Consider the following 461,373-nt stretch of genomic DNA (forward strand, 5'->3'; position numbering starts at 1 on the left):
GGCGGTGAGCACTCCGGCGGTGAGCGTGTCCGATGCGAGCGCGGCCGAGGGCGACGCGGTCGCCTTCACGGTGTCGCTGTCGGCGGCGAGCAGCCAGCAGGTGACGGTCGAGTACGCGATGTCGGACGGCACGGCGGCGGCGGGCGAGGACTACACCGCGCAATCCGGGACGCTGACGTTCGCGGCGAACGAGACGACGAAGACCGTGAGCGTAGCGACGACGGACGACTCGGCCGATGAGGAGAACGAGACCTTCACGCTGACGTTGTCGAGCCCGGCGAACGCGACGCTCGGCGACGCGACGGCCACCGGCACGATCAACGACAACGACGACAGTCAGCCGGCGGTGAGCGTGTCCGATGCGAGCGCGGCCGAAGGCGATTCGGTCGCCTTCACGGTGTCGCTGTCGGCGACGAGCGGCCAACAGGTGACGGTCCAGTACGCCACGTCGGACGGCACGGCGACGAGCGGCACCGACTTCACGGCCGAGTCCGGGACGCTGACGTTCGCGGCGAACGAGACCTCGAAGACCGTGAGCGTAGCGACGACGGACGACTCGGTGGACGAGGACGACGAGACGTTCACGCTGACGCTGTCGAGCCCGGCGAATGCGACGCTCGGCGACGCGGAGGCCACCGGCACGATCCGGAACACCGAGACCGCGGCCGAACTGTCGGCTGACTTCCCCGAGAGCGCGTTCACCTCGAAGCGGCACACGGGATCGGACGACCGCCCGCAGGTGGTCGTGGCGTTCAGCGAGGCGGCGGCGGAATTCGCGGCGAACACGCCGTCGGTGTCGGTGACGGGGGCGTCGGGGCTGTCGGTTCAGGCCCACACGGAGGACGGGCTCGAGAACGCCTATGTGTTCTTCATGACGCCGGACGGCGACGGCGACGTGACGTTCGCGCTGGTCGCGGACGCGGCGTGCGCCTCGGGCGGCATCTGCACGGCCGGCGGGACGGTGCTGACGCGGGTGCCGGCGGCGTTGACGATCCCGGGACCGAGCGCGGACCCGAGCAGCCTGTCGGTGGCCGACGCCGAGGCGACCGAGGAGGAGGATACGACGATGGAATTCGTCGTGACGCTGGACCCGGCGGCGAGCGACGCCGTGACGGTGGACTACGCCACGTCGGACGGCACGGCGACGGCGGGAGAGGACTACACCGCGACGAGCGGCACGCTGACGTTTGCGGCGGGCGATACGAGGAAGACGATCTCGGTGCCGATCACCGACGACACGTTGGACGACGACGGCGAGACGTTCACGCTCACCCTAAGCAATGCCTCCTCCGGCGTCGAGTTCGGCGATGCGGAGGCGACGGGGACCATCCGGAACACCGAGAACGCGGCGCCGCTGACGGCGAGCTTCAGCGACATGCCGGCCTCGCACACGGGCGGGGAGTTCACGTTCGGGCTGGCGTTCAGCGAAGAGGTCGAGCTCAGCTACGTGACGCTGCGCGACACCGCGTTCGCGGTGACCGGCGGCGAGGTGAAGACGGCCCGGCGCCAACAGCAGGGGAGCAACCGGGCCTGGAACATCACGGTCGAGCCGGCTTCGGCGAGCGACGCGGTGACCATCACGCTGCAGGAAACGACCGACTGCCGTGCCGTTGACGCGATCTGTACCGAGGGCGAGGACGGTCGGCCGTTGTCGCACTCGCTGTCGGCGACGGTCGTCGACGCGGCCTCGTCGACCGCGAGCGCCGCGGAGGGCGGGGACGTGGTGGAGGACGCGCTTGCGCTCCTGGGCGGCGTGACGCCGGACGCGGCCTCGGCGTCGCTGTTCGGCGAGGGAGGACTGAGCGAGGCCCAGTTGGACGCACTGGACCGCCTGGGCAACCGGAACGGCCGCTACGACCTCGGCGACCTGCTCTCCTGGACGGAGCGCTGCCGGAGCGGCGAGGCGCGCTGCGGCACAACCTCCACCGATCCCGGTTCCGCGTCTTCGGCCCTCCTGTTCGGCGCCGCGGCGGCCGGACGCCGCGGCGCCTCCGGGCGAACAAGGCGGCGGGGTTCCGGGCGCCGCCGCGCGCGCGGCTTGCCGGCTCGCCGTGCTGCTCGCGGCCGTCACGGCCTGGTCGTGCACCGCCGATCCGGTGGGGCCGCCCGCCGCCGATCCGGATCCGGGCGCTCCGGCCGTCGAGCGGCCAGTCCCGGCGACCGCCCCGCAGGGGCCGGGGTTGCTGACCATCGAGTGGACGGCGCCGGCCGCCGGCCGCGCCGCCGGCGTCCTGCTGGAGCTCGAGGGTCCCGGCATCGAGGCCGTGCAGGCGCCCGGTCTCGAGTTGTACCAATCGAGTGCGCCCGGGCGGCATCGGATCGTCGTGGCGGGCTCGCTCGACGCGGGTCCGCTCGTGCGGTTCCGCGTGCCGGACCGCGGCCGACTCGCTGAGTACCGGGTCCGCGTTGTCCAGGTCACGGGCGAGGACTACGCGCTCAGCGACGTGGGCGAATACCGGGCCGTGATCACGTCGAACTGACCGCCTCGGCTGAGATGGGCCGCCCGACGTGCGTGCCGCGGCTCGTGTGCGTCGGGCGGGCCGTAGCCAGAATGTCAGTCGGCCTCCGGTTCCTCCTCCTCCTCGATGACGATCTCACGTCCGGACGGCCGTTGTCCCGCGCGACTCGGCCGGCGGGGCCCGGGACGCGTCCCGAAGCTGCCGTGCAGGCCGGTGAAGCGGACGCCGGGCCTCCCCCACGACATGGATCGCACCGTTCTCGATCTGGCGGCCCATCCAGCCCCGCACGCGCGATATGAGGCCGCGCCGCACCGGTGGGACCAGCAGCAGGATGCCGGCGATGTCCGTGAGGACACCGGGCGTGATGAGGACCACCCCCGCCACCAGGATGAGCAGCGCGTGGACGAGCGACTCGCCCGGAAGCTCACGCCGCCCTGGAGTTCATCTCGCACGGCAAGCCAGCTCCGCAGCCCCTCACGCCTCGCGAGCCACGCCCCTGCGGCGCCCGTCCCGAGGACGAGCAGCAGCGTCGGCCCCAGCCCCAGGTAACCGCCGAGGCGGATGAGGAGGGCGAGTTCGACGACGGGTATGATCGTGAACAGCAGGAACAGCCGAAGAAGCATCGTCAGAATCCGGGTACCACTAGAATCCGAGCATCGCCCGCACCTTCGGGTCGATCTTCTCGGGAGTCCAGAACGGCTTCCACACGAGGCTCACCACCGCCTCCTCCACGCCGTCCACCGACTCCGCCGCGTCCTTTGCCCCGCCGAGGATCTGGCCTCCGGCCGGGCAGCCGGGACTCGTCAACGTCATCGTGACCTGCGCCGCGCCATCCTCCACCTCGACGTCGTACACGAGCCCGAGATCCACGATGTTGATGCCGAGTTCCGGATCGGTCACCGTGCGCAGCGCGGTCCTCACCTGTTCCTCGACGCCGCCTTCCGCCGCCGCCCCGTCCTGCTCGCTCGGATTCACAGGTTCCGTCGGTTCCATCATATCCATCACCTCTCGCTTCTATCTGACAGTCAGCCCCTTCACCCGACCAGTTCCCCCGGACGGGCGCCGGGTTTCTCGAACTCCCTCAACAGATCCTCTACGGTCGGGCGCGCGCGCACCAGCGCCTTGCAGTCATCCATGGCGCCGGTCGCGTTGATGAGGATGGTCCCGGTCAGCCGGTTCCCGGTGACACAATAGACGATCGATCGGCCCGATCCCAACTCGCCCGAGACGATGGTGCGGTCCACGTCCGCGGTCTCCCCGAACACGTTGATGCTCAGGTCGAACACGTGCGTGAAGAAGTAGGAGAGGTGGTCGAACGGCTCGCCGGCTCCGGCCATGTTGCGGCCCGCGTGCCGGCCGTGGGCCCGGGCATGATCCCAGTGCTCGACGCGCGCGAGCCCTCCTGCCACCGGGTCCGGGAACCGCGCCACGTCACCCGCCGCGTAGATGTGCGCGGCCGTGGTCTCTCCGAACCCATCCACCACGATGCCGTCGTGAACCGCGAGGCCGGCCTCGGCCCCCAGTTCGTCGTTCGGCGTCATCCCGACCCCCATGATCGCGAGGTCGGCGGCGACCTCCTCGCCGCTGTCGAGCAGGACCCGGGACACCCGTCCCTCGCCCTCCAGAGCCGTCACGGCGGAGCCCAGCATGAAGCGGACGCCGCGTTCCTCGAAGTAGCGGCGGAGGAAGCTCGACACCGCCTCGGGGAACACGCGGTCCCAAACGCGTGGTGCGACTTCCACCACGACCGCGTCCACGTCGATCTTCGACAGCGTCGACGCGAGCTCCATTCCTATGAACCCGGCGCCGACGAGAACCACGCGCGTCGCGCAGCGGGCCGCCTCCCGCAGATACTCGGAGTCGGCGGCGGTGCGCAGGGTCGCCACGCCGGCCAAGTGGCTTCCCGGCACCTCGAGCCGCCGCGGCCTGCCCCCCGTCGCGATGAGGATGCGGCCGCCCTTCACCCGGCGGTCATCGGCCGTGCAGACGGTCATGGCACGCGCGTCCAGACGCGTCACGGGTCTGTCCGTGAAGAGCGAGAGCCCGTCCTGAGCGTCGAACCATCGGGCGGGCTTCACGTGCAGGAGGTCTCGCGGCGCGCCCTCCGCCTGGAAGAATTCCTTCGAGAGCGGGGGCCGGTGGTAGGGAGGGTCGGATTCATCGGTGAACATCGCGATCGAGCCGTCCGGGTCGAACTGGCGAATCCCGTCCACCGCCGAGACCGCCGCCAGTCCCCCACCCACGATGACGTAGTCGAACGTCCTCATCGAACGGTCAGTTCCCCGCGTCCTCGGCCGACTGGTCGTGCACGATCATCCAGGCGCCCTCCACGTTCAGCAGGACGAGCGTGAACGGTCCGGTCGAGGTGACCGTCCCGCCACGTTCAAGCACGTACCGCGCCGTGGCCACTCCAACCCGCGTGTCCACTTCACGCGCCTGCAGCGCCTCGAAGCGCAGACTGTCCCTCACCGCCCGTGCCTCGAAGTCGGGCGCATATCGCGCGCGGATCGCGTCATAGCCATCAATGAGTCCGCCGGATCCGAAGTAGGTGGTGGTCGGGGAGGGGGAATAGCCGCTCATGAACCCTTCGAGGTCCCCGCCGTTCCAGGCAGCGGCCTGTGCGTTCAGCAGCGACTCGACCTGGGTCGCGAAGTCGGGCTCGCTCGCCGAAGTCCCGCCGTTCCCGTCCACCCGCTCCAGGTGGCAGCCGCCTGTCGCCAGGCCCATGAACCCCATGAGCACGATGAGCACGCCCGCTCCGGGCGCCCGCCCCCCGACCGAGGGTCGCGTCCAATGCGGTTGATTGCGGATCATGTGTGTGAACCCTTCCAGCCGAAGACGCGCGTGAAGAGATCGACCGACGCTTCGACGGCCGCCTCGAGTTCCGGGGTCGGTCCAGCGAACGGATGTCCGGCCTGGAACGTGTGCGTGGCCCCTTCTACCCCGACCAGCCGCCCGAGGTCTCCCACCGCGTCCGCGATCAGCCGGGCCTCGTTGAAGGGCACGGACTCGTCCGCCGTCCCGTGCAACACCGTCACCGGAATCGTGAGGCTCGCAGCGCTGGCCAGCACGTCGAGCCGGTCCCGGTTGGCGCGTACGTCGTCGAGCACGTTCCGCTCCAGCGGCATGTCCTGCTTCGTGCGCGCATTGGGGATGATGACCGTCTCGCCGGCCTCCCACCGCTCCACGAAGCCTTCGTAGCGTGTAACCGACGAGATCGAGGCCCAGGTGACGAGGGCGCGGACCTGCGACCTGAGACCCGCCTTGAGGAGACAGGTCGCGCCTCCCCGGCTATGGCCCAGCAGGCCGAAGCGCGACGCGGGCGCAACCTCCAGGTTCCCGAGCCGTCCCGCCGCGAGCCCGTCGAGGATGGCCTCGAGGTCCCACAGTTCGCGGGAGAACGTGTTGTGGCTGAACGCCTCCAGGTCGTCGAAGTCCACTTCGCGCACGCCGGAGCCATCGAAGTTGAACGAGACGACGGCGACACCGGTCCGCCCCGCGAGTTGCTCGCACAGCCAGGGGAAGAACCCCCAGTCCTTGAACCCCTTGAAGCCGTGGCACACCACGAGCGCCGCGTCCTCGACCGGGGCATCGCTCGTCCAGTAGTCGCCGCGCAGGTCCGCTCCCGGCGGCGTGAGCCGGAATGAGCTTCGGTGTATGATTCGCGTCATGATCCTCCTCGTGAGGAATCGTCCCGCTGCCGCTGGGGCAGCCACAGCGTGTCCTCGCGTCCCGCTCGTCGGTTCGCGTGCCTGGCCAGCGTGAACAACAGGTCGGACAGACGGTTCAGATAGGGGAGGATGATCTCGCCGAGGTCCGGCTGGTCCTCGAGGAGAGCGACGACACCCCGCTCCGCGCGCCGACAGACGGTGCGCGCGACATGCAACTGCGCCGCGACCGGCGAGCCGCCGGGCCGAACGAACGCCTCGAGCGCGGGAAGCTCGTCGGTCAGCCTGTCGATCCACGCCTCCAGTGCTTCGATACGGTCAGAGGGGAGGACCGGGATGGACCCCACGCGAATCGACCGGGCCGGATTGGAGGCGGCGAGCCGGGCCCCGACCGTGAACAGGTCCTCCTGCACGACGCCGAGTGCGGCCGCCGAATCGTCGAGCGTTCCGTCCGCGTCGAGGGCGAGCGCGGCCCCGATCACGGCATTCAGTTCGTCGACCGTGCCGTACACGGCCACGCGCGGATCGTCCTTCCCTACCCGCGCGCCGCCCAGAAGGGTGGTGTCTCCTCCGTCGCCGCCTCTGGTGTATATCTTCAATCGAGTCCGATCGTCGGGGATCCGGTTGGCGAGCCCGCGTCCGGGGGCAACGGCCTCCGCGAAGCGAACCTTAACAGCCCGTGATGAGACCCCGCCACCAAAGGAGTCGTGACGTGAAGACTGACGAAACCGACCTCCGACCTGCAGACACTCAGTCACGAAGGGCCTTCCTCGCGACGGCGGCGGCCGGGGTGGGCGCCATCGCGGCGGGCTCGCTCGGCGCGTGCCGTCCGGGCGGGGAGGAGGCCGCACTTGCCTCGGGCACGAGGGCGCCAGGGGCCGGAGGCGGGATCGTCGTCGCGCGCGGCCCGATCGCCGTCGAGGCAGGGGTCGGCGCCCTGAGGAGCGGCGGCAACGCGATTGATGCGGCGATTGCCACGGCCTTCGCGCAATTCATCACGACCCCGTTTTCAGCGGGTGTGGGCGGATTCGGCTGCATGGTCGTGTACGACGCGAGCGCCCGGCGGGCCGTTTCCATCGATTTCCACGGGCGCGCGGGCGGCAAGGCCACGCCCGACATCTACCGGAGCGCGCTCGAGGGGCGGATCTACGGACACGCGGACCGCTGGAAGGTGCGCGGCGACATCAACCAGATCGGCTACCGGTCCGTCGTCACCCCCGGCACGATCGCCGGCCTGTGGGAGGCGTGGAGCCGGTTTGGGACCCGGCCGTGGGCCGAACTCGTCGAGCCGGCGATTCGGCTCGCGTACGACGGCTTCGACATCCCCCGCTCCCTGGCGGGCGGTTTCACGACCCGGACGGAGTCGTCCTCCGGCGTGGTTCCGTTCTTCACCAAGGTCCAGACGACCGAACCCTCCGCGCGCATCTTCCTCAACAACGGCGTTCCGTGGCGAGCCGGAGAACGGCTCGTGCAGCGGGACTACGCCCGTACGCTCGAACTCATCGCCGAGGGCGGCGCCGATGTCGTGTACCGGGGGGAGATCGCCGAGCGGATCGCGGCGGATTTCGAGCGGAACGGGGGCCTCATCACGCTGGCCGACCTCGAGGCGTACGCGCCCGACGTCTACGACCCGGTGCATGGCACGTACCGCGGGCATGACGTGTTCTCGAACGCGTTGCCGGGGAGCGGCGCCCAGGTGATCGAGATCCTGAACCTGCTCGAGGGATACGATGTTCCGGATATCGAGCACGGGCAGGCGGACCACGTCGAACTCCTCGGCCGCGCCCAGATCCTCTCCTTCATCGACCGGCGCCGGTACCACGGCGACCCGAAGTTCATCGATGACCCGACGGACATCCTCGTGTCGAAGGATCGCGCCGCCGAACTGAGAGGCTTCATCGACCGCCGCGAACTCCCCCCGGACATCGTGGAGGAGCCGCCGGAGGGCCCGGACACGACGCACCTCTCGACTGCGGACCGGGAAGGGAACTGCGTGGCGCTCACGCACACGCTGGGATCCGCTTCGGGGGTCGTCACCGAAGGCCTCGGCTTCACCTGGAACAACTGCATGTTCCAGTTCAACCCGGTCGCGGGACGGCCGAACAGCATCGAACCCGGAAAGGCGCGCATCACGGGGATCTCGCCCGCGATCGTGCTCCGCGATGGCCAGCCGATCCTGGTCACGGGCGCGGCGGGCGGCACACGGATCCTGGGCGCCGTCCAGCACACGATCAGCAATACGGTCGACTTCGGCATGTCGGCGCTCGAAGCCGTGTCCGTCCCGCGCTGGCACTGGGAGGATCACCTGCTGGAGATGGAGCCGCAGCTCTATCACCACCTCAAGGACGAACTCGAAGGGCGGGGTCTCGACGTCGCCAACGACGCGTTTGTCGCGCAGCTCCACGCGGTCGGAATCGACCCGGATACCGGGCGGTTGTCGGGCGGCGCGGACCCGCGCGGGTGGGGGGGAGGATCGGCCACGGTCTAGTAGCCGAGTGCGCTGACCGTCACAACTTCCGTGACCACGACGCAATCTACAGAGGGAATCGGCCGTTGCTGGCATGGCAAGTCGACGGGTCCGCTATCGGGTGCTTACCGTGCGGTAAGGCTCCGGGATTGCCCTATAGGAACTCTTTTCCTGGCTTCGGCGTATCGTTCTGTGCTAGGTTGAGCCGTGGCGGCAAGTTTGCCGTAGCCGATCCGAGGAAAGGGAGTTGGGCCGTGTTGCAAACTAGGAGGATCATTCTCACAGGCGTGGAGAAGAGCGTGCGTGGGCGGCACGCCGTCGCCCTCCGCGAGCTTCTTACACCCCGTTTTCTAACGAACCATACGACGTTCTCCAGTTTGGACGACATGATCGCTAGAAGCCCGGGCGGCGTCACGAGCGATGAGGCGTTCATCGCCCTCCCCGCCCCGGTGAGAGACGGCTTCATTGCCCGCAATTCCACCTTCCCTACCTGGGACGCATTGGTAAACCTTGCAGTCCGAGAGTATGCGAACCACAGCAAGACGATGGTGCCCTAATCCGCCATGGAGATGAGCACATGGCTCATTGCCCTATTCCTCTTGCTCGCTATCGCTCGCGCTCTCGGCATGAGAGTTACCATCCGCTTCGATGTAAACCAGTGGCTCCGTGACCGCCGCCGGTATCGCCGTGCCTCCAAGGAATTGCCGACCTTCCCGGACGGGACCGTGGTCTTCAGTTTTTCTGGAAACCGTCCCGGGGAGGAAGTATTCCACTTCAGCGACGGTCAGATCATCGGTGTCATTACGCTCCCCAACGGATACCGCAGCTTCATCGTAGATGGGAGACAGGTCTGGAAGAAGAAGAACCCCGAGTATGCACCCTACATCGAGGCAGTCGAAGAAATGCTCGAAACGGAAGATCCAGGTCAACCTCGTTCTCTGCCCAAGTCCCCGCCGGAAGAATCGGTCGACGAACCAGCAGGCGAATAGTCACGGGAATGGCTGTATGGCCAAGTCGCCAAAGCACCCCTGAAAGCGCAACTTGGTCTGCAAGCGCCTATCGACGATTTGCGGCCTCCCTGCGGCATAATTCTTCTACCACGCGCCAAGCACACGAAGCTCAGCCATCGGCGGTTTTCGAGGTTGACACGTGACCCCCGCCTTCTTATCCTCCGGGTCGCGTTGCGGGGTGGAGCAGTCTGGTAGCTCGTCGGGCTCATAACCCGAAGGTCGCAGGTTCGAATCCTGCCCCCGCTATCACTCGCCTCGCCTCGCCAAGTTGCGGGGCGAGGCGTTTTGCTCTCCGACCCATGGCGCGGAAGAGGGGTACAATCCGGGGTAGCTCAGTGGCCAGAGCGGGTGGCTGTTAACCACTAGGTCGTGGGTTCGAATCCCACCCCCGGAGTAGCAGCGCGTGGCCACGCGCTGCCAAGGGCTGGGTAGCTCAGGCGGTAGAGCACGGCGCTGAAAACGCCGGTGTCGGCGGTTCGACTCCGCCCCCAGCCATTGCCGCGAGCCGCCGATGGCCGGTTCGCGGGAAGCGGCGGAGGGGCGTAGCTCAATTGGTAGAGCACCGGTCTCCAAAACCGGCGGTTGGGGGTTCGAGTCCCTCCGCCCCTGTCGCTCGCGTAGCTCAGGGGTAGAGCGCATCCTTGGTAAGGATGAGGTCGCGGGTTCAAATCCCGCCGCGAGCTTGGAGGTTGCGGAACGGGCGCCCGTAGCTCAGTTGGATCAGAGCACCGGCCTTCTAAGCCGGGGGTCCCAGGTTCGAGTCCTGGCGGGCGCGTGGCAGACAGGGACGACTTCGGGATGAGCCCCCATCGTCCAACGGCCAGGACACCACTCTTTCAAGGTGGAGATAGGGGTTCGATTCCCCTTGGGGGTATGGAGGAGGGACCGGACGGGAGCGCCGACAGCCCGTCCTCGGAAGCACGGGGCCGTAGCTCAGCTGGGAGAGCGCTGCAATGGCATTGCAGAGGTCAGGGGTTCGAATCCCCTCGGCTCCATTGTGACATGCGCGCCGTTAGCTCAATTGGCAGAGCAACTGACTCTTAATCAGTAGGTTCGGGGTTCGACTCCCTGACGGCGCATCTTGATTAACTGAAGTGAGAACATGACGTTACCAAGTCGAGTCTGACAAGCAGATTTGAGCTTTCGTTTGCTGTGGCGTCCACATGGCGTCCAAACGGACCACATTCGCAGCCGTAGCGAAGGGCTCCGCCGTTCTTCCCCGGTATCTCCCGCCTCCCCCGCAAGCCGGCCACGCTAGCCCTAAAACAAGCGAGTAGCGCTGGCGAGGCGTCATTATGACGTTGGGCTGCGGATTATGGGCCGAAGAGTGTGCCGGGAAGCCGGTTTTGGGTGGCGCCGGGGCGGGGATGCGGGGTTTTTCGCTCGTCGGCCGGGGCTTTGGGGGGCGTGATTCGGCGCCGGGAGACACCGGTCCCGGCGGATTCGGGTGGAGGCGTGGGACGAGCGGGAGAACCGGGGGCGGCGTCAGCTGAAGCCGGTCTGGAACGCGGTCCTCTCGATGGTGCGCCAGACGCTGAACAGCCGGTCTGTGGTGGGCCGCCAGCCGATGATCCGGAGCGTGGTCCGGCGGGCCCGGCGGATGACCTGGCAGGGCACGAGGATCATCTCGCGGACGAAGCGCCTGAACTCCATGGCGACGTACTTCCGGCGGTCGGCCTTCAGGTGCATCATCATGGCCAGGAAGCTCTTCAGGTTCCACGCCAGCGCCGCCATCACCATGTAGGCCCAGTTGCTCACCAGGTCGTAGACCGGCACCCGCAGCGCGTTCACCCCGTTCTTGAGCTGCTCGATCACGTTCTCCCGGTCGCAGCGGGCGTTGGCCAGCCGGACGACCTCCGCCGCGCCCAGGTCCCTCCGGGTGGTGATGTGGAAGAAGTAGCGGATCTCGTCGACCAGGGCGAGCTCGCCCTTCATCTTGCCGGTGTTCTTGCGCACGACCACCATCCGGTACGTCCCGCGGCACTTGGCCGGCCGGTAGTCGTACTCGGCCACGTCCTCGAAGTTGAGCCGCTTGTTCACGTAGCCGCGCTCGCGCACGATCCGTCCCTTCACGTCCTCCCGCTTGCTCCGCGTCGCCCCCGTCGGCGACACATGGCGCGGCTCGCGCTCCAGGCGCGTCCACGCGTCCGCCTCCAGCGCCTCGGCGCGCGCCACGATCGCCGGCTGGGCGTCGTAGCCGAAGATGAAGTCCGCCTTCTCGCTCCAGCGGTCGAAGTTCACCGTCAGAGAGAAGTCGGTGTCCCCGCGCACGCACACCCGCTCGGCATACGGGGCCACGAGGCCGATGGCCCGGTCGATCCACTCCGCCGCGCCGGAGTGGCTCACGGCGTTGCCCGGCCGGTTCACCACGTAGAGCACCTCGTCCGTGTTGGCCAGCGACACGACCAGCGGGTGGTAGCCCCACACCCCCTTGTAGGACTGGTCCATGCCCGCCTTCTTCTTCCCCAGCGTGGGCGCCGGCGTCCCGTCCACATCGATATAGGCCACCGGCCCCGGCAGATCCCGGCCCCGGCCCCGCCACAGCCGCGGCCTGACCGCGTTGACGCACTCCATGAGTTCGATCACGCCGGACTCGGAGAAGCGCCGCGTGAAGTCGCCCGCCGCCGTCGGACTCGGGATCAGCTCCGCGCCCAAGGCGTCCATGTACGCCGCGTCGTGGCGCAGGCCGTTCAGATCCTCCAGCCGCGCGCCCCCGCACAGCAGGTTGTAGGCGATGTCCGGCACGTGGTCCGACTCGTGGTACGGCAGGTGCCGCTGCAGAAGCTCCAGGTGCCGGTCGATCTCCCGCGCCAGCCCCAGCTTCGCCACCAGCCGCCGCACGGCGCCGATGCCCCCGAAGCTCATCGCGCTCGTCCGCGCCCCGATCTCGTAGTGGACCGCGCCCGCCGAGAACACGGGCTTCGCCCGCGCCCGCCGGCGTCCCGCCTTACAGTGCCGCGCCCGAACCTTCCGCTTCCGCCGGGCACTGTTCTTCCTGCTCTTGCGATGCGATATTCTCTTCACCGGAAAGGCCTCCTGGTTGGGACCGGGCGTCCGCGCCCGAATCCTCTATCTACAATCAGGATAGGCCTTTCCGGTACTCTTTAACAGGGGTCCGCGACGAATCACGCTTGTCTTGGGGCTAGCCCCGGCGCGGGAGTTACCCGGGCCGGGGCGGGCCCGCCGACGGCACCACGCACTAACGCCCCGCCGAATCCGAACTCTCCATCCATGAGGGAACATCGCGATCTGATCCACAAGATCGGCGTCACCAGCGGCAACGTCGAGGAGCGCATCGCGGGCGCGCGGCTCCAACCGAGTCGGTTGCCCGGCTGCGACGAACCCCGATCGTGACGGGGGGCGTAGGGGTTCGCGCTGAGTTGCCTGTCGGAAGGCTGGGCGTAGGACGCTCCTGCATCCTCGCTGTCGTTGCCGCATACGGTTGGACACGCGGTTTCTGGCTGAAGCTGGCCGCTACCCAGAACGGCTAGCCCATCGTCCACTGTACCCCGATGATTATGAAGTATTTAAGGATTGGTCGATGGTGTCGTAGCCACCATTATTTCCGCCGTCACGAAGCGGATTCTCTTGACTCTCCCTAGCCGTGAACGGACGTAACCGTGCGGTCGAGCCGTGTTGCTGGACCCGTGGGCCGGTTCAAGCGGCGGCGGGCGGTGGTTGGTTACACTGGACCACAGTGAGAGGCGGGCGGGGGACGTGGGCGTGCGTTTGTGAGACGCGGGCAAGGCTTCAAGGATGGCAGGGAAGACATGCGGTTGTTCGGGCGGGCGGTGCTGGAGGGCCGGGTTGGCGCGGGCCGCTCCCTACTACTCGGGGCCGCGGCCGGGAAGCCGCGGTTGAGGGCGTCGGGACGCAGCGGCGGCCGGCTGCGCGCGGGCGCCTTCGACACCCTGACGTCTACACCGTGAAGGCGCCCTCGATGTGTCCTTTGGGCAGGAGACAGCACCCCGATGCGGGTATGGGACGCACCCGGAATCGATCGTGCCGTACCCGAAATGAACTTGTGCCTAGAGCTAGAATAGCAAATACTGAAGTGACCCCCAAAAGTTGGACACCCGACCTCCGGGTTTATTGTGCTGCTCAGCCCTCGCGGTAGAAGTCCTCGATGATGGTCATGGGTGGCCGGTCTCCAAGGGAGGAGTGACGGCGCACCCGATTGTAGTAGTTGATCCGATCCCGCACGACGGCCGCGAGCTCCTCGAGCGAGCCGGCGTCGAGGATCAGCGACCGGTTCTCCACCTTGAACCGTCCGAAGAAGCTCTCCATCTCCGGGTTGTCCCTCGGTCCGCGGAGTGCGTAGGAGAGCCGCGCACCCGCCGCCAGCAGCCGGCCGGTCCATGCGTAGCCGGTGAACACGGGGTCCCGGTCCTGGTGGACGATGATCCCGTCCAGCGAGTTCCGGAGGCGGGCCAGGGCCCGCTCCGCCGCCGTCCAGGCCGAGAGCGCCAGATCGGAGTTGGCCGACGCTCCAACGGCGAAGCCCGGCACGTACTTCGCCCGGTGATCGAGGATGGGGATCAGCCACGCCTTCCGGGTCCCGCCGGCGTAGAGGAGTTCGGTGAAGTCCGTGTAGAAGACCTCCAGCGCTCCGATCTCCGCCTTCGGCCGTCCCGACAACAGGTTGGCGCGCGGACCCGCCGCGTCGATGGCCCGCCGGACCGCGCTCGGCTTCGGCCGCGTGACCGTGCGCCTCAAGGACAGATCCCACAGCCGGTGCAGCCGCGCCACGACCTTCCGGTTCACCCGGTATCCGTATGTCTCCCGGAGTTCGGCGGTGGTCCGCCGGTACCCATACTCCGGGTGCGCCTCGGCGATCGCCTTGAGCGGCGCCTCCAGGTGCGCGTACTTCCGTGCGTAGGCGACCCTCGTCCGCGTGTGGTGGTACCACGTCGAGCGCGCCAACCCCACCGCCCGCAGCGATGGCGCCAGGCCGTACGCCTCGCGCGTGCCGGAGACGAGCGCCACCTTCTCAGCCACGCTCAGCCGCTCCGGCCCAAGAAATTTTTTAGCAGCGCGATCTCGACCTCCTTCTTGCCCAACAGCTGCTCCAGATCCCGGATCCGGCGCTCGTACTCCTTCACCGTCGTCTCCTCGGCGAAGACCTCCGGCGCCCGGTCCACGAACCGCCGCCTCCAGAGCTGTACCGAGTTCGGGTGCACCCCATACGCCTTGGCCACCTGCCCAGGCGTCTTCTCGCCCCCCAAGACCTCCAGCACCACCTGCGCCTTCAGCTTGGGCGTGTACCGCCGCCGTGCCATGACAACCTCCCTCCGGTCTGCCAGGTTCTACCCTGAGCAGCACCACGCCCGGAGGTCAATCGTCACAATGGTGGGGTGTCCAGGATCTGGGGGTCATATCCTACCTTGAAGTCTTCGGACTACCCGTTCAAGATGTCTTGAGTGGGTTGAACAAGTTCCCGCGTGGTTGGGCCCGCGAGTGCTGGCAGAGAGGAGTTGTCTGAGCGGGAGCCGGGATCGGCATTATGGATGAGGCGGCAGGCAGGCCGCCGCTCGAGGTGTTTCGTTTCTTCGACGTGGCCGGGCGGCACCAGAGTTTCGCCAAGGCGGCACGCGAACTCGGCATGACGTCCGGCGCCGTCGCCCATCGTGTCAGGACGCTCGAGCAATACCTCGGGGAGCAGCTGTTCGAACGCCAACCGCAAGGGGTCGCCCTGAGCAGGCGCGGGCAGGCGTTCCTCGTGGAGGTCCAGCACACCCTCTCCGCCCTCGACAACGCCACCGAGCGCTTTCGTGCCGGCGCGAACGCCGGGGCGCTGAAGCTCGTCGCAGTGGAGGCCTTCGCCGAACTGTGGCTGATGCCGCGGCTCGCCGCGTTCCGACGCGCACACCCCGAGATCGTCATCGAGTTCGAGACCGATCACCATGAGGTCGATCCCGCACGGCGCGCGTTCGACGTCTGGATCGCATTCGTCGCCGGGGTCCCGCGCACCGTGCAGAGCGAGGTGCTGTTCGAGGAGACACTCGTCCCGGTGTGCAGCCCGGGCTTGCTTGCATCGAAGGGGCGGCCCGTACACCCGGCCGATCTGCATGGATGGCCGCTGCTCTACGACCTGGCCTGGGAGGACTACTGGGCGCACTGGCTGGCCTGCAGGGAGGCCGGCGCGCCGGACATGTCCCGGGCGTCGGGATACCGTCTGTACTCGATGATGGTCCAGGCGGCGCTCGAGGGCATGGGCGTCGCGCTCGGTCACTCCCTGCTGATCGCGCCCTATCTCGAGCGCGGAACGCTGGTGACGCTGTTCGAGCCGCCCATCGCGGCCCCGGCGCGCTACTTCCTCGCCATCGCTCCCGGCTCCGGGGAGAAGCCCGAGGCGCGGGCGTTCCTGGACTGGCTCCGGGCCGAGGCGCGGAAGGGCGCTGCGGCCGGGCAGCCCGCGGCGTAGCCCGCCGCGCGAGGCCAGGGCTACGGCTGAGGGCGTCGGGCCACAGCGACGGCCAACTGCACGCTGGCGCCTTCGACACCCCGACCCGTCGCCCCCCTGAAGGCGCCCTCGATGTGTCCTTCCGGCAGGAGACCGCGTTCCGATGCGGGCATGGGACGCGCCCCCCGAATCGATCGCGCCGTACCCCGAAATGAATTGCTCCTAGAGCTAGAAACATACCCATCTGGCAGTCCTCGCCCCCATCCGTTCATTCATAGTCACGTAAATCCATCCCGCAAGACTCTTGACTCGTGATAAGTACAGCTGTCGAGAGCAAAGAGCACAGGAGCAACGATGACGAGCGACGGAGACACGACGGGAGGAAGTGCGAGCATGTTGGAAGCTACGGCTAATGCTAATGCGGCTGACCGCACCGGTGGTCTGATCGATACGGGGGCGGTCTCGACCGGTGAACTGACGCGCCATGGCACCAGGAGAGCTTCTCGACGCCGAATGAGACGTGCCGGCCTGCACGTCGGCTGGATCGGCGCGCTCCTGGCGGTCGCTGCCTGCGGCGACGCCGCCGGGCCTGAGCCCGAACCCAACCGGCCTCCCCGCGCCGTCGGCAGCATCTCCGACCTGATCCTCCCCGCCGGGGAGACAGCGACGGTCGACATGGGCGAGCACTTCAGCGACCCCGAGCAGGGTGCTCTTCGGTACCAGGTCGCCACCGCCAACGAGACAATCGTTTCAGTTTCCGCGCAGGGCAGCGTCGTCACGATGACGGCGATCTCGGCAGGGACCGCCACCATCATCGTGACGGCCACCGACCCGGAAGGCCTCGCGGCCCAACAGTCGTTCAGGGTGGCGGTCCCTGAACCGCCCGTGGTCGAGCTTGCGGCTGAGGTTCCGGCGGTGCCCGAGGGTGGCACTGCTGTTGTGCAACTCGTGCTCTCGGCACCTCCGCCGACCCCGATCAGCGTGGCGTACACGGTCGGCGTTGACAGCGATCCGGCCACGGACGATGCGAGTCCCGCGGATTTCGAGAGTGCGGCAAGTGGTACGGTCGAGATCCAGGCCGGGACGGGCGAGGCCTCGATCGAGATTCGCGTTGCCGATGATGGCGACATCGAACCAACCCGGGAGGTCTTCACGTTGACCCTCGACGTGCCCGCGTCCGGTGCCGGGTACGAGCTTGGCTCGCTGACGCGGGGCGTCCTCGAGATCGCGGAGGGGGTGTGCGACCGCACGCCGGCGGTGGCGGGCGCGATCGTACGGGAGGCGGGCGCAGACGGGTGCGCCGCGGTCCACGACTCCCATCTGGAGGAGATCTTGATCCTGGCCTTTGGGCTGGGCCAATCGGTCGAGTCCTGGCTGGCCACTCTCGATGAACCAGACATTCCCGACTGCGTACCGGGAGACCATTACTATTTCTCCAGTGATGTTGACCGCACCCGCGAATCCGGCGAGTCACCCGAGTGCGTAGTCGGCCCCTCGAGGCCCGCGAGAACCGAACCGGCCGCCGATGCGAAATCGGCCCGCAGAGCCGGCATCTTGTCTCTGAAGAGTCGCGACTTCGCCGGTCTGAGCCGGTTGAACTTCTTGATTTTCGCCAACTTGGAACTGACGGAATTACCGCCGGGAGTGTTTGCCGGCCTCACGAGCCTCGAACAGCTGTTCCTGTTTGAGACCCAGATCTCGCACCTGCCTCCGGCACTCTTCTCGGATCTGGGCAGGTTGATCAGGCTGGTGATGAACGGGAACCGCTTGGAGGCGTTGCCTGAGGACGTGTTCTCGGGCGTGTCGGGTCTGAAGGAACTCTCCATCGACGACAACGAGATCGGCGAGTTGGCCGGCATCTCGTCTCTCTCGGAGCTAAGAACGTTGTCGTTGAACCGCAACCGCCTCACGGAACTGCCGGCCGGAGCTGCCGGGCTTTCCAGCCTCGAGGTTCTGCTGGCCAACGGTAACCGTCTGACACGCCTGCCCTCCGAGACGCCCCCAAGCCTTAAGCGACTTGAGCTCGGCTTGAACGAACTGGCCGAACTTCCGGTGGGATGGCTCCAGGGTGCCCCGGGTCTGGTGCATCTGAACCTGAACGACAACCAGCTGCGTGAGCTGCCCCCTGGCGCGTTCTCGGATCTCGGCAGCCTGGACAGACTGAGGGTGGGGGGCAACGAGTTGACGGCGTTGCCGGCGGACGCTTTCTCCGGGCTTTCCAAGCTGGCGTGGCTGTCGCTGGAAAGGAACCCTTTCGGCGAACTGCCCGGCGATGCCTTCGCCGACCTGGCCGGGCTTGAGAGGTTGTGGCTCTGGGGAAACAAGCTGCGTGCGTTGCCGGCCGGCCTCTTCACGGCACTCCAGGAGCTGGAATTCCTGGCTCTGGCCGAGAACGAGATGACCGATCTGTCGGCCGGGACGTTCGCGGGACTCTCGAGCCTGAGAACACTTTTTCTCGTGAAGAACCAGCTTGCGGATCTCCCGCCGGACCTGTTCGCGGGGCTGTCGAGTCTCGAGAGGCTCTACCTGGGCGATAATCAACTGAGCGAGCTGCCGGCGGGCCTGTTCTCGGGGCTCACTCAGCTCGAACGGCTGTCGCTCGTGGACAATCCGGGGGCTCCGTTCGAGTTCGCGGTCGAGGTCGAACGCGCCGACAACGACGACCTGCTTGCGCCGGGTCCCGGCGCCGTGACCGCCCGGATGGCGCACGGCGCGCCGTTTGCCATGCGCATTCCGCTCTCCGCATATGCCGGCCGACTTGCCGGGGAGGCGGTGGTGATCGGGGCCGGCGAGGAAACAGGCTCCGAAGTCGCCGTAACCCGTGACGAGGGAAGCGGGACGGGCGTGCAGGTGAGCGCGGGGCCGGCTCCCACGAATCCCTACGGTTTCACGGGATTCGAGATCGTCCTCAGCGACCCGCTCGTTCTGTTCGGAGAACTCGCCAACCGCGCTCCGTTTGCCTTGCGCGAGATCCCGTGGCAACGGCTGCGGAAGGGGGCGGAAGGACCGACGTTCGCGGCCGCTTCCTTCTTCAGGGATCCGGACGGCGACGAACTCGCGTACGAGGTGGCGGCCGACAATCCAGTCGTGGCGTCCGTCACTATCATGGGGAGCCGGATCAGGGTGGCGCCGGAAGGGGGGGGGACCACCTCGGTCCTGGTGACGGCAAGCGACCCCGCCGGTCTCAGTACCAGTTTGCCGTTTGTGGTGCATGTCCGGGACCCCATACCCGGGTCCTACGACATCGATGTCGTCTTCGCCGACCCGATCTCGGAGCCACAGCGGGCGGTGGTTCACGAGGCGGTGAACTGGTGGATGACGATCCTGGCGGCCGTGGAACTGCCGGACATGCCGACGCGCGAAGTCGGCCGGCTGGGCTGTGGCGACGTATTTTCCGACCTGAATATCGGCACCATAGACGATCTCATCGTCGTGGTGTCTCTGCGGGAGATCGATGGCCCGGGCGGCGTCCTGGCGGGCGCGCAGCCCTGTGGCGTCCGGGCGGAGTCCATGCTTCCGTTCCTCGGCGTGGTCCAGGTCGATGCGGACGATCTCGACTTGTTGAACGCGGACGACCAGCGCGAACTGATCCTCCATGAGGTGGGCCACGTCCTCGGCATCGGATCCCTCTGGGAGCGTTTCGGGCTCCTGCAGAACCCATCTCTGGGGGGGCGTGGCCAGCAGGATACGCACTTCTCGGGACCCTTGGCGATCGCCGCTTTCGACGACGCGGGCGGCGCTGGCTACACGGAGGGCGAAAAGGTGCCGGTGGAAAACCGGGCGGGCCCCGGCTCCGGCGACGTGCATTGGCGGCAATCGGTGCTGCGGACGGAGTTGATGACGCCCTTCGCGTCGATCGGACGCCCCGACCCGCTGAGCGCCATTACGATCCAGTCCCTCGCCGACTTGGGTTACGTCGTCAACGTCAAGCTGGCCGAACCCTACACGCTTTCGTCCGCGGCCGCTGCGGCTGCGGACGAACTCGAGCTGCTCCATCTCGGCGCTGATGTGCTCAACAATCCGATCGTAGTGCTCGACCGGAACGGACGCGTGACCAACGTAATCGGAGGCTGAACTCATGATTCTCGCGATGCTGCCGGAGCGAAGGGTTTCCCGGACCGGGCTGGCGATGTTTACCGCCGCCTGGGTCCTCGGGTGTGGCGACTCAATGACGATGATGGACGAACCGACCCCCGCTCCCAACCGTCCACCTGCGGCCGTGGGAACCATCCCGGCCTCAACCCTGGCCATCGGAGAGTCCGCAAGTCTGAACGTCTCCACCTATTTCCAGGATCCGGACGGAGACCCGCTGACCTATCGGGCGGAATCGACCGATCCTTCGCGAGTAAGCGCCGACATCTCGGGGACCGACCTGACGATCACGGGGATCGCGAGCGGGACGGCGACCGTCACGGTGACCGCGACCGATCCGGGCGGCCTCATCGCCGCGCAGAACAGCCGCGTCACCGTACTGGCGGAGAACCGGCCCCCAGTGGCCGTCGGGGTCGTCCCGCGGCAGGACATGAGCCCGGGAACGTCGCGCAACGTGGAGGTGTCCTCCTACTTCTCGGACCCCGACGGAGATGTGCTCAGCTATGAGGCGACGTCGAGCAACACCGCCGTGGTGACGGCCGGCGTGTCCGGCAGCGTCGTGACGATCAACGCGGTCGCGGACGGGACGGCGACCGTGTCGGTGTCGGCGGCCGACTCCACCGGTCTCTCGGCGACGCAGGGCATCGAGGTCGTGGTCGGAGAGGAGTCGGGCAGCTTCCGGGACGATTTCGAGTCCGCCGAACTCGCGGGATGGGACCTCACGACCGCCGGCACGGCCCTGTCCGAGGGTGTCCTGCAGCTCGCGAACGCCTCGTCCCGATTGCCCGGCCAAGCCGACCGCCCGCTCGAGGTGGACCTGCTCGATTGGGAGGTACGCGCCAGCGTGGGGCGCCTCCACGACGATGTCGGGGCGCGCGTGGTCGCCTATACGGGGTCCGCGCGGTTCCCGGCTTTCGCAATCGAAATCGGGTCCGGCATCGAAGTGCAAGGGCAGGACACCAACGTCCGGATCCTGGTTCAATCTGTCGGTGGACAGTGGCAGTTCATCAACGCCGGGTACTATGACGCGGTCAGTGACAGTGCCGGAGCCTTCACGGAGATCAGCATTTCCATGCAGGGGACGATGTTCGGTGTGAGCGCCGGCGGCACTACCGTCCACATGGAGAATCTGGTGGGGGCTCCGATCAGCATCAGGACACTGACGGGCCTCGGCGTCTGGGCTGTACCGTTCGGGGATGCGACGGAGCGTACCGCATTGTTCGACTGGGTCGAAGTGAACGGTGAGACGGCCTCGGCTTCCCTAGCCCCCGCCACCGCGCCTGCGGCGCAGCCAGGCGACGGTCAGGAGGAGCGCGAGCGCGAAGACGATCAGGAAGGTGGCCACGGCGAGGATCGCGGGGCTGACCTGCTCGCGGATCACGGACCACATGTGGCAGGGGATCGTGCGCTGTTCGACGACGCCCATGAAGAGTACGACGACCACCTCATCGAAGGTGGCGAAGGCGAACAGCGCCCCGGAGATGACCCCTGGCGCGATGAGAGGTAGCTGCACCGTGCGAAAGATGTGGACGGGTCCCACCCCGAGGCTCGCGGCCGCGCGCGATCAGGTTGTGGTCGAAGCCCGGCAGGGTGGCGCGACGACGGTGATGACGACGAAGGGCATGCCCAGCGTCGCGTGCGCGAGGGTCTACCCGAGGTGGGACTGGCCAGCCTGAGGTTCGTGTAGAAAACGCCGGGCCGGCATGGCGGGGCTCGGGGGGGTCGAAGGAGGTGGAGCATCCCCTCGCCGGAGCACGATGTTCTCATCGCGTAGGCCCGCTCGCACGGGTTGTCCGTTCTCCAGTCCATCGCGACGGCCCATTCCTGCACCGCCCGGACGCGCATGTGGACGAACCGCGCCGTGGGCGGCTTGGCGTGCCAGATGGGCGTCAGGGCCACCGGACATGTACGGTTGTCTCGCGATGCCTCCCGTCCGGTCCGGATCGGACTTCTCGTGCTGTTCATGCACAACGAGGGCTACTCGACGATGTGCGGCCACGGGATCATCGGCGTGGCCAAGATCGCGGTTGAAGCCGGCTGGATTGACGGGACGGGGGATAACGGCCGGTCACGATTGACACGGGAGCGAGCTGCCCCTTCCGCGCGGCTTCCGCTTCACGGGTGGATCGGACCTCGGAGGTACGGTTGTGGCGAACGATCTTCATTGGCAGGAACAGCGAGCGGACATCTTGACATTGCACAAGCCTCTGGCGTCCTCCGGGGCGGCGGGCGCCGCCTCTTGTGTGCTTTGTCCGGCTTCACGACCGGAACTTCCAGTCCCCCCCGGAAACGCCCCGACCCGCCTGTCGCAACACCGCCTGTGTCGTGCGGCGGCGGGACTTGCATTGGCGTTCGCCTTCCTGCTCGCCGCTCCGGTGCTGCCGGGTGGCCGGCAGCACCGCGCATGGCGTAGCACGGTTCTGGACAGCCAGCCGTCGGATACGGTGTCGGTGCACGGCGGCTCCACACCGCCCCGCGGACCTCGACGCCCCGCGCCGCCGTCAGCACCATGAACTCGAAGGCCAGCGCGTCCACCTTGCCTGCCTTCGCCGCCCGGACCTTCTCGATGGCCGCCCCCACCTCGCGGTGGGGCAGGGCCTTCCGGTGCCGGCCCAACCCATGTCAAGATCCGGCGACTGCCTGGGCCGAGAACCGGGATTGCCCTCGATCAACGGTCCCTCCCGCATCGTCTCCAGTTTCTGGCCTTCGGGCAGTCGTTCGACGCTCCATGCGTCCTTGGGGATCTCGCGAGAAGGCTCGAACCGAACGTCAAAGGCGGATGAGGCTCCCACATGCTCGATCACGATGATCATCACCTCCCTCGAGAAGGCCCAAGCCGCCGGCCGGCTCCAGCACCGGCTCAAGATCCTCACCCACCCGGCCCTCCTCGCAGTACACCTCGCTCGCCTTCGGGGAGCGCTGACGCGACTTGTCGAAGTTGGCCTTGGGTCTGGTTTACGATGGCGACCGTCGGTTCTGATCTAACCGTCCGTGAAAGCGGGACAGTTCCAACTGAGCCGTATCGCGCGGTTTCGGCTCCCCCAACGCACTCCATCGGCGACTAGTCAGCCGTGAGGATCTGTCCGACACGCTCACCCCAAGCGCCAAGGGCCTCGGCTTTTTCTGCATCGTAATCGTGCCGTTCGTACACCGACGTAACACTCGGATCCGCATGGTTCAGAATCCGACCAATGATGAACCGGGAGACGCCAAGTTGAGCCATGTGCGTTGCCGCCGTGCGTCTCAGGTCATGTGGGGTCCAGTGCGGTACGTCGGGGATCCGCCTGCGTATCCGTGCGCTAGCATGGGATAACCACCGGACCGGACCGTCGCCGCGCGGGCTAGGGAATACGTAGACGGGCGCCGCTATTCCTCTGGAGGCGGAGAGGGCAATTGACAACACGTGTTGGGCGACCGGCGAAAGTGGGACTCGGTGCGTACGGCTGGACTTGGTCGCGCCTGCGCGTAGGGTCCACCACATGCCGTCAAGATCGTCGCGCCGCATGCCGAGCACTTCGCCCGGCCTTTGGGCCGTGAGAAGCACAAGGCGGAGGGAACAGGCCAAGCGTGGCCGTTCGGGTTCTAGGGCGCGCCATATACCTTACGGATCTCGTTGGCTCCGAGCACACGGTCCCGCGAGAATCTGGACTCAGTGAGACGCGGCAGGAACCCAGTAATCCCTGACTATTAATCAGTAGGTTCGGGGTTCGACTCCCTGACGGCGCATTCTCCCCCTCGGCGTTCTCCCCCTCAGCGGTTCTCTTCGCGCTCCTGCGCGCGGGCGCCCCGGAGGACGTTCTCCAGCGCGTAGTTTGCCTCGTGGCAGGCGTACTCGTACAGGAGATCGTCCATCTTCATGAAGGGGACTTCGCCGCCCCACGGGCTCTCCCAGGTGTCCGGGTCGTCGATCAGGAATTCGTAGTTGATCGTGTTCGCGTCCACGCGCGTGAGCCGCTCCGTGATCTTCATGTTCGGAGTCGCGCCGAAGAACTCGCGGTAACCGGTGAGTTGCTCCGGGTTGAGCTTCGTCGTCTCGATGACGAGGGTGTCGTCCTCCCACCAGCCGCGGGAGTCGCCGAACCAGGGCTGGATCTCGTCCGGGAGCGGTCGGGGCCCTCCGGTCTCGACTGCCTCACCCGAGTCGGGGGCGTCCACGAACGGGATGATGCGGGTATCGTGCACCATCTCGGTCATGATCACGACGTGGTCGGGCGTCTGCACGATGGTGTAGTTGTTGTTGTAGAAATAGTTCGGGAGCATCGGGGGGCCGGCGTTGGATCCGAACGAGACGATGCAGCGCTCGGAGAGGGGCCGGTTCTCGGGGTTGTCGTACTCGCCGTGCTGGCCGCGGGTCGCCATGAGCTGGCCCAGCCGCTGCTGCGCTTCGGCGGTGCGCGCGGGGATGCGGCCGTCGTCCGGGACGGTGATGAGGGAGCTACGCGGCTCGCCGTTCACGACCGCGACCTGGTCGCCCCGGTCGAGGTAGAAGACGTTGTAGCCGCCGGTGCCCCCGGCTGCAGCGTCCAGCACGAAGTCGCATCCGAGGCTGACGCCGCCCGCCGCCGGCGCGTCGCGGTCGGGATCGCTGAGCTGCGAGTGGGCCTCGATGCACTCCTGCCGGCCGCCCTCGATCTCGGCCACCTGTTCGGGGGTGAGCACGGCCTCGAACCCCTGCGGCCGCTCGATGGGCGTGATCGTTCCGTTCGTCCAGTTCCCCTGCAGGTCCGCCCGCCCGTCCGGCGTGCGCGGCACCGCCCCCTGGTCCTGCGCCCGCGCGACGGAGATCGATACGCCGGCGACCGCGGCCAGCACCACCGCTGCTCGAATTGTGGTTATCTTCATCGGAACGCCCCTCGCAGTTCAGCGTCTCAGCGACACGAAACGTCGACACTTCCTAATCATATGACTCGTTGGGCGATGGTTCACGGGGTGTTCATCAACACGAGTCACGATGGAGATGCGGATGCCGGACTTCTCGTCTGATCGGGAACGGCACCTGTGGATCTGGGCGCTGGCGGTGGTCGTGGCGATCTATTCGACGGCCGATCTGGCCCGGACGCTGGCCGACGCGCTGCGCGAGAGCGGGCTGCTCGAGGCCACCGCCTCCATGTTCAGCGCCGGCATGCTCCTGATCGGGGCGATGATCGTGGTTCAGGGGCTGAGGGAGCGCTCGCGCGGCGTCGAAGTCGGCTTCGCGCTGGGCGTCGCGGCGATCGCCGTCATCGGATTCGCCCGGGGGATAAGCGCGGCCGAGCGCTCACATCTCATCGAGTACGCGGTGTTGGCGCTCATCGTCCACGAAGCGTTGGTGGAACGGAACGGCCAGGGGCGGCGCGTCCCGGTGCCGGCCGTGCTGGCCATCGTGGGGACGACGCTGGTCGGCGTGGTTGACGAGTGCATCCAGTTCTTCCTGCCGAGCCGCACGTTCGACTGGTTCGATATCCTGTTCGACCTGCTGGCGAGTGTGATGGCGGTCGGTTCGAGCGTGTCGCTCCGCTGGGTGCGGCGCTGGCTCGCAAGGCTCCGTCCCTCGCGGTAGTCCCGGCGCCATGCAGGTGGGCCGGGCTCCGGGGCGGCATCGACTGGAGTCGCGCGTCCACCGTCCGCGCGTATGCGGCCGCTCCGTGGTCCCCCTGGGTGTCTCCAAGGCGCCATCCCGGACGTTTACCAGATGATGTCAACGGGCTCTCAAACGGGGTCGAAAGCTCGTCGTAATGAGGATGGCGATGCGCTGGATGATGGTGGCGGTACTCACGGCCGGTTTCACGACCAGCTGTGAGACTGTCTTCTCGGGCGAAGAAGGCGAGGTCATGGCGACCATCGACTTTTCGCGTGGTGGTCCCTCGCCGGATACCATCGTAGTTCGCGCCCCCGACACGATAGGCGTACGTCAATCCTTTCCCGTGACCATACGGACGTACTCCGGTTGTCTTCTCGAGGACGGTAGAACACAGATCGACGTTCGCGGCCTCAGGGCGGAGGTGACTCCGTTCATGCGCACGATCCCCGGTAGGAACTGCGCGGACTTTCTTCGTGTGAAGGACCGGGTCGTCCATACGCGGTTCACGTCGCGGGGTGTTGGAACCGTGACGGTATTCGGGTTGAACGACATCGCGTATCCATCCTTTGGCTCCAATAGTCGAGCCGATACGATCCAAGTTGAACGCACGGTCGTCGTGAGATGAGGGACAGTTCCCCTCCGTTGTTCCGGGCTTCCGGATCCCTTTCCGTCGCCATCCGGTACGCCGCAGGAGGGGAGCAACCGGTCTTCAACGGCGGAAAGCCGCTCACCGGTTCCGGCAATCCAGCTGTGCCGGTACGCTTCGGTGGCTTCCGCTGGGAGCCGTCCTGTTCGCAGCCGCTCCCCCAACGTTGGCCGAACAGGTAGAACGCTGGACGCTGGAGCGAACCGTCGTCATCGGCGACGCCATGGACGAAGAGCGGGGACTGACGCGGGTCGGCTCCGTCGCCGTCGCCGGCGACCGGCTCTACGTGGGTCAGCCGCAGGAGAGCCGGATCCGGGTGTTCACCACCGAGGGCGACTTCGTCGGGTTCATCGGCCGCCGAGGCGAGGGACCCGGAGAGTTCCGCAACCTTGGCAAGATCGGGGCCCGGGAAAGCGCCGTGTGGGCGGCCGACCGCTATCGGCTCACGTCCTTCGACGCGGACCACGCGTATGTGTCTTCCCTAACCGTGCGAGTCCAGCCCTCCACGCCTGGCGCAAGGTTCACCCGGTTGGCGGGACTGGCCGATGGCTCGCTCCTGATGGGCGAATCCTTCGCGGAGCCGTGGGCCAGTTCTGGCGAGATTCGAAGCGAGTACATTTTCAGGCTGGATCACGAGGGGGTTCTTCGGGACACGGTGGCCGCGTGGGAGCGCGTCCCAAGCACTGCCGAAACCAAAGGAGGGATACGTCCGCGGATCCGGTCATACGTCGTCCTCCCTGTACGCGACGCGAGCCTCTGGAACCTGCCGTCGGACGGATCCGGATTCGTCCTCGTACACCGCAGATCGGCGACGCGCAGAGGGCTTCACACGTCCGAATGGCCGCGGGGGATCGATCTCACGCTGGGCGGGGTGAGCGGCGACGTGGCGCTCGGCGTCCAGCGGATGGAGTTCGACGTGCAGCGCGTGGTGCGACTCCGCTTCTCGCCGCGGTAGGCACAGAGCGTCCGCTCGTACGCCGAGGGCCCTTGGTCCGGACGCCGGGCCCCGTGTACCGGCACCGTGTCAGTCGTTACGATGCCTCCCTGCGGTCGACCCGCATCTGGAGGTTCTCATGCAGGTGGAGGGCATGATTCGCGCACGCCCCGGTGCGCTGCGAGCAGGAGTTCTTGCGGTCTCGGCGATGGTCGCCGTTCCGGCGGCGGTGGCCGCGCAGTACTTGCCGGCGCGCGGGGACGCGTGGGAGACGCGCACTCCGGAGCAGGTGGGGATGACCGCCGAGGGCATCGAGGCGGCCATCGAATACGCCCTCGAGCATGAGACGACCCAGGCCCGCGACCGGGAGTTCCAGCACAGCCGGAGCTTCGGGCGCGAACCGCTCGGGGAGGGGATCGGCCCCTTCAGCGTTCGGGGCGGGCCGGCCGGAATGATCGTGCGGCACGGCTACATCGTCGCGGAGTGGGGGGACACGAAGCGGGTCGACATGACGTACAGCGTGACCAAGTCCTTCCTGTCGACGTCGGTGGGGCTCGCGTGGGACGAGGGGCTCATCGGCTCGCTCGATGACACCGTGCGCGAGTACATGGCGCCGATCGACGTGCCCGCGGGCGATGGGGAGCCGGGCGTGGACCGGATCGGATTCGGGAAGCCGGATCCGACGACGCTGTTCGAGTCCGAGCACAACCGCACGATCACGTGGGACGACCTCCTGCGGCAGACGTCGGACTGGGAGGGCACGCTGTGGGGCAAGCCGGACTGGGCCGATCGGCCGAGCGGCGACCCGTCCACCTGGCTGACGCGCGAGCGCCATCCCTCGGGCACGGTGTACGAGTACAACGACACGCGGGTGAACCTCCTCGCGCTTGCCGCGGCGAGCGTCCTCAGGCGCGCGCTGCCCGAGGTCCTGCACGAGCGCGTGATGGGACCGATCGGCGCCGCCCCGACGTGGCGCTGGAACGGCTACGAGAACTCGTGGGTCACGATCGACGGCCGTCGCGTTCAGTCGGTGAGCGGCGGTGGCCACTGGGGCGGCGGCATGTTCATCAGCGCCCGCGACCAGGCGCGCTTCGGCCTCTTCACGCTGCGGCGCGGGAAGTGGGGGGACCGGCAACTTCTCGCCGAGGAGTGGTTCGACCTCGCGACGACGCCCGGCCCGGCGAACGGATCCTACGGCTTCATGAACTTCATGCTCAACGTCGCGGACGAGGAGGGGAACAAGCGCTATCCGAGCGCCCCCGAGGAGGCGTGGGCCCACCTCGGCAACGGGACGAACATGATCTACTGCGACCCGGTGAACGACCTGGTCGTGGTGGCCCGCTGGATCCCCGGCGGTGCGATCGACGGACTGCTGGAACTCGTCATCGACTCGATCGACGACGCAGCTGCGGCCTCGTCCAACCGGTAGAACCCCCAAGAGCCACCCCAATGGCGGTTCCCAGCCGGAGTGTGCATGCGCTATCAAGTCGACGAATCACCTCCCCTCGCCCTGGCTCTGGGAGTGGGAATGCAGTCGACGCTCCTGGCGGTCATCAACGTGGTGGTCATCTCCGCCATCGTCATCCGGACAGCGGGGGGCAGCGACGCCTATCTCTCGTGGGCCACCTTCGCGGCCCTGGTTATCTGCGGATTGGTGACGACGCTGCAGTCCGCTCCCGTTGGACGGATCGGGTCCGGGTACGTTCTCACCATGGCCGCCTCCCAATCCTTCATCGCGATCTCGGTAACCGCCATCGCCGTGGGCGGGCCGGGCATGTTCGCGGTCCTCGTTCTCATCTCGTCGCTCTTACAGTTCGCGCTCGGAGCACGGCTGGCGCTGTTCCGGCGGGTACTTACGCCGACCGTGGTCGGCACCACGGTCATGTTGGTTACCGTCACGGTGATGCCGATCATCTTCGACCTGCTGACGGACGTTCCCGCAGGCACGGACGGGGCAGCCGCTCCCGTGGTCGCCACCACAACCTTCGTGACTCTCCTGGTTCTCGTGCTGAGGGCCCCGCGCCCCTGGCGGATCTGGACACCCGTCATCGCGATCTTCGTGGGCTGCATCGTTTCCGCGGGCTTCGGCCTGTACGAGGTAGAAGGGATCATCGGGGCTTCCTGGTTCGGTCTGCCGGAGCTCGGGTGGCCGGGTTGGGACTTCGGCTTTGGCGTTACCTTCTGGTCACTGCTCCCGGCGTTCGTTTTCGTCGCCCTGGTCGACGGGATGGCGACATGCGGCGACGCCATCGTCATCCAGAGGGTTTCGTGGCGTCAGCCGCGGGCGACGGATTATCGCGCGGTGCAGGGTGCGGTCTCCGCCACCGGGTTGAGCACTCTCCTGTCCGGCCTGGCCGGCACCGTGCCCAACAAGGTGCACGTGCTAAGCGTCGGCATCGCCGAGATCACCGGGGTCACTGCCCGCCGCGTCGGTGTGTGCGGCGGCATCATCTTTCTTGTCGCGGCGTTCCTGCCAAAGATCTCAGCCCTCCTTCAGGCGATTCCCAACCCGGTGATCGCAGCCTACACGATCGTGTTCATGGGAATACTCTTTTCGGCGGGAGTGAGGATCATCGTCACGCAAAGCGGCCTCGACTACCGCAAGGCGACCGTGGCGGGGGTGTCCTTCTGGATCGGCATGGGGTTTCAGAACGGCTGGATCCTTGCCGACTCTCTGGGGAGGTGGAACGGACTGCTGGGAAACGGCATTACGACCGGAGGCCTCACCGCGATCCTCCTGACGATGGCCATGGGGGTCTCCCGCTCCCGGGACATGGAGACGGACCTCGAAATGATGGCGCTGTCCGAGATTCGAGGATTTCTCGGACGCCTGTGCGCGCGCCAGGGCTGGGGTCCGGGAACCAACGACCGTCTGTGCCTGGCTGCCGAAGAGACTCTTCTGACCCTGGTTCGGCAGGACGAAACTCGCGATGAAGCGCGGCGCCTCCGCGTAGCCGCCGACGTCCGCCGGGATGCCATCGACCTGGAGTTCGTTGCCGCGGTCGGCGGAACCAACATCGCAGACCGGATCGCCGTTCTGGAGGAAGCGGAGGCCGAGATGGCCATGGAGAATGCGGTGTCGCTCCGACTGCTGCGCCACCTTTCTTCGTCGGTGAGCCACCGGCAATACCACGACACCGACATCGTGACGGTAAGGATCAAGATCGAGAAGGCGCTCCGGAGGTCGTAGTCCTCCGCCCCCGCAGCTCAGGCGACCGTGTCCATCTTCGGATAGTCGCCGGTAAGCGAGAGCTCCTCGAGGACCGTGGCGATGCGGGCCCAGGTGAGCCCGTCTACCGGAATCCCTCCGGCCGGCGGGTCGCCACGCCGCGCGCCAGGCATGCGCACTCCGCCACTATCGCCGACCGCGGGCAGCGCCTCGAGGGAGGTGACGAGAGCCTCCATCTCGTTGGCGAGACCCGGGCCTCCCCGAAGGCCATCCGGATCGACCACCAGGACGAAGAGACCACGCCGCGCTCGCCGGGGCTCGGCACCCGAACTCATGGCGACGCCGGCCAGGGCCCCGGCAAACGTCTCGACCATCAAGCTCAGCAGAAACCCCTTGTGTCCGCTCGATACGCCGCCCAGAGGGAGGAGTGCGGCTTCGCGGGGTGTCGAGAAGAACGCGGCCGGATCCGTAACCGGGCGACCATCGCGGTCAACCAGCCAGCCTTCCGGCACGGCTTCACCCCGATTCGCGGCCGCTCTCACCTTGCCCTGCGACACGACGCTGGTCGAAAGGTCGATCACCAGCGGTGGTTTGCCGGGTGCTCGCGGGATGCCGCAGGTAATCGGGTTAGTGCTGAGAAAAGGGGCGGCGGAACCGAAGGGCGGCGCGCTGGCGGCACCGCCGGCGCCGTTGCTCATGAGAAGCGTGATCCGCCCTTCGCGCGCCGGGCCGACAACGTAATGCCCGAGGCATGCCATGTCGTTGCCGTTGTGCACCGTGGCACAGCCGATGCCCGCCTGGCGGGCCTTGGCCGCGGCTGCCTCGATGGCGAAAACGGTCGAAACCTGGCCGAGGCAACCGCGCGCGTCGACGGCCACGGCCGCCGCCATCTCGTGCGTGACCAGAGGCACGACCGCGGGCTCGATCATACCGTCGCGGAAGTCGTCCACGTAGACCGGAATGCGGCTCACGCCATGGGCGGGATGGCCTGCGCGGCTGCCGTCTATCAGGGCGTCGGCCAGCAATGCTCGCTCGCCCGCGGCAAAGCCGAGTGCGCCGAAAATGTCGTCGATCAGGGCGCGAACGGTCGCCTCCGACAAGATGACGCCATCGGTCGGTGTCATCGAACCACCAGAGTGAATTCCGCGCCATCGTCCGATACGAATCCGCCATCGCATTTGATCAGTTCCGGATGGTGCCCGGGGACGATGCGGTCAGCGCTGTCGAGGATCCGGTTGATCGTGCGCGCGCTGTTCTCGGCGGTGTCGAATACCAGATCGCTTCGGCGCAGGATGACTTCCTTCATGTACTTGATCGCATCGCCGGCGATGACTACCCGACCCTTGGCGTCGCTGTCCAGTTCGATCGCGTACGAGCCAGGGGTGTGGCCGGGTGCCGGAAAATAGCTCACGCCGCGCGTCAATTCTCCTTCGCCTTCCACGAACGTGACATCGTGCTTCTCGAGCTGCTCGTGGATCAGCCAAGGCAATAAAATGTCCTGCTCGTGGGGTTTGCGCGCATAATCCCATTCGCGCCGGCTGACATGGACGCGAGCGTCCGGAAACAGGTCGATGTTGTTGGAGTGGTCGAAGTGCAGGTGTGACAGGAATACGGTCCCGATGTCGGCAGGTGTCAGCCCGTGGCGCTTCAAGCCGGCCAGCAACTGGAGTCGATTGCAGTAGTGACCCGTGTCGAATAGAATCGGGCCGCTCGGCGCGGAAATCAGCGTCACATTGGCCAGCCCGAGGAAGCCTTCGCGCAGGCCCAGGTTGTTGCCTTGGACGATGATGTCGTAGTCAATGGTCATCGTGCGCCTCACTGTTTTCGAATCCCATGTTCGGTGGCGGCGTTACTCTAGGTGAACTCCTGGCTCACGGCCAACCTTCTCTGGAACCGGCGCTTGTAGCCCCCTCCCCGGCACCGCTGGACCGAGGCTCCCGGATCCGTGCTTCGGACCTGACCTGGTCCAGACTCCTTTGTGGACGCCGGGCTGCCATCCCGTCAGATTATCTGCGCGTCGCGTCGCCTCTTCCGGCGGCGCGTTGTGTGTCTGCGCCCGTAGCTCAGCCTGGATAGAGCGCTTGCCTCCGGAGCAAGAGGTCACAGGTTCGAATCCTGTCGGGCGCACTCGTCCCGACGGAGTTGGCAGGACCGGTCCGTGGAGCGACTCCCGGACCTGAGGCAGGGGCGCAGGCTCGGGTGGCGGAAATGGCAGACGCGCAGGATTCAGGATCCTGTGGGATTAACATCCCGTGGGGGTTCGACTCCCCCCCCGAGCATCACCAGCCCAGGTGGCGGAACTGGCAGACGCGCTAGCTTGAGGGGCTAGGAGCCTGCGCCGCAGGAGCGCGGCGGAAGCCATCGGATGCCGCCCGCGGGGTCTCGCGAGCCGAAGTGTCGGTCGTTTTCCGGACGGGAACGCGTTGTAGGCGGGGAGACGGCCCGGCGGGCGGCGTTCGGGCGGGGCCGCGGACCTCTTTTTGTGCCCCGGGGGACGCTTGACACGGATTTTCGGCCCCTCACGCTGCCTGAAGGACGTGGAGGCGCCTCATGTTGAGCGCCAGGCACACGAGGTCCCACTCGCCGCGCACCTTCTCCAAGCCCCGGAGGCTGAACCTCCGGAACCCCATCGCCTCCTTGATCCAGCCCATGGGCGCCTCCGCGATCCACTTGCGCTTCGCGTACACCGCCCGGCCCTCCGGAGTCGCCAGCCTCTTCGCCATGCGCGCCCTCGCCGGGCACGTCTCCGGGTCGGGTTCTCCGGCCCCCTTGCCCTCCCGGCCCAGCGCCACGTAGCCATCGATCCCCCGCGCATCCAGCGCCGCCAGGTCCTCCTCGTTCGAGTAGCCCGAGTCGGCCAGCACCTCGCCCGGCGTCTCCCCGCACCGCCCGGACACCTCGTCAACCCGCTCCACCAACTGCCCCTGGTCGCTCGCGTTGTCGGTCTGGAGTTACCCCGAGTTGGTGGACACCTTTGAGCGTTGGTCACAACGAGGAGGTGTCGCATGTCGGGACGGAGATACGCGCCGGAGTACAAGGCGCGGATGGTGGATCTGGTCCGTGCGGGGCAGAGCGCGGACCAGTTGGCTCGCGAGTTCGAGCCCTCGGCGACGGCGATCCGGCGCTGGGTGGAACAGGCCGATCTGGACGAGGGGCGTCGCACCAACGGTCTGACGACGGCTGAGCGCAAGGAAGTCCGGGAACTGAAGCGCGAACTGCGCCGTGTGAAGATCGAGCGCGACATATTGGCAAAAGCCACGGCCTGGTTCGCCAAGGAGAGCGGATCGATCCCCCGAGGGGGTTCCGGTTCGCGGTTGATCACCAGGCCGCCTATCCGGTGCGCGTGATGTGCCGCCTGCCGGGTCTCTCCCCGAGCGGGTACTACGCGTGGCGGACGCGGGAGCCGTCGGAGCGGGCGCGTGCGAACGCGGCGCTCACCGAGGAGATCCTTGAGATTCACGCCATGAGCGACGGAACGTACGGGGCGCCGCGGATCCACGCCGAGCTGAGGGCCCGGGGCCGCGAGGCGGGCGTGAACCGGGTCGCCCGGCTGATGCGGGCGGCCGGGGTCGAGGGCGTGAGCCGGCGCCGCAAGGGCAGTACGACGAAGCGGGCCGCGGAGTCCAGGCCCGCGCCGGATCTCGTGGACCGAGACTTCTCGGCCTCCGGACCGGACGAACTCTGGGTGGCCGACATCGCGTACGTGCCGACCTGGGCGGGCTTCCTCTATCTGGCCGTCGTGCTCGACGCCTGGAGCCGCCGCATCGTGGGCTGGTCGATGGCGACGCACCTGAGGACGTCCCTGGTGCTGGACGCCTTCGACATGGCGCTGGCGCGGCGGCGCCCCGAGGAGGTGATCCACCACAGCGACCAAGGCAGCCAGTACACGTCCTACGCCTTCGGCGGCCGCTGCCGGAGGGCCGGGGTCAGGCCCTCGATGGGCTCGGTGGGCGACGCCTACGACAACGCCATGTGCGAGTCGTTCTTCGCCACGCTGGAGTGCGAACTCATCTGGCGGCGCTCGTTCCGGACGCCCGGCGAGGCCCGCCGGGAGGTGTTCCGGTTCATCGAGGGCTGGTACAATCCGCGCCGGCGGCACTCGAGCCTCGGCTACGAGTCGCCCGCCAGCTTCGAGGCGCGCGAGAAGGGAGAGGCGGCGTGACCCCCGGGCCGCGTCCCTCTCCCACGGTCCGCCACGCCTTCGGCGCGGCGACCGCTCTTCTCTCCCGCGAGGTGGCGAGAAAGGAGGAAACCACCACTTTCACCTGTCCACTGAAACGGGGTAAGCCCAGCGTATGGGGACCGCGTCCGCCGGGTGTTTGACGGTTGGCGACGGGAACATGCTCCGCCCCTCCGCGAGCTTGCTGTGGCGGATTCGCCCAAGGATCTGATTCGGGACCTGTCGGAGGACCTGCTGCACCGCTTCGCCGGACTGCCGCTGCTCGACCGCTACGATGTCTACCAGTGTCTGATGGACTACTGGGACGAGGTCATGCAGGACGATGTGTACCTGGTGGTGACGGAGGGATGGACGGAGGCGGCGCGGCCGCGGGTGCTGGTACCTGTCAAGGGCAAGGGGACCGCGGAAACACCGGATCTGACCGTGAACCGGAAGAAGTACAGAATGGATCTGGCGCCTCCAGGGCTTGTGGTCGCCCGGTATTTTGCGGCGGAGCAGGCCGAGGTTGACCGTTTGCGGACGGACGAGGAGAGCATCGCTCGCGAGCTGGAAGAGTTGGTCGAGGAGTACTCTGGGGAAGATGGGTTGCTGGAGGGCGCGACGAGTGATTCCGGGAAGGTGACTCAGGCCGCGGTGAGGGCGCGGCTGAAGCTGAAGGGGGTGGCCGGCGATCCCGAAGGGCAGGAGGAGCGGGACGTGCTGGAAGCGTGTCTCGATCTGATGAAGGCCCTTGCCGCAGCGAAGAGGGCGGCGAAGACGGCACAGGCTCGGCTGGATTCAAAGGTGCTCGCGCGGTACGCGACGCTGACCGAGGCGGAGATCACCGAGCTCGTGGTCGGCGACAAGTGGATGGCTAGCGTGGAGGTTGCGATCGGGCACGTGGTGGAGCGCCTGACGGGTGGGCTGGTGGATCGGGTCAGGGTGCTGGAAGGGCGGTATGCGAAGCCGCTGCCGGATCTTGCTCGTCAAGCTGAGGACTGTGGCGCGAAGGTGGAGGGCCACCTGAAGCGGATGGGGCTGTCGGTATGAGTCGGGAGTTCGATTTCGAGCGCCTGGTCGAGCTGTGCCGGCGTACTCACGAGGAGACCCGGCGCTCAGCCTCCCGCGCCATCGACCGCTCGTTGGTCGTGCGGAACTGGCTGTTCGGATGGTACATCGTGGAGTACGAGCAGAACGGGGTTGATCGGGCTGAGTACGGCGCTCGACTCCTCTCCCGCATGTCGGACCGGTTTCGCCAAGCGGAAATCCAGGGCGCATCCACTACCCGATTGAAGCTCTTTCGGCAGTTCTACCGGCAGCGTCGGCCGATTGGTCCCACGCTGTCGGACCAATCGTCACTTCCGGCGTCCGCCGACGAGACCGGTCGAATTCGCCCGACGCCGTCGGACCAATCCCCTCACTCGAGCTCGGCCTCGTTAGCAGATATTGTCGCTCAACTTCGAGACGAGTTCGTTCTCAGCTGGTCCCACTACGTCACCCTGCTGTCCGTAACCAACCCCGACGCCCGCCGCTTCTACGAGATCGAGGCTGCGGACAACGGCTGGAGTGTCCGCGAACTCAAACGCCAGCTCGACAGCTCCCTGTACGAGCGGCTCGCGCTCAGCCGCGACAAGCATGAGGTTCGTCGCTTGGCTCGCGAGGGGCAGGTGGTGGAGAAGGCTTCGTACCTGATCAAGGATCCGGTGGTCCTGGAGTTTCTGGGACTGGAGGAGAGGCCCGCCTACTCCGAGAGCGACTTGGAAACTGCGATCATCGACCGGCTTCAGCAGTTCCTGCTGGAGCTGGGAAAGGGCTTCCTCTTCGAGGCGCGCCAGAAGCGTTTCAGCTTCGACGACAGTCACTTTTTCGGACCTGGTGTTCTACAACCGCCTCCTGCGGTGCTACGTGCTGATCGACCTCAAGCCCGGGAATCTGACCCATCAGGATCTCGGCCAGATGCAGATGTATGTGAACTACTTCGACCGCTACGTGAGGACCGATGACGAACTGCCGACGGTCGGTATCCTGCTCTGCGACCGTAAGAAGGACGCCATCGTCGAGTTGACGCTCCCCGAAGACGCCAACATCTACGCGTCGAAATACCAGCTCTACCTGCCGTCGAAGCAGGAGCTTGCCGACCAGCTGGCGATCGTTCGCCGGGAGGTTGAGGGGAACGACGGTAGGCCATGACTGAGGGGCAGATGGCCGGGGAGAGCCGTGATCCGGACGGTCCGGAGTACGGGCCGAAGGTACCTGCGGGATACCGGCGGACCGACGTAGGGGTGATTCCGGAGGATTGGAAGGTAGACAGAATCGACCAACATACATGCATCAAGACTGGCTCGAAGAATACGGAGGACAAGGAAGAGGGCGGACAGTATCCGTTCTTTGTTCGATCTCCGGATGTCGAGCGCATCGGCACCTATTCGTATGATGGCGAAGCGGTGCTAACGGCGGGCGACGGGAGTCGGAACCGGGAAAATTTTTCACTACGTTCGTGGCCGGTTCGACGTGCATCAACGAGTCTATCGCATTTCCGACTTTTCAGATCAGCTGAACGGACAGTATTTTTTTTCCAGTTCAGCGAACGATTCTACCATCGCATCATGTCCATGACGGCGAAGTCGTCCGTTGATTCCGTTCGGATGGAGATGATCGCTGGCATGCTGATTCCGCTGCCTCCACGCCGCGAGCAGCGGGCCATCGCCGCCGTCCTTTCCGACGTTGACGAGCTGATCGGGTCGCTGGAGGCGCTGATCGCGAAGAAGCGGGCCGTCAAGCGGGCCGCGATGCAACAACTCCTGACCGGCAGGATCCGGCTGCCCGGATTCAGCGGCGAGTGGGAGACGAAGCGGTTAGGAGAAGTTTGGGGTATTCCGCAAAGGCAAGGGCATCAGGCGAACCGAATTGCGGGAGATCGGATCCCGTTGCGTACGGTACGGAGAGCTCTACACCCGGTATCAGAACTATGTGGTCAACCCGGTATCCCGGATTCCGAAGGACGTAGCGGCAACGGCGTTGCGGATCGAGAAGGGCGAACTGCTGCTTGCCGGGTCGGGAGAGACGGCAGAGGAAATCGGCATCTGTGTTGCGTACATCGGCGAAGAGCTCGCCTATGCCGGTGGAGACATCATCGTCCTGAGGGCCACTGGACAGGATCCGGTTCATCTCGCGCACCTACTGAACGCCCCGGTCGCAGCCCGCCAGAAGGCGCGTATGGCTCAGGGAGATGCAGTCGTTCATATTCGCAGCGATCACTTGGCCGAAGTCGAGTGCCCCCTACCCCCCCTCCCTGAACAGCAAGCCATAGCTGGCGTCCTCTTCGACATGGACACTGAGATCGCCGCGCTCGATCGCCGCCTCGACAAGACCCGCGCCCTCAAGCAGGGCATGATGCAGCAGCTCCTCACCGGTTCCATCCGCCTTCCCATCCCCGGAGCCGTTCCCGAGGACGAACCGGGCCGATCCGGATCTTCATCAGCAGCGTCCAGCGCGAGTTCGCACGGGAGCGTGAGCATCTGCGCGACTACGTGCGCGGCGATCCGCTGATGCGACGCTTCTTCGAGGTCTATCTGGACGAAGTCGGGCGGTGCGACATCTACGTCGGTCTGTTCGGTACCGACTACGGATTCGAGGACGAGGATGGAATCTCGCCCACCGAGCGCGAGTTCGACCGGGCCACCGAGCTGGAGAAGCATCGGCTGATCTTCGTGAAGGGCGCCGAGGGAGACGAGCGCCACTCGAAGATGCGTGCGCTCATCAACCGGGCGCAGGCCGGTCTGGTAAGGAGGCGCTTCGCTACCCCGGCGGAGTTGGTGGCAGGCCTATACGCCGCACTCGTCCAGTATCTGGAAGCGAAGGAACTGTTGCGCTTCGGACCGTTCGACGACGCCCGCTGCTCGGGCGCCGCCCTTGACGACCTGAATGTCGAGGGCATGTACCGTTTCATCCGCGTGGCGCGGAGATCGCGGAAGTTCCCGCTGCCGGAAGAGACGCCCCCGCCGGACCTGCTCAGGCACTTGAACCTGTTGAGCGGGGGACGGCTCACGAACGCGGCCGTGTTGCTGTTCGGCAAGGCTCCGCAACGCTTCCTTATCTCCTCGGAGGTCAAGTGTGCGCACTTCCACGGGACCGAGGTCGCCAAGCCGATTCCCTCCTACCAGGTGTACAAGGGCACGGTCTTCGAACTGGTGGACCAGGCGGTGGACTTCGTGATGAGCAAGATCGCTCTGGCCGTGGGCACGAGGGCGGAGACCGTCCAGGCGCCCGCGGCCTACGAGATCCCGAAGGAGGTCGTGACGGAGGCCATCGTGAACGCGGTGGCGCACCGGGACTACACCGACAACAGCAGCGTTCAGGTCATGCTCTTCGCGGACCGGCTGGAAGTCATGAATTCCGGTCGGTTGCCTCCTTCGCTCACCGTGGAGAAGCTGCGCGTGGCGCACCAGTCGCTGCCCGCCAATCCGCTGATTGCCGAGTCGATGTACCTGCTGCGCTACATCGAGAGGATGGGCACCGGGACGGTGGACATGATCCGGCGTTGCGCCGAGGCGGGCCTGCCGGAGCCGGAGTTCGAGGCCGGCGCGGGTTTCGTGACCCGGATCTGGCGGAAGGCGGAGACCACCCCGAAAACGGAGCTGACTACCCGGAAACCTGCCTCGACTACCCCAATCACTACCCCAAAAACGGGGCAAGCTACCCCAATCACTACCCCAAAAACCGTCCCGGAACGAATCCTGGCTCTCCTGGCCGCTCAACCCCGGATGACTCGGAAGCAGCTTGCGGAGCGCGTCGGCCTCACGCTGGATGGAATCAAGTACCACATGCGCCGCCTGAAGGCATCCGGGGCGATCGTTCGGGTCGGCTCGTCGCGAGCAGGCCACTGGCAGGTCCTCGAACCCGGAATTTCTGGTTCAGCCAGAAAGCAACCAGAAAACAACCAGAAACCTGCCGGCCCCGACCCCGAAGGCCCCCGATGACCGCCGTCGGCGAACTCGAGATCCGGACCCAGCGCCGCGTCATCGACCATTTCCGCGACACTCTCGGTTACCGATACCTGGGCAAGTGGCACGAACGCCCGAACAACCGGAACATCGAACCCGAAATCCTCACGGAGTTTCTCACGCGCCAGGGCCACGACCCGGCCATCACGACCAAAGTGCTGGACAGGCTCGACAAGGCCGCGGCTCTGGGCGGGGGAAGGGCGCTCTACGACGCCAACCGCGACGTCTACGGCCTCCTCCGCTACGGTGCGAAAGTGCGGCCCGCGCTCGGCGAGTCCACTCTCACCGTCAACCTGATCGATTGGGAGAATCCGGCCGCCAACGACTTCGCCATCGCGGAGGAAGTCACGGTCCTCGGCCATAACACGAAGCGGCCCGACATCGTGCTCTACGTCAACGGGATCGCGCTCGGCGTACTCGAACTCAAGCGCTCGACGGTCTCGGTGGCGGAGGGAATCCGCCAGAACCTGGACAACCAGAAGAAGGAGTTCATCCAGCCGTTCTTCACCACCGTGCAGCTCGTCATGGCGGGCAACGACACCGAAGGGCTGCGCTACGGCGTGATCGAGACCCGCGAGAAGTATTGGCTCCGCTGGAAGGAAGCCGACGCTCTCAGCCACGACGACGCCGCCTCTCCCCTCCTTGCCGAACTCGGTCATCTGTGCGCGCCCGACCGCCTGCTCGAACTGATCCACGACTTCGTGGTGTTCGACGCCGGCGTCAAGAAGATCTGCCGCCACAACCAGTACTTCGGCGTGAAGACGGCCCGGGATTACGTCCGCCGCCGCGAAGGCGGGATCATCTGGCACACCCAGGGCAGCGGCAAGAGCCTCACGATGGTGTGGCTGGCGAAGTGGATCCGCGAACTCGAGGGCGTGGATGGCCGCGTCCTCATCGTCACGGACCGCACCGAACTCGACGAGCAGATCGAGAAGGTCTTCATCGGTGTGGACGAGGACATCTACCGGACGAAGGACGGAGCCGACCTCGTAGAAGCACTTGGTGATCCCGCCAAGTCGCTGATCTGTTCCCTCGTCCAGAAGTTCGGCAGTTCCGAGGAGGGGAACATCGACCGCTACGTGAACGACCTCTGGGCTCACTTGTCAGATGGTTTCCAGCCCCCGGGGGAGATCTTCGTCTTCGTGGACGAATGTCACCGTACGCAGTCCGGCAAGCTGCACGCCGCCATGAAGGCGATCCTTCCCGGAGCCACGCCGATCGGGTTCACCGGGACACCGCTCCTCAAGTCCGACAAGAAGCGCAGCATCGAGATCTTCGGCCCGTACATCCACACCTACAAGTACGACGAGGCGGTCGACGACAACGTGGTTTTGGACCTGCGCTACGAGGCGCGCGACATCGACCAGAGCATCACGTCGGAAAAGAAGATCGACCGGTGGTTCGACGCGAAGACGAAGGGCCTCAGTGACCTGGCCCGCGCGCAGCTCAGGCAGAAGTGGGGCACGATGCGGAAGGTCACGAGTTCGCTGGACCGGATTCGGAAGATCGCGGCCGACATCCTGATGGACATGGAGACCAGGGACCGCCTGCAGAATGACCGCGGCAACGCCATGCTCGTGTCGGACAGCGTCTACGCGGCCTGCCGCTTCTTCGAGGTGTTCAGCGAATCCGAACTGAAGGGCAAGTGCGCCATCGTCACCTCCTACAGCCCGGCGGCAGGGGACATCAAGGGCGAAGAGACGGGCGAGGGTCTCACGGAGAAGCTCCTCAAGTATGAGGTGTACCGAAAGATGCTCGCTGACCACTTCAGCGAACCTGCCGAAAGGGCCATGCACAGGGCCGAGCAGTTCGAGAAGGAGGTCAAGGGGCGCTTCGTGAACGAGCCGGGGCAGATGAAGCTCCTGATCGTCGTCGACAAGCTGCTCACCGGCTTCGACGCCCCGCCGGCGACGTATCTCTACATCGACAAGAGAATGCAGGACCACGGTCTCTTCCAGGCGATCTGCCGCGTCAACCGGCTGCACGGGGAGGACAAGGAGTACGGTTACGTCATCGACTACAGGATCTGTTCCGGTCGCTGGAGGGCGCGATCCGGGACTACACGGGCGAAGCGTTCGAGGGCTATGACCGCGAGGACGTGGAAGGGCTGCTGAAGGATCGTCTCGAACAGGGACGGGAGCGGCTGGAGGAGACCCGCGAAGCAGTGAAGGCGCTGTGCGAACCCGTTGAACCGCCCCGGGACACGGAGGCGTACCTGCGCTACTTCTGCCACGACGGAACAGGCGACCCCGCCGGGGGGCTCGCCGCCAACGAACGGAAGCGGCTCACGCTGTACAGAATGGTGGCCGCCTACCTGCGTGCCTACGCCAACCTGGCCAACGAGATGATCGAGGCCGGTTACGCCGAGGCCGAACGGCAGGCCATTCGGGAGGAGGTGAGCCACTACTAGAAGGTCCGCCAGGAGGTCAAGCTGGCCAGCGGGGACTACGTCGATCTCAAGCTGTTCGAGCCCGCCATGAGGCACCTCCTCGACAACTACATCAGAGCCGAGGACAGCGAGGTCGTTACCGCGTTCGACGACATGACGCTCGTGGACCTGCTTATCAAGAATGGCAGGGACGCGATCGACTCGCTCCCGGAAGGGATCCGGCGCAGCCGTCGCGCCGTCGCCGAGACGATCGAGAACAACGTCCGCCGCCTGATCGTCGACGAGATGGCCGTAAACCCGAAGTACTACGAGAAGATGTCGGCCGTGCTCGAGGCGCTCGTCAACCAACGCAGGGAAGAGGTGATCGAGTACGAAGCCTACCTGAAGAAGGTCATCGAGCTCGCGGAGAAGGTGAAGCGCGGGGAAGGCGGTGGTTCGTATCCCCCCAGCATCAACAAGCCGGCGCTCCGGGCAATCTACGACAACCTGCCGGACGAGTTGCTTTCGGAACGCGTGGCCGAGCCCGGCGCGGAACCCTGGCCTGATCCCGGCGAAGTCGCTGCGCTGGCCATCGATGAGGCGGTTCGCCAGACCCTGATGGCCGGCTGGCGTGGCCATCCCATCAAGGAACGGAGGATCCTGCGGGCGATCCGCGACGGGCTCGGCCCAAAGGGAGAGGAACACGCGCTCGCGATCTTCAAGATCGTGAAGGCGCAGCATGAGTTCTGAGGCCGTCCGGATGGAGATCCGCGGCATCGCGGTCGAAGTGGCCCGCAAGGACATCAAGCACCTGCACGTGGGCGTCTACCCTCCGGAGGGAAGGGTGCGGGTCGCGGTGCCGCTACGGCTCGACGACGACGCGGTGCGGCTGGCAGTGATCTCCCGGCTGGCTTGGATTCGCCGTCGCCGCGACGAGTTTCAGCGGCAGGACCGCCAGTCGCAACGCGAGTTTGGCACCGGCGAGAGCCACTACTTCGAGGGACGCCGCTACCGCTTGGATGTGGTCGTGTCGGACGGCCCGAGCGGCATACGGGTGCGCGACGCGGGCTGGATCGAGATGCGGGTTCGTCCCGGCACGGGCTGCCACGCGCGCGAGGCCATGCTGTATCGCTGGTACCGGGCCCGGCTACGGGAGCGGATTCCCGAGATCATCGCAAAGTGGGAACCGCGGATCGGGGTGGTCGTGGCCGACTGGCGGATCCGGCGCATGAAGACGCGATGGGGCACCTGCAACCGTGAGGCCGGCCGCATCTGGCTCAACTCGGAGCTGGCCAAGAAGCCCGTGTCGTGTCTGGAGTACGTCGTCGTGCACGAGATGGTCCACCTGATCGAGCGGAGGCACGACGACCGTTTCCGAGGCATCCTCGACCGCGTGCTGCCGAATTGGCGCCACCGGCTCGACGCACTGGCCCGGGAGCCCCTGGCGAACGAGACGTGGCGGACATGCGCCGAGGCCTAGACCTTGGCTGAGCTGTCGTCGGACTTGTGGACGCCGGGTCCCCACCTCATTAGATTGCGTCCACGGCGCGTCGCCTCTTCCGGCGACGCGTTTCGTGTCTGCGCCCGTAGCTCAGCCTGGATAGAGCGCTTGCCTCCGGAGCAAGAGGTCACAGGTTCGAATCCTGTCGGGCGCACTCGTCCCGACGGAGTTGGCAGGGCCGGTCCGTGGGGCGACTCCCGGACCTGAGGCGGGGGCGCAGGCTCGGGTGGCGGAAATGGCAGACGCGCAGGATTCAGGATCCTGTGGGATTAACATCCCGTGGGGGTTCGACTCCCCCCCCGAGCATCCACCGGCCCAGGTGGCGGAACTGGCAGACGCGCTAGCTTGAGGGGCTAGTGTCCTTTTACGGACGTGGAGGTTCGAATCCTCTCCTGGGCATGCAGTACCGCGGGATCTTCTGATTCCGCACGCATGACATATCGAGCGCCCGTAGCTCAACTGGATAGAGCACCTGACTACGGATCAGGAGGTTGGGGATTCGAATTCTCCCGGGCGCATGTTTCCTTCCTTCGGAAGTCAACCAGCGCCCGGCAGAATTCTCGGTGCGCTCGTGGAGCTTCGCTCCCCTTCGCTGGCCGAATTCTCCCGGGCACGTCCTTTCTTGAGCACCAGCGCCCGGCAGAATTCTCGGTGCGCTCGTGGAGCTTCGCTCCCCTTCGCTGGCCGAATTCTCCCGGGCACGTCCTTTCTTGAGCACCAGCGCCCGGCAGAATTCTCGGTGCGCTCGTGGAGCTTCGCTCCCCTTCGCTGGCCGAATTCTCCCGGGCACATCCTTTCTTGAGCACCAGCGCCCGGCAGAATTCTCGGTGCGCTCGTGGAGCTTCGCTCCCCTTCGCTGGCCGAATTCTCCCGGGCACGTCCTTTCTTGAGCACCAGCGCCCGGCAGAATTCTCGGTGCGCTCAGGGGGACGCCCCCCCGGGAGCTGATCAAGGCCTCCCAGGCGATCGCTCGGCGGACGGCCGGATACTTCAACGGGTCTTCTCGACAACAGGATGCCATCACATGCGCGGGTGACGCGGGAGGTAGTCAAGCCTCGAGGCGTTTGAGGCGATCGGCGAGATCCGGCTGCGGATAGAAGTAGAACGTCCGGCCCAGCTTCCGTCTGGTCAGGAGCCCGCGAGCGGCAAGATCCAGCAGGTCGGTGCGAGCGGTCTGGTAGACCACGTTGTGGCTGCTCCGATGAGACCGGATCGAGTAGCGGCTCCGACCGTTGGGGTGCTTCAGAGAGTGGCTGAGGAGCGCAAGCTGTCGATGGTTGAGAACCACCGCCTGCCGCAGGAGGGCCTCGACACGTCGGACCTCTTCTATCTTCACGTCGAGGTGGACGTGCACTGCCTCAATCGCCCGCCGGATTATGCCTAGCTGGTAGAGCACGAAATAGGTCAGGTCGTTCTGGTCCGTCTCGGTATACAGGTAGGCGCGAGCGTACTTGGCCGGTTGCGAGCGAAGAAGCGTCGAAATCGAGATGTACTCGCAAAGCCAGTAGCCCTGCGACAGCATGGACCAGTAGAAGAGCGCCCTGGCCGTTCGACCGTTGCCATCGACGAACGGGTGGTCGTACCCGACCCAGAAATGAAGGATGATGGCGCGGATGACCGGGTGTACGAAGGCGTCTCCATCCTCCCCATTGGCGAACGCGCACATCCGGTCCAGGCGTGCCTCAAGTTCGTTGGCGTCCGGTGGGCGGTGGAGGATTTTGCCATCGAAGTCGCTCACGACGACGTCGTCCTCCCGCCGCCGCAACCGGCCGGCGGCGTCGGGGTCATCAAGCGTACCGGCGGTGACGACTCTCTGGAGCTCGAGAATCCGCTCGGGCGTCAGGCGGTCACGCGCGAACTGCCGCACCCTGCGCATGGCCCTGTAGTTGTTGAGGATCATCTGCTCGCTCTGATCGGTCGGCTTTCGGCCGGTCCTGATCATGTCCTTGGCTCTCTCGATCGTTGTGACCGCACCCTCAAGCTGACTGGAAGCGATGGCCTCCTGTATCAGAGAGTTGATGATGTACCGGTCTCGCGTTTCCGGACTCGTGACCTGCTCGCTGATCTCTATCTTCCCGCTCGCGTCCCGGTCGATCTTTTGGATGGCCTGGAGCACGGTATCCGTCATCGAGAACGTGAACGGTGTGCCGGTCTTGTCCAGGAGGGTGATCGGCTTGGCGAGTTGCGCGCGGGCGAACTTGAGCGCAAGCCACCACGCACGGGTGGTGAGACCGGCGGGTGGATCGAGGTGCCGAAGCTTGTCCCAGTGGCGGTAGCGGCCCTTCACCTCGGGCCCGGTCGCGGCCGTGAGGATGCGTGCGGCCTCGGACATGAGATCCTGGTCGCTCAGAAGCTCGCGAAGGGTCGGCCCGGACGTGGGGATCTTCACCGAAGCATGCTCCAAGTACTAACGATGTACTAATTTGTGTCAGATTAGTATTTGGACGGTTGTCGCGCCACCCGCAGCGCGCAACCTACTACTGACGTACTAATTCAACAAGATTTAGTATTTCATCGCGGCGTGGAGCCGGCCCGGGCCGTCCGGTATCGCGCGCTGGCCCCCCGGCATCCGTATCGGCCTCCTCCAGAATCAACGAATAACTTCCGCCTCCCCCACTCACTTCCAGGTAATACGTTCCGGCATCCAGCACGCGGGTGATGCGGAAGTTGAAGCCCTCCCCGGACGAATAGTCATGCGCGATCCAGGAGCCGCTCCCGTCGTACAGTACCCCGTCCGTGTCCGTATCGCTCTGCGTGAACGCGCCGAGAGGGAAGCCGTCCGTCGGGACCGAGAACTCGAAAAAATCACGGTCCCGGGCCGCCAGAACGCCCGGAACCGTATCGCCGATGGACACGGACGTCGCCGTAGCGATCGTGTTCCCGTGATCGTCGGGCTCGGCCTCTTTCAGAATCAGGGAGTAATACCCCGCTTCGCGGCGGTAACTTCCGAAGACGCGCAGGTAGTACCGCCCGGCATCGAGGGTCCGGATGATGTGGAAGTTGTCCCCCACGCCGGAGTCGGCGTCATCCGCCAGGCGGGAGCCGTTCCCGTCGTAGAGTGTTCCGACCGCGTCGGTCGTCCCCTGCGTGAACACGCCCAGGCGCAAGTCGTCGGTCGAGACCGAGAACTCGAAATAATCCTCGTCCCCCGGCGTCAGAACGCCCGGAACCGTATCGCCGATGGACACGGGCGTGGCGGTAGCGATCGAGTCGCCGTGATCGTCGGCCCCGGCCTCCTCCACGATCAGCGAATAACTCCCCGTGTCCCACCCGCTGACGCTCAGGTAATGCGTTCCCGCATCCAGGTCCCGGACGATGTGGAAGTTCAAGCCCTCGCCGGCCGAGTTGTCCGACGCGATGCTGACACCGCTCCCGTCGTACAGCACTCCGTTGGTGTCCGTATCGCCCTGCGCGAACGCGCGCACGGTGAAGCCGTCCGGGACCGAGAACTCGAAGTAATCCTGGTCCCCCGGCGTCAGGACGGCCCGCACCGTATCACCGATGGACACGGAGGTGGCTGTCGCAAACGAATCGCCGTGATCGTCGGCCTCGGCCTCCTCCAGAATCAACGAATAACTCCCGGCGCCGCGGCTTACGCTCACGTAATACGTTCCGGCAGCCAGCTCCCGGATGATGAGGAAGTTCAGGCCCTCGCCTGTGTCGTAGTCATGCGCGATGCGGGTACCGTTCGCGTCGTACAATGCCCCCACGGGGTCCGTATCGCCCTGGGTGAACGCGCGGAGCCGGAAGGCGTCGGTCGGGACGAAGACCTCGAAATAATCCTCGTCCCCTCGCCCCAGAACCCCCTGTATCGTATCGCCGACGGATGCGGCCGCAGCCAGCTCGATCGAGCCGCCGTAGTCGGTGAACACGGCAAAATCGGCGACGGCGGACCGGCCTCGCGGAGCAGTGGCCCACACGGTCACGTCGGTTGAACCTTCGCCCCCGACGGATTCCAGCGTCAGCACACCATCGTCGATAGCGACCGTCACGAGACTTGGGTCCGATGTCTCCGCGTGGAAGCGGAGCGTGACGCTGTCCAGGCTGCTGAAGATGGTAACGAGATCCAATTCGATGGTTCTTCCAACCGCGACGTATTGGTCGTACACCCACTCTTCAGGAGGCAGATCCCTGGGCACGGCCAGCGGACCGTCGCCCCCGCACGCGGCAAGGAGGCCCAAGCCCGCAAGCTGATACAGGCGCCGGGAACGGCGCGCCGCGATTCGATGTCGCATACTCATCACCAGGGATGTCAGGTCACCGAAGAGGTGTGACCATTCCCCCTAGTAACGTTGCGGTCGCGGAGATTCTTACGAGATCTCCCTTAGCCTTAGCGGGTGCTTTCTCCTGAACTCCGAGCCGGGGGACGGCAATCCGGCCACTGCGAGCCATCCGGCATCGCGCGCTGGTCGCGGGGCATCGGCTCCGGGTCCTCGGAGGCCAGGTAGGCGAACAGCGCGGTCATCACGGCGTCGTCGCGCAGGTCCTCGAAGATGATCTTGTCGAAGGAGTCCCGGTTGGTGTGCCAGGTGTAGGTGCTCGTGTCCCAGCGGTTGTCGGCGATGGTCATTTCGCTGCGGCCGGCGCCCACGTGGAAGCTGAAGGCCGGGACCCCCGCGCACAGGAAGGACGCGTGGTCGGTCCCGCCGGATTCGGGCATCCCCGGGATCTCGAGGGTGACGAGATCCGCGAGTTCGCTCGGGACCTGCGCGAGCCAGTCGCCGAAGCGCCCGCCGGCCGCGGCGAAGCCCTGCATGGGGATGAAGGTGACCGGCCCGTTCCCGTGATCGATGTTGAACACGGTGTGGGTGCGCTCGAGGATCTCGGGGTGGTCCTCGACGAAGGCGCGTGACCCGTTCAGACCCTGTTCCTCGCCGTTCCAGAGGGCGCCGATGATGGTGCGGCGGGGGTTCGGGACCGCCCGCTTCAGGATGCGCATCGCTTCCATGATGGCGACCGCGCCGGTGCCGTTGTCGAGCGCGCCGTCGGAGCCGTCCCAGGAGTCGTAGTGGCCTCCGAGGATGACGTACTCCTCGGGTTCGGCGGTGCCGGGGATCACGGCGAAGGCGTTGAAGACCGGCACCTCGCCGAGGAAGCGGGCCTGGGCGTCGACGCGCAGTACCGGCCCCTGACCGTTCTCGGCCAGCCGGTATACGAGCCCGTACGCCTCGCAGCTCAGGTCCAGCAGCGGGGCCCGCTCGTTCCCGGTGCCGAAGATCTTGTTTACGCCCCACCCCTCGGACCACTGCGAGCGGATGATCCCGGCGGCCCCGGCAGCGTCCAGCGCTTCAGGCAGCGCGCGCCGATCGACACCCGTGTTCTCCTCGCGTTCGCGCCACTCTCGGGCCGCGCGCTCGCGCTCCTCCGACATGCGCGCCAGCGTCTCGGGTCGTGAGAACTGCTCGAGGTTCTCCCGCGGGCGGCAGCTCGCCTCCGGTCGCGAGATGAGGACGAACCTGCCCCGCACTTCCGGCAGCCACGCCTCGAACGCTGCGGGGCCGCCCACGTCCGCCAGGATCACGACCTCCGTCTCGACGGGGCCATCCGTGGCCGGGCTCCACGCGGCCGCCGTGCCCTCGAGCGACCGCACCCGCGGCGAGACGAGATCGATGTGGGTGATACCTCGCTCCCAACTCCGCCAGGTGCCGTACTGCTCCTTGTACGCCTCGATGCCCCACTCCGCGTACTTCGCCAGCGCCCAGTCGTTGGCGCCGGCCATGGCGGGCGAGCCGGTGAGGCGCGGCCCGATCGAGTCCATCATCACCTGGCCGAGCGCGTAGACCTGCGAGCGCTCGACGCCCTCCTCCCAGATCGCCCGGATGACCGGATCGTCGGAGGGAAACGACTGGGCGGCCGCGGCCGCTTGGGTCGCGCCTGGCGTCACCGGAGCGGTCAAGGCGAAAAGGGATGCCACCGAAGAGGCGAGTCCGACTCGAACCGAGGGCTTCATGGATCGCTCCGGGAGAGGATAGGACCTGTCACACCCGATACCGCACCACCGTCACGAAGGTAGAGGTGGCCAGCGGGCTGCGGAATGAGCTTGGGCTCGATGGCGGTCACGGAGAGCCGTGCCAGCGGGCGGGATTTGACCCTCCCATCTGGCCAACGGATACTCTGGGGCATGAACCACTTGGATCGCATCACCCTGGAGCCGGGGAAGAGAGGCGGCAAACCGTGCATTCGCGGGCTCAGGACCACGTGTGCGATGTCCTTGAGTACCTGGCGTCCGGGATGACAGAAGCGGAAATACTGGCGGACTTCCCGGACTTGGAGTTCGAAGACATCCGGGCAGCGCTGGTTTTTGCGGCGGAGCGTGAGCGCAGGCTCGTTTCGATCCGCCCGGGTGAAGTTCCTCGTCGACGAGAAAGTGCCCCATGCGTCTAGAAGGCAAACGCGCCCTGGTCACCGGCGGCTCGCGGAGCATCGGTCGGAGCATCGCCCTGGGCCTGGCCCGTGAGGGCGCGGACGTGGCGGTCAACTACCGGCGGAGTCGCGAGGACGCCGAGAGCGCCGTCCGCCAGATCGAGGAGATGGGGCGCCGCGCGGTCGCCGTGCAGGGCTCTACGGACTCCCGATCCGACGTCGAGCGCTTCGTCGCCGAGGCGCACGACTTCCTGGGTGGCCTCGACATCCTGGTGAACAACGCCGGGATCCTGAAGCGCACGCCCCTCCTCGAGATCGCGAGGAGGAGTGGGACGCCATTCTGAACGTCAACCTGAAGGGCTACTTCCTGGTCGGTCAGGCGGTAGCACGCCGCATGGTCGAGGCCGGAACGCCGGGTGCGATCGTCAACGTGTCGTCCGCCGGGCAGGCGGTGGCCGCCCCGAACCTCACCCACTACTGCGTGTCGAAGGCAGGGGTCGAGATGCTCACGAAGCAGATGGCGCTCGAGCTCGCGCCCCACAAGATCCGGGTGAACGCCATCGCACCGGGTCTGATCGAGACCGACATGAACGCGGACATCGCCAGGACGAGTTCCGCGAGCGCCGCCTCGCCCGCAGGAGACGACGTGGTGGGGGCTGTCTTCCTCGTCGAACGATGAGGCGCGTCTCGTGCGGCGCCTGTTCATCGACGCCGGCCAGACGATCCCGCTCGGGGAGATCGGCGCCCCCGACGACGTGGTGGGGGCCGTCGTACTTCCTCGCGGTCGAACGACGAGGCGCGCCTCGTGACGGGCGCCACCCTGTTCATCGACGCCGGCCAGACGATCTGGCGGTGCCTAGAGCGCTCCTCCGGCTCCGCTTCGGTTTGGCGGGGGTGGCGACGCTCCTGCCGGTGGCGTGCCGTGGCCCCGGCCCCGGCGATTCCGACCCGCCCACCGACTCGCTCGCCTGGGAAGTTCGCTTCTCCCACGTGCTCTCGACCAACTCGGAGTTCCACCTCATGGCGGAGCGGTTCCGGGAGCTCATGCTGGAGCGCACCGACGGGCGGTTCCGGGTCGTGATCTATCCGTCGGGACAGCTCGGGGGCGAGCGCGTCGCCTTCGAGCAGATCCAGGTCGGCGCGGTCCACATGGCCATCACGGGGACCCCGGTGCTCTCGGGCTGGGTGCCGGAAGGGCAGATGTTCGATCTCCCGTTCCTGTTCGAGACCCGCGACCACGGGCTCTCGGTGATGGACGGCCCCATGGGAGATTGGTGGCGCGATCTCCTCCTCGAGCGCACGGGCGTCCGCTCGCTGGGGTTCCTCGACTACGGGTTCCGCCACGTCTACAACAAGCGCCGACCCGTCGAGACGCCCGAGGATCTCGCCGGACTCAAGCTCCGGGTCCTTCAGAACGCGACGTACCTGGCGGCCTATTCGGCGCTGGGCGTCCAGGCGACGCCGATGAACTACGGCGAGGTCTACTCCGCGCTCCAGCAGGGCGTGATCGACGGCGGCGAGGCGAACGCGATCGGCTTCGTGAGCAGCCGGCTCCACGAGGTGGCGAAGTTCTACAGCTTCACGTCCATCACCTACAACCCGATCACCCTCCTGGTGAACGAGCCGTTCTATCAGGGGCTTCCCCCCGAGATCAGGGAGACCATCGACCGCGCCGCGGCGGACGCGCTCGCCTACCAGAGCGAACTCGCCCGCCGGATGGAGGTGGACGCGGTGGAGGAAATGCGCGCGGCAGGCGTGGAGATCTCCCGACCGAACCTGGCGCCGTTCGCTCCGGTCGTCAGACCGCGCATCCGGGACGAGCTGGCCGATCGGCTGCCGGACGGCGAGGCGCTGATCGCAAGGCTGGTGGCAGAAGCGGAGCGCACGGCTTCCGGCAGCCGGTAGAAGTCCGGGGTACGGTCCGCGCCAGGGTCACACCAGGCGATCGTGGCGGAGTTGCCGGGTGAACTCTTCGGCGGGCAGGATGTCGATGCCGTCAGACGTCCGCCGGGCACGAGGTTCCAGGCAAACGATGACTCGGCGCGCGATCGAAGGGTGATCGCGAATGACGCTGCGGAGACCCCGGAGATGGCGCGAGCCGATCTTCGCGCTCGCCTTGGCCTCGACCGCGAGCTGCATGTCGCCAACCACGAAATCCACTTCGGTCCCGCCGGCCAGCCGCCAGTACGAGAGCTCGCCATCGAATTCCCGGTAGCTGAGCCAGGCGAACAGCTCGTGGCACACCCAGTTCTCGAAGGCCTTTCCGTACAACTCCGAGCCGGGAGCCAGGGGACCACGCCGCGCGAGCCGGTTCACGATTCCCACATCAGCGAAATAGAACTTCGGCGCCTGAATGACCCGCCGCTTTGGGCGCGAACGATAGGAGGGGACCCAGCGAGCCAGAAGCATGTCCACCAGGACCTGGAAGTAGTTCTTCACCGTGTTTTGCGCGACGCCGCATTCCGCGGCGACGTTCGAGAGGTTGACGATCTCTCCGTCACACAACGAAGCCGCGTCGAGAAAGCGTGAGAAGGCGGGGAGTTTCCGGACAACCCCCTCCGTGGCGACCTCCTGGACCAGGTAGTCGCTGATGTAGGCGTCCAGGAGACGAACGGGGCGGGGGGCCTGGTAGATGCGAGGGAGATAGCCTGTGTTGAGCAGACGGGTCAGGTCGAAGTCGTCACCGAGCTCGGCCGCGGCGATCCCCAGCAGCTCGTAGCGGACGGCCCGCCCCCCCAGGAGATTGGCGGCGCCCCGCTTGACCTTGGTCGCGCTCGATCCGCACAGCGCGAAGCTGACGCCCCGGTTCTCCATGAGCCAGTGAACCTCGTCCAGGAGTGCGGGCACCTTCTGGACTTCATCGATGACGATCTGACGGTCCCGGTGGGACCCCTCCGCTTCGATTTCCTGGCGAAGAAATTCCGGGTTCGTCAGGTAACGCCGGAACTCGTCGCTCTTCAGCAGGTCGACCCACCGGCCATCCGGATAGCACTGGCGCAACAGGGTGCTCTTGCCGGCCTGGCGTGGCCCCCAGAGGAAGAACGTCTCCGTGCCGGCGTCCGGCAGAATCAGTGATCGTTTGAACATGAGCTGCAAGTTATCATGATAATTTGCAGTAGCAATGCATATCATCAGCAATCAGGTTGACGTGGACACGCGGCAGCATGACACGTTGTATCGCAACAGGGATACAGGAGGGCTCGATGAAGGCACACAAGTTCGCTGCTCCAAGTCCAGATGGAAGCCGAGATGAGACGGAAGGCGACGACGGCCTTGCCGAACGCGCAAACTCGCGCGGCCATGGCCGAGGTTGACGAGATGGTGAGAGAGCGCGCTGCGCGATTGCCGAGCGCGGACGAACTGTCCGAGGAGCTTGCAGCGGAAAGCGGCTACGAACTCTTCGAATGACAAAGCGGCTGCGGACGCTCAACCGAACCCTGATCGCGCTCGAGACCTATGCCGTCGGCATTCTCGTGATCGCGGTTTGCGACGTGGTCCTCCTCCAGGTTCTCATGCGCTACCTCTTCGCCTACCCGAATCCCTGGAGCGAGGAGGTGTCGCGCTTCTGCTTCATCTGGATGTCGCTGCTTGGGGCCTCGCTGGCCGTGGCTCGGCGGGCACACTTCCGGTTCGATCAAGTCACCGAGCGGTTGGCCCCGCGCACGAAGCGGGTCGTGGAGACGTTCGCGGGGGCCGTCGTGCTGGTGTTTGCGCTCCTCCTCATTGCCACGGGCATCGCCCTCATGGACCTGACCATGGGAGAGCGCTCCGCCGCGCTGAACCTGCCCGTCGCGCTCGTGTATGCTGCTGCGCCGGCGTCCGGCGTGCTGATGGTGATCCACCTCCTGGCAGGGCCGGCGGTCAGCGATTCGGAGCAGCCGCAGGAGGCGGGGCCGGCGGGGCACTCGGTCGGGGAGACCGGCTGATGGGCGGGCTCCTCCTCGGCGTCTTCGGCCTCCTGGTGCTGGCCGCCGTGCCGATCGGCTTCGCGCTCGCGATCGCGGCCGTCGTCGCCATCCTTGTAGCGGACCTTCCGCTCGTCGTCATCCCGCAGCAGATCGTCGCGGGGATGGATTCGTTCCCCATGCTCGCCGTCCCCCTCTTCATTCTGGCCGGCTTCCTCATGGATGTCGGGGGGATCAGCCGCCGCCTCGTGACGCTGGCGCGGTCGCTCGTGGGACACCTCCCCGGAGGGCTGGGGCAGGTGGTCATCGTGACCGAGATCTTCTTCTCGGGCGTGTCGGGCTCCACCTCCGCGGACGCCGCCGCCATCGGGGGCATCATGGTGCCCCAACTGACCGCGAACGGGTACGGCCGGGCGCGCGCCACCGCGATCGTCTCGGCCGCGTGCGGGATGGGGATCCTCATTCCGCCGGCCATCGTGATGGTCGTCTACGGCGTCATCGGCAACGTCTCCATAGGCGCCCTGTTCGTCGCCTCGATCGCACCCGCGCTCCTCATCGCCGTGGGCCTGATGACGCAGATCGGGTGGGAGGCGCGAAGGGAAGGGTGGCCGGCCGCCGAGCGCGCCTCCCTCGCGGACCTCCGCCGCGCGGCGATCGACGCCGTGCTCCCGCTGTTCATGATCGTGGTCATCCTGGGCGGCATCCGCTTCGGCCTCTTCACGCCCACGGAAGCCGCGGCCGTCGCCGTGGCCTACGCCCTGCTCCTGGCCGGGTTCGTGTACCGATCTCTCACCCTCGCGGAGCTGTGGAGCAAGATCGTCAAGACCGCCATGGTGTCGGGGATGGTGCTGTTCGTGGTGGGTGCCGCGCGCCTCCTGGGATGGGTCCTCGCCGTCCTGCAGGTGCCGCAGGCGCTGGCGTCATCGGTGGTGGGGATCGGAGGCGGCCAGATCGGCTTCATGGCGCTCACGATTCTCATCTTCCTGCTGCTCGGCGCCATCCTCGAGGGCGTACCCGCCGTCGTCCTGCTGACGCCGATCCTCCTGCCCCTCGCGACACAACTCGGAATCGATCCGGTGCACTACGGCGCCGTCATCGTGGCGACCCAGGGGATCTCGGTGTTCCTGCCGCCCGTCGGCGTGAGCCTCCTCGTGGCCTGCTCCGTCGGAGGAGTCGAACCGGCGGAGGTCGCGCGCCCGCTGTGGCCCTACCTGGCGCTCATGCTGGCGCTCACGGTGGCCATCGCGTTCCTGCCCGGGGTGGTCCTGTTCCTGCCGGAACTTCTGGGGTATTGAAGGCAGTGAGGTTCTTGAACGAAACACCGTGCCGTGTGTATAATACACACCATGTCGAGCAGGGAGATCATTCGCAAACTGGTGGCAGATGGCTGGACGCTTCGGAACACCCGCGGAAGCCACCACCAGTTCGTTCATCCCGACAAGCCCGGTCGAGTGACGGTGAAGCACCCCAGCAAGGACATCCCGATCGGGACGCTTTGCAGCATCTATCGGCAGGCCGGTTGGGAATGGGAGGATCGCTGATGCGCTTTCCGATCGTGGTTCACAAGGACGCGGACAGCGGGTATGGAGTCACCGTGCCCGATCTTCCCGGCTGTTTCTCGGCCGGCGACACCCTCGACGAGGTGATCGAGTCGGCCCGGGAGGCGATCGCGTGCCATATCGAGGGGCTCCTGCTGGACGGCGAACCGGTCCCGGCCAGGGCTTCGCTGGAAGCACACCAGGGGAACGATGACTACCGGGGTGGTGTGTGGGCGATCGCCGAAGTGGACATTTCGAAGCTCTCGAGCAAGACGAAACGAATCAATATCACACTGCCCGAGCGGGTACTGGCCATCGTGGACCAAGCCGCGGTGCGCGAAGGCCAGTCAAGGTCCGGCCTGCTGGCTCGCGCGGCGCTCAGCTATCTCCAGCGTCAATCGGCCGGAGATTTGTCAGGTCTTCTCACCGACAGACCCGACTCAAGTCATGCCTACGGGGCCGACTCGGCACAGCAGACGCCGCGTCGGCGGGGAGACGGCGAGTAAGGCTGGCGCTATCAATGCGATGAACCGGCTGGGGCGTCAGTACTTGATGTCGCTCCGGCTGCCCGTCATCCCGATGTTGCCGACTCGGCGACCCATCGTGTAGTGCTCGCCGCTCCCCGCGGTCATCCCGAAGAAGTCCACGGCGGGCACGATCAGGCGACCGGCGTCGTCGACCGCAGGTTCCACCCTTGAAGACCAACCGCCCGGCCAGGAACGGGTGTTCTGCGATGCCTCGGAGGGCCCACCCTAGGTGCGTAATCCAGCTCCATGGTCCGAGGCTCGACGCCCGCCACTCGCGCGCGTCGGCGAATCTCCGCGTCCCGAATCATGTCCGCCTCCGGAGCCCTTCCTCCGGGAGATTGACCTCAATTCGCCAGCGGGTGGCGATCCGGTGGGGCTTCCTTGGAGTGGACGGATCGAGTTTGCTGATTCCGGCAGTGAGGAGATCCAGCCATCCATGCAGCACCGCCCGCTCCGGAGGATGGGTCAGCTCGACGCTCTCGACCAGAAACCCGAGCCGCTTCACAACGGCGCCGGAGCCAAAGCGGTGCAGATAATCCGTCATTCGGTCCCAGTCGAAGTCGCCGTCTCCTGCAAGCAACGCCTCGCCGACCTGGCCCACTCCTCCGCTCAACTCGGGCCTGTCGAGGCAATCCACGATCGTCTTCTCCCGATCCGTGACCTCGACCTGGAATGGCCCGGCGCGGTATACGTGGCAACCGAAGAACTTCCGAGGCTTCACCCGGACGATCCGGAACCGCATCCCGAGAACCTGGGGTGTGCGGCGTTCCTTGCGCGCGGTCGTCTGCACGTAGGTAACGCGTGGGACCTGCTCGGTGAGGTTCCAGTAGTTGAGGGCGGACCAGTAGCCGACCACGGCATGACTCACCAGGTGCCCCGCAATGACGTAGGCGTCCTCGGTCCAGGTGCGGTCGGGGCCGGCTTCGAGTGGGACGATGAGGTACTTCCCCTTCTCAATGCGCTCCAGCCAGCCCTTGTCGACGAGTCGTGCCAACGCATCCCTGGTCGCCTTGCCTTCGCCGAGTACTTCGTACGCATCCTTCGTTGCGAAGATCTGCTTCCCACTTGCTGCCAAGATGGTAAGAAATGACGCTTCGGCATCGCTGAGGCTTATTATATTATGATACGTCATTACCGCTCCTACATGCGTTAATCACGTATCGAAATGTAGTCCATGGGGATAGTTTCCGCCAACACCACTCCTGCATGCGGGGTGCCCCAGACGCTGGCGTCGGGCCGTCAGTACTTGATGTCGCTCCGGCCGACGGTCATCCCGATGTTGCCGACTCGGCGACCCATCGTGTAGTGCTCGCCGCTCCCCGCGGTCATCCCGAAGAAGTCCACATCGGGCACGATCAGGCGACCGGCGTCGTCGACCGCGCCCTCGAGGACGGTCGTGGCCACGACCTCCGCGAGGAAGAGCTTCCGCTCGGGCGGCACCTCGAGCGAGTCGAAGATCCGACACTCGCAATGGATGGGGGACTCCTCCACCGTGGGCGCATCGACTACGGTCGCCGCGCCTCGCGTCAGACCCGAGAGCTCGAACTTGTCGGCTACGCGTCCGGAGTTCATGTCGACGGTGTCGAACGCCTCGACCATCGATGCAAGCGGGACGTTCAGCACGAACTCGTCGTGGATCTCCAGCAGTTCCCTCGCTTGATGCTCTAGGCCCGCACTCACCCCGATCTGAGGCGGGTCGCCGCTCACGACGAACGTCCACAGCACCGAGATCTCGTCAGGGTCGCGGGGCCGGCCGTTCACGGTGAGCAGGATCGCCGGGACGGGCGGAAGCATCGGACCCGGCTCCGCAAGCGAGCGGCGAGGGCCCGTGAGCGGCGCCGATGGCCTACCCCCGCCCGCGCGCGTCCCCTCCTCCGGCGCGCATCCCCAAACGGCGGCGACCGCGGCGGCCGCCGAGCCGCTCCCCAGGAACCGCCTCCGCGACCAGCCGCGCATGGATGTCATCTCTTTCACTGCCTCCTCTGGGGCGAATCGCCGTTCGCCTGAGCATCAATAGATGCCGGGGATGATCCGGTATTTGACCCGGGCTTGATACTCCGCCCACTTCTCGGGGCCGTATTTTTCGGCGCAGAACTCATCGTCCAGGCGTTGGCGTGAAATGAACAGGCCGACGATGAAGACGAAGTAGGTCCAGGCCCACAGGTTGGCGAAGTAGAATACGAGGGCGATGGAGAAGGAGAAGAAGCCCTCGCCCAGATAGTTGAAGTGGCGGGCGAAGCGCGATGCCCCACCCGACGAGGAACAGGGCGGGCGCGCCGATGAGCCAGACTTCCCTCCATGGCGTCGCGAAGCCGGGGTCCGGGTACGCGGCCATGCCCCACAACGGCAGGATGTAGAGCCACCCGTACACCATGATGCCGCCCCGGATCATCTCGAAGCCGAGCCGTTCATGGATCACGTCGCAGGTGTAGAGCTGGACGCGCTCGAAGATGAAGTAGTCGAAGACGTAGAAGGTGAGGAACCCGGCGAAGAACGCGGCGCAGATCGCCAGCGGGGTGAGGAAACCCGCAAGCGCTTCGGTCCCGGACAGCTCGAACAGGTGGCTGATGCCAAGCCATTCAATCATGGTCGAATCCCCTGCTCCTGAGTCCGCGCAAACCGCAGGTTCTTGACCCTACCCGCGTCGACCATCATCGCCTCGTACCGGCCATCGACGCGTCCGGAGAAGCGGAAGATCCGCCCGCCCTCGATCGCGAGCAGCCCGTCCGACTCGACCGCGAGCGTGACAGGGTCCCGCCGACCGACGTGAAGTGTGAGCCCCGCCGCGTCTTCCTCCATGATCCGGTACGTGGCGTCCAACTCGGGGCTGTAGAAGGATCCGGCGTAACGCGCGCGATTCGGGATGTCGTGGTCGGGCGGAGCCTCGGGAGCGTCCTCGTCCGCCGTCTCCTCCGCCTCCCCCTCCGCGATGTCCTCGGGAGGGTGCATCGCGTCTTCCAGGTAGATCTCGGCCGTGGTCGCGATGAGGGACATGGGATCGATCCGCGACCGGTTGCACAGGGCCACGAACGAGTAGCCGGCGTCGGGATAGCGAGACATTCCCGTTCGGTAGCCGACCCACGAGCCGCTGTGCCCGACCGTGGCCAGCCCCCGGTGCTCGCCGTGGGAGAGACCGAAGGCGTAGGGAATCGTGTCGCCGGAGGTGAGTACGCCCCGCTCGTGCATGAGCGCCACCCATTCGGGTCCGCCGACCGTGCCCTCGGTAAGGTTGCGGTCCCACGCGGCCCACTCCTCCACCGAGGTGTAGATCGCGCCGTCTCCGACCACGTCGAGCGTCGTCATGTTGATCCTGAAACCATCATCGGTCGGCGAATAGCCCGTCGCCCGGTTGGGGACGACCTCATTGTGGTCATCGTGGAAGTGCGTGTGCGGCATGCCCAGGGGGTCGAAGAACTCGGCCCTCGCGAACTCCCGCAGGCTCTGTCCCGAAACCCTGGCTACGATCTCGCCGAGCAGCACGTAACCGGAGTTGCTGTACAGGTACTCGGAGCCCGGAGGAAAGTTGAGTTCGCGCTGCCGGGTGATCGCGTCGAGGATGTCCTGGTTGGTGATGAAGTCCTCGCTCCGGTTCCCCGCCAGGGAGAAGAGCACGATGTAGTCGCGCACGCCGGAGGTGTGGTGGATCAGGTGTCTGACGGTGGGAGGGTCGGGGTAGTCGGGAAATTCGGGGATGTAGCGCTGCACGGGAGCGTCCAGTTCCACCTCTCCCCGGAGGGCGAGCAGGGCGATCGCGCCGGCCGTGAACTGTTTGGAGACCGACGCGATGCGGTAGATGGTCGCGGGCCCGTTCGGGACGCCGTACTCGAGGTTGGCGGATCCGTAGCCGGTGGCGTGGTTCAGGCGACCGTCCCGGATCACGCCCACGGAGCAGCCGGGCCCGTCGTCGCCGGCGTAGTCGGCGAAGACGGCGTCGACCCGGGCAGCCATCCCGCCGTCGCCCTCGGGGGCGCACCCTGTGAGCGCGCCGACCAGGACCGCGGCGACTGCGGCCGCGCCGATCAGATGAAGGTCGACGCTCCGCGGGTGCGTGGTCAGGACCGCCTCCTCGGTGCGAGGCTGAACGGTTCGCGTGCGAACACCCGGCGCACCATCGGCTCGAAGAACTCCAGCGGCAGCGAATCGTAGTCGGGATCGAATGCGCACTGGTCCCAGCGGTGACAGAAGTCCACGGCGTCCTGATACCAGGGATGGTCGCGGTACTTGTCGCGCGCGTTGCGGTCGCCGCCCACGTGGTGGGCGTAGTAGACGTGCTGGAAGAGGCCGTGGTGCCGGACGATCCAGTGTGTTCGCTCGGTCACGTAGGGGCGCAGCAGCAGCGCGGCCAGCTCGCCGTGGCTGTGCGGGGCCAACAGGTCGTCGATGTCGTGCAGGAGCGCCGCCACCACCATCTCCTCTTCCGCCCCGTCCCGATGGGCGCGGGTCGCGCTCTGCAGAGAATGCTCCAGCCGGTCGACCCGGTAGCCGGAGAGCGAACCGGACAGCTCGCGGAGGTGCGCCAGTACCCGGTCGGCGGTGCCGGCGGCGAACTCCTCCTCGAGGTGCGCGAGCAGCTCGTAGTCCTCGCGGGTGCCGTCCGCCATGCGGGTGAAGCTCACCACAGGGCCGCCCGGCCTTGTGTCCGGCGTCGCCATACGGGTCATGCTCGTCACTCTCCCATTGAAGTCTCCTCGCCACGCAGCGTGGACAGAAACGGAGGGCACTGTCAACGGCGGGACGCCTGACCGCGCCCGCCCGGGCTCGGTGCTTGACACGCACGGGATGAGCGCGCTTGATGCTCGGTAGCGCACGCTTCAGGCCGGTCACAACGGATTGAGGGGATCGACCATGCATCACTCGATCAGCAGCGTCGCCCGGAATGCCGATGCCCTGTCCGCCGTCTGGAGCGGCGGCGAACGGACCGATCTTCCCTACCTCTGGCTGCGCGACAATTGCGGCTGCAGCGAGTGCTGCGTCGAGCAGACCACGGAGAAGCGGTTCCACCTCTTCCGGGTCCCCAGCGACCTGAAACCGTCGACGGTCGACATCGAGGGCGCCGGATCCGAGGATGAGGCGCTCTCCATCGCCTGGCCGGACGGACACCGCACCCGCTACCGGTCGAGCGAGATCCACGGCCTCCTGATCCCGCCTCGTCCCGACCTGCAGTACTGGGACGGGCGGTTCCAGCCTCGGAGGTTCGACTACGGGCGGTTTCAGGCGAGCGACCGCGCGGCGGCCGAGATGATCGAGGAGTTTCTGCGGACGGGGGTCTGCGTGCTGGTCGACGCCCCCACCGAACCGGATTCGCTGGAGCAGCTCGCGACCCGTCTGGGCCCGGTCCGCGAGGTGCTGTTCGAGCGCATCCACAACGTCATGCTCGATCCGAGGGGATACAACATCGCGCACACGGGTCTGGCCGTCGCACCGCATAACGACTTCACCAGCTACACCTGGCCGCCGAGCGTGCAGGCGCTGCACATGCTGGTGAACGAGTGCGAGGGCGGCGAATCCACCGTCGTGGACGGCTTCGCCCTGCTCATGCATCTACGCAGCGATCACCCCCACAAGTTCGACGTGCTGTGCGAGGTGCCGGTACCGTCCCGCATCTTCAGCGAGGAATACGAGTGCTACGCGGCCAACCCCATGGTCGCGCTGGACAGCGACGGCGAGGTCCGGATGATGCGCTTCAACACCGCGCAGATGCAGGCCATTCCCCTGTCGGAGCCTCGGCTGGGCGAGTTCTACGCCGCCTATCACGAGCTGTCCAGGCGTGTCAACGACCCCGGCGCCCAGGTATCCTTCCGGTTGGAGGGCGGGCAGATCCTGCTGTGCGCCGGGCACCGGGTGCTGCACGGTCGCACCGCGCTGCGCTCGACCGGGAACCGCCACCTGCAGGACGCCTACTTCGAGCACGACAACGTGCGCAACCACCCCAGGATGCTGCGCCGCACGGGCCGGATCTGAAGGCCGGCCGCGTCCGGCCGAATGCCGCCTCCTTCAGAGACCCGGACCCGGGCCGCGCTCCGCGACCTGGCCCTCGGTGCATCCGTGGAGGTTCTGGCGCGCAAGGTGCCGCCCCCGGAAGTCCTCGCCGGCCACCTCCCGCGTGGTGCCGCCGTCTACGTGCCGTTCCCGCCGAAGGGCCGGTGGCCGGACACGATTGCCGCCTGCGAACGGGTGCTGGCAGCGGGCATGAAGCCGGTGCCGCACCTGTCGGCGCGCTCGGTGCGGAGCCCGGACGAGCTCGGCGACTGGCTGTCCGCGCTGGTGGAGACAGGGGTGGAGTCCCTGATGCTGGTGGCCGGAGACCGCACCGCGCCCGTCGGCCCGTATCCCGATACGCCGGCCCTGCTTGACTCCGGGCTGCTCGCCGAGCGCGGTCTGCGGCGGCTTGGCGTCACGGCGTATCCGGAGGGCCATCCCCTCGTCGGCCCGGCCGACCTGGATGAAGCACTTCGGCGCAAGACGGAATACGCCCGGTCGACGGGCTCGGAGCTCTGGGTGGTGACGCAGTTCGTGTTCTCGCCCGCCCCCGCTCTCGCCTGGCTGGCGCGGACGAGGGAGGCCGGCTGCACGCTGCCGGTTCGCATCGGGGTGCCGGGGCCCGTCGCGCTACGCACGCTGATCGGATACGCGGTCCGCTGCGGCGTCGGGGCGTCCGCACGTGCGTTGAAACGCAAGCCCGGCGTCGCACGGTTGGCGGGCAGATGGTCGCCGACCCCCATTGCGCTGGCGCTGGCCTCGCACCTGGCCGACCGCGAGAAGGCGCCTGCCGTCGACATTCACCTCTTCACCTTCGGCGGTCTGGCGGACGCCGCCGGATGGCTGTCCCGTTCGTGCACCGGGCGTCGCTGAACAGATGCCATTCGTGCCGTTGTATCGATGCCGTGCGGACTTCGCTCAACGGGACAGCTTCGATGTTCCGACCGAGCGAAAAACTGTGATGTAAGATTTGTCAGGTTGTTGAAGCTCCGATACAGAAGGAGATCAAGGCCCCCTTGGAGGAGATGAGCCAATCTCTGGTCTCGGCACGCTGGGACGCGGAGTACCGCAAGGGGAGATACGCCGGAGAGCCTCCCCTGCCTTTCGTAGACAAAATCCTCGCCACGATACGTGCCAGTTCGCTGGCCGAGCGCAGGGGGCTCTATATCGGGTGCGGAAACGGCCGGAACTATCTTCCGCTCGTGCGATCGGGACTTCATCTCTACGGACTGGATCTGTCTGCCGAAGCGCTTCGGCAGTTGGCTGCTCGGGAGCCAGCACTGTCTACGCGCCTGATCTGCGCCGACTTCCGGACGTTCGTCAGCCGATGCCGCTTCAGCTACGCCATCGCGATTCAGGTGTTTCAGCACGGCGTTGCCGCCGATGTCGCCAGGTACTTCGCGGGAGTCGGGTCCCTCCTGTCTCCCGGTGGCCTCTTCTTCCTCCGGGCCAACGCCGCATCGACTCAGGTACGTCGACCGCATACGGTCATTGAGCAGAATGATTTTGGCGGGTTCACGATCCGTTATGAAGCCGGTCCCAAGCAGGGTCTTCCCGTCCACTTTTTTGCGCGCGACGAACTGCACGCCTTGGCACGCGATGACTTTGCTTTCGTAGCGCAGCCCCACGAGGACGTGACCGTGCGCACGCCACCCGAGACAGGTCACTGGGTCCAGTGGGAAGCGATATGCGAGCGCCTTGACGGTCAATCCGCATGGAGAGGACGGCGAAATGGGTCCTGAACGCTCTCACGATGCGGGAGATGCGCCCGACAACCCCTTTCGGAGGCTGCGTAGCCGAACGCTGATTCCGTGGGTGATCGTCGGCGGCATGGGCTTCGGCCTGGTCCTTGCCTTCGCAGGCTCGCCGTCGGCGATGGATCCTCTGGACTCCCCGATCGCGGCTCTCATCTCCGGTCTTGCCCTCTATGGCCTCCCCTGGGCGTGGATCGTGTGGGCGTGCCGCAGGGCCGACGTCGATCTGGGCCGGCTCATCGGACGTGTCCCGGCGGGATACAACTGGCTTCCCGCGGTGGGACTCCTTGCGACCACAGTCATGTTCTCGTTCGGTTGGTCGTTTGTGACCGGCTACGGCCTGTCGCAGCTCGCGCCGGAGTTCGTTGAGTCGCTGCTGACGTCGGAGGACGCGGTCGGGATTCGATCACCGTCAGCGTCGTGTGGCCGATCCTCCTGATCACGATCATCCCGGTAACGGAAGAGGTTCTCTTCAGGGGGGTCCTCCTCAGCCGCTGGGGAGTGAAGTGGGGAATCGGGACCGGCATCGTCCTGACCGCGGTGATATTCGGGGCCATGAACCGGTTCGACGCGGTGGAAGCAACGGTGCTTGGCGTCGTCGCCGCGCTGCTGTATCTGCAGTCTCGTACGCTGATTGTCCCGATCGGCTTCCACGCCGCCAACAACCTGGTTGGCAAGGTGGTTGGAGACGCTCTCGCGTGGGAAGAAGCGTTGGCTCCCGCCGCCAAGCTCGAGGAGATCGAGGCGATGGCGCTCCCGGGTGTGGCCATGCTGGCCGTGACGCTCCCCGTGCTCGTCTGGTATGTCCGGCGCAACTGGCCCTCCCGCGACGCCGAGATCCCCTACACGCGGAATGCCGGATGACTGCCGTTTCTGCCGTTATGGTTCTGCCTTTTCTGCCGCTGTGCAATTGCCGTTTATGCCGTTGAGGCTTTTCGCAGGCTTTCCCAGCCGCTAGGATCCCCCTACGGAAACCGTCGAAGTCTCGCCACTCAGGTGGGTGCATGACCTATCGCCCCAGAGTCGTCGACAGCGAACTGGCCGAGCGCCTGAAGGCCACGGGAGCGGCGGTCATCGAAGGCCCGCGCGCGTGCGGGAAGACCACCACGGCGCGGCAAATCGCCGCCAGTGAGGCACGGCTGGACGTTGACGATGTGGCTCGGCGCCTGGCCAGGCTCGAGCCCGCCCGCGTCCTGATGGGCGACGTGCCGCGGTTGATCGACGAATGGCAACTGGAGCCGGCTGTCTGGAACCACGTGCGGAGGGCGGTCGATGATCGCGGCCTTCCGGGTCAGTTCATCCTCACCGGATCCGCCGTTCCGGCCGACGACGCGACCCGCCACACCGGGGCCGGACGTCTGACCCGGCTTCGCATGCGCCCGTTCTCGCTCTTCGAACTGGGTCGCTCCTCGGGCGAAGTTTCGCTTGCGGGCCTCTTGGACGGAGCGCGTGCCGCGGCGGGCAGGTCGGTGATCCCGCTTGGGGATCTGGCGGAACTGATTTGCATCGGTGGCTGGCCCCTGAACCTCCAAAGCACCACCCAAACGGCGCTCCGAGCGAACAGGGATCACCTGGACGAGATCCGTCGTCTGGACATCGCCAACGGCGACGGCAGGAGGAGGGACCCTGTGAGGGTGGGCATGCTCCTCCGGTCCCTGGCCCGGAACGTCGCGACGCCAGCCGCGACCGCGACCCTCGCCTCCGACACCGGCGAAGGCGTGTCCGCCATCAAGGAGCACACGGCAGCCGAATACCTGAGGGCGCTTGAACGGATCATGGTCGTCGAGAACCAGCCTGCGTGGCCCACTCACCTGCGCTCCAGGTCGGTGCTGAGGAGCAAGCCGATCCGGCACCTCGCGGATCCCTCGCTCGCGGTGGCCGCCGTCCGAGCGACACCTGCGCGGCTGCTCCGTGACCTCGATTTCCTGGGATTTCTCTTCGAGTCGATGGTCGTGCGGGACCTGCGCGTCTACGCCCAAGCGGTGGACGCCGAGGTGTTTCACTACCGCGAGAAGGCCGGCCTCGAGGTGGACGCGATCGTTCAGTGCAACGACGGTCGCTGGGCCGCCTTCGAGGTCAAGCTCGGCGAGGGAAGGGCAGCTGAAGGCGCCGACAACCTCCTCCGGCTGGCACGGAAGGTGGATCCGGAACGTATGGGCGAGCCGACGTCGCTGGGCGTGATCGTGAGCAGCGGGTATGGTTACACGCGGGAGGATGGGGTGAGCGTCATCCCGGTAGGGGCGCTGGGGCCCTGACCCATAGCGCCACCGAGCGATTTGCGAGGACGGTCTCCATGGCGATCCCGAATGACACGACCCGCCGCGACTTCCTGATTGGTCTGGCGGGTGCCGGAGCGCTGCTGGCCACCCGGGCCCCGGCGCTCGGGCGCACGCTGTCGGCCCAGGAGACGCTCCCAACGCGGCCGATCCCGGGAACCGAGGAGACGCTGCCCATCGTCGGCTTCGGCTCCTCGAAGCCGGTGCTCGAGATCCCGACCGAAGGAACCGAGCCTGTGGCCGGCGTGATCCGCATGCTCCTCGAGTACGGGGGCCGGGTCGTCGACACCTCGCCGCGCACGCCGGAGATCGACGAGGAGTTCGGCCAGGTCCTCGCGGCACCGGAGTTCAGCGGCCGCCTCTTCGTCGCGACGAAGATCAACACGGACGGGGAAGCGTCGGGCATTGAACAGATGCGGCAGAACCAGGAACTCGTCGTCGGCAGCCGCACCCTGGACCTGCTCCAGGTCGAGAGCATGCGCGATCTGGACGTACACTGGCCCAACGTGCTCCGGTGGAAGGACTCGGGAGAGGCGCGCTACATCGGCGTCACCACCTCCAGCATTGGCCAGCACGAGGCGTTCGAAGCGTTCATGAGGGCGGAGCCCCTCGACTTCGTGCAGATCAACTACTCGGCGATGGAGCCGAACGCGGAGGAGCGCCTCCTGCCGCTCGCCCAGGACCTCGGGCTGGCCGTCCTCATCAACCGTCCGTTCATGAACGGCAGCTACTTCGGGCGTGTAAGCGGACGCGAGTTGCCCGAATGGGCAGCCGAGTTCGACTGCACGAGCTGGGCGCAGTTCTCCCTCAAGTACATCCTCGCGCACCCCGCCGTGACGTGCGCCCTCACCGAGACGACGAATCCGGACCACATGGCGGAGAACATCGGGGCCGCCTTCGGACGCCTCCCGGACGAGGCGACGAAGCGCCGCATGCGCGAGCTGGTTCAAGACTACTAAGGGGTACCGGAGGAAACGGTCATGGTCCTTCTCTCGTCTTGCCGCGCCTTTCCGGCCCCGGCAGCCCACGGCAGAATCTCCCGCCGCGGTCGAACCGCTCACGGTCCCCATCCGGCACTTCGCCGCCGCCTCCTGCCCTGCCTGGCCACTACCCTCGCCGCCCTCACTCTCGCAGGCTGCGGCGCGTCCGACGCCCCTCCAGACGACCCCCGCTGGGGATCGCTGATCAGCGAGCGCACCTACGGCGTCATTTCGAAGCGAGACAGGATCACGATCGTCTTCACCCGGGATGTGGCGGGCGAGTACTCGATCGGCCGTCCCACGACCGGCGTGCTCGCCCTCGAACCGGCTGTGGAGGGCGTGGCCACCTTCGTCAGCACCCGCGAGCTCGTCTTCGCACCCGCCGCGGACCTGCCTTCGGGACAGGAGTTTCGCGTCACACTCGTCCGGGAGGGTCTGCTGGGCCTGCCCGAAGACCTGGGCGACTACCAGTTCGACTTCAGCGTCATGCAGCAACGCGTGGAACTGGTTGTGGACGGGTTGGACGCGGAGTCCGGCGAGGAGGACGATCTCGTTCTGACCGGATCGTTGGTGACCGCGGACTTCACGGATTCGGAGGCCGTGGAGGGCGTTCTCAGCGCCGAGCAGGACGGGGCCGATCTGGAGATTCGGTGGCAACACGGCCCTGAAGGGCTCAATCATCGCTTCGCCGTTCAAGGCGTGACCCGCGGCGGGCGCGACGACGAGGTCCGGCTGCGCTGGAACGGACGGGGCATCGCGATCTACGAGCGGGGCAGTCAGGACATTCCGATCCCGGCGCAGGACGTGTTCCGGATGATCACCGTGCGCGCCGAGTCGGACGACCGACAGTACGCGCTGGTCCGGTTTTCCGACCCGCTCGACCCGAACCAGAACCTCAACGGCCTGGTGAGCCTGGGCGAGGAGAGCATCACTCTGGAGGTGCAGGGCAACGCACTCCGGATCATACCCGGCGAGCGCGTCATCGGACCGGTGGCGGTCGTGCTCGAGGAGGGCCTGCGCAGCGCGGACGGCAAGCGGCTCGAGGAGCGCAGCGAGACCGAGGTGACCTTTGTCGACGTGAAGCCCGGCGTGCGCTTTGCCGGGCGCGGCGTGGTGCTCCCGCGGGCGGACCGGCTGACCGTCCCCATCGAGGCGGCCAACGTGCACTCGGTGCAGGTCACGGCCTTTCGGGTGTACGAGACCAACATCGGGCAGTTCCTGCAGGCCAACGACCTGTCCGGCGGCCTCGAACTCCGGCGCACCGGACGCACCCTGTGGCGGCGCACGGTCGAACTGCCGGAAGAGCCGGGCGGGGGCTGGACGCGGTACACCCTGGATGTGAGCGACCTCGCCCGCGCCTACTCGGGAAACCTGGTCCGTCTGACCCTGTCGCTCAACCGCGGCAACTCCACCTTCGCGTGCAGTGAGGCACAGGATCGGATCCCCGTGCTCGAGGAACCGTGGCCCGCCGACCTGGAGGCCGCGGGGAGCTCGCCCGGCAGTTGGGACGCCATCGAAGCCTCCTACCAGGGCTCCGTCGACTGGAGAGACCGGAACGACCCCTGCGTCGATGCCTACTTCCGCTGGTCCTCGCGGGCGAGCGGCTCGCGGAACTTCCTCGCCTCGAACATCGGCATGACGGCAAAGCGGGACGCCCGGGGCGGCACCCTGGTCGCCACCACCGACCTGCGCACCTCCGAACCGATGCGCGGCGTGGCGGTGACGTTCATGAACTACCAGAACCAGCCGTTCGAGACCGTGGTGACGGGCCCCGGGGGACTGGCCCGCACCACGCTTCCCGCGGAGCCGCACCACGCGGTGGCCACGCGGGGCGGAGAGAGGGGCTACCTGAAGATGAGCCCCGGCACGGCGCTCCCGACCAGCCACTTCGACGTGGGCGGCGAAGTCGTGGCCGAGGGGCTCAAGGGGGCGATCTACGGCGAGCGCGGAGTGTGGCGTCCCGGCGACGACATCCACCTCACCTTCGTGCTCGACGACGCCGACAACCCCCTGCCGGCAGGGCACCCCGCCACCCTGCGACTCCTCAATCCGTTGGGCCAGGTGGTTCACACGGTCACCAACGCCGACCCGGTCGGCGACTTCTACGCCTTCGCGCTCGGGACGGCCGCCGACGCGCCCACCGGGAACTGGAACGCGGCCGTCGAGGTCGGAGGGGCTCGCTTCTCGACCCCGCTCAAGATCGAGACCGTGATGCCCAACCGCCTGAAGGTGGAACTCGGCCTGGGTGAAGGCGAGTTCCTTCAGGGCGGCGTGCGCCACGAAGCCACCCTGTCGGGGCAATGGCTGAGCGGTGCCGTGGCGCGCAACCTCAACACCGATGTGCAGGTGACGTTCCGGCCCGTCCCCACCGCCTTCACCCGGTTCTCGGACTACGTCTTCGACGACCCCGCGCGCGACTACTCCGACGAGCCGCTCACGGTCTTCGAAGGCACGCTGGACGACGAGGGCCATGCCGCCTTCGCCACGGAACTGGCACCCGGCGGCCATTCCCCCGGCATGCTCTCGGCAACCTTCACCACCCGAGTCTTCGAGCCGGGCGGGGCCTTCAGCACCAACCGGCGCAGCCTGCGCTTCTCCCCCTACGACCGCTACGTCGGTGTCCGGCTGCCTCCCGGCGACGCGCGGCGAGGCATGCTCCTCACCGACACGGTGCACACGGTGCAGGTCGCGACGCTTTCGCCCGGCGGCGAGTCGATGCCGGCCGATTCGGTCGATCTCGCCCTCTACAAGATCGACTGGCGATGGTGGTGGGACCGGTCTGCGGAATCGCTGGCCCGCTACAGCGAGTCGGAGCATAGTTCGGTGGTGGCCCGGGGGCGCGTCGCCACGACGGACGGGCGCGGGAGCTGGGACTTCAGCGTCAACTACCCGGACTGGGGCCGGTATCTGCTGCGGGCGTGCGACGCGGAAGCCGGGCACTGCACCGGCAGGACCGTGTACATCGACTGGCCCGGCTGGGCCGGCCGGCCCCGGGAGCAGTCGGGCGCCGGGGCGAGTGTGCTCACGCTGCTGGCCGACACGACGAGCTACCAGGTGGGCGACGTAGCCGAGATTCAGCTGCCGGAGGCGAACACCGGCCGGGCGCTCGTCACCTTGGAAACGGGTACGAGGATTCTCGACCAGCGCTGGGTGGAGATGGGCGGCGGGCGCACGCGCTTCGAGGTGCCGATCACCGCGGAGATGAGCCCGAACGTCTACGTGGGCGTCAGCCTGATCCAGCCGCACTCGGACCGCGCCAACGACCGGCCGATCCGTCTCTACGGCGTGATCCCGCTCGAGGTGGAGGATCCGGCGACGGTGCTGCGGCCGCAGGTCGCGGTTCCCGAAGAGTGGCGTCCCGACACGACCGTCACCGTGCGGGTGTCCGAGGTGGCGGACCGGCCCATGACCTACACGCTGGCCGTCGTGGACGAAGGGCTTCTTGGCCTCACCAACTTCGAGACGCCCGATCTGCACGACCACTTCTTCAGCAAGGAAGCGCTCGGGGTCTCCACCTGGGACATCTTCGACGAAGTAGCCGGTGCCTACGGCGCGGAGCTGGAGCGGTTGCTCGCCCTGGGCGGGGACGACGCGGTGGAGCTGCAGGAGCGGGAGCGCAGCCGGTTCCCGCCGGTGGTACGGTTCCTGGGGCCGTTCACCCTGCGGCCCGGGCAGAGCGGGACGCACTCGATCGACATCCCGGAGTACATCGGGCAGGTGCGCGTGATGGTCGTGGCGGGCCACGAAGGCGCCTACGGTTCGGCCTCGGAGTCGGTCTTCGTGCGGCAGCCGCTGTCGCTCCTGGCCACCGTGCCCCGCGTCGTGGGTCCGGGTGAGGAGATCGCTGTTCCGGTGTCGCTCTTCGCAATGGAGGACGGCATCGAACGCGCCACCGTGACCGTGGACGTCGGCGAGGCATTCCAGGTGGTGGGGAGCGCCAGCGAAACGGTCACCTTCGACGGCGCCGAGGAGCAGTTGGCCCGGCTACGGATCCGCGCGGGCGACCGGCCCGGCGTGGGCGTCCTGCGCTTCGCCGCGGTGGCCGGAGAGCACCGCGCGCGCTCGGAGATCGCCCTGCCGATCCGCATGACGAATCCCACCACGGCCACCCAGCTGAGGGCCCGGATCGTGCCCGGCGAGGAGTGGAGTGCCGAGGTGGACCCGCACGGAATACCGGGGACCAACTCGGCGACGCTGGAGGTGACGCCGCTCCCGCCGCTCAACCTCGAGGCGCGCCTCGGATACCTCGTGCGCTACCCGCACGGGTGCCTGGAGCAGATCGTCTCGGCGGTCTTCGCGCAGATGTACCTGCCGCTGCTGGTGAACCTCGACGCCGACGACCGGGCGCGGGTGGAGGAGAACGTGAGGGCCGGGATCGACCGCCTGCGGGGGTTCCAGGTGTCGTCCGGCGGGTTTTCGTACTGGCCGGGTACGTATTCGGCCGCGAACGCCCGCAACGCATGGGTGACGAACTACGCGGGCCACTTCATGATCGAGGCGGAGCGGTTGGGTTACTACGTCGATCCGGAGGTGATCTCGAGCTGGAAGGCCCACCAGCGCCGCCGCGCGCGCGCGTGGAGAAGCCGCGGTGACACGCCGGCGATGGCCCAGGCATACCGCCTGTACACGCTCGCGCTGGCCGGCGACTACGAGGTCGGGGCCATGAACCGGCTGCGTCAGACGGACGATCTGGCGGCCGCGGCCCGATGGCACCTCGCCGCGGCCTACGGACTCGCCGGGGTGGGGCCAGGCATCCGCCTGCTTCGCGACGACGACCGGGTCGCGGAGTACGCGGCGCCCGGCTGGAGCATGGGATCTCCGCTGCGCGACCGCGGCATTCATCTCGAAGCCCTGGTGACGCTGGACCGCGAGGTCCAGGCGACCCGGGTCGCCGAGGAGATCTCGGCCGCGCTCTATTCGGACGACTGGCACGGGACCCATTCGCTGGCCTATGCCTTGCTCGCAATGGCCCGCTTCTACGGGTTGGGCGAGCCGACCGGGGCGTTCACCTTCGAGCGCCGGGTGGGGAACGACGTGCAGGAGGCCGCGTCTTCGTCACCGGTGTATGCGGAGGATCTCGCGGAGATCGCAGAACAAGGGGGGCGTGTGGAGGTGCGAAATACCTCGGATGCGCCGCTCTTCGTGAGTCTGGTGACGCGGGGATCGCCCGCGGCGGGAGACGAGTCGGCGGCTTCGTCCGGACTGGCGGTCGAGGTGATCTACGCGGCCCCCGATGGCGGACCGGTCGATGTTCGCCAGCTTCTGCAGGGGACCGACCTGCAGGCCAGGGTCACGGTCCGGAACGAGTCGGGACGGGACCTCCGGGATCTGGCGCTGGAGTACCGCGCGCCTTCGGGGTGGGAGATTCACAACGCGAGGATGGATGAGGGCGAAGGGCCGGGGGACGACCGGATCGACTACCAGGACGTGCGCGACGACCGGGTCCTCACCTACTTCTCGCTCGGCGACGGAGAGCGGTTCACCCTCTCAATGCGATTCAACGCCGCCTATCTGGGCGACTACTACCTGCCGACGGTCTCGGTCGAGGCCATGTACGACGCCTCGGTGTACGCGCGCATCAAGGGGATGAGAGTGCGCGTGGTCGATGGCGAGGGGAACGAGCAGTGAGGCTGCGGCGGGTGGGGCCGAGGCGAGCGGTTGCGTGGGCCTGTGTGGCCGCGGGCCTCGTCGTGGCGGCGGGCTTCGCCACGCGGCTTCCCGCCCCACTCTTCGACGACCCGGTGTCGTCCGTCCTGGAGGCGCGTGACGGGTCGTTGCTGGGCGCGCGGATCGCGTCGGACGGGCAGTGGCGCTTTCCCGGGCGCGACTCGGTTCCCGGGAAGTTCCAGGCCGCCGTGCTCGCCGCCGAGGACAAGCGCTTCCGCCGGCACCCCGGGGTCGACCCGCTCGCGCTGGCCAGGGCGGCGTGGGCCAACCTGCGGGCGGGCAAGGTGGTGAGCGGCGGCAGCACGATCACGATGCAGGTGATCCGCATGTCGCGTGGCTCCCGTCCCCGCACCTATCGGGAGAAGTTCGTCGAGGCAGCGCTGGCGCTCCGGCTCGAACTCGGCACCGACAAGGACGAGGTGCTCGGACTCTATGCCGCCCACGCGCCCTTCGGCGGGAACGTGGTCGGGCTGGAGGCTGCGGCGTGGCGCTACTTCGGCAGAGGGCCCGCCGATCTGTCCTGGGCCGAGGTCGCGATGCTGGCGATCCTCCCCAACAACCCGGGTGCGGTGCATCCGGGGCGAAGCCGCGCGGAGCTGCTGGAGAAGCGGAACCGGCTCCTGCGACGCTTGCAGGGAGCCGGGATGATCGACGACGAGGAGCTGGAGCTGGCCCTGCTGGAACCGCTGCCGGACGCGCCCCATCCGTTGCCACAGATAGCGCCACATCTGCTGCAGACGCTGGCGGCGGGGGACGGAGGGGCGGGGCGAAGGTACGCGAGCACACTGGACGTCGCGCTGCAGCGGCTGGTGGGAGACGTCGCGTCGCGGCAGTCGCGCTCGCTGGCCTCGATGGGCATCCGCCACCTGGCCGCTCTCGTGGTCGACAATCGCACCTTCGAGGTGGTCGCGTACGTGGGCAACAGCCGGTGGGCGGTGGGTGAGGGCACCGGCCACGCGATCGACCTGATCCGGCGTCCGCGCAGCACCGGGAGCATCCTGAAGCCGCTGCTCTTCGCGCGGATGCTGGACGCGGGAGAGATCCTGCCCGAGACGCTCGTGCCGGACATTCCGTCCCGGTTCGCGGGATACCGGCCCGAGAACTACGACCGGGAGTTCCGGGGAGCGGTCCCCGCCCGGACGGCACTGGCGCGTTCGCTCAACGTACCCGCCGTGTGGATGTTGCGGCACCACGGGGTGGACCGGTTCTACGACTTTCTGCGCGGGATGGGGATGACCACACTGCATCGTCCGCCCGGCGACTACGGGCTGACGCTCGTGCTTGGCGGCGCCGAGGGGACGCTGTGGGACATCACGGCGATGTATGCGAATGTGGCGCGGATCGGGGGTGGCGCGGGGTCGCCGGCCCCCGGACACGCCGCGGGCGGGTTCGCGCGTGGGCAAGGGGCGGGGGGACTCGCGCCCGGTCTCTACCGCCCACGCATCCTCGCGGACGCGCCACACGCGAGCGCTGGCCGGCCCCCGCTGAGCGTGGGGGCCGCGTGGCTGACTCTGGAGGCCCTGGTCGACGTGGCCCGGCCCGGGGCGGAATCTCAATGGCGTGTGTTCGGGAGCGGGCGAAGGGTGGGGTGGAAGACGGGAACCAGCTACGGTCACCGGGACGCCTGGGCCATCGGGGTTACGGCACGGTACACGGTGGGGGTGTGGGCGGGGAATGCGAGCGGGGAGGGGCGGCCGGAATTGACCGGGATCGGAGCCGCCGCGCCGGTGCTCTTCGACATCGTGAACCGCCTGGAGGGGGAAGCGTGGTTCCCCAGGCCGGAAGCGCACCTGAAGGACGTGAAGGTGTGCCGGTCCGATGGGTATCGCGCCGCGGGGGGCTGCGAAACCAGCGTGGCCCGGGCCCCGAGGGACAGCCACTTCGAGCGCCCGAGTCCGCACCACCGGACGGTGCATCTGGATCCGTCCAGTGGGCTGCGCGTTCACGGCAGGTGCGAGTCCGTGCAGGCGATGTCACACGAGACCTGGTTCGTACTGCCCCCCGGGCAGGAGTCGTTCTACCGGCGGTGGAATGCCGGATATCGTCCCATGCCGGCCTATCGGGCGGACTGTGCAGGGACCTCGGCCGAGGCGGCGGCGCGCAGTCCGGTCGATTTCCTGTACCCGGATGACGGGACCCGCATCTACATCCCGGTCGAGCTGGGGGGACGGAAGGGGCGGGCGGTCTTCGCGGCGGCGCACCGGGACCCGGACGCCACCCTGCACTGGCACCTGGACGACCGTTATGTGGGATCGACGAGCGTCTTCCACGAGCAGGCGCTGGACGTTGCCGATGGGTGGCATGTCGTGACGGTGGTGGACGAGATGGGGAACCGGGCGCGCCGGGGGTTCGAGGTGCTGGCGAGGGCGGAGGGAGCGGGCCAACCCCGGTGAGGCTGTTCGTTCACGGGGCGATGACGATCTCTCCGCCGGAGAGCACCCGTTCGTCGTTGAGCATCTCGCCGGTGAACTCGGTGCAGGCCGGGTTCAGACCGAAGGCGAACCGGGCCAGGTTGTAGACCCACGCGTCGTCCTGTCGGGCCAGTAGCTCGGCAAGGAGATCGGCCTGCTCTCCACCCTCGATTTCGGTGACGAAGCCCTCGGCGATCCGGAACGTCCTACTCCGGCCGCTCGATCTCCAACCCGGCCGGACGAGGCAGCACACCGCCGGAGCGCGCGAAGTGTTTGACCAGGCCCTGTTCATCCAGTGGCGTATCCGGCAAGGGCGCTACGAAGCGGTCCTGGCCGGGAGAGTAGTACAGACATCCCACCTCGTCGGTGGGTCGTGAGCGCACGAAGTCCTCCGCTTCGGACAACGCGGTCAGCCAGATCGACTTCGCTCCGGCAAGATCGAAGGGTTCCGTGAGGTGCAGCCGCGCGATGTCTTCGTGCCGATGGCGTCCGCGCCGCTTCAGCTGCGCGAGGAGCGAGAAGGGAGTAAACCCCGGATCCTTCGCGACGGCCGCCCAGACCAGGGCGCCAAGGACAAGGATCCGCTCGTGCGCATGGAGGATATCGACGAAGTCGCGGGGCTCGTCCCGGCCCGCCAGCGCAAGGGTCTTGTTGAGGGCCAGGTCCACGTCGTGAAGCACCAGAAAGCCTTCGGGAGTCCGGACCGTGGGCAGGAAGCGCCACGCCGAGTCGTGGGCCCAGTCGATCTGCGTCTGCCGCCCCTCGCGTCCGACCAACGCGCGGACGTACCCGGGCTGGCTCATGAGCACCCGCAGGGAGTAGCCGGCCTCGATCAGCGCCGCACGGTCTTCATCGAACGCAGCGCCCACCTCTTCCAGCGCATCGTGGAAAAAGTCGAGGTCACGGCTGATTCGAACCGATCGTTCGTGAGTGTGTAACGCAGCCCCGCCAGCCAGGTAACCGTCAGTCGTGCGCGCCGCGGCGAGGACGGAGAGCACCTCGCGCTGAAAGCCCGTCAGGGGCACAGCCGGCTCGCGGCCTGCCAGGCCGCCAGGTTCCCGTTACTCCTGAGGGTCTCGGCCACCCAATCCACATCGTTCAAGCCGATCTCAAGATCCGGGCGGTACGACCAGAAGCAGGTGGCGTAGAACTCGCGGAAGGCTCGTCTTGCCTCGCGGACGCGCACCATCGCCCGCGCCGTCTCCGGATCGAGGCGCCGCCGGCTCTTCCGTCCTCCCCGCCGTCCGATTTCGGCAAGGTACTGCCGCATCTTTTCGTCCATCGAATAATCATAAGCGGCTTATGTTGTGCGATCAACCGGTTGGCGAAGGCGCGTCATCGGCCGGATCGAGGCGGAACTCGCCCTCGGAGAGCACTCGTTGGTCGTCGATCCACACGGTCGGGGCGCGGGCGACGGCATCGAAATGGGTCTTGGCGGAGACGGTGCCGCCGAGATTGGCGGAGGTACCGATCCCGATGTGGACAGTGCCGTTCACACCCTCGTCGTTCAGCATCTCGCCGGTGAAATCGGTGCAGGCCGGGTTCAGGCCGAAGGCCGAACCGGGCCAGGTTGTAGACCCACGGGTCGTCCTGCCGGGCCAGCAGGTCGGCGAGGAAATCGGCTTGGTCGCCGCCCTCGATTTCGGTGACGAAGCCCTCGGCGATCCGGAACGTCACGGGTTCACGGATCGGCCCCACGCCGTAGTAGGGGATACTCCCGTCGCAGACGAAGAGGCCTTCGGCGGTACCCTGAGCGGGTGCGCAGTTGGCTTCGATGTTGGGGACGGCCAACAAATGAGTTTCCCGACGATGCGCCAGCGGAGAGGTGGATTGCGGAATGCCGGTGAGGTGGCGAGCCCTGCTTCCCAATCAGGGAACCCGGACGCTCACCGCCCGAAGCTTGACGTACTCGAAGTCCTCCCGCGGCCGGTAGCCGTTCACCACGACATCGATCTCGTAGCCGGGCGAGATGCCGACAGTGTGCCGGAAGCAGGACCCGAAGATGGCTTCCTCCCGGGGCTGGATCTCGTCATGCCATTCACAGACCTCACCTCCGGTCCACCCTTGGTAAGAGGCATGGCCGAACACAACCGTGCCGTCCGATTTGTCCATGTAGCCCGAGAAGTGTCCGAACCGAACGTTGACTGGTGCGCCGGGCTCGCGGCCGAGGATCCTGTTGACCCGCTCTACCGGGATCTCGGGAAACGAATCGCGCGAGAGCACCCACAGGGAGTCCACGAGGGGATATTCGTAGGATGTCAGTAGCGGGAACCGTTGTACCCACGGCACAGGCTCCGGTGTACGGCAGGAGACGGCGGCAACGACCGCCATGGCGATTCCCAGCCGGATCACCGGCGGCCGGCGGCCCTCAACCCCTCTCACGGTCAGCCCTCTCAAGCCACTCCCGGAGCCATTGCGGAGCGTACCCGTGATCCCCTTCTTCCTGACCGGCACGACGAGCGCGTGGAGCGGGGCTCCTTCAAATAAAAGGCTTTGGTCCGACCTGGCATGGGGCCACCATAGACTCCAGCATCAGCGATCCGCAATCCCTCACTCCGGTTCGACGCCACCACGACCGCCGTTGAGAAGACCGAAGGCGCGCCCCGATGGCTCTTGACCCGTTGGGAGTCATGAGCCAGGACACGCGACGCTTGACGTCGCGGTCTGGCAAGGGGAGCCTCCGCCCCCCTTGGACCCCCCAAGGCTTCCGCACCGGTGTCGGCGCGGCGAGGGCGGGGGCCGCCTCCGGCACCCCGTCCCGATTCGCGCTCTTGGCCGTCCGGCGGTGGTTGGCGAAGCCGCGCGCGGAAGTCCGTGAACAGTCCGCCTTCGCGGGCAGGAAGGCCACGTCGGCATCGTCGCTTCCAATCCCCATATCGCGACATCCGTCTGTTCTGATACGGTAATCACCTGACAGCTGCCGGGGGCCTCCAGTCGTTCGGCGTCGCGTAACGGAAGACATCGCCGATCCTCATGTGTCCTCCCCGTCATTATCCACCGGCTTAAGGTGAGATGGTAGGCGCCGTACTATCGGCAACTCCGTTGTTCCGTCTGCCGTGCGGAACACGAGCTCTTCCTGCACGAACTCAATGGTTGGATCGTGGTGGTGGATCAACATGTGATGGTAGGGGCATACAACTACGATGTTATGCCAGGAGGTGAGATTCGCATACTCTGAGTCGGAGAGCTGCCCGTGCTCGTATCGGGCCACAACCTCAGCCAGCCCCCCGAGATGATGAGCCTCGACGTAGTATCGCCCGTCTGCCATTGGAATCCGGGGGCACTCGGGATCTTCGAGGTCGCAAAGCTGACAGCGATACCCATACTCCTCACGAAGTGCTCGAGCTAGCTCACCATTGCGCTTGACACGCAGCTCCTCCGTGACTTCGCGGATGAGCCCCTGGGTCATGTTTTCGAGTCGGGCCGACGGGAGCCCGGACGGTCGAGAAGGCGGTGGAAGAGTGTCCGCCGGCCTCTCGGTTTCTCGTTGCTCCCACCACTCCCGAAAGTACTCTTCCATCTCGGCGGGAGGAGACTTGACTATCGTCCAGCCACGGTCCGTAAGGCGCCAGGTTCCGTGAGGACTGTCCTCGTCAATCGCGTCGTATACTGCAAGGAGTTTGAAGCGAGAATATTCAACGGTCGACTGCCATTGGTTTCGCCCTCCTTCGGTCGTCCGGTCCCGCTCCTCATCTGTAAGCCCAAGCCGATCAGCAAGAGCGTTGAGCAGGTCATCCTTCTGGCGGTCTATCTCACCGCCGTGATCGGCCATGAAGTGCAGCAGCGGAAGGAAGAGTTGCTCCTGAGTAATTGCCTGTTCTGCCATGAAGATCACCTATCCAAGGAGGGCGTGGCGGCGGTGTACTATCGCAACCTCACGTAGTAGAGGTACTCGGTCACGTGATCACCCGAGTACTGGCGAGCCTCGCTGTCCCGATCGGCCCGATATCTCTTGTACTCTTTTCCCACCCGACGATACGTTGACGCGACACCATAGTGCCTGAAACATCTGTCGATCTCCCGCTCTGGGATGATACCCTCGTTGTTGTAGCTCAGAAGCACGTGGGTCGCGTCAACCGCCTCCAGCAGCTGCTCCAGGGCTGGTCCGCAGCCGGCACGTGTTGACCACTGCGACTTCTTGTGCGAGTCCTTGATCAATCCCGTCTTGCCCCTAAGGGTCGGCAGCTTAGCACCGAACCAACCCTCGGCGATCAACTCGGGGACATGGTAATACGCACTGTATTGTCTCGTGTTGTAGGGTGGATCGAGGTAGAGTAGGTCCAAGTGCCCAAGGTCGCCCACGAGGTCCACGACGTCACCTCGGTGTGCGACGCACGACAACCCCGTCCCGACTACCAGATCGGGCACGCTCAGGCGAAGGGGCTTAACCGCGTTGCTCTGCCAGGCCTTCACAAATGCGGCGTAAACGCCAGCGGTGTTGGCAACAGAATCGGCCGCTTCCAATAGGGCTGCGAGGAGTATGAAGAATTCGTCGTCCGTGACGAGGTCCGCGGCGCGCCAATCTTGGAGTTTGTGTCGAATCGCGTCGATTTGCTGCGCGTTCCGTCGCGAGAAGTACATGCGCTGACCCTCGGCCGGCGACTCTGAAGCTGCGAAGTTTACGTCGATGAACGAGGATCGCGGTTCGAGGTAAGAATCAAGATAAACGAGGGTCTCCTCCAAGGGCTGGAGGTTCGCGATGCCCCCGAAGAGGTCACCTTGTCCTCCAAAACGAGACTCAACGTGCGATCGGAACTCGGGGGTGAGCTTGGCCGCCCGCAGATCGGAGTCCTCCGCGAGCCCGCGGAATCTTGGGTACTCATCCGCGACCACGTAGGCCCGCTGGAACACGTAGCTGAGACTCATGATATCGCAGGTATCGACGGCGAACCCGCGGGCCTTCAGTAGGCGGGCCACGGCAGTGGTGCCGGCGAACGCATCGAGCGCCCGTCCGCCGTGAAGGTCAAGATCGTCGAGGTACGAGGCAATGAAGCGAAGCAGCTTGGTTTTGTTGCCGATGTATCGCATGCCATCCGGTGCCTTGGAGTTGCTCAAGAGGGGTGACACCTTCGCACGGTCGAGGTCTCGTGGCAAAGCAGCCCCCACCTGGGTGAACGATACTAGCGTTCATCGGTGCCCCAAGGATCACGCCTCGGGCAGAAACTTCCCCGCTGTGAGTACCACTTCCTCGTCGATCCACACCGTCGGTGCGCGGTTGACAGCATCGAAGTGGGTCTTGGCGGAGACGTTTCCACCCAAGTTGGCAGACGTGCCGATGCCGATGTGGACTGTGCCGTTCACGCCTTCGTCGTTGAGCATCTCGCCGGTGAAATCGGTGCAGGCCGGGTTCAGACCGAACGCGAACTGGGCCAGATTGTAGACCCACGGGTCGTCCTGTCGGGCCAGTAGCTCGGCAAGGAAATCGGCCTGGTCTCCACCCTCGATGTCGGTGACGAAGCCTTCGGCGATCCGGAAGGTCACGGGTTCGCGGATCGGGCCCACGCCGTAGTAGGGGATGCTCCCGTCGCAGACGAACACGCCTTCGGCGGTGCCCTGCGCGGGGGCGCAGCTGGCTTCGATGTTGGGGACGGCCGAGAAGCCGGGGCCGTCCAGCAGGCAGGCATGGCTGTTCCCGGTCACCCCGACGAGGCTCATGCTGAGATCGGTGCCGGCTGGGTTCGTCACCCGCCAGCGGTGAGCCTCGCCGCGAGGGTGTCGCAGAGCGGTTTGCGCGCGCGGAAGGCCGTGAACAGCCCGCCCTCGCGCATCATCCGCTCCGTGAATGCGGTCATCGAGAGAACCCGGGCCCCCGCGCCGATGGCCTCGCGCACGGCGCGGGTGTGCGCCAGCGCGAGCGTCACCGGCAGAAAGGCTACGTCGGCGGCCGAGAGGGCGGCGGCCACGGCCGGTCCCGGCTCCTCGTTGTCGATCGATCGTTCGGGCGGCACCAGGATGCTGGGGACGGCTCCGACTTCGAGTGCCGCATCGGCGACGGCCCGGGCGATAGTCACCCGTTCGGGGTCCGTGACGATGACGACGTCCTCGGATGGCTGGACGCTGGCGCACGTCCGCACGAGGATCTCCGCGCCGTCTCTCATGGGCGTCTCATCCGAGTCTCATACCAGCACCTGCCTGTCTCGCTGCACGACGCGGCCATCGACGGCGATGGTCGGCTCCCACATGAGCAGATCGTAGTGTGTCGGCGCCACGATCTCGCCTCCAAGGGTGTGGCTGGTTCCGATGCCGATGTGGATCGTGCCCATCACGCCCTCGTCCTCGAGCATCTCTCCGGTGAGCCGGGCGTTCGGGTTCAGGCCCACGCCCAGTTCCGCGACGTTGAAGCAGTGCGGGTCTCCGAAGGATTCCAGATGCTCACGGAGGAAGTCGGCTTGGGCCCCGCCGGTCATCTCGACGATGGCCCCGTCGCGGACGGCGCAGACGATGGGTTCCACGAGGATGCCGATCCCGAGGTAGGGGACCGACGCGTCGAAGATCAGCCTGCCCTCGGCCGACCCCGTGACCGGCACCACGTTGACCTCGATGTCGGGGACCGGGGCCAGTTCTCCGGGATTCGGGATGTTCGTCAACACGTTGGCGACGCGGCCCTCGATCCCGAAGCGGAGATCCGTGCCGCGCGGAGAGGTGAGCCGCACGGATTCGCCCTCGGTGAACGACGCGCCGAGGCGGTGGCAGACGTCGGCCTGTGCCTCGAAGTCGGTCTTGAGCAGGGCGGGACTCGTCATGATCGCGTCCGTGTAGGCCGTCATCATGCACACGCGCGCCCCGGCCTCGAGGGCCGCCCGCATCGCCCGCGTGTGGGTGATCGAGATACGCACGGGGGAGAAGATCACCGCCCCCTCGGCCATGGCGCGCGCGACGGGCGGGGGCGGTTCCTGTCCGTCCTGTTCGCGCAGCGGGATGATGCAGACGGTGACGGCGCCTCCGGCCTCGCGGGCGGCCGCGGCGACGGCCTCCGCATAGCGCCGCATCGTCGGGTCGGTCACGACGACGACGACCTCGCCCGGCTGCACCCGCCCGTTGACGCGCACGAGCCGCCGCGCGCCCGGCGACAGGTCCACGCCCGCCCCGGCCGCGTGCACGTCGCCCACGCTCCCGTCAGCCACGGTCCCTCGCGAAGAACTGATCGAAACGGCCGTCGAAGATGATCGCCGTGTAGCCGTCCCCGGTCGTGTTGGTCGCGGTTCGGAGCATGTCCGGGAGGCCGCCGGATAGCGCGATCCAGCTTGCGATGAACTCGCCTTGCGCCTGACCCTCGAGCCCCAGGATGCTCGCGAACAGCGTCGCACTCCACAGCGCGGTCCCCATGCCGGCCGGGAGTCCCGGTGCCGCGATCGTGAACAGGACGACGGCCGGCCAGGCGGCCAGCATCATCATCCAGCTGAGTTCCAGGCCGAAGACGTGGCTCACGACGAAGGGCCCGTAAGCGAGGTAGGCCAGAGCGCTCGCGTCGAGGTTCACGACCGCGCCGAACGGGAGGACGAAGTCGGCCACCTCGTCGCGCACACCGACCTTCTTCGCGTTGGCGAGGTTGACGGGGAGCGTCGCCAGCGACGAACAGGTGCCCGCGGCGAAGACCGCGGTCGGCACGTAGTAGCCTCTCAGGATGGGCCCTACCGGCCGACGTCCGACCCTGCGCACGAGCACGAACGTGTAGAACGCCCACCAGACCAGGACGAGTCCGGCCGTATAGGCGGTCATGCTCAGGTAGTGCGAGAGGCCCAGACTCGCCCCGAAGCGCACGCCCAGCGTGACACCGAAGGCGAGGATGAGCGGGAGCATGACGTACACCAGCCGCCCGCCCGCCCTCTCGATCGCGTCGGCGACTCTCTTGAGCACGCGGTAGATGGAATCGTGGCGGGCGCCGAAGAGTCCCAGCAGGACGCCGGCGAGGATCGCCAGCAGCGGCCACGAGGCCCCGCCCTCTCCCAGACTCCGGAGCATCGCGACGGCCTCGGTCCAGACGCCCCGATCCGCTGTGGTCAGAGGGATGCGGAAGATCGCGGCGGAGGTCGCAAGGGCGATGAGTCCGGCGACGGTCGAGGTGAAGACGTACCAGAGGACGACCGCGCCGGCGAAGCGTCCGGCGAGCCCCCGCCGCACCAGGGTGGCGATGGCCGGACTCAGGGCCGCGAGGATCAGCAGCGGCACCACCGCGACAACCCAGGCGATGAGCGTCGATGTGGCGTCCGCCACCGGCGCCAGCGGCCCCGGGAAGAGCCCGCCCGCAGCCAGTCCCACCACCAGCGCCAGCAGGGTCCACACATACGTCGGGACGTTACGCCCCGGCCGCCCCCGGGCCGATTCCGGCGTCACTCCGGGGAGTGTCGGCGAGCCCGGCCGCGTAACGTTTCGAAGTAGGGCGTATCGGCAGTGCCGAGGCGAGCGGACTCACCACCTTCGAGCAGGAGACCTCGAAGGAGCTGGCGGTCTCGGTCGTGGCGGATCAGCTCACGGATGTATGCGCTGGAACTGCCGTAGCCACGGTCCTGGACCTGCTCGTCAACGAATGATCTCAGCCGCGCGGGGAGCGAGATGTTGATGGTGCTCATGGCCGAAGCGTAGTGTCTTCAGGAAAAAGATGGCAACGCCGAGGTCAACCTGCATCGCCACGCTAAGCCCGGAGGGCCCATGGATCGCCCGTCATCCCCTCTCCCGCGCCGCCGCTTCCTCCACCTGACCGGCGCCGCCCTGGGCCTCGCCGCAACCTCCGCCTGCGCAACAGCCACGAGGACGCGCAGTGCAGGCGCCGGCCGGCTACCTGTCGGTGCAACCATCGACCGCACCTACACTCCCCGGCGCTTCGACCCGTGGATCGAACTCGACCGCGCCGCGTGGACCCACAACGTCCGCGAGGCCACGCGGCTGGCGAGCGGCCGCCCCATCCTCGCGGTCGTGAAGAACAACGCGTACGGCCTGGGCGACCGTACGGTCGGGCCGCTCCTCGCCGAGATGCCCCAGGTGGGTGGCATCGCCGCCGTGCGCGTCGAGGAAGCGCTTGCCATGCGCGAGGAAGGGGTAACCAAGCCCATCGTGGTCATGGCCGAGGGATCCGAGGACGAGATCGAGGAGCTGGCGAGGCACGACGTGCTCCCGTCCGTCTGGCTCGACGATGCGCCCCGGCGGCTGCGGAGCGTGGCCGGGCGACTGGGCCGTCCCGTACCCGTCCAGCTCTTCATCGACACGGGGATGAACCGCGAGGGAATGCCGTACACACGCGCGCGCCGCTGGATCGAGGAGCTCGTGCAAAGCGAATACGTCGACGTGAACGGCACCTACACCATGTTCACGCACGACCTGGACTTCGACCGGGAGCAGCACGCCCGCTTCGAGGAGCTCCTCGGTTGGGCCCGTGGGAGGAACCTTCCGCTTGGCACCCTCCATGCTTCACCCACATTCGAGCTGTTCCACCTGCCTGAGGCGCACTACGACATGGTGCGGCCCGGGAACGCGCTGTTCGGAAACCACCCCGGCGGTGAGGGCGCTGCGGAAATGGCCGACCTCAAGCCCGTGTTCCGCCTGAACACGCGCGTGGTGCGGGTCGAACGCCTCGAGCCGGGCGACAGCGCGGGCTTCAACCGCACCTACATGCCCGACCGGGCCACCTGGGTGGCGCTTCTGCCGATCGGCCGCACCGACGGCTATCCCTCCGAAGCGAACGGCACCTGCGAGGTGCTGATCAACGGCCGTCTGTACCCGGTGGCCGGAGGGGTCAACTCCGCGCACACCATTCTCGACATCGGGGAAGAGAAGACCGTCGAGGTCGGCGATGTCGCCACCCTCATCGGCCCCGATCATCCGTCCGTGCTTCCCCACACCGTCGCCGAGCGGACCAGGCTCGGGTTCCTCGGCATCATCCAGTCCATGAATCCGCGCCTCCCGAGACGGGTGGTGTAGAGCCCCTTCCCGATCAGTTGCAGCGCTCCGCGATGGCCGCGATGGCGGCGTCGACCACCTCCATGGCGTGGTCCACCAGCGACTGGATCCGCTCCTCGATCTTCTCCAGACCCACGTTCTCCATCCACTCGACCGCACGAGCGAAGCCGGCGAAGTCCGCGAGGGCACGGGTGCCGAATTCGTAGCGGGCGGCGCTGAGGAGCAGGGTGTAGGCACCTTCATAGTCCATCGTGGCGTGGCTGTGTGAGCCGGCCCAGCTGAGCTGCACGTCGTCGAGCAGTTCCCGGCGGATGAACAGCGCGCCCGTGCCCTTGGGACCGAGCAGCCACTTGTGGCCGCAGGTGGAGTAGCAGTCGCAGCCGAGGGCGCGGAAGTCGGTGGCGACGCAGCCGGGGCCCTGCGCGCCGTCGAGGTGGTAGCGCACGCCGCGGGTACGCAGGAGGTCTCCCAGTTCGGCGGACTCGCCGGTCCGCAGCGCGCGTCCGTTGTTCCGCGACACGTGACTGATGCTCACCATCCGCGTGCGGTCCGAGAGCTGGCCGCGGACCTCGTCGATGAGTCCGGTTCCCGTGCTCAGGTCGATCTCGCGGATCACGATCCCGAACCGGTCTCTGAGGACGTACCACGGGATGACGTTGGCGGGGTGTTCCGTGTTGGAGATCACGACCTCGTCGCCCGGCTCCCAGTTCAGGCCCCACGCGACGATTGGCGATCCCCTCGGAGGTGCTGTGCGTGAGCGCCACCTCCTCGGTCTCCGCGCCGAACACGCGCCCAAGCTGGGCCCTCAGGTCAGGCTCGATCCGGGCCATCTCAGCCGAGATGCGGGGTTCGGCCGGACTCTTGTTCTGGAAGTCGAGCCGGTCCGCCACGCGAGCGATGACGGCGGTCGGCGCGGGGCCGATCCCGCCCGTCTGGAAGTACAGGCTCTCCGTCGAAGCGGGGATCTCGGCGCGCGCCCGGGCCACCCAGGGGCTTCCGGGGGACTCCCCGGACCGACTGGCGAGCGGCCGGCAGGGTCGGGGGGCGCGCCGTCCCGCCCGGCGCGCAGGGCAAGTCGCCCCACGGGCATGATCGGAGCCAGGGCCAGCGCGCCCGCCGACCGGCGGAGGAAGTGGCGTCGACTCGTGTTCATGGCGCGCTCCCCGGGTCCCGTTCGTTCAGGATGAGCCAGCGCAGCCTCTCCCCGCTCACGGTCCTGCGGAGAGGCGCGGCGGCGTCTGGGCTGAACGGCTGGCTGTCGCCTCGTCGGAGGTTCATGATCGTCCCGGGAGCCTTGGTCGCGGAACGCGGATTCACAAGAGCGGTTCACGAGAGCCCGGAGGATGTCATGTCCGAAGCGGAGGGCGTGGTACGGACCGTCGCCATCATCGGCGCGGGCACCATGGGGCGGCGGATCGCCTACGGGTGCGCGCCGCGGGGCGTGAGTTTCTCCTCTTACGAAGACCTTCGTTGACAGCGCGGGACACACCACGTATTCTTTCGTACGAAGATGTTCGTATCTGCTTGGACGGGAGGTAGCAAAGAGGGGGTGAAGCCTTGAGAGACCCGACATTCAGCGACCGCGAGCTGGACATCATGAGCGTCCTGTGGCGCAGGGGGTCCGGCTCCGTGAGCGAGGTCATGGACGCGCTCGAGGACGAGGTCGGCTACACGACGGTCCTCAAGATCCTCCAGATCCTGGAGAAGAAGGGCGCCGTCCGTCACGAGGCCGAGGGTCGCGCCTATCGCTACTTCCCGCTCGTCGCCTCCGAGGCGGCCGGGGAGACGGCCCTGGCCCGGATCCGGGACAAGATCTTCGGCGGGTCGGCGGAACTCGTTCTGGCCCAGCTCATTTCGGGCAGGGAGGTTTCGCCGGACGAACTGGAGCGCATGCGGCGGATCCTCGATGAACTGGAGGAGAGCGAGCCATGACTCTGGCCACGATGATCTACGGACTGATTGTCGCCGCTCTCGTCGGCGGGGCCGCGTGGTTCCTCGATCAAGGGCTCCGGGCCCTCGGTCGGCCGACCCGTTGGGTCTGGATCGGCGCCCTCGGGGTCGGCGGGCTGGCGCCGTTCCTTCCCCGATTCCTTCCAGTCACAGCGCCCGGAGGCGGTCCCGGAGCTTTCGCTCTTCCCGTTCGCGCTCTGTACGAACTCGGCACGCCGGGGCCCGCGCTTCCCGAACCAAGCGGGAGCGTTCTCGCCGGGATCGGGGTGGAGAACGCTCTCGGAGCGCTCTGGGCCCTGGGTTCGGTCCTCGTCCTCGTCCTCTTCGCCCTGCTCTGCCTCCGGCTGCGGCGGTTGCGCGCGAGGTGGGAGCCTCGCGACGTCTGCGGTGAGGAAATCCTGCGCTCGGAGGGGTTCGGGCCGGCGGTCGTGGGGCTGATTCGGTCCCGGATCGTCCTTCCGTCGTGGACCTTCGCTCTCGGCGAGAGGGGACTTGAGATGGTCGTGCTGCACGAACGCGAACACGTCCGAGCGCGCGATCCGGCACTCCTGGCGGCGGGGCTCCTGCTCGCCTCGCTTTCGCCCTGGAACCCCGCAGTCTGGTGGTCGCTCGCAAGGCTCCGCCTCGCCGTCGAGGGGGACTGCGACCGCCGCGTCCTGGCCCGCGGCACACCGGCGCCAAGCTACGCGCGCCTTCTCTTGACGGTCGCCGCCGGGTCCCGGCGGACGCCGAATCCGGCGCCTGCCCTGATCCGCGGCGGCCACTCCGCAATCGAAAGGAGACTGATCATGATCAAGACCGCGACGAGGAAACCCCGAATCCGGGCTTCCATAGTGGCCGCGGCGGCGGGGTTGGGGCTGTTCGCCCTGGCCTGCGACACGCCGATTCCGCAGAGCCCGGGCGAGCCCGAGCGCGCCTCGCGTCTGGAAGGCGTCTTCCGCTCGGAAGGCGCCGTCAGCGTGGAAGGAGTCATTGGCGCGGAAAAAGCTGGCGGCCCGGACGCGGGTGTCGGTCTGAAAGGGGAAATCGGGTACGTGGACGAAGATGGGACCTACCTGGTCCACTCGGGGAAATGGACGGTCGATCCGGAAGCGGGCGTCGGGTACGTGGACGAAGACGGAACCTTCCAGGCGCTCAAGCTCGATCCGGAAGTCGAAGCGCGCATCCGCGGAGTGCTTGAGCATCTTGAGCGTGAGGTCGAAAGTACGCGTAAGAAGCTTGGGGAGCGCCTGTGAGCGGGCGAAATTACGAAAGAAAAAATTCCCAGGGATCTGTGGCTGAGTCTCGGGACCGTGCTGGACCGCCTCGGGGAGTCGGTGCCCAGGTTGGAGGAGATGACCACCGAGTTGGCCATGGAGGCTCGTCGGCTTCAGACGGCCGTCGAGGCAGGCGAGATCACGCACGACGAGGCGGAGCAAATCCTCCAGACCCATATGGGCGCTCGTGACGTCCGTCTGCGCTTGCCCGACAAGCCGCGTTGATCCGCGACCCCGGGCCGGCCGGGAGACCGTCGCGGGCCGGCCAACTGGTGTTCACGTCGATGGCTCCTGCGGGTCCTTGTCGCTGAGGATCAGCCAGCGGAGTTCCTTGTCGCTCACTGCCCGCCGGAGAGGTGCCGCGACGCGGTAGAAGACGAGGCCGAGAACGGCCCAGGCGCCGAGGACGATCCACTCGGCGGGGATCCGGCCGCCGGCCGCGTGGAAGGGCTCCCAGATGGCGGCGCCGAGCAGCCCCAGCGCGAGGACCGCGCTGAGATACAGGAACCCCCGGCCGCCGGGCACGGTGTAGGGCCGCGGCTGCTCGGGTCTCGTCGTCCGGAGCCGGATCACGCCCAGCACGACGACGAGGAAGACGAGTCCCGCGGAGATGGCTGCGGCCGCCACGATCACGAGGATCGCGTTGCGCCCGAACAGCGTGCCCACGGACCCCATGATGCCGACGAAGATCACGGCGGCGGAGGGCGAGCCGTAACGGTCGTGCACCCGTGCGAGCCGGCGCGGGATCATGTGCGCGCGAGCCATGGCGAACACGATCCGCGTGCCCGCGAAGAAGATCGCGTTCCACGTCGTGATCAGTCCGCACAGCCCGGCGAACAGCACCACCCGGCCCAGGAGCGGCGAGCCGAAGGCGGACTCGATCGCCGCGGCGGCGGGCAACTCGGCCGCGAGCAGTTGCTCCCGCGGCACGCTCATGGCCGCCGCCAGGATCACGAGACAGTAGAAGACGAGCGCGAAGAGGATGGAGGCGCCCATGACGCGGGGCAGAAGCCGCAGCTTCGCCCCCTCCTCCACCTCCTCCATCGCCTGCGGGATGGTGTCGAAACCCGCGTACCAGAACGCGGCGGTCCCGAGCACGACGCCGACGCCGACCAGGGCCGCGCTCGGCGTCGTCCCGACGAAGGTGGGCTCCAGATTGGCGACGCTCCCGCCCGCGAGCCCCGCGATGACGAAAACCGCCGTCAGGAGGATGAGTCCCGCCGTCATCACATCCTGAAACCACGCTGCCGTCTTCCCGCCCCGGTAGTTGATGAGCGTGATCACGGCCATCACCGCGAGTCCGAGAGCGAGGCTCCACAGCCTCACCTCCTGGCCCAGCAGGGTGTAGATGACCGGCCCGCCGAAGCCCGGGAGCAGAGCGGAGACGACCCACTCCACCGAGATCGCCTCGAACGAGGTCGTGAAGATGTAGAGGAAGGCCAGGAGCCACGCCGCGGCGAAGCTCCAGCGCGCCCCCCACGCCTCGAACACGTACGCGACTTCGCCGCCCGTGACGGGATATGCCGCGGCCATCTCCGCGTAGCAGAGGCCGATCGCGAGCATCGCGAGGCCGCCGCCCACGAACGCGATGATGGCCCCGAGCGCCCCGGCGCCGCTCAGCCACGATCCCATGACCGTGATCCAGCCCACGCCGATGATCGTGCCGAAGGCGAGCGAAAAGAGCGACCGGAGCCGGATGCCGCGCCCGAGTTCCTCTCGTCCGCGCCTTGAAGCCGAGGTCAAGGGGTCCTCCGCGCCGCGCTCGTCTGTGGTCAGGTCCATGCGTGCCCCGGTGCGGGTCGCGAGGCCTACGCCCGAAAGATGGTGCGGTGTCTCACGGGCCGCCAAGCACCCGGACGACGCCGGTCTGGTAAACGCGACTCCCCCCCGGTGTGTCCCATCTACGTAATCACCGCCGAAGAACGCGGCCTCGGACGAGCAGTCGGCCGCGGACTCGGCACAGGGATCGACCACACGACATGAAGACTCCAAGACGCCTGCGGCTTCTTATCCTGCCGGCCCTCCTGGTCGCCTGCTTCGGGCTCGTGCCCCCGGCGGCGGCGCAGCAGGGCCGGGTCCACTACCTGCGCTCCGTGCAATTCGACTTTCACGTGCCCGAGCGCTGGGCCCAGATGCGCGACCGCATGCCGGCGCAGAGCACGACCGCCATGGTTCTCCTGTTCGACGGCTCCAGCTCCCTCATGAAGCGGTCGGCCGAGGAAGAGGAGGCGCGTCCGCCTCGGGCCGGCGGCCGCGCAACGGGCGGGGGGGACCGCCGGGCGCTCGGCATGATGATGCGGCTCCGGCAGCAATCCGCCTCGCGGAGCGATCAGGAGAACCTGCGCGAGGCCTACGTGGACTTCGCGAGCGGTACGGTCGCCGAAACCCGCGAGTTCATGGGCCGAACGTTCCTGATCATGGGCGAACGGCCGACCTATCAGTGGAAGCTGGGGAGCGAGCAGCGCGAATTCCTCGGCTACATGGTCCAGAAGGCGACGGCCGTCCATGACGGGTCGGAGATCGAAGCCTGGTTCACGCCGCAGATCCCGGTCCAGGCCGGTCCGGGTGAGTTCGGCGGCCTCCCGGGCCTCATTCTCGTCCTCTCCCGCGACGCGGGACACACTCTCTACTCGGCGACCGAGGTGGACCTCACAGGGCTGGGGGACGACAGCATCGCGCCGCCCGAGGATGGGGACATGGTCTCCCGCGAGGAGTACGAGCAGATCGTGGCGGAGAGGATCGAGGAGCTGCGAACGCTGCGCGCGGCGGGTAACCGGCGGCGCCCGTTCGATGGGCAGTTCCGATGAGGCGCCCCCAGGCGGTCCGGCTGAGGCCGGCTGCGAGGCTGGGCGTGCTCGCGGGGCTGGCCCTGCTGGCGGCCGCGCCCCGCACCGCCCAGGCGCAGACGGAGTTCCGCGTGAACGGCGTCGTGGCCGACACCGCGGGCGCGGCGCTGAACGGCGCCATGGTGGTGGCGCTGGCCCAGCCCGATTCCGTGCTGACGACGTTCACGACCACCAACGGCGAGGGCGTCTTCGTCCTCGGAAACCTCCTCCCCGGCGAGTACATCCTGCAGGTCACCCTCATCGGCCACGCGACCATCCGGCAGGATCTCACGGTCGGCGGCGAGAACGTGAACGTCGGCACCATCCAGATGCAGGTGATGGCCGTCGAGATGGACCCGCTCGTCATCACCCTCGACCACGTCCCGTTCCTCAACCGGCGGGACACGCTCGGCTACAACGCGCTCGCCTTCCAGACGCGGCCCAACGCGACGGTGGAGGACCTGCTGCGGCAGTTGCCGGGGATCGACGTCGAGACCGACGGAACGATCACGGCACAGGGAGAGGATGTCGAGAACGTCCTCGTGGACGGGAAGGAGTTCTTCGGGAGCGACCCCAAGATCGCGACGCAGAACCTGCCCGCCGATGCCGTCGAACGGGTGCAGGTATATGACAAAGAGTCGGACATGGCCGAGTTCACGGGCATCGCCGACGGGGAAGAGGAACGCACGATCAACCTCGAGCTGAAGGAAGAAGCCCGCACGGGCTACTTCGGCCGCATGTCCGGCGGACTGGGCGCCGATGTCCAGGGCACCACCGTGTCCCCCGGCTTCGGTGAATCCGTGGCCGCGCGGCTTCCGGCCCGGGGCGAGTCGGGCGCTTTCGGCAGCGGGATCCCCTACGCGGGCGCGCTGACGCTCAACCGGTTTACCCCCACCACGCAACTGGGCCTCATCGGAAGCGGCAACAACGTGAACCAGGCCGGGTTCGGCTGGGGGGACGTGATCTCCTTCGCCGGCGGCGGTCGGGGCGGCGGCGGCGACTTCGGGGGCGGGGGCAACGACGGCCTCACCGAGAGCGTCGCCCTGGGCCTGAACGGCAGCCACGACTTCGGCACGGACAACTGGGTGCGGACGAGCTATTTCCTCAGCATGCTCGACAACTTCCAGAACGAGACCCGCCGGCAGGAGCAGCTTCTCGGCACCGACGCGTCCTCGCTCGTGGATCGCGCCACCCGCACCCAGACGGACAACGCCTCGCACCGGGTGAACCTCAACTCCCAGTTCACCTTCTCGGAAGGGCACGACATCCGGCTCCGGGGCAATCTCAACGCGCGCAACTCGCTGCTCGACCGCGTCGATTTCCAGGACACCCGCTCGGGGGCCGGGCAGTTCCTGACCACGGCCGCGACCGACTATGACGTGGACTCGAACAGTCTCGGCGGCGACGCGCGGCTCACGTGGCGCAAGCGCCTCAACGACAGCGGGCGGAGCCTCGTCGCCGAAGCGCGGGTCAACCTCAGAGATTCGGACAGCTTCACGGACCTCACGTCGACGATCGAGGGGGATCCGGGGAACCCGCGCGCCCAGCGGGGGGATCTCTTCCAGGAACAGACGAATATCGGCCAGACGCTGACCCACTCCCTCCGGCTCTCCATGACCCAGCCCGTGGGGCGCGGTGTGCTGGAGGTCTACGGCGAGCGGAGCGCGACGGACGAGAACGAAGACCAGTCCGTGTTCGACATCTTCGCCGAGGGGCGGACCCGGAACGCCCTCCTGAGTTCGGGCTTCGAGCGGACGTACAGCTATCTGCGGGGCGGCTTCCGCTTCAACCGCACGAACGACGCCGGGCGTCTGGTGCTCGGCCTGCGGGTCCAGGGTTCGAACCTGAACGGGACGATCGTCGATCGCGACGAGGAGATCGCCAACGGGTACACCCACGTCCTGCCCAACGCGGAATACCGCCTCCAGCTCACGGACACGCGGACGCTCAACTTCCGGTACACGACCTCCACGCGCGAACCGCGCATGACGGATCTCCAGCCGTTCGTCGACAATCGCGATCCGCTGCGGATCCGGATGGGGAATCCGGACCTCGAGCCGGAGTACACGCACCGTCTGCGCACCGAATATCGGTTCTTCGACACCTTCAGCTTCGTCAACCTGTTCACCTTCGCGAACGTCAGCTTCACGGGGAACGACATCTCGCAGTCGCGTACGGTGACCCCGCGGGGCGTCCAGACGATCGCGCCGGTGAACCTGGGCAACGCGTGGTCGGCCTCCGGCGGCGCGAACTTCGGCACGCCGCTGCGCTTCATGGGTGGGCAGGTGGACCTGAACTACAGGCTCTCGTACTCCAGTTCGACCGAGTTCGTGAACCAGGCGGAGAACCGGAACCAGACGCTGTCGCACACGGTCGGGATCGAACTCGAGAACCGAGCCAAGGAGGACTTCGACGTCCGCGGCGGGGCCAAGCTCTCCTTCAGCGACGTCAGGTATTCGCTGAACGAGGAACTGAACGAGGGCTACCTCAACAGCACCCTGTACGCGCGCGGCGACGTCTACCTGGGATCGTGGACGCTGGGCACGGAGTTCACCTGGAGCCTCTACGACCAGGACCTGTTCGGCCCGGGACGGAACGTCGCGCTGTGGGAGGCGTCGCTCCGCCGGCTCCTGTTCAACGACCGGGCCGAGCTCCGGCTCGTCGCGTTCGACGTGCTGGGGCAGAACCAGGGCGTGACGTACACGAACTCGCCCGGCTTCATCCAGGAACGCCGCGTGGAGTCGCTCACCCAGTACGTGATGCTGAACTTCACCTGGTATCTGGGCAGTCGGTCGATGGCCGGGGGCGGTGGCGGGCATCGCGGCGGCGGCCGGTTCCGGGGGTAGCCCCCGGAGGTAGCCGCTGGAGCCCGGGGACCTGATCCTCGCCGGGGCCGGGGCGGATGAAAGGGATCGTATGACCGCACCGACGGCGGGCCGGGTCGTGTCGCTCGACGCGTTCCGCGGGTTGACCATCGCGGCGATGATCCTCGTGAACAACCCCGGCAGCTGGTCCTACGTCTACGCGCCCCTCGCCCACGCCGAATGGCACGGGTGGACGCCCACCGATCTCATCTTCCCCTACTTCCTGTTCATCGTCGGGGTCGCGATCCCCTTCTCCTTCTCGCGGCGGCTCGCGGAGGGCACGGGCAGGGGCCGGCTGTTCCGGCACGTGGTTCGGCGCTCGCTCATCCTGATCGGGCTCGGGCTCGCGATGCGGGCCATCCCCGATTTCGATGTCCTGGACATGCGCCTGTACGGCGTGCTGCAGCGGATCGGGCTCGTCTACTGCGCGGCGGCGGCCCTCTACCTGTGGGGGTCGGCGCGATCCCGGGCGGCGTGGACCGTGGGGCTGCTCCTCGGCTACTGGGCTCTGATGACGCTCGTCGCGGCCCCGGGATCCGCAGCCGGAGATCTGACTCCCGACGGGAACCTGGCCGCGTGGCTCGACCGTCTCGTCATGGGCGACCGTCTGTGGCAGGGGACATGGGACCCGGAGGGGATCCTCTCCACGCTGCCCGCGGTCGGGACGTGTCTGCTGGGGATCTTCTGCGGCGAGTGGCTCCGGTCGGGTCGCTCCGGGGGCGAGATCTCGCGCCGGATGTGGGTGTGGGGCGCGGGGCTGGTGGTCGCGGGCCTCCTGTGGGATCGTGGTCTTCCCGATCAACAAGAACCTGTGGACGAGTTCCTACGTCCTCTTCACGGCCGGGACGGCGCTCCTCCTGTTCGGCGCCATGTACTGGGTGATCGACGTGAGGCGGCTGCGGGGCGCGTGGGTGACCCCGCTCGTCGTGTACGGGATGAACTCGATCGCGGTCTTCGTCGCCTCGGGGATGTTCGCCAAGACCCTGACCCGGATCTCGGTTGGAGGAGAGGAAACCATACCCCTGAGCGCCTGGCTGTACGAGAACGCGTTCAGGTCGTGGGCGGGCGACTACGGCGGGTCGCTGGCCTTCGCCCTCGCCCAGGTCGGCTTCTGGCTGGTCCTGATGTGGATCCTCCACCGGCGCGGCATCCACATCAAGATCTGACCTGCCCCGGGGACGACCGCCCGGCCCACCACGAGGCGGCAAGCGTCCCCGCTCCGAAGACGGCGAAGGCGGCGATCTGGGCGTACATGGTCCCGTCGAAGCGTTGGCCCACGAGCGTGCCGAGCGGCACCGCGATGAACGTGGAGAGCGAAGCGACGACGGCCGCTCCCACCCCGGCGATGTGGCCGAGGGGCCTCATCGCGAGCGCGTTGAGATTCCCGAACAGGAGGCCGATGCAGAAGAAGACGGCGAGCAGGTAGGCCATGAAGAGCCAGAATGGAGGAAGCCCTTCGAAGGCCATGGCCAGCGGCCACGTGGCGACCGATACCAGTGTGATCGTCACCGTGGCCGCCCTCGAGAGCCGTCGCATCCCGTGCTTCATCACGAGGCGACCGTTCAGGAGCGAGGCGCACCCGGTGGCGAGGGCGAGCACGCCGAACCAGAGCGGAAAGAGCGCGCCGGTTCGATAGGCATCCTGGAAGATCTGCTGGGCCGAACTCAGGTAGGCGAGGAAGGGGTCGAACACGCATCCGGCGGCGAGGGTGTACCCGAGCGCGGCCCGGGTTCTCAGGACTTCCAGGGCGGCCCCGCCGATGTACCGCGGGGAGAAGGGTCGGCGCCGGGCGCCGGGCAGGGTTTCCGGCTGGCGGAGCGAGAACCACGCCAACGCGATCGCCGCAATCCCGAAGATGGTGGCGAATATCGCCCGCCAGCCTCCGAGCCACAGGATCCCCTGCCCGAGGGCCGGGGCGATGGTGGGAACGAGGATGAACACGGCCATCGCGAATGACATGAGTCGGGCCATTCGGCGGCCTTCGTACTGATCTCGCACCATGGCGATCGTCACGATGCGTGGAGCCGCGACGCCGATGCCCTGCAGGACACGGCCCGCGACCATCACCTCGAAGGTGGGTGCGAAGAGGCTCACGAGGCATCCGGCCATGAACAGGATGAGGCCGGCATGTATGGCGGCCCGGCGTCCGATGCGGTCGGAGAGCGGGCCGAAGAGAATCTGGCCGAGCCCAAGCCCCAGGAACAACGCCGTGATGACGAACTGTGTGTCATTCCGGCGCAGTACCCCGAGGTCGCGGCCGATTGCAGGCAGCCCCGGCAGCATCGCGTCGATCGAGAGCGCGACGAGCGACATCAACAGGGCGATGAGGGACACGAACTCGCCGGGACGCAGGGCTGGCCCGGTCGCTGTCCGGCTCATCCTCTCAGTCGTCTGCGCGCGGAGAAGGGCGGAGCGCCCCGGGCAGGATCTATACGCCCGCCGCCGCCAACTCTGCCAGTACGCGCTCGGGACGCAGGGGAACGCGCCGCATGCGGACACCGGCCGCGTCATGGATCGCGTTCGCGACGGCTGCGGGAACGGTGCGGTGCGAGGGCTCGCCGGCGCCGTAGGGCGGCAGGTCGGGGCGGTCCGGATTCGGGTCCCCGTTCACGATCACGACATCGATCCGCTCGGGCGCGTCGGTGTGCGTCAGCGTCGGGTGCGTCCGCCAGTCCACGCTCGTCACCTTCTCACCGTCGAACCGGACTTCCTCGTACAGGGTCCGGCTGATCCCGTGCAGCAGGTTGCCCTGGACGGTGCTCTCGAGGCCGTCGGGGTTGATCACGAGGCCGCAGTCGTGCGCGCAGACCATGCGCCTGACCCGGACGCGGCCGCTCTCGCGGTCGACCTCGACCTCGGCGATCGTGGCGACCGCCGTTCGGGCGCGGTAGGCGTAGGCGATGCCCCGGCCGGTGAGGATGCGCCGGGCATCCGCGGCCCCCGCGATGGGTGCGGCGGGCGAAGGTCGGGGATCCCAGCCGTATGTCTCGACGGCCGCCTCGACCACGGCGATCGAACGCGCGCGCCGGAAGGCCTCGTCGTCAGCGGCCGTCCCGCGCAGGAGCCGGAGACGGAACTCGACCGGGTCCGCCTTGGCGGCCGCGGCCAGTTCGTCGATGAACGACTCGCCGGCGAAGGTCGTCTGCGGGCCGTTGGGGTCCCGCAGGTTGCCGGTGCGGAGCGGCGTCTCGAAGGCGAGCGGGAACCGGACCGGCAGCGTCTCCTCCCGCCGGTTCGGGATGTGGTACATCTCGTCGGGGCCTCCGCCGCCCCCGGGGGCCGGCCGCTCGGGCCGGATCCCCATGAGCTGCGCGATGAGCACGGTGTCGGCCTGGTTGTAGCCGAGGTGCGCGTAGTTGGCGATCCGGGCCCGGTAGTGGAGCGCGAGGAGGTTGCCCGCCGCATCGAGCCCACCGCGCAGGTCGATCGCGAAGGCGGGGCCCTTCGTGTCCCAGGCGGTCTCTTCGTGCCGCATCCACTGCACCCGGACGGGACGGCCCAACTCCCTCGCCAGATACGCCGCCTCGAAGCCGGCGTCGTCCGCCGCCGTCCGCCCGTACAGCTGCGGACCATCCATCCAGATGACCCGCACCTGCTCGGGTGGCATGCCGAGGAACTCGGCGATCCCGGTGCGGTGGCTGTAGGGCTTCATGTCGTTCGTGTAGACCGTCATCTGGCCGTCCGAGGGATCGGCCACAGCATGGGCCGGCCCGATCGCCGTGTGTCCCTGGAACGGGATGTCGTAGGCGGCCTCGACGACCGTCGCCGCGCTCGCCAGCGCCGCGTCCGGATCCCCCTCTACCCGCGCGCGTGGCGTCCTTCCGGAGCCTCCCGCGTTCACGGGGGGCGCGTCGCGCATGTAGTCGAAGAGATCTTCGGATGAGGGGAAGGGCCGGGTCCCGGGCTTCTCCCACTCCGCTTCGAGGCGTTCCGCCGCCGCGATCGCCTGCTCTTCGCGCTCGCACAGGACGGCGAGGTAGTTGCCCTCGCGCACGACGCGCAGGAAACCGGGGATGTCGCGCACCGACGACTCGTCGACCGCGACCAGCCGCGCCCCCGCGAAGGGAGGCCGCACGTTCCGCGCGTGGACCATGCCGGGGAGCTTCACGTCGACTGCCCACTCGAGCGAGCCGTCCACCTTCGCGGGGATGTCGTACCGGGGGATCGGCTGGCCGACGATCTTCAGCTCCTGCACCGGTTTCACGGACGCGAGGCCGGTGGTCTCGTTGACGTTCCTCCCCGTCAGCGCGACATCGAAGCGCCGCCCGCCGACGAGTTCGCCGTAAGTGACCGCGCGCGAGGGATCCGCCGATCCGGAGATGACGCCTTCGCTCACGGAGAGATCCTCCACCGGTAGCTCGAAGTGCTCGGAGGCCAGTTCCAGCAGGACCCGCCGCGCCTCCGCCGCGACCCGGCGCGCGGCGATGGCGTCGCGCTCGATCGCATCGGAGCCGCCCGAGCCGCCCTGATCGACGGTCATGTCGGTGCGGCCCATGACGAGCGTGGCGTCGGCGTACGCGATGTCGAGTTCGTCGCACATCATCTGCCGCATCGCGGTCCCGGTCCCCTGGCCGCCGTCCGTCTTGCCGACGTAGAAGGTGGCCGTCCCGTCCTCGTGCACGACGAGCCACGAGTCGAGCTGCAGGAAGTCGGGATCGGGATACGGGTTGGCCCCCGGCGGCCCGCCTCCCGGCCCCCGGCGGCCGATCCCGACCATGCCGGAGCCGCTGAAGCCGAGGACGAAGAGTCCCGAAGTCCGGAGGAAGTCCCGGCGTGACGTGGTCCCTTCCCACGGCGCGAGGGCGTCGTCGATCGCCGGCGGAAGCTCCCGCGGGGCCTTCATCGCTCCACCTCCCCGCCCGCCATCGAGGCCGCGGCGCGCCTCACGGCCGACTGGATCCGGTAGTACGTCATGCAGCGGCAGAGGACACCGTTCATCCCCTGCCGGATCTCGTCGTCGCTCGGGTTCGGATTCCGGTCGAGGAGCGCCTTTGCCGTGAGCATCTGTCCGTTCTGACAGTATCCGCACTGCGGCACCTGCTCCTCGATCCACGCCTGCTGGACGGGATCCAGCGCCCCGTCGGCGGACAGCCCCTCCAGCGTCGTGATCTCGCCGTCGGCGCGCGAGACGGGTCGCATGCAGGAGCGGATCGCGCGCCCGTCCATGATCACCGTGCACGTCCCGCACTGGCCGAGGCCGCACCCGAAGCGCGGTCCCCGGAGCCCGAGGTCGTTGCGCAGCACGTAAAGCAGCGGCGTCGAGGGATCGACATCGAGCGCGTGAGTCTCGCCGTTCACCCTCAGCGTGATCTCACTCATCGGTGGACTCCCTTTGTCGTGCTGGTTGTCGATCGTCTCGCGTGCTACGGAGCGACGCACTCGAAGCTGTCCTCGCGCTTCGGATCGCCGGAGCCGTCATACACCGCCTGCGCCGGCCACGCGCACGCGGGCCGCTGCATCGCGACCGCGCCCTCGCTGACCTTGGTCGCGACGAGCCGCTCGGGCGCCTCGTCCACCTCGACCCAGTCCTGGATGGCGGAGATCCAGTCGACGAAATCGGGCCCCGGCCCCCCGCCGCAGTGCAGGACGCCGGGCAGCATGAACAGCCGCAGGTAGTCGTCCGCCTCCTCGTCACCTCCGGCCACACCCTCGTAGTAGCTCAGCGTGCCGGCGGCGGGGATCGCCGGGTCGGACCAGCCGGTCCAGAGGATCAGCTTGCCGCCGCCGGTCTTGAACCCGCTGAGGTCGGTGTCCGTCGCGTTGAGGATCTTCGCGGCGCGACGGGTCTGTTCCTCCCACGCGAAGTAGTCGCTGAAATCGAACGTGGAGTAGTCGAACTCCGGATCGTCGAAGATGATGTACTTGTGCATCTCCGTGCCGAACGCGTAGTGGAGGTTCGGGATGTCCGGGCCGACCGGCGCCTCGCCCTGCGTGATCCATAGCCTCCAGCCGGCCGCGTCGCTCTCGCCCCCGAATGGAAACCCCGGATACACCCGCCGGTCGCCGACCCGGGCGCCGCCGTAGATGACCTCCGCGGCCCGCCGCTGCTCTGCGCTGAGCCCGGGAATCGATGAAATGTCGATGTCGCATTCGAGCGGGTTCGTCATGAACCCGTCCCGCACGCCGTCGTCCGCGTCGCAGGCCTCGAGGATCGCCGTCTCGAGGATCTCCGCCGCCTCGGCGTCGATCACCGGCGTCGAGAGGTCGGCGGGATCCGGATACAGGGCCTGCTGGGTCTGGAGGAAGAAGGCGCCCAGGCCGGTCCAGTTGTAGGCCGGCGCGCCGGAGACGATGCCGTCGAAGTCGTCCGGATAGCGCTGCGACGACATCATGCCCTGGCCTCCGCCCCGCGAGCAGCCGACGAAGTACGAGTAGTCGATGTCGCGGCCGTAGTAGAGACGGATGATCGTCTTCGCCGCCTCGGCCGTCACATGGACCGCCCGGTGGCCGAAGTTCACCTCGCGGTCGGGCCGGTTCAGGGCCCAGCTCGCGTCGATCCCGGAGCCCTCGTGGCCCGTGTCGGTCCCGGCCGTAGCGAACCCGCGGCTCAGTACCGACACCGGCCCCGCGAACTGCAGGGCCTGGTTCTGGACGCTCCCCACGTACCCGCCGCCCCCGCCCATCACGAAGCGGCCGTTCCAGTCGGCGGCCGCGGGAAGGAGGAGTTCGAAGTGAATCTCCTCGTCGATCGTCCCCAGCACCCGGCAGTGCGCCGGGTCGTTGGCGCCGGCCTCGACCTCCGACACCTCGTCGAGGACGAAACCGCCCCAGGACAGGCCGGAAAGCTCCTCGCACGTCATGGCCGGGACGAGATCCGCCGCGGGGGCGGGGGACACGGCGGCGATGGCGCCGGCGGCCAGGACCGCGACGGCGCCGAAGGAGACCGCGAGAGGGCGCGAACGAGTCATCGTCATTCCAGGGCTGAGGTTCGTGCCAACGTTGGGCGGCAGGGCCGATCGGACACAGTCACGGTGCCGCCGGATACGCGCGACCGCAACGCCGACCAATTGAAAGTCGAGGCCCGACCGATTGAAAGCGGCGGACCGCCGGTCGCTACGCGCCGGGCGCGTCGATCGCGACGCGGCGGACCTCCCGGCGCAGGACGCGACGTACGCGGTCGAAGAGGAGGACGGCCACCGCGGCGAGGCCGGCGGCGAGACCCCACCACAGGCCGCGCGGTCCCCAGTCGAGGGAAAACGTGAGGACGACGCTCACCGGCACGCCGAGCCCCCAGAACCCGATGGCGTTGAAGAAGGAGGCGAAGAACGTGTCCCCCGCGCCCCGCAGCACGCCGGCCGCGACCGTCTGAAGGCCGTCGGCGACCTGGAAGATGCCTGCGATCGGGATCAGGGACGCGGCGATCGCGATCACCGCCGGGTCGTGTGAGTAGAGACCCGCCCAGAAGCCGGGGACGGCGAGAAAGGCGCCGGCCGTGACGAACATGAACGTCCCGCCGATCAGGATCCCGGTGCCCGCGGCGCGCCGGGCCCCCTCCATGTCCTGGCGTCCGATCGCATGGCCTACGCGTACGGCCGCGGCGGCCCCGATCCCGAGCGGGACCATGAAAGTGAGCGCCGCAAGGTTCAGCGCCACCTGATGCCCCGCCATGGCCTCGGTTCCGAGCCAGCCCATCATCACGCCGATGACCGCGAAGGCGCCGAACTCCAGCTGCTGCTGGAAGCCGATCGGTGTGCCGAGGCGCACCATGCGACCGAGGGCGGCTCTATCGAGGGCTTCGGGCCTGAACCGGCTCAGGTAGGGACGCATCCAGCGCCACGACAGGGCGAGCAGCGCCGCCGCCATGCACCAGCGCGCCAGGCTCGAGCCCCACGCCGAACCCACCGCCCCCAGCTGCGGCACGCCGAGGTTTCCGTAGATCAGGACCCAGTTCAGGAAGGCGTTGAGGAGGTTCGCCCCCGCGATCGTCCACACGATCGGCGCCACGCGCCCCATCGCCTGCAGACTCTGCCGCAGCACCACGAACCCGTAAAATGGCAGCATCCCGAGGATCGATCCGACCGCGTACCCCCCGGCCACCGGCACCACGTCCCCGGGCTGTCTGAGGAGCGCGAAGACCCGGGCCGCGGGCAGGAAGAGCAGCGAGGTGATCACGGTCAGGAAGAGGGTGAGGACGAACGCTCGCTGGATCCCTCGCGCGGCGGCCTCGTGATCGTCCGCCGCCACCCCCTGCGCGACGATCGGATCGAGGGCCATCAGCAGGCCGCTGCCGAACACGGCGATCTGGAAGAAGTAGAGGTTGCCCAGGCCGACGGCCGCGAGATCGGTCGCCGACAGGTGGCCGACCATGAGCGTGTCCACGACGCCCATCATCATGATGCCGACCTGGACGGTCACGATCGGGAGAGCCAGGCGCAGCATGCGCCGCAGGTCCGCACGGCGGGGGGTGAGGTTCATCGCGCCATCCTCGGCCCGGACGCCGCGCCCCGCAATCGCGTTGCCGGCCCGGCGTGCCGCGGATAGACTCCGCCTCTTCTCAACGGGAGGGGGACGAGATCGAGATTCTCACCTTCGCGGGCGGCCCGTTCGTGCAGAACACGCTGCTCGTGGTGTGCGAAGATGGCCGCACCGGACTGCTGATCGACCCCGGCGCCGCGACGCCGGAAGCCCTGGCCGCGGCCCGCGAGCGCGAACTGGAGATCGCGGCCCTCCTTCTGACCCACGCCCACGTCGATCACGTCGACGGGATCCCGGCGGCGAAGGCGGAGACCGGTGCCCCGATCCACCTGCACCCCCTGGACCAGCCGCTGTACGACAATGCGGTGGAGTGGGCCGCCTTCTTCGGGGTGCCGTGCGATCCGCTCCCGCCCCCCGACGTCGAACTGGAGCCGGGCGTGAACCTCTCCTTCGGCGGCTCGGAGTTCGAGGTGGTTTTCGTTCCCGGCCACGCGCCCGGGCACGTGATGTTCGTCTCCACCTCGCACCCGTTGGCGATCGTGGGCGACGTGATCTTCCGGGGTTCGATCGGAAGGACGGACCTCCCGAACTCGAACTACGGCGTGCTCATGGAGTCGATCCGCTCACACGTCCTGACGCTGCCGGCCGAGACGCGGCTGTACCCGGGACACGGCCCCGAGACCAACGTGGGGCTGGAGCGCGGCACCAACCCCTTCCTCCTGCACCTGAACGGCAGCCGCTGGGCCTGACGCACCTTCCGGGTCAACACGTGTTGATCCATGGGAACCGGGAGTAGAAGGCTAGTGGCTAGCCGTCCAAGGCGAACAGTTGACGAAACCAAGCCACGAAACGCTCGGCCGCCTCGCTGTCGTGCCGAAGATATCCGCTCTTGATCGCCGTCCCATATGGGCGGCCGGGATTATCCTGCCACGCAAGCCACGCGTGGAGCACAGCCTTGCCAGTCTTGGCGTCGGGGAAGGCGGCACCAAGCAACTTCGCGTGGTTGGTCGACTCCTGCGCATGAGGAAGCAACGGGTTCCCGCCATCCACAAGACCCTCCAAAAAGTCCTCCAACTCTCCGGGGCGCTCATTGTCAGGCATGATCCAAACACCGACCCGGGTTCGGTACCGGCTGGATACATCAACGAACCCCTCTTCGGGAATCTCGCCGGGCACCTGCACATCGACTCTTGCAAGTCGGCTGGCTACAGCTCGCCACGTGTCTCCCAAGTTGTCATCGGCATCAAGTACGAAGCCGAGAGTTCGATCCGTACCAGCGCTGACCGCAGCTTCGATGGCTTCGAGGACACCCTCCTTGCCACCCGACGGCTCGATCCAAGGGAAGCTCGACAAGGTCTCCTTGGTGAGCCCGTGGCGCATAACAAGATGGAGTATCGCATGCTCATCATCTCTGCCCTCGACGAAAACACAAGGTTCGGTCCTGGGAACTGACGTCACCGGAGTTCGATCCCGTGCTTCACGGCCGCCCTTATTCGATCCGCGTCAAAGGCCACAGCCTGGTCCAGCGACCGTTCGATCTTTTGAATGCATACATGATCTCCCAGTTCCGGATTCGCACCAAGTAGCGAATCCAACCCTCGAACGCAGTCGTAGCTGTGTGTTGTCGCAAACACTTGGATCGACGCATCGCGTGCTGTCTCGACCACGAGGCGCCACATGTCTTCCATGACCTTCCAGTGGAGTCCCGTATCTATCTCATCCGCTAGCAGCAACCCGTTCCGTAGCTGAGTGAGAGATAGTGACAGAGCCAAGAGACGACGCATCCCGTCGCCGTGACTGCCGAGGGGTACGCGTCGTTTTTGATCCGAGAAGCCGAGAACTATGCCTGGAGAGCCCCTGAACCGATGCACCCGCTCACCCGAGAGGAAGTGAATCGAACTCAGGTTGCTTCCCAGTATACGCATCGCGTGAACGACTTCGGTTTCCCGCCCATCTACGAGTACGTTGTCCCACATCGAGGCCATGAGACGCGGCTCGAGCGAGTCGACTTCCAGGAACTGAACCGGCCGGGTCGCCGTTGGGGTGTTTGCCGCCGCTCTCCGAAGTGCGCGGGGGTTCCAAGTAAACGAACCGTCGTCGTTGACGGCGAGATCGACGTTGCCTTGCGAAAGGCTCTTGATTCGAAGGACGAGGCTTTGTGTGCGACCGGTCTCGATGTTGAAGAGATCTTCGGCCTGTCCGTCCTCAGCTTGCCGGATCGTTACGCCAACGTTGCCGAGTTCATCGTCGGACGAGATCTGGAACGAAGTTCCCACTTCGAAACGATGTCCATAGAACTGGTGAGAAAGGTCGTAGGGTTCGCGGGTTCTCGGATCCTCGGCACCATCGTGACTCCTTGACGGGAGCACCTCGCCACGGCGGTACGTGGAGTGGACCAGGGCACGCGGATCACCCTGCACTGCTAGGAAATGAGCAGCCTCGAGGATCGAGGTCTTGCCACAGTTGTTGGGTCCGACCAGGAGGTTGACGCGGGCGAGATCCTCGAGCATGTAAGACTCGAAGCTACGGTAATTCTCCAATGTGAGCTTACGGATCATGTCGTTGGGATCCCGGATCGTTTCCGTTGGCAGCGATCTCGATGGTTGCGGTCGGCTGCCAAGGTGTGTGTGCGTCGTGCTCCCCGCTAGGCTCTGTCGGGCCGAACTCCGATCTAGGCAGGCTACCGGTTCGTGGCTACCGGTTCGAACGCCTTGAGGACCTCCCGCGTCATGTCCCAGCGGTCGAAGCCCTGTCGGCCGTAGTCGAGGCCGCGGCGGACGATGACGACGTCGTGTGACGGGACGATGACCACGTACTGTCCCCGGTTGCCCGCCGTCGAGTAGGCATCGGAGGGCACGTCCGTGCGGTCGTCGGGCACGAGCCACCACTGGCCGCCGTAGAAGTTTCCGCTCTCCGACGTCGCGGGAGCCGGCGTGCGCACGAACTCGATCCACTCCTCGGACAGCAGGCGCTCGTCCTTCCACATCCCGTTCTGCGCGTACAGCATCCCGAAGCGGGCCAGGTCGCGTGCCGTCGTGTAGACCTGGCTGCTGAGGATGAAGTCGCCGAAGCGGTCCGTGCTCAGGAAGGTGTTGCGCATCCCGAGCTTGTCGAGGAGGCGTTCCCGCGGGAACTCGAGGTACGCCTGCGGATCGCCGATCGCCAGCTTCATCGCGTACACGCCGAGCAGCGTGTCGTAGTTCTCGTAGTCCCAGAAGGTGCCGGGCTCGCGCATCAGCGAGCGGTTGCGCGCCCCCTCGACCGAACTCACGCCGGCCCAGTAGGAGAAACCGGACCCGGTCGCGTACTCCATCCCCCAGCTGTCCACGGGGTAGAGCCCGCTCGACATGTTGAGCGCGTGCCGAAGCGTGATGTGGCGGCGCGGATCCGTCTCCTGCGATCCGGCGTCCTCGGGCAGCCAGTCGAACGGGAGCGGCGCGTCGAGGTCCAGCCTGCCCTCGTCGACGAGCATCCCGATGAGGGTCGAGGCGATGCTCTTCGCGGTCGACCATGTCCTCGTCTTCGTAGACACGTTCACGCCGGGGGCGTAGCGCTCGTGAAGGATCTGGCCGTCCCGCACGACGATGAAGCTGAGCGTCACCTGCTCCTCCGACTCGCGCTCGAAGGTCCAGTCGGAGGCGGCCTGGAGGGCCACTGGATCGACGCCGGCCGGGAGGCCTCCGTCCGCGACGATGTCGCCGTCCGGCCACGCCATGGTGGAGGGGTCGCCCGCCAGCTGCGCGGCCGTCTGGATCGGCAGCTCATCGATGTCGTCGAACGTCTGGTCCGGCGACATGATCACGCAGCCGATCCCGTCGCGGAACGCGGCCCGCATCACCGGGATCGCGCCGGGCGCCCCGATGGCGACCGCCTTCCTCTCCCAGTCGACGACGTAGTCGCCGCCCTCCGCCGTCCCGACGGGGTCGCGCAGGTAGGCCAGCTCCTGGTCGAACACCTGCTCCAGCGTGCGGTCTCCCGTGAAAAGGCCGTTGCACTGCAGGATGGCCTGGACGCCGCGCTGGATCATCTCCCGCTGGGGCGCGAAGTAGTCGTAGGACCCTCCCCGCTGGCCCTGGACGGCCGCGGGCGAGAGGAGGACGAGCGCGATGGCCGCGAACGTGAGGCGCTTCATGGCTTCCCCCGGAATCTGATGAGACGCGTCAGAGCCGGTTCAACATGCGCAACGCCCCCCGGGCCAGCCAAGAGCGGACGGTCGCGGTCGCGCCACGGAGTGGGTGGGAATATGCTGTCGGTGTGATCGACCAGATACTCTACGCCTCCATCGCGCTCATCGCGCTCACGAACCCGCTCGCCGAGCTGCCCTTCTTCTTCGCGGCGACGGACGGGTTCTCGCGGGCAGAACTGCGCCGCGCGGCGGTCAAGGTCGCGTTTGGCGTCCTCATCGTGCTCAGCGTCTCGGCGGTCGCCGGCGCGCGTATACTGGGCCTCTTCGATGTGAGCTTCGCCGCGTTCCGGACGGCCGGCGGCCTCGTCATCATCCTCGCGGCGCTCGAGATGCTCCGTGGTGCAGGGTTCGGGATCACCGGGGTGCGTCGCGCCCCCGGCGAGACGGAAGACCACCTCTGGGTCCCTCTCGTCATGCCGCTGATCGCGGGGCCGGCGTCGATCACCGCGGTGATCACGCTGGCGCTCGATGAGCCCGGTGTGTTGATCGGAGTTCCCGTCGCGACGCTGATCGCCGTGGTCGTGGCATCGGTGGGAGTGCTCGCGGTGCTCCTCGCCGCCAGCATTCTCTCGAACGCGCTCAGCCGGCGGGCGGTCCGGATCTTCGAGCGCTTCTCGGGTCTGATCCTGCTCGCCATCGGCTGCCAGATGGTCCTCGGCGGCATCCGGGAGTTCTTCATGCGGGCGCCGCAATGACGTCGCTCGGACCCGGGGAGAGTCGGAGGAGGACGGGCTCGTTCCGCCGGAGCGGAACGAGCTTCATCCACCCCCTCGCTGTGGTTAGTTGATGTTGTTGGAGAACGCCTCGTCCACCGGGACGACGGGGTCGGCCACGGAGTTCGGGTCCGCTGGCTGACCGTCGATCTCGACCCAGTCGAACAGGCAGGCTACCCCGACAGCACCTTCCGCCGACCGTCCGGCCAGCCAGACGGATGCAATGGCTGTGGGCAGCCAATCGGCGGCAACGCCCCCGAAGAGGAGCGCCCCCCCCGCCTCGGCACGGTATTGTCCGCGGTTGAACACGAGCGCGATCTCGGTGAGTTCACCCGGCTCGTCGTCCATGGCCTCGGACATACCGGACCTCAGAACCGTCCAGGATCGCTCGGCCATGTCGAAAACCCCGAACCAGTAGTTGACGGCTTTCTCGTCCAGCTCGACCGGTCCGATGTCGAGTCGATACAAGGAGAATCGGGCATCGGTCGTCCGCAGGAACAGCACCGGCGTCACACCCTCATCCTCCCGCCCCATGCGCACCGCCACTCTCCAGTCTGAATCGAGCGGCGCGACGAGGTCGTGTCCTACCCGGCCTACTTGGCCCCTGGAGCGATTGGTCACCCGCAGCCCCCCGTCCGCGGTCGCGTCCGCCTGCGAGACGGTCCACTTCGAAAGGCTGCTATTCGATCCGAACTCCTCCCGGAAGACCGCCGAGGCTGCCCGGACCGTCACCCGGATGATCTGGGTCGCCTGCAATCCGTCGGCATCGGTTCCCGTCACGGTCACCGTCGCCATGCCATCCGTGACGCCCGCAATGGCCACCCTGCTGCTAGTCGCCTGCGCTGTAACGACGCTGACGTCCGACGACCCCACGCTAAAGATCAGCGGGTCGCCGTCCGGATCCACGAAGAACGGGGACACATCCACTTCGACTTCGGTTCCCACGCTGACAAGCTGGGGCTGGATCTCACCGCGGGCCTCGGGGGCCCGGTTGGGCCCGGCCGCAGGACCGGGAATGGTGATCGAATCCCTGCAGGCAGCCGCCCCGAGGAGCGCCAAGGTGGTGACGGGGATCAGCAAGAGCCCCGTAAGACTATGTCGACGCCCCGGCGAGGGCGCGAAAATGCGTGTTGCTTTCATCTTTGACTCCCGAATAGGGGTTGCGGGAGGGCCGGGGAAGCATCCCCGGCTGCCCATCACTCACGCAGTCGAGCGCGAGTGACAACGCTTACCACCCCTGGGGTCCGTGGGTTCCCGGGTCCGACCCGGCTCTACTAGCGGACGATGTCGACGGTGACCTTCTCGCCGAAGCGGGTGCCGAGGTCGGAGAGATAGGTAGAGGCGGAGGCGTGGTGGCCCATGATGAAGCGGCTGACGAAGCGGAAGATGGGACTGTAGACCTCCCCCTCCTCCGTGATCGAGACGGTCGATCCCGTGCCCGTGGGTTCGATGTCGTAGGTCCAGGTGCCGCCGAACGGGAGGCCCTCCGAGAGGATTGTGGTCACGAGCCGGACGGGGGGCTCGCTCTCCGTGAGCGTCATCGGTAACGGTCCGGTCGCGCCAAGCTCCACCCAGGCCGGGTTTCCGCCCTCGGCCGGCAGTTCCTCGATGCGTTCGACGGCCGGTCGCCAGTCGGGTTGCGAGCGGAAGTCGGCGATGGTCGCGAAGATCTGCTCGGGCGCTGCGGCGAACTCGGCCCGGACGGTTGCTACGTGGTCCTCCGGCAGGCTGAGGCCGATACCGTACACGACTGCAAAGGCCGCCACCATGACGACGAGCATGCCGATGACGATCCGCTTCATGGCCTCTCTTCCTTTCGGCTTTCCGTTCCGTCTCGGCTCCCGTCTCGGAGAAGTGGCAGCGTCAGGCAGGTCGGACCCCCCTCACAGGGGATGCAGAGCGCGTCCGCCTCGAAGCAGGTAACCTCGCAGCCCGCGTCTCGCATCAGCCTCACCGTTTCCGGGAATCCATCGATGGCGAGACAACGGCGCGGAGCCGTCGTGAGCACGTTCAGGTTCAGCCCGCCGGACGCGTGGAACTCCTCGTCACTCACCTCCAGGCACTGGATCCCGCGTTCCCGCATCAATCCATGAAGCGCGACGGGGAAGAGACGCGGATAGACCAGCGCCAAGTCTCGGTCCAGCGGGCTCACCAGCGACAGCAGGTGCAGGCAGGCGGCGCTTCCCTTCCACATCGGCAGGTCGAACGCGTGGAGTTCGATCCCGAACGGCGACAGGAACGCCCGAAGCTGGTCGATGCCCGCCTGGTTGGTTCGGAAGCCGCGTCCCACGGCGAGCGTGCGGTCGTCGATCCACAGCAGGTCGCCGCCTTCCGCCGTTCCCGGCGCCGTGATCGCGCCGAGGACCGGTGCGCCGAGCCTCGCGTAGAGCGCTTCGTGGAGTTCGACCTCCGGACGCCGAAGCGGCTTCCCGGGGCGGAGCAGGATCGCGCCGCCGGGGGTCATGAAGGACGCATCGAACGTGAACATCGAGTCGGCGAGTCCGTCGTCCGTCGCGCCATCGATCCACTCAATCGCCACTCCGGCCTCCGCGACGTATCCCGCGAACGCGTCGTACTGACGCGCCAGCCGGTCGGGCTCGAGCGGCCTCGCGTAGTGCCAGAGCCCAGGGTCCGCCTCGAACGTCGCCCGGCCCGGGCGGCGCATCGCGACCCGGCGAAGCGGCGCCACCATGCTCGCGACGCCGAAACTCGCGGCGCCAGCGATCTCAGTCATGCACGCTCCCGTGTGAGCGGATCGGCTACCTGGCTTCTGGCTCAAGCTACCCTGCCGCCGGTAGCTTCGCTGGCCTCGACGCCGCGGCCCGGAACCCGCCGAGAAGGACTCTCAGCCCCTTGGACGAAAAGCGATTTCGCAACGCCGTCACGTTCTCTAGCGGGGTTCCGACTCGGACGTTCGCACCCGCATGAGGACGAACACGGGGACCCCGGCGACGAGGAGCAGGAACCCCCAGAACACCGTCTCCTGCCCCGCCCCCGCGATCGCCCACAGTGAGAATCCGAACGCCAGGACGCTCACGGCCATGCGCCCGAGCGGCGCCGCAACCGTCGTCGTACCGGTCGAGGCGAAGCGTTCGCGGAGGGCGAAGAGCAGCCCGGTCGCGCTGGCGAACACGTAGGCCAGCAGCGTCGACAGCGTAGAGAGCAGGATGAGGAAGGTGAAGGCCTGCACGAGGCCGCGCGTGTAGTTCATTGCGATGAGGACGGTGGCGACGGCCCCCGCGAAGATGAGCCCGAACGTCGGTGCGTCGCGTGGGCTGAGCCTCCCGAAGGCCGCGGGGAGGAGGCCGTCGAGCGCCGCGGCTCTCGGAAGCTGTCCGGAGATCAGGATCCAGCCGTTGAGCGCCCCGAAACAGGCGATCGTGGCGCCCGCGCCGATCACCCAGCGCCCCGCGTCGCCCCAGATCGATCCGGCCGCATCGGCGAAGGGCGCCGTGGACACCGCGAGTTCGGCCGGAGCGATGATCCCCATCACCGCGAAGGTGCTCACGATGAAGATCGCCGCGGCGATCACGGTGCCGAGGATGGTGGCTCGCGGGATGGTGCGGGCCGGATCCCGGACATCGGCGGCGGGGACGGTGGCGGCCTCGAGTCCCATGAAGGCCCATAGCGTGAGGGTGACCGTGGCCGTGACGGCGGCGAGGGGACTGCCTCCCGACGCGTTGAAGGGTCGAAAATGGCCGGCCCGGAAATACAGGAAGCCGATCGTCCCGATCGCGGCGAGCGGCAGCAGCTTCAGCACGGTCGTGACGAGTTGCACCTGCCCCGCGGTCCGGACCCCCCGGACGTTGACGAGCACCAGACCCCAGAGAACGACGAGCGCCGCGACCGCTCCCGCGACAGGCGAGTCGCCCAGCCCGGGCCAGAAGACGGTCGAGTAGCTCACGGTCGCCACGGCGAGCGCCGCATTGGCCGTGAGCAGAGAGATCCAGTAGGCCCACGCGACCCAGAATCCGATGAAATCGCCGAACCCCTCCCGCGCGAAGGCGTAGGGACCTCCGACCCTCGGGATCAACGCACCCAGCCGCGCCATCACGAGCGCCAGACACATGGCGCCGCCCGCGCTCACCAGCCAGCCGAGGATGCTGATGCCGCCGTAGGAGGCGAGAGAGGCGGGCAGCAGGAACACGCCGGAGCCCACCATGCTCCCGACGACGAGGGCCGTAGACATCCACAGCCCGAGCGCGGGTCTCCGCGTCATCCCGCGCTCGGCGCCGGCGCCAGGTCATGCAAAGGGCTGCTAGCGGTTCCCCCGGTAGCTCCTCACGGGCGGGAGCCGGGCCCCGGTCCCGCCGGGCGGCTCCGTCTCCGCCACGACCTCGAGCCGTAGCGTGCCGATCCCCTCGATCGAGGCCGAGACCACCTCGCCGGGCTGCAGGAATCGCGTCTCCCCGCGGACCGCGGTCCCCATGCCGACGCCGCCCGAGGTGCCGTTGTTGACCACATCGCCCGGAAACAGGGTCGCGATCGAGGAACCGTACTCGATCAGTTCCCACAGCGTGTGGATCATGTCCCCCGCGGTCGCCTCCTGCATGCGTTCCCCACCGACGTCCAGCGTCTGGCGCAGGTTCTCCATCGGGTCGCCGTAGAACTCCTTCGGGATGATCCACGGGCCCATCGGCGCGAACGTGTCGTGCCCCTTCCCGACGAACCAGTCGGAGGTCATGGGATTGCCGCCGGGCGGTCGTCCGCCGCGGTCGGAGACGTCGATCGACACCGTGTAGCCGAACACATGGTCCTCGGCGTTCTCGGCGGAGACGTACTTCGCGCTGCGCCCGATCACGGCGCCGAGTTCCACCTCCCAGTCGGTGCGGTCCCGGCCGAAGGGGATCACGATCTGGTCGCCGGCGCCGATCACCGCGCCGCGCGACGGCTTGAGGAACAGGTACGGGACGCCGCGGTTCTCACGCCGCTGGCGGCGGGCTTCGCGCCTCTCCTCCTCCGTGCCCGCCTCGTTGATGTGGCTGTAGAAGTTGACCGCCGCGTTCAGAATCTTGCCGGGGTACATGATGGGTGGGAGGGTCCGCACGTCCTCGAGATCGTGGACGAAATCGGCTCTGCCACTCCCCGACAGCCGGCCGCGGGCCACGAGGTCGTTCACGATCTCGTACAGGCGGAGCCGAACCCCGTACTCGTAGCGGCCGATGAGGTCGACCATGTCGGCGGGCGGTGGCACCGGCGGATAGTCGGGATTTCGCTCGAGGGCCTGGTTCGCATGCTCGATGTCGACGACGAGGGCGTCGCGCAGCACGAGGGCGACGCGCGGAACGCCGTCGATTTCGAACGTTCCCACCTTGAACGGCTCCGCGATCTCGATCTCCGGCCCGCCCTGGGCCGAGAGCGGAGCGGAGGACACGAGGGCCGCGGCCGCCAGAAGGACGAGGGCCGCGCGAGTCGTGGCCGAAGCGGTCGAAGTCGTCTGTCTCATGGAGCTGTCTCCCGCGCTCGTGGCATCAGTTGCCGGGGTCCCGCCTGTACGACCACAAGGGAGGCAGTCGAACGCCGATTTCGCCGGGCGGAGGCGTTCCCGCCACGACCGGGAGCCGGAGCGTACCGATCCCGTCGATGGTGGCCGTGACGACCTCGCCCGGCTGCAGGAATCGCGCGGTGCCCTCGCCGACGCCGCCCGAGGTGCCGTTGTTGATCACGTCACCCGGGAAGAGGGTCAGGATCGAGGAGGCGTATTCGACCAGTTCCCACAGCGAGTGGATCATGTCTGTCGCCGTCGCCTCCTGCATGCGCTCTTCGCCCACGTCCAGCGTCTGCCGGAGCATCTCCATCGGGTCGCCGTAGAACTCCTTCGGGATGATCCACGGGCCCATCGGCGCAAACGTGTCGTGACCCTTCTCGACCAGCCAGTCCGAAGCCGTGGGGTTGCCGCCCGGCGGCCGCCCGCCCCGGTCGGACACATCGATGGTCACGGTGTACCCGAATATGTGGTCCTGGGCATCTTCCGCGGTGACGTACTTCGTCGCCCGCCCGATGACCGTGCCCAGCTCCACCTCCCAGTCGGTCTGGTCGCGGCCGTAGGGAACGACGATCCGATCGTTGGCCCCGATCACCACGCCGCGCGACGGCTTGAGGTACAGGTAGGGCACGCCCCGGTTCTCGCGGCGCTCTCGGCGAGCTTCGGCTCTCTCCTCCTCGTTGCCCGTCTCGGCGACGCGGCTGTAGAAGTTGGTCGCCGCGTTCAGGATCTTGCCCGGATACATGATGGGCGGGAGGATCCGCACATCCTCGACATCGTGGACGAATTCCGCCCTTTCCGGTCCGGTCAGGCGCTGGCCGGCCACGAGGCGGTTGACGATCTCATACAGGCGGAGCCGAACCCCGTACTCGTAGCGGCCGATGAGGTCGAGCATGTCGGTGGGCGCCGGAACCCGCGGATAGTCGGGATTCCGTTCGAGTTCCCGGTTCGCCGCCGCGATGTCGACGATGTAGTGGTCGCGCAGCACGAGCCCGACGGTCCGCAGGCCCCCGATCTCGAACGTCCCCACCTTGAACGGTTCCGCGATCTGGAGATCCGGCTCGCCCTGGGCCGCGAGGGAAGCTGAGGAAGAGAGGCCCGCGACCAAACACGCTGCGAGCGCCCATCCCATACCCGCTCGTCCGAGCAGTGCAGGCTTCGGTGCTGATCTCAGTGATGTCCTCATGGGACTCTCCTCTCTGTTGGCGTACGGAAGGATCAAGGGACCAGGCCATCCAGTCCCTGGATCGTAGCTGTCGAAGGACCGCGTTCGGCCTGCAACCGCCGGGCCGTCGCCTCCGAGGCGCGCATGACCCGGAGCAGGTTGTCGGCGGCCAGAGCGCGAAGCTCGGATTCGGTCCATCCGCGGCGCGAGAGTTCGGCGAACAGGGCCGGGTACGTCGAGACGTCCTCGAGTCCGACCGGTCCCCGGTCGATGCCGTCGAAGTCTCCGCCGATGGCGACGTGCTCGATCCCGGCCACGGCCCGCACATGCTCGATGTGGGCCACCACGTCGGCCATCGTGGCCCGCGGGCGCCCCTCGGGCGGTCCGGAATAGTCCGCGACCGCCTGATTCACGAACGACTCCACGAACGTCACCATGACCGCGCCGCCGTTCTCCGGCAGACGCCGCAACACGTCGTCGGGTACGTTCCGCGGATGGTCGGTGACGGCGCGGGCCGAGGAGTGGGAGAAGATGACGGGGGCTTCCGCGACGTCGAGCGCGCCGTGCATCGACTCGGGCGACACGTGCGAGATGTCGACCAGCATGCCGAGCCAGTTCATCTCCCGCACCACCTCTTCGCCGAAGGTGGTGAGCCCGCCGAACTCCGCGGGTTCGCAACACGAGTCCGCCCAGTCGATGTTGGCGCTGTGCGTGAGCGTCATGTACCGGACGCCGAGGTGATAAAAAGCGCGCAGCGCGCCGAGCGAGTTCTCGATCGCGTGGCCGCCCTCGATGCCGAGCATGGAGGCGACCTTCCCCCGGTGAAACTGGTCCATGACCTCCGCCGCGGTCAGGGCAAGACCCAGATCCTCGCGGTGGTCGGAGATGATCTGGTGCGCGATGTCGATCTGCTCCAGCTGCATGCGGGCGCCGCCGCCCTCCTCCATGACCGAGGCGGGGACGTAGACGGACCAGAACTGGGCCCCCACGCCGCCGGCCCGGAGGCGGGCGAGGTCGGTGTGGCCCTGTGTGGGTTTCGAGATGTCGTAGGCCCGGACGTCCATCGGCGGGTCCGCGTTGCGGATCGCCCACGGCAGATCATTGTGGCCGTCGAACATCGGGACGCTGGAGAGGACGCGCCTGGCGATCTCGAGGTGTTCGTCCTGTGCCCGGAGACCCGGCGCGGCGAGCATCAGCGCCACGAATCCCGCAGCCAGTGCGGGGGAGAGCACTCGCAACGCCGACCGAACGGAAACCTGCATGATCCTCACGCCTCCAGGTGGAAGGATGGACCGGTCACCCTACGATTCTCGCGCCCGAACCGATCCGCCGCCAGCCGTGCGACTTCCGGCCGTCGCGGGTGCGGAGCCGGGGTCGCGCGAGATATGTTCCGGCATGCTTCTCAACTGCGACATGGGGGAGAGCTACGGGCCCTGGGAGAAGGGGGCGGACGCCGCGGTGATGCCCTTGACCGACTGGGCGAACATCGCGTGCGGGGCACACGCCGGGGACCCCGATACGATGGCCCGAACGCTCACCTTGGCCGCCGAGCACGGGGTGAAGGCAGGGGCCCACCCGGGCTATCCCGACCGGCGCAACTTCGGGCGTCTGAAGCTGGACTGGCCCGTGGACTCGCTCGTGCTCGAGGTGCAGGCGCAGATCGGCGCGCTGCAGGCGGTCGCGACCGCCCTGGGGACGCCACTCCATCACGTGAAACCCCACGGGGCGCTGTACCTCGCCATGATGGCGGATGACGAACTGCTGAGGAGGCTGGCGGAGGGGGTGGAGGCGGTGGACGGTTCGCTCGCCTTCGTCCTGCAGGCGACACCGGATCGCGAACGGCACGCGGCGCTGCTCGAGCATACCGGGCTGGAACTGGTGTTCGAAGCGTTCGCGGATCGCGGCTACGCGGCGGACGGGCGTCTGCGGTCGCGCTCGATCGAGGGGGCGGTTCTGACGGACCCCGACGCGGTGGCGTCGCATGTGGCGCGCCTCCTGGACGGGTTCGTGGAGACACCCGGGGGGCCGCTGCCGGTGGCGGCCGAGACGCTCTGCGTGCACGGCGACAATCCCGCGGCCCGGGAGGCTCTGCTCCGGATCCGCGAACTGATACCGCGCCCGGCGTGATCGCCTTTCCGGGGCCCGCGAGCGCCCTGGTCACGCTGCCGGTCGAGCCCGACCGCGATGGGATCGCCCGCGTACTCACCCTCGAACGCTTCGCCCGCGAGAGTCTGCCACATCTGCGGGCCACGATTCCGGCCTTCAACCGACTCCTGGTCGAGGGGACGCCCAGCCGCTGGGATCCGGCGGAAGTCGAAGCGCGCCTTGCGGCCGGCGCGCGGATCGCTCTGGAGGCCGAGCCGGAGACGCCGCCGGCCGGCGCGGTCGCGCTACCGGTCTGCTACGAGCGAGAGTTGGCGCCCGATCTGGAGGAGGTGGCGGCGATCGGCGGGCTGACGCCCGATGAGGTCGCGCGACTGCACTGTGGCTCGACGTACCTCGTGCTCGCGACGGGATTCGCCCCGGGGTTCGCCTACCTCGGGGACCTCGATGCGCGAATCGCCGCGCCCCGCCTCGCGTCTCCCCGCGCGCGGGTGCCGCAGGGGGCCGTGGGGATCGCGGACCGGCGCACCGGCGTGTACCCGGCGGAGGGACCGGGTGGGTGGCGCCTCGTCGGTCGCGTCCCGGGGGCCCTGTTCGCGGACGCGGCCGAGCGGATCGCGCGCTTCGCGCCCGGCGGCTCGGTCGAGTTCCGCCGCATCGGACGGAAGGACTACGAGGCGGAGTGCGAGTGAGTTCAGCGGGCGGGGACGCGGGCCCCCACGGGGTGCTGGATCGGCCCGGGCCGTACTGCTCGGTCCAGGACCTGGGGAGGCGGAGCGGCCGCCGCGCCGGTCTCGCGCCGGGGGGCGCGATGGACCAGCGCGCGTACCTGTGGGCCAATCGGCTGCTCGACAATGAACCGGCGGCGGCCGCGCTCGAGGTCACCCTGGGGGGTCTCGACCTCCGCTTTGCCGTCGAGACCATCGTGGCGCTGACGGGAGCCGATTGCGCCGCCTCGCTCGACGGCGTCGAGACGGGCGCCTGGCGGACCCTCCGGACCCGACCGGGCCAGGTGCTGCGGCTCCGGTACAGCGCGACCGGCATGCGCGCCTACCTCGCGTTCCCCGGCGGGCTGGAGGTCGACCGGGCGTTCGGCTCGGCATCCGCCGTGGCCCGCGACGGGTTGCCCGGGCGGCTCGGCCGGCCGCTGCGGGCGGGCGAAGCGCTCCGCTGGGGCGCCCCCGACCGGGCCTGCCCGGTCCGCCGCGTCCCGCCCACGCTCGTCCCGTCACCCCGCGCCGCGCTGGCCCTCCCGCTCGTCGTCGCCTACGAGTGGCCGGAATTCTCGCCAGCCGATCGCGACCGCGCGTTCGCCGCGGAGTGGACCGTCGACCCGGCAAGCAATCGCACCGCGGTCCGGCTGGCCGGCCCCGCCCTGGCTTCCGGCCCGCGCGTCCTCGACTCCGCGCCCCTCGTCGATGGCACCGTCCAGGTCACAGGCGACGGCCGTCCGCTCGTCTTCATGCGGGACCGCCCGACGATCGGCGGCTATCCGAAGCTCGGTGCCCTGGACCCGATCGCGCTCGACGCCCTTGCCCAGGCCAGGCCCGGCACGATCGTCCGCTTCGTCCGGGCGGAACCGGAGCCGCTGCGGCGTGCCCTGGTGCGTCGCGAGTCCTTCTTCGGGATCGGAGATCACTGACATCGCGCGCCTTGTGACCCACTTTTTGGGGGATCGCGCCGGTCGGGGTTGAATCCGAGAGCCTGATTTTCTTATATTCCGGATCCACATGCAGTTCGGATTGGGGTGGACAGCGGGGTGGAGGCGGTGGTGAGAATCCGTTCGGCGTTGTCGCGCTACGGCGCGCGATCTCTTCGAAATTCGCATTTTTCGTTTGCGGTGTCGGCCATCTGCCTTGCGGCGGCAGTCCCCGCACACCTCCCGGGCCAGAGTCTGCGCGGGTCCACGAGTTCGCTGGACAGACAGAACCGCGCCGCCCGCGAGCACGACTTCACGTACATCGCCACGCCGGCGCAGGTCCGGCGGTTCGTCGACGGCGGCTATCTCGTGCGCGTGCCCGAATCGCGGGACTATCGGCTCCACAACATCTCGTTCCCCTACGCGCGCCCCGAGGTCAAGCTGTTCATCTCGCGGCTCGCGCCGCAGTACCGGCGGGCCTGCGGCGAGCAACTCGTCGTGACGAGCCTTACGCGGCCAAAGAGCCGGCAACCGAGGAACGCCTCTCCCCGTTCCGTCCACCCCACGGGCATGGCGATTGACCTCCGGCGACCGGACTCGAAGTGCCGCGCGTGGCTGGAGCGGGTCCTCCTGCAGTTGGAGGGTTCCGGCGTTCTGGAGGCATCGATCGAACGCTGGCCGCCGCACTATCACGTGGCGCTCTTCCCGCGCCAGTACGCCGCGTACGTCGAGCGCATCTCGCTCGCGAGCGCGGGAGAGTACAGGGTCAGGCCGGGCGACTCGCTGTGGGCGATCGCCCGCAGACACGACACGACCGTCACGCGCCTCCGCTCCGCGAACAACCTCGACGGCAGCCGGATCTATCCGGGACAGGTCCTCACGGTTCCCGGCTAGCGCAGCCGGTCTTGCGCCCTCAGCCTCCGGCGCTGCGCCGCGGGGGGCGGCACTGTGGCCACTGGCCGGGTCCGCCGCGCGGGCCGGCCGGCAATACGCGCATGTCGCGAGGCACCCGCTCGGGATCCTCGGACGCCTGGTAGGCCAGCATCGCCGCGAGCGTCGCGTTATTCCGCAGGTCGTCGAACACGACCTTGTCGAACGTGTCCCGGTTCGTGTGCCAGGTGTACTGCCGGTAGTCCGGGTAGTTCGACTGGAGCCGGAACCCGGGCGCCGGAACACAGATGAACGACATGTGGTCGCTGCCGCCCGTCTCCGGGACGCCGGGGATGTCGAGTTCGATGTGCCCCGTGATCTCGACCGGGATGTTTGAGAACCAGCGGCCGAAGTGGGCCCCGGCGCCGGTGAATCCCTGCATGCGGATGTAGTCGATCCGCCACGTGCCGTTGTCCTGGTTGAAGGCGGCCTGCAGGCCGTCCACGGCCTCCGGGTTGTCCGCCGCGAACGCGGTCGAGCCGATGAGGCCCTGCTCCTCGCCGCCCCAGTGTCCGACGAGGATGGTCCGTCGCGGGTTCGGATAGGCGGCCTTCAGAAGGCGCATCGCCTCCAGCATCATGATGGTGCCGGTGCCGTTGTCCGTGGCGCCCGAGGCGCCGTCCCACGAGTCGAGGTGCGCGCTGAGCAGGACGTACTCGTCCGGCAGTTCGACGCCGGGGATTCGCCCCACGACGTTGAAGGCGGGCACGTCGCCGAGGAACTCGGCCCGCGCGTCGATCCGCACCCGCGGCGACTGGCCGCGTTCGGCGAGCCGAGCCAGCAACCCGTAGTCCTCGCAGCTCAGGTGCAGACCGGGCACCGTGCGGGTCGGCGAGCTGAAGATCTTGTCCACCCCCCACCCCTGCGACCAGCGCCCGGTCAGAAGCGCGACCGCCCCGGCATCGGCGATCCGCTGGGCGAAGTCGCCTCCGGCGTTGCGCATGCCGGAGAACCACGCCCCCCGCGCCTCGTCACGGCCGGCGCGCATTCTCTCGACCGTCTCGGGCGTCGCGTGGTCCTCCCACGACTGGTCCTCGCGACACGTCGGCTCCGGGAATGAGATGAGGACCGCCTTGCCCGACACCGACAGCAGCCAGGCGTCGAACTCCTCGCGCGACCCCGCCTGCGGGAGGAGCTCGACATCGGCCTCCACCGGACCGTCCGTTCCGGGGCTCCAGGCGAGCATCATCCCCTCGAGCGAGCGGACGCGCGGCGCAGTGAGGTCGATGTGGCTGTAGCCCCGCTCCCACCCGATCCACGTCCCGTACTCCTGTTTCTCCGCCTCGATCCCCCATTCCGCGTACCGCGCCAGCAGCCAGTCGCCCGCGGCGTCGAAGGACGGAGATCCCATCAGCCGCGGGCCGATCGAGTCCATCAGCGCCTGCGAGAGGTCGAACGCCTGCGAGCCGTCCCCCATCCCCTCCTCCCACATGAGACGGATCACGGGGTCGTCGGTGGGGAAGGTCTGGGCGGCCGCATCGCCCGCGCCCGGCCCGGCGTGGAACGCGGTGAGCGCAAGGAGGGCGAAAGACGCGGAGGCGGGAATTCGCTTCATCATGCTCGATCCTTTGTACGTTGTTTCCGGAGGGGCTAGACTGCTGCGGGCGCCAGCCCCGGGCGTGGAACTTGCATGCCCCGGCTGCGCGCGGCCACGGCCCCGCCGTGCGGCCGGATTGGCCCGCCGCGCGGTCGGATTGTCACGACAAGTCGAGAAACCGACCATCAGCCTCAAGGCACGGGCGGGCCTGCCGATGCTGGCCCTGATCTCGATGATCTTCGCGGCCGCCGGAGCGGCGCACGCGCAGGAACCGGAGTCCGTCCGCCTCTCCGGCTACGTGCGGTCGGCGGCGAACGACGAGGTGCTGCGGGTCGCCCGGCTCGAGATCGTCGAGCGGGGATTCTCCATCGCGACCAACCGGTTCGGCTTCTACCGCACGCGGCAACATCTGCGGCTGGTCACGAACACGAACTCGCCGACCCCCCTCGACCTGTGGGACCCCGTGGGCCCGTACGTCGAGCCGCAGGTCGCCGACCAGTTCGCGTTCGGCTACGTGACGACGCTCTCCCGGGGCCTCTACGCCCTTTCGGGAGAGGTCTACTACAAGGACGCCCGCAACCTGATCGACTACGTGGACGGGGCGGACATCTTCATCACGCGCCGACTCGAGACGCTCCTCCTCGAGGGGGAGGGATGCGGGTTAGGGCTGGAGTTCCTCGTGCGGAAGACCCGCGGCCGACTCACCGGTTGGGCGAGCTACGCGCTGGCCCGCTCGGAGCAGCGGACCCCGGGGCTCACGGCCGAGGATCCGGGGATCAACGGCGGAGAGTGGTATCCCTCGCCCTACGACCGGACCCATGACTTCGCCCTGACGGGACTGTACAGGCTGAACGATGACTGGAGTCTGGGCGCGAACTTCATCTTCGCGACGGGCGTGCCCACGACCTTCCCCGTGGCGCGATACCGGTTCGCCTCCCTGATTCTGGGAGAGTTCGGCCCGCGGAACGCCGAGCGGCTCCCCAACTACCACCGCCTCGATATCTCGGCCACCCGCGGTGGGGACGGGGAGAGCTTCAGTTCGGGTTCTTCAACGTCTACAACCGCTTCAACGCTCAGGCGATCGCGTTCCGCCAGAACCGTGATTCGCCCCTCGCCACGGAGGCGGTCGAGACCGCGGTGTTCGGTCTGGTGCCGAGCATCAGCTACCGGTGGAACTTCTGATGGCCGGCCGCGGGATGGCCGGCGACGGGAAGAATCGCGCCCGCGCGCTGGGCCGCGTGCTCGCGTGCGCCGGGTGCCTCGCGGCGGCGGGATGCGAACGGGTCGTGGACGTCGACATCCCGGAGCCGGAGCCGCGACTCGTCGTGGAAGGACGGATCGAACGCATCAGGGAGGCGCCGAGCGGCAGGCAGCGCATCCGGCTCTCGACGACGGCCGGCTTCTTCGACAACCGGCTGCCGCCGCCCGCGACGGGCGCCACCGTCATCGTGGTCGATGGGGCCGGCCTTGCCTTCCCGTTCCCCGAGGTCGAGCCGGGCCTGTACGAGGCGGAGAATTTCTTCGCGGACGTCGGAGAGACGTACACGCTCATTCTCGAATACCAGGGCGATACGTACGAGGCTTCGGCCCTGCTGCACGAAGTGGCCCCCATCGACTCCCTGTACTTCGAGTTCGAGGAGGAGTCGCTCATCATCGAGGAGGCGGGCTTCCGCGCCGCCATCGACTTCGTGGACCCGGTCGGCGTGGAGAACTACTACCTCTGGGAACAACTGGTGGACGGTGTGAACGAGATTCCACCGGATCCCCAAAACAACCTCAACCTCGTGAGCAAGGATGAGTTCTACGACGGGCGGGACGTCACAGGCTTCCAGCCCAGCGATGAGGTTGCCATCCAGCCCGGCCAGCATACCGAGATCCGCCAGATCGCGCTCTCGCGGTTGGCCTACGACTACTACTACGCGCTCTTCGAGCAGAATGCGCTCGGAACCGGCAACCCGTTCTCCATCCCGCCCGCGAGCGTGCGCGGAAACATCACGAATCTGGACCGCCCGTCCAGGTTCGCGTTCGGCCTCTTCGAGGCGGCCGAGGTGAGCGTCGCGGAGGCGATCGCCCCCGAGCGGTAGCCGCCGCGACAAGAGCCGCGCCGGGCGCCCCCGGCCGTGCCCGGATCCGGCCCGCCGCGCTATGTTCACTGCCGTGTTCGACGATCCCGTTACGCTGAAGACCGCCGGGGCGACGCTCGCCCTCGCGACCCTGTGGCTGGTCGAGGGCGTCCTGCCGATGTTCGAGGGGCGGAGCGCGCGCGCGCGGCACGGGGCGCGAAACCTCGCCCTCGGCGTGGGGAACGCGGCGGTCACGGCCCTCATCTTCGCCGCCGCGACGCTCCTCGTCACGGAGGGCGCGAGGGAACGCGGCTTCGGCCTCCTCCACGCGCTCGGGTTGCCGGGCTGGGCCCGTATCGCGCTGGCCGTCGTGATCTTCGACGCGTGGCAGTACCTGTGGCATCGGCTCAACCACCGCGTCCCCTTCCTGTGGCGCTTCCACCAGGTGCACCACTCCGATGCGGAACTGGACGCCACATCCGGGCTCCGCTTCCATACGGGCGAGATCGTCCTGTCGTCGGTCGCGCGCCTGGCGGTGCTCCCGATTCTGGGCTTGACGGTGGCGGAGGTGCTGGTCTACGAGACGATCCTCCTTCCCATCATCCTCTTCCACCACAGCAACCTGAGGGTGCCCGGCGCGGTGGACCGCCGGCTGCGCTGGCTCATCGTGACGCCGTGGATGCACTGGGTCCATCACTCCGACCATCAGCCGGAGACGGACTCGAACTACTCGAGCATCTTCTCGTTCTGGGACCGGGCCTTCGGGAGCTTCCGGCTGAGGGCCGAGCCGCGCGACATCCGGCTTGGTCTCGAGAACCTGGACCGTTCGGAGTGGGGGACGCTGCGCGGCATGCTGGCCATGCCGTTCCGCCGTCGCCGCGGCCGGACCTCGGCGCCGACCGACCCCGACCGCATGCCGTGAAGCGCTTCCGCGGGCGGCGCGGCACATGGCCCTCGCGGTCGCTTGTCGGGATGGGCTTCGCCATCGGCGTCGCGGCGCTGGCGGGGTGCGGCGAGGCGGCGGCGCCGGTTGCCCCGCCGGAGCCGCCCGAGGGACCCGATCCGGTGCCGCCTCCCGTCGATCTCTCGGCGGCCTGGGCGACCTCCACGCCCGCCGCGCAGGGGTTCGACACGGGGGCGCTCGAGGCCGCGTTCGACGACGCGGACGAGGCGGTCCCGAATCTCCGGTCGCTGATCGTGGTGAGGAACGGGCGGCTCGTCCGGGAGGCGTACTTCGGCGGCATGCACCGGGATTCGGCGTTCGACATGCGATCGGTGACGAAGACCGTCACGGCGCTCCTCGTGGGTCTCGCCTCGGAGCGCGGGTCGCTCGACCCGGACGACCGCATGACGGAGTGGCTGCAGCATCCCTCGCTGCGGGCCGAACACGACGCCATCCGCGTGCGGGACCTTCTGACGATGACGAGCGGCATCCGGTGGTCCGACGACGAGCATTTCACGCCCTGGGCCCGTTCCGGGCGGCCCGTCGGTTTCGTCCTCGATCTGCCCATCGTCGCCGCGCCCGGTCGCCAGTTCATGTACAACACGGGCGGATCGCACCTGCTCGCCGTGATCGTAAGTAGCGCGGTCGGCGGCGACGCGCTCGAGTTCGCCGAGCAGGGGCTGTTCGGCCCGCTCGGGATCGTGAACAAGCGCTGGCCGGTCATGCAGGACAGCGTGATCGTCGGCGGGGCCGCCCTGGCGCTTCGGGCGCGGGACGCCGCGAGGATCGGACAGCTCCTGCTGCAGGGCGGCCGTTCCGGCGCGGAGCAAATCGTGTCGCGGGCGTGGGTGGAGGCGCAGACGGCCCGCCTCGTCTCGCTCGGGGACATCGGCGGCGTGCTACGGGACGCGGGCTACGGCTACCAGACCTGGAACGACCGGGCGGGCGGCGGCGGCAACGTGTCCGCGCTCGTCATGTGGGGCTACGGAGGGCAGTTCGTCTGGATCGTCCCCGACCGCCAACTCGTCGTGGTCAGCCAGGCGCACTGGCGGGGCGTGCGCGACTACGACTTCGAGCAGGCCGGTCCGGTGGCCGATCTCGTGGTGCGTCCGGTCATCGCCGCGGCGCTCCCGATCGGGCGCTGAGAGCGAGAGATTTTTCTGCCGCGCCGTGCCACCGCCAACATCCTCCCCACTCGAGGCGCGTCCGCTTCAGGAGCGCCGTAGCGCTGGTAAGGCTGATGGGGTCACATCAACCTGCGGCACGTCGCCGTCTGAGCACGGCTTGGCCTCCGCGATGAGGCCGTGGGGCGGGGACCCGCTAGCAATAGATAACCGAAGTCCACAGAAGACCAACGGACGGCTCGACACACTCGCGCGCGTGTCAGGAGACAACCGACACGCCCGCGCCGCAGTAACGGACATACGGGGTGACGTCGTCCAGCGGCAGCGCCTCCAACGCTTCGGCCTTCACCCTCGCCGTCGTGGCTTCGGACCGGGGTAGCTCTTCGCCGGGGCGGGGGTAGTAGAGTCGATTGAAGATGAAGTCGTTGGCGGCGCACCAGGTGTAACTCTTCGACTCGGCATCGCGAAGAGATTTCGGAGGGACTGCCGCCTCAATCACCGCGACAACGTATTCCCGGCCGCGACCCGCGGGCTCCGCGTTATGGATGCTGAGGAGTGGCCCCCCAAGCGGCCCGGCCTGCGTGGCCCCCACGGGCTCCCTGGATGGCTCGGAGCGGGTTGGTTCGCCCCTCCTCTTCCGGCAAGTCCCGCAGGTACATCTCATACAGCCCAGCAAGCGCGGGAAACGCGCCCTCGTACGGCTCCTCCGCCTGCGCCGCGCTTTCCAGCGCCACCCGGGCGCGGAACCGAACATCCCCGCCAGGCGTGTCGGCGGCGAACGCGAGCCGGACCAGCTCGTCGGCGAGCGCATCCAACTCCCCGCGCGGCCAGGACTCGAACCGCTGCGTCAACACGGCGGCGGCCGGTGCGTGGCCCGACTTTCCTCCGTCGTGGGGGTCGAGAATCTCCCGGAGCGCCGACCCCGGGGTCGGAAACTGCCAGGCTCCCGTCTCCTCGTCCAGCACCAGCGAACCCCGCTCTTCCCACTGGACGCCCTGCGGCAACTCCTGCGCCCCGGCGGGAGTGGGACCCAGCAACAGCCCTGACAGCGCCATCAACAACAGCGCCTTCTCGATTCCCTCCATAGCCGCCATCCGTTCAGGCATCTTCGTCGCCCTCACGAGCACGGTGTCCCTGTATGGGGGTCGCTGGACGCCGTGCCCACGGTCCAGAAGCCAACTTCGCGATGGTGCCAAAGGTCGCCGCCGCTCTCCTCCGCGTCCATTGGGCCCGCCTTGCCGTCGTCGATGATGGTGTTGAGTCCAGGTACGAGTCGGAGACCTCGGCGGCGTCCTGAGGGACGCGGGTTACGGCTATCGGACCTGGAGCGACCGGGCGGGGGGCGGCCCCGACGCCGGCGCGTGCGTCATGTGGGGATACGGGGGACAGTTTGTCTGGGTGGTTCCCGACCGGCAGCTCGTCGTGGTCAGCCAGGCCCACTGGCGAGGGGTACGGGACTACGCGTTCGAACAGGCCGGTCGCGTGGCCGATCTCGTGGTGCGTCCGGTCATCGCCGCGGCGCGTCCGATGCGCCGGTAGGGCGAGCGGAACGGGCCGCTCGGGTCCAACTCGTGCAGGAGGCCGGCGTCGGAATCCCGTCGGCTCGTACATCAGAAGTGCGGCCTCGAACGCGCGATCACGGTCAGCGGGTAGTCGGCGGGGCGGGGATCTGTTGCCAACTACTACGCCCGTCGCTGAGCGCCCCCCCTTATCAGGGCGGGGCCGGGCGACGGAGCGGTCCGATGTCGGCCCCGCCGCCGGAGAGAAACAGCCGCGCGTACTTCTGCACGCTGTCGAGACGCCAAACGAGGTGCTCCGATTTGCGGGGCGTCCCATCGTCCCAGTAAGCCGGGATCAGCGCTGCGACAAACGCACGGTCGGTCGCAATCCGCTCGACGGTCCGCCGCAACTCCGGATCGCCGAGCGCGAGTGCCAGCCGCACGGCGGCGTTCACGATGAAATGATCCTGCGAGCCGGACAGGCGTTCACGCGTTACTTCTCGGACCTGTTCCAGCCGGGGGGCGTTGAGCCAACCGTCCTCGATCATGAACCGGAGTGCCGTCACCCCGCCCGACACCTGGTATGGATGGCCGCCGGGGTCCCTGACTGCGGCCAAAACGGCGGGGAAGGCGACCGCGCCCAGGTTCGCCAGCGCGTTCGATCCGCCGCTACCGTACTTCAGCGCCTCGGTCATGAGCGGGATCGTGCGCGGATCCCGGAGGGCCGCAGCCGCATCGAAGAGCATGAACATCCGGTCGGGATCGCCCCCGGCTGGACCGACCCCCCCACGAGCGGCCGCTTCGCGGCGCACCTCGGCCCACGCCGCCTCAATCACGGCGGCCCGAAGCTCCTGCCCGGCTCGCGGTCCGAGCTCGACCGCCAGCCCAATCGCTCGCCAAGTGTCCCGCGAGTCGCCGTCGTCCAAGAGCACGGCGGCGGCCTCGCGCTCGGTTATCTTGTGCCCGGTCTCGCGCGCCTGCCCGGCGGCGGCCGCCGGAACCGCGATCACGATCGCGATCACGAGCAGGCCGTTCATCGTTCCGTGCCGCATTTCCCCCCCTACCAGCAGATGTGGATGTGGTCCTTGTGGGTACCCCGGTATCCGAAGGGCGAAGCCCACGTGGCAGGCGCCGCACCCGCCGCGTCCACGAACTTCCTATGGAGCGCGCGCGCCGCCGCCGCCTCCTCGGGCGTCGCGTTCGCTCCGTCGGGCTCATCGAGGAATCCGGGTGCCCGGAAGTCGCCCGCCCGCCCCTCGACGTGCGTCAGCCCTGTGGCCCCCACGATGAGGTTGCCCTCTGGGCAACGCCAGTCGGAGGTGATAACCGCGCCGCTCACGCCAAGCTTCGCGACATTCGTGAGCACGTTGCCCCCTGCCGGAGGTGTAGCTGTCCGTGAGATAGCCGGTCGGGTGACCGTGCGTCCCGCGGCCAGGCGTGACCCCATGCGTGAACTTCTCACACGGCCAGTCGCCACCGATCATTTGGAGATCGTACTCGGTCGATCGCTACCTGATCGTCGGTGCACGTTGTGTCGTCGTCATCGTCGTCATCACCCGGATCGACCGGTGTTTTCGTACCTCCAATGCCCAAGCCACCAAGCTTGGAACCCGGCGGCGTTATGAACACGGCAATCGGAGTCGAACTCGTGAGCCCGCCGATCGCGTACCGACGCGGAGAGGGCCGCTGTTCACGGCCCGAAAATGGCGTTCGCGCGGGGGGCGGGCAGCTCCATGCGGATTAACGTCGCGACTTTCGTAGGGGCTTGGGCGGGAGGCCAGCCAAGAGGGCACCCGCATAGTGCTCTTGAACGAACTCGATGCTCTTCGGACTGGTGATGCCCCGAACGATAAGCGCCTCTGGATCCTCCGCGAACGATTTGACGAGCGCAACGAACTCGGGATCGCCCAGCACGAAGCCCAGTTGGGCGGCGCCACCGAGCACCGCAAAACTGCTGGGTCGCTCCAAGTGCCTTCTCGTCGCGATGCGCACCCTGTCCAGTGACGCCGGCCCCAGCGATCCATCCTCCACCATGAAACGCAGCGCGGTGAGCCCTTCTGTGATCGCCCCGACCGGGCTCTCGGGATTCTGAACCACCCTCAGCACATCGTCCAGAGCCGGTTCACCGAAGTCAGCCAGATAATCCCGGCTGAAGTCGGCCAGTACATCGGCCAGGAGCGGAATGGTGGACGGGTCTCCCAGTCGTCCCACAGCCTCCACGAGTGCTAACCGTACCTCCCCCTCTGCCTCCGTCGCGAAGTCTCCACGCCGAACCCGTTCCACCTCCTTCACCGCCGCCTGTTCCAGAGTGTTGACCAGAGCAGCCCGCAGCTCCTGGCTTGCCCCCGGTCCCCCGAATGTCATATCGGTCGCGGACCGGTGCGCGACCGAGAAAACCGCTGCCGGATCACCGCCCCGGAGCATCCGCACGGCTTGGCTCTGGTCGAACGCGGGCAATGGACGCTCCTGTGCCCCCAGCGCCCCGGGAGCCATACAGGCGATCGTCGCTACGCACATTTCCACTAGTCTCCGGTTCATTTCCAACTCTCCGTTTTTCTAAGATACGCTGTTCCGGGATTACCACCGTACATGCAGGTGCCAATCGGCGTAGCCTCCCAACGTCCGCGCGCCCTCCATCCTGGCAAGCGTCTCCAATATTGTGAACTCCTCGGGAGTGGGGTATCGGTTTTCCGTTACTCTTATGCTGTACTCGTACAGGTCGGCCGCCCGCCCGTAGGTGTGGTACCCGTTGCCGGTGCCGTTGGGCGCCGCCAAATCCCCTCTGGGGCATCGGTATCCGGAGGTGACGTGCAGGCGCCCCGCGGCGTGCGACAGCCGGTCTAGGCCATCGTATAGGGCGTTGTCGATGTAGCCGTACCCCTCGTGTAGCCCGTTCTCAGTGTCGGAGTCCTGCTTGATCAACCACGAATCCTTGAAGAAGTCATCACAGGATCGGTGAGGGCCTGCGTACTCTTGAGACATTGCCAACTCGGTGGCCAAGCCGTCCCTTGCGTCACCGCACGCCTGAAGGATGTCGTCGTCGTCATCACCCGGATCGACTTCGACTTCAGCTTCCAGCCCTCGGTCAAGCGCGAACAGATCGACGCCCTGCACGAACTCGGCTTCGTCGAGCGCAAGGAGAACGTCGTCTTCCTCGGCCCGCCCGGCGTCGGCAAGACGCACCTGGCCATCTCCCTCGCCATCGCCACCGCCGAGAGTGGGCGCAGGGTCTACTACGGCACCCTCGCCGAACTCATCGACTCCCTCGAGGAGGCCCGGGCCGCCGGCAACCTCAACCGGCGCCTCAAGACCCTCTCCCACCCGGCGCTGTTGATCGTCGACGAGATCGGCTATCTCCCGGTGACCCAGAGCGGAGCCACCCTCTTCTTCCAGCTCGTCAACCGGCGTTACGAGCACGCCTCGACCGTGCTCACCTCCAACAAGGGCTTCGAGGAGTGGGGCCGGGTCCTCGGCGACGAGGTCATGGCCGCCGCGCTGCTCGACCGCCTCCCGCACCGCTGCCACATCGTCAACATCCGCGGCAACAGCTACCGCATGCGCCGCCACGCCGACCTCTCCAAGGCCATCCACCCCGGCGCCGCCCGCGACGTCTCCCCGCCTGGAGCGACCGCCTCATGACCGCCGCACGGCTCCGCGCCGCCCTCCCCCGAGGTGGGACATTTTCGATGCCCAGGAGTGGGACATTTTCGATGCCGATTGACAGCCCCCCGGGACGACGGAAGCCGCTACCGGCGGCCCGACGGTCAAGAGCGGCGGGTCCGGCACCAGGGATTCGCCGCACCCCGCGAGCACGACCAGACACCCCACGCCCAGCGCCGGGCGGCCGAGAGCGGCGAGTTGGCGCGGCGAGGGCGAACAGCGGTATCTGTGCGCTTTCCGACGCGGCATCGAACGGAAGGACGAGAACAACGGCCGGTCGGGAAACGGAGAGCCGGAACCGGCGCGTGAAGAACTGAACATCCATCCTCCCCGGGTCTAAGGCAGCCACGCCCGGGACTCACGCCCCAAGTCTATCCGACGAGTAAGATCCCGCGCGCCACCCAGTCAGGGGGAGCGCCCGGGTCACCCCGCTTCACCGGGCTTCGCTCGCTGGCCGGGTCCCGCCGCTACGACCGCGGGACGGGCGTGGTGCCGTGTCCGAGCCGGAGGGTCTGTCCAAACTGTGGCGGAACGTGAAAGACTACTTCTACGTGTGGCCCTTCGCGTACCGACGCGGAGAGGGCCGCTGATTACGGACGCAAATCGATTGCAGCGGTTCCTTCGTGAGCGTTGACAGCAGAAGGCGCGCACGATCCGGCACCTTCGTTACGTTTCGGTCGAAGAAGTCGAGGCTCATGGCTGTCCCATCCATCGAGTATGGAGACATCAGCGACTCCACCGCCGTCCGATCCGACGCCAGCGTCTCTTCCTCTCGTGCAATCTCTGATCCTCGAATTTGAGAGGCAGGACCGCCGATATCGCTTCGCTTGCCCTCTGGAGACGGGAAGGGGTGTGCCGTTCACCGCCGCTTGAGTGTTGTGTCCTCACTGGCGTCGTGTTGCCCACAGGGATCGGGCGGACCCCTGCCGGGCGTACTCTCTCAGTTCTGCCTCCAGCTCCGGACGCTTTGTGCCGTCCAGCGCCTCATGGCCATTCTCCGCGATGTTCTCCAGAGATTCCAGCAGGTCGGGGTCTCGCAACATCGAGGCCAGAGTGATCGCCTGCTCAAGTACGAATTCTCTTTCCAACGGGTTCACAACACGCTCTTGCGGCGGCCCGAGATGCAGCCGCGCGACCTCCTTGATGTTCGCTCGCGCTTCGGCGGGCATGGTCTTTCCCCACCGAGCCTCGGCTGCGGCCAGTGCCCGCAACGAAGCGATGATATCGTCCCAAGCGGCATCCGGGGATTGCGCCCACTCCACCACAGCCGGAATGATGGCGGGGCCGAACTCCAGCAACGCCTGCTGGACCGACCCACCGGAACAGATCACCTGCACCAGGGCCGGGATGCTGGCGGGATCCCGAAGTGCGATCACGTAGTGCTCAAGGTCCAGCGAAAGCTCCAGGTGTCTGCTGCCCTCAAAGCCCGTCACGGTGCAGCCGTCCATGTGCAGCCTGGCCTCCCGGTCCAGCGCGCTGATGAGCGCTGCCGACAGCTCGGGTGTCACCACGTAGTCCGGGGGGAACTTCCACCCCAACAGATCGTCCGGGTCGTAGCCCAGAGGCACCTCGCCCAGTGCGTGGGCCACCCTGTCGCGGTCATGGCTCCGGAGGTCCCGGGCAATCTCGGCTTGGGACCGAGCCGGTCCGGCCTGCCCGGCCAAGGACGGGGCGGCTGTAGCGAGCGCTACCAGAGCGAGTATGATTGGATAGCGACCCTGTCTCATTCCTACCTCCAGGCCAAGTGGTTGTGATTGCCAAGTGCGTAAGAATAGTTGATGGATTCGGCTGCGTTCTGGGGGTCTGAGCCCCACTCATGGATCCGTCTCTTCAGGTCTTCCCCCCCCCCGACGCCGTATAGAAGTCCACGGCCTGGCCGAAGATGTGGTGGCTCCCGTCCGGGTTGCGACTGGTCGATACCGCAGCGTTCCGTTCCGGGCAGCGATAGCCCGACGTGTAGACCATCGAGATGTTGAAGAGGGCTTCGACCCTCGTGATTCCATTCGGTAGCGCTCCGTTGATGTACCCAAAGCCCTCGTGGTGACTGTGGTAGCCGCTGCTGGTGCCGACGCCAATCAGCTCGGAATGAGTCTTGTTGAACTTGGTGCAAGGCCAGTCGCCCCAAACGCCCCTTTCGGCGTACTCCCTGGCCAGACCGTCTCTCGCGTCCTCGCAGTCGGCGATTACGGGGTCATCATCGTCGTCATCGTCATCGCCGTCATCACCCGGATCGACCGGTATTTTCGTACCTCCGATCGGCAAGCCACCAAGGTTGGAACCCGGCGGCGTTATGAACACGAGAATCGGAGTCGAACTCGTGAACCCGCCGACGCAGTCGCCGCTCGAAGCCTCGTAATCCATTCCGAACGGACATGTGACGGTGATGTTGATGCACGTGACGCTGAGATCGGGGAGCGAACCAAGTACGTCCTCGTCCGGGCCGACAGCGCCTACACAAATCTGGATCCTGCCCTGCGCGGCGCTCAGCGGTCGCGGCGCCAGCCAGTTCCAAACTCCCCGGACTCCGGACCGGGCCAGGCGGGCGGCCTCGGCCACCGGCCCGCGCGCCGCCGACCCCTGGGCCGGACTGGCGGCGACGTCGATCCCCTTGTTGCGCAGCTCGTCCTCGATGAACGCCCGCGCCTCCGACTCGCCGAGCGCCGTGTCCGGGATCTTGCACACCGACCTGATCCCCAGCCCCTTCGGCAGCGTCTCCATCTCCGCGTCGGCCGTGTCGGCGGTCGGCCGTTTCACCGTTACGTCCACCCCGTACAACAGGATACGCAAACGACCCGAAGCCTCGCGCGCCGACGGGCTGAACCGGAGCTCGAACCGGTGTTCGACGTACAGATCCTCCCGCGTGCGGTAATGAAGCACGCAACCGGGTTTCAGGAGGCCCCCGACCACGTCCTTGACCCGGGGGAGTTCCGCGGCATCCGCGAGAATCCCCGTGTTCGGCGTAGCCGGGACGACGGAAGCCGCTACCGGCGGCCCGACGGTCAAGGGCGGCGGGTCCGGCACCAGGGATTCGCCGCACCCCGCCAGTGCCACAAGACACGCCACGGCCAGCGCCGGGCGGCCGAGAGCGGCGAGTTGGCGCGGCGAGGGCGAACAGCGGTATCTGCGCGCTTTCCGACGCGGCATCGAACGGAAGGGCCAGACAACGGCCGGTCGGGAAACGGAGAGCGGGAACCGGCGCGTGAACAACTGAACATCGAGCCTCCCGGGTCTAAGGCAGCCGCGCCCGGGACTCACGCCCGGGACTCACGCACCAGTATATCCGATCAAGAGGCCCTGCAAGCACCTTGGAGCAGGTTCGCGCCTTCCTCGACGGCAACGAGGCGGCCGACTTCGTCTTGGCCGACCGTGACTCGGCCTACGTCCTCGTACGCCGGACGCTGGAGAGGTTCGGCTACCATCACCGTCCGGGGAGGTCGGACAAGGGGCTCCTCAGGGCCTACCTGGCCAAGGTGACCGGCCTCTCGCGGGCTCAGCTCACCCGGCTGATCGCCCAGCACCGCAGGACCGGCGACATCCGCGACCGGCGACATCCGCGACCGCCGCCGCAAGCCCCCGGCCAACGCCTTCCAGCGGCGCTATACGCCCAAGGACGCCGCCCTCCTGGCCGAGGTCGACGCCGCCTACGGCCGGCTCTCCGGACCCGCCACCAAGGAGATCCCCCGCCGCCAGTACGAAGTCCACGGCGACGGGCGCTTCGAGCGCCTCGCCCGCATCTCCAACGGCCACATCCACAACCTCCGCGCGCGGCGAGACTACCGCCTGGGAGCCCTCTCCCTGGACAAGACCCGCCCCGTCCGGGTCTCCATCGGCGTCCGCCGCAGGCCCGACCCCCAACGCCGCCCCGGCTTCGTCCGCGTCGACTACCGCCAACAGGACGTCGCCACCCCCTACGAGAAGCTCAAGTCCCTCCCCGATGCCGAGAACTTCCTCCGTGACGGCGTCACCTTCGAACAGCTCGACAAGACCGCTGCGGCCACCTCGGGCCTCGAGGCCGCCAAGGCCGTTCGCGTGGCCCGCCCGGCAGCTGTTCCGAGACCTCGCCGACGCCGGCACCTTCGCCGCGTGAAGAACCAGATGAGGAACCACTGAAAAGCCGCCGCACGCCCCGGCCGTTGCGAGCCGTACCGCCAGCATCAACACTGCTTCCAGATGCTAAACCGGCCCCGCGCCCTCACCCAGGCCCGAGGCCTCCTTCAGGCTCATCTCCGTATTGGAAAAGACTGGGACGGGCCGCGCCTGCAGGGAGTGTAATTGGAGTTGCCCGGTTTGACGGCGGCGGCCGCGGACACGCGCGTAGCGGGGTCGCCGCTGGCGGAACTGTCGCGGTCCGCGGCAAGACCCGGATCTGCCGTGCCGCCGTGCGATGTCGGCGTGTACTTTACTCGTGGTCCTCCAGTCGGGTCACCCGGGAGAAATCGCTCGATGCGCATCACCGCCGTCCTCGCCGCGATACTCGCCGCTGCGGGCATGACGCCGGCGGCCGCCCAGGAGCCGGTACGGGGGCTGCTCGATCCGCCCCCCATGGACGACAGTCCCGGCATGCAGGTGTTTGTCGCCTCGTGCGCGGAATGTCACTCCGGGCAACGCACGGTGCGCGCCCCCGGGCTCACGACGCTCGGGGCCATGACGCCGCGCGCGGTCCTGAGTGCGCTGGAGGGCGGCCGCATGCGCCGGCACGGCGAGGACCTCACGCCGGATGAGCGCCGCGCCGTGGCGGAGTGGCTCACCGGCGAGACGCTGGTCGAGACCCGCATGCCGTCCTCCGCCTTCTGCGCGAGCGCGCCGCGGGAGGAAGGCGTCGTGCACTGGTCCGGCTGGGGGGGCGGCGGCGGCGAGACGGGCTTCGTCGACGCGGGCCGGGCGGGGCTGACGGCCGAGGATCTGCCGAACCTCGAACTGGCGTGGGCCTTCGGCTTCCCGGACGTGAGCCAGGTGCGCTCGAAGCCGGCGATCATCGACGACCGGATCATCGTCGGCTCGGCGTACGGCGAGGTGTACTCGATCGACCTCGAGAGCGGTTGCGTGCACTGGGTGTTCGCGGGGGACGCCGCCGTGCGCGGCGCGATCGTGATCGGCGATGGCCCGGACGGGGGACAGTTGGCCTTCTTCGCGGACTTCCGGACGAACGTGTACGCGATCGATGCGACGACCGGCGCCCTCCGTTGGCGTGTCACCGCCGGGACCCACGCGGATCACGTCGTCACGGGAAGCGTGGCCGTCCACGAAGAAAGCGTTTTCGTCCCCCTCTCGTCGATGGAGATCATCAGCGCCGGCGATCCGACCTACGAGTGCTGCACATCCAGCGGAGGGGTCGCCGCCTTCTCGGCGGAGACGGGCGAAGCCCTGTGGGAATTCCGGACGGTGGCCGAGGAGCCGAGACACATGGGCGAGAACGAGGCGGGTACCCGGCTATTCGCGCCCTCCGGGGCGCCGGTGTGGTCCAGTCCGACGGTCGACGCCGCGCGCGGCCTCCTCTACATCGGCACCGGCGAGAACTACACCAGACCGACGACCCACGGCAGCGACGCCCTCATCGCACTCGACATGCAGACGGGAGAGGCCGTGTGGACCTTCCAGGGACGGGAGGACGACGCGTGGAACATGTCCTGCCTGTCGCCCCGCTTCCAGAACTGTCCCGCCCCGACCGGTCCGGACCACGACTTCGGCATGGCCCCCATCATCGTCACCGCCGCGGATGGATCTCAGCTCCTGATCGCCGGCCAGAAATCCGGCATCGTGTGGGCGCTGGACCCCGACTCGGAGGGCGAACTCGTCTGGGCGCGCCGGGTCGGGAGGGGAAGCTCGCTTGGCGGCGTCCACTGGGGGATCACCTCCGACGGAAGCCGGGCCTACGTGCCCAACGTCGACAACCCGTTCGCCATCATCTCGGACCCGCGGTCGGGCGCCTCCACGCAGGCGAACGCCGAGGATCCGCCGACCCCCGGCGTCTACGCGCTCGAACTCGCGGCCGGAGAAGTCCTGTGGCACGCCCCGCCCGATCCGTCGGTCTGTGCCGGCCGGGCCGGTTGCATGCCGTTCTTCTCGGCTGCGCCCACCGCGATTGAAGGAGCGGTGCTGGCCGGGAGTCTGGACGGGCACCTGCGCGCCTTTTCCACGGAGGACGGGTCCGTGCTGTGGGATGTCGACACGGCCCGCGAGTTCAAAACCGTCAACGGCGTGCCGGGCCGAGGCGGCGCGCTCGACGGACCGGGCCCCGTCGTCGCGCGGGGCTATGTTCTCGTGAACTCGGGATACGACCTGTTCAGCCAGATGCCCGGAAATCTTCTGCTCGCCTATCGAGTACGACGCTAAGCCCGTTTCGGAGGCCGCCATGCGCGTTCGCAACTCTCGACTGATCCCCTGGATCCCCCTCGCCGCGCTCCTCGCGGCGCCCGGTCTCGTCGCGCAGGAGGGGCGACCGCTCGAACTCGCCGACTACTATCGACTGAAGGACGCGGGGAGTCCGGCCCTCTCGCCCGATGGTTCCCGCGTCGCCTACGTCGTAACGTCGGTCCTCGAGGACGAGAACCGGCGCCACAGCGAGATCTGGCTCGTGGACGCCGACGGGTCCGGGGAAGCCACGCAGGTGACGAGCCCGAGCTTCAGCGCCTCCTCGCCGCGGTGGAGTCCGGACGGCCGCTACCTCGTCTTCTCGTCGAATCGGCCGGACCCGGGCGGGTCGAGCGCCGGGAGTACGTGGTTCCTCCGTATGGACCGGCCGGCCGGCGAAGCGTTCCAGCTCGAGGGGCTGCGGGGATCTCCCGTCTTCAGCCCGGACGGCCGCTGGATCGCCTTCACCCGTCCTACGCCGCCCCCGCCCCCGCCCGATCCCGCCTGGGAATCCGACTTCGAGCGCCGGACGGTGGAGCGGTTCGACGGGCGCGTGTACGACTGGATGAACTACCGCTTCGACCGTCGGGGTTACCTGGCGGACCCGCGCGACCCGAACGCGACGCCGCCCCGGGAGGTGTACCTGCTGGCGTCCGAGGGCGGAGAGCCGCGACAGCTCACGGAACTCGGCGTCGATGCCTCCGGGCTCGCCTGGAGTCCGGACAGCCGGCAACTCGCCTTCACCGCCGACGCCCACCAGCGCGACGAACACACCTACGAACGGGCTGATCTCTGGGTAGTCGATCTGGACCGCGAGATGCGGAGGCTCACGGACGACGGCTACAACTACTCGTCCCCGGCCTGGTCGGGCGACGGCGAGCGGATCGTGATGCGGGGCAACGAGGGTCTCGACATCATCATCTCCGAAGGGCGTGACCGCGGCGCGCCGTCCGACCTGTTCGTGTTCGACGCGGCGAGCGGGACGCGCGTCCGCAACCTCACGGCCGAATGGGATCTGATCCCGGGGGGACCCGAGGTGAGCGCGGACGGCCGGTACGTCTATTTCTCCGCAGGAATCCGGGGCAACACGCATCTCTTCCGCGTCGCCGAGGCCGGGGGCGCGGTGGAACAGGTGACGGACGGCGACCGCCGGCTCGGCGGCTTCTCGTTCTCCGAGGACTTCTCACGCATGGCGTTCCGGATGACGGCACCGACCGAGCCGGGCGACATCTGGACCGCCGATGCGGGAGGAGGGAACCAAGTCCGCCTCACCGAGGTCAATCGAGACCTGCTCGCCGGGATCGAACTGTCGCGGCCGGAGCGCCTGCTCTTCCAGAGTCCGGACGGGACCGAGATCGAAGGGTGGATGCTCCCCGCGCGCGGGTACGAGGCCGGGCAGGGCGGGTTCCCGATGGTGCTGCAGATGCACGGCGGGCCGCACGGGGCGTACGGGAACACGTTTTCGTTCGACCAGCAGATGCTCGCGGGGCGCGGCTACATGGTGCTGTTCACCAACCCGCGTGCTTCGACCGGATACGGCGAGGACTTCCGCTGGGGGACGTGGGGCGGCTGGGGCTTCAACGACTATGACGACGTGATGGCGGGTGTCGACCACGCGATCGGGAACTACGACATCGACACGGCCCGCATGGGCGTGACCGGCTATTCCTACGGCGGCTACCTCACGAACTGGGTCATCACCCAGACCGGCCGCTTCGCCGCCGCCATCGCCGGGGCCTCGATCTCGAACTGGGTGAGCGACTACGGCGTGGCCGATATCCCGCGCACCAAGGAGAGCGAGTTCTTCGGACCGCCGTGGGAGCAGCGGGGCCTCGAGAACCTCCTGCGCTCCTCTCCCATCATCCACGCGAAGGGCGTGACCACGCCGACCCTCTTCGTCCACGGGGAGTACGATCACAGAGTCCCGGTCGAAGAAGCCGAACAGATGTACGTGGCGCTCCGGAAGCAGCAGGTGCCGGCGAAGTTCGTGCGCTATCCCGAGTCGTACCACGGGGGATGGACGCCGTGGCGCATGATGCACCGCATGTGGGTCCAACTCGAGTGGTGGGAGGAATGGCTGCGCTCCCCCTCGATGTCCGAGCAGTGAGGGCCCGCGTGAGCGACTCCGTGACGCCCTCGGCGGGGCGCGCGGCATTTTCGGCGCTGTTCCTCCTCCTGGCCGGGTGCGGGGGAGGGGTGGACCTGTCGCCGGAGCGGTGGTCGGAGGACTACGGCCGGTTCATGCAGGCGCAACTCGTGGACCGGACGGAAGCCGGGGTGGCGACGGGCGACAACGGCGCGGTCACGGTGGCGTACAACGGGCTCGCCGCGAGGGCCGGGCTGGAGGCGCTGGAGCAGGGAGGGAACGCGATCGACGCGGCGATGACGACCGCGCTCATGCAGGTCGCGCTCACGGCCGGGGCGCCGATCAGCTACTTCGGGATCATGTCGCTCGTCTACTACGATGCGGAGACGGACCGGGTCCATACGATGAACGCCGAGTGGAACACGGTCCTCGGGGAGGACGATCCGGCGAACATCCCCGGCGGGGTGGACCTCTCGTCGCCGGACGGGATCTGCGGCACCGCCGTCAGCGGTCGCACGGCGCTCGTCGGGGGCTTCATGAAGGGCGTCGGGGCGGCGCACGAGCGCTTCGGGCGGCTTCCCTGGGAGGAGATTCTCGAACCCGCGATCCATGTCGCCGAGCAGGGCTTTCCGATCTCGAAGAAGGTGGCGGGATACTGGATCGGGCGGGCCGCGGATCTCGGGCGTCTTCCCGAGACGAAGGCGACGTTCCTCAAGGAGGACGGTTCGCCGTACGTCGAGGGGGACGTACTGCGTCAGCCCGCCTTGGCCGCGACGCTGCGCGCGGTGGCCGAGCAGGGCACGGGTTACATGTACGGCGGGCCGTGGGCCGAGAAGGCGGCGGCCGCGATCCAGGCCGATGGCGGTCGGATGACCGTCGAGGACCTCGCGGCCTATGAGGTCATCTGGGACGAGCCGCTCGTGGCGGAGCTGGGAGACGGCTGGCAACTCCACACCAACCCGCCGCCGAATCAGGGCGGCGTGGCGATGATCGAGGCGCAGCGGCTCGCGGCGGCCTCCGGGCTGCTCGAGGAGGGCCACTGGACGGAGTCGCCGGAGGCCCTCCGGACGGCGCTCGACGTGACCCGCGCTTCGCTGCTCGACTTCGTGCCGCCGGAAATGGCCGCGTCGCTCGTGGGCGGCGAGTTCACCCCGGAGGCGCGGGTCACGCCGGAACACGCGGAACGGCTCTGGGACGTCATCCAGGCCGGTCTGCCCTTCGGCAACTGGGCGCCGCGCGGCCCCGGGCACTCCGACGACGTGGTGGCCATCGACGCCGATGGCAACATCGCCGCCATCACCCACAGCATCAACGCGGTCCTGTGGGGTAAGACCGCGATCGTCGTGGGCGGAATCACGATCGGCGATCCCGCGTCCTTCCAGCAGACGCAGATCGCCCGCCTCGAACCCGGCTCACGGCTGCCGGCGCCCACCCAGACCGGGATCCTGTTCCGGGACGGGGAGCCCGTGCTCGGCTTCGCCTCGATGGGGTCGGGCCTCCACCATCGGACCTTCCAGGGGTTGCTGAACGTGATGCATTACGAAATGACCGTGGACGAGGCGATCGACGCGCCGGACTTCTTCATGCCGAACTCGGACCCGGCCACCGGCCAGCTCACGTTCCGCGTGCCCGGGGGGAAATTCCCGCGCGAGGTGCTGGACGGGACAGGGTACGCGTACGAAGAGATCTTCCCCGAGGAGGCGCGCTTCGGCGGCGAGGGCCTGTGGGTCGCGATCTACAGGGATCCCGAGACGGGTGCGCTGCGGGCGGCATCCCACAACCGCAACAACAGCGCCGCGGTGGCCTGGTGAGGGCGCGCCAGAGGGTTCGGCCGGCGGGAGGGCTCACGACGGTCGTCTTGCTCACCGCCTGCGCGGCGGGGCCGCGTCCGGTCGGGATGCCGGCGATCGAGAATCCATCCACGGCCGCATCCGTCGCTGGCGCGGCGACATCTTCTTCCGAAACGACAGCGTCCGCGCTTGAGGCCGCCGCGGTATCGGGATCCCCAACGGTGCTCTTCAACGATTCCCACTTCCACCTGCTGAACTACATCCAGCGAGGCGGGACGGCGCGGGAGTTCCTGGACATGACAGCCGGCCGCGTCGGGCGGGTGGCCATGTTCGGCATCCCGCTGCAGCAGAAATGGGACTACTTCCTGTCGGGTGACGAGGCGCCCGATTACTACCTGGGTTCGAACGCCGACCTGTACTACTACTCGTTCGTGGACGCCGTGATCGCGCGAGAGTATCTGTCGCTGCCCGAGGAGGATCGCAGCCGCGTCGACCCCATGATCACGGGCTTCAACCCGGCGGACATGTACGCCTCCGACCACATCGAGCGCGTCCTGCTCACCTTCCCCGGCGTCTTCGCGGGCATCGGCGAGTTCAGCATCCACAAGGAGTTCGTGTCGTCCAAGGTCTCGGGCCACGCGGCAAGCCTGCGCAACCCGGCTCTCGACCGGATCCTGGCCACCGCCGGGGAAATCGGCCTGGTCGTCATCTTCCACAACGACATCGACCATGTTCGCCCCAGCGAGCCGCCGCATCACGCTGCGGAACTGCTGGACATCTTCGTGCGTCATGCGGAGACGACGATCATCTGGGCCCACACCGGCCTGGGCCGCTTCATTGCGCCGTCCGAAGGGCACGTCGCCTGGCTGGACCGCATGCTCTCCGACCCACGCCATGACCATGTGGCCCTCGACATCTCGTGGGACGAAGTCGCGAAGTATGTGGTCGGCGATGACGCGACCCTCGAAGCGTGGGCCACGCTCATCGAACGTCACCCGACGCGCTTCCTGTTCGGCACCGACGCCGTGGCCCCCGCCGGCTGGGACGCCTACGTTGGCAACTACACGGTGTATGCACCGCTGTGGGAGCGGCTCGATCCCGCGGTCCGGGCCCAGGTCGAGCGGCTCAACTACGAGCGCATCTTCGACGCGGCGATCCCCCGCGTCCGCGCTTGGGAACGGCGCCAACTGGCGGACGGCTCCGGGGGCTGAAGTCGGTCCCGGATCCGCAAAGGAGGCCCCGGGCGCGCCGCAAACGAAGCCGTAGTGGTGTTGCAAACGAGACTATGTGAACGCCGCAAAAGGGGCCCTGGACGCGCCGTTTCCTTCGCTCGCTGGCTCGCAACGTCGCCACGTGCGCATCGCTCGCGACCATCAGACGCGATGTCGCCGGCCCGGATGGATCGATGACGAATCGCACTGCGCGTGACTACCTTACCACTCTTGAGCGTCTCATGGTTGTGGAGGACCAGCCGCCTTGGTCGCCCAGACTGAGGTCGCGGTCGCGCCTGCGACGTGGGCCCAAGCGGCATTTCGTGGACCCCTCCCTGGCGGTGGCCGCACTGCGGGCCACCCCCGGGCACCTCCTTCGGGACTTCGAGTGGTTCGGTTTTCTGTTCGAGTCCCTGGTCGTACGGGATCTCCGCGTGTACGCCCAGGCCATGGATGCGGACGTGTTCCACTACCGCGACGAAACGAACCTCGAAGTCGATGCGATCGTGGACGCCGGGCCGGATCGGTGGGCCGCCTTCGAGATCAAGCTGGGGACGGGCCGGATCGACGACGCCGCGCGCAGCCTGCTCAAGTTCGCGGACAGGATCGACACGGAACGCTGCGGGGAACCGGCTGCGCTCGGCGTCATCGTCGGTGCCGGGTACGGGTACACTCGCAGGGACGGCGTTGCCGTGATTCCGATCGGTGCGCTCGGCCCCTGACGCGAGCGGTAGTGCCGTGTGCGGCCGTCTTCGCCACCGGGCGCTTAACCACGATACTCGTTGGGCTCCCTCGCCGCGGCCGTGGCCCGCGAGTGCGAAGTCGAGCGCAAGGTCGTCTCTTCCTACGTCGGCATCCTCGAAGACCTGCTCCTCGCGTTCCGGGTCCCGGTGTTTCGGAAGCGGGCCAGGCGCGCGACCGTGGTGCGGGAGAAGATCTACCTGTTCGATGCGGGCGTCTTCCGGTCGCTGCGGCCCCGGGGACCTCTCGATTCGGCCCGAGGAGATCGACGGACAGGCGCTCGAGGGTCTCGTCGCCCAACATCTGCGTGCGTGGGCGGCCTACTCCGGATTCGACGTCCGCGTCTACTATTGGCGGACGCGGGGTGGGTCCGAGGTCGATTTCATCGTTTACGGAGACACGGGATTGCACGCGTTTGAGGTGAAGAACACCGGTCGGGTGGACTCCACGGACCCGAGGGCGCTGAAGACCTTCCGGAAGGACTACCCGGAGGCCGAGGCCGCCGTGCTCTACCGGGGCGCGGAACGCCTGCGCGTCGGCGGGATCTGGTGCCTGCCGGTCCGGGATTTCCTTCGCAACCTCGTCCCGGACCAGGGGCCGCTGGCGTGGTTGTGAAGAGAGACGTTCGCTGGCGGCGCTGGCTTCGGGAGGCGCGCGACATCTACGAGGGGCTGTACATCGCCCCGTACCGGGCCACGATCCACCGCGAGTACCTGCGCCAGCACGACGCGTTCATGCTGATGGGGTTCTCGGACCTGCTCGGCGTGCCGAACCCGATCCAGTTCTACATGCTCGAACTCTATCCGTCGCTCATCGAGGAGTTTCACGAGTGGCACGTCCGGGTCGGCATGGAACACCCGCCCGAGGGCGGTTTCCGCTGTTGCTGAGCGACGCGGATTCGCGTCTTCCGTTTCCGGACCGGCCGATCCTCTTCTTCGGCGGCAAGGGTGGGGTGGGGAAGACCACGATGGCCGCTGCGGCCGCGCTCGATCTGGCCGCACGCGGATACCGGACGCTGCTCGTATCCACCGATCCGGCGCACTCCACTGCGGACGTGCTGCAGGCGAAACTGGGTGCCCGGCCGCGACGCGTGGCGGAGGGGTGCTGGGCGATGGAGGTCGATCCCGAGCGCGAGGCGGACCGCTACATCGATGGGGTCAAGTCGCGCGTGGAGTCGGCGGCACCCCCCCGGCTCCTGGGCGAGGTCTACCGGCAGATCGACATCGCGCGCGTCTCTCCGGGGGCCGTGGAGTCCGCGCTCTTCGATCGCTTCACGCGCATCCTCGAGGACGAAGGCGAGGACTACGACCGGATCGTCTTCGACACCGCGCCGACGGGGCAGACGCTGCGGCTCCTGTCCCTGCCCGAGTTGATGACGACCTGGATCGGCGGGCTCATCAAGCGGCGGCGGAAGGTTGGGGCGCTGGCGCAGATGTGGAAGAACGTGGCCGGAACCGAGGCGGCCGATCTCGAGCAAGACCCCCTGCTGCGGGCGCTGGAGGAGCGGCGTGATCGCTTCCGCGCGGCGCGGCGCATCCTCACCGACCCGGGGCGGACGGCGTTCGTGTTCGTGGTCATCCCCGAACGCCTCCCGATCTGGGAGACCGAGAAGGCGGTCGAGGCGCTCTCGAAGCACGGGGTCCCGGTGGGGGCCATCGTCGTGAACCAGCTCTTGCCGACCCGAGGCAGCGGCGCGCCGGAGGATCCGTTTCTCGCCGCGAGGCGGGAGCGTCAGGCCGGCCATCTTGCGAGGATCTCCGAAAAACTCGGAGATTGGCCTGTCCTCCGCGTCGACCTCCAGGACTCCGATCCGGTGGGGGTGGACGCCCTGAGACGGATTCCGGTATACGAACCGTAGTACGGACTTCCAGGCGGAGGTGACCCGATGAGCGCGATCGTCCTGCTGGTGATCGGCCTGCTGGCCTTTCTAACCGGAATCCTCATCTACTCGCGCTTCATCGCGGGCAAGGTGTTCAAGCTCGACCCCGACTTCGTGACGCCGGCGCACGAGTTCCAGGACGGCGTCGACTACGTGCCCACGAACAAACACGTGCTCTTCGGGCACCACTTCACTTCGGTGGCCGGAGCGGCTCCGATCGTGGGACCGGCGATCGCCGTCATCTGGGGCTGGCTGCCGGCCTTCCTGTGGGTCGTGGTCGGGACGGTCTTCGCGGGCGCGGTGCACGACTTCGCCGCCCTCTGGCTCTCGACCCGCCACAAGGGGCGGTCGATCGGGACGCTGACCGAGTCCATCCTCGGCAAGCGGGCCCGCGTCCTCTTCCTCCTCATCATCTTCTTCCTGCTCCTGATGGTGAACGCCGTGTTCGCCGTCATCATCGCGAACCTGTTCATGGCGAATCCCGGCGCCGTCGTCCCCGTGTGGGGGTCGCTCGTCGTCGCGCTCATCGTCGGGTTCCTCATCTACCGGACGGGGACGGGGATCCTCCTCCCCCCGCTGGGGGCGCTCGCCACGCTGTACGTGCTGATCTGGTTCGGGCAGGACATGCCGTTCACGCTGCCGGACTTCATCGGGTTCAGCCCGACCGAGGCGCAGCTGGCCGCGGCGGGAGGGGATGCGGGTGCCGCGGGGGAGGCGGCGACGGCCGACGGGCGGCGGGTGGGGTGGATCGCCATCCTCTTCGCCTACACGTTCGTCGCCTCGGTGCTGCCGGTGTGGCTGCTCCTGCAGCCGCGCGACTACGTGAACGGGCACCAGCTGTTCGTCGCGCTCGGCATCATCAGCCTCGGGGTCATCGTGGTGAACCCGGAGGTCGTGGCGCCGACGGTCAACACGAACCTGCCCGCAGACACGCCCGGCTGGTTGCCGCTCCTCTTCATCACCATCGCGTGCGGGGCGATCAGCGGCTTCCACGGTCTGGTCGGGTCGGGCACCTCATCCAAGCAGCTGGCGAAGGAGACGGACGCCCGCTACGTGGGCTACGGGGGCGCGATCGGGGAAGGGACGCTCGCGGTGACGTCGATCATCGCGTGCACGGCGGGCTTCGCGATCTACCTGAGCCGGGATGTGGGGGCGACGCAGGGGCTCGCCCTCTGGCAGCAGCATTACGGCAGCTGGCAAGGAGCGATCGACGGCGCCACGGTGGCCTTCGTCAACGGCGTGGGCGTGCTCGCGGGCGGGCTCGGGATCCCGGAGAGCGTGGCCGTGATCTTCGCCTCCGTCGTCGTGATCAGCTTCGCGGCGACCACCCTCGACACGGCGATCCGGCTCCAGCGCTACATCATCAGCGAACTCGGCGTCGAGTACAACGTGAAGGCGATCCAGAACCGCTGGGTGGCGACCGCGATCGCCGTCGTCAGCTGCGCGCTGCTGGCGCTCTCGGCCGACCGCGGTGCGGGGGGCATGATGATCTGGCCGCTGTTCGGGACGACGAACCAGCTCCTGGCCGGCCTCACGCTGCTCATTGTGTCGCTCTTCCTGATGCGGAAGGGGCGCCCCTACTGGGTGACGATGATCCCGATGGCGTTCCTGCTCCTCATGACGACCTGGGCCATGGTCATCAACCTCGACCGCTTCTTCGGCACGAACCAGTGGATGCTGCTGGTGATCGGGGCCGCGATCTTCATCCTCGAGATCTGGCTCCTGCTCGAGGGCGCCGCCGCGATCCGCCGAGTGCGGGCGGGAAGAGCCGGGACGTGAAGGCGTTGGGTCGCTGCTTGGCCTCCAGAAAGTCGGTTCCTCGCTGTTTCAGGCCGCCTCGAAGTCCAAGTGCAGGTCCAGGCGGCGCTCGGCAGCGTCGAACTCCGTCCGCTCCACCCGCCACGGCCGCTGAAGACCCAGCGCCCGCTCGAACAGTCCCCTCTCCGCCATGCCGCCGTCCCGCCCGGCCGCTCCGCGTCCCTCCACCGCCCGCCCGGCCCCGGAGACCACCGGACAAGTCACGGTCCCGCTCGGGCACCGGCCGCCACCGCCGCCGATCCCGCCACTCTACCGCCGCTCATCCACCTCGAACAGCGAGGAGCCAGTCTTCAATGCCCGCCAACAGGCGTGGAGGTGACAACCCTTTGGGAGCCCTGCGAACCCGCGTGGTCGTTTGATGAGCGACCCGTTAGAAGGAACAGGTCTCGGCGGATACCGGAATGCCGGAGGTGCTGACTAGACGAAAACGGTATACGTAGTCGATGTCCAAAGCGTCCGACGCAACACCGTATACCTCGCCGCCCCCTCCAACGTGCAGCGTCCGGAGCCGGACAGGCACAGTAACCGTGCCGCGGTATCGACCGCAGTTGTCGAGGACATGCCACGTCGTCGCACCTTCCGTTTCCGCCTCCTCTCGCCTCACCCAGAGCCACCCCTCGGGTGACGAATCGAGGTCCGCAATCACGGGGGTGAACTCCGACTCGTTCGCGGGCCAAGGCTCAGCGTCTCCCATCCGAACCGTACGAATCGTGTCTCCCTTGAACGTCAGCTTGTCAAAACGATACCTCGCTCTTTGTACCAGCCACAAGGTTCCGTCGCGCTCAACAGTCCACGCGAATCGAGCGGTCGCAGTACCCTGTGGCCGCTCCAGGGTTAGTTGTCCACGCCCATCTCCCACACTTTGTGGGTTGCCGCCACTCATCGTGATATTCCGCGTCTCGATCAAAAGCGTATCTCCCGGAAGCACCTCGTGTGCTGCCGAAACTGGCAAGCGGGCAACATACGTGTACTGGGGAACAACGCTTTGGCCGAAGCCTCGGATGTCGATGACATCCACGCGGGCAAAAACCGACCCCCGAGCATCCGCGCCAATCACCTTGGCTGATGTCGGTAACTCGCCCGCCCGGAAATAGTTGCGATCCGACGCGAGCCGACTCAGCTCGTTTCCAAGCGTGTCGAGGATCATCCGTTGCCGGCCATCCGTAATCCAGAGCCGGTTGGGTGCCTGCCACACGACTTGCTGATTGGCACGCCGTCTGTACTGCCACTCACCCGGACCACCACCTTCGGGCGCCACACTCCTTACGAAGCCACCTCTACGATCAAAAACACGGACCTCCTTCGATCCGACATCCAGCACGTAAATTCGCCCACTTCCGTCGACCGTTAAGTCGTGGATATCGGCGAAGCTTTGCGGCCGATCCCCAGTAACCGTGCCGAGCTTGAGTTCCTCGACCAGCCTCCACCCTTCGGTATCGTTGTCCGATCCCGGGCGAACTGTCGTCACCAGAAGGCGACCCCCAAGGGTGTCTATGGCTACCTCTTGCTGCGGGAACACCCCGTCCCATCGCGGTTCCCCTTGCATTGACAAGGGCATCAGCCAACCGATACATGCCGCAGTAAGGGCGCGTCTTGTTCGGTGGAACCGCAACTGCCGCCACCACTTCATCCGGGGGTCAGCCAATGGTTCTATTCCCAGTACAGGCAGGTAACGTGGGCGTGGATAATGATGCTCCCACCGATCACGGCACAGTCCATGTGCCAAATGATGAAGTCGTCTGAACCACATGCTTGCGAGATTTGCGCGATGACTTGATTTCGAAACTCCTCGTCCTCCGGACAACTGAGAGCGGTGGCAGGCTGGTTGGAATCGATGCAGTTTGATAGGGTGGGCGAGGTGGAACGGACACCCGCAGGAGGTGTGGGGCTGTTGACGACGACCATCGTCGTTGCGCCGAGGGCTTCGACTTCGGGAAGGCGAGCAGCAGAGTCGTCTAGGGTGGCTGAGAGCGGAGCAGTCAGCGCGAGAGCGCTAACCACAAGAAGGCCGACGGCTGCAGTGATGCGCTTCATCATGTCCGCCTCTTGGTGGGTGATGATAGAGATGAGTGGCACCTGATGCGCCGTCCCGCAAGGGGAGTCTTAGCAACTGTGTCAAGCCGGCTAGTCCGAACTTCCGCAGCCCGGAACGCGGCAAGTTGTTGCGACGTGGTCACATGACTCGATTTCGGGGGTGGGTGCTACTGGGTACGGGTCACGGTTTGACGCCGAGGAGCCGGAAGGCCTCGGCCTGAAGGGGGGTGGGACGGGCGAGGATGTCGGCGGCCGGGGCTCCGGGCGCGACGGGTCGGACGCGGTTTTTGGTGAGGGTGGCGAGGTCGGCCAGGAGTGTCCGGAAGCTGTGGACGGGCAGCCCCTCGGGAGTGCGCTTGCGGGCGGCCTTGGCGCGCGCGGCGGGCGAGGGTCTCGCGGGCGCGACGGGCGAGGCGCGTTGGGCCTCGGCGGCGTCGGGGTCGTCGTCGTCGAAGAGCAGCGGGGCGAGGGCGCGTCTCATGTGCCACTCGACGTAATAGGCGAGCATGCAGAGGAAGACGTGGGCCCGCACGCGCCCCTCGAGGCGGTGGTGGACGGGACGGACCTTGAGGTCGACGCTCTTGAAGCTTCGGAAGGCGCGCTCCACGCGGCTGAGGCTCTTGTAGGAGCGGACCACGTCCCCGGCCGGCAGTTCGTCGGCGGGCACGTTGGTGCGGATGACGTAGATGCCGTCCAGGGCCGCCTCGGCGGCGATGCGCTCCTCGTTGCGCGCGTACGCGAAGCGGCCGTCCCCGGCGACCTCGGTGTCGAAGTGCTTGCCGACCTTGCGGGATCGCAGGGCGCGGTCGGCGCGCACGGCGATCTTCTCGGGGTCGGTGAGCGGGCTCCGCTCGCGCCGCGTGGCCGCGGCGACCTTCTCCAGCTCGCGTTCGGTGGCCTCGAGGAGTTCCTCGCGCTTGCGGGCGCGCTCGGCGGCCAGGAGCGGGTTGCGGCACGCGACCAGCCGCTCCCCGGGATAGTCGGGCGACTCGATCTCGGCGAGGTTCCGCTCGTCGAAGAGCGACAGCTGGAGGTCGCCGCCGCCGGCGAGCTTGCGGATCGCGTCGGCGCGCAGGGCGGTGATCCACCCCAGCCCCGCGGGCCGCAGCTCCTCCCGGATGCGGGCGCCGGTGATGAGCCCCCGGTCGCCGACCAAGACGATCCGGGACAGGGAGAAGCGCTCGCGCAGCTTCGCCACCTGCGCGCCGACGACACCCGGATCGGCGGTGTTGCCCTCGAACACCTCGACGGCCACCGGACACCCCTCTCCGTCGCACAGCAGCGCGAACACGATCTGGAGCTTGCCGCGTTTGCCGTCGCGGGAGTAGCCCCGCCTGGCGAGCGGACACTTGCGGCCCTCGAAGTAGGTCGAGGTCACGTCGCACAGCACCAGCGAGCCGTCCGCCAGGCGTCTCCCCGCCAGATGCCGCTCGATGCGGTCCCGGCGCCTCAGCAGCCAGTCCATGGCCCGGTACAGCTCGTCCGCGTCCGCGTCCCCGACGCCGAGCTCCCCGCCCAGCGTGTGGCTCATGGTCTCCCCGCCAAGCGAGCGCGCGGTGGCCAGCTTCGAGCGGGGGTCGAGGACGCGGGCGACGATCATGGCGACGGCGAGCGCCCGCTCCCGGGACGGACGGCGGTCCAGCAGCTTCTCGAGCCCCAGGGCGCGAAGGGTGCCCAGGACGGCGGCGACGTGGCCGTGGGGCCGGGAGCGAAGGATCTCGAACGCGTCGTCCATCGAGGGAAGCGCGACGCCCCCCTTCAGGAGGATGCGGAGCCCCTCGACGAGTTCGTCGGGCCACTTCGAGAGGTTGGCCAGCGTGCGCTTCCTGACCTTGCCGCCCTCGCGGTAGGACTCGCGCAGAAGGACGGCGGGCGGGGAGTTCCGGTTGGGGACGCGCTCGACGTACATGGACATAAACATAACGCATACAACACATCGTGGCAACGCTATGCATCTTACGCTACATGGGTACCGAGAACCGCGCATGAAGCCGCGTATGCGGTTCCCCGTTAACGAGTTACGGCCTACAGCGGCCCCGATTCACGCGGAAGTTCGGGCTAGTCGACCGCTACGTCGTGGATGTCGCCGAAGCCGTCCGGCGTGGAGCCCTCGAATCTGCCGAGCCGCAGGATCTCCTGTAGTTCCCACACTTCGGCGTTATCCGCACGCCGGGGTGAGGGATTCCGCACCGGGACGCGTCCCCCCTCCAGGGTGTCCACGCTCGGGCTGGGCAGTGGGTTCGGGGATTGGGCCGGGGGGGCAGCCGGGGTGGCCAGAAGAGCGGCTACCAAGAGCAAGCCCCTCATGCCAAAATGTCGCGGATGATTGCGTCGTGATGGCGGTGGTGGAGGTGGAGGAAGCGTAGCCACGCCGCTGGGGTGAAGTGGCCGAGCACATGGTGCGGGTGGGTGTGGAGGCAGGCGTCGACCTCCCCCGTCCGGGAGATCAGCCTCTCGGCCAGGTCGCGGAGGCGCTCAAAGCCTTCCGCCAGCAGGCCCGGTTCCAATCCAGTGGGCAGGGTGAAGTCCGGCGCGGGTCCCCGCCCGCGCGGAATCGAGCCGCGAGCCAGCAGCGCCACCCCGAGTTCCCGGGGGGATTGCGCCCGCGCTTCCGGGTTCGGGAGGGCCAACGCCTCAACGACCCAGCCCAGCACCTTCCGGTCGGAGAAAAGCAGGTGCTCGAGATGGTCCTGAACGCTCCACGCCGAAATATCGGGCGCGGATACGGAAAGCCGCGGGCGGTCCAGCGCTCGCGCGAGGCAACTGTCGATCCCGGCCTGGACCCCTGCCAACGAGTCCCCCGTCGCGTAGGTAACCGAGAGGTCGCTCACACCGGTGCGCAAACGGCGGCGGCCGGCTGGGCCGCCCGCCCCGAAGAGGGACGGTCGGCCCGTGCCGAGTGTGCTGCGGTCAAGTCTTCTACCAGTTCATCGAGAGGCCGAAGACCGCCCCGTGCATCGGGCCCGAGTCCTGGGCCATGCCCTGACGGTTGCCTTCGAAGCTCAGCCTCCTTTGCAGGTCGAGCATGGCGTCCGGCGACATCCGGAGGGCGTCGACCGCCGGGGGTTCCGAGCTTGGGTCCGGTCTCACCGGTGTGGCTCGCTCAGGGCGTCAGGGGTCGATTTCGACCGCGATCTCCACCGCATCCATGTCATCGGTGGCGAGTTCGTCCTCTCCCGTGGGCATGCCGTTGAGTTTGAACATGTAGGTGACGACGTCGAGGTACTGTTCCGTGGGCATCCCGCCCGGATTGTCCTCCGGCATCGTGGCCACGATCTCGTCGACGAGATCCTTCACCGAGGCGCCGGCCCAGGACTGAATGAACGGACCTCCGAAATCCTCCTCGAAGTGGCACTCGGCGCAGATGTTGTAGAACACGTCCTCCCCGCGCGTGGCCTGTTCGTCGCTGAACACGCCCTGCACGGTGGTGACGCCGGCCTCGGCCTCCGCTTCCTGGGCTTCTTCATCCTGGGCGGCGAGCGCCGATCCTCCGAAGACGGTCGCGATGACGGTCGCCGCGATCGACCCGCGGAGGCTCCGCCATGGTCCCCCTGCCAATATCCGCATCGAATTCCCTCTCTGGTTGCCGACGTCGGGAAAGTGGCCCCAACCTGATTTCGAGACCGAGCCCCGGGCAAGTGCGGGCGCTCAGCCGCCCGGTCCCGCGCCCGGTCCCGCCGTGGTCACGGCCTCGTCTTCGTCTGATTCCGAGCCATCCTCGGGCGGCCGAGGGCGGTTCATGCGCAACGACACGCCCCCGAAGAACGACGAACCCGAGCGGTTCACCTCGTGCTCTCCCTCGTACAGGTAGTCGAGCAGCGCCTGGTCCCACGACAGCCCCGCCTTCGCCACCAGCTCCATCCACGGTCCGTAGGCGGTCTCGTCCGGGGCTTCCGTCGTTCCGCTCCAGATGGTGATTCGGGAGTCGAACCCGAAGCGGCTCTCGCCGCTCGATCCCTTCAGCGGCATCTGTATGAGCACGCTGTCCGTCATCGGCAGCCGAAATACGTCCGCGTCGTACTCGGCTCCGTAGCGCCGGTAGCGTTCGTAGTTGCGCTGGTTCATCTCGAACACATCGCGATTGGAATTGATGCCGCGCGTGATGTAGTCGCGGATCTCGAACGCCGCGTCGCGGTGCCGGGGCATGTCGGGGCTGTCCACGTACCCGAAGCCGGGCATGAACCAGCCCTTGTTGAATCCCCAGTTGCGCTCCGTAACGCGGCCCCGCCGCACGAGACCGGTGTATTCGCTGAACAACTGCACGACCTGGTGAGAGGGGTACCCGTGCGGATTGAGGAAGATGTCGGGCAGCCAGCGGCCCCACAGCCGGTTTCGGACGGGCGCCTCGGGATAGATGGGGTGGTCGTCCCGCGAGCCCGTCGTCGCATCTATCCCCAGCGAGCCCAGGTAGCCGGCGTGCAGGATGAAGTCCGGCGTGATCCGGTACAGGTCATAGGCAAGTTGCGCCCCGTCGGGATTCGTGAACGGATGGATGATGACGTTCACGTCGTCGAGCCTGGGACGCTGTGCGGGATCCGTCAGAAGGAGTTCCGCGTGCCGCAGGACGTGGCTTGTGGACGAGACTTCGTTCGCGTGCTGGCGCGCGGAGTAGATGATCGTGGGCTTGAACGTCGTCGCCTTGACCCGGGCCCAGTGCGACGCCTGGGTCGGCAGCATGAGATCGAGCGCCCAGATGTCCTTGCCGAGATAGGATTCGCCGACCTTGTACATCGTCGCCTCGTCGAACGTCTCCGCCATTTTGGCGAGGATCTCGTGGCCTTCGGGCGGCGGGATGGGGGTCTCCCACTGGACGAGGCGTTCGCCGGCGTAGCTCCAGCCCTCCGGGAGGAGCGGCCGCCAATCCGGCAGGTCCGGCGGCGTCCCGTTCGCGGCGAGGCGGGCGGTGCGGCGGGAGTCGGGGTCCTGCTCGTGCGTCCACTCGGCCCACACCTCGAGCGAGCCGAGTCCGGCCCAGGCAAGCTCCGCCGTGTAGAGGCCGGCCGCGCGCAGCGCCTCGATCTCGCGCAGCGTCGCCTCGACCTGCTCCGCGGACACCATGCTCCGGTCCACCCGTTCCGCGGACGCGTAGGTGAGGAGGCTGTCGCGCACGTCGGCGTCGGTATCGACCCGCACGCGCAGGCCGAGGTGCGCGATCCCCGCTTCGCCGGCCCGCACCACGGCCAGCCTCGCGGACGGTCGCTCGAGCCCGGTCTTCGGAATGTCGAGCCGCATCGTGTCCGCCGCGCCCGCCGCGTCCTCGAAGGCCACGACCACCGCGGGCCGCGAGGTCGCGAAGCCCGTGAAGTGGACGCGCAGTTCCGCCGGCGCCCCGTCCGCCCGGGGCCGCATGACCGGGAGGATCCGGCCCGGGAAGGTGAGGCCCTGCCCGCGCGAGTTCCGCCCCAGCACGTCGAAGAACTCGATCGTCCCGAAGTAGATCTCCTCGTGGAGGGCGTCCATCGGGGCGTGGATCTCGTTGTCGATATCGAGCCGGTAGTTGGGCTCGCTCATGGCGAGTTCGACCGTCAGCGCGCCGAAATAGGGCGCGTCCGCGCTCCCGCCGGTCGGGATCCCGTCGTGCCGGTCCATGACGTAGTCGTAGACGGCGGGGAGGACGGCGCTCTGGTAGTGGTCCCAGAAGGCCTCGGGGTCCGTGACGATGCGCTCGTCGACGAGCGTGCGGTCATCCGCGGTCGCGTGAATCCAGCCGGTCGTGACGCGGACGTGCTCGTAGTCCTGGAAGCGGTCGAAGTAAGGGCGCAGCACCCAGCGGGGCTCGAAGCTGTCCCGCACGATCTCGGCGCCGTCCTCGTCCGTGACGGCGACCTCGTAGATCGGCCCTTCGGTCGTCTCCTCGAAGCGCACCTGCTCCAGCCCGAGGCCGAGTTCGCGCGCGAGGACCTCGTCGATGGGGAAGATCTCGTGCAGCCACCGGACCGGCGTTTGGATCGCCTGCTGCGGCCACTCGGCGGGCGGGTCGTTGCGCCGGAAGCGGATGACGATCTCGCCGATGTCCCGGCTCGCGCCCCCGCCTCCGCCCCGGCCACTCTCCGGGCCCTGGAGTTGCGGGAGGATGACCTCCTCGAGCCACGAGTAACCCTGCTTGAAGGCGGACAGGACGCGGACTTCGACGGCCGAGGGCGACGCGCCCGCATCGATCAGCGCCGCGCGCGCGTCCTGTTCGAGCTGGCGGCGGATCTCGGGGGGCTCGCTGAGGCGGGCTTCGACGCGGATGGGCCCGGCGGACCCCGCGGCGGGGAGGACCTGGGTCCGGAACAGCTCCCGGAACCGGTCGACCTCGGACGGAAGCGTGAGCGTATCGGCGAACACGGTGGCCGCCCGCTGGACGTCGCGTTCGTCGATGGTGACGCCGATGTCGGCGAGGCCCAGCGCCCCCGCGGCGCGATCGCGCAGGTACGCCTCCAGCCGCGGGTCGGCCTTCTCGACCGACATCAGCACGTGCGCGCGGGCGATCTGCCGCTCGGCGAGCTCGGCGGCGATGCGGCCGAGCTTGTAGAGGCCGGTCGCCGCCTGGCCCGCGGGCGCGTGCCCCGACAGCGCGTCCCACAGCCCGCGCTCGACATCGTCGACCGTCGGGCGGTCGCCTCCGCGCTCCGCCAGGTGCGGAAACGTCAGGGCCAGCTGGTCGAGCGCGCGCTCCGCCCCGGCGGCGTCCGCGCCCGTCACCACGAGCGCCGGCTTGGAGCCGAACGCCTCGGGCACGAGCTGAATGAGCCCTTCGCCGGGCCCAAGCGCCCCGAGGTCGATCCGGGCGCTGTCGGCGAGTTGCTGCGTGAGCGGGTTGTCGACCCCGGCGAGCACGAGCGTGGGGCGCCCGCCGGGCCGGTCGATCGCCGAGGCGGGCTCCGTCAGCGGCACGACGAGCCCGGTCGATTCCAGCCCGAGGCGGCCCGCGAGATCGGGCAGTCCGTCCACCCCGTCCTCGCCCGGCGCGAGCATCGCATCGATGCGGTCGGGGATCAGCCCGCCGCCGAGCAGGCCGTCGGAGGTGTACAGGTTCGAGAGGTCCATCCCGTCCTTGCCGCCGCTGCCCGGCCGGCCCGCGATCGGACCGGGGCGGTCGGGCACGGCGCGCCCCGCGATCCGGATGGTAGGGCCACCCGTCAGCCTGGCCTCCACGGATTCCAGCCCGGGATAGGCGAGCGGGTTTCGCGGGGCCTCGCCGGCGTCCTCGGTGTCCGGCTCTGCCTCTGCTTCTGCCTGCGCCCCTGCCTCTGCCTCCGCCTCAGGCTCCGTTTCCGGCTCCGCCTCGGGCGCTTCGTCGCCGGCGGCCAGCGCCCGCAGCGCCTCCTCCGCGGCTCCGAGGTCCGCGTCGGCCACCGCGACCTCCGCGATGACCCGTCCGACGCCGGCCTGACCGGCCCGGGCCCGCGCCTGCGTCAGACGCACGTCGGCCTCCGTCACTCCCCCGTCCTCGAGCGCCGCGGTCAGATCCTCCCGCACGCGATCCAGCTTCGCCGTCGAAAGCGTCCGGGTGTGGGGGAGCACTCCCGCGAACAGGCGGGCCGCGGCCTGGAGCCCTTCGTCATCCCCGCCGATGACCAGCACCCAGGTGCGCCCGCCCTCCTGCCGCACCGCCACCGCCCCCTCGCCGGAATCCAGCGAGGCCGGGTCGATCCCCGGGGACCCGAGTCCGGAGGCCGCGAGCCCGGCGCGCCCGATGACGATGGCGACCTCGTCGCCTGCGGCGGCCCGCGACAGCGGCAGATCCATGGCCATCGTCTCGAACCCCAGTCGCGCCGCAACCTCTCCCGCCGCGGCGAGGACCACCGCCGAGGGGTCGTCCCCGAGGATCAACGCCGCGTTCACGAAGTCGGGCACGCTGTCGCCGTTCGCGTCGAGTACGAGCGTCCCCAGGTCGAACAGCGACGCGAGGTCGGGGGGGGCGGGGGGCTCCTGCGCGGAGAGAGAACCGAGCAGGCTCGATCCGGCTCCCGGAACCAATGCGGCCGGGGGCATCGCGAACGCGGCCGCCAGCGCAAGCAGCCCGTGGAAAAAGCCCCGCTGCGTTCGAGCGGCGCTGCATCTCGCCTGAAACGCTTCGCTCTGCGTCTCTCCTCGGTCACATAGCGCTGCTATGCTCCCTCGTCGCTCCTTGTCAGACGAGCGCTTCACCGCTCTCGGCGCTGACGCGGGGCTTTGCCACGGGCCGCTGAGGGTGGCGGCGAGGGGCCGCCGTTTCGCGAGCGTCTTCATGTCCAGTTCCTGTCCCGTCCGTTTACAGGCCGGCCTCCACGGGGTTGGCCAGAACCCCGACGCCCTCCACCTCGACCTCGACCCGATCGCCGGGCGAGATCGACGCGGTCTTTCCGGGCGTCCCGGTATAGATCACGTCGCCGGGGAGGAGCGTGACGTAGCGGCTCGTGTAGGCCACGATCTCGGGGATGGAGAAGATGAGGTCGCGGGTGCGCGCGTCCTGCACGACCCGCCCGTTGAGACGCGTCCGCAGCCGCAGGTCGCTCCAGTCCGCGCCGGTCACGATCCGCGGCCCGAGGGGGCCGAACGAGTCGCTGCCTTTGGCCCGCAGCCACTGCAGGTCGCCGCGCTGCCAGACGCGCTCGCTCACGTCGTTGCCCGCCGTCACGCCGAAGATGCACTCGCCAGCCTCGCCGGGACTCACGTTGCGCGCCCGGCGGCCGATCACGATGACGACCTCACCCTCCGCATGCACGATCTCCGCATCGGGCGGAATCCGGATGGGTGCGTCCGGACCGATGATCGAGGAGGGCAACTTGGCGAACAGGCCCGGCTCGGGCGGCGCCTCGCGGCTGCCGAGGGGGCTGTTGTCGAGGTGGCTCCGGTAGTTCAGGCCTACCGCGATGACCTTCGAGGGCGTCGTCGGCGCGAGGAGCCGGACCTGGTCGATCGGGAGTCCCCGGCCCGCGCGAACCTCCCCCTCGAAGGGGGGCGCCGCGAGTTCCTCGACGCGGCCGTCTTCCACGACGCCGTCCGCGACGACCTCATCCTCAATGACCCCCCAGCGGGCGCCGTCCCCGCTGTCGGGCGCGATGTACCGGACGTATGCCGTCATCCGTCCACCCCGATTTCGCTCACCCCTCTCCGACCGGCACGTGCTCGGCGAGTTCGACCTCGAACACGAGCGGGCTGTACGGGGGGATCCCCGGCCGTCCGTCCGCGCCATATGCGAGGTCGTACGGGAGCACCAGCCGGCGCCGCTCCCCCAGCCGCATGCCCGTCACGCCCTCCACCCAGCCGTCGATCAGCGAGGTCGAACCGAGAACCAAGTCGTAGGGCTCGGGCGGCGTATGGTCGTGGCTCGAATCGACCTTGCTCCCGTTCGGCAGCCACACCGTGTAGTGGACGCCCATCTCGTCCCCGAAGCCGGCCGGCGGGCCGCTCCCCGCCTGCAGCACCTGGATGAAGAGTCCGCTCTCCGTCTCCTCCATCGCGTCGAGATCGACCTCGAGCTCCGCCACGAAGGTGAACTCGCGCACGTCCGTGATCACGCCCTCGGGCGGGTCCGAGGCCTCGGCCATGGCAGGCATCTCCGCTTCACTCTCCGCAGGTTCGGCCTCCTCCGCGGCCTCGCCGCCGCACGCCGCGCCCAGGGGCAGCAGCAGCACGGCCGGAAGCCGGCGGAACCAGGTGGCTGTTCGATCCAACTGCATGAGAGTCCTCCGGTGTCGAGAGAATCCGCCGCGGGACAGAGTGCGGAGAGTCGTCGGATCGCCCGAATGTAGCGGCGTTTCAAGGCGGCCTGCTAGTATCGTGATATGAAAACTCACCCGCTGTTCCGACTTGTCCTCGCCGTCTCCCCGCTCCTCCTCGCCGCCTGTGCCGATGCCCCTCCCTCGCGGGACGGCGGTGCGGCCGACCAGGCCCTGCAGGCCGAGACCACCCCCGCACTCGACCTCGTCGCGCGGTCCGCCGCCTTCCACGACCCGTACGGCGTCTGGGGAAGCGAGGCGATTTCGATGTCGTGGGTCGGGACCGATGGCGAAGGCGGCGAGAGGGTCGCCGTGAACCTCCGGTTCGGCGCGGACGAGCGCGACTTCGCCCTCTCCGGCCGGTACCGCGGCTCCGAGATCGAGTACGAGACGACGACGGACGGCTGGTCGGCGAGCGTCGACGGGGTCGCCGAGCCGGACCTCCCCGCCGCGGACCGCGAAAGCATGCGGCTGCACCGGGAGGACGGGATGTTCTGGCGCAGCTACTACGGCTTCCTGGCCGGTCTCCCGATGAAGATCGCCGACCCCGGCGCGGACCTCGAGCCCGGCGTCATCGAGACCACGTTCATGGACCGGCCGGTGCAGGCGGCGAAGGTGACGTACGAGCCCGAGGTCGGCGGAGATACGTGGTATTTCTACTTCGACCCCGGGACGGCGCAGCTCGTGGGCTGCCGCTTCTACCACGACGAGAGCGCGAACGACGGCGAGTACATCACGTTCGAGGGGCTGGCCGAGGGCGGCGGAATCCGGCTGCCGCGGCTCAGGGCGTGGTACGTGAACGCCGACGGGCGGCATCTGGGGACGGACGAGGTCGGGGAGATCCGCGTCGGTCCGTGACGTCGTCCCGCAGGGTTCCGTCGCTCGCGGTCGCGGCCACCGTCGCGCCGCTGGCGGCCCTGGGGTGCTCGGGGTCGACGCCGGCCGCGCCTCCCCCTCCGCCTCCCGTGCCGAGCGCGGAGTGCGTCCTCTCCTTCGCGATCGACGGCGATTCGATCCGTTGCGCCGACGGCCGCGAGATCCGTCTGTTGTCGATCGACGCCCCGGAGATCGCCCAGGAACCGTGGGGCGGCCTCGCCCGCGAAGAGTTGCTGCGGGCCGCCCCGGTCCGGACCGCGCTCACCGTCGAGTACGACATCGAACGCGCGGACACCTTCGGCCGGGATCTCGCCTACCTCTACCTCCCGGGCGGCGACATGCTCAACGAGCACATGGTGGCGAGCGGGTACGCGCTTGCCTTCATCTTCCCGCCCAACCGCCGCTACGAGGAGCGGATCGTGGCGGCGGAGGCCGCGGCGTCGGCCGCCGGGCGGGGGCTGTGGGCGGAGTGGGGCTTCACCTGCCGTCCGGCCGACTTCCGGCAGGACCGCTGCTGACGACTCACGCCGCCGGGCCGGGTGATCGCCGCCGGCCGGGCGATCGCCGCCGACGGAGCGCCCATCGTCAGTAGAGCGACTCCATGAACCGGGCCTCGATCCTCAGGTAGCTCGCGCCCCCGCCGGGGACTTCGGCGAAGATCTCGCCCCATTCGGGGGTGCCGAGGACCTGGGGGAGCTTCTCGTCGCGCTCGGCCTTCGACGCCCAGCGGATGATCCACGTGATGTTCGCCGTGCCGAGTTCGTCCTGCTCCGCGCCCCTGACCTCGGCGGGGATGCCGGAGTCGATCCAGAACCCGACGATATCGAGGTGCTCGCGCAGATAGCGCAGATACTCGCCTCTCGCGACCTCCGCGTACTCGTCGAAACGGGCCGGATCGAAGTGATAGTTGCGGACCTCGTAGATGGCCCCCTCCTGCGGCGCCACGCCGGCCGATGCGGCGGCAGCGGACTCCCCGCCGGCGCTGTCGGATTCGCCGGACTCCCCGCTGGCGCAGGCGGTCACGCCGATGAGGAAGATCGCACCGACCGCGGCGATCCCTGCGTTTCGTGTGGGCCAGATCATTCGTGCCTCCCGAAATGAGGGAAGAGGTGAGGGAAGATGAAGGTCGCTTGGCCGCGCCCCGTCAGCCCGTCGTCCGGGCCAGGGCTTCGACGAAGCGGTCCACCTGCGCCGTCGTGTTGTAGATGTGCGTGGAGACCCGGATCGCGTTGTGTCCGTCGCGCTGGTGCTCGTCGATATGGGCCGAGGCCAGGGTCTCGATGGCGCCCACCGCCGCCACCGCGTCGAGACCCTCCTTCTCGAAGATGGTCGAGCCGGGCGCGCTCTGCTCACGGGCCCCGCTCAGTAGCGTGACGCCGGTCATTTCCGCGAGCCGGGACTTCAGATGGTCCGAGAGAAAGCGGCACCGGGCCTCGATCGCCTCGACGCCGAGGGTCGTGACGAAGTCGACGGCCGAGCCGATCGCGGCGCGCACCGGGAAGGCCGCCGTGCCCGGGGGTTCGAACTGCGGCCGTTCCGGCGTGGCGTCGGGGGCGAAGGCCGTGCGGATGCGGTCGCGCGCGTCCCGCCGCACGCACAGGAAGCCGGTACCGGCCGGAGCCAGCATCCACTTGTGGAGGCTGACGGCGTACGCGTCGCAGCCGAGCGACGACAGATCGATCGGGAACTGGCCCACGGCCTGTGCGCCGTCCACCAGACTCACGAGGCTCCGTTCCCGCGCCAGCCCGCAGATCGCCTGCACGGGGTAGAGGTGTCCGCCCCGTGTGACGTGGCAGAAGGCGACGGCGCGCGTACGCGGCGTGATCGCGTCCTCGATCCGGGACAGGATCTCCTCTTCGGCCGGCAGCGGGCTGGGGATGAACACCTGGTTCACCCCGATCCCCTCGCGCGTCTGCCGGAACTCCCACGGCCGACGCCCCGCCGGGTGCTCCTGGCTCGTGATCAGGACCTCATCACCGGGATCGAGCCGGACCCCGATGCTCTGCAGGTGGAGGGCCTCCGACGCGTTCCGCGTGAGCGTGACTTCGTCCGTATCGACCGAGAACAGACGGGCGAGTCCGGGGACCACATCCTCCGCGATCCGGGCCGACAGGGCGGAGCGGCCACGGGCGGGGAGTTCGGCCATCGCCCGATACCCCGCGGCCACCGCGTCGACCACCTGCCGCGGCGGCATGCCGATGCTCGCGTTGTTGAGATAGGCGGTACCGGGCTCGACGAGAAAGTGCGCGCGTACGTCCTCCCAATCCGCGTCCTCCACGCCCGCCGGAGGCTGCAGAGTGGGCGGAGCTTCGGATGCCGCCTCCCCTTCGTTCCAGGCCGCGCAGGCGGGAAGGCCCAGCGCGGCGGCGCCGGCGGCGCCCAGCCGGAGCCACTCCCTTCGATCCACGAGTCCCGGCCCGGGATCCGGCGAATTCGTCATGACATCACCCATCGCAACTCATCGCATCAGCCCGCGATGCGGACGAACGACATGGAGTTTCCGCTCGGGAAAAGCAGTCTGAGCTCGTCTCCGTCGATCTCGACGCCGGTGGGCTCGAGCGGACCGTCGCCCTCCCTCGCGGTCATGGCGAGCGGGCTCGCCGGCAGCCCCGCCATCGTGCGTCCGATCGAGAGGTGATGGAGGTGCTCGAAGGTCAGGGTCTCGCCGTCGAAGGTGTAGCGCCCGCCTTCGCCCGAGCCTCGCTTCGGTTCGTCCCCGTCCATGACGAAGAAGAGAACCTGCCATTCCCCGCTCGTGAAGATGATCCGTCCCCGGACGGGGTGTCGCGCGCCGGTCGCGAGGACGTACTCGCGAGCGGCCCAGGCGCCCTCGAGGGCGTCGGCTTGCCGCGCCAGCGAGGCATCGGCCGGCGGAGAGGGGAAGGTCGCGATCCCCGCGACGAAGGCGGCGAGGCAGACGGAAGAGCCGACGAGCGAAGTGGACGGTGCGTACATGGCCGATCCTCCCGAGGTGGTCAGGTCCGCAACGTGGCGCGGCCCGCGGTGGGCGACAAGCGCGGTTCGCGCCCGCGCCTCGACCGGAATCGGCGATCGGCTTACCGTGCCATCCCCGGCGAGAGACCGGGATGCCGGACAGTCGGGCGCTTGCGGCGTCCGGTGCCACCGCAGCGGGAGGGTCGAAGCATGCGAGGAACGAGGGCGAAGCGTAGAGCGTCGAGCACAGTCTCAGGTGCGGTCCTGGGCGCGGCCTGCGGCCTGTTCGGGCTGGCGGCCGCCGGCACGGTCGAGATCGCGGCGCAGGAAGTCGGCCCGGCCAACGGAGCGCTCGTCGTCGTGGGCGGCGCGATGCGAAGCCCGGAGATCGTGGACCGCTTCGTCCAGTTGGCGGGCGGGCCCGGGGCCCGGATCGTCGTCATCCCCACGGCTGGCGGACAGGAGTCTTACGACCAGTCGTTCGGTGGGCTGCGGCCGTTCCAGTTGGCCGGCGTCCGGAACCTCACGCTTCGGCACACGAACGACCGCGACGAAGCGGACAGCGAGGCCTTCGCGGCCGCGATCCGGGAGGCGAGCGGCGTCTGGTTCAGCGGGGGGCGTCAGTGGCGCCTGGTCGATTCCTACATGGGAACCCGGACCGAGGAGGAACTGTGGGCGCTCCTCGAACGGGGCGGCGTGATCGGCGGCTCGTCGGCCGGCGCGACGATCCAGGGCTCGTACCTGGCCCGCGGGGATACCGCCACGAACACGATCATGATGGGGAGTCACGAGGAGGGGCTCGGGTTCCTCCGGAACACGGCGATCGACCAGCATCTCCTGTATCGAAACCGCCAGTTCGACCTGCTGGAGATCATCGAGGCCCGGCCCGAACTCCTCGGGATCGGCATCGACGAGAACACCGCCATCGTCGTCCAGAACGACCGCTTCGAGGTGATCGGGGAGTCGTACGTGGCCATCTACGACCACCAGAGCATCCTCGACAGCGGGGATCCGTTCTTCCTCCTCGCGCCGGGCGACCAGTTCGATCTGGCGGAGCGCGAGGCCTACCGCCCGGCTCGCACGCTGCAGCCGCTGCGGCGGGTCGAAGCGCGACCCTCTCCACGTGGCCGGCCCGAGCGCTGATCGGCCGACCTGACTGCCGACCGGCCGGACCCGACGGCTGACCCGCACGCGGAGGGGAGTCCGATGAGGCGGGGGCTCGTCCTCCTCGCCCTCATCGCAGCCGGGGAGGCCGTCTTCTTCCTCCCCTTCGTCCTCGCGCGCGTCTTCCGGCCGACGCTGCTCGACGTATTCGGGATCACCAACCTGGAGTTGGGCACCGCCTTCTCGCTGTACGGGGTCGTGGCGATGGCGGCCTACTTCGCCGGCGGACCGCTCGCGGACCGGTACTCGGCCCGCCGGCTGATGGCCCTTGCCCTCCTCGCGACGGGGCTCGGGGGGATCGTCCTGGCGGGCTTCCCCCCGCCGCGGATCATGAACTTCCTGTGGGCCTTCTGGGGGATGACGTCCATCCTCCTCTTCTGGGCGGCGATGATCCGGGCCACCCGCGAATGGGGCGGGCGTACGATGCAGGGGCGGGCCTACGGTCTGCTCGACGGGGGGCGCGGGCTGCTGGCGGCGCTCGTGGCGTCGCTCTCCGTCGCGGTCTTCGCGGTCCTGCTCCCGAGCGATGCGCCCTCGGCCACGGCGGAGGAGCGGGCCGCCGCCTTCCGCGGGGTGATCTGGGTCTTCACGGGGATCACGCTGGGCATCGCCGCGCTGGTATGGATCTTCGTTCCCGACAGCACGCCCCGCGACGAGGCCGGGGGGCGCCAGAGGCTGTCGCTGAGTGGCGTGCGGGCCGCCTGCCGCATGCCGGCCGTGTGGCTGCAGGCCGTCATCGTCGTCTGCGCCTACACCGGCTACAAGGCGACGGACGACTTCTCGCTCCTGTCGCGCGACGCGCTCGGATTCGACGACGTGCAGGCCTCGGGGGTCGGGACGCTCGCGTTCTGGATTCGTGCTGCGGCGGCCGTGACGGCGGGCTATCTCGGCGACCGGATCGATGCCTCCCGCGTCATCACCGGGGGCTTCGCGATCCTGATCGGCGGCTGCCTGCCGATCGCCTCCGGGGTCCTCGTGCCCGGCCCGGCCTGGATGCTGATCGTCACGATCGTGACCGCCAGCGTGGGTATCTATGCGCTCCGCGGCGTCTACTTCGCCCTCCTGGCCGAGGGCGCCGTGCCGCTCGCCTACACCGGGAGCGCGGCGGGCGTCGTGTCCGTGCTCGGCTTCACGCCGGATGTATTCATGGGCCCGCTCATGGGCGTCCTCCTCGACAACTCACCGGGCCTCCCCGGCCACCAGCACGTGTTCGCGGCCGTGGCGGTCTTCGGCGCCATCGGCCTCCTCGCGTCCCTCGCTTTCCGCCGCTTGACCCGCACGGCAGCCGACTGAGTGAACGACGCTCCCTGACACAACGGCCCGCGAAAACCGAGACTGCTTGACACAATATAACCAGTCATCAATACTGGTCATATGGAAACCATCAACGCATCCGACTTCAAGGCCCGCTGCCTCGCCATCCTCGATCGCGTCTGTGAGACGGGGGAACGCGTCGTCATCCTCAAACGCGGGCGGCCGGTGGCCGAACTGTGGCCTCCAAGCCGAGCCCGGGCCGAGTACCCGCAGCGGGAACTGAAGGGAACGGTGACCGTGGTCGGCGACATCGTGGGACCGGCCGTTCCCGAAGACCACTGGGAGAGTCTCGGCGATGACGGCGCTCCTTGACACTCACATCCTGATCTGGTGGTTGAACGATATCTCGCGACTCTCGCCGGAGCAGCGGGAGGTGATCGAGTCCGCGAGCGCCGATTCGCCGTTGCTCGTGTCGGACATCTCGCTCTGGGAAGTCGCCACCCTCTACGACCTGGGCCGCATCCTGCTGGCCGTCCCCTTGCGGGAGTGGCTGGATAAGGCGGTCGCCCCGCCCCTCGTCAGGCGGCAGGGGATCTCGCCGGCCATCGCGGCGGAACTCGCCGCGCTGCCCGCCTCCTTCCACCGGGATCCCGCGGACCGGATCCTCGTCGCGACGGCCCGGGTGTTCGGCGCGACGCTGCTGACGCACGACCGCAGGATCATCGAAGCGAACCTGGTGGAGACGCTGCCCTGAGCCGTCAGGGCACGAGTTCCGGCTCCCGTTTCCTGAGCACGAACAGCCCCTCGCGCATGCTCGAGACGAGGATGTTCCCGGAGGGGAAGAACGGGTAGTTGCTGAAGGATCCCGCGAATCCCGGCTGGTCGGGACTCCCCGGGACCGTGTCGAAGTAGCCCGCCGGGACGGGGTTCTCGGGATCCGAGATGTCGAAGATCCGCAGCCCCGCCACGTAGTTCGACTGGTACATGAAATCGCCGCGGACGTACAGGTTATGGTCGGTGGCGGGATTGTCCTGCACGAACTCCCGGACGAGGACCGGCTCGTCGAGGTCCTGCACGTCCCACACCAGGGTGCGGGTCCCCGTGGCGAGGCCCTGCATCTCGTCGAGTTCGTCGTTCACGTAGAAGTACCGCTGGTCCTCCGACAGCCACCCCTGGTGGGAGAAGGCCACGTTGGGGTGCTCGGCGTTCGCGATCGGCACGGGATGGTCCTTGTCGGTCACATCTCCGATGCCGAACTTCGTCGCGCTCGCGTTGAAGCAGATCTCCCTGCCCGCATAGTCCGCGTCCGGGCCCCGGTAGATGACGCACTGTGCGTCGTGGGTATAGCCCCCGGATCCTCCGACCCCCGTCTCGGGGTCGGCGTAGCAGCCGGCGAAGGTCGGATGCCGGGGATCGCGGATGTCCACCATGTGGAGTGCGCCCCGCACGTCGCGCCGCCGCCGCTGCCGCCCACCACGTAGGCGAAACCCGATTCCTCGTTGATCACGATGTTGTGCGCCGAGTGGAACTCCGCGTAGAGCGCATCCTCGCCGAACTCGACCGGAGGGCTGGTCACATCCCTCAGCCGCGTGAGGTCGAACACCTGCATGCCGTGCTCGCCCGCGTTGTCCGCCACGATGAAGGTGTGGTCGGCGTAGACCTTCATGTCTCGCCACAGGTTCGGCATCGCGCCCTCGGTGAGGGGAAGGTCCCCGAGATAGACCGGGTTCTCGGCGTCGGTCACGTCGATGAACGAGGTCCCGTCGAAGCGGCCGAGGATCGCGTACTCGCGGCCGGTCTGCGGGTCCACCCACCCCCAGACATCGCTGACCATGATCCCGCGCGAGCCTCCCACCTCGTGCGGGGGGAGCAGGGAGACGAGGTCCACGTCGGCGCACGGGAAGCCCGCCACCGTGCCGTCGTCCGAGCAGCGCCGCTCCTCTCCGGTAACGGCCGCCAGTCCCGAGGCCGCCTCATGGAACGGCGTGGCCTCGCCCCACGCCCCATCGGCATCGCGCTCGAACACGAAGCCGATTCCCTCGAAGAACTCCGACCCCGGGGCACCGACCACCGCCAGGTCCCCGTCCGCCGCCACCGAATTGCCCATGAAGCCCATCAGACCCCGGGTTTCGGCGACCAGCACGGTGTCCTCGTTCCACGCGCCGCCGCCGCCGGGTGAGAAGACGTGCGCCTGGCCGAAGGAGCCCCCGGAGCCGGGCGCGCCGACGATGAGCTGGTCGCCGGCCCGTCCGAGCGAGTAGCCGAAGAGGGCGCCCGGCGACGGGGCCGCCCCGATCGTCCCGGTCTGCGACCATGTTCCGCCGGCGTCCGCGCGGAACCCGAAGACCGCGCCGCGCCCCTGGTTGGCGATGGGGGCGCCGAGGAGCGCTTCCCCGTTCGCGAGCAGCGTCGACAGGCCGGCCGCTCCGCCCCCGGCGGGCGTCAGCCGGGCGACCTCGTCCCACCCGTCGATTGCGCGGCGGAATACGTAGCCCACCCCGGCCTGGAACTGCGGAGGCGGACCGTAGCTGTTGAGACTGAAGGGTCCGGGAGCGCCGACCAGCGCCAGGTCGCCCTCCAGGCTTACGGACGCCCCGAACCGGGCGTCGGCGGGCGCGCCGGAGCCGGTGAGTTCGATCGCCGTCAGTTCGCCAGCACCGCCCAGGTAGGCGAAGACGGAGCCGCTGGCCCCGCGTCCCGGCGCGCCGATGAACCCGCTCTCCGCATTGGCCCCGATCGCGATCGAGGAGCCGAACGCGTCGCCCGGCTGCGCGTCCGGCGCCTCCAGCCGCTCCCAGAAGCTCCACATCTCGCCTTCCCTGACGAAGATGTAGGCTGCGCCGCGTCCCTCGTTCTCCTTGGGCGCGCCCACCACGAGGATGTCACCCTGGACGGCCAGTGCCGTCCCGAATCCATCTCCGTACACGCCGCTCGGGGCGTCGATGGTGGCGACCTCCGCCCAGCCCTCCGCCCCCCGCTGAAATACGTGGACGCTGCCGGCTTCCGACCCGGGCATGGGGAACGCCACGAACTCACCCGGCCGTGAGACGAAGATCTCGCCGCCGGAGACGACCGCCGCCGCCCCGAAGCCGATGATCGGGGCCGCGGCGGCGTTGGCCAGGCTGCCGGCGTGGGTCTGCGCTCCCGCCGGACTCGACAGTCCCGGGGCGAGAAGCGCGACGACTGCGCCTGCGTACGCGAGACGTGATCGTTGGGATCGCATGATGCTGGGCTCCCGCTGGGTCACGAGCGCGCCACAACGGACCGCCCGGCGCTTCGAAGGGGGCAAAAGTAGGACAACCGTCTGCCCGGCGTAACTGTCACATCGCGCGACAACACGGACGGTGCGACCCTCACAGCGTACCACTGGCCTTGAGGAGTGTAGATGCTGCAGGGACCCAGGTCGGCCGCTTCACTCGCGCTTCCTCTCGTTGTTTCGACGCTGGCAGTTTACGGAATCTCGGCGCAGGAGAGTTCCGTCCGAGGCGTTCAGGTCGACACGCTTCGCGGGGGCCGGATCGTCATCTCCAATCCGGACCCGACCGGCATGGCGCCAAGCCGAGTCCCCTACGTGGCCGACCGCCAGGCCAACGACATTCGGGTCTTCTCGCCGGAAGGAGAATGCCTTCGGGTGTTCGGGGGAGCCGGCGAGGGACCGGGGGAGTTCGCCATGCTCGCGGGCATCGCCTGGCAGGAGCCGGGTCTCCTCTGGGGCATGGACGCGCTTCACCATCGGCTCACGGTGTTCGATTCCCTCGGAGAGGTTCTGGCGACGCACACCCTTGGACGGACGATGGCCGCCAGCCTGCCTTGGCCATTGTGGGTGGACGACGGTGCGAACCTGCATGTCTGGAACCACGGAGAGCGAAAGATCGACAGGTACGCCCCGGGTTCCGGGCTCACGGCACTCGACGCGTTTCCGATACCGGAGGTCGAGCGCGAGTTCTACGAGCAGACCCTTGAGTGCGCCGGTTTCGCTAGTGGAAGCGGATTCCGATGCCGAACTGGGCCTGCCACTGCGAGGCGCCGATCTGCGGGACGTAGGGGACCGCCGCCCGGATCCCGCCCCCCTCGCCCCTCTGGAGTGCGCCGACGTAGCGGGCCCGGAGCGGGTCATCGGACTCGGGGAGCACGCTGAACGGCTCGAAGTCGTCTTCGACGCGGCTCTCCACGTTGAGCGCCTGTACGACCGGATTCACGGCCTGCACGTGACCCCAATTCCGGTTCAAGAGGTTGAGGACGTTGAGGACGTCGAAGGTGAGCACGACCTCCGCGCCGCGCACCGGGAAGTCCTGGCTGAAGCGGAAGTCCACCTGGTGCGACCACGGCGTGCGGCACGCGTTCCGGTGCACGATCCGAAGCCGGTTCTCGCTCAGGCACGGCTCCTGGGCCACGAGTCCCTCGAAGAGCAGGCCGCTGATCTCCAGGCCCTCTCCGCCAGGAAAATCGAACGGACTCTCGGTCACGAAGATGAGGTCGTTGGCCAGGTCGAGCGCCCGCCCGAGCCCGGGATAGGCGTCGCCGTTGATGTCGTCGGCATACACGTAGGAATACGGCCGTCCGGACTGCCCCACGTAGAGGACCGAGATCCGGCCGCCCCCGAGCCCCTCCGGGAGCGTCGCCGTGGCGCTCCCCACGAGCTTGTGGGGCCGGTCGAAAAGCGAACTCTGACGGCTCGGGTCGTTCGGGTCGCCCTGGATCGCGGTGAAGCCGAAGTTCGAGATCGCGTCGAGCGAGGCGAGACTCCTGACGTCCGCCGACCGGTTGAACGCGTACCCCACGTCCACGGAAAGCCGCCCCCCGAACCGCTTACGGAGCCGTGCGCTCAGGCGTACGCGAAGTTTCGGGCGCGATCGCCGATCCGGATGACCTGTCCGAAGGCGTCGTCGACCCGGCGCGGGAAGAAGATGGGCTCCCTCGGGCCCGGCGGGTCACCCGGCGGCGGGTCGACGAGCTGGCTCCCGGCCCCGGGATTGCCGAACGTCACGCGGCTCCCATAGCCGAATCCGTCGGTGAACCCGTTCTCCGGCGTCCGTTCGCTCGCGGGGACGGCCGGGCCGATGTTGAGGTCCTCGAACGAGATCTGGTTCACGGCCTTCGTGTAGATCCCCTCGAGTGTTAGGACGAATCCCGCCGGAAGGCGCTGGTCGATCGCGAGCGACGCCTTGAAGTCCCTCGGGAAGCGGAAGTCGGAGTCGAACACGGTGACGATCGGGGTCGCGGACTCGGCCCCCCTCCCGTCCGGGCAGGATGTCGGCGAAGGCGCCCTCGGATCGAAGGCGGGGACGAGCTCCGGGTCGGGGACGCCCAGGTTCCGCCGCTGGCAGGTCAGGAAGGCGGAGGACAGCCCCGTGTTCTGATAGGCGTTCGCGAGCCACGCGAACGGCGGCCGCCCCGTGAACAGTCCGGCCCCACCCCGGATCTGCGTGCTCCGGCCCTCGCCGAGCCCGAGGTTGAAGCCCGCCCTCGGCGAGAAGAGAGGCGTGCCGCTCGGGAGCTCGCTCGTGCTCACGCCGAAGGAGTTCAGGACCGCCGGATTCTCCGCCGGCGAGTCTGGCATGACCGGCACATCCATGCGCAGGCCGAGCCGGACGTTCAGGGCCTCCCCGACGCGGGCCTCCTCCTGCACGAAGGCGGAGAACTGGTTCACGGAGAACTCTGTCGTACCCGCGTCGTCGGTGAGCGGCACGTGGACGACGTATTCGGACGGCGTGTTCGCCGCGAGGTCATCCATCGAATTGAACAGGTAGCTCCCGACCGTGCCCGGCAGGTACTCGCGCCGGATCGAGAAACGCTCGAACCCGCCCCCGAAGGTGAGGTGATGGTTCCCCAGCGACAGCGAGAGCGCGTTGGAGATCTGCACGATGTTCTGGTCCAGTTCGCTGTCGTTCCCGGAGAAACTCGACCCCAGCCTCAACTCGCGCCGGTATCCCCGGCCGGATTCGCCTCCCTGCATCTGTACCTCGACGCGCGGGTAGGCGGCGTTCGCCGTCTCCCGGTCGCGCAGGGACTGCACGTTGACCATCAGGTCGTACGACAGCCGGGGACCGAGGGTCGAAAGCCACTGTCCGGCGACCGCGTGATTCCGGGACTCGATATGCGTCCCGTTCGACGACATCTCGTAAGCGTCGCCCGGCAGCCGGTTGGGCGCGAGATCGTCGGCCGCGAAGGCGAGGTTGTAGCGCAGCATGAGCGAGTTGTCGTCGTCGAGACGGGCGTCGAGGCGGGTAAAGAGGTTCGCGAGGTCGTTCTCGAGCGTGTACAGCCCGGCCTCGCCGGCGTCCGCCCCGTACCCCCCGAGGATGTCCGAGACGCGAGCGATCGAGTCCGCATCGAGTTGCGAGCGGACCGCCTCGTCGACCCCCACCGTGAAGCCGCCGGGCGGACGCGCGCGGCGCTCGAGTTCGCCGGCGACGAAGAAGTGCAGGCGGTCGCGCACGATGGGGCCGCTGGCGTCGAAGCCGGCAAACAGGTTGTCCAGGTCGCCCGACTCCCGCGCGAACCCCCCGATCACCGCGTCGCCGACGAGGGCGTCGTCGCGAAGGAATCCGAACGCGGAGCCGCGGAACTCGTTCCCGCCGGTCCGGGTGACCGCGTTCAGGACGCCTCCCGTGAACCCGGACTGCCGCACGTCGTAGGGGGCGATCAGAACCTGCAGTTCCTCGATCGCCGAGAGCGGGATCACGCGGCCCCGCGCCTGGCCGCCGGCGACGCCGGTCGGCGAGAGACCGAACACGTCCTGGCTGAGGGCGCCATCGACCTGGATGTTGTTGTAGCGGATGTTCGAGCCGGCGACGGAGGCGCCCATCTCGTCCATCGCCACGAGCGGCGACAGCTGGGCGAAGGCCGTGAAGTCCCTCGAGATCGTGGGCAGGTTCTCGAGCGTCTCCTGTGTGACGATCGTCGTCGACCCCATGCGCGCGGGATCGAACTCGGGATCCGTCTCCACCCGGACGGACAGCTCCGGCAGGGGCACCGCCGTCTCGGAGAGTTCGACCTCGAGTCGGAGCCGTTGTCCGGCGCTGAGCGTGAGGTCTTCCCGAATCACGGTCTGCATCCCGATGCGCGTGGCTTCGAGCGTATAGGGACCCCCCGGGCCGCAGGTTGGCGAGACTGAAGCGGCCGTCGGCGTCGCTGAGGGCGGTATGGCTCGCCCCCGTGAGGGTGTGGCGGAACTCGATGCGGGCGCCGGGAACCGGGCCGCCGCCGGCATCGACTACGCGGCCGGCGACGCCGGCGGTCGTGACCCCCTGCGCCGAGAGGGCCGCCGGCCCGGCCCCGCATGCCAGGACGACGGTGACCAGCGTGAAGCGTGCCGCGCGGCCCGCAAGAAGCCTTGTCATGGTGTCCCCCCTGTTCCTGTCCGGAAGAACAGCGCCGCAGCCCTCACTGTTGCAGGCCGCGGCGCGGCGCCGCCACTGGCCGCCGCTAGCGGAAGCGGATGCCGACGCCGAACTGGGCCTGCCACTGCGACGCCCCGATCTGCGGCACGTAGGGAACCGCGGCGCGAATGCCGCCCTCGTCTCCCCTCTCGAGGGGGCCCGCGTAGCGCGCCCGCAGCGGGTTGGGGTCCACAGGGAGGACGCCCCCGAAGGAGGGGTCGCTGTCGTGAACGCGGTCCTTGACGCTCAGCAGCTGCACGACGGGGTTCACCGTCTGGACGTGCCCCCACTCGCGGTTGATCAGATTCAGGACGTTGAGCACGTCGAGCGTCAGCGTCACTTCCGCGCCGCCCAGGCGAAGGGGCTGGCTGAACCGCAGATCCAGTTCGTTCGACCACGGTGTCCGGCAGGAGTTCCGGTGCATGATCCGCGATCGGCTCTCCTCGAGACAGGGTTCCCGGGAGACAAGCTGCTCGAACAGGAAGCCGCTGACCGGGGTCCGCCCGCCGGGGAAGTCGGTTAGACCCTCGGTCACGAAAATCAGGTCGTTCGCGAGGTCGAGGGCGCGTCCGAAGCCGGGGTACGTGTCGGCGTTGATGTCGTCGGCGTACACGTATGAATAGGGTCTCCCCGACTGTCCGACGTAGAGCAGAGACAGCCTGCCGCCGCCCAGGGCCTGGGGCAGGGCGGCCGTCGCGCTCGCCACGATCCGATGCGGCCGGTCGAAGAGAGACGCCTGCCGGGTCGGGTTGTTCGGGTCCCTTTCGACGGCGGTGAATCCGAAGTTCTGGATCGCATCGAGGGAGGCGAGGCTGCGCACGTCGGCGGAGCGGTTGAAGGCGTAGCCGACATCCACGGAGAGCCGGTCGCCGAACCGTTTCCGAAGTCGCGCGCTCAGCGCGTAGGAGAAGTTCCGCGCCCGGTCGCCGATCCTGATGACCTGTCCGAACCCCTCGTCCCGCCGGTGTGGGATGAAGATCGGCTCCCGCTCGACCGGGGGGCGGCCCGGCGGCGGGTCGATGTACTCGCTGCCGGCGCCGGGGATCCCGAACACCTCGCGGCGACTGTACCCGAAGCCGTACGTGAATCCGGCCGCCTCCCTTCTCCCGCTTTCGAGGAAGGGAAATCCGATGTTCGCGTCCTCGAACGAGATCTGGTTCACCGCGCGCGTGTAGATCCCCTCCAGCGAGAGGACGAAGCCCTTCGGCAGGCGATGGTCGATCGCGAGGGACGTCTTGAAGTCCCGCGGGAATCGGAAGCCGGGATCGAACGCCGTCACGCCGGGGATCCCGAACTTGCCCGTCGACCCGTCCGCGCAGGCGGTCGGAGGGGGCGCTAGCGGATCGAAGGCCGGCACGATCTCCGGGTCGGGCACCCCGAGGTTTCGCCGCCGGCAGGTGACGAAGACGGAAGAAAGTCCCGTGTTCTGATAGGCGTTGGCGAGCCACGCGAAGGGCGGCCGGCCCGTGAACAGCCCCAGGCCCCCCCGGATCTGCGTATCGCGGTCCGCGCCGAGGCCGAGGTTGAATCCGGCCCGCGGCGAAAACTGGACGACGCCGCTCGGCAGCTGGCTCGTGTTCAACTCGAACGAACGCTGCACCGCCGGGTTGTGTGCCGGGGCATCGGGCATCAGGGGCATGTCCATGCGCAGACCCAGCCGGACGTTCAGCCGCTCCCCGAGCCGCGTCTCCTCTTGAACGAAGGCGGAGAGCTGGTTCACGGAGAATCGCGTCGTGCCCGCGTCCTCCGTGAGCGGCACGTGGACCACGTATTCCAGCGGTACGTTCGCCTCGAGATCGTCCGCGGAGCGGAAGTAATAGCTGCCGAGCCCGCCCGGCAGGTAGTCGCGCCGGATGGAGAAGCGGTCGAACCCGGCTCCAAAAGTCAGATGGTGGTCTCCGAGGGACAGCGTGAGCGCGTTCGAGATCTGGAGGATGTTCTGATCGAGTTCGCCGGGGCCCGCATAGTCTGAGCCCGCGCGCAACTCCCTCCGGAACCCCGCCCCCGGGATCCCGCCCTGAAGAGCGACCTCGATCCGGGGATAGAGCGAGTTGACCGTCTCCCGATCGCGAAGGAACTGCAGGTTCACCATCAGGTCGTTCGACAGCCGGGGGCTCAGCGTGGAGAGCCACTGCGCCCCGATCGACTGGTTGCGCGACTCGATCGACGTCCCGTTCGACGACATCTCGTACGCATCGCCGGCCAACCGGTTGGTGGCGGGATCGTCTCCCGCGTGGGCGAGGTTGTACCGCAGCATGAGCGAGTTGTCCTCGTCGGGACGGGCATCGATGCGTGCGAACACATTCGCGAGGTTGTTCTCGAGCGTGTACAGGCCGGCCTCGCCCGCGTCCGCGCCATAGCCGGTGAGGAGATGCGCCACGCGCGCCACCGTATCGGGCTCCAGCTTCGTCCGCACGAGGTCGTCCACGCCCACGGTGAACCCATCGGGCGGGTGCTCTCGCCGCTCCAGTTCGGCCGCGACGAAGAAGTGCAGCCGGTCGCGCACGATGGGACCGCCGGCGTCGAAGCCCGCGAACACGTTCTCCAGTTCTCCCGGCGCCCGCGGGCGGCCACCGATCACCGCGTCGCCGATGAGCGCGTCGTTGCGGAAGAACCCGAACGCGGATGCATGGAAGTCGTTGGAGCCGGTCCGCGTCACGGCGTTGAGAACGCCCCCCGTGAACCCCGAGTGACGGACGTCGTACGGGGCCGCGAGCACCTGGAGTTCCTCGATCGCCGCGAGCGGGATCACCCGCCCCCTCGCCTGTCCTCCGGCCACGCCGGTCGGCGAGAGGCCGAACACGTCCTGGCTGAGGGCGCCGTCCACCTGGATGTTGTTGAAACGGATGTTCGCCCCCGCGACCGAGGTGCCCATGTCGTCCACCGCCACCAGCGGCGAGAGCCGGGCGAATCCCGTGACGTCCCTCGAGATCGTGGGCATGGCCTCTATGATCTCGCGGTTGACGACCGTCGTCGTGCCCATCCGGGTGGGGTCGAACTCGGGGTCCGTCTCGACGCGGACGGCGATTTCAGGGAGGGGGACCGCCGTTTCGGAGAGCCGGATTTCGAGACGGAGCCGCTGTCCGGCGCTGAGCGTCAGGTCTTCGCGCGTCACGGGGCTGAGGCCGATGCGCGTGACCTCGAGCGTCCAGGGGCCGCCGGGCCGAAGGTTGCTCAGGCTGAAACGGCCCGCCTCGTCGCTGACGGTGGTGTGGGTCGCGCCCGTTTCAACGTGACGAAACTCGACGCGGGCTCCCGCGACCGGACGCCCGTCCGGGTCGAGGACGAGTCCGGCCGCGCCGGCCGTCGTTATACCCTGGCCGGAGATCCCCGATGGGAGGAAGGCCAGCGCGAGGGCCAGTCCGATCAGCACGAGGCCGCAAAGACGATCTGCCGCGATCCGTTCGCTCATGTTCGAAGGCTCCCCATCGGAAGTCCCATCTTCCCAGGCACGACCCCATGTCCCCTAGAACAACGCCGGGGCACCCGGTTTCCGGCACGGCGGGGGAGTCGGGCTACCCACTCCGCAGGCTCGCCGCGTATTGTCGGAGCCGTGACTACCACGCTTACCTTTCGTGCGATCCTGGGGTCCGAAGGGCTCGAGCGCGACCGGTCGATCGAAATCGCCGGCGATGGCACGATCCGGGCGGTCCGCGCCGGGGGCGCCCCGTACGACGGTTTCCTGGCGATCCCCGGCATGCCCAACGCGCACTCGCACATCTTCCAGCGCGCGCTGGCCGGCTTCGGGGAGGAAGCGCGGGGCGGGGACTCGTTCTGGAGCTGGCGGGAGGCGATGTACCGGCTCGCCGGGTCCATTACGCCGGAGCAGTTGTTCGCCGTGGCGCGCCACGGGTACGCCCGCATGCTCCGGGCGGGGTTCACCCACGTCGCGGAGTTCCACTATCTCCACCACGGTCCGGACGGCGGCCGCGGGCGCGAGACGACCGAAGCGGTGCTCGCCGCGGCGGCGGATGTCGGGCTCCCGCTGAGTCTTCTCCCCGTCTACTACCGCACTGCGGGCTTCGGCGGAGAGGACGTGCTACCGGAGCAGCGGCGGTTCGCGCACGCATCCGTCGGCGACTTCCTGGCCACGGTCGAGGGGCTTGGCGCCGCGGCGGCCGGAATTGCGCCGCACTCGCTCCGCGCGGTGCCGCCGGCCGACCTCCAGGAACTCGTGTCGGGCGCCGATGCGCTGCTCGGCGCGGAATCGCCCCTCCACATCCACATCAGCGAACAGGAGCGGGAAGTCGAGGAGTGTCTCGCCACGCGGGGCCGCACGCCGATCGACCTTCTCGCCGACACGATCGAGTTGGGTCCGCGCTGGAGCCTCGTGCATGCGACGCACGCGACGGCCGCGGAGCGCGACCGGCTTCGCCGCGCAGGGGCGGGCATCGTCCTTTGCCCGCTCACGGAAGCCCACCTGGGCGACGGAATCTTCGCCGCCCGCGAGCACTTTCTCGGAGGGGGCGCGACCGCCATCGGGACAGACGCGAACGTGCGCATCTCCGCGATCGAAGAGGCGCGCCAACTCGAGTACAGCCAGCGTCTCAGGGATCGGCGACGCGCCCGCGTGGCGACGGAAGAGGGGGCGGGGGCGGCGATCTGGTCCTGGCTGGCGGGAGGCGGCGGCGAGGCGGTCGCCGGATCCCGCCCCGAGGGCGCGCGGCTGGGGCGCATCGAGCCGGGGTACCGGGCGGATCTCGTCGTGCTGGGTCAGGACGCGCCCCACACGCTGGGGCACGGGTTGGAGACGGTCATGGACGCGTGGCTCGTCGCCGGCGACGATCGCGACATCGAAGCCGTGTACGTGGCGGGTGAGCGCCTGGTCGAGCGCGGTTCGTTCGCGCGCGAGGCCGAGATCGAAGCCCGCTTCAGCGAGGCGGTGCGAACCCTCTGGTCCTAGCGGCCGCGCGGGCTGCTGCGGGCTGCTAGGGAGCGGCCGGCTCCAGCTCCATCGACCAGCGGCCCTCCGTCGCCAGCCCGTTCATGCGCGCGCGATGCGCGAACGCGGCCTGTGCCGCCGGGCCGTTCTCCGCCCGGCCACCCCAGGCCTTGAGCGGCGCCGTCTGGAGCGCCCGGCCGTACGAGAAGCTCAGATTCCACGGCGTATCGGACGCCGCGTTCATCGCGTTGAGGTGTGCCGTGGCCTCGATGTCCGACTGGCCGCCCGAGAGAAAAACGATGCTGGGCACGGACGAGGGGACGGCCCGCTTCAGGCAGCGCACGGTCTTCTCGGCTACCTCGTCGACCCCGGCCTGCTCCGCGCACAGCTTGCCCGACAGGACCATGTTGGGCTTGAGGACCGAACCCTCCAGGAGCACGCGCTGGTGGAAGAGCGCCATGTAGACCTGCTTGAGCGTGGCCTCGGTGACCTCGAAGCAGCGATCGATGTCATGGTCGCCGTCCATGAGCACTTCCGGCTCGACGATGGGGACGAGTCCCTGCTCCTGGCTGAGGGCCGCCATGCGGGCGAGCGCATGCGCGTTCGCTCCGATGCAGTAGGCGCTCGGGATCGCGCGGTCTCCGTCCCGTCCGATGTCGATGACGGCGCGCCACTTCGTGAAGCGGGCGCCGAGTTCGTAGTACTCGGCCAGCCGCTCGCGCAGTCCGTCCAGCCCCTCGGTGATCTTCTCCCCCGGCGCGCCCGCCAGATCCTTCGCGCCCCTGTCGATCTTGATGCCGGGGATCGAGCCGGCGTCCGAGATGAGCTGCACCAGCGGCGTGCCGTCCGCGGCCGACTGCCTGAGGGTCTCGTCGAACAGGATGACGCCGGAGATGCAGTCCCGAAGCGCCTCGCTCGTCCGGAAGAGCAGTTCACGGTAGTCGCGGCGGCTGTCCTCGGTCGACGAGACGCCGATCCCGTCGAACCGCTTCCTGATCGTCCCCGAACTCTCGTCCGCCGCCAGGATTCCCTTGCCCCTGGCCCCCATGGCCTCCGCGATCTGGACGAGCTGCTGCTTCATGCTTGCCTCCGGCACGTATGGATGGTGATGGATCGTGCTGATGATGGCTCAGGTCGGGGCAACTTCCCGAGTGCGGCGGGGGGCGTCAACGTGCGCGGTGCGCGCACGCGGACGCCTTGAACCGGAGGGACGATAGGAGCGACCGATCAGGTCGGGTCCCGGGAATCCTCCTCCAGCGTCCATATGATGGGCGTAACCGGAGAGGCGGCCTGATTGAAGGCGAACTTTTCGATCTGCGGGCCTGCCTCGGTGGTCTCGAGGTGTCTGGCCCTAAGGTCGTAACAGCCCGCTTCCACGGTGAAGTCCCTCGAGTTGCCCGGCTGGATCGTCCCCTCGATGGGGTGGTTGGTCCTGAACAGATCCTCGCCCCAGTCCTGCGTCCCGCACGGCTTCGCGTGGACGAAGAGCACCGGGCCGGCCAGACGGTTGATCACCCGGACCGTGGACGGATTGTCGAACGTCGGCTCCGGTACCATCGGGTCGCTGTCTCCGCAGCCGGAGAGAGACCACGCGATCGCCGCGAGGGCGATGACCGGGAACCAGGCTTTTCTCATGTACCGCATCCTTGAACCTCCAAAGCCGCTCTTCGGGGGGGCGTCCCCCGCTCAAGCCGCATAAACGCTTCGAAAAGTATAGCACCATCGGGCCGAGTCCACCCGACGCGCCGCGTGATGGACCAGGTGGCGGAGGCCGCCCGGCGAAGCGCGTCGCGTGGCGCGTCGCCCGCGAGGCGACGATCTTTGATACGCGCCGCCGGGCGAAACGTGCCCGCGCCGCAACAGGGCTCTCTCAACCGGTCCATCTGAGAACGTGCGAACGCCTCCGTGAGCGACAGACCCGCCGTCTGGTTTCACACCTTCGGGTGCAAGGCGAACCAGTACGACACCGAGCGCATCCGCCAGGAACTCGAGCTGCGCGGGGCGGAGACGGCGCCCGACGCCGACGCCGCGGACGTGGCCGTCATCAACACGTGCACCGTCACGAACCAGGCCGACGCGAACGCGCGTCACCTCGTGCGCCGCCTGCGCCGCCGCCACCCGGACCTCCGGATCATCGTCGCCGGCTGCTCGACCGCTTTCCGGGAGGCCGACTACCGCGTCCTGGATGAAGTCGATGGGGTTGTCCCCGGGCACGATCCGGTCGCCGTGGCGCAGGTATTTCCCGGCCTGCAGAGGGGGCCGGCCGCGATCGATGCCCCCCTGGCACGCAACGCCCGCGGCACCCGCGCGTGGCTCAAGATCCAGGACGGGTGCGATCGCAAGTGTTCGTTCTGCGCGACCCGGATCGCGCGTGGCGCCTCCGTCTCGCGGCCGCCCGACGAGATCGTGGCCGAAGCGGCGATCCTGGCGCGCTCGCACCCCGAACTCGTGATCACCGGCATCCACATCGGCCACTACGGGCGCGACCTGGAGCCGGATGTCACGCTCGCCGAACTGTGCGAACGACTCCTCGAGCGGATCCCGGCCCGCTTCCGTCTCTCGTCCATCGAAGCGACCGAGATCGATGACCGGCTCGTCGACCTGCTCGCCGAGTCCGGCGGACGCCTCGCGCCGCACCTGCACGTGCCGCTCCAGAGCGGGTCCGACCGGGTCCTCCGGCTGATGCGGCGGTGGCATACGCGGGAAGCGTATCGCTCGCGCGTGCTTGCCATCTCCGAGCGCGTGGGCGCCATGGGCCTCGGGGCGGACATCATCGTCGGCTTCCCCGGTGAGGGCGAGGAGGAGTTCGTGGAGACCCGCGCCCTCGTCGAGGAGTTGCCCTTCACCTATCTCCACGTCTTCCCGTACTCGGTCCGGGACGGGACCGCGGCGGCGACGCTTCCGGGTCGCGTCCGGGGCGATGTGGCGGCCGCCCGTTCGCGTGCCCTCCGCGAACTGGCTTTTCGCAAGGGCCGCGAATACGAGGCGACCCGGGTCGGGGAGATGGCGGATATCGTCGTGGAGGGCCGGGACGATCGTGTCCTCGGCGTCACGGGCGACTACCTGAAGGTCGGGCTATCCGGCCGCGCCGCGCCCGGAGACCGCTTCTCGGCGGTCCTCGGAGGACGCGCGGGAACCCTGGTGGCCGAAGTGCCGACCACGTCACTGACCGCAGCGGCCGCCGCAAGTGGGAGAGGATAGGGTCCGGAGTACGTGGTCACCCCGAAGGGCATCGACCGGTGCCTGTGCGAGCAGGCTCTCGAACGCTTCCACATTCGAGAAGAGCAGCCCTTCGAACTCGTGCATCTGGATGTACGGAAAGACGAACCCGTGGCCGGATTCTCCGATGCGGTCCGCGATCACCCGAAGAAGATCATCGACCGACTTGGTGTGGAAGCCGCGAATACGAAGACGCTCGATGCGGGGGTGACGCGCGTCGCAGTTGAGGCAAACACCGGAACCTGAGTCGTCAGGGAACGCGCGACCCCATTGCCGAAAGGTCGCGGGCTCGTTGACTCGGTCCGGGAAGGCGCTTCCGCAGCGTTCGCACTCCACGTTCCAAGCCTCGTTCCCGGGATAGGGCGCCTCCCGCCCGAATTCCGTTTCGCATCTTGGGCAGAGGTAGAACGGCACGCCTCGATGGTGGTAGCTGCCCCATCCATGCGGCGCCACGTCGGTGGTGCCAGCCCGCGTGGTTCCCTCTTCGCGACACCGGAAGCAATCAATCTTCATAGGCACTGCCCAGGAGCCCTCAAGTGTCGCGAATCGTCGGATCTGTCATCCGAACGGCTGTCCACCTTTGCTGACGGGCCAGTCCCCGGGACCCTTACGAACGCGCGACGGCTCATCGATCGGCCACGCCGGGGATCGTGCGCGGGCTGACGAGCGTTTCGCCGCCGTCCACGACGAAGATCGCACCCGTGATCCAGTCACCGCCGGGGGAACAGAGGTAGGCCACCATCCGCCCGATGTCGTGCGGTTGGCCGAGGCGCCCGGCCGGGATGAACCGGTCGGCGAATCCGCCCCCGGTCCTCGTCCCGAACATGTCGACGTCATCGCTGGGCGGTGCCTGGAAGGCCTTTCGCACGCCTTCGGTGGGGATCGGTCCGGGGGCGACCGCGTTCACGTTGATCCCGTCCCGCGCCCACTCGATCGCCAGCGTGCGGGTCAGCGCGTCCACCCCCGCCTTGGCCGCCGTCGCGTGGGCCATCAGCGGCCAGCCCCGGTAGTGGATCGTCATCGAGATGGACACGATCCGTCCGAACCCCTGCTCCGCCATCACCGGATACACCGCCTGGCAGGCGTAGAAGGTCCCGTACAGGTCGATCTCCACCACGGCGCGCCAGCCGTTCGGCGACAGGTCGGCCGTCGGCGCGTAGAAGTTGCCCGCCGCGTTGTTGACGAGGATGTCGATCGAGCCGAATCGCTCCCGCGTCTCCCCGGCGGCCCGTCGGAGGGCTTCCGGCTCGCGCACGTCGCCGACCGTCGGCAGCGTCCGCACGCCGTAGGTCTCGGCCAGTCGCTCCATCGCGCGCGACACCCGTGCCTCGTTGCGGCTGAAGACGCAGATCGACGCCCCGGCCGCCGCGAGGCACTCGGCGATCCCGTAACCGATGCCGCTCCCACCGCCCGTGATGAAAGCGGAGCGTCCGGCGAGAATCCCCGGGGCGAACAGCTCGTCCGCTTCTCCTGTGCGACTCATGGCAGACTCCTGGCCGGGTTACCGGAACATGCTTCGGGCAACGAACCACACGTTGGCGGGCCGCTCGGCCAGCCTGCGCATGTACCACGGGAACCAGGCGTCCCCGTAGCTGATCAGCACCCGAAGCGGGGTGCCGTTCCGCACGAGCCTCCGCTGCTCCCTCCGGCCGATCCCGTACAGCATCTCGATCTCGAACCGGCGGCCGTCGAGGCCCGCCGAACCCGCGTACCGCGTGAGCGGTTCGATCATGGCCGGGTCGTGCGTGCCGAGTCCCAGAAAGCCATCTCCCCCGTCCGCCAGGTGGTCCATGAGGCGCCGGGCGAGCGCCAGAAGGCTCGCGTCCACGTCACGCTTGTCCGGAAAGGCGATCTCCGGCGGTTCGGCGTAGGCTCCCTTCACGAGGCGGATTCGCGGTCCCAGTTCGATCAGAGACTCGAGATCCTGCGCCGTACGACGCAGATACGACTGCAGGCACAGTCCCACGTTCTCGTGCTCGCGTCGCGCGGACCGGAAGAGGGACAGCGTGGCCTCGACGTAGGGCGACCCCTCCATGTCGATCCACAGGGTGCCTCGCCCTTCGGCCGCCGCCGCGAGTTCGCGGACATTCTCGAGCGCGACCCCCGGGTCCGCGTCGAGTCCGAGGTGCGTCGGCTTGATCGACACCTCGGCATCCAGCCCCATCTCCTCCGCCAACTCCATGGCCCGGACGTATTCATCGACGCTCGCGCGCGTCTCCTCCGCCGTCTCGACGTTCTCGCCGAGCGTCGTGACGAGGGTGGGCACGCCGAGCTTGCCGAGGCGATCCGCCTCGGCAAGGGCCTCCTCAAGGCTTTCTCCCGGCATGAACTTGCGCACGGCGCGCCGCACGAAACGGCGTTGCGGGAGACTGATGGAGAGCCACGGATTCGTGGAAGCCCAGAGGAGACCCCGCCGCATCATTTCGGCAAACGGCCGGTCAGGTGCGCAATCCGGAATCGCCGGACGCCGAGACCTCGAATCCTATCCACATACCCGTCACCGCGTGCGCCGGAATCGGGCACACGAGCGCGTAATCACCCGCGGTGGAAGCGGTGAAGCTGATCGTCTCGGTGCCGCCCCCCGGTGCGGTTGCCTCCGTCATGGAGGTGGCGTTGGCCGTGATGGCGCCCTCGAACACGGGCACGGCGTCGTCGAAGATCGCCGGATAGCTGGCTGCGCGTTCAAGGACTCCGACGCTGTGGTAGTTGACGGGGTCCCTGTTCTCGAAGGTCACCGTGACCGTATAGCCCTCCGGCACGACGACCGTGGCTTCGCCGTTCGCGTAGCCGTTGAAGTTCCAGCGGTTGTTCGAGTCCGTCGACCCGGCGACGAGGTCGATCGTGACGGTCCGCGACCCCTCGTCGACCGCGATCCAGTCCACGGCGGCCGCACCGGCGGAGGGCGCCGCGATCTGCTGCCCGGCGGGCGCCGCAGCGGGCGCGGGGGCCGGCGAGGGCGTGTCCGAACCGCCTCCGCCCCCGCAGGCGAAGAGCAAGAATGCGGCGACAGTCATGATGGTTGATCGTGTCATGAATCTATCCACTCCAAAGTCTTGACAGGTGAATCCAATTCGCACATGCGAGCCCCGGCCACGCGGGATCGCGACACCCGGGGAGGCGGGAATATACAAGATCCCGGACCTCTGGCCATGCCGGGAAACACACGAAATCTGGCGCACGCGAGGAGCGCACCCCATACTAACGTGTCTCATGTTGCGCAACGACGCCCCGGGCTTCGACCCCGGGTCGATCCCGGTCGAATGTCGCTACAGCGTTCGCGATGGCGAGGAACCCCGGGAGACTTCCTCGTGATTCCGGTCTGCCTCGCGATCGATCTTCTGATCTACATCCCCCGTCCCAGAGAGTTCATTCCGGCCCGGGGAGCTTCGAGGCTCGAGAATCCCGTCCGGGTTCGCGGGGAGACACGGCTACGCAGAGCGGTGAATTGACGAACGACACAGCCGACGGCGGACGAAACGCTCCCGAGGGGGGCGGCGGTTCCGGCAAGCGAAAGGCTTCCGGCCGTGGGCGGCCGCAGGGCGGGCCGCCGCGCGGAAAGGGTCCCGGCAAAGGGTCGGGAGGTGGCCGCGGTGGCCGGAACCGCAACCGTCGCAGACGCTCGCGGGGACGGCGAAGCCAGGGCGGCCGGCCGCCTCCATCGCAGCGAGAACCACCTGCGGCCGAGGTGCCCGAAGGTCCCAGGGATGCGTATCTGGGGCTGCTCGAGAGGCTTGGCAACGGAACCGGTTTCGTGCGTCGCCAGCACGCGGGATATACGCCGAGCGACGAGGACATCTACGTAAGCCCGAAGATCGTCGCCCGGTACGACCTCCGGACCGGTGACGAGATCTGCGGGCAGGCCGGCCGACCGCCACGCCCCGGCAAGAGCCCCCCGCTCCGACACCTCCACACCGTCAACGGCCAGCCCCCGGGGGAACTGGGAAACCGAAGGCGGTTCGACCGCCTGGGCGCGCAGCACCCTGATCGCCGGCTGCGTCTCGAATGCGGACTCGAACGCCGTGGCCAGCCCGACTACACGAACCGCATCATCGACCTCATCTGTCCCATGGGGACGGGTCAGCGCTCCCTCATCGTGGCGCCCTCGAAGGCGGGAAAGACGATGGTCCTGCAGGCCATCGCCGAAGGAATCTCGAAGAACCGTCCGGACTGCAGCATCCTCATCCTGCTCGTGGACGAGCGGCCCGAGGAAGTCACGGAGATGGAGGCGACGGGTCTGGGCGAGGTGACGGCCTCGAGCTTCGACCATCGGGCCGAACGTCACGTTCAGGTCGCGGAGATCACGCTCGAGCGCGCGCGCCGGCAGACGGAGATGGGGAAGGATGTGGTCCTCATCCTCGACTCGATCACGCGGCTGGCCCGGGCCTACAACACCGTCGAAGAGGGGAGCGGCCGGACCCTCACGGGCGGCATCGACGCGAACTCGCTCGAGAAGCCGAAGCGCTTCTTCGGCAGCGCGCGCTGTGTGCCGGAAAGCAAGGGCGGCGGTTCTCTGACCATCGTTGCGACGGCGCTCGTGGACACCGGATCGCGGATGGACCAGGTGATCTTCGAGGAGTTCAAGGGGACGGGGAACAGCGAACTCTTGCTCGACCGGGACCTCTCGGACCGGCGGATCTTCCCCGCCATCGACCTCAACGCGAGCGCGACGCGCCGCGAAGAGCGCCTCATGGAAGATGACGAACTGCTGGTGTCGCAAGCCATGCGCCGCGAGCTGAGCGCCTACCCGCCCGTGGAGGCGATGCAGGAGGTCCTCGGCCTCATGCGGAAGACGAAATCGAACGAGGAGCTGGTCTCGATCCTGCGCCGCCGGATCTAGCGGCCCGCCTCGGCGCGGTCGAGGGCTCGTTTCGTCTCGCGCTCCGCGAAGTTCAACACCTCGTAGGCCGTCGCGAGGATCAGCCCCAGTTCCCGCCGGTCCAGGCCCGCACGCTGAAACATGTTCCGGAAGCTCCGCATCTTCGGAACCGGGTCGATCCCGTGGAAGAGGCCGATCTCCTCCATTGCACGCTGCCACGTTTCGAAGAACGCCTCGAGTTCGGCGTGCGTGGCGGGGGGCGTCTGCTTACGCGTCTTGAGCGACAGGTCGCGCTCCGTCCAATCCTCAGGGCCCAGGGCCGCCTTCCGCAGCTCGTACATGATGATCACGGCTGCATGGGCGAGGTTCATCGAAGTGTGTTCGGGGTTGGTGGGGATGCACACCAGGCCGTGGCACAGGTCGAGGGCCTCGTTGGACAGCCCGCGGTCTTCGCGGCCGAAGACGACGGCCAGGGACGTCTCCCGGGCGGTAAGCCTCGTCGCGGCCTGCTCGGGGTTCCACCAGTCCTGGCGGGTGGCGCGGCGCCGGGCCGTCGCACCCAGCGCATAGCCGACATCGGCCAGAGCGGACGGGAGGTCGTCGAAGACGCGGATACGGTCCACGACATCGTGCGTATCGTGCGCGATCCCGGTGATGCGCCAGGCGTCGAACTCGGCCGGGTCGATGAGCCGCAGCCGCGAGAGGCCCATGTTCTTCATGGCGCGGACGACGAGCGCGATGTTGACCACGTCCTGCGGTTCGTGAAGGACGATGACCGTCCGGTCGAGCCGGGTACCGCCTGCGCTCACGTCCGGGTCAGGCCCTCCGGCAGGGACCCCTTCCACTTGCGGCCGCGACGCGGGCGCAGCGCGGGATAGCCCGTCTCGCCGCAGCTCGGGCACGCCTCGGCGTAGGCGCCGATCTCCGTCCCGCAGACCGCGCAGTGCACCCCCACTTCGTCCGGGGCGAACGACAGCGGTTCGCCGCACTTCTGGCACGTTTGGTCCGAAAGCCCGACGGGCCCGCCGCACTCCGGACAGTCCATCCGCTTCTCGTCGATGGGAGCCTCCTCGTCATGGAACGGGCCGGCGACGACATCGGCCCGCGAACTCCTCGCGGCCGCCCCCGGCGCGCCGATGCCACCGCAACGATACCTTGCGCGGGGCCCGGCCACACCGCGAGACACAAGCTACGACGGAGAGCTTATTGGGGCAGGATCGGATCGGCAGAGGCGGGGCGCCGGAGGCCGACGGCCAAACCGCACTCGGTCCGGCGGTCTGGATCGCCGGTGGCCTCATGATCGCGATCGGCATCGTCACATCGATCCTCATGCTGCGGGATTTCCGATCCGACAGCTACGTGTACCTGGCCTTCTATTCCATCCCGGCCAACACCGCGATCTCCGTCTTCCCGCACGAACCGGTCCTGATCTATTTCGGGAAGGTCGCGAATCTGTGGCTGGCCGCCTCGTGGGCCACCGCCGGGACGATCGTAGCCGCGATCATGGACCACGCGGTCTTCGTCCCCGTCCTCAATCTCCGGAGCATCCAGTCGTACAAGGAGAAGAGATTCTACCGGAAGGCGATCAGGTACTTCATGCGCTGGCCGTTCGCCACCATCGTCGTCACCGGGTTCACGCCGATCCCCTTCTTCCCCTTCAAGTTCCTCGTCTTCTCGATCCGGTATCCCATGTGGAAGTGGACGACCGCGCTGGTGGTCGCGCGTTTTCCACGCTATTACCTTCTGGCCCTCCTCGGGGCGACGGTCCCGATCCCGAACTGGATTCTGATCGCGAGCGTAGCCGTCGTCTTCGGGCTGTACCTCGTCAAGGCGATTCCGGAGGGCTACAGGCGTCTCGAGGCCCGGCGCCGAGCGGCCCGAAAGGGGACAGAGACGTGAGCGGGTCTTCGCAACACGGAAAGTAGACGGATGCCGAACATCTCCGGGGCCATGGCTGCTCGCATGCTGGCGCGCGGGATCCGCAACAGGATCCAGAACAAGCCGCTGTCCGTCTCGTTCGAGATCACCCACGCGTGCACGGCGAACTGCTGGCACTGCAACTGGGGAGGCCCGGTCAAGGAGGAGCGGCTGGGCGCGGAGGAGTATGCCGCGATCTGCCGGGAACTGCGGCCCGTGGTCTCGCACGCCTCCGGCGGCGAACCGCTGGCGCGCGGGGACGTGTACGACATCGTCGACGCGATGACGAACAAGGGCGGTCTGCCCTGGATGATCGTGGTCACGAACTCGTCCAACCTCACCCCCGAGCGCTTCTTCCGGCTCAAGGACAGCGGGATGCATCAGCTGTCCACGTCGCTCGATTTTCCGGACGAGCGGCACGACGAGTTCCGCCGCATCCCCGGCCTCTTCGACCGCATGGCGAAGGTCGTGCCCGAGATCGCGCGCCAGAGCGACGAGAAGGACGACCTCCTGCTCAACGTCTGCATCACCGCCTGGAACTACCGGGACATCGGGGACATGGTGCGCGTCGCGAAGGAGTGGGGCGTGCCGATCAATTTCTCCGTCTACACACACCTGCGCGTGCAGGATCGGACCGGCCTCATCGAGGGGGACGGGCTCGACGGCCTCGCCGAGAGCATCCAGGAGGTGATCGACCTTCGCAACGCGGGCTATCCGATCTACACGACGCCGCGCGTCCTGTGGAAATTCCACCGCTTCCTGACCGAGGGCGGGATCCCCGGCTGCCAGGCGGGGCGCCGCTTCCTCGTCATCAATCCGGACGGCCGCCTCACGCCGTGCGCGATGGTGATGGCCTACTTCGACCGGCAGGAGGACATGCTGGAGAAGTTCACGAAGCAGAACACCTGCGAGCAGTGCTACATCTCCACGCGCGCCAACACCGAGAAGAGCTTCAAGGAGTTCGTGCAGGACAACTCGGACGCCTTCCTCAAGATCCTCACCCCCTGGCGAAACTGACCCCGCGGCGGCTTTTGACACGGGACAGGGCCGCAGGGTAACATCGCTGGCCACGGGCTGCTGGCTCCCGGGGCGGTAGCTCAGTTGGCTAGAGCGCTGCGTTCACATCGCAGAAGTCGGGGGTTCGAGTCCCTCCCGCCCCATCGCCTGCGGGCGTAGCTCAGTTGGTAGAGCGTCAGCTTCCCAAGCTGAAGGTCGCCGGTTCGAGACCGGTCGCCCGCTTCCCGAGAGCCCCCGTCCCCCGGGGGCTCTGTGCCGGGTCGGTTCCTTCCCCTTTGTTGCCCGTGAAGGTGCCCACGAGTGTCTCCGGCATCCCTTCAGCGTGCACGTGAAAGGTGCCGGAGACTTCGTCTTCCGACAGCGACAGCGTGCCCTCGAACGTGAACACGCCGGTCTGCCCCCGATCCACGATGCTGACCGTGAACCCGAAGGCGTCGCCGTCGACCCAGATTTCGTTCGCCGACTGGCTGTAGCTTTCTCCTTCCGCCCCGCCGGTCCACGTGCCCGTGACAGTGCCGTCGTCCTGCGATTCGAACGTCCAGGTCATGGCGATCTCGGGCGGCATGTCCTCCAGCCTGCCCGTGACGTCCCACGTCCCGACGAGTCTCGACTCCTGGCCTGCCAGAGTGCCGACCAGCACGGCCATCGTCCCCAGGCTCGCCAGCAGTCCTGCTCCGGCCCGCGCGACACCGCGACCGATGCTCGTCATCGTTTATCTCCCTTCCCGAGGAACAAGGATCAATATCGAGACCGTACGCCGCCCAATCGGGTAGGGTTTCGGCGTACTGCCCACCTTTGCAAGGTTCCTGGGGGCGTGCTCAACGAAACAAAGGCGGTGCCATGCGGAAGCTCCGGGTTGCGGCCCTCTCGATTTCAGCAGCGGCGTGCGGGCCGGGAACCGAGGTGGCCCGCGGCCCGGAAGTCGTGACCGACACGATCGGCGACACCATCGTCGTCCACACGGTCTCCGGGAGCGTGTGGGGCAGCGACGCCACGCTTACCCCCGAACTCTCGATCGGCGAGATGGACGGCCCCGACGAATATCTCTTCGGGAGCGTTGCGTCGATCGCGGTAGACGACGACCGCAACGTTCATGTGCTGGACAGACAGGGCCAGTACATCCGGTCTTTCAACGTCGACGCACAATAGGTCCGGTCGTGGGGACGACGTGGAGAAGGGCCGGGCGAACTCGCAAACGCCGCGGCGATGGCCGTCTTCGCGGACGGGCGGATCCTCGTGCGCGACCACGGAAACAACCGCGTCCAGGTGTTTGGCCCCGGCGACGCGCCTCCTGAAGAATGGGGCTACAACTCGGGGAATTACGGGTCAAGCGAGCCCCTCTGGACCGACCGGGAGGGCAGGACATACGTCGTTGCTCCCGATCTCTCCCAGCCCTTCGGAGCCAGGGACAACATCTACATCGTCTTCGACCCCGACGGAGTGGTGCGCGACACTCTGCGGCAGCCCCACGCAGGATTCCGGCAAGCGGTCGTAAGGGCGGAGGGCGGCGGCGCTACCGTCATCCGAAGTGTGCCTTTCTCGCCGCGCGTGATCTCGGTCATGCACCGCGACGGCGGATTCGTCAGCGGCATCTCTTCGGACTACTCGATCGAATCGCGCCTCCCGGACGGGGTCCTGCGCATCGAACGCGTCTACGTGCCTGTCCGGGTGTCCCCGCGCCAGGCGGATCAGGAGCGGGAGGAAGCCGAGCGCATGATCGGCATGTCCATTCCCGGATGGCAGTGGGACGGGCCACCGATTCCGGAAACGAACCCCCCCATCACCGGACTGTATGTGGGTCTGGGCGGGCGACTGTGGGTACGGGTCTCGACCGAGGGACGGGAGGTCGAGAACCCCGACCACGAGCCGGGTAACCCCTTCTCTTCGGCGGTCCGGTGGGAAGCTCCCCTCCGGTTCGACGTATTCGAAGCCGACGGTACCTATCTGGGAGCCGTCAACCCGCCCGAAGACTTCTCCGTGTATCCTCCACCCGTCTTCAACGGCGACGAGGTGTGGGCCGTCAGCCGGGACGAACTCGATATCCAGCGCGTGGTCCGCTACCGAATCGCCCTCGAATCCCAACCCTGAGAGATCACAGCGGCTGAGTGCGCCGGTCTTCATGATGGATTCATGGATTCACCGCTCCGAGGGCAGTACCTTGCCCCGCAAGCAGCGGCCCGGTTCCGCGCGGAGCCTTGATGCGGGGACAATGGCGCCGTCCCCGGAGGGGTGGCAGAGCGGCTGAATGCACCGGTCTTGAAAACCGGCGGGCGCAAGCCCACGTGGGTTCGAATCCCACCCCCTCCGTTTTCACAACGCCGTAAGTTTTTGATGTAGCATCGTTTGCGGATCACGGTGCCCGCGCCGTCCTACGATATGTCCCACATTCCTCGTGGGGCGATCCGCACCGAAACGGAACGATCCGCCACGTCGTTTCGTGATCCCCGGGTGCCGGTCTCGGCGGCGGTTCGCTGGGGGATCTGCCGGGAAGCCCGAGCCAACCACCTCGCGAAGACCCTCGATGTTCGCTCCGCGCGGCCGGACGGGGAAGCCCGTTCGGGCACCGGCGACACGACGGATCAGCGGATCGGTCCGGGTTGCCGGGCTCGGCTCTCTCCGGCTAGGTACGCCGCCCTGTCCTCCATGACCTCGCGGCTCCGCTCCAGCGGGTCCGTGCGCGAATGGGCACGCTCCGCCGGGTTCTTCACCAAATGCGCCACGACACCCGCTCCGCGGCCTCACGCGGGACCCCGGTCTCCCCGCACCAGTTCCGGAACGACGTGCGCAAGCCGCGGGGAACGCAACCGAGCGGGCGGGCGAGGACGGACAACGTCTTTCCGCCGAGCGGCCGACCCGCCCCGACCGGGAAGACCAGCGGCGAGCGGGGCGCAAGTGCGCCGGCCGGGGGCCAGCGCTTCCAGCGCCCGCGGCGCCAGCGGCACCCGATGCCACCTGCCCGTCTTCATCCGCTCGCCCGGAATCGTCCGGGTGGCCGCCCCGATGGTCGATTTCCTCCCGCCGCGCTCCCTCGGAGGTTGGCGAGCGCTTGCTCCCACGCCTCGGCCAGCGTGACCGCGGGGAAGACCCCGAGCCCGAGATTCGTCGTCCCGCCGCGGATCCGGGATCCGCCGGCTCCACGTCTTCGACAGCCGCCCCGGTGCTGAGCCTCCCCGGCCGTCCCATTGGTGACCTCCCTTCCACGAAGCTGCCGACCGCTGGCGTCCATTCCGGCTCCGGTCGCGTAACCGGCTGTACTGCTAGCCCGTCTTGGGCCCGTCACGCGATACCCCGGCAACGAAAGCTGAAGCGTGTTGACGCCCCCTTGCCGCGCCAGTTCCCGGCGAGCGGGTCTTCGTTGGATCCGGGAACCCGGAACATTCTCCGCAACGCGGGGGTATGCCGCTCGTTCACTTCGGGTCGGTTCCCCCACGCCCTCACGAGCCGACCCAGAATTCTTGAAGCACCCGTAGAGCAGGAATCTCAACTCATGAACTGTTTCCAATCCAGGCCCGCGCATGGGTCGGTAGCCTTTCGACCATCTCGCGCCCTGCCGTCCATCGCGGCGGCGGCGGTCCTGCTGGCCGCTTGCGACGACCCGCGGTCGTCGGCCCGAATCGCCCGCCCGTGGTGCGGGCCGAGATTCCGAAGGCGCGAGTCGGGCCGGGTGAGGTGGAGCGGTGGGACTTGTCGCAGCACTTCGAGGACCCGGATGGTCAGGAGCTGACGTACTCGGCATCGTCGTCGGACATGTCGCTCGTCACGGTAGCCGTTTCGGGATCCGTGCTGGCGGCGACCGGTGTGGCTGTAGGGACGGTCACGATAACGGTTGAGGCATCCGACCCGGCGGGGCTCACGGCAATGCAGGAGGTTGAGGTCGAGGTGGCGGAGCAGCGGGGGCGGGGCTCCCGGGCGTTCCGAGACGACTTCAGCTACGACGACAGCCTGGACGACTGGGTCGCGCTACGCGCGATCCTCGAAATCGACAGCGTCGGCCGCCTGCACGTGGTGGACACCTCGACAGTCGGCCGCGGGTGGGCGTTCCGGGACCTCGACCACGTGCTGCGGGGCGGCGCGGAGATGGTCGCCAAGGCGGGTTACGGGTCCAAGGGCGGGTTTGAACTGGTATTCTACACGCTGGGATCCGTGCAGGTGATAACGTTCGCCGCCGGGGACATGACCCTCAATATCGACGGCACGGACACCGATGTAGACTATTTTTTCGCATGGTACTCGGCGCAGGAGGATGGGTGGAGGACGAACGAAGACCTGTATGGAGAATCGTCGCTGGTCCCGGACCTCGGCGAGTTGGCTGAGACCCGGCTGTGGCTGAACGGAACGGATGTCGTCGTTGATGTGGGGGGGGGAAGAGCTACTGAGCTTTGACCTCGCGGACTACACCGAGAACGCACCGCGCGCGGTTCGGGCAGTGGTGCTTGGTATGTGGGGGGGGGAGGGCACGGGTCACAATGCGATTTTCGATTGGGCTGAACTGTACGGGTTGGAAGGAGCCTCGACCCATCTCGCGTCGCCGTCGTCGGTGGCCCGGCCCACTCCGGAGATGCTGAACGTGTTGGAGATAGGGCGATGAGCCGGCCGATCATCGTCGCACATCTCCGCCAACGCAGTGCGAGACACGAAAGGGAAAGACGATTAGATATTGGAGTAGGGCGGGGCAGGTGTAAAAGTACGGTGGTCACCCGACCCCCGGCCTCGCCGAGGTCAGCGCTTCAGGCTGCGGTCTTCACCCCCTTACCGGTTGACTTCTTGCGGCTCCGGGGCTTCCGGATCCCTTTTCTTGAGGACCTGACAGGAAGTTCGCCCCTCCATGCCGCGGCCGCCGGTGCGAACGGTTCCGGCATCTCCGCACCCAGCTCGATTTCCCCGGGTGCCCGGGGAGGGTGGCCTTCACCCTGTTCGGACCCGATCTCATCGAGAATTACTGGTTGCCGCATGGAGCCGGGGGGAGCGTTTGCCGGCGTCGGCGGCGGTTCGCTCCCCGGATGGGAGACACATCGCTCCCGGCGGTCCCGGCACGGGGAAGGCGACGTACGGCCCGGGTGGCCGCTCCCAGCGCCACCCCGGCCAGAAGACCGCGGCCGAGCCGCAGATCCGCCCCGCCATGGACGCTGAGGATGTCGCCGCTCCACTCGACCGCGTCGTCGCCGGGGCCCGTCAGGTTGCGGAAATCGGCTCCCCCCCAAACCGCCGCCGTGGGCGACGCGCCCGTCTGTTGGCCACCCTCTCCGCCGCCGCCCCGGCCCAGCGGCAGGACGAAAGACGCCCCGCCCAGCGACCGCCGGAGGTCCATGCCCCCGAGGCCGGGGAGCCGCCTCCGCACCCCGAAGTCGACACGACCCGCCGGGCCCGCGCCGCGCTCCGCATCCGGCACGCCGGCCGGACCCGCCCGCCCCGTCGGCAGGCCGCCCCCGAAAGCGTCGTCGCCCGGGCTCGGCGGGCCTCGAAGCCCGGACGCCGGGCCGCGGCGCAGCGTGGTCGTCAGCCCATCGGCGAGGGGCGTGAAGTCACCGCCCAGATCGACGAGACATCGCCGGCCAGGGATGCCAGGTTGCCGGCCAGGGGGGAGAAGCCGCCCAGGTTAACCCGCCCGCGCCGTCCGTCGCCGGAGACCGCCGCTCCGATCCGGTCCCCGATCGCACCGATCGCGCTCGATGTCATCGCCGCCGTCGCGTAGGGCAGCACCACCTCACTGATCCGGCCGGCGCGCCCGCGGGGACCGTCCGTCGTGGCGCTCGCCACCTCCGACGCCGCACCCGTACCCGCGGAGTTGATCGCCGACACGCGGTAGCGCCATTGGCTGTCCGGCGCGAGGCCTTCGTGCGCGTGGGTCGTGGCCGTCGAGTTCGTGTCGGCTTCCAGATCGCTCCAGATCGAGCCGTCGTTCGCGGACACCTCGACCAGATAGCCCGTCACCGCGGCGGCGCCGTCACCGGCCGGTTCGTCCCAGGCCAGATCGATCCGCCCGCGCCCGGCCGCCCGCGCCCGCAAGTTCCGCGGCTCGCTCGCCGTCGTTCGCGGCGCTGCACCGACCGGGTCGGATGCCGCGCCGGCGCCCACAGCGTTCACTGCCCGCACCCGGAACTCGAAGGCCAGCGCCCCCGACCGCGCGCCGATCTCGAACAGCGCCCCGCCCACGATGGCGTAGCCCGTCACCGCGTCTTCGCGGTTGGCGTCTGTCGCCGACACCGTTACTACCGCGGCCACGTTCTCCTCCGTCTCCGGCGCCGAATCGCTCGTGAACTCCGGCACCGCGTTAGGCGGCGGCGTACCGCCGCCGCCCCCACCGCCGCCACCCCCGGTCGCGCCCTCCCCCGAGTCCGACCAGCCGCCGGTGCCCTCCGCGTTCGTCGCGCGCACCTGCACCTCGTACGTCGTGGACGCCGCCAGGCCCTCGATCGTCGACGAGGACGTTCTTCGCGTCGTCGGTCATTCATCAGCGCGGTGGAACGGATCGGAGGGTGGCGCCATGCGTATACGCTCCCGCGAAGCACCGTACCCAACTCATGCGCGCCATACGCGACACCGCCTGCGGAAGGGGTGACCGATGACGACCGATACTGACGCGCTGCGGCGGCGGGTCGAGGTGCTGCGGCCGCGCATCGCCAGGCTTTGCGGGGCCCTCCTGCGGATCAGCGCGAGCCTCGATCTCGACACCGTGCCGCGGGAGGTCGTCGACGGCGCCCGCGCGTTGACGGGCGCCCGCCGCGGCGTGATCACGATGGTCGATGAGCTGGGCAGGGCGCAGCGGTTCCTCAGCTCCGGCATCCGCTTGACGAGCACCGGCAACTGGCGAACTGGGCCGACGGGCAGCGGCTGTTCGAGCACCTTCGGGACCTTCCGCGCCCGTTGAGAGTCGCGGATCTGCCCGGCTACGTCCGGTCGCTCGGCTTGAGCGCGCCCGTGCTTCCGGGCAAGACGCTTCAGGGCACGCCGATCCGTCATCGGGGCGTGCACTTGGGGAGCCTCTTTCTGACCGAGAAGGAAGGGGGGCGCGAGTTCACGAGCGAGGACGAAGAGATGCTCGTGCTGTTTGCGTCGCAGGCGGCCGCGGCGATCGGCAACGCCCGCGCGGGCGAACATGGAGGCGCTGGTCGAGACCTCGCCGGTCGGCGTGGTGGTCTTCGACGCCGGGAGCGGCGATGCCCTGTCGGTGAACCGGGAGGCGGCGCGGATTGTCGAGGGCCTGCGGATGCCGGAGCGCTCCCCGGAGCAGCTGCTTGAGGTGATCACGTGCCAGCGGGCCGACGGGCGTGAGGTCGCCCTCGCGGACTTCCCGCTGGGGCCGCAGCTGAGCACCGCCGAGACGCTGCGCACCGAGGAGATCGTGCTCTCGGTCCCCGACGGCCGGATGGTGAAGACGCTGGTCAACGCCACGCCGATCCATGCGCCGGAGGGCGGGGTCGAGTCGGTCGTGGTCACGATGCAGGATCTGGCGGCATTCGAGGAGCTCGAGCGGATGCGGACCGAGTTCCTGGCGATCGTGAGTCACGAGCTGCGCACGCCGCTCACCTCCATCAAGGGCTCGGCGAGCACGGTGCTCGCCGCCTCGCCGGGCTTCGCTCCGGCCGAAATGCTGCAGTTCCTCCGCATCATCGACACGCAGGCCGATCACATGAGCGGCCCCATCGGCGACCTGCTGGATGCGGGGCGCATCGCGACGGGCACGCTGTCGGTCGCGCCGGAACCGTCGGAGGCGGTGGTGCTGGTGGACCGGGCGAGGAACACGTTGCTGAGCGGCGGCGGCCGGCACACGGTCCTCGCCGACCTTCCACCGGACCTACCTCGCGTGCTCGTGGACCGGCGGCGCATTGTGCAGGTTCTGAACAACCTCTTCTCCAACGCGGCCAGGCAGGCGCCCGAGTCCTCGCCCATCCGGGTCACCGCGGAGCGCGATGGCGTTTACGTCGCGATCTCGGTTTCCGACCGGGGCGGAGGCATTCCACCGGAACAGCTCGCGCACCTGTTCCAGAAGTACGCCGGCGCCGGCGCCGGGGAGCGCGGTCTCGGGGCCGGTCTTAGTATATAATTCCCGTTCCTTACTCCTCGCGCGGTGCGGGCATGCGGTAGCCGACCCCGCGCTCGTTGAGGATGTAGGCCGCCCGGGCCGCGTCCTCGCCCAGCTTGCGGCGGAGCGTCTGCACGACGGCGTGTACCAGTTTGGGTTTGACGGTTCCGTCATGCCGGCTCCACGCCTGCCGGAGCAGCGAGCGATAGGTCGAGACCCGCCCCGCGTTCACCGACAACACGCGCAGCACCTCGTACTCGGTGGCCGTCAACTTGACGGGGCGGCCGGACACGGTCACGCGGCGCCTGTCGTAGTCGATGGATAGCTCACCCAGCTCGAACCGCGCGGGCTCGGCGCGGCCCCGCAGGGCCGCCCGGACCCTGGCCGTGAGCTCCGTGGGCGAGAACGGCTTGACGATGTAGTCGGCGGCCCCGGCTCCGAGCGCCCTGGCGATCGTTTCGTCGCGTCCGTAGGCGGAGATGAAGACGACCGGCAGATCGGCCAGCTCCGGAACCTGCTTCATCAGCTTGATGCCGTCCGTCCCGGGCAGCATCAGGTCGAGCAGGACGAGGTCGGGCTTCTCGGCCCGGAGCAGGCTGGACAACTCCAGGTGATCGCCCGTGGACAACGTGGCGTAGCCGGCCGTGCGGAGCACGTCGCGGATGTAGCGCAGCACCTCGGGCTCGTCGTCCACGACGAGGATCGTCACCGGCTCCCGCCCCTCCCGTAGCACCACGGCCCGACTCGGGGCCGCACCCGCCGCTTCGAGGAGCGGCATGTCCTCTTCGGCCACCGGCACCGTGAAGGTGAACCGAGCACCCCGGCCCGCCCCGCCGCTCTCGGCACGGATGCGCCCGCCGTGGGCCTCGATGAGCCCCTTGCAGATCGCCAGACCGAGGCCGCTGCCGAGACTGCGGTCCTCGTCACTGCCGATGGCGTGTTTCCTGAACAGGTGCGGGAGCTGCTCCGGCGGAATGCCCCGGCCCCGGTCGGAGACCGAAATCGCCACGGCATCGCCATCGCGCCGGGCGGCGACCCGGATGGGCGACAACTCGGCCGAGTGCCGGGCCGCGTTCGAGAAAAGGTTGTTCAGGACCTGAACGACGCGCTCCCGGTCGGCCATCACGCGGGGCAGGTCCGCGGGCAAGTCGGCGGTGATCGCGTGCCGGCCCCCGCCGCCGAGGAAACCCGTCCTCGCCGCGTCCACCAGCACCGCCACGTCCGAGGGTTCGGGCGAGACCGACAGCGTGCCCGTCGCGATGCGCCCCGCATCCAGCAGGTCTCGGATCAAACCACTCATCCGGGCCGCCTGCTCGTCGATGATGCGGAAGAACTGCATCATTTCGGCCCGGGCGAATCCCGGCTCGGCGGAAAGCACCGCGCCCGTCGAGCCCTGGATAGAGGTGAGCGGCGTGCGCAACTCGTGACTCACGATCGCGAGGAACTCTGTCCTCATCCGTTCGAGTTCCTCGAAGGGCGCCAGGTCCTGCATCGTGACCACAACCGACTCGACTTCGCCGTCCGGCGCATGAATCGGCGTCGAGTTGATCAGCGTCCTCACGCTCCGGCCATCGGGCACCGAGAGCTCGATCTCCTCTGCGTGAACCGCTTCGTCGCGGCGCAGTTGCCGCCCCAGCGGGAAGTCCGTTAGGGCGACCTCGCTCCCGTCGGCCCGCCGACAGGTGAGAAGTTCGGGCAGCTGCTCGATGGAGCGATCCGGCATCCGCAGGCCTTCGACAATCCGTTTCGCCTCGCGGTTCAGTGACACGACGCCGCCGGTCTTGGCGTCAAAGACCACAACGCCGACGGGAGAAGTGTCGACCAGGGCGTCCAGCTTGGCCCGCGCCTGTTGTTCGCCCCGGTACACGCGCGCGTTGGTGATCGCCGTCCCCGCATGCGTCGCGAACAGCGGCAGCACTGCTTCGTCCCCGGCCGTGAACTCGCCTCCGCCCTTCTTGTCGATGACAAAGAGATAGCCGACGCGCACGCCGCGGCAATCGATCCGCGCGCCCCGCGCGGTGCCGTAGGGCAGCACGCCCGCCTCGAACCCGTGGCGCCGCAGGTATTCGGGCAGGTCCTCGAAGCTCAGCGCCCCCGGAAGCCGCGTCACATGCTCGAACAGCCGCGGCCCATCGGCCCAGTCCTCCAAGTGCCGCTGCTTGGCCTCCGTGATGCCGGAGCCGACGAGGCGCAGGGGCCGGCCAGCCTCGTCGACCGTTGCGATCAGGCCGTAGCGCGCGCCGGTCAGTGAGCGGGCGCTGTCGACGACCTCCTGCAGCACGGCGTCCGGATCGAGGCTCGCGCTGATGCGCACCGCGGCGCGGCTCAACTCGAAGACGCGCCGCTCCAGCGCGTCGACCCGGCGCCGCAGCGCCACGGAATCGTCTGTCATCGCTCACCGCTCCCCGGGCCCTGCCCACGCTGGCGCGCGAGCCCGCCCGCCGTAATCGCCAAATGCTCGCCGAAATGGGCCAAATCTTCGCCCACGGATCGGATTTGAAGCGGTACAATAGGCGTCATGCGGCGTGGAAGCCAGATGCGCCCTTGTCCGCATAATAGCGGGAGTCGAGCATGGACAGCCGATGGTCGCCGTTTCTCGGCTTGGCCGCATCGGGGAAATTCCGGACGCGTCTCGGACGGATCATCCGGCTGCTCACCCTGCTAGCGACTGTGGCCTTGGTCAAGGGGTGCGGGGACGGTGACAGCCCCGTCGCGCCGTCTCCCGATCCACCTCGTCCCACCACCGTGGCGGTGAGCCCCGCCACGGCCGAACTATCTGCGCTGGGTGCCACCGTTCAGCTGACGGCGGAGGCGCGCGACCAGGGCGGCAACGTTATCACTGGGGCCGCAGTTACATGGACGACCAGCGTCGCCACCGTGGCGACCGTGAGTTCGTCCGGTCTGGTGACGGCAGCGGGCAACGGGGCCACGGCGATAGCCGCCACGGCGGGAGAGGCGTCGGGGAACGCGACCGTGACCGTGGCGCAGCGAGTGAGCGCGGTCACGGTGTCGCCTCCCGCTCCCACGGTGGTCGAAGGCGATACGCTGCGGCTGAGGGCGACGGCTGCGGACGCAAACGGCCACGCTGTGGATGTCACCGGGTTCTCCTGGTCATCGAGCGACAGTTCGATAGCTGCGGTCGACGCGTTGGGGCTGGTCACGGGAGTGAGTGCTGGAGACGCCGTGATCTCGGCCACGGCCGATGGTGAGACCGGGAGCGCGGGACTCAACGTCGCGAGAACGAGCCCGACGGCGGTGAGCGTCACACCGGATACCGCGAATCTCACGGCCCTGGGGGACACGGTGCGGCTGAGGGCCGAGGTGCGCGACCAACTCGGCCGGATCATGAACGGGATGGTGGTCTCGTGGAGCAGCGGCGACGCGGCCGTTGCGACGGTCGATACGTCCGGACTTGTTACGGCAGCGGGCAACGGGGCCACGGCGATAGCCGCCACGGCGGGAGAGGCGTCGGGGAACGCGACCGTGACCGTGGCGCAGCGAGTGAGCGCGGTCACGGTGTCGCCTCCCGCTCCCACGGTGGTCGAAGGCGATACGCTGCGGCTGAGGGCGACGGCTGCGGACGCAAACGGCCACGCTGTGGATGTCACCGGGTTCTCCTGGTCATCGAGCGACAGTTCGATAGCTGCGGTCGACGCGTTGGGGCTGGTCACGGGAGTGAGTGCTGGAGACGCCGTGATCTCGGCCACGGCCGATGGTGAGACCGGGAGCGCGGGACTCAACGTCGCGAGAACGAGCCCGACGGCGGTGAGCGTCACACCGGATACCGCGAATCTCACGGCCCTGGGGGACACGGTGCGGCTGAGGGCCGAGGTGCGCGACCAACTCGGCCGGATCATGAACGGGATGGTGGTCTCGTGGAGCAGCGGCGACGCGGCCGTTGCGACGGTCGATACGTCCGGACTTGTTACGGCAGCGGGCAACGGGAGCGCCACGATCACGGCGAGCGCGGGGTCCGTGTCCGCGACCGCGTCGGTCACCGTGGAACAGGTCACCGCGTCACTCGCCGTCTCGCCTGCCCTCGATTCTCTCTTCGGGATCGCCGACACCGCGACGTTCGCGGCGGAGGCGGCGGACGCCAACGGCTACGAGGTCGTCGACGCGATCGTGGCTTGGGAGAGCAGCGCCCCCCTCGTCGCGACGGTGAGCGCCGACGGCCTCGTGACCGCCGTGGGAGGAGGGGGCGAGGCGCTGATCACGGCATCCGCGGACTCGGCGGCCTCCACTGCGCTTGTCATCCTGGTGGAGGCGGTCCAAGTCAAGGTTCAGCGTCTGGACACGACCATCGTTGTCCCCGTTAGTGCGTCAGGTCGGAGCTGGACCTTAGGGGTGACCGAATCCCGCTGGCTGCCGGAAATGCCGGTGGCCAGCGTGAGCCGACGCGAGGATCCTCCGGGGGTCATGATCGAGGTCGTCGGTCCCGGCTGGGTGCGTGTAGACCCGTCTGTGGCAGGCAGACGCGTACAAGGAGTGCGCGTCCAAGTTGCGCCGACACATCCGTTCGTGGTTTCCCTGACGCAGGAGGATTGGCCGGCCGCCGACATCGTCACGGCGAGAGGCTACGGGGTGGACCGAATACCGTTGCCGGCCTTCCGGGTTGGCGGCGAGTCGGCACTGGAGGCCTTCGGCGACAGCGCGGCAATGCGTTTCATGCCCGCGCCGCTGAACGGCGGAGCGTGCTCGGGCGACCCGGTGGGCGAGGGGCTGGTCGAGATCCTGGATGTACAGGCTCCGGGCCCGACCACAGTCGGGAGACTGGCCGGACCGGTTGCCGCGCTCGATCCAGGCGAGTCCTTCCGCTTCGGCGGGCCGGACTCGTGCCTGCGCCTCTGGGCCCGGCCAAGCGCCGCCTATGTGCTGGCCGGGGTCGAGCGCAGCGCCATCGACGCCTCCCGCCGCAGTCCGACTCCCGTGGAATACGGAGGTGGCGCGCCATACTGGATCGAGGTGACCGACCGGACGGTCCAGCCGTCCGCCCGCGTACAGCTCGCGCTCGCGCGCCAAGCGGCGTGGCAGGAGGCCGCAGAGCGACATCCTGCCCCGCCTAGGCTCCATCCGAGCACGTATGCGGTGAAGAGCGACTCCTTGGAAGGATTGGACACCAAGACCGACAAGTGGAAGGTGGGCGACGAGTTCGAGTGGTACACGAACGACGAGCGCGAAGGAGTCTTCCGGGTGGTCGAACTCTACCCCCCCAACGTGGTGTTCGCCGTGTTCAAGGAAGATCTGGATTCGATTTGGACCGACGCGCGGGCCGCCGAATTCGACGAGATCATGAACTGGCTGGGGTCTGAGGAGGTCCAGAACCTCTACAAGACGGTCTTCGGGCCGCGCTTGCCGATCACCAACACGAAGAACGAACAGATGGTGGTCCTTTACAACGCGGGCAGCGACGACCACAGCACCGGCGTGATGATTCAGAACATCGACGGGGAGCGGACCACGACGACCGTTCACGTGCGCGACGCCGCATGGGGCACGAAGGGGTGGTACCACAACCTTACCGCGCACGAACTGGCCCACGCGTGGGACCTGCGCAACAACGCCGGGTTCGTGGGTCCTTGGTCCAGCGAAGGGATCGCGAACTGGTTCGCGGACGAGAACAGCCGGCTTGCGACCAACGTCCCGCTGGACGCGAACTGGGACGTGGACGAACCGCTGCGGGGGTTCCGCCTGCGTCTGCCCTGGAGCGGCGATTTCCTCGCCGGCTACCGGGAGAGCCACCCGTATCTGAGATTCCTCGTGACCGGGCTGATATTCGACCACGGCCAGTCCTACGCCTCCGCGGTGCGGCGGGTGGTCACGGGCGCCTCCGAGGACTGGTACGGGCACTACTTCGTCCAGTGGAACCAGTGGGACCTTCGCGGAAGGGGGCCGGGCCTCGTCGAACGGATGCGCGAGGTGGTTCCCGGCTGGGATCCCATCGAGTCGCGGCTGGATTGGATGGCGTCCTTCGCTCTGGACGACCGGGGCGGACTGCCCGAGTACGACATCCCGTTCATCGACAGGGCGTGGCAGCACTTCCCGGCATGGGAGACGATTCGCGTCGGCGGGGGTCGTATCGCTGGAGGCCAGTCGGCCGTGGGCGGGAACTACTACTTCCTGGTCGACGACCCCAAGGGCATCGGGGGCAGCGTACACCTCCAGGTGACCGACGGAGACGCGCACCTGGAGTGGAAGCTGGTCCGGTACAGGTGATGCGCGCCGTTCAAGCGAAGAGGGGGGGAAGGGAGCGGGCGGACATGGGAGGACCGCTCGCCGTCCCGGGGCCCACGACAACGATGACCCTTGCAGCGGGTTCTCGCGGCAACGGGGCAGCACCGTTGCACTGGCTGCTGGCGGGACTTCTGTGGGCCGTTGCGTGCCAGCGGGACGCCGATCCGACATCGCCCTCGGAGCCGCCCGCATCGGCCACCGCCGAGACTGCCGCGGCCGTCGATCCGTCCGCCGTATATGGGACGGGGATGACCGTTCGGGTGTCGCCGCGCGCGGCCATGCTGTTTTTCAGGGCGGGGCAACCGGATCGCGCCATCAAGTTCTCGGCCCAACTGCTCGACTCGGCCGGGGCACCCGTCGTGCCGCCCCCTCCGGGAATGCGGTGGGAGGTGTCCGAACAAGGTGGCCTGCGCCTCGGCGAGACGGGAGCATCCAGCGATGGCCTGAGCGCCACCGCCAACGTACATCCCGGCCGGCCGGGCCGGGACACCCTCTTCGCCCGCTCCGGAGGCCACTCCGGACACGCAGTCGCCACCAACTGGGATTGGGCGAACGGGTCCTGGAGCGGACCCAACTGGACCGTTCCGGGCCAATCGGGATGCTTGGAACTGGTCGGCCATGACTCCGGCGGAAACGCCGTGCGCCTACCGACGTTCGACCACACGGACTGGCGCTCCTTCGATCCCGAGGTACTGAGCGCCGATTCGCTCGTGGTCGCTTCCGACAGCCTCTCCGCCCGGCTGTGCGTCACCGGGCACTCCGTCGGGCGGGCGCGGGTCGCCGTGAGCGCCTGGGACACGACGACGCTCAAGTACGTGGGCGAATACGCGCGGTTCCACGTCTTGAAACCGCCCCTGACGGTCGCGATGGAAGCGTCCGAATGGGAACTGGGGGTGGGCCAGTCCCATCCCATGCGGCTGATCCTCACGGATGATCTCGGTACCGGGGTGCCGATCAAGCCGGAATGGGCCGACTCCTGGGAGGTCTCCGACGAAACCGTCCTGGCCATGGACGGCGGCGTGGTGACTGGGAGAGCGAGCGGATCGACCGCGTTGCGCGCGACCTACCTGGACCGGGATCTAGTGGCCAACGTCGAGGTCTACGCAATCACGGACGTCCGCTTCAGCAATGACGTCATGTGCGTGATCACCGATCGGGGCGCGGTCCGTTGCTGGGGCGACCGCTGGCGGCCGCTGTGGGGATATGGCCGACGGACCCGAGGGCGGGTGGCACCCCGGGAAGTCGGGGACATGCCGATCGGGGGGCTCGCCGCGCAATTCCGGTGGGGATCAGGGAGCGAATGCGTACGCACGCTGGCTGGCGACGTGCGGTGCTGGGGAACGGCTACGGGCGGCCTCCTGGGCTATGGCAACCTCGACGGCATCGGGGACGACGAGACGCCCGCCGATGCCGGTCCGGTTCCGATCGGCATCGGCGGGCGCGTCGTGGACATCGGAGGCGGGGACGACTTCGTGTGCGCCGTGTTCGACTCGGGCAGGGTTCGTTGCTGGGGCAGCAACCACGCCGGGCAACTGGGCATGGGACACCAGAGGCAGATCAACGTGGGCGACGACGAGACCCCGGCGGACATGGACAGCGATGTACTCCTGGGTGGCAAGGCAGTTCAGGTGGCCGGCGGACGCTACAAGGCATGCGCGCTGCTCGACACGGGGAAAGTGCGGTGCTGGGGAATAAACGCCGAGGACTGGGACTGGCGGAACAAGGTGGTGATCGGCCAAAGCTTCGGCCTTGGGTACGGCGAGTTGGGTACCATCGAGCCTATCGGGGACGATGAGCCTCCTTCCGAGGCCGGTGATCTGGAGCTCCCCGGAAGGGCGACGAAGATCGCAGTCGGCGGATACCACATGTGCGCCCTCATGGACGATGGCGCTGTTCGCTGTTGGGGAGATGCGGGCAACGGCAACCTCGGCCATGTCAACAAGTGGTGGGAGCACATCGGCGACGACGAGACCGCGGCAGCTACGGTCCCGTTGTATTTCGAGTCTCCCGTCGTCGACCTCGCCGCCGGGTACTGGCACACATGCGTATTGCTCCGAAACGGATCCGTCCGCTGCTGGGGAGACGGGAACACCGCGGGGCAACTTGGCATCCCCGGCGTTATCAGGTTGGGCGACGATGAGCCGATCACTTCCGTGCCTCCCGTCAGGGTCGGCGGCCCGGTCGGACGGATCGTTCTGTTCGAAGACGGAACCTGCGCGGTCATGCGGGCCGGCGGACTGCGCTGCTGGGGATACAACGGCGGCATCCTCGGTTACCCCTTCCGCGAGAACATCGGCGACGACGAACACCCTGAGAGCGTCGGAGACATCAAGCTGTTCCCCGGGCCGGTTACCCGTGGCCGAACCGGGGCGGTTGCGGCGGACGTCGCCGACCCGGCCGACGCCGTGACCCCATCGGTCGTGGTGCTTCCCATGGTTGCGCGTGGAACCCGAAGCGGCGGACCGCTGGCTGGGCCGGACGGAGTGATTTGGCCGGATTCCGTGGGACGGCCGTTCCAGTGATGCCGATACCTGATCCGCGGCTCGGCGCTTCACCGAGTATCCATCCACTCATCGACCGGCCCACCTGAACCCACCGGTAACTGTGCGGGGAGATCTTTGGAGCGCTCTTGTGTTCCCGTATGAGTAGAGGGATGGAATGCGGGGACGCGCGACTCAATGCGAGATAAACAATTGATATGATCAGTTTTATGTAATCATCCGTGTGAAGGTGACGGTCACGGCCCGCGACCCCGGCGGCCTTGAGACGGCCCAGCGCTTCTCCGTGACCGTTACGAGAGCGAACCGGGGGCCGGAAACCGTAAGCACGATCCCGGACCCGACCTTGACGGCTGGCCAAGCGGCGATGGTGGACGTGACTGGCTACTTCCGGGATCCGGACGGGGATGCGCTGACCTACACGGCTAGGTCGTCGGCGTCCGCGGTTGCCTCCGTATCAGTGTCGGGCCGCATGCTGACCATCGTGGGCGTGGCGCGGGGGAGTGCGACGGTGACGTTGATCTTCTGAGGGTCCATAAACTAAGTTATGATAACGTATTACGTTGGAACTGGTTCTTGTATCCCCTCATCTCATCCCCCTTCCCGAACGGGAATGCAATGGGCCTCCGAAGACCTCCCCGGACACGGACCTCGGGAATCCGCGAGTAGATGCGCATCTGTGTCCGGTCAGCCGGTTTCCTTGAGCATTGCGACGGATTGCGGCCCATGCCGCAAACGAAAGGCTCGACCGCTGCGGGAGGCTTCATAGCCGGTTGCAGGTCGGTCATTACATGGCGGTTGCGGCCCGCCCGCCGGCGTCCCACGAAGCCAGCGGCGTCCAGTGCCTTCCCGTGGCACCGCCTTCGGCCATCACGGTCGGTCTTCTGATGCGAGACCTGCGGATGTAGGAACCGGAGAAGCTGACGGTGGCCGCCCGGCCGTCCGTGTCGATGCTCGCGGTGGCGGAGGTGCGGTCGAAGCGCGCGTCAGCCGGATAGTTGCTGATGGTGATGGTGTGGATGCCGGCCTCCACGTCATCGAACCGGAACGCGCCCCCGCCGGTCGTAACGGTTGCGGCCCGGCCGTCCAGGGCGACGGTCACGCCGTCGGTTCCCCGTCCCTCGATCATCACGTATCCCACGATGGCGTTGGCGGGCATCGGTGGCGGGGGGTTGTCGTTGCGCCCGGTCGCGGCGGATAGGAGAACCGCGAGGGACAGCAGCAACGACGCGGCCAAGGTCATGTACGCTGCGTACCTGTTCCTTCGGGTTCGCCTCTGGTACCGAGTCATCCGGTACAGTCCCTTGGCGGAAGCCACGCCGCGAACGCGGGGCGTTGGCGGGCGGTGGTTTCCGTTCGACTCTGTGGCGGGTGCCGAGCCGCCGGTCATCACCGCCAAGATCCTCGACCCCCTTCGCATGCAGGTCACGGAAGGGTACTCGCCGCTCCGCACGGCCATCTCGATGCGCTGGGCGAACCGCGCCTTCGCCCTCGACCGTTCACGGGTGTTCACTGTCCAAGTCGTCGCGCGCGCGCCATTCATGGCGGACGGCTTGGTGCCGGGTCGTCCCTTCGCGTCGATCCGCCTGACCGTGATTCCGCTTCCCGTGCCGTTGGCGCTCGGGTCGATACACAGCAACTCGTCCCGTCCGAGCCCGGCCAGATGATCGAGGATCCGCCGCCAAGGCATGGGCCGAACCGACTCTCCGTGGCCGGTCACGTAACCCCGCGCGGCCCAACGCAGGGTGTCCACGATGGCTTCGTAGCTTGGGGTCTCCTGCCGCATGGTTCCCGACTCCTTGCCTCGGGTTACACGCCCCCGATTCGCTTCGGGGTGCCCTACGGCCAATATGCAGCAACGCGCCAACGGGCCTTGAGAGGAGAATTCCGCGAATTCTGGGGGGAGAAACCCGCAACCGTCCTGACGGGAGATTCCCGTCATTCCGTGCGGACCGTGGGAAGCTGGCGGGACCTCCGGGTTCCGCTACTCCTCGGCTTCGGGCCGCAGGATCCCGCTTTCGAGCGCGAAGCGCACGATGTCGCGCCGGTGCTTGAGGCCCAGCTTCGACTTGGCGCGGGCGATGTAGCCCTCGACGGTCCTTGCGGCTGAGGCACATCTCGCGGCCCGCCTCCGCGGCGGAGAACCCCCGCGCGGTCAATTCGATCACGGTCCGCTCGCGATCCGATAGCGGCTCCGGCTCTTCGCCCGCGCCGCGCCGCTGCGCCTTCCGGTGCGCGATGAGCGCGGCCGCGCGTCTCGGCAGATACGAGTGGCCGCGCACGACCGCCTCAATGGCTCCCATGAGATCGGTGTCGGCGGCCGACTTGTTCAGAAAACCATCCGCGCCGGCTTCGAGGGCGGGCACCAGGAAATCGTCCTCGTCGTGGACCGTGAGCACTAGGACCTTCGTTTCGATGCCGAGGGCGGCGATGCGACGGGTCGCCTGAACTCCGTCCATGCCGGGCATCGCCAGGTCCATGACGACGATGTCCGGCTCCAAGCTACGGGCCTTCGCCACCGCCTCCTCGCCCGACGACGCCTCTCCCACCACCTCCGCCCCTCCCGATGCTTCGAGCAATGCCCGGAGACCGGCGCGCACGACCGCGTGGTCATCGACCAGGAGCGCCCTCACCATCGTCGGCAATCCCTCATCCGTTCCGTCCGCCCGCACTCCGGGCGGGAACGGAGGCGCGGACCGTCGTTCCCCCGCCCGGGGAGGTCCGCACGACGAAGGAGCCCCCGACGAGCGCGGCCCTCTCGCGCATCCCGGCGAGACCCACGCAGCCGTCGCCCGGCAGCCCTTCCGCGTCGAGCAACTCGAATCCGCACCCCTCGTCCCGGATGGTGGCCATGACCGCGCCGTTCGCCAATTCGACCGTCACGGTCGCCTCGTTCACCCCCGCGTGCCTCACCGCGTTGCCCACCGCCTCCTGCACGATCCGGTACAGCGCGAGCGTGGCGACCTCGTCCAACTCGCCGCCCACCCGGCCTAGGCTGGCTTTGACCGTGATGGCGGGGACCCGAAGACTACGAGTACCGGCGCCTCGGCACCTGCAACGTGTTCATGGCCACCGAACCACTGGCCGGCCGACGCCAGACCAAGGTGACCGAGCGCAGGACCAAAACCGACTGGGCCCGCTTCCTGCGCGACATCGCCGCGCAGTACCCCGACGCCACCCGAATCACGCTGGTGATGGACAACCTCAACACGCACCGCCCCGGCGCGCTCTACGAAACCTTCGAACCCGCCGAGGCCAAGGCGCTTTGGGATCGCTTCGAGTTCGTCCATACTCCCAAGCACGGCAGTTGGCATGTCGCCGAGGTCGTTCTGAATCCAAGCCGGCGACGCACGTGTCAAGCTCAAGCGTCTCTATCCGACGTTTGATGTGTGACGTGACACTAGGCTGGAGTAAACGGCCTCGATGTCGCGGAAGACAGAGCCGAGGGCGGAGGGAAGCCCCCCGTGGTCCAGTTCTGGCGGCAGGAGTCCCCGGATCATCCGCTTCACCCCGAGGATCGTGCCTCGAATGTCTTCGGCGATCCGCGCCCGCGCTCGCTCCCGTTCACCGTCGTCCCTCTCGTCGGCCAACAGCTTCACCCGGATCTTCAACGCCACGAGGTTCTGGAGGAACTCGTCGTGCAGTTCGCGCGAAAGATGCTTCCGCTCCTGTTCGGCCGCCGCGATCATCTTGCCCGACAGGCGTCGCATCCGCTTCCAGGCGGAAATGTCGCGGACCGCGCAGATCACGTGTTCCCGGCCCCGTCCCAGCTTCGAGGGGCTCAGGCTGATCTCGACCGGGATCGTCGTGCCGTCCTTGCGCAGGGCTTCGAGTTCGAGTCCCTCTCCCATCGGGCGGGGCTGCGGCGACTCGCCGTAGCGTCGCCGGTGCCGGCGGTGCCGAGCGCGGCCGGCGTCGGGAATCAATCGCTCGACTTCGCTGCCCTCAAGTTCCTCCCGGCTCCATCCGAACATCGCGACGGCCTGACGGTTGAGATCCTGGATCACGCCGTCCGCATCCACCACGAGCATCGCGTCCGGCGAAGCGTCGAACACGGCGGTGTAGTCCCTCCGCTTGAGCACGCCCGGCTCCGTCTTTTCGTTCGGGTGGACCGGCAGCCCGCTCACGCGGCCACGTCCCGGCACTGCCCGGTGTTCACCCATGAGATGTGCGTCTCCAAGGAATGTCAATGGAAGAGCGAATCGTCATCGGGTCCGTGGGCATCGAAGTCTGTTCTGGTTCCGGGCGCGGGACTCCACTCCTCGGGAGAAGGGCCGGAGCCCGCATTGGCATCGTCAGATCAGGCCGTCTTGCCTGAGCCGGTCGGGCGTAATCGCGCCGCGCCGCCGCGGAGCCAGGAAGCGGATCCGGTGCGGAGCGGCCGCGCCTTTCTGTTCATTGGAGATCCCGTCCCTTCGTCGACCGGATGGGTGACGGGTTGGTTGCAATTAGGGAACCGGCAGTCATCGTTCCCGCGCTGCGGGGAATCAACAGAACGGATCCGATCCGCATGCGCCGAGGCTCCACGTCCGGATTGACTGTGCGCAAGGCGTCCAGCGGAACACCGTACCGTCGTGCAATGCGCACCAGGGCTTCCCCCGGGGCAACGGTGTGTTCACGAAGTGTGGAGCGCTCCCCGACTGGGATTTCGGCGAGGCGGGCGAGGAACACTTCACCCGCGCCGACGGGGACGCGCAACCGTGTCGACCTGCCCGCCGGGACCAGGCCGATGCGGAGGTGCGGGTTCAGAGTCCTGAACTCGTCTTCGGCGATGCCCGCGGCATCGGCGAGGACATCCGCCGACGTCGCTCCCTCGACACGGACGACATCGAAGCGCTCCGGCGGATCCTTTTCGGATGCCGCAAGCCTGACGGCCGAGAGGTCGCCAGCCAGGCGAACGCTTGCGAGGAACCGGGGAACGAAGTCCCGGGTCTCCTTCGGCAACCGGTCGCGGATATGCCCGAACAGGGCGTCGTTGCGGGGCCGGGCTCCACCGTGCCGCCGGATCGCCCGCTCGATACGCGTCGGCCCCGCGTTGTAGGCCGCCAGCGCGAGAAACCAGCACTGGAACCGGTCATGGAGAGCAACCAGATAGTCCAGCGCGGCCTGGGTGGCCGCATGCACGTCAAAGCGCTGGTCCACGAGCGAGTTGACCTCGAGCCCGAGCCACCGGGCGGTCTCGGGCATCAGTTGCCAGAGCCCGGCCGCCCCCGCCGGCGAAACGGCCAAGTGGTAGTAGTCGGCCTCGATGAGGGGGAGGTAGCGGAGCGAGGACGGCAGGTCCCGCGCCGCCAATTCGGCGTCGACGTAGTTTTCGTACCTGCCCATCCGCTTCAGGCCGCGCTGCACCGGACCCCGCCGCCCAGTCTCCCAACGATCCAGCCACCGGGCGACCTCCTCCTCGATCAACCCGTCACGAGCCGCTGGTGGACCTGATCTCGACGTGGGGTCGCAAGGACGACCGTTCCAGCCACCGCAGATCCGCTCCGTCAGGGGCATGCGATCATCGCTCTGGTGGGAGGTATGTGCCAAGACGGAATCCGCGCCCCGGATGTTCACCTTGACGGGCATCATGGCCAGAACCACGGCGGTGATGGCGAGGACGAAAGGCGTCAGCCACCTGTTCATGAGAGTCTCCTCTCCGGCGATGTAGTCGGTACCCCCGCAGCGGTTCTCGGGGATACAAGACAGTCCTGCGGTGACGTTCACCAAGGGATAGCCCGTGATGAATGTCACCAAGCGGTGTGGGGTCCTTCCGTGTGACCCCACACCGCGCCTTCCGGTGTCCGCTTCGCGGTCCCCCCCCGGCTTCCGTCCGTAAGTTCCCATCTAGCCCGAACTTCCGCGTGAATCGGGGCCGCTGCAGGCCGTAACTCGTTAACGGGGAACCGCATACGCGGCTTCATGCGCGGTTCTCGGTACCCATGTAGCGTAAGATGCATAGCGTTGCCACGATGTGTTGTATGCGTTATGTTTATGTCCATGTACGTCGAGCGCGTCCCCAACCGGAACTCCCCGCCCGCCGTCCTTCTGCGCGAGTCCTACCGCGAGGGCGGCAAGGTCAGGAAGCGCACGCTGGCCAACCTCTCGAAGTGGCCCGACGAACTCGTCGAGGGGCTCCGCATCCTCCTGAAGGGGGGCGTCGCGCTTCCCTCGATGGACGACGCGTTCGAGATCCTTCGCTCCCGGCCCCACGGCCACGTCGCCGCCGTCCTGGGCACCCTTCGCGCCCTGGGGCTCGAGAAGCTGCTGGACCGCCGTCCGTCCCGGGAGCGGGCGCTCGCCGTCGCCATGATCGTCGCCCGCGTCCTCGACCCCCGCTCGAAGCTGGCCACCGCGCGCTCGCTTGGCGGGGAGACCATGAGCCACACGCTGGGCGGGGAGCTCGGCGTCGGGGACGCGGACGCGGACGAGCTGTACCGGGCCATGGACTGGCTGCTGAGGCGCCGGGACCGCATCGAGCGGCATCTGGCGGGGAGACGCCTGGCGGACGGCTCGCTGGTGCTGTGCGACGTGACCTCGACCTACTTCGAGGGCCGCAAGTGTCCGCTCGCCAGGCGGGGCTACTCCCGCGACGGCAAACGCGGCAAGCTCCAGATCGTGTTCGCGCTGCTGTGCGACGGAGAGGGGTGTCCGGTGGCCGTCGAGGTGTTCGAGGGCAACACCGCCGATCCGGGTGTCGTCGGCGCGCAGGTGGCGAAGCTGCGCGAGCGCTTCTCCCTGTCCCGGATCGTCTTGGTCGGCGACCGGGGGCTCATCACCGGCGCCCGCATCCGGGAGGAGCTGCGGCCCGCGGGGCTGGGGTGGATCACCGCCCTGCGCGCCGACGCGATCCGCAAGCTCGCCGGCGGCGGCGACCTCCAGCTGTCGCTCTTCGACGAGCGGAACCTCGCCGAGATCGAGTCGCCCGACTATCCCGGGGAGCGGCTGGTCGCGTGCCGCAACCCGCTCCTGGCCGCCGAGCGCGCCCGCAAGCGCGAGGAACTCCTCGAGGCCACCGAACGCGAGCTGGAGAAGGTCGCCGCGGCCACGCGGCGCGAGCGGAGCCCGCTCACCGACCCCGAGAAGATCGCCGTGCGCGCCGACCGCGCCCTGCGATCCCGCAAGGTCGGCAAGCACTTCGACACCGAGGTCGCCGGGGACGGCCGCTTCGCGTACGCGCGCAACGAGGAGCGCATCGCCGCCGAGGCGGCCCTGGACGGCATCTACGTCATCCGCACCAACGTGCCCGCCGACGAACTGCCGGCCGGGGACGTGGTCCGCTCCTACAAGAGCCTCAGCCGCGTGGAGCGCGCCTTCCGAAGCTTCAAGAGCGTCGACCTCAAGGTCCGTCCCGTCCACCACCGCCTCGAGGGGCGCGTGCGGGCCCACGTCTTCCTCTGCATGCTCGCCTATTACGTCGAGTGGCACATGAGACGCGCCCTCGCCCCGCTGCTCTTCGACGACGACGACCCCGACGCCGCCGAGGCCCAACGCGCCTCGCCCGTCGCGCCCGCGAGACCCTCGCCCGCCGCGCGCGCCAAGGCCGCCCGCAAGCGCACTCCCGAGGGGCTGCCCGTCCACAGCTTCCGGACACTCCTGGCCGACCTCGCCACCCTCACCAAAAACCGCGTCCGACCCGTCGCGCCCGGAGCCCCGGCCGCCGACATCCTCGCCCGTCCCACCCCCCTTCAGGCCGAGGCCTTCCGGCTCCTCGGCGTCAAACCGTGACCCGTACCCAGTAGCACCCACCCCCGAAATCGAGTCATGTGACCACGTCGCAACAACTTGCCGCGTTCCGGGCTGCGGAAGTTCGGTCTAGCGTTACTTTACGGCTAGCCGTAGTCGGACGACGGTTTGCACTCCGAGGTCGTCCGCTCGGGACGCGAGGATGTCGCCGTTGCCGCACAGGAACCACAGCCGGTACGGTACGCTTACGATTTCCTCACCGACGAGAGCATGGGTGCCTGCATCGGAGGTCTCGTGGCTTGGTTCGAACAACTGCCACACCGTTTCGAGATCGCCGTCTCCGCCTCGCCGACGGATGACGTTGAGAACCTTACCGCCGTCCAACGCAAACACAGCGTGGGATTGGGGATACCAAACGTTGAATGACGTGTACTTCACGCCCTCGTCGTCAACGCCCCGTACGAGCACGGCGTCCCCCGGCGCCTCTAGCAGTTCCGGCATCTCCGAGACGGTTCGGCCCACCGGCTCGCCCCCGCCAGTCATCGGGAACTCGTAGCGAACGATGGAGTGCGGCGCACCGCTGGAATACATGAGTGAGCCATCCTGCAGAGCGTGCGTTGAGCCGCCAGTACCGACCACGCGGGCCATCCATTCCTCGGCCCGGGCACCATCGGCCCAACTGCCAAGGTGTTCGCCCGCCGAGCTGAAGCGGTGGATTCCGGCTTCGATCCACGGCACGCCGCCGCTCAGCACTAAGTCGCCCGAGGAAAGGACCGCGAACCCCTTCGTCCACTGAACGCTGAAGGGCAACTGGACGCGTTGGAGCGGCTGCCCGGCGGCGGAGTATACCTCGATCGCGTCGCGGCCGAGGTCGTGGACGGCCACATTGCCGTCGGGCGTGATGGCGACTCTATCGGCGCCCAATAGCTCACCCGGTCCGTCCCCTTTGCCTTTGGCAACCATGAAATCGCGTGTGCCCGACGGGTCCGATGGGTCAACGGCGAGGATCTCCGTGAAACCCGCGATCCACACGGTCCCGAGCGGAGTCTCTGCTACGCCGCTGACGTCGGAGAGCCGTTCGAGGCGCGTATGCCCATCGACGGCCCACACCTCGGTCAGCGTCAATCGCCGGAGGTGTGCGACATCTTGGGCTGCGACCGCGTGGACTCCGAGCGTGAAGACCGCGAGCGGGATCGCAGCGGAGGCGATCCCGCTCGGGAGCCAGCCCATCATGACGGCGACACTGCGTAGGTCGTGCGGCGCCCACCAAGGCGTTGGACGTATGTCCTGAGCGGATACTTGTCCTTGAGAACCGTCAGTTCCGCTCCGTCGATCTCCACCCACGTATCATCGTTCACTTCGCGATAGGCCACCCGCAGCGACCCCTCCCCGCAGGTCCACGTCCCGAAGACGCTGTCCTCAAGACGCACCACCAGCGTCCGCTCGTCGTCGTCGCCAACGAGTCGCAGATCGGCATCTGGAACGTTGAGCGACTGTGTGGGATTGCAGGCTTGGCCGGTCATCCGGCAACACCCTTTCCCGTCTTCACTTTCGCCCTTGAAGTCGCACGATGCGCTGCCGTACTCGGAGCGATCGCAGTTACTGCAGTTCTTGCAGAGAGCGCAGTCCTGCGCGACCACGGGGTCGGGGGCCGCGAGACTACCCGCGAACCCGCAAAGGACCACCAAGGCGAATCTCATCACGATACGCATGTCACTCCTCCTTTTCTTGGAAGTTCGAAGGCCGGCGAATCCGGCACTTCATGATCCACCTCCTGTGATGGAGGGATGGATCTCCATTTTTTTTCCCGCACAAATAAGTTAGGGAGCACTAGTCGGCGCCAAGCCGGGAAAAACCCCTGACTTTTGACGGGAGATTTCCGGGTGCGTCCTGCGGGGAAAATCCCCTCACCCCGGTCCAGCGGCGTCAGGGCACGGGGTGCCAGTCGGCAATCCAAGAGACCGGCGGAGGGCGTTTCGCTCGGGGGGGGTCGGGACAGGGTGGCCGCGGGTGAGCACGGCTGGCTGAGGGCATTTGGGCCGCCTAAGCCAGCCGACGCCACGTTGAACGTGGCGGACTGGCAAGGGGAGCGCGCCGCCCCCCTGCGGACGCCTCCAAACGCCGCTCCGGGCAACGCCCGGAACAGCCTCGACCGGACCGTCGCGGGCAAGCTCCCCGGCCTCGCCGGTGATGCCGGCGCTCCTCTGCCGCGCACCGATTCCCCCCCTACCTCTACCCCTCGGAGACCGAAGATCGTGCGTCAGGGGCGATCCTGCGCCCCGTACGTTACCCGAAAAGCCTCTGGAACCCACAGAAACGGCCCCCGAGCCCCGTCGCGGGTCCCGGATCAGGCTCGGGTGCCAGCCTTCCGATCCGCGACGTACTCCGCCCACTCATCCATAAGCCGACGCCTCCGCTCGAACAGGTCGGAGCGCATGTAGGCGGCCTCCACCTTGTTCTTCACGATGTGCGCCAGCGCCGCCTCGACCACCTCCCTTGGATGATCCGTTTCCTCGGCCGCCCAGTCCCGGAACGACGACCGGAAGCCGTGCGGCACCGCCGCGATCCCCAGCCTCTCAAGCATCTGGCGAACCTGCTTCTCCGCAAGCTCCCGTCCGTGCCCTCTCGCGAAGACGATGGAGCTCTCATCGTCCAGCCTCCGCGCCTCGTCGAGGATCTCCAGCGCCCGCCCGCACAGCGGCACACGGTGCTTCCGATTCGCCTTCATGCGCTTGGCCGGGACCGTCCACACGCCCTCCCCGTGGTCCATCTCCGGCCACACGGCCCACCGCACCTCGCCCCACCGAGCCGCAGTCAGGACCAAGAACTCGAAGGCCAGCTTGACGACCGGCAGCGAGTCGGACGCCCGCACCGTCTCAAGAGCCGCCGCGACCTCACGGTGCGGCAGCGCCTTCATGTGCCGCACCACGTCGTTCTGAGGACCGAGCACCCGCCCGATGCGGTCGCACGGGTTGTCGGGCCGCAGCTCCATCGCCACGGCCCATTCCAGGACGGCGCGCATGCGGCGGCGCAGCGTCCGGGCGGTGGGGGGCTTCACATGCCAGATCGGGGCGAGGACCTCGTAGATGTCGGCCCCCGTGACCTCGGTGACCGGCATCTTGCCGATGCGCCCGAACGCGAAGCGCTCCAAGCTGCTCAGCCACGCCCTCGGGTACTTCGGGTTGCGCCAGCCCGCCTTCTGCTGCTCAACGACCTTGACGGCGGCTTCCGCGAAGCTGGGGACTCCCTGAGTCCGCCGCTTCTCGGCCAGCGGGTCCCCGCCCTCGCGGGCCAGCTTGCCGTTGGCCCGCGCCTTCTCGCGGGCCTCGGCCAGCGAGACAAGGGCGACGCTGCCGAGCCCGAGCTCGCGCCGCCGTCCGCGAATGACGAGCCGTTGAATCCAGCTGCGCGCTCCGCTGGGCTGGACGTAGAGGTACAGCCCGTTGCCGTCGGCGTGTCTGCCGCGCGGAGCGGAGCGGATGAAGGCGGCCGACAGGGCCTTGTGGGGATGGCGGCCCTTGGGCTTGGTCTTCCGGGGTTTTGCGGCGGTGTTCGTTCCAGTACTCATCCCCACATAATATGTGGGATGGAAGCGGATTGCAAGGGACGGTGCTTAGCTTATGGGTTCGGTGGATGAGTACTGTAAAATGTTATTATTACTGTATGTTATGAACATTCATGAACATCTTGGGACGTTTCTGGACTTCATATGGCAGTAAAGGTGACGGTGACTGCCCGCGATCCCGGCGGACTTACGGCGGCGCTCACTGTCGGTGTGACGGTCGAGTTCGCGGATCGGGCGGCGCTGGTCGCGCTATACGAGGCGACGAACGGGCCGAACTGGCTCAACAACGAGAACTGGCTGACGGACGCGCCGCTTCGAGATTGGTACGGCGTGGACACGGATGCTGACGGTCGAGTCATCGGGATCGACCTTGGTGGCAGGTTGGATGATGCGGGGAGGAAAGGTGTCGCATGGGCTGACCGGCCCGATCCCGGCCGAACTCGGCGACTTGGCCAACCTGTGGATTTTGGGACTCGGCTTCAACGATCTTACGGGGCCTCGCGGTTCAGTGACACGACGCCGCCGGTCTTGGCGTCAAAGACCACAACGCCGACGGGAGAAGTGTCGACCAGGGCGTCCAGCCTGGCCCGCGCCTGTTGTTCGCCCCGGTACACGCGCGCGTTGGCGATCGCCGTCCCCGCATGCGTCGCGAACAGCGGCAGCACTTCTTCGTCCTCGGCCGTGAACTCGCCTCCGCCCTTCTTGTCGATGACAAAGAGATAGCCGACGCGCACGCCGCGGCAATCGATCCGCGCGCCCCGCGCGGTGCCGTAGGGCAGCCCGCCCGCCCCGAACCCGTGGCGCCGCAGGTATTCGGGCACGTCCTCGAAGCTCAGCGCCCCCGGAAGCCGCGTCACATGCTCGAACAGCCGCGGCCCATCGGCCCAGTCCTCCAAGTGCCGCTGCTTGGCCTCCGTGATGCCGGAGCCGACGAGGCGCAGGGGCCGGCCAGCCTCGTCGACCGTTGTGATCAGGCCGTAGCGCGCGCCGGTCAGTGAGCGGGCGCTGTCGACGACCTCCTGCAGCACGGCGTCCGGATCGAGGCTCGCGCTGATGCGCACCGCGGCGCGGCTCAACTCGAAGACGCGCCGCTCCAGCGCGTCGACCCGGCGCCGCAGCGCCACGGAATCGTCTGTCATCGCTCACCGCTCCCCGGGCCCTGCCCACGCTGGCGCGCGAGCCCGCACGGCGTAATCGCCAAATGCTCGCCGAAATGGGCCAAATCTTCGTCCACGGATCGGATTTGAAGCGGTACAATAGGCGTCATGCGCCGTGGACGCCAGATCCCGTTAGCCGGGCTCGCGATGTCGGGACTGATCACAGTCCTGCTCATCGGGTGCGGGAGCGAGGACACGGCCGGACCCGCCCCGCCCCCGCAGCCCGAACCCGCCCGTCCCACGGCGGTCACGGTCAGCCCGGCCACCGCCGAGCTGACCGCATTTGGCGCAACCGTCCAACTGAGCGCGGAGGTGCGCGACCAGAACGGACGGCCCATGACCGGCGCGGCCATTTCGTGAGCCAGCAGCGACCCATCGGTGGCGACCGTGAGCGCTTCCGGACTCGTGACGGCGGTGAGCAACGGGTCCGCGTCGGTCACGGCGACCTCGGGAGCGGTGTCCGGAAGCGCGCGGATTGCCGTAGAGCAGGCGATTAACGCGGTGCGCGTATCGCCGGGGGCGGTGGCGCTCCTGGTGGGAGACACTGCGCGTCTCGAAGCGGCGGCCTTGGACGCGCGGGACAACGAGGTGTCAGGCGCGGAGTTCGAGTGGTCCTCAAGCGACACGGCGATCGCGACCGTGGACGCGGTCGGACTCGTCCGCGCGGTCGGGGTCGGCGCGGCGACGGTCACCGCCGCTTCGGGAGAAGTGGCGGGGTCGTCCCGGGTGGTGGTGCAGTCGAGCGATCCCGCAGATCACCACGCGGCGCTCACCGCGGGACTGCCGGAACACCCGTTTGCGAACACCACCGGCGGCGAGACGGAGGGCAGCACTAAGACGGTCGGCACGTTGCGGCTGGGCCTGAACCCCGACGCGTTCCCCGTGATCGGCGATCAGGGCGACATGGGCCTGTCCCTGCTTGTGGCCGGTTCATTCCTGGGGTCGGGACGCGTGGTTGCCTTCTCGGGGCAAGATTTCTTGGGATCGGACGACCGAGCCACGCTCTTGGGGCACGGGCATGCTGACCGCCTCCTCGCCAACGCGGTCCGCTGGACCGCAGGTGTTCGTGCGTCACCCCTGCGGGTCTTGGCGGACAATCAGCGCATCGCGGACGCGCTCGCGGCGCAGGGGCTGGACGGCGTGGACGTGGTGAGCAGCGGCCGGGGCTCGGCGGACCGTGACTGGAGTGCAAGCGCGTTGGACGGCGCCGATGTTGCCGTGGTTCAGGTCAACGAATGGGGCACCGCACGCCTGATAAGTGAGTCCGTAGGGCCACTTCGGCGTTTCGTAGAGCGCGGGGGCGGATTGGTCATCGCCGGCTCGGCCTTCCATTGGAGTTGGTGGATCGAGCGAAGCCACGGGGCGTTCTCGGGCAACACGCTCTTGCGCGGGACGGGCATCTCGTGGAACGAGGACAGCATCGAGACGATCGCGTCCGCTTCCACCCGGATTGATCTGCGTGCACTGACGCCCGGTCTCATATGGGGGCAATACCTCAGCGGAGGCGGGCTCGACGCGGCGCAGATGTGGCAGCTGCCGGGCTTGTTCAGTGCGGCACTTGAACTCGGTCGTACCGAGGAACTGGACTCAGCCCTCGTCCGCCTGGTGTCGGAGACGCCTCCGTTGCCCGCCTCCGCCGACGCGCCGGAGGCGCGACTCTCAGCCGACGTGGCGAGCAGTTTGGGTCCTCACGAGTGGCCGGAGACACACCCTTGGGCAACGACTTTCCCCGGCCTTCCCGCCCGCGGTACCCGCGGTGAGAGGGGGTCCGTCGTCGTGGACGCCACCTGGGGCGAGTTTCCCGCCGATGCTCGTCGGCGGGAACGTCACTTCCCGCTGGAGTTCTACGCGCCACCGGGCGGTCTCGTCACCATTTCGGTTCCCTCGTCGCACGCGACCGGCGAGCTGGCGATCACGGTGGGCCAGGAACACAATGACCTGCGGCAGATCCCGGAGCACGCCGTATGGCGCTGGGCGCCAGCTTTGCGTCGCACCTTCAGCGTTACGACCGCGGAGACTGAGGTCACCAATGCGTACGGTGGCGCGCTTGCCCTCGTCGTTCCCGGATCCTACCGGGGGACGATACCCGTAACCGTGGAAGGGGCGATCCCCATGGCCGTGTACACGGCCGGCGAGTCGAACGGGGCCGATTGGTTCGCGGCTCTGAGCGCGGGAGCCCCACAGGCCATCATCCAGAAACCCGGCGGCATCCGATTTGTGATCTCGGCCGAGTCCGCGCGCCGCATCACCGACCCGGGCGAAGTCTCGGTATTCTGGGACGGATTCCGGCAACACCATGCGGAGCTCGCCGGTGAGCCCGTTTCCCGCGCGTACGAAAGCATCTGGATCTTCGATCCCCAGGTCGGCTGCGGCTACGCCAACGCGGGCTGGCTGACAATCAACTATCCGCTTCACGGAGAACACTGGGTGCTGGTGCCGGGCACGGCGGAGGGACGGGCTTGGCTCGCCACTCTGCCCAACGACGGTCCACAGGCCCCTGTACGCCCACCACCCACACCCTACTCCCCGGCGGCACACGGCGTGAACTGGTGGCTCTTCGGCCACGAGTTGGGTCACCAGTGGCAGACCGAGGACTGGGGCGGTGGGAGCACCTACCCGGAAATCGGCGAAGTCGCCGTAAACCTGTTCACCATGTACACCCTCAACGGGTACATCTTCGGCGGAGACGACTCGGACATTATCGCCGACCACCGCATGCCCAACTCGGTGGACCATGCCGCTCTATCGCATCTCCGCTGGCCCACAGCGGACGTATTCCAAAGGCTCCAAATGTACCGCCAGCTCATCTTCGAGTTCGGATGGGAGCCGATGAAGGCGGTCTTCCGCAGTTACTACGATCCGGCCTATCCGCGCTCGACGTACGGCGGCGAACTCGACGGGTTCGCGATCCGGTTCAGCGCCATCGTGCAGCGCGATCTGGTCCGCTTTCTCCGGCATTGGGAGTACCCGCTGTCCGAGTCCGCCGAGGCCACCATCCGCTCCTTCGGGCTCGAAGAGTGGCTGCCTCCCGGATGGTAGGACTTGTCGACCCTGCCCGGCTCTCACGGGACGCTGGAGCAGGGCTGAGCTTGGTAACACCCCGGGGGTCCTTGGTGATGTCGTGGTCGAGAGAGAGGGGCTACGGACCCTTTGCCAGAACCTAACTCAACCCGACGCTCGAGGGGCAAGAATGGGGCCTGAAGGCAATAAATCCGTCAGGTGCTCGGCGAGGACCTCGCCTTGGGCAGACGCCACGGTACGTGCAAAGATGAAGTAGAATCGGGAGGAGGAGATTGATGCTCACAACAGTTGTGACCGTTGCGCTTGTGGCAAGTTGGTGTCCGGGGAACGAGGGGCGGTCTCAACCGGTCAACGCAACATCTTGGCAGCTGTTCAACTGCCGGGAGGTATGCGATGCGCCAACGGGAGAAGTACGGGAGGCTGAGCGAAGCGGACCGGGTCGAGATCGGGGACCGGATCAAGAACGGGCAAACACACGCCGAGGTCGCGGCGGCGGTCGGGTGTTCGACCAAGTCGGTCCAACGGCTGTTGATACGCACCGGCGGACTGGCGCCCCGGGGTCGACATCGTTCGCCGCACCACCTTACGGTTGCCGAGCGAGAGGAGATCTCGCGGGGCCTGACGGCGGGAGACTCGTACCGGGCGATCGCCGGGCGTCTGGGCAGAGCGCCCTCAACGATCTCGCGCGAGGTCGCGGCCAACGGCTCGAGAGGGCGATACCGGGCGTGGAGGGCGGAGCGACGGGCGGCCGGGAAGGCCCGGCGCCCAAAGGTGGCGAAGCTCGCCCGGCGCCCCCGGTTGCGACGGAAGGTGGAACGTTTGCTCGCCGAGTGCTGGTCTCCGCGGCAGATTGCCCATCGCCTTCGGCTCGATCACCCCTCGATCCCGAGATGCGCGTGTCTCACGAGACGATCTATCAGTCGCTGTACGTGCAGACCCGAGGCGCACTCAAGAAGGAACTCACGGCCTGCCTGCGCACGGGTCGCACGCGACGCCGGTCACCGAGGCACAGACCCGGAGAGGGGCGGCTGAAGGACATGGGTCTCCATCTCCGAGCGGCCCGCCGAGGCCGCGGACCGGGCCGTACCGGGCCACTGGGAAGGGGACCTGATCCTCGGCAAGCTGGGACGTTCGGCGATCGGAGCCCTCGTCGAGCGCCGCAGCCGCTACGTGCTCCTCCTGCACCTTCCCGGCGGGCGGACCGCCCCGCATGTGCGCCGCGCGCTGCCCGACCAGCTCAGGCGCTCGCTCACCTGGGACCAGGGCAAGGAGATGGCCGAACACGTCCGCTCGGCATCGAGAGCGGCGTATCCGTCTTTTTCTGCGATCCGCGCAGCCCCTGGCAACGCGGGACCAGCGAGAACACCAACGGCCTGCTCTGCCAATACTTCCCCAAGGGCACCGATCTCTCCGCCCACTCGCAGGCCGACCTCGATGCCGCCGCCCGGCAACTCAATGGCCGCCCTCGACAAACCCTCGACTGGCTGAAACCATGCGAAGTCTTCGCCAAGACCGTTGCGTCGACCACTTGAGACCGCCCCCTACCGTGACCGGCGGCCTCCGCACCACCACGCTGGGCACGTCGAATTCGTCAAGGTCGATGAACGCGGCCAGTCCATCCGGGCTCAAGGCGTCCGGCAGGGCGGTCGCGCCAGCAGAGTAGGTGCCGACCTACTCACCTTCGGCGGTCAGCAGATCAATGGGTTCGTTGCTTGCCGGTTCCTCGCCTCGGCGTTGCACCCAGACGCGGCCATCCTGGGTGGCAGCAAGGCTGCGGAGCACGGGGATTCGTTGCACCACCTTTGTTGGATCTCCAGCGCGCTCACCACCGTCGTCGCCATCCGGGGCGTAACCCAGTCCGCCGGTGCGAAGGTTAGCGAGTCCGGAGACACCGACAGGTCCGAGTCCGAGGAGGCCATCGGCTCGACCGTCACCGTATCCGTAGGCTCGGAGTCCAGCACCACCGTGTACTCCGCCGCGCCGCTCGTGGCCGCGCGCAGCGTCTCAGGCGAGACGGTCACGCCCGCGTGTCGTCGTCGGCAAGCGATACCGTCGCAGCGGTCGTCCCGCTCGCCGTGACCCCCGGCGAAGGAGACCGTCACTTCGCCGCCACGGTGAACGCGACCTCCAGCGTCTGTAGCGCCGTGCCCCCGAGATCTGACTCCGGATACGCGGTCGCGCGGAGACGGTATTCGCCCGCCGGGAACGCCTGCCCGCCCTTGTCCCCGAACAGAGCGTAGGGGACCAGGTTCTCGGTGCGTGCCGAGGTCAGCGTGCCGCTCAGTTCCATGTACACGCTCCCTACCGCCGCACCGGCCTCAACCTCCGCCCGGACGTTGAGCCGGTCCGAGATCAGCGCCTCCAGCGTCGCCCCGTCGCTCAGCGCCTGCACATCTTCTGCCCCACCGTTGGCGTTGTCGAACAACACGAAGCCCGTGAGCGGGTTTGAGGGCGCGTCGCTGGCCGATATGGTAACGGTCGCCGTCCCGATATCCCTGCCGTGATGGGTGGCTGCGACCACAATCGTTTCGGCCGACTCCTCATCGGCATCGTCCACCGCCGTGATGGTGGCCGCCGCCGAGCCTTGCCCCGCCGGCAGGGTCAGGCTCTCCGGCGCGATCGTATAGTCCGTCCCCTTCGCCGCGGTACCGCTGGTGACAGAGAGCGCGATGGTCTGGTCCAACGCGAAAGTCGCACCATTAGTGATCGCGACCGTCACCGCCGAGGCCTCTCCCTCGGCGATCGCGGCCGGATCGACTAAGAGGGTGAACACTGCCGCGTCGTCATCCTCTACGGTCACGTCCGCCGAGCCCGCACCGGGGGCGACCCGATAGCCCGCGCCGCCCACGACCGCCGCAGTGACCGTGCTCGCCGGCTCCACTACGCTGTCCCCGGCGGTCGCCACGCTCAGGCTCTGTTCCCTTTCGCCCGGCCCGAAGGTCACCGTGGAGGGCAGAGAGCCTCCCAGCATCGCCCTGGTCTCGGTCACGCTCAGGTCCACCGTCAGCGCCTGCGTCGTGGCACCGGTGCGGCTCAACGTGAACGCCGCCGCCGTACCCTCGCTCACCGGACTCGTTCCCGGCGCTATCGAGACCTCGGGCTCCGCCGCCGCCACGGTGAACGCGACCTCCAGCGTCTGTAGCGCCGTGCCCCCGAGATCTGACTCCGGATACGCGGTCGCGCGGAGACGGTATTCGCCCGCCGGGAACGCCTGCCCGCCCTTGTCCCCGAACAGAGCGTAGGGGACCAGGTTCTCGGTGCGTGCCGAGGTCAGCGTGCCGCTCAGTTCCATGTACACGCTCCCTACCGCCGCACCGGCCTCAACCTCCGCCCGGACGTTGAGCCGGTCCGAGGTCAGCGCCTCCAGCGTCGCCCCGTCGCTCAGCGCCTGCACATCTTCTGCCCCACCGTTGGCGTTGTCGAACAACACGAAGCCCGTGAGCGGGTCCGGATCCAGCACTATCACCGTGTATCTCTCGGACGCCTGGTTCCCGTTGCCGGTGTTGGAGGTGTATTGCGCGACGCCGGCCGGCACGCTCACCGTCACATCGCCCGGCGCGGCCGCCTTGATGGTGGCCACGTAAGTGCGCGCGTCTATCGCCCCCAAGGCGGTCACAGAGCCGCCCTCCACCGTGATGTCGCTCTTCTCGAAACCCGTCACGGCGTGGCTGAAGGTGATCGTCGCGTCGAAGGAACCGCCCACCGGTCCCTTCGGCACCGCCACCGTCGTCGTCACCTTCGTTCCGAGGATCCTGTGATGGTCGTACCGACCAGTGCCTTCATGGTCGAGCACCGCGTCGTTGCCCGCCATATCCCGGATCTTGCCGCCGTTTAGCCGCACGCTGTTGGCCTCAAGCTCCAAGCCGTCCGGATCGAAGTCGTCGGCTGCAATCGTGTAGCCGAACCCCTGGATCTCGAGAAGATCCTCATTCGGACTGAGAGATGTCCTGTCCGCCATATGAGCAGCGCTTCGGGTCTTGCTTCCGACTGAGAATTCGAGGTAGGGAGCGCCCTCCACATTCACGGCCTCGCTGAAGAGCAGAATCCAGATGAATTCGTCACCTGCTGCATGCGTGCTGTCCGGCGCTTGGTCCATGCTCAAATGTGGGCGGACGGTCGCAGGCGCGACCCCGTCGACCTTGTGCCCGGGCTGGTCGGCCTTCGCTGCGTGCCCCAGCTCCGCTTCCACGTTGCTCTCGATCTTCCTGATGGTTCCGTCATTCAGTTTCAAGCCGTTTCGGACGATGCCGGCTCCGTCCGTGTCCTCGTCACCCGCAGCCACCGTGTAGGTGAAGGTCAGGGTTGTCGTGCCGCCGCCGCCGGTGTAGGCGGCCTGTTTGATCGTGTCGCCGATCCTGACATCCACGGTGGGCGCGCCCGTGACAGCCATCGCATGGTCAAACACCACCTGCACCGTGATCTCGTCGCCCTTCTTGTAGGTGTCGTGCTGGCCGGAAGCCGGCGCCGAGGCGAACGACACCGCCGAGACCGTCGGCATGGTTACCACTCGCACGGTTTCGGGCTCGGACGCCTGGTTCCCGTTGCCGGTGTTGGAGGTGTATTGCGCGACGCCGGCCGGCACGCTCACCGTCACATCGCCCGGCGCGGCCGCCTTGATGGTGGCCACGTAAGTGCGCGCGTCTATCGCCCCCAAGGCGGTCACAGAGCCGCCCTCCACCGTGATGTCGCTCTTCTCGAAACCCGTCACGGCGTGGCTGAAGGTGATCGTCGCGTCGAAGGAACCGCCCACCGGCCCCTTCGGCAAGTCCACCGCCGTCGTCACCTCCACACCGTATACGACGTGCCCCTTGTCGTCCGGGAAACCCGCATGGTTAAGAACGGCCTGGTTTCCCGCCGCATCCCGAATCTTGCCGCCGTTCAGCCGCACGGGATCCGCCGGGACGGCTATGCCGTTCTTGTCGAGGTCGGCAGCCACCACCGGATAGCGGAATTCCTGGCCATTCAGGACCCCGAGAACCTTCACCGGGCCGTGGTACGCCGCTTGCCGCGTTGTATCTCCAACGATCATCTCGATGGAGGAAGATCCCTCCACCACGACATCCTCGGTGAAGAGCGTTATCAAGGGGATATGATCGCCGGCCTCGTAGATGACCCCGTTATCACCGACTTTTGTCTCTGTCCCTATGCCTACGGTTAAGATCTTGAGCACAGGCGCGACCCCGTCGACCTTGTGCCCGGGCTGGTCGGCCTTCGCTGCGTGCCCCAGCTCCGCTTCCACGTTGCTCTCGATCTTCCTGATGGTTCCGTCATTCAGTTTCAAGCCGTTTCGGACGATGCCGGCTCCGTCCGTGTCCTCGTCACCCGCAGCCACCGTGTAGGTGAAGGTCAGGGTTGTCGTGCCGCCGCCGCCGGTGTAGGCGGCCTGTTTGATCGTGTCGCCGATCCTGACATCCACGGTGGGCGCGCCCGTGACAGCCATCGCATGGTCAAACACCACCTGCACCGTGATCTCGTCGCCCTTCTTGTAGGTGTCGTGCTGGCCGGAAGCCGGCGCCGAGGCGAACGACACCGCCGAGACCGTCGGCATGGTTACCACTCGCACGGTTTCGGGCTCGGACGCCTGGTTCCCGTTGCCGGTGTTGGAGGTGTATTGCGCGACGCCGGCCGGCACGCTCACCGTCACATCGCCCGGCGCGGCCGCCTTGATGGTGGCCACGTAAGTGCGCGCGTCTATCGCCCCCAAGGCGGTCACAGAGCCGCCCTCCACCGTGATGTCGCTCTTCTCGAAACCCGTCACGGCGTGGCTGAAGGTGATCGTCGCGTCGAAGGAACCGCCCACCGGCCCCTTCGGCAAGTCCACCGCCGTCGTCACCTCCACACCGTATACGACGTGCCCCTTGTCGTCCGGGAAACCCGCATGGTTAAGAACGGCCTGGTTTCCCGCCGCATCCCGAATCTTGCCGCCGTTCAGCCGCACGGGATCCGCCGGGACGGCTATGCCGTTCTTGTCGAGGTCGGCAGCCACCACCGGATAGCGGAATTCCTGGCCATTCAGGACCCCGAGAACCTTCACCGGGCCGTGGTACGCCGCTTGCCGCGTTGTATCTCCAACGATCATCTCGATGGAGGGAGATCCCTCCACCACGACATCCTCGGTGAAGAGCGTTATCAAGGGGATATGATCGCCGGCCTCGTAGATGACCCCGTTATCACCGACTTTTGTCTCTGTCCCTATGCCTACGGTTAAGATCTTGAGCACAGGCGCGACCCCGTCGACCTTGTGCCCGGGCTGGTCGGCCAATGCGCCGTGCGCGAGTGTCGGCGGCTCCGTGGCGCCGTCCCCGCATCCGGAGGCAAGGCTGAGGCCCGCCAGCACCGCCGTCGCGAGGACAAGGATTCGGAAGCGGCTCACGACTATTCCGCTGATGAGATCCGGGGTGATGCCGGCGACTGCATTGCCCAAGCCGCACCTGCCGCGTATTCGGGAACCTGAGCCGCCCAGACCCAGATGTGACCGGGGTGGTGTTGCCATAATGTTACCAGCATGCAGGATTGCGGGAAAGTGGGAGTCTTGTCCAACGGGAAGTGAGTATCCATGTCGCAAGGGATGCCTCGGCAGGGCTGCGGGCCGGGGTTCGCGACCGGGGTCGATGCGGAGCGTTCGCGCAGCCACGTCAGGCCGCAACCGGTGGCTCGGGAGTCCATAGACGGTCCTGCTGCACGAGGGCGTTGGCGAGGACGATGAGCTTCCGCATGACAGCGATGAGGGCGACCTTGGGCGGTTTGCCGGCGGCGAGGAGCGCGTCGTACTTCCGCCTCAGCCCGGGATTCCAGCGGATCGCGGCCAGCGCCGGCATGTAGAGCGCCCGCCGCACCTTCCCCCTGCCCCCCTGGATGAAGGCGCGCCCCTTCCAGTTGCCGGACTCCCGCGTCACCGGCGCCAGCCCGGCGAGGCTGGCGGCCCGGGGTCCGGAGAGGGTGCCGAGTTCAGGCATGTGGACGATCAGCCCCGCCGCGGTGACGTCGGAGACGCCGGGGATGGAGGTCAGTATCTCCGACGTGCGCTTCAGCTTCTCCTCGCTTCCCAGCAGCTTCCGGATCTCGCCGTCGACCCGCTTCAGCTGGTCCTCGATCTGCCCCAGCCGCTCGTCGTTGACCCGCCGGGACAGGTCGTGGCGCAAGTGCCTGCCGCGGTTGAGCGTGGCGGTCCGGTCCGCGACCAGCGCGTCGCGCACGAGCTGCAACTCGGCGAGGTCGCGCCGGGTACGCGACATCGCCCGGGTCGGGCGCAGGTCGTCGATCGCGGCCGCCATCTGCGCCAGTGTGCGGGCGTCCACCGCATCGGTCTTCGCGCGCCGCCCCCGCGATCTGGCGAAGCAGCGCACCTGGTACGGGTCGATCGCGTAGATGGGGACTCCGGCGCCGAGCAGCGTCTCCTCTAAGTCGCGGGGCCAGGGACCGGTCGGCTCGTAGGCGACCCGGTCGGTATCCGGACCGATCCACGCCATCAGCCTCCGGAACCTGGCCGCGTCGTTCGAGAAGCGGGCCGTTACGCCCCCGGGCAGGGCGCAGGCGTCGAGGTGGGCCTTCGAGATGTCGATCCCGACGGTGTGTCCGGTCATTGGTTCCCTCTCCCGTGCTTGTCGTGCGAGCCTCCATGCTCGTGTATCCATTCGGGACGTCGGGAAGGACGGTGGCGGTCGAACTCACGTACGGCCCTCGCGGCCAAGCCTGAAGCGACCCGGCCACCATCCCCCGCGGAGCCGCCACCAAGGGGGCTGCGGGCCGGGTCTTCCCAGTAGCCCGGAACTTGAGTGTAGCAAGAAGTAAACGGACAAGCAGGAAGGAGGAGTCGTGAGCCGTGGCCGCGGGGCCGTTGGCGTTCGATTCTCTTCCGGATGATCCTCGATGGAGGGAGAGCCGCGCAACGGGAGTCGGGGGGGCGGACACGGGGACTCAGGCGACCGACGCGGCGGGGTCGAGGGAGTGGAAGAGGTCGCGGCGGGCCTCGCGGACGATCTTGGCGGCTTGGAGGCCGGAGGTGGCCGAGGCGACGCGGTCGAGCTGCTCGAAGGTGACGTCGTCGCGGAGGAAGTTCTCGGCATCGGGGAGGGACTTGAGCTTCTCGTAGGGGGTGGCGACGTCCTGTTGGCGGTAGCGCTTCTTGATGCGGCCGCGGGGGCCCTCGACCTCGGAGGGGAAGAGGCAGGGCCGGTGGAAGTTGAGGAAGGGGCGGAGGTGGTCGCGGAGGAAGCCGTTGACGGCGGGGGCGCACTGGGCGGGGATGTGGGCGCGTCCGAGCCACCCTCTGACGATGGCGCCGTTCCCGGACTCGACGAGGGCGTTGTCGTTGGAGCGCCGTGGCCGGGACTTGGCGAACTCGGAGATGCGGAGCTTCTCGAGCATCCGGGCGACGCGGTGGTTGATGTACTCGGAGCCGTTGACGCTCTCATGTTTGTCAAGCGGGCGGTGGCGCGGTGAGCACGCGGTAGACTTCGCGTGCCACATAGCGCTTCAGGCAGCGCATGACCTCACGCTTGGACAGCCCCTCCCGGGTGCGCCGCTCGACGTAGTCCCGGGTTCGCTGGTCGGTGCGCATGCGACACACGACGATCATGTGGAGGGCCGAGTTGGCCTGGCGGTTCCCTCCGCGATTGAGACGGTGGCGCCGCGTCTTCCCGCTCGATGCGGGCAGCGGGCAGGCGCCGCACAGCATCGCGAAGCTCGCCTCGGAGCGCAGCCGGCCGGGATTCTCGCCCGCCGCGACCATCGGCTCGCCCGCGCTGGCGACGCCCACGCCTTCGAGCGCGAGCAGATCGGGAGCGAGCTCCTCGACGAGCGGAGCGATGTGGCGGTCGAGCGCGGCGATCTCCTCGTCGAGGGCCAGGACCCCGCGGGCGAGGGACTTCAGCGAGAGCCTGGTGGCCACCGCCGGGTCCCGGGAGCGCGTGGCGTCCGGCCTCCAGGCCGCACAGACGCGCAGGCGCCGCATGCGGGTGAGGTCGCGGATCCGGTCGCGCACCTCGTCCGGCGCGGCCACGATGGTGTTGTGGAGCTGCTGCGGGGCGGCCCGGCGGGACTTGACCGCCGTCTTCCGGGTCGTGCGCAGCACCCGCGGGGCCTCCATCGCGCCGCCGCGGTCCTTGGCGACCTGGACCCGGCATCCCGTGCGAGCCGCCTCGGCCGCCGCGACCGCATCGAGCGCGTCGTCCTTCCCCCTGGCTCGTCGCGCGGCCGGGTCCGGACCGGTCACCTCGAGAACGGGCACCCCGGACAGCCCCAGGTGCCGTGCGATGCCCGCGCCGTAGCTGCCGGTCGACTCCACGCCCACGCGGAGCAGCCTGCCGTGCGACCGGAACCACCGCGGCATCGCCCGGTATCCGGCCCGCGTGGTCGGGAACGATTCGGTGCCGAGCACCGTGCCTTCGAGCGTCACGACGGCGGCGGTGTGCAGATCCCGGTGGGTGTCGACGCCACCGACGATCCCGCCGCGTTCAACTGGCCTCCTCGCCATGCCGGCCTCCCTGTGTCCATTGTGGGTGAACGGGTTGGAAGCCGAACCCGGCCGATGTCGGACACGACAGTGAAGGGACGCCTCGGGCCGGGCTCTCATCAGGTCACGACGTCGGTCGAGGTCGGCGCCTCGGCCGGCTGCCCCCGCGTGGCCGACGAGTCAAGGGCATGACAGCTCGGTCGGTCGGCGTGCGGGTCAAGCCACGCGGGGGCGGCCGCGGCCGCCCCCGCACCAGACCTCCAAGGCGTCAGTCGGTGTTCGAGTCAGACCACGGCGAGGAAACCGGCTCTCGAATACTCACTGTCGGCGTGGAAGCCCTCGACGCGGAAGGGGAAGGCCGGCGGGAGGTCTTCGAGGACGGGCGGGAGGAAGTGCTCGGTGATGCGGACGACGGCAGCACTTTGAGATGTCCGGGCCCTCGAGATCCGGTCGTGGAGGGCTCGTGCAGCGTGCGTTCGAGCCCGTTTCCGAAGCTCGACGAGATGCCCGTGCCCCCCGGCCCCCGGGATTAGGGGAGTCCGCTGGTACTCCGCTCCCATGCCGCTGCACCCGTCGTAGCTTCAGCGACGCCGTGAAACGTCCCAGCCTTTTCCCGATACTAGCCTTGGAGATCATTTGCGTACGACTTGCGACTACTTGCACAACAGGCTTAGTCTAGGGCGGAAACACGCCCAACCCAGGAGTACCGATGGAACAGCACGTGAACGCCCAAGCGAACCCCATGGAGATTCTCCGGATGCCCGCCGTGCTGGGAATGACGAAACTTTCGCGAACCACGCTGTGGAGGCGGATACGGGAGGGGGAGTTCCCCCGCCCCGTGCGCCTCGGCGGGGCGCGGTCGCGCGCGGTCGGGTGGCACCGGAGCGAAATTGAGGAGTGGCTCCGCGGGCGACCCGCCGCGTGACCGCCTCTCAACAGGATCCCGGTACGACGCCGGGCGAGAGGCGGTTGCTGTGCAATGTCGTGGGGAAGCTGGTCGAGCTGGCTTTGGCTCGCGGGGCCGGACCCTCTGAGATCGCGGCAGCGTTGGGCGCCTCCGCCGAGGACGACCTGCGCTCCGAGGCGCGCGAACGGGCGCAAGCCCTCAGCCTGCTCCTGGCGGAGTTGGTGGGGCTGAGCGGTGACCGCGAGAGGGTCATGGTCTCACGCGACTGGATAGCCCATCACTTCAGCGTTACGCCCCAGAACGTATCGTATCTCTGCAAGACCGGGCGGCTGGCCAGCAAGAAGCTGAGGGTTCGGAGCCGTCGGCGGAGCGCGATTCCGTTGTGGTCCGTTTGCGAACACTTCGATGTCTCCCCGGAGAAGCGCCGAGAGTTGACAGCCGAGCTGCCGTGCGGTGCTGACGGCCGCATCAAGCCGGTCTTCCTCTGTTCGAGACCCCGGAGTGCGAAGGCGACCAGCGGTCGATGACGATGGACCCGAGTGCAGGGAGCTTGGGGCCTCCACGCCGCTCCGCGTTCCGTCGCGCGCTCAGCCAGTCGCAGTTACCTGCTGGAGGAGAGACCCAGTTTGCCCTGAAAGTGAAGTAGCCCCAAAAGTTGGGAGCCTACGCAGGTCGGTAGACGGAAGGAGCCCATGATGACCGGAGGCAACCATGACCCGCCCTAGCGAACCTCCCGCAGTTGATCTAGAGGACCGCGGATATGGTCGATTAATAGAGACGCCACGCGACCTGACATTCTTAGAACCGTGGATCGTTGAGCGGATGCGTCGTGGACAAGTTCGAGCACGACGAGGCCCGATTCGACGTTGGCTGTTCCGCGTACATCGGAGATGGTTTCGGCGTGCTGACAGATAAAGTCGCCGGGCTTGATAGACATCGGAAACCTCACTCGTACAGGGGGACGGTAGAGCCGAAGGGTCGGCGAGCCGTGACGGCAGATGACAGGATCGTTAGAGATTGCTAAGCGACTTCAATACCTCATCTACGGCATCCTTGAAGCCCCTCTGAAACTCCTCGTTTTCCTGCGGGTCGCGCGGCGCTGTCCCCGGCCTTGCTTCCATCACGATTTCTTGCAGGACACCGACGAGGAGCGGCAGGGCGTGCTGGAGACTTTCTCGGGCAGCTTCTACACGGAACGGCGAATCGTTTACACCGGAGTCTGCCGGTTTTGCTTCGAGCAGATATTTGACGAGTCCGTTACGGACCGCTTGGTTGGCCCGGTCGGCGCCGAGGAGGTATGCGTGTGATTGTCGCGGCATCTCATTGCGCTCCGTTGAAGGTTCGGGGGGGGCATCAGTTTCCCTCGGCGATGTTGATTACGCGGTCAGCAATAAGTGGCTCCATCGTCCCACGGGAGTTGCAGGGTACCTGCTCACCGAGATAGTACGGCGCATACCTAACGGTGCCCCGAAACCAGCTATGGACCGTCAACCGCGTTCCGCCCGGGACCTCGCGGGCATAGAGGCCGAGCCGCACGCTTTGGTCATCAACGAAGCCATGGCCGGTGACCAAACCGCAATTCATGTGTTCAACGACTGCGCTGGCGTTCATCCACTTCGAGTCGACCACCCGCGCCTCGACATCAATAATGTCAATCGCCCATCCGTGTTCCCGGGCTGCGGCCACCATTGCTTCCCAGGTACGATCCAGATTCGCACGTACGAAGTAGGCTCTCTGGACAGGTACCGAATCAGGTTTCCAATAAGACCAGCTCGTGCAACCGGTTGTGACAACGATCGCGAGGACAAGAGGGAGGCCACGGGGTTGCATTATTGTGTCAGCCCGCGCCTCAGGTCTGACCGCCCAACGAGATAGGCCAGCCCATCGGCGATCGCTGTCGCCTTCTCCCGCAGCACTCCGTCTTCCAAGGCGGGATGCTTATCCGATGTGGTCATCACCCCGACGAGGAGGCCCACCACTTGGTGCATCCGGTCAACCTCTTTTACGAATTCTTCGTCTGACATACTTCTCTCCCAGCCACGGGGTTATGATGCATGCCGCGTTAGGCGACAGGTTCGATCCGCACTTGCCATCACTCGCACACCGTCCCGTCTCCGTCTCCGTCGCGCATGTAGGCGTAGGCGGGGTGGTCACGGGTCACAGGGGCGATCCCGTGCGCTCGAGCTTCGGCGCAGGAGATCCGCCCGTTCCCGTTGTCGTCGTAGAGCGCGAGCGGTGAGCCGGCGGTGGTTACCGGAGGCGGCCGCCGTGTCGGGGACGGAATCGTGATGGGGCCGGCCGGCGCTACCGTGTTCGTGATGTCCGGGTTGCTGTTGTCCGTCACGCCTCCGGCCTGTAACGGCACGGCTTGCGGTCCTGGTCCGGCCGTGAGGAGGACGGTCACGAGAGCCGCCGTCGAGGCCCCGGCGAGGAACCACGGCAGGTTCGACTTCCAGTCGTTCATCTTTCCCCCCTTCAAGAGCAGACAGACAATGAGTTCAAGACGCCGGCAATTGGTCGAGTATCTGCTTCATGCGCTCACGCTCTTTCTCGAAGCCGTTCTCAACAAGCTTCGACACGCCCAAGTGGTCTTGGGGTATAGGCCGAGTTGCTACTGCGAGTGCCTCGTAGATGTAAGCGGCAAGGGTGACGGCGGGCCGGGCTTTGTCCGCGCCGATGTCGTCTGGCCGTGCGACGCGTGCAGCCGCACCTTCGCTGAGGTCCGCGATCACGTCGCCCCACACTTGGCGGTGGAATAGAATGCGTCCTTGGCGTTCATGGTACTCGCACTCGCTGCCGGTCATCGTCGGCCTCCTCTCCGTACAGGGGGCGGTCGTTGGGGTACTGTCCGCAGCTACATATGGGTTCTCCTGGAAACATGGGTCCGTCGAGGTGCTCAAGGGGCCGTTCACGTTTCCCCCACAGCCGCAGATGGACGAGTCCCCAAACAATCAAGCAGATCGTGTATCCAACGCCGACCACCTCGACTTCATGCCACGCGAGAGCCAGTGTCAACCATCCCGCTGTTACCCAGCCCACGATGGCAGATGCCTTCAGTCGGTCACGGTTCAACCGGGTGTAGAAACGGTGTCGGGCCCGGTGTTCGAACTCATGGCGGCGAGACATGTATGGCCAGCCTCCTCGTCAACGTCGGCTTCGCGATCGACTGCCTCTGCTTCGCCCGGGTCGGCCTCTTTCACCCCGGATGCGGCCCGGTCGTCCCCGGTAATAGGTAGGGATGGCGGGAACGGTCTCGTCAGGAAGTGCTCTTTCAAATGCTGGCATGTAGTCTGTTACGCATGGCGGCATTACAGCGGCCGACCCTGCCCTCTTCCACCTTGCGACCCCGATGTTGAAACAGATGATGCTCACCAAGGAGGAGTCCGCATCGTTCACGGGGCCGAGATTCTCGATCCAGTGCAGGATCACGCGATCATGCTTCAAGAGCGAGTCGGGGGATGCATCGGAGAGGGTAAGCAGAACGAGGCTCACTTCGCTTGCGATACGTTCCTCGTCCATCTGCGATTGCAGGCGCAAGATCAACACGGCGGGCACGCAAAGCATCATCAGCACGAACACCTCAAACGCAAGCCGCCCCAAGGCAGAGCCTGCGCGCTGAGCGGCGAACATCGCTGTGGCCTCCGGCTACGAGGCGGCCGGTATGGGGGATTGAGTCTCCCTACATCTCGCAGAAACGACGGAGAGAGGGATGGGTCGTGCGGCGCGACCACCATCGCGTACGTCATCGTGCGGATACATCTATATCTCCCTGCTACGGGCGTCGAACCTTACCGGCAAGCGCCGGGCCATTGACGCTCACACGCAGGTGTTCGGCGAGAAGCCCTGCCTTTTCACGCGAACCTCGGGGAGCTACCCGTCAGCTGTGCCGCGCTGTTGTATGGAGCAGGTAACCCGACTCGGTTACCCGCGTGTGTGCGTCAGCCATGATCGTACGCGCCTCGTTCTTGTAGCGCAACGTACCTCCCGCGCTTGCTCTTCTGCGCACCCATTGCCGGCCCTTGTACGCCCACGTGGTCAAGCGGTTTGGTCCATAAGCGAGATGTCTTGGTTAGGGCTATAAGCGAAATCCAGTCAGATGCATAAGCCTGCTTCTCCGCCAACCCTGGGGACAGGCATTATCACCTCGAACGCCGCCCCGCCGAACAAGAGCATATCCAACAATGAACAGTCGCACACTCATGGACGTACACGAATACGATAGTACACGCACAATTCTCGCTCGGCAAAGTACAATAATATACAAACGACTACAAATCTTCGTGAATGGGGTCCCCCCGCCGCCCGCCCCGCGCCGCGCCAGCACCCTCCCCCCCTCCCCCCTCGCCCCGTCGCGCTCGCCCCCGGCGATGTCGCGCGCCCCGATCCGGGGCCCGCGAGGCGTCCCCCCGATGCGGGAATCCCCGTATCGGCCCGCGTGCCCCCGGCGGGTCGGCCTCGGGACGCGCCCCCAGCACGAGGCGCCCCGGACTGGGCCACACCGGGAGCGCGAACCGGCCCGAGACGGCCAACTTGCGGTCGTCGAAGCGCAAGCCGGGTGCAAGTTGCTACCGCAAGCCGTACCGCAAGCCCTCTAACTCTATATCTCTATTAGAGATAGGTAGTAGTAGTAGTGCAAAACTTGCGCTTTTTCGCGAAAACGCGCCCCGTACGTACGCGGGTGGGCGGGCGGGCTTCCCCCCGCCCGCCGCCGCCCGCCGCGCCAGCACCCTCCCCCCCCTCCCCGCTCGCCCCCGGCGCTCGCCCTCGGCGATGTCGCGCGCCCCGATCCGGCCCGCGAGGCGTCCCCCCGATGCGGGAATCCCCGTATCGGCCCGCGTGCCCCCGGCGGGTCGGCCTCGGGACGCGCCCCCAGCACGAGGACGGCCCCGGACTGGGCCACACCGGGAGCGCGAACCGGCCCGAGACGGCCAACTTGCGGTCGTCGAAGCGCAAGCCGGGTGCAAGTTGCTACCGCAAGCCGTACCGCAAGCCCTCTAACTCTATATCTCTATTAGAGATAGGTAGTAGTAGTAGTGCAAAACTTGCGCTTTTTCGCGAAAACGCGCCCCGTACGTACGCGGGTGGGCGGGCGGGCGGGCTCCCTCCCCCCGCCGCCCGCCCCGCGCCGCGCCAGCACCCTCCCCCCCCCACCCCTCGCGCCCGCCGCGCTCGGCCCGGCGGGGTCGCGCGCCCCGATCCGGCCCGCGAGGCGTCCCCCCGATGTGTGAATCCGCACATCGGCCCGCGTCCACCCGGTGCCTCGGCCTCGGGACGCTCGCCCAGCACGAGGACGGCCCCCGGACTGGCCACATCTATTACGCGCCTGGCCCGCGATGTGACACGCGAAAGGGCAGGATCGGCCCTGACCTGTCGGGCGACGGGCCGACTATCCCCAGGAGGTCGGGCGCGCCCGCGACTATGTGACGAGCGGCGACTATCTCCGGACAGTTGCGGGGGACCGACTATCCCGCTAATATGCGAAACGTCGCCGACGGTTAGAGGCCGCCGGACGACGTTTCGACTACTCAACGGAGGCAAGAGCTCCGAATGAGCGCCGGAAAACTGCACGCCGCATCACGGTCGGTCAAGGCCCGCATCGAGCGGGCCGGGGCCGGCCGTTTGTCGTGCGCGGCGGTCACGTTCCGGCCCGGTGCATCGCCTCCCCCACCCCTCACAAGGAGGCGCAGCATGTCACGCACCGTCAATCGGGTCATCCTCGTCGGCAACGCGGGGAGCGACCCGGACGTCCGCGAGACGTCCGCAGGGACCGCAGTTGCCCACCTCTCACTCGCCACGAACCGCATCTACCGGCGGAACGGCGAGACCCAACGCCGCACGGACTGGCACCGGCTGACGTTCTGGCGTCGGCAGGCCGAACTCGTCGGCGAGAAGGTCACGAAGGGCGACCGGCTCTACGTGGAGGGGCATCTCGAATACGGCTCGTTTGAGCGCGACGGGATCGCCATTCCGACCGTCGATGTCGTCGTTGAAGACCTCGTCATCCTCGAACCGCGCGAGCGCGCGGAGGCGTGATCCACGCCCACGGGGGGATGAGGCCCGCGCCGCCCGGCGCGCCGGGGTTCAAGGCCCCGGCCCCCGTGTTGCCCGTCCCGGATCTCGCCGGGGCGGGCGGTCGACCTCAGACCGAGGGGGAACCGATGGGTCACACCGACCGCAGGAAGCGCGGCAGGCCGAACCGCAGCCGCACGCAGTCACCGGGGAAGCGGGGACGGCTCCGCGCCGACAGGACGCGCAGAGAGCGCCGCGAGCGCCGGGAATGGCGCAAGGAAGCCCGCAGGCACACCCGGAGGGCACGTTGAGCGCCCCGAACGCGCCAGACGCGTTCGGCATGTGCAAGCGGTGCCGCCGAACGATCGACCCGGAGCGGGCCGAGAAGTCGGGCGGATCTTGCTTCCAATGCTCGCCCGAGGCCGCTACGCCGTTCGAGTCGGTCTACTGGACGGAGCGCAAGCACGACGAGGCCGCCGAGGCCCGTTTCTGGGCGCTCATGCACGAGGATGCGGTCGGCGGCGGGTGCGGGCCGACGCTCGTCGCCCACTGCGAGCGGAAGCGCGCCGACTACGCCGGGCGCGCCGAGAAGTGCGCCGACTACGCCGGGAGGATGGCGTGACGGCCCCGGCGCTCGCAGAGCGCCCACAGGAACGGCTCCGGCGCTACTCGCCGGACGCGCTGTCCACTACCGAACTGCTCGCCGTCCTCGCGGGCGGGGACGTGACCCCGGCGGGCCGCGTCCTCGAACGGTTCCGCGGCTCGCTCCGTGACATGGGGCGCGCCGAGAGCCCGGAGCTTGAGACGGTCGACGGGATCGGTCCCGCCACGGCGGGCCGCATCCTCGCCGCCCTCGCGCTCGGGCGACGGCTCGCGGCTGAACCCGCCTACACCACGTCGCGCATACGCTCGCCCGCCGACGTGTTCGGACGGCTCGGCCCGAAGCTGCGCGACGCGCGTCAGGAACAATTCTGGACCCTGTATCTGGACACCCAAGCCGGCGTCATCCGGGAGCGGTGCCTGACGGTGGGGCTTCTCAACTCGTCGCTTGTCCACCCGCGCGAAGTGTTCGGCCCGGCGATCGCGCTGCGGGCCGCGTCCGTCATCCTCGCGCACAACCACCCGTCCGGCGACCCGGAGCCGAGCCCGGAGGATGTCGCCGTGACGTGCCAACTCGTCGAGTCGGGCCGACTGCTCGGCATCCCCGTGCGCGATCACGTCGTCATCGGCGATCGCGCTTTCGTGAGCCTTCGAGAGCGGGGGGTCTGCTGATGATGAACCCGACCACACCGGGGGCGGCGCTGGCCGCCGTCCCCGGCAAGACCTGCGGGCACGAGGGCGCGCGGCGCTTCGGAAGCTCCGACACGCGCATTTGCCGCCCCTGTGTGCGCGACCTGCGCCGGTTCATCGGGGCGCTCATCGACGACCCGAACATCGGCATCGAGGCCGGCGAGGATCTGATCCGGGATCGGCTGATGCGAATGCTCGGGAGGGTGCAATGAGCCACCCGGAGACCGCCCGCTTGCTCGCGGCCAACTACGAGCGCGTGAGCCGCGGACTCGGCGACGACCCGGCCCGCGTCCGGGAGTTCTCCGAGGGCGAGTTGCTGGCGGCCCGTGACTGGGCGCGCCCGCTCCCCCGCCAGCGCGGCCACGTCGCCCACCTATGCGCCCAAGAGCTTGCCATCCGTCCCGCCGAGGCGAGGCCCCGTGTCCCGATCGGCTGGACGCCACCCACGACGAGAGAGGAAGCCATGACACGACCCACGAACCCGGAGCCGTGCGAGCGGTGCGGGGAAGCGATGACCTCAGCCTGCCGCCCATGCGAGCGGGAGGCTTGCCCGGCTTGCCGGTGCGCTGGCTGCGGGGGCTGAACGATCCGGGGCGGCTGGCGCTCGCGGGGCGGTTCGATTCCGCCCGCGTCCCCTCGTAGACGACACGAGACCGAACGAAAGGACGACAACGATGGCCGAACTCGACCTGACACGGAGCGAGCACCGCGCGCTCGCCAACCGGCTATGCGCCGACAAGCGCGGCATCGAGGCGCTCCGCGAGGACGCCGAGAAGCTCCGCGCCCGCGCCAAGACGACCGCCGGGGAGACCGATTGGCTCGACTTCGAGGAGGCGGGCGGCTCGCTACACCGCTTCGAGGACCTGTGCAGCATGGCGGCTAACCAGATCGCCCGGCGGATCGAGCAGCACCGGCATCTCGGCGGCGGGAAATGCCCCGAGTGCGAGGGCGCGCTCGAGGACGGGTGCGAGGACGGGTGCCGGTACGACTGACCACGGACGACACGGGCGGCGCTGGCGCGCCTCCGGGGCGGTTCGATCCCGCCCCGCCCGCTTGGCAGGACCGAGAAACCCCAACCGAAGGGAGGAAACGATGAGCCGAGCGTTCTGGCAGATGTTCGACCACACGTTCCCGGCCGAGGGGACGCGCGACGATCACTACGTCGCCGCCGTCACGCTTGAGACCGGGGGGGAACGCGACTGCGGCCATCGGCACAAGCGCCACGCCGACGCGCTCCAGTGCCTCAACGCGGCGCTCGTGCGCGATGGCGATGTCGTGCTACTCGCGCCGGAATCGGTTGTCCGTGGGACACCCGCAGCCGTTCACGCCGCCGAAGTCCGGCACGTCACGCGACGCGGCTACCTGATCGCCTCGACCCCGAGGGCGAAGGGCCGCCGACGCGCGCCGATCAACACGCCCTGCACCACATGCGGGAGCGATGAGCACTGGGATTTCGAGTGCGACAACCCAAGCCCGAAGGAGGCGACATGACGAGAACCGCCGTTGTCATCTGGGGACCGGCAGAGCCCGGCCCCCGCGACTGGACCCAGCTCGGCGAGCCGATCGAGTACGAGCACGACGACTCCGACATCTCGCACCAAGTGACGAACCGGATCGCCGAGGCCGCGTGGAGCATGACCGTTCACGCGGGCGACCAGTTCCGCGTACTCGACCTTGACCAGATCGAGGAAGAAGGCATCGACCTGCGGGGCTGGCAATGAGCCGCCGCGGGAAGGACTGCGAGGCGTGTCTGGACCGGGGGCATCACCCGCCGAAGAAGGCCGACCGGCAGGCCAAGCTCGCGGACGGCGGCAGGGCGGACGTGTGCGGGACGCCCGAGTGTCACGCGCACATCGACCGCTACAACCGGCGCATCCGCGCCTTCGCCGCGCAGAAGCCGCGATGAGCGCCGCAGCGACGATCACGCGCGAGTTCTGGCCCGTGGCCGACCGCTACGCTTTCGACGAGGGCCGGGTGCGCCTGGTCGAAGGGTTGGGTGCAGGTCGATACGACCCAGGACGCCAGCTACTTCGGGACGTGGGCCAGCCTCCGCGAGCGCAAGATCCTGTGCTTCGCCGAGGGCGATGTCATCACGACGACATGCGCGACGCCGGAGAGCTTCGCCCGCGAGATGCGACGGCTGCGCGAGTGGGCCGTCGAGGCGGGCTACTGGCTCGGCGTGGACGCGGGCTCGCGGGCGGCGGCGTGGAGGGCCGCCGGACTCGGCGACCTGTTGCACGAGGAGGCCGCGTAGTGGCCGGGCCGTGGCCGTGTCGGCGCCGCGAGGGCTGGCACGAAGCCGGGCAGATCGGGTGCGGGGCGGGCGGTCGCGTGACGACCGCCCGGTGCCCGTGCGCCGACCTGTCGGAGACCTGTCTCGGTTGCTTCGGTCCCTCGTGTGCTGACTGCGGATGGTGCGCGACGTGCGAGACGGACCATCCCCGGCCCAACCGAGGCTCGCAAATCGCCTCTGAGCGCGTCTCCGGGCTGACCCCTCCCCATGGAGGCCGACGCCGCGAAACGACGAGGACGGCACAGACGCGCCCGCTGGCGTCCGTTCTGGCGCCGATCCCAACCCCCCGACCCAACCCGAGGAGGACGACATGCGAGTAACGATCACCGTGGCGACGCGCCACGACGGCGAAACGAGAGAGTACGAGAGCTTCCACGTCCCCGCCGAGGATCTCGGCTACTCCGCATACGTCGAGGTCGATTCCGACCTGCGACACGGGATCTCCGGTGCGATCGGAGGCGCTGCGGAGTCGATCATCGAGGCGCGGACCGTCGAGGTCGAGCCGACCCACCCGGACGAGGCTTGCGCGATCTGCGGGAGCGAGACTCCGACCAAGGCCGTCGAGAACGAGGGCGGCGGGATCACCCGGCACTGCGGAGCCGAGCATTGCGCCGCCGAAGCGTGGCTCCGATGAGGGGCCGCGCGATGTGGTGTGACGACTGCGGGACACCTTGCACGGACCCTGACCCGCTCGTTTGGGCCATCGCGCGCGAGGACGGCATCTGGCGGTGCGGACCATGCGACACGATCTACGCCCGGCTTGAGAACGCCCGCTGCGACGCGCTGCACGGCGAGAAGGTCCGCCCGATCCGGCGCGGCGAGGTGGCGGCATGAGGCGGCGGCGGTGCAGGCACGAGCCGACGCGACGGACTCCCCTCCGCATGACGCGCGGGCTGCCAGTCAGAGACCGTCTTCATCTGCTGCGGTTCTACGTGGTCGAGACGTGCGGTTGCGGCGCGCGGCGCGCGGCGGCGAAGCGCGACGACTGGCGCGGGCCGTGGCATGAGCCCGCCGACCGGGAGGCCGCATGACGTGGGGGCGGAAGATCACGAGCCGGGGCGACGACTGGCCCATCGTTGCTCCGCCCGCCCGTCATTTTGGGTATTGCCCGCGGTGCGGGGGGGTCAACTGCGATGGGTCGGACTCGGCCCAGGCCCGGAGGGGCCGGTGTGATGAGTGCCGCGTCCGGGTGGTGTTCTGATGACCGCGAGCGAGCGGTTCAAGGCCCTGCAAGGGCTGATGACGGGCTACCTGTCCTCCGAGACCGCCGAGAGCGAGCGGGAGAGGGAGCGGGAGGCGCGCAAGCCGAAGGGCGCGCGCCGTCCGATCCCCGATGGGTTCGTCGAGAACTCCGACGCGTGGAAGGCGGCGCGCTTGATCGGCTGGCCGCTGATCGAGTTGAAGCCGTCCGGTGACGGTCAGGCCGAGATGTTCGAGGCGCCGCTGATGCCCCGGTTCGCCATCGACGCGGACTGGCACGACGAAATCCCGATCGCGCTCGGCGGCGAGGAGCCCGACGACGCGTACCGAGAACTCGACGAAGCGGGCACCTGCATCGCGTGGGACGACGAACGCGTGCTGTTCTGGTGCCCGCGCGGCGTCTGCTCAATCGAACGCGCCCGCTGGCAAGAGGGCTGGCGACACTGCGCGGGCTGCTGATGGCCGACCAACCCATCCTCGAACTCGGGCCGCCGCCGAACACGCCCCCAACGTCGCCTGCCGCAAATGCCACACGAAGCCCGCACCGGGCGCGGAGCGCGACGAGTGGGGTTGGTGCTGCACCCACTGCCTCAATTCCGAACTCTTCGGCGCGCCGTCCCCGGAGCAGCCGGAGCTTGTCGATGGACCGGGCGAGCGTCCGGATTCTTGACACCGCGGCGTTTTCGCGCGCACCCTCGAAACGCTGGAGAGAACCCATGACCGAACCTCCGAAGCTCCGATACAACGGGATCCAGACGGCCCTCGTCTTCCTCGCGATCCCGACCATCATCATCACGCCACGTACACGTACCCGCGCCTGTTCCTGGGTGGGATCGTCGCGTGGATCATCGGCAATTACGCCGTCTTCCACTGGAAGGAGAGCCGCCGGAAGAAGAAGGAGGAAGCGCAGGACTCATGACCTCGACCCAACTCGCCGCGCGGCCGGGGACGGCGCTCGCCGTCGTCGAGAAGAAAGGCGCGAGCATGGCGCTCCATGACCCGTTGTGGACGTGGAGCGCCCTGTTTCGGCGCGTCATCTGGATCGGCGCGCCGGGCGGCATCGGTTGGGACGAAATCTAGGTGACGCAGGATCCGGCGGCGGAATTGCGACGGCGTGTCGCCGACCAGCTGACGGTCGAGGTCGCCACGAGGGGCCTGCCGGCGGCAGACGCGCCGGGCTGGTTTTCGTGCCCGTTCTGCGACCCGGGAGCGGATGAGGCCCACGACCGGCTGATCGTCGACGAGAAGGGCTTCGCCTGTACGGACGACGACTGCGCCAAGAGCGGCGATCTCCTCGAGCTGGCCGCAGAGGTCTGGGGAGTGCCGGCGGTCGATGTGGTCAACATGCTCGAAGCCCAGAAGCGACGGGCTGCCGCGCCCAAGAAAGGGGGATTATAAAGCTGACTTGACTTCGGCGCCCTCCGATAGTACCTTTCATGTACGCTAAGACATTGACACGGAAGGAGTTTGCCGCATGTCTCGCATCGGTTGCAACGCACCCGGAAGGGCCGACCGCGAAGGTATCAGCGTCATGGAAGTGGCCGAGATGTTTGCCACGGAGGACCGGGCGGTGAAGTGGTTTGAGACGTGGCACTGGGGGACGAGCGGCGAGATGTGCTGCATGCGGTGCGGATCGGTCAACGCCTACCGCGTGAAGTCCGGCAAGCCGATGCCCTACAGGTGCCGGGACTGCAGGCGGTATTTCTCCATGAAGACCGGGACCGTCATGGAGGATAGCAAGCTCCCGCTTCGGGCCTGGGGCTGGGCGATCTATCTGGAAATGACGAGCCTCAAGGGCGTCTCCTCGATGAAGCTCCACCGCGACCTCGGGGTCAGCCAGCCGACCGCGTGGTTCATGCTGCACCGCATCCGCGCGGCCTTCGCGGACGTGACCGCCGTATTCGAGGGGCCGGTCGAAGTCGACGAGACCTACGTCGGCGGCTTGGAGAAGAACAAGCACGCGAGGGACAAGCTCAACGCGGGACGCGGCCCGGTCGGCAAGGTGGCGGTGGTCGGCGTCAAGGACCGGGCGACGAAGCGCGTGGCCGCGCGGGTGGTAGACCGGACGGACGCCGAGACGCTCGGCGGCTTCGTCCGGGAGCACGCGGACCCGGACGTGGCGCAATTCTACACGGACGGCTCGAGCTCGTACGGCCACCTCGCCAACCACGAGACGGTGAGGCACTCGGTCGGCGAGTACGTCCGGGGCATGGCCCACACCAACGGGGTCGAGAGCTTCTGGAGCATGCTCAAGCGCGCCCACAAGGGCGTCTATCACAAGCTGAGCGCCAAGCACCTCCAGCGGTACGTCGACGAATTCGCCGGTCGGCACAACATCCGCGACCTCGACACGCTAGCGCAGATGCAGCACGTCGTCGCCGGGATGGTCGGGCGGCGCCTCATGTACCGCGACCTCATCGCCTAGAGAGCTTTCGGCCAGCCCCGCCAACCGCTACCCTCACAGATGCGACGAAGCCCGGCACTTGGCCGGGCTTTCGTCACCCCCCGCCCGAGTAGACGCTCGGGTTGATCAGGGGATTCTCCACCTCAGGAGGCTACAAGCATGGCGGCAGATGTTCCCCCGTGTCAAGCGGACGGCTCGCTCACGTTTGCCGACGTGCAACGCTGGGCGGCCACGGAGCACGCCCGGATTGAGCGCACAAAGCGCATCCTGTTGGAGGCGGCGCGACCGGGGCGGTATTGGGCGGAGGTCGCCCGCGACCCGAAGCGTCACCAACTCATCATTGGCGTCTGAGAAGGAGGAAACGAGAATGGTCGAGCAAACTGTGGACACCCTGCCCGTCAGGAAGCCGGATGACTTCGTTGAGGCTCAGCATGTCAACGGCCAGAGGCTCCTCATCAACCTGATGCAGGTGCAGCTCATCGAGGACCACGGCGGGGGCAAGGTTCGGGTCTACTTCGCGGGTAGGCACACGGACATTAAGGCCGATTCCAACGCCGTATTGGGAGCTGTCGCGCGAGATTAGACAAAGGATGCAGCACGTCGTCGCCGGGATGGTCGGGCGGCGCCTCATGTACCGCGATCTCGTCAGCTAGCCGACCGCGCCGCATACGCGGAAGCCGAAGCCCACCGCTCCGTACTCACCGCACATCGCGCACCCACACGGCACGGGCCGAAGCGGTCGATGTGTGACGGGCGGGTCGGGCGACAGGTCGACAGTCGTGAGGGGCGGCACCAAGATGGCGCGGCGTCTTGCGTGCGCCCGCAGGCGGTGGCCCGCTCGACGTTTGAGGCCCCGGCTGAGTTCCACCATGAAGGGGTTGGGCCGGACTGGCTGACGGATCGGGAGGACGGCACCTTGCGGCGCTCGGGGTGAGTCGCGTAGCATGTGGATACACTCCTAGTGCAGTGCCGCGAGCGTGAACTCGCGGAGCGGGTGAAGGATTGGAGGCCCTCGACTCCGACGCGGAGCGGGGGCCTCGGCGCATCTACACGCTACGTCACTGCGGCCGGAGGATCAACGCGGTGCGGCGACTTACTAACGCGGTCGGTTTGTCGGTCTGTGTAAGTTCAGGAGTCACAAGCAGACCCGTTGATGCGCAGGTAGTTTGCGACGAAACGGTCAAGCAACAACGAGACGGAAAGCAAGACCCGCGAGAGATCGTTCTCGTGAATGCCGGGAACCGCCAGGGTCCAGGTGCTGGCGGACCCGCGCTCGTCGGAGATCGCATCGTAGAGCCGCTTGGAGAACTCTACGGATGCGCTGTAAGCACCATCGAGAAGCTCGACTCTGATGACCAAGCTTACCGCCTCGTGCGCACGAGACAGGTCGAAAAGGCCCGCAACCCGCAGCTTGTACTCGGCGAGGCCCTGCAACATCTCCCAACCCAGTTCGCCGCCCATGAGGCGATGGCTGGTGTCGACCGACACAAACGGCATGACGGGAGAGCAGTCCGCGAACAAGCTGAAACGATCGACGGACACAAGCATCGAGTCGGACACGGCTTGGGCTTGAACACCGGGAGAGAACGCAAGAATCCCGACAACGGCAACTGCGATCCCTCGGGTCCCACGGCACATCTACAGCCTCCAGCGACAGCGTTGCACCCCGAAAGCATGGTCACTTGGCGCACGGGATGCAACGGGGTCAGGCAACGGGTCGCCGAGGGCCTTGCCGATGGCGTGAGGCCGGGGGTTGAGGCTAGATTTCCCGCGACCGGCGGAGCAAGGAGACGACGATGGAGGGGAGGCGTTGCCCCGAAGTTGTCGCACGGGTCCGGTCGGCGTTATCTTCGCGGCCTGAGCAAGGAGATGACCAATGACGACGAATCAGGACACGGCCACCGGTGTCGCGAGCAACACCGACCGCCTCCTTGCTGGCGGGTCGCTCGCCGCGTCGGTCCTCATGCTTCTTACTCTCTGGATCAGCGGCGTCTTCTCGCTTCGGGATCGTCTTGCGCGGCTGGAAGGGCTTTTCGAGGGCCACATGGAGCGCCCCTGTCCTTCCTCCGCAGTGGCATCGAAGCCGGAGCAACTCGCGAAGGTTATCCTCGCGTCGCCTCCCGAGCCAAAGTGAGCCCTGATGCAGGTGAGAAGTGCACGAGGTCGGGGCTCGAGTGGGTCTTCGCGGACTGCGACGCCGGCACCGTGACGACGATGCGCCAGCCGGTCCGAGGATAGGTTCTCTGCCAGAGCAAGGAGATGTTCCATTGGCCGACACGAAGATACCAGACCCGCTTGTGCCCCGCCCCGGTGACGATCAGCCCGCCACTGTCGCCCAACTCCTCAACGCCGTGACGACGATACTCGACGGCGTTGAAAAGAAGATGGCAATACAACGCGCGTACATGGACACGCGATTTGATCGAGTAGATTCACGACTGGAGTCGGTCGAAACACGGGTCGCAACGGTCGAAACACGAGTCGCAACGGTCGAAACACGAGTCACGGCAATTCACAGAGACCTGCTAACCTTGCGCTCCCAACTCGTCGGCGTGGTCGATCCACAATTCCCCGCACTCGCTGACAGATGATCTAATGGCCAAGAAGACGAAGAAGAAGCGCGGACGCCCGGTCGATGTGCGCGCATTGAATCCGCGCTACCGGGGCGCGATGCTGAGTGATGTCGTGCGAGCCGTGCTGCGGCCCGTCAACCCGAAGGCGCGGGCCGCGCTCGACAAGTTGCGGGGCCGGTCTGTCACCGGCGACAAGGTTGCAGAGTAAGACCCCTCGATCAAGTCAGCTTTATAATCCCCTTCGGAATGCGGACGAGAGGGACGTGAGAGCGGGTATCGGTGGCGATGCTTGGGGCGTTCTGTATGAGCAGGATCAATGGTTGGCAGAAACGCCTGAGGGCGCGAAGACGATGCGCGAGGTCGTAAAGGCGGCGCACGACCACTCGGACACCTTCGCCGCGCGGTCCATGTTCCGCTTCTCCTCGCCACACGGGCTTGGGAGCAACCGCGTGTACTTGGTCAAGCTCCAGCAACCGGTTGACGTCCTCGAGCCGATCGATCCGGCTCTGGGTGGACAGCTCGTCGGGCGGACCGTCGAGGCGTTACGCGATGGGCGTCTCGACGCGACGATCAAAGTCTGCCAGGCTGCGTGCAACCGGGTCTTCTGCGGAGCCGGAATTTCTTACTGGCTCGGGACGCTCATCGCCGGGGCGTGGCTCTTGAAGGGCAACGACGTGCCCACCGAGAAGGAGGTATGGGAGTGGCTCAGCCACCGCGACATCGAGAGGCTTGCGACGGTCATGTTGGCGGGAACCGAAGTCCTTGGCATCCTGTTTCGCGCGCGTGTGTACGTGGAGAATAAGAGGCCCATGATCGGCGAGTTGGTCGAGATCGCCTTGGAGACGATTCGGCACCCATCGATTTCGCCCGAAGCGGCACAGCGCGCGTTGCGTGCAAAGGGGATCCTTGCGGTGAGGGGAGAGGGTCCGGTCGTTCTCGTCGCCAACACGTCGGCCTGGGTCCGGGAGAAGTTGGCCGGCGCTGACCTTGAGCGTTGGCAAGAAGCCCTGAGGGAACTCCCCGGCGCCCGGCCAACGAGTAACGCCGTGAGGTTCGGGGCTCGCACGAGTCGCGCTGTACACGTCCCTCTAGACGGGCTGGGACTTCTTCGTGTAGCGTGAAGCTTCCGGCATCGGTCGTGCGCGCTCGGGCACCCTAGGAACAGGAGTCGAAATGGAGATTAAGGTCTACTCTCCCCCGATCGTCACGCACTGCTCCGGTTGCGGGCGGGACTTCGCTGAGCATGGTGAGCCTTGGGGACGAGGCGCGAAGTTCTGTCCGGGCGGCTGTCTCAAGTTCATTCCGCCCGTCGACGCGCGTCGACGGTCGTACAGGAAGGCCGGGCGTTGCTATCGCTGCGGCGGGCCGCGTAGCGTCGGCAAGAAAACGTGTCGGCGGTGTCGCAGGCTGGAGAGCTGGAAGCGGGTGGCCAGACGCGAAGCGGCCGCAGCGCAGTCACGTTGACACCGAACAGGGGTCGAGGAGACGCCCGGCTGCCCTGGCTGAAGGTCGTAGTTGGCCCGCTCCTGCTCGTCGCGCTCGGCTGCGGGGACACATGCTGCGGCCCCGGTCCCGAGCCGCCCGATGTCCTCGCACCGGACGAGGCCGTGCAGCTGTTCGCGGGCAGCTACATCGCGCGCTACCCGACGACGTTGGAAGCGGGCGACGACGGCACTGTCATGGCCGTCGAGGCTTGTCCCATCGCCGGACAGGTGAGGGTGACGGGAAGGCTGTCGGAAACGAGCATGGGCGACACGCTCAGGGTGGAGGTGGACATCACGCTCGCCCCCGCCGGCTGCCAGTTCTCGGAAGGGGGACACCCGTTCACCGTCGACGGGCATCCCGGCGTGCGCTCACACGCCGTCACCCGCGCTTATCCCGGGATTGAGAAGCGCAGCATCGAAGGTACGATCACCGGCGGGTTGGATTGGCAACTCGAGGACAGGTCCGGCTTCTGCGAAATCGAGCTGGAGATCACACAGGATCTGTCGGGCCCCGAGTGGTCCGAAGGGCTGTCGGGCACGTTGTGCGGTCACGCATGGGAGTTCGCCGCGGGGCCGGGGAGCTGACGGGGTGCACGAGAGCGGGCGAAGCGGCAGCAGATTCCGTTGCGAGCCCCGGCTAAGAAGCTCGAAGGGCGAGGCCGGCCTGCGGCCTGCGGGCGGTTGTCTCCTTGCTTTGTAGGTCGTACCTTCGCCGCATCATGAAGCCCTACGTTAAGCCGTGCCCAGCGTGCGTGCAGGGGAGTTGACTCCTTGAGCCGCATCCTTAGATGGCTCGCCGCGTGGCTGAACCTTTTCACGCGTCGGCGCGTAGAAAAAGATTAGGTTACTCCCCATGGAACAGGCTACTCCCATGGAACAGAAGATAGAAATAGTGGAGGGTGCGAACTATCCTCCGCCCATCCCCGTAGATGGATGCGTGCTGTCGGTTTCTAGGGACCGCATACTGATCCACCTGCTCACGGTGACCCCGGCGTTGTCTGATAACGTCGTCGTGTTGCCCGGCAACCAGGCCGAGGCCGAGGTGGCGGACGGCAAGGCCGAGAGGGTTCCTGCGAATTCGATGGACTGCAAGGTGCATGTATCCGTACTCTTGGACTTCCCTACCGCTGCTCTCTTCGCCGAGCAGCTCGCGGCGGCCGCTCAGTTTAAGGTGCCTGACGGGGAGTCGTCATGACCGCGACCCCTGTGATCTCTGAGGCCCGCTGGTCGCCGCTGTACTTCCTTGGGCAAAGCGAAAGGCAAGGCGAACTTAGTCCGGAGTTGGTAGCGGCTTTGCGAGACCTTGCGGAACTCGGCGCACAGGGCCACGTAACCTCCGAGACCGTTAGCATGGCCCGGGACACCCTCCACGATATGTATCGCTTCGCTCCGTACCGGTACGACGTCTACTCGGAGGACGGACAGGTTATCCTTGACGCGACCGAAGATGAGATTTCCATCGTCGTGCTCTTCGAACCGGCGGGAAGCGCCCGCTGTTTCGTAAGCATGGACGGCGACCAGAGGCGGGCGTGGTACGGAAACGGCGCCATGGTGTTCGGGTGGTTCATGCAGGAAGCACTCCTGAAACTTCTAACTCTAACTAGGAGGCAGATTCGTACATGGACGATGTGCTGGATCTCGATGAAACCCTTGCACGAGGGGTATTCAGCAGCAGTGGGTTCAGTTCTTCCACGGGCCGCGTTCGGCACGGAGCCTTCCTTGAAACTGGAGCGGTACTTTCAGTCGACAGGAGTACACATGCTCCCATCGAAAACCTAGTCCTGCTGGGCGAGCGAAGGGCTGGCAGACGGAGCAAGTCGGAGGGCACCAGCCGAAAGTTCTACGGCTGGGCTAAACTGGAAGTTCACGAGGCGATGAAGGAGAACAGGCAAGTGATGGCATCGCCGGAGCCGGACAACCCGTACCATGCCGATATTATCTTGCCCGATGAGGCGCCGCAGCAAAGAAGGACGCAGGCGGTAGACCTAGCGCGTCGTGCCCGTTGGCGGTCGAAGCCAAGTACCCCGCCCCCGCAGTCGCTGCCCACGCCTCCATGAGTCCCGCCGCCCGCGCGGGATGAGGAGCAGGACCATGAAAACGCTCTCGCACTTACTCGGCGGCGCGGATTCCGCTGGAGGTTGGGGAAACGCGAATGATGGACATCTTCGACGCACTTCGATGGAATGGGCTTCGCCGGTCGATACTCCGCCGGCTTCGATTCCGCTGACCGCTTCCCGGCGGACATCCGGTGCCGTGGCGATCAATGGCCCGACAGCCAACACCTCTGCAACTGCATCGAGTTCGAAGACGGTTCGCGCCTCCGGCTCGTGCTACTTCGCGGGTCACACACGGACAGAGGAGCCCTCATCATCGCATCGCCGGACGAGCATCTGTTTGCGGACGCCGCCGGGCCGGTGGACCCGGCTTCAGCTTGAGACGTACACTGCCCGCGCCTCCAGGAGTTCCCGCCGCCGCGACGGATCGACGCTAGGTTTCCGCCAAGCAAGGAAGTGGAACATGGCGACCAAAAGGAAACTCGGACGCCACCGAAGCACGATTAGATCTGGAGCGCGCCTCCCGCCCGGATGCGAGCCCCGAGAGAGGGCCGAGGATCTGCCGGCTGGGTCGCGGTAATCCACATGCACAAGGACCAGATTCTCCGCGACTCGATGGTCGTTCACGACCTGCTGGCGGACACCTGCTACGTGTGCCTGGTCGTCCAAAATTCGCCATGATCTGCGAACTCGACGAGCGGGACGAACGCAATGAGCAGGCTCGTCGTCAGCGCTGGCCGTGGGTCGTATGGCGCACCGCCTGCGTGCTGTTCATGGCCCTCATTTTCGGCGCCGCGTGCCTCTCCCCCCTCTGGCACAGGTAGGCGGGGAATGCCGATCTCCGAAACGTCGCTGCTGGAGTTTCTCATCCGGTGCGTAAAGCAAGACACCTTGGGCAAGCCGGTTCTAAAGGCCCTCCTGAGAGAGGAGCTTGACGAGCTTCTCGTTCTCGTCGACTTGGAGGTTCGCCACGGGCGGACAGTTCGTCTCGAATCATCCGATCGAGATCCAGGAGCTGGTCGTCGGTGAGCGAGGAGAGATCAGTCGCGGGCATGGGTTCGTCCTTCGTTGTCTCGGGCGGGGCATTGGTCCGCATCGCACAAGGGTCGGCATGTCGGTAGAGAATCTCACGCTGATCACGGTCATCATTCGGCTTATCCGCCGCGGCGACGACTGGGTGATTCCGACCATCCTCGGAGCCCTGACGCCGGCCGAAAAGCTGGAACCACGCGCCCTGTTCGCAGCCGAGCAGCGGCGTCGAGGTATCGAGTGAGGGCGCGCCCGATGATCGGCAACGCAAATTTTCCGTCGTTCAATCATAACGCCGGTAACGAGGCTCGTCAGGGATCGTCCCTGCGAGCCTCGCCCCCCTTCTAGGGCAGGACTGCCACCCTCAGCTTGAGACGTACGCTGCCCACGCCTCCATGAGCTCCCGCCGGCGCTCGAACAGGTCCGACCGAGCGTACGCCGCCTCGACCTGGTTCTTGACCACGTGAGCGAGCGCAGCCTCGGCGACCTCCCGCGGCTGCCCCGTCTCGCCGCACCAGTCCCGGAACGAGCTGCGGAATCCGTGCGGTAACAGCTTGGATTCCGTGCCGCGCGAGCAGCTTGGGCAGTGTGCCGCCGTGAATCATGCGCCCGGTGACCGAGGGGAAGATCAGCCCGCATCCGTGGGAGAACAGCCGCGCCTCCTCGAGGACCTCGATCGCTCGGGCCACGAGGGGCACGCGGTGCTCGCGGCCCGACTTAGCCCGCTTCGCGGGGATCGTCCACACGCGATTCTCAACGTCGATCTCCGACCAGTCGGCCGCGCGGACCTCCCCGGGACGAGCCGCGGTCAGGATCTGGAACTCGAGCGCGACCTTCGCCGGCGGCCAGCCAGCGGTGGCCCGGATCGTCGCGATCGCCTGCGCGACCTCCGCGTGCGGGAGTGCCTTGAAATGCTTCGTGCGGGCGCCACCCCTCGGCAGGGCCGCCCCGATCGCCTCGCCGGCCGGGTTGTCCGTGCGGAAGCCCTGGGCGACGGCCCACTTCATGACGGCACCGATCCGCTGCCGGACCCGCTTCGCCGTGACGCGCTTCTCGTTCCAGATCGGGAGCAGCACCGCCATCACGTCGGTCGTTGAGATGTCGTCAACGCGCATGCGGCCGATGCGCGGGTACGCGTAGCTCGACAAGGAGGATCTCCATTGAGCCTCGTTTTTCCCTCCGCGCCATGCGACCCGGTGGATCTCGATCACCTTCTCGACGGCATCCCTGAACGTCGGGACGCCGTTCTGGGCGCCTGCAGCAAGCGTCCGCGGGTCTCCGCCGTCCCGCGCCAGCTTCCGGTAGTCGAAGGCCTTCTCGCGCGCCTCCGCCAGCGTGGTGTACGGGTAGCCGCCCAGGCCGAGATCCACGCGGCGGCCGCGGACCGTGCCGCGCCAGATCCTTGTCAAACCAAAGTAGAAATGTCCGGGGTTAGCCCAAAGTAGAAATGTCCTCCCGCGGCGGTTCGGTTCTGCCCCGTTCCCGGGCCGGTTCGGGGGAGCGGGGCGGTTCGTGTTCCCTGGATATCGCTTCTCGCTCGCGGCGGAGGTCTCGGCGCGCGATGGCTCGCCGGACGGAGGCTTGGAAGTGCTTGCGCCAGGGGTGGTCCGGGCCGGGCTTCGGGGGCGCGGGCCTCGGCTTCGCCGGCTTGGCGGGCGCGGGAACGGCCGGGCCTTGGCGCGCGGGTTCGACCTCCAGGTAGCGCTCGCCGAAGCGGAAGCGGGTCTGGCCGCCGAGGCGTCGCTCGACGACGATCTCGTCTCCGGGGGCGATGCCGGCGGCCTCGCTCTCGGGGATCTGCCAGCGCCTGTTCCGGAACCGGATCGTGAAGTCGCGGGCCACGACGCGGGTCTCCGTCTCGGCGAAGAGCGCCTCGAGGTCCGCATCGGACGGAAGCGGGCGGTGCGCGTCGCGGGGATCGGCGGGCTCGACGGCGAAGCGCTCGTTCCAGAACGGGACCCAGTAGTCGGCCAGCAAGCGGTTGGCCGCCTCCAGGGTGGCGACCCCCTCCACGCGCATCTCCCTGACCAGCCGGTCCTGCGCGGTGCCGAAGCTGCGCTCGACCCGGCCCTTGGCCTGCGGGGAGCCCGCGAGGATCACCTCGACCCCCAGCTTGCCCAGCCCCCGGGCGATGATCGTATCCGTGCGCTCCTCCTTCTTCGAGAGCCACTGCCCGAAGTGTCCGGCGTGGTCGGTGTAGACGGCCAGAGGGCGGCCGTGGCTGCGGAGGTACGCGATGATCGCCCGCCGGTTCTCCGCCCCGTTGTCGCGCGCCACGAAGCGGGCCATCAGCAGCCGGCTCGTCGCGTCGTCGTGGATCGAGATCAGCACCTGCTCTCCCGCCGCCCTCTCCTCCATCCACGGGTGCACCGAGCTGTCCCACTGCCCCAGCTCGCCCAGCGCCGCCCGCCTGGGACGCCGGCTGCGGTGCTTCGCGCGCCTGCGGCGACGCTCCCACAGTCCGGCCTCGAGCATCCAGCACCGCAGCGTCTCCGCGCTCAGCCGCAGCCCGAAGCGTCTCTCCAGGTGCTCCGCAAGCAGCGTCGGCCCGAAGTCCCGGTACAGCGGATCCCTCGCGACCTCCAGCGCCCCCTCCCGATCTTCCGCGCGCAGCGCCCGGTTCGACCGCCGCCCCCTCAGTCCGTGAACCACCGCCGCATCGCCTTTGGCCTCGAACCTCCGGCGCAGCCGGCGAAAATGCCGCCGCGTCACGCCGATCCGCTCCGCTCCCGCCGCGGCCGTCAGCACTCCCTCGCTCACCTGTCTGAGCACCGAGATGCGATCCCTCTCCCTTAGCCTCAAGTCCATCCGCTCCTCTCCCGGATCCCGTTCCGTCGTTGACCGAACATGGACCGTAAGAGGACATTTCTACTTGGCTAAGGGGGGACATTTCTACTTTGGTACGACAGCCGCGCCAGATCCACTGCTTGGATCCGGAGGGCCGAACGCGTAGGATCAGCCCGTGCACATCACCGTACTTGCCGGGCGTATTGACCGTGCGGACGAAGGCCGCCGTGAGGGTGGATCGCCGTGGGCTCTTCCGCCCGTTCTCCGCTGCTTTTTGCATCGCATCGTCTCCCCACTTTTGTCCCACTGAACGCGTGGGATCGCACGGAACCTTGTGGTAGCTTCCCGAGACACGACGATGCTGTACTTCGCGGGGGTGCAACAGGTTAGCGCACTGTATGGAACTTCTGGGGACTGCCTGCACCGGGTGCTGATTGGATACGAGATCCGAAGGAACTTCCAGGTGTACGGGGCCGAAGGTCTCCTGGACCGTATGCCGAGACCTACAACCGAAACCGTCCGCACCGCGGCCGCGGCATGGAGGGGCGGACGCCCTATCAGGTCTTCAAGAAGGGGATCCGGAAGCCCAGGACCCGGAAGAAGTCAACCAAGAAGGAGGTGAAGACCGCAGCCTGAAGCGCTGATCTCGGCGAGGCCGGGTGTCAGGTGATTACCGTAATTGTACAACCCGGAATCGCCCTCACCCCCGAGTATCACGGAAATGTTCCCGGCGCTGGGCACAGTTGCTCCCGTAGTCCGATGGCCAGCGCCATCTGCTCGTCCAATGGGATTACTCCTTGTGAGATCGCCAGCGCGATCTGCTTGTCGTCCAATCCCAGCGATTCCTTTAGCCCTACGATCTGATTTCGAAGCGTTGTAACAAGTGAATCTGCCGTTGCACTATCTGGAGCAATCATCGCCCGCGCGAAGTCCTCGATCGAATAGTCCCGTGGCAACCAGCGTAGCGTCTCCGAGCGATTCACGTATGGTGCAGTTTCAATCGTAAGTCCGGCTAGGTCCTCCAAATCCATGCCGGTAAGGACAAGTTGCCCGTCGAGAGCTGCTCGGAATAATCGCTGCAAGTGCGTGAATTCAGCCATCCTCGCAAGCACTCTCGCGGTTTCCGCATCTTGTTCCGCATGTGAAGCGATCTCGTCCATTAGCGGTTGTTCGAGCGACGTTATCTCGTACGGGGTCTCATCGTCGAACGATTCGAGCACGGCGTTATCGGCATACCATCGGCCCTCGCTGATGAACCAGGGGGGCGACGTGAAGGCGATCTGTACCATGACGCGAAATGGCCCGAGTGGTTCTTGCGATGTCATAAACGAGATCGCCTCGTCGACGGCCCAGGGTTGCTCCCGGACACCGCTCCATCGGTCGAATTCAGGAGGTGGCGCCGCCCAGGTGGCATAAAAATCTCGCCCGTAGACGTCTGCTGTTGAAGCAGTACGAATACACCCATCAAAGGCCATGACCGACTCGGACGACCCACACCGGCTTATGGCATTCACGAGACGCTGGTCGTAGAACTCGGGATTCAATGAGAGAAAGCCAAAATCGGTTATTGGCAACTCCGGCTCGATCTCTTCCGCGGGATACGGGAATGCGTCCTCGGGATCCGCGATTCCAAAAGCTTGGATCAGGAACTCAACCCCGAGGTCTCCTAATCTGCGGAAGTTGGTCTCATGCTGGACAACGAGCCGGTGCATTCGGATCGACCAAGCCCGTTCATACGCGGTGTGTTGGCGAAACACGTTGGTGATTGCAGACGCGCGATGGTCGAGGAGAGACTGATTGCGTGCGCTTGCGCCATCTACAAGCTGGTCGAGTCGAATGGCACTGCAGCCAAGGCCGGTGTCGACAAGGGCTGGATGAAGGAGGATGCGCAGATCCGGCAAGGGCTCTGCGCGGACCATCGTGACGGCTATGACCCGTCCATCAGCGGCATATGCGAGGGCATTGTGGACAATGGCAGGATCGTAACGACCAATCTCAATAGGTAACCCCTCGGAACGTATCAGCCGCAGGACCAACTCTCGCTCAGACACGCTCCAATCGAGCTCCTCTGCCACCATTGACGTTCCAGATTGCGGAGGCCGCCCAAGGACAACGCCACCAACCCGCGAGAAACCACGAAGTCGGGTGTAGCTGCGAGCGCGTGCATACCCCGCCCTGAGGTTGCGATTGACGCTGGCTCGACTGGCCCTGGGGGCCAGTTCGCGAACCGTTCTCCCGCGAACCGAGTTGACGGGTTCGTCGAGTTGACCCGGAAACAGATCACCAAAACTTAGGGAATTATACGCTTGTCTAGATTTCGCTTCTAAGGCGTGGAATCATGAGTCTTGATTCGCTCGGAGCTTCTCCGTCGATTGGAGGAATTAGTCCAAGACCGGGCCTACCTAACTCTGGGCTCAACACGAAGTTCGTCACCCACAATCCACAAAACCGTCTGCTTGATTCAGACTTACGCCACACATCTTGAACCGCATCACGCTCACCACCACCGAAGAAGCCTCCAAACCCAACTGCCAAATACACTGGCACGTCCAGATTCCACTTGCGTACTTGCTGCGCTTTTGCCTTTAGCCTATTCCTAAATGCGTCTTGCCATTGCTCACCTACAAACGATATTGCTGGCCACGCACCAATGCCACCGCGCCCCTCGGTCTTAACCATCCAATTGATCCATAAGCTCCATTCGTCGGATTCATACAAGTACACAGCCAAGGGTCCAGTATTTCGCCACCGATTCCTCCATCCTTCATCCGGTCGGAGATAATGCTGCTGTTGTTCTTCAGTGGCCAAGAATACTTCCACCTGCTTACGTATCTCATCTTCCAACTGTTTCGGAGAAATGCCATCACTGTTCGCTAGGCATCCCTTAGTACTCAGAGCGAAAATAGCACCTAACGGATCACCTATATCAAGACGATCCCTCAACTCATCGAGAAGAGCGGTTTGGCTATCAGGCGACTTGTGCTTAGGAGTATGACAAATCGTAGCTTCAACCGCGAACGCACCGGGAACGAGAACATCAGGACCATCATGATCTGCCGTGCCAAATCCACAATCAGTGACGTGCGAACTAATAAACAATGAGGTGGTCTTACTTCGTTGGACAGTCCGAGGGCAAAGTTAAGGTGGATTCCGAGTGGTTGTGAGAGCCCTCGGGAGCCTTCTCCGTGTGTTCTCTCGGGGTGGATGCTCCACCCATGGGTCCTCCCCCGGCAGGGGAGGGACAGGTTCCAAAATGAACCCCGGCCGGCGGGAGGGGAACCCGGTCGGCGACGGGGGCTTGGCCGCGGGCGGAACGAGGTGCGCGGCATGGGGAGATCCCAGGCTTCTCCCGCGCCCCGCTGCTGCTTTGCGAAGGCGACCGTCGGCGCACGCCGAGATCCGCCGTTCACACCGCCCCCGTGCCGTTGCGGTAGGCCTCGCCCGGCGTCCGTCCGCCGAGGGACGAATGCGGACGCACCTCGTTGTAGAAGTCGAACCACGAGCCGATGATCCGTTCGGCGTCCAGCCCGTCGCGGAGTTCGTGAAGGTACACCGCCTCGTACTTCAGCGACCGCCACAGCCGCTCGATGAAGATGTTGTCGAGGAAGCGGCCCCGGCCGTCCATCGAGAATGCCACGCCCGCGCCCAGCACCCGGTCGGCGAACGCCTCGCTGGTGAACTGGGCGCCTTGATCCGTGTTCAGGATCTCCGGAGCCCTCCAGCCCAGCGCGTGGTCCAGGGCTTCGACGCAGAACGACGCGTCCATCGTGTTCGACAGCCGCCACGCGAGCACGTGCCGGGTCGCCCAGTCCATCACGGCCACGAGGTAGAAAAAGCCTTGCGTCACCGGAACATAGGTGATGTCCGCGCACCACACGTGGTCCGCCCGCGAGATCGTGAGGCCGCGCAGCAGATAGGGGAAGACCCGGTGCTCCGGACCCGCCACGCTAGTGCGCGGCCGCCGGTAGGTTGCCTCCACCCCCATCAGGCGCATGAGCCGCCGGATCCGGTGCCGGCCCGCGGCAACGCCCTCGCGACGCAGATGCCGCACCAGCTGCCGGCTTCCGTAGAACGGATACGCCATGTGCAGCTCGTCAATGCGACGCATGAGCGCCAGGTTCTCCGCGCTCTCCCCCCTCGGCCGGTAGTACAGCGACGACCGGCTCACGCCCACCAGCGCGCACTGCCTCGAAAGACTCAGCGGTCCGTCCCGCTCGATCATCCGCCCCCGCTCCGCCCGGCTCAGCGCTTGAGCCCGCGCCGAAAAAAATCCCGCTCGACCGTGAGCTCCCCGATCTTGGCGTGCAGCTCCCGGACCTTCGCCTCGTGCTCCTTGGCGAGCTTGCGGCCCGCGCCCCCGGCGAACACCTCCGGCAGCCCCTCGAGCAGCTGCCGCTTCCATGTGCTCACCTGGTTCGGATGAAGCTCGTGCCGCCTCGCGATCGCCTGCACGCTGTCGTGCTCGCGCAGCGCCTCCAGCGCCACCCGCGCCTTGAACTCCGGCGTGAACCGCCGTCTCTTCCCAGCCATCTCGGTGCCTCCCGTTCCGTCCTGGAATCCACCTTAACGACCTGTCCAAAAAACTGGGACCACCTCACAATTCAAAAAGAACATCAACAAATTGGTGGTGTCTACGCGACTTCATTCGCTGTACAGCCTCCACTCTCCTTGCATCGGTCGGGAGTTGTCCAAGAGCTACATCAATCAAGTTACGCACATCGTGCATCTCAGGATGACGTTGGACAAATTCAAACGTCGTTTCCCTCGACTCGATTCGTCGTTCACTCTGACTGGTGGCTTTCCATATGGAATCATTCATCGGTCTAAATGTCTTCCAACTCGTCACGTCGCGCCTCGATGATCGCCGCCACCTTCGGATTCTTCGGGCGCATGAGCGCCAGCGCCACGTCCGACATCCTCGCCGTACCATAACGCGGATTCACCGCCTGCACGTCGAACGGCTCCGGTTCTTCCTTCAATCGAGGGTTCGGCGACGGCGTGTTCTCCCACTCCTCGATGAGCGCCAGCCGCTCCGCTTCCGACAGCGGGGGTGACGGCGTACCGTCAACCGACTCTGGTTCCTTCTTCGTCTTCTTGCTCATCCTCTACCTCGCTGCGGCGATCCCACCGCTTAGCATCATCTTCATTTCAGTCTTCGTTCCAATTTATGAAGCCGCTCACGAGCGATCTTCAATTCACCGGGACTGAACAGGTTCTCGAACTCCGGTTGCTGAACCAAGGTCTCAACCGTCAAATCGGGGCGACCACGCAAATACTAGTTCAGTCAAACCAGTAGCGTACTCTGGTCCCGGTGTGGGCTGAAGCAACCGATGCGCCGTATCCACTCCACCCTGCTCAGAGAGCATACTGGCAAACCGTTTAGCGGTGTAGTTGCATTCCCGCCGTGCGCGGTGGTACAGGCCCCACATCTCGGCGTCGAATCGCCGGTCCAACTCTGTTCGCTCTTGCTTCAGGTGTCCCCCCTACCCTCGCGGAGATTGCTCATCAAACGGGAGTTGACGGGTGTGACGGGTCGCCGCCGGCCGGTAGCTTCCGCATTCAGAGCGAGGACGCGTTGCTCGAGTGGCTCAAACGACGACGACCTGACAGACTGTGATGGGGCAGTAGGGTGTGACCCAGACGCCTCGAAGATCAGGTTCCTGGCCCGAATCCTCGCCGTGGCACGCGCGACTTCGTTACTGGCCTGCAGCGCTGAAGCATCCTGCAGATACCTGGCTTGGACGACCTCCGATTCGAAGACTGAGGCAATTGCGTCGATCGCTTGCTCGTCATCTGGAGAGAACGGTTCCTGTGCGGAGTTCGTCAGCAGCAATTCGAATTCGAGCTGTGCGATCGTTTTGTTGACGGCGATGACGCGCTCATCCGTCGCGTCCTGTATTGCAGATAACCCGACCGTCATGGAAGTGGGAATCAGTAGAAGCAGTCCGGCAGCTACAGTTAGTCTGCCCAAGCCCGTGAGGGAACGGAGCATTCCAGCGGACGAGCAGAATAGTAGAACCCGTCCGAAAGAAGATTCCACTTCTGTCTCTCGTTCCGTCAGATTGGTGTCGATCCGTCTCAGCAAGTCCTCCGTGTGGTATTGCGCTACTAGCTCGTGTAGCCGGGAAAGCAATTGCCCTCTGGCTGGATGACTGTCGTTGAGTTCGGCAAGGTGGCCCTGCAACGATTCAATCACGCCGGCAAGGGTTTCCATCTCCTGCGTCGGGGAGAGCTCTTCCAGATCTTCGTCCTCCAGCCGTGACAATTCTTGATCGATGTGTGCCTTGAGGGCACTCCTGAGCCGCATGCCGCCGCTTCGATAGGCGTGATAGGCGAACGCCAAGATCAGGACGATGGTGGTCGCAATGCCAATCCGGGCGTCGAAGTTGGCGAGAAGGGCTTCGATTCCTTGGATCCGCAGCAAGGCATCGCGTGCCTCTTGCAACGTGGTGCCGCCTGTTGCGTTAACGTAGGCGAGAACGCTCAAGGCAGCCGTTGTGCCAATCGCTACCATGAGCGATGCGAAGCTTAGAAACCCCGACAGGCTCGAAACTGCCGCAGCACCAGTACCACTGATGTCTCTGTTTCTGGCCGCCTTACGGTCCGCCCGTGGAACAACCACGAAACGTAACAGGGCAAACACGGCCCATGCCCCCAATGCGATGATAAAGATGCTCACTGCCCGACCCTCCCGTGGTGGAATCCGGCAACGTACTCATCGATTTCCCTGTGGGCAAATGGGAATAGCGAAGCTTGGCCTGTGCGACTGTCGATCTGTTATCGAAGGGGCGACAGATCCGGGCCACACCAGGCTAATGCAGGATATGTCGTGACCTGAGATGAGCGCAGACTGGGCCATCATGCGGCCGCGGAGGCGATAGCGGGGCGCGTCGGACTCCTGCCCCCGCGCTGACGGGCTTCTCCGTGTACCTGTAGGGAAACTCCGGCGACCCAGGCTGCTGGAGGGGCCCGGCAGGTGATGCAATCAATGATGGATCGATGATGAGGGAGTTGCATCGTCGGACATCCGCAACCCGACCCCTGTAGGGCATCCAATGACGACCATCGAGAAGCTACGCGCCCTCGCCCGCGAACTGGCTGGCGAAGCCTGGGACTATGATCACCGCCACCTGTGCGCGCAGGCGTACGTCCGCCGGTTGGCGGCGCAGGCGGTGATGAAACAAGCTGACAGCATCCAACGCGAGGATGCCATGTTCGCAGATCCGCCGGTTGGGTCGAGCTAAGCCCGCCCCAACCGGTGCGACTCTCGGAATCGTCGTCCGGACGGTGTCGGGCGTCCATTTAGCAAGTTGCCGAGAGGTCGAGGGCTTTTCCCGGAGGCTGTATAGCTGGCCGTCAGAGATGCGCGCGAGGCGGGCGAAGCACCCGAAAACCGGTTCCCGAGCAGCGCTCGTGAAACGACGACCTGACGCCACGCAACGATGCCCCGGAGTCCGCCGCACCGCCAGACTAAGCGACTCGGTAAGGGCTCGCGTCCGCGCCGGGAAGCGTCAGAACCACGACGACCGTCTCGCCGAGATCGGGGGGTGGTGGGGCAGCCAGCCAGCCGGGCGGCGCGGCTTTGGCGGTGCGAGGAACGCTCAGTAGTCCGCAGCCTCGTCACTCTGGTAAAGAGATTCCGCGTCATGCGCCTTGGCGACTGCCTCTCGAACGGAAGGCTCCGTAAGGTCCAGAACACGAAGAACTCCCCCCGGCATCCGTGCAACCGATTCGATCCGGTGGAAGAACTCCCCATGCTTTTCGGCGAACTCCGCCAAGCCGCGAAGCTTGGGAAGCGCGTCGGCGAAGTGGGGGCCATGGGGATCGACGATGGAGACCCTCACTGTCTCGACACCGTGGAAGAAAAGGAAATCCGGGCACATCCGACGCCATTCACCGCGATCATTCTGGTAGGCGACGGCCAAAGCATCGCCGGACGGGCGAGAGGGATTTCGATACCAAGCCTGGAAGCTTGTGCGCGCCATCTCCTTATCGAGGACCTCGATCTCCCAGTTGTTCAATGAGCCGACCGGGAAGTCGCCGTTGCCGTCGGACATGAGGTGTCCTGTCTGGGTCGGCAACTCGTTGCCATCGGCGTCCCGGGTTTCCTCGGTGCGGATCCGAGGCCGCTTGACCTCTATTTCCCGGGGCTGCGGCGACATGCTCCTGATCTCGTCGTAGACCGCTTGCCGTTCGTCGCTCAGCGCCTTGATCGCGACCCGGTAATCGGCGAACCACCTCTTGGCGATTCTCTCGGCTTCCCGGTCGAGTGCGTCGGGCACTTCCTCGACCTGTGCAAGAGCCGCCACCCGGACGTGGGCGTCGTGCAGGCCGTCGTCGTCCTCTTCCGCGCCAGCGACGTGGTCCGCGTACTTGCGCGCGACATCCGTCGTCAGCGTGCGACAGGCCGCCCTGAAGTCGGCCTCGACCGACTTCTCGTCGGCGACCGCCACGAAGGGCAGGTACTCAAAAGCCTCACCGCCACCGAAGCGAGCAACCAGAGTCTCGCCACGCACTTCGAGGATGCCCTTGCTGGCGGCTGCGACATCTTCCCTGTGCTGGGTTGTCAGCCCGTCGAGTTTCGCAAAGAGGTTCCGGTAGGCGTCCTTGCGCGCGTCTTTTCTCAGTCCATCTCGCGACAACGCTTGGGCCAGCGCCGTGAGCCTCCTCACCGGACGGGCTACCCTCCGCGGCAACGTCTGTGAGGGAACTTCAACAAGAACCTCCCAGACCGCCTCCGGGATGTTGCTGTTGGCGACCATGTCAACCGGGGCGAGGAGAACGCGGCGGCCGCCGCCGCCGCCGGTGCCATCGGCGTCGGCCTCCCGCTCACCCATCATGGTCTGCGCGACCTTGGTGGCTGTCTGCCGGTCAAAACGCGGCAACAGGCACGCAACCGAGTTGAGCATGTCGTCGCCCGGGACCCTCCGGGCCAAGGGCGTCCGGACCATCCGACCAAGCAGTTGGGTGATATGAGTCTCGTCCCGCGCCGGGCGGAACGACACAAGCACCTCGGCGCGTGGACAGTCCCAGCCGGTGGAGATGGCATCCTTTGCGAAGAGTACCCGGATCTGGGAGCGGTCCTGTACGGTCTCGGGGCGCACATGGGGGACCGAGAACCCGCCGACGTTAATCGGGGCGTGGTCGCCGAAGACGTGGGCCATCATGCGGTCGTCGAGTTCCGGCCACGCCTCCTGGACCGTCGTGATCGCAGACAGCAATAACTCGTCCGAGGGCGTGTTGGGCACTTGGACCACCAAGAGCGGCACCACCGCGTCCGGTGCCAAGCCTTCCCGCTCGGCGTAGGCGTGCCATCGGTCGGTCGCCTCCCTCACCTTCCGCGTGGCGCGAGCCAGCAGGACGGTGTCGAACTCACCGGCCTCGGTGGGGAAGCTCAAACGGATGTCGTCCTTGAGCAGGCCGGATTCCTGAATCAGCACGGGGTCAACAACCACGTGAGGATAGGTGGTCCGCCCTTCAGCTCTTTCCATCGCCTCGTTGAAGCGTTGGACGGTAGCGGAGATGCCCCAAACGATCGGTAGCGGAGGTATGCCCTTGGCACCGTTTATGAGCCGCTGCACGATGGTGGCCTTCTCGGCCCGATCCCCGGGGTTGGGCTGTCTCATGCCCCGGTGGGCTTCGTCGAGGATGAGGTACAGGGTTAGCTGCTCGTCGGCGATGGTGTTCGCCAGCGTGTCCCACATGGTGTAGGCGCGCGCATCCGGCATAGGCAGGAGTTCGCGCTGGCCATCCGCTGGAGAGTTCTCTGGCGTTCCCCTGACCAGAAGCGACTTCTTCCCCAGCTTCTGGCGATTGAGAAAATAGACCTTGCCCGGTTCGAGCTTCGCTCGGTTGAAGGTGTTTTCGATAACCTCCAGCTGCGAATGAGCGATCCGGTCCGAGGCGGCCATGAGGCGGAACCGGGTCTGCTCGTTGAGCGATGGGTCGTCGGTGAACCATAGCACGACAGCGCCGGGATCAGGATCAAACTCCAGGGCCGGGTTGCCGTGGAACAGCGCCTCGATCACGGCTGCCGCCATCACGGTCTTGCCCGCGCCGGTTGTTGCCGTCAACGAGAATGCTACAGGCCACCGTCGTCGATGCCAGTCGTCCCGCGCCCGAGCGAGGCGATCGAGCACATCGGCGACAGCGTCCTCTTGGTAGTCCTTCAGCGTGTACCGCACGGCTAGACCCGCCCCGCGTTGATCGTGAAGTTTGTGAGGTAGGACTCGTATAACCGAACGGCCTCCACCCTCGTGGGCAGTTCGCCGCACACCGATTGAAACCCCCGGTCATCGTCCGTCACAACGAACGCCATTCGAACGGTTTGGGCTCGGCGAACGGCGGAGAGGAAGCCCCCGGAGGCGTCCAGATCGAAAAGTACGCCATACGTGTCCGCCACGTCGTAGTCATCACATTCCACTTCGATTCGGCGTCCCCGCGATCCGGCCCTGATCCACAGCAGCGGAGCGACCACCTCGAACGCCCGGTTGTGGGCCACCGGCCGCGGCGCTTCGTAGGTCATGGCGAAGAACTCAAGATTCTCCCCGAACCCCTCCGCAAGGGGGAATTCGTCCGTATAGCCGTACATTCCCTCAACGGCATCTCCCTTCCGTGTCGCACCCGTGACCGCCGCCTCCAGCCTCGGCTTCGTGATGTACTCGCAGATGCCCAACCGCTCCCAATCCGCATCCCCAGGGCACAGCCCTGCTCCTCGAAGCTTCGCCTCCTCGACGGAAGACACCTCGTTGTTGGTGATTGATATGGACTGGCGGCGGCCCCCGTCTTGGCGATTCAAGCGCATCACTGCGTGTGCCGCGGTTCCTGATCCCGCGAAGAAGTCCAAGACGATGGCGTCCGGCTTGCTCCCGACGAAGAACCGGAGAGCATCCTCGACCGCGTATAGCGACTTGGGGTACGGAAACCGCCGCCCGGGAATCAGCTTCGAAAGGACGAGCGTCCCACCAGTTTCCGCATTGTGGGAGGGCACGTTCCATACGCGCTTCGGCGTCGGCGTGTCGTCGTCAACCGGCTTCGTTCCTCTGACCGAACCGTCCTTGCTCCGCCCGGTGACCGTAATGGTTCCGTCCGCAATCTCCGCTATGGTTCCGGTCTGGAGGTATTGGACAGTCCCCTTCTTGCTGACGCGCACGAACCCGTTCCTCCAGTTCCGGCGTAACACCTCCGGCGTCAACCCCCACAGCATCTCCGTCCCATCAGGCTTCAGCGGCCAGACGGCCATGGTTCCCTTGGGGGCCGCCACTGAGAGCCTATCGACATCGTCTGGGATGGGATCTCCGATGGAGTGGATGAAGTTTGTTTCCTCGTCGACGAAGATCGGATAAAACTGATTGGGACGTGCCGCTCGTACGCTTGTGGGTTCCCGGCGGCGCAGCCCGAGCCACTCAAGCCTCGCCGTGGCCCCTTTGTCGCCCTTGATCAGGTCCAACATGTTCCGCATACATGGGGTAGCACCGAGCCCACCGATCGTCGCTACGAAAAGATGCTCCTCGACCCGTGAGAACTTCCCGGGACGGACCACTCCCTTCGCGCTGATGACGCTTGTCACCATCTGAATCTCAGCGTCCTCGAAGACCTGTTCGAGCAGCAGCGCGAGTCGGTGCAATTCTCGTTCGTCGATCGCCACGATCAACGCCGAGCCCTCTGGGTTGAGGAGCCGCCTTGCCAGTCTCAGCCGCCGTTCCATCATCGCGAGCCACTTGGAGTGGCGGTAGGCGTCCTCGCTGTCCACGTAGTCGTTGTTGTATTTCCAGTCCCTCGCGCCGGAGTTGTAGGGGGGGTCGATGTAGATGGCGTCGACCTTCCCCTCGTGGGTGTAGAGCAGGAGTTGGAGCGCATGGAAGTTCTCGGCGTTGATGACGGTGTGGAATGGCTTGTCCCCACCCCGCTCAACCTTGCCGGTGGACACCATCCCGGGGAAGACCGGATCGCGGAACTCTGCAACAACGACCAAGTCATCGAGGGGTCGGCTTGTGGCGCTCGCCTGCGTGTCTTGGTGAGGCACCAGATCGGCGAGGCGCTTCCCTCCGGCGTTTCGCCGAATCCGGCTAACCCGCCACAGGCGGCGGTCGGCTCCCGACGGTTCCTCGCCACGTCTAGGCAGGAATCGGACCTTGTCGCCCCGGCGCACCGGGCGACCTGCCAGTTCGACCGTCTCGGGGATGTGCCGCTCGAAGTTGAGGCCGAACGCACGCCTCCCGGAGAGCGCATCCACTTCGCGCTTCAGGTCGGCTGCTAGCTCCGGATCCTGCTTTTCTAGCTGCCGAATCAGGTTGGTCAACCTCGACAAGCGTCGCTCCTTGGCTGGTTCTTGATCTGAGATCCCTTTGAGTCTACAGCGCCTCGCGCCGGAGCCAAGGGGAATCGGCGGGTAGTCTCTTGGACGCATGGCTGGTCTTACGGTCGGGAGTACCCGCCTGCTGTGGTTCCCGACCGATTGGGCTGTCATCCGGGGCTGGCCCGCCGGTCATCCGCCCGGACTTGAGCCGCAGACGGGCCGGATCACGGTCAAGGCCATCTACGACCTTGGCGACGAGGCCATGAGAGCATTCGGGTTGCTGCAGGCACTCTACACCCAGAGCCGCGCGTACGGTTGGATTCGGTCGGTTCGACGTGGAGAATCGGTCGCTCATCGACGCCCGCTCGCTGGAGGAAACTGGTGGCCATCGTCCAGGACCGGAAGAGGTACGGGGGCCATGGGACGCCGAGGGGCAGTGCCAAAGGCGTAGGTCGGGGCACGGGCGTAGGAGAAGACGAGTCGAGGAACCGGTTGAAGGAACGTCTCAGCGTCACGCCTGCGCTACGTAAGTTGACCACTCTTCCATGAGTTCGCGCCTACGCTCGAAGAGATCGGTTCGACGGTAGGCCGCCTCCACCTTGTCTCGCACCGTATGCGCCAGAGCCGCCTCCGCCACCTCGCGTGGGACGCCGGTCTCGCTGCACCAGTCGCGGAAGGCGCTGCGCATGCCGTGCATGGTCCCCTCGAGGCCGAGGCTCCGACTCAGCTTGCTCAACGTAGAGGGGTTCAACGGTTGTCCCGAGAGGGAAGGGAAGACCAGTCCGGAACCGTCAGCCAGCTTGCGGGCTTCCTCGAGTACTTCGAGCGCACGCTTGGAGAGGGGTACGCGGTGGGTCTGCCCGGCCTTCATGCGTTCGGCCGGGATCGTCCAGACGCGGTTCTCCAGATCGATCTCACCCCACCGCGCCTGCCTCGCCTCACCGCCTCGGACGGCCGTCAGAGTCACGAACTCGAAGCAGAGCCGGGTTGTGCAGTAGGCGCCCGAATTCCTCACCCTGTCGAGGGCCGCGCGCACCTCGCCGTGCGGTAGGGCCTCGAAGTGCTTGCGAAGGCCCCCGTTCTTCGGAAGCGCGGCGCCGATCGCGTCGCCGGCGGGGTTATCCGCGCGGTACCCCTGAGCGACGGCCCACTTCATCACGGCACCGATCCGCTGACGGACCCGCCGTGCGGTCTCCCGCTTCGTGCTCCAGATCGGGAGGAGGACCGCCATCACGTCTGCCGTCGTGATCGCGTCCACACGCTTGCGGCCCAGACATGGGTAGACGTACGTCGCGAGAGAAGACCTCCACTGCGCCTCGCTCTTCCCGCCGGCCCGCCAGGACGCGCGGTGTATCGCGATCACCGTCTCGGCCGCCTGCTCGAAGTTGGGCATCTCCTGCTTGAGCGCCCGCGGATCGCCTCCCGCCCTTGAGAGCTTCCGGTACTCGAACGCCGTCTCGCGGGCCTCGGCGAGCGTCGTATACGGGTAGCCCCCCAGGCCAAGGTCGAGGCGGCGGCCGCGCACAGTGCCGCGCCAGATCCACTGTTTAGACCCGCTCGGGAGCACGCGTAGCATGAGTCCATGCTGATCGGTATACTTGTCCGGGCCGGAGGGCTTACCGCTGTGCCGGACGGTCTTCACGAAGGCCGCGGTGAGCTTCGCCATTTGGGTCCTCCTTGTGCGGAATCCAGTACCACGCCGCGTACCACACTTAAGTTGAGACTAGGGGGTACTGACCGAAACGTCAACGAACCGTATGACATGGACCAGCAACGAGTTACGGTACGCACGAAACGTTGAGGAAGTGTCCGAAACCGGGTGGTAGGGGACACCCCCTCCGTTGGAAGTAGGGCGCAAGCCCACGTGGGTTCGAACCGAGCGACCGAAGGGAGCGAGCTCGGCGAAGCGCGGAGCGCTGAGCCCATCCCACCCCCTCCGTTAAGAAGTAGGGCGAAAGCCCACGTGTCCCGGGCGGGCCATGTCAGGCCTTCCGCCTCACAGTATTATCTCCCCCCAGCGCGGTGAGGTGCGGAACGAGGCCGATCCCACGATTGTCTGACGGGGTCCTTCCGTCTTGAGGCCAAACCAGGGTGCCCGGAGACGATCAGCTTGATCCATACGGATGCGGAAAGGCGCGTCGCGATCACCGGCGTCGGGATGGTCACGGCCATCGGCCTCGACCCGGATGCCACGTGGGATGCGCTGCTTCGAGGCGTGAGCGGCGCGGGTCCGATCACCCTGTTCGACGCGTCCGATCAGGCCGTTCGCTTCGCCTGTGAAGTGAAGGGTTTCGATCCGCTCGAATATCTGGACAGGAAGGGAGCGCGCCGCGCGGACCGGTTCCTGCAGTTCGCCATTGCCGCGGCGGCCCAGGCCATGGAACAGGCGGGGTTCGGCGATGGGTTCGCCCACCTGCGTCCGGACCGGACGGGGGTCATCGTCGGCGTGGGGATCGGGGGGCTCCCGTTGCTGGAGGCCCAGCACAGGAAGCTCCTGTCCCGGGGACCCCGCGCCATCTCCCCCCTCCTCATACCGATGTTCATCCCGGATATGACGACGGGACTGCTGTCCATCCTTTACGGGGCGCGGGGCCCGAACTACGCGACCGTGTCGGCCTGCGCTTCCAGCGGCCACTCGCTCGGACTCGCCTTCCGCTCGATCAGGAGGGGAGAGACCGATGTGATGATCGCCGGGGGCACCGAGTCCGCTATCACTCCGCTCGCGGTCGCCGGTTTCGCGTCCATGGGATCGATGTCGACGCGCAACGACGATCCGGAGAGAGCCTGCCGCCCCTTCGACGCCCGTCGGGACGGTTTCGTGCTCGGGGAGGGGTCCGGGATGCTGGTGCTCGAGGAGCTGGAGCACGCGGGGGCGCGCGGCGCGGAGGTTCTGGGGGAGATCGTGGGCTTCGGGCAGAGCGCGGACGCGTACCACATGACAGCTCCCGCTCCGGACGGAGTCGGCGCTTGTCTGGCCATGCGGCAGGCGCTCGCAGACGGGGGGCTGACCCCGGCCGACGTAGACTACGTCAACGCGAACGGCACTTCGACTCCCGCCGGTGACGCCGCCGAGACGAAGGCGCTAAAGGCCGTGCTGGGCGATCACGCGCGATCGATCGTGGCGGGCTCGACGAAGTCGATGACGGGCCACCCGCTCGGGGCGGCCGGAGCGATCGATGCGGTGATTTCCATGCTCGTCTGCAAGCACGGCGCGATTCCTCCGACGATCAACTTCGAGGAGGCCGATCCGGAGTGCGATCTCGAGTACGCTCACCGCGGCCCCCTGGAGCAGTCCGTCTCGGTGGCGCTGTCAAACTCCTTCGCCTTCGGCGGACACAACGCCTGTCTCGCGATCCGCCGCTGGGACGGCGAGTAGGCGCATTGGCGGCCCGGCAGGTTCGCGGCGCACGAGAGTAGCTCGGTGCCTCACCCGGGGGGGTGGCAGAGCGGCTGAATGCACCGGTCTTGAAAACCGGCGGGCTTACGCCCGCGTGGGTTCGAACCGAGCGACCGAAGGGAGCGAGCTCGGGGAGCCTGCGGAGCAGGCGACCCAATCCCACCCCCTCCGCTCAGCGGGAGATCACGGTCCCGTACACGGTCAGTTCCCTGAGCGTGAAGTCCTCGCCCGCCACCTGCAGGAGTCTGACGCGGTAGCGTGCGTCGTCGCCCCGGTGCGGCACCCAGAGCCGCAGCAGGGGTCCTTCTGGCGGCAGCGCACCGGCGATGACGACCTCGCGCCGTATCGAGGAGGACGCGTTCCTCTCGAACATCTCGAGCCCCGGCGCCTGCAGCGAGTCGATGGCCGGGCCCTCGACGACGAGCATGGCTCCGATGTCTCGGGCACCGGCCGGGGCCGTCAACCGGACGTACAGAGGGCCGGGATCCACGACCGCCGCGTTGGCCCCGCCATCGAGGGCGGCGTCGTCCGGCGGCCCGGCGATGCCGTCGCCGAGACCGCAGCCCCAGACCGAGGTTACGGCCACCAGCAGCGCGAGCCGCAACCACCCGGCGCGCGGGGTTTTCACGGAGCGCGGGCCGGCGGGCTCGTCGGGAACCGTCCCGCGGCGGCGGGCGGCGCCTCGCGCGCCCCTTCGCCGGCGGCTGGCCCCTCCCTCCGGCCGCGACGCAGGCAGCGCGGGGGGCGGGGAGGGCGGTCCGGAGCCGGCGGCCGGCCCGGATTGGGCTTCGCCCCCGCGGCAGCGGGCGGCCCAGGCGAGCATGTCGCCGAGGTCATACGCTCCGTTCCCGTTGCCCAGACCGTCGAGGGCGTCGAGCCGGTCCTTGCCGGGATCTCCGTCCCCCCACAACGCCGCGGCCGCCGCCGCCGGGGTCAGGCCGTCGCCGCCGGCCAGCGCGGAGCAGAGGCGCGCGGCCCGGTCTTCCCCGGCGCGGGCATCGGCCGTCGCCGGGCTCGCCGCCGGACCCTCGACCGTCGCCGAGATCGTCTCCGACAGCGCCCGGCCGTCCTTCGTGCAGACCGCCGCCGGGGTGCCGCAGGCCGCCCCGGCCGCGAGCGTCACCGTCACGTCCACCAGCGAATCCGGCTCGACCGTCAGTTGCCACAGGTCCCGGCGCCGGTTCACCCGACTGGCCTTCGTCGCCCGGCCCCCGGCCACCGCCACCACGTCCTCCCGCAACCGCCGACCGTTCATCCAGCTGAGCGGCTCGCTGAACGCGATCCGCAGTGTGAACGCGCTCTCGCCGTCGTGCGTCTCCGGCATGTCCCGGAACTCCGCCGTCAACGGCGTCAGCGCGTCGTCGTCGTCGATGATCGTGCCCGTCGCCGTCGCGTCGCCCAGCGTCGCGTTCGCCGGGTTCGACAACGTCAGCGTGAACGTCTCGTCCTCCTCGTCCGCCGAGTCGTCCGTCGTCGCGACGCTCACCGTCTTCGACGTCTCGTTCGCCGCAAACGTCAGCGTCCCGGACGCCGCCGTGAAGTCCGTCCCGCTCTCCGCCGTGCCGTTCGACGTCGCGTACCGGACCGTCACCTGCCGGCTGCTCGCCGCCGACAGCGACACCGTGAACTCCACCGCGTCGCCCTCGCTCGCACGCGCATCGGCCACGGTCGCCGCCGGTGACTCCTCCGGCGGCCCGGCCCGGCGCAGCGACACCGCGACCCGGACGCCGTCCGACACCCCGTCCGCGTAGCGCGAATATTCAGTACTCGGTTGTGGCGTGCGGCCCACCAGCATCGGTGGCGATGTGCCCCCGTTCCCCGCATGCGCTTCCAGCTCCGGAATACGGTATCCGTTCCAGTACGCCACCAGCCCCGACGCGTCGGGCAGCGTCGAACCCGTCGCCAGCCCAAACAGCCCGCGCGAATTCACGAAGAACGCATCGATTACGTAAGTCGCGCCGCCGTACTCGAAGGAGGTGATGTCCATCTCTCCGAACGACTCGCCTCGCACCCGGCCGTACCCCGCGACCCAAAGGGGGAACTGACGCCAACCCAGTGTTACGGTCGCCGACAGTAGCTCCTCCTCGCCGCCTGCGAGCGGCGGATTGGCAGGTGCGGGCCACACCGGAGCTGTTGCCGCGCTCGTTATCGAGTCACCTCCACGCTCAACCCGTACGGAGAGCCGCGCGCCCACGTCCGCCGCCGTCGGTACATAGGCGCTCGCGGTCGCTCCCGCGATCACTTCCGATCCGCGCAGCCACCGATACGCCAAAGCGCCACTCGGCGGTTCCGCGAACGATGCCTCAAGGACGTTGCCGACCTGCGGCACCCCGACGATCCGCGGCGCCGAGACCAGCTCAGGCAGTACTTTCAGAGGCAGACCCGAGGCCCTGGCAAGCGTGTAGCCGAGATGGCCCGTCGGCGGAGCCGGCAAGGACGTGCCGATGTTCGCGGTAACGGCGGCCGTCGCGCCGGCCGCGCGGGTCACGGTCACAGCGCCGCTGTGCACCGCGCCGACCGGAATCCTGAGCGTCGTCGCCCCGCCGTCGATGCTCCCGTTCGTCGCGCTCACCGGAAGCGTCATCGTGAACGGCGCGCCCGCGGGCACCGTGGCCTTGAACCCGTTGTTCCCGACCTTTTGCAGGGAAACGGCCACCACCATGGGATCCACCGAGTTTCCGTACAACTCGATGATCGTCAGCGCCGACAGCCCGTCGAACAGACCGTCCGGGAGAGTCGTCAACCGGTTCGTTCGCAGATTCAACCTGAAGAGCGAAGAAAGCCCCTCAAACACGTCCGGGGGAAGGCCGGCCGACGTCAACCGGTTCGTATGAAGAAACAGTTCCTCCAGAGAGGACAACCCATTGAACACGTCCGCCGGCAGGCTGCTCAACCGGTTCTGGTCGAGACGCAGGGTCGTCAGCGACGACAGCCCGTCGAACACGTCTTCGGGCAGCCTGCTCAATTGGTTTCCCATCAGCGTGAGGTCCGTCAGAGACGACAATCCGTCGAACACCCCCGCCGGCAGGGCGCTCAGCCGATTCGCCTCCAGATTGAGCTCCTCCAGCGCCGACACGCCGTCGAACACCTCCGCCGGGAGGGCGCTCAACTGGAGATCCTCCAGATCGAGGAACCACAGCGCCGGCAGGCCGTCGAACACCTCCGCCGGCAGCGTGCCCAACGGATTCGCGCCCAGTACGAGTTTCTGCAGCGCCGGCAGACCGTTGAACGCTCCCGCCGAGAGGCTGGTGAGGCGGTTGTTGCTCAGATCGAGGAACCACAGCGCCGGCAGACCGTTGAAGACATCCGATCGCAGGGTGTCGAGCTGGTTTCCACCCAATTCGAGGATCTCCAGCTTCGACAGGCCGGCGAAATCTCCGGCCTTCAGCGAGGTGATCCCTTTGTCGGCCAGTCCGAGTTCGCCCTTAAGCCTGGCCAAGTGGGCGGCGGTGACCTGCGTGCAGTCGCGGGCGGACCCGATCCAGGCGACGAGGGCGTCGCGCACCGCCTCCGTGCGGGCGCAGATGCCGGGGGCGGGCGCCACCGTTCCCGTCGCCTCCCCGTCCGCGATCGCCGCGCCCGCCGCGCCGCTCAGGGCGAACGCGAGGGTCTCTTCACCTTCGTCGTGCGCGTCGTCCAGCACCGCCACCTCGACCGTCTTCTCCGTCTCGCCCGCCGCGAACGACAGAGTCCCCGACGCGGCCTCGTAGTCCTCGCCCGCCGCCGCCGTCCCGTCGGACGTTGCGTAGGACACCGTCACCTCCCCGGACGCCGACCGGTCCAGCGTCACCACGAAGACGAGCGCACTGTCCACGCCCTCCGTCGCCCGCGCGTCCGCCACCGAGAGTGCCGGGGGCAGCTCGGGCAGAACGTCCAGGGGCAGACCGGGGGCCCTGGCGAGCGTGTAGCCGAGATGGCGCGGCGGCAGCGGAGGCAAGGACGGGCCGATGTCCGCCGTGACGGCGGCCGTCGTTCCGGCCGTGCGGGTCACGGTCACGGCGCCGCTGTGCACCGCGCCGACGGGAATCCTGAGCGTGGTCGCCCCGCCGTCGATGCTCCCGTTCGTCGCGCTCACCGGAAGCGTCATCGTGAACGGCGCGCCCGCGGGTACCGTGGCCTTGAACCCGTTGTTCCCGACTCTTTCCAGGGAAACGGACAGGACCATCGGATCCACCGGGTTGTCCTGCACTTCAAGGATTCCCAGCGCCGAAAGCCCCTCGAACACGCCGTCCGGCAGGGTGGCCAATTGGTTACTTGGCAGACTGATCCAGTACAGCGAGGACAGCCCGTCGAACACGTCCGCCGGCAGGCTGCTCAACTGGTTTGCCATCAGTGTGAGTGCCGTCAGCGAGGACAGCCCGTCGAACACGTCCGCCGGCAGGCTGCTCAACCGGTTCTGGTCGAGACGCAGCGTCGTCAGCGAGGACAGCCCGTCGAACACGTCCGCCGGCAGGCTGCTCAATTGGTTTGCCATCAGCGTGAGGTCCGTCAGAGACGACAATCCGTCGAACACCCCCGCCGGCAGGGCGCTCAGCCGATTCGCCTCCAGATTGAGCTCCTCCAACGCCGACAGGCCGTCGAACACCTCCGCCGGGAGGGCGCTCAACTGGAGACCCTCCAGATCGAGGAACCACAGCGCCGACAGGCCGTCGAACACCTCCGCCGGCAGCGTGCTCAACGGATTCGCGCCCAGCACGAGTTGCTCCAGCGCCGGCAGACCGTTGAACGCTCCCGCCGACAGGCTGGTCAGGCGGTTGTTGCTCAGATCGAGGAACCACAGCGTCGGCAGACCGTTGAAGACATCCGATCGCAGGGTGTCGAGCTGGTTTCCACCCAATTCGAGGATCTCCAGCTTCGACAGGCCGGCGAAATCTCCGGCCTTCAGCGAGCCGATCCCTTTGCCGGCCAGTCCGAGTTCGCCCTTAAGCCTGGCCAGGTGGGCGGCGGTGACCTGCGTGCAGTCGCGGGCGGCCGTGATCCGGGCGACGAGGGCGTCGCGTACCGCATCTGTACGGGCGCAGATACCGCCACTGGGTGCCGTCGGCGTCACCGTCTCCTCCTCCGCCGTGCCCGTCTCGCCGTCCTCGTTCACCGCGCGCAACTCGAAGGTGTACAGGGTGTCGTTCGAGAGACCCTTCACCGTCAGTGCGGTCTCGTCGCCGGCGCTCGTGCCGGAGTCGCTGGAGTCTCCGATGTCCGTCCAGGCACCGAAGGTCCCGGACCCCGCCTTGCGACGGTACTGGTACCTGGCGATGGCGCTGCCGCCGTCGTCGGACGGAGCCGTCCACGACAGCGCCGCCCGGCGGTCACCGGCGGTCAGGGTCAGATCGGGTGCCGACGGCCCGGTGGTCGCGCCATCTTCCTCGACCGTCCGGGCATGCGCGGCCGTGCCAAACCCGAACAGGAGCGCACCGGCGATGGGGAAGGCCGCCATGGCACGTGAGTTCATAGCACGAAATGCGCAGCGGATGACGGTTGGGGGAGAAGAGAGAACAGACACGCGGGCGCGGTGTTGTTGTGCAAGGAGCGGGTCTTCCGGCGTGAGGAGGCGATATTCGGCCCAGGAAGTGCACGCCAAGCCGGAGCGTACTGCCACGTCAATCCTTCTTCGCTGTTGCCACTGACAACCATACATTCGGCCCCCTGTTAACCGAATCGCGTGCTGCCGCGCAGCGCCGTACCCATGGGAGTTCCAGCAGCGATTTTGACGGAGAACCGCGGGTCCGATGAAACCGTCTCGTCAATAGCATAAAATGACTCCGTCAAACGATATGCGACGGCGAACAGTTGCTCCGAATACTCCTCATACAGGACGCGTAGCGCCCGGCGATCGCCGGGCGCCGCCCCGCGCGCCAATCGCCGCTCCTGAGTGGCGAGTAATCACGCTATCGACTCGAGGCACTAGGTCAAATGTTCGACTTCATGCTCCCCTTCGGTGTGGTTTCCGGCTGCAAGAGCAACTAACCGGAGACAGATGTCTCGGCAATACGAACAATATTTTATCTCAATGCCATAATATAGTTACGCTATGGCTGGAACAGCGTCGCGTTGCCGGTTCACTCCATGACCTGACAGGGTTACGGTAACGAGTGGAGATCGGGCCTTCAAGCTCGAACTCAGGACGGTGCGCGGGGAGGCCCCGCCAAACGTCGACATCTCCGATCGAGAGGCGCTCTACGACGTTCTGGATCGCCCGTGATCGCCGTCGATACGAACGTCCTGATCTACGCGCATCGCGCCGAGACCGACCTTCACGCGTCATTGCCTCCCCCAGCTGCCGCGTCGTCCTGCCCGGAGCCGGGTTCCTGGGCCTGTTGGCTACCACGTCCCGCCGGGCGGATGCCCGCGGGAACCTGATGTTCGACGCGCAGATCGCTGCGTTGTGCCGGGAGAACGGCATCTCCGCGATTCTCACGAACGACCGCGACTTCGAGCGTTTCGAGGGCCTCAAGGTACGCTGTATCGAGGCCCCGGAGCCTTGAAGACGCGTCGCCTGGGTGGATCGCCGGATCGCCAACGAGTCGTCGGCGGGAGGCATGCCGCTTTGGTGCGAATGCCTTGCGGGTTGCGCGGCCCCCGGGCGACAATTCGCCTCGCGCCGCGCTCGACCGCTACGCGGGCCCGCGCGACCGGTTCCCAGTACTCACGAAGAGGTCAGGTATGCGTTACTCCAAACTTCCGGAACTCAGGCAGGCGATGGCCACGTTTACCGTGTGCTTTGCCGCGATGCTCCCCGCCTCGCTCGGGGGCCAGGATGCGTTCGACCGGGTCCAGGCCGAGGTCGCTTCGATGGAGAAGCTCACGCAGGTCATGGTGGACAAGATCTTCTCCTTCTCCGAACTGGGGCAGCAGGAGTTCGAGACCTCCGCCTACGTGACGGGCATCCTCGATGAGAACGGGTGGGAAGTCGAGCGCGGCTCGGCGGGCATCCCCACCGCCTGGTTCGCGCGCTGGGGATCGGGTTCGCCCGTGATCTCCTTCGGCAGCGACATCGACGGGATTCCGAAGGCGAACCAGAAGCCGGGCGTGGCGTGGCACGATCCGCTCGTGCCGGGTGCTCCGGGACACGGGGAGGGGCACAACTCCGGGCAGGCGGTCAACGTCACGGCGGCGCTCGCCCTCCAGAAGGTGATGGAGGAGGAGGGGATCGAAGGCACGCTCGTACTCTGGCCCGGCGTGGCGGAGGAGCAGCTCGCGAGCAAGGCCTGGTTCGTACGCGATGGATACTTCGACGAGATCGATCTCGTGATTTTCACGCACGTCGGCAACAACCTCGGCGTGAGCTGGGGGCAGGCGAACGGGACCGGTCTCGTGTCCGTGGAGTTCAGCTTCGCGGGCGAGGCCGCGCACAGCGCCGGTTCCCCGTGGAGGGCGCGCAGTTCGCTCGACGCGGTGGAGCTGATGAACGTGGGCTGGAACTTCCGGCGTGAGCATCTCCACCCCAACCAGAGGTCCCACTACATCATCCCCGATGGTGGAGACCAGCCGAACGTCGTCCCGCAGACCGCGTCGGTGTGGTACTACATTCGGGAGATGGACTTCGACGACATCCTCCGGAACTACGACATCGCGAAGAACATCGCTCAGGGCGCGGCACTGATGACGGACACGGAGATGACGTACCGGGTGCGCGGCGCGGCTGCCCCGCGACACTTCAACAAGGTCGTCGCCGAGGCGATGTGGGAGCACATCGAGCATGTGGGTCTTCCGGAGTGGACGGAGGACGACCAGGCGCTGGCGCGCGCGGTCCAGGCCGAGGTCGGGAACGACTCGACGCCGGGGCTGAACAGCGAACTCGATGAGATCGGGGCTCCGCCCGAGGAAGAGAACGACCGGCGGAGCGGCGGCTCGGACGATATCGGCGACATCGGCTGGACGGTGCCCACGGTCACGCTCCGCTTCCCGTCCAATATCCCGGGCCTCCAGGGCCACCACTGGTCGAACGCGATCGCGATGGCCACGCCGATCGCGCACAAGGGGGCGACGGCGGGCGCCAAGGTGCTCGCGCGGACCGCGCTTCAGCTGTTCATGGAGCCCGATCTGGTGGAGGAGGCCCGGACGTACTTCCGGGACGTGCAGAGCAAGGACCAGCAGTATCAGCCGTTCATCACGGCGGACGATCCTCCTCCGACCGACCTGAACACGGACATCATGGCCCAGTTCCGGCCGCTGCTGGAGCCGTTCTATTTCGACGAGACGAAGTACGGCACGTATCTCGAACAGCTGGGGATCACCTACCCGACGCTCCGCCCCTCGGGTGAACCGGATCCGCATTGACGACCGTGGCGGACAGCGTCGCCATACTCGGAGCGGGGAACATCGGGTGCGCCATCGCCGAGGGACTCGTAGCCGCGGGCTCGCGTGCGCCCGCTGACATCCATGTCACTCGCAGACACGCCGACCGGCTGGAGGACCTCGCGGAGCGGGGCTTCCGGGTGTCGGCGGACAACGCGGCCGCCGTGACCGCGTGCGACACGGTCGTCATCGCGGTCCAGCCGCAGCACCTGGACGATGTGCTGATGGAGATCGCCGCGGCCCTGGACTCCGGGCGGCATCTGCTGGTGTCCGTTGTGTCGGGGGCCGGAATCGCGGCGATCCGCCGACACGTGGGGCCGGATGTCCCGATTGTCCGGGCGATGCCCAACACGGCGGTCGCGCTGCGCGAGTCGATGACCTGTCTCGCGGCGGAGCCGGCCCACTCGGGGGCGCTCGACCGAGTGGCGGATCTGTTCTCGGCCGTGGGGGCCACCCTCGTGGTGGATGAGGAGCACATGGTCCCCGCGACGGCGCTCTGCGCCTGCGGCGTGGCCTTCTTCCTGCGGGCGGTCCGGGCCGCCTGCCAGGGCGGCATCGAGATCGGCTTCCACCCCGAGGAGGCGCTGCAGATGGCGGCCCAGACCGCGCTCGGCGCCGCGGCCCTCGTGCGGGACCAGGGACGGCACCCCGAGCGCGAGATCGACAGCGTGACGACCCCGCGCGGCTGCACGATCGCCGGCCTCAACGAGATGGAGCACCGGGGCTTCTCCTCGGCGCTGATCAAGGGGATCACGACCTCCGCCGTGAAGGCGGATTCGCTCTATGCCCGTGACTGATCGCGCGCTCGGCGCCCGGCGCGAGACCCCGCCCGCCCGAGCCCCGTGACCGCGCAGACGCTGTACATCGTCGCCGTCCTGTGCCTCGTGATCGCGGGCACGGAATGGCTCGTGCGGCGGAGCTTCCTGCGGCACGGCGGCACCGCGCTGATGGTCATCATCTTCACCGCGGTCATCGCGAACTTCGGCCTGCTCCCGACCTCCTCGACCGAGGCGGATCCGGTCCCCGCCTACGACGCGATCTTCGGCACGGTCGCCCCGCTGGCCATCGTGTGGCTCCTCCTCAAGGTCAACCTGCGCGATATCCTCCGGGCCGGGCTGCCGATCATCACCCTCTTCCTCATCGGGTCGCTGGGGACCGTCGCGGGCGTGATCGCCGGCATGGCGATCGTGGACGGACCGGAGCGGATCGGCCCGCTGTTCGGGCCGCTGGGCGGCATGTTCACGGGCACCTACACCGGCGGGAGCGTGAACTTCAACGCGGTCGCGCTCGAGTACGACGTCATGCGGGAGGGCGTGCTGTTCGGCGGAGCGTCCGCGGTGGACTCGATCATGACGACGGTGTGGATGGCCGCCACGATCGCGATCCCTCGCTTGCTTCGGCCGCACTGGCCGCAGTCCGGCTGGAGTTGGGGCGGGCTGGCCGACGCCGTACCGGGCTCCGGTGACCGGGCCCCGGACCTCGGCATCACGGAGGACACCGAGCGCGTGCATCCGGTCGATCTGGCCCTGGTCCTCGCGATCGGGTTCGGGACGCTGTGGGCGTCGCAGCGGCTGGAGGCCTGGACCGTCTCACTGGGTGTCCCGATCCCGGACATCCTCATCCTCACCGTGATCGCGCTCATCCTCGCCCAGTTTCGGGCCATCACGGATCTCGCCGGCAGCCGGACGCTGGGCCTGTTCTCCGTTTACCTCTTCCTGTGCGTGATCGGGGCACATTGTGACGTGCGGGCGCTGGCCGACATCGGCCCCCTCGGTCTCGCGCTCCTGGCCTTCACCCTCACGATCGTCGTCGTGCACGGACTCATCACGTTCGGTGCGGCCCGGCTCCTCCGCCTCGACGTGGACATCGCCGCCGTGGCTTCCCAGGCCAACGTGGGCGGCGGAACTTCCGCGCTGGCACTCGCGCGAAGCCTCGGGCGCGGCGATCTGGTGCTTCCGGCCGTACTGATCGGGTCGCTGGGAAACGCCCTCGGCACGTTCCTCGGATTGCTGGTTGCGCGCGTGCTCCCGGGGTTGCTCGGATGAAGGGATTCGCCATGCGGTACGGAACGCTGATCGCCGTCTTGGCCGCGTTCGCCGCGACAGGTTCAGAGGCGACGGCCCAGAGCTACGACATCGTCCTCTCCGGCGGCCGCGTGATGGACCCCGAGTCCGGGCTCGAGGCGGTCCGCCACGTCGGGATCCGCGACGGGACGATCGCGGCGATCTCCGAGTCCCCGCTCGACGGCGCGACCGTGGTCGACGTGGGCGGGCTCGTGGTGGCGCCCGGCTTCATTGACCTGCACGCGCACGGCCAGGACCTCTACTCGAGCCAGCTGCAGGCGCGGGACGGGGTGACGACCGCGCTCGAACTGGAGGGTGGCACGGGGGACGTGGAGGAGTGGTACGGGAGCCGGGAAGGGAAGGCCGTCATCCACTGCGGCGCCACCGCCTCGCACGGGGCCGCCCGCCGCCTCGCCCTGGGAGGGCGCGAGGAGGCAGTCCGACTGGCGGCCGATCTCGAGCAGGTCGCGGTGATGGAGAACCGGTTGCGGGACGAGCTGGGACGCGGGGCGCTCGGGATCGGCTACGGCATCCAGTACACGCCCGGGGCGCGGCGCGAGGAGATCCACCGGCTGTTCGAGCTCGCGGCGGAGGAGGGCGCGACCAACTTCGTCCACATCCGGTACGCCGGGGTCGTGGAACCCGGCAGTTCGATCGAGGCCGTCCACGAGATGATCGCGAACGCGGCCGGGACCGGCGCGAGCGTCCACATCGTTCACCTCGGATCGAGCGGTCTGCACCAGGTGCCGTCGCTTCTCTCGATGATCGAGGGGGCGCATGAGCGCGGGCTCGATGTCACGACCGAAGTCTATCCCTACACAGCCGCCTCCACCGACATCCGCGCCGCGATCTTCGACCCCGGCTGGCGGGAGCGCTTCGGCTCCGACTACGGCGACATCGAATGGGGCGCGACCGGAGCGCGGCTCACGGAAGAGACGTTCAACCAGCGCCGGGCCGAGGGCGGACGGATCATCGCCCACATCATCCCGCGGGAGATGTTCGAGTTGGCGCTCGCCCACCCCATGGTCATGGTCGCGAGCGACGGGGTCCCGTTCGTGGATGGTCGCGGACACCCGCGCGGGGCCGGTACGTTCGCTCGCGTCCTCGGGCGCTACGTCCGCGAGCAGGGCCTGCTCAGCCTGATGGACGCGCTCTCCAAGATGACGCTGATGCCGGCCCGGCGGCTCGAGGCCTACGTCCCGCAGATGGCCGACAAGGGCCGGATACGGGTCGGGGCGGACGCCGACATCACGGTGTTCGACCCCGATACCGTGATCGACAACGCGACCTTCGAGGCGCCCACTCAGCCTTCATCGGGGATCGAACACGTGATCGTCGGAGGGACGTTCGTAGTCCGGGACGCCGAACTCGTCGAGGTTGCGTTCCCTGGCCAGGCGATCCGTCGCGACTAGCACGGGCTGCTAGGGGGTGGCCCCCGCCAGCCGGCCCGAGATCTCACGCAGCCGCAGCCACTCCTGGTAGTAGAAGGGGATCCCCATCATCGATTCCACGAACTGGAACACGTACATGACAACGGCGAACACTACGCCGTACTCCAGCGTCTGCTCGGCGGCGGCTCCCACCGCGAAGACCAGCAGGCAGATCATGAACACCCAGTTGATCCCGAAGTTCGCGGCTTCGAGGTCGGAAAGTCTGATGTTCCAGCGCATCATTGCGCGCAGGTGCTCGCGCAGTCGCCGGGGATCGCCGCTGTGGACGGCATCGACCTGCCGCTCGTACTGGTCGTTGAGCCCCTCGTTGTAGCGCGTCGTCAGCTTTCCAGTGAGGGAGTAGAGGGTCACTGTGGCGCAGGCGACCACGAGACACGCCACGAAGACCGGGAAGTTGAGCGCCGACAGAATCAGTATCGTGCCGGCCAGCCCCAGCACGGCGTTGATCAGCGAGGGCAGAGAGTTCTCGAAGAACTCGACAATCTCCCGGAGCATCCCGAGCCGCGCCGTTCGGGTGGAAGTGTCGCTCTCCTCGTCCCGGGCCACCATCTCCTCGCCGAGCCTGATGTAGATCCTGGCGTATGCGCGGCTGTCGACGAGACGCCGGACGATCGCGATTACGATCGTCATGATGCCGAGCCCGGCAAGCTCGTAGAGGCCCCGGGCCGAGTCCGAGAGAACGCTGTCGATGGCTCTCCCGATGACGAGAGGGAAGAGGATCCAGCCCGCGGCCTCCAGCACGACCAACGAGAAGGTGAGGGCGAAACGTCCGGCGAAGCGCTTCAGGAGTACGTCCATGGGATCTCGGGGGTTGGGGCTTCTGTCGGCAGCGCCGCAGCGGGGCTTATTCTTCGCGCCCAATATGAAACGGATCGGCGCCGGTGCCGACATCCCAACTCGGAGGTCCGCTCCCATGTGGTCGACCGAAGTGAGAACATGTGTTGTGCGAAGCGCGTGGTTGCTGCTTCTGGCGCTGATCCTTGTGCCGCAAGCGGGCGAGGCGCGCACCGTCGCTCTCGCCCGGCAGGCGACGGACGGTGACGACGAGACCTCGCTCTATAAGTCGATGCGGTGGCGGAACGTCGGCCCCTTCCGCGGCGGGCGGGCCGTGGCCGCGGCCGGTGTCCCCGACGACCGGCTCACCTACTACATGGGCACGGCCGGCGGCGGCGTGTGGAAGACCGCCGACGGCGGGATCAGCTGGCGCAACGTCACGGACGGCTTCGTCGCCACCTCGTCCGTGGGCGCCGTGGCCGTCTCCGAGTCCGACCCGAACGTGGTCTACGCCGGAATGGGCGAGCACTCGATCCGCGGCGTCACGACCTCACACGGAGATGGGGTCTACCGCTCCACCGACGCGGGCCGCACCTGGACGCACATGGGGCTCGCCCCGACGCGGGCCATCTCGCGCATCCGGATTCATCCCGACGACCCGGATCTCGTATACGTCGCCGCGCAGGGTTCCCCCTTCTCCCCCACGCCGGAGCGCGGCATCTACCGCTCGGAGGACGGCGGGGAGAACTGGGAACTCGTCCTCCACGTGGACGAGAACACCGGTGCCTCGGATCTCGCCATGGACCGGACCAACCCGCGCATGCTCTACGCCTCGATGTGGGACCACGATCGCGAACCCTGGTACATCCGGAGCGGCGGCCCCGGTTCCGGCTTCTGGAAGTCGACGGACGGCGGGGATACGTGGGAGGAGATCAACCAGGGCCTCCCCGAGATGATGGGGAAGACGGCGATCGATGTGTCCCCGGCGGACCCCGACCGGCTATGGGCCCTGATCGAGGCCGACGAGGATGTGGACGGGGTGTACCGGTCCGACGATGCCGGCAAGACGTGGGCGCTGATGAGTTCGGAACGCGAGCTGCGCGGCCGGGCCTGGTACTACGTCGAGATCTACGCCGACCCGCAGGATCGTGAGACCGTCTATGTGATGAACTCGCCCTTCCTCAGGTCGATCGACGGCGGCCGCACCTGGGAGACGATCCAGACGCCGCATGTGGACCACCACGACCTGTGGATCAACCCGTTCGACAACCAGGCCATGCTCTCCGCGAACGACGGGGGAGGAACGATCACATTCAACGGGGGAGAGACCTGGTCGACGCAGGAGAACCAGCCCACCGCGCAGATCTACCGGCTCACGGTGGACAACCAGTTCCCGTACCGGCTTTACGGCGGCCAGCAGGACAACACGAGCGTGGCGATGCTGGGCTGGGCGACGCACTCCGGCGGGCTGGGCTGGAAGGACTGGTTCGACGCGGGGGGCGGGGAGTCGGCCTGGGTCGCGTTCGACCCCGACAACCCGCGCTTCCTCTACGCGACCTCGATTCAGGGGATGATCGGCGAGCTGGACACCGAACTCTGGTCCTCGCGCAGCGTGCAGGCGTACCCGCAGTTCCAACTCGGCATGGATGCCGAGGACATGCGCTACCGCTGGAACTGGAACGGGCCCGTCGTGGCGTCGCCTCACGACCCGACCGTGATCTACCACGGCGCGCAGCACCTCCTGCGGTCGAGCGACCGGGGGGTGACGTGGGAGGAGATCTCGCCCGATCTCACCCGCAACGAGCCCGCGAAGCACGTCCCGGCGGGCGGGCCGTTCACGAACGAGGCGGCGGGCGGCGAGGTCTACAACACGATCTTCACCATGGCCGAATCTCCCCTGGAGGCCGGGACCATCTGGGTCGGGGCGGACGACGGCCTCGTCCACATCACGCGGGATGACGGGGCGACCTGGACCGATGTCACGCCGGACGGGATGCCGGAGGGCATGGTGAACTCGCTCGATCCGTCGCCGCACGCGCCGGGCGGCGCCTACATCACGCTCAGCCGGTACAAGTTCAACGACTTCACGCCGTACATCTACAAGACGACGGACTACGGGGAGAGCTGGGCTCGTATCGACGCGGAGATCGCCGCGGACCGGCCGGAGGCGTGGGCGCGGATCGTACGCGAGGACCCCGAGCGGCGGGGGCTGCTCTACGCGGGCACGGAACTCGGGATGTACGTGAGCTTCGATGACGGGACCTCGTGGCGGAGTCTGGATCTGAACATGCCCCTGACCTCCATCACGGACCTGCGTGTGCAGGCGGGAGACCTCGCCGCGGCGACGCAGGGCCGCGGCTTCTGGGTGCTCGACGACCTCTCTCCGCTCCGGCAGGAGGCCGAAGCCGAGGCGGCGGAGGGGCACCACCTGTACACGCCCTCGACCGCGTACCGCGTGAACGAGGGACTCGGCGGGGCGGTGGGCCCGACCACCACGGGCCAGAACAAGACACCCGGGGTCGCGATCGACTACGTCATGGGCGGCGCGCTCGAGGATGAGACGCCGGCCCTCGAGATCCTCGACGCGGCGGGCGCGGTGATCCGCACCTTCTCGACCGACACCACGGTGAACGCCGACGGGATCCGGTACACTCGCGCTCCCGCGGGCCCCGGGCACAACCGGGTGTTCTGGGACCTGCGCGTGGAGAGCGGACCGCGGATCGCGGAGTCGTATTCCTTCTTCGGGGATGCGCAGGGGTATCGCGTAATACCCGGCCGGTACAGCGCGCGCCTTGCGGTGGGAGAGGGGCCGGCACAGACCCGTGAGTTCGAGGTGCGCGGCGATCCGCGGGTCCCCGCCTCGCAGACCGACTTCGCGGCGAACCGGCGCTTCCTCGAGTCGGTGTTCGGAGTGGTCGTGGCGCTCCACGGCGGCGTGAACGACATCCGGGATGTCCGTTCGCAGGTCGACGGGGTCGTAGCGCAGGCGGCGGAGGCCGGACTCGCCGGCGCGGAAGCGCTCGAGACTGCGGGAACGATGCTCGCGGACTCGATCACGGCGCTGGAGGACCGCCTGTTCCAGAAGCGGCGGGCGGCGCAGCAGGACATGGTCGCTTACGAGGGGCTGCTGAACATGCAGCTGACCTCGCTCATCGGAGAGGTTGATGGCTCCGATCTGCCGCCGCGCATGGGAGTGCTCGAGCGGTGGCGCGACCTTCAGGCGGAATGGGTGGTGGAGGAGGCGGCACTGTCGCGGGTGCTCGGCGACATGCTCGACGCGTTCAACCAGCTTGCGCGGGAATCGGGCGTCCCGGCCGTCATCACACGGAACCGCCCGCGCGCCGTCTCGTAGCGGCCGTAGCGCGAAAGAGGAGAGCGCGCGTGGCTGCCGGAGGGCTGGCGATCGAAGGCGGTCCCGCGGTCCGCACCGCCCCCTGGCCGTCGTGGCCGCGCTGGGGCGCGGCTGAGCGACGCGCCCTGCTCGAGGTGCTCGAGTCGGGGCGCTGGGGCCGGGGCGGCCGGGCCGTGCCCGAGATCGAGGCGCGCTTCGCCGCGCTGCACGGAGCCCGGTACGCGGTCGCGTGCTGCAACGGGACAGTGGCGATCCAGCTCGGGCTCATCGCTGCGGGGGTGCGGCCCGGCGACGACGTCATCACGAGCCCGTACAGCTTCGTGGCGACGGCCCACGCCGCCCGGGCGCTGGGCGCCGTTCCGGTCTTCGTCGACGTGGAACCGGGTACGCACAACCTGGACCCGGAGCTGATCGAGGCCGCGATCACCGAACGCACGACGGCGATCCTGCCCGTTCATATCGGCGGGCGCCCGGCCGACATGGACCGCGTGAACGAGATCGCCGCCCGGTGCGGCCTCCGGGTCGTCGAGGATGCCGGCCAGGCGTGGCTCGCCGGCTGGCGCGGCCGCCGAGTCGGCACGCTGGGCCAGGCGGGCGCGTTCAGCTTCCAGTCGAGCAAGAACCTGACCGCCGGCGAGGGCGGGATGCTCCTCACGAACGACGAGGCGCTGTACCGGCGGGCGTGGTCCTGGCACGACTGCGGACGCGATCCGGAGGGCGCGCCGCACGAGTACGCACCCGCCGGTCTCAACCTCCGGATGACCGAGTTCCAGGCGGCCATACTGTGCTACGGGCTGGAGAGGTTGCCGACCGAGCAGGCCATCCGCCGGCAAGCCATGGACACGCTGTCCACGGGTCTGACGGGGGTGGACGGAGTTCTCGTGCCGGGTCCCGATGAGCGTATCACCAGTCACGGGTGCCACATCTTCATGGTGCGGCTCGATGAGTCGGGGACCGAGGTGGACCGGAACTGGGTCATCGAGGCGCTCCGGGCCGAGGGTGTCCCGGTGCATCCCGGCTACACGACGCCGCTGCAGCGGGGACTGCCCGTGTGCGAGGCACTGTGCCGCACGACGATCTGGATCAAACACGAGGTGCTGCTCGGGGGCGCCGCCGAGATGCGGGATGTCGTCAACGCGTTCGCGAAGGTCCTGTCGGCGGCGCGTACGGCGCCCCGAACCTCCGAAAGACGACTGGATTGAACAGATGAAGAGCTACCAGTTCGGCGCGTACGGCGCGCCGCTCGAGTTGGCCGAGACGCCGACTCCCGAGCCGACGGGCACCGAAGTGCTCGTCCGCATCCACGCCTGCGGCGTTTGCCACAGCGATGTGCACCTGTGGGAGGGCTACTTCGAGATGGGCGGCGGCCGAAAGCTGGATGTGCGGGCGGTGCGCGAACTGCCCTTCACGCTCGGGCACGAAATCGTCGGCGAGGTCGCCGCCGCAGGGCCGGATGCGGACGGCGTAGCCATCGGCGACCGCCGCGTCGTCTTCCCCTGGATCGGGTGCGGCGCGTGCGACCTGTGCGCCAGCGCTCGAGAGCATCTGTGTAACCGCCCCCAAGCCCTCGGTACGCACCTCGACGGCGGGTTCGCGGACCACGTGATCGTCCCGCATCCGTGCTATCTGTTCGACTACGGCGATGTCGCACCGGAGCTGGCCTGCACCTACGCGTGCTCCGGCCTCACCGCGTACAGCGCGCTCCGGAAGGCGGAGCGCTGGCTCGAAGACCAGCTCGTCATCATAGGTGCCGGCGGCGTCGGTTTCGCCGGTCTCCAACTGGCCAGGGCGCTGTTCGATGCGGAGCTGATCGCGGTCGAAGTCGACGCCGCGAAGCTCGAGGCGGCACGGCAGGCGGGCGCCGCCCACGTCGTGGACGCCCGCGAGGACGACGCGGCACGGCAACTCAAACGGCTCACGAACGGCGGGTGCGCCGCGGTGGTCGACTTCGCCGGCTCCACGGCCTCCGCCGGGCTCGGCTTCCGCACCGTGGCGAAGAGCGGTGGTCTGGTGGTCGTGGGACTGCTCGGCGGCTCGCTCTCGGTGCCCCTCCCCCTGCTCGTGCTCAAGGATCTCGCGGTCCAGGGGTCCGACCTCGGGAGTCTGCAGGAGATGACGGAACTGATGGCACTCGTCCTCTCCGGTTGCGTCGACCCGATCCCCTACGCGACGCGACCCATGATAGAGGCGGAGGCGAGCCTGCGGGATCTGGAAGCGGGCCGGGTGGTGGGGAGGGTCGTCCTCACGAACTAACGGGCCGCCCGCCGGTCAGCAGTCGACGATGTCGTCTCCCCGGATCCCTTTCGGCTGAGCCCGGCCGATTCGCGTGGTGCCTTTCGCCACGTTCCCGAACGGTAAACTACTGCCGTCCTCCGGCCCCAACAGTCGAATATATTCCCGAGCGGGAACGAGAATGTTGACACGGGGCGCGAGAGCAGGCGATATTCCCGAGCGGGAATATATCATGAGAAAACGAAACGTCACGCCTGCCGATATCGGTGACATCGTCCGGGCAACGCGCAAGGACGCGAGGCTGCGCCAGCATGAACTTGCGGGCGCAGCGGGAGTGGGCCTGCGCTTCATCGTAGACCTTGAAGCGGGAAAACCGACCGCGCAGATCGGAAAGGTCCTTCAGGTTCTTGCGGCGCTCGGCTGTTCGGTCGACATCGTTCCCCCACTCGAAGCCGACGCGACCGGACCGGCAAGCCCCCGCGATACATGAACCGCGTTCTCGACATCTGGTGGGATGGGCGACTCGTCGGGCAACTGACACAGCCCCGACCTGGCGCCCTGGAGTTCGGGTACGCGGACGACTGGCTGCGGGACGACCGGGCCCCGCCGCTGTCCGTGTCGCTGCCCATACGCGCGGAGCCGTTTCCCCGCCGCGAATGCCGCCCCTTCTTCGCCGGCCTCCTGCCGGAGGAGAGCCAGCGGGACCGCGTGGCGCGAACGCTGGGGGTATCCTCCCTGAACGACTTCGCCCTCCTCGATCGCCTCGGCGGCGACGTCGCCGGGGCGCTCCAGCTGCTGTCGCCCGGAGAATCGCCAGCGGAGCCTGACGCGGACTATTCGCCCAAACCGCTCGACGAGGCGGAACTGCTCGACGTCCTCAACACTCTGCCTTGGCGTCCCCTGCTCGCCGGCGAGGAAGGCCTGCGCCTCTCGCTCGCCGGAGCCCAGTCGAAACTGCCCGTCGTCATGGTCGAAGATGTGATCGCCCTTCCGGCACCGGGGCAGCCCACGACCCACATCCTGAAGCCGGCGATCCCGGACTTCCCCCACACGACCGAGAACGAAGCCTTCGCGATGCGCCTCGCGCGCGCCGTCGGCCTGCCGGTCGCCGCCGTGGAGCCTCGAAAGGTGGGGGACAGGACGTTGCTCCTGGTCGAGCGGTACGATCGATCGGCCGGCCCGGACGGCTGTGTCCGCCGCATCCATCAGGAAGACTTTTGCCAGGCCCTCGCGGTACCCCCCGAAATCAAGTACGCGGGTGAGGGCGGGCCGACTCTGGGGGACGCCTTTGCGCTCCTGCGCCAGGTCGCGGCCCGACCCGCGGTCGAGATCCTCAAGCTCCTCGACGCCGTGGTCTTCAATCTGATCGTGGGCAACGCCGACGCACACGGGAAGAACTTCTCCATCCTCCATGACGCGGCCGGACCGCGTCTCGCACCGCTCTACGACCTGGCGATGACGGCCGCCTATCCGGAACTGGCGTCCGCTCTTGCCATGCCGATCGGCGGACGGGCGAGGCTGGCCGAAATGGACCTGCGCGGTTGGGCCGCCTTTTCGAGGGAAGCGACCGTGGGACTCCCTCTGATCCGGCGACGCGTCCCCGAGATCGCAGAGGCCGTGATCCAGCGCGCGACGAATGTCGCCGATGCGCTGATGATGCCGGGACTGGACGGGGAAGTGCTCGGCGGGTTCGCCCGGACAGCCGCCACACGGGCCGAGCGATGCGCGACATCAATAGGGGAGCGAGGTAGTTGACGGCAGCCTGGAGCATCCGATACGACTGCCTGCGACCCGACCGTCCGGCCGCGGGTCAGCAGTCGACGATCTCGATCCTGTCGGGCTGGTTCGGCACCGCGCACAGGAACTCGAACGGCTCGTTCCCCACCGCGTCGTACGAGTGCGGCGTGCCGGCCGGGATGTAGACGACGTCCCCGGATTTCACGTCGTGCACGTCTTCTCCGATCGTTACCCGCGCCCGTCCGCGCAGGACGTACTGCTCGTGCTCCACGGCGTTGGTGTGCCGCGGCATCCCGCCACCCGGCTGCATGACGAAGCGCCGCAGCGCGAAGTTCGGCCCCTGGTCCGGACCGATCAGGACCTGCGTTTCGGTCTCCGCCCCGGCGGCGACGGGCGTGAGTCCGAACTCCGATACATGTCGAACGCTCACTGGATCATCCTCCTGGAGTCCTGTACGACGCGGTCGCGCGGCGTGGCCCGGCTCGGCGCGCGGCCCGCAAACTTGCCCCGGCGCGGGGCCCGTCGCCAGATTCGACGGCCTCGCGGGCGTAGCTCAGTTGGCAGAGCGTCAGCCTTCCAAGCTGAAGGTCGCCGGTTCGACCCCGGTCGCCCGCTTTCCCCCGTTGGCAGCGGCTCAGCCGAAGTCCCACGGATTCGTGACGACGAGGTCGAGGCCCCGGAAGTCCGTCACGTTCCTTGTCGCCACCGACAGATCCCCGGCCTTGGCCGTTCCGGCGATCAAGGCATCTCCCAGGTCGAGCGGGCGCCCCTGCCGACGGGCGTCCGCTCGAAACCGGGCGGCCCAGGCGGCCGCCGTCCTGTCCACAGAGAGAATGCGATCCTCGTATCGCTGCATGAATTCGGACAGCACGTCGCGGAGCGCGTCTCGCCGTCGTCCCGGAGGCAGGAGAAGCAGACCGAATTCGAGCTCGTGCAACACGACAGTGGACATCCAGAGGTCGTCTTGCACGCGCAGGAACGCGAGTACGGGTGGGGCGGGAGTCGGCCTCGTCAACTCCGAGACCACGTTGGTGTCCAGCAGCACGCCCGTCACCCGGCGTCGTCCGAAGTGAAGGGGATCTCGCGACGGGACGCTCTCTCACGGGGCGGCTCCAGGTTCAGTCCACGAGGCACGTTCTCGATCAGCCAACGGCCCAGTGGCTCGCGGGCCGGAGCCTTCTCCCGCCACAGGCGTTCGGAAACGATGACGAAGGGTCTTCGGATGCCGATTCGCTGCGGCCCCTGCTCTTCTGCGAGGCGCAGGATCTCCGACAGGCGCGCCTTCGCCTCGGCAACCGTCCATGTGCGGGCCAGGTCGGAATCATCCATGGGCACGCCTCCTTTCCCTGACCCGGTACGTTCTGTCCAATACTAGTCTAACATAAACTAGTACAATATGGATCATGTCGCCGCGCAGGTCAGGCGGCGGGCGCCGCCTTGCGGGCGCTCGATACCGGCCTGAGCTTCGACGGCGTGCGTTCGGACCCGGCGTTTCTCCAGCGACGGAAGTGACCGATGGCAGCAGGAGCAGGCGACACCCGGCAGGCGATCCGGTATCAGCCGGACGAGACGCCACCCTACGGAGTCGCGATCGGACTCGCCCTTCAGTACGTCGTGCTCACGATCGCGGCCATCGTCATCACGGTGGCGATCGTGGTGCGGGCGGCTGGCGGCACCGAGTCCTACCTTTCCTGGGCGAGCTTCGCGGTGCTGATCGTGAGCGGGGTGACGACGGCCGTCCAGGCCCGGCGCCTCGGGCGCGTAGGGGCGGGCTACGTCCTGCTCATGGGGACGTCGGGCGCCTTCATCGCCGCGTCCGTGACCGCGCTCGTCGAGGGCGGCCCCGGCCTGCTCGCGACGCTCGTCATCGCTTCCTCGCTCTTCCAGTTCGGGCTCTCGTGGAAGCTCGCGCTCCTCCGGCGCATCATCACGCCGGTCGTGGCGGGCACCGTGATCATGCTCATCGCGGTGACGGTCATGCCGCTCCTGTTCGACCTCCTGCGCCAGGTGCCCGAGGGCGCGAGCCCCTCCGCCGCTCCGCTGACGGCCGGCATCACCATCCTCACCACGCTTCTCATCGTCCTGCGGGCCGGCGGCGTGATGCGGCTCTGGGGTCCGGTCATCGGGATTGCCGTCGGCTGCGGCGCGGGAATCGCGTTCGGCATCTACGACTTCGGCCGCATCGCGGACGCAAGCTGGATCGGGCTCCCGAGCGGCGGGTGGCCGGGCTTCGACTTCACCTTCGGCCCCGCCTTCTGGACGCTGCTCCCGACGTTCGTGTTCGTCACCCTGGTCGGGGCGATCGAGACCGTAGGGGACGGGGTCGCGATTCAGCGCGTCTCGTGGCGCGAGAAGCGGGCGACGGACTTCGGGGCGGTGCAGGGGGCGGTCGCCGCCGACGGCCTGGGAAATCTCCTCTCCGGACTCCTCGGCACCGTCCCCAACACGACCTACTCGACCAGCATCTCCCTCGCCGAGATCACCGGCGTCGCGGCCCGTCGCGTGGGCGTCTGCATCGGGGTCATCTTCTGCGTGCTCGCGTTCCTGCCGAAGGTCGCCGCGGTCGTGCTCGCCATCCCCGATCCCGTGCTCGCCGCCTACGGCCTCGTCCTCATCGCGATCCTGTTCGTCATCGGGATGCGGGTCGTGGTGCAGGACGGCATCGACTATCGGAAGGCCGCGATCGTCGGCGTGTCGTTCTGGGCCGGGGTCGGATTCCAGGAGGGGGCTTTCTTCACCGAGAACCTCGGTCCCCGTCTCGCCCCGCTGCTGGAGAACGGGATGACGGCCGGAGGGCTGGTGGCGATCCTCCTCACGGCCCTGCTCGAACTGACGGGGTCACGGCCGTTGCGCGTCGAGACGACGCTGAACGTGGAAGCCCTTCCCAACATCCGGAACTTCCTCGACAAATTCTCGATCCGCCGCAAGTGGCCCATGGAGATGAGCGACCGACTGCTGCAGGCCGCGGAGGAGACGCTCCTCCTCCTGCTAGAGCAGGCCAAACAGGACGAGGACAGCGGGGACCGGCGCCTGCGCCTTCTCGCCAGGAAGTGGGGGCAAGGTGCGGAGCTGGAGTTCATCGCCGCGGGTGGCGAGGGGAACATCCAGGACCAGATCGCGGTGCTGGCCAGCCACGGTACGGCGGAGCCGCGGGAACACGAACTCTCGCTCCGGATTCTCCGGCACCTGGCCACATCCGTGAGGCACCAGAAATACCACGACGCCGACATCGTGACCCTGCACATCGAAGGTCCCGCGCGGGGAGGATAGCCGTCCGCAAGATGCCGACTGCGCCGGGTGCGTGCGTCGCTGTGCTGGCGCTGCTCTCGCTGAACGCGTGCGAGGTGCCCGACGCCACTGCGGATTCACCTCTGAACTGGACCTTCACGCCGACGCTGCGGCTCGGGTCGACCTCGGGTCCGGACGCGCTTTACGGCGTGGACGAGCATTCGATCACGCTCGGTCCGGAGGGCACCTTCGTTGTACTGGACAAGGGGAATTATCGCGTCCTCACATTCGATCCGAACGGGACTCTGGTCGGCGAATTCGGTTCGCAGGGAGAAGGTCCGGCGGCGTTCGGCTATCCGGTCGCGATTCTCGGGCCTCGCAGTGACACGATTCGTGTGCTCGACGGCCCGTCGTCCAGCTACGAGGTCTTCGACTCCCGGGGGGAATTCCTTTGGCAGGAGCCTGTCGACGGGATCTTCGAGTTGGGGACTCGGCAGAGGCTGGTCGAGGGGGGGACGATGGTCATGCGGGAAGTGGGCTATTATTCGGACGCCCCCACCGTGAGTGATCAGGTGCTCCTGGTCCGCGGCCAGGGAGACACGCTGGCCCTCGCGACGCTCGTGAAGCGTGCCCGGGGCGATCTTGCCGTGCCGGAGTGCGGAATCCTGTCGATTTCGGTTTCGCCGCTGTTCGATCCTGTCCTCGTCTGGGATGCGATGAGTGATGTGGTCGCGGTCAATGATCAGCCGGAGTATGTGATCCAGATCTTCGAGGGAGGAACGAGGGCCCGATTCCTGGAGCGACCCATCGAAGCAGCGGCCGTGAACAGAGAGGTCGCGCTCGAGAGGATCGGCGAGGGCTCGACGGTGGGCGTCGCCGGGCGGCGCTGCCGGATCGACCCCGTCGAAGAACTGGAAACGCGAGGGTTCGAAGAGCGGCGGCAGGTCGTATCGGGCATCAGGGTCGACGGCGAAGGGTGGATCTGGGCCCGGCGGCACGCGGCTCCGCTGTCCGAGCCGGATCGCTTCGTCACGGATGTCTTCGACCCGGATGGCGTGTATCAGGGTACGCTGCCGGAGGGTGCCCCGTGGCCGGCGACGTTCACGGCGGACGGCCGGGTCGTCGCGCTGGAGACCGACGAACTGGACATCCAGAGCTTCGTCGTGTACTCCGTCGGACGAACGGGGGCGTAGGCCGGCCCGGCCAGCTTAGCGGCTCGAGACCTGGTGGCTCGCTATGCGCGGGAGATCGAGGTGACGCGCGACCCCCCCGCGTGAGGCCGTGCGCGTTCGCGCCGGTGTCGAACACGAAGCGGAGGGGGCCTCGCCGGGATCTGCCCTCGATCGTGAACCAGCATAGGAGAAGTGGTTCCCGGTGTCACGTAACAATCCTCAGGGGGCTGTTAGCTCAGGGGACCAGGCCGTCGGCGGTGGCGAGGAGCCGGTCGCGATCGAGGAGCTGCCCGCCGAGGATCACGGCGTGGACTCGCCGGGTGTTGGCGATGTCCTCGAGGGGGTCGGCGTCCAACAGCACGATGTCCGCCAGCATGCCGTGCGCGAGGGTCCCCCGGTCGCTGAGACGAAGGGCCTCGGCGCCCGTCCGGGTGGCGGCGACCAGCGTCTCCGCCGGCGTCATGCCGGCCTCCACGTGGGTCTCCATTTCGCGCTGGTACGCGAGCCCCGGCGGCGCGTTCGCCACGAGGCCGTGCGATCCCATGGTGACGGGTCCGCCAGCCTGCGCATAGCGCACCGTGAACGCCGCCATGTTCCGCATCGCGGCCCACTGCACGTCACGGCCTTCTTCGCTGAATTCCGGCTCGAAGACGGCCAGCGTGCCGTCCAGGTTCACGTTGCGCTCCAGCATGAGTTCGATGAGCGCGTCGGCGCGGGGGCCGGCGGGATCCAGAGCCGCCCACAGCTCCAGCCCTCCCTCGCCGCGGTGGATGCTCTCCCGCAGGACGGCCTGGCGGAACTCCTCCGCCCGCTTGGGCGAGACGAGCGCCCGGCCCACCGACCTCGTGTGCTCGATCCCGTCCAGCCCCAGGCGGATGGCGGCCTGCGGGTCGACGATCTCGAGGTGGCCGTGAACGGGCACGTTGCGACGGTCGGCCTCCTCGATGATCGCCGCGATCTGAGAGACCGACAGCCGGAAATAGACCTTGAGAGATGTCGCGCCACCGTCCATGAGTTCGTTGGCGGCCAGCCGCGCGTCCATGTCGTCGAGCAGGACCCGCGAGATCGTGGGATAGGCGGTGTCCCGCCCGTCGAGGATGGGACCGGAATACAGGAGGCGAGGCGTGGGGAGTCCGTCCGCGCGGACCGCGGCCAGCCAGTCCTCGTTGTCCGAGATCCACTGCCCCATCTCGCGCTGCGTCGTGACGCCGTTGGCCAGGAAGAGAAGCGGCAACTCGGGGTTCGCGTCGGTCCCGGTCCCGTCGATCGAGGCGTGGGGCCCGGGAGAATAGTGGAAGTGGAGGTCGATGAATCCGGGCGTGAGGAACTTGCCCGCGGCGTCGATCCTCTCGGCTCCGGCGGGGATCTGTATCTGCCCCGCGGGCCCGATCCGTTCGATGCGGTCGCCTCGCACCAGCACGGTCGCGTTCTCGTGTACGGCTCCCGTCCCATCGAAGACCCTACCCCCCTCGATGGCCAGCCATCGGTCCTGGGCTGCGAGGGGTGCGAGTCCGGCCAACATCCAGCAGAGAACGAACGAAACCCTGGCAGCACGCACGGCGAAACTCCTGTGGTCGAGGTCGCTTTCCTTGCCGGCGCGGGCCTTTCCGGCTCCGACGCCCGGATCTACGCTGAGAAAGATCCCGGTTCGACACAAGGAGGGCGCAATGAGCAACGGAGGGCGCAACGGAACGCGCAATGGAGCGCGGATCCTCGCGGCGGTAGCGATCCTCTGCTTCGGCGGAGAGGGTGCCGCCGCACAGGAGCGCGACTCGCTATCCGACGAAGTACGGTCCTACCTGAGCGTCTCGGCACCCGTCATCGCCCTGGAAAACGTCCTCCTCTTCGACGGCACCGGCGACCCCGCGCGACCCCGACAGACGGTCCTCATCCGCGGAAACCGGATCGAAGCCGTCGGCGCGGCGGGCGAGATCGATATTCCGCCCGGCGCGGAGAGGCTGGACCTCGCGGGCCACTCGGTGATGCCCGGGATGGTCGGCCTCCACAACCACATGTTCTACTACCAGTCCACGCCCCGGACGTCGCAGATGCAGTACTCGGGTCCGCGCCTGTACCTCGGGGCCGGCGTCACCACCGTTCGCACGACCGGCAGCGTGTCCCCCTATCAGGACATCTCGCTCAAGGGGGCGATCGAGAGGGGAGAGACGCCGGGCCCCCGGATTCTGATCACCGCCCCGTACGTCATCAGTCCGGGGCCGGACGAGCGTCTGCGCGACCTCGGGATGTACGCGATCCGCGACGAGGAGGCGGCGCGGCGCTACGTGCGGTACTGGGCCGCGGAGGGGGCGGAGTGGATCAAGGCCTACACCCAGATCACGCGGGAGGCGCTGGGCACGATCATCGACGAGGCGCACCTGCAGGGGATGAAGGTGACGGCGCACCTGTGCTCGGTGGGGTTCCTCGAAGCCACCGCGATGGGGATCGACAACCTCGAGCACGGTCTGTGGGCGAACTCCGAGTACGACACGACGCGCGAACCCGACAGGTGCAGCCCGAACTACCAGAGGAGCGTGGCGGAACTGGACATGGACGACCCAAGGGTGGCGGAGACGATCTCCGAGATGGTCGCCGCGGGCGTTGGCATGACCTCCACGCTGGCGGTCGCCGAGCAGGCCACGCCGCTCGTGCCGGACCTCGCGGAACGGGATCTGGCGGCCCTTCCCGACCATGTGGTGGACGCGGAGATGGAGCGCCGGTCGATCTTCCGGACGACGGAGATGCCGTGGATGATCGACCTGTTCGAGAACATGCTCGAGTTCGAACTCGCGTTCGTGGAAGCGGGGGGCGTGCTGGCCGCCGGCGTCGACCCGGCCTGGGGCGCGCTACCCGGCTACGGCGACCAGCGCAACTTCGAGATCCTCGTCGAAGCGGGTTTCGAACCTGCCGCCGCCGTCCGGATCGTGAGCGCGAACGGGGCGCGGATCCTCGGCCTCGACGACGAACTGGGGACGGTCGCCGCAGGCAAGCTCGCCGACCTCGTCGTGATCGAGGGTGACATCGAACTCCGGCCCTCGGACATCCGCAACGTGCGCCTGGTGTTCAAGGACGGGCTGGGCTACGACCCGGACAGGCTCACGGCCGCCGTCGCCGGCCAGGTCGGCGTCCGCTGACCGCCGCCGGGGCTCAGCGCGCGAGGGTGGTCGCCAACTCGCCCACCTGAGACACGGGGAGAACCGAAATGCGGTCGTCGAGCGGGTAGGTTTCCTCCCCCGGATAGACAATCCAGAGGTGTGTGAGGCCGAGGTCTTCCAACGCTACGCGCATGGACCGCGTCGTACCGGGCGCATCGGCGAACTTGCACTCGAAGCCGTATCTCTTCCCCCCGCGAAAAACGAGCAGGTCCAGTTCGGCACCTCCATGCGTCGCCCAGAAATACGCGTCCCGCGTGTCGAGACCGGCGAGCAGTTGTTCCACTGCGAACCCTTTGAAGGACGCCCCGACCTTGTGGTGACCCGTGAGTTCCCTCTCGCCGGACAGCCCGAGCAACCCATGCAGGAGTCCGGTGTCGCGCACATACACTTTCGGCGCCTTCACCTGCCGTTTCTTCAGGTTCTCGAACCACGGCGGAAGCGCACGCACCATGAAGGCGCCGGTGAGGATGTCGAGATACCTGCGCGCCGTGCCTTCGCTGGTGCCCAGCGCGCGGGCAAGCTCCGCTCCGTTCCACGTCTGTCCGTGGCAATGGGCGATCATGGTCCAGAATCGTCTCAGCCGTTCGGCCGGAATCGTGATCCCGAGCTGCGGGATATCTCGTTCGAGGAAGGTGCGTATGAAGCTCCGTCGCCACAGGCTCGAGCGACGGTCATCGCGTGCCAGGTAGCTGCGCGGAAAGCCACCGCGCGTCCAGAGCCTTCGCCACTCCTTCGCGTCCACCTCTCCAAGATGGAACCCTCCCAGATCGACGAGTCCGACCCGGCCTGCCAGCGACTCGGAGACGCCTTTGACCAGCCGGGGAGAGGCGCTGCCGAGGAGCAGGAACCGGGCGCGGTTCGCGGGCCGGTCCACGAGCACCCGGACCGTCTCGAAGAGGGACGGCGAGCGCTGGATTTCGTCGATGACGACCAGTCCTTCGAGGGGGCCAAGCGTCTGCTCGGGAGTGGCCAGACGGCGGCGGTCGACCCCGGCCTCGAGATCGAAGTAGGAACTCGCCGGGGCGTCCGCCACGATCCGCTCGGCGAGGGTGGATTTTCCACATTGGCGCGGACCGGTCAGCGCGACGCAGGGATGCACCGAGAATTCTTCGCGAATGCGACGTGTCGGTATCGGTCGTTCGATGAACATTTCGAACGATAATACTTGAACATCCGCATCTCAACAACTGATTTTCACGAAACTAAGAGATGCGGTCACACCTGCGTGTCTAGCGGATCTCGACGTCGTCCAGTTCGAAGGCGAACGATCCGAGCGGAGCCTGGGCCCCGAAGGCGAGGCCGGCGATGATCGACGGGTCGGCGACGGCGAAGCTCTCGAGCGGGATCTCGACGACGGTCCACTCCGGTCCGGCGACGAAGGGGACCATGGGCGGCACGGTGGCCGCGGTCCCCGCGCCGAACAGCATCACGGTGTAGCTCCGTCCGTCTCCGCGGGTGCGGAAGCGCAGGACGCTACGACCGGAGAAATCGACGGCCTGCATCGGTTGCGGGCCGGGAAACCAGATGGCGCCCGCCCAAGGGAACGCGAACCCTTTCCGGGTCTCTCCGCGCACGACGAGCGCGCCCTCCTCCACGGCCAGGTCCGCCGTGGAAGCGCCCCCGTTCATCGCGTCCGTCGTCACCTGCCAGCCGAACCCGAAGCCGGAGTCGATCCCGTCCTCGAAGTCGACCACGACCGCCCCCTCCGGCGCCGGTGCGATCTCCGGCGGAAACGTCATCGCGGCGGCTTCACGAACGACCGGATAGCCGTCCTTCCAGATCGTCACGATGTTGATCGTGCGCGACATGTCACTTTCCAGGTCGCCCCGCACCAGCAGGAGATCGGCGACGTAGTCCTCCGCGATCCGCCCGCGCTCGGGGATGCCGAAAGCCTCGGCGGCGGCCGAAGTCGCTGCGGCGAGCACGTCGGCGCTCTCCAGATCGGCCTCCGCGAGCAGCCGAAGTTCCCCGTGCATCGAGATCCCGGCGGCCGTCGTCGGATTCGGAGCATCCGTGCCCGCGACGATCCGGACGCCCGCCGTGTGCAGGCGCCGTACGTTCTCGAGCGCGACGCCGGTGTCCGGCCCCGCGCGCACCCGTGAACGATCACCGAGCGTCTGCCGCTGCATCGGCGAAACCCGCGCTTCGTCGAGCGCCGCGCGGACCCGCAGGCCGGTGGAATCCCCGAACATGCCGGCGATGACGGACAGCGTGGGGACGACGAACGTCCCCGCCTCCGAGATCCGGCGCGCATCCTCCTCGGAGATGACGGCGTCGTGCCAGACGTGGACCAGACCGTCGGCGTCCATGGCGACCGCTTCGAGCGCCCGCTCCAGCGTGCTGACGTGCACGACCGCCAGCAGCCCGTCGGCATGAGCGGCGGCGATCAGCGCCCCGATCGTCTCGCGGCCGAGAGCCGGCCTCTCCCCGCCGTACGCGCTTCCGTCCTCGGAAACGATCTTGATCCAGTCGGATCCTTCCGCCTTCCGCGCCCGCACCCATGCCTCAACGCCCTCCGGCCCCGTAAGCGGCTCCACATGCAGCCCGAATTGCGTGCCGTGACCGCCGGGCGCCGTCGCCAGCATGCCCGCAGAGAAGAGGTCGGCTTCGTCCGTGCGTGCGATTTCGCCGCGGCCCGTCCTTGCACCGGCCAGGAGGGCAGGGTCCGTGAACTGGTCGAGTACGGAGGTCACGCCGAAGCGCACCGCGTCGCCCAGCGTCCCGCCGAACGTGTGGACGTGGCCGTCGATGAGGCCGGGCAGCAGCGTGTGGCCGCGCCCGTCGACGCGGGGCAGGTCGTCCGGCAGGCGGAGCCTCGGTCCGAGCGCGCGCACCCGACCGTCCTCGATCCAGACATCCTGATTCCGTCCGAACGATTCGCCGTCGAACAGCGTCACGCCCACAATCGCGAAGCTCTCCTCCGGCGCCTCCTGTCCCGGGGCGGCCGCGTCACCCGGAAGCGGGAGCGTCGCCAACGCGGCGACGAATCCCCCGGCCGCGGCTACAAGAATCCACAGGCTTCGGATACCGGATCGGTTCCACGCATTCATGACATTCCTCCCGGGCGAATCGAGACGGCGCCAGTCCCCGCCCGCCGGAACCCGAAAGCGGCGACGGCGAGAAAGGCGAGCGATTGAACACCGAGCACAGAGACGTGCAGTAGCGTGGTCTGTCCCCCATCCATAGCGATGATCTTGAGCGCAAGCTGCGCCTGGTGATAGGCCGGCAACACGTTGGCGACGTCCCGCAGGGCCGCCGGGAAGATCGTGATCGGGATCCAGAGTCCGGACAGCATGGCCATGGGAAGGAACACGAGGTTGGTGATGGCCACTGCGGCACGCCCCCTCGACCATGCTCCGACGGCAAGCCCCAGAGCGCAGAAGGGGATCACTCCGGCGAGGGCGAACCATTGCCAGCGGTACAGCATCACGCCGGCCCCATAGGCGCCGAGAAGGAAGATCCCCAGGACGACAACCGCTCCGAAGGCGATCGCCATCGCCACCTTGGCGAGCAGATAGGCTGCCGCCGGCATCGGCGTGGTCCGTTTGAGGAGGAGGACGCCCGAGTCGCGTTCGATGGCGAGCCCGGCACCGAAACCGAACAAGGAAGGGCCCATGACTCCGAAGACGCTGTACGTCGCCAGCATGTACGTGGGCGCGGCGGCGGAAAAGCTCCCCGCCCCCATGAGCACGCCGAAGAACAGGTAGAAGATCAGGGGGAAGAGCAGCGTCGGGATCGCGAAGGCGGGCTCCCGCAGCACCATCAGGAACTGGTACCGGGCCTCCAGCACGTAGATGCGCCAGCGACGGGCCAGTCGCGCCGCCGTCACTGGACCCGTTCCGGTTCGTTGGATTCTCGTGTGAGGGCGAGGAACGCCTCTTCCAGTCCGGCGCCGACCACGGTCAGGTCGTGGAGGTCGGGATCCCGGTCGAAGAGTTCGCGAACCAGCGCCTCGGGGCGGGAGGTCAGGACCTCGAGGTGCTGGCCTCTGGTCTCGGATCTGACGACACCGGGCACGGACGTCACGGTGTCTCCCGTAACGCGGGTCACGCAGCGAACCAGGCGCGCGGCGGTGCGGGACTTGATCGTCGACGGCGGCCCTTCCGCGATGACGCGCCCGCGATGGAGGACGACGATTCGATCCGCGAGCGCGTCCGCCTCTTCGAGATAGTGCGTCGTCAGAACGGTGGTCCGGCCGGACTCGCGGTGCCGGCGAATCTCCTCCCAGAGGCCGCGCCGGACTTCCACGTCGAGGCCCGCGGTGGGTTCATCGAGGAAGACAAGCTGCGGGTCGCCACACAGAGCGAGCGCGAACATGACCCGCTGCTTCTGTCCCCCGGAGAGCTTGCCGAACCTGCGTCCCGCGAGTCCCTCGATCCCCGCCATGGCGAGCAGACGGGAAGCCGACACCGGAGCGGGGTAGTAGGCGCGGAAAAGGTCGATGTGCTCGCCTACCGTCATCGTATCGGGTACGCCGGAGATCTGGAGCATCGCGCCTCGGCGCGCTCGAACCTCGGGGGCGTCGGGTCGTCGCCCGAAGACGGTCGCTTTTCCGGTCTGCACGGGCAGGCTCCCCAGCAGCAGATGGATCGCGGTCGTCTTGCCCGCCCCGTTGGGACCCAGCACCTCGCCGCGCCGGACCTCGAGATCCACCTCCTCCAACGCGACCACGGATCCGTATCGATGGGTCACGCCCGAAAGACGGGCGATGGGTTCTTCAGACATCGTTCGGAGAACCTCCTCGTCCTGAACGGTTCGGAGGGGATCGGGCCTTTCCCGGAGCCTACGAACCCCTCGGCCGGAGGTTTCGGGACGCCCCGCCGTGCTAAACTCGGACGGGAAGGAACTGCTGCATCATGTGGACGGGAGCGCGGTATTCGTCTCCGTCCTTTTCGAGCAGGTTGTTGGCCAGGAGCCAGTTCAGATCTCGCGTGAGCGTCTTCGCGGTCTTCGTGGAATAGAGACGCGCCAGGACGGGAGCGAGATCGGGAATGTCGCGCTTCCTCGCGGGCTCCGCGTGCCGTCCCAGGACGAGGACCACCTCCCGGCGCCGATTCATGGCGGGTGAACGAGGATGGAGTCGGAACCTCCAATAGACGTAATGTTCCCATGCCAGCCATGACTGCACCCCTTCCACGTAACGGCACTGTTCTTCGAGGCCGTCCAGAAACCCCCGAAGCGAATAGACGATGAACCCGAGTGCGTCCCCACGGCCGCCGTTGGCGCGACTCGAACGGTCCAACTGCCGGTAGTAGTCCGCGCGCGTGAGACTGTAGTGGTTGCTGAGGAGGTGGGTGGCGGGGGAGGGCACGCCGGCGCGCGCCAGGATGAGGAACTCCGTGAGCCTCGCCGTACGGCCGTTCCCATCGCCGAAGGGATGGATCCACGCAATGTACAGGTGCGCGAGGATCGCACGCAGGAGCGCCACGGCGACCGCACTGCCCAGATGTTCCTCGAGGTCCGGCCAGACTGCGTCTTCCTCCACCCATCCGCACAGCCGTTCGAGCAGAAACCGGCAGTCCTCCCGCGGAGCTCCCGAGTACCTTGCAACCCCGACGGAGAACGTGGGCACCTCCCCCGGGACGACTCCTTCCTCCAGGTGCTCCTCCAATCCCGCGAGGACGAGGCGGTTGGCCTCGCGCATCCAGTCCGGAGTAAGGCGTATTGGTTCGCCGGCCATGACCCGCCCGAAAATGTCTTCGCAGGCTCCCAGGATGTTGTCGACTTCCCGACCCAGGTACTCCTGTGATATCGGAAGTTCGAGTTTACCCTCCAGTCTGTCCCGAACCTGCGCTTCGCTCAGCGTGTTACCCTCGATCGCCGTGGTGGCTCGGGCACCCTTGATCAGGTAGAGCTTGTGCATCTCGGTCGCAGCGGCAGGAGGCAGGACGGCCCGGGCGACCTGCTCGCAGCGAGCCGCCGCCTGACCGAGCAGGGACCACAGCTTCGGCGTCGCCCTCGCGAGGCCCGGGCGGAAACGGATCCACGGGTGACTCTGCTCGTACGCGCGTTCTTCCATCATCATGTCCTGCCGATGCCACGGCGATTATGTAACGATATTTGTCCATCTATATGTCCCGAATATGCGTCTCGCTTCCCATCGTTTGCAAATGATCGAATCAGCGAGTCTTACCGTTCCCCCCGGCGAGTGTCACGATTCCAGGATCAGAGGTCCATGACCCGTTCGATGTCCCGATCAAGCGGATCGGGTTTCGTGAGGAAGGAGAGGGAGAGGAAGAGCACGAGCGAGACCAGGAGCGCCGCGGCGCCGTGGTCGACCCCGTACGGGAGACGGACCCCGCCCAGCCGGAGTCCGAAGTTGACGAACAGGCTGCTCGCGATGGCGACGTTGGCCGCGAGGGCGTTGGCCCGTTTCCAGTTGAGTCCGATGGCGATGACCGGGACGAGTCCCGCCGCGAATGTCCCCCAGCCGAATGCGCCGAGCAGGGCCACGAGGTCTCCCGAGGAGAGCGCGACGAGGGCGGCCGCGACCGCGAGCAGGCCGGTGATGATGCGGGCCCAGACGAGTTCGTTCCCGAGCGAGCGCCCCCGGATCGCGATGGGGAGGTCGTGCATGACGGCGGCGGCTCCGATGTTCAGGAACGCGTCCGCGGTGGACATGATCGCGGCAAGTAGCGCGGCGAAGACGACGCCGGCGAACAGCGGATGGGTGAAAGTCTGCAGGAACTCCGGCGAGGCCGCGTCCGGGGTCGCGAGCGCCGGGTGTCCCCCGGTAATCACCAGTGCGCGCATCGCGAAGCCGATCCCGATCCAGAGCAGCGCCGCCACGCTGTAGGCGAGCACACCGAGCGGTATCACGTACCGCAGTTCCTTCATGCGCCGGAGCATCATGAACTTGGTGATGATGTGAGGCTGCCCGGCCACGCCGATACCGAACACGAAGAACCAGGCGAGCGCGCCCATGATGCCGATCGTTCCCCAGGGCCCGCCTGCCGCCCGGTCGTCCGCCGCCACGATCCGGCTGATCTCGGCCAGTCCGCCGTCGAACGTCCCGAGCACGGTGACGAAGACGAGCGTGGAGGCGACGATCATGATCGCGCCCTGGATCACGTCGGTATAGACCGAGGCCACGATGCCCCCGGTGACCGAGTAGAAGATGAGGACGGAGCAGGAGATGGCGACGCAGAGCGCGAGGCTCGGCTCCTGGAGCACACCGGCGTCCGCCAACACGCCCTGCAGCACGATCGACATGGCCAGGATCTGCGTCGCGAGGTAGCCCAGCACGCCGAGCAGGATCACGACGGCCACGGAGGCGCGCACCGATTGTGCGCCATAACGGGCCGCGGCCACGTCCGGCAGCGACACGCATTCGCGAAGCTCCGCCACCATTCGAATGCGCTTCGCCACCAGGTTGAGCACGATGATGTTGGAGATGACGATCGTACCGAGAATCCAGATTGAACTCGTCCCCATCGAGTACATGAGCCCGGGTCCGCCCACGAACCCGAACCCGCTCATGGTGCTCGAGAAGATCGCGAATGCGGTGACGAACGTCCCCAGCCTGCGCCCCGCTACAAAAAAGTCCTGCGCAGACGTGGTGCGGCGGAGAGACCAGAGCCCGATGGCGACGCAGAGCACCAGGTACGCGATGACCGCGAGCAGCGTGATCAGGGCGCGGTTCGCCTCCACGGACCGCTAATCCTCGCCGCTGAGGGGGGAGTGACGCCGGCTCTTCGACTCGGCGACGATCTCGTCGAAGCGGGCCTGATCCTCGGGGCCGAAGTAGGCGTCCTCGAACTTCCAGGTGATCCCGATCAGCGGGATCCACGGCGCCAGCGAGAGCCCGTACACCAGCAGAGACGTTGGTGCGGTGAAGCCCAGGACGATCGTCGTGTCGCCGGCGACGTAGGCGCCGAAGCTCCACATGAGGATGACGAAGATGAGGATGTAGCCCACCGTCCACGCGGATACCGCCCGGTGGATCCAGTGTCCCGCCCGGAACCCGATCAGCATGGTGACCCACATGGTCCCGAGCATCACGATGCCGGCTAAGTAGGCGGCCCACACGGGCGCACCGAGTTCGCCCGCGTCGATTCCGACCTGCATGGGGCCGAACTCGGGGTGGGGCAGCGGCGCGGCTCGCCCGCCGGCCGCCGCGTACGCGATCACGAGCAGCCCGAGCAGGACCGAGCAGAGCGCGAGAAGCAGCGCCATCAGGCGGTTCATGCGAGCCGTATCGCGGATCCGGATCCCCCCTGGTTCGAGACGCGCCGAAGTTGCCACGCCGTGAGCCGAAGCGCGAGACCGCCCCGCGCTGGACTTGGAGGGTCGGCGCTGTGAGTTTGGCGCTCCCCGATCGGGAAGCGGCGGGGAAGAACGCTCACTTCGACGTGCGGAGACAACATGACAGCACCAGCGCGGGTCGCTATCACGGGGGCCGCAGGCAATATCGGATACGCCCTCGCCTTCAGGATCGCGGCGGGCGACATGCTCGGGCCGGACCGGCCCGTCATCCTTCAACTACTGGAGATCCCGCCCGCGCTCGACGTGCTGCGCGGGGTCGAGATGGAGCTTGCGGACTGCGCCTTCCCGCTCCTGCACGGGATCGTCGGCACGGCGGACGCGAACGAGGGGTTCGAGGGCGCCGACTACGCCCTGCTCGTGGGCGCCAAGCCTCGGGGACCGGGAATGGAGCGGGGCGATCTGCTGGCCGACAACGGCCGGATCTTCGGCCCCCAGGGGCGGGCCCTCAGCGACCACGCCTCGCGCGACGTGCGCGTCCTCGTGGTCGGGAATCCGGCGAACACGAACTGCCTCATCGCTGCGGCCAACGCTCCGAGACTTGACCGCCGGCAGTTCACGGCCATGACCCGACTCGACCACAACCGGGCGATCAGCCAGCTGGCCGAGAAGACGGGGGCGCACTCGACGGAGATCCGCCGCATGACGATCTGGGGGAACCACTCGGCCACCCAGTACCCCGACCTCAGCCATTGCACCGTGCGCGGCGCCCCGGCGGAGGCCCTCGTGGGCGCCGACTGGTACCGCGACACCTTCATCCCGAAGGTGCAGAAGCGGGGCGCGGAGATCATCCAGGCGCGCGGCGCCTCGTCGGCGGCCTCGGCGGCTTCGGCCGCGATCGACCACATGCGGACGTGGGCGCACGGCACGCCCGAGGGCGACTGGACGAGCATGGCCGTCCACGCCGATGGCCGGTACGGCGTGGCCGAAGGTGTCGTCTACTCGCATCCGGTGACGTGCACGGACGGCGACTATTCCGTGGTCGAGGGCCTCGACGTGAGCGAGTTCAGCCGTTCGCGCATGGAGGTGACCGACGCGGAACTCCGCGCCGAACGCGAAGCCGTAGCCGACCTCCTTCGCTGACCATGGTCGCGAAAGGCGTGGTGAAGGGACTGGCCCCGATCCTGAACGTTTCGGACCTGCAGGAGAGCTTCGCGTGGTTCGAGCGGTGGGGATGGAAGAAGAGTTGGGAATGGGGCAGCCCACCGGACTTCGGCGGCGTCACCTGCGGTGAGTGCCAGATCTTTCTGTGCCAGAACGCTCGGGGCGGCCGGGGCCGTAGCGATGTCGAACGGACGTTCGGCCCCGGCGGCGACGACGCCGCCGACAAGGGCGTGTGGATGTCGATCTGGGTGGACGACGTGGACAGCGTCCAGCAGCGGTGCGTCGAACAGGGGCTGGAGATTACGTGGCCGGCAACGGACATGCCGTGGGGTGTGCGTGAGATGCACCTGCGCCACCCCGACGGTCACGTCTTCCGCGTCAGCCGCGGCATCGACGCGGACCAAGGGCGGCACTCCTCTACAGCAGTGGCTCGGGTTCCCGGTCCGGCTCGTATGCCTTGAGTGTCCTGTCCGTAGTCCAGATGTGGACCCTGTAACCGAGAGACGTCGAGTATTTTTCCCTGAGGCGATTCGCCTTGCTTATCACGGTGGAGTCCGTCAGGCCCATTTCCAGGTGGGCGGGATCTTCGGAGAATCTCCGCAACAGGCCGGGCAGCTCAGCCTCCACATCCGCAGCCGGGATTATGAGCCAGGGCAACCCGTCCTCCAGACTCGTCTCGACATCTGAAACGATCTGCCCGGCGATCTCATGTCTCCGCCCGCCATCGGCGACGTCACCGATGTGATCACAAAGCTCATAAAGACATCCCAGCGGGACGTAGAATCTGTCCTCCCCCCGCATCCGTATGCGCTCCTCGATTTGCGCAGGCAACTCCGACCGGTGGAAGCCGGGGACTCGATACAACTCGCAAAGATAGCTGGTGTCGAGCACGAGGACCGTCGGCATTAGCCGCGCGCCTCAACCCACTGCCGCATTCGCTTGGCGCGAATCTGGTCGATGTCGTCGCCGACGTACTGATCGATGATTCGGCGCGTCACGAGGCCCCCGAGGGTGCCCCGCTCGAGCAACTCATCATGGCGAGGGAGGTTCACCAGTCGACGTAGTTGGCTACTCCCGTCCTTCAAAGATCGAAACGCAACGACCACGCCCTGTTGCTGATCCTCCGTCAGGGAGTCGAGCGTGACCGGATTGTGAGTGGTGAGCACCACGTTGACGCTACGCCTGTCGCCCATGTCCGCGACGGCCGCGACAAGTGCCGATACGCGGCTCGGATGGAGGCCGTTGTCAAACTCCTCGACCACCACGCGCGACCCCTCAGGGCTGGTTGCTACCGCTGTGAGCACGGCGAGGGAGCGAAGCGTGCCATCGGAGAGGATTCGGGCGTCGGTCGGCGCGTCGGAACCCCGCTCCCGCAATCCAAGCATCACGTCGCCCGCCGGGGTCTCGATGAACTTGAATTCACTGTAGGGCTCTTCCGGCACATGGCGGATGAACTCGAATAACGAGTCCAGAATCTCTCGCCTCTCCAAGCCGTTGCTTTGGAGGCCGAAGAGGACTGAGGAGAGGTTGGAGCCGTCGCGACGCAGGACGGTGTCTCCGATCCGCTCATACCCGCGCGATACGTGCGGCTTTGGGTCGAACACGAAGGAAGCGGCCAAATGGCGGCGCAGCGCCGAAATCGGCCGAAGGGAGGCGTCCAACATTCGGTTCTTCACGGCAAACTGCTCGTACTGAGAGAGAGCGGAACGCGTCGCGGACGCGCTCGCTTGGGGCTTCCGCCCGCCTTGCGCGAAGTTGTTATACTGGACCCGTATGTCGGCGGAGCTCGGGCTGTCGGTTCCGAGCGTCTCGAACAACATCGTGTCGTCATTCGTGAGCCACAGAGACTCGGAGGCGATGCGGGGTTCGGGACGCGGCTTAACGGATACGGAATACCGAATTCCACGGACTCTCCGCTGCCATCGTATCCTAGCGGTGAAGGACAACAAAAACGTGTCGCTGCCGCGTCGCACGCAGCCTTGGAGGCCACCGCGAACGTTGATGGCGGCCCTCTTGCCGAGGTCCGCAATCTCGTGCAAGTGTCGTCCGGACGCGATCGTCGAGAGCACCTCGATCGCCTCAAGCGCGTTGGTTTTTCCGGAGCCGTTCGGGCCGATGAGGATCGTGAGGGGTTGCCGCAACAAGTCGATCCGAGCGTCCCGGAAGCTCTTGAAGTCTCTGAAATAATGCATGTGCTCCGCGCAACCTGACGCAGTCTTAGGGAGTCATCGCCACGCAACTTGACGATCGTACCGCGGCTTGGCTATCGGCGGCGCTTTCTGTCGCGGAGGATCCGGGCGGCGGCCGCGGCCCCGGGCCGGCCGTTGAGCCCGCCTCCGGGGTGCGTGCCGGCCCCGCACAGGTAGAGTCCCTCGATGGGCGTCCGGTATCGGGCGCAACCCGCGACCGGGCGTCCGAAGAAGACCTGGTCGAGCGTCATTTCGCCGTGATGGATGTTCCCCTCGGGCAGCGCGAACCGATCTGCGAGGTCGGCCGGCGTCAGCACGTGCCGGCGCAGGATCGCCGCTTCGAGGTTGGGGATGTGTTCCGCCAGCGCCGCGACGACCGCGTCGCCCAGCGTCGTGCGGCGCGTGTCATCCCATGAGCCGTCGGCCAATCGGAAGGGCGCGTATTGGGCCGCTACGGACAGGAGGTGACGGCCCTCCGGCGCGAGCGACGGATCGAGCGCGGTCGTGAGGACGGCATCGACGACCGGCCGCTCCGATGGCTGCCCGTACTTCGCATCGTCGTAGGCGCGCTCGATGTAGTGGATGCTCGGCGCGACCGTGATGGCGGCGCCGGCAAGCAGGGCGTCCCGGGCCGCGTCGCCACCGGACCGCAGGCGCGGAGGCTCGCCCAGCGCGAGGTGCACCTTCGCGACGACGCCCCGGTACTTGATGTTGTCCAGCGCGCGGAGGAACTCGGGGGCCAGTTCGCCGGGGTCGACGAGGCCGAGCAGGGTCCGGCCGGGATCGGCGGACGAGACGACGCGGGACGCCGCAATCCCGCCGCCCCCGGCGAGGGAGATGCCCTTCGCGCGCCCATCTTCGACGCGGATCGAGGCCACCTCGTGGCCGAGGCGGACCTCCGCGCCCGCCGCGACGGCGACGCGCTGAAGAGCGGCGCCCAGCGCGCCCATCCCGCCGCGCACCTGTCGCCTTCGCCGGACGACCCCGCCCGCGCCGACCAGGTGGTGGAGGAACATGTATCCGGTGCCCGAGGCCAGCGGCCCCTGGCAGATCCCCCGCACCCCCTCCGCCGCCAGCGCGCCCTTCAGCGCCTCGCTCTCGAACCACTCGTAGAGCAGTTCCTCGGCCGTCATCGGGATGAGGCGCATGAGTTCGATCGCGTCTCGCCGCCCCACGCGGCCCATGCGCGCGCCGAGACGGAGCATCTCCCACAGGTCCCCCCGATCCGCACCCGCCAGACGTGGCGGCGGCGATTCGTAGAGCACCGAGAGGACCCGGCCCGCGCGGGCCATCGCCGCCACGAAGTCCGGCCAGCGCGCCGCGTCGCGCGCGGAGAAGCGCTGCATCCGCTCGGCCGTGCGCGTCGGATCCCGCTCCAGGATGAGCGCCTCGCCCTCCGCCTGCGGCGACACGACGCACGGGTCCGGAGACATCACCTCCAACCCGGCCGCCGCGAGGCCCAGGTCCGCGGCGACGCGCGTGTCGACCCCGGTGAGGCTGTGCGCCCCCGTGTCCACGCGGTAGCCGGGCCACAGCTCCTCGCTCGCGGCGCACCCGCCCGCAGCCTCGCGCCGCTCGAGCACGACGACCCGCAGCCCGGCCCGCGCCAGGTAGGCGGCGGCGATGAGTCCGTTGTGCCCGGCCCCGATGACCGCGACGTCGTGCCCGCTCACCGGCGTCCCCGCCGCAGATCCCGCAGGATCTCGAGCGCGGCGAGCCGCCCCGACGCGCCGCACACCCCGCCCCCCGGATGGGTGCCCGAGCCGCACTGGTAGAAGCCCCGCACCGGCGTCCGGTAGTCGGCCCACGCCGGGGAGGGACGGAAGAAGAAGAGCTGCTGAGGCGTGAGTTCGCCGTGGAAGATGTTGCCCTCGGTGAGCCCCAGCTGCTCCTGCATGTCCAGCGGTGTGAGCACCTGCCGGTGGAGGATGGAGTCCCGGAGATTCGGCACGTACTCCGACAGCGTGTCAACGACGGCGTCCCCGAACGCCTCCCGCTTCGCGTCGTCCCAGCCCCCCTCGAGGTCGAACGCAGCGTACTGGACGAAGATCGACATCACGTGCCGCCCCGGCGGCGCCATCCCGGGGTCGATCATCGACGGGATCACGATGTCCATGTAGGGCCGCCGCGAGAACCCGCCGTATTTCGCGTCGTCGAAGGCGCGCTCGAGGTAGTCGACGCTCGGGCTGATCGAGAAGGCGCCCCGAAGGTGTGGCCCGTCGCCCGGCAGACAGGCGAACTCCGGCCGTTCCGCGAGCGAGAGATTGACCTTGCCCGACGAGCCGCGGATGCGGAAGCGCCGGATCTCGTTGGCGAACTCATCCGGCAGATCGTCCGGATCGAGCAGTCCGAGGAAGGTCCGCTTCGGGTCGACGCCGGACACGACCGTCTTTGCCCGCAACTCCTCGCCGTCCTCGAGGACGACCCCCGCAGCCCGCCCGTTCGTCGTGAGCACGCGGTCCACCGTCGCGCGGGTCCGGATCTCAGCCCCGTGGGATCGCGCGGACGAAGCGATGGACTCGCTCACCATCCCGTTCCCGCCTCGCGCGAATCCCCACGCGCGGAACACGCCGTCGATCTCGCCCATGTAGTGATGGAGGAGGACGTAGGCCGTCCCCGGCGACCGCGGCCCGAGGAAGGTGCCGATGATCCCGCTCGCCGACATCGTTGCCTTGAGCACGTCCGACTCGAACCACTCGTCCAGGTAGTCGGCCGCGCTCATCGTCCCCAGCTTGAAGAGGGCGTGGAACTGCCTTTCGCCGAGGCCCCGCACGTGCCGGCCGAGGGAGAGCAGCGTCCGCAGATCGCGGAGGCCCGGGGAGATCGGGTCGGGCGGTACCATCGTGAGGAGCGGTTTCACGGCCCAGGCGAGCTGGTACATGAGGGTCGCGAAGTCGTCGTACGATTCGGCGTCTCGTGGAGAATGCCGGTACAGTTCGCGTCGCGTCTGGTCGTGGTCCGCCCAGCGTCCGAGGTAGTCGCCGTTCGGGAGCGGCGTGACCGTGCTCTCGAGCGGAAGGATCTCGAGTCCGTGCCGCGCCAGCTGGAGGTCGCGGATGATCTCGGGCCGAAGCAGGCTCACGACGTACGACGCCACCGAGTACTTGAAGCCGGGGTAGATCTCCTCCGTCACCGCGGCTCCGCCGACCAGGTGTCGGCGCTCGAGCACGACGACGCGCAGCCCGGCCCGGGCGAGATAGGCTGCGTTGATGAGCGCGTTGTGCCCGCCCCCGACGACGATCGCGTCGTACCTGTTGGCGGCCGTCACGGGTTCGCCCGCTTCCGCTCGGGGTCGAAGAACGGGGTCCGCGCCACCGTGGCCCGCGCTCTGCGTCGCTGGTGCTCGACCGTCACCTCGATCTGAAGTCGGGTCCCGATGTCGGCGAAGTCCGCGCGCAGGTGCGCGAGTCCCAGATAGGTCTTGAGGGTCGGCGACCAGCCCCGGCTCGTGGCATACCCGACCTGGCGTCCGCCGGCGTAGAGCGGAACGCTTTCCCGGAGCGTCATCCCCGGCAGCTGGGGCGGCAGCCGCACCTCCGCGTATGCGTCCTCGAGCGACTCCCAGTCGAGCGTGATGCCCCGGAATCGCCATTCCGGAGGGCGGGCGAGCTCGGCGCGGAGGGCCGCCCGGCCCACGAAGTTCGACGCGTTCAGCGCCACGGCCCAGCCGAGGCCGAGTTCGTACGGTGAGGACTTCTGGTCCTCGATGACCGCGCGCTGCGCGGGCACGTAGTCGACGTCAACGAGCAGCAGACCCGCCTCGAGGCGCGCCATGTCGAGCGCCAGCAGACCCGCCGGAGCGAGGCCGAACGGTTCCCCCGCCGACGTGAGCGCGTCCCAGAGGGGGATCGCGTCCCCGGCGTCCACCCAGATCTCGTACCCCAGGTCGCCCGTGTACCCGGTGCGCGAGATCTCGGCGGCTAGCCCGGCGATCCGCGCCGTCATGACGCGGAAATAGCCAAGTCCCGCCACGTCCGCGTCGGTGATGCGCTGGAGCAGATCCCGCGACAGCGGCCCCTGGAGCGCGAGCGCCCCCACCCGCTCCGTCTCTTCCTCGATTTCAACATCGAGGCCCCGCGCGTTCTCGTGCAGCCACTTGAGCGTGGGCTCCGCCGAGGTGAGCCGGAAGTCGGCCTCATCGAGCCGCTGGAGCGTCCCGTCGTCCCGGACCTTGCCCGCCCCGTCGCACCAGGGGGTGTAGTACACCTGCCCCACCGCCTGCCGCGCGACGTCACGCGTCACGACGCGGTTCGCGACCGCTTCCGCCCCCCGGCCCGAGAGCCGGTACTTGTACAGCGGGGAGACATCGAGGAGCGCGGCCGCCGAGCGGATGGCCTGGTATTCGTGCTCGTGCGTGGGCTCGTAGGATCCGGCGGCGAAGTGCCCGGCCCAGCGCCGCCAGTTCGCCGCCCGGCAGAGCGGCCCGGTCCGCTCGTGGAAGGGGGTCCTGCGCAGGACCCCCGCCGCGGAGGCGGTCAGTTCGGGAGCCGCAGCGCGACCAGTTCCCCGGGTACGCCCCGTCCCCCCACCGCGGCCACGATGTACTGTGCCCCCTCGTGCATGTACGTCATCGGCACCCCGGTCTGGTGAGACGGAAGTTCGATCTCTGCCAGGATCTCCCCCGTCGCCTTGTCGTGCGCCCGCAGGAGCCCGGTGAGGTCCGCCGACATCGTCCCCCCACCCGTCCCCGCGAACAGGAGCGTGCGCGTCGCGAGGAGCCCGGCCCGGCTCGGCCGCCCCGTCCTCGGAACGTCGATCCCCTCGAGCGCCGGGTGCTCCTCAATGAACGACGGCGTGTGGTCGTTCGCGATTGCCCACACCTTCTGGCCCGTCTTCATGTCGAGCGCCGTGATCCGGCCCCACGGCGGCTTGAGGAGCGGGAGTCCCTGCGGTCCGCCGACGCCCCGCGGCTGCCCGGCAATGTACCGCATGTTCGAGCGTTCGGGGTCGTTCACGAGGCCGATCACCGAGGGCCGTGTGGCCGACCCCACGAATAGTCGCTGCGTCTCCGGGTCGTACGCGGCCCCCGGCCAGTTCGCGCCGCCGAGACTGCCCGGCGTGATCAGGGTGCCCTGATTGCCGCCCTCCACGAGCACCGTGGGCGGTGTAAAGAGTTCACCCAGGGTGAGGTTCTTCGCGATCTCCAGCGCCTCCGCCTTGAGTTCCGGCGTGAGGTCGATGAGGTCGTCCTCCGTCGCGCCCTGCATGTCGAACGGGACCGGCAGCGTCGGGAACGGCTGCGTCGGCGCGTACCACTCGCCCGGCACGTCCCCCGCCGGCACCGGCCGCTCCTCGATCGGCCACACCGGCTCACCCGTCACGCGGTCGAACACGTAGGTGAAGGATTGCTTCGTCACCTGCGCCACGGCCGCGATGTCTCGCCCGTCCACCGTGATGTCCATCAGGATCGGCGCGGCCGGCGGATCGAAGTCCCAGATCCCGTGGTGCACGGTCTGGTAGTACCACACGACCTCGCCGGTGCTCGCGTCCACGCACACGAGGCTCTGCGAATAGAGGTTGTCTCCCGGCCGATGGCCTCCGTAGTAGTCGCCGGTTCCCGCCTCGACGGGCAGGTAAGCGTAGCCCAGTTCGAGGTCCGCGGTGAACGGCGTCCACACCGCGGCGTTGCCCGTGTAGTCCCACGATCCATCCTCCCAGGTCTCGTGTCCCGGATCGCCCGGCTGCGGGATGGTGTGGAACGTCCACAACTGTTCGCCCGTCCGCGCGTCGAACCCGCGCACGTGGCCCGGCGGCATCTCCTTGGTCGGCGGCCTCCCTCCCTGCGGAAGCGCGGCCCCGACGACGATCACATCCCCGACCACGACGGGCGGCGAACTCGACCCGATGCGGTCGTTCACGAGATCGACCTCCCGCCCGAGTCCCAGCTTGAGGTCGACGATCCCGTCCTCTCCGAAGTCGGGGTCGGGGAGACCCGTATCCGCGTCCAGCGAGACCATGTGGTAGGCGGGGGTGATGAGCAGCACGCGCTTCTCGAGCCCGTCCGTCCAGTAGCCGACGCCGCGGCCGGAGTTGCCGCGCGGGGCGTTGCGGCCGCGCTCCCCCTCGTCGAGCCGGTACATCCAGAGCGTCTCGCCCGTCTCCGGGTCGATCGCCACCACGGCGCGCCGGAAGCCCGCCGTCGCGTACAGCGTCCCGTTCGCGTACAGCGGCGTCACCCGGTAGTAGGCCTCGGGCGTGGGGCCGAAGTTCCGCGCCTGCCAGCGCCACGCGATGTCGAGGTCGCCCACGTTCGAGGCGTCGATCTGGTCGAGCGGGGCGTAGCGCGTGGACCCGGCATCTCCCGCCCAGTAACGCCACTCTCCGTCCGCTGCGCCGGTCTGGGCCGCCAGGGGCAGTGGCCCGCAGGCCAACCCCGCGCCCAGCAGAACCAGACCGGTCAACCCGCCGGCATGCCTGTTGCTTCGGGTCATTCGTTCCACTCCAAGAGACCGATGTGAGGCTGTCGCGCCACCCCCGGGAACTTATTCTCCCCCGACGCCTACAGTCCGATGGGACGCTCCGGCGGGCAACCTGTCAGCCCGCCCTGTCCTCCCCGAGGTTCAGAATCTCGCCCGAGGCCGGGCCCTATGATGTTGCGAAATCTGGCGATCTCCATGGGAGTGACCGCTCTCGCCCTCTCGTGCGACTCCGGCGCGACCGGGCCTCGGGGTAGCCTGTGCGACACCCGGCACGGCGCTGAGGTGTGCGTGGATCGGGCGGAGTACGGCCTCCACGACGTCATAGCCATCACCACGCGGAACGTCTCCGACCGCGCGATCTTCAAGGACGCCTGCGGGACCAGCAGGGTAGCCGAGATGGACTCCGAGGACGTCAGGCCGATCTACGCGCCACACTTGAACTGCGGTCCCGGTGTCACGCTGGCGACGATCGTCGAGAGAATGGTGAGGCTCGAACCCGGAGCGTCGACCCAGGAGACCCTGCAGATCGGTTTCGCCGTCCAGGACTTCTATCGCGTGTACGTGTGGATCCTGGCTGCGGACGGGACTCTGGCTGCCGATTCGCCGGCCACCAGCGGCTTCTTTACGATTCTCCCCTCCGGCAGAAATTGAACCGTGAGAAAACCGGCGACCGTCCTGCCGGCCTCGTCGCGGCTGTATTCGCCGGCGGCACGATCTTCCAGGACGGGGCGGGATCAGCGGGGGACGCGTGTCTTCGAGCGAGGAGACGATGACGATCGCGGGTTCGGTCCGTCTGGGCTACTATCGCGTGCACGTGTGGATCTAGCGTGCACGTGTGGATCTGGTAAGAGCGCCAGGAGACGCAAGATGTCACGAGGTTGTCTCGGTTCGATAATGGCCGCCGCTCTGGCCCTGTCGTGTAGCGGCGACCCGACCGGACCCGGCGGAAGCCTGTGCGCGACCCGGCACGGCGCTGAAGTTTGCGTGGACCGGCCCGAGTACGGGCTCAACCAGTCCATCGTCATTACCACGCGAAACGTCTCCGGCAGCACGATCTTCAAGGACGCGTGCGCGACAACCAGGGTGCGCGTACCGGACGATGAGGAGGATTTCAGGCCCTTCTACGCCCCACGGTTGCGCTGCGGCGTGGAGGTCACGCGGGCGGAAATCGTGCAGCGCATGGTGAGACTCGCGCCCGGGGCATCGTTCGAGGAGACGCTGAGGATCGCGGGTTCGGTCCGTCAGGGCTACTATCGCGTGCATGTGTGGATCCTGGCCGAGGATGGGACGCTGGCCGCCGACACGCCGGCGACGAGCGGCGTCTTCACGGTCTTTCCCTCCGCCAGCAGCTAAACCTGGAAGAGCGCCCGGAGACGCAACATGTCACGAGGTTTTCTCGGGTCGATAATGGCCGCCGCTCTGGTCGTGTCGTGCGGCGAGGAGTTGACCGGTCCCTCGGCCGAGTTGTGCGCGACGCAACACGGTGCCCAGGTGTGCGTCGACCGGGCTGAGTACCAGCGGACGGAGCCCGTCACGATCACCACCCGGAACGTTTCATCGCGTCCCATCTTCAAGGACGCCTGCTCGACCAAGCTCGTAGGCGTGACGAGTCTCTCGCGGGAGTTCGAGGAGGAGTACAACCCGCGGTTGCGCTGCGGCAGAGGAGCCACGGAGGCGGACGTGAGGGCGAACATGGTGAGACTCGAGTCCGGAGCGTCGTTCGAGGAGACTCTGACGCTTCACTCCTTCGCCTTCCAGGGTTACTACCGGGTCAACATGTGGATCCTCGACGAACAGGGGGAACGGGTCGCGGAGACCCCCGCCACCAGCGGGATCTTCAGGGTATTCCCGTCGGCCGCGGGATAGCACAGGTGCCGGGATCACCCCGTCATCTGCTCCCGGCGATCCCCGTTCTCGGGCTCATGGCGACCGCGGTCCTTCTGCCGCCTGCTTCGGCCGCCGCCCGATCCTCGGCCCCCGTCCGCTCGTATGAGGCTCGACGGGCCGCTTCACCGCCTTCGATCGACGGGGCGCTGGACGACGCGGCGTGGAGGAACGCGCCCTGGACCGAACCCTTCGTCGACATCCGGGGCGAAGGCTGGCCCGAGCCCGCCCTGACCACGCGCGCCAAGGTCACATGGGACGAGCGCCACCTGTACGTGGGGGCCGAACTCGAGGAGCCCCACCTGTGGGCCACGCTCGCCGACCGCGACGCGATCGTGTACAGGGAGCACGATTTCGAGGTCTTCCTCGATCCGGACGGCGACGCGCTTTCCTACTACGAACTCGAGATCAACGCGCTCGGCACGGAGTTCGATCTCTTCCTCGACAGGCCCTACAGCCGCAAGGGGAGGGCGAACGTCGAATGGGACATGGAGGGCCTTCGCACCGCGGTCCGCCTCGACGGTACGCTGAACGACCCGTCCGACGAGGACGCCGGCTGGTCCGTCGAGATCGCGATCCCCTGGTCCGCGCTCCGCCCGCCCGGTGCGGCGCCGGAGGCCGCGGTTCGCCCTCCCCGGCCCGGAGACACCTGGCGCGTCAACTTCTCCCGCGTGCAGTGGCCCCTCGAGATCGTGGACGGGGAGTACCGCAAGGAACGGGAACCCCGGGACTGGAGCGACCATCCCGAGGACAACTGGGTCTGGTCACCGCAGGGTGAGATCGACATGCACATCCCGGAGAGGTGGGGCGTCGTGCGGTTCGTCGATTCGGCGGACCCCTTCCCGGGCGCGGCGCCCGCCCGGGAAGGGACATTTCGATGAGGCGGCGGGACTTCGTCCGCAGCGCCGGGAGCGCCGTCGTCCTCGGGGCGCTGCCCGCCTGCGCGACCCCGCCCCCCGCCGAGTCGTCCTTCACGCTCTGGTCGTGGGTGCACGGGAACCGCGACCGCGACGCGGCCGAGTGGCGCCGTCTCTTCGCCCGCCTGCGCGAGGCGGGTTTCCAGGCGGTCCTCGTGGGCGGCGGCGACATCGAACTCGTCTCCGGGGCCGCGCGTGCCGAGGGACTGGAGTACCACCGCTGGTTCTGGACGCTCAACCGCAACGGGGACGCCCGGGTGCAGGAGGACCACCCGGAATGGTTCACCGTGAGCCGAAATCTCGAGAGTTCGCTCGAGCACCCACCCTACGTAGGGTACTACAGGTGGGTCTGTCCCTCGCGCGCGCCGGTGCGCGAGTACCTGCGCGGACGGATCGCCGAACTCGCGGCCAACCCCGCGGTGGACGGCGTCCATCTCGACTACGTACGCCACTGCGACGTCATCCTGCCCCGGGGCCTGTGGGAGAGGTACGACCTCGTGCAGGATGTCGAGCACCCGGAGTTCGACTTCTGCTACTGCGAGGTCTGCCGGGAGCAGTTCGCCGCCCTGGACGGACGGGATCCGGTGGTGATCGCCGATCCGACGGCCGACGAGGCCTGGCGGCGCTTCCGCTGGGACAGCGTGACCGGCGCGGTCCGGGAACTCGCGGACGCGGCGCACGAGAACGGCAAGCCGATCACGGCAGCGGTCTTCCCGACCCCCTCCATCGCGCGCCGTCTCGTGCGGCAGGACTGGGACCGCTGGCCGCTCGACCGCTTCTTCTCGATGCTCTACCAGGGGTTCTACCTGGAGGACATCCCCTGGATCGGCGACGGCGTGCGCGAGGGCGTCGCGGCGCTGCGGGACCGGGGAGACGCCACGCCGCTGAACGCCGGACTCTACCTGCCTTCCCTCGATCCTCGCGCGCTTGGGGAGGCGGTCGCCACGGCCCGGCGGGCGGGCGCGTCAGGGGTCTCCACGTTCGAGATGGACGGTCTCACCGACGAGCACCTCGCGGCCCTCCGCGACGCGGTGTCCTGACCCCGGCGGGCCCCGCCGGGCGGGCGCCGGGAGCCGACGTACCCTTGTCCCCCGGGGACAGGCCCACCAACATCGATGGACCGCGTTGAGCCACCGCGAACCGCAGGAGTATGCCATGTCTCGCCGTATCCTCGGACTCGGAATCCTCGCCCTCCTCGTCACCGCCATCCCCCTCGCCGCGCAAGGCCGCGCGATGACGATCGTCGATCTCATCGACATCCCGGGCCTCGGCGATCCCCGCATTTCGCCGGACGGATCGGAGGTGCTGTACGTGCGGAGGGACACCGACTGGGAGGCCAACGGAACGGTCTCGCATATCTGGCGGGTCGCCATGGACGGCTCCGGCAGCGTGCAGATGACGAACGGCGAGGACGGTGAATCGACCCCCCGCTGGTCGCCGGACGGCTCGCGCATCGCGTTCGTGGCGAACCGCCACGACACCGAGCGCAACCAGGTCTACGTGATGCCGACCCGCGGCGGCGAGGCACGGGCGGTGAGCGAACATCCGGCGCCCGTGGGTTCGATCACGTGGTCCGCCGACGGGGCGTGGATCTACTTCGTGGCCATCGACGAGAAGTCCGAGGCGGAGAAGGCGCGCGAGGCCGTGAACGACAACGTCTTCCGCTATGAGGAAGACAAGCGCCCGACGGGGCTGTGGCGCGTCCCGAGCGGGGGTGGCCCCGCGGAGCGAGTGACGGAGCCCGGAATGATGGTGCGCGGCTATTCGATCTCGCGCGACGGGATGTTGCTCCTCGTACAACTGGCGCCCACCGCCCTCTACGACGATCTGCTCAACTCCGAGCTGTGGGTGATGAGCCCCGACGGCTCGGGCGGGCGGCAGATCACCGACAATCACGTCGGCGAGGTCAACGTGTCCCTCTCACCCGACAACGGACACGCGCTCTTCATCGCGAATACGAACGACGAACTGAGCGATTTCTACTTCAACCAGCGGCTGTTCGTCGTCCCGACGGATGGCGGGGATCCCGTCTCCGTGCTCCCCGGCGGCAGCTTCGACGTGAACGCGGCCATGTGGTCGCGGGACGGCCGCACGATCTTCTTCCGCGCCAACACGGGGGTTCGCCAGCAGCTCTATTCCGTTCCCGCCGGTGCCTCGGATGCGAGCCGGGCCGAGCCGGTCACCGAAGGGGATCATGCCGTGGGCGCCTGGGACTATCACCCCGCCTCGGGCACCCACCTCTTCTCCATCAACAACCCCGCCAACGCCGGGGATCTGTGGGCGATGGCGGGCTCGGGGTCGCCGCGGCAGGTCACGCGCGTCCTGGACTATCTCGCTGCGGAGTTCCTCCTGCCCCGGGTCGAGGCCGTCCGGTATCCGGGAGAGGACGGGGTCCAGGTCGAGGGTCTGGTCTTCTATCCTATCGACTACCAGGAGGGCGTCCGCTACCCGCTCGTCGTGCAGACGCACGGCGGGCCGCCGTCCTCGGACAAGTTCGGATTCTCGCGCTCGAGCAACTATGAGGCCGTGCTCGCGGCGCGCGGCTGGTTCGTCTTCAAGCCCAACTATCGCGGGTCGACGGGGTACGGCGACGATTTCCTGCGCAACATGATCGGCAACTACTTCGACCAGGCGCACAAGGACGTCATGGCGGGGGTGGACCACTTGGTCGACCGCGGACTCGTGGACGGGGACCGCATGGCGAAGATGGGCTGGAGCGCCGGCGGCCACATGACGAACAAGATCATCACCTACACGGACCGCTTCAAAGCCGCCTCATCCGGCGCCGGCGCCGTGAACTGGATGTCGATGTACGCGCAGTCCGACGTCCGGATCTATCGCACCCCGTGGTTCGGGGGCACCCCCTGGTCCGAGGACGCGCCGATCGAACAGTACATGGCCGACTCGCCGCTCTTCGACCTCCACAAGGTGGTGACGCCGACACTCGTACTGGTCGGGGAGAACGACGAGCGCGTGCCCATGCCGCAGTCCGTCGAACTGTACCAGGGACTCAAGCACAACGGCGTGCCCACGCACCTCTACGTCGCGCCGGAACAGGGCCACGGCTGGGTCGAACTGCAGCAGCGGCTGTTCAAGGCGAACGTGGAACTGGACTGGTACTACCAGTGGGTACTGGACGAGGAGTACGAGTGGGAGACCTCCCCTGTCCACCCCGACAAGAAGGAGGCCGTCACCACCGCCGGCCGATAGGGCGGTCCGGGCTCAGAAGGAGAGCATTCGGGTGAGTTTGAGGGTCAGGCTGCGGCCCGGCGGGGTGCCGTCGCCGGTCGTGATCCGCTGCTCGTTCCAGACGAGGAACAGGTCACTGAGCGGCGCGTGGATGAGGTTGAAGCGGACGTTGGAGTTGAAGACGTTGTATGCGGGGTCGTACTGGACCAGCGCGTCGACGAACATGTCGGGGTTGAACGAATAGTTCGTCCGCACCGTCCACAGCGTCCGTTCGAAGCTGGCGTCGGGGAGGTCCAGAGTCGCGTCCGTCCGCGTCACCGCCACCGAGGCCCGGAAAGTGTGGGACGGCTTGAAGTTCATCGTCAGCGACAGCGTCTTCTGCGTCCCGCTCCACAGTTCGCCCAGCGTGCCCCGCCAGCGGAACGAGAACATGCGGCTCGCGTCCGTCCCCCCCGTCAGCGACCACGGAGCCCAGCTGTAGGATCCCGGCGGGATGGGGTCGATGCGGCGGTCGAGCGTGAACGGCCGGTCGATGCGCTCGAAGCGCGGGTCCACCTGGATCTGGACGTTGCCCCCGCTGTTCATGAAGAATGTGACGCCGGTGTGCAGCCACTTGGCGAGCATCCGGTTGTCGAGGTCGTCGTAGTAGTGCCATTCGAGGTGCGGGTGGATCTCACGCACCCCCAGCCGGCGCGCGAACTCGTACCGGGGCCGGATCCCCCAATCGACGAAATACTTCCGAAACCCGGTGCGCCGGAGGAAGCCGAGGTCGTTCTGGAAGTCCGGCGACATCTCCATGTAGGCGAGCTTGAAGTGCAGGAAGTTGCCGTCGTGGCCGATCGACGCGCGTACGGTGTGGCCGCCTCGCTCGCCGGCGGGCGATGGGGTGACCCCCTCCTCTCCCCCCGGCCCCTTCGCGTCCGAGGCGAGATAGTACACGCTGAGATCGATCTCTCGCGGGAAGCGGATGTTGGTGTCGCCGCCGTAGATGCGGTTGAAGTTCTCCCCGCCCCCGTCGGTCGCGCGCCGGAACATGAAGATTCCGCCGATCTCGGACGACCGGAACAGATTCCTGCGGGCGCGGAAGACCCCGAAGTCGCTGCCGGGCACCCCCTCCACATCGCCGGTGCGCATGGCCATCGCGCCGAGTTGAAAGCCGGCCGCGTTGCCCGTGAGGCGCGCGCCGCCATGGATCGGCTGGGTCCTTCCATCCTCCGTGAGGCCGATACGCCGGCTGAAAAAGGGGAGGAGGTCCTCGTCCACGCGGGGCAGGAGGTTGCCGCGGGTGTTCCGTGCCTGGTCGCCCACGAAGAAGAGCCCCGAATTCTCGAGGAAGAAGCGCCGTTTCTCCGGGAAGAAGAGGCTGAACTGCGTGAGGTTCACGCGCTGCTCGTCCGCTTCGACCTGGGCGAAGTCCGGGTTAACCGTGAGGTCGAGGGCGAGCCCCCGTGTCAGACCCCACTTCAGATCGAAGCCTCCCTGCAGTTCGCTGTCGAACGAGGGGCCGCCGGTGCCGCGGACGGTATTGGCGAGCGCGTACGGGGTGAGTCGAAGGTCTCTGCCCGCGGTGCGCGTGCCCGGCAGGCCGGACAGGGTGCCTGCCAGCGAGAGCCGGGTGAGGCCGTAGGCCCGCGGCACCGGCGCCCAGAAGGCGATTTCGTTGTTGCGTCGGATGCGGCGGCTGAAGTTGATCCCCCACACCTCGCCGGTGGCGGCGGAGCGGATCGACCGGAAGGGGATCTCCATCTCCACGGTCCAGCCGTCCTCCACGCGGGCCGTCTCGACCCGCCAGATGGCGTCCCAGCTCGCGTTGATCTCGCGGCCCTCGTTGGCGATCTGGCGGTCGGTCCGGGCGCCGGCCGGGTTCGTCACGAAGACGTACCCGTTCCGCCGGTCGTGAAACGTGTCGAGGATGACGGCGAACGCATCCTGCACGCGGTCGTCGAAGTCCTTGCGGATGTCGTTCACCACGAGCCGGCCGGGCCGCGCGTCGTGCAGGCGGGCGGCCACGTACAGGTTGCCGTCGCCGTGCGCCACCCAGACGTGGGTATGCTCGGTGGCGGGCAGCCCTTCGTCGGGCTCCGCCTGGATGAAGCCGGTGGCCGGCTCGGCCTGCCAGGCGGGCTCGTCCAGGACCCCGTCCACGCGGATCGGGGCCGTCAGCGTCCGCGCGACGAGCGTGGGGCGGGGCAGGGATGCCACGCCGGCTTCCGCCTCCCCCGGGGCCGGCGGCTCCTGCGCCACGACGGGGAGAGCCACGAGCGGCGCGGCGAGCACGACTGGGACGAGGGCGCTTCCAGCAGCCCGTGGCAAAAGCCCTGCTGCGTTCCATCGTTGGCCGGAGTGTGACTCAGTTCTGCCGATCGACACTCTTGACCTCGTCCGAAGCGCCTCCATAGGTTCCACCACCTCTCGCCATGGGCTAAACTGTTTGCATGTCACATCCTACGATTCCTCTTCCGCTTGTCTTCCGAGCCGGAAAACCCCTTCAGGCAAAGGTTCATTCTGTCGTTGTGGTCGCGGCGCTGGCCGCGCTATGGACAGCGGCCTGCGGCGATGGTGTCACGGAGCCCGCACCCACTCCGAACCGGGCACCGTTGCCGAGCGGCTCGATTCCGGCTCTAACCATAAACGTGGGACAGACTGCCACTGTCAACGTGGCCGGCAATTTCATCGACCCGGACGGCGACGCGCTGACCTACGCGGCCACGAGCACCGGCGCCGACGTGGCTTCCGCGACGGTATCGGGCGACCTGGTGACGGTAACGGCGGTTGCGCGGGGGACCGTAAGCGTGACCGTGACCGCCACCGATCCCGGAGGCCTCAGCGCCGCGCAGAGCTTCGAGGCCAGCGTCCCCAATCGGGCGCCGGAGCCGGTGGGCGCGATTCCGGATCAGACCGTCCACGCCAGGGACTCGGTCACGCTCGATGTCTCGGCCCACTTCACCGACCCCGACGGGGACACGCTCAACTACACGGCCGTAACGGTCAACGCCTCTGTCGCGACGGCATCCGTCTCGGGCGCCATGCTGACGATCCGGGGTGTCGCGGTCGGCGAAACAACGGTGACGGTGACCGCCACCGACCCCGATGACGCCGACGCAGTCCTGACCGCAGACGTAGCCGTCAAGGCCCCGGGACCGGATCTGATCTTCACGGGCGTGTCGCCGGCTTCGGCCACGCTGACGCCGGACAGTTCGGTGACGTTCCGTTTCCGCGTCCGCAACCGGGGCGCGGTCGCTTCGAGCGCGACGACAATCCGCGGCATGAGGTCGCCGAATGACATCGTCAGCACTCGCGACACCGAGCTAAGGTCGTACTCGTTTTCGCCGCTGGGCGCCTCCGAGGAGCGCACTTTCCCGCTCACGATATCCGTCGACGCCCGAAGCGCGGCGGGAACGATCTACATAGGCATGTGCGTCGATTCGGTGCGGGACGAAACCAACACGCGCAACAACTGTTCGGAGGGAGCCCGGCTGACCATCGTCACGTCCTCGACCGGGCGGCGACCGCCGGACGACGGCGACCGCTCGGACATTCCTGTCCGGGCCTCCCGCCCGCCCGCTGGAGAGCCGGGTGGAGACCGCGTGCAGGATTGGACCAGATGAGAAACAGACTCCGCGCGCAGCCGAGCGTCGTCGTGCTGCTGGCGATTACAACAGTTTTCGGCTGCGGCGACGAGTCGGTGGTCGATCCTCCGGCGGCCATCGCACCCCTGTCGGAATCGAACCCGGCGTTCTCGGCGGCGCAGGCGAGCGACCGGGACATCCTCGTCGCGCTCTACCACGCGACCGACGGCTCGAACTGGACCAATTCCGAGAACTGGCTGATGGACGCTACGATCGGAGAGTGGCATGGCGTGGAGGTGGATGCGGACGGGACGGTCGTTTCCCTGGATCTCCAGTCGAACGGACTGAGGGGGCCGATCCCGCCGGAGTTGGGCGGGTTGGCGCACTTGGAGGAACTGCGGCTCAGTGGCAACCAGCTGACCTCCGCCCCGCCGGAGTTGGGCCGCCTGGCCAAGCTTGAGGTCCTGTCGCTTGAAGGGAACCAGTTGACGTGGATCCCCGCGACACTGGGCCGGTTGGAGCGTTTGAAGCTCCTGAATCTCTCCATCAACCGGCTGGCTTCCGTCCCGCGGGCGCTCGGAGGTCTCGCCAACCTGGAAGAGCTGAGGCTCTGGGCCAACGAGTTGACGTACGTCCCCCTGGAATTGGGCGAATTGGGCAACCTCAGGGCGCTGGATCTCGGTGAGAACCGGCTCGCATCTCTTCCACCGGAACTGGGTCGCTTGCAGCGTCTTCGGTTCCTTTGGCTGGAATCGAACGAGCTCACGTCCCTCCCGGAGCAACTGAGCGCATTGAACAGCTTGTGGGAGGTGGCCCTGGAGGGGAACCGGCTGACCTCCTTTCCGCTTGCACCTGGCGGCTTTGCAAGCTTGATGATCCTGGATCTCTCTTCCAACGAGCTCGCGACCTTTCCGTGGGAGTCGGGCGAACTGGGCAACCTCAGGGTGCTGGAACTCGACGGGAATCGGCTGACGGACATTCCGCCCGGACTCGGCCGGGGCGCTAGCGAGACGCGGCTTGCCTCCCACGCCATCGAGTTGCCGTCCCTATCCGGGAGACTGAGCGAATCGGACCATCCCTCGTCGCCGGCCTTACCGTCGCGGGCCGGCAGCTTTGCAAGCCTGGACACTCTGGATCTCTCGTCCAATGAGTTGAGCGGCGCGTTGCCGGCGGGGCTGCTCGGTCTCACGGGCCTCACGAGCTTGAGCCTTGCCGACAACGTCGGGCTGGAGGGGGCACTGCCCTTCGGCCTGACGGCGCTGGAGGGACTCGAGGACCTGCACACGACCGGCACGAATCTCTGCGCCCCGGCGGATCTGGAGCTCCTCGATTGGCTCGACGGCGTAACCCGGCAGCGGGTGGCGCGCTGCGGCGGCGGCGGCGCGGCCGCCTATCTCACACAGGCCGTCCAGTCCCGCGGTTTTCCGGTGCCCCTGGTCGCAGGCGAGCCGGCCCTGCTGCGCGTGTTCGTGACGGCGGCGCAAGGAGCCGCCGTCGGCATGCCCCCTGTCAGGGCCACCTTCCACCGGGACGGGACCGTAACCCACCAGGTGGAGATTCCCGGCGCGTCCGATCCCATCCCGGCGGTGATCGACGAGGGCTCCTTGTCGAACTCGGCAAACGCGGAGATCCCCGGCTGGGTGATCCAGCCCGACCTTGAGGTCGTGATCGAACCGGACCCCGCTGGGACGCTCGATCCGGCGCTGGGCGTGGCGCGGCGCATCCCCGCCGCAGGCCGGATGGCGGTGGACGTGCGCGCGATGCCGGTCTTCGAGGTGACGCTCGTGCCCTTCCTCTGGCAACAGAGCCCGGATGCCTCGATCCTCGAGACCGTCGCTGCCATGGCCGACGACCCGGAGGGCCACGAACTGTTCGAGCGCACGCACCTGCTGCTGCCGGTTTCCGAGATCGACGCGACGGCGCACGGATCGGTCTTGACGTCGACGAACGACGGATTCGAACTCCTCGATGAGGTCGAGATGATCCGGGTCGCCGAGGGCGGGCGCGGCCACTACCTGGCGGTCATGGCGCCCCCAACGACACCAAGGGGGCTCAATGGCGCCGCGAACGGCTCCGGCAGTTGGTCCAGCTTCTCGATCCTCAACTCCGAGGTCATTGCCCATGAGTTCGGCCACAACCGCAGCCTGTACCACGCGCCCTGCGGCTTCCCCGGCGGTACGGACCGGTACTATCCCTATGGCGAGGGAAACATCGGCGCGTGGGGCTACGACTTCGACACCGGGGAGCTGGTTCCGCCGGGCCGGGCGGACTTCATGTCCTACTGCGACCCCACATGGACCAGCGATTACCAGTTCACCAACGCCCTCCGCTACCGAATCGAGACGGAGAGCGGCTCGATCCTGATCGCTGCCGCGGATGTCGCCGCGGCCACGTCCGGTCGCACGTTGCTGCTCTGGGGCGGTTCGGATGGGGTGGGTGCGCCGCGCCTCAGGCCTTCCTTCTTCATCGACGCCCCGCCGGCGCTGCCGGAGGCCGATGGCCCATGGTCGCTCACCGGGGAGGATTCCGGAGGCACGGTGCTCTTCTCGTTGTCATTCGCCATGGCGGAGTTCACCGACACCGACGACGAACGTGCCGGGTTCTCGTTCGCCGTGCCGGTGACGTGGACCGAAGAGCTGGCGCGGATCACGCTGCAAGGCCCGGGAGGCTCCACCAGCCTCGACCGCGGCACCGACCTGCCCATGACCATCCTGCGCGACCCGGCGACACGCCAGATCCGCGGCATTCTCGATGGTCCTCCGGCGCAGCCGGCTCCGCCTCCTGATGCCGCGGCGGCAGCGCGCCGGGAGTTCCAGGTGCTCTTCAGCCGAGGGATCCCGGATCCGGCAGAGGCGCGCCGGTGAGGGGGGTATAACAGAGACTTGCAGGATTCACGCAGAATAGCGCTGTATTCTCCCTGATCGCTCCTCTCCCCGGAGGGGTCCTCGGCAGCGCCTCACCACTCTCGGCGCTGACGCAGGGTTTCGCCACGGGCGCTCGGGGCCAGGTCATCGGATCTCCGGCGAGCCACCCGGCCCGGCGCCGGGACCGCACAATCCTACGCTGCTGGACGAGTTCCGGGGAGGTCCGTACCGTCTCTGCCGGTGGCGGGGCAACGCTTGCGATGGCGGGACGACCCCATCCGCTGGCGGGACACACCCTTGGCGACGGGGAGATGAGATGAAGAGCGCGTGGAACGATCAGGAGGCCGCCGAGCTCGTCGAGCGTTATGCGGTCGACGGAGTCGGGGAAGCGCTCGCGCTACGGGTCTACACGACGCGGCTGCTGGGCTGCGAGCCGCGGCTCGTATTGCACGGGGGCGGGAACACGTCGGTCAAGTCGAGGGCGCGGGACGTGACGGGCGCCGAGCTTGACGTGCTGTACGTGAAGGGCAGCGGGTGGGACATGGGGACGATCGAGCCGCCCGGACTCCCCGCGGTGCAACTCGATCCACTCCTGGGGCTGGCCGAGATCGACGCCCTGTCCGACGAGGACATGGTCAACCTGCAGCGCCGCAATCTGCTCGATTCGAAGGCACCGAACCCCTCGGTCGAGACGCTCCTGCATGCGTGGGTGCCCCGCATGTTCATAGACCACACGCACGCCAATGCGGCCCTCGTGCTCACGGACCAGCCCGGCGGGGAGGAGATCTGCCGCGAGGTCTACGGCGACCGCGCCGCGATCGTCCCCTACATCATGCCCGGCTTCGACCTCGCGAAGGCCGCGAAGGCGGCGGCGGACGCCCATCCGGAGGCGGAGGGGTTCGTCCTCATCAAGCACGGTCTGTTCACCTTCGGGGACACGGCGCGGGAGGCGTATGAACTCATGATCGAGTTCGTCAGCCTCGCCGAAGCGCGCATCGAGCGCGGGCGGAGGACCGTATTCGCCACTACGGCAACACCCGGCGCGGCTGCTTCCGAGAGCGAGATCGCGCCCGCCATCCGTGGCATGCTGGCGAACCAGCGGGAGGATGGCGGGACGGAGTGCGAACGCTTCATCCTCGAACATCGGGCCGGCCCGGCCATCCTCGCCTACGTCGGCGGCGACGAACTGTCGCGCTACAGCCAGGTCGGCACGGTGACGCCGGATCACGCGATACGCACCAAGCCGTTGCCCGTAGTGCTGCCGGCGCCGCCCGCCGGCGACCTCGCCGCCTGGACGGAGCAGGCCCGGGCCGCGGTCGACGCCTACCGGGAGGCCTACGCGGCCTGTTTCGAGCGGCACAATCCGCGCTACGGCGGGACGAAACGCATGCTCGACCCGAGTCCGCGCGTAGTCCTGGTGCCCGGAGTGGGGCTGTTCGCGAGCGGCCGGGACGCCCGGGCCGCGTCGGCCGCCGCCGACCTGGCCGAAACCACGGTCGATGTGATCACGGACGCCGAGTGCATGGACCGCTTCGAGAGCATCGCCGAGGCGGAGCTGTTCGACATCGAGTACTGGTCGCTCGAACAGGCGAAACTGGCCGGCGCGAAGGAGAAGGCGCTGGCCCGGCACGTCGTCGTCGTGACGGGCGGCGCAGGCGCGATCGGCCGGGCCGCGGCCGCCGCCTTCCGGGCCGCCGGCGCCGAAGTCGCCCTGTTCGACCTCCCCGGCCCCGCGCTCGACGACGCCGCCGCAGCCGGAGCGGGGCTCGTCGTCCCATGCGACGTGACGGACGACGCATCCGTCGACCGCGCCTTCGCCACCGTCGCCGCCCGTTTCGGCGGCGTCGACATCCTCGTCTCGAACGCCGGGGCGGCATGGCGCGGTCCCATGGCCGACGTGTCGGACGAGGTGCTGCGAGAGAGCTTCGAGTTGAACTTCTTCGCCCACCAGCGCGTGACCCGCGCCGCCGTCGGCATCATGCGCGCACAGGGGACAGGCGGCTGCCTGCTCTTCAACGTGTCGAAGCAGGCCGTCAACCCCGGCCCCGACTTCGGCCCGTACGGATTGCCGAAGGCGGCGACCCTCGGACTCGTGCGCCAGTACGCCATCGAACACGGCTGGGAGGGGATCCGGTCGAACGGCGTGAACGCCGACCGCATCCGGAGCGGCGTCCTCACCGACGAGATGATCGCGTCCCGCTCCGAGGCGCGCGGCGTGAGCGAGGACGCCTACATGCGCGGCAACCTGCTCGGTCGCGAGGTCAGGGCCGACGATGTCGCCCAGGCGTTCGTCTCCCTGGCACTCGCGCGAGCCACGACCGGCGCCGTCCTCACCGTAGACGGCGGCAACGTCGCCGCCGCGCTCCGCTGACAGGGGCGGGGCGGGTGCAGATTGTCAATCAGAATGACAATCTGCGCATCCGTGAGATCGAGGCATCATGAAATTGCGGGGAACGAAGACCCTTCTCTTCACGGGTGCGCTCGCTCTCGCGGGCTGCGCCCCGGACGCGGGAACCGAGGATCCCGGCTGGCCCGGAGAGACGTGACCCGTGTCCACGGCCGAGTCCGAGGGCATCGATCCAGCCGCGATCGACTCGCTGATCGCGGACATCGATGCCGGTCGGTACGGCCTCATCGACCACTTCCTCCTTATCCGCAACGAGCGCGTGATCGGGACCAGTTGGACGGCGCTGCAGGGCCGCATCCTCCCCGCCATCGAATCAACGAAACGACGGCACCCCTGATTTGCGGATTCCACCCGACCGCGCGACACCCTCCACATAGCGTGGTCGCTTTGCCGCCCCCGCGACACGAAGGTAGCTTCGGGCACGATTCGTGGATCACCCCCCGCTCGTCCACCTCGGAGGATGCCGTGAAGCTCCCCCGCCGTCTGCTGAGAGTGCTTCTCGTGGCCGCCTGCGCTTCACCTGTTCCGGTCCTCGCCGGACAGACCACGGTCGGCCTGCATGGGGGCCTGACCCGCGCGACGTTCTCCGATCTGGACGCGCTCGTAGAACAGGAATCTCGGTCCGGGGTCCGCGTCGGCGTGTCCGCGACCGTCCCGGTCTCGGGCAGCCTGGGCCTCCGATTCGCGGGGAGCTACGTCCAGGCCGGCGGCGGCTTCGCCCTGCCGAACTTCGGGGAGGACGGCTCGAGCGTCCGGGCCGGGATCAACCTCGACTACTTCCGTCTCTCGGCTCTGGCGCGGGCCGCGTTACCCATGGAGAGCAGCAATGTGGCCGTATACCTCCTGGCCGGGCCGTTCGCGGGATTCAGGACGGGCTGCTCCACGTCGATCGCAGAGCAGGGAGTGAGCTTCAGCGCCGACTGCGAGGCCGATTTCGAAGGCGATTTGTCGACCACCGATTTCGGAATCTCTGGAGGCGTGGGCTTGGAAGTCGGTGTTTCGAACAGCATGGGAGTGGCGCTCGAGGCCTTGTACGACCTGGGTCTGACGGACATTGATCTGGAGGACACGAAGACCCGTGTCTTCTCGATTGTGGCGGGGCTCGTCTTTTCTCTCTGAGCCCGACTCAGGCCGGTTCGAGCCTTGCGGCGTGCTGCTCGATCCGGGAGGCCAGCCTCTCTCATCTCGTTGAGGACCGTTGCCTCATCGATCGTCTCCAGCGTCCGGTCGCGCATGACCCAGCGGCCGTCGATCATGACCGAACGGACATCATCCCGGCCCACCGCGTAAACGAGATGCGCGTAGATGTCGAACATCGGCGTCAGGTGCGGGCGTGCGAGGTCTACGAGCATGAGGTCTGCCCGGAACCCCTCCGCCAGCCGACCCACCCGGTCTCCCAGGCCCAGCCCCTCGGCGCCGACCGTCGTCGCCATGCGCACGATTTGCTGCGCGGGCGTAAGCACCGGGTTCTGATGGACGCCGCGCTGAAGGAGTCCGGCGAAGCGCATCGCGGTCCACATATCGAGGTCGTTGGAACTCACCGGGCCGTCCGTCCCGATGAGCACCGGGATGCCCTCGTCCAGCATGCGCGCGACCGGCGCGATGCCGGACCCGAGCTTGAGGTTGGAGAGCGGGTTGTGAAGGATCGCCGTCCCCTTCCGCCGGAGGCGGGCGAAGTCATCGTCCGTCAGGTGGACGCAATGCGCGAGCACGGTCGGTCCGTCGAGGATCCCGAGTTCGTCGAGGTGCGCCGCCGGCGTGCGTCCGTAGCGCTCGATCGTCTGCCGCGCCTCGGTCGCCGTCTCCGAGCAGTGGGTGTGGAACAGCGCCCCGGAACGGTCCGCGAGGTCGCGCGCCGCCCTGAGACCCTCCGGCGATACGGTGAGCTGGTTGTGCGGTTGCACGCACGGCGTGATCAGCGGTTCGTTCGCGTAGCGTTCCAGCCAGCGCTCCCCGATGGCCACCCGGCTCTCGACGGAGACACCGTCGGGTCCCTCGAAATCGAAGAAGATCGGACCGGTCACGAGCCGGAAGCCCGCACCGATCGCGGCATCGGCGGCCGACTCGGGATACCAGAACATGTCGAGCGCGCAGGTCGTCCCGCTGCGGATCATCTCGGCCAGCGACAACCGCGCCCCAAGCTCGACGCTCTCCCGGCTCACGAACTCCCGTTCCGAGATCCACAGGCGCTCGAGCCAGGCTTCCAGCGGCAGCTCCTCGACCAGGCCGCGAAAGAGGGAGTCGCCCAGGTGTGTGTGTGCGTTCACGAGGCCGGGCATGAGGAGTTGCCCGGTCGCGTCAACGGTTTCGGCGGCGTCGCAGCCCTCGAGTTCGGCGCGTGTCCCCACGGCGACGATCTCGCCGTCCCGTATCGCCACGGCGCCGGGGTCGAGGACGCGTTCCCCCGCATCCATGGTGACGACCAGCGGGCCGAGGATGAGCGTGTCTACAGGTTGCATGTCACGGTTCCGGCGAGACTGACGTTACACCGCGGTCGGCGCGGAGGCCCGTCGCTGTGGCGGCGAGAAGATGCCCTCCCAGCCGCAGGTCGGCGCAATCTCTCTCCCTCGCGCGGTGATTTTAAATCGCTGGCTGTGACTGAGCCGGAGTGGGTTGCTTGGCCGCCCTCCGGCCCGGCCGCTAGATTCCCGGTGCGGGGCGCGGTGTGTGGTCTATCCCATGTGACGCGGTTCCGCCACGGCCCCGTAGCTCAGGTGGATAGAGCGCGGGATTCCTAATCCCGAGGCCGCTGGTTCGAGTCCAGCCGGGGTCATTCCGGTCAGCCGCCGCCGTCGGTGGCCTAGTTCCCAACCACGTTGACCCGCAGGTACCAGATGCGTCCCGCAACACCGTAGGGTGACTCCGAGGGGTACTCCATCGTCCAGAGTTGAGCCACGGCGTCGTCCGGGAGCCGGTTTGGCAGACGGTCGAGCAGGTTGTTGGCCCCGACGCCCACCTGGATGCGGTCGCCCACCTGGAACCTGACCTCCAGGTCGGCGATGGCCGCCGCGTCGATCGTGACGTTCTCCTCGAAGATGAACGGGGTTGTGACGGAGCCGATGTGGTTCAAGCCGAACCTCGCACCAAACCCCTGTGCGAAACGTACGTCGGCGCTGACGCCGATCCGCCGTCCGGGTTGGGAGTCCTCGATCAGGGTCTGCTGGGTGTCTCCGATGAAGTTTTCGTTGCGGTTGGCGGTGATCCTGGTGCTGTTCCGGTGCAGGCTGGCCGACAGATCCGCGGCCCCCCAGTCCATGCCGCGGAAGCGCCAGCTCGCCGCCACGTCGAACCCCTGCGTGCGCGTGTCGATCGCGTTGGTCCAGAACGCCACGGCATCCACCGGCCGACCCTGAAACTGTGCGCCGGGCCGAAGCCCGTGGCTCGGATTGAGGCTCTGCGTCAGGGCAATCGCGTCGCTGACGGCGACACGGTAGTAGTCCGCCGTCACCAGCAGGCCGGCGTCGTTGGAATAGACGAGTCCGCCCGTGAAGCTGAGCGAAGTCTCGTGGCTCAGCGAGCAGGCCCCGAAGTCGGAGCACGCGATCGGATCGCCCTCGGGCAGGAATCCGGCGCTCACCAGACCCTCGCTGCCGCCCACGAACCCGATCGTATTGAAGCCCCGCTGCGGTAGTCGCGGGGCCCGGAAGCCTGTGGAAACGGCGGCGCGGAGAGCGGCGCCCGATTCGCCCAGCCCCAAGCGGCCGGCAAGCTTGCCGGTCAGCGAACTTCCGGCGTCGGTATAGTGCTCGTAACGAAGGGCGCCGCCCAGGGTGCGCCCGCCCGGCGAGCGCAACTCCATGTCCGCATACGCTCCGACGCTGTTGCGGTCCTGCTCGCTCAGTGAAGCCGAGGTCGGGCTGTAGCCGGGGTAGCCCTGTATCCCGCAGCTTGCGTAGACCGTCCCGTCGTTCTGGTGATGGGCCGCCGGGAAGCTGCCGGGCGTATCGCTCGGTCCGCACGCCCACGAGGCCCGGTTGCCGGCTTCCATCCAGTACGAGTCCCTCCGGAAAGCGCCGCCAACTGACAGAAACGCCGGGGTCGAACCCACCTCGAGCTCCCGCGTCGCGTCGGCGTTCAGCGTCCACTGGCGCACGTTGAGCCCGCCGCTGAACGTGTTCCTGGGTCCGGCGTTGGCGGCGATGGAGGCTCCGTCGGCGCCGGGGTTCCTTGCCAGGAACTCGGCCGCGTAGGACGGGTTGATCGAATTCTCGGCGTGGAAGGCGAACCGGCCGTGCCCGAACCCGAGACTGAGATCTCCCGACCACTCGCCCATGTCGCCGCGCAGCCCCGCCACGGCGGACTTGTCCGTGAGGTCCGACTCCTCGATGGGGAAGAAGCCATCCGGGTAGACGTAGCTGACCGAGCGAGGCACCCAGTCCGCCTTGCGGTACAGGCCGTCCGAGACCGCTTCGCGCGCGGAGTATCCCCCGAAGGCATAGAACTCGGCCGATTCGCCGACGGGGACCGCGGCATTGGCCATGAAAGCGGCGCCCTTGTAGTCGGGCTCGCCGTTTCGCTGCAGCTGGATGACCTTTCCGCCATCCGCACAGGGGCCGTAGGACGGGTCCGGACCGAAGCAGGTGGGTGCGGCGCCCGCCCGGTTCGTGACATCCTGCCGCGCGATCTCCATCGTGATGTTGAAGAAGCCGTCTCCGAGCGGAACCCCGGCGTTGGCCGAAGTGAACAGCCTCATTCCGTCGCCACGCGATGTTCGGCCGAGCAAGGTGGCCGCGCTGACCCCGCTGGCGTCGTCCTTGAGCACGATGTTGATCACGCCGGCGATGGCATCCGAGCCGTACTGCGAAGCCGCGCCCTCGCGCAGGACTTCGATCCGTTTGATGGCGTGGACCGGAATCGCACGCAGGTCCGTACCCGTCGTCCCCTGCCCGGCCGCCGCGAGCAGCTTCGCGAATGCGACTCCGTGCCGCCGCTTGCCGTTGACCAGGACGAGCACCTGGTCGCCGTTCATGCCGCGCAACGTGGCTACGTGGAGGGCCGCGCCATCGCCGGCGGACAACCGCGTGGAATTGAAGGACGGCGCGATGCTGCCCAGCACCTCTGCAAGGTCGACCTCGCCCAGGCGCGCGATTTCCTCGGCGCTGTAGATGTCCACGGGGACGGAAAGGGTTGCGGGATCCGCGACGCCCGCCCGCGAACCCACCACGACCTCGAGCTCCTCGACCACGACGACCGTGTCCGGCGGTTCCTGGGCCGATGTCGAGCCGGTCGAAGCAAGGGTTGCGAGGACCGCCGGGGCGAGGAATGAAGAAGCCTTCATGATCACTCCGTTCTGCCAACAGTAGCGAGTGGTTTCCATGTCAGGAGAGGCACTGCGGCGTTCTCTACGCACGACGAAACAGGCAAGCTCATGGCGATCGCCCCTCGGCATGTGGTCACATCCTCGGTATGATTATGCGACGCGCCGCCGGTGTGCGCACGAGCCCCCCCCAATTCGGGAGGCGCCATGTCTCGCAGTAAACTCCGTCCATCCTTCATCCTGGTGGCCGTCGCGATTCTCGTCCTCGGCTATCTCCTGGTCCAGGTCGCGAACGACCCGGTGGATTCTATCGTGGCCGAGGGCCCGGGCGCGCACGCCGACCTTGTCGAGTTGTTCGACGCGTGGCGCGAGTTCGAGCGGCCGGAGTTCGTGGAGGGCGTGCCCGACTACTCGGCGGCGGCGATGGCGCGCCAGCAGGGGGAGTTGCCGCAATGGCAGACGCGGTTGCAGGCGCTCGCTCCCGGGGAATGGGAGGTCGAGGAGCAGATCGACTGGCACCTCGTACGCGCGGAGATGAACGGGCTCGACTTCGATCACCGCGTGCGGCGTCCGTGGGCGCGCGACCCCGCCTTCTACGCGACGATCTTCGCGGCGGAGAGCGACGTCCCGGCGCACGAAGGCCCGGTGATCCACGGCTGGATCGACCTCTGGACGTACGACTATCCGCTTTCCGGGGCCGACGCCGCGGAACTCGCCGCGAGGATCGGCGCCATCGCGCCGCTGCTGGAGCAGGCGCGGGAGAACCTCGCCGGCTCGAACGCGCGCGACCTCTGGCTGGGCGGGGTGCGGGCCTTCAGGGGGCAGGTGAGGGACCTCGACGACTTCGCGGCCCGGGTGGCGGGGACGAGCGCCGATCTCGACCAGGCCATCGCCGCCGCGCGCGCCGCCTCGGAGGCGTTCATCGCCTGGCTGGAGGAGGAGGCGCCCTCGCGCACGGGTCCGTCGGGGGTCGGGAGGGAGAACTACACCTGGTACATGCAGAACGTGCATCTCGTCCCGTACTCGTGGGAGGAGCAGGTGACGATCATGCGGCGCGAACTCGCCCGCGCCCACGCCTCGATGCGGCTGGAGGAGAACCGCAACCGCGCCCTCCCGGAACTCGAACGCATCGCCTCGCCAGAGGAATACGACCGCCGGCTGGACGGATCCGTGGACCGCTACATGCGCTTCCTCGAAGAGGAGGAGGTGCAGACGACGGCGGAGTGGATGGACCCGGCCCTCCGCGCGGTGAACGGGAGCTTCACCCCCGCCGAGGCCGGCCAGATCCGGAACTTCTTCTCGGAGGTCAACTACCGCGACCCGGATTCGTTCCGGCCGCACATGCACCACTGGATCGAACTCGCCCGCATGCGCGAGGATCCGCACGCGAGCCCGATCCGGGCCACGCCATCGCTCTACAACATCTTCGACTCACGCTCGGAGGGGCTCGCCACGGGGGTCGAGGAGATGTTCATGCATCTGGGACTGCTCGAGGGCTCGCCCCGCTCGCGTGAACTCACCTGGATCATGCTCGCGCAGCGGGCCGCGCGGGCGCTCAGCGGCCTGTACCTGCACGGAGACGTATTCGATATGGAGGAGGCGGTCGCTCACGCCATGCGGTGGACGCCCCGCGGCTGGCTCCCCGACGGCGATCTCGTGCGCGGCGAGCAGAGCCTCTACCTGCGGCAGCCGGGCTACGGCACGAGCTACGTGACGGGGAAGGTGCAGATCGAGGAACTGCTGGCGGAGTACGCGATCGAGGAGGGCGAGGACTTCAGCGTGAAGCGCTTCTTCGACGCGTTCCAGGACGCGGGCGTCATCCCCATCGTCCTCACCCGCTGGGAGATGACGGGCCAGGAGGACGGGATCCTGGAGGCGAACTGAGGCGGCCGGGCCGGGCCAGCCCCCCGCATGGCGCGGCCGCGTCACCGCCGCGCATGAGTGCCACGGCATGAGTGCGACCTGGGTTCAGACGTCGCGGCGGCTCCTTCCGCGCCTGGCTCGGTTGTCGCGCGAGATCCGGCCCACCTTCCATCTCGATTCGGTGAACGAGATCAGCCCCGGGACGCTGCGCGATCTGGGGGTCGAAGCCGTCCTCTGGGACGTGGACGGAACGCTCATGGCGCACCACTCCGACCGAGTCGATCCGCCGCTGTCGGCGGCGTTCGAGGCCCTGCTCGGCGCGCCGGGGCTGCGGCACGCGATCGTCTCCAACTGCCAGGAGGATCGCTTCGCCGAACTCGGGCGCATCTTCCCCGGCATGCCGATCGTGCTCGGCTACGAGACGGGGGCGGGGGCGGCGTTCCGGGTCCGCCGCGGCGCCGCCGAAGAATGGCGCGGGCCGGGCGCCGGGGACGGGTCGGATCCCGCCAACGCGCCCGGCAGCGGTGTGGGGGCGCGGCCGATTCGGAAGCCGAGTCGCCGTCTCGTGCGGGCCGCGCTCGACGTGCTCGATTTCGCGGATCGCCCGGAGGCCGCGCTCATGGTCGGAGACCAGTACTTCACGGACATCGCGTCGGCCAGCCTGGCGGGCATCCGCTCCGTGAAGGTCACGACCCTGCACCGGGCGAGCTTCCCGTCTCCGGTGCGGGTGTCGCAGCGGCTCGAGGGGCTGCTGTACCGGCTGAAGTACGGCCTTCCCGGGCGCGGGCTCGCTTGACCGATCCGACCCTCGCCGCTCTCGAACGGGAGGTCACCGCGTGCCGCAGGTGTCCGCGGCTCGTCGAGTGGCGCGAGCGGGTGGCGCGCGAACGCCGGGCCGCCTTCCGCGACGAGACGTACTGGGGGCGTCCCGTGCCGGGGTTCGGCGACCCGGCCGCGCGGCTCCTCATCGTCGGGCTCGCCCCGGCCGCGCACGGGGCCAACCGAACGGGGCGCATGTTCACCGGCGACCGGTCGGGCGACTGGCTCTACCGGGCCCTGCACCGAGCCGGGTTCGCCTCGCAGCCGGGCTCGACCGGACGCGACGATGGGCTGGTGCTCCGGGCCGCCTGGGTGACCGCCGCCGTGCGCTGCGCCCCGCCCGCCAACAAGCCCACCGCCGGGGAGCGCGAACGATGCCGCGGCTATCTCGAGCGCGAACTGGACATCTTCGCCGGCGCCCCCGTCATCGTCGCCCTCGGCGGGTTCGCCTTCGCCGCGCTACTGAGGATCCTCCGCGGGCGGGGCGAGGTGGTGCCCCGGCCTGCGCCCCGCTTCGGCCACGGGGTGGAGGTCGAGATCGGACGCCATGTGCTGATCGGCTCGTATCACCCGAGCCAGCAGAACACCTTCACGGGCACGCTCACCGAGTCCATGTTCGACGCCATCTGGGCACGCGCGGCCGAGTTGGCCCGCGTCCCGCAATCCCGTCGGTGAGCCACCGTAGTGCGGGATGCCGTGCCGCCTCCGGATACACTCATCCATGCGAGGAGGGGTCCAGCACGCGCACGCCCGTCGGCTCGAAGTGGCGAACGTTGCGCGTAACCACGGTCAAGCCGTGCTCCAGGGCGGTGGCCGCGATCAACAGATCCGAACCTTCATGGCCGATTGCGGCCGAGAGCTGACCCCAACGTCGAGCCGTCGCCGCGTCGACACCGAGGAGACGTTCCCCGTACAACAGGAGTACGCGGTCCAGCCAGGCGGCGAGAGCCTCGGCGAATGCCGGGTCGCGAGCCCGTTGCCGAGCTATCCCCCGCTCGATTTCCCCGATGGATATGACGCTCAGGTGGAGATCTGCCGTCCTCTGGCGGGCCAGCCAGTTCGCGACGGGCTGCGCCCGGTCCGGTCTGCGGTGCGCCGACAGCACGTCCGTATCGAGCAGGAACAATCAGAACTCCACGGGCCGCGGGATCACCTTGAGCCGTTCCAGTTCCTCACCCTGGTCGGGCATCGAGAGCAACAGCTCCGCGAAGCTGGGGGCTTTCGCCTTTTCCAACCGACGAAGTCGTTCATACTCCCCGACCGCGATCACGACCACGGCCGGCTTGCCCCGGCGGGTAACGCGCTGAGGCTCGCCCGCCACAGCTGCGTCGACGACTGCGCTGAACCGGTTCTTTGCATCGTAGAGTGGCCACTCGGTCATCAGATCCTCCATATCCAACTCATCTAGCTAGATTATCGCTCTAGCCAGATCGGCGGTCAAGACCGTCCATGGCACGGGATCCGTCTTCAGGCGACTTCGATGTCGGTGAGCGCGAAGTCCCTGCCCTTGAACAGCAGTGGCTCGCCGGCCGTTCTCGCCAGCGCATACGCGAAGCAGTCCCCGAGGTTGAGCCCCGCAGCGTGGCTTCCCTTGCCGTAGCACCGCCACGCGTCCCGAGCGACCGCCGCCTGCTCCAGGGTGACGGGAACGACTTCGATCTGCGTCAGTTCGATGAAACGGTCGAGTTCATGCCCTGCGCGGATCCCGCCCTTGCTCTCGGCGACGATCGCGGTCTCCAGGAGTGTCGCAGCCGAGATCCGGCGCGAGCGAGCCTCCACAATGGCCCGTCGATAACGAAGTCCGTCGGGTTCATCCAGCAGCCTCGCACCGAGAGTCTTCGCAACAACGAGGGGTCCATCACCCAGCATCGGCGTCCAGCAGTCCGAGGATCTCGGCGCGGCCGGGCAGTTCGCTTCCGCTCTCGAGGAAGGGTCGAACGTCGGCCGCCAGTTCGTCCCGCGGCATCGCTTGAAGGCGGCAGGCGACGGTCTCTCTCCAGGTGGCGGGTGTGAGCCGGGTCGCGTCCGAGTCACCTTGACGGAGAGCCGCATTGAGGAGCGCCAGGTTGGGTGCGGGCCAACTCCGGTCGCCGAGGTACCAGGCGAGGTCGTAGATGTCCCGGCCCTTGAAGAAGGGGCGCCGCAGGATCGCGTGGAGCTTGCCCGCGAGGAGAGAGGCGCGGTCGTGGTGCCATAGCCGCAACGTCACATGCCGGCGCACCAGGCGTGTCGCGGTCACGGCCCCGGACGGAGGGTTCGAGTCGACGTCGATCCTGATGCCAACGACCTCGTCCGCGTGTGCCGAGAGCCCATTCTCGTGGAGGATGCCAGGGAAGCGCAGCCAGGCGCCGTGTACCGCCCCGCGGTCGCGGATCGAAGCCCGCACTTCGTACGCCTCGCGGCGGAACTGGCGGCTGACCGAGTCCAGCCAGCGGTGGAGATCGTAGCGGTCGCGGTCGCCCTCGAGCGCGAAGTCGAGGTCTTCGGAGTAGCGCGGCAGCCCATACAGGAAGCGCAATGCGGTCCCACCCTGGAACGCGAGTACGGCGAAGCTCCCGGCGCGCTGCAGGCCCTCCAGCACCCGGGCCTGGAGATATTCGCGCAGGATGTTTCGTCCGCGCAGAGGGTCCACGTCGCGGACCAGGCTTCGCAGGTGGTCCCTCACACTTCCTCCCACGTCAACGCCGGGTCGTCGGCCAGCGAGCGGACGTAGCGGGCCGCGCGTACCAGCTTCGGGCTCCCCGTGGCCGCGGCCGCCTCTTCCGGCCCGACTTCGGCGAGCGCGTGCACGTCGAGCCTCAGCCCGTCGATCCATGCCGGGTCATCGCCCCCCGGCTGCAGATGGACGAGATCCAGAAACGCCTTGACCGGCGTCGCGACGAACGCGGTCTGCCCGCCGCCCACCTCGACGAGGCGGTATCCCCTCCGCAGCGCCGGCTTCACATGACGGAAGGAGAAACGGCCGAGCGGCGTCGGCCGGATGTGGGGCCGCCCCGGGCCACAGCTCGTGACCTCGGCCACGAACTCCGGAATCATGCCCGCGAAGGCGAGCGCCGACAGACCGCTCACATAGGATCCCGGCACGAGGCGATTCGCGACCAGAAAGGGGTGGGGGACGGTCTGCCGATAGGGTGGGGCGACGGCATACAGCCCGCGCCTGAGCTGATGGATGCGTCCGGCTCGCCGCCAGCGCCCGAGCTGTCCGGGCAGGGCGGAGTCGTGCGCCCTCCCCGCCCTCAGTAGCCCCGTCTCGAAGACGGGTTCATCCTCCACGGCCGCCAGAAGTTCCGAGAATCTCATAGCAATAAGTTGGCTGTTTTGATTACTTGTTGCAACGGAATGCCGTACTCGCTCTTGTCTTCCGGCGCACCCCCGCCGGTTGAGCCCTTGCCGGGAGTGGCTGCGGTCTGTGCATGTTGCGGCGGCGCGGACTTCGCCATCCGCCGAGTGCTCCGCAGGGCCGCTGCCGCGAGTGAGGAGACAGAGAGATGAGGAACAACACCCGCCGAATCACAACCGCCCTCGCGCTTACGCTCGGGGCCTCCCTGGCGTCGCTCCCCGCGGGAGCGTGGGCCCAGGAAAAACCGACGCTCGGAGCGGGCGACTACGACCAGTGGGAGAGTCTGGGGCAGGCCGTGCTGTCGCCGCACGGGCTCTGGCTCGCGGTCGTGGTCCGTCGGGTGGACGAGAGTTCGGAGCTTCGCGTCCACCGGACGGATGCCGATTCGGTCGTCGTCGTCTCCGAGGGCTCGCGGCCCGAGTTCGGAGCGGACGGCGGCTGGCTCGCCTACACCATCGGCGTGTCCCCCGACGAGCGCGACAACCTCGGGGAGAGCGGGGAGCCGGTCCGGAACGGCGTCGGACTCCTCGACCTTCGGACGGGGGAACGGGAGGATGTCGACGCGGTGCAGTCGTTCTCCTTCTCCGATGACGGCAGGTATATGGCGCTCCGCCGCTACGGGTCCCCCGACAGCGAGAACGCCGGCGTGGACGTGCTCGTTCGGGATCTCGACGGAGGCGGGGCGATGAGCTTCGGCAACGTTTCGGGACTTGCTTGGCAAGAGGGGGGGAACCTGCTTGCCATGACGCTCGACGCGGCGGACCGGGTCGGCAACGGCGTGCGGCTGTACGACCCCGAGACGGGCCGCATCCGGTCGCTCGACGCGGACGAGGCGACGTACCGGGAGCTGACCTGGCGCGAGGATGCCCCCGATCTCGCCGTTCTCAAGACGTTCGAAGACGAGGCGCACGAGGACACCGCGCACGTGGCGCTCGCGTGGCGCGGGCTCGACTCGGATTCGCCCGCGGCGTTCGCCGTCGATCCGCGGGAGCCCTCCGAGCTTCCGGCCGGGATGCGGATCGTCGAGCACCGGACGCCGGTGTGGTCGGAGGACGGCGCCACCGTCTTCCTCGGCCTCCAGGACCGTATCCCCTCCGAGACGGGCGAGGACGACGCCCCCGAAGATGCGGCGGACGGGGACGGGGAAGCGGAGGATGACGGAGAAGACGAGGCGGAAGACGGGGAGGAAGACGCCGGGGTGGAGATCTGGCATTCTCTGGATGTGGATCCCGTGCCCCGGCAGCGCGTGCGCGAGGACCAGTTGCGGCGCGAGAACGACATCGGCGCGTGGGATCTGGCGGCGGGCGGATTCCTCCTCCTGGGCGGAGATCACGCGGACCGGGCCGAGATCGCCGAGGGCGGGCGGCACGTGCTGGCCCGCGACGAGACGCCCTACGACGAGGACGCCATGTTCCGCCAGCAGTTCCACGACCTCTACGCGGTCGACGCGCGGAGCGGGAGCCGGGCCCTCGTCCGGGAGCGGGTGACGATCGACATGGGGGGCAGCCCCGGGGGGCGCTACGCGGTCTGGTTCGAGGGCGAGGACTACCGGACCCACGACCTCACGACCGGCGAGACGCGCAACGTGACCGCCGGACTCGGAGGCACGTTCGTGGACCTCGACCGGACGCCGACCCGCGAGCAGATGCCCCCCTTCGGGATCGCCGGCTGGGTCGAAGACGACGCGGCGATGCTCGTGAACGACCGCTTCGACGTCTGGGAGGTGAACCCCGACGGATCGGGCGGAAGACGGCTCACGGCCGGGGCGGCGGATTCCGTCCGGCACCGCCTCGTGCGGATCGACCGCGAGGCCGACGCCTTCGATCCGCACGAGCCCCTCTACTACTCGACCTACGGGGAGTGGACGAAGGAGGCCGGGTTCGCGCGCGCCCGCCGCGGGGAAACGCCGGAAACGCTGATCCGGGGAGACGCTCGCTTCGGCGGCGGACTTCTCAAGGCGGAGGAGGCCGACGTCTATGCCTTCCGCCGTGAACGGTTCGAGGACTCGCCGGACTATTTCGTCGCAGGACCCGACCTGGACGACGCGCGGCAGGTCACCCGCACGAACCCCTTCCAGGACGACTACGCGTGGGGTCGTACGCAACTCATCGAGTATGACAACGAATGGGGACGCCGGCTTCAGGGGTCGCTCGTGTATCCCGTGAACTACGATCCGGGGGAGACGTACCCGATGATCGTATACCACTATGAATTGCTGTCACAGACGCTGCACCAGTATCAGGTGCCCGACCCCACGCGATACTACAACGTCCAGATCTGGAGCCAGGAGGGGTATTTCGTCCTCATGCCGGACATCGTCTACCGCGACCGGCGCCCCGGACAATCCAATGTGGAGACGCTGCGCCCGGCGGTAGCGGCGGCGGTGGAGACGAGGATGATCGACGCCTGGCGGGTGGGCCTCATCGGTCACTCCTGGGGCGGCTACCAGACCACCTTCTTCGTGACGCAGGACGACCTGTTCGCGGCCGCCGTCGCCGGCGCGCCACTCACGAATCTCATGAGCATGTATCTGTCCTTCTACTGGAACAGCGGGGGGACGGACGCGCGGATCTTCGAGATCAGCCAGGGGCGGATGCAGGTGCCGTGGTGGGAGGACTGGGATTCCTACTTCGCCAACTCCCCCATTCACCACATCCGGAATCTGAACACGCCGCTCCTGATCGAGTTCGGGACGGAGGACGGCGCGGTCGAGTTCAACCAGGGCGTCGAGTTCTACAACGCCGCGCGCCGCGCCGGGAAGCAGATGGTGATGCTGGTCTACGAGGGCGAGAACCACGGACTCGCCGAGGAACCCAACCAGCGCGACTACCAGCGCCGCATCCTCGAGTGGTTCGCGCACTATTTGAAGGGCGAGCCCGCGCCGGAGTGGATCTCCACCGGCGTCCCCTATCTGGAGCAGAAGGACGGTTTGAAGAAAAAGAAGAAGGTGAGCTGACCATGACTCTCCGTCCCGTGCGGGCTCCGGCCCTCGTTCTCCCGGTCTCGTTCCGCGCGCTGCTGTCGCTGGCGGCGCTGGAACTCGCACTCCTCGCGGCCCCTCTCCACGCGGACGCCCAATCTTCGGGACGAATCGCGGCGGGGCTCACCTGGCGCTCCATCGGACCGGCGATCTCGGGCGGGCGCATCGCGGATGTGGAGATCGTGCCCGGGACGCAGTCGCACATCTACGTGGGCGCGGCCTCGGGCGGCGTGTGGAAGACCGTCAACCACGGAACGACGTGGGAGCCGATCTTCGACGACGCGGCGAACCTGTCGATCGGCGACATCGCGCTCGGGCCCTCGGACCCGCTGGAGGTCTGGGTCGGGACCGGCGAGCCGAACAACCGCAACAGTTCGCCGTGGGGCGAGGGCGTGTACCACTCGTCCGACGGCGGAGATACGTGGCGCCTGGCCGGGCTCGAGGAGACGCGGCACATCGGGCGCATCGTCGTCCACCCGACGAACCCGGACATCGTGTGGGTCGCGGCGCTGGGGCACCTCTTTGGCCCCAACCCCGAGCGGGGCGTGTACCGGACGACGGACCGCGGCGAGACGTGGGCGAAGGTCCTCCACATCGACGACGACACGGGCTTCGTGGACCTCGCGCTCAATCCGGCGGACCCGTCGATGCTCTACGCGGCCGCGTACCAGCGGCGGCGCCGCGCTTGGGGGTTCGCGGGCGGCGGGCCCGGGAGCGGCATCTACAGGTCGACGGACGGCGGCGACTCGTGGACGGAGGTGACGGAAGGCCTGCCGGAGGGGGACAAGGGACGGATCGGGCTCGCGGTCTCGGGGCGGGATCCCGCCCTCGTCATGGCCGTGGTGGAGGCCGAGGAGGGCGGCATCTTCACCTCCCGCGACCATGGCGAGACGTGGACGCGGGTCAACGAACTCAACCAGCGTCCGATGTACTACAGCCAGCTACGCATCGACCCCAACGACGAGGGGAGAGTCTGGCTCGTGGCGGGTAGCCTGCACCGCTCCGAGGACGGCGGCGACAGCTTCGAGGCTCTCCCCATGGAGATCGAGTACAACACCGGCGTCCACGTGGACCACCACGACCTGTGGATCGACCCCGAGGATTCCCGCCACATGATTCTGGGGAACGACGGCGGGCTGTATTCGACGTGGGACGACGGGGACAACTGGACCTTCATCGGGAACATCCCCATCGCCCAGTTCTACGACATCGATCTGGATCTGGCGGCCCCGTACTACGTCTATGGCGGGCTGCAGGACAACAACTCCTACCGGGGGCCGAGCCGCACGCGCCGCTATCAGGGGATCATGAACCGGGACTGGCAGATCCTCGACTACGGCGACGGGATGTACGCGGAGACGGACTGGGGGGACCTCGGCACCGTGTACGTGACGTCGCAGAACGCGGGGATCGTGCGCGTGAACCTGGCGACGGGCGACCGCAAGGCGCTCAAGCCCTTCCCGCCGGACACGACGGTCCAGTACCGCTTCGACTGGAAGTCGCCGATCCTCGTGTCGCCGCACGACGCGGCTCGGGTGTACCTGGGCGGGAACCGGCTCTTCATCTCTGACGACCGTGGGGAGAGTTGGCGCGCGACGGAAGACCTCACGCGGCAACTGCATCAGGACAGTCTGGAGATTATGGGGGCCCGTCCGGACTCGACCACGCTCTCGAAACACGATGGGGCGTCGGGGTACGGCGAGATCACGGCGGTGGCGGAGTCGCCGGTCGAAGCGGGAGTGCTTTGGATCGGCGCGGACGACGGCTCGGTGCGCGTGAGCCGGAACGACGGCACGGGCTGGGAGGATCTGACCGACCGGGTGGCCGCGGCGGCCGGGCTCCCGTTCCCGTACTACGTGAGCTGGGTCGAGGCGTCGCACGCGGAGGCGGGCCGCGCCTACGTCAGCCTGGATGGCCACTGGGACAACGACTACGGCCCGCACGCGGTGGTGACGGAGGACTACGGAGCCACGTGGCGGTCGCTCGCGGAGGGCCTGAACGCGGCGGCGGCGGTGACGGCCACCGGTCGGGCGACGGGCGGCGGGATGGCGAGCGTGAACGTGATCCGTGAGCACCCGGACAACCCCGACCTGCTGCTCGTCGGCGCGGAGAACGGCGCCTTCGCCTCGCTGGACCGGGGGGCGACGTGGGCTCCGCTCGGCTCGGGGCTGCCGGCGGTCGCGGTCGACGACATCGAGATCCATCCTCGCGAGAACGATGTCGTCCTGGGCACGCACGGCCGGGCCATCTGGATCCTCGACGACATCACGCCCTTGTCGCAGCGCTCAGCCACGGCCGCAACGAATGACGGCGCCATGCAGTTCTTCGCCCCGCGACCCGCGACCCTCTTCCTGTATCGCAACGACGTGCCTTCGATGGGCCAGGGGTCGTTCCGTGCGGAAAACCCCGCGTTCGGCGCCAACATCGACTACTGGCTCCCCATGGAGACGCAGGGCACTGTCTCGATCGATGTGCTGGACCATGTCGGACAGGACATCCGCAGGCTCGAAGGCCCGGGTGCAGCCGGCCTCAACCGGATCACGTGGGATTTGCGGCACGACCCGCTGGAACACGACACCACGCGGTACGAAGTGCCCAATCTGGACGCCGGCCCCGAGGGCCCGCTCGTTCTGCCCGGGACGTTCGCGGTGCGCGTGACCGCTGGCGCCGAGACGCACGAACAACTGCTCGAAGTGCGTCCGGATCCGGAGTTGCCGGTCTCGGCCGAGGAACGCAGAGCCCGATACGACTTCACGATGGCGCTCTTCGGGCTGCAGAGTACGGCGTACGCGACGGGCAGCGAGGCCTATGCTCATGAGCGTCAGGCCTCCGAGGTACTCGAGGAGCTGGAAGACGCGCCGGATGCGTCAGCGGACGCTCTCGAGCGCGCCCGCGAACTCATGGCCGAGATCGAGGGGCTCGCCGACGACTGGCGCTCCATCAACAGCGACATCCGAAACTGGTGGACCGGTCTTCGGGGCAAGTTCGACGGCGGTCCCTCGACGACCGGCTCGCTCTCGGGCCCGTCCGACGACCAGCAGCGGAGGCTCCGGCAAGTCCGCGCCGAGGTGGAGGCCGCGCGGGCCCGGGGGAGTGCCGCGGCGGATGCGCTCGATGCGCTGCTGGAGCTGGCGGGCCTGCCGCCCCGCGAGATCCCCGTCGACACGCTGCCGGTACTCAGGAATACCGGCGAAGTACAGCGACTGCCGGTGGCGTTCTATCCGGCCGACCTTAGGGCCGCGGGCATCAGCGGCCGAATTGAGGTGTGGTTACGCGTGAACGAGTCAGGGGTCGTCGAACGTCGAACGCTGGGGACGTCCAGCGGCAACGACGCCTTGGATCGTGCCGCTCCGGCTGTGGCGAGGGGGATGCGTTTCGATCCCGCGAGGAGCGACGACCGGCCGCAAGCCGTGTGGGTCAGCCAATGGTTCACTTTCGAGGTTAAACAGTAAGGCGCGGCGCGAAGCTGGCCGCGGCGGCGCAACGCGCCGTACGCGGCCGGTGATGTTCGCCGGTGGTATACGGCTCGGAGACCCCCTCCCACCTCCTGCTTGCGACCTCCCTCGGAGAACCCGGCCCGGCCGCCGGGGTAGGACCAACGCGGTCATCACCGGGAGCGCCCGGTCCAGCTGTCTCCTATCACGCGCGCGAAAGAGGCACAACATGCAGACGGGGTCACCGAATTGCCGAATAGGCCAGGGAGTGGCGAAGCAATGGGTGGTGGGGTTGACCCTGGTGGGTTCGGTGGCCCCGAACGCACTTGCGGCACAGGCATGCCTCGGGTTCAGCGGCACCGGGTTCGTGAGTGGCTCCGGAGCGGTGTGGCGCGAAGGGTCCGATGACACGCGGGGCATCGGGGGTGCGGCCGGGCTCGACCTGGGTCCGGTGGCCGCGACGGGTCGCTACCTGAAGTTCTCGGGGGCGGATGAGTTCGACCAGGAGTTCGACTTCGAGGATGCGCGGGCGATCCTCGCCCTGAAGCTTCCGATCCCGCTGCTCTCGGTGTGCCCGGTCGTCAGCGTAGGTACCGGAGGCGTCCTGTCGAGAGACTTCTCGGACCTCCCCTACAAGAGCGAAACCGTCTACGGAGGCGGCGTGGCTCTGGGGCACCGTTTCAGTGCGCCGGGCTCCGGCTTCGCGCTCATCCCTTCGCTGATCGTGAGCGTCGAGAACTACGCGGTGGATCGGCTCTACGACGACATAGTGGAAGGGGGCCGGGAAGTCAGCGCCGTGATTCGGGGCGGCATCACGGTTGAAATCGGAAAGATCTTCGTCCGACCGTACGGCGCGCTTACCACCGCCGACGACACTTACCTGCTGGCAGGAGCCCTCCTTGGCATCACCTTCTGAACTCCGCTTCGAACGCCGGCTCTTTCCCTCGCGGATGTCCGCACTGCACATGCTGGTGTTCCTGGCGCTGCCGGGGCTCGCGACACCGGCCTCCCTCGGTGCACAGGCCTGCCTCGGGTTCGGCGGGAACAGCTTCCTGGGGCCCGCAGCAGCCGTGAGGCACCAGGAGTCCGGCAATATGAGGGGGTTCGGGAGCGCGGTCGGGTTTGGCCTCCGGCAGCTGGCCGCAAAAGCCCAGCTCCTTCAGTTCTCGCGGCTGGGAGAAGCCAGGAGAGGGCCCGGCTTCGTGTTTGCCCGGGTAGACCTGGCCGTGAAGCTCCCCGATTACGGCGTCTCGTTGTGTCCCGTCGCGACGGTGGGTTTCGAGGGCATCCCGAGCCGCAATCACTCTGTCAGGCCCAGGAGAAACGGTCACAATTGGGGTATCGGGTTGGCCCTTGGGCACCGTCTGACCAAACGCGGATCCAGCCTGGCGATCATTCCCAACCTGATCGCGAGCATGGAGAGCAGCGTACTCGACATCGTGTACGGGGACCTTGGCTTCGAGCGCAGGGAATACAGTGCCATGGTCCGAGGCGGGGTCACGTTCGAGTTCGAGGGCGCGTTCGGGCGGCCATTCGCCGCACTCAACACGCTGGCCGACGGATATGTGATGTGGGGGGCGGTCGCGGGCTGGAGGTTCTGAAATCCGCGACACAGGAGCGCTCCGAGTTCTGTTTCGCGGCCGGCGGCGGGGGTAGCTTCCGCGCCATGAGCGATTCGAGTCCCGGCAACGTCGCCAGGCGGGTTCGCGACCTTCGCGAGACGTTGCGCCACCATTCCTACCAGTACTACGTCCGTAACCGACCGGAGATCTCGGACGAGCGGTTCGACGAGTTGTTCCGCGAACTCAAGGCGCTGGAGGAGGCACACCCGGAGCTCGTCACCCCGGACTCGCCGACGCAGCGGGTGGGGGCGGAGCCGCTCGATGCGTTCGAGACGATCGAACACGCGGCGCCCATGCTGAGCCTCGATTCGTCGGCCGATCTCGAGCCGCTCCAGCGCTTCGACGAGCGTATGCGGAAGGCGCTCGGCGACGACGTGGCTTACGTCGTCGAGCCGAAGCTGGACGGTGCCTCGATCGAACTCGTGTATGAGGACGGCCTCCTGTCGCGGGCGGTCACGCGGGGGGACGGGGTCCGCGGCGAGGGCGTGACGGAGAACGCCCGCACCATCAACTCGGTGCCGCTTCGGCTACGGGCTGCGGACCGCGATGTGCCGAGGTTCCTGGCGCTGCGGGCCGAAGTCATCATGAGACTCGGCGAATTCGAGGCGCTCAACGCGCGGTTGCTCGCGGACGACCGCCCCCCGTTCGCCAACCCGCGCAACGCGGCGGCCGGATCGCTACGGCAGCTGGACCCCCGGATCACCGCCGCCCGTCCGCTCGACATCTACGTCTACGACATCCTCGCGATCGACGGACGGCCGGCGCCCACGCAATGGGAGACGCTCGAAGCGCTCCGTGATTGGGGGCTGCCCGTCAACGAACGCTGCCGGCCCGCGGCCGGCGTGGAGGACATCCTCGCCTTCCACGCGGAACTGGAGGAGGGCCGCGACGACCTCGACTACGAAATCGACGGCATCGTCGTCAAGCTCGATGACATGGCCGCCCGCGACGAAGTCGGGGAGACGTCGCACCACCCGCGCTGGGCGTTCGCGCTCAAGTTCCCGCCGCGCAAGGAGGTGACCCGGCTCCTCCACATCTTCCCGAGCGTGGGGCGGACGGGCGTCGTGACCCCGATCGCCTTCATGCGGCCGGTGGAACTGGGCGGCGTGACGGTGAGCCGGGCGAACCTCCACAACCGGGAGGAGGTCGCGCGCAAGGACATCCGCGAGGGGGACCGGGTGCGCGTGCAGCGGGCGGGCGACGTGATCCCGCAGGTGCTGGAGCGGATCGAGGAGCCCGGACGCGAGCGGGCGGAGCCGTGGGTCATGCCCGCCGCCTGCCCGTCGTGCGGGACCGGGCTGGAGCCGCGCGGCCCCTACACCTTCTGCCCCAACCTGTTCGCCTGTCCCGCGCAGCTGGCGGGCCGCATCCAGCACCTCGGCTCCCGCCACGCTCTCGACATCGAAGGCCTGGGGGAGGAGACCGCGAACCTGCTCGTCCGGCAGGGCGTGATCGACCACCTGCCGCGGCTGTTCGAGCTGGAGGCGGAGACGCTGATGGAGCTGGAGGGCTTCGCCGAGAAGTCCGCGGCGAACCTCGTCGAGGCGATCGCCGCCGCGCGCCGGACCGAACTCGCGCGCTTCATCTACGGCCTCGGGATCCCCGAGGTCGGGGTGACGGTGGCGCGGGAACTCGCCTCCCACTTCCGATCGTTCGAGGAGTTCCGGGCCGCCGACGACGAGACGCTGCAGACGGTGGACGGGATCGGCCCCCGGATGGCGGAGCAGATCACCGCCTTCCTGGCCCGGCCGGTCGTGTCCGGGATCGTGGACGACCTGCGCGGGTTCGTCGACCCGGTACCGCCGCCCCGGAGCGGGGATGCCCTGGCCGGCCTTCGGATCGTCCTCACGGGCGGGCTGGCGTCGATGAGCCGGAGCGAAGCGGGGAAGCGGCTCGAAGCCCAAGGCGCGAAGGTCGCCTCCTCCGTGAGCAAGCTGACGAGCTACGTCGTGGCGGGAGAGAACCCGGGCCGCAAGCTGGAACGGGCGCAGGCGCTCGGCGTCGAAGTCCTCGACGAAGCCGGCCTCCTCGAACTCCTGAGCAGCGGGCCGGCCGACACCGGCGGGGCAGGGGAGTCAGGCGAGTCCTGATGGAGAACATCGAGATCGTCCGCGTCCTCGACGAGGTGGCCGACCTCCTGGAGATTCAGCAGGCCAATCCGTTCCGCATCCGGGCCTATCGCAACGCGGTGCGCACGATCAACGCGCACGCCTCGCCCCTGCGCAAGCTCCTCGAGCGGGGCGCCGACCTCACCGAACTCCCGTCCATCGGGAAGGGGATGGCCGAGAACATCCGCGAACTCGTGGAGAGCGGGCGTCTCGCGATGCTCGATGAACTGGCCGCCGAGATCCCGCCGGGCCTCGTCGATCTGATGCGGCTGCCGGGGGTCGGTCCGAAGAAGGCACGGAAGCTGTGGGACGAACTGGGCGTCGAGTCGATCGAGGATCTCGAGGAAGTCGCGACGGAGGGGCGCGTCGCCGAACTCGCAGGCTTCGGACTCAAGACGCAGGCCCTGATCCTCCGGGGCATCCGCAACTACCGGACGAACACGGCGCGTTTCCGGCTCGGCGAGGTGGATGAAATGCTCCCGCCGCTGATCGAGCATCTGCGCGCGACGCCCGGCATCACGCGGCTCGAGGTCGCCGGCAGCTACCGCCGCCGCAAGGAAACGGTGGGCGACATCGACGTGCTCGCCCTGGCCGCGGACGCGCGCGCCGCGTCGGACGCCCTCGTGGGATTCTCCGGCGTGGAGAGCGTGATCGGCGCCGGCGGGACCAAGACCTCGGTCCGGCTCCGGAGCGGACTGCAGGTCGACCTGCGCGTCGTGCCGCCCGAGAGCTGGGGTGCGGCGCTCGTCTACTTCACGGGATCGAAGGAGCACAACATCCGGATCCGAGGCCGCGCCCTCGATCGGAAGCTGCGCGTGTCGGAGTACGGCGTGTTCGAGATCCCGGACGAATCGGTCGGCGACCGCCTCGGGGAGCGCGGCATCGCCTCGGAAGGCGCGATGGTGGCCGGCGCCAGCGAGGAGGCGGTCTATCGAGCGCTGGATCTCGCCTGGATTCCGCCCGAACTTCGCACGGACCGCGGGGAGTTCGCCGCCTCCGACGCGGGCGCGCTCCCGAACCTGGTCGAACGCTCGGATCTGCGCGGCGACGTACACATGCACAGCACCTGGTCCGACGGGCGGGTCTCGCTCGAAGAGATGGTCCGCGCGTGCGTCGCGCGCGGCTACGAGTACATGGCGATCACGGACCACTCCAAGGCGCTCGCCATGGTGGAGGGGCTCGACGCCGCCAAGCTCCGCCGCCAGTGGGACGAGATCGACGAAGTGCGGGCCGCGCACCCCGAGATCCGGATTCTGCGGGGGATGGAGGTCGATATCCTCAAGGATGGATCGCTGGACCTCGAGGACGAGATGCTGGAAGGGCTCGACGTCGTCATCATCTCGGTCCACTCCTTCTTCAGACTGGAGCGGGCGCAGCAGACGGCACGCGTGCTGAAGGCGCTGGCCCACCCCCGTTCCATGATCTTCGGCCACCCCACCGGCCGTATCCTCAACCGCAGGGGTCCGATCGATGTCGACATCGACGAAATCCTCCACGCCTGTGCGGAGTTCGGGGTCGCGGTGGAGGTCAACGCGCACCCGAACCGGCTGGATCTCAAGGACACCCACCTGTGGCGCGCCCGCGAACTGGGGGTGCCGGTCGTCGTGACCACGGACGCACACCGGCCCGACGAACTCGACCTCGCGCGTTACGGGATCGAGCAGGCGCGCCGCGCTTGGCTCACCCCGGAGCACGTCCTCAACACGCGCGGCGTCGACGGCTTCCTCGCGGGCCTCGGCTGACGCCGGCTACGGGAGCCGAACGAGAGTCCCGTCCCGATAGAGATACGCCGGCAGGTCCGGATACCGAGCCCGCAGCCGGTGGTTCTGATCGCGCAGGTCCCGTGCGAAGATCAGCGGTCCCTCCAGGTCCGGGGCGTTCGCCGGGAGGTGGGGGGAATAGTTCGTGTACGAGGGCGTGGCCGGCATCACGTCCCGGCCGTCGCGATCGTACAGGATTTCCTGTACGCAGACCTCGGCCAACGGACGCTCGGGGGCGAAGCGGAGCGTCGGATCGCCGTTGAGCCGGAATCCCGCCAGTTCGTCCGCCGGGCGGAAGAGGGAGACCAGCGTCCGGTCGAGGCGGGCTCCGCTCCAGCCCTCTGTTTCCGCCTCCCGCAGGACGAGTTCGAGTTCGCAGTGATCGGAACGCCGGTACGCGCGCTCGGCGACGGAGGCGCTGGCGCCCGCCCCCCGCGCGCGGGCGATGAGCCGGTTCCCCCAGCTCACCTTCACGAAGATCAGGCCCCGCTCGATCCCCGCCTGCCGGGCTTCCGCGGTCAGATCCCGCTTCAGGCTCCCGAGACTCGTCGCGTAGGTGTGAAACCGCTGCGGGATCCCGAACGCGAGCGAATAGAGGAAGGCAGCCCCGATGAGCGCCGTGGTCAGAGTCCCGAGATCGACGCTTCCCAGCCATGCCGGACGGCGGCCCGAAAGCTGTCGGCGTAGTTCCAGGAGCGCGCGCGCGAGCAGGGGGAGGAGGAAGGGGAGCCCCTCGTAGAGAAAGCGCGGCCCGAGGAACGCGTCGCGGTGCCAGTAGAAGAAGTGGGCTGCCGGGATGGCGAGGAACGCCCCGAGGAGCCGGCCGTCCCAGCGCGCGATCGAGGGGTCCGCTCGGACGCCCGCGCCGGAGCAGGTCTCGGACCTTGCCGCGGGAGCCCAGCCGGCTGCGAGAAAGATGCCGAGCGGGGCGAGGGCGGGGATCGGCCCTTCGAACAGGAAGGCCTGCAGGAGGCCGAGGTCGATGAGTGCGTTGCGGAGACCTGCGAGAGGCGTATGGGGTTCGCCCCAGGGGGAGAGGTGGAAGCCGAGGCCGTGTGACTCCCCCCACAGCCGGAGATAGCCGGGCGTGAGCGGGTCGCCGGTCGTTGCAGCGTTGAAGATCGGGTAGAGCGAGGCGACGCAGAGGAAGCCGCCCACGGCAAGGAGGGCCGTCGACCAGCGGCGGGGCGCCGCCAGCCTGAGCGCCGGCAGCGCCAGGGCCCCGCCCACCGCCAGCGCGGTGAGAGGACGGGTGACGAACGCCGCGCCCAGCGTCAGCCCCGCCGCGAGGATCCATCCCCGCCGGGCCGCGTCCCCAACCGTGGGCCGTGGCCCCGTCCCCGCCCAGCGCGCGAAGCACCACAGAAAGAGCGAGATATGCAGGTGCGAGGAGACATGGTTCATGTGGCTCGCCCCCATGAACCAGAAGAACGGCGCCAGGACGAGCAGCGCGGCCGTCGCGCGCGCGACCGTCTCGCCGAAGATGCGCCGCGCGGTGTCGATCACGAGCCAGGCGGACAGGAGCGAGAAGAGAGTCGGGACCAGCCACGGCGCCCCGGCCCACACGCCGAGCGCCAGTGCCGCCGGGTGCCCGGGCGGGTACTGCGCGTACCACCTCCCCGCGTCGGAGACCATGTGCTGCGTCGCGAAGAAGGCACCGAGTTCGGGAGCGGGAACCCAGGCGACGCCGCCGGCGAAGATCTTCGCCTGGAAGAGTTGCGCGATCGTGTCGACGAGGAGTGGCCGGCGCGAGAACGCCGCGAGGCTGGTGGCCGTGAGCAGCGCGGCGAGGGCCGCCAGCACAGCCAGGAGGAACGCCGGGAAGGGTGGGCGCCGGAGCGCGCCAACGACGGTGCCGGCCACCCGCTCGACCGCCTGCGGAAACCGACGGCTCGCCAGCCATGCGAGGCCCGCGCAGACGATGAGCCCGGGCGCCCAGTCCAGGGGGTCGAGCAACCCCGAGCTGCCCGGCGGATCGTCGAACAGAAGCCGCAGAGGCATGAAGGGGACGACCAGAAACAGCCAACCCGCGACCCGCTTCGCCAGATCCCCGGCCTCCGTTACGCGTATCATCTTCCCCTCCCCAGACCCGCGTCGCCAGCGCGTCCATTCCGCTTCCTTCGCCTCCTTCCGTCAGTTTCCCGCCGTTCGTGAACCCGACCTCAACCTGGGGCGACCTCGCGTTGATCCTCCGTTGAAACCCGGCCTTAGAATGGCGGCGAGGGAAACCGGTACCGACGGATTTCGACCAGGGAGGGTGGCGCATGACCGGTGGATGCGGACTCCATCCGCTCGCGAGGGACCACTACATCCCGCTTCGCAGGCAACTCGCCGCGGATCTCGAGGCCGGGATCCGGGATGGGCAGGTCAGGCCCGGAGCCCATCTCCCATCGTCACGGGATCTGGCTCGCCTTCTCGGCGTGGATCGCGGGACGGTCGGGGCGGCCCTGGCGCGGCTGCGTCGGCGGAATCTCATCGAACTGCACAGCGGGCAGCGTCCCCGTGCCGCGATCGGGCCGTTCCCCGGTGGGCCAGAGGCGGGTGGGAGGAGTGCGGTCCGGCACTTCAGCACCGCGCCGACCCGCCCGACGGCCCGCCAGGCGACGCTTGCGCTGCTTCGGGGGGCCCACGCGGAGGGGCTCTCGCGTTGGGAACTCCTGCGGGAAATGGAACGGATCGTGCGAGGTGCGGGCGATGCGGCGGCGCGCCGCGTCACCCTCTGGGAACCACGGGCAGGTCTCAGAGCCCTGCTCGCCACCGAGTTGGAGGCCATGTGCCGGGTCCATGTCCACGCGACCGGTTCGACGCGCGTCGAACGGGCCGACGCTCCGGTGATCGTTCGGCGCGAGCTTCTCTCACGGATCCGCCGGGCGTACCGCGTCGAGTGCCTGCCGCTCGCGCTGGCCGGCGGAACATGCGAGCGCGAGTTCGTGCGGCGTCGTCTGCGGCGGGGGCTGGTCGTCCTCCTCTCCCGGAGCGAGACCGTCCGGGTTTTCGGGGCCGAACTCGCCGCGCGCGACTTCGCCCGCGGAATCAGCTTCACGGCCCTGGACCCCGCCCGCGACCGTCAGGCTGCCGAGCGCGCCCTGTCTGCGGCGGCGGTCGTCTTCCATGATCGTCTGGCGCTCCCCTATGTGAGGCCGATCTCCGTGCCCGCGATGCCCATCAGACTCGTTCCGCCCCGGGAGCTGGAGCGGCTGGACCGCTATCTCTCGAGAGCCGGAGCCGAACCGCGGAGGCCATAGCCGTTGCCGTCTTCCACGCGTAAATTCAAAAAAGAAGGATTCCACCGTGCCATGGAGGTCCGGGGATCATGAAGAAGAAGCAGGTTTGGTTGATCATCCTGGCCCTGCTGGTCCTCGATGGCCTCACCGGACTCCCCGGCTTCCCGGCCATATTCACGAGGACGCGTACGCACTATCCGGAGGACTATGCCGAAGGCCATGCCCGCGTGACGACGACTATCTGCCGCGGCGTTCCGTTCATATGGAAATCCTGTGAGGTTCGCGTAAGAATGTTGTCCGCGGAAGCAGACTCCGGGTCAGAAGAGTGAGCGACCGGGGCCTTAACCGCGACTCTCACCGCAACCTGGACCGTGGTGACATGTTCGGCGATTTCGACCGCGGCGTCATTCTGAGGGCGCATCGCTTCCGGGCCGAGATCGCCGGGTACCGGCTCGTGCGCGGCCACTACATGGACCGGCCGGACGACCGGGCCGACCGCTGGTACGTTGTGTCTGCCTCGGAAAAGAACCCCGAGCGAACCGGTCCCGCCTTCAGGACCTCCGCTGCCGCCGCCAGGGAAGCCGAACGGCGGGCGGCCGCCGAGACGGCGGAGACGGACAACACGCCGTAAGGGACCGCCCGCGGCCAACCGAACCTTGAAGGCCGGCAGCCGCGCGCATATTATCGACGGTCCGTGTCGCTCCCCCGGGCACCCGGCTGCCGGACCCGAGAGCGATACGCACGTTGGCCCGTGGTGGAATTGGCAACACGTCTGGCTCTGGACCAGAAGATTCCAGGTTCGAGTCCTGGCGGGCCAATCAACAGGACCACGCAGGACGCGGAGGGGTGGCCGAGTGGCTTAAGGCGGCGCCCTGCTAAGGCGTTGACTCGAGAGAGTCTCGTGGGTTCGAATCCCACCCCCTCCGCCTGCTCTCAGTACCTCCGGCGCACCCGGAGGCCTTCGGACGGGTGGCCGAGAGGACTAAGGCGCACGCCTGGAGAGCGTGTGGGCAGCAACCCTGCCTCGTGGGTTCGAATCCCACCCCGTCCGCTATTCCAGTGATGTTGTGGCGATCCAGGCGGACTACGACGGCCGCTCGTGGGCCGTCGACGAAGTGCTCACCCTCTCCCGGCGGTGGGCCAGGGTCACGTTGGTCCCCTCTCCGTAGATGCCCGTCCGCGGCGGGTACTCGGGCACCGGCGGTCTTCCGGCCTCACTCCTCCGCGAGTTCGACGAGGAGATCTACCGCACGTTCCGGTCGAAGACGGTGCCTAGGCTCCAACGAGTGACGCCGGTCCGGACAGGGCTCTTGAGGCGGTCCTGGGAGGCGGAGAAGCGGACGGGCGGCGGCGCAATCGTGAACCGGGTCAGGTACGCCGGGTTCGTCAACCGCGGCCGGTTCATTCAGACCATCGAACGGGAGTTCGAGCGCAGCGTCCGGACCGACCTCGAGCCTGCGCTCCAGCGGGCGGTGGACAGGTGGAGCCGCGGTGAGGGTCGCCGGTACTTCGAGCGGATGCTCATGGACGCGCTGAGGGGCGGCGCTGTGGGGTCCCGGTTGCAGTCTCCGGCGTCGACAGGAACGCCCCGGGGTTCGCTGACATACGGTGCGACATCTGCGGCGACCCGATCACCGAGACGTCCCTCCGGGGACTGCGGCGGTTCTGTTCGGATGCGTGCCGGCGAGAGGATCACCGGCGCCGCAACTTCATGCACGCTCGCCGGAAGGCCAAGGCCCGGGCGAAGCCGCGGTGGTGTGGGCTCTGCGGCGATCCGATCTCACGCTGGGACTCGAAGCGCCGGCTCACCTGTTCGGCGAGTTGCGACCGCGAGCGTCGGCGCCGTGCGGCGTTCCTGCGGTCGCGTCTCGGCCGACCGAGTTGACGGCCGGTTGAGAGCCGGGCGTTAGAGTTGGCCGGGTCCTAGCCTAGTTCTTGTCCGTTTTCTGTCGTCGGAGGGGCTCAATGCTGCGGGGGATTCGGTGTTTGTTGGGGCCGGGAAGGCGGTCTTGGGCGTAAATGGGCCGATGAGTACGGGCTTTCCGCCGTAGCGGCCGCCAAAGTGGCGTTTTCTCCAGTATCGGGGGATGCGAAGCCAGCCGGTTCGGCCGAACCGGGACAGGCGGGTTCCGCGGAAGCGGCCCGTTGCCGGTTCAGGCCGGTTTCAGCTTCAACTTGCGACGCGCGATCACCCACAGATTGTGCGTGACGACGGCCGACCAGACGTAGGCCCGGAAGTGTTCCAGCCCGCGCCAGTTGCGGCGGCCGAGGCCGAAGCAGCGCTTGAGGTACGAGACCACGGCCTCCATTCCGGCCCGGAAGTTCCTCAGCCGCCCGTAGACCCTCGGGGACGAGGCCATGTCCGTGGTCTTGAGGCCCTTCCTCTTGTGGAAGACCACGTCGCGCACTCCCAGCGCCTTCGCATCCGCCAGATTGTCCTTGCTGGCGTAGCCCCCGTCAAACGCCACCTGGTCCGGTGCCGATCCGTAGATCGCGGCGTGCCGCTCGATCATCGGCAGACAGCGCGAACTGTCCGCCGGATTGCCCGCTTCGACCACGGCATCGAACACCAGACCGCTCGCACCGCTGCCCAGGTTCACCTTGTGTCCGTACTGAACCCGGCGCCCGCCTTTGCGGATGATGTCGGTGTGGGGCTCGAACAGGCTCACCACCTTCTCCTCCGCGGGCACCGTCTCGCCATTCAGCACCCGCCGTACCGTCTGGCGGACGACCGCCCCGGCCAGGTCCCGGTAGTGTGCGACCTGCGCGCGCCAGTCCTCCAGCCACGGCTCTTCGCGGCCCTCGACCGCCGCCAGGGCACCATCGGCGTACCGAAGCGTCCGCCGCACAACCGCCAGCAACTCGCGGTACAGCTTGACCTTACGCTTCATCCGCGCCTTGGGGATCTTCCACTTCCTCCGCTTCGCCGCCCGGCGGTGGTCGTGGAAGAGGAAGGCATCGGGTCCCAGCTTCTCGCGGCCCCGGGCCAGCAGCCGGGACAGCACGCGCACCGCGTCGTACAGCAGCTGGCTGTCGCTCGGATCCAGGATATGGGTCTCGGTCACGGTGCTGTCGATGCGCACCTTGCGGCCCGCCTCGATCTTGTCGTCGCGTGCCCCGCCCAGCAGGACCCGGTTGATCCGCTCCCACACCTCGGCCCGGACGGTCCCGATGCAGCGTTGCAGCGCCGAGCGCTTCGGGGGCCGCAGCGGATCGACGCGCGTGAACCGCCTCGCCGAGGCGGAGTCGACCAGCACGAACTCCAGTTCCCGGTAGTCCGACTGCCACAGATGCTTCAGGATCCCGCAGCGCAGAATCACCTCGCAGGGCAAGCCGCGCCGGCCCGCGGACGACACGACCCCGCGGTCCACGTCCGCGGCGATCCACTCCGGAAACTCCGGGTGTTCGTCCAGAAGCCTCGACATCAGGCCCAGCGCCCGCCCCATGTCGTGATCAGGATATCCGGCATCGAAAAGACTCCGCTGCGGTGCCCGTTTCGCACGCATCGGCAACTCCCCCCGGCGTCGGCACAAACCCTTGTCGTATGACTAAAGATAACCGCTTGCCCGACCCCATTCCACCCGATCCACCGTCCTCCCGCCCTCGTTTCGTCAATGGTGACAACGACTTAAGAGTTAATGGACGGGAACTAGCCTAGGGCTGGTCGGTTTCTGGGTGGTATTTGCCTCTTGCGCGGTCATCCCGGCCCTGCGAGAATCCCCGCCCCATGCCTGCCGAGCAGGCAACCGAACGCCCCGTTGACACGTCGATGAAACTTGCTGTTTTCTTGAGGGGTATCGTATGCTACTCCGATGGTGGCCCCTCGAACCCGAACGAGACCGGAGGGCCGCCATACCGTCGAAAGGGAGGGAGACCATGTTGCAGCTAACCGTGGCCGTTGTCGTCGAGCCCGACGGTGACGGATTCCTCGCCTACTGCCCGGCGTTCAAGGGCTTGCTCATGGACGGAAACACCGCGGAAGAGGCGCTTCGCCGCCTCAGCGATGGGTTGACCGTGTACCTGGACTCTCTGGAGCGGCGCGGCGATCCCATCCCGGTCGGGCCCGACTGCGCGATCAAGGTCATCCAGCCACCCGCCGAGTCGGCCGGGGCCGTCCCGGTCTCGACGAGGATCGACATCCCATGTCCCGCATACGCGACCGCGTAGTATGGGATCAGCTGAAATCGGTTACCGCCAAGCGCTTGATCAGGGCGCTCAAGAAGGACGGATGGGTAGAGGAGGATAAGACGGATGGGTAGAGGAGGATAAGAGGGGAGCGACTCGCGCTTTCTCGAAGTCCACGGCGAACGGCCACGGGGACGAGAGGAAACGAATCGTTATCCACTACCACCCCAAGAAAACCTACCGCCCGGGGCTCCTGAAGATGCTGATCGCAGAAACGGGATGGACACCCGACGACCTCAAGCGTCTCAAGTTGATCAAGCAATTGCCCAAAGCTGATCAGTCGAAGGGCGAGACGTCCGGTAGCTAACCGAGGCGTCCTGAGCATACCAGAAGTGATACCGGGCGCGTTCGTAAGCTGCTATCGTGTTGAACAATAGGAGCTTGCAAGATCGGATAAACGGACACCATCCGTTTACGCGTCTTGGCGGCCCCGCTCCGTTTGGTCCGTCCCGCGGCCCAACAGGAGGTTCTCCGAGAACTCCATGCGCTCTTCGATCCTGCGCGACAATTCGCACGAAGTGTCGAAGCCGGGGAACCTCCTCGCGAGTTCGCGAGACAAGTTTGACATAAGTCACCTTCGCGGAACACCTTCACCGGCCGCGCGTACCGTGCAGGTCAGCGGTACATGGCACTGGAGAGGTGGCAGAACGGCAATGCACCGGTCTCGAAAACCGGCGCCCTCACGGGCTTGGGGGTTCGAATCCCCCCCTCTCCGCTAGCAGATAACACCGTAAGATATTCTACTGCAATGAGTTACGGATATAACTCATCCGTAGCGTCCTACGCGGTGTCCCACACTAAAGGGGCCGAACATCATGGAAGTTTCTCTCGCCGTGCTTGCCGACTACGTCGTCGTCTCGCACGACCAGAAGCTGAGCATCCTCGGAATCTTCAATAACATCAACGGCCGCCAAGCTCCTGGAACGTTTCCCAACTGCTTCATCGTCATCGTAATGGAGCTTGCGGCTGTCGAAACAAACCGGGAGCACGAGGTCGAGATTCGGTGCATGGATGCCGATGGAGCGCCGGTGTTCGATGCGACCGGGAAGTTTGTGGCGTCGAACGTGACCACCGGGAACGCAATACGCGCAAACCATGTGATGCAGCTCGGCCCGCATGTCCAACTGCCGAGATTTGGAGACTATTCGATCTCCATCATCATCAACAACGACCTCAAGAAGGAAGTCTCGTTCAGTTTCATGCAGGTGCAGCCCCCTGAGCCTCCGCAACTTCCTGCGTCTTGATGGGTGATGAGAAACTGCGTAGCAAGCTGGCGCGTACCACCCAGGGCTGCCGCGAGCGCGAGCTCCACCGCCTGTATACAAGCTACGGATTCGAGAAGAAGGAGGGAGGAAGGCATACGATCTTCAAGCATCCGAGCTACCCTCATCTCATAGGGATCGTTGCACGACATCGCCGCCTGAACCGACTTTACGTCACCGACGCCTTGAAGCTGCTGGACCTGCTGGATACGTTGGAGGGCGAGGAGGAACAATGTTGAAGACACTAAATTATTACATGACACTGCCTTACACGATCAACGTCGTGTACGAGAGATCCGGTAAGGCTCCTCCCTACGTGGCCAGGATTCTGGAATTGCCTGGTTGCATAGCTCAAGGTAGAAGCCATAACGAGGCAGTTCGAGAACTGCGCGAGGCTCAGGCCCTTTTCATCGAAGCCATGCTCGAAAGCCACGTTCCTATCCCGGAACCTGCGTACACTTCGGAGGCCACCGTGACGAAGGTCACGTGCGCCTTTTCGATCCCCGAGAGCCACCTCACTACGTCGCCTCCCGCCACGTCGCGACTGGTTCCCGTCTGACCCTCCCGGGGGGGGGGGGGGGGGGGGGGGCTAGAAGCCGCGTTAGCTACCGAAGCGAGGCCGCGGCCTTGAGTCTCCGCGCCCGCTCGGTGCCGTAACGCCGGATCCGCTTTGCGTTGCACTCATCCGAACAGGTCGTGCGATCGCTGCGATAGCGGAGCGGGATCGGTCCGTCGCAGATGTCACAGAACCGTTCGGCCAGAAACGTCGGCGGGTTCGCGCGCCATTCGGCCAACAGGTCGGCCCGAGAGACGCCGGCGAACGGGCGGAAGGACCCCGTTAGCACCCGGATCAACATCTCCGGGGTGACCTCCTCGACGACGCAGAGACCGACCTCGCCCGTCCGCCCGGCACCGGCCCTCCGATCGCGCATGTAGTAGCGGAGGTACTCGCGGCGGCGCTCGGGATCGGCGTACGGCAGCTTCGCCTCGCTCTACGCGGTGATCCTCAGCGTGAACGTGAGCCGGAAGTTCGACGCCGGAGACTGCAACTGGGACCCCACCCCCCCGCCCTGCGGGGCGTCGTAGAGCAGCTGCTCGAAGTACCGGCGACCCTCGCCACGGCCCCACCGGTCCGCCGCCCGCTGGAGGGCAGGCTCGAGGTCGGTCCGTACGCTGCGCTCGAACTCCCGTTCGATGGTCTGAACGAACCGGCCCCGGTGGACGAATCCGGCGTAGCGGACCCGGTTCACGATCGCGCCACCGCCCGTCCGCTTCTCCGCTTCCCAACTGCGGCGAAGTAGTCCGGTCCGGACCGGCGTCGCCCTCTTGAGCCTCGGAACAGTCTTCGACCGGAACGTGTCATACGTCGGTTCACCCCACGCCGTGATCGTGCTCGTGGGCTCACCGGGCGGCGAATCCTCGCCGCGCCAGACCTCGAAGACGAGCTTCGCGGTCAGCGCCACGATTCAGCCCTCGAAGCCCGCGAGACGGGAGGCCCGGCCCGCCGTTCCCTCGCCGCCGCCCAGGAGCTCCGGAGGGACGTCGCAGGCGGCCAGAACGGCCCTTCTGTGCTCGACGAACAGCTTCACCAGGCCCTCGGGGGGATTCGCGCCGAGGCGCTGCGGCCGCCAGTCCTCCGACCGCGCGCCGCCCGCCTCGGCGTCGTTCCAGTTCCGCCGCTGGCTCTCGGCCACGAGCACGCGGCCCGCGAGGTCCTTGATCGCGGTCTTCAGATCGCCGAGCGCGTCGCGACCGTTCGGCCAGAGCGCGACGGCCGCCGACCATGCCCGTGCGCCGCCGGCATCGAGTCCGACCACCGGATCGCCCTCACGGTCCTCTACGTCGCGCCCCTCTACAACCAGCCAGTGTTCGGCCGGGAGAAGAGGAGAGGCCGACACGTCGACGATCTGGTTGAGCCTGTACGCGCGGTAGGACCGCTCGAGGGCGTGATCCTTCCTGGCGGCGTCACGTTCGCGGAGGACCGTGCGGCGGAGAGTAGCGGAGACGTTGAGGAGCGGGTTGCACTTCCGCACCGTGTTCCACGAGTCCCACGGCTCGTCGGGGTCCGCCGCGAGTACCTTCACGTACACCCCGGGACCGGATCCCCTGCCCAGCAGCTTCGGCCACCAGTTGCCCGGATCCGTCGGCGCCCTCGTCCCGATCGCGAGCACCTTCTGCCCGGGGAGTTTCCCCAGCGATTCGGTCACGGCCCGCCACAGCAGTGTTCCGTTCCGCTCGTCCAGGCTGCCGGGCTCGTCCAGGCTGCCGGGCTCGTCCATGACTACGAAAGGTGTTCGAATCGTCAGGTGACTTGGTAGGGGACCCGATCCTCGGATCCCGCGGCCGCGAACCCCGCCAGCCGCAGCCGGCACGACTCGCACGCCCCGCACGCCGCGCCCGACGCGTCGGGGTCGTAGCAACTCCGCGTGATCCCGTAGTCGACGCCCAGATCGAGTCCACGCCGAATGATCTGCGCCTTGGTCAGGTCGATGAGGGGGGCGTGGATCCGGAAAGGGCGGCCTTCCTGGACACCTGCCCGGGTGCCGCAACGCGCGAGTCTCTCGAACGCCTCGATGAATTCGGGGCGGCAGTCGGGATACCCGCCATAGTCGACGGCGTTGACCCCGATGAAGATGTCGGAAGACTCGAGAACCTCCGCCCAGGCGAGCGCGAACGACAGGAAGATCGTGTTTCTCGCCGGGACGTAGGTCACCGGGATACCCTCGGAAGCGGCGGATGCGCCCGAATCCTTCGGCACCTCCAGGTCCCCGGTGAGCGCGGAGCCGCCGAACGTCCGGAGGTCGATCTCGGTGACCAGGTGCTCGATTCCGCCCACCGCTTTGGCCACGCGGCAAGCGGCGTCGACCTCGATCTCGTGCCTCTGGCCATACCGAAGGGTCAGCGCGTAGGGCCGATATCCCTGTTCGATGGCGATGGCCAGGGCGGTCGCCGAGTCGAGTCCGCCGCTCAGAAGGACCACGGCTTTCCTTCCCATCATACACCTCTTCAATACGGATTGGACTTCGCGGCTGACCCTGGTGAGCCACTTGTAACGTGTCTTCGCACCACCCGGCAACGCGTGGTAACGTAGGGCCGGAAGCGGATCGCGGCCGACGCCGGGCACCCCGAGGAAACGAGAACGTGGGCAAGGCAGGAGACGAGATGAAGGGGCCACCGCCCGGCAGGGAGGACGCTCTGGTCATCGTTGACGTGCAGAACGATTTCCTCCCGGGGGGCGCGCTCGCCGTCTCCGAGGGGGACGCCGTGATTCCGCCCCTCAACGAAGCGATCCGCACGTTCGCGGAGGCGGGCCTTCCGGTCTTCGCCACGCGGGACTGGCACCCCGCGGATCACTGCTCGTTCGTCGATCGGGGCGGGATCTGGCCGCCGCATAGTGTCGCCGGGACCCACGGCGCGGCGTTCGCGAAGGCGCTGAAGCTCCCCGCCTCGGCGGCGATCATCTCGAAGGCGGCGGGTTCGGATGCGGATGTCTATTCGGGGTTCGCGGGGACGGACCTCGCGCAACGACTGTCGGAGGAGGGTGTTGCACGCGTCTTCGTGGGCGGGCTGGCGACCGACTATTGCGTACTCAACACCGTGCTCGACGCCCTCAAGGAGGGCTTTGACGTGATCGTGCTCGAAGATGCCGTGCGCGCCGTGGAGGTGGAGTCCGGCGATGGGGCCCGCGCGATCACGCGCATGCGGGACGCGGGGGCGGACTTCGCGCTCACGCGAGCGGCTCTCGGCGGGTGATGGAAGCCGTGGAAGCAGCCGGGGCCGGCCGAATCGAGCCGCGAAGGGATCCGGGCGATAGCGTCCTGCTCACCGACCTCTACCAGCTCACGATGCTGAAGGCGTACTGGGAGCACGGCATGAACGAGGTCGCGGTGTGCGACCTGTTCGTCCGGCGGCTCCCTCCGCAGCGCAACTTTCTCCTCGCCGCCGGGCTGGCCCCGGCGCTCGACTATCTGGAGGGGTTGCGCTTCGAGCCCAACGAACTGGAATGGCTCGAGGGACAGCCCGGGTTTCCGGCCGCGTTCGTCCACTGGCTCGCCGATCTGCGCTTTCGGGGGGACGTGGAAGCGATGCCCGAAGGCACCGTCTTCTTCCCCGAGGAGCCCGTGCTGCGCGTGACCGCGCCGCTCCCGCAGGCGCAACTCGTGGAGACCCGGCTGATCTCGCTCATCAACTTCTCGTCGCTGATCGCGTCCAAGGCGGTGCGTTTCGCATTGGCCGTGCCGGGGACGGTCCTGGTGGATTTCGGCCTGCGGCGGGCGCACGGCTCGGAGGCCGGGCTGCTCGCCGCGCGCTCGGCGTACCTCGCGGGCTTCGACGGCACGGCGACCGTCGCCGCCGGGCAGCGCTGGGGGATCCCGACGTACGGCACCATGGCACACTCGTACGTCCAGGCGCACGACAGCGAGGCGGAGGCGTTCCTTCGCTTCGCGCGGGCGCATCCCGACAACGCGGTTCTCCTCATCGACACCTGCGACACCGAGGCCGGCGCGGCGACCGTCGTCCGCCTCGCCCCGCGGCTCCGAGCGGAAGGCATCGAGATCGCCGGGGTGCGCCTCGACTCCGGCGACCTCGCCGCGCACGCGCACCGGGTGCGCCGGATCCTGGACGAGGGCGGTTGCCCCGAGGTCCGCATCTTCGCGAGCAGTTCCCTCGACGAGTACGACGTTGCCCGGCTGGTCCGGGCCCCGATCGACGGCTTCGGGGTAGGGAGCGCGCTCACCGTGTCCACGGACGCTCCCACGCTCGACAGCGTCTACAAGCTCCAGGAGTACGCGGGCCGCCCGCGCCGCAAGCGTTCCGAGGGGAAGGCGACGTGGCCGGGGCGGAAACAGGTGTTCAGGCGGTACGCCGACGGCCTCCTGTCGGGCGATGTCCTCGCGCTCGACGAGGAAGATCCGGGCGGGGAGCCGCTTCTGCGACCGGTCATGCGTGCGGGGAAACGGGTCGCCCCCGATCCGACGCTGGACGAAATCCGCGAACGCGTCCGGTCCTCCTGCGCGTCGCTCCCGGAGGAGCTTCGCTCACTCGAGCCGGCCGGAACCGTGTATCGGGTGGAGCCCTCGGCCGGCGTCCGGGCCCTGGCCGCGGAGGCGGACCTCCTGTTCGGCGCGGGCGACCCGCCTTGAAATCTCTGAACCGTTTCCTCGACCGCCGCGGGTTGTCTCCCATGTGGCGGCGTCTCGCGCTGGGGCTCTTTCTGCTCGGCTGCGGCGGGACGGCCGCGGAGCTCCTGCTCGAGCACTTCGAGGACCCATGGCAGTGGACGCCGATCGTCCTCCTGGGGCTGGGTATCGTGGCGGGCGCCCTGCTCGCGCTCCGTGCCACGCGGGGGCGGCTTCGCGTGTTTCAGCTCCTGATGGGGTTGTATCTGTGCGCGGGCGGTCTCGGCGTATACCTCCATCTGAAGTCGAACATGGAGTTCGAGATGGAGATGAACCCTGCCGCGGGCGGCTTCGACCTGATCATGAAGGTGTTCATGGGCGCCATGCCGGCTCTGGCGCCCGGGCAGATGATGCAGATGGGCTTGCTCGGCCTTCTCGTCGCCTTGGGCCGCCCGGCCCTCGCACGCCCGGAATCATTGGACAAAGGGGAATAGAAATGGAATCCAGGGCTCACTTCGGTATCGCGGGCGCCATGCTCGTCGCCTCGTTCGTGGCCGTGGTCCCCGCACACGCACGGGTGAGGGAGAATCTCGGCCTCGTGAACCCGAATCTCGCGACCGAGCAGCAGCTTGCCGGCGTGCCCGGGCTCGACGCGGACGCGGTCGCCGCGATCATGGAAGCGCGTCCCTTCCTGCGGATGGCCGACCTGCACACCGTGGTGGCCGGGCACGTCCCGGGGGAGGGGCATGAGTCCGTTTATCGCGCCATGTTCGTGCCCATCGACCTCAACGATGTGTCGGACGAGGAGATCCTGCTCATTCCGGGGGTCGGCAACCGCATGCTCCACGAGTTCGAGGAATACCGCCCGTACGTCGCCCTCCCCCAGTTCCACCGCGAGATCGGGAAGTATGTGGACGATGACGAACTCGCGCGGCTCGCCCAGTACGTCTACGTCCGGATCGACCTCAACACGGCGACCGAGGAGGCGATCCTCGGCATCCCGGGCGTGGGGGCGCGAATGCAGCACGAATTCGAGGAATACCGCCCCTATGCGTCGATGGCGCAGTTCCGGCGCGAAATCGGAAAATACGTGGACGAAGACGAGGTGGAGCGCCTCGCCCGCTACGTCGAGATCCGCTGACGGGTTTCCGCGCCTGAAGGTCTCCCAGCCCATGTCCCGGGGGATCTTGAACCGCCCGCCGTTGTTCCAACTTGAACGGGCGACGCTTCGGCGCTAGGATATACTCGCATCGACCTCTCAAATAGTCGTCGGGGAGAGGTGATGCGGGGTTCCCCCAACCGGCATGTACCGGGGTGGAGGGGTGGAAGCGCGCGACTGGCCGTTGTCGCGGTCGGCGCGCCATGGGGAAGCGGAAAACGGGCATGGCGGGTTCGGAGACTGGCCCCACGCGGGGTCCGTTGACGGCGGGACATACCATTCTCTCCGCGGATGCGGACTACGCAGTCGGAGGCACGCGCAGGAGGGGTGTGTCCCTCGGACTCGCGCTTCGCGGCTTTTCCCGATTTGTCGCGACTTCCCTGGCGTCCGCGGCCCTCGTCGGAGCTTCCCCCACCCCAGTCACGGCGCAGGAAGCGCCCCAACGCCTGGACCTGAACGGCCCTGGTCTCGAGGCTGCCTCCGCGTTCCTTCTCCCCGAGGTTGACTTTGAGACGGGCGGCTCCTCGCCGACCGATGTCCCCGAGCGGAAGCTCTCCGCCAGGCCGAATCCACCCGCAACTGGTGAACTGCGCATCGGTGCCTACGGCACGCACAGCTGGGAGGACTCTGTCCGAGTGGGGGCGTCCGCGACGGTCTACACCGACAGCATCAAGGATGCGGATGGGCTCGATCATGTGGAGTGGGAGTACCAGTGGATACGCGTGCTCGATGGGGGCGGGCAGGTCGAAATCGCCGAAGCGATCCGCTCCTGGTACTACGTGGGCGAGAGCGACCTCGGTCATCGCCTGAAGGTCCGCGTCACCTTCCAGGACGATGAGGGCAATTGGGAAAGGCTGGAGAGCAATCTCTCGGGCGTAGTGGGTCCGATGGCGCCGGGAGAGTATGCCTATGTGTCGCTGGAGGTCGACCGGGACACGGCGGAGGTGGGCGAGTGGGTGACGTTCACGATCCGGCGGCGGGGCGAGATGCAGAAGCAGATTCGGGGCGACATCAACGTCCGGGGCATCGAGTCGGACATCACGGGCTGGAACTTGTACGCCTTCGTCTTCAGGACCCCGCAACAACTCACCCGTGAGTGGAGACTCCAGGTAGAGGCCGAACCCAACGACGCGCATACGCCGGGGCGGACGGTCACGGCCCTGCTCCGGGGCGTGTTCGAGGACCACGCCGTGGCGGACACGTCGGCGGTGAGCGTGGTCGTGGTGCCGGCGGGTACGCGGAACCGAGGCGACGTGGGGCCTCCCGATGTGGAGAGCGCCACGGTCGATGGCTCGACGCTCGTTATCAGGTACAACGAGGCGCTGGACCATACGTCGGAGCCCGGGACGAGCGCCTATAGCGTCCGCATCAACGGCGGGAGCGGGACCAACCCGACCAGCTTCGATCTGAACGGCCGGACGGTGACTCTGACGCTCGGTACTGCCGTGGCGAACGGCGATCAGGTCACGGTCAGCTACACGGCGCCATCCACTGGTGCGATCCGGGACGAGGCAGAGAACAGGGCGGCGGATCTGACGAACTACCCGGTGACGAACAACACGGCCGCGTCCAACCCCGTCATCGATGCACCCGCAACCCTCAGCCTGGCGGAAGGCGTCGGCACGTACAGCTACAGCGTCTCGCTCTCCCGGGCGCTGAGCCAGAACGTGACGGTGAACGTCTCCGCCCGGGCCGGAACGGCGACGGCCGGGGACTTCCAGGTTGCGGCGGGAACTCTGACGATCACTGCCGGACAGACAACGTCCGGCACGCACCCCATCACGATCTCCGATGATGACATCGCTGAGGGGAACGAGACCTTCAGCCTCGTCCTGAGCAACGCGTCTTCGCCCGCGATCATCGGGAACGACGAGACGGTCGTGACGATCGTCGAGGACGATGCGCGCGGCCTCTTCCCCAGCCTCAGGTCGGTGACGGTCCCGGAGGACGGGACGGAGACGTATACGCTGGTGCTGGAGTCGGAGCCGACGGCCCCGGTGACGGTGAAGGCGTCGCGGACGGGAGACTCCGACGTCACGGTGACGCAGGGCGCGTCGCTCACATTCACGACGGACAACTGGTTCCAGCCGCAGACGGTGACGCTGAGCGCGGCGGCAGACGCGGACAGCGCCAACGGTACGGCGACGATCACGCACACGATGTCGGGAGGGGACTACGGCCCTAACAACGTCAGCGCCACCGTGACGGCGACCGAGGCGGACACCAGCGAAGAAAACGATGGTAACATCATATCGACGGTAGTGACTCTGAGTCTCAGCCAGACGGAAGTGGGGGAGGGTGACGGCCAGACGACGATCACCGTGACGGGCCGGTTCGACGGCGACGCAATGACGACGCCCAAGACGGTGACCGGGAGCGTGGGCGCGAGCGGCGATGGCGCGGTCGCAGGCACCGACTACGGCACGTCGGGCGGGTTCACCTTCCAGATCCCGGCCGGGACGACGGAGGGGAGCGGGACGTTCACGATCACGCCGACCGACGACGACTTCGATGAGGCGAATGAGTCGGTCACGGTAGCTGGATCCCTGACGGGGCTGACGGTGAATCCGGCCACACTGACGATCGTCGACAACGATACACGCGGTCTGCTTGCGAACCGGAGCCGGGTGGAGGTCCCCGAGGGCGAGACCGCGACGTACACGCTGGTGCTGGAGTCGGAGCCGACGGCGACGGTGACGGTGACGGCAACGCGGACGGGCGACTCCGACATCGCGGTGACGGGCGGCGCGTCGCTGACGTTCACGGCGAACGACTGGTACCTGCCGAAGACGGTGACGCTGAGTGCGGCGCACGACGCGGACGACGCGGACGGCACGGCGACGATCACCCACACCGCGTCGGGCGTCGACTACGGCGGCCTCACGACGAGCGTCACGGCGGTCGAGCGGGACGGGATGGACGCACCGACGAAGGTGGCGCTGAGCCTGAACCCCGCTCAGGTGGGCGAGTCGGACGGCCTAACGACGGTCACCGTGACAGGCCAACTCGATGGCGCGGCGCTGGAGACGCCGACGACGGTGACGGTAACCGTGGGCGCGAGCGGGGATGGCGCGACTGTGGGGACCGACTACGGCACGTCGGGCGGGTTCACCTTCCAGATCCCGGCCGGGACGACGGAGGGGAGCGGGACGTTCACGATCGCGCCGACCGACGACGACTTCGATGAGGCGAATGAGTCGGTGACGGTATCAGCGACGGTGACGGGGACGGGGCTGACGGTGGACGGTGCCACGCTGACGATCGTCGACGACGACCGGCGCGGCCTCTTTGCGAGCCGGAGCAGGGTGGAGGTTCCGGAAGGCGCGACGGCGACGTACACGCTGGTACTGGAGTCGGAGCCGACGGCGACGGTGACGGCGACGGCCACGCGGACGGGGGATTCGGAGATCACGGTGACGGGCGGCGCGACGCTGACGTTCACGGCGAACGACTGGTATGTGCCGCAGACGGTGACGCTGAGCGCGGCGCACGACGAAGACGACGCGGACGGCACGGCGACGATCACCCACACGACCTCGGGCGGCGACTACGGCGGTGTTACGACGAGCGTCACGGCGGTCGAGCGGGACGGGATGGACGTCCCGACGAAGGTGGCGCTGAGCCTGAACCCCGCTCAGGTGGGCGAGTCGGACGGCCTAACGACGGTCACCGTGACAGGCCAACTCGATGGCGCGGCGCTGGAGACGCCGACGACGGTGACGGTAACCGTGGGCGCGAGCGGGGATGGCGCGACTGTGGGCACCGACTACGGCACGTCGGGCGGGTTCACCTTCCAGATCCCGGCCGGGACGACGGAGGGGAGCGGGACGTTCACGATCGCGCCGACCGACGACGACTTCGATGAGGCGAATGAGTCGGTGACGGTATCAGCGACGGTGACGGGGACGGGGCTGACGGTGGACGGTGCCACGCTGACGATCGTCGACGACGACCGGCGCGGCCTCTTTGCGAGCCGGAGCAGGGTGGAGGTTCCGGAAGGCGCGACGGCGACGTACACGCTGGTACTGGAGTCGGAGCCGACGGCGACGGTGACGGCGACGGCCACGCGGACGGGGGATTCGGACATCACGGTGACGGGCGGTGCATCGCTGACGTTCACGGCGAACAACTGGTATCTGCCGCAGACGGTGACGCTGAGCGCGGCGCACGACGAAGACGACGCGGACGGCACGGCGACGATCACGCACACGACCTCGGGCGGCGACTACGGCGGTGTTACGACGAGCGTCACGGCGGTCGAGCGGGACGGGATGGACGCACCGACGAAGGTGGCGCTGAGCCTGAACCCCGCTCAGGTGGGCGAGTCGGACGGCCTAACGACGGTCACCGTGACAGGCCAACTCGATGGCGCGGCGCTGGAGACGCCGACGACGGTGACGGTGAGCGTGGGGGCGAGCGGCGACGGCGCGGAGGCGGGGACCGACTATGGGACGTCGGGCGGGTTCACCTTCCAGATCCCGGCGGGCGCGACGACCGGGAGCGGCACGTTCAACATCACGCCGACGCACGACGACTTCGACGAGGGGAACGAGTCGGTGACGGTGTCCGGCTCGGCGGCGGGACTGTCGGTCGACGGTGCCACGCTGACGATCGTGGACGACGACAGGCGCGGGCTCTTCCCCAGTCCCCGGACGGTGACGGTGCCGGAGGGCGAGACAGCGACGTACACGCTGGTACTGGAGTCGGAGCCGACGGCCACGGTGACGGCGACGGCGACGCGGACCGGCGACGAGGACATCACGGTGACGGGCGGCGCCACGCTCACGTTCACGGCGAACGACTGGTACATCCCGCAGACGGTGACGCTGAGCGCCGCGGTGGACGCGGACAGCCTCGACGGCACGGCGACGATCACGCATACGACCTCGGGCGGCGACTACGACGGCGTCACGACGAGCGTCACCGCCGTCGAGCGGGACGGGATGGACGTCCCGACGAAGGTGGCGCTGAGCCTGAACCCCGCTCAGGTGGGCGAGTCGGACGGCCTAACGACGGTGACGGTGATGGGCCGTCTCGACGGCGCGGCGCTGTCGTCGCCGACGACGGTGACGGTGAGCGTGGGGGCGAGCGGCGACGGCGCGGAGGCGGGGACCGACTACGGGACGTCGGGCGGGTTCACCTTCCAGATCCCGGCGGGCGCGACGACCGGGAGCGGCACGTTCAACATCACGCCGACGGACGACGACCTCGCTGAGGGAGATGAGTCGGTGACGGTGTCGGGCTCGGCGGCGGGACTGTCGGTCAACGGGGCCACGCTGACGATCGTCGACGACGACCATCGCGGCCTGCTTGCGAGCCGGAGCACGGTGGAGGTTCCGGAAGGCGCGACGGCGACGTACACGCTGGTACTGGAGTCGGAGCCGACGGCCACGGTGACGGTGACGGCGTCGCGGACCGGCGACGAGGACATCACGGTGACGGGCGGCGCCACGCTCACGTTCACGGCGAACGACTGGTATGTGCCGCAGACGGTGACGCTGAGCGCCGCGGTGGACGCGGACAGCCTCGACGGCACGGCGACGATCACGCACGCGGCGTCGGGCGGCGACTACGACGGCGTCACGACGAGCGTGACGGCGATCGAGCAGGACAAGATGGGTGCGTCGACGAAGGTGACGCTGAGCCTGAGTCCGGACCAGATGGGAGAGGGTGACGGTCAGACGACGGTCACGGTGACGGGCCGTCTCGACGGCGCGGCGCTGTCGTCGCCGACGACGGTGACGGTGAGCGTGGGGGCGAGCGGCGACGGCGCGGAGGCGGGGACCGACTACGGGACGGTGGCCGGGTTCACCTTCCAGATCCCGGCGGGCGCGACGACCGGGAGCGGCACGTTCAACATCACGCCGACGGACGACGACCTCGCTGAGGGAGATGAGTCGGTGACGGTGTCGGGCTCGGCGGCGGGACTGTCGGTCGACGGTGCCACGCTGACGATCGTCGACGACGACAGGCGCGGGCTCTTCCCCAGTCCCCGGACGGTGACGGTGCCGGAGGGCGAGACAGCGACGTACACGCTGGTGCTGGAATCGGAGCCGACGGCCACGGTGACGGTGACGGCGTCGCGGACCGGCGACGAGGACATCACGGTGACGGGCGGCGCCACGCTCACGTTCACGGCGAACGACTGGTATGTGCCGCAGACGGTGACGCTGAGCGCCGCGGTGGACGCGGACAGCCTCGACGGCACGGCGACGATCACGCACGCGGCGTCGGGCGGCGACTACGACGGCGTCACGACGAGCGTGACGGCGATCGAGCAGGACAAGATGGGTGCGTCGACGAAGGTTACGCTGAGCCTGAGTCCGGACCAGATGGGAGAGGGTGACGGTCAGACGACGGTCACGGTGACGGGCTGGCTCGACGGCGCGGCGCTGTCGTCGCCGACAACGGTGACGGTGAGCGTGGGGGCGAGCGGCGACGGCGCGGAGGCGGGGACCGACTACGGGACGGTGGCCGGGTTCACCTTCCAGATCCCGGCCGGGACGACGGAGGGGAGCGGGACGTTCACGATCGCGCCGACCGACGACGACTTCGATGAGGCGAATGAGTCGGTGACGGTATCAGCGACGGTGACGGGGACGGGGCTGACGGTGGACGGTGCCACGCTGACGATCGTCGACGACGACCGGCGCGGCCTCTTTGCGAGCCGGAGCAGGGTGGAGGTTCCGGAAGGCGCGACGGCGACGTACACGCTGGTGCTGGAGTCGGAGCCGACGGCGACGGTGACGGTGACGGCGTCGCGGACGGGGGATTCGGACATCACGGTGACGGGCGGTGCATCGCTGACGTTCACGGCGAACGACTGGTACATCCCGCAGACGGTGACGCTGAGCGCCGCGGTGGACGCGGACAGCCTCGACGGCACGGCGACGATCACCCACACGGCGTCGGGCGGCGACTACGACGGCGTCACGACGAGCGTGACGGCGATCGAGCAGGACAAGATGGGTGCGTCGACGAAGGTTACGCTGAGCCTGAGTCCGGACCAGATGGGAGAGGGTGACGGTCAGACGACGGTCACGGTGACGGGCTGGCTCGACGGCGCGGCGCTGTCGTCGCCGACGACGGTGACGGTGAGCGTGGGGGCGAGCGGCGACGGCGCGGAGGCGGGGACCGACTACGGGACGGTGGCCGGGTTCACCTTCCAGATCCCGGCGGGCGCGACGACCGGGAGCGGCACGTTCAACATCACGCCGACGGACGACGACGTCGCTGAGGGAGATGAGTCGGTGACGGTGTCGGGCTCGGCGGCGGGACTCACAGTCGACGGGGCCACGCTTACGATCGTGGACGACGACAGGCGCGGGCTCTTCCCCAGTCCCCGGACGGTGACGGTGCCGGCGGGCGAAACGGCGACGTACACCCTGGTGTTGGAGTCGAAGCCGACCGCGACCGTGACGGTGACGGCGACGCGGACCGGCGACGAGGACATCACGGTGACGGGTGGTGATACGCTGACGTTCACGGCGAACGACTGGTATGTGCCGCAGACGGTGACGCTGAGCGCAGCGCACGACGAAGACGACGAACACGGCACCGCGACGATCACACACACGGCCTCCGGCGGCGACTACGACGGCCTCACCGCGACCGTCACGGCGGTCGAGAAGGACGACGAAGGTGCGTGGACGCTGGAGTTCCGGTCGGACGGCTCCACGGTGAGTTCCGTCTCTGAGGGGGCGGGCAGCGTGGAGATCGTCGTGTCGCGCGGCGGGGCCCCATCCGAGCCGATGGTGGTCACCCTCTCCGGTGAAGGTTCTGCGGAGAGCGGATCCGACTGGGAGCTCGAGAGCACCACGATCACGCTCCCCGCCGGGAGCACCGAGACGACGGCGCAGATGACGATCCTCGACGACGCTCGTCTCGAGGATTCGGAGACGGTGACAGTCCGGGCCAGCGTGGACGACAGCGAGGTCGCCTCGGGTGCCCTGGAGATCCTCGACGACGACATGGCGACGATCGCGCTCGTCACCGAGACCCCGACCGTCGAGGAAGGCAGTTCGGTGACGGTGTCGGTGGTCGTCGAGCCGACGGGTGCCGGGTGCGTCATCCCCTTCGACATCATGCCGTCGATCGCGGTCCAGGACAGCGGCGGCGCGGTCTCGTCCACGGTTCCGACGACCGTGATGATTCCGGCGTGCGAGGCCCGGGCCACGTTCAGCTTCGACACGGAGGATGATGACGAGGCGACGGGTGACCGTCTCGTAGTGCTCACGGCGGCCGTGAGCGAAGACAATCGCATCTCGGGCGGGACGCTGACGGTCCGGGTCACGGACAACGACAACTCCCCGGCGGAAGGGGCCCCGACGATCACCGGCATCCCGCAGGTCGACGAGACGCTCACGGCGCACACGGACGGGATCAGCGACGCGGACGGCCTGACGGAAGTCGCGTGGCGGTATCAGTGGCTGCGCGTCTCGGGCGGCTCGGAACCCCAGATCTCGGGTGCCACCGAACTGACCTACCTCGTGCAGGAGGCAGACGTCGGGAGCCGGTTGAAGGTTCGGGTGGACTTCGAGGACGACACCGGCAACGCGGAGAGTCTGGCGAGCGCGCCCACCGACGAGGTGAGGGCGAAGCCGGTCACGCCGGTGGTGACGGTCGAGGCGCTTGAGACCACTGTGACCGAGGGCGAGGCGGCGCGCTTCGCGGTTCGGGCTGCCCCGGCCGCCGAGAGTGCGCTCACCGTGATCGTGGGCGTGATTGGAACGAACGACGTCCTCGCGGGCACCCCCGGTCCGACCGTGACGATCGAGGCCGGGCAGGACAGCGCCATCCTGATGGTGGCAACCGAGGATGACGACGTCGACGAGGGGATCGTGGCCGGCATGGTCACGGCGGAGATCCTCGCGGGTGCGGGATACGAACTCGGGACGCCCGCTTCGGCGACCGTGACGGTGCAGGACGACGATGAGGTGGTGCCGCTCGACCTGAGCGGGTGGCTGGCCCGCGTCGGTCGTACGACGTCGGACCAGGTCGTCGAGACCGTGCGCGGGCGCATGACGCGCGGGCCGGGGGGAACCCGGATGGTGATCGGCGGCTGGGACCTGGAAGGCCTGGGGGACCACTACTCGATCAAGCCCTCCGATCGCCTGGCCATGTGGTCACGCGGCGAGCGGCCGCTCGGGCGATGGCCGAACGGCGAGACGACGCTGCGCGATCTGTTCGGCCGCTCGTCGTTCTCCGCGTCCGGGCAGCTGGAGGGCGGTGACGGCTACTGGTCCGTGTGGGGTCGCGGCGCGAGGACCCACTTCAGCGGCGGCGTGGGCGATGCCTCGGTAGACGGCGAAATGAACGGTTTCATGGGCGGCTTCGACCTTGCGCGGGGCCGGTGGCTGGGCGGCGTCGTTCTGTCGCACAACCGCGCCGACGGAACGCTGGGCGAAGCGGGGCCGCGGAGCCGCGAGGTCGGGACGATCCTCACGGGCGTGTATCCGTGGGCCCGGTATTCGGTCACGGACCAGTTGTCCGTGTGGGCGATGCTGGGCTACGCGGGCGGCAGCCTCTCCCTGGACGGGGGCTCCGACTCCGACCCGAACGCGAACCTCGCCATGGCCGCTCTCGGCTGGCGCGGCGACGTGGTCGGGACGAGCGGCGAGGACGGCTTCGCGTTGGCCTTGACTTCGGACGCGGTGATGTCGCGGACCACCGGCGGCGATGAGACGATCGGAGATCACGAGGGCACCGCGAACCGGGCGCGAATGCTGGTGGAAGGGTCGCACGGCTTCCGGGTCGGCAGCGCAACGCTCGAGCCCCTCGCGGAGGTCGGCGTGCGGGGAGACATGGGTGACGCGGAGACGGGTGCCGGGATGGAGATGGGCGGCGGCCTGAGCGTCACGATCCCGTCGCTGGGCCTGACCCTGCAGGGACGCGCGCGCGGGCTCGTGGCGCACGAGGACGACACCTACAGGGAATGGGGCGGCTCGGCCGTGCTCCGCGTCCAGCCCGACCCCTCGGGGCGCGGCCTCTCGCTCCGCGTCGCCCCGGCCTGGGGCTATGCGGACGGCGGCGCGGCCAGGCTCTTCGAGCGCCGCGACATGAGCGGCATCGCCTCGGGCCGCGCCATGGGACTCAGCGCGGCCGGGCGCATGGAGGCTGAGGTCGGCTACGGGGTGCCGCTCGGCGGCCTCATCGCGATGCCCTACGGCGGCCTCATGGGAGAGGCCCGGCGTGTGGGTCTGGCGCTACGGACGGAGTCCCTCTTCGACCTGAGGTTCGAGGGATTGGACGGCTACGGCCGGCGCGCCCTGCGCCTCGCCGCGGGTCTCGAGGCGGGCGGGCTCACGCTGAGCCTCGAAGGCACCCACGGCCCGAACGGCGGCGAGGCGACCCTCAGCCTCTGGAGCCGGTTCTGGGAGGACTAAGCCCCTGGCTCGGGGAGAAATCGAGCGTGAGTGGGGCCGCCCCATCGGCGGTCACGGAAACGCGTCCCGACACGGTCCCCAGCGTGGGGTGCCAGGCTTCGATCTCGTAGTCGCCCGCCGGAAGCATCGGGAGGGTGAAAGCCCCGTCCTCACCCGTGATGTCGAAGAACTCGTGCTCGAGGACGTGGATCGAAGCGGTCATCCAGCCGTGGATGTCGCAGCGCACTGGAATCCCGATCTCGGGTGTCTCGAACGAGCGTGTGCTCTGAATCCCCCGGAGGGGCTGGCCGAGGTTGAATCCCGCGTTGGAGGCGGGGACGACCCGGACGTTGTGCAGCGTCGCGTCGCTGTTGCGGATGACGAGAGGCTGGCCCACGCGCACGGCCACCGACCCCGGCGTATACAGGCACCCGGTCTGGTCGAGCAGCGCCTCGGCCTCCGGCGCCGCACCCGACGCGGGCGCGTTGACGACCCGCACGAGGACGTCCGCCAGGCCGCCGCCCGAGCCGACGCGCACGGGCCGGTCCATCACAGCCTCGTCGTACTGTTCCCGGCAGTAGGCGTCGGCGGACATGTCGATCGCCGCTCCGGCCGGTGGCTCCCCCGTGAAGCGCACCTGCCCCTCGGCGAGCAGGATGCGGCCCGTGATCATCGCGGGCTTCGTCGCCGCCGAGGTGTCGCGTTCACCCACGGTCGAGCCGGTCCCAACGGTGACGATCGCGAGCGAGCACGCCAGAACCGGACCCTTCGGCCAGCTACCAGCCATCGAACAGACCCCCATCGAACCAGTCCCATAGGAGATAGGCGAGGAACTGTGTGCTCCTCGCGTCGGAATCGGTCAGCGGGAGCCGTACCCCGACGTTGAGCATCACGTGCTGCCGCGTGTTGAGCGTCACCTGCATCTGAGGGACCAGGTCCCACTGCGACCGCGAACCCTCGGCCAGACCCGCGCTCCCCAGCACTTCGATCATCGGGGACCACGAGCGGCCGAACTCACCGCTCGTGAACGTGCGTCCGAGGACCGCCCGCCAGAACCCTTCGGTCGTCTCGCCGAGGAACTCCGCCCCCGCCTGCAGATGGAAGAAACCGTCCCCCGGGAGGATCTGCCCCAGCGCCAGGAACGGTTCGAGCCGGAATTCGCCTTCTCCGATGCCCCGCTCTTCGTCGCCGGTCGGGAGCTTGAGTTCGGTCCCGAAGCTGAAGATCGTCGCCAGGTTGTGCACCAGCGCGCGCTTGTAACCGACCTCGATGTCGCCGAGTCCGACGCCCCAATCCGAAGCCGGGCCCGCGTCACGTCGGACCGGAGCGGTGGGGGACTCGGCGAAGCCGAAGGGGAGCGCGACCTCGATCTGGTTCCGGGAGCCGAAGCGCTTCTCGTACAGGAGTTCGTTGATGACCGCGCCGGCGCCCTCCGCGTTCACCCCCGTCGTCCACACCCACTCGTCTTCCGGATACGCCTTCTCCGTGAAGAGAGGCCGGGGGAGGTTGAGCTCGCCGCGCGGCCAGGCGCGGTCCGTGCAGAAGGTCCGGATATGGTCCATGACCGCCTGCAGCTGCTCGTCATCGAACGCCTCCTCGAACGTCGGCATGACATCGCTGAAGCCGCGGATCGGACCGCCGGCCTTTGACACGATGATCCAGTCGGCGTCCGGCTCGCGCGAGGCGAAGCTGCAATCGGTGAGGTCCGGAAGGGGGTCTTCGAAGGCGATCCGGTCGGCGGGGGCGCCCCGGCCATCCGATCCGTGACAGCTCGCGCAGCCGGCCTCGTAGAGGGCCATCCCGTCCGGGACGGCCTGCGGGGTCTGGGAGGCCTCCAGCGATTGCGGAACCGGCAGCAGCGCCGACACGATGAAGAGGAGAGCGGCCGGATGGAGACTCGGTTGAGCGTCGGCTGCGCGCAAAGTCTGCGGCTCCTCCGGTGGGGGTTCGAACCTCGACGCCGGGCCGCAATCCGGGCCCGGGTCACGGAAGCTCTGTCAATACGGATAACGGTTATCGAGAGCAAGTCGTTGCGGCCGAACCCGCAACGCCGAGGAGGTCACATGAAGTCCACTCGTCTCTCCCTGGGGTTCGCGCTCGCCGTGTGCGCCACCGCCCCCTTCGTCGCCGCCTGCCAACAGGCGCCGGGGGCCGGCGTCACGGCCTTCGTCGACGTCACCGTCATCCCGATGGATTCCGAGCGGGTCCTGCCCGGGCACACGGTCGTCGTGCGCGGCGACAGGATCGTCGCCGTCGGATCGTCAGCGTCGGTCGAGGTGCCGGACGGCGCAAACCGGATCGACGGATCCGGGAAGTACCTCCTGCCGGGGTTGTCCGAGATGCACGGCCACACGCCCGGCGGGAACGCGAGCGATGAGTTCCGGGAGCAGGTGATGTTCCTCTACGCCGCGAACGGGGTGACGACGGTGCGCGGGATGCTGGGCCTTCCCGGCGATCTCGACCTGAAGGCGCGGACGAACACCGGCGGGGTCTGGGGACCCACGCTCTACCTCGCGGGTCCGAGCTTCAGCGGCGGCTCCATCAGTTCGGCGGAGCAGGCCGTCGAACGGGTGTGGACGCAGAAGCGGGAAGGGTGGGACCACCTGAAGATCCATCCGGGGCTCACCGTACTGCAGTACGACGCCATGGCCGCCGCGGCCGCGCAGGCAGGCATCCGCTTTGCGGGGCACGTACCGGCCGACGTCGGGATCCGGCACGCGATTCTGATGGGCCAGGAGACGTTCGACCACCTCGATGGCTACATGGAGGACGCCGGGGGCATCCGCGGCCCCATGGACGAGGAGAGGATGGAGCAGCTGTTCGCCATGACCATCGACGCCAGGGCGTGGGTCGTCCCCACCATGGTCCTGTGGGAGGTCGGCGTGATCGGCCTCGGCGACCCCGAAGCGCTCGCGGCCTATCCGGAGATGCGCTACTGGCCCCCGCAGGGCGTCGAGGGCTGGAGTAACCGCCTCTCCGCCATCCAGGCGTCGGACGGCTGGGACGTGGAGCGCGCCCGCCTGCACGCGAGCAACCGGACACAGCTCCTCGGGATGATGAACGAGGCCGGCGTGGGGATCCTGATGGGCACCGATTCGCCGCAGATGTTCAGCGTCCCCGGCTTCTCGATCCACCGCGAGATCGCGGCCATGGCCGAGGCCGGGATGTCCCCCTACGAGATCCTCGTCTCCGGCACCCGCAACGTCGGGGACTACTTCCAGCGCTACGACTCCTTCGGGACCGTGGCCGCCGGCCGGCGCGCCGACCTCATCCTCACGAACTCGAACCCCCTCGACGACGTGGCGAACGTCGCCGACCGCGCGGGCGTCATGGTGCGCGGCGTATGGAAGTCCGAGGAGGAAATCCAGCAGGGGTTGGCCGAGATCGCCGCCAGCTTCGGCAACTGAGAGCCAGGAACTGCAGAGGAAGCAGAAATGAAGACAAACGGACAGGCGCCCGGTCACGTCGAGCGCCACGAGGGGATCATCACGGTGCGCGGCGGCGGCAGACACCGCGCCTGGAACGGGATCGAATACAAGACGGGCATGTGGGCGGAGAACGTGGGCTCGAACGCGCTCTCGATGAACGTGGCGATGATCCCGCCCGGCGGCGTCGCCAAGGCGCACATTCACGTGGATTTCGAGGTGATGCTCTACATCCTCCAGGGGAACGTCCGCCACGAATTCGGTCCGCGGCTCGAGAAGACGCTTGATAACGAGGCGGGAGACTTCATCTTCATCGAGCCCGGGGTCCCGCACGAGGTGTTCAACCTCAGCGACACGGAGCCCGTGGTGGCCGTCGTGGCGCGCTCGGACGCCGAGGAGTGGGAGAACATCGTCGACTTCGAGCGTCCCTCGCCGGAGTAACCCCCCGGCACCCGAGCAGGCCCGATGCCGGAGGTCGCCCCACCCGGTGGGAGCATGGCTGAGATCGGCTGAAGATCTTGAAATATGAGCATCTAATATTCATATTTCAAAAATGATCGCGCGCCCCGCACACCTCGCCGAGCTTGTCCGGAAGCTGGATGCGAACCCGGTGGTCGCCTTGCTCGGCGCCCGGCAGGTCGGCAAGACCACGCTCGCGGATATGCTGGCCCGCAATCTCGCCGAGACGGGCCGCCCCGCCACGCGCTTCGACTTGGAGGATCCGCGGGATCTCGCCAGGCTGGACGAACCCACTCTCACCCTGGAGCCGCTTCGCGGCCTGGTCGTGATCGATGAGATCCAGCGCAGGCCGGACCTCTTCCCCGTGCTTCGCGTGCTCGCCGACCGCAGGCCGCAGCCCGCGCGCTTCCTCGTTCTGGGGAGTGCATCGCCCGAACTCCCGCGGCAGGGATCGGAATCGCTCGCGGGCCGGATGTCATTTCACGAACTCACGGGCCTCGACCAGGCGGAGGTCGGCCCGGAGCGGTGGCGCAGGCTGTGGCTGAGGGGCGGATTCCCGAGGGCATGGCTGGCGCGCGGCAACGTGGCCAGTCTGGAGTGGCGGCGCGACTTCATCCGGACGTTCGTGGAACGCGATCTGCCGGGGCTGGGCATCGCCATGCCACCGCGCCTTCTGCACGATTTCTGGACCATGCTCGCACACTATCACGGTCAAGTCTGGAACGGATCGGAACTGGGGCGCGCCTTCGGAATCGCGCACACAACCGTCCGGCGCCACCTCGACCGCATGACGGGAGCCTACGTGATGCGCCAGTTGCGGCCGTGGCGCGAGAACCTCGGCAAGCGCGTCGTCAAGTCGCCCAAGGTCTACATCGCGGACAGCGGCCTGCTGCACGCGCTGCTCGACATCGAGAGCGAGCGCGACCTGGCGGCCCATCCGAAAGTCGGCGCCAGCTGGGAGGGGTTTGCCCTGGAGCAGGTCGTGCGGCGTCTTGGCGCGCGCCCGAACGAATGCTACTTCTGGTCGCTGCACGGCGGCCCGGAACTGGACCTTCTCGTCGTGCGCGGCCGCCGGCGACGGGGGTACGAGTTCAAGCGCACCGATGCGCCTCGGACCACGGCGTCGATGCGGGCCGCGATGCGGCACCTCGGGCCCGATAGCCTGGATGTCGTGCACGTGGGCCGCGACACCTTTCCGCTGGCCCAGGGGATCCGAGCGGTGGCCGGAGGAGACATCTGGTCTGCGATCGAGCCGCTCTAGCAGTCTGTCAGGCCCGGTCGAGTCTCGCGGCGCCGGCACCCGCCTCGAGCTTGGCGGCGTTCAGAATCCGAGCGACGCAGTCTCCCGCCTCACGTCCCCCGCCGCGGTCATCACCCCGGTTTCCGGGTCGCGCCAGGTCACCGTGGGAGCGCCCGCGCGCCAGTTCCACAGGCCCCACGAGCGCACGTCGTGGCCCAGGGCGCGCAACGCCTCGGCCGTCTCCGCCGGGATCCGATCCTCCATGTAGAGGACGGCGGGACTGCGGTTCACCTCGCTCCCGGTGGCCGGGAAATTGTAGCTGCCGAAGCGGGGCTGGTCGACGGCCTGCTCGGGGGACATCCCCCACACGGTCACGTTCAGAAAGACCTGCAGGAGAGCCTGCATCTGCTGGTCGCCGCCGGGGGTGGAGAGCCCCATGAACGGCTGGCCATCCTTCATCACGAGAAGGGGCGAGTTGGTGTTGCGCGGCCGCTTTCCGGGCGCCATCACGTTGGCCAGGTCAGGGTCCAGGTTGAACTGACCCATGCGGTTGCCCAGCCCGAATCCCCATCCCGGGATCATGGGGGTGAAGGTGTGGCCGTCGCTCTCGGTGAGGGAGAACATGTTGCCCTCCCCGTCCATGACGTTGAGGGAAGACGTGTCGATGGAGGGGGCTTCACCGGAGGGCCGACCTCCCGGCGCCACGAAGCTCGTGGGCGCGCCGTCCGCCACCGCCGCCATCCGTTCCGGATCGCCCCACGGAGGCATGTCCTGAAATGCGCTCTTCTCGTCGATGAGCCCGATGCGTTCGCGCGCGTACGCCTTCCCGTACAGTCCCTCCGGAGCAGGGGCGAAATCCGGATCCCCGACGTACCTGTGGGCGTCCGCCATCGCCAGGTTGATCACCTGTGAGACGACGTGGATATACTCCGGTGTGTTGTAGCCGAGGGCGCGCAGGTCGTAGTTCTCCAGCATGTTGAGCATCAGAATGATGCGCGGGCCCTGGCTCCATCCGTCGCCGGTGTAGACGTCGTAGCCGTTGAAACCGGTTCCCAGAGGCTCCTCCCAGCGACCCTCGTATCCGGCCATGTCCTCGTAACGGACGATGCCGTCATGCTCCCGGAAGAATCGGTCCACGTCGCGCGCCGGGTCGCCCCGGTAGAAGGCGTCCCGAGCGGCGCGAATCCCTTCGGAACGGCTTCCTCCCGCCGCCAGCGCCTGCCGCTCGGCCTCCATCATGTAGCGGATGAGCCTCCCCAGATCGGTATTCACCATGAGATCGCCCAGACGCTGCTCGCCGACCCCGTTGGGGAACCAGAAGCCGCGATTGTAGGGAAAAGTGAGGATCCCCTCCATCTGATCCTCGATCATCCGTTTCTGCATCTTGTAGAGGTGATAGCCCTCCTCCACGATGCGCAGCGTTGGCTGCGCGGCCTCACTGAAGCTGAGGGTGCCGAAACGGTCGAGAGCGGCGAGCCAGACATCCACGTCCGCGGGAATCAGCGCGTTGCTGATGGGCGACTTGCCGCGTTTGAGGAAGTAGTCGAGGGTGGCGAGCGTGGGTGAAGTCCCCGCGCCGACCCGAGTGATCACATGGTCCTCGGCGGCGCTGTAGAGGATGAGCGGGGCAACCCCGGTCCATCCCGCGTAGTCCATCTTGAGCGCCTTGAGCGCCATCCCTGCAGTCACTCCGGCGTCGAAGGCGTTGCCTCCGGCCTTGAGCACGTCGTACCCGGCCTGCGTGGCCAGGTAGTGCCCGGAGGAGATCACCCCGTGCGTGCCCATGACGCGCGGCCGCATGGCCTCGACGTTGTCGGCGTCGTGTACGTGGCCGTAACTGCGGAACGGGGCGATGGTGGCGACGACGCCTTCCTCCGCGGATGCGGATTCCTCCGGCGCGCCCGTCCGCGGACCGCAACCGGGGATGAGTGCCAGAGCCGCGACGGCGACCACACATGCCAGAGGCTTCATCGCGTCATCCTCCTGTTCTGCCAGAGATGAAGACCCGACCGACGGTTCCCTTTGACGCAGATTCGGAGAGAGGATTACGGTTCCCTCTCCATACGGTCCGCAACCTTGCGGAGATAGTCGGCTATCGCCTGCTCGCTGAGCGCGTTACGCCGCTTGCACTCGCCGCTCCACCCGAACCCGCGGACGGCAGAGTACGATCCTGCCGCAGCCCAAGCGGCAGCGGCAACGACGCCGCCGGAGTCCTCAGAGCTGAGACCATCGGAATCATCGGCTACCATTGCCAGAACCCCGAGCGGCGACACCACTCCGTAGACGACATCGGCGACCGGCGCGATGATGCTTCGCGTGCAGTAGCCTCGCGCAACCGGGCTGTCGCCGGGCGGCGGTTTTTCCATGAACAGGATTGAACAGCCGGCTGACAGGGCGGAGACCAAAAGAACGGATGTGAGTTTTTTCATCTTCAGTCCTCTACTTGAGAAACGCGGGCGCTCCTGGCATCACCGCCGTACGTAGACTCGCGCTGGTCTCCGTCCCGCTCGAGCGCGGGCCTCTTCGGCGTTGCACCCTCGAAGGACGGCTGGCGAGACGGCGTATGTCTGCTACCCCAGGAGAATAGCAACGCCCACAGTGCTGCACGAGTCCCCCGGGACGTCAGACCGCGGCCAGCGACTCCAGCGCGGCGAGGGTTTCGGCTCGGCCGCGCGCTTCCGGGAAGGGCTCGAGCGCCAGGGCGACCATGCCGGTCGCGTTCGCCACTGCGAAGCTGATCCCGTTCAAGTTGCGCTCCGGAGGCACGTTCGGGATCGGGCGGGGATAGCCGGAGGCGTAGAGCACTCGCCGGCCGTCGCGTCGGCCGCTGCAGATGGCGTCCCGGGGGAGGTCCCAGTCGAGGCAGACGCCGAGTGCGCCGGGGAGGCTGCCCGGGAGCCAGCGCTCACCCTCGTGCGAGTAGGCTGCGATGACGAGCGTCCCGCGCTGCACGGCTCGATCGACCGCGGGCTGCAGCACCTCGATGCGGCTCTGGCGCGGCGTCCCGAGGCTCAAATTCGCCACCCGGCAGCCCTGCTCTCCGGCCCAGTCGATCGCCTTCGCCAGCGTCGGGGCACTCGTCGCCAGCTCGGCGTGGAAGACGCGAGCGACGTGGACCCGCGCGCCCGGCGCCTTCTCCTGGATGGCCGCCGTGACGGCGGTCCCGTGGCCGAGCCGGTCCACGAGGTCGTCGTGTGCGGTCCCGTCGGGAGTAAGCGCGATCCCGCCGGCGATCAGGCCGAGGTGCGGGTGGCCCGGATGCGCACCGCTGTCGATGACCGCGATCGAGACCCCCCGGCCCGTCCGCCCGCGAAGGGCTGCCGCGCCTAGTCGAACCGCGCGCGGCGGACTCACCCGCGGTCGGTCCCGAACAGGGCGCGGAACGGCCCGGGCCGGTCGTCGAGGTCGGCCGGCCGCCCGTCCTGCGCGACGCGCCCGTCGCGGATCACGACCGCCCGCTCCGCGCGCCGTGCGAGTTCGGCCCGGTGGGTGATGAGCACCGTCGTGCGCCCCCGCATCAGTGCCGCGTAGCCCTCCAGCAACTGGGCCTCGGAGGCGGGATCGAGCGCCCCCGTCGCCTCGTCGAACACCAGCACCGCCGGGTCGGCGAGGAACGCCCGCGCCACCGCCACCCGCTGCCGCTCCCCGGCGGAGAGCTGTCGTCCGCGCTCGCCGACGACGGTGTCGGCTCCCTCCGGCAGGGAGACGAGAAGTCCGTCGAGCGCCGCCGCCTGAAGCGCCCCCGCGACCTCGAGGTCCGGCGCGTCCGGTCTCGCGTAGCGCACGTTCTCGGCGATCGAGGCGTGGAAGATGAACGGGTCCTGCTCGACCACCGCCACCTGCCCCCGGACGTCCGCCAGCGCCAGCATGCGCAGGTCCCGCCCGTCGAGCAGTACCCTCCCGCCGTCGGGGTCGAGTTGTCGCGAGAGCAGGTCGGCGATCGTCGACTTCCCGCTCCCGCTCGCGCCGACCAGCGCCACCACCTGCCCCGCCGGGATCTCCAGCGAAACTCCCGCCAGCACCTCGCCCCCGCGGCCATGCCCGAGCCGCACGTCGTCGAGGACCAGCGCCCCCTCGGCCCGGTCCAGCCGCCCGGCCGCCTCCGCCTCCTCGACCTCCGGCGGCGTGTCGAACAACTCGTGCACCCGCACCAGCGACGCCCGGGCGCTCGCGAGGTTCGCGTACAGCCCCATCAGCGCCTGCACCGGGAAGAGCAGCCGCATCTGGTAGGCCATGAAGGCGATGAACGTCCCCAGCGTCGTCGCCTCGGTGATCACCCGGTAGCCGCCGTACAGGAAGACCGCCGCCGTCCCCGTCTGCAGCAGGAGCCCCGGCAGCCCCCCCGCCATGTACGTGAACCAGCGCATGGACATCAGCGCGCGCACGAAGCGGTCGTTGTGGCGCCCGAACCGCTCCGCCTCGCGCTCCTGCGCGTTGGCCGCGACCACCGCCCGCACCCCCTGCACGGTCTCGATGAGGAAACTCCCGATGTCCGCGCTCCGCTCCCGCAACTGGGTCACACGTCCTTCCAGCTGCCGTCGGTATCGGACCAGCGCCCACAGACTCGGCGGCAGCGCGACCAGCCCGGCGAGGAAGAGCCGCGCGTCGAGCCACACCAGCATCCCCACCGTCCCCAGGAGGAAGAGGATGTTCCCGAACAGGCTCAGCGCCGCGTCCGCCGTCACCCGCTGGATCTCGGCGATGTCGTTGTTGATGCGGGAGACGATGTCGCCGAGCGGCGTCCGCGCGTAGAAGCGCGGCGAGAGCTTCTGCAGGTGGCGGTAGAGCGCCAGCCGCATGTCGAAGAGGATCCGGGCCGAGACCCGCGTATAGCGCATCCCGCTCGCCACGTTGGCGCCGAAGCCGAGGATCGTGATCCCGACGAAGAGTCCCGTGATCCGCAGCAGGAGGGGGAAGTCGCCGCCGAGGATCGCGTCGTCGATCATCGTCTTCGACAGGTACGGGAGCACCAGCCCCAGCGCGGTGCCCGCCGTGGAGAGCAGGACCACGGGAAGCAAAGCCCTCGCGTACGGTCGGACGTAGGCGAGGGCCCGGCGAAGGTGTGGGTCCCGGATCACCCGGACCTCACGAGTTCAGATGCCGGGTCAGGTGCCGGGGTCAACCCGGATCGGGCACCACGACGACGCTCGTCATGTCGGCGTCCAGCGTGACCGTGCGCAGCAGCTCGAACGTTCCCTCGTCGTAGACGTCGATCGTGCTGCCGGCGTTGTAGATGTAGAGCCGCTCCCCGTCGGCGCTCGGCATCAGCGCCATGCGCGGCCGCCCCGGGAAGGTGATGCGTCCCGAGACCCGCCGCCCCGCGAGGTCGAACTTCCACATCTCGTAGTGTCCGATCTCCGACTTGAGCCCGTACCCCTTCGTCCCGTCCGGAGAGAGCGCGAACGACACGCGCTCGGAGGGTCCGATGGGGTGGAACTCGACCTGCTGCTCCGCCAGGTCCACGGTCGCAAAGCCCATCAGCCGCCGGTTCTGGACCGGATCCATCACGCGGAAGAGACCGGTGTAGACACCTTCCTCCTCCTGGTACGGACTCTCTCCGAAGGGGAGCGTCATCGCGCCCAGCCCCGTCTCGAACGGCTCGGAGATCGCCCAGCGGTCCACTTCCTCGAACGTCTCCGAGTCGACCGCGATCAGGTCGTCCGAGAACATGTACAGGAGGTCCCCGTCGGGGGAGAAACGGAAGTTGGCGTTCTGGCGCAGCTCCTCGCCGGGCCACGGGATCGTATCCGTCACCTCGTAGCTCGTGAGGTCGAAGCGGAGGATCGTCGGTTCGTCGATCCGGTAGCGGTCCGCCAGCTTCGTCCGGCTCTGCACGAGAATGGCGGCCCACTCCAGGCTCGGATGGACCTGAAACGACCGGATCCACGTCCGCGTCGAACCCTCGCTCAACGTGAACTCGCCAACGGATTCCTTCGAGGGGAGGGCGATGATCTCCACCGTCTCGAAGAACGGATCCAGAACGTAGAGCCGCGATCGATCGTCGGAGAGGGTGAGACGAAGGGAGATCGCGCGCTTGACCGGAATCCGGTCCACGACTTCCTCCGAGGCCTCGTCCCACACGAGCACCTCGTTGCTGTAGTTGCCCATGTACCAGTAGGCGTTGCGGCCGTTCGCCGCGCCGCCGCCGTTCTCCTGCGCCGCCAGCGCCGTGGCGAAGAGGAGCCCGCAAGCGGACGCCATGATCGGGGCCATCCGGCCCCGGGAGCGCCTGCGCCGGATCACGGGAAGACCAGGTCGAGCTTGCGCCAGTCCTTCTGCGCCGAGGCGCACTGCGATGTCCAGTCCGGCGAGTGGTTGAGCTGGTCGGGCACATGCGCGGGCCAGAAGCAGGCGAGGTGGCAGTCGAACAGGTCCCGCTCCACCGGCTGGCAGAGCCCGGCCGTCCCGCCGCTCGAGTCCACCTCCCAGCCGGGCGAGAAGACGAGCGAACACCCGAGCGGAATGTGCGGCCCCTCCGGCGGCCGGCTCTCGAGTCCGACCACGTCGAGTTGCTCGCGGGCCACCTGCGCCTCGATCCGGCCGGCCTTCTGGTTGATCGCCTTCAAGTGTTTCACGGCTCTCTCCCGGTCAATGGTCGAAGCGGGTCAGGTACGCCGGGTTCCGCTCCGCCAACTCTCCGTAGATCTCCAGACAGGTATGCGTCCACGTCCGCACCCAGGTGCAGAAGTGCAGGTTGGGCGCGGTCGTCTTTCCGGTTCGCGTATATGCCTCGTGGTAGCAGCCGCCCGAACAGATGGGGCGGGCCCAGCACGTGTGGCAGTCCGTCTTGTTCTTGACATGGTGGTCTTCGAGGAACTCCCGCTGGCGCTCGCGGTCGATCCCGTCCCGCACCGTCCCGAAGCTGTGGTCGTCGGAATAGGCGAAGCGGTGGCAGAGCGACACGTCGCCTCCCGTCGTCACTCCCATGAGCCCGAGCCCGGCCCCGCAGGGATACGCCTTGCTCACGCCCTTGTGGATCTCCTCCAGCGTGTCCTTCACGTTGGAGAAGCCGTGGTGCCGGTTCTGGACCGCGTGCTCCAGCCAATCCCGGGCCAGTTCGTCGAACTGGCGCAGCATGCCGACGTATCCCTCGTCCGTGATCTCCCAGTCGCGGCCCGAGGAGGTCGTGACGGGGGCGAATCCCACCTCCCAGAACCCCATCTCCTCGGTGAGGTGACGGTAGATGCGGTGGATGTCGAGGTTCTCGCGCGTGAGGGTGACGCGGGCCCCGATCGGGCGCGTCTTGTGCCGGCGGAGCAGTTCCTGGATCCGCGGGCGGACGGTCTCGTAGGAGCCCTTCCCGCTGTGGAAGACCCGCATGCGGTCCTGCATCTCCTGCGGCCCGTCGATGGAGACGGTCACGCCGATCTCGTTCTCCGCCAGCCACTCGATGATGTCGGGCCGGAGGAGCGTCGCGTTCGTCGTGAGGCTGAACTCGATCCGTTTCCCCTCCTCCTCGGCGCGGTGGCGGGCATAGGCCACGGTTTCCTGGAGTGTCGGGAAGTTGAGCAGCGTCTCGCCCCCGAAGAAGGTGAGGTGGGCGACTTCGAGCGGTCCCGACTCCTTGAGCAGGAACTCGACGCCCTCCCGCGCCGTCTCGTCCGCCATGAACTTCGGATCGTCCGTGCACGTCGGGTCGACGATCTTGTCCTCGCCGTACTCGTAGCAGTAGGTGCACGCGAGGTTGCACTTGTTCGTGACGTTGAGGACCATCGTCGTGAGCGGGAACCCCTCCGGGGGCAGGTCGTTCACGACCTGTTCGGCGGGAGCCCCGGCTTCCCCGACGGCACGAATGTGCTGGAGTTCGGTCAGGCCTTCCCGCACCCGGTCCACGGGGAAGCGGTCGGAAAGGGAGTTCACGACCTCGCCCGGCTGGCGCGGGCCGTAGCTGAGCAGGTCGAGGATCGCCGAGGACGCCGGGTCGATCCGGAAGATGCCGGCCGAGGGGACGAGGTAGAGGAAATTCTCGCCCGCCGCCTCGAAGGTGTGGAACTCGCGGAGCGCCAGTTGGTGGGGGGGTCGGATCATGGGATCAGCCTGCCCGTGGGTACGCCCTGCCAAGGGTCGAATTTGAGGTAGAGCGGCACTGTCACGATGAGATGGCCGCGGGCGCGCAGCGGTCTCCCGGAGGCCGCGTCCGGATCCGCGTCGGAACCCGCGTAGGTCGCGACCACCCACACGTCGCCCACGTTGTTGCGGCTCCCCCGGCGATCCTCGTTGGGACCGTCGATGGCGGGTGTGAACACGCCGTCCGGGCCGAGTGCGCCGACGTAATCGATGTCGTCGTCGTCGAAGGTGGCGGTGTACTCCTCCAGGCTCCAGCTCACCGGCACGCGTCCGAGCCGGAGGTCGTCCTCCGTGTCCGGCTCTCCGTCCGGCCCGTCGTTCCACCCGATGGCGTCGAAGGGCTGGTATCCCTTGGGGAAGTTGGCGCCGCCGATCCGGGACATCCCCGCGCGCGGCGTCACCTGGATGCGGTCCACGCCGTCGTGGACCTGGAGCGCCCCGGCCAGGCTCGCGCCGCCGAGGAAGAGGTCCCTCCCCCCGACCGGCGCATCGGCCTCCACCGCGACGCGCACCGTGACCCGGCTCGCGTCGCCGCCCAGCACCGACTCGACGCGAACCCCCGGACCGAAGTCGAAGTCGGCGGCCGCCGGGTTCACCGGGAGGTTCACGCCGTGGACGCGGACTTCGGCGGCCTCGGCGCCGGTGCGGAGTGCCCGCGGGTGCACGCCCGAGACGACGGGGCCGCCGCTCACCCGGATCAGCTTCACGTCGGGCCCGAACTCGTCGTACGCGCCGGTGAACCAGCGGCCGGTCATCTCCCGCCAGCCGCGGTCGACCGTCATCACCTCGCGGAGTTCGTCCGAACCGCCGGGGTTCGACCGCCCGCGCCACTGGTATCCGGTGTAGACGATGGACTGTCCGCTACGCCGCACCCGCTCCCCCGACTCCGCGTAGGTGTACGAAGCCGAGCTGCGAAACTCCTCGGGCCCATCTCCGGGCTCGATCTCGACCGTGCCGAAGATCTGTCCCTTCCCCGGCTCGAAGCCCGCCAGCGCCCACCTGCCGGCGAGCCGGGGCGAGCGCATCGAGGCGGACCAGGCCGACCACTCGGGCGTCTCGAGGGGGAAGGCCTCGGACAGGTGATCGATCGCCTCGTCCACGGGCTGCGGGCCCTCATCCCCCGACTGGAACGCCTGGAAATCGACGAGGGGGTAGAGGCCGCGGTGCGTCGCCATCAGCAGTTCCCACTCCTCGCGGGTGCGGCGCTGGGTGATGACGCGGCCCATGCTGTGGCACTGGATGCAGGTGTTCTCGACGTCGCGGTCCGCCTCGTAGATGTGTTCGATCAAACGCCGCTCGACCTCGAAGCGGCCGGGTTCGAGTTCCTCCGGAGCGAGCCCCTGCCGGTTCGCGAGGTAGCGGACGACCTCGCGGGCCTCGTCGGGATCGAGCGGCACATCGTTCAGCGCGACCATGCGCCGAACGGACGTCTGCCACCCCTCCGGCGTCTTGCGTTCGTAGGAGATCCGCGACATCCGCCCCTGCTCGTCGCGCTCGTGGCAGCGCTGGCAGCGCCGAATGATGATCTCGTTGTCGATCGAATAGCCCTCGTCGTCGGCCTGGAACGAGGACCCGGGGCTGCCGGCGGCCGGGGGTGCGGCCGGCTCGGCCAGGGGCGGCTCGGGCATGCCCGGGACCGGTGGGATGGCGCGCGCACCGACGAGGGCCACCGCGCCGATGGCCAATCCCGCCGCCAGCAGCCCGTTGAGTCCAGGTCCGCCGCGCGTTGTCGCTTCGCGTCTCATCCATCCTCCACTCCGAACCGGTCAATTGTGCGTCCGCCGACCGGAGCGCGCCAGCCCGAAAGGGGGATGTGCTATCGGTTGTCTGCAGCCAGTCGGGCGGTGGGAACAGCTATTCTCCGCCGCCGATCCGAGAATCGGGCACGACCGGTGATCAAGGCGGCGTAAGTGCGGGGCGCAGTGCTTGCAGTATCCTTTGAGCAGTCATGGCGTTAGAGTCCACAACCCGTGCTCTCCAGCGGCTCGAAGAACAATGCCCTCGTCCGCTGCTGCGGTGGAGGGGTTGCCCGATCCTACTCATCGAGTGTACCGCAGCGTGACTCCGTCCGGCGCGTCGCCGTCGCCATGGACGCACACCACCCGTTCCAGACCGACTTCGCTCGCGTCCACGCACGGGTCCCCACGTAGCGCCCCGCCGCCCACACAACCCCGTAGGCGCCTCCCACTCCCGAGCCCGCGCACCCGTGCCTCTTCACGCCACACACCCTCGGTGAACCCCGCCGGGGCAGCGTGTGAGAAATCCGGGCTAAAACCTCGCGTAGCGATACGGGCAGCGCTCCTGCCACAGCTCGAACTTCGGGTGATCCCTTAGGAACGTCGCAGGCCCCCCCTTATCTATGACAAGCTCAGCGGCGAGACACCAGACCGTCTCGTTCGGGCATGGATTCTCGGGGATCGTCCACACCGTGGTACCGTCGACCTCCCGAATCACACGACCGTTCTCGTCACGCGCCATCATTGAATGCTGACACGGGGGCGGCTCCGGGCTGGATTCCATCAACGCCTCAACGTACTCCACACCGGCCTCCCCGGAGTGGTAAACCCCAAACAAGGCGTGTCGTCCTTCCATATTCTCCATGGACGCGCGATCCTCAGAGGACTCGAACAGCTTGATGAACGCGTCGGTGGCGCCCGCATAGGGGGTATCCTGCATCCCGTCGTACACGGCTGCCGAATGCCCGAGAGCCGTGAATGAACGTACAGCCATGAGCGGCGAACCATCACGCGCGGACTGCACGAGAACATCCGCAAACGCATCCAGTTCTTCCCGCGACCACGGTTCGAACGTCTGCCTCAGAACGGCGATAACAGCATACTCACCCACCAAGGGGTCTTCCTGGAACGCCGCGAATGCGGTCTCAGGTGTAGGGTTCTTCCACTCACCCGCATCCACATCCAGCACCATCCCTCGTGGTACCTCGTAGCGTTTTGGGATGTCGCGCTCTACCTCCTGTGCTACCGCTCCGGCGGGAATCGCCAAGGCCCCCAACAGCAAGATGCCGTACCTCATTCTTAGCCTCCTTCAGCAGCTAAAAGGACCACCTTCAGCTTTAATGGGTGCTAGCTTCTTTACCCAACTTCCGTAGTTCTGCCAGAATACGTTGGCGCTGACGCGAGCCGTTGCCTGTTTGCCCGCCGTGACGAACTTATTGTAAAACTCATTCCACTCCCTCGCCAAACTGTTATTTATGCTGGTTTCTTCGGAGCTGACAAGAGGCTCCATCGCATTGAAGTGAGTAGTCGCGGTATTACTCTTGATGCAGGCTTCGTACCCGTCCTCGTGCTCGCGTTCATGCGATATGATCTGGAGTCTGAACACGTCCTGCAGCGGTCCAGGTCTGGCAGTAGTAATTGACATCGTAATACGCTGCTTGATTCACCACGTTGGAACTGGAGCTCGGGCAAGTACTGTTACCGCCCGGATAGCGACCTACGTCTGTGTTAGCCGTATCGGAATTGTAATCGCTTACAATATGGAGCAACGTCGGAATATAGGGAGATGCCTGCGCATAGTACTCATTCGCCCAGGGTCCGGACCCACGTGCTGCCGTTGGTGGCGACGGGGCGTGCTGCGGAAGTGTATAGGCTCCCGCCACCTTATCTCTTGGTGAGTTTGGTGAGAGACGATTCATGTATGAGCGATTTCTGAAATACGGAGTTGCGTTGAGCTCTGCCGGACGGTAATTCTGCCGAGCCCCAACCGTGGCCGGCTGGGTGTCGGAGAACACTTCCGAGCCGGAAGCGTCCGTGACACGGACCGTGACGTTCGCCGTGCTTGTCGCCGTACCGTCCCAGAAATTGGCCTCTGCGCCGCCGGACTTCGTGTCTCCCTTGTCAGAGGACCACTGATACCGCAGGGTGGCGGGAGTGACGTCATCCGGTACGTGAACGGTGCACCTACCCGTGCTCCCGCGGGTAGCGGCCGGGCATTGAAGCGCGTATGCGCCCGAGGGCGGTTCGTTGGGATCCTGCGTGTCATCGTCATCGTCTTCGCCTCCCCGTGTACCGCCGATGCCCCAGCCCGGCGGAATGAATCCTTTACCTATCGGAAACATGACGGTTTCCAGGTCCCGGCCGACGAAGTTCTCCTCGCACTCGCCGGAATGCGCGTCACGGTCAAACCCGACTGCACAAAGCTCTTCCGGTTCTTCGGGCGATACCCTCACTATAATATCGCGCATACGGGGGAGCTGTGCCATTAGCGTAGGGTTGTAACTGACAAAATGCGCGACCGGTTCGCGGATCCTGATGCTGGCCGACCTGGTTTCGGAGGCCGGGAAGATAGCAGACAATTGCGCCAGGAGCTCCTTGTGCGCGATATCGTCCCACGGGACCGCGCAAGTCACATGAATCTCGATTTTGTACTCACCGGGATCAGCAGTCTCGCGTTGGACCATCGCCACCTGGATGCCGTACTTGTCGGTTGCCGCCACGTTGTCGCTATACACCATCTTCCGGGTGTGCAGCGTGTAGGCTCCACCGGAGCGGCGGTAGAGGAAGATGCATTCGTCCGTCTGAAGCATCCTGATGATCTTGTCCCATCCGATGAAACGCATATCGGTGGTGGGGTTGAGGTCGGGTCAATGGGTGTGTAAACGTCATCAGGCGGCGATCCTCTCCCGACCCTCGGGGACGGGCTTTCCGTCCTCGAACCTCCTCCCTTCGTACACCTCCCCCAGCAAGTGGGGCGCGTTGAGCTTCCCGAACCTCTTCTCGGCCACCACCAGCAGCCGCCAGATGAGCGCCGTGGCGTTGTCGACCCGCTTGAACCGCTTCGCCGCCGTCGTGCGCAGCCGGACCGAGGCGAACGGGCTCTCCACCACGTTGGTCGTCCTCAGGTGCCGCCAGTGCTTCTCCGGAAAGTCGTAGAAGGCCGTCATGCGCTCCCAGTCGTCCTCGAGCACGGCCACCGCCTTGGACTCGGCGTCTCCGTAGCGGTCCCGGAAGGCGTCTCTCGCCTCCTTCGCCGCCGCCCGCGAGGGCGCGTACGCCGCCGCGCGCAGCATCTCCCTCGCCGCGATCTGCTCTCTCTTGGGCAGCCGGTCCAGCACGTTGGCCGTCTTGTGGTTCCAGCACCGCTGCTCGGCGGTCTCCGGCCACACCTCCCGCGCCGCGCCCCAGATCCCCAGGTTCCCGTCGGCCACCAGAAGCTTCGGCGTCCCGAGCCCCCGAGCCTTCAGATCCCTCAGCACCGCCGCCCACGACGCCGTCGACTCGCGGTAGCCCGGCGTGACCGCCAGCACCTCCTTCGTCCCGTCGCTCATCGCGCCGATGACGACCAGCAGGGCCGCCTTGTCCTTCTCGAGCCCCGCCTTCACGTAGATCCCGTCCGCCCACGCGTACACGAGTTCACGGTCGCCCAGCGGCCGCCGGCTCCACGCCTCGTGCTCCGCCGTCCACTTCGCCCTGAGCCGCCTCACCGAGGACTTCGACAGCGGCGCCCCGTCGCCCAACAGCCCCCTGAGCGCCAGCTCGAAGTCGCCCTCGGCCAGCCCGTGCAGGTACAGCTCCGGGATCAAGTCGCCCACCTCCCGCGTCCGGCGCGCGAACAGAGGCAGCACCCGGCTCTCGAACCGCTCCTCCAAGCCCCCGACCCGAGGCCGCCGCACCTCGATCGTCCCCGAACTCATGGCCAGACGACGCGGCTTGCCGTACCCGTTCCGGTAGCCCGGCGGCGCGTCCACCGCCGCCCGCCGCTCAGACTTCACCCGGCCCAAGAGCTCCGTCACCTCCTCCCCGGCGCCTGCTGGATCATGTCCCGCGCCTGCTCCCGCACCCACACCTCCAGCGTCTCCCACGCTGGCCCGTCGAATCTCTCCCGCGTATCGTTGCCCATGAGGCGACGTCCTTTCTCCGGGTCTCCCCCCGGATCCGTTGTTACTGGTCAGCTGAAAGGTACGTCGCCTCGCTTTTTACACACCTTAGAGCCCCTTCCTCCATTCATGATGACGCCGTTATGTGCGCCGGGGAAACTCTCCGCCGGTCACTCGCGCCCAAAAATCCTGCCAAAGACCCCTTCTCAAGCCACCCGAAAATTGTGGGGGGGGGACACCCAATGGCAAGACCGCTGCACCGCCTCTGCCGCTCTAATGCCGATGCGCGCCATCTGTTGTGTGTGCTCGCTTTCGATGCCCTGGGCCGGGGCGGTCCACGTCCACACCCCGCGCCTGCCGGAGCAACTTGGACGGTGACACGCCCGCCGCAGGCGGTTTCTCCTGCCAGGGTGGCATGCTCCGCAGGAGTGACATGGGGCGGCGACCATGACGGTGGGACGGTCAGTCACGGCCGCCCCTGAGAGGGGTTTGAGGGGTTGCCCGAGAGGGGTGCGCCGCACTCGTCGTCAGCGGAGGTTCGACCGGCAACTCCTCGTCGGGATCCTTACCGGCAAGAGGTGTCCGTTTGGAGCTCGAGCAAGCCGGCCCCGACGGCGAAGGCTAAGACGGCCAGGAAATCGGGCAGCGGCACCGGCGACCCGAGCCGGTTGTATGCCTGGTAAATGTCGGGAACCTGATCCAGCGTCGGAGCCACGTTGGTGAGCCGTCGGAGGTCGACGTTGCGCAGGAAGCGCGCTCCGCCCGGCAGCCGCTCGGAGGTGAGGAGGCGTTCAAGCGCGACCCGGTCGCCCACCACAGCTGGACGGCGCACGGTCGCGAGCGTGGCGCCGGCCCGAAACCGAACCGCCGGTAGCGAGCGGATCGTCTCCCACGCCGCCCGCACCTCCGGGCGCGCCAGGAAGGCGTCAGCCTGGCGTTCCGCGAGCGAGCGGTCTCCCGGTTCCGACACTGCGGGCGCTCCGGACGGGGAGGCGGGCTCCAGGATGCCCGCACCCGCTTCCCGGGCCGCGGCCAGGCGCACCTCCCAGAACGCGTGGCCGTTCGCCTCGGCGGCCTGTTCGAGGAAAGGAACGGAGAGTGCCCGGTAGGTGCGATACACCTCGCGTTCCCTGTCGTCGTAGAAGTCGCACGCCGGCCCGGTCATGGCCTCGTCCTCGAGCGCGGTGTGCGCCACGATCGCGGCGAGCCATCCGGAGGCGAGCGCCTTCTTGACGCCGTACGAGGAGAGGGGGTCGATGAACGAGCCCGCGTCGCCGACGAGGAGCAGGCCCGCCCGGCCGTACGAGGTCGCGCCGTAGAGCGACGCGGGACACGCCCGCACGGGGCCCGCGAGCCGTCCGCCGGCGCGCCCTCTGCCGAGCCGCCGGGCGAGGCGAGCCGCCTTGCCCAGTTCGGTGCGCCACATGCCCTCGAGGCCGAGTTCGCGGCTCAGGCGCGTGCGGCGCGGGTCGACCATCGCCGTCACGCAGCGGGTGCCGGGCGAGGTCGGGACCGACCAGGCCCACCCATCCCGGTAGCTTTCGATGAGCGTACAGCCCGGGTCCGGCGCGGGGCGGTCGGGCGCGGCGGTCCAGCGGCCGATGAGGGCGAGGGTGGCGATCCCGCGTTCGCGGATGCGGAACCCGCGCCGGGCCAGCACCCCGGCGCGGCCCGAGGCGTCGAGCACCCAGCGGGCCCGATAGTTCCCGGCTGCGGTGGCGATTCGCCAGCCGTCGGGCTCGGCCGCCGCCTCGATGACCGGGCCGTCGGTCCGCAGCCGCGCGCCCGCCTCGAGCGCCACGCCGTGAAAGACGGCCTCGAGCGCGGCCCGGTCGGCGTGGAAGCCGCGCTCGTGCGTCTCGAACCGCTCCTCTCGGCGGGGCATGTCCGCCCACCAGACGGTGTTGCCTTCGTTCGGCACGAGGCCCGCCGCGTCGAGCGCATCCAGTGCCCCGACGCGTTCGAGGAGCTTGCGGGCCGAGCTGGGGATCGACTCGGCGAGCCATTTCGCCGGCGGGGCCGGCCGGGTGATGAGCGCTACATCGTGCCCGTGCCGGGCGAGCGACGCCGCGGCGGCGCAGCCGGCCGGCCCCCCGCCGACGACCAGGACATCATGTGACGTGTCCGTTGACGTGTCTGCCAGGTCGGCTCAGTTCTCCCGCTGCCGCAGCACGTCCCCTCCGCTCGGCCCGTCGGTGGCGAAGCAGTAGAAGCGCCCGTCACCGCCCGTGCCGCGCAGGTCCTCGAGGCTGCAGCCCCGCGAGCCGTGCGCCTCGTTCCACGACGTCGGGTTCGCACCGCCCCCCGTGCGGTCGTGGTGCCCGACGAGCGCGCTGCCCTCGCCGCCCGACGTCCAGTTGCTGCACGTCGTGTCCCCGTCCGCGCCCGAAGCCATGCCATTCATGAGCGAGCCGGTGAGGATGTCGTGCTGGTTCGGCTGGTCGCCCCGACCGTTCACCTCATCCCCGTTCTCGGTGAGAATCGTGGCCTTGGTCAGGTTCGGGCCGTTGCTGTGCAGGTGCTCGACATCGCGAGCGATCATCGTGCCCCCGTGGTTGTACCACGGCCCGTCGCCGATCCGGTCGCGCGCGTTGACGCCGCCCGCGCCCGTCGTGCTCAGGTAGGCCCGCCACATGCGGTCGGGCAGCCCCGCCGCTTCGGCCAGCGTCTCGCAGTACGCGTCCGCGCCCTCGAGTCCGCCGAGGTCCGCGCCGTCGCCCGAATTCGAACTCGTGATGAAGAAGCTGGTGTTCGCGTCCTGCGCCGCCGCCGCGCTGGCGCCGATGGCGAGGAGAATCGCGGTGAGACTGATGGCCCGTTTCATGTCCGACTCCTGTCCAGTGTAATCCGCTCGATCTGCTCCGCCCCGGTCGCGGCTAGCGCCGGATGTATTTCCGCATCTGACGGGGTCCGACTTCCGCCCCGTACAGGTTTCCATGCGCGTCGATCGCGATCCCCTCGGCCCCGCTCGTTCCCGAGGCGTCCGGATTCGGCTCGGGGTCGGGGATGAAAGCCGTCACCCACCCGGACGCCGCGTCGCCGATGTAGATCCCGCGCAGCCATCCCTTGTTGCGGCGCGCGTTCGACTCGGAGTCCGTCGAATACAGCACGTCGTTCTCGTCGATGAAGAGCCCGCTCGGACGCCCGAACTGGTACCAGGTCTCGAGATGGTGCCCCTCCTGGTCGAAGATCTGGACGCGACTGTTTCCGCGGTCGCCGACGAACAGACGCCCCTGCGAGTCCATGGCGAGCGCGTGCGGGTCGCGGAACTCTCCGTTCGCCGTCCCCATCCGCCCCCACTCCATGAGGAAGGTGCCGTCGGGCGCGAACTTGATGATGCGGTTGTTGCCCCCGGCGTCGTGTCCGTCCGCCACGAAGATGCTCCCGTCGGGCGCGACGAGGATGTCCGACGGCTTGTTGAAGTGGTTCGGCCCGTCGCCGGCGACGCCCTTCTCGCCCAACATCATCAGGACCTCGCCCTCCGGACTGAACTTGTAGATGACGTGTCCCCAGCCCTCCGGTACCGGTGCGTAGCCCACCGCGTCGGCCACCCACACGCTGCCGTCGTCCTCGACGAACATCCCGTGCGGCCACGCGATCATCCCCGAACCGAAGCTCCGCACGAGGTTGCCCTCGGTGTCGAAGAGGAGGACCGGGTCGACATCGCTCTCGACGCACAGGTTCGCGCCGCAGCGCTCGCCCACCCAGATGTGTTCGCCGTCGGGCGCCGGATAGACCGCGCTCGTGGCGCCCCAGCTTCGGCCGTCCGGAAGCTGCCCCCAGTCGTCCATCGCCATGTACGGGTTCGGCGCCGTCAACTGCGCCTGGAGCGTCCCTGCGCCCGGCCCCGCCGCCGCCAGCGCGAGGACCGCGAGAAGTATGATTCGTCTTGCGCCTTGCAATCCGCCCTCCTTCCGTGATGGGTCCGGTGACGATGCGACGTGATCGCCAAGCCGGGCAAGCGCAGGCATCCGCCCTCGCCGTGGGGTCCCGAGGACGTTCCCGCGGGAACGTCCGCTACGTCGCCTCGGGTTCCGTCGCGGGGCTGCCTCCCGCGGCCACGGTCGACCTCCCGCCGCTCTTCGCCCTGGCCGCCAGCCGGCCGAAGGGGCCGCTGATCGCCCACGCCGCACCCACGATGATGACGATGAGGGTCGCCCAGCGCATGAGCCCGGCACCGAACGCCGCGTCGAAGGCGGGCCACCGGAAGCGGTAGGCCATCAACTCGGAACCCCGATCCGTCATCCAGTGCCAGCCCGTGTGCGCGAGCAGCGCCGACGCGAGGATCGTCCCCATCCGCTCCGCCACCACCTTCCGGAACAACAGTTCAACCACCGGGACAGCGAGGGCCACCACGAACAGTTGCCCCAACTCCACCCCCACGTTGAAGGAGAGCAGAGAGGTGAGCAGGTGCCCGCCGGCGAACTGGAGCGACTCGCTGAGCGCGAACGAGAAGCCGAAGCCGTGCACGAGCCCGAACCCGAACGCGAGCAGCCACCGCTTGCGCGGCTTCCCCCCCACGATGTTCTCGAGCGCCATGTAGACGATCGAGAGTGCGATCAGCGTCTCGATCAGCGGCGGAAACCACAGCGCCCGCGGCGCGATCCCGAACGCCGACGCGATGAGGGTGATCGAGTGCGCGATGGTGAACGACGTGATGACGGGAAGCAGACCCCACAGCGTCCGCAGCGGGATGACGAGGCAGAGCAGGAAGAGAAGGTGGTCGATCCCGTCGAGGATGTGCGTGAAGCCGAGCGACACGAAACGCAGCGCCGCCTGGTGCCAGCGGGGGTCGAGCCGCACGAGTCCCGGGTCGCCGACGTACTGGAAAGCGCGCTCCGGCCGGTCCGGCGGGCGCAGGCGCAGCACCGTGACCGTGCGCAGCCCGAGGTGCGCGAACGCCGGGTCGATCGAGAAACGCGACTGGTCCGACTCGATCTCGTACTCCAGCAGCACGTCGAGCAGCGCCTGCCGCCACGGCAGTTGCAGCCCGGGATCGAGCGGCGGGTCGTCGAAATGCGCCAGCGCCGTCTCGTACGTGGCGAAGGAACGGTCCGAGGGGAGGGAGACCCGCGTGGCCACGATCCGCGGCGTCCCCAGGCGGCGGTCCTCTTCATGGAAGGTGACGTAGTCGGCGAGCCAGAGTTGCGCCGCATCGCGCAGGAACGGCCCCGCGGCCTCCAGGTCGAGATACCCCAGGCCGTACTGGGGGAACTCGATGTCCCGCATCGACTCGAGCGGCGCGCGGACGAGGAAGCGGAGGCGGCGACCCTCCGGCGTGACGAAGGCCTGAACCGTGACGTCGGACGGAATCTCGTGCAGCACCGCCAGGCCGGGCACCTCCGGCGTCGCGGGATCCGCTGCGGCCCGCAGCCCGCCGGCCGGGACCGACAGGACGCCGACGGCGAGCGCGAGCCCGGTCAGGGTCGTTGTCCGGTAGCGGGCGTCCATTCACGATCTCCGAATTCCGTGACGTTTCGAGATGAGGCCTGTTCGTCGGGAACGATGGCGCGGTTGGCCCGTGGCGTCGACCCCGGCAGCGTCTCTGGACGAATGTGGACGGGACAGGTAGCGTGAACGGGCGCGGCACGGTACAGGATCGGCAAGGAGATACAGCCATGACTGGGAAGCAGCGGACCCTCATCCTGGGTGCGGTCGCGGGCGTCGTCATCGCGCTCGCGTGCGGTCAGGCGGCGATGGACGACGGAGCCTCGGCCAGCACGGGACAGGGTGTCGAGGCGCCGATGTTCGAGGTGGACCCCTTCTGGCCGAAGCCGCTGCCGGATCACTGGGTGCTCGGATCGGCGATCGGAGTCGGGGTGGACTCCCGCGACCACGTGTTCATCATCCACCGCGGCAACCTCACCGAACACACCGAAGGCGGGGCCGACGCCGACCCGCCGATCGGCGAGTGCTGCCGGGCCGCGCCCCCCGTGCTCGAGTTCGATCCCGAGGGCAACCTCGTGAATTCGTGGGGCGGCCCCTCCGACGACTACGTATGGCCGGGCTCGAACCACGGGATCACCGTCGACCACATGGACAACCTGTGGATCGGCGGCAACGGCGGGAGTGACTCGCATATCCTGAAGTTCTCGCGCGACGGCGAGTTCCTGGCGTCCTACGGGGAGCCGGAGGTCGGGGAGGAGCCTGACAGCAACAGCGAGACGCGCTTCAACCGCGTCGCCAAGCTGGCCTTCGACGCCGAGGCCAACGAGGCCTACCTCGCCGATGGGTACGGCGGGCGTCGCGTCGCGGTGCTCGACGCATCGACCGGCGCCTTCAAGCGCCACTGGGGCGCGTACGGAAACGTCCCGGACGACACGCCGACGCCGCGCTACGATCCGGACGCCCCGCTGATCCAGCAGTTCCGGACGCCCGTGCACTGCGCCGAGCCGTCGCTCGACGGCTTCGTGTACGTATGCGACCGTCCCAACGACCGCATCCAGGTCTTCCAGACGGACGGCACGTACGTCGATGAGGTGCGGATCGCGCCGCGCACGCTGGGCGACGGGTCGACGTGGGACATCGCCTTCTCGCGCGACCCGGAGCAAAAATACATGTACCTGGCGGACGGGAAGAACATGCGGGTCTACATCATGGACCGCGCCACGCTCGAGATCCTGACCAGCTTCGGCGATGGCGGCCGGCAGCCAGGCCAGTTCTTCGCGGTCCACAGCATCGCGACGGACTCGCAGGGCAACATCTACACGACCGAGACCTACGAGGGGAAGCGGGTCCAGAAGTTCGTGTACATGGGCATGGGCCAGGTTTCCGCGGAGAACCAGGGTCCGCCCTGGCCGCGCGGCGAGCAGTAGCCGGGCCGGTCGCGTTTCACGGCCGGACTCACAAGGGACGGGGGCGCCTCTCTCGGGGACGCCCCCGTTTTCAGTCCCGCGAGGAGGGACCATGAACAGGAAGCGTCGAACCCTTACTTGTGGCTTGTTCGCGGGCGTCGGTATTGCGCTCGCCTGCGGGCAGGCGGCGATGGACGACAGTGGCTCGGCCGCGGCGGGATCGGGCGTCGAGGCGCCCATGTTCGAGGTGGATCCGTTCTGGCCGAAGCCGCTGCCCGAACACTGGCTGCTCGGCTCGACCGTCGGCGTCGGGGTGGACTCCCGCGATCACGTGTTCATCATCCACCGTCGCGCCTCGATCAATCCGGGCACCGAACTGGGAGCGGAAGCGGATCCGCCGACCAGTGAGTGCTGCCGCGCCGCGCCCGAGGTGCTCGAGTTCGATCCGGAGGGGAATCTCGTCAACTCGTGGGGCGGTCCCTCCGACGGGTACGTGTGGCCGGAGTCGAACCACGGGGTCACCGTCGACCACATGGACAACGTGTGGATCGGCGGCAACGGAGGAAGCGATTCGCACATCCTGAAGTTCTCTCGCGACGGGGAGTTCCTGGCGTCGTACGGCCAACCGGCGTTGGGGCAGGAGCCCGACAGCCACAGCGAGACGCGCTTCAACCGGGTGGCCAAGGTCGCCTTTGACGCCGAGGCCAACGAGGCATACGTCGCCGATGGCTATGGGGGACGCCGCGTTGCGGTGCTCGACGCGTCGACGGGCGCCTTCAAGCGCTACTGGGGCGCCTACGGCAACGCGCCGGACGACACGCCGACGCCGCCCTACGATCCGGACGCGCCACCTCCCCAGCAGTTCCGCACGCCGGTCCATTGCGCCGACCCCTCGCTCGATGGGCTGGTGTACGTATGCGACCGAGCCAACAGCCGGATCCAGGTCTTCCGGCGGGACGGGACGTTCGTCGACGAGGTGGGGATCGCCCCCCGTACGCTGGGAGCAGGGTCCACCTGGGACCTCGCATTCTCGCGCGATCCCGAACAGCGGTACATGTACGTCGCCGACGGTTCGAACCACCGGGTCTACGTCATGGACCGGGCCTCGCTCGAAGTCCTGACCACGTTCGGCGATGGGGGTCGGCAGCCGGGACAGTTCATCGGCGTGCACAGCATCGCAACGGACTCGGAGGGCAACGTCTACACGACCGAGACGTACGACGGGAAGCGCATCCAGAAGTTCGTCTACATGGGCATGGGCAGTGTGCCGGCCGAGCAGGGCCCCCCGTGGCCCGACGGGCAGTAGGCCGCTGGCGCGGCGAGCCGACGCCACGATCCGGGCACCCGCGCGCTTCGGGTCGCTAGAAGACCGAAGCCTGTAGCCGCGTGTACAGATAGCGGCCGTTGAAGCCCATCGCCGATGTAGAGCGGTAGGGAAAGATCCCGCCCAACGCGTCCACGCGGGTCGGGAAGGCGTCGAAGAGGTTCTCACCGCCCACCGTCAGCCGCCATTCGCCGCCGATCGCCCACGTCGCCGCCGCGTCGAAGGTGACCTTCGGCTCGAGGCGGCGGATTCGGTTCGGGTGTTCCCCTCTCCCGAACGCGCGCAGTTCCTCCTGCGCGCCGTAGACGTTGGCGCCGAGTCCGAACCGGAAGGCGCCGGTCGAGAGTCCCGCCCGGAAGGCGCCGCGCCAGTCCGGGAGGCCTTCCTCGAGGTGGAAGACATCGAACGCGTCGTAGATCGCGGAGGTCTCGTCCCTGAGTACCGGGTTCTCCTCCACGCAGGCCGCAATGTCGTCGCCGGGGCAACGTCCCTTCACCTGGCTCCAGTTCGCCGCCCCCCCGAGCTCGAGCAGGGACGCGTCGCCGATCCTCCGTCGCCAGTCGACCGCCGCGTCCACCCCGTAGGCGCGGACGTCGAGCGCGTTCGAGAAGAACCGGATCGATTCCGTCCCGTAGTCCGCCAGCAACCGCTGGACACGCTTGCTCGAGAGCGGGTTCGACAGGATGATGGCGCCGTCGACCTCCGTCACGTATCCGTCGACCGTGAGGTGAAGGTTGTCCGTCGGCGTCAGGGCGAAGCCGGCGCTCAGCGAGCGCGACCTCTCCATGGTGAGCGGGACCGCGCCGAGGGCCCTCGCCTGGGCTGTCTCCAGGGGAAACTCGCCCACCTCGAATGGAGTCGGGTTCTCCGGATCGTCGGGATCCTCCCGGCGGCCCGCCGTGATGTGTCCGTAGTGGGACTGGCTCAGTGCGGGCGCCCGGAAGCCGGTCGAGGCTCCGGCCCGAAAGATGACGTCTTCCGACAGCCCGAGCCGGGCGGCGAGCTTCCCGCTCAGCGCGCCTCCCAGGTTGTCGTAGCGCTCGTAGCGCGCGGCCGCCGAGACCAGGATCCGGGGCAGCAGAGGCGCCTCGAGTTCCCCGTACGCGCCGAGGTTGGAGCGGCCCCTGCGCCCGGCCTGCGCCGGTCGAAAGCCGGTGAATCGCTGGGAGCCGGAGGCCGCGATGCCGCCGCTCTGGCTGGCGCGGAAACCATCGGCGTACGACGCCCTCTCACCCTCGATCACGAGGTAGTGGTCGCGCCGGAACGAGGCTCCGAGCGCGAGCGTGGCGTCGCCTCCTCCGAGCCCCAGGTCGAGCCGCCGCCACACGTCGGTGTTCGCCAGGAAGTGGCCGTTCTCGAGCGAGCCGGCGTAGAACCGCGTCCTGTTCCGTATCCCGGGGTCGTCGCGTGTCCCGGAGATACCGTCGGCGCGGGGCGCGCACGCGGCCTCGAGACAGGGACCGAGGGAAGGGTTGAGCGTGTCGAAGAGGTCGATGTCGACGCGGTTCGAGCCGTATTGCGCGCTCACGTCCCAGTTCCAGCCGCGCTCCGTCCCCCGCACGCCCGCGACGCCGAAGAGGTCACGCGTGTCGGAATCGAACGTCGGGAGGAAGCCGAACGGATGGATCTGCGGCCAGTTGCGGTCGTCCATCGACCGCACGTAGAGATCCGAATGCCGCTCCCGGCGCTTGCTGAAGCCGCCGAACGCGTAGAGTTGCGCCGCGTCCGGGGCGTCTCCGAGCGGAAGCTCGAAGTTCGCGAGGAACATCCGGCCCGTGGACTCGCCATCCCCCCACCGGTGGGTCGGTTGCGGGACCTCGTTGTTCTTGCGGATGACGGATCCGTGGTCCACGAAGTCGGCATCGCCGGGGACGATCTGGTCGCGCGGATCGGCGCCCGCGCGGTTCGTGGGGTCTCGCTGGGTGAGTCCGCCCGTGAGGTTGAGCACCCCGCGGGGGCCGATCGCGATCCCCCAGTGTCCCGACAGGTCGTAGCGCGACCCGTCGTCGTCCCATTCGTCCGGAAAGTGGTGTCCGACCGAGGCGATGAACTCGGGTGCCGAGACCGTATTCCTGAGTCGCAGATTGATGACGCCGGCGATCGCATCCGACCCGTATTGAGCCGCGGCCGCGTCGCGCAGGATCTCCATGCGACTCACGGCCTGTAGCGGGAAGGCGTTCATGTCGACGCCGCTCGAGCCGGCGAAGGCCCCTCCGCCGGACGTGTGAACGACGGCCGTGGCGTGGCGGCGCTTCCCGTTCACCAGGACCAGCGTGTGGTCCGGCGACAGTCCGCGCAGCTGGAACGGCCGGACGCCCGACGTGAGGTCCGCCCCCTGTCGGCGCGGGAAGTAGACCGAGGGCGCGAGTTCGTTCAGCGCCGCGGCCATTTCCACCTGCGCGCTCTCGGCGATCCGCCGGGCCGGGTGGAAGTCCACCGCCACGCCCAACTCGTCCGGAGCGCCGTGCGGGGCCCGCGACCCGATCACGCGAGCGGTGCCGTTCACGGGGACCTCCGCCCCGATCGCAAAATCCCGGTGCGCCCGCCGGCCGGTCGTGACCCGCACCTCCGCCTCGACCCCAACGAACCCGGCGCCCTCCACGCGAACCGTCCGGATCCCGGTCGCAACGTCGTCGATGAGGTAGCGTCCCTGCCGGGAGGTCAGCGTGCCGAGCGGCGTACCGGCGACCGCGACCCGCGCCCCCGCGAGCGGGCGCCCGTCGTCCGCGAACACCCGGCCGCCGACGCTCCCCTGTGCCGAAGCGCCGCGGGGTGCGGCCGCCACGAGAAGCAGGGCCCCGAGAGCGAACCGCGCGCATCTCACGCCGGACGGCGCCACCGCCCGTTACCCGCCGACGTTCTCGAACAGGAAGAGGAGGTCGTCGATCTCGTCGATCCCCGTGATGTCGAGGTCCCCGTCGTTGTCCCGGTCGTGGAGGATCGCACAGGACGCCGCGGTCCGGGCCGCGAGTACCTCGGGGCGTCTCAGGAAGCGTCCCCCGGCGTTCTCGAAGATCACGAAGTGGCCGCTGTCGAAGTCCGACGTGAGGATATCGAGATCTCCGTCTCCGTCGAGATCCCCCGCGTCGATCGCGAGGGGGAAGCCGTCCAGCGGGTGTTCCTCGGCGAGGGACAACGCCCCCTCCGGCCCACCGCGAAGGATCGCGAGAGAGGCCGCGGCGCCGTTCACCGCGGCCGCGTCGACCCGCCCGTCACCGTCCAGGTCTCCCGACGCGAGCATCCACGCGTCCCCGGATCGGATCCGTCCCAGCGCCTCGAAGGTGCCATCGCCCCGCGAGGCCAGCGTGATGACCTCGTCCGAGCGGCGGGTGCCAATGAAGACGTCCATCAGCCCGTCGCCGTTCACGTCGCCGGGGGCGCAGGACCACTCGCCGTCCCCGACGTCCATGGTGCCGGTGCGCGAGAAGGTCCCGCCGGAGTTCCGGAACAGCGCGACGCGGTTCGCGTTGAACGCGGTGGCGACGAGATCGGCGTCGCCGTCGTTCTCGAAGTCGACCAGGCAGACGCCGCGCACGCCCTCGCCCACATTGAGATTCTGCACGTGCGTCATGCCGCCGGCTCCATCGCCGAAGAACACGGCGGCGAGCGAGCCGCGCGCGTTCCCGACCACGAGGTCGATGTCGCCATCGCCGTCGAGGTCCGCACCCTCGTTGGTGCTCGGGTCGACCCCGCCCGGCACGGGGACGATGGTGAAATCTCCGTAGCCGCCGGCCCCGTCGTTGAGGAAGATGCGGATGTCTACGGACCGTTCGTTCGGCAGGATGAGGTCCGACCAGCCGTCCCCGTTCAGGTCCCCGGCGTAGGCCCCGTACGTCTGGATATGGGCCTCGCCCGGCCGCCGCACCGGCAGGGTGGCGACGCCGCGCTGGGCGAACGAGCCGGGCGCGGAGGCGGTGCGGAAGGTCCATGTATGTCCGAGGCCGAACTCGCCCTCCGTCCCCCCGTACGAGCCGGCCACGAGCGTCGCGGTGACCTCTTCGCCGGCCGCGAAGGGTTCCGATGGACGGATGCGCAGCGTCCGATCCTGTTCTCCGAGTTCGAGCGCGACCTCGACCACGCCGGACCAGCGCCCGAACACCCTCACATCCAGTACATCCGCGTGGGATCGATCGAGGGGCCGGTCGAAGCTGATGAGAAGGTCGCCGTCTCGCGGAGCGGCCCGGGCGTTGGGGGTCGGCGTCAGCGACTGGACGGCGACAAGCGGGAGCGGTTGGGGAACCGGGTCGGGCGGCGTGACGGGGTCACCGCAGGCGGCCAGGCAGACCGCCATTGCGACCCCGGGCGACAGCGTGCCGGGGGCCGAGTCACGGGTTTTGGTCATGGGCGCATCCTCCGCGGGTCGCCGGGAAGATGCTCTACCGCCGGATGCAGGGACAGTTCGCGAATGGAGGAAGGACTGCTGGAGGAGGGGAGAGAAATCCCGCGCTGCTATCAGCGGCCGAACCAGCCCATCCGGCGTCCGCCGGTTCCCGCGCCGCCGAGGCCCCAGCCGCGTCCTCGGCCGGGCAGGCTCAACCCGGTGCGGATCCCGGCTCCCGCGGAGCCCGCGGTGATGCAGTCGGTGCCGACACCCGAGATGGTCACTCCGCCGCCTCCGAAACCTCGCCCGGAAGCGCTCGAGGTCCAGCGGTCACCCTGGCCCGGAAAGGCCCCGGACTCGGGTCTGCGCCGCAGTATGCCCCGATTGCTCGCCGGCGCCTCCGCCGCGGGCTCACCGAGCGCTGGCAGCGCCAGCGGGGATTCGGGGATGGCCACGAAGGCGAGCAGACCGGCAGTCGACGTCCCCACCCCTCGCACCGATACCGAAGGGAGTTCGGCGGGCAGGGTGGCCGCCGGCGCGGCGGCCTGCCCGGATGCCCCGGCCGACGAACCCGCCGATCCACCGGACGGAAGTACGCCGGGCGGCCGGATCCGGACCACCTCGATGACCCGCTCCGATGCGGGCGCGATCTCCGGACCCGGGCGGTCGAGGCCCCCGGCGGCATGTCGACTCTCGGGGATCCCCACCGTGACCCACGCGAGCAGCGCGGCGTGAAACAGCGCGGAAACGGCCAGCGAGATGGCCATGCGCCCGCGAGCCCGGGGTCGGCGCCATCTGGCGCCACCCGAACGTCCGTCTGCCGCTGGAGACATCCGTCGCATTGAACCTCCGCCGACCGTGTGCCCGATCGCTCTGCGAGCGCTGATGCGCACCTTCCCTGTGCGAGGACGACCGAACCCGGTTTCGGGTCACATCGAGCCGCGCCCGCCTCCCGCACGCTGTACGCCGCGCGAGCCGGGCGCAAGATTCCGGGCTGAACTCCAATCGGGGACTCTTGAAGGAGAACGCACCAAAGTGGCACACCCTCGCTTCTCTCGACCGACGCCGCGAATCGCGAAGACCCTCCTCCTGCTGCCGCTTCTCGGCTCGACGGCGACACCGGCCGCGGGAGGCCAGGAGGCCGATGAGCGGTATCTCGACCTCGTCGAGTGGCGCTCGATCGGCCCCACTCGGGGCGGCCGCGTGCTCGGCGTCGCCGGCCACCCCACCGACGATCTCGTGTTCTATCAAGGGAGCGCCGGCGGAGGGGTCTGGAAGACGGAGGATGGCGGGGCGAACTGGCGCAACGTCTCCGACGGCTTCTTCGGTACGGGCTCCGTCGGGGCCGTGGAGGTCAGCCGCTCGAGCCCCGAGGTCGTGTACGTCGGGATGGGGGAGACGTGCATCCGCGGCAACGCCTCGCACGGCGACGGCGTCTACCGATCCGACGATGGCGGCGCCAGCTGGCGTCACCTCGGGCTGTCCGAGACGCTTCAGATCGCTCGCGTCCGCGTACACCCCGGGAACCCCGACATCGCGTGGGTGGCGGCGCTCGGCGACGCCTGGGGCCCGAGCGAGGCGCGCGGCGTCTACCGCACCCGCGATGGCGGCGCGACCTGGGAGAAGGTGCTGTATCGCGACGAGAACAGCGGTGCGATCGATCTCGTCCTCGATCCCGCGAACCCCGACATCCTCTACGCGTCGCTACTGGAACTGCGGCGCTTCCCGTGGGGCTTCCGCAGCGCGGGGCCCGGCACCGGGCTCTTCAAGAGCACCGACGGCGGCGACACCTGGACCGAACTGACGGACAACCCGGGCCTCCCGTCCGGTCTCAAGGGACGGATCGGGATCACCGTCTCGCCCCGGAACTCCCAGCGGCTGTGGGCGATCATCGACGCGGCCCGCGGCGTGAAGGGGATCTTCCGCTCGGACGACGCCGGCGCGACGTGGACCCGCGTCAACGAGGACGCCAACCTTCTCCAGCGCCCGTGGTACTACCACCACATCGTGGCGGATCCCGGCGATGAGAACACGGTCTTCGTCCTCAACGTCTTCCTGTGGAAGTCGACCGACGGCGGCGAGACCTTCTCGCGCGTCTTCACGCCCCACCCGGACCACCACGACCTGTGGATCGATCCGGACGACCCCCGCCGGATGATCAACGGGAGCGACGGCGGCGGCGCGGTGAGCTTCGACGGCGGCCTCTCCTGGTCCAGCCTCCTGAATCAGGCGACCGCGCAGCTCTATCACGTGATCGCCGACAATCAGACGCCGTATCGCCTCTACGCCTCGCAGCAGGACAACACGTCGATCTCCGTCGCCAGCCGTTCGGACTTCGGCCGCATCTCCATCGAGGACTGGTACACGGTCGGCGGGGGCGAGGACGGATACATCGCGATCAATATCGAGGACCCGAACATCGTGTACGCGGGCGATCACCACTGGGTGTACCGCTACGATCACCGCAACCGGCAGGTCCGCGACATCTCCCCGAATCCCGAGACCCACTACGGCTGGGGTTCGGCCGACATCAACTACCGCTTCTGGTGGACCTATCCGGTGATGACGTCTCCGCACGATCCGGCTGTCCTCTACGTGACCTCGCAGCATGTGCACCGCACGCGGGACGAAGGCCACAGCTGGGAGGTCATCAGCCCGGACCTCACGCGTGCGGATCCCCGCACGCTGGAGCCGACCCCGTCCACGAAGACGAGGAGACGGGAGAGTACTGGGGGCCGATTACGCGTGAGGCGTACGGCCCCGAGTGGTACGCGACGATCTTCGCCTTCGCCGAATCGCCGGTTGAGCCCGGGCTGCTGTGGGCGGGGTCCGATGACGGGTACATCCACGTGTCGCGGGACGCGGGCGCCAACTGGGAGGACGTGACGATCCCCGACCTGCCGGAGTTCGCGCTCATCTCGATCCTCGAGCCGTCCGCGCACGACCCCGGGACCGCGTACGTGGCCGCGACGCGCTACAAGCTCTCGGACCACGCGCCGTACCTCTACCGGACGACCGATTACGGGGAGACGTGGACGCAGATCACGACGGGGATCCCGGATGACGATTTCACGCGCGTGATCCGCGAAGATCCGGGGCGGGCGGGACTCCTGTACGCCGGGACGGAGCGCGGGGTCTACGCCTCGTTCGACGCCGGGGACTCCTGGCAGCCGCTGAGCCTCAACCTGCCGGTGGTGCCCATCCACGACCTCGTGCTGCGGGATGGAGACCTCGCAGCGGCCACGCACGGGCGCTCGTTCTGGGTGCTCGACAACGTCGAACTGCTGCACCAGTTCACGCCCGGCGAGACCGCCGAGGCGCTGCGGCTCTTCCGCCCGCGCACGACGATCCGCTACAACCCCGGGGCCTCGCCCGCCGCGCTCTTCTCGGCCATGGGGCGGCCGGGGGCCGGCGACCCGGCGGGCGCGAATCCGCCGGACGGCGCGGTGATCCCGTACTACCTGGCGGAGGCGGCCCCGGAGGCGGTCACGCTTCGAATCCTCGAGGACGGGGCGCTGATCCGGGAGTTCTCCAGCGCGTCGACTCCGGAGTCCGGGGGACCGAACTTCTTCGGCCAGTCGGCGGGTGGCGGCGGGCTCTCGGCGGAAGCCGGGGCGCACACCTTCGCGTGGGATCTGCGCGTGGAGCCGGCGCAGGTGCTCGACGATGCCGTCTTCCAGGGCAGCGCGACCGGCCCCCGTGTACCGCCCGGCGACTATACGGTCGAACTGGCCATCGGCGACCTCGTGCTCTCACAGCCCTTCTCGATCGTGCGCGACCCGCGGGTCGACGTCACCGACGGGGAACTCCGGGAACAGTTCGAGTTCCTGCTCGAGGCGAGGGACCGGCTCACCGAGACGATGGAACTCGTGGGCAGGATCCGGGACATGCGCGGCCGCGCCGAGCAGGCCGTCGAGCGCGGAGGGGGAGGAGACCGCCTGCGGGCCGCGCTCGCGGAGTTGAACGACCAACTCTATCCGGTCGAGGAGCGCCTCGTGCAGTACCGGGCCCGCGCCGGCCAGGATCTGATCGCGAATGCCACCGGCATCGACAGCAAGCTGGCCCGGCTCATGGGATTCGCCTCGATGGGAGACGGCCCGCCCACGCAGGGGCAACTGGATCTGCTGGCGCGGCTCGCCGAGGGCATCGAGGCGCGCGCGGCCGCCATCGACGAGATCGAGCGCACGAGCTACGCCGAACTCGCGCGTCTCGTCCCCTGACGGTGAGAGCCCCGCGGTGCGGACGCCCCGGGCTGTTAGCCCCGGCCGCGGGTCGTGATCACGATCGCGCCGACGTATCCGGCGCCGCCGTAGCGGGCGGAGGCTTGCGTGCGCGACAGGATCTCGATCCGGCTCACTTCATCGATCGACATCTCGCGGATCGCGTTAACGGCATCGGGTTCGCGCCGCTCGTTGATGCGCACCACGACGGACTGCATCCGGGAGACCGACCAATTGCTTGCCGTCACCGACTGGAGGAGGATTCTCTCTCCGCCGCTGCGGCGGTCGAACCGGAGGAGCGAGTGCTGGCGCAAGAGCTCGTACACGGTCATCTCGGGGAAGGCGAGAAGATCCTCGCCGCGGATGATCTCGGAGCCGAGGACTCGACTCCGGCCGCCGCCACCCGAGGCGAGGGACCCGACCTCGAGGCGCTCCTCGGCCTCGCCGGTCAGCGAGATCTCCACATCCTGCTGGGCGAGCACGGCGCTCGTGGTGTACGGAACCTCGGGGCCGCGCCGGTCCGCGAAGATGGCCCGCAGCGAGACTTCCGTGTCCTTCGGGAGGCCGCAGATGGTGTAGAAGCCCTCCATGTTCGTCTGGGCCTCGGCGCGCTGCCGGGCATCGCCCTCTACCCAACTCACCGCTACGGTCCCGCCGGGCACGAGGGTTTCCGCCTCCGGATCGGTCACGAAGCCGACGACGGCCGCCTCCGTCTCCTCGTTGCCGCCGGGACAGAAGTCGGCGAACGACTGGGCCGCCGCCGATTCCGCGACGACGAAGAACAGGGCGGGCGCCGCAAGGCGCGCGAAAGATTTCGGCATGTCGACCTCTTTGCTCATGGCTGGCCCCGGGCGTCATGCCGTGGGGCGGTGCGGGGACTGGTTAGCGGCCGCGTGTCGTGATCGCGATCGCGCCGACGAACCCGTCGCCTCCGTAGCGGGCGGAAGCCTCGGTGCGCGACAGGATCTCGATCCGGCCCACCTCATCGATGGACATCTCCCGGATCGCCGCGACGCCGTCGGCCTCGCGCCGTTCGTTGATCCGCACCTGGATCGCCTGCAGCCGTCCCGCCCGGAGACTCGAAGTCGCCGACGTGAGGAGGATGACCTCCCCGACCCCGCTGCGGCGGTCGAACCGGAGGAGCTGGTGCTGGCGCAACAGGTCGTACACGCTCATCTCGGGAAGGTCGAGAAGATCCTCGGCCCGAATGACCTCGGAGCTGAGGATCCGGCCGCGGCCGCCACCCGCGGCGAGCGACCCGACCTCCTGCCGCGTGTCGGGCTCCGCGGTCAGCGAGATCTCCAGATCCTGCTGGGCGAGCGGGGTGGCCGTGGTGTAGGGGACCGCCTCTCCGCGCCGGTCCGCGAAGATGGCCCGCAGCGAGACTTCCGTGTCCTTCGGCAGGCCGCAAATGGTGTAAACGCCCTCCATGTTCGTCTGCGCGTCGGCGCGCTGCCGGGCGTCATCCGCCACCCAGCTCGCCGCGACCGTCGCGCCGGGTACGATCGTCCCGGCCTCCGGATCGGTCACGAAGCCGACGACGGCAGCCTCCGTCTCCTCGTTGCCGTCCGGGCAGAACTCCGCGAACGACTGGGCCGCGGCCGTATTCGCGAGGACGAGGAACAGGGCGGGCACCACAAGGCGCGCGAACGATTTCCGCATGTCGACCCCTTTGCTCATCGCTTGTCCTCGGACGCTGCCCGCCGGCCGGACGGAATATCGCGGTGCGGGCGGGCCTCGGACCCTTTAGGATACTCCGAGTCCGATTTGCGTTGTACGGGCCGTCGGCGCGCCGGCGACCCAGGGTCCGAACGACCATATCTACGCTGTTACCCCTCAACCTGTTTCGGGTGCCGCTCACAGTGCCACGGAGGGAGTCCTGAGCAAGATCGCCCGACGCGACTTCGTGCGTCAGGCCGGACGCCTGGCAGGGGCCGCGGCGGTCGCCCCTTCGCTGGCGGGGCTCGCGGCCTGTGCCGGCCGGGCTTCCGTCCCCGGATCCCCTTTGCCGACCGTCGGCTATGGACCGTTGCGTCCTGCGGGAGGGGAACTGGCGCTTCCGGAGGGCTTCTCCTACGCCGTGCTCAGCGTGGAAGGGCGCGTGATGTCGGATGGGAGGCCGACGCCGCGTGCCCACGACGGGATGGGCCTGTTCGCGGTCAGCGACGATGTCGTCCGCCTCGTGCGCAATCACGAAGACCAGGATCCGCCGGGCGTCGCGGCGCCGCTGGTGTCCCCGGAGCTGGCGTACGATCCGCTCGCAGGTGGCGGTACGACGACGCTCGAGGTCCGGCTGGACCCGGACGGCCGCCCGACCCTGCTGCGGGACTTCGTGAGTCTGGGCGGGACGACGATAAACTGCGCGGGCGGCGTGACCCCGTGGCGCAGCTGGCTGTCATGCGAGGAGACGACGTTCGGCCGCGGGCGCGGCTGGTCCGTCCCGCACGGATACGTGTTCGAGGTCCCCGCGGACGCCGACGAGCCGGTGGAGGCCGTGCCGATCCCGGAGATGGGACGGTTCGTGCACGAAGCGGTCGCGGTGGACCCCGAGACGGGGTTCGTGTACGAGACGGAAGACTACAACCGGCGCGCGGGGTTCTACCGCTTTCGGCCCCGAACTCCGGGCTTCCTGGCGGGCGGGGGTACGCTGGAGATGCTCGCCGTACGCGGCCATCCGCAAGCGGACCTGCGGACGGGCCAGCGGCCGGGAGAGTGGCGTGAGGTGGGATGGGTCCCGATCCGGCGTCCGGACCCGCCCGAGGCGGAGCGGAGCGCGACGACCGCGTGGGCCGAGGGACACGCGGCGGGCGGGGCCCGATTCTCCCGGCTCGAGGGCTGCTGGTACGACGACCGGAGCATCTACTTCCACGCGACCAACGGCGGCGACGCGCAACTGGGGCAGGTGTGGCGCTACGACCCCGCGGAGGAGGGGCTGGCCCTCGTCTTCGAGTCTCCCGCCGAGGATGTTCTCGACGGCCCGGACAACCTGACGGTGAGCCCGAGAGGCGGGATCCTCATCTGTGAAGACAACTTCGGCTCGACCCACCTCCGGGGGCTGGCGCCCTCGGGAGAGATCTTCCCGTTCGCCCGGAACCTCCTCAACCACCGCGAATTCGCGGGTGCCTGCTTCAGTCCCGACGGACGGACGCTGTTCATCAACCTGCAGGGGGACACGATCTCGATGGGACCGGGCCACCTCGGCCACACGTTCGCGATCTGGGGGCCCTGGGAGCGCGGGCCGCTGTGAGCGCGGCCGGCGGCTCGGCGCCGGCGCGCCGGGCCCACCGCATGATGGTCCTGACGCTCGCGGTCGCGCTGCAGGGCTGCGCGCCGTGGGCCACGCGGCCGGTCACGGACCCCGACCCCGGCGTCTTCGTCGTCGGCTGGACGCAGACCGGCGTCGCGTCGTGGTACGGGGAACCGTTCCACGGCCGTCCGGCGGCGGCCGGCGGCATTTACGACATGGACGCGATGACGGCCGCGCATCGCATGGTCCCCTTTGGAACGCGCCTCCGCGTCGACAATCGCGACAACGGCCGCACCGTCGAACTCGTGGTGAACGATCGCGGCCCCTTCGTGCGGGGACGCATCCTCGATGTGTCGCGCGCCGGGGCCCGGGCGCTCGGCATGATCGGACCGGGGACGGCGCGGGTCCGCATCACGATCCTGGAGACGGGGGACGCGGTCTCCGCGCGCGGCGGCTGCGTCCTCGTCCAGGTCGCCTCCTACCGGGAGCGGGCGAGCGCCGAGGCGAAGCGCGGCGAGGTCGCGCAGGCGGGCTTCGACGCCTCTATCGAGCCTTACGAGGACCTGTACCGTGTCGTGGCCGGCCCCTTCGCGGAGGAGGCCGCGGCGCGCGGCGCGGCCGAGGCGCTGGGCGGATTCCTTCGCCGATGCTGACGGCCCGGGCGAGGTCCGGTCGGTGATGTGACCTGATCCGCTGTTCAGTCGTTCTATAACCGTATGCGGCCGGAAAGGGGGCCGTCAGGCACGCGCGCGGCGCATAGCGGCGGCCCGGCGGCGCCGGTAGCTTGCGGCACTCCGACCTGCTCAGAGCCAGGGGTGCCACCCGCCCCGCCGGGGTCCAGGAACCCGGGGCGGCCATGATCAGTAGTTTCCTGGTGGAGGACGTATGCTTCGGAGACGTCACGCGCTCATCGTTCTGGCCGCTCTCGCGGCGCTCGGAGGTCCCGTCGCGTCCGCGCTGGAGGCGCAGGCCGGCCGACGCTTCGGGCGCAACAAGGTCGTGTACCGGTCGTTCGATTTCGAGGTGCTCAAGACCCAGCACTTCGACATCTACTACTACGACCAGACCGCCGCGGCCGCGCCGCTGATCGGGCGACAGGCCGAGCGCTGGTACGCGCGGCTGTCGCGGGTACTCAATCACGAGTTCCGCGAGCGGCAGCCGGTCATCCTCTACGCCGATCACTCCGACTTCGAGCAGACCAACACGTCCGGCCAGTTCATCGACGAGGGGACCCAGGGCTTCACCGAGATCCTGAAGCGAAGGCTCGTGATGCCGATGATGGTGTCGCTCCACGAGACGGATCATCTGCTCGGCCACGAACTGGTGCACGCCTTCCAGTTCGACATGACGGGGCAGGGGACAGGGGGCCCCGGCCTCGATATCCCCGGGGCGATCCGGCTCCCGCTGTGGTTCATCGAGGGGATGGCCGAGTACCTCTCGATCGGACCCATCGACCCCTTCACGACGATGTGGATGCGGGACGGGCTGGACCTGGAGGACGGATTCCCCACGATCCAGGACCTCCGCAACCCGCAGTTCTTCCCCTACCGCTACGGGCACGCCTTCTGGTCCTACATCGGCGGCGCGTTCGGGGACGACAAGATCGGCCGGATCCTGAACCTCGCGGCGCGCACCAACGAACTCGCGGCGATCGAGGCCGTCCTCGAGGTCCCGATCAGCGAACTCTCGGACCGCTGGAGGAACGAACTCGAGACCTACTTCGCGGACGCCCGGCAGGAGACGCACCCGCCCGACGAATACGGCCGCCGTGTGATCTACGAGCCGCCGGAGGAGGGGAAGCTCAACCTGGGTCCCGCGCTCAGTCCCGATGGCGACGAGCTCGTCTACGTCTCGCAGAGCGACCTCTTCTCGATCGAAATGTTCCTCGCCGACGCGCACACCGGAGAGATCAAGCGGCGCCTGACGAACAACGCGGTCGACCCCCACTTCGAGAGTCTGCAGTTCATCCATTCGGCCGGCGACTGGCACCCGGACGGCCGACAATTCGCCATCGCCGGCATCAAGACCGGTGAACCCCTGCTCACGATCATGGATGTCGCGACCGCGGACATCGTCCGGGAGATCCGGATCGAGGGCTTCCAGGTGGGTGCGATCTACACGCCGAGCTGGTCGCCGAACGGGTCCCGGCTGGCGTTCAGTGGCCAGTCCGGCGGCTTCACCGACCTGTACGTGCTCGACATCGAAACCGAGCGACTGACCCGGCTCACGGCGGATGAGTTCGCGGACCTCCAGCCCGCATGGTCGCCCGACGGACGCTCGCTCGCCTTCACGACGGACCGCTACACGACGGATCTCGACCTGCTCGTGGCGGGTCCCTATCAGGTCGCGCTGCTCGACCTCGAGACGGGGGAAATCCAGGCCCTCCCGGGGTTCGACGACCAGTTCCGCAACTACAACCCGCAATGGTCCGCGGACGGACAGGACCTTTACTTCGTCTCGGACCACGACGGGATCGCCAATCTCTACCGGCTCGATATCGAGACGCGCGAGCGCTACCTGGTCACCGACCTGTGGACCGGGGTGAGCGGGCTGACGGCGATCAGTCCGGCCATCTCCGTGGCGCGGGGCACCGGCGACCTGGCGTTCAGCGTGAACAAGGGTGGACCGTTCAGCTACGAGGTCTACGTCATCGACGACCCGGACATGCTGGCGGGCGAGCCGGCGCCCGACATGCTCGTCGGCGTCGACGCGTCCATTATCCCTCCCCGCGAGCGCGTATCGACGGCCCACGTCGAGTTGCTCGACAACGCGCGGCTGGGTCTGGCCGACCCGATCACGTTCGAGGACGACGAGTACCGCTCCCAGCTCTCGCTCGACTTCGTCTCCCAGCCCACGATCGCGTTCGGGGCGAGCGACTTCGGCGTCTTCTTCGCCGGCGGCGCGAGCCTCTTCTTCTCGGACCTGCTCGGGAACCAGACGCTGCAGACCCTCCTGCAGGTCAACACGACGTTCGGGAATCTCGTCCAGGGTACGGCGCTCCTCGCCGGCTACGAGAACCGTTCGAGCCGCTGGAACTGGGCTCTAGTCGGCGGTCAAGTGCCATTCGTCACGCGGCAATTCCAGCTCAGCCAGGTGGAGTTCGAGAACCGAAGGGTCAATATCTTCCGGGACTTCCGCTGGTTCGAGGTCAACCGCGAGGTGACCGGCATCGCGGCCTATCCGTTCAACCGGAACTCGCGGATCGAATTCTCGGCTTCGGCGCGGCAGGTCGACTTCTCGGGGGAGACCGAGGAGCTCTGGTTCGATTACCACACAGGCGAGTTCCTGAACGACGTCAGGGAGGATCTGGTCGACTGTCCGCCCGGACAGTTCGTGAGGGAGGGTGGGGGGGGCTGCGCGCCGGAGTCGCTCTACACGGCCAGCGGCAGCGTCGCCCTCGTGTATGACAGTTCCATATTCGGCGGCACGAGCCCGGTCGTGGGGCAACGCTACCGGCTGGAAGTCGAGCCGGCTGTGGGGACGCTCAACTTCCTCACAATCAGCGGCGATTTTCGCCGCTACGTCCGCGCCGGGCCGTTCACGCTGGCCGGACGGGCGCTGCACTTCGGACGCTGGGGCGACGGTTCGGACGACTGGCGTCTGGGCCGGCTCTATCTCGGCGTGCCCTCACTCATTCGGGGCTACAGCGACCGGTCCATTGACCACCTCGAGTGCACGGGCGCCGCCGGCCAGGTCGGGTTCTTCAGCTGCCCGGTCATCGAGCAGCTCATCGGAAGCCGAGTGGCGGTGGGGAACCTCGAGCTTCGGCTCCCGCTGCTGGGCGGGATCGGCGTCGTACGGGCCCCGGGCGTGCCGCCCGTCGAGGTCGGCGTCTTCTACGACGTCGGCAAGGCCTGGATGGGCGAGACATCCCTCAACTGTCCGGGCGGCGGGTGCTCGTTCGGCGAGCGGGAATGGGTGTCGAGCGCCGGTCTGATGACGCGCGTGAACCTCTTCGGTCTCATGATCGCGGAGATCGACTTCGTCAAGCCGTTCGACCGCCCCGACAAGGGCTGGCTCTGGCAGTTCAGCCTGACGCCCGGATTCTGACGCGGCTGCGACCGGAGCGGTTGCGGGACTTCCGCGCACGCGGCGATCGATGAACCTGCTCCGGAGCTGGGCCGTCAACGCGGCGGCGCTCTACGTGACGGCGCGGCTCCTGGACGGGGTGCGGGTGGAGGGCGTCGAGGCGCTGATCGGCGGCGCGCTCGCGATCGGCCTCATCAATGCCCTCGTGCGGCCGATCCTGCGCTTCGTGACCTTCCCGATCACGGTGCTGACGCTGGGGCTCTTCTACTTCGTCCTCAACGGCCTGATGTTCCACCTCGCCGCGTCGCTGATCCCGGGGTTCGCACTCGAGGGGTTCGTGGCCGCGATCCTGGGCGCGCTCGTGATGTCCGTGGTCGCGACGGTGCTGCACGTCTTCCTGAAGCCGCGAAAGAAGCAACGCGACCGCTAGCTCGGCGCTCTGCCGCGGGCTGCCTATGCATAGTAGGGGTTGCTGCCGGAGGCGTGGTCGGTCACGTCCTGGACGTCGACGATCTCCGGCGCGGCGTCCCGGATCATCTGCTTGATCCCCTGCGTGAGGGTGACGGACGCCATGCCGCACCCCTGACAGCCGCCGCCCATGGTCACGTAGACGACGTTGTCCCGGATGTCGACGAGTTGCACGGTCCCGCCATGGGACGCGACCCCGGGGTTGATCTGTTCGTCGATGACGCGGCGCACGCGGTTGACCAGGGGTCCGTCCAGCGGGCCCGAGCCGAGCGGCTGGATGTTGGGATTCCTGAAGTGAAACCCGGACCCCTGCATCGATTCCACCCAGTCGATGCGGGTGCCGGCGAGCAGGGCGACGCTCCTCGAATCCACGACGACCTCGAAGCCGGAGGCATCGAACGACTCGTCCCCCTCCTCCCGCTCCAGGGGTTCGATGAGGGCCATCTCGTATTCCGGGGCGATCGGACTCGCGTTCTGCACGCTGACCCGCACGGCGAGGCCCTCGGCGGGATCCTCGGATATGAACGTCCTGATCCGCTCGCAGGCGGCCTCGCTGAATGTCAGAAGTTCCTGGTCGGCCACTTCACCTTCTCCTCTGCGTCTATGCCGGCGCCGGTCCCGCCGCGGCCACGGCCGCGCGGAGATCACTCGCCGTATAAAGTACGATCGTGCGCAGTCCCGCGCGCTCGAGCGCGGCTCGGCCGCCCTCCTCGCGATCCACGAGTCCCAGGATGCCGAGCACATCGCCGTTCGCCTGGTTTACGGCTTCCAACGCCTTGAACGCCGACCCGCCGGTCGTGATGACGTCCTCGACGATGACGACGCGCGCTCCGGGCTCGAAGCAGCCCTCGATCAGCTGTCCCTTGCCGTGGCGCTTGGCCCGCTTGCGGACGGAGAACGCGTGTATCGGGTCGCCCTCGCCCCAGCTGGCGGCGGCGATCGCGTAGGCCAGCGGGTCCGCGCCCATGGTGAGGCCGCCGACGGCGTCGGGCCGCAGTCCCGCCTCCCGAATCGCCGCGAACCCCACGCTCCCGAGCAGCACCTGTCCGTGCGCGTGCATGGTCGAAGTCCGGCAGTCGATGTAGTAGTCGCTTCGGGCGCCCGAGGCGAGCTTGAAGTCTCCGAGCCGGAACGATCGTTCGGCCAGGAGGTTGAGCAGCGTTTCTCGCGAGGAATTCAGCGGTCTCTCCTCTCGTGGTGACCAGAACTCAGCTGACCTGGCGGATCGCCTGGCCGGACTCGGCGTCACACCGCTCGCAGAGTCCGTAGAGCTTGAGTTGGCGTCTCAGGATGTGGAAACCGAGCGTCCGGGCGACCTCCGCCTGGAGCCGGTTCAGTTCGTCCCGCTGGAAGGGCGCCACGACTCCGCACGCGGTGCAGATGAGATGGTCGTTCTGGGTCTGCCCGACCTTCGTCTCGTAGCGCTTGAACCCTTCGTCGAAATCGTGCTCGGTCGCCAGGCCGACCCGCACGAGAAGGCTCAGCGTCCGATACACGGTCGCTTTCCCGACCCGCTCACCCGCGTCTCGGAGACGCGCCGTGACCTCGTCGGCCGAGAGCCGCTGAGCGGACTCGAACAGGGCACGGGCGATCGCCTCGCGCTGCTGCGTCACGGGCAGGTGCTGCTCCTGGAGCGCGGCCCGGAAGAGTCCAAGCATGACGGCGGCGCAGCCGAGAGGCGGCCGTGGTGTGATGAGGTCGGTCATCGCTTCGGGGGTCGAGGTCGAGAAGGGGACGGGCGGATCTGTTCTCACTTCGTTGAGAAGATAGATCGCCGCGTCATGCCTGCAACCAGTGGGCTTCGAATTCGTCCACGACCTGCCTCAGCACGCGGTCGACGGGGGAGGCGGGACGCGGAGTCAGGAAGCGGTCCGAGAACCGGTTCATCGCGACGCGAAGGGACGAGAACGTCCTCGCGGCGTCCCGGTAGCAGCCATCGAGTTGCTGCCGGCGCGCAAAGGGGTCGTCGGCGGCGAGCTGGAACCCTGTCTGCCCCATCGCTTCGTAGTAACCGAGATCGGGTCCTCCCTTTCGCTGCACACGGTGACCGATCCAGTCGGGGAACAACCCCGAGAGCCAGAGCGCGAAATTGCCGAGGTGCGCCCGCAGCAGGAAGCCGTGGCGGCCATCGGAGTCGGCGATCGCCTCGACGAGGTCGACGAGATAGTGGTACTCTCGGTCGTCGTGTTCCGCGATCCGGTGCACGCGGGCCTCGCTGGCGAAGTGCAGGAAGATCGAGGTCACGTAGTCGGCGAGGAGTCGGGACTCGACGCCCCCGTCGAGCAGGCTGCGGCGGAGCGCCACGTACGAGAAGAGAGCCAGCGGAAGCCGGGAGACACCCGGTTCGCGGACGAGCGAGCGCGCCGCCTTCGGATGATCGAGCAGCGCGTCGATCCCCCGTTCCGCCACCAGCGCCTCGAGGTGGCCCGGGTCCTCGCCTTCGCGAGCGAGGAGTTGGACAAGCCGCGCAGCGTCATCGCGCCCGAAGGAAGTTCTCACATCAGGGAGAATCATCTCGCCCCCCCCTCTCACCTGGCCCCGCCGTCCGCTCGCCCTCCCCGCCAAGTTCCATACCCCAACCCCGTACGCTAGTTTTCCTCACGAACGACGAAGCCGCAACGACTCGATCGGATTGCCGACCATGAGAGAACCGGGATTCTGGCTGGCCGGACCCCTGCTGGCGGGGCTTCTGGCGTGCAGTGCGGGGGATACGGGGACGCGCGCCCCGGGGGTCGACCAGAGCCGGGACGCGACCGTCGAGACCGCCGGCGCTGCCGATCCGACCGCCGCCCCGACCGCCGAACTGATCCCGATCCGGGTGGGAGGGATAGAGATCCGGGTGGAACTCGCCGACGAACCCGCCGAGCGGCAGACGGGACTGATGTTCCGCGAGTCGCTGGCGGAGAATCAGGGGATGCTGTTCGCGTATCCCGAGGAGCGGACCCTCGGCTTCTGGATGAAGAACACGCTCATCCCGCTCGACATCGCGTACATCGACCGTGAAGGTCGGATCGTCGACATCAAGCAGATGGAACCGCAGTCCTCGGAGACTCACAATTCGGCGGCGCCCGCCATGTACGCGCTCGAGATGAACCAGGGATGGTTCGAGGCGAACGGCATCCGCGTCGGCGACGTGATCGAGTTCTGACTGCCTCCCCCTCCCGGACCATACCCGAGAATCGACCACAATCGACCACACCGAGAACCATTACATGGATCACCGCATAGAGAAGGACTCGATGGGGGAGATGGCGATCCCCGCGGATCGGCTCTACGGAGCCCAGACCGAACGGGCGCGCCAGAACTTCCCGATCAGCGACCTGCGCTTCGGGCGCCGCTTCATCGAGGCGCTGGGCGCGATCAAGCTCGCCGCCTCACGCGTGAACCGGGAACTGGGTCTCCTCGACCCGGACCTCGGAGACGCGATCGAGCGTGCGGCCCGCGAGGCGATGGTCGGGGAACTCGACGCCCACTTCGTGCTGGACATCTTCCAGACCGGCTCCGGCACGTCGACGAACATGAACGCGAACGAGGTCATCGCGAACCGGGCCATCCAGCTCCTGGGCGGGACGGTGGGGTCGCGGAGCCCCGTCCACCCCAACGACCACGTGAACCTGGGACAGTCGTCGAACGACGTGATTCCGACGGCCATCCATGTCGCGGCGCTGGTCGCCATCGAGCGGGAACTCCTTCCGGCGCTCGAGGTGCTGAGGGCCGCGCTCGCCGCCAGGGCGGAACAGTTCGATCACATCGCCAAGGCGGGCCGCACGCACCTGCAGGACGCGACGCCCGTCCGGCTGGGACAGGAATTCGGGGGGTACGCGAGCCAGGTGGCGCACGGAATCCGGCGGGTGGCGGCCGTGCGTCCGGCGCTGGCGGAACTCGCCATCGGCGGCACGGCGGTCGGCACCGGCATCAATACCCCGGCAGACTTCGGCGCCCGCATGACGGCGGCGCTGAGCGGACTCCTCGAGACCGGGTTCGTCGAGGCCGGGAACCACTTCGAGGCGCAGGGCGCACGCGACGCGGTCGTAGAAGCGAGCGGAGCGCTGCGCACGGTCGCCGTGAGCCTGACGAAGATCGCGAACGACCTGCGCTGGCTGTCGTCCGGCCCTCGCACGGGCCTCGGCGAGATCAACCTGCCGGCCGTGCAGCCCGGATCGTCGATCATGCCGGGGAAGGTCAACCCCGTCATGGCGGAATCCGTCCTTCAGGTCTGCGCGCAGGTCATCGGGAACGACGCCGCGATCGTCGTGGGCGGACAGTCGGGGAACCTCGAACTCAACGTCATGATCCCCGTCATGGCCCACAATCTGCTCCAGAGCATCCGGATTCTCTCGACCGTCAGCGTGGAGTTCGCGGAGCGCTGCGTGCGGGGGATCACGGCGAACGAGGCGCGCTGCCTCCGGAACGCGGAATCGACCGCGGCGCTCGCCACCGCGCTCGCGCCGGTCATCGGCTACGACAAGGCGGCGGAACTGGCCAAGCGCACCCTGGCGGAAGACCGGACGCTGAAGGAACTCGTGCTGGAAGAGGGTCTGGTCGACCCGGCGGAACTCGACCGCATCCTCGACTTCCGGGCGATGACCGAGCCCGGCCCCGCCTGACCCCACGCCCGCGAAACGGGACTCGGGTCAGGGAACCGGGAGCAGATCTTCCGGCAGAAGACGGTTCACGGTGAGTTCCGAGAGCCGGAATACCTCCGCCCCGTCCGCCAGGTGCGCGAGCCAGTCCCCCCGATCTTCGTCCGGCAGCAGGCGGAGCGAGAGCGCGAGACGCCGGTCGGTCACGTCCTCGGAGCCGGCCGAGAATACCTCGAGCGAGGTGTCCGAGAGGGAGAAGTCCGCCGTCGCCTCTTCTGCTTCCGTGGGGAAACCCGAGGCGGACACGGAGGGCAGGACGCCGAGCAGCCTCTGCACTACGGCGGAATCCGCCGGCAGGTCGCCCGCCCGCCAGCCGTCGTCGCTCCGTTGCAGGATCGCCTCGCGCCCCTCCCGGCGGATGAGAATCTCGCGCACCCCGGCCGTGTCGACCGAGGCGATGCGCCGCGGCCGCCAGCCGTCGCGCTCCCGGCTCAGGTAGCCGCCGGCCGGCCCATCGAGCCGATACACGACGGGGTCGCCCGGCAGACGCGCGAAGTAGCCCCCGGACCGCGGATCCCGGTCGCCGAGGTGGAAGCGCAGCGCTTCACCCGCCTCGGTGCGAACCTCGATGCGGCGGCCGCTCTCACCGACGCCGAGCGCCTCGTGGTTCGACGGGTTCCGGGCCACGATCTCGGCCGAGGAGAGATCGACCACGACGTCCAGCAGGTCGAGGATCTTCCGTTCGTCCGCCACGTACCCGTCCACCCTCCAGCCGCCGGCCGACCGCTCGAGACGAATCGCGCCCGCGCCGTCCGCCAGCACGATGTCGACGCCCTCGATGGAGTCCGTGACCGCGAACGAGAAGCCGTCGCCCACCTCCAGGGAACCGCCCGCGCCGCTGTCCCTGAACAGCCGGGGCAGGTAGAGGAGGACGGCCACCCCGAGCACGAGCGCGATGATCTTGAGTTGTCTCGCGTTCATGTGAGCGCTCCACCCTCCGGGAAGCTCCGGTGCTGCAGGCCCCGCCGCCGCGCGAGGCGCAGTCCCCCGATCAACACGAACAGCAGCGGAACTCCGGCCAGATTTCCGTACCGCGTGAGGTCGCGCAGCCATTCACTCGGGAAGAGCAGTTGCGGCGGCGCGCGATCCTTGGACCGAATCGAAATCAGCGCCTCGTCCTGCGCCAGCCAGTCGATCGAGTTCTGGAAGAAGACCATGCCGGCCAGACCCCCCGTCGATCCCCGGAGCGTCGCGTCTTCGATGAGCGACGGCGAGCTGGCGATGACGAGCCGCCCACCTTCCGGCTGGGTATAGGCGACCGCCAGCGTCTCGACCGTCATCTCCTCCGGCGAGATCAGCATCTCCCAGTCCTGGTTCGGGTCGATCGAGAGTGGGGTCCCGAGCCGCCCCCCGAAGTCCGACGTGACCAGCAGCGGCGTGACCCGCGTGCTGTCCTCGACCTCGATCTGGAGCGGACTCCCGTAGCGGATCGGGACGTTCGCCACGCCGTCCACGATCACATGCCCGGAGGCCGGCTGGGCGAGCGTCCAGAACGGGTACGGCATGATCATCGCCATCCCGAGGTTCGAGGGTACCTGGACCTGCTCGTTCAGGCGCCAGTCATAGGCCATCGAGGGGACGATGCCGAGTCCCCGCACCTGGAGGAGCGAGTCGAGCACCGGGTCGAACATGGGGCCCGCGAAACGCGACTGCATGTCGGCCATCACGCCCGACTTGAGGAGGAACAGACTCCCGCCCCCGTCGACGAAGCGGCTGAGGATCTCGCCTTCCGCGGGCTCGAGCGGCATCCGCCCTCCGGCGATCACGAGCACGTCGAGCGAGTCCGGCACGGCCGTGGTCGCAGAGTCGATGCTGAACTCCGACACGTCGTATTCCAGGCTCAGGCGCCCGTTGGCGAACTGAAGTCCCGAACGCAGGCCCAACTCCCCATGCCCCGTGAGAATCGCGACGTTCGGTCGCTCCGGCGTCGTGAGGGAGCGGATCATCGAGGCCAGTCGGTACTCGAGGTCGGTCGTCCCGCGGATGATCGGAATGATCTCGCTCTCGCCGGCGTACTGGACCGCCAAACCGAAATAGCGTTCCTGGACGGAGACGGCGTCGTCATCGAGAATCCGGTACCGCACCGGGTTCACGCCGAGCAGGCCCGCCTCCTGCTCCGCGTCCGGGTCGTCGTCGGGATCGACGCGAATGAGGTTCACATTCGCCCCGCCCGTCGCGTCGAGATCGGCGAGGAGGTCATCGACATCGCGGCTCACCGGCGTGAGTTCCGGTGGAAGATCGGTCGAGCGGAACAGCTTGAGCGTGACGAGATCGTCGAGCCCGCGCAGGAGATCGGCGGTGGGACGCGACAGCGTGTAGACCTTCCCGGGCGTGAGGTCGAGGCGACCCCGCAGCTGCGCGCCCGCCAGGGCGGTGAAGATGGCGATCCCGACCAGCCCGAGCGCGCCCAGGCGCAGCCGCCCGTAGGCCGGTCGCTCGCGGCTCAGGCGTTCGCTCATGATCGAGAAGTAGGTCAACGACAGGAACGCCGTCGTGAGCGCCGCGAAGTAGAGGACGTCGCGCAGGTCGATCACGCCGCGCGCCACGCTGGAGAAGTGCCCGAGGATGCCGAGGCGCGCGGCCATCGTCGCCACCGGCGCGGGGATCGAGAGCGTGACGGTCGGAAGCCCGATCAGATAGAGGCCGAAGCTGATCGTGACCCCGATGATGAACGCCGTGACCTGGTTCCGCGTCATCGCCGACGACCAGAGTCCGACCGAGATCAGCGCGGCGATGAGGAACACGGACCCCAGGTACTGCGAGAAGACCACGCCCCACTGCAGGTCCGCGCCGAAAGTGAGGCCGAGCGGAATGCCGAAGGTCCCCGCCATGGCCACGAGCAGGAAGAGGAGGACGCCCAGGAACTTGCCGAGCAGGAACTCCACCACCGCGATCGGTTGCGAGAGCACGAGTTCGAGGGTGCCCGCGTTCCGTTCCTCGGCCAGCGTCCTCATGCAGACGGCCGGGATGAAGAAGAGCAGGAGCCACGGAAGCAGCGACAGCATGGGTCGCAGCGAAGCTTCCCGAAGGAGGTACGCCTCCTGGAAATAGAAGTAGAAGTTGATCCCGAGGAAGATGACGAGAAGGATGTACGCGGTCGCCTGGTCGAAGTAGCTCGCGAATTCCCGTCTCGCGACCGTCGCGATGCGCCCGATCATCCCTCCACCTCCTCTCCGCTCGAGGCCGGTTCGTCAGGCTGCGCCCCGGCTTCGGCCCCGGCTTCGGCCCCGGCTTCGGCCCCGGCGTCGGTCGCGTCGCTCGGGCCGTCGTGGGTTCGGGTGACGGTGAGTCGCCGGAACAGGTCCTCGAGGCTCGCCTGCGCGAGGTGGAGTTCCCACAGCGGCCAGTCACGGGCGGCGGCGAGTCGCGAGATGTCCGCGCGCGGGTCCTGGGCGGGTGCACTCTCGACGGCGAAGCGGGCGCGTCCGACCTCTTTCTCGAGCGTCTCGGCGCGGGCGACGGAGGGGAGGTCGGCCAGCGCATCCCGCGCGTCGCCGGCCGGCGCCTCGAGTTCGACGATGATGCGCGCGCCGCCGTGTCCCGCGACCAGTTCATCCACCGAACCGTCGGCCACGATGCGCCCGCGGTTGATGATGACGACGCGCGAACACGTCTTCCGGACCTCCTGCATGACGTGCGTGCTCAGGAGTACCGTGCGGTCGGTGCCGACGTCCCGGATGAGGCTTCGGATCTCGACTCGCTGGTTGGGATCGAGGCCTTCGGTCGGCTCGTCGAGGATGAGGATCTCGGGCTCGGAGAAGATCGCCTGCGCGAGGCCCACCCGCTGCCGGTATCCCTTCGAGAGCTGGTTGATGGGCCGGTAGTAGACGGCCTCGATCCCGGTCTCGGCCACGACATCGTCCGTTCGAGTCCGGATCTCCCCGGGGCTCATCCCGCGCAGCCGCCCCATGAAGCTGATGTATTCGCCCGCCAGCATGTCGCGGTACAGCGGGTTTGTCTCCGGGAGATAGCCGATCCGGCGCCGCAGTTCGACGGAGTGATTCTCGATCGACAGCCCGTCGATCGTGATCGTCCCGCCGTCGGGCTCGAGGTACTGGGTGAGCAGCCGCATGGTCGTCGTCTTGCCGGCCCCGTTCGGGCCGAGGAAGCCGACGACCTCTCCGCGGTCGATCGAGAAGGTCGCCGAATCGACGGCGACGGTCTCACCGAACCTCTTCACAACATCGGTAAGTGATACGAGTGACATCGGACCTGCTTCGGATCTGCGGTTGGAGTGCGCGAACCGCCCGTGATCGCGGGGCGGGCCCGCCAAGGGACAGTTTCCCCGCCTTTGAACGTTGCCCGCGGCGCTCCGGGGCCCGGGGCGGCGCGCCGCAAAGGTAGATCGGACGCGGTGCGAGTCAAGAACCGCCCGTCAGCTTCGCCGTCCTCACGCTCCGAAAAAAAACACGCCGGAAAAGGAACGGAGACAGGCGAGGCGCCCGACCGTAGCTTCACCCCCATGAAACTCTTCCTCGATGCGGGTCGACGCGTGGTCGGGCTCCTGCTGGTGGTTCTCGTCGCCATCCCGGTCTTCGTCGTTCTGGATCCGGCCGCTGCTCCCGGCTCGCTCGACGACCTGATGCGACGGTCGGGCTTCGAGCACTGGTTCTACAGCTGGGGCGTGACGACCGGCGCATGGACGCTGCTCGGCATCGGTGCCGCGGCGCTCGCCGGGGCGCTCGGGCGGGGGCGGGTGTCGGCGGTGCTCACCCGGGGCGGCGGGCTCATCGAGCGGCCGCCGGGGTGGGCCGCGGCGGCGTTCATCGGGCTCCTGGGGGCCGGGCTCACGGCTGCGGTGGTGCTCGTCGCGCTCGACGGGCACACGATCCTCAACGACGCGAGGGTCCAGCTCCTCCAGGCGCGCTACTTCGCTGCGGGACACCTCTCCGGCCCGGTGCTCGCGACGCCGGAGTTCTGGTCGATGCAGTTCATGGTACACACGCCGGCGGGGTGGGTGTCGCAGTACCCGCCCGCGCACGCGCTGTGGCTCGCGGGTGGATTCCGGCTCGGGGGCGCGTGGCTCGCGATGACGGGCGCGATGGGGATGCTGGGCGTCTTCTCGGTTCTCTCTTTCGAGCGCCTGCTGCCGGACCGCATCGCGGCGGCCCGGATCGGCGCGCTTCTGGCCGTGACCAGCCCCATGCTGCTCGCGCTCGCCGGCAGCTACATGAACCATGTGACCGTGGCGGCATTCGCCGCGCTCGCCCTCTGGCTCGCCCTCCGCGCCGAGACGGGTCGGGCCGTGTGGGCGCTCGCGGCGGGCGGCGCGATGGGCTTCATGGTCACGGCGCGCCCCGTGTCCGGGCTGCTCATCGGCGCCGCCGTCACGGCCGGCGTGTGGCTCACCGCGCCGCGGCTGGAGCCGGGCCTGCACCGGCCGTGGCTCCTGCGCCGGCTCGGCTGGTGGGTCCTGGGCGGCCTACCGTTCGCGGCCGGGCTCGCGTGGTTCAACGCCCGTTTCTTCGGCGGCCCGCTCACCCTGGGCTATACGGCCGCGGCGGGCCCGAGCCACAGCCTCGGCTTCCACATGGACCCGTGGGGCCGCATGTACGGGTTCACGCAGGCGCTGGGCTACACGTCGACCGAACTGCTGTCGATCGGGCGCGAGGTCTTCGGGACCGTGCTCCCGGTCGCCGCGCTCGTCGGGCTCTTCCTGCTCTTCGCCCGCCGCCTGCGGCGCGGCGAGCGCATCCTCGCCGCGTGGGCTCTTCTGCCCATCCTGGCGAGCGCGCTCTACTGGCATCACGACCTCGTGTTCGGGCCCCGCATGCTCGGCGAGGCCGTCCCGGCCTGGTGTGCGCTCCTCGTGCTCGCGGCCATCGGCCTCACGCGTCTCGGCCGCCGGGCGTGGCTCTCCGACGCGATCGCCGTCGTCGTCCTCGTCTCGCTCGGCTACGGTCTGGCGGTGGGCGGGCGTGCGCGCATCGAACGATTGGGCGCCCGGGTCATCCCGGTCCCCGAGGTCACCGAGCCCGGGCCGGCTCTCGTGTTCGTGCACGAACCATGGCAGGATCGGCTCGGCGCACGGCTCGCGGCACGGGGCATGCGGCTCGACAGCGTCCGGGCCCTCCTCACCCGGTACAACCCGTGCCAGCTCGAGGCCGCCTTCGTCGGCGCCGAGGGGATGGAAGCGGTCGCGGACCGGTGTCGGCTGGAGAACGACTCCGACCGGCTCGGCTGGCTCGGCCTCACCGGATACCTGTGGCACGGGGACCTGCCCGGCCTGGGCGGCTCGGGCGTGCTCTGGGCGCGAGATCTGGGACCGGAGGCGAACGCCCGGCTGATCGTGGACCACCCCTCCCGCCCCCCGCTTTTCGTGCTGCCGGAAGGCCTCGGCGAGGGCGAGGTCGTCCCCTACGAGACGGGGCTCAACGCCCTCTGGGGCGGCATCCCGCCGTAGCCCCCTGCGGGCCCGCTCCGGGTCAGTCCTCGGAGAAGGCGGCGTCGAAGGCCGTCGCGGAGGGCGGGAAGGTCAGCGCCCGGAGCCGCGCGCAGGCCTCCCGGGCGCCGTGCTCGCGCTCCATGCCGCTGTCCTCCCACTCGATCGAGAGCGGGCCCTCGTAGCCGACGCGGTCCAGCGCGCGCAGGATCTCCTCGAAGTCCACCCGGCCCCGCCCGATCGAGCGGAAATCCCACCCGCGGTCCACGTGCCCGAAGTCGAGATGGCCGCCGAACACGCCCGACCGGCGGGGCGTCTCCGACCACCACACGTCCTTCATGTGGGCGTGATGGATGCGGTCGCCGAACTCGAGGATGAAGTCGACGTAGTCGACGCCCTGGTAGGCGAGGTGGCTGGGGTCGTAGTTGAAGCCGAACGTGGCCCGGCCATCGAGCGCCTCGATCGCGCGCGCGGCGCTGCTCGCGTCGAACGCGATCTCGGTGGGGTGCACCTCGAGCCCGAACTTCATGCCCGCCGCGTCGAAGGCGTCCAGGATCGGGTTCCAGCGGTCCGCGAAGTCGGTGAACCCGGCCTCCACGAAACCCGGCGGGTGCGGCGGGAAGGCGTACGCCGCCGCCCAGATCGAGCTGCCCGTGAAGCCGTTTACGACCGGCACGCCGAGCGCCGCAGCCGCCGCGGCCGTCCGCTGCATTTCCGCCGCCGCCCGCTGCCGCACCCCCTCCGGGTCGCCGTCGCCCCACACGCGGCCCGGCAGGATCAGCTCGTGCCGCGCGTCGATCGGGTCGCACACCGCCTGCCCGACGAGGTGGTTCGCGATCGCGTACACCTCGAGCCCGTGCGCGGCGAGCAGGTCGCGTTGTCCGGCCGCGTAACCCTCCTCCTCCGTCGCCCGCACGACGTCGAAGTGGTCCCCCCAGCAGGCGAGTTCGAGGCCGTCGTAGCCCCACGCCGCCGCCTTCCCGGCGAGCGTCGCGAGCGGCAGGTCGGCCCACTGGCCGGTGAACAGCGTAATCGGCCGGCGGCTCATGACGTCGCCTCCCCGGGTCCCGGCGGTTCGTAGCGCGCGTCCAACCACGCCCCGCGCCGCCCGCTCTCGACGGCCCGCTCGAGGAAGTGGACCCCGCGCGCCCCGTCCCGCACCGTGGGGAAGTCGAGGTCGATTTCGTCCGGCCTCCGCCCCTCGTTCAGGGCCCCGATCGTGCGGATCACGTTCCGGTACAGGTTGGCGAACCCCTCGATGAACCCCTCCGGGTGCCCGGGCGGGACCCGGGAAGCCCTCACGGCCGCGGGGGAGATCCAGCCGTGTCCGCGCCGCCGCGCGTGGGCCCGGCCGTCCGGCGTCCGCAGCCACAGCGTCTCCGCGTCGTCGTGCCGCCAGGCGATGGAGCCCTCGCTTCCGAACACGCGCAGCGCGAGCCCGTTCTCCTCTCCCGCCGCCACCTGCGACACCGTGAGCGTCCCCTGCACGCCGCCGCCCCAGCGCATGAGCAGGCTCGCGTCGTCCTCGAGGCGCCGCCCCGGCACGAACGTCGTCAGCTCACCGCACAGCGCCTCGACTTCCAGCCCGGTCACGTAGCGGGCCAGGTGATGCGCGTGCGTCCCGATGTCCCCCAGCGCGCCCGCCACGCCCGCCCGCGCGGGGTCGGTCCGCCACACCGCCTGCGGGTGTCCGCTCTCCTCGAGCGCCGTCGCCAGCCACCCCTGGAAGTACTCCAGCTGGATGCGCCGGATCTGCCCCAGCCGCCCCTCGCGAACCAGCGCGCGCGCGTCCTTGATCATCGGGTAGCCGCTGTAATTGTGCGTGAGCCCGAACACGCGGTCCCCCGCGCCCACGAGCCGGCACAGCGCCTCGGCGTCCGCGACCGTCGTCGTCAGCGGCTTGTCGCACACGACGTGGAAACCCGCCTCGAGGAAGGCGCGCGCCACATCGAAGTGAAGGTGGTTCGGCGTCACGACGATCACGAAATCCAGCCGCTGCTCCGGCGCCCGCGCCGCCTCCGAGGCCGCCATTTCCGCGTAGCTCCCGTACACCCGCGCGGGATCCAGCCCCACCTCGGCCCCCTTCGCCGCGGACCGCTCGGGGTCCGACGAGAAGGCGCCGGCCGCGATCCGGGCCAGCCCGTCGAGTTCCGCCGCCATCCGGTGCACGTCCCCGATGAAGGCGCCCGGTCCGCCCCCGATCATCCCGTACGTCAGGCGGCGGGTCATCCGTCGTCCGGCCCCCGCCCGATCTTCACGGCCCGGTAGCCGCCCGCCCGCCGGTCGCGGGCGTAGAGAAATCCGAAGATGAGGATGAGAGCGCCCGTATACGGGAGGATGTACCGGAACGAGACCCTGCCGCCGTAGTTGTCCGCCGGTCCGAGCAGCGCGTTGGCTCGCTCCACGAGCGCCTCATCCCCGCCGGAGTTGATGATCGCCCGAAGCGCGTTCGCGGTCACCGACTCCGGAAGGGCGCCGTCCCCGCCGCCGGCGAGCGCCTCTCCCACCTCGGCGCCAGCCGCGGCGAGATCCGGCGCCACGCTCTCGTCGGCCCCGGCGAACGCGGCCGACGCGTCCGTCAGCAGCGCCCGCGTCTCTACCACCGGAAGCCGTTCGTGACCCACCCGGTCGGCGATGCTCCCCATCCACGGTGTGGTCCACAGCCCGACCACCGCCATCCCCGTCGCACCCATCAGCCCCAGCCCGAGGGCACCTGAGCGCGGGACGCGCTCGGAAACGAAGCCGAGCATGGTCGGCCAGAAGTAGCACACCCCCACCGCGAACACCGTGGCGGAGGCGAAGGCCATCACCGTCGTCTCCGCGTAGCTCAGCCACAGGAGCCCCACCATGGAGACCGCCGCGCTCGCCGCGAGCACGCCCGGCGGCGAGAGCCGTTCGATCGCGAACCCGGCCCGGTAGCGCAGGACGGCCATCAGACCGTTGATCCACGCCAGTACGAGGATGCCCGGGATACCGCCCGCCTCGAGGACCGGCGGCACCCAGCGGTTCGGTCCGAGTTCCGTCGAGGCGGTGACGGCCATGCAGAGGAGCAGCAGGAGCATGAGCGGGGTCGTGAACGTCGCCCGGAACATCCCGCCCATGCTCACCCCCGCCCGCACCCCCTCCGTGGGCGGGAATTCCTCCCGCAGCATCAGGTGGCCGTAGACGAGGGTGGGCATGAGGATGAGCCCGACCTTGAGCTGCCACGCGTCGAGCCCCACCTGGTCCAGCCCGTAGGCGAGCACGGAGCCGATGACGATGCCGCCCGGGAACCAGACGTGGAACCGGTTCAGCTTGACGGTCTTCTCGTCGGGATAGAGCGCGGCCACGAGCGGATTGCAGGCCGCCTCGACGAGTCCGTTCCCCAGCGCCAGCGTCAGCGCGCCGAAGAAGAGCTGCGGGAAGCCGCCCGCGGACATCAGGAGGACCGCGCCCAGCAGGTGGCACGCGAACGCGAGCCGCAGCAGGAACCGCATGCCAAGGATGTCGCAGAAAGGCGCGAACAGGAGCTGCGATACGGCAAAGCCCCAGATCGCCGCCCCGCCGATGAGGCCCACCTCGTAGTTCGTGAGGGTGAACTCGCTCTTCAGCGTGAGCATGGTCGCGCCGATGACCGCGAAGGCGACGGAGGTCGCGATCAGCGACACGCAACTGCCCAGGAAGAGCCGCGCCGGGCGCACGGCGGACGATGTGGTGTTCACGGAGCACTCCTCGGATCGGGTCGGCGGGCAACGCTAGCCCCGCTTCGTTCGCCTCCGCAACGCCGCGCGGGCCCCGCCGTTCGCCCAACCCCCGGACCTACCGGGCGGTGAACGGCGCGCTCTATGTTCAGGCGATATCGCCGCCGCACCACACCCAGGAGGATCCCGTGAGACGCCTTTCCAGTTTCGGCCCGCCCACCGCCGCCCTCGTCGCCGCGCTCGCCCTCGCCGCCGCGGCCCCCGACGCCGTCGCGCAGTCGCGGCCCTACGCGCCCGAATCCGTCACCGCGAGCGAATACGCGCGCGCGGAGCAGTTCGTCTTCTGGAACGCCGAGAAGCTCACCTCCGGCGCGACCGTCGCCCCGCGCTGGGTCGACGTGAACCGCTTCTGGTACCGGAACCAGGTGTTCGGCGGCCACGAGTTCATCATGATCGACGCCGCGGCCCGCACCCGCGCGCCCGCCTTCGACCACGACCGCCTCGCCGCCGCGCTCTCCGAGGCCTCCGACGAGAACCACGAGGCGACGGACCTCCCCTTCGACGAGTTCGATTTCAACGGCTCCGGCGGGATCCGCTTCTGGACCGACACCTACGAGCGCTGGGACTGCGACCTCGGCGCCTACCGCTGCACCGGCCCCGATTCGATCGCGGAAGCGACGCACGAGATCGAGGCCCCCGGCGGCGGGCTCGCCGTCTTCTCCCGCGACGAGAACCTGTGGGTCCGCGACACGGACTCCGACGAGGAGCGCCAACTCTCGACGGATGGCGAAGCGCACTGGGGGTACGGCGTCGCGCCGGAGGGCTGCTGCCAGGAGATCACGAACCGCCGCAGCGGTGTCAAACCGCCGCCCGTGGCGGAGTGGTCCCCCGACGGCCGCCGCATCGCGACCCACCGCTACAACGAGCAGGACGTCGAGTCGCTGCATCTGCTCGAGGCGGCCACCGGGCGCCCGATCCTCCACAGCTACCGCTACGCGCTCCCCGGCGACTCCATCGTCCCCACGTGGGAACTGTACATGTTCGACGCCGAGACCGGCGCTTCGGTGAGGGCCGACTACGAGCCGGTGGTCGGCTACTTCGGCGGCGCGGACACGACCTGGCACGCGGCGCAGTGGACGCCGGAGGGCGACCGCGTCTACTTCTCGCACCACTCCCGTGACTTCGGGAACCAGACGCTCGTCGAGGTCGACGCCAGGACGGGCGACTCGCGAAAGGTGATCGTCGAGAGCGGCGACACCTGGGTGGAGCTGAACCAGCTCCGCACCCCCTACAACTGGCGCGTGCTCGACAACGGGAGCGAGTTCATCTGGTTCTCCGAGCGCGAGGGCTGGGGCCACCTCTATCTGCACGACCTCGCCACTGGCGAAATGAAGAACCGGATCACCCAGGGCTCCTGGCTCGTGGCCCAGCTCCTCTCGGTCGACGAGGACGCGCGGCAGGTCTACTTCGCCGGCGTGGGCCGCGAACCCGGACGCGACCCCTACCAACATCACCTCTACCGGGCCTCGCTGGACGGTGGGGGCGTGACCCTGCTCTCGCCCGAGGACATGCACCACGACGTCTCCGTGTCACCGGACGGCCGCCACTTCGTGGACACCTACTCCACCCGCGCCTCGGCCCCCGTCACCGTCCTCCGGGACCGGACGGGACGCGCCGTGATGACGGTCGAGGAGGCCGACATCGCCCCGCTCCTCGAGGCCGGGTGGGAGCCCCCCGTGCGCTTCTCCGCCAAGGCGCGCGACGGGGTGACGGACGTGTACGGCTTCCTGTGGCTGCCGCGGGAGATGGAGGAGGGGACGGTCTATCCCGTCATCGACTACATCTACCCGGGGCCGCAGATCGGGCCCATCCGGACGCCGGGCTTCACCACGGGGCCGCGCGGACAGGGCCACGCGTTCGCGCAACTCGGGTTCATCACCTTCGCGGTGGACGCCATGGGCACCCCCTACCGCTCGAAGGCGTTCCACGAGAGCTACTACCGGAACATGCGGGACAACGGGATCCCCGATCACGTGTCGGCGCTCAAGGCGCTCGCCCTCCGCTATCCCATCGACATCGACCGGGTGGGGATCTTCGGCCACTCCGGAGGCGGCTTCTCCTCGACGGACGCGATCCTCAGCTATCCGGATTTCTTCAAGGTCGCGGTGTCCGGCGCGGGGAACCACGACCAGCGGGGCTACCACTTCCCGTGGGGGGAGAAATATCACGGGCTGCTCGAGCGGAACCCGGACGGGACGGACAGCTTCGATTCGCAGGCGAACCAGAACATCGCCGCGAATCTGAAGGGGAAGCTCCTGCTCCACTACGGGTCGCTCGATGACAACGTGCACCCGAACATGACGCTGCTCGTGGCCGACGCGCTCATCGAGGCGAACAAGACGTTCGACATGCTCGTGTTCCCCAACCGGAACCACGGCTACGCGCGCGAACCGTACCTGATCCGGCGCACCTGGGACTACTTCGTCCAGCACCTCATGGGCGCCGAGCCGCCGGTCGACTACCACATCGTCCAGCCCTAGCGCCCCCCGGACGGTGCCCGGCTCACGTTCCCGCGGGAACGCCTTCCCGGCCTCCCGCGGGCGCGGAGCCGCTTGTCAGGCCTCATCGGCAGGCGCACGTTTCCACTCGATACGAAGCTCTCCCCGATCCGGAGGACTCCCCATGCGCCGCGCCGCCCATCCATCGCTCCTGTCCTGCTTCTTCTGCGTGTTCGCGGTTTCACTGCTCGGCCTCGCGGGGTGCGCCTCCGGCGACGACGGAGCCGGGGAAGCTGCGGCGGACGCCGACGACGAGGGCCCGTCGCTGACCGAGCGCCTGATCGCGCGCGGAGAATCGCTCGAGCTTCCGACGGAGTGGGACCCTCCCCCGGGCGAACCGATCGTGCATCACACGGCGGGGTTCGCGAAGACGCTCTGCTCCGGGATGTTCATCACCGGACTCGACTGGCGGGACGCGGCCGCCAACGTGGGCGGATTCACGGCGCCGTTCCAGCATCGGGGCGCCGTCGTGGACACGGTGGTCGACATGGAGGCGAAGACGGTGAGCCTCACGCTCGGTTCGGGGATCACGCGCACCGCCAAGCTGTACGGCAGCCAGGGCTGCATCACGCACCCGCTGGGCGAGGACTCGATCTACTTCACGCCCTCCGTCGTCGAGCCGATGACCCCGGATCCCGCCACCACGCCGTGGCCCATGGGCGACGTGCTCCCGGACGAGCCGTATCCGCCCGAGATCGACATGGACAAGGTGCGGCAGGCGGTCGAGGTCGCGATGGACCAGGAGGGGAAGACGCTCGGCTTCGTCGTCACCTACAAGGGGCGGATCATCGGCGAGGACTACGGCCCCGGCGTCGACATGCACACCCCGTTCGAGAGTTGGTCGAAGGGGAAGTCGCTCACCGGCACGCTCATGGCCGTCCTCATCCAGCAGGGCGTCTATGAACTGTGGCAGCCCGCTCCCATCCCGGAATGGCAGGACGACGACCGAAAGAACATCCGCATCGGCGACATCATGCGGATGTCGAGCGGAATCCGGATCGTCGCGCCCCAGGACCCCGGATACACGGAAGAGATGGGCTATCCGGACCACCTCTATCTCTACACCGGCGAGAACGCCTTCGAGTGGGCGGCCACCCGCCCGCAGCAGTGGGAGCCGAACACCGTGGGGCGGTACCGGAACACGGACCCGGCGCTCACCAACTACCTGACGCGCCTCGGCGTGGAGGGGCGTGGCGACGACTATCACGCCTTCCCGCAGCGGAACCTGTTCGACAAGCTCGGGATCCGGAACTTCGTCATGGAGACGGACCCGAACGGGAATTTCCTCACGCAGGGCTACGAGTTCGGCTCGGCCCGCGACTGGGCGCGACTCGGCAACCTCTACCTGCAGGACGGCGTGTGGGAGGGCGAGCGCATCCTACCCGAGGGGTACGTGGACTACGCGATGGAAGTCGCCCCCGCCTGGATCACCGACGGGCGGCCGGTCTACGGCGGCGGCTTCGTGTGGAGGGATCTCGGGTTCCCGATCGAGGACGACTACGGCGCCTTCGGGGGGGCCGGCGGCCAGTACACGGTCTTCATCCCGGCGCGGGGGCTCGTCATCACGCGCCTCGGCAAGTACACGGGCGCAGGGCCCGGCGGCGAGAACTTGAGGGCCGCGATCGCCCTCCTGATGGAGGCCGTACCCCGCATCGGCGACTAGCCCGGATCGCCCGCCGGGCTTGGCCGGGCGGACGGCCGGCCCTTGGCGAGCCGGCGGGCGCGGGGGGATAGGTCAGGTGCGTCGAGTACTGTGGCGACGAGGTTGAAGTCATCGCGCGGCCCCCTCCAGGCGAGTTCATCCACGCTCGCTGACACCGGGGCTTCGCGGACGAGGGTGGCGAGGCGGCGGAAGAGGAGCGCGTCGTCGAGCCCCTTGCGCAGGGTGGCCGCCAGCCTCTCGGCACCACGGACAGGGACATCCCAATCTCTTCCATCCGGTGGGATGTCCTCGATGCGGCCGTAGCGGGCGAGCACCGCGGCGGCCGTCTTCGCGCCGAAGCCCCGGATGCCCGGGAAGCCATCGGCCGAGTCCCCGACGAGGGCCAGCCAGTCGGGGATCGCGGCCGGGCCCACGCCGAACTTCTCGACCACGCCGGCTTCGTCGCGCAGCAGGCGCTGCCGGCGGTCGAACTGCACGACGCGCTCTCCCTCCACGCACTGCGACAGGTCCTTGTCGGGCGTGCAGATGAACACTCGCTCGACGCGGGGGTCCGCGGCGGCCATCGCGGCGCCGGAGGCCAGGGCGTCGTCGGCTTCGTGCTCCATCATGGGCCACACGACGAAGCCCGCCGAGACGAGCGCCTCCTCGACGAGGGGGAACTGCGCGAAGAGCGCCGGATCGATCCCGGAGCCGTCCTTGTAACCCGGCCACAGTTCGTTGCGGAAGGACTCGATCACGCGGTCCGTGGCGATCGCGACGTGCGTGGCGCCGCCCTCCAGGAGCCCGAGCATCGAACTCACGACGCCCCGCGCCGCCCCGACCTCGTGGCCGCCGGCGTTCTTCGCCGAGGGCACGCCGAAGAAGTGCCGGAACAATTCGTAGGTGCCGTCGATCAGGTGGACATGCACGCGCACGCGATCCGCGGAGGGTGAGCGTCATCCGTTCCCGGTAGCGTCGGGGATCGGGTGTCGGTGTGCAACGGTTCCGCTCCGTGGGTAGTTTCATCGGCCTTCCGTGCGGTCCGACGGTCGGATCGCGGATCCTGGTGGACCCTCTGTTCAAGCTTCGAGGCCTCTGACGTGACCCAGGCGCAGCATCTCCCGGACTCCCGGCGCGAGACCGTCGTGCCGGAAATGACGCGCGAGGCGATCGCGCGCGCGGGGCGGATCGTGCTCAAGGTGGGGACCGGCGTCCTCACCCATCCCGACGGCAGCATCGCGCTCGCCCGGCTCTTCGGCGTCGTCGAGGCGGCCAGCCGCCTGCGCCGCGAAGGGCGGGAAGTGCTCATCGTGACCTCCGGCGCCGTGGGGCTGGGGCGCGTTGCCCTGCAGCTCCCCGAACCTCCCGAGACCGCCGAACTGAAGCAGACGTGCGCGGCGGTGGGGCAGAGCCGCCTCATGGAACTCTACCAGCAGGGGTTCGCCCGGCTCGGCATCACCTGCGCGCAGATCCTCATCACCTGGACGGACTTCGACGACCGGGTCCGCTACCTGAACCTGTACGAGACGCTGCAGAGCCTGTTCCGACTGGGTGTGGTCCCGGTCGTGAACGAGAACGACGCGATCTCGCTGAACGACCGCGTGTACCGGGGGACGGGCAAGCGCCCGATCTTCGACGACAACGACCGGCTGGGGGCGCTCGTCGCGAGCGAACTGGCCGCCGACCTCATCGTACTCCTGACCGACGTGCCGGGGGTCATGACCGCCGACCCGAGGCGTGACGCGGCCGCGAGACTGATCCCCCGCATCGACCGGCCCGAGGATCACGCGATCACCGTGGACGGACGGTCGGAGGCCGGGCGGGGCGGGATGGCGAGCAAGCTGGAGGCGGCATCGGTGGCGTCGCGCGGCGGGTGCCACACCGTCATCGCGTCCGGGCTGGCGCCCGGTGCGCTGGACCGGGTGCTGGCGGGCGAGGAGGAGGGGACCTGGATCCCGCCGCGCGCGGCGCTCTCGTCCCGAAGCCGCTGGATCGCGTACTGCTCGCATCCGCGCGGGACGCTCGTTCTGAGGCCGGAGGCCGCCGACCGTCTCCGCGACGGTGCGACGCTTCGTGCGGGGGGCGCGGCGAAGGCGGAGGGACTCTTCCGCCGCGGCGACGTGGTCGAAATACAGGCCCCGGACGGATCCCTGGTCGGCCGGGGCGTCGTGGCGGTGGACGCGGCGATGGCGCGGGAGTCCATCGCGCGCCGGAGCGCGCCGTTCGGGGGGCTGGAACTCGTGCACGGGGAGCACATCATCCTCAAGGATCGTTCCGATGGCTGAGAGTCTGCGCGCGCGGGCGGCCGCGGTGCGCGGTGCGCAGCGCGTCATCGGGAGCGCTTCCGCCGAACAGCGCACCGCCGCCCTGCGTGCGCTGAGAGACGTCCTCCTCCGCTCCCGGGGCGAGATCTCGCGGGCAAACGAGGAAGACCTCGCGCGCGCCGCGGAGGAAGGGCTTTCCGGGCCCCTCCTCCACCGCCTGGGGCTGTCCGACGCCAAGTTCGAGAGCCTGCTCGAGGGCGTCGACGCGCTGGCCGAGGGCGAGGATCCGATCGACAGGGTCCTGACGCGCACGGAACTGGACGAGGGTCTGGTCCTCGAGTCCGTGCGGAGTCCGCTCGGGGTGCTTCTCATCATCTTCGAGAGTCGTCCCGACGCGGTGATCCAGATCGGGTCGCTCGCCATCCGCTCGGGCAACGGGGTCATCATGAAGGGCGGGCGGGAGGCCGCGCGCTCGAACGTCGTCCTCGTGGACTGCCTGCGGCGGGCGCTGGACGAGGCGGGTCTGGATCCCAAGGCCGTCCTGGGCGTCCCGGACCGGCGGGACGTTGACGAACTGCTGGCCCTCGACGACATGATCGACCTCGTCATCCCGCGCGGTTCGGGGGCGCTCGTTCGATCGATCCAGGAACGGAGCCGGATCCCGGTGCTTGGGCACGCGGAGGGAGTCTGCCACCTCTATGTGGACGCGTCGGCCGACCCGGCCATGGCGGTCAGGCTCTCGGTGGACGGGAAGTGCGACTACCCGGCGGCCTGCAACGCGACCGAGACGCTGCTCGTGCACGAGGCCTTCCTCCCGAAGCTGGGCGCGATCGGGGAGGCGCTGCGGGAGCGCGGCGTCGAACTCCGTTGTGACGAACCGTCCCGCCGGCTCCTGCCGTGGGCGGAAGCCGCCTCCGAGGAGGACTGGGGGCGTGAGTTCGGCGACCTCACGCTGGCGGTGCGGACCGTGAGTAGCCTGGAGGAGGCCATAGACCATATCCACACCCATGGAAGCAGCCATACCGACGCGGTCGTGGCCGAGGACCGGGGGGTCGGGGAACGGTTCCTGAAGGCGGTGGACGCGGCGAGCGTGTTCCACAACGCGAGCACGCGTTTCGCGGATGGCTTCCGCTACGGGCTCGGAGCCGAGGTGGGGATCAGCACCGCGCGCATCCACGCGCGCGGCCCGGTGGGCGTTGAAGGTCTCCTGACGACCCGCTGGCTGCTACGCGGGGAAGGCCAGGGTGCCGCGGACTACGGTCCGGGCAAGCGCGCCTTCACGCACCGTTCTCTGGAGCTATAGCCGCCGGATTCGCAGGTTGCGGTACCAGACCGGGTCGCCGTGGTCCTGGAGACCGAGGTGACCCTCGTGGTGCCTGCCGTAGTCGGGCCACTGGACGAACTTGCTGCCGGCCACCAGCGCCTCCCATTCGTCTGAACCAATCTCGTACTCGACGACCTGGACGCCGTTGAGCCAGTGGACGACCTGGTTGCCGTGGCGGACGATCCGCACCTCGTTCCAGTCGCCGACTGGACGTGTGACGTCCTCCGGCGGGGCATGCAGACCATAGTTCGACCCCGCCGAAGTCAGAGGATTGCCGCCGTCGTAGTGCCCCGCGTTGTCGAGCACCTGCAACTCCGGACCCGATTGGAACGCGCTCTCCGTGCTCTCCGAGATGCCGAAGAAGATTCCGCTGTTGCCGCCTTCTTCGACCTTCCACTCGAGGCGGAGGTCGAAGTCCGTGTAGGTGTCGCGCGTGATGAGCGTCCCGCCTCCGACGCCGGGCGTGAAGGCGAGCGTGCCGTCGATTGCGGTCCAACCCCCCGGGACATCCTCCATCTGGAACCCGCGCCACGCGTCGAGCGATTCGCCGTCGAAGAGGAGTTCGAAACCCTCCGCGGCCTCCTCGGCCGTCAGCTGGTTCGAGGCCGCCTGCGTCTCCGCGGCCGGCTCAACTGCGGGCTCTCCCTCCGCCTGCGACCCGGCCTCCGCCTGCGCGCACGCCGAGATCGCGCAAGCGGCGATGGCCAGCATCGCCCCCGCGTAGAGGGAGCGGGATCCGCGGGAATCGCTGAGTCGTCTCAAGTCTGACCTCCGGGTTCCGAACGAGATCGAGTCGCCATCCTCACGGTAGACCGCGCGCGCAACGCCCACAACGCCGCTACTGCGGGACGGCTTCGCGTGCGCTCATGCCCTCCCGCGATCCAAGTGCCCTTCGTGCCTGTGCAAGCTCATAGCTCGCCTGCATTCGCATCCAGTGATCCGCCGTGCCCCAGCCGAGGGCTTCCAGCGCAAGCGCCATGTTCGCCGACACGCCTGCCGTCTCGGTCACGTTCCAGCCAGGTACCTGCCGGTGTACGCGCGGAGCCGAGCGGTCGGATCGAGTGCACGGCTTTGCCTCGGCCCCTTGAGCGTCACAACGGGCATGGTCGCCGCGGCCCGCCTGCGCAACGGCGCGAGATCTCGAACGATCATGGGAGTGTCGGTGCCCCTGTGTCGGCCTATGCCAATTGAAAGTGTGATTTTCAATTGGCATAAGCTTTCACAGGGACTTCCAGCAACAACCCCCAGGCAACCTCGCGTCGCGCTCCCTCGTGGTCCCCCGGGTTGTCGGGTGGAGCGGCGATCCGGCTTCGACCACGCGGCGGTCGACGACGCGTCGAAGCTCCCCTGAGGGGAGGTGCTGCCCTCCGCGCCCGGCTGGACTGCTACAACCTCATCCGGCGGCACACGGGCGCGGCACACGGGCATTGGACGCCGTACTCCCTTCACTAGCGGCGGCCGCCGGCAATGCGGGCGGCTTCGGGGCGTCGCCGCAGCGCCAGCATGCTCCAGGTGCCGAGGGCGGGGCCGATCACGAGCGGGGCGAACGCCCACCCCCAGCCGAGGGCCGATTCCCACACCGGGATGAGGCGGATCGTGGCGACCGTGAGCAGGAAGCCGACCGCGGTCTGCAGCGTGAGCGCCGTGCCGATGTACTCGGGTTCGGCGAGTTCGCTGACGCAGGCGGAGAACTGCGCGGAGTCGGCGACGATCGCGAACCCCCACACGAGACAGACCGCCGCGATGGCCCAGGCGGGGCCGCCGAAGAGGGGCCCGATGGCCAGACAGCAGGCGCCGCTGATCACCATGCTCCAGCTCGTCACGACCGTCCGCCCCAGGCGGTCCGCGAGCACGCCCGCCGCGGCGGCGCCGAGCCCCCCCGCGGCGATCGTCGCGAAGGCCAGGAACGAGGCGAGGGAAGGCGTCGTGCGCAGGCTCGCGTCCGCGGCGAAGCTCGCCGCGAGGAAGGCGGGAATCCAGGTCCACATGGCGTAGAGTTCCCACATGTGCCCGAAATAGCCGCCATTGGCGAGCATCGTCGCCCGGTCGGCGAAGATCCGCCGCACCGCGCGGGGATCGAAGGGCGCGGCCGGCGCCTGGTGGGGACCGGTGCGGAGGCTCGTCGCGGCGAGAACCGCGGCCACCACGGCGAGGGCCGAGGCCAGCAGGAGGACGGGCTGCCACGCGCCGATCCCTCCGAGCGGGCGCAGCAGGTGGGGCATCGCGCTCCCCACCGAAAGCGCGCCGATGAGGACCCCGATCGCCATCCCGCGCCCGGCCCGAAACCAGCCGGCGACGATCTTCATCCCCGGCGGGTAGACGCCCGCCAGCGCGACCCCGGTCACGAAACGCAGGACGAGTGCGGGGGCGAGGCTCTCGGCGAAGAGGGCGATCGCGGTCGTGGCGGCGGCCCCGAGGAGCGCCGATCCCGCCATCAGCCGGCGCGGGTCCCATATGTCCGAGAGCGTGAGCAGCGCCGAGAGGACCGCTCCCGTGGCGAACCCGAGCTGCACCGATGTGGTGAGCCAGGCCGCCCCCGAGTCGCCGAGCCCCCACGCGTCGCGCAACTCCGAAACGACCGCGCTGGCCGAGAACCAGAGCCCCATCGCGAGCAGTTCGACCAGCCCGAGGAGGGCGAGCTGCCGGTATCGCTGCGAGCCGGTGTCCCGGGAGCGCGGGGTCACGGGGCGTCGGCGGGTGACGTCGCCGCTAGGCCTCGCCTTAGCCCTCGCTGTCCGCGAACTGTCGCTGCAGACTCTGGACGACGGCGGGATCGGCGAGCGTCGTCGTGTCGCCCAGCGCCCGTCCCTCGGCCACGTCGCGCAGGAGGCGGCGCATGATCTTCCCGCTCCGCGTCTTGGGCAGTTCGGCCGCGAAGATGAGGTCCGCCGGCCGCGCGATGGCGCCGATCTGCGTCGCCACGTGCGCCCGCAACTCCTGCCGTAATTCCTCGGACGTCTGTACGCCCTCGACCACGCTCACGAACGCCGCCACCGCCTGCCCCTTGATCTCGTCCGAACGCCCCACGACGGCGGCCTCCGCCACGGCGCCGTGGTCCACGAGCGCCGACTCCACCTCCATGGTGCCGATCCGGTGCCCCGCCACGTTCAGCACGTCGTCGACCCGCCCCATGATCCAGTAGTAGCCGTCCTCGTCGACGCGCGCTCCGTCGCCCGGGAAGTAGATGTCGGGCCACTTCGACCAGTAGGTCTCGCGGTAGCGCGCCTCGTCGCCCCAGATCCCCCGAAGCATCCCTGGCCACGGCGAGGTGATCGCGAGATAGCCGCTCTCCGCCGGGTTCCCCGCCTCATCGAGGATCGCCGCCTCGATGCCGGGGAAGGGGACCGTCGCCGTGCCCGGTTTCGTGGTGATCGCCCCGGGCAGCGGCGTGATCATGATCCCGCCCGTCTCCGTCTGCCACCAGGTATCCACGATCGGGCACCGCCCGCCGCCGATGTGGCGGTCGTACCAGATCCATGCCTCCGGGTTGATCGGTTCGCCCACCGTCCCCAGCAGGCGCAGCTTCGAGAGGTCGTAGCCCGCCGGCCAGTGGTCGCCCCAGCGCATGAAGGCGCGGATGGCCGTGGGCGCCGTGTAGAACACAGTCACCCCGTAGTTCTCGCACAGCGCCCAGAAGCGGCCTCGGTCCGGCCAGTCCGGCGAACCCTCGTACATGAGCACGGTGGCCCCGTTGGAGAGGGGTCCGTAGACGATGTAGGAGTGGCCCGTCACCCACCCCACGTCGGCGGTACACCAGTAGATGTCCTCCTCCTTGAGGTCGAACACCCACTTCGCGGTCGCGGTCACCTGCGTCATGTATCCGCCCGTCGTGTGCATGACCCCCTTCGGTTTCCCCGTCGTCCCCGAGGTGTAGAGGATGTAGAGGAGGTCCTCCGAATCCATGCGCTCGGGCGGGCACTCGGACGACGCGCGCGAGATCAGGTCGTGATACCAGTGGTCGCGCCCCGAGGTCATCTCACAGGACGGTGTTTCCACCTGATCCCCGTGCGGCGCCTCCTTCGGGTCGGTCACGGCCGAGCGCTCGACAACGACCACGCCCGTGACGTAGTCGAGACCCTCGATTGCCTGATCGGTGCTCGCCTTGAGCGGGATGATGCCGCCGCGGCGATATCCCCCATCCGCCGTGATCACGCAGCGGGCCCCGGCATCCTCGATCCGGTCCCGAAGCGACTGCGGAGAAAAGCCGCCGAACACGACCGAGTGCGGCGCGCCGATCCGCGCGCAGGCGAGCATCGCGATCGCGGCTTCGGGGATCATGGGCAGGTAGATCGCGACGCGGTCGCCCTTCTCGACGCCGAGCCCCTTCAGGGCGTTGGCGAAGCAGCACACTTCCTCGTGGAGTTCACGGTAGGTGTAGCGCCGCACATCCCCGGGCTCGCCCTCCCAGATCAGGGCGTGCGCGGAGCCCCGCGTCTCGAGGTGGCGGTCGAGGCAGTTGTGCGCGGCGTTGAGGGCGCCGCCCACGAACCACTTCGAGAACGGCGGATCCCACTCCAGCACCCTGGCCCACGGGGCGAACCAGTCGAGTTCCCGCGCCCACGCCTCCCAGTACGCCTCACGGTCGCGCGCGGCGTCATCGTAGGGACCGCGATCTGCCACATGCGCGGACTCGACGAAGCCGGCCGGGGGTTCGAAGGTTCGCTTCTCGTCCAGCAGGACGTCGATTTCCCGGTGCTGTTCTGTCATGGAAACGCTCGGGTCGGCGGGAGGGGTTACGGGGCGCGCTTGTCACGGCGCCGCTCGAGCCGCCATTTGGCGACCCGGTCCGGAGCCTGCCGGCGTGACATTAGACGACCTGCGGCGAGGCACGCAAGAAACGCCGCGCCCCCGCACGACAGAAGACGGATTCCCATGACCGACGGCACCCTGCAACTGATTCTGATCATCGTGGGAGGGCTCGTGGCCCTGCTCGCGCTCGCGTTCGGAATCTGGATCGGGCTCGGGTCTCCGGGGCTGTACGGCAGGTACGAGCAGACCGGCAGCGCCCCGCGCGAATCCCCCTGGCGGTGGTTGCTGGCCGGTCGTCGACGGGCCCGCTCGAGTCGGTTCGACGCCGTGCTGCGGGATGAGGAAGAGGACGGGGGGCCGGACGTCGCCTCGGATCGGTCGAAACCGGACTTCAGCCGCGGACGACGCTTCCGCCGCTAGTTCCCGCCGGTCTCGTCGTCGGGGGCGCCTCATCTCCGGCGTCCGCGAACTCCCACGTGCAGTCGTCATCGCCCCGGGCCTCGCAGCGGAAGTGGATGATATCGTTTCCCGCCGCGCGGTATTCGTCGAGAATCTCGTGAATCAGGCCCGCCAGGAGCGCGCAGCCGCTGCCGCCCGGCGTGGTGTGCGCCGGGAGCCCCCCCTCGATCACGAGCGCGGCGTTCCCGTGCTCGACTCGAACCGGAGAGTCCGGGCACAGGCGGCGCGCGATCTTCCCCGCCAGCCCCCACGCTTGCCGGCGTCGGAGCCCGAGGGGCAGGAGCCGAGTGGCGATCTGGCGACCGAGCCCCCGATCGTCCAGGCTGTCGCGCCCGATCCGATGCCCTGCGGCGTCGAAGATCACCGCCGCATCGGGGCGGCGCGCGAGCAGCGTGAAGATGCTCGCAACCTCGTCTGCGCTCACGTCGCCACGGTTGGCTTCGTAGCGGCGGATCTGGTTCAGGACGACGCTCGACAGCCCCAGCCTCTGGCGGAGATTGAGGGACAGATGCGAGACGGCCAGATCCTCGGGGTCGTCGGGCATGTCCAGCTCATGCAGGGCGACGAGCATGGCGAGAGGAATCTGCACGGGGACGCCGCCCGTGAACCGGGTGTCTTGTGGGGAACCGAAGTCGGGAGGCATATAGGAGGGAGGCTACGGCAGGGTATTCGGGCGAGCAAGCTGCGTCCCGGACTGCCGCCACCGACCGCAGGACAGCCCCGGGAGGCACCATGAGAGCACCAGTTACGCAGGAAACGACGCACGCCCTGCTCCGAATCGTCGCCGGTCTCATGCTATGGCAGCACGGTGCCCAAAAGCTCTTCGGCATGTTCGGAAGTACCGCGGTCGAATCCTGGTTCGCGTGGCCGCGCGGCGTCGCCGGCATCATCGAGTTCTTCCTGCCGATCCTCATCATCCTCGGGATCCGGACGCGTTGGGTCGCCTTCATCCTCACGGGACACTTCGCCGTGGTCTACTGGTGGCGCCACTTCTTCGCTGGCGGTGTGGAGTTCGTGCCGATCGTAAACGGCGGGGAACTGGCCATCCTCTACTGCGCCATCTTCCTCTTCCTGTGGACGACCGGCGGCGGGAAGTGGAACCTCGACCACATGATCCCGGGACCCGGCAGGGAAGACTAGCACCGGCAGGCGTACGTTGTTCGGCCGTCGCTTCGGCCCCACATTGTGCGGCCGGACGGCGGCTTCCGCAGGGTGCCGCCGTCTCGTGCATCCCCCCGGCGTGACCCTCCGTCTCGCCGGGGACCGCTAACGGACGGAGCGGACCCGCGAGCCATGTACGACCCCGGAGCCGTCGAAGCACGGTGGCAGGCGTGGTGGGAGGAGAACGGGACGAACGAGCCCGACCTCGATGCCGCCGAGCGCCCGTTCTTCAACCTCATGATGTACCCCTACCCGTCGGCGGAGGGGCTTCACGTCGGCAACCTCTACGCCTTCACCGGCGCGGACATCTACGGACGCTTCCGCCGGCTGCGGGGCGACGACGTGTTCGAACCCATCGGGTACGACGCGTTCGGGATCCACTCCGAGAACCACGCGCTCAAGGTGGATGCGCACCCGATGGAACTCATCCCCTCGAACATCCGCAACTTCGAGCGGATGCTGCGGGCGGCGGGGCTCATGACCGACTGGTCGCGCACCGTCGATACGACGGATTCCCGCTACTACAGGTGGACGCAGTGGATCTTCGTCCAGCTGTTCAAGGCGGGCCTGGCGGAGAAGAAGGAAGCGGCCGTCAACTGGTGCCCGAAGGACCAAACGGTCCTCGCCAACGAACAGGTGATCGGCGGGCTGTGCGAACGCTGCGACGCGGCGGTCGAGCAGCGCATGCTGAGCCAGTGGTTCTTCCGGATCACGGATTACGCGCAGCGGCTGCTCGACAACCTCGAGTGGATCGATTGGTCCGAGACGACGAAGACGGCGCAGCGCAACTGGATCGGGCGCTCGGAAGGGGCGCGGCTGCACTTCCCGCTCTCGGGCGCCGCGGGCGCCGGAGACGCTGCGGGAGGGAGCGGGGACCGGATCGAGGTGTTCACGACCCGGCCCGACACGCTCTTCGGCGCCACGTTCATGGTGCTGGCGCCCGAACACCCGCTCGTCGAGCGTCTGACGACGGACGAGCGGCGCGCCGAGGTGGAGGCGTATGCGCGCGCCGCTGCGGCCATCGACCTCGTGGAGCGGCAGAAGGCGGACGAGCGCGAGAAGACCGGCGTCTTCACCGGCGGCTACGCGCGGAACCCGGCCACCGGCGAGGACGTTCCGGTGTGGGTCGCCGACTACGTGCTCATGGACTACGGGACCGGCGCGATCATGGCCGTGCCCGGACACGACCAGCGCGACTTCGACTTCGCGCGGCAGTTCGGGCTCTCGATCGTCCAGGTCGTCTGCTCCCGCGCGGCCCTCCCCGAGAGCGCGGACCCGCGGGAGGTTCCGGGAGACGGCGGGGAGTCCGCGTTCCTGGAGCACACGCCCGACGAGATCCTCATCAACTCCGGCCGTTTCAGCGGCATGGAGGCGGACGCGGGAGGGCGCGCGATCACCGAGCGGCTGGCGGAGCGCGGCCTCGGGGCGCCCGAGGTCAACTACCGGCTGCACGACTGGTGCATCTCGCGCCAGCGCTACTGGGGGCCGCCGATCCCCATCATATACTGCGACGCCTGCGGTCCGCAGGCGGTGCCGGAGGAGGACCTGCCCGTCGTCCTCCCCTTCGTCGAGGACTTCCGTCCCACGGCGACCGGCGTGAGTCCGCTCGCCCGCGACGATGCGTTCCATACCACGACGTGCCCGGCCTGCGGGGCGAATGCGCGTCGGGAGACGGACGTTTCCGACACTTTCCTCGACTCGGGCTGGTACTTCCTGCGCTATCCCTCGACCGAGTTCGACGACCGGCCGTTCGACGCGGCGCGCACGCGGAAGTGGCTGCCCGTGAACAGCTACATCGGGGGCGAGGAGCACTCCGTCCTGCACCTCCTCTACTCCCGCTTCCTCACCATGGTGCTGAGCGACCTCGGGCACCTCGAGTTCGAGGAACCCTACGACCGCTTCCGCAAGCACGGGCTGCTCATCAGGGAGGGCGCCAAGATCTCGAAGTCGCGCGGGAACGTCATCCTGCCCGACGAATACATCGAACGCTTCGGCGCGGACGCGTTCCGCATGTACCTGATGTTCCTCGGGCCCTTCCAGCGTGGCGGCGACTTCCGCGACAGCGGCCTCGCGGGTCCGGATCGGTTCCTGAAGAAGGCGTGGGACAGCGTGACGGCCGCGGTCGAATCGGGGCGGACGGGGTTCGACGCCCCGGGCGTGGAGCGGGCGCTGCACGCCACCGTGAAGCAGGTCTCGGAGGACCTCGAGGGGCTGAGCTACAACACGGCGATCGCGGCGATGATGGATTACCTGAACACGCTGCGGTTCGGAGGGCGCACCGCCTCGATCGACGAGGTGCGGCCGCTCGTCATTTTGCTCGCGCCGGTGGCCCCGCACATGGCCGAGGAGCTATGGGCGCGCCTCGGAGAGGAGTCGAGCATCTTCGATCACGCCGAGTGGCCGGCGTGGGACGAGAGCAAGCTCGTGGTCGACGAGGTGGAACTTCCGGTACAGGTGAACGGAAAGCTGCGGGCGACGATCCGCGTCGCCCGCGGCGCCCCGGAGGCTGTCGTGCGCGAGGCGGCGCTGGCCGAGGCGAACGTCATCCGGCGGCTCGACGGGGCGGAGATCCGCAAAGTGATCCACATCCCGGACCGCATGCTGAACCTCGTGATCTCGTAGTTCGGCGACCGCCGGGACGGCGGGTGGCCGTCACCACTCGACGGAACCCTCCTCGTCCGTGTCGATGCGGGCCGGGGTCCCCCCTTCGCCGAAGAGGAAGATCCGCAGGTTCCTGTAGAGGAACTCGCGTGCCGCCGCTTCGTGGAGCTTCAAGCCGTAGTGGTTGATGAGGAGCATCTGCCGCTCCTTCCACTCCTCCCAGCAGGACGTACAGATTTCGGCCACGATCCGTGTCCCCAGCTCACCCGGGAAGGGGTTGCGGCCGATCCTCCCCTGGTCGTCGCGGTCGCAGCGCGTGCAAACGAATGACTCCGTCATCCCGGACCTTCCGTCAGGCGGGTGAGGGCCTCCCACGGGTCGCCGCTCGACGCCTCCCGCATAAGCGTCTCGACGGAGGGGACCAGTTCGCCGCGGGCCGTGTAGACGCGCTCGAAATCGTCCAGCCTCGTGTAGTACAGCAGGCGCGACAGGATCCACGCGTTGTCGAGACCGGCGGGATCCATCGAACCGTACTGCCCCGCGCGGAGTCGTGGCCGGTACTCGGTCTCGAAGCGGCGCGCGGCCTCCTCGAAGACCTCCCGTTTGGCGACCCGCTTCGCGTCATCCGGCAGTTCGGAGGCGTACACTTCCTCGAGCGGCTCGAGAATCGAGTGGAAGAAGTGACCGAACACCCTCGTGTCGTCCCAGCGCAACCGCGCCCGCTCGCAGGCGCTCCCGTCCCGCACCGCCTCGCAGAAGAACTCGATCGCGCCGCGGTGCCCCACGAAGTTGGCGAAGCTCTCGTTGAAGTCCGCCTGGCCCGTGGGGAAGTAGGTGCTGTGCGTGATCTCGTGGATCACCGTCTCGACGAGCCCGAGACTGTCGAGGCGCAGCGTGGTCGACATGATGGGGTCGGGGAACCAGCCCAGCGTCGAGAAGGCGGACACCGCGCGCACGGACACGTCGTATCCCTCGGCGGCGAGCCCGGCGGCCTCCGCGCGGGCGTCGTCGAAGTCGAAGTAGCCCTTGTAGGGAAGGTGGCCCACGATCGGGAACCACCACGTCTTCCACCGCAGTTCGAATTCGGGCGCGGCGAGCACGTTCAGGACCAGCGTGTCCCGGTGCAGCTGGGTGAACGACTCGTAACTCGCGCCCGCGCGCAGGCCGAGGTCGCGTTCGGCGAAGTCCCGCGCGTCGAGCACGAGCCGCAGCTTGTCGCGGGTCTCCAGGGCCATGGTCGTGTCGTGGATCACGGCCCGGATCGGACGCCGGGCCGAGAGGATGCGGGCCTCCTCCCAGCCGGCCCGGAGCACATAGGCCGGCGAGCAGCCGCCCGCGCAGAGCAGGAGGAGCGCCGCGAGCGCGCGGATGCCCGTGGTCATGCGCACCGGACGTAGTGGAGATGCGCGCTCACGTCGTCGCGGCGGTAGTTCCGGCGCGGACCGTCCGCATCGCTCCGGTAGCGGCGGTAGGGCCGGTGGAAGAACCGATACGTGTCGGGCAGCCCTCGTTCGCGCAGCGCGCGCTCGATCCCGGCCCGGTCGAGCAGCCCCTCGTCGTAGTAGCTGAACAGGATGTGTCGTGTATCGGCGGCCTCCAGCACCTCGCGCAGCGCCCCCGGAGCCCGGTGCTTCCGGCACCAGTCCGACCGCGACTCCTCGTCGGGGATGAGACCCGTCTTCCCGCGGATCTCGGGCGGCGGGGTCCAGCCGAGCGCGAGGAGTTCCGGAATGTGATAATACCCCGGGTATTGCCGACTGTTGTACGGAGGGTCGAGATACACGAGATCGACGGGACCGATGGTTGCGAGGCGTCGGGCGGCGGGGCCCCGGAACGCGCTGCACGCTCCGGCTCCGTTCTTGCGTGGCGTCGGTTTGAGCGGACGCAGTTCGAGCGGGCGCAGGGCGTTGGGCTGCATCGTCTTGACGAACGAGGCGTACACGCCGGTCGTGTTGGCGACGCGGTCGGCGGCTTCGATGAGCGTCGCGATGAGCAGTTGCGCCTCGGCCCGCGCGAGGCGGGACTCGCGGGTCCAGCGCTCGATCGTCGTCCGGATGCCGTCGATCTTCCGGCCGTTCTCGCGCGAGAAATACATGCGGCCGTGCGCGCGGCCGGCCGCGCCCTGGAGGGTGTAGTGCTCCGAGAGAAACCCGCAGCCATCGGATCCCGCCCGCTCGTCGCGCTCCGCGAGCCAAGCGAGGAGCGTGCCGTAGCCGATGTGCTCCTCCCCGGTCCCGTTCCGGGCCGCTGGGGGGAGGAGCGAGGCGGGGAATCGCGGGGCCCGGTCGAGTTCGACGCGCGCCACCTGCAGCGCGTAGGAGGCCGCCATCAGGTCGCCGGAGTGGACCTCCCAGCCGGCTTCCTTGAGCGCCATCGAGACGCTGGCGGTCCCGGCGAACGGGTCGCACGCGACCCCGGGCGCCCGCTGGATGCGGCGCACATGCTGCATGAGGAAGGGGATGAGTTTCGTCTTGTTCCCGAGATATCGCACGCGGGAGAATATAAGGCCCTGATGCGGGCGAAAAGTTCGGACACGGCGGCGTGAACGCGGGAGCCCGGCTCTCGGGAGCGGCGGCGGGGACGGCGCCGGCGGCGGAGGCGCTGCTCCGGCGGGTGCGGCCGGACATCGGGCGGGCGCTGGCGGGCCGCCGCCGGGCCGCCGCGGAGTTGGCCGCGTGGGGGCGCCGAAGGGAGCCCGGGCCGCTGGTGTGGCTCCACGGCGCCTCGGCCGGCGAGCTGCTCGGCGCTGCGCAGGCCATCCGCACCCTCCGGGCGCGCGGTGCCGACCGCTCCGGCCGCCGCGCGCAGCTCCTCGCGACGCATTCCTCGCCGTCCGGCCGTGGGGCGCTCCCGTGGCTGGACGCGGACCACGCCGCGTATCCGCCGCTCGACCGGAGACGGGACTGCGACGCGGTGCTGGCCGCGCTGCGGCCCGGGCTGCTCGTGTTCGCGAAGCTGGACGTGTGGCCCGGCCTCGCCGCCGCCGCAGCGCGGGCGGGGGTGCCGACCGCGCTCATCAACGGCACGGTGCGGCCGCGGAGCCGGCGGTCCGGGGCGGTGGCGCGGCGCCTGTTCCGCCCATCCTACGCAGGACTGGCAGCGGTGGGCGCCGCGAGCCCGGAGGACGCCCGGCGGCTCGTGGCGCTCGGCGTCCGCGCCGAACGGTTGGGAGTGACGGGGGACGCGGCGTTCGACCTGGCCCTCGAGCGGGCGGACCGGGCTCGCGCGGACGGCTCCGAGGCGGCCTTCCGGGCCGCGCTCCGCGACCCGGGCGAGGGGACGCTGCGCCTCATCGCCGGTTCGACGTGGCCGGCCGACGAGCGGGCGTTGCTCGACGGCCTCGCGGCCGCGCGGCGCGCGGGGGGGCCGGTCTGGCAGTTGGTGATCGGGCCGCACGAGCCGACCGCCGCGCACATCGACGAGCTGGTCGCCTCGTGCGCGGCCCGCGGGCAGCGCGCGGTCCGCTGGAGCCGGCTCGGCGAATCCGCCGGGACGCCGGTCGGCTCGGTCATCGTGTTCGACGAGGTCGGGCGGCTGGCGGAACTGTACGCGGCGGGCGATGCGGCCTGGGTCGGCGGCGGCCTCGGGGGCACGGGGCTCCACAACGTGCTCGAGCCCGCCGCCGCCGGGCTGCCCGTCCTCTTCGGCCCGCGGCACGACCGGGCCGACGCGCTGGCCCTCGAAGCGGCCGGCGGCGGGCACGGCTCTCCGCCCGGCGCGCTCGCCGACACCCTGTCCAGGCTGGCCGACCCGCGGCTCCGCGAGCACCTGGGCCGGGCCGCCCGCGCCTTCGTCGAGGCCGGGGCCGGCGCCGCCACCCGCACGGCGGACCTGCTCTCCTCCCTCTGGCCCGGCTAGCGCCGCGCGCCGGACCCCGCCCCTGGCGGTCAGCTCTCGAGCATCGAGCGTTTCGGTCCGAACACGAACCAGAGCACGGGGCCCACGATCGGGCACAGGAAGATCACCGTCACCCAGAGGACCTTCTCCCGCCCCGGCGCCTCCGAGAGGACGATCAACCACGTGGCCCAGAGGTTCAGGGCGACGAGCAGGACCGCGAGCAGCCAGCGCGGATCCAGCCCGGCAGCCCACTCGAGGGCCGCGTTCATGCGGCCGCCGTCGGTTTCCGGAACTGGAGCCGGTGCAGTTGCGCATAGAGGCCGCCCCGGTCGAGCAGCGTGTCATGCGTGCCGGACTCGGTGATCCGCCCCTGATGGAGGACGAGAATCCGGTCGGCCCCCCGGATCGTCGACAACCGGTGCGCGATCACGAGGCTCGTCCGCCCTCGCATGAGGCGCTCGAGCGCCGTCTGGATCTCCGCCTCGATCTCCGAGTCCACCGAACTCGTGGCTTCGTCGAGCAGCAGGATGGGCGGATCCCCCGCCAGGGCGCGGGCGAAGGAGACGAGTTGCCGCTCGCCGACCGAGAGGTTGCCGCCCCGCTCGCTGAGAGGTTCGTCGTACTTCTTCGGGAGCCGCGCGAGGTGCCGGTCGACGCCCACCTGTCGCGCCGCCTCGCGGATCTCGTCAGCGCCGATCCCCTCCCGGTCGAGCGCGATGTTGTCCGCCGCGGTTCCCGAGAACAGATAGACATCCTGCAGCACGAGACCCATCCGGTGCCGCAGGTCGGCGAGCCGGATGTCGCGGATGTCCACGCCATCCAGCGTGATGCGTCCCCGCTGCGGCTCGTAGAAGCGCATGAGGAGGCTGAACAGCGTCGTCTTGCCGGCCCCGGTGGCGCCGACCACCGCCAGCCGCTGGCCCGGTTCCGCCACGAAATTGATCCCGCGCAGCACCCATCCGTCGTCGGGCGCGTCCTCGTCGAGCCGCCCCTCGGCCCCCTCCCAAGCCGCCGCGTTCGCCAGCGCGGGCGTCGTAATGCCCGCCGCGTCCTCCTCCGGCGAGAGATACCGGAACCACACGTCCTCGAACTCGATGCGGCCCCTCACCGCCGCCGGAAGTTCGACCGGCCGCCGCGGGTCCTCGATCCCCGGGGCCTCGTCCAGCAGCCGGAAGATCCGCTCCGAACTCGCCATCGCCCCCTGAAGGATGTTGTACTTCTCCGACAGATCCTGGATGGGGCGGAAGAACCGTCTCGCGTACTGCAGGAAAGCGGCGATGACCCCGATCGTCAGCGTTCCCTCCAGGGCCTGGTTGCCGCCGTACCAGATGATCAGCGCCAGCGCGACCGAGGCGAGCACTTCGATGACCGGAAAGAAGAGCGCGTAGTAGGTGATGGACCGGAGGTGCGCCTCGAGGTGGTCGTCGTTGATCTCGCGGAACCACCGCGCGGTCATCGTCTCCTGCCGGAAGAGTTGCACGACCCGCACGCCCGTGATGCGCTCCTGCAGATAGGCGTTGATGCGCGCGAGCCGGACCCGGATGTCGCGGTAGGCCTCGCGGACCCTCCTGCGGAAGATCCAGGCGGCCACGAACACGAGCGGGAGCACGGAGAACGTCACGAGGGCGAGCCGCCAGTCCATGACCAGCAGCGCCACCATGATGAAGCCGACGGTGAACACGTCCCCGAAGATCGTCACGACCCCCGACGTGAACATCTCGTTCAGGACCTCGACGTCGCTCGTGAGCCGGGTCATCAGCCGTCCGACCGGGTTCCGGTCGTAGTAGGCGAGCCGGAGGCGCTGGAGATGACGGAAGATCTCCTGCCGGAGATCGAGCATCACATTCTGGCCGATCCATGTGGTGAGGATCGTGCGCCCGTACTCGAGTACGCCGGAGAGGAGGAGCGAGATGAAGAAGAGGATCGCGAGATTGCGGAGCGCGCCGAAGTCACGGCGCGGGATGGCCCCGTCGATGACCTCCATCGTCAGCCAGGGCCCGACCAGCGCCAGACCGGAGGCCGCGATGAGCATGACGACGGCGATCGCGACCCTGAGCCGGTAGGGCCTGAGGTAGGCGAGCAACCGCCTCATCAGGCGGGCGTCGTACGCCTTGCCGAGCGCTTCTTCTTCCTGGAGCGGGCCGTCGGGCGTCTGCATGCCCCATAGTACCGACTCGTCCACTCGCTTCCAATCAGGTTGGCGCGGGTCCGCGCCGCCGGCCATCATCCTCGTATGACCGACCGGATCCGGGTCCGAGGCGCCCGGCAGCACAACCTCAAGGGCGTCGACATCGACATCGAGCGCGGGGCCCTCACGGTCCTCACGGGGCCCTCCGGCTCGGGAAAATCGAGCCTCGCCTTCGACACGATCTACGCGGAGGGGCAGCGCCGGTACATCGAGTCGCTCTCCACCTACGCGAAGCAGTTCCTCGAGCGGATGCCCAAGCCGGCCGTCGATCTCGTCGAGGGCGTGAGCCCTTCCGTCGCCATCGACCAGAGCAACCGGGTGCAGTCGAGCCGCTCGACGGTGGGGACGATCACGGAGGTGTACGACTACCTGAGGCTGCTGTGGGCGCGCGTCGGCACGACGGTCTGTCCCGGCTGCGCCCGTCCCGTCGTCCCCGATACGGTGACCTCGGCCACCGACGCGCTCCTCGCCCTCGGGCCCGGGGTCCGGCTCGCGATCGCCTTCCCGCTCGCCCGGCACGAGCGCGGGACGGGCGCCTGGGCCGTGGAGAGCCTGCGGGCGCGGGGCTATGTGCGCGTGCTGGCCGATGCCGTCGAGTTCTACCTGCCGGACATCGACCTCGAGTCGGAGACGGGCGCCGCCGCGGTTCGAACCCTCGCTCGGGCCAGCGACTTCCTGGTCGTGGTGGACCGCGTGTCGGCCGGGGAGGCGGACCGGGAGCGCATGGCGGATTCGCTCGCCGCCGCCTTCGCCGAGGGCGGGGGGGCCGCCCTGGCGCTCGCCTACGCGCCCGGCTCCGTTTCCCCCGAACGACATCTGTTCGAGGAGTCCCACCGGTGCGCGGCGTGTGGTGACACCTTCCCGCGCCCGACGCCCGCCCTGTTCAGCTTCAACAGCCCGGCCGGCGCGTGCGACACCTGCACGGGGTTCGGCGCCGTGCTCGAGTACGCCCCCGAGTTGATCGTCCCCGACCCTCGGCGATCGCTCGACGCGGGGGCCCTGGATCCGTGGGCGAAGCCTCGCTACACGCGAGAGCGGAGCCGACTGCGCGAGTTCGCGAGATCGGTCGGGCTGGATGGTTCGGCGCCGTGGGAGACGCTGCCCGCGGAGGCGCGAAGCGTGTTGCTGGAGGGCGGACGATACGCCGGAGAACGGTTCCGGGGCGTGATCCCCTTCCTTCGCTCGAAGGAGAACAAACGCTACAAAGCGTACATCCGCGTCTTTCTGCGCCAGTATCAGCTTCCTGAGCGGTGTCCCGGCTGCGGGGGAGCGCGGCTGAAGGCGGAGGCGCTCAACGTCCGTGTAGCCGGGCGCCATATCGCCGATCTCGCGGGACGGACGGTGGCGGAGATCCGCCGCTGGCTGTCGGGAGACCTCGACCTCCCCCCGTTCGGGCGGCGGGCGGCGGAGACGATCCTGTGGGAACTCGAGCACCGGATCTCGTTCCTGGCCGAGGTCGGGCTGGGGTATCTGACGCTGGATCGGCAGGCCCGCTCCCTGTCGGGCGGCGAGATGCAGAGGATCCGGCTCGCGAGCTGTCTCGGCAGCCGGCTCGTGAACACGCTCTACGTCCTCGATGAGCCGACGATCGGGCTCCACCCGCACGACATCGAGGCGTTCACGGGCGTACTCGAACGGCTCGCGGGCCGCGACAACACCGTGCTCGTCGTGGAACACGAACCTGCGGTGCTCGAACGGGCGGACCGGATCGTGGAACTGGGCCCGAGGGCGGGCGAGCAGGGCGGCGAGATCGTGTTCGAGGGCGCGTGGGAGAGCCTCCTCGCCGCGGAGACCGGCACCGGGCGTGCGCTGGCGCGACGAGCCATGGCGCCCCGAACCGCCAGTCGGAGTCGGGTGTCGCGGCCGGCCCGGCGTCGCGGCCGACGCCCGGAGCCGGGCGCGGAACTCGTGCTGCGCGGGGCGCGGCTGCACAACGTGCGGGGCATCGACGTGACGATCCCCCTCGGTTCGCTCACGCTCGTGACCGGCGTCTCCGGGTCCGGCAAGTCGACGCTCGTCCAGGGAGTGCTCTTCCACGCGCTGGAGCGGGAGGTGACCGACCGGTCCTCGGCCAAGCCACACCTCGGCGAGCCGGCGGGTTCCTGGGAGAGGCTCGAGGGGGCCGAACTGCTCGACGATGTCGTCCTCGTCGACCAGCGGCCGATCGGACGCACGCCGCGCTCCAACCCGGCCACCTACATCGGGGCCTTCACGCCCCTCCGCAACGCGTACGCGGCCACGCCCGAGGCGCGCGCCCGCGGGTACGAAGCGGGCTACTTCTCCTTCAACCGGGCGGGCGGACGGTGCGAACGGTGCAAGGGGGCGGGCGAGGAGACGGTGGAGATGGTCTTCCTCGCCGACGTCTCCGTGCCCTGCGAGGCGTGCGGAGGCTCGCGGTACCGCGCGGAGGTACTCGAAGTCGAGATCCGCGGCCGCTCGATCCGCGACGCCCTCGACATGACGGTCGACGAGGCGATCCGCTTCTTCATCCGCAACGACCGCCTCGGGGCCCGGCTGTGGCACCTGCAGCGGGTGGGCCTCGGCTATCTCCGGCTGGGCCAGCCGGCGACGACGCTCTCCGGGGGCGAGGCGCAGCGGTTGAAGATCGCACGGGAACTCGCGCGGCGGGGAAGGGCGGGCCGGCGACTCTACATCCTCGACGAGCCCACCGTGGGCCTCGGCGTCGCCGAGGTCGGCACGCTGACCTCGGTCCTCCGGGAACTCGTGAGCGAGGGCCACACGGTGGTCGTGGTCGAGCACAACCTCGACGTGATCGCCGACGCGGACTGGGTCATCGACATGGGGCCCGGGCCGGCGGACGACGGAGGGCGGGTCGTGGCGGCGGGTCCGCCCCCGGCGATCGCCGCGGTCGAGGCGTCCCGCACGGGGGCCTTCCTGAGCGCCCGCGCGCGCCGGCTCGAGCGAGACGCCGTCGTGGCCGGCCCGGCCGAGTCGGCGTGAGCGCCGCCGCCGAGCCGCGCGTCTCGGTCCTCCTGCCGTGCCGGGACGCGGAGCCGTTCCTGCCCGAGTGCATCGCGAGTCTCCGGGTGCAGTCCGAGCGGCGCTTCGAGGTGCTCGCGCTCGACGATGGGTCGCGGGATGGCACGGGCGCGCTCCTGCACGCCTGGGCCGGGCGCGATTCCCGCGTGCGGCTCGTCGACCGCGCCGGCACGGGCATCGTCGCCGCGCTGCGCCGGCTGGCCCGCGCGGCGCGGGCGCCGCTCATCGCGCGCATGGACGCGGACGACATCGCGCGGCCCGGGCGGCTGGCCGCGCAACTCCGACTCCTGGCCGACCGCCCCCACATCGCCGCCTGCGGTACGGGCGTTCGGTATTTCCCGCGCCCTGCGGCCGGCTCGGGGTACCGCCGCTACGAAGCCTGGCTCAACGGCCTGACCGATGCCGCGTCCGTCGAGCGAGATCTGTTCGTGGAATGTCCCATCGCGCATCCCACCCTGATGGTGCGGCGCACCGCCTTCGAAGCGGCCGGCGGCTATCGCGAGACCGGGGGACCGGAGGACTACGACCTCATCCTCCGACTGGCCGCCGCGGGTTACGGACTCGCGAACGTGCCGGAGGTTCTGCACGAGTGGCGCCTTGGCGCCCACCGGCTGTCGGAGCGGTCCGCCCGATACGGCCCCGACGCCTTTCGTCACCTGAAGGTGTCCTTCCTGGCCGCTCGCCTGCCTCCGGACCGGCCTCTCCTGATCTGGGGCGCCGGCCGCGTGGGCAAGGCGTTCGCCCGCGCCTGGCGGGAAGAAGGCGGGAGGTTCGCCGCGTTCGTGGACCTGGATCCCCGGAAGATCGGGCAGACCATCCACGGGGCCCCCGTGATCCGGCCGGACGATCTGCCCGCGTTCCCGGAGACGCCCGCCCGGCCATACGTACTGCTCGCGGTGGGGACGCCGGGAGCGCGCCGCGACATCCGGCAGGCGCTCGACGTCATGGGATTTGAGGAGATCGAGGACTATCGCGCCGTGGCGTGACCGTCCAGCAGTTCCCACTGCACCCCGTCGAATTCCCGCATCAGGTCGGCCCCGTAGGCGGACGACGGCGTCTGATAGCCTGCCCGGACGTCACCCGCCACCGCGCGTGCCGCGATGGCAACGGCGGTAGTCGCGGTGAACCCGTAGGGGTCGGGCGTGCGGAGGCGCGCCGCGCTGCGTCGCCCCTCGGCGTCCTCGATCTCGGCCACGAGGATCG

The 461,373-nt window shown here is 68.1% G+C and carries 379 protein-coding genes, 25 tRNA genes and 21 pseudogenes (2 of these 425 running past the window's edge); 223 read left to right on the plus strand and 202 right to left on the minus strand.

What is annotated here, in order from left to right:
- Positions 1–2,392, plus strand: the 3' portion of a protein-coding gene (locus tag ACOQPP_RS15600) for a Calx-beta domain-containing protein (RefSeq protein ID WP_420636883.1). It extends 3,002 nt beyond the left edge of the window; 2,392 of the gene's 5,394 nt are visible here — the last part of the coding sequence; its start codon lies beyond the left edge, outside the window; its stop codon occupies positions 2,390–2,392.
- Positions 2,393–2,594: 202 nt separating this feature from the next.
- Here the strand turns inward: ACOQPP_RS15600 and ACOQPP_RS15605 are convergent, their stop codons facing one another.
- The 7 genes and pseudogenes from ACOQPP_RS15605 to ACOQPP_RS15635 all read right to left on the minus strand — a co-directional run bounded on the left by ACOQPP_RS15605 (position 2,595) and on the right by ACOQPP_RS15635 (position 6,726).
- Complete coding sequence (locus ACOQPP_RS15605) at positions 2,595–2,843, minus strand: FxsA family protein (RefSeq protein ID WP_420637380.1); 249 nt, start codon at positions 2,841–2,843, stop codon at positions 2,595–2,597.
- A 101-nt stretch (positions 2,844–2,944) separates the two neighbouring features.
- Positions 2,945–3,082 (minus strand): annotated as a pseudogene (locus ACOQPP_RS15610) (FxsA family protein); the annotation flags it as partial.
- A gap of 19 nt (positions 3,083–3,101) precedes the next feature.
- Positions 3,102–3,455, minus strand: a complete 354-nt coding sequence (locus ACOQPP_RS15615; protein ID WP_420636884.1) for a metal-sulfur cluster assembly factor — start codon at positions 3,453–3,455, stop codon at positions 3,102–3,104.
- Between the two features lie 38 nt (positions 3,456–3,493).
- Positions 3,494–4,726, minus strand: coding sequence for an NAD(P)/FAD-dependent oxidoreductase (locus ACOQPP_RS15620; protein WP_420636885.1), 1,233 nt, complete (start codon positions 4,724–4,726; stop codon positions 3,494–3,496).
- Positions 4,727–4,733: 7 nt separating this feature from the next.
- A complete protein-coding gene (locus ACOQPP_RS15625) occupies positions 4,734–5,273 on the minus strand; it encodes a YybH family protein (RefSeq protein WP_419167747.1) in 540 nt (179 codons plus the stop codon).
- Positions 5,270–6,130 (minus strand): alpha/beta hydrolase family protein, encoded by an 861-nt coding sequence (locus tag ACOQPP_RS15630; RefSeq protein WP_419167746.1) that lies wholly within the window; start codon positions 6,128–6,130, stop codon positions 5,270–5,272. The genes ACOQPP_RS15625 and ACOQPP_RS15630 overlap by 4 nt, the downstream gene beginning before the upstream one ends.
- Positions 6,127–6,726, minus strand: coding sequence for a cob(I)yrinic acid a,c-diamide adenosyltransferase (locus ACOQPP_RS15635; protein ID WP_419167745.1), 600 nt, complete (start codon positions 6,724–6,726; stop codon positions 6,127–6,129). The genes ACOQPP_RS15630 and ACOQPP_RS15635 overlap by 4 nt, the downstream gene beginning before the upstream one ends.
- A gap of 113 nt (positions 6,727–6,839) precedes the next feature.
- Here ACOQPP_RS15635 and ggt point away from each other — a divergent pair, with 113 nt between their 5' ends.
- The 11 genes from ggt (at position 6,840) to ACOQPP_RS15690 (ending at position 10,683) form a co-directional block, all read left to right on the plus strand.
- Positions 6,840–8,615: a gamma-glutamyltransferase gene (gene ggt, locus ACOQPP_RS15640; RefSeq protein WP_420636886.1), complete on the plus strand. Its 1,776-nt coding sequence runs from the start codon at positions 6,840–6,842 to the stop codon at positions 8,613–8,615.
- A 605-nt stretch (positions 8,616–9,220) separates the two neighbouring features.
- Positions 9,221–9,583, plus strand: a complete 363-nt coding sequence (locus ACOQPP_RS15645; RefSeq protein ID WP_419167743.1) for a hypothetical protein — start codon at positions 9,221–9,223, stop codon at positions 9,581–9,583.
- Between the two features lie 193 nt (positions 9,584–9,776).
- Positions 9,777–9,850 (plus strand) — tRNA-Met (locus ACOQPP_RS15650).
- A gap of 75 nt (positions 9,851–9,925) precedes the next feature.
- Positions 9,926–9,998 (plus strand) — tRNA-Asn (locus ACOQPP_RS15655).
- Between the two features lie 28 nt (positions 9,999–10,026).
- A tRNA-Phe gene (locus ACOQPP_RS15660) sits at positions 10,027–10,099 on the plus strand.
- 41 nt (positions 10,100–10,140) lie between these two features.
- Positions 10,141–10,213 (plus strand) — tRNA-Trp (locus ACOQPP_RS15665).
- A 2-nt stretch (positions 10,214–10,215) separates the two neighbouring features.
- Positions 10,216–10,287 (plus strand) — tRNA-Thr (locus tag ACOQPP_RS15670).
- Between the two features lie 17 nt (positions 10,288–10,304).
- Positions 10,305–10,379 (plus strand) — tRNA-Arg (locus ACOQPP_RS15675).
- Between the two features lie 27 nt (positions 10,380–10,406).
- Positions 10,407–10,478 (plus strand) — tRNA-Glu (locus ACOQPP_RS15680).
- A gap of 48 nt (positions 10,479–10,526) precedes the next feature.
- Positions 10,527–10,599: transfer RNA gene (locus ACOQPP_RS15685), tRNA-Ala, on the plus strand.
- An 11-nt stretch (positions 10,600–10,610) separates the two neighbouring features.
- Positions 10,611–10,683: transfer RNA gene (locus ACOQPP_RS15690), tRNA-Lys, on the plus strand.
- A gap of 406 nt (positions 10,684–11,089) precedes the next feature.
- Here the strand turns inward: ACOQPP_RS15690 and ACOQPP_RS15695 are convergent.
- Positions 11,090–12,628: an IS1380 family transposase gene (locus tag ACOQPP_RS15695; protein ID WP_420636887.1), complete on the minus strand. Its 1,539-nt coding sequence runs from the start codon at positions 12,626–12,628 to the stop codon at positions 11,090–11,092.
- A 207-nt stretch (positions 12,629–12,835) separates the two neighbouring features.
- Between ACOQPP_RS15695 and ACOQPP_RS15700 the strand changes: the two genes are divergently transcribed.
- A complete protein-coding gene (locus tag ACOQPP_RS15700; protein ID WP_419167741.1) occupies positions 12,836–12,958 on the plus strand; it encodes a hypothetical protein in 123 nt (40 codons plus the stop codon).
- Between the two features lie 747 nt (positions 12,959–13,705).
- On the opposite strand, the gene ACOQPP_RS15705 is transcribed toward ACOQPP_RS15700, so the two are convergent.
- Together ACOQPP_RS15705 and ACOQPP_RS15710 are read right to left on the minus strand one after the other, a co-directional pair.
- On the minus strand, positions 13,706–14,602 hold the full coding sequence (locus ACOQPP_RS15705; RefSeq protein WP_420636888.1) for an integrase core domain-containing protein: 897 nt from the start codon (positions 14,600–14,602) through the stop codon (positions 13,706–13,708).
- A gap of 2 nt (positions 14,603–14,604) precedes the next feature.
- The gene (locus ACOQPP_RS15710) at positions 14,605–14,883 is read right to left on the minus strand and encodes a transposase (protein ID WP_420635576.1); all 279 of its coding nucleotides are present in this window, start codon (positions 14,881–14,883) and stop codon (positions 14,605–14,607) included.
- Between the two features lie 224 nt (positions 14,884–15,107).
- Between ACOQPP_RS15710 and ACOQPP_RS15715 the strand changes: the two genes are divergently transcribed.
- From ACOQPP_RS15715 to ACOQPP_RS15725, 3 genes and pseudogenes are all read left to right on the plus strand, one after another.
- The gene (locus tag ACOQPP_RS15715) at positions 15,108–16,028 is read left to right on the plus strand and encodes a LysR substrate-binding domain-containing protein (RefSeq protein ID WP_420636889.1); all 921 of its coding nucleotides are present in this window, start codon (positions 15,108–15,110) and stop codon (positions 16,026–16,028) included.
- 492 nt (positions 16,029–16,520) lie between these two features.
- Positions 16,521–20,081: a leucine-rich repeat protein gene (locus ACOQPP_RS15720; RefSeq protein ID WP_420636890.1), complete on the plus strand. Its 3,561-nt coding sequence runs from the start codon at positions 16,521–16,523 to the stop codon at positions 20,079–20,081.
- Between the two features lie 103 nt (positions 20,082–20,184).
- Positions 20,185–20,739, plus strand: a pseudogene (locus ACOQPP_RS15725) (Ig-like domain-containing protein); the annotation flags it as partial.
- 621 nt (positions 20,740–21,360) lie between these two features.
- Here the strand turns inward: ACOQPP_RS15725 and ACOQPP_RS15730 are convergent.
- Positions 21,361–21,744: pseudogene (locus tag ACOQPP_RS15730) on the minus strand (ABC transporter permease); the annotation flags it as partial.
- 342 nt (positions 21,745–22,086) lie between these two features.
- Here ACOQPP_RS15730 and ACOQPP_RS15735 point away from each other — a divergent pair.
- Positions 22,087–22,512 carry a hypothetical protein gene (locus ACOQPP_RS15735; RefSeq protein WP_420637381.1) on the plus strand — a complete coding sequence of 142 codons (426 nt, stop codon included), beginning with the start codon at positions 22,087–22,089 and terminating at the stop codon, positions 22,510–22,512.
- 648 nt (positions 22,513–23,160) lie between these two features.
- Here the strand turns inward: ACOQPP_RS15735 and ACOQPP_RS15740 are convergent.
- Both ACOQPP_RS15740 and ACOQPP_RS15745 read right to left on the minus strand, forming a co-directional pair.
- On the minus strand, positions 23,161–23,664 hold the full coding sequence (locus ACOQPP_RS15740) for a site-specific integrase (protein ID WP_419167736.1): 504 nt from the start codon (positions 23,662–23,664) through the stop codon (positions 23,161–23,163).
- 185 nt (positions 23,665–23,849) lie between these two features.
- On the minus strand, positions 23,850–24,941 hold the full coding sequence (locus tag ACOQPP_RS15745; protein WP_419167735.1) for a hypothetical protein: 1,092 nt from the start codon (positions 24,939–24,941) through the stop codon (positions 23,850–23,852).
- A gap of 121 nt (positions 24,942–25,062) precedes the next feature.
- Between ACOQPP_RS15745 and ACOQPP_RS15750 the strand changes: the two genes are divergently transcribed.
- From ACOQPP_RS15750 to ACOQPP_RS15770, 5 genes are all read left to right on the plus strand, one after another.
- A complete protein-coding gene (locus tag ACOQPP_RS15750; RefSeq protein WP_420636891.1) occupies positions 25,063–25,638 on the plus strand; it encodes a VanZ family protein in 576 nt (191 codons plus the stop codon).
- A gap of 196 nt (positions 25,639–25,834) precedes the next feature.
- A complete protein-coding gene (locus ACOQPP_RS15755) occupies positions 25,835–26,284 on the plus strand; it encodes a hypothetical protein (RefSeq protein ID WP_420636892.1) in 450 nt (149 codons plus the stop codon).
- 187 nt (positions 26,285–26,471) lie between these two features.
- Positions 26,472–27,260, plus strand: coding sequence for a 6-bladed beta-propeller (locus ACOQPP_RS15760; RefSeq protein WP_419167732.1), 789 nt, complete (start codon positions 26,472–26,474; stop codon positions 27,258–27,260).
- Positions 27,261–27,393: 133 nt separating this feature from the next.
- A complete protein-coding gene (locus ACOQPP_RS15765) occupies positions 27,394–28,668 on the plus strand; it encodes a serine hydrolase domain-containing protein (RefSeq protein WP_419167731.1) in 1,275 nt (424 codons plus the stop codon).
- 99 nt (positions 28,669–28,767) lie between these two features.
- A complete protein-coding gene (locus ACOQPP_RS15770; RefSeq protein ID WP_420636893.1) occupies positions 28,768–30,429 on the plus strand; it encodes a solute carrier family 23 protein in 1,662 nt (553 codons plus the stop codon).
- A 17-nt stretch (positions 30,430–30,446) separates the two neighbouring features.
- Here the strand turns inward: ACOQPP_RS15770 and ACOQPP_RS15775 are convergent, their stop codons facing one another.
- The gene (locus tag ACOQPP_RS15775) at positions 30,447–31,532 is read right to left on the minus strand and encodes an Ldh family oxidoreductase (protein ID WP_420636894.1); all 1,086 of its coding nucleotides are present in this window, start codon (positions 31,530–31,532) and stop codon (positions 30,447–30,449) included.
- Positions 31,529–32,215, minus strand: a complete 687-nt coding sequence (locus ACOQPP_RS15780; RefSeq protein ID WP_420636895.1) for an MBL fold metallo-hydrolase — start codon at positions 32,213–32,215, stop codon at positions 31,529–31,531. Before ACOQPP_RS15780 ends, ACOQPP_RS15775 begins: the two co-directional genes overlap by 4 nt.
- A 245-nt stretch (positions 32,216–32,460) precedes the next feature.
- Here ACOQPP_RS15780 and ACOQPP_RS15785 point away from each other — a divergent pair.
- Positions 32,461–32,535, plus strand: a tRNA-Arg gene (locus ACOQPP_RS15785).
- 66 nt (positions 32,536–32,601) lie between these two features.
- Positions 32,602–32,687: transfer RNA gene (locus ACOQPP_RS15790), tRNA-Leu, on the plus strand.
- 240 nt (positions 32,688–32,927) lie between these two features.
- Here ACOQPP_RS15790 and ACOQPP_RS15795 read toward each other — a convergent pair.
- Positions 32,928–33,335: pseudogene (locus ACOQPP_RS15795) on the minus strand (transposase); the annotation flags it as partial.
- A gap of 78 nt (positions 33,336–33,413) precedes the next feature.
- Here ACOQPP_RS15795 and ACOQPP_RS15800 point away from each other — a divergent pair.
- The 12 genes and pseudogenes from ACOQPP_RS15800 to ACOQPP_RS15855 all read left to right on the plus strand — a co-directional run bounded on the left by ACOQPP_RS15800 (position 33,414) and on the right by ACOQPP_RS15855 (position 43,957).
- Positions 33,414–34,570 (plus strand): IS3 family transposase gene (locus tag ACOQPP_RS15800; protein WP_420636896.1). Its coding sequence is split into 2 segments (ribosomal slippage): positions 33,414–33,663 and positions 33,663–34,570, totalling 1,158 coding nucleotides; the frame shifts between segments, so codons are not numbered across the junction.
- Positions 34,571–34,774: 204 nt separating this feature from the next.
- Positions 34,775–35,617 (plus strand): hypothetical protein, encoded by an 843-nt coding sequence (locus ACOQPP_RS15805; protein WP_420636897.1) that lies wholly within the window; start codon positions 34,775–34,777, stop codon positions 35,615–35,617.
- A pseudogene (locus ACOQPP_RS15810) lies at positions 35,614–36,757 on the plus strand (PDDEXK nuclease domain-containing protein). Before ACOQPP_RS15805 ends, ACOQPP_RS15810 begins: the two are co-directional and overlap by 4 nt.
- A gap of 11 nt (positions 36,758–36,768) precedes the next feature.
- Positions 36,769–37,263, plus strand: a pseudogene (locus ACOQPP_RS15815) (restriction endonuclease subunit S); the annotation flags it as partial.
- Positions 37,264–37,474: 211 nt separating this feature from the next.
- Entirely contained in the window at positions 37,475–38,116 is a 642-nt protein-coding gene (locus ACOQPP_RS15820) for a restriction endonuclease subunit S (protein ID WP_420636898.1), read from the plus strand.
- The gene (locus ACOQPP_RS15825; RefSeq protein ID WP_420637382.1) at positions 38,032–39,546 is read left to right on the plus strand and encodes an ATP-binding protein; all 1,515 of its coding nucleotides are present in this window, start codon (positions 38,032–38,034) and stop codon (positions 39,544–39,546) included. The genes ACOQPP_RS15820 and ACOQPP_RS15825 overlap by 85 nt, the downstream gene beginning before the upstream one ends.
- A pseudogene (locus ACOQPP_RS15830) lies at positions 39,543–42,688 on the plus strand (type I restriction endonuclease subunit R). The gene ACOQPP_RS15825 and the pseudogene ACOQPP_RS15830 overlap by 4 nt, the downstream one beginning before the upstream one ends.
- Complete coding sequence (locus tag ACOQPP_RS15835; RefSeq protein ID WP_420636899.1) at positions 42,678–43,418, plus strand: M48 family metallopeptidase; 741 nt, start codon at positions 42,678–42,680, stop codon at positions 43,416–43,418. Before ACOQPP_RS15830 ends, ACOQPP_RS15835 begins: the two are co-directional and overlap by 11 nt.
- A 100-nt stretch (positions 43,419–43,518) precedes the next feature.
- Positions 43,519–43,593 (plus strand) — tRNA-Arg (locus ACOQPP_RS15840).
- Between the two features lie 66 nt (positions 43,594–43,659).
- A tRNA-Leu gene (locus ACOQPP_RS15845) sits at positions 43,660–43,745 on the plus strand.
- Between the two features lie 7 nt (positions 43,746–43,752).
- Positions 43,753–43,838, plus strand: a tRNA-Leu gene (locus tag ACOQPP_RS15850).
- Between the two features lie 45 nt (positions 43,839–43,883).
- A tRNA-Arg gene (locus ACOQPP_RS15855) sits at positions 43,884–43,957 on the plus strand.
- A gap of 530 nt (positions 43,958–44,487) precedes the next feature.
- Here the strand turns inward: ACOQPP_RS15855 and ACOQPP_RS15860 are convergent.
- The 3 genes from ACOQPP_RS15860 to ACOQPP_RS15870 form a co-directional block, all read right to left on the minus strand.
- On the minus strand, positions 44,488–45,828 hold the full coding sequence (locus tag ACOQPP_RS15860) for a Fic family protein (RefSeq protein ID WP_420636900.1): 1,341 nt from the start codon (positions 45,826–45,828) through the stop codon (positions 44,488–44,490).
- 88 nt (positions 45,829–45,916) lie between these two features.
- Positions 45,917–47,674: a hypothetical protein gene (locus ACOQPP_RS15865; protein WP_420636901.1), complete on the minus strand. Its 1,758-nt coding sequence runs from the start codon at positions 47,672–47,674 to the stop codon at positions 45,917–45,919.
- A gap of 95 nt (positions 47,675–47,769) precedes the next feature.
- A complete protein-coding gene (locus tag ACOQPP_RS15870; RefSeq protein ID WP_420636902.1) occupies positions 47,770–49,389 on the minus strand; it encodes a M28 family peptidase in 1,620 nt (539 codons plus the stop codon).
- Positions 49,390–49,560: 171 nt separating this feature from the next.
- On the opposite strand from ACOQPP_RS15870, the pseudogene ACOQPP_RS15875 reads away from it, so the two are divergent.
- The 3 genes and pseudogenes from ACOQPP_RS15875 (at position 49,561) to ACOQPP_RS15885 (ending at position 51,707) form a co-directional block, all read left to right on the plus strand.
- Positions 49,561–49,823 (plus strand): annotated as a pseudogene (locus tag ACOQPP_RS15875) (DUF433 domain-containing protein).
- Positions 49,814–50,481 (plus strand): annotated as a pseudogene (locus ACOQPP_RS15880) (SDR family NAD(P)-dependent oxidoreductase). The pseudogenes ACOQPP_RS15875 and ACOQPP_RS15880 overlap by 10 nt, the downstream one beginning before the upstream one ends.
- Before the next feature lie 173 nt (positions 50,482–50,654).
- The gene (locus ACOQPP_RS15885; RefSeq protein ID WP_420636903.1) at positions 50,655–51,707 is read left to right on the plus strand and encodes a TRAP transporter substrate-binding protein; all 1,053 of its coding nucleotides are present in this window, start codon (positions 50,655–50,657) and stop codon (positions 51,705–51,707) included.
- Positions 51,708–51,734: 27 nt separating this feature from the next.
- Here ACOQPP_RS15885 and ACOQPP_RS15890 read toward each other — a convergent pair whose 3' ends face one another.
- Complete coding sequence (locus tag ACOQPP_RS15890) at positions 51,735–52,889, minus strand: ATP-binding protein (protein WP_420636904.1); 1,155 nt, start codon at positions 52,887–52,889, stop codon at positions 51,735–51,737.
- 162 nt (positions 52,890–53,051) lie between these two features.
- On the opposite strand from ACOQPP_RS15890, the gene ACOQPP_RS15895 reads away from it, so the two are divergent.
- The 5 genes from ACOQPP_RS15895 to ACOQPP_RS15915 are packed head-to-tail and all read left to right on the plus strand — an operon-like array spanning position 53,052 to position 55,751.
- A complete protein-coding gene (locus tag ACOQPP_RS15895) occupies positions 53,052–53,210 on the plus strand; it encodes a hypothetical protein (RefSeq protein ID WP_420636905.1) in 159 nt (52 codons plus the stop codon).
- Positions 53,207–53,728: a TRAP transporter small permease gene (locus ACOQPP_RS15900; RefSeq protein ID WP_420636906.1), complete on the plus strand. Its 522-nt coding sequence runs from the start codon at positions 53,207–53,209 to the stop codon at positions 53,726–53,728. Before ACOQPP_RS15895 ends, ACOQPP_RS15900 begins: the two co-directional genes overlap by 4 nt.
- A complete protein-coding gene (locus ACOQPP_RS15905) occupies positions 53,728–55,002 on the plus strand; it encodes a TRAP transporter large permease (RefSeq protein WP_420636907.1) in 1,275 nt (424 codons plus the stop codon). Before ACOQPP_RS15900 ends, ACOQPP_RS15905 begins: the two co-directional genes overlap by 1 nt.
- Before the next feature lie 51 nt (positions 55,003–55,053).
- The gene (locus ACOQPP_RS15910; protein WP_419167713.1) at positions 55,054–55,248 is read left to right on the plus strand and encodes a type II toxin-antitoxin system HicA family toxin; all 195 of its coding nucleotides are present in this window, start codon (positions 55,054–55,056) and stop codon (positions 55,246–55,248) included.
- A complete protein-coding gene (locus tag ACOQPP_RS15915; RefSeq protein ID WP_419167712.1) occupies positions 55,248–55,751 on the plus strand; it encodes a type II toxin-antitoxin system HicB family antitoxin in 504 nt (167 codons plus the stop codon). Before ACOQPP_RS15910 ends, ACOQPP_RS15915 begins: the two co-directional genes overlap by 1 nt.
- A gap of 36 nt (positions 55,752–55,787) precedes the next feature.
- On the opposite strand, the gene ACOQPP_RS15920 is transcribed toward ACOQPP_RS15915, so the two are convergent.
- From ACOQPP_RS15920 to ACOQPP_RS15945, 6 genes are all read right to left on the minus strand, one after another.
- Positions 55,788–55,937, minus strand: a complete 150-nt coding sequence (locus ACOQPP_RS15920; RefSeq protein ID WP_420636908.1) for a hypothetical protein — start codon at positions 55,935–55,937, stop codon at positions 55,788–55,790.
- A gap of 139 nt (positions 55,938–56,076) precedes the next feature.
- Positions 56,077–56,904: a type IV toxin-antitoxin system AbiEi family antitoxin domain-containing protein gene (locus ACOQPP_RS15925; protein ID WP_420636909.1), complete on the minus strand. Its 828-nt coding sequence runs from the start codon at positions 56,902–56,904 to the stop codon at positions 56,077–56,079.
- Between the two features lie 107 nt (positions 56,905–57,011).
- On the minus strand, positions 57,012–57,566 hold the full coding sequence (locus ACOQPP_RS15930; protein ID WP_420636910.1) for a flavin reductase family protein: 555 nt from the start codon (positions 57,564–57,566) through the stop codon (positions 57,012–57,014).
- A 216-nt stretch (positions 57,567–57,782) separates the two neighbouring features.
- Positions 57,783–57,989: a hypothetical protein gene (locus tag ACOQPP_RS15935; RefSeq protein ID WP_420637383.1), complete on the minus strand. Its 207-nt coding sequence runs from the start codon at positions 57,987–57,989 to the stop codon at positions 57,783–57,785.
- A 366-nt stretch (positions 57,990–58,355) separates the two neighbouring features.
- Complete coding sequence (locus tag ACOQPP_RS15940; RefSeq protein WP_420636911.1) at positions 58,356–59,720, minus strand: serine hydrolase domain-containing protein; 1,365 nt, start codon at positions 59,718–59,720, stop codon at positions 58,356–58,358.
- A gap of 104 nt (positions 59,721–59,824) precedes the next feature.
- On the minus strand, positions 59,825–60,433 hold the full coding sequence (locus ACOQPP_RS15945) for an HD domain-containing protein (protein WP_420636912.1): 609 nt from the start codon (positions 60,431–60,433) through the stop codon (positions 59,825–59,827).
- 184 nt (positions 60,434–60,617) lie between these two features.
- Here ACOQPP_RS15945 and ACOQPP_RS15950 point away from each other — a divergent pair, with 184 nt between their 5' ends.
- The 9 genes from ACOQPP_RS15950 to pbpC all read left to right on the plus strand — a co-directional run bounded on the left by ACOQPP_RS15950 (position 60,618) and on the right by pbpC (position 74,821).
- Positions 60,618–61,733: a TauD/TfdA family dioxygenase gene (locus ACOQPP_RS15950; RefSeq protein ID WP_420636913.1), complete on the plus strand. Its 1,116-nt coding sequence runs from the start codon at positions 60,618–60,620 to the stop codon at positions 61,731–61,733.
- A 21-nt stretch (positions 61,734–61,754) separates the two neighbouring features.
- Positions 61,755–62,624 carry a methylenetetrahydrofolate reductase gene (locus ACOQPP_RS15955; protein WP_420636914.1) on the plus strand — a complete coding sequence of 290 codons (870 nt, stop codon included), beginning with the start codon at positions 61,755–61,757 and terminating at the stop codon, positions 62,622–62,624.
- Positions 62,625–62,776: 152 nt separating this feature from the next.
- Positions 62,777–63,493 (plus strand): class I SAM-dependent methyltransferase, encoded by a 717-nt coding sequence (locus tag ACOQPP_RS15960; RefSeq protein WP_420637384.1) that lies wholly within the window; start codon positions 62,777–62,779, stop codon positions 63,491–63,493.
- Positions 63,483–63,944: a hypothetical protein gene (locus tag ACOQPP_RS15965; RefSeq protein WP_420636915.1), complete on the plus strand. Its 462-nt coding sequence runs from the start codon at positions 63,483–63,485 to the stop codon at positions 63,942–63,944. The genes ACOQPP_RS15960 and ACOQPP_RS15965 overlap by 11 nt, the downstream gene beginning before the upstream one ends.
- Positions 63,926–64,369: a CPBP family intramembrane glutamic endopeptidase gene (locus tag ACOQPP_RS15970; protein WP_420636916.1), complete on the plus strand. Its 444-nt coding sequence runs from the start codon at positions 63,926–63,928 to the stop codon at positions 64,367–64,369. The genes ACOQPP_RS15965 and ACOQPP_RS15970 overlap by 19 nt, the downstream gene beginning before the upstream one ends.
- A gap of 140 nt (positions 64,370–64,509) precedes the next feature.
- Entirely contained in the window at positions 64,510–65,760 is a 1,251-nt protein-coding gene (locus tag ACOQPP_RS15975) for an ATP-binding protein (protein WP_420636917.1), read from the plus strand.
- Between the two features lie 38 nt (positions 65,761–65,798).
- Positions 65,799–66,740 (plus strand): aldo/keto reductase, encoded by a 942-nt coding sequence (locus ACOQPP_RS15980; protein ID WP_419167700.1) that lies wholly within the window; start codon positions 65,799–65,801, stop codon positions 66,738–66,740.
- A 21-nt stretch (positions 66,741–66,761) separates the two neighbouring features.
- Positions 66,762–72,389, plus strand: a complete 5,628-nt coding sequence (locus ACOQPP_RS15985; RefSeq protein ID WP_420636918.1) for an alpha-2-macroglobulin family protein — start codon at positions 66,762–66,764, stop codon at positions 72,387–72,389.
- Positions 72,386–74,821, plus strand: a complete 2,436-nt coding sequence (gene pbpC / locus ACOQPP_RS15990; protein WP_420636919.1) for a penicillin-binding protein 1C — start codon at positions 72,386–72,388, stop codon at positions 74,819–74,821. The genes ACOQPP_RS15985 and pbpC overlap by 4 nt, the downstream gene beginning before the upstream one ends.
- Positions 74,822–74,831: 10 nt before the next feature.
- Here pbpC and ACOQPP_RS15995 read toward each other — a convergent pair whose 3' ends face one another.
- The 12 genes from ACOQPP_RS15995 to ACOQPP_RS16050 form a co-directional block, all read right to left on the minus strand.
- Positions 74,832–75,092: a hypothetical protein gene (locus ACOQPP_RS15995; protein WP_419167697.1), complete on the minus strand. Its 261-nt coding sequence runs from the start codon at positions 75,090–75,092 to the stop codon at positions 74,832–74,834.
- A complete protein-coding gene (locus ACOQPP_RS16000) occupies positions 75,046–75,864 on the minus strand; it encodes a hypothetical protein (protein ID WP_420636920.1) in 819 nt (272 codons plus the stop codon). Before ACOQPP_RS16000 ends, ACOQPP_RS15995 begins: the two co-directional genes overlap by 47 nt.
- Positions 75,855–76,121: a hypothetical protein gene (locus tag ACOQPP_RS16005; protein ID WP_420636921.1), complete on the minus strand. Its 267-nt coding sequence runs from the start codon at positions 76,119–76,121 to the stop codon at positions 75,855–75,857. Before ACOQPP_RS16005 ends, ACOQPP_RS16000 begins: the two co-directional genes overlap by 10 nt.
- A gap of 31 nt (positions 76,122–76,152) precedes the next feature.
- On the minus strand, positions 76,153–76,353 hold the full coding sequence (locus ACOQPP_RS16010; RefSeq protein WP_419167694.1) for a hypothetical protein: 201 nt from the start codon (positions 76,351–76,353) through the stop codon (positions 76,153–76,155).
- 355 nt (positions 76,354–76,708) lie between these two features.
- Positions 76,709–77,221: a hypothetical protein gene (locus ACOQPP_RS16015; RefSeq protein WP_419167693.1), complete on the minus strand. Its 513-nt coding sequence runs from the start codon at positions 77,219–77,221 to the stop codon at positions 76,709–76,711.
- A 589-nt stretch (positions 77,222–77,810) separates the two neighbouring features.
- Positions 77,811–78,665, minus strand: coding sequence for a winged helix-turn-helix domain-containing protein (locus ACOQPP_RS16020; protein ID WP_420636922.1), 855 nt, complete (start codon positions 78,663–78,665; stop codon positions 77,811–77,813).
- A gap of 38 nt (positions 78,666–78,703) precedes the next feature.
- Positions 78,704–79,867, minus strand: a complete 1,164-nt coding sequence (locus tag ACOQPP_RS16025; RefSeq protein WP_419162915.1) for a DNA adenine methylase — start codon at positions 79,865–79,867, stop codon at positions 78,704–78,706.
- A 117-nt stretch (positions 79,868–79,984) separates the two neighbouring features.
- Positions 79,985–80,494, minus strand: coding sequence for an aminopeptidase (locus ACOQPP_RS16030; protein WP_420636923.1), 510 nt, complete (start codon positions 80,492–80,494; stop codon positions 79,985–79,987).
- A 26-nt stretch (positions 80,495–80,520) separates the two neighbouring features.
- Positions 80,521–80,937, minus strand: coding sequence for a hypothetical protein (locus ACOQPP_RS16035; protein WP_420636924.1), 417 nt, complete (start codon positions 80,935–80,937; stop codon positions 80,521–80,523).
- An 18-nt stretch (positions 80,938–80,955) separates the two neighbouring features.
- Positions 80,956–81,963, minus strand: coding sequence for an aminopeptidase (locus tag ACOQPP_RS16040; RefSeq protein WP_419167689.1), 1,008 nt, complete (start codon positions 81,961–81,963; stop codon positions 80,956–80,958).
- Entirely contained in the window at positions 81,956–83,173 is a 1,218-nt protein-coding gene (locus tag ACOQPP_RS16045; RefSeq protein ID WP_420636925.1) for a cation:dicarboxylate symporter family transporter, read from the minus strand. The genes ACOQPP_RS16040 and ACOQPP_RS16045 overlap by 8 nt, the downstream gene beginning before the upstream one ends.
- Positions 83,170–83,409, minus strand: a complete 240-nt coding sequence (locus ACOQPP_RS16050) for a ribbon-helix-helix domain-containing protein (protein ID WP_420636926.1) — start codon at positions 83,407–83,409, stop codon at positions 83,170–83,172. The genes ACOQPP_RS16045 and ACOQPP_RS16050 overlap by 4 nt, the downstream gene beginning before the upstream one ends.
- Positions 83,410–83,488: 79 nt before the next feature.
- On the opposite strand from ACOQPP_RS16050, the gene alr reads away from it, so the two are divergent.
- Positions 83,489–84,754 carry an alanine racemase gene (gene alr / locus ACOQPP_RS16055; RefSeq protein WP_420636927.1) on the plus strand — a complete coding sequence of 422 codons (1,266 nt, stop codon included), beginning with the start codon at positions 83,489–83,491 and terminating at the stop codon, positions 84,752–84,754.
- 13 nt (positions 84,755–84,767) lie between these two features.
- Here alr and ACOQPP_RS16060 read toward each other — a convergent pair whose 3' ends face one another.
- Together ACOQPP_RS16060 and ACOQPP_RS16065 are read right to left on the minus strand one after the other, a co-directional pair.
- Positions 84,768–85,529, minus strand: coding sequence for an aminotransferase class V-fold PLP-dependent enzyme (locus tag ACOQPP_RS16060; RefSeq protein ID WP_419167684.1), 762 nt, complete (start codon positions 85,527–85,529; stop codon positions 84,768–84,770).
- Positions 85,530–85,882: 353 nt separating this feature from the next.
- Positions 85,883–86,011 carry a hypothetical protein gene (locus ACOQPP_RS16065; RefSeq protein ID WP_419167683.1) on the minus strand — a complete coding sequence of 43 codons (129 nt, stop codon included), beginning with the start codon at positions 86,009–86,011 and terminating at the stop codon, positions 85,883–85,885.
- A gap of 70 nt (positions 86,012–86,081) precedes the next feature.
- Here ACOQPP_RS16065 and ACOQPP_RS16070 point away from each other — a divergent pair, with 70 nt between their 5' ends.
- From ACOQPP_RS16070 to ACOQPP_RS16085, 4 genes are all read left to right on the plus strand, one after another.
- Positions 86,082–86,207: a 3-hydroxyacyl-CoA dehydrogenase NAD-binding domain-containing protein gene (locus tag ACOQPP_RS16070; RefSeq protein WP_419167682.1), complete on the plus strand. Its 126-nt coding sequence runs from the start codon at positions 86,082–86,084 to the stop codon at positions 86,205–86,207.
- Positions 86,208–86,290: 83 nt separating this feature from the next.
- The gene (locus ACOQPP_RS16075; protein WP_419167681.1) at positions 86,291–86,665 is read left to right on the plus strand and encodes a BlaI/MecI/CopY family transcriptional regulator; all 375 of its coding nucleotides are present in this window, start codon (positions 86,291–86,293) and stop codon (positions 86,663–86,665) included.
- Positions 86,662–87,918 carry a M56 family metallopeptidase gene (locus tag ACOQPP_RS16080; protein WP_420636928.1) on the plus strand — a complete coding sequence of 419 codons (1,257 nt, stop codon included), beginning with the start codon at positions 86,662–86,664 and terminating at the stop codon, positions 87,916–87,918. The genes ACOQPP_RS16075 and ACOQPP_RS16080 overlap by 4 nt, the downstream gene beginning before the upstream one ends.
- Before the next feature lie 99 nt (positions 87,919–88,017).
- On the plus strand, positions 88,018–88,164 hold the full coding sequence (locus ACOQPP_RS16085; protein WP_420636929.1) for a hypothetical protein: 147 nt from the start codon (positions 88,018–88,020) through the stop codon (positions 88,162–88,164).
- 51 nt (positions 88,165–88,215) lie between these two features.
- Here the strand turns inward: ACOQPP_RS16085 and ACOQPP_RS16090 are convergent, their stop codons facing one another.
- Complete coding sequence (locus ACOQPP_RS16090) at positions 88,216–89,721, minus strand: APC family permease (protein WP_419167679.1); 1,506 nt, start codon at positions 89,719–89,721, stop codon at positions 88,216–88,218.
- Between the two features lie 197 nt (positions 89,722–89,918).
- Between ACOQPP_RS16090 and ACOQPP_RS16095 the strand changes: the two genes are divergently transcribed.
- The 4 genes and pseudogenes from ACOQPP_RS16095 to ACOQPP_RS16110 all read left to right on the plus strand — a co-directional run bounded on the left by ACOQPP_RS16095 (position 89,919) and on the right by ACOQPP_RS16110 (position 94,794).
- Entirely contained in the window at positions 89,919–90,746 is an 828-nt protein-coding gene (locus ACOQPP_RS16095; RefSeq protein WP_420636930.1) for a GLPGLI family protein, read from the plus strand.
- A complete protein-coding gene (locus tag ACOQPP_RS16100; RefSeq protein ID WP_420636931.1) occupies positions 90,743–93,610 on the plus strand; it encodes a TonB-dependent receptor in 2,868 nt (955 codons plus the stop codon). Before ACOQPP_RS16095 ends, ACOQPP_RS16100 begins: the two co-directional genes overlap by 4 nt.
- Positions 93,611–93,680: 70 nt before the next feature.
- Positions 93,681–94,325: pseudogene (locus ACOQPP_RS16105) on the plus strand (acyltransferase family protein); the annotation flags it as partial.
- Positions 94,326–94,413: 88 nt separating this feature from the next.
- Positions 94,414–94,794, plus strand: coding sequence for a hypothetical protein (locus tag ACOQPP_RS16110; protein ID WP_420637399.1), 381 nt, complete (start codon positions 94,414–94,416; stop codon positions 94,792–94,794).
- On the opposite strand, the gene ACOQPP_RS16115 is transcribed toward ACOQPP_RS16110, so the two are convergent.
- The 5 genes from ACOQPP_RS16115 to ACOQPP_RS16135 all read right to left on the minus strand — a co-directional run bounded on the left by ACOQPP_RS16115 (position 94,784) and on the right by ACOQPP_RS16135 (position 102,043).
- Positions 94,784–96,007: a multidrug effflux MFS transporter gene (locus tag ACOQPP_RS16115; protein WP_420636932.1), complete on the minus strand. Its 1,224-nt coding sequence runs from the start codon at positions 96,005–96,007 to the stop codon at positions 94,784–94,786. The two genes, ACOQPP_RS16110 and ACOQPP_RS16115, sit on opposite strands and share 11 nt — an antisense overlap.
- 49 nt (positions 96,008–96,056) lie before the next feature.
- Positions 96,057–98,471 (minus strand): molybdopterin cofactor-binding domain-containing protein, encoded by a 2,415-nt coding sequence (locus ACOQPP_RS16120; protein WP_420636933.1) that lies wholly within the window; start codon positions 98,469–98,471, stop codon positions 96,057–96,059.
- Positions 98,468–98,947 (minus strand): (2Fe-2S)-binding protein, encoded by a 480-nt coding sequence (locus ACOQPP_RS16125; protein ID WP_419167673.1) that lies wholly within the window; start codon positions 98,945–98,947, stop codon positions 98,468–98,470. Before ACOQPP_RS16125 ends, ACOQPP_RS16120 begins: the two co-directional genes overlap by 4 nt.
- Before the next feature lie 44 nt (positions 98,948–98,991).
- On the minus strand, positions 98,992–100,536 hold the full coding sequence (locus tag ACOQPP_RS16130) for a tannase/feruloyl esterase family alpha/beta hydrolase (RefSeq protein ID WP_420636934.1): 1,545 nt from the start codon (positions 100,534–100,536) through the stop codon (positions 98,992–98,994).
- Between the two features lie 145 nt (positions 100,537–100,681).
- Complete coding sequence (locus ACOQPP_RS16135; RefSeq protein WP_420636935.1) at positions 100,682–102,043, minus strand: MATE family efflux transporter; 1,362 nt, start codon at positions 102,041–102,043, stop codon at positions 100,682–100,684.
- A 53-nt stretch (positions 102,044–102,096) separates the two neighbouring features.
- Here ACOQPP_RS16135 and ACOQPP_RS16140 point away from each other — a divergent pair, with 53 nt between their 5' ends.
- Entirely contained in the window at positions 102,097–102,792 is a 696-nt protein-coding gene (locus ACOQPP_RS16140) for an MBL fold metallo-hydrolase (protein ID WP_419167670.1), read from the plus strand.
- A gap of 58 nt (positions 102,793–102,850) precedes the next feature.
- On the opposite strand, the gene ACOQPP_RS16145 is transcribed toward ACOQPP_RS16140, so the two are convergent.
- From ACOQPP_RS16145 to ACOQPP_RS16155, 3 genes are all read right to left on the minus strand, one after another.
- Positions 102,851–103,501, minus strand: a complete 651-nt coding sequence (locus ACOQPP_RS16145) for a DUF3226 domain-containing protein (RefSeq protein WP_420636936.1) — start codon at positions 103,499–103,501, stop codon at positions 102,851–102,853.
- Positions 103,498–104,601 carry an AAA family ATPase gene (locus ACOQPP_RS16150; RefSeq protein WP_420636937.1) on the minus strand — a complete coding sequence of 368 codons (1,104 nt, stop codon included), beginning with the start codon at positions 104,599–104,601 and terminating at the stop codon, positions 103,498–103,500. Before ACOQPP_RS16150 ends, ACOQPP_RS16145 begins: the two co-directional genes overlap by 4 nt.
- Before the next feature lie 122 nt (positions 104,602–104,723).
- Positions 104,724–106,175, minus strand: a complete 1,452-nt coding sequence (locus tag ACOQPP_RS16155) for a serine hydrolase domain-containing protein (RefSeq protein ID WP_420636938.1) — start codon at positions 106,173–106,175, stop codon at positions 104,724–104,726.
- Positions 106,176–106,297: 122 nt separating this feature from the next.
- Here ACOQPP_RS16155 and ACOQPP_RS16160 point away from each other — a divergent pair, with 122 nt between their 5' ends.
- Positions 106,298–106,924: a MarC family protein gene (locus tag ACOQPP_RS16160; RefSeq protein WP_419167666.1), complete on the plus strand. Its 627-nt coding sequence runs from the start codon at positions 106,298–106,300 to the stop codon at positions 106,922–106,924.
- An 84-nt stretch (positions 106,925–107,008) separates the two neighbouring features.
- Here ACOQPP_RS16160 and ACOQPP_RS16165 read toward each other — a convergent pair whose 3' ends face one another.
- From ACOQPP_RS16165 to ACOQPP_RS16195, 7 genes are all read right to left on the minus strand, one after another.
- On the minus strand, positions 107,009–108,082 hold the full coding sequence (locus ACOQPP_RS16165; protein ID WP_420636939.1) for a hypothetical protein: 1,074 nt from the start codon (positions 108,080–108,082) through the stop codon (positions 107,009–107,011).
- Between the two features lie 134 nt (positions 108,083–108,216).
- Positions 108,217–108,744 carry an SRPBCC family protein gene (locus ACOQPP_RS16170; RefSeq protein ID WP_419167664.1) on the minus strand — a complete coding sequence of 176 codons (528 nt, stop codon included), beginning with the start codon at positions 108,742–108,744 and terminating at the stop codon, positions 108,217–108,219.
- Positions 108,741–109,676, minus strand: a complete 936-nt coding sequence (locus ACOQPP_RS16175) for a dimethylarginine dimethylaminohydrolase family protein (protein WP_420636940.1) — start codon at positions 109,674–109,676, stop codon at positions 108,741–108,743. The genes ACOQPP_RS16170 and ACOQPP_RS16175 overlap by 4 nt, the downstream gene beginning before the upstream one ends.
- A 156-nt stretch (positions 109,677–109,832) precedes the next feature.
- Complete coding sequence (locus ACOQPP_RS16180; protein ID WP_419167662.1) at positions 109,833–111,161, minus strand: amino acid permease; 1,329 nt, start codon at positions 111,159–111,161, stop codon at positions 109,833–109,835.
- 39 nt (positions 111,162–111,200) lie between these two features.
- Positions 111,201–112,388, minus strand: coding sequence for a fumarylacetoacetate hydrolase family protein (locus ACOQPP_RS16185; protein ID WP_420636941.1), 1,188 nt, complete (start codon positions 112,386–112,388; stop codon positions 111,201–111,203).
- 25 nt (positions 112,389–112,413) lie between these two features.
- Positions 112,414–113,559, minus strand: a complete 1,146-nt coding sequence (locus ACOQPP_RS16190) for a fumarylacetoacetate hydrolase family protein (RefSeq protein WP_419167660.1) — start codon at positions 113,557–113,559, stop codon at positions 112,414–112,416.
- An 86-nt stretch (positions 113,560–113,645) separates the two neighbouring features.
- Positions 113,646–114,854, minus strand: a complete 1,209-nt coding sequence (locus ACOQPP_RS16195) for a dipeptidase (protein ID WP_420636942.1) — start codon at positions 114,852–114,854, stop codon at positions 113,646–113,648.
- A 133-nt stretch (positions 114,855–114,987) separates the two neighbouring features.
- Between ACOQPP_RS16195 and ACOQPP_RS16200 the strand changes: the two genes are divergently transcribed.
- From ACOQPP_RS16200 to ACOQPP_RS16215, 4 genes are all read left to right on the plus strand, one after another.
- Complete coding sequence (locus ACOQPP_RS16200) at positions 114,988–115,719, plus strand: 5-oxoprolinase subunit PxpA (protein WP_419167658.1); 732 nt, start codon at positions 114,988–114,990, stop codon at positions 115,717–115,719.
- Positions 115,716–116,387: a 5-oxoprolinase subunit B family protein gene (locus tag ACOQPP_RS16205; RefSeq protein ID WP_419167657.1), complete on the plus strand. Its 672-nt coding sequence runs from the start codon at positions 115,716–115,718 to the stop codon at positions 116,385–116,387. Before ACOQPP_RS16200 ends, ACOQPP_RS16205 begins: the two co-directional genes overlap by 4 nt.
- A complete protein-coding gene (locus ACOQPP_RS16210; protein WP_419167656.1) occupies positions 116,384–117,337 on the plus strand; it encodes a biotin-dependent carboxyltransferase family protein in 954 nt (317 codons plus the stop codon). The genes ACOQPP_RS16205 and ACOQPP_RS16210 overlap by 4 nt, the downstream gene beginning before the upstream one ends.
- Before the next feature lie 129 nt (positions 117,338–117,466).
- Positions 117,467–118,228 (plus strand): DUF5715 family protein, encoded by a 762-nt coding sequence (locus ACOQPP_RS16215; protein ID WP_419167655.1) that lies wholly within the window; start codon positions 117,467–117,469, stop codon positions 118,226–118,228.
- Between the two features lie 19 nt (positions 118,229–118,247).
- Here the strand turns inward: ACOQPP_RS16215 and ACOQPP_RS16220 are convergent, their stop codons facing one another.
- Complete coding sequence (locus ACOQPP_RS16220) at positions 118,248–119,822, minus strand: M20/M25/M40 family metallo-hydrolase (RefSeq protein ID WP_420636943.1); 1,575 nt, start codon at positions 119,820–119,822, stop codon at positions 118,248–118,250.
- 1,160 nt (positions 119,823–120,982) lie between these two features.
- Between ACOQPP_RS16220 and ACOQPP_RS16225 the strand changes: the two genes are divergently transcribed.
- From ACOQPP_RS16225 to ACOQPP_RS16235, 3 genes are all read left to right on the plus strand, one after another.
- Positions 120,983–121,885 (plus strand): DUF4249 domain-containing protein, encoded by a 903-nt coding sequence (locus ACOQPP_RS16225; RefSeq protein WP_419167653.1) that lies wholly within the window; start codon positions 120,983–120,985, stop codon positions 121,883–121,885.
- Between the two features lie 61 nt (positions 121,886–121,946).
- Positions 121,947–122,786: a sterol desaturase family protein gene (locus tag ACOQPP_RS16230; protein ID WP_419167652.1), complete on the plus strand. Its 840-nt coding sequence runs from the start codon at positions 121,947–121,949 to the stop codon at positions 122,784–122,786.
- Positions 122,783–123,952: a serine hydrolase domain-containing protein gene (locus ACOQPP_RS16235; RefSeq protein ID WP_420636944.1), complete on the plus strand. Its 1,170-nt coding sequence runs from the start codon at positions 122,783–122,785 to the stop codon at positions 123,950–123,952. Before ACOQPP_RS16230 ends, ACOQPP_RS16235 begins: the two co-directional genes overlap by 4 nt.
- 238 nt (positions 123,953–124,190) lie before the next feature.
- On the opposite strand, the gene ACOQPP_RS16240 is transcribed toward ACOQPP_RS16235, so the two are convergent.
- Both ACOQPP_RS16240 and ACOQPP_RS16245 read right to left on the minus strand, forming a co-directional pair.
- Positions 124,191–124,430 (minus strand): hypothetical protein, encoded by a 240-nt coding sequence (locus ACOQPP_RS16240; RefSeq protein WP_419167650.1) that lies wholly within the window; start codon positions 124,428–124,430, stop codon positions 124,191–124,193.
- A 40-nt stretch (positions 124,431–124,470) separates the two neighbouring features.
- A complete protein-coding gene (locus tag ACOQPP_RS16245) occupies positions 124,471–125,037 on the minus strand; it encodes a hypothetical protein (protein ID WP_419167649.1) in 567 nt (188 codons plus the stop codon).
- 262 nt (positions 125,038–125,299) lie between these two features.
- On the opposite strand from ACOQPP_RS16245, the gene ACOQPP_RS16250 reads away from it, so the two are divergent.
- Positions 125,300–125,470 (plus strand): hypothetical protein, encoded by a 171-nt coding sequence (locus ACOQPP_RS16250; protein WP_419167648.1) that lies wholly within the window; start codon positions 125,300–125,302, stop codon positions 125,468–125,470.
- A 172-nt stretch (positions 125,471–125,642) separates the two neighbouring features.
- Here ACOQPP_RS16250 and ACOQPP_RS16255 read toward each other — a convergent pair whose 3' ends face one another.
- The 4 genes from ACOQPP_RS16255 to ACOQPP_RS16270 form a co-directional block, all read right to left on the minus strand.
- On the minus strand, positions 125,643–126,482 hold the full coding sequence (locus ACOQPP_RS16255; RefSeq protein ID WP_419167647.1) for a hypothetical protein: 840 nt from the start codon (positions 126,480–126,482) through the stop codon (positions 125,643–125,645).
- A gap of 8 nt (positions 126,483–126,490) precedes the next feature.
- Entirely contained in the window at positions 126,491–126,769 is a 279-nt protein-coding gene (locus ACOQPP_RS16260; protein ID WP_419167646.1) for a hypothetical protein, read from the minus strand.
- A gap of 401 nt (positions 126,770–127,170) precedes the next feature.
- Positions 127,171–127,968, minus strand: a complete 798-nt coding sequence (locus ACOQPP_RS16265; RefSeq protein WP_420636945.1) for a hypothetical protein — start codon at positions 127,966–127,968, stop codon at positions 127,171–127,173.
- Between the two features lie 39 nt (positions 127,969–128,007).
- The gene (locus tag ACOQPP_RS16270; protein WP_420636946.1) at positions 128,008–128,352 is read right to left on the minus strand and encodes a hypothetical protein; all 345 of its coding nucleotides are present in this window, start codon (positions 128,350–128,352) and stop codon (positions 128,008–128,010) included.
- A 51-nt stretch (positions 128,353–128,403) separates the two neighbouring features.
- Here ACOQPP_RS16270 and istB point away from each other — a divergent pair, with 51 nt between their 5' ends.
- Positions 128,404–129,069 (plus strand): IS21-like element helper ATPase IstB, encoded by a 666-nt coding sequence (istB, locus tag ACOQPP_RS16275; protein ID WP_419167644.1) that lies wholly within the window; start codon positions 128,404–128,406, stop codon positions 129,067–129,069.
- Between the two features lie 905 nt (positions 129,070–129,974).
- On the opposite strand, the gene ACOQPP_RS16280 is transcribed toward istB, so the two are convergent.
- The 3 genes from ACOQPP_RS16280 to ACOQPP_RS16290 all read right to left on the minus strand — a co-directional run bounded on the left by ACOQPP_RS16280 (position 129,975) and on the right by ACOQPP_RS16290 (position 133,197).
- Entirely contained in the window at positions 129,975–130,679 is a 705-nt protein-coding gene (locus ACOQPP_RS16280) for a hypothetical protein (protein WP_420636947.1), read from the minus strand.
- A 241-nt stretch (positions 130,680–130,920) separates the two neighbouring features.
- Entirely contained in the window at positions 130,921–132,111 is a 1,191-nt protein-coding gene (locus tag ACOQPP_RS16285; protein WP_420636948.1) for a hypothetical protein, read from the minus strand.
- 474 nt (positions 132,112–132,585) lie between these two features.
- Positions 132,586–133,197: a hypothetical protein gene (locus ACOQPP_RS16290; protein WP_420636949.1), complete on the minus strand. Its 612-nt coding sequence runs from the start codon at positions 133,195–133,197 to the stop codon at positions 132,586–132,588.
- 336 nt (positions 133,198–133,533) lie between these two features.
- Here ACOQPP_RS16290 and ACOQPP_RS16295 point away from each other — a divergent pair, with 336 nt between their 5' ends.
- The 9 genes and pseudogenes from ACOQPP_RS16295 (at position 133,534) to ACOQPP_RS16335 (ending at position 144,927) form a co-directional block, all read left to right on the plus strand.
- Complete coding sequence (locus ACOQPP_RS16295) at positions 133,534–135,423, plus strand: PQQ-binding-like beta-propeller repeat protein (RefSeq protein WP_420636950.1); 1,890 nt, start codon at positions 133,534–133,536, stop codon at positions 135,421–135,423.
- A 19-nt stretch (positions 135,424–135,442) separates the two neighbouring features.
- Positions 135,443–137,548, plus strand: coding sequence for a S9 family peptidase (locus ACOQPP_RS16300; RefSeq protein WP_420636951.1), 2,106 nt, complete (start codon positions 135,443–135,445; stop codon positions 137,546–137,548).
- Positions 137,549–137,556: 8 nt separating this feature from the next.
- A complete protein-coding gene (locus ACOQPP_RS16305; protein WP_420636952.1) occupies positions 137,557–139,338 on the plus strand; it encodes a gamma-glutamyltransferase in 1,782 nt (593 codons plus the stop codon).
- A 200-nt stretch (positions 139,339–139,538) separates the two neighbouring features.
- Positions 139,539–140,528: an amidohydrolase family protein gene (locus tag ACOQPP_RS16310; RefSeq protein WP_419167637.1), complete on the plus strand. Its 990-nt coding sequence runs from the start codon at positions 139,539–139,541 to the stop codon at positions 140,526–140,528.
- 110 nt (positions 140,529–140,638) lie between these two features.
- Positions 140,639–141,250: pseudogene (locus ACOQPP_RS16315) on the plus strand (ATP-binding protein); the annotation flags it as partial.
- Positions 141,251–141,331: 81 nt separating this feature from the next.
- Positions 141,332–141,884 (plus strand): annotated as a pseudogene (locus tag ACOQPP_RS16320) (DUF4143 domain-containing protein).
- Positions 141,881–142,156: a cory-CC-star protein gene (locus ACOQPP_RS16325; protein WP_419167636.1), complete on the plus strand. Its 276-nt coding sequence runs from the start codon at positions 141,881–141,883 to the stop codon at positions 142,154–142,156. The pseudogene ACOQPP_RS16320 and the gene ACOQPP_RS16325 overlap by 4 nt, the downstream one beginning before the upstream one ends.
- A complete protein-coding gene (locus ACOQPP_RS16330; RefSeq protein WP_419167635.1) occupies positions 142,150–143,127 on the plus strand; it encodes an ArsA family ATPase in 978 nt (325 codons plus the stop codon). The genes ACOQPP_RS16325 and ACOQPP_RS16330 overlap by 7 nt, the downstream gene beginning before the upstream one ends.
- A gap of 27 nt (positions 143,128–143,154) precedes the next feature.
- On the plus strand, positions 143,155–144,927 hold the full coding sequence (locus tag ACOQPP_RS16335) for a carbon starvation protein A (protein ID WP_420636953.1): 1,773 nt from the start codon (positions 143,155–143,157) through the stop codon (positions 144,925–144,927).
- Positions 144,928–144,975: 48 nt separating this feature from the next.
- On the opposite strand, the gene ACOQPP_RS16340 is transcribed toward ACOQPP_RS16335, so the two are convergent.
- The 10 genes from ACOQPP_RS16340 to ACOQPP_RS16385 all read right to left on the minus strand — a co-directional run bounded on the left by ACOQPP_RS16340 (position 144,976) and on the right by ACOQPP_RS16385 (position 156,650).
- Positions 144,976–145,170 carry a hypothetical protein gene (locus tag ACOQPP_RS16340; protein ID WP_419167633.1) on the minus strand — a complete coding sequence of 65 codons (195 nt, stop codon included), beginning with the start codon at positions 145,168–145,170 and terminating at the stop codon, positions 144,976–144,978.
- Positions 145,171–145,336: 166 nt separating this feature from the next.
- Positions 145,337–146,434, minus strand: coding sequence for a 6-bladed beta-propeller (locus ACOQPP_RS16345; RefSeq protein WP_419167632.1), 1,098 nt, complete (start codon positions 146,432–146,434; stop codon positions 145,337–145,339).
- A gap of 182 nt (positions 146,435–146,616) precedes the next feature.
- Entirely contained in the window at positions 146,617–147,003 is a 387-nt protein-coding gene (locus ACOQPP_RS16350; RefSeq protein ID WP_419167631.1) for a hypothetical protein, read from the minus strand.
- Between the two features lie 178 nt (positions 147,004–147,181).
- The gene (locus tag ACOQPP_RS16355; protein WP_419164016.1) at positions 147,182–148,909 is read right to left on the minus strand and encodes an IS1634 family transposase; all 1,728 of its coding nucleotides are present in this window, start codon (positions 148,907–148,909) and stop codon (positions 147,182–147,184) included.
- A gap of 394 nt (positions 148,910–149,303) precedes the next feature.
- Complete coding sequence (locus tag ACOQPP_RS16360) at positions 149,304–149,831, minus strand: DinB family protein (protein ID WP_419167630.1); 528 nt, start codon at positions 149,829–149,831, stop codon at positions 149,304–149,306.
- A gap of 88 nt (positions 149,832–149,919) precedes the next feature.
- Positions 149,920–150,090 (minus strand): hypothetical protein, encoded by a 171-nt coding sequence (locus ACOQPP_RS16365; RefSeq protein ID WP_419167629.1) that lies wholly within the window; start codon positions 150,088–150,090, stop codon positions 149,920–149,922.
- Positions 150,091–150,111: 21 nt separating this feature from the next.
- On the minus strand, positions 150,112–150,567 hold the full coding sequence (locus tag ACOQPP_RS16370) for a c-type cytochrome (RefSeq protein WP_419167628.1): 456 nt from the start codon (positions 150,565–150,567) through the stop codon (positions 150,112–150,114).
- Between the two features lie 81 nt (positions 150,568–150,648).
- Positions 150,649–154,980 carry a M14 family metallopeptidase gene (locus ACOQPP_RS16375; RefSeq protein WP_420636954.1) on the minus strand — a complete coding sequence of 1,444 codons (4,332 nt, stop codon included), beginning with the start codon at positions 154,978–154,980 and terminating at the stop codon, positions 150,649–150,651.
- 259 nt (positions 154,981–155,239) lie between these two features.
- Entirely contained in the window at positions 155,240–156,052 is an 813-nt protein-coding gene (locus ACOQPP_RS16380) for a fumarylacetoacetate hydrolase family protein (RefSeq protein WP_420636955.1), read from the minus strand.
- Positions 156,053–156,071: 19 nt separating this feature from the next.
- Positions 156,072–156,650, minus strand: a complete 579-nt coding sequence (locus ACOQPP_RS16385; protein ID WP_419167625.1) for an FKBP-type peptidyl-prolyl cis-trans isomerase — start codon at positions 156,648–156,650, stop codon at positions 156,072–156,074.
- A gap of 105 nt (positions 156,651–156,755) precedes the next feature.
- Here ACOQPP_RS16385 and ACOQPP_RS16390 point away from each other — a divergent pair, with 105 nt between their 5' ends.
- Together ACOQPP_RS16390 and ACOQPP_RS16395 are read left to right on the plus strand one after the other, a co-directional pair.
- Positions 156,756–157,547 carry a DUF6503 family protein gene (locus ACOQPP_RS16390; protein WP_420636956.1) on the plus strand — a complete coding sequence of 264 codons (792 nt, stop codon included), beginning with the start codon at positions 156,756–156,758 and terminating at the stop codon, positions 157,545–157,547.
- Positions 157,544–158,083 (plus strand): thermonuclease family protein, encoded by a 540-nt coding sequence (locus ACOQPP_RS16395; RefSeq protein WP_419167623.1) that lies wholly within the window; start codon positions 157,544–157,546, stop codon positions 158,081–158,083. Before ACOQPP_RS16390 ends, ACOQPP_RS16395 begins: the two co-directional genes overlap by 4 nt.
- A 67-nt stretch (positions 158,084–158,150) precedes the next feature.
- Here ACOQPP_RS16395 and ACOQPP_RS16400 read toward each other — a convergent pair whose 3' ends face one another.
- The 3 genes from ACOQPP_RS16400 to ACOQPP_RS16410 form a co-directional block, all read right to left on the minus strand.
- Positions 158,151–158,648, minus strand: a complete 498-nt coding sequence (locus ACOQPP_RS16400; RefSeq protein WP_420636957.1) for a hypothetical protein — start codon at positions 158,646–158,648, stop codon at positions 158,151–158,153.
- A 61-nt stretch (positions 158,649–158,709) separates the two neighbouring features.
- A complete protein-coding gene (locus tag ACOQPP_RS16405) occupies positions 158,710–160,005 on the minus strand; it encodes an aminotransferase class V-fold PLP-dependent enzyme (RefSeq protein ID WP_420636958.1) in 1,296 nt (431 codons plus the stop codon).
- 26 nt (positions 160,006–160,031) lie between these two features.
- Positions 160,032–160,520, minus strand: coding sequence for a hypothetical protein (locus ACOQPP_RS16410; RefSeq protein WP_419167620.1), 489 nt, complete (start codon positions 160,518–160,520; stop codon positions 160,032–160,034).
- Between the two features lie 189 nt (positions 160,521–160,709).
- On the opposite strand from ACOQPP_RS16410, the gene ACOQPP_RS16415 reads away from it, so the two are divergent.
- From ACOQPP_RS16415 to ACOQPP_RS16430, 4 genes are all read left to right on the plus strand, one after another.
- Positions 160,710–161,642, plus strand: a complete 933-nt coding sequence (locus ACOQPP_RS16415; protein ID WP_419167619.1) for a cyanophycinase — start codon at positions 160,710–160,712, stop codon at positions 161,640–161,642.
- Between the two features lie 63 nt (positions 161,643–161,705).
- Entirely contained in the window at positions 161,706–162,956 is a 1,251-nt protein-coding gene (locus ACOQPP_RS16420; protein ID WP_420636959.1) for an MFS transporter, read from the plus strand.
- An 81-nt stretch (positions 162,957–163,037) separates the two neighbouring features.
- The gene (locus ACOQPP_RS16425; RefSeq protein ID WP_419167617.1) at positions 163,038–163,289 is read left to right on the plus strand and encodes a type II toxin-antitoxin system Phd/YefM family antitoxin; all 252 of its coding nucleotides are present in this window, start codon (positions 163,038–163,040) and stop codon (positions 163,287–163,289) included.
- Entirely contained in the window at positions 163,273–163,671 is a 399-nt protein-coding gene (locus tag ACOQPP_RS16430) for a type II toxin-antitoxin system VapC family toxin (protein WP_419167616.1), read from the plus strand. The genes ACOQPP_RS16425 and ACOQPP_RS16430 overlap by 17 nt, the downstream gene beginning before the upstream one ends.
- A gap of 4 nt (positions 163,672–163,675) precedes the next feature.
- On the opposite strand, the gene ACOQPP_RS16435 is transcribed toward ACOQPP_RS16430, so the two are convergent.
- From ACOQPP_RS16435 to ACOQPP_RS16460, 6 genes and pseudogenes are all read right to left on the minus strand, one after another.
- Positions 163,676–164,347, minus strand: a complete 672-nt coding sequence (locus ACOQPP_RS16435) for a choice-of-anchor B family protein (RefSeq protein ID WP_420636960.1) — start codon at positions 164,345–164,347, stop codon at positions 163,676–163,678.
- A 44-nt stretch (positions 164,348–164,391) separates the two neighbouring features.
- Positions 164,392–166,140, minus strand: a pseudogene (locus ACOQPP_RS16440) (choice-of-anchor B family protein); the annotation flags it as partial.
- A 754-nt stretch (positions 166,141–166,894) separates the two neighbouring features.
- On the minus strand, positions 166,895–167,704 hold the full coding sequence (locus ACOQPP_RS16445; protein ID WP_420636961.1) for a hypothetical protein: 810 nt from the start codon (positions 167,702–167,704) through the stop codon (positions 166,895–166,897).
- Between the two features lie 38 nt (positions 167,705–167,742).
- Complete coding sequence (locus tag ACOQPP_RS16450) at positions 167,743–169,965, minus strand: TonB-dependent receptor plug domain-containing protein (RefSeq protein ID WP_420636962.1); 2,223 nt, start codon at positions 169,963–169,965, stop codon at positions 167,743–167,745.
- A 55-nt stretch (positions 169,966–170,020) separates the two neighbouring features.
- A pseudogene (locus ACOQPP_RS16455) lies at positions 170,021–170,260 on the minus strand (carboxypeptidase-like regulatory domain-containing protein); the annotation flags it as partial.
- A gap of 85 nt (positions 170,261–170,345) precedes the next feature.
- A complete protein-coding gene (locus ACOQPP_RS16460) occupies positions 170,346–173,711 on the minus strand; it encodes a TonB-dependent receptor (RefSeq protein WP_419167613.1) in 3,366 nt (1,121 codons plus the stop codon).
- A gap of 141 nt (positions 173,712–173,852) precedes the next feature.
- Here ACOQPP_RS16460 and hutF point away from each other — a divergent pair, with 141 nt between their 5' ends.
- Positions 173,853–175,202: a formimidoylglutamate deiminase gene (gene hutF, locus ACOQPP_RS16465; RefSeq protein WP_420636963.1), complete on the plus strand. Its 1,350-nt coding sequence runs from the start codon at positions 173,853–173,855 to the stop codon at positions 175,200–175,202.
- Positions 175,203–175,227: 25 nt separating this feature from the next.
- Here the strand turns inward: hutF and ACOQPP_RS16470 are convergent, their stop codons facing one another.
- Together ACOQPP_RS16470 and ACOQPP_RS16475 are read right to left on the minus strand one after the other, a co-directional pair.
- Positions 175,228–176,262, minus strand: coding sequence for a class I fructose-bisphosphate aldolase (locus ACOQPP_RS16470; RefSeq protein WP_420636964.1), 1,035 nt, complete (start codon positions 176,260–176,262; stop codon positions 175,228–175,230).
- Between the two features lie 146 nt (positions 176,263–176,408).
- Positions 176,409–176,816: a hypothetical protein gene (locus ACOQPP_RS16475; RefSeq protein ID WP_420636965.1), complete on the minus strand. Its 408-nt coding sequence runs from the start codon at positions 176,814–176,816 to the stop codon at positions 176,409–176,411.
- 270 nt (positions 176,817–177,086) lie between these two features.
- On the opposite strand from ACOQPP_RS16475, the gene ACOQPP_RS16480 reads away from it, so the two are divergent.
- Together ACOQPP_RS16480 and ACOQPP_RS16485 are read left to right on the plus strand one after the other, a co-directional pair.
- Positions 177,087–178,382: a MiaB/RimO family radical SAM methylthiotransferase gene (locus tag ACOQPP_RS16480; protein WP_420636966.1), complete on the plus strand. Its 1,296-nt coding sequence runs from the start codon at positions 177,087–177,089 to the stop codon at positions 178,380–178,382.
- 12 nt (positions 178,383–178,394) lie between these two features.
- Positions 178,395–178,646, plus strand: coding sequence for a hypothetical protein (locus ACOQPP_RS16485; protein ID WP_419167608.1), 252 nt, complete (start codon positions 178,395–178,397; stop codon positions 178,644–178,646).
- Positions 178,647–179,025: 379 nt separating this feature from the next.
- Here the strand turns inward: ACOQPP_RS16485 and ACOQPP_RS16490 are convergent, their stop codons facing one another.
- Genes ACOQPP_RS16490 through ACOQPP_RS16500 form a run of 3 tightly spaced genes read right to left on the minus strand, consistent with a single transcriptional unit; the run spans position 179,026 to position 181,432 of the window.
- A complete protein-coding gene (locus tag ACOQPP_RS16490; protein ID WP_419167607.1) occupies positions 179,026–179,883 on the minus strand; it encodes an SDR family oxidoreductase in 858 nt (285 codons plus the stop codon).
- 18 nt (positions 179,884–179,901) lie between these two features.
- Positions 179,902–180,819, minus strand: coding sequence for a proline dehydrogenase family protein (locus ACOQPP_RS16495; protein ID WP_419167606.1), 918 nt, complete (start codon positions 180,817–180,819; stop codon positions 179,902–179,904).
- Positions 180,820–180,838: 19 nt separating this feature from the next.
- Positions 180,839–181,432 carry a sulfocyanin-like copper-binding protein gene (locus tag ACOQPP_RS16500; protein WP_420636967.1) on the minus strand — a complete coding sequence of 198 codons (594 nt, stop codon included), beginning with the start codon at positions 181,430–181,432 and terminating at the stop codon, positions 180,839–180,841.
- Between the two features lie 653 nt (positions 181,433–182,085).
- Between ACOQPP_RS16500 and rho the strand changes: the two genes are divergently transcribed.
- Complete coding sequence (rho, locus tag ACOQPP_RS16505) at positions 182,086–183,237, plus strand: transcription termination factor Rho (protein WP_420636968.1); 1,152 nt, start codon at positions 182,086–182,088, stop codon at positions 183,235–183,237.
- Here rho and ACOQPP_RS16510 read toward each other — a convergent pair.
- Together ACOQPP_RS16510 and ACOQPP_RS16515 are read right to left on the minus strand one after the other, a co-directional pair.
- On the minus strand, positions 183,234–184,025 hold the full coding sequence (locus tag ACOQPP_RS16510; RefSeq protein ID WP_420636969.1) for an RNA methyltransferase: 792 nt from the start codon (positions 184,023–184,025) through the stop codon (positions 183,234–183,236). The two genes, rho and ACOQPP_RS16510, sit on opposite strands and share 4 nt — an antisense overlap.
- The gene (locus tag ACOQPP_RS16515) at positions 184,022–184,261 is read right to left on the minus strand and encodes a double zinc ribbon domain-containing protein (protein WP_419167602.1); all 240 of its coding nucleotides are present in this window, start codon (positions 184,259–184,261) and stop codon (positions 184,022–184,024) included. Before ACOQPP_RS16515 ends, ACOQPP_RS16510 begins: the two co-directional genes overlap by 4 nt.
- Before the next feature lie 161 nt (positions 184,262–184,422).
- Here ACOQPP_RS16515 and ACOQPP_RS16520 point away from each other — a divergent pair, with 161 nt between their 5' ends.
- The 8 genes from ACOQPP_RS16520 (at position 184,423) to ACOQPP_RS16555 (ending at position 190,533) form a co-directional block, all read left to right on the plus strand.
- The gene (locus tag ACOQPP_RS16520) at positions 184,423–185,115 is read left to right on the plus strand and encodes a hypothetical protein (protein WP_420636970.1); all 693 of its coding nucleotides are present in this window, start codon (positions 184,423–184,425) and stop codon (positions 185,113–185,115) included.
- Between the two features lie 30 nt (positions 185,116–185,145).
- A complete protein-coding gene (locus ACOQPP_RS16525) occupies positions 185,146–186,150 on the plus strand; it encodes a radical SAM protein (protein ID WP_419167600.1) in 1,005 nt (334 codons plus the stop codon).
- Positions 186,151–186,219: 69 nt separating this feature from the next.
- A tRNA-Val gene (locus ACOQPP_RS16530) sits at positions 186,220–186,293 on the plus strand.
- Between the two features lie 6 nt (positions 186,294–186,299).
- Positions 186,300–186,372, plus strand: a tRNA-Gly gene (locus ACOQPP_RS16535).
- Positions 186,373–186,990: 618 nt separating this feature from the next.
- Positions 186,991–187,299, plus strand: a complete 309-nt coding sequence (locus ACOQPP_RS16540; RefSeq protein ID WP_420636971.1) for a hypothetical protein — start codon at positions 186,991–186,993, stop codon at positions 187,297–187,299.
- 57 nt (positions 187,300–187,356) lie between these two features.
- Complete coding sequence (locus tag ACOQPP_RS16545; RefSeq protein WP_420636972.1) at positions 187,357–188,238, plus strand: hypothetical protein; 882 nt, start codon at positions 187,357–187,359, stop codon at positions 188,236–188,238.
- 135 nt (positions 188,239–188,373) lie between these two features.
- Positions 188,374–188,457 (plus strand) — tRNA-Ser (locus ACOQPP_RS16550).
- A 1,377-nt stretch (positions 188,458–189,834) separates the two neighbouring features.
- Positions 189,835–190,533 carry a hypothetical protein gene (locus ACOQPP_RS16555; protein ID WP_420636973.1) on the plus strand — a complete coding sequence of 233 codons (699 nt, stop codon included), beginning with the start codon at positions 189,835–189,837 and terminating at the stop codon, positions 190,531–190,533.
- 553 nt (positions 190,534–191,086) lie between these two features.
- Here the strand turns inward: ACOQPP_RS16555 and ACOQPP_RS16560 are convergent.
- Together ACOQPP_RS16560 and ACOQPP_RS16565 are read right to left on the minus strand one after the other, a co-directional pair.
- Entirely contained in the window at positions 191,087–191,539 is a 453-nt protein-coding gene (locus ACOQPP_RS16560) for a hypothetical protein (protein ID WP_420636974.1), read from the minus strand.
- Positions 191,540–191,646: 107 nt separating this feature from the next.
- The gene (locus ACOQPP_RS16565; RefSeq protein ID WP_420636975.1) at positions 191,647–192,525 is read right to left on the minus strand and encodes a fibronectin type III domain-containing protein; all 879 of its coding nucleotides are present in this window, start codon (positions 192,523–192,525) and stop codon (positions 191,647–191,649) included.
- A gap of 187 nt (positions 192,526–192,712) precedes the next feature.
- Between ACOQPP_RS16565 and ACOQPP_RS16570 the strand changes: the two genes are divergently transcribed.
- The 3 genes and pseudogenes from ACOQPP_RS16570 (at position 192,713) to ACOQPP_RS16580 (ending at position 194,194) form a co-directional block, all read left to right on the plus strand.
- Positions 192,713–193,018 carry a hypothetical protein gene (locus tag ACOQPP_RS16570; RefSeq protein WP_420636976.1) on the plus strand — a complete coding sequence of 102 codons (306 nt, stop codon included), beginning with the start codon at positions 192,713–192,715 and terminating at the stop codon, positions 193,016–193,018.
- A 38-nt stretch (positions 193,019–193,056) separates the two neighbouring features.
- Positions 193,057–193,164: pseudogene (locus tag ACOQPP_RS16575) on the plus strand (hypothetical protein); the annotation flags it as partial.
- An 82-nt stretch (positions 193,165–193,246) separates the two neighbouring features.
- Positions 193,247–194,194 carry an ATP-binding protein gene (locus tag ACOQPP_RS16580; RefSeq protein ID WP_420636977.1) on the plus strand — a complete coding sequence of 316 codons (948 nt, stop codon included), beginning with the start codon at positions 193,247–193,249 and terminating at the stop codon, positions 194,192–194,194.
- 10 nt (positions 194,195–194,204) lie between these two features.
- Here ACOQPP_RS16580 and ACOQPP_RS16585 read toward each other — a convergent pair whose 3' ends face one another.
- Positions 194,205–196,565 carry a response regulator gene (locus ACOQPP_RS16585; RefSeq protein WP_420636978.1) on the minus strand — a complete coding sequence of 787 codons (2,361 nt, stop codon included), beginning with the start codon at positions 196,563–196,565 and terminating at the stop codon, positions 194,205–194,207.
- A 179-nt stretch (positions 196,566–196,744) separates the two neighbouring features.
- Here ACOQPP_RS16585 and ACOQPP_RS16590 point away from each other — a divergent pair, with 179 nt between their 5' ends.
- The 3 genes from ACOQPP_RS16590 (at position 196,745) to ACOQPP_RS16600 (ending at position 203,434) form a co-directional block, all read left to right on the plus strand.
- Complete coding sequence (locus tag ACOQPP_RS16590; protein WP_420636979.1) at positions 196,745–200,389, plus strand: Ig-like domain-containing protein; 3,645 nt, start codon at positions 196,745–196,747, stop codon at positions 200,387–200,389.
- A gap of 266 nt (positions 200,390–200,655) precedes the next feature.
- On the plus strand, positions 200,656–202,929 hold the full coding sequence (locus tag ACOQPP_RS16595; RefSeq protein ID WP_420636980.1) for an RCC1 domain-containing protein: 2,274 nt from the start codon (positions 200,656–200,658) through the stop codon (positions 202,927–202,929).
- A 208-nt stretch (positions 202,930–203,137) separates the two neighbouring features.
- Positions 203,138–203,434, plus strand: coding sequence for a hypothetical protein (locus ACOQPP_RS16600; RefSeq protein ID WP_420636981.1), 297 nt, complete (start codon positions 203,138–203,140; stop codon positions 203,432–203,434).
- Positions 203,435–203,692: 258 nt separating this feature from the next.
- Here ACOQPP_RS16600 and ACOQPP_RS16605 read toward each other — a convergent pair whose 3' ends face one another.
- Positions 203,693–204,148: a hypothetical protein gene (locus ACOQPP_RS16605; RefSeq protein WP_420636982.1), complete on the minus strand. Its 456-nt coding sequence runs from the start codon at positions 204,146–204,148 to the stop codon at positions 203,693–203,695.
- On the opposite strand from ACOQPP_RS16605, the gene ACOQPP_RS16610 reads away from it, so the two are divergent.
- The 3 genes from ACOQPP_RS16610 (at position 204,147) to ACOQPP_RS16620 (ending at position 205,307) form a co-directional block, all read left to right on the plus strand.
- Positions 204,147–204,572, plus strand: a complete 426-nt coding sequence (locus ACOQPP_RS16610; RefSeq protein ID WP_420637400.1) for a hypothetical protein — start codon at positions 204,147–204,149, stop codon at positions 204,570–204,572. The genes ACOQPP_RS16605 and ACOQPP_RS16610 overlap by 2 nt on opposite strands.
- 278 nt (positions 204,573–204,850) lie before the next feature.
- On the plus strand, positions 204,851–205,015 hold the full coding sequence (locus ACOQPP_RS16615) for a hypothetical protein (RefSeq protein ID WP_420637401.1): 165 nt from the start codon (positions 204,851–204,853) through the stop codon (positions 205,013–205,015).
- A 160-nt stretch (positions 205,016–205,175) separates the two neighbouring features.
- The gene (locus ACOQPP_RS16620) at positions 205,176–205,307 is read left to right on the plus strand and encodes a hypothetical protein (protein ID WP_420637402.1); all 132 of its coding nucleotides are present in this window, start codon (positions 205,176–205,178) and stop codon (positions 205,305–205,307) included.
- On the opposite strand, the pseudogene ACOQPP_RS16625 reads toward ACOQPP_RS16620, so the two are convergent.
- Both ACOQPP_RS16625 and ACOQPP_RS16630 read right to left on the minus strand, forming a co-directional pair.
- A pseudogene (locus ACOQPP_RS16625) lies at positions 205,257–205,541 on the minus strand (response regulator); the annotation flags it as partial. The gene ACOQPP_RS16620 and the pseudogene ACOQPP_RS16625 sit on opposite strands and share 51 nt — an antisense overlap.
- A 13-nt stretch (positions 205,542–205,554) precedes the next feature.
- The gene (locus ACOQPP_RS16630; protein WP_420636983.1) at positions 205,555–205,890 is read right to left on the minus strand and encodes a sensor histidine kinase; all 336 of its coding nucleotides are present in this window, start codon (positions 205,888–205,890) and stop codon (positions 205,555–205,557) included.
- Positions 205,891–205,931: 41 nt separating this feature from the next.
- On the opposite strand from ACOQPP_RS16630, the pseudogene ACOQPP_RS16635 reads away from it, so the two are divergent.
- Positions 205,932–206,240: pseudogene (locus ACOQPP_RS16635) on the plus strand (transposase); the annotation flags it as partial.
- Between the two features lie 36 nt (positions 206,241–206,276).
- Here ACOQPP_RS16635 and ACOQPP_RS16640 read toward each other — a convergent pair.
- The gene (locus ACOQPP_RS16640) at positions 206,277–207,068 is read right to left on the minus strand and encodes a PAS domain S-box protein (protein ID WP_420636984.1); all 792 of its coding nucleotides are present in this window, start codon (positions 207,066–207,068) and stop codon (positions 206,277–206,279) included.
- Between the two features lie 232 nt (positions 207,069–207,300).
- Positions 207,301–208,533: a transglycosylase SLT domain-containing protein gene (locus tag ACOQPP_RS16645; protein WP_420636985.1), complete on the minus strand. Its 1,233-nt coding sequence runs from the start codon at positions 208,531–208,533 to the stop codon at positions 207,301–207,303.
- A gap of 354 nt (positions 208,534–208,887) precedes the next feature.
- On the opposite strand from ACOQPP_RS16645, the gene ACOQPP_RS16650 reads away from it, so the two are divergent.
- Positions 208,888–210,615, plus strand: a complete 1,728-nt coding sequence (locus ACOQPP_RS16650) for an IS1634 family transposase (RefSeq protein WP_419164016.1) — start codon at positions 208,888–208,890, stop codon at positions 210,613–210,615.
- Positions 210,616–210,708: 93 nt separating this feature from the next.
- Here the strand turns inward: ACOQPP_RS16650 and ACOQPP_RS16655 are convergent, their stop codons facing one another.
- The 4 genes from ACOQPP_RS16655 to ACOQPP_RS16670 all read right to left on the minus strand — a co-directional run bounded on the left by ACOQPP_RS16655 (position 210,709) and on the right by ACOQPP_RS16670 (position 215,277).
- Positions 210,709–211,806 carry a hypothetical protein gene (locus tag ACOQPP_RS16655; RefSeq protein WP_420636986.1) on the minus strand — a complete coding sequence of 366 codons (1,098 nt, stop codon included), beginning with the start codon at positions 211,804–211,806 and terminating at the stop codon, positions 210,709–210,711.
- On the minus strand, positions 211,803–212,285 hold the full coding sequence (locus ACOQPP_RS16660) for a hypothetical protein (protein ID WP_420636987.1): 483 nt from the start codon (positions 212,283–212,285) through the stop codon (positions 211,803–211,805). Before ACOQPP_RS16660 ends, ACOQPP_RS16655 begins: the two co-directional genes overlap by 4 nt.
- Positions 212,286–212,920: 635 nt before the next feature.
- Positions 212,921–214,141, minus strand: a complete 1,221-nt coding sequence (locus ACOQPP_RS16665) for a tyrosine-type recombinase/integrase (protein ID WP_420636988.1) — start codon at positions 214,139–214,141, stop codon at positions 212,921–212,923.
- Between the two features lie 485 nt (positions 214,142–214,626).
- Complete coding sequence (locus tag ACOQPP_RS16670) at positions 214,627–215,277, minus strand: GAF domain-containing protein (RefSeq protein WP_420636989.1); 651 nt, start codon at positions 215,275–215,277, stop codon at positions 214,627–214,629.
- A gap of 126 nt (positions 215,278–215,403) precedes the next feature.
- Between ACOQPP_RS16670 and ACOQPP_RS16675 the strand changes: the two genes are divergently transcribed.
- From ACOQPP_RS16675 to ACOQPP_RS16690, 4 genes and pseudogenes are all read left to right on the plus strand, one after another.
- Positions 215,404–215,655: a hypothetical protein gene (locus tag ACOQPP_RS16675; protein ID WP_420636990.1), complete on the plus strand. Its 252-nt coding sequence runs from the start codon at positions 215,404–215,406 to the stop codon at positions 215,653–215,655.
- 12 nt (positions 215,656–215,667) lie between these two features.
- Positions 215,668–216,015: pseudogene (locus tag ACOQPP_RS16680) on the plus strand (Ig-like domain-containing protein); the annotation flags it as partial.
- A 183-nt stretch (positions 216,016–216,198) separates the two neighbouring features.
- Positions 216,199–218,334 carry a M60 family metallopeptidase gene (locus ACOQPP_RS16685; RefSeq protein WP_420637385.1) on the plus strand — a complete coding sequence of 712 codons (2,136 nt, stop codon included), beginning with the start codon at positions 216,199–216,201 and terminating at the stop codon, positions 218,332–218,334.
- 375 nt (positions 218,335–218,709) lie between these two features.
- Positions 218,710–219,848 (plus strand): annotated as a pseudogene (locus ACOQPP_RS16690) (IS30 family transposase).
- A 156-nt stretch (positions 219,849–220,004) separates the two neighbouring features.
- Here ACOQPP_RS16690 and ACOQPP_RS16695 read toward each other — a convergent pair.
- The 5 genes from ACOQPP_RS16695 to ACOQPP_RS16715 all read right to left on the minus strand — a co-directional run bounded on the left by ACOQPP_RS16695 (position 220,005) and on the right by ACOQPP_RS16715 (position 227,791).
- Positions 220,005–220,337 (minus strand): hypothetical protein, encoded by a 333-nt coding sequence (locus ACOQPP_RS16695; RefSeq protein WP_420636991.1) that lies wholly within the window; start codon positions 220,335–220,337, stop codon positions 220,005–220,007.
- A gap of 77 nt (positions 220,338–220,414) precedes the next feature.
- Positions 220,415–224,689 (minus strand): Ig-like domain-containing protein, encoded by a 4,275-nt coding sequence (locus tag ACOQPP_RS16700; RefSeq protein ID WP_420636992.1) that lies wholly within the window; start codon positions 224,687–224,689, stop codon positions 220,415–220,417.
- A gap of 262 nt (positions 224,690–224,951) precedes the next feature.
- Positions 224,952–225,899, minus strand: coding sequence for an IS110 family transposase (locus ACOQPP_RS16705; RefSeq protein ID WP_420636993.1), 948 nt, complete (start codon positions 225,897–225,899; stop codon positions 224,952–224,954).
- A 334-nt stretch (positions 225,900–226,233) separates the two neighbouring features.
- Positions 226,234–226,683, minus strand: coding sequence for a hypothetical protein (locus ACOQPP_RS16710; protein ID WP_420636994.1), 450 nt, complete (start codon positions 226,681–226,683; stop codon positions 226,234–226,236).
- 52 nt (positions 226,684–226,735) lie between these two features.
- Entirely contained in the window at positions 226,736–227,791 is a 1,056-nt protein-coding gene (locus tag ACOQPP_RS16715) for an IS110 family transposase (protein WP_420636995.1), read from the minus strand.
- A 254-nt stretch (positions 227,792–228,045) separates the two neighbouring features.
- Between ACOQPP_RS16715 and ACOQPP_RS16720 the strand changes: the two genes are divergently transcribed.
- The 3 genes from ACOQPP_RS16720 to ACOQPP_RS16730 all read left to right on the plus strand — a co-directional run bounded on the left by ACOQPP_RS16720 (position 228,046) and on the right by ACOQPP_RS16730 (position 229,204).
- The gene (locus ACOQPP_RS16720) at positions 228,046–228,303 is read left to right on the plus strand and encodes a hypothetical protein (RefSeq protein WP_420636996.1); all 258 of its coding nucleotides are present in this window, start codon (positions 228,046–228,048) and stop codon (positions 228,301–228,303) included.
- Between the two features lie 176 nt (positions 228,304–228,479).
- Entirely contained in the window at positions 228,480–228,695 is a 216-nt protein-coding gene (locus ACOQPP_RS16725) for a helix-turn-helix transcriptional regulator (protein ID WP_420636997.1), read from the plus strand.
- Positions 228,692–229,204, plus strand: a complete 513-nt coding sequence (locus ACOQPP_RS16730; RefSeq protein WP_420636998.1) for a hypothetical protein — start codon at positions 228,692–228,694, stop codon at positions 229,202–229,204. Before ACOQPP_RS16725 ends, ACOQPP_RS16730 begins: the two co-directional genes overlap by 4 nt.
- A 483-nt stretch (positions 229,205–229,687) precedes the next feature.
- On the opposite strand, the gene ACOQPP_RS16735 is transcribed toward ACOQPP_RS16730, so the two are convergent.
- The 5 genes from ACOQPP_RS16735 to ACOQPP_RS16755 form a co-directional block, all read right to left on the minus strand.
- Complete coding sequence (locus ACOQPP_RS16735; RefSeq protein WP_420636999.1) at positions 229,688–229,996, minus strand: hypothetical protein; 309 nt, start codon at positions 229,994–229,996, stop codon at positions 229,688–229,690.
- Between the two features lie 34 nt (positions 229,997–230,030).
- Positions 230,031–230,363 carry a hypothetical protein gene (locus ACOQPP_RS16740; protein WP_420637000.1) on the minus strand — a complete coding sequence of 111 codons (333 nt, stop codon included), beginning with the start codon at positions 230,361–230,363 and terminating at the stop codon, positions 230,031–230,033.
- A 143-nt stretch (positions 230,364–230,506) separates the two neighbouring features.
- Complete coding sequence (locus ACOQPP_RS16745) at positions 230,507–230,701, minus strand: hypothetical protein (protein ID WP_420637001.1); 195 nt, start codon at positions 230,699–230,701, stop codon at positions 230,507–230,509.
- 68 nt (positions 230,702–230,769) lie between these two features.
- A complete protein-coding gene (locus tag ACOQPP_RS16750; RefSeq protein ID WP_420637002.1) occupies positions 230,770–231,141 on the minus strand; it encodes an excalibur calcium-binding domain-containing protein in 372 nt (123 codons plus the stop codon).
- Positions 231,142–231,175: 34 nt separating this feature from the next.
- Complete coding sequence (locus ACOQPP_RS16755) at positions 231,176–231,481, minus strand: hypothetical protein (protein WP_420637003.1); 306 nt, start codon at positions 231,479–231,481, stop codon at positions 231,176–231,178.
- A gap of 2,884 nt (positions 231,482–234,365) precedes the next feature.
- Between ACOQPP_RS16755 and ACOQPP_RS16760 the strand changes: the two genes are divergently transcribed.
- From ACOQPP_RS16760 to ACOQPP_RS16845, 18 genes are all read left to right on the plus strand, one after another.
- Complete coding sequence (locus ACOQPP_RS16760; RefSeq protein WP_420637004.1) at positions 234,366–234,710, plus strand: single-stranded DNA-binding protein; 345 nt, start codon at positions 234,366–234,368, stop codon at positions 234,708–234,710.
- Between the two features lie 283 nt (positions 234,711–234,993).
- Positions 234,994–235,308 (plus strand): hypothetical protein, encoded by a 315-nt coding sequence (locus ACOQPP_RS16765; protein WP_420637005.1) that lies wholly within the window; start codon positions 234,994–234,996, stop codon positions 235,306–235,308.
- Positions 235,305–235,958, plus strand: coding sequence for a RadC family protein (gene radC, locus ACOQPP_RS16770; protein WP_420637006.1), 654 nt, complete (start codon positions 235,305–235,307; stop codon positions 235,956–235,958). The genes ACOQPP_RS16765 and radC overlap by 4 nt, the downstream gene beginning before the upstream one ends.
- The gene (locus tag ACOQPP_RS16775) at positions 235,958–236,188 is read left to right on the plus strand and encodes a hypothetical protein (protein ID WP_420637007.1); all 231 of its coding nucleotides are present in this window, start codon (positions 235,958–235,960) and stop codon (positions 236,186–236,188) included. The genes radC and ACOQPP_RS16775 overlap by 1 nt, the downstream gene beginning before the upstream one ends.
- Before the next feature lie 286 nt (positions 236,189–236,474).
- Positions 236,475–236,618 carry a hypothetical protein gene (locus tag ACOQPP_RS16780; RefSeq protein WP_420637008.1) on the plus strand — a complete coding sequence of 48 codons (144 nt, stop codon included), beginning with the start codon at positions 236,475–236,477 and terminating at the stop codon, positions 236,616–236,618.
- Positions 236,619–236,650: 32 nt separating this feature from the next.
- A complete protein-coding gene (locus tag ACOQPP_RS16785) occupies positions 236,651–236,968 on the plus strand; it encodes a hypothetical protein (RefSeq protein ID WP_420637009.1) in 318 nt (105 codons plus the stop codon).
- Positions 236,969–237,068: 100 nt separating this feature from the next.
- Positions 237,069–237,467: a hypothetical protein gene (locus ACOQPP_RS16790; RefSeq protein ID WP_420637010.1), complete on the plus strand. Its 399-nt coding sequence runs from the start codon at positions 237,069–237,071 to the stop codon at positions 237,465–237,467.
- A complete protein-coding gene (locus ACOQPP_RS16795; protein WP_420637011.1) occupies positions 237,464–237,697 on the plus strand; it encodes a hypothetical protein in 234 nt (77 codons plus the stop codon). The genes ACOQPP_RS16790 and ACOQPP_RS16795 overlap by 4 nt, the downstream gene beginning before the upstream one ends.
- Positions 237,694–237,882 (plus strand): hypothetical protein, encoded by a 189-nt coding sequence (locus tag ACOQPP_RS16800; RefSeq protein ID WP_420637012.1) that lies wholly within the window; start codon positions 237,694–237,696, stop codon positions 237,880–237,882. The genes ACOQPP_RS16795 and ACOQPP_RS16800 overlap by 4 nt, the downstream gene beginning before the upstream one ends.
- 90 nt (positions 237,883–237,972) lie before the next feature.
- Complete coding sequence (locus ACOQPP_RS16805) at positions 237,973–238,230, plus strand: hypothetical protein (protein WP_420637013.1); 258 nt, start codon at positions 237,973–237,975, stop codon at positions 238,228–238,230.
- Positions 238,231–238,579: 349 nt separating this feature from the next.
- A complete protein-coding gene (locus ACOQPP_RS16810) occupies positions 238,580–238,903 on the plus strand; it encodes a hypothetical protein (RefSeq protein WP_420637014.1) in 324 nt (107 codons plus the stop codon).
- Positions 238,900–239,103: a hypothetical protein gene (locus tag ACOQPP_RS16815; RefSeq protein WP_420637015.1), complete on the plus strand. Its 204-nt coding sequence runs from the start codon at positions 238,900–238,902 to the stop codon at positions 239,101–239,103. Before ACOQPP_RS16810 ends, ACOQPP_RS16815 begins: the two co-directional genes overlap by 4 nt.
- A complete protein-coding gene (locus ACOQPP_RS16820; protein WP_420637016.1) occupies positions 239,100–239,300 on the plus strand; it encodes a hypothetical protein in 201 nt (66 codons plus the stop codon). Before ACOQPP_RS16815 ends, ACOQPP_RS16820 begins: the two co-directional genes overlap by 4 nt.
- Positions 239,301–239,469: 169 nt before the next feature.
- Complete coding sequence (locus ACOQPP_RS16825) at positions 239,470–239,928, plus strand: hypothetical protein (RefSeq protein ID WP_420637017.1); 459 nt, start codon at positions 239,470–239,472, stop codon at positions 239,926–239,928.
- Positions 239,929–240,384: 456 nt separating this feature from the next.
- Positions 240,385–240,549, plus strand: a complete 165-nt coding sequence (locus ACOQPP_RS16830) for a hypothetical protein (protein ID WP_420637018.1) — start codon at positions 240,385–240,387, stop codon at positions 240,547–240,549.
- Entirely contained in the window at positions 240,550–240,867 is a 318-nt protein-coding gene (locus ACOQPP_RS16835; protein WP_420637019.1) for a hypothetical protein, read from the plus strand.
- A 76-nt stretch (positions 240,868–240,943) separates the two neighbouring features.
- Complete coding sequence (locus ACOQPP_RS16840) at positions 240,944–241,894, plus strand: IS1595 family transposase (protein ID WP_420637020.1); 951 nt, start codon at positions 240,944–240,946, stop codon at positions 241,892–241,894.
- A 346-nt stretch (positions 241,895–242,240) separates the two neighbouring features.
- Positions 242,241–242,456 (plus strand): hypothetical protein, encoded by a 216-nt coding sequence (locus ACOQPP_RS16845; RefSeq protein WP_420637021.1) that lies wholly within the window; start codon positions 242,241–242,243, stop codon positions 242,454–242,456.
- Between the two features lie 545 nt (positions 242,457–243,001).
- Here ACOQPP_RS16845 and ACOQPP_RS16850 read toward each other — a convergent pair.
- Positions 243,002–243,511 (minus strand): hypothetical protein, encoded by a 510-nt coding sequence (locus tag ACOQPP_RS16850; RefSeq protein ID WP_420637022.1) that lies wholly within the window; start codon positions 243,509–243,511, stop codon positions 243,002–243,004.
- A 238-nt stretch (positions 243,512–243,749) separates the two neighbouring features.
- Here ACOQPP_RS16850 and ACOQPP_RS16855 point away from each other — a divergent pair, with 238 nt between their 5' ends.
- The 8 genes from ACOQPP_RS16855 (at position 243,750) to ACOQPP_RS16890 (ending at position 249,257) form a co-directional block, all read left to right on the plus strand.
- Positions 243,750–244,007: a hypothetical protein gene (locus ACOQPP_RS16855; protein WP_420637023.1), complete on the plus strand. Its 258-nt coding sequence runs from the start codon at positions 243,750–243,752 to the stop codon at positions 244,005–244,007.
- A 133-nt stretch (positions 244,008–244,140) separates the two neighbouring features.
- Positions 244,141–244,464 (plus strand): hypothetical protein, encoded by a 324-nt coding sequence (locus tag ACOQPP_RS16860; protein ID WP_420637024.1) that lies wholly within the window; start codon positions 244,141–244,143, stop codon positions 244,462–244,464.
- Between the two features lie 4 nt (positions 244,465–244,468).
- The gene (locus ACOQPP_RS16865; RefSeq protein ID WP_420637025.1) at positions 244,469–244,654 is read left to right on the plus strand and encodes a hypothetical protein; all 186 of its coding nucleotides are present in this window, start codon (positions 244,469–244,471) and stop codon (positions 244,652–244,654) included.
- 55 nt (positions 244,655–244,709) lie between these two features.
- On the plus strand, positions 244,710–245,567 hold the full coding sequence (locus tag ACOQPP_RS16870; protein ID WP_420637026.1) for a hypothetical protein: 858 nt from the start codon (positions 244,710–244,712) through the stop codon (positions 245,565–245,567).
- Between the two features lie 339 nt (positions 245,568–245,906).
- A complete protein-coding gene (locus tag ACOQPP_RS16875) occupies positions 245,907–246,515 on the plus strand; it encodes a hypothetical protein (RefSeq protein WP_420637027.1) in 609 nt (202 codons plus the stop codon).
- A 286-nt stretch (positions 246,516–246,801) separates the two neighbouring features.
- A complete protein-coding gene (locus tag ACOQPP_RS16880) occupies positions 246,802–247,125 on the plus strand; it encodes a hypothetical protein (RefSeq protein ID WP_420637028.1) in 324 nt (107 codons plus the stop codon).
- On the plus strand, positions 247,122–247,709 hold the full coding sequence (locus ACOQPP_RS16885) for a hypothetical protein (RefSeq protein WP_420637029.1): 588 nt from the start codon (positions 247,122–247,124) through the stop codon (positions 247,707–247,709). Before ACOQPP_RS16880 ends, ACOQPP_RS16885 begins: the two co-directional genes overlap by 4 nt.
- Before the next feature lie 1,206 nt (positions 247,710–248,915).
- Positions 248,916–249,257: a hypothetical protein gene (locus ACOQPP_RS16890; protein ID WP_420637030.1), complete on the plus strand. Its 342-nt coding sequence runs from the start codon at positions 248,916–248,918 to the stop codon at positions 249,255–249,257.
- A gap of 100 nt (positions 249,258–249,357) precedes the next feature.
- Here the strand turns inward: ACOQPP_RS16890 and ACOQPP_RS16895 are convergent, their stop codons facing one another.
- The 7 genes from ACOQPP_RS16895 to ACOQPP_RS16925 all read right to left on the minus strand — a co-directional run bounded on the left by ACOQPP_RS16895 (position 249,358) and on the right by ACOQPP_RS16925 (position 258,479).
- Positions 249,358–250,422, minus strand: coding sequence for a tyrosine-type recombinase/integrase (locus ACOQPP_RS16895; protein WP_420637031.1), 1,065 nt, complete (start codon positions 250,420–250,422; stop codon positions 249,358–249,360).
- A 22-nt stretch (positions 250,423–250,444) separates the two neighbouring features.
- Positions 250,445–251,815, minus strand: coding sequence for an ISNCY family transposase (locus ACOQPP_RS16900; RefSeq protein ID WP_420637032.1), 1,371 nt, complete (start codon positions 251,813–251,815; stop codon positions 250,445–250,447).
- 698 nt (positions 251,816–252,513) lie between these two features.
- Entirely contained in the window at positions 252,514–253,851 is a 1,338-nt protein-coding gene (locus tag ACOQPP_RS16905) for a hypothetical protein (RefSeq protein WP_420637033.1), read from the minus strand.
- Between the two features lie 259 nt (positions 253,852–254,110).
- On the minus strand, positions 254,111–254,899 hold the full coding sequence (locus ACOQPP_RS16910; protein ID WP_420637034.1) for a hypothetical protein: 789 nt from the start codon (positions 254,897–254,899) through the stop codon (positions 254,111–254,113).
- A gap of 307 nt (positions 254,900–255,206) precedes the next feature.
- A protein-coding gene (locus ACOQPP_RS16915) for an IS3 family transposase (protein WP_420635870.1) occupies positions 255,207–256,330 on the minus strand; the annotation gives its coding sequence in 2 pieces (ribosomal slippage) (positions 255,207–256,054 and positions 256,054–256,330; 1,125 coding nt in all).
- Between the two features lie 293 nt (positions 256,331–256,623).
- Positions 256,624–256,902, minus strand: coding sequence for a hypothetical protein (locus ACOQPP_RS16920; protein ID WP_420637035.1), 279 nt, complete (start codon positions 256,900–256,902; stop codon positions 256,624–256,626).
- A gap of 368 nt (positions 256,903–257,270) precedes the next feature.
- A complete protein-coding gene (locus ACOQPP_RS16925; protein ID WP_420637036.1) occupies positions 257,271–258,479 on the minus strand; it encodes a hypothetical protein in 1,209 nt (402 codons plus the stop codon).
- Between the two features lie 376 nt (positions 258,480–258,855).
- On the opposite strand from ACOQPP_RS16925, the gene ACOQPP_RS16930 reads away from it, so the two are divergent.
- Complete coding sequence (locus ACOQPP_RS16930; protein WP_420637037.1) at positions 258,856–259,044, plus strand: hypothetical protein; 189 nt, start codon at positions 258,856–258,858, stop codon at positions 259,042–259,044.
- A gap of 357 nt (positions 259,045–259,401) precedes the next feature.
- On the opposite strand, the gene ACOQPP_RS16935 is transcribed toward ACOQPP_RS16930, so the two are convergent.
- The 3 genes from ACOQPP_RS16935 to ACOQPP_RS16945 all read right to left on the minus strand — a co-directional run bounded on the left by ACOQPP_RS16935 (position 259,402) and on the right by ACOQPP_RS16945 (position 265,764).
- Positions 259,402–261,984 (minus strand): DEAD/DEAH box helicase, encoded by a 2,583-nt coding sequence (locus ACOQPP_RS16935; protein ID WP_420637038.1) that lies wholly within the window; start codon positions 261,982–261,984, stop codon positions 259,402–259,404.
- Positions 261,985–261,986: 2 nt separating this feature from the next.
- Positions 261,987–264,101, minus strand: coding sequence for a DNA methyltransferase (locus tag ACOQPP_RS16940; RefSeq protein ID WP_420637039.1), 2,115 nt, complete (start codon positions 264,099–264,101; stop codon positions 261,987–261,989).
- A 508-nt stretch (positions 264,102–264,609) separates the two neighbouring features.
- On the minus strand, positions 264,610–265,764 hold the full coding sequence (locus tag ACOQPP_RS16945; protein ID WP_420637040.1) for a tyrosine-type recombinase/integrase: 1,155 nt from the start codon (positions 265,762–265,764) through the stop codon (positions 264,610–264,612).
- 444 nt (positions 265,765–266,208) lie between these two features.
- On the opposite strand from ACOQPP_RS16945, the gene fabF reads away from it, so the two are divergent.
- On the plus strand, positions 266,209–267,474 hold the full coding sequence (fabF, locus tag ACOQPP_RS16950) for a beta-ketoacyl-ACP synthase II (protein ID WP_420637041.1): 1,266 nt from the start codon (positions 266,209–266,211) through the stop codon (positions 267,472–267,474).
- Positions 267,475–267,530: 56 nt separating this feature from the next.
- A tRNA-Ser gene (locus tag ACOQPP_RS16955) sits at positions 267,531–267,666 on the plus strand.
- A 1-nt stretch (position 267,667) separates the two neighbouring features.
- Here the strand turns inward: ACOQPP_RS16955 and ACOQPP_RS16960 are convergent.
- Positions 267,668–272,929, minus strand: coding sequence for a Calx-beta domain-containing protein (locus ACOQPP_RS16960; protein ID WP_419167597.1), 5,262 nt, complete (start codon positions 272,927–272,929; stop codon positions 267,668–267,670).
- 655 nt (positions 272,930–273,584) lie between these two features.
- Between ACOQPP_RS16960 and ACOQPP_RS16965 the strand changes: the two genes are divergently transcribed.
- From ACOQPP_RS16965 to ACOQPP_RS16985, 5 genes are all read left to right on the plus strand, one after another.
- Positions 273,585–273,977 carry a PIN domain-containing protein gene (locus ACOQPP_RS16965; RefSeq protein WP_420637042.1) on the plus strand — a complete coding sequence of 131 codons (393 nt, stop codon included), beginning with the start codon at positions 273,585–273,587 and terminating at the stop codon, positions 273,975–273,977.
- Between the two features lie 244 nt (positions 273,978–274,221).
- The gene (locus ACOQPP_RS16970) at positions 274,222–275,772 is read left to right on the plus strand and encodes an amidohydrolase (protein ID WP_419167996.1); all 1,551 of its coding nucleotides are present in this window, start codon (positions 274,222–274,224) and stop codon (positions 275,770–275,772) included.
- 5 nt (positions 275,773–275,777) lie between these two features.
- Positions 275,778–276,587: a pyrroline-5-carboxylate reductase gene (proC, locus tag ACOQPP_RS16975; RefSeq protein ID WP_420637386.1), complete on the plus strand. Its 810-nt coding sequence runs from the start codon at positions 275,778–275,780 to the stop codon at positions 276,585–276,587.
- 45 nt (positions 276,588–276,632) lie between these two features.
- Entirely contained in the window at positions 276,633–277,835 is a 1,203-nt protein-coding gene (locus ACOQPP_RS16980; protein WP_419167594.1) for a DUF819 domain-containing protein, read from the plus strand.
- Positions 277,832–279,265: an amidohydrolase family protein gene (locus ACOQPP_RS16985; RefSeq protein ID WP_420637043.1), complete on the plus strand. Its 1,434-nt coding sequence runs from the start codon at positions 277,832–277,834 to the stop codon at positions 279,263–279,265. Before ACOQPP_RS16980 ends, ACOQPP_RS16985 begins: the two co-directional genes overlap by 4 nt.
- A gap of 9 nt (positions 279,266–279,274) precedes the next feature.
- Here the strand turns inward: ACOQPP_RS16985 and ACOQPP_RS16990 are convergent, their stop codons facing one another.
- Positions 279,275–280,102, minus strand: coding sequence for an ABC transporter six-transmembrane domain-containing protein (locus ACOQPP_RS16990; RefSeq protein WP_420637044.1), 828 nt, complete (start codon positions 280,100–280,102; stop codon positions 279,275–279,277).
- Positions 280,103–280,247: 145 nt separating this feature from the next.
- Here ACOQPP_RS16990 and ACOQPP_RS16995 point away from each other — a divergent pair, with 145 nt between their 5' ends.
- From ACOQPP_RS16995 to ACOQPP_RS17015, 5 genes are all read left to right on the plus strand, one after another.
- Positions 280,248–283,430 (plus strand): WD40/YVTN/BNR-like repeat-containing protein, encoded by a 3,183-nt coding sequence (locus tag ACOQPP_RS16995; RefSeq protein ID WP_420637045.1) that lies wholly within the window; start codon positions 280,248–280,250, stop codon positions 283,428–283,430.
- Between the two features lie 29 nt (positions 283,431–283,459).
- Positions 283,460–284,632, plus strand: coding sequence for a DegT/DnrJ/EryC1/StrS family aminotransferase (locus ACOQPP_RS17000; protein WP_420637046.1), 1,173 nt, complete (start codon positions 283,460–283,462; stop codon positions 284,630–284,632).
- Between the two features lie 4 nt (positions 284,633–284,636).
- Positions 284,637–285,683: an alcohol dehydrogenase gene (locus ACOQPP_RS17005; protein ID WP_420637047.1), complete on the plus strand. Its 1,047-nt coding sequence runs from the start codon at positions 284,637–284,639 to the stop codon at positions 285,681–285,683.
- A gap of 211 nt (positions 285,684–285,894) precedes the next feature.
- A complete protein-coding gene (locus ACOQPP_RS17010; RefSeq protein WP_420637048.1) occupies positions 285,895–286,152 on the plus strand; it encodes a helix-turn-helix transcriptional regulator in 258 nt (85 codons plus the stop codon).
- Positions 286,149–287,417, plus strand: a complete 1,269-nt coding sequence (locus ACOQPP_RS17015; protein WP_420637049.1) for a type II toxin-antitoxin system HipA family toxin — start codon at positions 286,149–286,151, stop codon at positions 287,415–287,417. The genes ACOQPP_RS17010 and ACOQPP_RS17015 overlap by 4 nt, the downstream gene beginning before the upstream one ends.
- 55 nt (positions 287,418–287,472) lie before the next feature.
- Here the strand turns inward: ACOQPP_RS17015 and ACOQPP_RS17020 are convergent, their stop codons facing one another.
- Positions 287,473–287,829: a cupin domain-containing protein gene (locus ACOQPP_RS17020; RefSeq protein ID WP_420637050.1), complete on the minus strand. Its 357-nt coding sequence runs from the start codon at positions 287,827–287,829 to the stop codon at positions 287,473–287,475.
- A 112-nt stretch (positions 287,830–287,941) separates the two neighbouring features.
- Between ACOQPP_RS17020 and ACOQPP_RS17025 the strand changes: the two genes are divergently transcribed.
- Positions 287,942–288,014: transfer RNA gene (locus ACOQPP_RS17025), tRNA-Gly, on the plus strand.
- A 19-nt stretch (positions 288,015–288,033) separates the two neighbouring features.
- Here ACOQPP_RS17025 and ACOQPP_RS17030 read toward each other — a convergent pair.
- Both ACOQPP_RS17030 and ACOQPP_RS17035 read right to left on the minus strand, forming a co-directional pair.
- The gene (locus ACOQPP_RS17030; RefSeq protein ID WP_419167585.1) at positions 288,034–288,453 is read right to left on the minus strand and encodes a PIN domain-containing protein; all 420 of its coding nucleotides are present in this window, start codon (positions 288,451–288,453) and stop codon (positions 288,034–288,036) included.
- Positions 288,450–288,728, minus strand: coding sequence for a hypothetical protein (locus ACOQPP_RS17035; protein WP_420637051.1), 279 nt, complete (start codon positions 288,726–288,728; stop codon positions 288,450–288,452). The genes ACOQPP_RS17030 and ACOQPP_RS17035 overlap by 4 nt, the downstream gene beginning before the upstream one ends.
- 186 nt (positions 288,729–288,914) lie before the next feature.
- Between ACOQPP_RS17035 and ACOQPP_RS17040 the strand changes: the two genes are divergently transcribed.
- Positions 288,915–290,669, plus strand: a complete 1,755-nt coding sequence (locus ACOQPP_RS17040; protein WP_419167583.1) for a uracil-xanthine permease family protein — start codon at positions 288,915–288,917, stop codon at positions 290,667–290,669.
- Between the two features lie 11 nt (positions 290,670–290,680).
- Positions 290,681–291,820 (plus strand): hypothetical protein, encoded by a 1,140-nt coding sequence (locus ACOQPP_RS17045; RefSeq protein WP_420637052.1) that lies wholly within the window; start codon positions 290,681–290,683, stop codon positions 291,818–291,820.
- A gap of 214 nt (positions 291,821–292,034) precedes the next feature.
- Here the strand turns inward: ACOQPP_RS17045 and ACOQPP_RS17050 are convergent, their stop codons facing one another.
- On the minus strand, positions 292,035–293,357 hold the full coding sequence (locus ACOQPP_RS17050; RefSeq protein WP_420637053.1) for an amidohydrolase family protein: 1,323 nt from the start codon (positions 293,355–293,357) through the stop codon (positions 292,035–292,037).
- 109 nt (positions 293,358–293,466) lie between these two features.
- On the opposite strand from ACOQPP_RS17050, the gene ACOQPP_RS17055 reads away from it, so the two are divergent.
- A complete protein-coding gene (locus ACOQPP_RS17055; RefSeq protein ID WP_420637054.1) occupies positions 293,467–294,930 on the plus strand; it encodes an amidohydrolase family protein in 1,464 nt (487 codons plus the stop codon).
- 13 nt (positions 294,931–294,943) lie between these two features.
- Here the strand turns inward: ACOQPP_RS17055 and ACOQPP_RS17060 are convergent, their stop codons facing one another.
- From ACOQPP_RS17060 to ACOQPP_RS17090, 7 genes are all read right to left on the minus strand, one after another.
- Entirely contained in the window at positions 294,944–296,101 is a 1,158-nt protein-coding gene (locus tag ACOQPP_RS17060; protein ID WP_420637055.1) for an ATP-binding protein, read from the minus strand.
- A gap of 79 nt (positions 296,102–296,180) precedes the next feature.
- Positions 296,181–298,001, minus strand: a complete 1,821-nt coding sequence (locus tag ACOQPP_RS17065) for a CIA30 family protein (RefSeq protein ID WP_420637056.1) — start codon at positions 297,999–298,001, stop codon at positions 296,181–296,183.
- Positions 297,998–298,780, minus strand: a complete 783-nt coding sequence (locus tag ACOQPP_RS17070) for an ABC transporter permease (RefSeq protein ID WP_419167577.1) — start codon at positions 298,778–298,780, stop codon at positions 297,998–298,000. Before ACOQPP_RS17070 ends, ACOQPP_RS17065 begins: the two co-directional genes overlap by 4 nt.
- Positions 298,777–299,676 (minus strand): ABC transporter ATP-binding protein, encoded by a 900-nt coding sequence (locus ACOQPP_RS17075; protein WP_419167576.1) that lies wholly within the window; start codon positions 299,674–299,676, stop codon positions 298,777–298,779. The genes ACOQPP_RS17070 and ACOQPP_RS17075 overlap by 4 nt, the downstream gene beginning before the upstream one ends.
- Positions 299,677–299,776: 100 nt before the next feature.
- Positions 299,777–300,970: a Fic family protein gene (locus ACOQPP_RS17080; protein ID WP_420637057.1), complete on the minus strand. Its 1,194-nt coding sequence runs from the start codon at positions 300,968–300,970 to the stop codon at positions 299,777–299,779.
- A gap of 146 nt (positions 300,971–301,116) precedes the next feature.
- Positions 301,117–302,601, minus strand: coding sequence for a sodium:solute symporter family transporter (locus tag ACOQPP_RS17085; protein WP_419167573.1), 1,485 nt, complete (start codon positions 302,599–302,601; stop codon positions 301,117–301,119).
- 6 nt (positions 302,602–302,607) lie between these two features.
- Complete coding sequence (locus ACOQPP_RS17090) at positions 302,608–303,138, minus strand: hypothetical protein (RefSeq protein ID WP_420637058.1); 531 nt, start codon at positions 303,136–303,138, stop codon at positions 302,608–302,610.
- A gap of 177 nt (positions 303,139–303,315) precedes the next feature.
- Between ACOQPP_RS17090 and ACOQPP_RS17095 the strand changes: the two genes are divergently transcribed.
- Both ACOQPP_RS17095 and ACOQPP_RS17100 read left to right on the plus strand, forming a co-directional pair.
- A complete protein-coding gene (locus ACOQPP_RS17095; RefSeq protein ID WP_419167571.1) occupies positions 303,316–304,296 on the plus strand; it encodes a malate dehydrogenase in 981 nt (326 codons plus the stop codon).
- A 20-nt stretch (positions 304,297–304,316) separates the two neighbouring features.
- The gene (locus ACOQPP_RS17100; protein ID WP_420637059.1) at positions 304,317–304,778 is read left to right on the plus strand and encodes a bleomycin resistance family protein; all 462 of its coding nucleotides are present in this window, start codon (positions 304,317–304,319) and stop codon (positions 304,776–304,778) included.
- Here the strand turns inward: ACOQPP_RS17100 and ACOQPP_RS17105 are convergent.
- From ACOQPP_RS17105 to ACOQPP_RS17130, 6 genes are all read right to left on the minus strand, one after another.
- Positions 304,735–305,223: a hypothetical protein gene (locus ACOQPP_RS17105; protein ID WP_420637060.1), complete on the minus strand. Its 489-nt coding sequence runs from the start codon at positions 305,221–305,223 to the stop codon at positions 304,735–304,737. The genes ACOQPP_RS17100 and ACOQPP_RS17105 overlap by 44 nt on opposite strands.
- Entirely contained in the window at positions 305,223–306,509 is a 1,287-nt protein-coding gene (locus ACOQPP_RS17110; protein ID WP_419167568.1) for an AAA family ATPase, read from the minus strand. Before ACOQPP_RS17110 ends, ACOQPP_RS17105 begins: the two co-directional genes overlap by 1 nt.
- A 71-nt stretch (positions 306,510–306,580) precedes the next feature.
- On the minus strand, positions 306,581–308,179 hold the full coding sequence (locus ACOQPP_RS17115; RefSeq protein ID WP_419167567.1) for a phytoene desaturase family protein: 1,599 nt from the start codon (positions 308,177–308,179) through the stop codon (positions 306,581–306,583).
- A complete protein-coding gene (locus ACOQPP_RS17120) occupies positions 308,176–309,774 on the minus strand; it encodes a phytoene desaturase family protein (protein WP_419167566.1) in 1,599 nt (532 codons plus the stop codon). The genes ACOQPP_RS17115 and ACOQPP_RS17120 overlap by 4 nt, the downstream gene beginning before the upstream one ends.
- The gene (locus ACOQPP_RS17125) at positions 309,771–310,985 is read right to left on the minus strand and encodes an aminomethyltransferase family protein (protein ID WP_420637387.1); all 1,215 of its coding nucleotides are present in this window, start codon (positions 310,983–310,985) and stop codon (positions 309,771–309,773) included. Before ACOQPP_RS17125 ends, ACOQPP_RS17120 begins: the two co-directional genes overlap by 4 nt.
- A complete protein-coding gene (locus tag ACOQPP_RS17130; protein WP_420637061.1) occupies positions 310,982–312,937 on the minus strand; it encodes a PQQ-binding-like beta-propeller repeat protein in 1,956 nt (651 codons plus the stop codon). The genes ACOQPP_RS17125 and ACOQPP_RS17130 overlap by 4 nt, the downstream gene beginning before the upstream one ends.
- A 156-nt stretch (positions 312,938–313,093) precedes the next feature.
- Here ACOQPP_RS17130 and ACOQPP_RS17135 point away from each other — a divergent pair, with 156 nt between their 5' ends.
- The 6 genes from ACOQPP_RS17135 to ACOQPP_RS17160 all read left to right on the plus strand — a co-directional run bounded on the left by ACOQPP_RS17135 (position 313,094) and on the right by ACOQPP_RS17160 (position 318,936).
- The gene (locus ACOQPP_RS17135) at positions 313,094–313,576 is read left to right on the plus strand and encodes a hypothetical protein (protein WP_419167564.1); all 483 of its coding nucleotides are present in this window, start codon (positions 313,094–313,096) and stop codon (positions 313,574–313,576) included.
- 216 nt (positions 313,577–313,792) lie between these two features.
- Positions 313,793–314,278, plus strand: coding sequence for a hypothetical protein (locus tag ACOQPP_RS17140; protein WP_419167563.1), 486 nt, complete (start codon positions 313,793–313,795; stop codon positions 314,276–314,278).
- A gap of 27 nt (positions 314,279–314,305) precedes the next feature.
- The gene (locus ACOQPP_RS17145) at positions 314,306–314,791 is read left to right on the plus strand and encodes a hypothetical protein (RefSeq protein ID WP_419167562.1); all 486 of its coding nucleotides are present in this window, start codon (positions 314,306–314,308) and stop codon (positions 314,789–314,791) included.
- Positions 314,792–314,796: 5 nt separating this feature from the next.
- Positions 314,797–315,690 (plus strand): carbohydrate-binding family 9-like protein, encoded by an 894-nt coding sequence (locus ACOQPP_RS17150; RefSeq protein WP_419167561.1) that lies wholly within the window; start codon positions 314,797–314,799, stop codon positions 315,688–315,690.
- Positions 315,687–316,766, plus strand: a complete 1,080-nt coding sequence (locus ACOQPP_RS17155) for a hypothetical protein (RefSeq protein ID WP_420637062.1) — start codon at positions 315,687–315,689, stop codon at positions 316,764–316,766. Before ACOQPP_RS17150 ends, ACOQPP_RS17155 begins: the two co-directional genes overlap by 4 nt.
- Before the next feature lie 115 nt (positions 316,767–316,881).
- Positions 316,882–318,936 carry a S9 family peptidase gene (locus ACOQPP_RS17160; RefSeq protein WP_420637063.1) on the plus strand — a complete coding sequence of 685 codons (2,055 nt, stop codon included), beginning with the start codon at positions 316,882–316,884 and terminating at the stop codon, positions 318,934–318,936.
- Positions 318,937–318,948: 12 nt separating this feature from the next.
- Here the strand turns inward: ACOQPP_RS17160 and ACOQPP_RS17165 are convergent, their stop codons facing one another.
- Positions 318,949–321,174: a DUF5916 domain-containing protein gene (locus ACOQPP_RS17165; protein WP_420637064.1), complete on the minus strand. Its 2,226-nt coding sequence runs from the start codon at positions 321,172–321,174 to the stop codon at positions 318,949–318,951.
- Between the two features lie 176 nt (positions 321,175–321,350).
- On the opposite strand from ACOQPP_RS17165, the gene ACOQPP_RS17170 reads away from it, so the two are divergent.
- The 5 genes from ACOQPP_RS17170 to ACOQPP_RS17190 all read left to right on the plus strand — a co-directional run bounded on the left by ACOQPP_RS17170 (position 321,351) and on the right by ACOQPP_RS17190 (position 328,874).
- The gene (locus ACOQPP_RS17170; RefSeq protein WP_420637065.1) at positions 321,351–322,523 is read left to right on the plus strand and encodes an Ig-like domain-containing protein; all 1,173 of its coding nucleotides are present in this window, start codon (positions 321,351–321,353) and stop codon (positions 322,521–322,523) included.
- The gene (locus ACOQPP_RS17175) at positions 322,520–325,348 is read left to right on the plus strand and encodes a leucine-rich repeat domain-containing protein (RefSeq protein WP_419167556.1); all 2,829 of its coding nucleotides are present in this window, start codon (positions 322,520–322,522) and stop codon (positions 325,346–325,348) included. The genes ACOQPP_RS17170 and ACOQPP_RS17175 overlap by 4 nt, the downstream gene beginning before the upstream one ends.
- Positions 325,349–325,664: 316 nt before the next feature.
- Complete coding sequence (locus ACOQPP_RS17180; protein ID WP_420637066.1) at positions 325,665–327,719, plus strand: bifunctional aldolase/short-chain dehydrogenase; 2,055 nt, start codon at positions 325,665–325,667, stop codon at positions 327,717–327,719.
- A gap of 178 nt (positions 327,720–327,897) precedes the next feature.
- Positions 327,898–328,092: a hypothetical protein gene (locus ACOQPP_RS17185; protein ID WP_420637067.1), complete on the plus strand. Its 195-nt coding sequence runs from the start codon at positions 327,898–327,900 to the stop codon at positions 328,090–328,092.
- A 164-nt stretch (positions 328,093–328,256) separates the two neighbouring features.
- Positions 328,257–328,874 carry a porin family protein gene (locus ACOQPP_RS17190; protein WP_420637388.1) on the plus strand — a complete coding sequence of 206 codons (618 nt, stop codon included), beginning with the start codon at positions 328,257–328,259 and terminating at the stop codon, positions 328,872–328,874.
- A gap of 128 nt (positions 328,875–329,002) precedes the next feature.
- Here ACOQPP_RS17190 and ACOQPP_RS17195 read toward each other — a convergent pair.
- Positions 329,003–330,214 (minus strand): annotated as a pseudogene (locus ACOQPP_RS17195) (amidohydrolase); the annotation flags it as partial.
- A gap of 240 nt (positions 330,215–330,454) precedes the next feature.
- Here ACOQPP_RS17195 and ACOQPP_RS17200 point away from each other — a divergent pair.
- Positions 330,455–330,528 (plus strand) — tRNA-Arg (locus ACOQPP_RS17200).
- Between the two features lie 27 nt (positions 330,529–330,555).
- On the opposite strand, the gene ACOQPP_RS17205 is transcribed toward ACOQPP_RS17200, so the two are convergent.
- The gene (locus tag ACOQPP_RS17205) at positions 330,556–333,033 is read right to left on the minus strand and encodes a TonB-dependent receptor plug domain-containing protein (RefSeq protein WP_419167551.1); all 2,478 of its coding nucleotides are present in this window, start codon (positions 333,031–333,033) and stop codon (positions 330,556–330,558) included.
- A gap of 186 nt (positions 333,034–333,219) precedes the next feature.
- Here ACOQPP_RS17205 and ACOQPP_RS17210 point away from each other — a divergent pair, with 186 nt between their 5' ends.
- The 3 genes from ACOQPP_RS17210 to ACOQPP_RS17220 all read left to right on the plus strand — a co-directional run bounded on the left by ACOQPP_RS17210 (position 333,220) and on the right by ACOQPP_RS17220 (position 336,369).
- Positions 333,220–334,896 carry a DUF885 family protein gene (locus ACOQPP_RS17210; protein WP_420637068.1) on the plus strand — a complete coding sequence of 559 codons (1,677 nt, stop codon included), beginning with the start codon at positions 333,220–333,222 and terminating at the stop codon, positions 334,894–334,896.
- A gap of 67 nt (positions 334,897–334,963) precedes the next feature.
- A complete protein-coding gene (locus ACOQPP_RS17215) occupies positions 334,964–335,671 on the plus strand; it encodes an HAD hydrolase-like protein (RefSeq protein ID WP_419167549.1) in 708 nt (235 codons plus the stop codon).
- A complete protein-coding gene (locus tag ACOQPP_RS17220) occupies positions 335,668–336,369 on the plus strand; it encodes a uracil-DNA glycosylase (protein WP_419167548.1) in 702 nt (233 codons plus the stop codon). Before ACOQPP_RS17215 ends, ACOQPP_RS17220 begins: the two co-directional genes overlap by 4 nt.
- Before the next feature lie 40 nt (positions 336,370–336,409).
- Here the strand turns inward: ACOQPP_RS17220 and ACOQPP_RS17225 are convergent, their stop codons facing one another.
- The 6 genes from ACOQPP_RS17225 to ACOQPP_RS17250 form a co-directional block, all read right to left on the minus strand.
- The gene (locus ACOQPP_RS17225; RefSeq protein WP_419167547.1) at positions 336,410–336,820 is read right to left on the minus strand and encodes a type II toxin-antitoxin system VapC family toxin; all 411 of its coding nucleotides are present in this window, start codon (positions 336,818–336,820) and stop codon (positions 336,410–336,412) included.
- Positions 336,821–337,075: a type II toxin-antitoxin system Phd/YefM family antitoxin gene (locus ACOQPP_RS17230; RefSeq protein WP_419167546.1), complete on the minus strand. Its 255-nt coding sequence runs from the start codon at positions 337,073–337,075 to the stop codon at positions 336,821–336,823.
- Positions 337,076–337,161: 86 nt separating this feature from the next.
- The gene (locus tag ACOQPP_RS17235; protein WP_419167545.1) at positions 337,162–337,563 is read right to left on the minus strand and encodes a type II toxin-antitoxin system VapC family toxin; all 402 of its coding nucleotides are present in this window, start codon (positions 337,561–337,563) and stop codon (positions 337,162–337,164) included.
- Positions 337,553–338,359, minus strand: coding sequence for a nucleotidyl transferase AbiEii/AbiGii toxin family protein (locus ACOQPP_RS17240; protein WP_419167544.1), 807 nt, complete (start codon positions 338,357–338,359; stop codon positions 337,553–337,555). Before ACOQPP_RS17240 ends, ACOQPP_RS17235 begins: the two co-directional genes overlap by 11 nt.
- Positions 338,356–338,994: a type IV toxin-antitoxin system AbiEi family antitoxin domain-containing protein gene (locus tag ACOQPP_RS17245; protein WP_419167543.1), complete on the minus strand. Its 639-nt coding sequence runs from the start codon at positions 338,992–338,994 to the stop codon at positions 338,356–338,358. The genes ACOQPP_RS17240 and ACOQPP_RS17245 overlap by 4 nt, the downstream gene beginning before the upstream one ends.
- On the minus strand, positions 338,991–339,134 hold the full coding sequence (locus ACOQPP_RS17250; protein ID WP_420637069.1) for a hypothetical protein: 144 nt from the start codon (positions 339,132–339,134) through the stop codon (positions 338,991–338,993). Before ACOQPP_RS17250 ends, ACOQPP_RS17245 begins: the two co-directional genes overlap by 4 nt.
- 48 nt (positions 339,135–339,182) lie before the next feature.
- Between ACOQPP_RS17250 and ACOQPP_RS17255 the strand changes: the two genes are divergently transcribed.
- From ACOQPP_RS17255 to polX, 6 genes are all read left to right on the plus strand, one after another.
- Positions 339,183–341,990: a prolyl oligopeptidase family serine peptidase gene (locus ACOQPP_RS17255; RefSeq protein ID WP_420637070.1), complete on the plus strand. Its 2,808-nt coding sequence runs from the start codon at positions 339,183–339,185 to the stop codon at positions 341,988–341,990.
- Positions 341,991–341,992: 2 nt separating this feature from the next.
- On the plus strand, positions 341,993–345,466 hold the full coding sequence (locus ACOQPP_RS17260) for a TonB family protein (RefSeq protein WP_420637071.1): 3,474 nt from the start codon (positions 341,993–341,995) through the stop codon (positions 345,464–345,466).
- 250 nt (positions 345,467–345,716) lie between these two features.
- Complete coding sequence (locus ACOQPP_RS17265) at positions 345,717–346,364, plus strand: hypothetical protein (protein WP_420637072.1); 648 nt, start codon at positions 345,717–345,719, stop codon at positions 346,362–346,364.
- On the plus strand, positions 346,348–347,049 hold the full coding sequence (locus ACOQPP_RS17270) for a hypothetical protein (protein ID WP_420637073.1): 702 nt from the start codon (positions 346,348–346,350) through the stop codon (positions 347,047–347,049). The genes ACOQPP_RS17265 and ACOQPP_RS17270 overlap by 17 nt, the downstream gene beginning before the upstream one ends.
- Before the next feature lie 65 nt (positions 347,050–347,114).
- The gene (gene ligA, locus ACOQPP_RS17275) at positions 347,115–349,160 is read left to right on the plus strand and encodes an NAD-dependent DNA ligase LigA (protein WP_420637074.1); all 2,046 of its coding nucleotides are present in this window, start codon (positions 347,115–347,117) and stop codon (positions 349,158–349,160) included.
- The gene (polX, locus tag ACOQPP_RS17280; RefSeq protein WP_420637075.1) at positions 349,160–350,920 is read left to right on the plus strand and encodes a DNA polymerase/3'-5' exonuclease PolX; all 1,761 of its coding nucleotides are present in this window, start codon (positions 349,160–349,162) and stop codon (positions 350,918–350,920) included. Before ligA ends, polX begins: the two co-directional genes overlap by 1 nt.
- 6 nt (positions 350,921–350,926) lie before the next feature.
- Here the strand turns inward: polX and ACOQPP_RS17285 are convergent, their stop codons facing one another.
- Entirely contained in the window at positions 350,927–353,011 is a 2,085-nt protein-coding gene (locus tag ACOQPP_RS17285; protein WP_420637076.1) for an ArnT family glycosyltransferase, read from the minus strand.
- Positions 353,012–353,202: 191 nt separating this feature from the next.
- Here ACOQPP_RS17285 and ACOQPP_RS17290 point away from each other — a divergent pair, with 191 nt between their 5' ends.
- The 6 genes from ACOQPP_RS17290 (at position 353,203) to ACOQPP_RS17315 (ending at position 355,213) form a co-directional block, all read left to right on the plus strand.
- Positions 353,203–354,183, plus strand: a complete 981-nt coding sequence (locus ACOQPP_RS17290; protein ID WP_419167535.1) for a GntR family transcriptional regulator — start codon at positions 353,203–353,205, stop codon at positions 354,181–354,183.
- 68 nt (positions 354,184–354,251) lie between these two features.
- Positions 354,252–354,491, plus strand: coding sequence for a hypothetical protein (locus tag ACOQPP_RS17295; RefSeq protein WP_419167534.1), 240 nt, complete (start codon positions 354,252–354,254; stop codon positions 354,489–354,491).
- Complete coding sequence (locus ACOQPP_RS17300) at positions 354,488–354,793, plus strand: hypothetical protein (RefSeq protein ID WP_419167533.1); 306 nt, start codon at positions 354,488–354,490, stop codon at positions 354,791–354,793. The genes ACOQPP_RS17295 and ACOQPP_RS17300 overlap by 4 nt, the downstream gene beginning before the upstream one ends.
- 114 nt (positions 354,794–354,907) lie before the next feature.
- Positions 354,908–354,980 (plus strand) — tRNA-Gln (locus ACOQPP_RS17305).
- 22 nt (positions 354,981–355,002) lie between these two features.
- Positions 355,003–355,088 (plus strand) — tRNA-Ser (locus ACOQPP_RS17310).
- 37 nt (positions 355,089–355,125) lie between these two features.
- Positions 355,126–355,213 (plus strand) — tRNA-Ser (locus ACOQPP_RS17315).
- 1,102 nt (positions 355,214–356,315) lie between these two features.
- Here the strand turns inward: ACOQPP_RS17315 and ACOQPP_RS17320 are convergent.
- On the minus strand, positions 356,316–357,668 hold the full coding sequence (locus ACOQPP_RS17320; protein ID WP_420637077.1) for an ISNCY family transposase: 1,353 nt from the start codon (positions 357,666–357,668) through the stop codon (positions 356,316–356,318).
- Positions 357,669–358,038: 370 nt separating this feature from the next.
- On the opposite strand from ACOQPP_RS17320, the gene ACOQPP_RS17325 reads away from it, so the two are divergent.
- The 4 genes from ACOQPP_RS17325 (at position 358,039) to ACOQPP_RS17340 (ending at position 359,848) form a co-directional block, all read left to right on the plus strand.
- Positions 358,039–358,329: a type II toxin-antitoxin system HicB family antitoxin gene (locus ACOQPP_RS17325; RefSeq protein ID WP_420637078.1), complete on the plus strand. Its 291-nt coding sequence runs from the start codon at positions 358,039–358,041 to the stop codon at positions 358,327–358,329.
- A 651-nt stretch (positions 358,330–358,980) separates the two neighbouring features.
- Positions 358,981–359,062: transfer RNA gene (locus ACOQPP_RS17330), tRNA-Ser, on the plus strand.
- A 100-nt stretch (positions 359,063–359,162) separates the two neighbouring features.
- Positions 359,163–359,591 (plus strand): DUF6941 family protein, encoded by a 429-nt coding sequence (locus ACOQPP_RS17335; RefSeq protein WP_420637079.1) that lies wholly within the window; start codon positions 359,163–359,165, stop codon positions 359,589–359,591.
- The gene (locus ACOQPP_RS17340) at positions 359,591–359,848 is read left to right on the plus strand and encodes a hypothetical protein (RefSeq protein WP_420637080.1); all 258 of its coding nucleotides are present in this window, start codon (positions 359,591–359,593) and stop codon (positions 359,846–359,848) included. Before ACOQPP_RS17335 ends, ACOQPP_RS17340 begins: the two co-directional genes overlap by 1 nt.
- A gap of 366 nt (positions 359,849–360,214) precedes the next feature.
- Here the strand turns inward: ACOQPP_RS17340 and ACOQPP_RS17345 are convergent, their stop codons facing one another.
- From ACOQPP_RS17345 to queC, 4 genes are read right to left on the minus strand one after another with little or no spacing between them, the layout of a single operon-like run.
- Positions 360,215–360,541, minus strand: coding sequence for a hypothetical protein (locus ACOQPP_RS17345; RefSeq protein WP_420637081.1), 327 nt, complete (start codon positions 360,539–360,541; stop codon positions 360,215–360,217).
- A gap of 60 nt (positions 360,542–360,601) precedes the next feature.
- Positions 360,602–361,072 (minus strand): hypothetical protein, encoded by a 471-nt coding sequence (locus tag ACOQPP_RS17350; protein WP_420637082.1) that lies wholly within the window; start codon positions 361,070–361,072, stop codon positions 360,602–360,604.
- Between the two features lie 3 nt (positions 361,073–361,075).
- Positions 361,076–361,888 carry a hypothetical protein gene (locus ACOQPP_RS17355; protein ID WP_420637083.1) on the minus strand — a complete coding sequence of 271 codons (813 nt, stop codon included), beginning with the start codon at positions 361,886–361,888 and terminating at the stop codon, positions 361,076–361,078.
- 23 nt (positions 361,889–361,911) lie between these two features.
- Positions 361,912–362,619 (minus strand): 7-cyano-7-deazaguanine synthase QueC, encoded by a 708-nt coding sequence (queC, locus tag ACOQPP_RS17360; RefSeq protein ID WP_419167525.1) that lies wholly within the window; start codon positions 362,617–362,619, stop codon positions 361,912–361,914.
- Between the two features lie 152 nt (positions 362,620–362,771).
- Here queC and ACOQPP_RS17365 point away from each other — a divergent pair, with 152 nt between their 5' ends.
- The 5 genes from ACOQPP_RS17365 (at position 362,772) to ACOQPP_RS17385 (ending at position 376,273) form a co-directional block, all read left to right on the plus strand.
- Positions 362,772–363,362 carry an isochorismatase family protein gene (locus tag ACOQPP_RS17365; protein ID WP_420637084.1) on the plus strand — a complete coding sequence of 197 codons (591 nt, stop codon included), beginning with the start codon at positions 362,772–362,774 and terminating at the stop codon, positions 363,360–363,362.
- Positions 363,363–363,370: 8 nt separating this feature from the next.
- Positions 363,371–364,753, plus strand: coding sequence for a nicotinate phosphoribosyltransferase (locus tag ACOQPP_RS17370; protein WP_420637085.1), 1,383 nt, complete (start codon positions 363,371–363,373; stop codon positions 364,751–364,753).
- Positions 364,750–365,223 carry a hypothetical protein gene (locus tag ACOQPP_RS17375; protein WP_420637086.1) on the plus strand — a complete coding sequence of 158 codons (474 nt, stop codon included), beginning with the start codon at positions 364,750–364,752 and terminating at the stop codon, positions 365,221–365,223. Before ACOQPP_RS17370 ends, ACOQPP_RS17375 begins: the two co-directional genes overlap by 4 nt.
- Positions 365,224–365,225: 2 nt before the next feature.
- On the plus strand, positions 365,226–365,870 hold the full coding sequence (locus ACOQPP_RS17380) for a hypothetical protein (protein ID WP_420637087.1): 645 nt from the start codon (positions 365,226–365,228) through the stop codon (positions 365,868–365,870).
- Positions 365,871–366,523: 653 nt separating this feature from the next.
- Positions 366,524–376,273, plus strand: a complete 9,750-nt coding sequence (locus ACOQPP_RS17385; RefSeq protein WP_420637088.1) for a Calx-beta domain-containing protein — start codon at positions 366,524–366,526, stop codon at positions 376,271–376,273.
- Here ACOQPP_RS17385 and ACOQPP_RS17390 read toward each other — a convergent pair.
- Both ACOQPP_RS17390 and ACOQPP_RS17395 read right to left on the minus strand, forming a co-directional pair.
- Entirely contained in the window at positions 376,242–377,039 is a 798-nt protein-coding gene (locus ACOQPP_RS17390) for a carboxypeptidase regulatory-like domain-containing protein (RefSeq protein ID WP_420637089.1), read from the minus strand. The two genes, ACOQPP_RS17385 and ACOQPP_RS17390, sit on opposite strands and share 32 nt — an antisense overlap.
- Positions 377,029–378,174, minus strand: coding sequence for a c-type cytochrome (locus ACOQPP_RS17395; RefSeq protein ID WP_419167517.1), 1,146 nt, complete (start codon positions 378,172–378,174; stop codon positions 377,029–377,031). The genes ACOQPP_RS17390 and ACOQPP_RS17395 overlap by 11 nt, the downstream gene beginning before the upstream one ends.
- A gap of 141 nt (positions 378,175–378,315) precedes the next feature.
- On the opposite strand from ACOQPP_RS17395, the gene ACOQPP_RS17400 reads away from it, so the two are divergent.
- The 3 genes from ACOQPP_RS17400 to ACOQPP_RS17410 all read left to right on the plus strand — a co-directional run bounded on the left by ACOQPP_RS17400 (position 378,316) and on the right by ACOQPP_RS17410 (position 381,397).
- A complete protein-coding gene (locus ACOQPP_RS17400; RefSeq protein ID WP_419167516.1) occupies positions 378,316–379,659 on the plus strand; it encodes an amidohydrolase family protein in 1,344 nt (447 codons plus the stop codon).
- 27 nt (positions 379,660–379,686) lie between these two features.
- Positions 379,687–380,118, plus strand: a complete 432-nt coding sequence (locus ACOQPP_RS17405; RefSeq protein WP_419167515.1) for a cupin domain-containing protein — start codon at positions 379,687–379,689, stop codon at positions 380,116–380,118.
- Between the two features lie 112 nt (positions 380,119–380,230).
- Entirely contained in the window at positions 380,231–381,397 is a 1,167-nt protein-coding gene (locus ACOQPP_RS17410; RefSeq protein WP_420637090.1) for an ATP-binding protein, read from the plus strand.
- Between the two features lie 60 nt (positions 381,398–381,457).
- Here the strand turns inward: ACOQPP_RS17410 and ACOQPP_RS17415 are convergent, their stop codons facing one another.
- From ACOQPP_RS17415 to ACOQPP_RS17485, 15 genes and pseudogenes are all read right to left on the minus strand, one after another.
- Positions 381,458–383,347: a gamma-glutamyltransferase family protein gene (locus tag ACOQPP_RS17415; protein ID WP_419167513.1), complete on the minus strand. Its 1,890-nt coding sequence runs from the start codon at positions 383,345–383,347 to the stop codon at positions 381,458–381,460.
- A gap of 74 nt (positions 383,348–383,421) precedes the next feature.
- Positions 383,422–383,805 carry a hypothetical protein gene (locus tag ACOQPP_RS17420; RefSeq protein ID WP_420637091.1) on the minus strand — a complete coding sequence of 128 codons (384 nt, stop codon included), beginning with the start codon at positions 383,803–383,805 and terminating at the stop codon, positions 383,422–383,424.
- 193 nt (positions 383,806–383,998) lie between these two features.
- Positions 383,999–384,730, minus strand: coding sequence for a S8 family serine peptidase (locus ACOQPP_RS17425; protein WP_420637092.1), 732 nt, complete (start codon positions 384,728–384,730; stop codon positions 383,999–384,001).
- The gene (locus tag ACOQPP_RS17430) at positions 384,727–386,454 is read right to left on the minus strand and encodes an ABC transporter ATP-binding protein (RefSeq protein WP_420637093.1); all 1,728 of its coding nucleotides are present in this window, start codon (positions 386,452–386,454) and stop codon (positions 384,727–384,729) included. The genes ACOQPP_RS17425 and ACOQPP_RS17430 overlap by 4 nt, the downstream gene beginning before the upstream one ends.
- A gap of 40 nt (positions 386,455–386,494) precedes the next feature.
- Positions 386,495–387,577, minus strand: a complete 1,083-nt coding sequence (locus ACOQPP_RS17435) for a YncE family protein (protein WP_420637094.1) — start codon at positions 387,575–387,577, stop codon at positions 386,495–386,497.
- Between the two features lie 38 nt (positions 387,578–387,615).
- The gene (gene qhpC, locus ACOQPP_RS17440) at positions 387,616–387,951 is read right to left on the minus strand and encodes a quinohemoprotein amine dehydrogenase subunit gamma (protein ID WP_419167509.1); all 336 of its coding nucleotides are present in this window, start codon (positions 387,949–387,951) and stop codon (positions 387,616–387,618) included.
- Positions 387,952–387,964: 13 nt separating this feature from the next.
- On the minus strand, positions 387,965–389,404 hold the full coding sequence (gene peaB, locus ACOQPP_RS17445; RefSeq protein WP_420637095.1) for a quinohemoprotein amine dehydrogenase maturation protein: 1,440 nt from the start codon (positions 389,402–389,404) through the stop codon (positions 387,965–387,967).
- The gene (gene peaA / locus ACOQPP_RS17450) at positions 389,401–391,188 is read right to left on the minus strand and encodes a quinohemoprotein amine dehydrogenase subunit alpha (protein ID WP_420637096.1); all 1,788 of its coding nucleotides are present in this window, start codon (positions 391,186–391,188) and stop codon (positions 389,401–389,403) included. The genes peaB and peaA overlap by 4 nt, the downstream gene beginning before the upstream one ends.
- 523 nt (positions 391,189–391,711) lie before the next feature.
- The gene (locus tag ACOQPP_RS17455; protein ID WP_420637097.1) at positions 391,712–392,476 is read right to left on the minus strand and encodes a hypothetical protein; all 765 of its coding nucleotides are present in this window, start codon (positions 392,474–392,476) and stop codon (positions 391,712–391,714) included.
- Between the two features lie 280 nt (positions 392,477–392,756).
- Positions 392,757–394,022 carry a hypothetical protein gene (locus ACOQPP_RS17460; protein ID WP_420637098.1) on the minus strand — a complete coding sequence of 422 codons (1,266 nt, stop codon included), beginning with the start codon at positions 394,020–394,022 and terminating at the stop codon, positions 392,757–392,759.
- Positions 394,023–394,067: 45 nt separating this feature from the next.
- Positions 394,068–395,302: pseudogene (locus tag ACOQPP_RS17465) on the minus strand (IS256 family transposase).
- A 542-nt stretch (positions 395,303–395,844) separates the two neighbouring features.
- Entirely contained in the window at positions 395,845–397,422 is a 1,578-nt protein-coding gene (locus ACOQPP_RS17470; protein WP_420637389.1) for an NAD(P)/FAD-dependent oxidoreductase, read from the minus strand.
- 6 nt (positions 397,423–397,428) lie between these two features.
- Complete coding sequence (locus ACOQPP_RS17475) at positions 397,429–398,103, minus strand: hypothetical protein (protein ID WP_420637099.1); 675 nt, start codon at positions 398,101–398,103, stop codon at positions 397,429–397,431.
- Positions 398,104–398,155: 52 nt separating this feature from the next.
- On the minus strand, positions 398,156–399,181 hold the full coding sequence (locus ACOQPP_RS17480; RefSeq protein WP_419167497.1) for a peptidyl-alpha-hydroxyglycine alpha-amidating lyase family protein: 1,026 nt from the start codon (positions 399,179–399,181) through the stop codon (positions 398,156–398,158).
- A gap of 115 nt (positions 399,182–399,296) precedes the next feature.
- On the minus strand, positions 399,297–400,730 hold the full coding sequence (locus ACOQPP_RS17485) for a HupE/UreJ family protein (RefSeq protein WP_419167496.1): 1,434 nt from the start codon (positions 400,728–400,730) through the stop codon (positions 399,297–399,299).
- A 167-nt stretch (positions 400,731–400,897) separates the two neighbouring features.
- Between ACOQPP_RS17485 and ACOQPP_RS17490 the strand changes: the two genes are divergently transcribed.
- Both ACOQPP_RS17490 and ACOQPP_RS17495 read left to right on the plus strand, forming a co-directional pair.
- Positions 400,898–402,094 carry a hypothetical protein gene (locus ACOQPP_RS17490; RefSeq protein ID WP_419167495.1) on the plus strand — a complete coding sequence of 399 codons (1,197 nt, stop codon included), beginning with the start codon at positions 400,898–400,900 and terminating at the stop codon, positions 402,092–402,094.
- A 91-nt stretch (positions 402,095–402,185) separates the two neighbouring features.
- Positions 402,186–403,379, plus strand: coding sequence for a hypothetical protein (locus tag ACOQPP_RS17495; protein WP_419167494.1), 1,194 nt, complete (start codon positions 402,186–402,188; stop codon positions 403,377–403,379).
- 55 nt (positions 403,380–403,434) lie between these two features.
- Here the strand turns inward: ACOQPP_RS17495 and ACOQPP_RS17500 are convergent, their stop codons facing one another.
- The 3 genes from ACOQPP_RS17500 to ACOQPP_RS17510 form a co-directional block, all read right to left on the minus strand.
- Positions 403,435–406,221 (minus strand): TonB-dependent receptor, encoded by a 2,787-nt coding sequence (locus ACOQPP_RS17500; protein WP_419167493.1) that lies wholly within the window; start codon positions 406,219–406,221, stop codon positions 403,435–403,437.
- Positions 406,222–406,242: 21 nt separating this feature from the next.
- Complete coding sequence (locus tag ACOQPP_RS17505) at positions 406,243–407,739, minus strand: FG-GAP-like repeat-containing protein (RefSeq protein ID WP_419167492.1); 1,497 nt, start codon at positions 407,737–407,739, stop codon at positions 406,243–406,245.
- Between the two features lie 110 nt (positions 407,740–407,849).
- The gene (locus ACOQPP_RS17510) at positions 407,850–408,485 is read right to left on the minus strand and encodes a hypothetical protein (protein ID WP_419167491.1); all 636 of its coding nucleotides are present in this window, start codon (positions 408,483–408,485) and stop codon (positions 407,850–407,852) included.
- A gap of 268 nt (positions 408,486–408,753) precedes the next feature.
- Here ACOQPP_RS17510 and ACOQPP_RS17515 point away from each other — a divergent pair, with 268 nt between their 5' ends.
- Positions 408,754–410,604: a WD40/YVTN/BNR-like repeat-containing protein gene (locus ACOQPP_RS17515; RefSeq protein ID WP_420637100.1), complete on the plus strand. Its 1,851-nt coding sequence runs from the start codon at positions 408,754–408,756 to the stop codon at positions 410,602–410,604.
- Positions 410,568–411,938: a WD40/YVTN/BNR-like repeat-containing protein gene (locus ACOQPP_RS17520; protein WP_420637101.1), complete on the plus strand. Its 1,371-nt coding sequence runs from the start codon at positions 410,568–410,570 to the stop codon at positions 411,936–411,938. Before ACOQPP_RS17515 ends, ACOQPP_RS17520 begins: the two co-directional genes overlap by 37 nt.
- Positions 411,939–411,973: 35 nt before the next feature.
- On the opposite strand, the gene ACOQPP_RS17525 is transcribed toward ACOQPP_RS17520, so the two are convergent.
- Both ACOQPP_RS17525 and ACOQPP_RS17530 read right to left on the minus strand, forming a co-directional pair.
- On the minus strand, positions 411,974–412,759 hold the full coding sequence (locus ACOQPP_RS17525; protein WP_420637102.1) for a hypothetical protein: 786 nt from the start codon (positions 412,757–412,759) through the stop codon (positions 411,974–411,976).
- Positions 412,760–412,820: 61 nt separating this feature from the next.
- The gene (locus tag ACOQPP_RS17530) at positions 412,821–413,618 is read right to left on the minus strand and encodes a hypothetical protein (protein WP_419167488.1); all 798 of its coding nucleotides are present in this window, start codon (positions 413,616–413,618) and stop codon (positions 412,821–412,823) included.
- A 349-nt stretch (positions 413,619–413,967) separates the two neighbouring features.
- Here ACOQPP_RS17530 and ACOQPP_RS17535 point away from each other — a divergent pair, with 349 nt between their 5' ends.
- The 4 genes from ACOQPP_RS17535 (at position 413,968) to ACOQPP_RS17550 (ending at position 419,644) form a co-directional block, all read left to right on the plus strand.
- Positions 413,968–415,185 carry an alkaline phosphatase PhoX gene (locus ACOQPP_RS17535; protein WP_419167487.1) on the plus strand — a complete coding sequence of 406 codons (1,218 nt, stop codon included), beginning with the start codon at positions 413,968–413,970 and terminating at the stop codon, positions 415,183–415,185.
- Positions 415,182–415,838, plus strand: a complete 657-nt coding sequence (locus ACOQPP_RS17540) for a septal ring lytic transglycosylase RlpA family protein (RefSeq protein WP_419167486.1) — start codon at positions 415,182–415,184, stop codon at positions 415,836–415,838. Before ACOQPP_RS17535 ends, ACOQPP_RS17540 begins: the two co-directional genes overlap by 4 nt.
- 232 nt (positions 415,839–416,070) lie before the next feature.
- The gene (locus ACOQPP_RS17545; protein WP_419167485.1) at positions 416,071–419,235 is read left to right on the plus strand and encodes a hypothetical protein; all 3,165 of its coding nucleotides are present in this window, start codon (positions 416,071–416,073) and stop codon (positions 419,233–419,235) included.
- 49 nt (positions 419,236–419,284) lie between these two features.
- On the plus strand, positions 419,285–419,644 hold the full coding sequence (locus tag ACOQPP_RS17550; RefSeq protein ID WP_419167484.1) for a phage holin family protein: 360 nt from the start codon (positions 419,285–419,287) through the stop codon (positions 419,642–419,644).
- 23 nt (positions 419,645–419,667) lie between these two features.
- On the opposite strand, the gene ACOQPP_RS17555 is transcribed toward ACOQPP_RS17550, so the two are convergent.
- The 4 genes from ACOQPP_RS17555 to ACOQPP_RS17570 are packed head-to-tail and all read right to left on the minus strand — an operon-like array spanning position 419,668 to position 422,196.
- Complete coding sequence (locus ACOQPP_RS17555) at positions 419,668–420,264, minus strand: iron-sulfur cluster assembly accessory protein (protein WP_419167483.1); 597 nt, start codon at positions 420,262–420,264, stop codon at positions 419,668–419,670.
- 19 nt (positions 420,265–420,283) lie between these two features.
- A complete protein-coding gene (gene pyrE / locus ACOQPP_RS17560) occupies positions 420,284–420,931 on the minus strand; it encodes an orotate phosphoribosyltransferase (RefSeq protein ID WP_419167482.1) in 648 nt (215 codons plus the stop codon).
- Positions 420,891–421,436, minus strand: coding sequence for a Fur family transcriptional regulator (locus ACOQPP_RS17565; RefSeq protein WP_420637103.1), 546 nt, complete (start codon positions 421,434–421,436; stop codon positions 420,891–420,893). The genes pyrE and ACOQPP_RS17565 overlap by 41 nt, the downstream gene beginning before the upstream one ends.
- A gap of 25 nt (positions 421,437–421,461) precedes the next feature.
- Positions 421,462–422,196 (minus strand): hypothetical protein, encoded by a 735-nt coding sequence (locus tag ACOQPP_RS17570; RefSeq protein ID WP_420637104.1) that lies wholly within the window; start codon positions 422,194–422,196, stop codon positions 421,462–421,464.
- A gap of 127 nt (positions 422,197–422,323) precedes the next feature.
- Here ACOQPP_RS17570 and ACOQPP_RS17575 point away from each other — a divergent pair, with 127 nt between their 5' ends.
- A complete protein-coding gene (locus ACOQPP_RS17575; protein ID WP_419167479.1) occupies positions 422,324–422,830 on the plus strand; it encodes a DUF192 domain-containing protein in 507 nt (168 codons plus the stop codon).
- A 64-nt stretch (positions 422,831–422,894) separates the two neighbouring features.
- Positions 422,895–424,289, plus strand: a complete 1,395-nt coding sequence (locus ACOQPP_RS17580; protein WP_419167478.1) for a class II fumarate hydratase — start codon at positions 422,895–422,897, stop codon at positions 424,287–424,289.
- Between the two features lie 27 nt (positions 424,290–424,316).
- Here the strand turns inward: ACOQPP_RS17580 and ACOQPP_RS17585 are convergent, their stop codons facing one another.
- The 3 genes from ACOQPP_RS17585 to ACOQPP_RS17595 are packed head-to-tail and all read right to left on the minus strand — an operon-like array spanning position 424,317 to position 428,505.
- On the minus strand, positions 424,317–425,246 hold the full coding sequence (locus ACOQPP_RS17585) for a DUF4340 domain-containing protein (protein ID WP_420637105.1): 930 nt from the start codon (positions 425,244–425,246) through the stop codon (positions 424,317–424,319).
- The gene (locus tag ACOQPP_RS17590; protein WP_419167476.1) at positions 425,243–427,483 is read right to left on the minus strand and encodes a Gldg family protein; all 2,241 of its coding nucleotides are present in this window, start codon (positions 427,481–427,483) and stop codon (positions 425,243–425,245) included. Before ACOQPP_RS17590 ends, ACOQPP_RS17585 begins: the two co-directional genes overlap by 4 nt.
- Positions 427,480–428,505, minus strand: coding sequence for an ATP-binding cassette domain-containing protein (locus ACOQPP_RS17595; RefSeq protein WP_420637106.1), 1,026 nt, complete (start codon positions 428,503–428,505; stop codon positions 427,480–427,482). The genes ACOQPP_RS17590 and ACOQPP_RS17595 overlap by 4 nt, the downstream gene beginning before the upstream one ends.
- A 282-nt stretch (positions 428,506–428,787) precedes the next feature.
- On the opposite strand from ACOQPP_RS17595, the gene ACOQPP_RS17600 reads away from it, so the two are divergent.
- Positions 428,788–430,728, plus strand: coding sequence for a hypothetical protein (locus tag ACOQPP_RS17600; RefSeq protein ID WP_419167474.1), 1,941 nt, complete (start codon positions 428,788–428,790; stop codon positions 430,726–430,728).
- A 22-nt stretch (positions 430,729–430,750) separates the two neighbouring features.
- On the opposite strand, the gene ACOQPP_RS17605 is transcribed toward ACOQPP_RS17600, so the two are convergent.
- The 3 genes from ACOQPP_RS17605 to ACOQPP_RS17615 are packed head-to-tail and all read right to left on the minus strand — an operon-like array spanning position 430,751 to position 434,408.
- Entirely contained in the window at positions 430,751–431,755 is a 1,005-nt protein-coding gene (locus ACOQPP_RS17605) for a sugar phosphate isomerase/epimerase family protein (RefSeq protein WP_419167473.1), read from the minus strand.
- Positions 431,752–432,936, minus strand: a complete 1,185-nt coding sequence (locus ACOQPP_RS17610; RefSeq protein ID WP_419167472.1) for a Gfo/Idh/MocA family protein — start codon at positions 432,934–432,936, stop codon at positions 431,752–431,754. Before ACOQPP_RS17610 ends, ACOQPP_RS17605 begins: the two co-directional genes overlap by 4 nt.
- The gene (locus ACOQPP_RS17615) at positions 432,933–434,408 is read right to left on the minus strand and encodes an MFS transporter (protein ID WP_419167471.1); all 1,476 of its coding nucleotides are present in this window, start codon (positions 434,406–434,408) and stop codon (positions 432,933–432,935) included. The genes ACOQPP_RS17610 and ACOQPP_RS17615 overlap by 4 nt, the downstream gene beginning before the upstream one ends.
- A gap of 167 nt (positions 434,409–434,575) precedes the next feature.
- Here ACOQPP_RS17615 and ACOQPP_RS17620 point away from each other — a divergent pair, with 167 nt between their 5' ends.
- Both ACOQPP_RS17620 and ACOQPP_RS17625 read left to right on the plus strand, forming a co-directional pair.
- Positions 434,576–436,927, plus strand: coding sequence for a DPP IV N-terminal domain-containing protein (locus ACOQPP_RS17620; RefSeq protein WP_419167470.1), 2,352 nt, complete (start codon positions 434,576–434,578; stop codon positions 436,925–436,927).
- Between the two features lie 142 nt (positions 436,928–437,069).
- Positions 437,070–438,608: a serine hydrolase domain-containing protein gene (locus ACOQPP_RS17625; protein WP_419167469.1), complete on the plus strand. Its 1,539-nt coding sequence runs from the start codon at positions 437,070–437,072 to the stop codon at positions 438,606–438,608.
- Here ACOQPP_RS17625 and ACOQPP_RS17630 read toward each other — a convergent pair.
- Positions 438,605–439,522: a 5'-3' exonuclease gene (locus ACOQPP_RS17630; protein WP_420637107.1), complete on the minus strand. Its 918-nt coding sequence runs from the start codon at positions 439,520–439,522 to the stop codon at positions 438,605–438,607. The genes ACOQPP_RS17625 and ACOQPP_RS17630 overlap by 4 nt on opposite strands.
- A 165-nt stretch (positions 439,523–439,687) precedes the next feature.
- Between ACOQPP_RS17630 and proB the strand changes: the two genes are divergently transcribed.
- Together proB and ACOQPP_RS17640 are read left to right on the plus strand one after the other, a co-directional pair.
- Positions 439,688–440,872: a glutamate 5-kinase gene (gene proB, locus ACOQPP_RS17635; RefSeq protein WP_419167467.1), complete on the plus strand. Its 1,185-nt coding sequence runs from the start codon at positions 439,688–439,690 to the stop codon at positions 440,870–440,872.
- Positions 440,865–442,154 (plus strand): glutamate-5-semialdehyde dehydrogenase, encoded by a 1,290-nt coding sequence (locus ACOQPP_RS17640; RefSeq protein ID WP_419167466.1) that lies wholly within the window; start codon positions 440,865–440,867, stop codon positions 442,152–442,154. The genes proB and ACOQPP_RS17640 overlap by 8 nt, the downstream gene beginning before the upstream one ends.
- Here the strand turns inward: ACOQPP_RS17640 and ACOQPP_RS17645 are convergent.
- The 3 genes from ACOQPP_RS17645 to acs form a co-directional block, all read right to left on the minus strand.
- Positions 442,149–442,937 (minus strand): 3-keto-disaccharide hydrolase, encoded by a 789-nt coding sequence (locus ACOQPP_RS17645; protein WP_419167465.1) that lies wholly within the window; start codon positions 442,935–442,937, stop codon positions 442,149–442,151. The genes ACOQPP_RS17640 and ACOQPP_RS17645 overlap by 6 nt on opposite strands.
- 686 nt (positions 442,938–443,623) lie before the next feature.
- Complete coding sequence (locus tag ACOQPP_RS17650; RefSeq protein ID WP_419167463.1) at positions 443,624–444,859, minus strand: MFS transporter; 1,236 nt, start codon at positions 444,857–444,859, stop codon at positions 443,624–443,626.
- Between the two features lie 37 nt (positions 444,860–444,896).
- Positions 444,897–446,882, minus strand: coding sequence for an acetate--CoA ligase (acs, locus tag ACOQPP_RS17655; RefSeq protein WP_420637108.1), 1,986 nt, complete (start codon positions 446,880–446,882; stop codon positions 444,897–444,899).
- Positions 446,883–447,047: 165 nt separating this feature from the next.
- Between acs and ACOQPP_RS17660 the strand changes: the two genes are divergently transcribed.
- Positions 447,048–447,344: a hypothetical protein gene (locus ACOQPP_RS17660; RefSeq protein ID WP_419167461.1), complete on the plus strand. Its 297-nt coding sequence runs from the start codon at positions 447,048–447,050 to the stop codon at positions 447,342–447,344.
- On the opposite strand, the gene ACOQPP_RS17665 is transcribed toward ACOQPP_RS17660, so the two are convergent.
- Positions 447,316–447,972: a hypothetical protein gene (locus ACOQPP_RS17665; protein ID WP_419167460.1), complete on the minus strand. Its 657-nt coding sequence runs from the start codon at positions 447,970–447,972 to the stop codon at positions 447,316–447,318. The genes ACOQPP_RS17660 and ACOQPP_RS17665 overlap by 29 nt on opposite strands.
- Before the next feature lie 143 nt (positions 447,973–448,115).
- On the opposite strand from ACOQPP_RS17665, the gene ACOQPP_RS17670 reads away from it, so the two are divergent.
- Both ACOQPP_RS17670 and leuS read left to right on the plus strand, forming a co-directional pair.
- Positions 448,116–448,523: a DoxX family protein gene (locus tag ACOQPP_RS17670; protein ID WP_419167459.1), complete on the plus strand. Its 408-nt coding sequence runs from the start codon at positions 448,116–448,118 to the stop codon at positions 448,521–448,523.
- A 153-nt stretch (positions 448,524–448,676) separates the two neighbouring features.
- On the plus strand, positions 448,677–451,166 hold the full coding sequence (gene leuS / locus ACOQPP_RS17675; RefSeq protein WP_419167458.1) for a leucine--tRNA ligase: 2,490 nt from the start codon (positions 448,677–448,679) through the stop codon (positions 451,164–451,166).
- A 30-nt stretch (positions 451,167–451,196) separates the two neighbouring features.
- On the opposite strand, the gene ACOQPP_RS17680 is transcribed toward leuS, so the two are convergent.
- From ACOQPP_RS17680 to ACOQPP_RS17690, 3 genes are read right to left on the minus strand one after another with little or no spacing between them, the layout of a single operon-like run.
- Positions 451,197–451,484, minus strand: coding sequence for a Fe(2+)-trafficking protein (locus ACOQPP_RS17680; RefSeq protein ID WP_419167457.1), 288 nt, complete (start codon positions 451,482–451,484; stop codon positions 451,197–451,199).
- On the minus strand, positions 451,481–452,527 hold the full coding sequence (locus ACOQPP_RS17685) for an aminopeptidase (protein ID WP_419167456.1): 1,047 nt from the start codon (positions 452,525–452,527) through the stop codon (positions 451,481–451,483). The genes ACOQPP_RS17680 and ACOQPP_RS17685 overlap by 4 nt, the downstream gene beginning before the upstream one ends.
- Positions 452,524–453,636, minus strand: coding sequence for a DNA adenine methylase (locus ACOQPP_RS17690; RefSeq protein ID WP_419167455.1), 1,113 nt, complete (start codon positions 453,634–453,636; stop codon positions 452,524–452,526). Before ACOQPP_RS17690 ends, ACOQPP_RS17685 begins: the two co-directional genes overlap by 4 nt.
- A 50-nt stretch (positions 453,637–453,686) precedes the next feature.
- Between ACOQPP_RS17690 and ACOQPP_RS17695 the strand changes: the two genes are divergently transcribed.
- On the plus strand, positions 453,687–455,003 hold the full coding sequence (locus tag ACOQPP_RS17695; RefSeq protein WP_419167454.1) for a 3-deoxy-D-manno-octulosonic acid transferase: 1,317 nt from the start codon (positions 453,687–453,689) through the stop codon (positions 455,001–455,003).
- Positions 455,004–455,032: 29 nt separating this feature from the next.
- On the opposite strand, the gene ACOQPP_RS17700 is transcribed toward ACOQPP_RS17695, so the two are convergent.
- Together ACOQPP_RS17700 and ACOQPP_RS17705 are read right to left on the minus strand one after the other, a co-directional pair.
- The gene (locus tag ACOQPP_RS17700; RefSeq protein ID WP_419167453.1) at positions 455,033–455,251 is read right to left on the minus strand and encodes a PLD nuclease N-terminal domain-containing protein; all 219 of its coding nucleotides are present in this window, start codon (positions 455,249–455,251) and stop codon (positions 455,033–455,035) included.
- Positions 455,248–457,164, minus strand: coding sequence for an ABC transporter ATP-binding protein (locus ACOQPP_RS17705; protein ID WP_419167452.1), 1,917 nt, complete (start codon positions 457,162–457,164; stop codon positions 455,248–455,250). Before ACOQPP_RS17705 ends, ACOQPP_RS17700 begins: the two co-directional genes overlap by 4 nt.
- Positions 457,165–457,215: 51 nt before the next feature.
- Between ACOQPP_RS17705 and uvrA the strand changes: the two genes are divergently transcribed.
- Entirely contained in the window at positions 457,216–460,131 is a 2,916-nt protein-coding gene (gene uvrA, locus ACOQPP_RS17710; RefSeq protein WP_419167451.1) for an excinuclease ABC subunit UvrA, read from the plus strand.
- Positions 460,128–461,156 carry a glycosyltransferase gene (locus ACOQPP_RS17715; RefSeq protein WP_419167450.1) on the plus strand — a complete coding sequence of 343 codons (1,029 nt, stop codon included), beginning with the start codon at positions 460,128–460,130 and terminating at the stop codon, positions 461,154–461,156. Before uvrA ends, ACOQPP_RS17715 begins: the two co-directional genes overlap by 4 nt.
- On the opposite strand, the gene ACOQPP_RS17720 is transcribed toward ACOQPP_RS17715, so the two are convergent.
- Positions 461,138–461,373, minus strand: partial view of a saccharopine dehydrogenase family protein gene (locus ACOQPP_RS17720; protein WP_419167449.1) — the 3' portion only. 838 nt of this gene lie beyond the right edge of the window; 236 of the gene's 1,074 nt are visible here — the last part of the coding sequence; its start codon lies off the right edge, out of view — the gene reads right to left on this strand; its stop codon occupies positions 461,138–461,140. The genes ACOQPP_RS17715 and ACOQPP_RS17720 overlap by 19 nt on opposite strands.

Source organism: Candidatus Palauibacter sp. (genome assembly GCF_965222475.1).
Classification (GTDB): domain Bacteria; phylum Gemmatimonadota; class Gemmatimonadetes; order Palauibacterales; family Palauibacteraceae; genus Palauibacter.

What these genes read in the sequence shown, in the direction of transcription:
- ACOQPP_RS17405 (WP_419167515.1), top strand. Translation starts at nt 379,687, where the DNA reads ATGAAGACAAACGGACAGGCGCCCGGTCACGTCGAGCGCCACGAGGGG.
- ACOQPP_RS16050 (WP_420636926.1), bottom strand. Translation starts at nt 83,409, where the DNA reads ATGAGCACCATCAACATCTCGCTCCCCGCGCGGCTGAGATCATTCGTT.
- ACOQPP_RS15720 (WP_420636890.1), top strand. Translation starts at nt 16,521, where the DNA reads ATGAGACGTGCCGGCCTGCACGTCGGCTGGATCGGCGCGCTCCTGGCG.
- ACOQPP_RS16585 (WP_420636978.1), bottom strand. Translation starts at nt 196,565, where the DNA reads ATGACAGACGATTCCGTGGCGCTGCGGCGCCGGGTCGACGCGCTGGAG.
- ACOQPP_RS16195 (WP_420636942.1), bottom strand. Translation starts at nt 114,854, where the DNA reads ATGCAGGTTTCCGTTCGGTCGGCGTTGCGAGTGCTCTCCCCCGCACTG.
- ACOQPP_RS15700 (WP_419167741.1), top strand. Translation starts at nt 12,836, where the DNA reads ATGAGGGAACATCGCGATCTGATCCACAAGATCGGCGTCACCAGCGGC.
- ACOQPP_RS16100 (WP_420636931.1), top strand. Translation starts at nt 90,743, where the DNA reads ATGAGGCGCCCCCAGGCGGTCCGGCTGAGGCCGGCTGCGAGGCTGGGC.
- peaA (WP_420637096.1), bottom strand. Translation starts at nt 391,188, where the DNA reads ATGAGACGCGAAGCGACAACGCGCGGCGGACCTGGACTCAACGGGCTG.
- ACOQPP_RS17035 (WP_420637051.1), bottom strand. Translation starts at nt 288,728, where the DNA reads ATGGATGATTCCGACCTGGCCCGCACATGGACGGTTGCCGAGGCGAAG.
- ACOQPP_RS17335 (WP_420637079.1), top strand. Translation starts at nt 359,163, where the DNA reads ATGGAAGTTTCTCTCGCCGTGCTTGCCGACTACGTCGTCGTCTCGCAC.
- ACOQPP_RS15765 (WP_419167731.1), top strand. Translation starts at nt 27,394, where the DNA reads ATGATTCGCGCACGCCCCGGTGCGCTGCGAGCAGGAGTTCTTGCGGTC.
- ACOQPP_RS16475 (WP_420636965.1), bottom strand. Translation starts at nt 176,816, where the DNA reads ATGAGAAAAGCCTGGTTCCCGGTCATCGCCCTCGCGGCGATCGCGTGG.
- ACOQPP_RS16090 (WP_419167679.1), bottom strand. Translation starts at nt 89,721, where the DNA reads ATGGACCTGACCACAGACGAGCGCGGCGCGGAGGACCCCTTGACCTCG.
- ACOQPP_RS16380 (WP_420636955.1), bottom strand. Translation starts at nt 156,052, where the DNA reads ATGACGGCATACGTCCGGTACATCGCGCCCGACAGCGGGGACGGCGCC.
- ACOQPP_RS17420 (WP_420637091.1), bottom strand. Translation starts at nt 383,805, where the DNA reads ATGAAAAAACTCACATCCGTTCTTTTGGTCTCCGCCCTGTCAGCCGGC.
- ACOQPP_RS16545 (WP_420636972.1), top strand. Translation starts at nt 187,357, where the DNA reads ATGGCCGTCTTCGCGGACGGGCGGATCCTCGTGCGCGACCACGGAAAC.
- ACOQPP_RS17495 (WP_419167494.1), top strand. Translation starts at nt 402,186, where the DNA reads ATGAACAGGAAGCGTCGAACCCTTACTTGTGGCTTGTTCGCGGGCGTC.
- ACOQPP_RS17140 (WP_419167563.1), top strand. Translation starts at nt 313,793, where the DNA reads ATGTCACGAGGTTGTCTCGGTTCGATAATGGCCGCCGCTCTGGCCCTG.
- ACOQPP_RS16080 (WP_420636928.1), top strand. Translation starts at nt 86,662, where the DNA reads ATGACTCTGGCCACGATGATCTACGGACTGATTGTCGCCGCTCTCGTC.
- ACOQPP_RS16920 (WP_420637035.1), bottom strand. Translation starts at nt 256,902, where the DNA reads ATGAGCAAGAAGACGAAGAAGGAACCAGAGTCGGTTGACGGTACGCCG.
- ACOQPP_RS15930 (WP_420636910.1), bottom strand. Translation starts at nt 57,566, where the DNA reads ATGCTTCCGCCCGTCCCGGCGATCCTGCTCACCGTGAACGGCCGGCCC.
- ACOQPP_RS16645 (WP_420636985.1), bottom strand. Translation starts at nt 208,533, where the DNA reads ATGAACAGGTGGCTGACGCCTTTCGTCCTCGCCATCACCGCCGTGGTT.
- ACOQPP_RS17075 (WP_419167576.1), bottom strand. Translation starts at nt 299,676, where the DNA reads ATGTCTGAAGAACCCATCGCCCGTCTTTCGGGCGTGACCCATCGATAC.
- ACOQPP_RS16070 (WP_419167682.1), top strand. Translation starts at nt 86,082, where the DNA reads ATGTCCGAAGCGGAGGGCGTGGTACGGACCGTCGCCATCATCGGCGCG.
- ACOQPP_RS17160 (WP_420637063.1), top strand. Translation starts at nt 316,882, where the DNA reads ATGTCTCGCCGTATCCTCGGACTCGGAATCCTCGCCCTCCTCGTCACC.
- ACOQPP_RS16180 (WP_419167662.1), bottom strand. Translation starts at nt 111,161, where the DNA reads ATGACGCGGAGACCCGCGCTCGGGCTGTGGATGTCTACGGCCCTCGTC.
- ACOQPP_RS16400 (WP_420636957.1), bottom strand. Translation starts at nt 158,648, where the DNA reads ATGATCTGGCCCACACGAAACGCAGGGATCGCCGCGGTCGGTGCGATC.
- ACOQPP_RS17180 (WP_420637066.1), top strand. Translation starts at nt 325,665, where the DNA reads ATGAAGAGCGCGTGGAACGATCAGGAGGCCGCCGAGCTCGTCGAGCGT.
- ACOQPP_RS16035 (WP_420636924.1), bottom strand. Translation starts at nt 80,937, where the DNA reads ATGAGAGACGGCGCGGAGATCCTCGTGCGGACGTGCGCCAGCGTCCAG.
- ACOQPP_RS16820 (WP_420637016.1), top strand. Translation starts at nt 239,100, where the DNA reads ATGAGGCGGCGGCGGTGCAGGCACGAGCCGACGCGACGGACTCCCCTC.
- ACOQPP_RS16525 (WP_419167600.1), top strand. Translation starts at nt 185,146, where the DNA reads ATGCCGAACATCTCCGGGGCCATGGCTGCTCGCATGCTGGCGCGCGGG.
- ACOQPP_RS17210 (WP_420637068.1), top strand. Translation starts at nt 333,220, where the DNA reads ATGTCTCGCAGTAAACTCCGTCCATCCTTCATCCTGGTGGCCGTCGCG.
- ACOQPP_RS17455 (WP_420637097.1), bottom strand. Translation starts at nt 392,476, where the DNA reads ATGAGGTACGGCATCTTGCTGTTGGGGGCCTTGGCGATTCCCGCCGGA.
- ACOQPP_RS16390 (WP_420636956.1), top strand. Translation starts at nt 156,756, where the DNA reads ATGAAAACTCACCCGCTGTTCCGACTTGTCCTCGCCGTCTCCCCGCTC.
- ACOQPP_RS16650 (WP_419164016.1), top strand. Translation starts at nt 208,888, where the DNA reads ATGTACGTCGAGCGCGTCCCCAACCGGAACTCCCCGCCCGCCGTCCTT.
- ACOQPP_RS16790 (WP_420637010.1), top strand. Translation starts at nt 237,069, where the DNA reads ATGAGCCGAGCGTTCTGGCAGATGTTCGACCACACGTTCCCGGCCGAG.
- ACOQPP_RS16845 (WP_420637021.1), top strand. Translation starts at nt 242,241, where the DNA reads ATGGTCGAGCAAACTGTGGACACCCTGCCCGTCAGGAAGCCGGATGAC.
- ACOQPP_RS16540 (WP_420636971.1), top strand. Translation starts at nt 186,991, where the DNA reads ATGCGGAAGCTCCGGGTTGCGGCCCTCTCGATTTCAGCAGCGGCGTGC.
- ACOQPP_RS17285 (WP_420637076.1), bottom strand. Translation starts at nt 353,011, where the DNA reads ATGATACGCGTAACGGAGGCCGGGGATCTGGCGAAGCGGGTCGCGGGT.
- ACOQPP_RS17065 (WP_420637056.1), bottom strand. Translation starts at nt 298,001, where the DNA reads ATGAATGCGTGGAACCGATCCGGTATCCGAAGCCTGTGGATTCTTGTA.
- ACOQPP_RS17460 (WP_420637098.1), bottom strand. Translation starts at nt 394,022, where the DNA reads ATGCGTTTCATCGGATGGGACAAGATCATCAGGATGCTTCAGACGGAC.
- ACOQPP_RS16335 (WP_420636953.1), top strand. Translation starts at nt 143,155, where the DNA reads ATGAGCGCGATCGTCCTGCTGGTGATCGGCCTGCTGGCCTTTCTAACC.
- ACOQPP_RS17680 (WP_419167457.1), bottom strand. Translation starts at nt 451,484, where the DNA reads ATGACGGAGTCATTCGTTTGCACGCGCTGCGACCGCGACGACCAGGGG.
- ACOQPP_RS16200 (WP_419167658.1), top strand. Translation starts at nt 114,988, where the DNA reads ATGCTTCTCAACTGCGACATGGGGGAGAGCTACGGGCCCTGGGAGAAG.
- ACOQPP_RS16490 (WP_419167607.1), bottom strand. Translation starts at nt 179,883, where the DNA reads ATGAGTCGCACAGGAGAAGCGGACGAGCTGTTCGCCCCGGGGATTCTC.
- ACOQPP_RS15915 (WP_419167712.1), top strand. Translation starts at nt 55,248, where the DNA reads ATGCGCTTTCCGATCGTGGTTCACAAGGACGCGGACAGCGGGTATGGA.
- peaB (WP_420637095.1), bottom strand. Translation starts at nt 389,404, where the DNA reads ATGATCCGACCCCCCCACCAACTGGCGCTCCGCGAGTTCCACACCTTC.
- ACOQPP_RS16795 (WP_420637011.1), top strand. Translation starts at nt 237,464, where the DNA reads ATGACGAGAACCGCCGTTGTCATCTGGGGACCGGCAGAGCCCGGCCCC.
- ACOQPP_RS16250 (WP_419167648.1), top strand. Translation starts at nt 125,300, where the DNA reads ATGTGGGGATACGGGGGACAGTTTGTCTGGGTGGTTCCCGACCGGCAG.
- ACOQPP_RS17230 (WP_419167546.1), bottom strand. Translation starts at nt 337,075, where the DNA reads ATGACCGAGTGGCCACTCTACGATGCAAAGAACCGGTTCAGCGCAGTC.
- ACOQPP_RS16725 (WP_420636997.1), top strand. Translation starts at nt 228,480, where the DNA reads ATGGAACAGCACGTGAACGCCCAAGCGAACCCCATGGAGATTCTCCGG.
- ACOQPP_RS17080 (WP_420637057.1), bottom strand. Translation starts at nt 300,970, where the DNA reads ATGGAAGAACGCGCGTACGAGCAGAGTCACCCGTGGATCCGTTTCCGC.
- polX (WP_420637075.1), top strand. Translation starts at nt 349,160, where the DNA reads ATGGAGAACATCGAGATCGTCCGCGTCCTCGACGAGGTGGCCGACCTC.
- uvrA (WP_419167451.1), top strand. Translation starts at nt 457,216, where the DNA reads ATGACCGACCGGATCCGGGTCCGAGGCGCCCGGCAGCACAACCTCAAG.
- ACOQPP_RS17170 (WP_420637065.1), top strand. Translation starts at nt 321,351, where the DNA reads ATGTCACATCCTACGATTCCTCTTCCGCTTGTCTTCCGAGCCGGAAAA.
- ACOQPP_RS17390 (WP_420637089.1), bottom strand. Translation starts at nt 377,039, where the DNA reads ATGGCTGGTAGCTGGCCGAAGGGTCCGGTTCTGGCGTGCTCGCTCGCG.
- ACOQPP_RS15630 (WP_419167746.1), bottom strand. Translation starts at nt 6,130, where the DNA reads ATGACGCGAATCATACACCGAAGCTCATTCCGGCTCACGCCGCCGGGA.
- ACOQPP_RS16500 (WP_420636967.1), bottom strand. Translation starts at nt 181,432, where the DNA reads ATGACACGATCAACCATCATGACTGTCGCCGCATTCTTGCTCTTCGCC.
- ACOQPP_RS16930 (WP_420637037.1), top strand. Translation starts at nt 258,856, where the DNA reads ATGACGACCATCGAGAAGCTACGCGCCCTCGCCCGCGAACTGGCTGGC.
- ACOQPP_RS17580 (WP_419167478.1), top strand. Translation starts at nt 422,895, where the DNA reads ATGGATCACCGCATAGAGAAGGACTCGATGGGGGAGATGGCGATCCCC.
- ACOQPP_RS17670 (WP_419167459.1), top strand. Translation starts at nt 448,116, where the DNA reads ATGAGAGCACCAGTTACGCAGGAAACGACGCACGCCCTGCTCCGAATC.
- ACOQPP_RS16265 (WP_420636945.1), bottom strand. Translation starts at nt 127,968, where the DNA reads ATGAACCGGAGACTAGTGGAAATGTGCGTAGCGACGATCGCCTGTATG.
- ACOQPP_RS15715 (WP_420636889.1), top strand. Translation starts at nt 15,108, where the DNA reads ATGGATGAGGCGGCAGGCAGGCCGCCGCTCGAGGTGTTTCGTTTCTTC.
- ACOQPP_RS17260 (WP_420637071.1), top strand. Translation starts at nt 341,993, where the DNA reads ATGACTCTCCGTCCCGTGCGGGCTCCGGCCCTCGTTCTCCCGGTCTCG.
- ACOQPP_RS16230 (WP_419167652.1), top strand. Translation starts at nt 121,947, where the DNA reads ATGTTCACTGCCGTGTTCGACGATCCCGTTACGCTGAAGACCGCCGGG.
- ACOQPP_RS16460 (WP_419167613.1), bottom strand. Translation starts at nt 173,711, where the DNA reads ATGAGCGAACGGATCGCGGCAGATCGTCTTTGCGGCCTCGTGCTGATC.
- ACOQPP_RS15905 (WP_420636907.1), top strand. Translation starts at nt 53,728, where the DNA reads ATGGGCGGGCTCCTCCTCGGCGTCTTCGGCCTCCTGGTGCTGGCCGCC.
- ACOQPP_RS16020 (WP_420636922.1), bottom strand. Translation starts at nt 78,665, where the DNA reads ATGGCAGAACAGGCAATTACTCAGGAGCAACTCTTCCTTCCGCTGCTG.
- ACOQPP_RS16670 (WP_420636989.1), bottom strand. Translation starts at nt 215,277, where the DNA reads ATGACAGACGATTCCGTGGCGCTGCGGCGCCGGGTCGACGCGCTGGAG.
- ACOQPP_RS16005 (WP_420636921.1), bottom strand. Translation starts at nt 76,121, where the DNA reads ATGGACGAAAAGATGCGGCAGTACCTTGCCGAAATCGGACGGCGGGGA.
- ACOQPP_RS16165 (WP_420636939.1), bottom strand. Translation starts at nt 108,082, where the DNA reads ATGAAAGCAACACGCATTTTCGCGCCCTCGCCGGGGCGTCGACATAGT.
- ACOQPP_RS17045 (WP_420637052.1), top strand. Translation starts at nt 290,681, where the DNA reads ATGCCGACTGCGCCGGGTGCGTGCGTCGCTGTGCTGGCGCTGCTCTCG.
- ACOQPP_RS15910 (WP_419167713.1), top strand. Translation starts at nt 55,054, where the DNA reads ATGTCGAGCAGGGAGATCATTCGCAAACTGGTGGCAGATGGCTGGACG.
- ACOQPP_RS15625 (WP_419167747.1), bottom strand. Translation starts at nt 5,273, where the DNA reads ATGATCCGCAATCAACCGCATTGGACGCGACCCTCGGTCGGGGGGCGG.
- ACOQPP_RS17610 (WP_419167472.1), bottom strand. Translation starts at nt 432,936, where the DNA reads ATGACCCGCCGCCTGACGTACGGGATGATCGGGGGCGGACCGGGCGCC.
- ACOQPP_RS15710 (WP_420635576.1), bottom strand. Translation starts at nt 14,883, where the DNA reads ATGGCACGGCGGCGGTACACGCCCAAGCTGAAGGCGCAGGTGGTGCTG.
- ACOQPP_RS15940 (WP_420636911.1), bottom strand. Translation starts at nt 59,720, where the DNA reads ATGGCTGCCCGGGTCGACGCCGTCTTCGCCGACTACGCCGGCGACGAC.
- ACOQPP_RS16665 (WP_420636988.1), bottom strand. Translation starts at nt 214,141, where the DNA reads ATGAGTACTGGAACGAACACCGCCGCAAAACCCCGGAAGACCAAGCCC.
- ACOQPP_RS15950 (WP_420636913.1), top strand. Translation starts at nt 60,618, where the DNA reads ATGCATCACTCGATCAGCAGCGTCGCCCGGAATGCCGATGCCCTGTCC.
- ACOQPP_RS17435 (WP_420637094.1), bottom strand. Translation starts at nt 387,577, where the DNA reads ATGGCGTCCGCTTGCGGGCTCCTCTTCGCCACGGCGCTGGCGGCGCAG.
- ACOQPP_RS16355 (WP_419164016.1), bottom strand. Translation starts at nt 148,909, where the DNA reads ATGTACGTCGAGCGCGTCCCCAACCGGAACTCCCCGCCCGCCGTCCTT.
- ACOQPP_RS16115 (WP_420636932.1), bottom strand. Translation starts at nt 96,007, where the DNA reads ATGAGCCGGACAGCGACCGGGCCAGCCCTGCGTCCCGGCGAGTTCGTG.
- ACOQPP_RS17570 (WP_420637104.1), bottom strand. Translation starts at nt 422,196, where the DNA reads ATGATTCTCCCTGATGTGAGAACTTCCTTCGGGCGCGATGACGCTGCG.
- ACOQPP_RS15985 (WP_420636918.1), top strand. Translation starts at nt 66,762, where the DNA reads ATGGTCCTTCTCTCGTCTTGCCGCGCCTTTCCGGCCCCGGCAGCCCAC.
- ACOQPP_RS16495 (WP_419167606.1), bottom strand. Translation starts at nt 180,819, where the DNA reads ATGCGGCGGGGTCTCCTCTGGGCTTCCACGAATCCGTGGCTCTCCATC.
- ACOQPP_RS16135 (WP_420636935.1), bottom strand. Translation starts at nt 102,043, where the DNA reads ATGAACCTCACCCCCCGCCGTGCGGACCTGCGGCGCATGCTGCGCCTG.
- ACOQPP_RS15615 (WP_420636884.1), bottom strand. Translation starts at nt 3,455, where the DNA reads ATGATGGAACCGACGGAACCTGTGAATCCGAGCGAGCAGGACGGGGCG.
- ACOQPP_RS16385 (WP_419167625.1), bottom strand. Translation starts at nt 156,650, where the DNA reads ATGCAGTTGGATCGAACAGCCACCTGGTTCCGCCGGCTTCCGGCCGTG.
- ACOQPP_RS15735 (WP_420637381.1), top strand. Translation starts at nt 22,087, where the DNA reads ATGTGCGGCCACGGGATCATCGGCGTGGCCAAGATCGCGGTTGAAGCC.
- ACOQPP_RS16675 (WP_420636990.1), top strand. Translation starts at nt 215,404, where the DNA reads ATGCGCCGTGGACGCCAGATCCCGTTAGCCGGGCTCGCGATGTCGGGA.
- ACOQPP_RS15780 (WP_420636895.1), bottom strand. Translation starts at nt 32,215, where the DNA reads ATGACCATTGACTACGACATCATCGTCCAAGGCAACAACCTGGGCCTG.
- ACOQPP_RS15975 (WP_420636917.1), top strand. Translation starts at nt 64,510, where the DNA reads ATGACCTATCGCCCCAGAGTCGTCGACAGCGAACTGGCCGAGCGCCTG.
- ACOQPP_RS17105 (WP_420637060.1), bottom strand. Translation starts at nt 305,223, where the DNA reads ATGCCGACGGTCCTCGTGCTCGACACCAGCTATCTTTGCGAGTTGTAT.
- ACOQPP_RS16775 (WP_420637007.1), top strand. Translation starts at nt 235,958, where the DNA reads ATGATGAACCCGACCACACCGGGGGCGGCGCTGGCCGCCGTCCCCGGC.
- ACOQPP_RS16300 (WP_420636951.1), top strand. Translation starts at nt 135,443, where the DNA reads ATGCGCGTTCGCAACTCTCGACTGATCCCCTGGATCCCCCTCGCCGCG.
- ACOQPP_RS16375 (WP_420636954.1), bottom strand. Translation starts at nt 154,980, where the DNA reads ATGCCCCCGGCCGCATTGGTTCCGGGAGCCGGATCGAGCCTGCTCGGT.
- ACOQPP_RS16840 (WP_420637020.1), top strand. Translation starts at nt 240,944, where the DNA reads ATGTCTCGCATCGGTTGCAACGCACCCGGAAGGGCCGACCGCGAAGGT.
- ACOQPP_RS16750 (WP_420637002.1), bottom strand. Translation starts at nt 231,141, where the DNA reads ATGAACGACTGGAAGTCGAACCTGCCGTGGTTCCTCGCCGGGGCCTCG.
- ACOQPP_RS16470 (WP_420636964.1), bottom strand. Translation starts at nt 176,262, where the DNA reads ATGAAGCAGCAGCTCGTCCAGATCGCGGAGGCCATGGGGGCCAGGGGC.
- ACOQPP_RS17095 (WP_419167571.1), top strand. Translation starts at nt 303,316, where the DNA reads ATGACAGCACCAGCGCGGGTCGCTATCACGGGGGCCGCAGGCAATATC.
- ACOQPP_RS16120 (WP_420636933.1), bottom strand. Translation starts at nt 98,471, where the DNA reads ATGAAGGCCCCGCGGGAGCTTCCGCCGGCGATCGACGACGCCCTCGCG.
- ACOQPP_RS17600 (WP_419167474.1), top strand. Translation starts at nt 428,788, where the DNA reads ATGAAACTCTTCCTCGATGCGGGTCGACGCGTGGTCGGGCTCCTGCTG.
- ACOQPP_RS16705 (WP_420636993.1), bottom strand. Translation starts at nt 225,899, where the DNA reads ATGACCGGACACACCGTCGGGATCGACATCTCGAAGGCCCACCTCGAC.
- acs (WP_420637108.1), bottom strand. Translation starts at nt 446,882, where the DNA reads ATGACAGAACAGCACCGGGAAATCGACGTCCTGCTGGACGAGAAGCGA.
- ACOQPP_RS16255 (WP_419167647.1), bottom strand. Translation starts at nt 126,482, where the DNA reads ATGCGGCACGGAACGATGAACGGCCTGCTCGTGATCGCGATCGTGATC.
- ACOQPP_RS17505 (WP_419167492.1), bottom strand. Translation starts at nt 407,739, where the DNA reads ATGACCAAAACCCGTGACTCGGCCCCCGGCACGCTGTCGCCCGGGGTC.
- ACOQPP_RS17205 (WP_419167551.1), bottom strand. Translation starts at nt 333,033, where the DNA reads ATGAAGGCTTCTTCATTCCTCGCCCCGGCGGTCCTCGCAACCCTTGCT.
- ACOQPP_RS16745 (WP_420637001.1), bottom strand. Translation starts at nt 230,701, where the DNA reads ATGTCAGACGAAGAATTCGTAAAAGAGGTTGACCGGATGCACCAAGTG.
- ACOQPP_RS16155 (WP_420636938.1), bottom strand. Translation starts at nt 106,175, where the DNA reads ATGAAGCGCCTCACGTTCGCGGCCATCGCGCTCGTCCTCCTCTCGCCC.
- ACOQPP_RS16945 (WP_420637040.1), bottom strand. Translation starts at nt 265,764, where the DNA reads ATGGCGAAGCTCACCGCGGCCTTCGTGAAGACCGTCCGGCACAGCGGT.
- ACOQPP_RS17545 (WP_419167485.1), top strand. Translation starts at nt 416,071, where the DNA reads ATGCTTCGGAGACGTCACGCGCTCATCGTTCTGGCCGCTCTCGCGGCG.
- ACOQPP_RS15960 (WP_420637384.1), top strand. Translation starts at nt 62,777, where the DNA reads ATGAGCCAATCTCTGGTCTCGGCACGCTGGGACGCGGAGTACCGCAAG.
- ACOQPP_RS16830 (WP_420637018.1), top strand. Translation starts at nt 240,385, where the DNA reads ATGACCTCGACCCAACTCGCCGCGCGGCCGGGGACGGCGCTCGCCGTC.
- ACOQPP_RS16810 (WP_420637014.1), top strand. Translation starts at nt 238,580, where the DNA reads ATGCGAGTAACGATCACCGTGGCGACGCGCCACGACGGCGAAACGAGA.
- ACOQPP_RS16760 (WP_420637004.1), top strand. Translation starts at nt 234,366, where the DNA reads ATGTCACGCACCGTCAATCGGGTCATCCTCGTCGGCAACGCGGGGAGC.
- ACOQPP_RS16370 (WP_419167628.1), bottom strand. Translation starts at nt 150,567, where the DNA reads ATGCGGATATTGGCAGGGGGACCATGGCGGAGCCTCCGCGGGTCGATC.
- ACOQPP_RS17380 (WP_420637087.1), top strand. Translation starts at nt 365,226, where the DNA reads ATGGAATCCAGGGCTCACTTCGGTATCGCGGGCGCCATGCTCGTCGCC.
- ACOQPP_RS16515 (WP_419167602.1), bottom strand. Translation starts at nt 184,261, where the DNA reads ATGGACTGTCCGGAGTGCGGCGGGCCCGTCGGGCTTTCGGACCAAACG.
- ACOQPP_RS16435 (WP_420636960.1), bottom strand. Translation starts at nt 164,347, where the DNA reads ATGGTGGACATCCGCGATCCCCGGCATCCGACCTTCGCCGGCTGCTAC.
- ACOQPP_RS17245 (WP_419167543.1), bottom strand. Translation starts at nt 338,994, where the DNA reads ATGAGATTCTCGGAACTTCTGGCGGCCGTGGAGGATGAACCCGTCTTC.
- ACOQPP_RS16990 (WP_420637044.1), bottom strand. Translation starts at nt 280,102, where the DNA reads ATGGACGTACTCCTGAAGCGCTTCGCCGGACGTTTCGCCCTCACCTTC.
- leuS (WP_419167458.1), top strand. Translation starts at nt 448,677, where the DNA reads ATGTACGACCCCGGAGCCGTCGAAGCACGGTGGCAGGCGTGGTGGGAG.
- ACOQPP_RS16595 (WP_420636980.1), top strand. Translation starts at nt 200,656, where the DNA reads ATGACCGTTCGGGTGTCGCCGCGCGCGGCCATGCTGTTTTTCAGGGCG.
- ACOQPP_RS17320 (WP_420637077.1), bottom strand. Translation starts at nt 357,668, where the DNA reads ATGCGTGCGAAACGGGCACCGCAGCGGAGTCTTTTCGATGCCGGATAT.
- ACOQPP_RS16970 (WP_419167996.1), top strand. Translation starts at nt 274,222, where the DNA reads ATGCTCCCCGCCTCGCTCGGGGGCCAGGATGCGTTCGACCGGGTCCAG.
- ACOQPP_RS16735 (WP_420636999.1), bottom strand. Translation starts at nt 229,996, where the DNA reads ATGCCGCGACAATCACACGCATACCTCCTCGGCGCCGACCGGGCCAAC.
- ACOQPP_RS16985 (WP_420637043.1), top strand. Translation starts at nt 277,832, where the DNA reads ATGAAGGGATTCGCCATGCGGTACGGAACGCTGATCGCCGTCTTGGCC.
- ACOQPP_RS16755 (WP_420637003.1), bottom strand. Translation starts at nt 231,481, where the DNA reads ATGACCGGCAGCGAGTGCGAGTACCATGAACGCCAAGGACGCATTCTA.
- ACOQPP_RS16850 (WP_420637022.1), bottom strand. Translation starts at nt 243,511, where the DNA reads ATGTGCCGTGGGACCCGAGGGATCGCAGTTGCCGTTGTCGGGATTCTT.
- ACOQPP_RS17640 (WP_419167466.1), top strand. Translation starts at nt 440,865, where the DNA reads ATGGCTGAGAGTCTGCGCGCGCGGGCGGCCGCGGTGCGCGGTGCGCAG.
- ACOQPP_RS16885 (WP_420637029.1), top strand. Translation starts at nt 247,122, where the DNA reads ATGACCGCGACCCCTGTGATCTCTGAGGCCCGCTGGTCGCCGCTGTAC.
- ACOQPP_RS16815 (WP_420637015.1), top strand. Translation starts at nt 238,900, where the DNA reads ATGAGGGGCCGCGCGATGTGGTGTGACGACTGCGGGACACCTTGCACG.
- ligA (WP_420637074.1), top strand. Translation starts at nt 347,115, where the DNA reads ATGAGCGATTCGAGTCCCGGCAACGTCGCCAGGCGGGTTCGCGACCTT.
- ACOQPP_RS17660 (WP_419167461.1), top strand. Translation starts at nt 447,048, where the DNA reads ATGACCGACGGCACCCTGCAACTGATTCTGATCATCGTGGGAGGGCTC.
- ACOQPP_RS17135 (WP_419167564.1), top strand. Translation starts at nt 313,094, where the DNA reads ATGATGTTGCGAAATCTGGCGATCTCCATGGGAGTGACCGCTCTCGCC.
- alr (WP_420636927.1), top strand. Translation starts at nt 83,489, where the DNA reads ATGGATCGCCCGTCATCCCCTCTCCCGCGCCGCCGCTTCCTCCACCTG.
- ACOQPP_RS15775 (WP_420636894.1), bottom strand. Translation starts at nt 31,532, where the DNA reads ATGACACCGACCGATGGCGTCATCTTGTCGGAGGCGACCGTTCGCGCC.
- ACOQPP_RS16170 (WP_419167664.1), bottom strand. Translation starts at nt 108,744, where the DNA reads ATGAAGCGGATCGTCATCGGCATGCTCGTCGTCATGGTGGCGGCCTTT.
- ACOQPP_RS17215 (WP_419167549.1), top strand. Translation starts at nt 334,964, where the DNA reads ATGAGTGCGACCTGGGTTCAGACGTCGCGGCGGCTCCTTCCGCGCCTG.
- ACOQPP_RS16220 (WP_420636943.1), bottom strand. Translation starts at nt 119,822, where the DNA reads ATGATGAAGCGAATTCCCGCCTCCGCGTCTTTCGCCCTCCTTGCGCTC.
- ACOQPP_RS17175 (WP_419167556.1), top strand. Translation starts at nt 322,520, where the DNA reads ATGAGAAACAGACTCCGCGCGCAGCCGAGCGTCGTCGTGCTGCTGGCG.
- ACOQPP_RS16610 (WP_420637400.1), top strand. Translation starts at nt 204,147, where the DNA reads ATGTACGCTGCGTACCTGTTCCTTCGGGTTCGCCTCTGGTACCGAGTC.
- ACOQPP_RS15890 (WP_420636904.1), bottom strand. Translation starts at nt 52,889, where the DNA reads ATGTTCAAACGATCACTGATTCTGCCGGACGCCGGCACGGAGACGTTC.
- ACOQPP_RS17550 (WP_419167484.1), top strand. Translation starts at nt 419,285, where the DNA reads ATGAACCTGCTCCGGAGCTGGGCCGTCAACGCGGCGGCGCTCTACGTG.
- ACOQPP_RS16655 (WP_420636986.1), bottom strand. Translation starts at nt 211,806, where the DNA reads ATGATGGGCTGGCTCCCGAGCGGGATCGCCTCCGCTGCGATCCCGCTC.
- ACOQPP_RS16430 (WP_419167616.1), top strand. Translation starts at nt 163,273, where the DNA reads ATGACGGCGCTCCTTGACACTCACATCCTGATCTGGTGGTTGAACGAT.
- ACOQPP_RS17325 (WP_420637078.1), top strand. Translation starts at nt 358,039, where the DNA reads ATGTTGCAGCTAACCGTGGCCGTTGTCGTCGAGCCCGACGGTGACGGA.
- ACOQPP_RS17235 (WP_419167545.1), bottom strand. Translation starts at nt 337,563, where the DNA reads ATGCTGGGTGATGGACCCCTCGTTGTTGCGAAGACTCTCGGTGCGAGG.
- ACOQPP_RS17525 (WP_420637102.1), bottom strand. Translation starts at nt 412,759, where the DNA reads ATGCCGAAATCTTTCGCGCGCCTTGCGGCGCCCGCCCTGTTCTTCGTC.
- ACOQPP_RS15980 (WP_419167700.1), top strand. Translation starts at nt 65,799, where the DNA reads ATGGCGATCCCGAATGACACGACCCGCCGCGACTTCCTGATTGGTCTG.
- ACOQPP_RS16350 (WP_419167631.1), bottom strand. Translation starts at nt 147,003, where the DNA reads ATGATGAAGCGCATCACTGCAGCCGTCGGCCTTCTTGTGGTTAGCGCT.
- ACOQPP_RS16010 (WP_419167694.1), bottom strand. Translation starts at nt 76,353, where the DNA reads ATGCTGAACGACGAGGGTGTGAACGGCACTGTCCACATCGGGATCGGT.
- ACOQPP_RS17110 (WP_419167568.1), bottom strand. Translation starts at nt 306,509, where the DNA reads ATGCATTATTTCAGAGACTTCAAGAGCTTCCGGGACGCTCGGATCGAC.
- ACOQPP_RS16125 (WP_419167673.1), bottom strand. Translation starts at nt 98,947, where the DNA reads ATGAGTGAGATCACGCTGAGGGTGAACGGCGAGACTCACGCGCTCGAT.
- ACOQPP_RS16085 (WP_420636929.1), top strand. Translation starts at nt 88,018, where the DNA reads ATGACCACCGAGTTGGCCATGGAGGCTCGTCGGCTTCAGACGGCCGTC.
- ACOQPP_RS15745 (WP_419167735.1), bottom strand. Translation starts at nt 24,941, where the DNA reads ATGAAGATAACCACAATTCGAGCAGCGGTGGTGCTGGCCGCGGTCGCC.
- ACOQPP_RS17055 (WP_420637054.1), top strand. Translation starts at nt 293,467, where the DNA reads ATGAGCAACGGAGGGCGCAACGGAACGCGCAATGGAGCGCGGATCCTC.
- ACOQPP_RS16800 (WP_420637012.1), top strand. Translation starts at nt 237,694, where the DNA reads ATGAGCCGCCGCGGGAAGGACTGCGAGGCGTGTCTGGACCGGGGGCAT.
- ACOQPP_RS17340 (WP_420637080.1), top strand. Translation starts at nt 359,591, where the DNA reads ATGGGTGATGAGAAACTGCGTAGCAAGCTGGCGCGTACCACCCAGGGC.
- ACOQPP_RS15750 (WP_420636891.1), top strand. Translation starts at nt 25,063, where the DNA reads ATGCCGGACTTCTCGTCTGATCGGGAACGGCACCTGTGGATCTGGGCG.
- ACOQPP_RS17410 (WP_420637090.1), top strand. Translation starts at nt 380,231, where the DNA reads ATGATCGCGCGCCCCGCACACCTCGCCGAGCTTGTCCGGAAGCTGGAT.
- ACOQPP_RS15965 (WP_420636915.1), top strand. Translation starts at nt 63,483, where the DNA reads ATGGGTCCTGAACGCTCTCACGATGCGGGAGATGCGCCCGACAACCCC.
- ACOQPP_RS15945 (WP_420636912.1), bottom strand. Translation starts at nt 60,433, where the DNA reads ATGACCCGTATGGCGACGCCGGACACAAGGCCGGGCGGCCCTGTGGTG.
- ACOQPP_RS16025 (WP_419162915.1), bottom strand. Translation starts at nt 79,867, where the DNA reads ATGCGATACATCGGCAACAAAACCAAGCTGCTTCGCTTCATTGCCTCG.
- ACOQPP_RS17255 (WP_420637070.1), top strand. Translation starts at nt 339,183, where the DNA reads ATGAGGAACAACACCCGCCGAATCACAACCGCCCTCGCGCTTACGCTC.
- ACOQPP_RS17355 (WP_420637083.1), bottom strand. Translation starts at nt 361,888, where the DNA reads ATGGACGAGCCCGGCAGCCTGGACGAGCCCGGCAGCCTGGACGAGCGG.
- ACOQPP_RS16030 (WP_420636923.1), bottom strand. Translation starts at nt 80,494, where the DNA reads ATGAGCCTCGTCGGGGTGACCGGGAACAGCCATGCCTGCCTGCTGGAC.
- ACOQPP_RS17295 (WP_419167534.1), top strand. Translation starts at nt 354,252, where the DNA reads ATGAAGAAGAAGCAGGTTTGGTTGATCATCCTGGCCCTGCTGGTCCTC.
- ACOQPP_RS17585 (WP_420637105.1), bottom strand. Translation starts at nt 425,246, where the DNA reads ATGAACGCGAGACAACTCAAGATCATCGCGCTCGTGCTCGGGGTGGCC.
- ACOQPP_RS17530 (WP_419167488.1), bottom strand. Translation starts at nt 413,618, where the DNA reads ATGAGCAAAGGGGTCGACATGCGGAAATCGTTCGCGCGCCTTGTGGTG.
- ACOQPP_RS16420 (WP_420636959.1), top strand. Translation starts at nt 161,706, where the DNA reads ATGAGGCGGGGGCTCGTCCTCCTCGCCCTCATCGCAGCCGGGGAGGCC.
- ACOQPP_RS17130 (WP_420637061.1), bottom strand. Translation starts at nt 312,937, where the DNA reads ATGACCCGAAGCAACAGGCATGCCGGCGGGTTGACCGGTCTGGTTCTG.
- ACOQPP_RS17015 (WP_420637049.1), top strand. Translation starts at nt 286,149, where the DNA reads ATGAACCGCGTTCTCGACATCTGGTGGGATGGGCGACTCGTCGGGCAA.
- ACOQPP_RS16570 (WP_420636976.1), top strand. Translation starts at nt 192,713, where the DNA reads ATGACGACCGATACTGACGCGCTGCGGCGGCGGGTCGAGGTGCTGCGG.
- ACOQPP_RS16685 (WP_420637385.1), top strand. Translation starts at nt 216,199, where the DNA reads ATGGGCCTGTCCCTGCTTGTGGCCGGTTCATTCCTGGGGTCGGGACGC.
- ACOQPP_RS16825 (WP_420637017.1), top strand. Translation starts at nt 239,470, where the DNA reads ATGACCGCGAGCGAGCGGTTCAAGGCCCTGCAAGGGCTGATGACGGGC.
- ACOQPP_RS17700 (WP_419167453.1), bottom strand. Translation starts at nt 455,251, where the DNA reads ATGAACGCGGCCCTCGAGTGGGCTGCCGGGCTGGATCCGCGCTGGCTG.
- ACOQPP_RS15955 (WP_420636914.1), top strand. Translation starts at nt 61,755, where the DNA reads ATGCCGCCTCCTTCAGAGACCCGGACCCGGGCCGCGCTCCGCGACCTG.
- ACOQPP_RS16605 (WP_420636982.1), bottom strand. Translation starts at nt 204,148, where the DNA reads ATGACCTTGGCCGCGTCGTTGCTGCTGTCCCTCGCGGTTCTCCTATCC.
- ACOQPP_RS17490 (WP_419167495.1), top strand. Translation starts at nt 400,898, where the DNA reads ATGACTGGGAAGCAGCGGACCCTCATCCTGGGTGCGGTCGCGGGCGTC.
- ACOQPP_RS15925 (WP_420636909.1), bottom strand. Translation starts at nt 56,904, where the DNA reads ATGACGTATCATAATATAATAAGCCTCAGCGATGCCGAAGCGTCATTT.
- ACOQPP_RS17365 (WP_420637084.1), top strand. Translation starts at nt 362,772, where the DNA reads ATGAAGGGGCCACCGCCCGGCAGGGAGGACGCTCTGGTCATCGTTGAC.
- ACOQPP_RS16225 (WP_419167653.1), top strand. Translation starts at nt 120,983, where the DNA reads ATGGCCGGCCGCGGGATGGCCGGCGACGGGAAGAATCGCGCCCGCGCG.
- ACOQPP_RS16710 (WP_420636994.1), bottom strand. Translation starts at nt 226,683, where the DNA reads ATGCTCGAGAAGCTCCGCATCTCCGAGTTCGCCAAGTCCCGGCCACGG.
- ACOQPP_RS17590 (WP_419167476.1), bottom strand. Translation starts at nt 427,483, where the DNA reads ATGATCGGGCGCATCGCGACGGTCGCGAGACGGGAATTCGCGAGCTAC.
- ACOQPP_RS17060 (WP_420637055.1), bottom strand. Translation starts at nt 296,101, where the DNA reads ATGTTCATCGAACGACCGATACCGACACGTCGCATTCGCGAAGAATTC.
- ACOQPP_RS16175 (WP_420636940.1), bottom strand. Translation starts at nt 109,676, where the DNA reads ATGACTGAGATCGCTGGCGCCGCGAGTTTCGGCGTCGCGAGCATGGTG.
- ACOQPP_RS15865 (WP_420636901.1), bottom strand. Translation starts at nt 47,674, where the DNA reads ATGCGACATCGAATCGCGGCGCGCCGTTCCCGGCGCCTGTATCAGCTT.
- ACOQPP_RS15900 (WP_420636906.1), top strand. Translation starts at nt 53,207, where the DNA reads ATGACAAAGCGGCTGCGGACGCTCAACCGAACCCTGATCGCGCTCGAG.
- ACOQPP_RS17475 (WP_420637099.1), bottom strand. Translation starts at nt 398,103, where the DNA reads ATGAAACGGGCCATCAGTCTCACCGCGATTCTCCTCGCCATCGGCGCC.
- ACOQPP_RS16415 (WP_419167619.1), top strand. Translation starts at nt 160,710, where the DNA reads ATGCGAGGAACGAGGGCGAAGCGTAGAGCGTCGAGCACAGTCTCAGGT.
- ACOQPP_RS17485 (WP_419167496.1), bottom strand. Translation starts at nt 400,730, where the DNA reads ATGGACGCCCGCTACCGGACAACGACCCTGACCGGGCTCGCGCTCGCC.
- ACOQPP_RS16065 (WP_419167683.1), bottom strand. Translation starts at nt 86,011, where the DNA reads ATGAACCTCCGACGAGGCGACAGCCAGCCGTTCAGCCCAGACGCCGCC.
- ACOQPP_RS16150 (WP_420636937.1), bottom strand. Translation starts at nt 104,601, where the DNA reads ATGATCCGTAAGCTCACATTGGAGAATTACCGTAGCTTCGAGTCTTAC.
- ACOQPP_RS16715 (WP_420636995.1), bottom strand. Translation starts at nt 227,791, where the DNA reads ATGGCGAGGAGGCCAGTTGAACGCGGCGGGATCGTCGGTGGCGTCGAC.
- ACOQPP_RS17625 (WP_419167469.1), top strand. Translation starts at nt 437,070, where the DNA reads ATGCGCCGCGCCGCCCATCCATCGCTCCTGTCCTGCTTCTTCTGCGTG.
- ACOQPP_RS17040 (WP_419167583.1), top strand. Translation starts at nt 288,915, where the DNA reads ATGGCAGCAGGAGCAGGCGACACCCGGCAGGCGATCCGGTATCAGCCG.
- ACOQPP_RS17605 (WP_419167473.1), bottom strand. Translation starts at nt 431,755, where the DNA reads ATGAGCCGCCGGCCGATTACGCTGTTCACCGGCCAGTGGGCCGACCTG.
- ACOQPP_RS17250 (WP_420637069.1), bottom strand. Translation starts at nt 339,134, where the DNA reads ATGGCGAAGTCCGCGCCGCCGCAACATGCACAGACCGCAGCCACTCCC.
- ACOQPP_RS15870 (WP_420636902.1), bottom strand. Translation starts at nt 49,389, where the DNA reads ATGAAGCCCTCGGTTCGAGTCGGACTCGCCTCTTCGGTGGCATCCCTT.
- ACOQPP_RS17685 (WP_419167456.1), bottom strand. Translation starts at nt 452,527, where the DNA reads ATGACCACGGGCATCCGCGCGCTCGCGGCGCTCCTCCTGCTCTGCGCG.
- ACOQPP_RS17400 (WP_419167516.1), top strand. Translation starts at nt 378,316, where the DNA reads ATGAAGTCCACTCGTCTCTCCCTGGGGTTCGCGCTCGCCGTGTGCGCC.
- ACOQPP_RS16960 (WP_419167597.1), bottom strand. Translation starts at nt 272,929, where the DNA reads ATGGCGGCCTTCCCCATCGCCGGTGCGCTCCTGTTCGGGTTTGGCACG.
- ACOQPP_RS17415 (WP_419167513.1), bottom strand. Translation starts at nt 383,347, where the DNA reads ATGAAGCCTCTGGCATGTGTGGTCGCCGTCGCGGCTCTGGCACTCATC.
- ACOQPP_RS16660 (WP_420636987.1), bottom strand. Translation starts at nt 212,285, where the DNA reads ATGCGTATCGTGATGAGATTCGCCTTGGTGGTCCTTTGCGGGTTCGCG.
- ACOQPP_RS17290 (WP_419167535.1), top strand. Translation starts at nt 353,203, where the DNA reads ATGACCGGTGGATGCGGACTCCATCCGCTCGCGAGGGACCACTACATC.
- ACOQPP_RS16295 (WP_420636950.1), top strand. Translation starts at nt 133,534, where the DNA reads ATGCGCATCACCGCCGTCCTCGCCGCGATACTCGCCGCTGCGGGCATG.
- ACOQPP_RS17345 (WP_420637081.1), bottom strand. Translation starts at nt 360,541, where the DNA reads ATGCGCGATCGGAGGGCCGGTGCCGGGCGGACGGGCGAGGTCGGTCTC.
- ACOQPP_RS16880 (WP_420637028.1), top strand. Translation starts at nt 246,802, where the DNA reads ATGGAACAGAAGATAGAAATAGTGGAGGGTGCGAACTATCCTCCGCCC.
- ACOQPP_RS15620 (WP_420636885.1), bottom strand. Translation starts at nt 4,726, where the DNA reads ATGAGGACGTTCGACTACGTCATCGTGGGTGGGGGACTGGCGGCGGTC.
- ACOQPP_RS16410 (WP_419167620.1), bottom strand. Translation starts at nt 160,520, where the DNA reads ATGTACGCACCGTCCACTTCGCTCGTCGGCTCTTCCGTCTGCCTCGCC.
- ACOQPP_RS17510 (WP_419167491.1), bottom strand. Translation starts at nt 408,485, where the DNA reads ATGGCCATCTCGCTGGCCGTTTCCGCGCTGTTTCACGCCGCGCTGCTC.
- ACOQPP_RS15835 (WP_420636899.1), top strand. Translation starts at nt 42,678, where the DNA reads ATGAGTTCTGAGGCCGTCCGGATGGAGATCCGCGGCATCGCGGTCGAA.
- ACOQPP_RS15755 (WP_420636892.1), top strand. Translation starts at nt 25,835, where the DNA reads ATGATGGTGGCGGTACTCACGGCCGGTTTCACGACCAGCTGTGAGACT.
- ACOQPP_RS15645 (WP_419167743.1), top strand. Translation starts at nt 9,221, where the DNA reads ATGAGAGTTACCATCCGCTTCGATGTAAACCAGTGGCTCCGTGACCGC.
- ACOQPP_RS17575 (WP_419167479.1), top strand. Translation starts at nt 422,324, where the DNA reads ATGAGAGAACCGGGATTCTGGCTGGCCGGACCCCTGCTGGCGGGGCTT.
- ACOQPP_RS16855 (WP_420637023.1), top strand. Translation starts at nt 243,750, where the DNA reads ATGACGACGAATCAGGACACGGCCACCGGTGTCGCGAGCAACACCGAC.
- ACOQPP_RS16640 (WP_420636984.1), bottom strand. Translation starts at nt 207,068, where the DNA reads ATGGGTGAACACCGGGCAGTGCCGGGACGTGGCCGCGTGAGCGGGCTG.
- ACOQPP_RS16865 (WP_420637025.1), top strand. Translation starts at nt 244,469, where the DNA reads ATGGCCAAGAAGACGAAGAAGAAGCGCGGACGCCCGGTCGATGTGCGC.
- ACOQPP_RS17010 (WP_420637048.1), top strand. Translation starts at nt 285,895, where the DNA reads ATGAGAAAACGAAACGTCACGCCTGCCGATATCGGTGACATCGTCCGG.
- ACOQPP_RS16185 (WP_420636941.1), bottom strand. Translation starts at nt 112,388, where the DNA reads ATGAGACAGACGACTTCGACCGCTTCGGCCACGACTCGCGCGGCCCTC.
- ACOQPP_RS16425 (WP_419167617.1), top strand. Translation starts at nt 163,038, where the DNA reads ATGGAAACCATCAACGCATCCGACTTCAAGGCCCGCTGCCTCGCCATC.
- ACOQPP_RS17155 (WP_420637062.1), top strand. Translation starts at nt 315,687, where the DNA reads ATGAGGCGGCGGGACTTCGTCCGCAGCGCCGGGAGCGCCGTCGTCCTC.
- ACOQPP_RS16190 (WP_419167660.1), bottom strand. Translation starts at nt 113,559, where the DNA reads ATGGGATGGGCGCTCGCAGCGTGTTTGGTCGCGGGCCTCTCTTCCTCA.
- ACOQPP_RS15895 (WP_420636905.1), top strand. Translation starts at nt 53,052, where the DNA reads ATGAGACGGAAGGCGACGACGGCCTTGCCGAACGCGCAAACTCGCGCG.
- ACOQPP_RS16785 (WP_420637009.1), top strand. Translation starts at nt 236,651, where the DNA reads ATGGCCGAACTCGACCTGACACGGAGCGAGCACCGCGCGCTCGCCAAC.
- ACOQPP_RS17090 (WP_420637058.1), bottom strand. Translation starts at nt 303,138, where the DNA reads ATGAACCGCCTGATGGCGCTGCTTCTCGCGCTCTGCTCGGTCCTGCTC.
- ACOQPP_RS17005 (WP_420637047.1), top strand. Translation starts at nt 284,637, where the DNA reads ATGAAGAGCTACCAGTTCGGCGCGTACGGCGCGCCGCTCGAGTTGGCC.
- ACOQPP_RS16580 (WP_420636977.1), top strand. Translation starts at nt 193,247, where the DNA reads ATGGAGGCGCTGGTCGAGACCTCGCCGGTCGGCGTGGTGGTCTTCGAC.
- ACOQPP_RS16590 (WP_420636979.1), top strand. Translation starts at nt 196,745, where the DNA reads ATGGACAGCCGATGGTCGCCGTTTCTCGGCTTGGCCGCATCGGGGAAA.
- ACOQPP_RS16095 (WP_420636930.1), top strand. Translation starts at nt 89,919, where the DNA reads ATGAAGACTCCAAGACGCCTGCGGCTTCTTATCCTGCCGGCCCTCCTG.
- ACOQPP_RS16245 (WP_419167649.1), bottom strand. Translation starts at nt 125,037, where the DNA reads ATGCCTGAACGGATGGCGGCTATGGAGGGAATCGAGAAGGCGCTGTTG.
- ACOQPP_RS16405 (WP_420636958.1), bottom strand. Translation starts at nt 160,005, where the DNA reads ATGACGAATTCGCCGGATCCCGGGCCGGGACTCGTGGATCGAAGGGAG.
- ACOQPP_RS15770 (WP_420636893.1), top strand. Translation starts at nt 28,768, where the DNA reads ATGCAGTCGACGCTCCTGGCGGTCATCAACGTGGTGGTCATCTCCGCC.
- ACOQPP_RS17145 (WP_419167562.1), top strand. Translation starts at nt 314,306, where the DNA reads ATGTCACGAGGTTTTCTCGGGTCGATAATGGCCGCCGCTCTGGTCGTG.
- ACOQPP_RS16130 (WP_420636934.1), bottom strand. Translation starts at nt 100,536, where the DNA reads ATGACTCGTTCGCGCCCTCTCGCGGTCTCCTTCGGCGCCGTCGCGGTC.